The sequence below is a fragment of the Thauera humireducens genome (genome assembly GCF_001051995.2).
Taxonomy (GTDB): domain Bacteria; phylum Pseudomonadota; class Gammaproteobacteria; order Burkholderiales; family Rhodocyclaceae; genus Thauera; species Thauera humireducens.
In genome coordinates, this window is sequence record NZ_CP014646.1 from 846,113 (window position 1) to 1,294,371 (window position 448,259).

At 66.2% G+C, this 448,259-nt stretch carries 423 protein-coding genes, 8 tRNA genes and 1 pseudogene (2 of these 432 running past the window's edge); 193 read left to right on the plus strand and 239 right to left on the minus strand.

The window, feature by feature from the left end; genetic code table 11:
- A protein-coding gene (locus AC731_RS04015; RefSeq protein ID WP_048709402.1) for a VC_2705 family sodium/solute symporter crosses the window boundary here: on the plus strand, positions 1-1,098 show its 3' portion. The gene continues 954 nt to the left of window position 1, outside the view; only the last 1,098 of its 2,052 coding nucleotides appear in the window; its start codon lies off the left edge, out of view; its stop codon occupies positions 1,096-1,098.
- Between the two features lie 54 nt (positions 1,099-1,152).
- On the opposite strand, the gene AC731_RS04020 is transcribed toward AC731_RS04015, so the two are convergent.
- Both AC731_RS04020 and AC731_RS04025 read right to left on the minus strand, forming a co-directional pair.
- Positions 1,153-3,375, minus strand: coding sequence for a putative bifunctional diguanylate cyclase/phosphodiesterase (locus tag AC731_RS04020; protein ID WP_048709404.1), 2,223 nt, complete (start codon positions 3,373-3,375; stop codon positions 1,153-1,155).
- 34 nt (positions 3,376-3,409) lie between these two features.
- Positions 3,410-5,473 carry a PAS domain-containing sensor histidine kinase gene (locus AC731_RS04025; protein WP_053085863.1) on the minus strand — a complete coding sequence of 688 codons (2,064 nt, stop codon included), beginning with the start codon at positions 5,471-5,473 and terminating at the stop codon, positions 3,410-3,412.
- Between the two features lie 223 nt (positions 5,474-5,696).
- On the opposite strand from AC731_RS04025, the gene AC731_RS04030 reads away from it, so the two are divergent.
- Positions 5,697-6,434 (plus strand): SDR family oxidoreductase, encoded by a 738-nt coding sequence (locus tag AC731_RS04030; protein ID WP_048709406.1) that lies wholly within the window; start codon positions 5,697-5,699, stop codon positions 6,432-6,434.
- Between the two features lie 103 nt (positions 6,435-6,537).
- Entirely contained in the window at positions 6,538-9,117 is a 2,580-nt protein-coding gene (clpB, locus tag AC731_RS04035) for an ATP-dependent chaperone ClpB (RefSeq protein ID WP_004251876.1), read from the plus strand.
- 40 nt (positions 9,118-9,157) lie between these two features.
- Here the strand turns inward: clpB and AC731_RS04040 are convergent, their stop codons facing one another.
- Complete coding sequence (locus tag AC731_RS04040; RefSeq protein ID WP_048709407.1) at positions 9,158-12,460, minus strand: EAL domain-containing protein; 3,303 nt, start codon at positions 12,458-12,460, stop codon at positions 9,158-9,160.
- Between the two features lie 192 nt (positions 12,461-12,652).
- Between AC731_RS04040 and AC731_RS04045 the strand changes: the two genes are divergently transcribed.
- Positions 12,653-14,545, plus strand: coding sequence for a SurA N-terminal domain-containing protein (locus tag AC731_RS04045; protein ID WP_048709408.1), 1,893 nt, complete (start codon positions 12,653-12,655; stop codon positions 14,543-14,545).
- A 113-nt stretch (positions 14,546-14,658) separates the two neighbouring features.
- On the opposite strand, the gene fabI is transcribed toward AC731_RS04045, so the two are convergent.
- Complete coding sequence (fabI, locus tag AC731_RS04050; RefSeq protein ID WP_004251843.1) at positions 14,659-15,453, minus strand: enoyl-ACP reductase FabI; 795 nt, start codon at positions 15,451-15,453, stop codon at positions 14,659-14,661.
- Positions 15,454-15,744: 291 nt separating this feature from the next.
- Between fabI and AC731_RS04055 the strand changes: the two genes are divergently transcribed.
- From AC731_RS04055 to AC731_RS04070, 4 genes are all read left to right on the plus strand, one after another.
- Positions 15,745-17,925: an ABC transporter substrate-binding protein gene (locus tag AC731_RS04055; RefSeq protein WP_004251840.1), complete on the plus strand. Its 2,181-nt coding sequence runs from the start codon at positions 15,745-15,747 to the stop codon at positions 17,923-17,925.
- The gene (locus AC731_RS04060; protein WP_048709410.1) at positions 17,925-18,902 is read left to right on the plus strand and encodes an ABC transporter permease; all 978 of its coding nucleotides are present in this window, start codon (positions 17,925-17,927) and stop codon (positions 18,900-18,902) included. The genes AC731_RS04055 and AC731_RS04060 overlap by 1 nt, the downstream gene beginning before the upstream one ends.
- Positions 18,903-18,922: 20 nt before the next feature.
- A complete protein-coding gene (locus AC731_RS04065) occupies positions 18,923-20,350 on the plus strand; it encodes an ABC transporter permease (protein ID WP_048709411.1) in 1,428 nt (475 codons plus the stop codon).
- Between the two features lie 313 nt (positions 20,351-20,663).
- Entirely contained in the window at positions 20,664-22,253 is a 1,590-nt protein-coding gene (locus tag AC731_RS04070; RefSeq protein WP_048710608.1) for a protein adenylyltransferase SelO, read from the plus strand.
- A gap of 4 nt (positions 22,254-22,257) precedes the next feature.
- Here the strand turns inward: AC731_RS04070 and smpB are convergent, their stop codons facing one another.
- The gene (gene smpB / locus AC731_RS04075) at positions 22,258-22,704 is read right to left on the minus strand and encodes an SsrA-binding protein SmpB (protein WP_004251828.1); all 447 of its coding nucleotides are present in this window, start codon (positions 22,702-22,704) and stop codon (positions 22,258-22,260) included.
- Positions 22,705-22,838: 134 nt separating this feature from the next.
- On the opposite strand from smpB, the gene AC731_RS04080 reads away from it, so the two are divergent.
- Together AC731_RS04080 and AC731_RS04085 are read left to right on the plus strand one after the other, a co-directional pair.
- The gene (locus AC731_RS04080) at positions 22,839-23,276 is read left to right on the plus strand and encodes a type II toxin-antitoxin system RatA family toxin (protein ID WP_004251826.1); all 438 of its coding nucleotides are present in this window, start codon (positions 22,839-22,841) and stop codon (positions 23,274-23,276) included.
- Between the two features lie 2 nt (positions 23,277-23,278).
- Entirely contained in the window at positions 23,279-23,608 is a 330-nt protein-coding gene (locus tag AC731_RS04085) for an RnfH family protein (protein ID WP_048709413.1), read from the plus strand.
- A gap of 60 nt (positions 23,609-23,668) precedes the next feature.
- On the opposite strand, the gene AC731_RS04090 is transcribed toward AC731_RS04085, so the two are convergent.
- Positions 23,669-24,172, minus strand: coding sequence for a DUF4124 domain-containing protein (locus tag AC731_RS04090; protein WP_048709414.1), 504 nt, complete (start codon positions 24,170-24,172; stop codon positions 23,669-23,671).
- 79 nt (positions 24,173-24,251) lie between these two features.
- Between AC731_RS04090 and guaB the strand changes: the two genes are divergently transcribed.
- Both guaB and guaA read left to right on the plus strand, forming a co-directional pair.
- On the plus strand, positions 24,252-25,715 hold the full coding sequence (gene guaB / locus AC731_RS04095; RefSeq protein ID WP_048709416.1) for an IMP dehydrogenase: 1,464 nt from the start codon (positions 24,252-24,254) through the stop codon (positions 25,713-25,715).
- 75 nt (positions 25,716-25,790) lie between these two features.
- The gene (gene guaA, locus AC731_RS04100; protein ID WP_004251788.1) at positions 25,791-27,356 is read left to right on the plus strand and encodes a glutamine-hydrolyzing GMP synthase; all 1,566 of its coding nucleotides are present in this window, start codon (positions 25,791-25,793) and stop codon (positions 27,354-27,356) included.
- A 518-nt stretch (positions 27,357-27,874) separates the two neighbouring features.
- On the opposite strand, the gene AC731_RS04105 is transcribed toward guaA, so the two are convergent.
- The 4 genes from AC731_RS04105 to AC731_RS04120 are packed head-to-tail and all read right to left on the minus strand — an operon-like array spanning position 27,875 to position 35,995.
- Entirely contained in the window at positions 27,875-29,068 is a 1,194-nt protein-coding gene (locus tag AC731_RS04105) for a TIGR02679 family protein (RefSeq protein ID WP_048709418.1), read from the minus strand.
- Positions 29,065-33,228 carry a TIGR02680 family protein gene (locus tag AC731_RS04110; protein WP_048709419.1) on the minus strand — a complete coding sequence of 1,388 codons (4,164 nt, stop codon included), beginning with the start codon at positions 33,226-33,228 and terminating at the stop codon, positions 29,065-29,067. The genes AC731_RS04105 and AC731_RS04110 overlap by 4 nt, the downstream gene beginning before the upstream one ends.
- Positions 33,229-33,239: 11 nt before the next feature.
- Positions 33,240-34,478 carry a TIGR02678 family protein gene (locus AC731_RS04115; protein WP_048709421.1) on the minus strand — a complete coding sequence of 413 codons (1,239 nt, stop codon included), beginning with the start codon at positions 34,476-34,478 and terminating at the stop codon, positions 33,240-33,242.
- Positions 34,478-35,995, minus strand: a complete 1,518-nt coding sequence (locus tag AC731_RS04120) for a TIGR02677 family protein (protein ID WP_048709423.1) — start codon at positions 35,993-35,995, stop codon at positions 34,478-34,480. The genes AC731_RS04115 and AC731_RS04120 overlap by 1 nt, the downstream gene beginning before the upstream one ends.
- A 135-nt stretch (positions 35,996-36,130) precedes the next feature.
- Between AC731_RS04120 and AC731_RS04125 the strand changes: the two genes are divergently transcribed.
- From AC731_RS04125 to AC731_RS04135, 3 genes are all read left to right on the plus strand, one after another.
- Positions 36,131-36,433: a type II toxin-antitoxin system HigB family toxin gene (locus AC731_RS04125; RefSeq protein WP_004251777.1), complete on the plus strand. Its 303-nt coding sequence runs from the start codon at positions 36,131-36,133 to the stop codon at positions 36,431-36,433.
- Between the two features lie 18 nt (positions 36,434-36,451).
- On the plus strand, positions 36,452-36,823 hold the full coding sequence (locus AC731_RS04130) for a helix-turn-helix domain-containing protein (protein ID WP_038010635.1): 372 nt from the start codon (positions 36,452-36,454) through the stop codon (positions 36,821-36,823).
- A gap of 359 nt (positions 36,824-37,182) precedes the next feature.
- Entirely contained in the window at positions 37,183-38,853 is a 1,671-nt protein-coding gene (locus tag AC731_RS04135) for a phosphoethanolamine transferase (RefSeq protein WP_048709425.1), read from the plus strand.
- On the opposite strand, the gene AC731_RS04140 is transcribed toward AC731_RS04135, so the two are convergent.
- The 8 genes from AC731_RS04140 to AC731_RS04175 all read right to left on the minus strand — a co-directional run bounded on the left by AC731_RS04140 (position 38,839) and on the right by AC731_RS04175 (position 53,051).
- On the minus strand, positions 38,839-41,316 hold the full coding sequence (locus AC731_RS04140) for a glycogen/starch/alpha-glucan phosphorylase (RefSeq protein ID WP_048709426.1): 2,478 nt from the start codon (positions 41,314-41,316) through the stop codon (positions 38,839-38,841). The two genes, AC731_RS04135 and AC731_RS04140, sit on opposite strands and share 15 nt — an antisense overlap.
- A 57-nt stretch (positions 41,317-41,373) precedes the next feature.
- Positions 41,374-42,834 (minus strand): glycogen synthase GlgA, encoded by a 1,461-nt coding sequence (gene glgA, locus AC731_RS04145; protein ID WP_048709428.1) that lies wholly within the window; start codon positions 42,832-42,834, stop codon positions 41,374-41,376.
- A 10-nt stretch (positions 42,835-42,844) separates the two neighbouring features.
- The gene (gene glgC / locus AC731_RS04150) at positions 42,845-44,113 is read right to left on the minus strand and encodes a glucose-1-phosphate adenylyltransferase (protein ID WP_004251766.1); all 1,269 of its coding nucleotides are present in this window, start codon (positions 44,111-44,113) and stop codon (positions 42,845-42,847) included.
- Positions 44,114-44,167: 54 nt separating this feature from the next.
- The gene (locus AC731_RS04155; RefSeq protein ID WP_048709429.1) at positions 44,168-45,805 is read right to left on the minus strand and encodes an alpha-D-glucose phosphate-specific phosphoglucomutase; all 1,638 of its coding nucleotides are present in this window, start codon (positions 45,803-45,805) and stop codon (positions 44,168-44,170) included.
- On the minus strand, positions 45,802-48,006 hold the full coding sequence (gene glgX / locus AC731_RS04160) for a glycogen debranching protein GlgX (RefSeq protein WP_237266601.1): 2,205 nt from the start codon (positions 48,004-48,006) through the stop codon (positions 45,802-45,804). The genes AC731_RS04155 and glgX overlap by 4 nt, the downstream gene beginning before the upstream one ends.
- Complete coding sequence (gene glgB / locus AC731_RS04165; protein WP_205626631.1) at positions 47,999-50,257, minus strand: 1,4-alpha-glucan branching protein GlgB; 2,259 nt, start codon at positions 50,255-50,257, stop codon at positions 47,999-48,001. The genes glgX and glgB overlap by 8 nt, the downstream gene beginning before the upstream one ends.
- A 133-nt stretch (positions 50,258-50,390) precedes the next feature.
- Positions 50,391-52,034, minus strand: a complete 1,644-nt coding sequence (pgi, locus tag AC731_RS04170) for a glucose-6-phosphate isomerase (protein ID WP_048709431.1) — start codon at positions 52,032-52,034, stop codon at positions 50,391-50,393.
- Between the two features lie 48 nt (positions 52,035-52,082).
- Positions 52,083-53,051 carry a glucokinase gene (locus AC731_RS04175; RefSeq protein ID WP_048709433.1) on the minus strand — a complete coding sequence of 323 codons (969 nt, stop codon included), beginning with the start codon at positions 53,049-53,051 and terminating at the stop codon, positions 52,083-52,085.
- A gap of 183 nt (positions 53,052-53,234) precedes the next feature.
- Here AC731_RS04175 and malQ point away from each other — a divergent pair, with 183 nt between their 5' ends.
- From malQ to AC731_RS04200, 5 genes are all read left to right on the plus strand, one after another.
- Positions 53,235-54,827 (plus strand): 4-alpha-glucanotransferase, encoded by a 1,593-nt coding sequence (gene malQ / locus AC731_RS04180; protein ID WP_048709435.1) that lies wholly within the window; start codon positions 53,235-53,237, stop codon positions 54,825-54,827.
- An 18-nt stretch (positions 54,828-54,845) separates the two neighbouring features.
- Positions 54,846-55,421, plus strand: a complete 576-nt coding sequence (gene pgsA / locus AC731_RS04185; protein WP_048709437.1) for a CDP-diacylglycerol--glycerol-3-phosphate 3-phosphatidyltransferase — start codon at positions 54,846-54,848, stop codon at positions 55,419-55,421.
- Between the two features lie 66 nt (positions 55,422-55,487).
- Positions 55,488-55,563: transfer RNA gene (locus AC731_RS04190), tRNA-Gly, on the plus strand.
- 76 nt (positions 55,564-55,639) lie between these two features.
- Positions 55,640-55,713 (plus strand) — tRNA-Cys (locus tag AC731_RS04195).
- Between the two features lie 175 nt (positions 55,714-55,888).
- Positions 55,889-56,989, plus strand: a complete 1,101-nt coding sequence (locus tag AC731_RS04200) for a methyl-accepting chemotaxis protein (protein ID WP_048709438.1) — start codon at positions 55,889-55,891, stop codon at positions 56,987-56,989.
- 42 nt (positions 56,990-57,031) lie between these two features.
- Here AC731_RS04200 and AC731_RS19445 read toward each other — a convergent pair whose 3' ends face one another.
- Positions 57,032-57,376: a hemerythrin domain-containing protein gene (locus AC731_RS19445; protein WP_082794245.1), complete on the minus strand. Its 345-nt coding sequence runs from the start codon at positions 57,374-57,376 to the stop codon at positions 57,032-57,034.
- A gap of 121 nt (positions 57,377-57,497) precedes the next feature.
- On the opposite strand from AC731_RS19445, the gene AC731_RS04210 reads away from it, so the two are divergent.
- The 6 genes from AC731_RS04210 (at position 57,498) to AC731_RS04235 (ending at position 64,221) form a co-directional block, all read left to right on the plus strand.
- Positions 57,498-57,983, plus strand: a complete 486-nt coding sequence (locus tag AC731_RS04210) for an RrF2 family transcriptional regulator (RefSeq protein ID WP_048709440.1) — start codon at positions 57,498-57,500, stop codon at positions 57,981-57,983.
- Positions 57,984-58,233: 250 nt separating this feature from the next.
- Positions 58,234-58,806: a TetR/AcrR family transcriptional regulator gene (locus AC731_RS04215; protein WP_471248198.1), complete on the plus strand. Its 573-nt coding sequence runs from the start codon at positions 58,234-58,236 to the stop codon at positions 58,804-58,806.
- The gene (locus AC731_RS04220) at positions 58,794-59,945 is read left to right on the plus strand and encodes an efflux RND transporter periplasmic adaptor subunit (protein ID WP_048709444.1); all 1,152 of its coding nucleotides are present in this window, start codon (positions 58,794-58,796) and stop codon (positions 59,943-59,945) included. The genes AC731_RS04215 and AC731_RS04220 overlap by 13 nt, the downstream gene beginning before the upstream one ends.
- The gene (locus tag AC731_RS04225) at positions 59,942-61,147 is read left to right on the plus strand and encodes an ABC transporter permease (RefSeq protein ID WP_048709446.1); all 1,206 of its coding nucleotides are present in this window, start codon (positions 59,942-59,944) and stop codon (positions 61,145-61,147) included. Before AC731_RS04220 ends, AC731_RS04225 begins: the two co-directional genes overlap by 4 nt.
- Before the next feature lies 1 nt (position 61,148).
- Positions 61,149-61,868: an ABC transporter ATP-binding protein gene (locus tag AC731_RS04230; protein ID WP_004251586.1), complete on the plus strand. Its 720-nt coding sequence runs from the start codon at positions 61,149-61,151 to the stop codon at positions 61,866-61,868.
- A gap of 157 nt (positions 61,869-62,025) precedes the next feature.
- On the plus strand, positions 62,026-64,221 hold the full coding sequence (locus AC731_RS04235) for an OsmC domain/YcaO domain-containing protein (RefSeq protein ID WP_048710617.1): 2,196 nt from the start codon (positions 62,026-62,028) through the stop codon (positions 64,219-64,221).
- 66 nt (positions 64,222-64,287) lie between these two features.
- Here AC731_RS04235 and glcC read toward each other — a convergent pair whose 3' ends face one another.
- A complete protein-coding gene (glcC, locus tag AC731_RS04240; protein WP_048709447.1) occupies positions 64,288-65,076 on the minus strand; it encodes a transcriptional regulator GlcC in 789 nt (262 codons plus the stop codon).
- A 236-nt stretch (positions 65,077-65,312) separates the two neighbouring features.
- Between glcC and glcD the strand changes: the two genes are divergently transcribed.
- The 7 genes from glcD to AC731_RS04275 all read left to right on the plus strand — a co-directional run bounded on the left by glcD (position 65,313) and on the right by AC731_RS04275 (position 72,870).
- Positions 65,313-66,812 carry a glycolate oxidase subunit GlcD gene (gene glcD, locus AC731_RS04245; protein ID WP_048709449.1) on the plus strand — a complete coding sequence of 500 codons (1,500 nt, stop codon included), beginning with the start codon at positions 65,313-65,315 and terminating at the stop codon, positions 66,810-66,812.
- A complete protein-coding gene (glcE, locus tag AC731_RS04250) occupies positions 66,812-67,879 on the plus strand; it encodes a glycolate oxidase subunit GlcE (RefSeq protein ID WP_048709451.1) in 1,068 nt (355 codons plus the stop codon). Before glcD ends, glcE begins: the two co-directional genes overlap by 1 nt.
- A 43-nt stretch (positions 67,880-67,922) precedes the next feature.
- Positions 67,923-69,140, plus strand: coding sequence for a glycolate oxidase subunit GlcF (glcF, locus tag AC731_RS04255; protein ID WP_048709452.1), 1,218 nt, complete (start codon positions 67,923-67,925; stop codon positions 69,138-69,140).
- A gap of 66 nt (positions 69,141-69,206) precedes the next feature.
- Complete coding sequence (locus AC731_RS04260) at positions 69,207-69,611, plus strand: GlcG/HbpS family heme-binding protein (RefSeq protein ID WP_004251566.1); 405 nt, start codon at positions 69,207-69,209, stop codon at positions 69,609-69,611.
- Positions 69,612-69,654: 43 nt separating this feature from the next.
- Entirely contained in the window at positions 69,655-71,355 is a 1,701-nt protein-coding gene (locus AC731_RS04265) for an L-lactate permease (protein WP_004251563.1), read from the plus strand.
- 200 nt (positions 71,356-71,555) lie between these two features.
- Positions 71,556-71,631, plus strand: a tRNA-Gly gene (locus AC731_RS04270).
- 60 nt (positions 71,632-71,691) lie between these two features.
- The gene (locus AC731_RS04275; RefSeq protein WP_004251560.1) at positions 71,692-72,870 is read left to right on the plus strand and encodes an alkaline phosphatase family protein; all 1,179 of its coding nucleotides are present in this window, start codon (positions 71,692-71,694) and stop codon (positions 72,868-72,870) included.
- A 15-nt stretch (positions 72,871-72,885) separates the two neighbouring features.
- On the opposite strand, the gene AC731_RS04280 is transcribed toward AC731_RS04275, so the two are convergent.
- Positions 72,886-73,362: a DUF1178 family protein gene (locus AC731_RS04280; RefSeq protein WP_004251557.1), complete on the minus strand. Its 477-nt coding sequence runs from the start codon at positions 73,360-73,362 to the stop codon at positions 72,886-72,888.
- Between the two features lie 445 nt (positions 73,363-73,807).
- Between AC731_RS04280 and AC731_RS04285 the strand changes: the two genes are divergently transcribed.
- The gene (locus AC731_RS04285; RefSeq protein WP_205626632.1) at positions 73,808-77,146 is read left to right on the plus strand and encodes an EAL domain-containing protein; all 3,339 of its coding nucleotides are present in this window, start codon (positions 73,808-73,810) and stop codon (positions 77,144-77,146) included.
- 160 nt (positions 77,147-77,306) lie between these two features.
- On the opposite strand, the gene AC731_RS04290 is transcribed toward AC731_RS04285, so the two are convergent.
- Both AC731_RS04290 and AC731_RS04295 read right to left on the minus strand, forming a co-directional pair.
- On the minus strand, positions 77,307-78,239 hold the full coding sequence (locus AC731_RS04290) for a glutathione S-transferase family protein (protein ID WP_048709454.1): 933 nt from the start codon (positions 78,237-78,239) through the stop codon (positions 77,307-77,309).
- 130 nt (positions 78,240-78,369) lie between these two features.
- Positions 78,370-79,269: a LysR family transcriptional regulator gene (locus AC731_RS04295; RefSeq protein WP_048709456.1), complete on the minus strand. Its 900-nt coding sequence runs from the start codon at positions 79,267-79,269 to the stop codon at positions 78,370-78,372.
- 169 nt (positions 79,270-79,438) lie between these two features.
- Between AC731_RS04295 and AC731_RS04300 the strand changes: the two genes are divergently transcribed.
- The 3 genes from AC731_RS04300 to AC731_RS04310 all read left to right on the plus strand — a co-directional run bounded on the left by AC731_RS04300 (position 79,439) and on the right by AC731_RS04310 (position 81,476).
- Complete coding sequence (locus tag AC731_RS04300) at positions 79,439-80,266, plus strand: dioxygenase family protein (protein WP_004251546.1); 828 nt, start codon at positions 79,439-79,441, stop codon at positions 80,264-80,266.
- Between the two features lie 9 nt (positions 80,267-80,275).
- Positions 80,276-80,896 (plus strand): esterase, encoded by a 621-nt coding sequence (gene ypfH, locus AC731_RS04305; protein WP_004251544.1) that lies wholly within the window; start codon positions 80,276-80,278, stop codon positions 80,894-80,896.
- Positions 80,897-81,392: 496 nt separating this feature from the next.
- Positions 81,393-81,476 (plus strand) — tRNA-Leu (locus tag AC731_RS04310).
- Positions 81,477-81,704: 228 nt separating this feature from the next.
- Here AC731_RS04310 and AC731_RS04315 read toward each other — a convergent pair.
- The 25 genes from AC731_RS04315 to AC731_RS04425 form a co-directional block, all read right to left on the minus strand.
- The gene (locus AC731_RS04315; protein ID WP_156480638.1) at positions 81,705-81,998 is read right to left on the minus strand and encodes a hypothetical protein; all 294 of its coding nucleotides are present in this window, start codon (positions 81,996-81,998) and stop codon (positions 81,705-81,707) included.
- Between the two features lie 38 nt (positions 81,999-82,036).
- Complete coding sequence (locus AC731_RS04320; RefSeq protein ID WP_048709459.1) at positions 82,037-82,249, minus strand: hypothetical protein; 213 nt, start codon at positions 82,247-82,249, stop codon at positions 82,037-82,039.
- A 90-nt stretch (positions 82,250-82,339) separates the two neighbouring features.
- On the minus strand, positions 82,340-82,816 hold the full coding sequence (locus AC731_RS04325) for a hypothetical protein (protein ID WP_048709461.1): 477 nt from the start codon (positions 82,814-82,816) through the stop codon (positions 82,340-82,342).
- Positions 82,813-83,316 carry a hypothetical protein gene (locus AC731_RS04330; protein ID WP_048709462.1) on the minus strand — a complete coding sequence of 168 codons (504 nt, stop codon included), beginning with the start codon at positions 83,314-83,316 and terminating at the stop codon, positions 82,813-82,815. Before AC731_RS04330 ends, AC731_RS04325 begins: the two co-directional genes overlap by 4 nt.
- Positions 83,317-83,327: 11 nt before the next feature.
- The gene (locus AC731_RS19770) at positions 83,328-83,696 is read right to left on the minus strand and encodes a hypothetical protein (RefSeq protein ID WP_156480639.1); all 369 of its coding nucleotides are present in this window, start codon (positions 83,694-83,696) and stop codon (positions 83,328-83,330) included.
- Between the two features lie 46 nt (positions 83,697-83,742).
- Positions 83,743-86,832 carry a phage tail tape measure protein gene (locus AC731_RS04340; RefSeq protein WP_048709465.1) on the minus strand — a complete coding sequence of 1,030 codons (3,090 nt, stop codon included), beginning with the start codon at positions 86,830-86,832 and terminating at the stop codon, positions 83,743-83,745.
- Positions 86,829-87,047, minus strand: coding sequence for a helix-turn-helix transcriptional regulator (locus AC731_RS04345; RefSeq protein ID WP_048709466.1), 219 nt, complete (start codon positions 87,045-87,047; stop codon positions 86,829-86,831). The genes AC731_RS04340 and AC731_RS04345 overlap by 4 nt, the downstream gene beginning before the upstream one ends.
- Positions 87,048-87,290: 243 nt before the next feature.
- Positions 87,291-87,935, minus strand: a complete 645-nt coding sequence (locus AC731_RS04350) for a coiled-coil domain-containing protein (RefSeq protein WP_048709469.1) — start codon at positions 87,933-87,935, stop codon at positions 87,291-87,293.
- A gap of 258 nt (positions 87,936-88,193) precedes the next feature.
- Positions 88,194-89,552 (minus strand): DNA primase family protein, encoded by a 1,359-nt coding sequence (locus tag AC731_RS04355; protein WP_048709471.1) that lies wholly within the window; start codon positions 89,550-89,552, stop codon positions 88,194-88,196.
- Positions 89,549-90,232, minus strand: a complete 684-nt coding sequence (locus tag AC731_RS04360; protein ID WP_048709475.1) for a hypothetical protein — start codon at positions 90,230-90,232, stop codon at positions 89,549-89,551. The genes AC731_RS04355 and AC731_RS04360 overlap by 4 nt, the downstream gene beginning before the upstream one ends.
- A 15-nt stretch (positions 90,233-90,247) precedes the next feature.
- Complete coding sequence (locus AC731_RS04365) at positions 90,248-90,484, minus strand: hypothetical protein (protein WP_048709477.1); 237 nt, start codon at positions 90,482-90,484, stop codon at positions 90,248-90,250.
- A 75-nt stretch (positions 90,485-90,559) separates the two neighbouring features.
- Entirely contained in the window at positions 90,560-91,123 is a 564-nt protein-coding gene (locus AC731_RS04370; RefSeq protein ID WP_048709483.1) for a hypothetical protein, read from the minus strand.
- Between the two features lie 97 nt (positions 91,124-91,220).
- The gene (locus AC731_RS19775) at positions 91,221-91,373 is read right to left on the minus strand and encodes a hypothetical protein (RefSeq protein ID WP_156480640.1); all 153 of its coding nucleotides are present in this window, start codon (positions 91,371-91,373) and stop codon (positions 91,221-91,223) included.
- A complete protein-coding gene (locus AC731_RS04375) occupies positions 91,370-91,567 on the minus strand; it encodes a hypothetical protein (RefSeq protein ID WP_048709486.1) in 198 nt (65 codons plus the stop codon). Before AC731_RS04375 ends, AC731_RS19775 begins: the two co-directional genes overlap by 4 nt.
- The gene (locus AC731_RS19780; RefSeq protein ID WP_156480641.1) at positions 91,564-91,752 is read right to left on the minus strand and encodes a hypothetical protein; all 189 of its coding nucleotides are present in this window, start codon (positions 91,750-91,752) and stop codon (positions 91,564-91,566) included. The genes AC731_RS04375 and AC731_RS19780 overlap by 4 nt, the downstream gene beginning before the upstream one ends.
- A gap of 81 nt (positions 91,753-91,833) precedes the next feature.
- Entirely contained in the window at positions 91,834-92,952 is a 1,119-nt protein-coding gene (locus tag AC731_RS04380) for a tyrosine-type recombinase/integrase (protein WP_048709488.1), read from the minus strand.
- A gap of 208 nt (positions 92,953-93,160) precedes the next feature.
- Positions 93,161-93,421 carry a cell division topological specificity factor MinE gene (gene minE / locus AC731_RS04385; protein WP_004251542.1) on the minus strand — a complete coding sequence of 87 codons (261 nt, stop codon included), beginning with the start codon at positions 93,419-93,421 and terminating at the stop codon, positions 93,161-93,163.
- Position 93,422: 1 nt separating this feature from the next.
- Positions 93,423-94,235: a septum site-determining protein MinD gene (gene minD / locus AC731_RS04390; RefSeq protein ID WP_082794246.1), complete on the minus strand. Its 813-nt coding sequence runs from the start codon at positions 94,233-94,235 to the stop codon at positions 93,423-93,425.
- Positions 94,236-94,267: 32 nt separating this feature from the next.
- Positions 94,268-95,050, minus strand: a complete 783-nt coding sequence (gene minC, locus AC731_RS04395; RefSeq protein ID WP_048709492.1) for a septum site-determining protein MinC — start codon at positions 95,048-95,050, stop codon at positions 94,268-94,270.
- Positions 95,051-95,116: 66 nt separating this feature from the next.
- Positions 95,117-95,977: an Hsp33 family molecular chaperone HslO gene (gene hslO / locus AC731_RS04400; RefSeq protein WP_048709494.1), complete on the minus strand. Its 861-nt coding sequence runs from the start codon at positions 95,975-95,977 to the stop codon at positions 95,117-95,119.
- Positions 95,974-96,351 carry an ArsC family reductase gene (locus AC731_RS04405; protein WP_004251537.1) on the minus strand — a complete coding sequence of 126 codons (378 nt, stop codon included), beginning with the start codon at positions 96,349-96,351 and terminating at the stop codon, positions 95,974-95,976. Before AC731_RS04405 ends, hslO begins: the two co-directional genes overlap by 4 nt.
- 17 nt (positions 96,352-96,368) lie before the next feature.
- Positions 96,369-98,723 (minus strand): Tex family protein, encoded by a 2,355-nt coding sequence (locus AC731_RS04410; RefSeq protein ID WP_048709496.1) that lies wholly within the window; start codon positions 98,721-98,723, stop codon positions 96,369-96,371.
- 157 nt (positions 98,724-98,880) lie between these two features.
- Positions 98,881-99,729 (minus strand): D-hexose-6-phosphate mutarotase, encoded by an 849-nt coding sequence (locus AC731_RS04415; protein WP_048709499.1) that lies wholly within the window; start codon positions 99,727-99,729, stop codon positions 98,881-98,883.
- A gap of 5 nt (positions 99,730-99,734) precedes the next feature.
- Positions 99,735-102,422 (minus strand): bifunctional acetate--CoA ligase family protein/GNAT family N-acetyltransferase, encoded by a 2,688-nt coding sequence (locus tag AC731_RS04420; RefSeq protein WP_048709501.1) that lies wholly within the window; start codon positions 102,420-102,422, stop codon positions 99,735-99,737.
- A gap of 165 nt (positions 102,423-102,587) precedes the next feature.
- Positions 102,588-103,925 carry a sensor histidine kinase gene (locus AC731_RS04425; protein WP_237266602.1) on the minus strand — a complete coding sequence of 446 codons (1,338 nt, stop codon included), beginning with the start codon at positions 103,923-103,925 and terminating at the stop codon, positions 102,588-102,590.
- Between the two features lie 275 nt (positions 103,926-104,200).
- On the opposite strand from AC731_RS04425, the gene AC731_RS04430 reads away from it, so the two are divergent.
- The gene (locus AC731_RS04430) at positions 104,201-104,755 is read left to right on the plus strand and encodes a class I SAM-dependent methyltransferase (RefSeq protein WP_048709504.1); all 555 of its coding nucleotides are present in this window, start codon (positions 104,201-104,203) and stop codon (positions 104,753-104,755) included.
- On the opposite strand, the gene mnmH is transcribed toward AC731_RS04430, so the two are convergent.
- Positions 104,752-105,795 (minus strand): tRNA 2-selenouridine(34) synthase MnmH, encoded by a 1,044-nt coding sequence (gene mnmH, locus AC731_RS04435; RefSeq protein WP_004251527.1) that lies wholly within the window; start codon positions 105,793-105,795, stop codon positions 104,752-104,754. The genes AC731_RS04430 and mnmH overlap by 4 nt on opposite strands.
- A 47-nt stretch (positions 105,796-105,842) precedes the next feature.
- Here mnmH and selD point away from each other — a divergent pair, with 47 nt between their 5' ends.
- Complete coding sequence (selD, locus tag AC731_RS04440; RefSeq protein WP_048709506.1) at positions 105,843-106,883, plus strand: selenide, water dikinase SelD; 1,041 nt, start codon at positions 105,843-105,845, stop codon at positions 106,881-106,883.
- 9 nt (positions 106,884-106,892) lie between these two features.
- On the opposite strand, the gene AC731_RS04445 is transcribed toward selD, so the two are convergent.
- A complete protein-coding gene (locus AC731_RS04445; protein WP_038010598.1) occupies positions 106,893-107,507 on the minus strand; it encodes an arylesterase in 615 nt (204 codons plus the stop codon).
- Between AC731_RS04445 and AC731_RS04450 the strand changes: the two genes are divergently transcribed.
- A complete protein-coding gene (locus AC731_RS04450) occupies positions 107,491-108,219 on the plus strand; it encodes an ABC transporter ATP-binding protein (RefSeq protein WP_048709510.1) in 729 nt (242 codons plus the stop codon). The genes AC731_RS04445 and AC731_RS04450 overlap by 17 nt on opposite strands.
- 4 nt (positions 108,220-108,223) lie before the next feature.
- Here AC731_RS04450 and serB read toward each other — a convergent pair whose 3' ends face one another.
- The 4 genes from serB to mfd form a co-directional block, all read right to left on the minus strand.
- Positions 108,224-109,054 carry a phosphoserine phosphatase SerB gene (gene serB, locus AC731_RS04455; protein ID WP_048709513.1) on the minus strand — a complete coding sequence of 277 codons (831 nt, stop codon included), beginning with the start codon at positions 109,052-109,054 and terminating at the stop codon, positions 108,224-108,226.
- A complete protein-coding gene (locus AC731_RS04460) occupies positions 109,051-110,130 on the minus strand; it encodes a 3-deoxy-7-phosphoheptulonate synthase (RefSeq protein ID WP_048709514.1) in 1,080 nt (359 codons plus the stop codon). Before AC731_RS04460 ends, serB begins: the two co-directional genes overlap by 4 nt.
- A 132-nt stretch (positions 110,131-110,262) precedes the next feature.
- A complete protein-coding gene (corA, locus tag AC731_RS04465; protein WP_048709517.1) occupies positions 110,263-111,228 on the minus strand; it encodes a magnesium/cobalt transporter CorA in 966 nt (321 codons plus the stop codon).
- 16 nt (positions 111,229-111,244) lie between these two features.
- Positions 111,245-114,694 (minus strand): transcription-repair coupling factor, encoded by a 3,450-nt coding sequence (gene mfd / locus AC731_RS04470; protein ID WP_156480642.1) that lies wholly within the window; start codon positions 114,692-114,694, stop codon positions 111,245-111,247.
- A 234-nt stretch (positions 114,695-114,928) separates the two neighbouring features.
- On the opposite strand from mfd, the gene AC731_RS04475 reads away from it, so the two are divergent.
- Together AC731_RS04475 and AC731_RS04480 are read left to right on the plus strand one after the other, a co-directional pair.
- Entirely contained in the window at positions 114,929-115,732 is an 804-nt protein-coding gene (locus tag AC731_RS04475) for an alpha/beta fold hydrolase (protein WP_048709523.1), read from the plus strand.
- A 69-nt stretch (positions 115,733-115,801) separates the two neighbouring features.
- On the plus strand, positions 115,802-116,494 hold the full coding sequence (locus tag AC731_RS04480) for a nitroreductase (protein WP_048709526.1): 693 nt from the start codon (positions 115,802-115,804) through the stop codon (positions 116,492-116,494).
- Between the two features lie 56 nt (positions 116,495-116,550).
- Here the strand turns inward: AC731_RS04480 and AC731_RS04485 are convergent, their stop codons facing one another.
- The 5 genes from AC731_RS04485 to AC731_RS04505 are packed head-to-tail and all read right to left on the minus strand — an operon-like array spanning position 116,551 to position 121,031.
- Positions 116,551-117,207, minus strand: coding sequence for a dienelactone hydrolase family protein (locus tag AC731_RS04485; RefSeq protein WP_048709528.1), 657 nt, complete (start codon positions 117,205-117,207; stop codon positions 116,551-116,553).
- Positions 117,204-118,334, minus strand: coding sequence for an AmmeMemoRadiSam system radical SAM enzyme (gene amrS / locus AC731_RS04490; RefSeq protein WP_048709531.1), 1,131 nt, complete (start codon positions 118,332-118,334; stop codon positions 117,204-117,206). Before amrS ends, AC731_RS04485 begins: the two co-directional genes overlap by 4 nt.
- Entirely contained in the window at positions 118,331-118,897 is a 567-nt protein-coding gene (gene amrA, locus AC731_RS04495; protein ID WP_048709534.1) for an AmmeMemoRadiSam system protein A, read from the minus strand. Before amrA ends, amrS begins: the two co-directional genes overlap by 4 nt.
- Positions 118,884-119,708 carry an AmmeMemoRadiSam system protein B gene (gene amrB, locus AC731_RS04500; protein WP_048709535.1) on the minus strand — a complete coding sequence of 275 codons (825 nt, stop codon included), beginning with the start codon at positions 119,706-119,708 and terminating at the stop codon, positions 118,884-118,886. Before amrB ends, amrA begins: the two co-directional genes overlap by 14 nt.
- A gap of 48 nt (positions 119,709-119,756) precedes the next feature.
- The gene (locus AC731_RS04505; protein ID WP_004251495.1) at positions 119,757-121,031 is read right to left on the minus strand and encodes an MgtC/SapB family protein; all 1,275 of its coding nucleotides are present in this window, start codon (positions 121,029-121,031) and stop codon (positions 119,757-119,759) included.
- A 140-nt stretch (positions 121,032-121,171) separates the two neighbouring features.
- On the opposite strand from AC731_RS04505, the gene ispD reads away from it, so the two are divergent.
- Genes ispD through thpR form a run of 3 tightly spaced genes read left to right on the plus strand, consistent with a single transcriptional unit; the run spans position 121,172 to position 122,938 of the window.
- Complete coding sequence (gene ispD / locus AC731_RS04510; RefSeq protein ID WP_004251492.1) at positions 121,172-121,888, plus strand: 2-C-methyl-D-erythritol 4-phosphate cytidylyltransferase; 717 nt, start codon at positions 121,172-121,174, stop codon at positions 121,886-121,888.
- Positions 121,888-122,382: a 2-C-methyl-D-erythritol 2,4-cyclodiphosphate synthase gene (gene ispF, locus AC731_RS04515; RefSeq protein WP_048709538.1), complete on the plus strand. Its 495-nt coding sequence runs from the start codon at positions 121,888-121,890 to the stop codon at positions 122,380-122,382. Before ispD ends, ispF begins: the two co-directional genes overlap by 1 nt.
- The gene (thpR, locus tag AC731_RS04520) at positions 122,375-122,938 is read left to right on the plus strand and encodes an RNA 2',3'-cyclic phosphodiesterase (protein ID WP_048709541.1); all 564 of its coding nucleotides are present in this window, start codon (positions 122,375-122,377) and stop codon (positions 122,936-122,938) included. The genes ispF and thpR overlap by 8 nt, the downstream gene beginning before the upstream one ends.
- 189 nt (positions 122,939-123,127) lie before the next feature.
- Here thpR and AC731_RS04525 read toward each other — a convergent pair whose 3' ends face one another.
- The 4 genes from AC731_RS04525 to AC731_RS04540 all read right to left on the minus strand — a co-directional run bounded on the left by AC731_RS04525 (position 123,128) and on the right by AC731_RS04540 (position 125,907).
- Positions 123,128-123,565, minus strand: a complete 438-nt coding sequence (locus AC731_RS04525; RefSeq protein ID WP_004251484.1) for a host attachment protein — start codon at positions 123,563-123,565, stop codon at positions 123,128-123,130.
- Positions 123,566-123,763: 198 nt separating this feature from the next.
- Positions 123,764-124,228, minus strand: a complete 465-nt coding sequence (locus AC731_RS04530) for a flavodoxin family protein (protein WP_048709544.1) — start codon at positions 124,226-124,228, stop codon at positions 123,764-123,766.
- Positions 124,225-125,010, minus strand: a complete 786-nt coding sequence (locus AC731_RS04535; RefSeq protein ID WP_048709547.1) for a M90 family metallopeptidase — start codon at positions 125,008-125,010, stop codon at positions 124,225-124,227. The genes AC731_RS04530 and AC731_RS04535 overlap by 4 nt, the downstream gene beginning before the upstream one ends.
- A gap of 3 nt (positions 125,011-125,013) precedes the next feature.
- Complete coding sequence (locus tag AC731_RS04540) at positions 125,014-125,907, minus strand: DMT family transporter (RefSeq protein ID WP_048709549.1); 894 nt, start codon at positions 125,905-125,907, stop codon at positions 125,014-125,016.
- Between the two features lie 123 nt (positions 125,908-126,030).
- On the opposite strand from AC731_RS04540, the gene AC731_RS04545 reads away from it, so the two are divergent.
- Positions 126,031-128,235: a RelA/SpoT family protein gene (locus AC731_RS04545; RefSeq protein ID WP_048709553.1), complete on the plus strand. Its 2,205-nt coding sequence runs from the start codon at positions 126,031-126,033 to the stop codon at positions 128,233-128,235.
- Between the two features lie 88 nt (positions 128,236-128,323).
- Here AC731_RS04545 and ppk1 read toward each other — a convergent pair whose 3' ends face one another.
- Positions 128,324-130,405 (minus strand): polyphosphate kinase 1, encoded by a 2,082-nt coding sequence (ppk1, locus tag AC731_RS04550; protein ID WP_048709556.1) that lies wholly within the window; start codon positions 130,403-130,405, stop codon positions 128,324-128,326.
- A 186-nt stretch (positions 130,406-130,591) separates the two neighbouring features.
- On the opposite strand from ppk1, the gene ppx reads away from it, so the two are divergent.
- From ppx to AC731_RS04585, 7 genes are all read left to right on the plus strand, one after another.
- On the plus strand, positions 130,592-132,094 hold the full coding sequence (ppx, locus tag AC731_RS04555) for an exopolyphosphatase (protein WP_048710626.1): 1,503 nt from the start codon (positions 130,592-130,594) through the stop codon (positions 132,092-132,094).
- 6 nt (positions 132,095-132,100) lie between these two features.
- Complete coding sequence (locus AC731_RS04560) at positions 132,101-133,225, plus strand: MlaE family ABC transporter permease (protein WP_048709557.1); 1,125 nt, start codon at positions 132,101-132,103, stop codon at positions 133,223-133,225.
- Positions 133,222-134,016 carry an ABC transporter ATP-binding protein gene (locus AC731_RS04565; RefSeq protein ID WP_048709560.1) on the plus strand — a complete coding sequence of 265 codons (795 nt, stop codon included), beginning with the start codon at positions 133,222-133,224 and terminating at the stop codon, positions 134,014-134,016. Before AC731_RS04560 ends, AC731_RS04565 begins: the two co-directional genes overlap by 4 nt.
- A gap of 1 nt (position 134,017) precedes the next feature.
- On the plus strand, positions 134,018-134,962 hold the full coding sequence (locus AC731_RS04570; RefSeq protein ID WP_048709562.1) for an MlaD family protein: 945 nt from the start codon (positions 134,018-134,020) through the stop codon (positions 134,960-134,962).
- A 26-nt stretch (positions 134,963-134,988) separates the two neighbouring features.
- A complete protein-coding gene (locus AC731_RS04575) occupies positions 134,989-135,621 on the plus strand; it encodes an ABC-type transport auxiliary lipoprotein family protein (protein WP_048709564.1) in 633 nt (210 codons plus the stop codon).
- A gap of 162 nt (positions 135,622-135,783) precedes the next feature.
- Positions 135,784-136,584, plus strand: coding sequence for an enoyl-CoA hydratase (locus AC731_RS04580; protein WP_048709567.1), 801 nt, complete (start codon positions 135,784-135,786; stop codon positions 136,582-136,584).
- 32 nt (positions 136,585-136,616) lie between these two features.
- Positions 136,617-137,381 (plus strand): TatD family hydrolase, encoded by a 765-nt coding sequence (locus AC731_RS04585; protein WP_048710628.1) that lies wholly within the window; start codon positions 136,617-136,619, stop codon positions 137,379-137,381.
- On the opposite strand, the gene AC731_RS04590 is transcribed toward AC731_RS04585, so the two are convergent.
- Complete coding sequence (locus AC731_RS04590) at positions 137,378-137,983, minus strand: TetR/AcrR family transcriptional regulator (protein WP_048709569.1); 606 nt, start codon at positions 137,981-137,983, stop codon at positions 137,378-137,380. The genes AC731_RS04585 and AC731_RS04590 overlap by 4 nt on opposite strands.
- A gap of 174 nt (positions 137,984-138,157) precedes the next feature.
- Here AC731_RS04590 and AC731_RS04595 point away from each other — a divergent pair, with 174 nt between their 5' ends.
- The 4 genes from AC731_RS04595 to AC731_RS04610 are packed head-to-tail and all read left to right on the plus strand — an operon-like array spanning position 138,158 to position 142,363.
- Positions 138,158-138,907, plus strand: coding sequence for an electron transfer flavoprotein subunit beta/FixA family protein (locus AC731_RS04595; RefSeq protein ID WP_048709572.1), 750 nt, complete (start codon positions 138,158-138,160; stop codon positions 138,905-138,907).
- Positions 138,908-138,909: 2 nt separating this feature from the next.
- Entirely contained in the window at positions 138,910-139,839 is a 930-nt protein-coding gene (locus AC731_RS04600) for an electron transfer flavoprotein subunit alpha/FixB family protein (RefSeq protein ID WP_048709575.1), read from the plus strand.
- A 30-nt stretch (positions 139,840-139,869) separates the two neighbouring features.
- A complete protein-coding gene (locus AC731_RS04605) occupies positions 139,870-140,535 on the plus strand; it encodes an energy-coupling factor ABC transporter permease (RefSeq protein WP_004251435.1) in 666 nt (221 codons plus the stop codon).
- 31 nt (positions 140,536-140,566) lie between these two features.
- Positions 140,567-142,363, plus strand: coding sequence for an acyl-CoA dehydrogenase (locus AC731_RS04610; RefSeq protein WP_048710632.1), 1,797 nt, complete (start codon positions 140,567-140,569; stop codon positions 142,361-142,363).
- Positions 142,364-142,476: 113 nt separating this feature from the next.
- On the opposite strand, the gene AC731_RS04615 is transcribed toward AC731_RS04610, so the two are convergent.
- The 8 genes from AC731_RS04615 to ompR are packed head-to-tail and all read right to left on the minus strand — an operon-like array spanning position 142,477 to position 147,807.
- On the minus strand, positions 142,477-143,259 hold the full coding sequence (locus AC731_RS04615; protein ID WP_048709578.1) for a peptidylprolyl isomerase: 783 nt from the start codon (positions 143,257-143,259) through the stop codon (positions 142,477-142,479).
- Between the two features lie 10 nt (positions 143,260-143,269).
- A complete protein-coding gene (locus AC731_RS04620) occupies positions 143,270-143,557 on the minus strand; it encodes a BolA family protein (protein ID WP_004251426.1) in 288 nt (95 codons plus the stop codon).
- Positions 143,554-143,853, minus strand: coding sequence for a YciI family protein (locus AC731_RS04625; protein ID WP_004251414.1), 300 nt, complete (start codon positions 143,851-143,853; stop codon positions 143,554-143,556). The genes AC731_RS04620 and AC731_RS04625 overlap by 4 nt, the downstream gene beginning before the upstream one ends.
- Entirely contained in the window at positions 143,853-144,461 is a 609-nt protein-coding gene (locus tag AC731_RS04630; protein WP_048709582.1) for a septation protein A, read from the minus strand. Before AC731_RS04630 ends, AC731_RS04625 begins: the two co-directional genes overlap by 1 nt.
- 9 nt (positions 144,462-144,470) lie before the next feature.
- A complete protein-coding gene (locus tag AC731_RS04635) occupies positions 144,471-144,911 on the minus strand; it encodes a group II truncated hemoglobin (protein WP_038010492.1) in 441 nt (146 codons plus the stop codon).
- Complete coding sequence (locus AC731_RS04640; protein WP_269465508.1) at positions 144,901-145,617, minus strand: MBL fold metallo-hydrolase; 717 nt, start codon at positions 145,615-145,617, stop codon at positions 144,901-144,903. The genes AC731_RS04635 and AC731_RS04640 overlap by 11 nt, the downstream gene beginning before the upstream one ends.
- Positions 145,614-147,011: an ATP-binding protein gene (locus AC731_RS04645; protein ID WP_156480643.1), complete on the minus strand. Its 1,398-nt coding sequence runs from the start codon at positions 147,009-147,011 to the stop codon at positions 145,614-145,616. Before AC731_RS04645 ends, AC731_RS04640 begins: the two co-directional genes overlap by 4 nt.
- Before the next feature lie 34 nt (positions 147,012-147,045).
- The gene (gene ompR / locus AC731_RS04650; protein ID WP_048709587.1) at positions 147,046-147,807 is read right to left on the minus strand and encodes an osmolarity response regulator transcription factor OmpR; all 762 of its coding nucleotides are present in this window, start codon (positions 147,805-147,807) and stop codon (positions 147,046-147,048) included.
- Positions 147,808-148,028: 221 nt separating this feature from the next.
- Here ompR and AC731_RS19785 point away from each other — a divergent pair, with 221 nt between their 5' ends.
- From AC731_RS19785 to AC731_RS04665, 4 genes are read left to right on the plus strand one after another with little or no spacing between them, the layout of a single operon-like run.
- Complete coding sequence (locus AC731_RS19785) at positions 148,029-148,379, plus strand: hypothetical protein (protein ID WP_048709591.1); 351 nt, start codon at positions 148,029-148,031, stop codon at positions 148,377-148,379.
- 54 nt (positions 148,380-148,433) lie between these two features.
- Positions 148,434-149,126: a tRNA (adenosine(37)-N6)-threonylcarbamoyltransferase complex dimerization subunit type 1 TsaB gene (tsaB, locus tag AC731_RS04655; protein WP_048709592.1), complete on the plus strand. Its 693-nt coding sequence runs from the start codon at positions 148,434-148,436 to the stop codon at positions 149,124-149,126.
- Complete coding sequence (gene rimI / locus AC731_RS04660; protein WP_048709595.1) at positions 149,123-149,578, plus strand: ribosomal protein S18-alanine N-acetyltransferase; 456 nt, start codon at positions 149,123-149,125, stop codon at positions 149,576-149,578. The genes tsaB and rimI overlap by 4 nt, the downstream gene beginning before the upstream one ends.
- 4 nt (positions 149,579-149,582) lie before the next feature.
- Entirely contained in the window at positions 149,583-150,527 is a 945-nt protein-coding gene (locus AC731_RS04665) for a uracil-DNA glycosylase (protein WP_038010489.1), read from the plus strand.
- A gap of 17 nt (positions 150,528-150,544) precedes the next feature.
- Here AC731_RS04665 and lplT read toward each other — a convergent pair whose 3' ends face one another.
- Positions 150,545-151,795, minus strand: a complete 1,251-nt coding sequence (gene lplT / locus AC731_RS04670) for a lysophospholipid transporter LplT (protein WP_048709598.1) — start codon at positions 151,793-151,795, stop codon at positions 150,545-150,547.
- A 164-nt stretch (positions 151,796-151,959) separates the two neighbouring features.
- Here lplT and AC731_RS04675 point away from each other — a divergent pair, with 164 nt between their 5' ends.
- Together AC731_RS04675 and radA are read left to right on the plus strand one after the other, a co-directional pair.
- A complete protein-coding gene (locus AC731_RS04675; RefSeq protein WP_082794249.1) occupies positions 151,960-152,880 on the plus strand; it encodes a LysR family transcriptional regulator in 921 nt (306 codons plus the stop codon).
- Positions 152,880-154,250, plus strand: coding sequence for a DNA repair protein RadA (gene radA / locus AC731_RS04680; RefSeq protein ID WP_048709601.1), 1,371 nt, complete (start codon positions 152,880-152,882; stop codon positions 154,248-154,250). The genes AC731_RS04675 and radA overlap by 1 nt, the downstream gene beginning before the upstream one ends.
- A 30-nt stretch (positions 154,251-154,280) precedes the next feature.
- On the opposite strand, the gene AC731_RS04685 is transcribed toward radA, so the two are convergent.
- Positions 154,281-156,401 (minus strand): TonB-dependent receptor family protein, encoded by a 2,121-nt coding sequence (locus AC731_RS04685; protein ID WP_048709603.1) that lies wholly within the window; start codon positions 156,399-156,401, stop codon positions 154,281-154,283.
- An 84-nt stretch (positions 156,402-156,485) separates the two neighbouring features.
- Positions 156,486-157,436, minus strand: a complete 951-nt coding sequence (pip, locus tag AC731_RS04690; protein ID WP_048709606.1) for a prolyl aminopeptidase — start codon at positions 157,434-157,436, stop codon at positions 156,486-156,488.
- 333 nt (positions 157,437-157,769) lie between these two features.
- On the opposite strand from pip, the gene pqqA reads away from it, so the two are divergent.
- The 5 genes from pqqA to pqqE are packed head-to-tail and all read left to right on the plus strand — an operon-like array spanning position 157,770 to position 161,125.
- On the plus strand, positions 157,770-157,844 hold the full coding sequence (gene pqqA / locus AC731_RS20340; protein WP_106408400.1) for a pyrroloquinoline quinone precursor peptide PqqA: 75 nt from the start codon (positions 157,770-157,772) through the stop codon (positions 157,842-157,844).
- 54 nt (positions 157,845-157,898) lie between these two features.
- Positions 157,899-158,813, plus strand: a complete 915-nt coding sequence (gene pqqB, locus AC731_RS04700) for a pyrroloquinoline quinone biosynthesis protein PqqB (RefSeq protein WP_004251369.1) — start codon at positions 157,899-157,901, stop codon at positions 158,811-158,813.
- Positions 158,810-159,649: a pyrroloquinoline-quinone synthase PqqC gene (pqqC, locus tag AC731_RS04705; RefSeq protein ID WP_004251368.1), complete on the plus strand. Its 840-nt coding sequence runs from the start codon at positions 158,810-158,812 to the stop codon at positions 159,647-159,649. Before pqqB ends, pqqC begins: the two co-directional genes overlap by 4 nt.
- A complete protein-coding gene (pqqD, locus tag AC731_RS04710) occupies positions 159,646-159,927 on the plus strand; it encodes a pyrroloquinoline quinone biosynthesis peptide chaperone PqqD (RefSeq protein ID WP_004251358.1) in 282 nt (93 codons plus the stop codon). The genes pqqC and pqqD overlap by 4 nt, the downstream gene beginning before the upstream one ends.
- 1 nt (position 159,928) lies before the next feature.
- A complete protein-coding gene (pqqE, locus tag AC731_RS04715) occupies positions 159,929-161,125 on the plus strand; it encodes a pyrroloquinoline quinone biosynthesis protein PqqE (RefSeq protein ID WP_048709608.1) in 1,197 nt (398 codons plus the stop codon).
- A 52-nt stretch (positions 161,126-161,177) separates the two neighbouring features.
- Here pqqE and AC731_RS04720 read toward each other — a convergent pair whose 3' ends face one another.
- From AC731_RS04720 to AC731_RS04730, 3 genes are all read right to left on the minus strand, one after another.
- Entirely contained in the window at positions 161,178-161,765 is a 588-nt protein-coding gene (locus AC731_RS04720) for a response regulator (RefSeq protein WP_418081719.1), read from the minus strand.
- A gap of 61 nt (positions 161,766-161,826) precedes the next feature.
- On the minus strand, positions 161,827-163,206 hold the full coding sequence (locus AC731_RS04725) for a sensor histidine kinase (protein ID WP_048709612.1): 1,380 nt from the start codon (positions 163,204-163,206) through the stop codon (positions 161,827-161,829).
- Between the two features lie 19 nt (positions 163,207-163,225).
- A complete protein-coding gene (locus AC731_RS04730) occupies positions 163,226-164,014 on the minus strand; it encodes a sigma-54-dependent transcriptional regulator family protein (RefSeq protein WP_048709614.1) in 789 nt (262 codons plus the stop codon).
- A gap of 341 nt (positions 164,015-164,355) precedes the next feature.
- On the opposite strand from AC731_RS04730, the gene AC731_RS04735 reads away from it, so the two are divergent.
- The 9 genes from AC731_RS04735 to AC731_RS04775 all read left to right on the plus strand — a co-directional run bounded on the left by AC731_RS04735 (position 164,356) and on the right by AC731_RS04775 (position 175,123).
- On the plus strand, positions 164,356-165,348 hold the full coding sequence (locus AC731_RS04735) for an ABC transporter substrate-binding protein (RefSeq protein ID WP_053085864.1): 993 nt from the start codon (positions 164,356-164,358) through the stop codon (positions 165,346-165,348).
- A gap of 26 nt (positions 165,349-165,374) precedes the next feature.
- Entirely contained in the window at positions 165,375-166,178 is an 804-nt protein-coding gene (locus AC731_RS04740; protein ID WP_048710639.1) for an ABC transporter permease, read from the plus strand.
- 2 nt (positions 166,179-166,180) lie between these two features.
- On the plus strand, positions 166,181-166,963 hold the full coding sequence (locus tag AC731_RS04745; protein WP_048710642.1) for an ABC transporter ATP-binding protein: 783 nt from the start codon (positions 166,181-166,183) through the stop codon (positions 166,961-166,963).
- Positions 166,950-167,774 (plus strand): ABC transporter ATP-binding protein, encoded by an 825-nt coding sequence (locus AC731_RS04750; protein ID WP_156480645.1) that lies wholly within the window; start codon positions 166,950-166,952, stop codon positions 167,772-167,774. The genes AC731_RS04745 and AC731_RS04750 overlap by 14 nt, the downstream gene beginning before the upstream one ends.
- 48 nt (positions 167,775-167,822) lie before the next feature.
- The gene (locus tag AC731_RS04755) at positions 167,823-168,830 is read left to right on the plus strand and encodes a PQQ-dependent catabolism-associated beta-propeller protein (protein WP_048709619.1); all 1,008 of its coding nucleotides are present in this window, start codon (positions 167,823-167,825) and stop codon (positions 168,828-168,830) included.
- Between the two features lie 114 nt (positions 168,831-168,944).
- Positions 168,945-170,126, plus strand: coding sequence for an ABC transporter substrate-binding protein (locus AC731_RS04760; protein WP_048709623.1), 1,182 nt, complete (start codon positions 168,945-168,947; stop codon positions 170,124-170,126).
- A 60-nt stretch (positions 170,127-170,186) separates the two neighbouring features.
- Positions 170,187-170,999 carry an ABC transporter permease gene (locus AC731_RS04765; RefSeq protein WP_048709626.1) on the plus strand — a complete coding sequence of 271 codons (813 nt, stop codon included), beginning with the start codon at positions 170,187-170,189 and terminating at the stop codon, positions 170,997-170,999.
- Positions 171,000-171,116: 117 nt separating this feature from the next.
- Entirely contained in the window at positions 171,117-171,665 is a 549-nt protein-coding gene (locus AC731_RS04770; protein WP_004251330.1) for an SRPBCC family protein, read from the plus strand.
- Positions 171,666-171,952: 287 nt separating this feature from the next.
- Positions 171,953-175,123: a bifunctional diguanylate cyclase/phosphodiesterase gene (locus AC731_RS04775; RefSeq protein ID WP_053085865.1), complete on the plus strand. Its 3,171-nt coding sequence runs from the start codon at positions 171,953-171,955 to the stop codon at positions 175,121-175,123.
- Positions 175,124-175,150: 27 nt separating this feature from the next.
- Here the strand turns inward: AC731_RS04775 and AC731_RS04780 are convergent, their stop codons facing one another.
- Complete coding sequence (locus tag AC731_RS04780; RefSeq protein WP_048709631.1) at positions 175,151-176,107, minus strand: MBL fold metallo-hydrolase; 957 nt, start codon at positions 176,105-176,107, stop codon at positions 175,151-175,153.
- A 45-nt stretch (positions 176,108-176,152) separates the two neighbouring features.
- Here AC731_RS04780 and AC731_RS04785 point away from each other — a divergent pair, with 45 nt between their 5' ends.
- Positions 176,153-176,698: a DUF3280 domain-containing protein gene (locus tag AC731_RS04785; RefSeq protein WP_004251322.1), complete on the plus strand. Its 546-nt coding sequence runs from the start codon at positions 176,153-176,155 to the stop codon at positions 176,696-176,698.
- Positions 176,699-176,724: 26 nt separating this feature from the next.
- Here the strand turns inward: AC731_RS04785 and AC731_RS04790 are convergent, their stop codons facing one another.
- From AC731_RS04790 to AC731_RS04820, 7 genes are all read right to left on the minus strand, one after another.
- A complete protein-coding gene (locus tag AC731_RS04790; RefSeq protein ID WP_048709634.1) occupies positions 176,725-177,609 on the minus strand; it encodes a quinoprotein dehydrogenase-associated SoxYZ-like carrier in 885 nt (294 codons plus the stop codon).
- A gap of 12 nt (positions 177,610-177,621) precedes the next feature.
- The gene (locus AC731_RS04795; RefSeq protein WP_048709635.1) at positions 177,622-178,560 is read right to left on the minus strand and encodes a quinoprotein relay system zinc metallohydrolase 2; all 939 of its coding nucleotides are present in this window, start codon (positions 178,558-178,560) and stop codon (positions 177,622-177,624) included.
- Positions 178,561-178,584: 24 nt separating this feature from the next.
- Positions 178,585-178,941 (minus strand): hypothetical protein, encoded by a 357-nt coding sequence (locus tag AC731_RS04800; RefSeq protein ID WP_237266603.1) that lies wholly within the window; start codon positions 178,939-178,941, stop codon positions 178,585-178,587.
- On the minus strand, positions 178,941-179,693 hold the full coding sequence (locus AC731_RS04805; protein WP_048709638.1) for a hypothetical protein: 753 nt from the start codon (positions 179,691-179,693) through the stop codon (positions 178,941-178,943). The genes AC731_RS04800 and AC731_RS04805 overlap by 1 nt, the downstream gene beginning before the upstream one ends.
- Positions 179,694-179,762: 69 nt before the next feature.
- A complete protein-coding gene (locus tag AC731_RS04810) occupies positions 179,763-180,653 on the minus strand; it encodes a substrate-binding domain-containing protein (RefSeq protein ID WP_053085866.1) in 891 nt (296 codons plus the stop codon).
- Positions 180,654-180,678: 25 nt separating this feature from the next.
- Positions 180,679-181,086 carry a c-type cytochrome gene (locus AC731_RS04815; RefSeq protein ID WP_004251298.1) on the minus strand — a complete coding sequence of 136 codons (408 nt, stop codon included), beginning with the start codon at positions 181,084-181,086 and terminating at the stop codon, positions 180,679-180,681.
- 112 nt (positions 181,087-181,198) lie between these two features.
- Entirely contained in the window at positions 181,199-182,971 is a 1,773-nt protein-coding gene (locus tag AC731_RS04820) for a methanol/ethanol family PQQ-dependent dehydrogenase (RefSeq protein ID WP_232435048.1), read from the minus strand.
- Positions 182,972-183,320: 349 nt separating this feature from the next.
- Between AC731_RS04820 and AC731_RS04825 the strand changes: the two genes are divergently transcribed.
- The 7 genes from AC731_RS04825 to fae (AC731_RS04855) all read left to right on the plus strand — a co-directional run bounded on the left by AC731_RS04825 (position 183,321) and on the right by fae (AC731_RS04855) (position 190,517).
- Positions 183,321-184,535 (plus strand): ATP-grasp domain-containing protein, encoded by a 1,215-nt coding sequence (locus AC731_RS04825; protein ID WP_082794251.1) that lies wholly within the window; start codon positions 183,321-183,323, stop codon positions 184,533-184,535.
- Between the two features lie 112 nt (positions 184,536-184,647).
- Complete coding sequence (locus AC731_RS04830; protein WP_048709641.1) at positions 184,648-185,598, plus strand: triphosphoribosyl-dephospho-CoA synthase; 951 nt, start codon at positions 184,648-184,650, stop codon at positions 185,596-185,598.
- A 139-nt stretch (positions 185,599-185,737) separates the two neighbouring features.
- Positions 185,738-186,745: a beta-ribofuranosylaminobenzene 5'-phosphate synthase family protein gene (locus AC731_RS04835; protein WP_038010485.1), complete on the plus strand. Its 1,008-nt coding sequence runs from the start codon at positions 185,738-185,740 to the stop codon at positions 186,743-186,745.
- Positions 186,746-186,827: 82 nt separating this feature from the next.
- Positions 186,828-187,745, plus strand: coding sequence for an NAD(P)-dependent methylenetetrahydromethanopterin dehydrogenase (locus AC731_RS04840; RefSeq protein WP_004251277.1), 918 nt, complete (start codon positions 186,828-186,830; stop codon positions 187,743-187,745).
- A 10-nt stretch (positions 187,746-187,755) separates the two neighbouring features.
- Positions 187,756-188,763 carry a methenyltetrahydromethanopterin cyclohydrolase gene (mch, locus tag AC731_RS04845; RefSeq protein WP_004251274.1) on the plus strand — a complete coding sequence of 336 codons (1,008 nt, stop codon included), beginning with the start codon at positions 187,756-187,758 and terminating at the stop codon, positions 188,761-188,763.
- On the plus strand, positions 188,760-189,794 hold the full coding sequence (locus AC731_RS04850) for an ATP-grasp domain-containing protein (RefSeq protein ID WP_048709646.1): 1,035 nt from the start codon (positions 188,760-188,762) through the stop codon (positions 189,792-189,794). The genes mch and AC731_RS04850 overlap by 4 nt, the downstream gene beginning before the upstream one ends.
- Before the next feature lie 213 nt (positions 189,795-190,007).
- Complete coding sequence (gene fae / locus AC731_RS04855) at positions 190,008-190,517, plus strand: formaldehyde-activating enzyme (protein ID WP_004251268.1); 510 nt, start codon at positions 190,008-190,010, stop codon at positions 190,515-190,517.
- Positions 190,518-190,628: 111 nt separating this feature from the next.
- Here the strand turns inward: fae (AC731_RS04855) and AC731_RS04860 are convergent, their stop codons facing one another.
- Positions 190,629-191,138, minus strand: coding sequence for a dihydroneopterin aldolase (locus AC731_RS04860; RefSeq protein WP_205626633.1), 510 nt, complete (start codon positions 191,136-191,138; stop codon positions 190,629-190,631).
- A gap of 294 nt (positions 191,139-191,432) precedes the next feature.
- Between AC731_RS04860 and AC731_RS04865 the strand changes: the two genes are divergently transcribed.
- Genes AC731_RS04865 through AC731_RS04880 form a run of 4 tightly spaced genes read left to right on the plus strand, consistent with a single transcriptional unit; the run spans position 191,433 to position 194,740 of the window.
- Positions 191,433-192,053, plus strand: a complete 621-nt coding sequence (locus AC731_RS04865; RefSeq protein ID WP_048709648.1) for a flavoprotein — start codon at positions 191,433-191,435, stop codon at positions 192,051-192,053.
- Positions 192,032-193,468 carry a DUF6513 domain-containing protein gene (locus AC731_RS04870; RefSeq protein WP_048709650.1) on the plus strand — a complete coding sequence of 479 codons (1,437 nt, stop codon included), beginning with the start codon at positions 192,032-192,034 and terminating at the stop codon, positions 193,466-193,468. The genes AC731_RS04865 and AC731_RS04870 overlap by 22 nt, the downstream gene beginning before the upstream one ends.
- Complete coding sequence (locus tag AC731_RS04875; protein ID WP_048709652.1) at positions 193,458-194,027, plus strand: DUF447 domain-containing protein; 570 nt, start codon at positions 193,458-193,460, stop codon at positions 194,025-194,027. The genes AC731_RS04870 and AC731_RS04875 overlap by 11 nt, the downstream gene beginning before the upstream one ends.
- Positions 194,024-194,740, plus strand: a complete 717-nt coding sequence (locus AC731_RS04880) for a (5-formylfuran-3-yl)methyl phosphate synthase (protein WP_237266604.1) — start codon at positions 194,024-194,026, stop codon at positions 194,738-194,740. The genes AC731_RS04875 and AC731_RS04880 overlap by 4 nt, the downstream gene beginning before the upstream one ends.
- Positions 194,741-194,791: 51 nt before the next feature.
- On the opposite strand, the gene AC731_RS04885 is transcribed toward AC731_RS04880, so the two are convergent.
- From AC731_RS04885 to AC731_RS04895, 3 genes are read right to left on the minus strand one after another with little or no spacing between them, the layout of a single operon-like run.
- The gene (locus AC731_RS04885; RefSeq protein ID WP_048709655.1) at positions 194,792-195,370 is read right to left on the minus strand and encodes an amino acid kinase family protein; all 579 of its coding nucleotides are present in this window, start codon (positions 195,368-195,370) and stop codon (positions 194,792-194,794) included.
- The gene (locus tag AC731_RS04890; RefSeq protein ID WP_237266605.1) at positions 195,370-196,485 is read right to left on the minus strand and encodes a hydantoinase/oxoprolinase family protein; all 1,116 of its coding nucleotides are present in this window, start codon (positions 196,483-196,485) and stop codon (positions 195,370-195,372) included. Before AC731_RS04890 ends, AC731_RS04885 begins: the two co-directional genes overlap by 1 nt.
- Positions 196,486-196,499: 14 nt before the next feature.
- Entirely contained in the window at positions 196,500-197,585 is a 1,086-nt protein-coding gene (locus tag AC731_RS04895) for an ATP-grasp domain-containing protein (RefSeq protein WP_048709657.1), read from the minus strand.
- Here AC731_RS04895 and AC731_RS04900 point away from each other — a divergent pair.
- The 8 genes from AC731_RS04900 to AC731_RS04935 all read left to right on the plus strand — a co-directional run bounded on the left by AC731_RS04900 (position 197,584) and on the right by AC731_RS04935 (position 206,391).
- Positions 197,584-198,297: a HisA/HisF-related TIM barrel protein gene (locus AC731_RS04900; RefSeq protein ID WP_048709660.1), complete on the plus strand. Its 714-nt coding sequence runs from the start codon at positions 197,584-197,586 to the stop codon at positions 198,295-198,297. The genes AC731_RS04895 and AC731_RS04900 overlap by 2 nt on opposite strands.
- Positions 198,298-198,430: 133 nt before the next feature.
- On the plus strand, positions 198,431-199,738 hold the full coding sequence (locus AC731_RS04905; RefSeq protein ID WP_048709661.1) for a molybdopterin-binding domain-containing protein: 1,308 nt from the start codon (positions 198,431-198,433) through the stop codon (positions 199,736-199,738).
- Entirely contained in the window at positions 199,735-201,408 is a 1,674-nt protein-coding gene (locus tag AC731_RS04910; protein ID WP_048709664.1) for a formylmethanofuran dehydrogenase subunit A, read from the plus strand. The genes AC731_RS04905 and AC731_RS04910 overlap by 4 nt, the downstream gene beginning before the upstream one ends.
- Positions 201,405-202,361 (plus strand): formylmethanofuran--tetrahydromethanopterin N-formyltransferase, encoded by a 957-nt coding sequence (fhcD, locus tag AC731_RS04915; protein ID WP_048709667.1) that lies wholly within the window; start codon positions 201,405-201,407, stop codon positions 202,359-202,361. Before AC731_RS04910 ends, fhcD begins: the two co-directional genes overlap by 4 nt.
- On the plus strand, positions 202,358-203,185 hold the full coding sequence (locus AC731_RS04920; protein WP_048709670.1) for a formylmethanofuran dehydrogenase subunit C: 828 nt from the start codon (positions 202,358-202,360) through the stop codon (positions 203,183-203,185). The genes fhcD and AC731_RS04920 overlap by 4 nt, the downstream gene beginning before the upstream one ends.
- Positions 203,186-203,235: 50 nt before the next feature.
- Positions 203,236-203,769 (plus strand): formaldehyde-activating enzyme, encoded by a 534-nt coding sequence (gene fae / locus AC731_RS04925; RefSeq protein WP_048709673.1) that lies wholly within the window; start codon positions 203,236-203,238, stop codon positions 203,767-203,769.
- A gap of 19 nt (positions 203,770-203,788) precedes the next feature.
- On the plus strand, positions 203,789-205,690 hold the full coding sequence (gene pabB, locus AC731_RS04930; protein ID WP_048709677.1) for an aminodeoxychorismate synthase component I: 1,902 nt from the start codon (positions 203,789-203,791) through the stop codon (positions 205,688-205,690).
- Entirely contained in the window at positions 205,687-206,391 is a 705-nt protein-coding gene (locus AC731_RS04935) for an HAD family hydrolase (protein WP_048709680.1), read from the plus strand. The genes pabB and AC731_RS04935 overlap by 4 nt, the downstream gene beginning before the upstream one ends.
- 79 nt (positions 206,392-206,470) lie before the next feature.
- On the opposite strand, the gene AC731_RS04940 is transcribed toward AC731_RS04935, so the two are convergent.
- Positions 206,471-206,785 (minus strand): hypothetical protein, encoded by a 315-nt coding sequence (locus AC731_RS04940; RefSeq protein WP_004251221.1) that lies wholly within the window; start codon positions 206,783-206,785, stop codon positions 206,471-206,473.
- Positions 206,786-207,006: 221 nt separating this feature from the next.
- On the opposite strand from AC731_RS04940, the gene AC731_RS04945 reads away from it, so the two are divergent.
- The 5 genes from AC731_RS04945 (at position 207,007) to AC731_RS04965 (ending at position 210,705) form a co-directional block, all read left to right on the plus strand.
- On the plus strand, positions 207,007-209,040 hold the full coding sequence (locus AC731_RS04945; RefSeq protein WP_004251218.1) for a sigma-54-dependent Fis family transcriptional regulator: 2,034 nt from the start codon (positions 207,007-207,009) through the stop codon (positions 209,038-209,040).
- Between the two features lie 21 nt (positions 209,041-209,061).
- On the plus strand, positions 209,062-209,469 hold the full coding sequence (locus AC731_RS04950; protein ID WP_232435041.1) for a hypothetical protein: 408 nt from the start codon (positions 209,062-209,064) through the stop codon (positions 209,467-209,469).
- The gene (def, locus tag AC731_RS04955) at positions 209,466-209,987 is read left to right on the plus strand and encodes a peptide deformylase (RefSeq protein WP_004251212.1); all 522 of its coding nucleotides are present in this window, start codon (positions 209,466-209,468) and stop codon (positions 209,985-209,987) included. The genes AC731_RS04950 and def overlap by 4 nt, the downstream gene beginning before the upstream one ends.
- Positions 209,988-210,089: 102 nt before the next feature.
- Entirely contained in the window at positions 210,090-210,350 is a 261-nt protein-coding gene (locus tag AC731_RS04960) for a DUF6455 family protein (RefSeq protein WP_004251210.1), read from the plus strand.
- A 270-nt stretch (positions 210,351-210,620) separates the two neighbouring features.
- A tRNA-Leu gene (locus tag AC731_RS04965) sits at positions 210,621-210,705 on the plus strand.
- A gap of 124 nt (positions 210,706-210,829) precedes the next feature.
- Here AC731_RS04965 and AC731_RS04970 read toward each other — a convergent pair.
- The 6 genes from AC731_RS04970 to AC731_RS04995 form a co-directional block, all read right to left on the minus strand.
- The gene (locus AC731_RS04970; RefSeq protein WP_004251173.1) at positions 210,830-212,275 is read right to left on the minus strand and encodes a mannose-1-phosphate guanylyltransferase/mannose-6-phosphate isomerase; all 1,446 of its coding nucleotides are present in this window, start codon (positions 212,273-212,275) and stop codon (positions 210,830-210,832) included.
- A 68-nt stretch (positions 212,276-212,343) separates the two neighbouring features.
- The gene (rfbD, locus tag AC731_RS04975) at positions 212,344-213,231 is read right to left on the minus strand and encodes a dTDP-4-dehydrorhamnose reductase (RefSeq protein ID WP_048709684.1); all 888 of its coding nucleotides are present in this window, start codon (positions 213,229-213,231) and stop codon (positions 212,344-212,346) included.
- On the minus strand, positions 213,228-214,298 hold the full coding sequence (rfbB, locus tag AC731_RS04980) for a dTDP-glucose 4,6-dehydratase (RefSeq protein WP_048709686.1): 1,071 nt from the start codon (positions 214,296-214,298) through the stop codon (positions 213,228-213,230). The genes rfbD and rfbB overlap by 4 nt, the downstream gene beginning before the upstream one ends.
- Before the next feature lie 69 nt (positions 214,299-214,367).
- Positions 214,368-215,501 carry a lipocalin-like domain-containing protein gene (locus AC731_RS04985; protein WP_048709688.1) on the minus strand — a complete coding sequence of 378 codons (1,134 nt, stop codon included), beginning with the start codon at positions 215,499-215,501 and terminating at the stop codon, positions 214,368-214,370.
- A gap of 70 nt (positions 215,502-215,571) precedes the next feature.
- The gene (locus AC731_RS04990; RefSeq protein ID WP_048709690.1) at positions 215,572-218,124 is read right to left on the minus strand and encodes an ABC transporter permease; all 2,553 of its coding nucleotides are present in this window, start codon (positions 218,122-218,124) and stop codon (positions 215,572-215,574) included.
- Positions 218,121-218,798, minus strand: a complete 678-nt coding sequence (locus AC731_RS04995) for an ABC transporter ATP-binding protein (RefSeq protein WP_048709693.1) — start codon at positions 218,796-218,798, stop codon at positions 218,121-218,123. Before AC731_RS04995 ends, AC731_RS04990 begins: the two co-directional genes overlap by 4 nt.
- A 254-nt stretch (positions 218,799-219,052) precedes the next feature.
- Between AC731_RS04995 and hpnC the strand changes: the two genes are divergently transcribed.
- From hpnC to hpnE, 3 genes are read left to right on the plus strand one after another with little or no spacing between them, the layout of a single operon-like run.
- On the plus strand, positions 219,053-219,886 hold the full coding sequence (gene hpnC, locus AC731_RS05000) for a squalene synthase HpnC (protein ID WP_048709696.1): 834 nt from the start codon (positions 219,053-219,055) through the stop codon (positions 219,884-219,886).
- The gene (gene hpnD / locus AC731_RS05005; RefSeq protein ID WP_004251155.1) at positions 219,883-220,716 is read left to right on the plus strand and encodes a presqualene diphosphate synthase HpnD; all 834 of its coding nucleotides are present in this window, start codon (positions 219,883-219,885) and stop codon (positions 220,714-220,716) included. The genes hpnC and hpnD overlap by 4 nt, the downstream gene beginning before the upstream one ends.
- 4 nt (positions 220,717-220,720) lie before the next feature.
- Entirely contained in the window at positions 220,721-222,043 is a 1,323-nt protein-coding gene (gene hpnE / locus AC731_RS05010) for a hydroxysqualene dehydroxylase HpnE (protein ID WP_048709698.1), read from the plus strand.
- A gap of 25 nt (positions 222,044-222,068) precedes the next feature.
- Here hpnE and AC731_RS05015 read toward each other — a convergent pair whose 3' ends face one another.
- The 19 genes from AC731_RS05015 to rpsB form a co-directional block, all read right to left on the minus strand.
- Positions 222,069-223,202: a M14 family metallopeptidase gene (locus tag AC731_RS05015; RefSeq protein ID WP_048709701.1), complete on the minus strand. Its 1,134-nt coding sequence runs from the start codon at positions 223,200-223,202 to the stop codon at positions 222,069-222,071.
- 4 nt (positions 223,203-223,206) lie between these two features.
- A complete protein-coding gene (gene yaaA / locus AC731_RS05020) occupies positions 223,207-223,992 on the minus strand; it encodes a peroxide stress protein YaaA (protein WP_048709704.1) in 786 nt (261 codons plus the stop codon).
- Between the two features lie 87 nt (positions 223,993-224,079).
- Positions 224,080-224,580, minus strand: coding sequence for a hypothetical protein (locus AC731_RS05025; protein WP_048709706.1), 501 nt, complete (start codon positions 224,578-224,580; stop codon positions 224,080-224,082).
- 162 nt (positions 224,581-224,742) lie between these two features.
- The gene (locus AC731_RS05030; protein ID WP_048709709.1) at positions 224,743-225,531 is read right to left on the minus strand and encodes a TrmH family RNA methyltransferase; all 789 of its coding nucleotides are present in this window, start codon (positions 225,529-225,531) and stop codon (positions 224,743-224,745) included.
- A complete protein-coding gene (gene rnhB / locus AC731_RS05035; protein ID WP_048709712.1) occupies positions 225,528-226,154 on the minus strand; it encodes a ribonuclease HII in 627 nt (208 codons plus the stop codon). Before rnhB ends, AC731_RS05030 begins: the two co-directional genes overlap by 4 nt.
- Positions 226,151-227,302 carry a lipid-A-disaccharide synthase gene (gene lpxB, locus AC731_RS05040; RefSeq protein ID WP_048709715.1) on the minus strand — a complete coding sequence of 384 codons (1,152 nt, stop codon included), beginning with the start codon at positions 227,300-227,302 and terminating at the stop codon, positions 226,151-226,153. Before lpxB ends, rnhB begins: the two co-directional genes overlap by 4 nt.
- Positions 227,303-227,317: 15 nt before the next feature.
- Positions 227,318-228,088: an acyl-ACP--UDP-N-acetylglucosamine O-acyltransferase gene (gene lpxA, locus AC731_RS05045; protein WP_004251119.1), complete on the minus strand. Its 771-nt coding sequence runs from the start codon at positions 228,086-228,088 to the stop codon at positions 227,318-227,320.
- A complete protein-coding gene (gene fabZ, locus AC731_RS05050; protein WP_038010530.1) occupies positions 228,085-228,519 on the minus strand; it encodes a 3-hydroxyacyl-ACP dehydratase FabZ in 435 nt (144 codons plus the stop codon). Before fabZ ends, lpxA begins: the two co-directional genes overlap by 4 nt.
- Before the next feature lie 8 nt (positions 228,520-228,527).
- The gene (gene lpxD / locus AC731_RS05055) at positions 228,528-229,562 is read right to left on the minus strand and encodes a UDP-3-O-(3-hydroxymyristoyl)glucosamine N-acyltransferase (protein WP_048709718.1); all 1,035 of its coding nucleotides are present in this window, start codon (positions 229,560-229,562) and stop codon (positions 228,528-228,530) included.
- 12 nt (positions 229,563-229,574) lie between these two features.
- On the minus strand, positions 229,575-230,075 hold the full coding sequence (locus AC731_RS05060) for an OmpH/Skp family outer membrane protein (protein ID WP_004251113.1): 501 nt from the start codon (positions 230,073-230,075) through the stop codon (positions 229,575-229,577).
- 34 nt (positions 230,076-230,109) lie between these two features.
- Positions 230,110-232,449 carry an outer membrane protein assembly factor BamA gene (gene bamA / locus AC731_RS05065; protein WP_048709720.1) on the minus strand — a complete coding sequence of 780 codons (2,340 nt, stop codon included), beginning with the start codon at positions 232,447-232,449 and terminating at the stop codon, positions 230,110-230,112.
- 8 nt (positions 232,450-232,457) lie between these two features.
- A complete protein-coding gene (gene rseP, locus AC731_RS05070; protein ID WP_048709723.1) occupies positions 232,458-233,822 on the minus strand; it encodes an RIP metalloprotease RseP in 1,365 nt (454 codons plus the stop codon).
- A gap of 2 nt (positions 233,823-233,824) precedes the next feature.
- Positions 233,825-235,021: a 1-deoxy-D-xylulose-5-phosphate reductoisomerase gene (gene ispC, locus AC731_RS05075; RefSeq protein WP_048709726.1), complete on the minus strand. Its 1,197-nt coding sequence runs from the start codon at positions 235,019-235,021 to the stop codon at positions 233,825-233,827.
- Positions 235,022-235,061: 40 nt separating this feature from the next.
- Positions 235,062-235,883: a phosphatidate cytidylyltransferase gene (locus AC731_RS05080; protein ID WP_048709728.1), complete on the minus strand. Its 822-nt coding sequence runs from the start codon at positions 235,881-235,883 to the stop codon at positions 235,062-235,064.
- Entirely contained in the window at positions 235,876-236,655 is a 780-nt protein-coding gene (gene uppS / locus AC731_RS05085; RefSeq protein ID WP_004251107.1) for a polyprenyl diphosphate synthase, read from the minus strand. The genes AC731_RS05080 and uppS overlap by 8 nt, the downstream gene beginning before the upstream one ends.
- A 46-nt stretch (positions 236,656-236,701) precedes the next feature.
- Positions 236,702-237,259, minus strand: coding sequence for a ribosome recycling factor (frr, locus tag AC731_RS05090; RefSeq protein WP_048709731.1), 558 nt, complete (start codon positions 237,257-237,259; stop codon positions 236,702-236,704).
- A 19-nt stretch (positions 237,260-237,278) separates the two neighbouring features.
- Positions 237,279-237,992, minus strand: coding sequence for a UMP kinase (gene pyrH / locus AC731_RS05095; RefSeq protein WP_004251105.1), 714 nt, complete (start codon positions 237,990-237,992; stop codon positions 237,279-237,281).
- Positions 237,993-238,002: 10 nt separating this feature from the next.
- Positions 238,003-238,899 carry a translation elongation factor Ts gene (tsf, locus tag AC731_RS05100; protein WP_004251103.1) on the minus strand — a complete coding sequence of 299 codons (897 nt, stop codon included), beginning with the start codon at positions 238,897-238,899 and terminating at the stop codon, positions 238,003-238,005.
- Positions 238,900-239,004: 105 nt separating this feature from the next.
- Complete coding sequence (rpsB, locus tag AC731_RS05105) at positions 239,005-239,760, minus strand: 30S ribosomal protein S2 (protein ID WP_004251101.1); 756 nt, start codon at positions 239,758-239,760, stop codon at positions 239,005-239,007.
- Between the two features lie 291 nt (positions 239,761-240,051).
- Here rpsB and map point away from each other — a divergent pair, with 291 nt between their 5' ends.
- Together map and AC731_RS05115 are read left to right on the plus strand one after the other, a co-directional pair.
- Positions 240,052-240,873 carry a type I methionyl aminopeptidase gene (gene map / locus AC731_RS05110; protein WP_004251099.1) on the plus strand — a complete coding sequence of 274 codons (822 nt, stop codon included), beginning with the start codon at positions 240,052-240,054 and terminating at the stop codon, positions 240,871-240,873.
- Between the two features lie 9 nt (positions 240,874-240,882).
- On the plus strand, positions 240,883-243,459 hold the full coding sequence (locus AC731_RS05115; protein ID WP_048709737.1) for a [protein-PII] uridylyltransferase: 2,577 nt from the start codon (positions 240,883-240,885) through the stop codon (positions 243,457-243,459).
- A 6-nt stretch (positions 243,460-243,465) separates the two neighbouring features.
- Here the strand turns inward: AC731_RS05115 and AC731_RS05120 are convergent, their stop codons facing one another.
- Positions 243,466-243,969 carry a TIGR00645 family protein gene (locus AC731_RS05120; protein ID WP_048709740.1) on the minus strand — a complete coding sequence of 168 codons (504 nt, stop codon included), beginning with the start codon at positions 243,967-243,969 and terminating at the stop codon, positions 243,466-243,468.
- A gap of 13 nt (positions 243,970-243,982) precedes the next feature.
- The gene (locus AC731_RS05125) at positions 243,983-244,720 is read right to left on the minus strand and encodes an S-methyl-5'-thioinosine phosphorylase (RefSeq protein ID WP_048709741.1); all 738 of its coding nucleotides are present in this window, start codon (positions 244,718-244,720) and stop codon (positions 243,983-243,985) included.
- Positions 244,721-244,906: 186 nt separating this feature from the next.
- Between AC731_RS05125 and typA the strand changes: the two genes are divergently transcribed.
- On the plus strand, positions 244,907-246,724 hold the full coding sequence (gene typA, locus AC731_RS05130; RefSeq protein WP_004251092.1) for a translational GTPase TypA: 1,818 nt from the start codon (positions 244,907-244,909) through the stop codon (positions 246,722-246,724).
- A gap of 146 nt (positions 246,725-246,870) precedes the next feature.
- Here the strand turns inward: typA and galU are convergent, their stop codons facing one another.
- The 4 genes from galU to smc form a co-directional block, all read right to left on the minus strand.
- Positions 246,871-247,773, minus strand: coding sequence for a UTP--glucose-1-phosphate uridylyltransferase GalU (gene galU, locus AC731_RS05135; RefSeq protein WP_004251091.1), 903 nt, complete (start codon positions 247,771-247,773; stop codon positions 246,871-246,873).
- Positions 247,774-247,870: 97 nt separating this feature from the next.
- A complete protein-coding gene (gene ligA / locus AC731_RS05140; RefSeq protein ID WP_048709746.1) occupies positions 247,871-249,928 on the minus strand; it encodes an NAD-dependent DNA ligase LigA in 2,058 nt (685 codons plus the stop codon).
- Positions 249,928-251,043 (minus strand): cell division protein ZipA, encoded by a 1,116-nt coding sequence (locus tag AC731_RS05145; protein ID WP_048709749.1) that lies wholly within the window; start codon positions 251,041-251,043, stop codon positions 249,928-249,930. The genes ligA and AC731_RS05145 overlap by 1 nt, the downstream gene beginning before the upstream one ends.
- A 28-nt stretch (positions 251,044-251,071) precedes the next feature.
- The gene (gene smc / locus AC731_RS05150) at positions 251,072-254,623 is read right to left on the minus strand and encodes a chromosome segregation protein SMC (RefSeq protein ID WP_169800072.1); all 3,552 of its coding nucleotides are present in this window, start codon (positions 254,621-254,623) and stop codon (positions 251,072-251,074) included.
- Between the two features lie 161 nt (positions 254,624-254,784).
- On the opposite strand from smc, the gene dapC reads away from it, so the two are divergent.
- The 6 genes from dapC to AC731_RS05180 all read left to right on the plus strand — a co-directional run bounded on the left by dapC (position 254,785) and on the right by AC731_RS05180 (position 260,727).
- The gene (dapC, locus tag AC731_RS05155; RefSeq protein WP_048709752.1) at positions 254,785-255,978 is read left to right on the plus strand and encodes a succinyldiaminopimelate transaminase; all 1,194 of its coding nucleotides are present in this window, start codon (positions 254,785-254,787) and stop codon (positions 255,976-255,978) included.
- Between the two features lie 14 nt (positions 255,979-255,992).
- Positions 255,993-256,814 (plus strand): 2,3,4,5-tetrahydropyridine-2,6-dicarboxylate N-succinyltransferase, encoded by an 822-nt coding sequence (gene dapD / locus AC731_RS05160; RefSeq protein ID WP_048709756.1) that lies wholly within the window; start codon positions 255,993-255,995, stop codon positions 256,812-256,814.
- A gap of 72 nt (positions 256,815-256,886) precedes the next feature.
- A complete protein-coding gene (locus AC731_RS05165) occupies positions 256,887-258,062 on the plus strand; it encodes a PilT/PilU family type 4a pilus ATPase (RefSeq protein ID WP_004251077.1) in 1,176 nt (391 codons plus the stop codon).
- Between the two features lie 23 nt (positions 258,063-258,085).
- Entirely contained in the window at positions 258,086-259,228 is a 1,143-nt protein-coding gene (gene dapE / locus AC731_RS05170; protein WP_048709759.1) for a succinyl-diaminopimelate desuccinylase, read from the plus strand.
- 26 nt (positions 259,229-259,254) lie between these two features.
- The gene (prmB, locus tag AC731_RS05175) at positions 259,255-260,229 is read left to right on the plus strand and encodes a 50S ribosomal protein L3 N(5)-glutamine methyltransferase (protein WP_048709762.1); all 975 of its coding nucleotides are present in this window, start codon (positions 259,255-259,257) and stop codon (positions 260,227-260,229) included.
- Positions 260,230-260,268: 39 nt separating this feature from the next.
- On the plus strand, positions 260,269-260,727 hold the full coding sequence (locus AC731_RS05180; protein ID WP_048709765.1) for a response regulator: 459 nt from the start codon (positions 260,269-260,271) through the stop codon (positions 260,725-260,727).
- Between the two features lie 45 nt (positions 260,728-260,772).
- Here the strand turns inward: AC731_RS05180 and iscX are convergent, their stop codons facing one another.
- The 11 genes from iscX to AC731_RS05235 form a co-directional block, all read right to left on the minus strand.
- Complete coding sequence (iscX, locus tag AC731_RS05185) at positions 260,773-260,967, minus strand: Fe-S cluster assembly protein IscX (protein ID WP_004251066.1); 195 nt, start codon at positions 260,965-260,967, stop codon at positions 260,773-260,775.
- Position 260,968: 1 nt separating this feature from the next.
- Positions 260,969-261,310: an ISC system 2Fe-2S type ferredoxin gene (gene fdx / locus AC731_RS05190; RefSeq protein WP_004251064.1), complete on the minus strand. Its 342-nt coding sequence runs from the start codon at positions 261,308-261,310 to the stop codon at positions 260,969-260,971.
- 7 nt (positions 261,311-261,317) lie between these two features.
- Positions 261,318-263,186 (minus strand): Fe-S protein assembly chaperone HscA, encoded by a 1,869-nt coding sequence (hscA, locus tag AC731_RS05195; RefSeq protein ID WP_048709768.1) that lies wholly within the window; start codon positions 263,184-263,186, stop codon positions 261,318-261,320.
- Between the two features lie 22 nt (positions 263,187-263,208).
- Positions 263,209-263,742: a Fe-S protein assembly co-chaperone HscB gene (gene hscB / locus AC731_RS05200; protein WP_004251053.1), complete on the minus strand. Its 534-nt coding sequence runs from the start codon at positions 263,740-263,742 to the stop codon at positions 263,209-263,211.
- 31 nt (positions 263,743-263,773) lie between these two features.
- Positions 263,774-264,097 carry an iron-sulfur cluster assembly protein IscA gene (iscA, locus tag AC731_RS05205; protein ID WP_004251051.1) on the minus strand — a complete coding sequence of 108 codons (324 nt, stop codon included), beginning with the start codon at positions 264,095-264,097 and terminating at the stop codon, positions 263,774-263,776.
- 27 nt (positions 264,098-264,124) lie between these two features.
- Positions 264,125-264,508, minus strand: coding sequence for a Fe-S cluster assembly scaffold IscU (gene iscU / locus AC731_RS05210; RefSeq protein ID WP_004251048.1), 384 nt, complete (start codon positions 264,506-264,508; stop codon positions 264,125-264,127).
- A 31-nt stretch (positions 264,509-264,539) separates the two neighbouring features.
- Positions 264,540-265,751: an IscS subfamily cysteine desulfurase gene (locus tag AC731_RS05215; protein WP_048709772.1), complete on the minus strand. Its 1,212-nt coding sequence runs from the start codon at positions 265,749-265,751 to the stop codon at positions 264,540-264,542.
- A 51-nt stretch (positions 265,752-265,802) separates the two neighbouring features.
- Positions 265,803-266,966 (minus strand): cysteine desulfurase family protein, encoded by a 1,164-nt coding sequence (locus tag AC731_RS05220; RefSeq protein WP_048709775.1) that lies wholly within the window; start codon positions 266,964-266,966, stop codon positions 265,803-265,805.
- Positions 266,967-266,974: 8 nt separating this feature from the next.
- Positions 266,975-267,457, minus strand: coding sequence for a Fe-S cluster assembly transcriptional regulator IscR (iscR, locus tag AC731_RS05225; protein WP_004251037.1), 483 nt, complete (start codon positions 267,455-267,457; stop codon positions 266,975-266,977).
- Between the two features lie 139 nt (positions 267,458-267,596).
- Complete coding sequence (gene cysE, locus AC731_RS05230) at positions 267,597-268,352, minus strand: serine O-acetyltransferase (protein WP_004251036.1); 756 nt, start codon at positions 268,350-268,352, stop codon at positions 267,597-267,599.
- A gap of 150 nt (positions 268,353-268,502) precedes the next feature.
- Positions 268,503-269,234 carry an RNA methyltransferase gene (locus AC731_RS05235; RefSeq protein ID WP_048709777.1) on the minus strand — a complete coding sequence of 244 codons (732 nt, stop codon included), beginning with the start codon at positions 269,232-269,234 and terminating at the stop codon, positions 268,503-268,505.
- A gap of 100 nt (positions 269,235-269,334) precedes the next feature.
- Here AC731_RS05235 and AC731_RS05240 point away from each other — a divergent pair, with 100 nt between their 5' ends.
- A complete protein-coding gene (locus AC731_RS05240; RefSeq protein WP_048709779.1) occupies positions 269,335-270,147 on the plus strand; it encodes an inositol monophosphatase family protein in 813 nt (270 codons plus the stop codon).
- Positions 270,148-270,207: 60 nt separating this feature from the next.
- Here the strand turns inward: AC731_RS05240 and AC731_RS05245 are convergent, their stop codons facing one another.
- Both AC731_RS05245 and AC731_RS05250 read right to left on the minus strand, forming a co-directional pair.
- Complete coding sequence (locus AC731_RS05245) at positions 270,208-271,296, minus strand: extracellular catalytic domain type 2 short-chain-length polyhydroxyalkanoate depolymerase (RefSeq protein WP_048709782.1); 1,089 nt, start codon at positions 271,294-271,296, stop codon at positions 270,208-270,210.
- 296 nt (positions 271,297-271,592) lie between these two features.
- On the minus strand, positions 271,593-272,261 hold the full coding sequence (locus AC731_RS05250; protein ID WP_048709785.1) for an SOS response-associated peptidase: 669 nt from the start codon (positions 272,259-272,261) through the stop codon (positions 271,593-271,595).
- Positions 272,262-272,356: 95 nt separating this feature from the next.
- Here AC731_RS05250 and AC731_RS05255 point away from each other — a divergent pair, with 95 nt between their 5' ends.
- Positions 272,357-272,677 carry a hypothetical protein gene (locus tag AC731_RS05255; protein ID WP_048709787.1) on the plus strand — a complete coding sequence of 107 codons (321 nt, stop codon included), beginning with the start codon at positions 272,357-272,359 and terminating at the stop codon, positions 272,675-272,677.
- Positions 272,678-272,692: 15 nt separating this feature from the next.
- On the opposite strand, the gene AC731_RS20110 is transcribed toward AC731_RS05255, so the two are convergent.
- Positions 272,693-281,422: a PLxRFG domain-containing protein gene (locus AC731_RS20110; protein ID WP_048709790.1), complete on the minus strand. Its 8,730-nt coding sequence runs from the start codon at positions 281,420-281,422 to the stop codon at positions 272,693-272,695.
- 352 nt (positions 281,423-281,774) lie between these two features.
- Here AC731_RS20110 and AC731_RS05265 point away from each other — a divergent pair, with 352 nt between their 5' ends.
- Positions 281,775-283,061 (plus strand): IS1182-like element ISThu1 family transposase, encoded by a 1,287-nt coding sequence (locus tag AC731_RS05265; protein WP_048709925.1) that lies wholly within the window; start codon positions 281,775-281,777, stop codon positions 283,059-283,061.
- A gap of 175 nt (positions 283,062-283,236) precedes the next feature.
- On the opposite strand, the gene AC731_RS05270 is transcribed toward AC731_RS05265, so the two are convergent.
- The gene (locus AC731_RS05270) at positions 283,237-284,940 is read right to left on the minus strand and encodes a hypothetical protein (protein WP_048709792.1); all 1,704 of its coding nucleotides are present in this window, start codon (positions 284,938-284,940) and stop codon (positions 283,237-283,239) included.
- Between the two features lie 279 nt (positions 284,941-285,219).
- Between AC731_RS05270 and AC731_RS19450 the strand changes: the two genes are divergently transcribed.
- Positions 285,220-286,089, plus strand: a complete 870-nt coding sequence (locus AC731_RS19450) for an SDH family Clp fold serine proteinase (RefSeq protein WP_082794254.1) — start codon at positions 285,220-285,222, stop codon at positions 286,087-286,089.
- 337 nt (positions 286,090-286,426) lie between these two features.
- Here AC731_RS19450 and AC731_RS05275 read toward each other — a convergent pair whose 3' ends face one another.
- The 4 genes from AC731_RS05275 to AC731_RS19455 form a co-directional block, all read right to left on the minus strand.
- A complete protein-coding gene (locus tag AC731_RS05275) occupies positions 286,427-286,774 on the minus strand; it encodes a hypothetical protein (protein ID WP_048709795.1) in 348 nt (115 codons plus the stop codon).
- A 168-nt stretch (positions 286,775-286,942) separates the two neighbouring features.
- Positions 286,943-287,227, minus strand: coding sequence for a hypothetical protein (locus AC731_RS05280; protein WP_048709797.1), 285 nt, complete (start codon positions 287,225-287,227; stop codon positions 286,943-286,945).
- Positions 287,224-287,958 (minus strand): BRO-N domain-containing protein, encoded by a 735-nt coding sequence (locus tag AC731_RS05285; RefSeq protein ID WP_048709800.1) that lies wholly within the window; start codon positions 287,956-287,958, stop codon positions 287,224-287,226. The genes AC731_RS05280 and AC731_RS05285 overlap by 4 nt, the downstream gene beginning before the upstream one ends.
- The gene (locus AC731_RS19455) at positions 287,955-288,113 is read right to left on the minus strand and encodes an Arc family DNA-binding protein (protein ID WP_082794255.1); all 159 of its coding nucleotides are present in this window, start codon (positions 288,111-288,113) and stop codon (positions 287,955-287,957) included. Before AC731_RS19455 ends, AC731_RS05285 begins: the two co-directional genes overlap by 4 nt.
- A 116-nt stretch (positions 288,114-288,229) precedes the next feature.
- Between AC731_RS19455 and AC731_RS05290 the strand changes: the two genes are divergently transcribed.
- Positions 288,230-288,736, plus strand: coding sequence for a toxin-antitoxin system HicB family antitoxin (locus AC731_RS05290; RefSeq protein ID WP_048709803.1), 507 nt, complete (start codon positions 288,230-288,232; stop codon positions 288,734-288,736).
- Positions 288,733-289,092 (plus strand): hypothetical protein, encoded by a 360-nt coding sequence (locus AC731_RS05295; protein WP_048709806.1) that lies wholly within the window; start codon positions 288,733-288,735, stop codon positions 289,090-289,092. The genes AC731_RS05290 and AC731_RS05295 overlap by 4 nt, the downstream gene beginning before the upstream one ends.
- Here the strand turns inward: AC731_RS05295 and AC731_RS20115 are convergent.
- From AC731_RS20115 to AC731_RS05450, 31 genes are all read right to left on the minus strand, one after another.
- Positions 289,089-291,707, minus strand: coding sequence for a hypothetical protein (locus AC731_RS20115; protein ID WP_048709809.1), 2,619 nt, complete (start codon positions 291,705-291,707; stop codon positions 289,089-289,091). The genes AC731_RS05295 and AC731_RS20115 overlap by 4 nt on opposite strands.
- Positions 291,708-291,791: 84 nt before the next feature.
- Positions 291,792-293,630 (minus strand): hypothetical protein, encoded by a 1,839-nt coding sequence (locus AC731_RS05305; protein WP_048709812.1) that lies wholly within the window; start codon positions 293,628-293,630, stop codon positions 291,792-291,794.
- A gap of 2 nt (positions 293,631-293,632) precedes the next feature.
- On the minus strand, positions 293,633-294,061 hold the full coding sequence (locus AC731_RS05310; RefSeq protein ID WP_205626635.1) for a hypothetical protein: 429 nt from the start codon (positions 294,059-294,061) through the stop codon (positions 293,633-293,635).
- A gap of 210 nt (positions 294,062-294,271) precedes the next feature.
- A complete protein-coding gene (locus AC731_RS05320) occupies positions 294,272-295,933 on the minus strand; it encodes a hypothetical protein (protein WP_048709821.1) in 1,662 nt (553 codons plus the stop codon).
- The gene (locus AC731_RS05325; RefSeq protein WP_048709824.1) at positions 295,930-297,096 is read right to left on the minus strand and encodes a hypothetical protein; all 1,167 of its coding nucleotides are present in this window, start codon (positions 297,094-297,096) and stop codon (positions 295,930-295,932) included. Before AC731_RS05325 ends, AC731_RS05320 begins: the two co-directional genes overlap by 4 nt.
- 886 nt (positions 297,097-297,982) lie before the next feature.
- Positions 297,983-299,158: a WD40 repeat domain-containing protein gene (locus AC731_RS05330; protein WP_062450051.1), complete on the minus strand. Its 1,176-nt coding sequence runs from the start codon at positions 299,156-299,158 to the stop codon at positions 297,983-297,985.
- Between the two features lie 9 nt (positions 299,159-299,167).
- A complete protein-coding gene (locus AC731_RS05335) occupies positions 299,168-299,572 on the minus strand; it encodes a hypothetical protein (RefSeq protein ID WP_048709828.1) in 405 nt (134 codons plus the stop codon).
- A 42-nt stretch (positions 299,573-299,614) separates the two neighbouring features.
- The gene (locus AC731_RS05340) at positions 299,615-302,587 is read right to left on the minus strand and encodes a hypothetical protein (RefSeq protein WP_048709831.1); all 2,973 of its coding nucleotides are present in this window, start codon (positions 302,585-302,587) and stop codon (positions 299,615-299,617) included.
- Positions 302,588-302,589: 2 nt separating this feature from the next.
- Positions 302,590-302,991, minus strand: a complete 402-nt coding sequence (locus AC731_RS05345; RefSeq protein ID WP_048709833.1) for a hypothetical protein — start codon at positions 302,989-302,991, stop codon at positions 302,590-302,592.
- On the minus strand, positions 302,958-303,398 hold the full coding sequence (locus AC731_RS05350) for a hypothetical protein (RefSeq protein ID WP_048709836.1): 441 nt from the start codon (positions 303,396-303,398) through the stop codon (positions 302,958-302,960). The genes AC731_RS05345 and AC731_RS05350 overlap by 34 nt, the downstream gene beginning before the upstream one ends.
- A 316-nt stretch (positions 303,399-303,714) precedes the next feature.
- A complete protein-coding gene (locus AC731_RS05355) occupies positions 303,715-304,149 on the minus strand; it encodes a hypothetical protein (protein ID WP_048709839.1) in 435 nt (144 codons plus the stop codon).
- A 9-nt stretch (positions 304,150-304,158) separates the two neighbouring features.
- Complete coding sequence (locus AC731_RS05360) at positions 304,159-304,713, minus strand: hypothetical protein (RefSeq protein ID WP_048709843.1); 555 nt, start codon at positions 304,711-304,713, stop codon at positions 304,159-304,161.
- Between the two features lie 55 nt (positions 304,714-304,768).
- Positions 304,769-304,948: a hypothetical protein gene (locus AC731_RS05365; RefSeq protein ID WP_048709846.1), complete on the minus strand. Its 180-nt coding sequence runs from the start codon at positions 304,946-304,948 to the stop codon at positions 304,769-304,771.
- Positions 304,945-305,652 (minus strand): hypothetical protein, encoded by a 708-nt coding sequence (locus AC731_RS20120; protein ID WP_205626636.1) that lies wholly within the window; start codon positions 305,650-305,652, stop codon positions 304,945-304,947. Before AC731_RS20120 ends, AC731_RS05365 begins: the two co-directional genes overlap by 4 nt.
- Complete coding sequence (locus AC731_RS05375) at positions 305,652-305,987, minus strand: hypothetical protein (RefSeq protein WP_048709849.1); 336 nt, start codon at positions 305,985-305,987, stop codon at positions 305,652-305,654. The genes AC731_RS20120 and AC731_RS05375 overlap by 1 nt, the downstream gene beginning before the upstream one ends.
- Positions 305,988-306,063: 76 nt before the next feature.
- Positions 306,064-306,729 (minus strand): phage adaptor protein, encoded by a 666-nt coding sequence (locus AC731_RS05380; RefSeq protein ID WP_048709851.1) that lies wholly within the window; start codon positions 306,727-306,729, stop codon positions 306,064-306,066.
- A 1-nt stretch (position 306,730) separates the two neighbouring features.
- Positions 306,731-307,117 carry a hypothetical protein gene (locus AC731_RS05385; protein WP_048709853.1) on the minus strand — a complete coding sequence of 129 codons (387 nt, stop codon included), beginning with the start codon at positions 307,115-307,117 and terminating at the stop codon, positions 306,731-306,733.
- A gap of 59 nt (positions 307,118-307,176) precedes the next feature.
- Entirely contained in the window at positions 307,177-307,659 is a 483-nt protein-coding gene (locus AC731_RS05390; RefSeq protein WP_048709856.1) for a hypothetical protein, read from the minus strand.
- 62 nt (positions 307,660-307,721) lie between these two features.
- Complete coding sequence (locus AC731_RS05395) at positions 307,722-309,017, minus strand: phage capsid family protein (RefSeq protein ID WP_062450053.1); 1,296 nt, start codon at positions 309,015-309,017, stop codon at positions 307,722-307,724.
- Between the two features lie 20 nt (positions 309,018-309,037).
- Positions 309,038-310,006, minus strand: coding sequence for a hypothetical protein (locus AC731_RS05400; RefSeq protein ID WP_048709860.1), 969 nt, complete (start codon positions 310,004-310,006; stop codon positions 309,038-309,040).
- A gap of 220 nt (positions 310,007-310,226) precedes the next feature.
- Entirely contained in the window at positions 310,227-310,373 is a 147-nt protein-coding gene (locus AC731_RS20025) for a hypothetical protein (RefSeq protein WP_169800053.1), read from the minus strand.
- 523 nt (positions 310,374-310,896) lie between these two features.
- Positions 310,897-311,301 carry an ImmA/IrrE family metallo-endopeptidase gene (locus AC731_RS05405; RefSeq protein WP_205626637.1) on the minus strand — a complete coding sequence of 135 codons (405 nt, stop codon included), beginning with the start codon at positions 311,299-311,301 and terminating at the stop codon, positions 310,897-310,899.
- A gap of 185 nt (positions 311,302-311,486) precedes the next feature.
- Positions 311,487-311,864 (minus strand): helix-turn-helix domain-containing protein, encoded by a 378-nt coding sequence (locus AC731_RS05410; protein WP_048709863.1) that lies wholly within the window; start codon positions 311,862-311,864, stop codon positions 311,487-311,489.
- 705 nt (positions 311,865-312,569) lie between these two features.
- Positions 312,570-314,813, minus strand: coding sequence for a portal protein (locus AC731_RS05415; RefSeq protein WP_062450055.1), 2,244 nt, complete (start codon positions 314,811-314,813; stop codon positions 312,570-312,572).
- An 18-nt stretch (positions 314,814-314,831) separates the two neighbouring features.
- Positions 314,832-316,106, minus strand: coding sequence for a PBSX family phage terminase large subunit (locus AC731_RS05420; RefSeq protein ID WP_048704803.1), 1,275 nt, complete (start codon positions 316,104-316,106; stop codon positions 314,832-314,834).
- A complete protein-coding gene (locus AC731_RS05425; protein WP_156480648.1) occupies positions 316,106-316,738 on the minus strand; it encodes a terminase small subunit-like protein in 633 nt (210 codons plus the stop codon). The genes AC731_RS05420 and AC731_RS05425 overlap by 1 nt, the downstream gene beginning before the upstream one ends.
- A gap of 49 nt (positions 316,739-316,787) precedes the next feature.
- Positions 316,788-317,291, minus strand: a complete 504-nt coding sequence (locus AC731_RS05430) for a hypothetical protein (protein ID WP_048704808.1) — start codon at positions 317,289-317,291, stop codon at positions 316,788-316,790.
- Complete coding sequence (locus AC731_RS05435) at positions 317,288-317,713, minus strand: RusA family crossover junction endodeoxyribonuclease (RefSeq protein ID WP_048704818.1); 426 nt, start codon at positions 317,711-317,713, stop codon at positions 317,288-317,290. The genes AC731_RS05430 and AC731_RS05435 overlap by 4 nt, the downstream gene beginning before the upstream one ends.
- Before the next feature lie 251 nt (positions 317,714-317,964).
- On the minus strand, positions 317,965-318,624 hold the full coding sequence (locus AC731_RS05440) for a DUF6475 domain-containing protein (RefSeq protein ID WP_048704811.1): 660 nt from the start codon (positions 318,622-318,624) through the stop codon (positions 317,965-317,967).
- A gap of 4 nt (positions 318,625-318,628) precedes the next feature.
- A complete protein-coding gene (locus AC731_RS19460; protein WP_082794257.1) occupies positions 318,629-319,456 on the minus strand; it encodes a YdaU family protein in 828 nt (275 codons plus the stop codon).
- Positions 319,457-319,865: 409 nt separating this feature from the next.
- Positions 319,866-320,177: a hypothetical protein gene (locus AC731_RS05450; RefSeq protein ID WP_048704814.1), complete on the minus strand. Its 312-nt coding sequence runs from the start codon at positions 320,175-320,177 to the stop codon at positions 319,866-319,868.
- Positions 320,178-320,266: 89 nt separating this feature from the next.
- Here AC731_RS05450 and AC731_RS05455 point away from each other — a divergent pair, with 89 nt between their 5' ends.
- The 3 genes from AC731_RS05455 (at position 320,267) to AC731_RS05465 (ending at position 322,960) form a co-directional block, all read left to right on the plus strand.
- Positions 320,267-320,515: a hypothetical protein gene (locus AC731_RS05455; protein WP_048704816.1), complete on the plus strand. Its 249-nt coding sequence runs from the start codon at positions 320,267-320,269 to the stop codon at positions 320,513-320,515.
- Positions 320,516-320,954: 439 nt separating this feature from the next.
- On the plus strand, positions 320,955-321,734 hold the full coding sequence (locus AC731_RS19805) for an XRE family transcriptional regulator (RefSeq protein ID WP_169800054.1): 780 nt from the start codon (positions 320,955-320,957) through the stop codon (positions 321,732-321,734).
- Between the two features lie 290 nt (positions 321,735-322,024).
- Positions 322,025-322,960, plus strand: coding sequence for a 5'-nucleotidase (locus AC731_RS05465; protein WP_048703837.1), 936 nt, complete (start codon positions 322,025-322,027; stop codon positions 322,958-322,960).
- 3 nt (positions 322,961-322,963) lie between these two features.
- Here AC731_RS05465 and tmk read toward each other — a convergent pair whose 3' ends face one another.
- Both tmk and AC731_RS05475 read right to left on the minus strand, forming a co-directional pair.
- The gene (gene tmk, locus AC731_RS05470; protein ID WP_048703843.1) at positions 322,964-323,698 is read right to left on the minus strand and encodes a dTMP kinase; all 735 of its coding nucleotides are present in this window, start codon (positions 323,696-323,698) and stop codon (positions 322,964-322,966) included.
- Between the two features lie 108 nt (positions 323,699-323,806).
- The gene (locus AC731_RS05475; protein ID WP_048703846.1) at positions 323,807-324,124 is read right to left on the minus strand and encodes a hypothetical protein; all 318 of its coding nucleotides are present in this window, start codon (positions 324,122-324,124) and stop codon (positions 323,807-323,809) included.
- 322 nt (positions 324,125-324,446) lie between these two features.
- On the opposite strand from AC731_RS05475, the gene AC731_RS05480 reads away from it, so the two are divergent.
- From AC731_RS05480 to AC731_RS05555, 17 genes are all read left to right on the plus strand, one after another.
- Positions 324,447-325,076, plus strand: a complete 630-nt coding sequence (locus AC731_RS05480) for a DUF4145 domain-containing protein (protein WP_053085806.1) — start codon at positions 324,447-324,449, stop codon at positions 325,074-325,076.
- A gap of 798 nt (positions 325,077-325,874) precedes the next feature.
- The gene (locus AC731_RS05485; RefSeq protein WP_062450057.1) at positions 325,875-326,243 is read left to right on the plus strand and encodes a hypothetical protein; all 369 of its coding nucleotides are present in this window, start codon (positions 325,875-325,877) and stop codon (positions 326,241-326,243) included.
- On the plus strand, positions 326,243-326,551 hold the full coding sequence (locus tag AC731_RS05490; RefSeq protein ID WP_048703099.1) for a hypothetical protein: 309 nt from the start codon (positions 326,243-326,245) through the stop codon (positions 326,549-326,551). Before AC731_RS05485 ends, AC731_RS05490 begins: the two co-directional genes overlap by 1 nt.
- Entirely contained in the window at positions 326,548-327,369 is an 822-nt protein-coding gene (locus tag AC731_RS05495) for a RecB family exonuclease (RefSeq protein WP_062450059.1), read from the plus strand. The genes AC731_RS05490 and AC731_RS05495 overlap by 4 nt, the downstream gene beginning before the upstream one ends.
- Entirely contained in the window at positions 327,362-327,787 is a 426-nt protein-coding gene (locus tag AC731_RS05500) for an HNH endonuclease signature motif containing protein (RefSeq protein ID WP_205626639.1), read from the plus strand. Before AC731_RS05495 ends, AC731_RS05500 begins: the two co-directional genes overlap by 8 nt.
- Positions 327,784-328,965: a recombinase RecT gene (locus AC731_RS05505; RefSeq protein WP_205626640.1), complete on the plus strand. Its 1,182-nt coding sequence runs from the start codon at positions 327,784-327,786 to the stop codon at positions 328,963-328,965. The genes AC731_RS05500 and AC731_RS05505 overlap by 4 nt, the downstream gene beginning before the upstream one ends.
- A 97-nt stretch (positions 328,966-329,062) precedes the next feature.
- Positions 329,063-329,263 carry a hypothetical protein gene (locus AC731_RS05510; RefSeq protein WP_048703857.1) on the plus strand — a complete coding sequence of 67 codons (201 nt, stop codon included), beginning with the start codon at positions 329,063-329,065 and terminating at the stop codon, positions 329,261-329,263.
- A 3-nt stretch (positions 329,264-329,266) separates the two neighbouring features.
- The gene (gene rdgC, locus AC731_RS05515) at positions 329,267-330,523 is read left to right on the plus strand and encodes a recombination-associated protein RdgC (protein WP_048703860.1); all 1,257 of its coding nucleotides are present in this window, start codon (positions 329,267-329,269) and stop codon (positions 330,521-330,523) included.
- 68 nt (positions 330,524-330,591) lie between these two features.
- Positions 330,592-332,325, plus strand: a complete 1,734-nt coding sequence (locus tag AC731_RS05520; RefSeq protein ID WP_237266606.1) for an AAA family ATPase — start codon at positions 330,592-330,594, stop codon at positions 332,323-332,325.
- Positions 332,322-332,930 carry an NUMOD3 domain-containing DNA-binding protein gene (locus AC731_RS05525; protein WP_048703866.1) on the plus strand — a complete coding sequence of 203 codons (609 nt, stop codon included), beginning with the start codon at positions 332,322-332,324 and terminating at the stop codon, positions 332,928-332,930. Before AC731_RS05520 ends, AC731_RS05525 begins: the two co-directional genes overlap by 4 nt.
- Entirely contained in the window at positions 332,927-333,532 is a 606-nt protein-coding gene (locus AC731_RS05530; protein WP_048703869.1) for a 3'-5' exonuclease, read from the plus strand. Before AC731_RS05525 ends, AC731_RS05530 begins: the two co-directional genes overlap by 4 nt.
- A complete protein-coding gene (locus AC731_RS05535; RefSeq protein WP_048703871.1) occupies positions 333,529-333,756 on the plus strand; it encodes a helix-turn-helix domain-containing protein in 228 nt (75 codons plus the stop codon). Before AC731_RS05530 ends, AC731_RS05535 begins: the two co-directional genes overlap by 4 nt.
- A 167-nt stretch (positions 333,757-333,923) precedes the next feature.
- A complete protein-coding gene (locus AC731_RS05540; protein WP_156480650.1) occupies positions 333,924-334,820 on the plus strand; it encodes a hypothetical protein in 897 nt (298 codons plus the stop codon).
- A gap of 58 nt (positions 334,821-334,878) precedes the next feature.
- Complete coding sequence (locus AC731_RS05545; RefSeq protein WP_048703876.1) at positions 334,879-335,328, plus strand: hypothetical protein; 450 nt, start codon at positions 334,879-334,881, stop codon at positions 335,326-335,328.
- Positions 335,325-335,453: a hypothetical protein gene (locus AC731_RS20315; RefSeq protein WP_257721760.1), complete on the plus strand. Its 129-nt coding sequence runs from the start codon at positions 335,325-335,327 to the stop codon at positions 335,451-335,453. Before AC731_RS05545 ends, AC731_RS20315 begins: the two co-directional genes overlap by 4 nt.
- A 28-nt stretch (positions 335,454-335,481) precedes the next feature.
- Positions 335,482-335,877, plus strand: coding sequence for a helix-turn-helix transcriptional regulator (locus tag AC731_RS19475; protein ID WP_082794260.1), 396 nt, complete (start codon positions 335,482-335,484; stop codon positions 335,875-335,877).
- A 156-nt stretch (positions 335,878-336,033) separates the two neighbouring features.
- Positions 336,034-336,567: a hypothetical protein gene (locus tag AC731_RS05555; protein WP_156480651.1), complete on the plus strand. Its 534-nt coding sequence runs from the start codon at positions 336,034-336,036 to the stop codon at positions 336,565-336,567.
- 191 nt (positions 336,568-336,758) lie between these two features.
- Here AC731_RS05555 and AC731_RS05560 read toward each other — a convergent pair whose 3' ends face one another.
- A complete protein-coding gene (locus AC731_RS05560; RefSeq protein ID WP_048703880.1) occupies positions 336,759-338,066 on the minus strand; it encodes a tyrosine-type recombinase/integrase in 1,308 nt (435 codons plus the stop codon).
- 252 nt (positions 338,067-338,318) lie between these two features.
- Between AC731_RS05560 and mutS the strand changes: the two genes are divergently transcribed.
- The 4 genes from mutS (at position 338,319) to AC731_RS05580 (ending at position 342,426) form a co-directional block, all read left to right on the plus strand.
- The gene (gene mutS / locus AC731_RS05565; RefSeq protein WP_418081721.1) at positions 338,319-340,877 is read left to right on the plus strand and encodes a DNA mismatch repair protein MutS; all 2,559 of its coding nucleotides are present in this window, start codon (positions 338,319-338,321) and stop codon (positions 340,875-340,877) included.
- Positions 340,878-340,886: 9 nt separating this feature from the next.
- Positions 340,887-341,657 carry a spermine/spermidine synthase domain-containing protein gene (locus AC731_RS05570; protein ID WP_048703886.1) on the plus strand — a complete coding sequence of 257 codons (771 nt, stop codon included), beginning with the start codon at positions 340,887-340,889 and terminating at the stop codon, positions 341,655-341,657.
- Between the two features lie 118 nt (positions 341,658-341,775).
- On the plus strand, positions 341,776-341,988 hold the full coding sequence (nqrM, locus tag AC731_RS05575) for a (Na+)-NQR maturation NqrM (protein ID WP_048703889.1): 213 nt from the start codon (positions 341,776-341,778) through the stop codon (positions 341,986-341,988).
- Positions 341,989-342,018: 30 nt separating this feature from the next.
- A complete protein-coding gene (locus AC731_RS05580; protein WP_004251019.1) occupies positions 342,019-342,426 on the plus strand; it encodes a CBS domain-containing protein in 408 nt (135 codons plus the stop codon).
- Positions 342,427-342,429: 3 nt separating this feature from the next.
- Here the strand turns inward: AC731_RS05580 and dnaQ are convergent, their stop codons facing one another.
- From dnaQ to AC731_RS05595, 3 genes are read right to left on the minus strand one after another with little or no spacing between them, the layout of a single operon-like run.
- Complete coding sequence (dnaQ, locus tag AC731_RS05585) at positions 342,430-343,149, minus strand: DNA polymerase III subunit epsilon (protein ID WP_004251017.1); 720 nt, start codon at positions 343,147-343,149, stop codon at positions 342,430-342,432.
- A 52-nt stretch (positions 343,150-343,201) separates the two neighbouring features.
- Positions 343,202-343,660 carry a ribonuclease HI gene (gene rnhA, locus AC731_RS05590; protein ID WP_004251014.1) on the minus strand — a complete coding sequence of 153 codons (459 nt, stop codon included), beginning with the start codon at positions 343,658-343,660 and terminating at the stop codon, positions 343,202-343,204.
- On the minus strand, positions 343,661-344,389 hold the full coding sequence (locus AC731_RS05595; protein WP_048703893.1) for a class I SAM-dependent methyltransferase: 729 nt from the start codon (positions 344,387-344,389) through the stop codon (positions 343,661-343,663).
- A gap of 27 nt (positions 344,390-344,416) precedes the next feature.
- Between AC731_RS05595 and gloB the strand changes: the two genes are divergently transcribed.
- Entirely contained in the window at positions 344,417-345,190 is a 774-nt protein-coding gene (gene gloB / locus AC731_RS05600; RefSeq protein WP_048703895.1) for a hydroxyacylglutathione hydrolase, read from the plus strand.
- Between the two features lie 12 nt (positions 345,191-345,202).
- Here gloB and AC731_RS05605 read toward each other — a convergent pair whose 3' ends face one another.
- Positions 345,203-345,577 (minus strand): response regulator transcription factor, encoded by a 375-nt coding sequence (locus AC731_RS05605; protein WP_004251009.1) that lies wholly within the window; start codon positions 345,575-345,577, stop codon positions 345,203-345,205.
- Positions 345,578-345,830: 253 nt separating this feature from the next.
- On the opposite strand from AC731_RS05605, the gene AC731_RS05610 reads away from it, so the two are divergent.
- On the plus strand, positions 345,831-347,342 hold the full coding sequence (locus AC731_RS05610) for a transglycosylase SLT domain-containing protein (protein ID WP_048703898.1): 1,512 nt from the start codon (positions 345,831-345,833) through the stop codon (positions 347,340-347,342).
- An 18-nt stretch (positions 347,343-347,360) separates the two neighbouring features.
- On the opposite strand, the gene AC731_RS05615 is transcribed toward AC731_RS05610, so the two are convergent.
- The 3 genes from AC731_RS05615 to AC731_RS05625 all read right to left on the minus strand — a co-directional run bounded on the left by AC731_RS05615 (position 347,361) and on the right by AC731_RS05625 (position 350,493).
- Positions 347,361-349,463, minus strand: coding sequence for an ABC transporter ATP-binding protein (locus AC731_RS05615; RefSeq protein WP_237266607.1), 2,103 nt, complete (start codon positions 349,461-349,463; stop codon positions 347,361-347,363).
- Between the two features lie 72 nt (positions 349,464-349,535).
- Positions 349,536-350,021: an FKBP-type peptidyl-prolyl cis-trans isomerase gene (locus AC731_RS05620; protein WP_048703902.1), complete on the minus strand. Its 486-nt coding sequence runs from the start codon at positions 350,019-350,021 to the stop codon at positions 349,536-349,538.
- On the minus strand, positions 350,011-350,493 hold the full coding sequence (locus AC731_RS05625) for a peroxiredoxin (RefSeq protein WP_048703905.1): 483 nt from the start codon (positions 350,491-350,493) through the stop codon (positions 350,011-350,013). Before AC731_RS05625 ends, AC731_RS05620 begins: the two co-directional genes overlap by 11 nt.
- A gap of 218 nt (positions 350,494-350,711) precedes the next feature.
- On the opposite strand from AC731_RS05625, the gene AC731_RS05630 reads away from it, so the two are divergent.
- From AC731_RS05630 to AC731_RS05665, 8 genes are all read left to right on the plus strand, one after another.
- Complete coding sequence (locus tag AC731_RS05630) at positions 350,712-351,755, plus strand: zinc-dependent alcohol dehydrogenase family protein (protein WP_237266608.1); 1,044 nt, start codon at positions 350,712-350,714, stop codon at positions 351,753-351,755.
- Between the two features lie 101 nt (positions 351,756-351,856).
- Positions 351,857-352,465, plus strand: coding sequence for a transcriptional repressor LexA (gene lexA / locus AC731_RS05635; protein WP_048703907.1), 609 nt, complete (start codon positions 351,857-351,859; stop codon positions 352,463-352,465).
- A 32-nt stretch (positions 352,466-352,497) separates the two neighbouring features.
- Complete coding sequence (imuA, locus tag AC731_RS05640; protein ID WP_048703909.1) at positions 352,498-353,190, plus strand: translesion DNA synthesis-associated protein ImuA; 693 nt, start codon at positions 352,498-352,500, stop codon at positions 353,188-353,190.
- A gap of 6 nt (positions 353,191-353,196) precedes the next feature.
- Entirely contained in the window at positions 353,197-354,657 is a 1,461-nt protein-coding gene (locus AC731_RS05645) for a Y-family DNA polymerase (protein WP_048703912.1), read from the plus strand.
- A gap of 108 nt (positions 354,658-354,765) precedes the next feature.
- Positions 354,766-355,344: a hypothetical protein gene (locus AC731_RS05650; RefSeq protein ID WP_038011104.1), complete on the plus strand. Its 579-nt coding sequence runs from the start codon at positions 354,766-354,768 to the stop codon at positions 355,342-355,344.
- Entirely contained in the window at positions 355,341-356,768 is a 1,428-nt protein-coding gene (locus AC731_RS05655) for an MATE family efflux transporter (RefSeq protein WP_048703914.1), read from the plus strand. The genes AC731_RS05650 and AC731_RS05655 overlap by 4 nt, the downstream gene beginning before the upstream one ends.
- A complete protein-coding gene (gene arsC / locus AC731_RS05660) occupies positions 356,765-357,130 on the plus strand; it encodes an arsenate reductase (glutaredoxin) (protein ID WP_048703916.1) in 366 nt (121 codons plus the stop codon). The genes AC731_RS05655 and arsC overlap by 4 nt, the downstream gene beginning before the upstream one ends.
- 237 nt (positions 357,131-357,367) lie before the next feature.
- Complete coding sequence (locus tag AC731_RS05665) at positions 357,368-357,574, plus strand: hypothetical protein (protein WP_048704243.1); 207 nt, start codon at positions 357,368-357,370, stop codon at positions 357,572-357,574.
- Between the two features lie 72 nt (positions 357,575-357,646).
- Here the strand turns inward: AC731_RS05665 and AC731_RS05670 are convergent, their stop codons facing one another.
- The 4 genes from AC731_RS05670 to trmA all read right to left on the minus strand — a co-directional run bounded on the left by AC731_RS05670 (position 357,647) and on the right by trmA (position 361,518).
- Positions 357,647-359,461 carry a M61 family metallopeptidase gene (locus AC731_RS05670; RefSeq protein ID WP_048703918.1) on the minus strand — a complete coding sequence of 605 codons (1,815 nt, stop codon included), beginning with the start codon at positions 359,459-359,461 and terminating at the stop codon, positions 357,647-357,649.
- 70 nt (positions 359,462-359,531) lie between these two features.
- Complete coding sequence (locus tag AC731_RS05675; protein WP_048703919.1) at positions 359,532-359,777, minus strand: VF530 family protein; 246 nt, start codon at positions 359,775-359,777, stop codon at positions 359,532-359,534.
- Positions 359,774-360,376 (minus strand): lipocalin family protein, encoded by a 603-nt coding sequence (locus AC731_RS05680; protein WP_048703921.1) that lies wholly within the window; start codon positions 360,374-360,376, stop codon positions 359,774-359,776. Before AC731_RS05680 ends, AC731_RS05675 begins: the two co-directional genes overlap by 4 nt.
- A 47-nt stretch (positions 360,377-360,423) precedes the next feature.
- Entirely contained in the window at positions 360,424-361,518 is a 1,095-nt protein-coding gene (gene trmA / locus AC731_RS05685; RefSeq protein WP_048703924.1) for a tRNA (uridine(54)-C5)-methyltransferase TrmA, read from the minus strand.
- A gap of 115 nt (positions 361,519-361,633) precedes the next feature.
- Between trmA and AC731_RS05690 the strand changes: the two genes are divergently transcribed.
- The 10 genes from AC731_RS05690 to AC731_RS05735 all read left to right on the plus strand — a co-directional run bounded on the left by AC731_RS05690 (position 361,634) and on the right by AC731_RS05735 (position 369,645).
- Positions 361,634-361,870 (plus strand): DUF2789 domain-containing protein, encoded by a 237-nt coding sequence (locus tag AC731_RS05690; protein WP_004255537.1) that lies wholly within the window; start codon positions 361,634-361,636, stop codon positions 361,868-361,870.
- Positions 361,871-362,151: 281 nt separating this feature from the next.
- Positions 362,152-362,337, plus strand: a complete 186-nt coding sequence (locus tag AC731_RS05695; protein WP_004255539.1) for a periplasmic nitrate reductase, NapE protein — start codon at positions 362,152-362,154, stop codon at positions 362,335-362,337.
- A gap of 73 nt (positions 362,338-362,410) precedes the next feature.
- A complete protein-coding gene (gene torC / locus AC731_RS05700) occupies positions 362,411-363,634 on the plus strand; it encodes a pentaheme c-type cytochrome TorC (protein ID WP_048703928.1) in 1,224 nt (407 codons plus the stop codon).
- Positions 363,635-363,650: 16 nt separating this feature from the next.
- The gene (torA, locus tag AC731_RS05705) at positions 363,651-366,170 is read left to right on the plus strand and encodes a trimethylamine-N-oxide reductase TorA (protein ID WP_048703930.1); all 2,520 of its coding nucleotides are present in this window, start codon (positions 363,651-363,653) and stop codon (positions 366,168-366,170) included.
- On the plus strand, positions 366,167-366,865 hold the full coding sequence (gene torD / locus AC731_RS05710; protein WP_048703931.1) for a molecular chaperone TorD: 699 nt from the start codon (positions 366,167-366,169) through the stop codon (positions 366,863-366,865). Before torA ends, torD begins: the two co-directional genes overlap by 4 nt.
- Before the next feature lie 75 nt (positions 366,866-366,940).
- On the plus strand, positions 366,941-368,101 hold the full coding sequence (locus tag AC731_RS05715; protein ID WP_048703933.1) for a GGDEF domain-containing protein: 1,161 nt from the start codon (positions 366,941-366,943) through the stop codon (positions 368,099-368,101).
- A gap of 129 nt (positions 368,102-368,230) precedes the next feature.
- A complete protein-coding gene (locus tag AC731_RS05720) occupies positions 368,231-368,416 on the plus strand; it encodes a hypothetical protein (RefSeq protein WP_156480653.1) in 186 nt (61 codons plus the stop codon).
- Between the two features lie 24 nt (positions 368,417-368,440).
- On the plus strand, positions 368,441-368,734 hold the full coding sequence (locus tag AC731_RS05725; protein WP_048703937.1) for a BrnT family toxin: 294 nt from the start codon (positions 368,441-368,443) through the stop codon (positions 368,732-368,734).
- On the plus strand, positions 368,724-369,014 hold the full coding sequence (locus AC731_RS05730) for a BrnA antitoxin family protein (protein ID WP_156480654.1): 291 nt from the start codon (positions 368,724-368,726) through the stop codon (positions 369,012-369,014). Before AC731_RS05725 ends, AC731_RS05730 begins: the two co-directional genes overlap by 11 nt.
- A gap of 52 nt (positions 369,015-369,066) precedes the next feature.
- Entirely contained in the window at positions 369,067-369,645 is a 579-nt protein-coding gene (locus tag AC731_RS05735; RefSeq protein WP_048703942.1) for a flavin reductase family protein, read from the plus strand.
- Positions 369,646-369,710: 65 nt separating this feature from the next.
- On the opposite strand, the gene AC731_RS05740 is transcribed toward AC731_RS05735, so the two are convergent.
- The gene (locus tag AC731_RS05740; protein WP_048703944.1) at positions 369,711-370,892 is read right to left on the minus strand and encodes an aminotransferase-like domain-containing protein; all 1,182 of its coding nucleotides are present in this window, start codon (positions 370,890-370,892) and stop codon (positions 369,711-369,713) included.
- A gap of 92 nt (positions 370,893-370,984) precedes the next feature.
- On the opposite strand from AC731_RS05740, the gene AC731_RS05745 reads away from it, so the two are divergent.
- On the plus strand, positions 370,985-371,416 hold the full coding sequence (locus tag AC731_RS05745) for a MarR family winged helix-turn-helix transcriptional regulator (protein ID WP_048703945.1): 432 nt from the start codon (positions 370,985-370,987) through the stop codon (positions 371,414-371,416).
- Between the two features lie 20 nt (positions 371,417-371,436).
- Here the strand turns inward: AC731_RS05745 and AC731_RS05750 are convergent, their stop codons facing one another.
- On the minus strand, positions 371,437-373,233 hold the full coding sequence (locus tag AC731_RS05750; RefSeq protein WP_048703947.1) for an EAL domain-containing protein: 1,797 nt from the start codon (positions 373,231-373,233) through the stop codon (positions 371,437-371,439).
- A 203-nt stretch (positions 373,234-373,436) separates the two neighbouring features.
- On the opposite strand from AC731_RS05750, the gene AC731_RS05755 reads away from it, so the two are divergent.
- The 6 genes from AC731_RS05755 (at position 373,437) to AC731_RS05780 (ending at position 382,786) form a co-directional block, all read left to right on the plus strand.
- On the plus strand, positions 373,437-374,447 hold the full coding sequence (locus tag AC731_RS05755) for a patatin-like phospholipase family protein (RefSeq protein WP_048703949.1): 1,011 nt from the start codon (positions 373,437-373,439) through the stop codon (positions 374,445-374,447).
- An 87-nt stretch (positions 374,448-374,534) separates the two neighbouring features.
- On the plus strand, positions 374,535-377,561 hold the full coding sequence (locus AC731_RS05760; RefSeq protein ID WP_048703952.1) for a hypothetical protein: 3,027 nt from the start codon (positions 374,535-374,537) through the stop codon (positions 377,559-377,561).
- Positions 377,562-377,577: 16 nt separating this feature from the next.
- On the plus strand, positions 377,578-378,801 hold the full coding sequence (locus AC731_RS05765; RefSeq protein WP_048703954.1) for a ComEC/Rec2 family competence protein: 1,224 nt from the start codon (positions 377,578-377,580) through the stop codon (positions 378,799-378,801).
- A gap of 242 nt (positions 378,802-379,043) precedes the next feature.
- A complete protein-coding gene (locus AC731_RS05770; protein ID WP_048703956.1) occupies positions 379,044-381,062 on the plus strand; it encodes a cation:proton antiporter in 2,019 nt (672 codons plus the stop codon).
- Positions 381,059-381,775 carry an alpha/beta hydrolase gene (locus tag AC731_RS05775; RefSeq protein ID WP_048703960.1) on the plus strand — a complete coding sequence of 239 codons (717 nt, stop codon included), beginning with the start codon at positions 381,059-381,061 and terminating at the stop codon, positions 381,773-381,775. Before AC731_RS05770 ends, AC731_RS05775 begins: the two co-directional genes overlap by 4 nt.
- Before the next feature lie 90 nt (positions 381,776-381,865).
- A complete protein-coding gene (locus AC731_RS05780; protein ID WP_048703963.1) occupies positions 381,866-382,786 on the plus strand; it encodes a DMT family transporter in 921 nt (306 codons plus the stop codon).
- Between the two features lie 137 nt (positions 382,787-382,923).
- Here the strand turns inward: AC731_RS05780 and AC731_RS05785 are convergent, their stop codons facing one another.
- From AC731_RS05785 to AC731_RS05795, 3 genes are all read right to left on the minus strand, one after another.
- A complete protein-coding gene (locus AC731_RS05785; protein ID WP_048703965.1) occupies positions 382,924-383,427 on the minus strand; it encodes a CIA30 family protein in 504 nt (167 codons plus the stop codon).
- Positions 383,428-383,735: 308 nt separating this feature from the next.
- Positions 383,736-384,179, minus strand: coding sequence for a bacteriohemerythrin (locus AC731_RS05790; RefSeq protein ID WP_048703967.1), 444 nt, complete (start codon positions 384,177-384,179; stop codon positions 383,736-383,738).
- 38 nt (positions 384,180-384,217) lie between these two features.
- Positions 384,218-384,736, minus strand: a complete 519-nt coding sequence (locus AC731_RS05795) for a hemerythrin domain-containing protein (RefSeq protein ID WP_048703970.1) — start codon at positions 384,734-384,736, stop codon at positions 384,218-384,220.
- A 146-nt stretch (positions 384,737-384,882) separates the two neighbouring features.
- Between AC731_RS05795 and AC731_RS05800 the strand changes: the two genes are divergently transcribed.
- Entirely contained in the window at positions 384,883-386,094 is a 1,212-nt protein-coding gene (locus tag AC731_RS05800; RefSeq protein WP_418081595.1) for an ISL3 family transposase, read from the plus strand.
- 47 nt (positions 386,095-386,141) lie between these two features.
- Here AC731_RS05800 and AC731_RS05805 read toward each other — a convergent pair.
- Positions 386,142-386,576 (minus strand): annotated as a pseudogene (locus AC731_RS05805) (ABC transporter ATP-binding protein); the annotation flags it as partial.
- A gap of 21 nt (positions 386,577-386,597) precedes the next feature.
- Between AC731_RS05805 and AC731_RS19480 the strand changes: the two are divergent.
- Both AC731_RS19480 and AC731_RS05810 read left to right on the plus strand, forming a co-directional pair.
- A complete protein-coding gene (locus tag AC731_RS19480) occupies positions 386,598-386,765 on the plus strand; it encodes a Rid family hydrolase (protein WP_048703976.1) in 168 nt (55 codons plus the stop codon).
- A gap of 6 nt (positions 386,766-386,771) precedes the next feature.
- The gene (locus AC731_RS05810) at positions 386,772-388,004 is read left to right on the plus strand and encodes a benzoate/H(+) symporter BenE family transporter (protein WP_048703979.1); all 1,233 of its coding nucleotides are present in this window, start codon (positions 386,772-386,774) and stop codon (positions 388,002-388,004) included.
- Between the two features lie 29 nt (positions 388,005-388,033).
- Here AC731_RS05810 and modB read toward each other — a convergent pair whose 3' ends face one another.
- Both modB and modA read right to left on the minus strand, forming a co-directional pair.
- Positions 388,034-388,714: a molybdate ABC transporter permease subunit gene (gene modB / locus AC731_RS05815; RefSeq protein WP_004255599.1), complete on the minus strand. Its 681-nt coding sequence runs from the start codon at positions 388,712-388,714 to the stop codon at positions 388,034-388,036.
- 8 nt (positions 388,715-388,722) lie between these two features.
- Positions 388,723-389,469, minus strand: a complete 747-nt coding sequence (gene modA, locus AC731_RS05820) for a molybdate ABC transporter substrate-binding protein (RefSeq protein ID WP_048703981.1) — start codon at positions 389,467-389,469, stop codon at positions 388,723-388,725.
- Between the two features lie 71 nt (positions 389,470-389,540).
- Between modA and AC731_RS05825 the strand changes: the two genes are divergently transcribed.
- Together AC731_RS05825 and AC731_RS05830 are read left to right on the plus strand one after the other, a co-directional pair.
- The gene (locus AC731_RS05825; RefSeq protein ID WP_048703983.1) at positions 389,541-390,311 is read left to right on the plus strand and encodes a TOBE domain-containing protein; all 771 of its coding nucleotides are present in this window, start codon (positions 389,541-389,543) and stop codon (positions 390,309-390,311) included.
- A 103-nt stretch (positions 390,312-390,414) separates the two neighbouring features.
- A complete protein-coding gene (locus AC731_RS05830) occupies positions 390,415-391,230 on the plus strand; it encodes a DODA-type extradiol aromatic ring-opening family dioxygenase (protein WP_048703985.1) in 816 nt (271 codons plus the stop codon).
- Positions 391,231-391,263: 33 nt separating this feature from the next.
- Here the strand turns inward: AC731_RS05830 and AC731_RS05835 are convergent, their stop codons facing one another.
- From AC731_RS05835 to AC731_RS05860, 6 genes are all read right to left on the minus strand, one after another.
- Positions 391,264-392,076, minus strand: a complete 813-nt coding sequence (locus tag AC731_RS05835) for an ion transporter (RefSeq protein ID WP_004255610.1) — start codon at positions 392,074-392,076, stop codon at positions 391,264-391,266.
- 72 nt (positions 392,077-392,148) lie between these two features.
- Positions 392,149-393,111, minus strand: a complete 963-nt coding sequence (locus tag AC731_RS05840) for a TerC family protein (protein WP_004255612.1) — start codon at positions 393,109-393,111, stop codon at positions 392,149-392,151.
- 263 nt (positions 393,112-393,374) lie between these two features.
- A complete protein-coding gene (locus tag AC731_RS05845; RefSeq protein WP_004255617.1) occupies positions 393,375-394,703 on the minus strand; it encodes a ferredoxin reductase family protein in 1,329 nt (442 codons plus the stop codon).
- 10 nt (positions 394,704-394,713) lie between these two features.
- Positions 394,714-395,205 carry a diheme cytochrome c gene (locus AC731_RS05850; protein ID WP_004255620.1) on the minus strand — a complete coding sequence of 164 codons (492 nt, stop codon included), beginning with the start codon at positions 395,203-395,205 and terminating at the stop codon, positions 394,714-394,716.
- Positions 395,206-395,227: 22 nt separating this feature from the next.
- Complete coding sequence (locus tag AC731_RS05855; RefSeq protein ID WP_048703991.1) at positions 395,228-395,644, minus strand: DUF1924 domain-containing protein; 417 nt, start codon at positions 395,642-395,644, stop codon at positions 395,228-395,230.
- A 170-nt stretch (positions 395,645-395,814) separates the two neighbouring features.
- Positions 395,815-397,155 carry a ferredoxin reductase family protein gene (locus tag AC731_RS05860; protein ID WP_048703993.1) on the minus strand — a complete coding sequence of 447 codons (1,341 nt, stop codon included), beginning with the start codon at positions 397,153-397,155 and terminating at the stop codon, positions 395,815-395,817.
- A 225-nt stretch (positions 397,156-397,380) separates the two neighbouring features.
- Here AC731_RS05860 and AC731_RS05865 point away from each other — a divergent pair, with 225 nt between their 5' ends.
- The 6 genes from AC731_RS05865 to AC731_RS05890 all read left to right on the plus strand — a co-directional run bounded on the left by AC731_RS05865 (position 397,381) and on the right by AC731_RS05890 (position 403,353).
- Complete coding sequence (locus tag AC731_RS05865) at positions 397,381-397,833, plus strand: hypothetical protein (RefSeq protein ID WP_048703995.1); 453 nt, start codon at positions 397,381-397,383, stop codon at positions 397,831-397,833.
- 4 nt (positions 397,834-397,837) lie between these two features.
- Positions 397,838-398,731 carry a cation diffusion facilitator family transporter gene (locus tag AC731_RS05870; protein ID WP_048703998.1) on the plus strand — a complete coding sequence of 298 codons (894 nt, stop codon included), beginning with the start codon at positions 397,838-397,840 and terminating at the stop codon, positions 398,729-398,731.
- A 42-nt stretch (positions 398,732-398,773) separates the two neighbouring features.
- Positions 398,774-399,442 carry a response regulator transcription factor gene (locus AC731_RS05875; protein WP_048704000.1) on the plus strand — a complete coding sequence of 223 codons (669 nt, stop codon included), beginning with the start codon at positions 398,774-398,776 and terminating at the stop codon, positions 399,440-399,442.
- Positions 399,411-400,760, plus strand: a complete 1,350-nt coding sequence (locus AC731_RS05880) for a sensor histidine kinase (RefSeq protein WP_237266609.1) — start codon at positions 399,411-399,413, stop codon at positions 400,758-400,760. The genes AC731_RS05875 and AC731_RS05880 overlap by 32 nt, the downstream gene beginning before the upstream one ends.
- A gap of 195 nt (positions 400,761-400,955) precedes the next feature.
- Positions 400,956-402,602, plus strand: a complete 1,647-nt coding sequence (locus tag AC731_RS05885; RefSeq protein ID WP_237266610.1) for a phosphoethanolamine transferase — start codon at positions 400,956-400,958, stop codon at positions 402,600-402,602.
- Positions 402,603-402,606: 4 nt separating this feature from the next.
- Positions 402,607-403,353 (plus strand): phosphatase PAP2 family protein, encoded by a 747-nt coding sequence (locus tag AC731_RS05890; RefSeq protein WP_048704004.1) that lies wholly within the window; start codon positions 402,607-402,609, stop codon positions 403,351-403,353.
- 34 nt (positions 403,354-403,387) lie between these two features.
- On the opposite strand, the gene AC731_RS05895 is transcribed toward AC731_RS05890, so the two are convergent.
- Complete coding sequence (locus tag AC731_RS05895; RefSeq protein WP_004255643.1) at positions 403,388-403,945, minus strand: cytochrome b/b6 domain-containing protein; 558 nt, start codon at positions 403,943-403,945, stop codon at positions 403,388-403,390.
- A 58-nt stretch (positions 403,946-404,003) separates the two neighbouring features.
- Positions 404,004-404,261, minus strand: coding sequence for a PepSY domain-containing protein (locus AC731_RS05900; RefSeq protein WP_048704006.1), 258 nt, complete (start codon positions 404,259-404,261; stop codon positions 404,004-404,006).
- 211 nt (positions 404,262-404,472) lie between these two features.
- Between AC731_RS05900 and AC731_RS05905 the strand changes: the two genes are divergently transcribed.
- Positions 404,473-407,031: a cation-translocating P-type ATPase gene (locus tag AC731_RS05905; protein WP_048704009.1), complete on the plus strand. Its 2,559-nt coding sequence runs from the start codon at positions 404,473-404,475 to the stop codon at positions 407,029-407,031.
- Between the two features lie 5 nt (positions 407,032-407,036).
- On the opposite strand, the gene AC731_RS05910 is transcribed toward AC731_RS05905, so the two are convergent.
- The 11 genes from AC731_RS05910 to AC731_RS05960 form a co-directional block, all read right to left on the minus strand.
- On the minus strand, positions 407,037-407,642 hold the full coding sequence (locus AC731_RS05910; RefSeq protein WP_048704011.1) for a nucleotidyltransferase family protein: 606 nt from the start codon (positions 407,640-407,642) through the stop codon (positions 407,037-407,039).
- A 2-nt stretch (positions 407,643-407,644) separates the two neighbouring features.
- Complete coding sequence (locus AC731_RS05915) at positions 407,645-408,673, minus strand: XdhC family protein (RefSeq protein WP_048704014.1); 1,029 nt, start codon at positions 408,671-408,673, stop codon at positions 407,645-407,647.
- 15 nt (positions 408,674-408,688) lie between these two features.
- A complete protein-coding gene (locus AC731_RS05920; RefSeq protein WP_048704016.1) occupies positions 408,689-410,980 on the minus strand; it encodes a xanthine dehydrogenase family protein molybdopterin-binding subunit in 2,292 nt (763 codons plus the stop codon).
- Positions 410,977-411,435, minus strand: a complete 459-nt coding sequence (locus tag AC731_RS05925; RefSeq protein WP_048704018.1) for a (2Fe-2S)-binding protein — start codon at positions 411,433-411,435, stop codon at positions 410,977-410,979. Before AC731_RS05925 ends, AC731_RS05920 begins: the two co-directional genes overlap by 4 nt.
- Before the next feature lie 267 nt (positions 411,436-411,702).
- Positions 411,703-411,777, minus strand: a tRNA-Val gene (locus AC731_RS05930).
- 47 nt (positions 411,778-411,824) lie between these two features.
- Positions 411,825-411,899, minus strand: a tRNA-Val gene (locus AC731_RS05935).
- Between the two features lie 105 nt (positions 411,900-412,004).
- A complete protein-coding gene (locus AC731_RS05940) occupies positions 412,005-412,361 on the minus strand; it encodes a diacylglycerol kinase (RefSeq protein ID WP_048704020.1) in 357 nt (118 codons plus the stop codon).
- Positions 412,358-413,032 carry a phosphatase PAP2 family protein gene (locus AC731_RS05945; protein ID WP_048704023.1) on the minus strand — a complete coding sequence of 225 codons (675 nt, stop codon included), beginning with the start codon at positions 413,030-413,032 and terminating at the stop codon, positions 412,358-412,360. Before AC731_RS05945 ends, AC731_RS05940 begins: the two co-directional genes overlap by 4 nt.
- Positions 413,033-413,044: 12 nt before the next feature.
- On the minus strand, positions 413,045-414,727 hold the full coding sequence (locus AC731_RS05950; RefSeq protein ID WP_048704025.1) for an ABC1 kinase family protein: 1,683 nt from the start codon (positions 414,725-414,727) through the stop codon (positions 413,045-413,047).
- Positions 414,727-415,386, minus strand: coding sequence for a DUF6781 family protein (locus tag AC731_RS05955; RefSeq protein WP_048704027.1), 660 nt, complete (start codon positions 415,384-415,386; stop codon positions 414,727-414,729). The genes AC731_RS05950 and AC731_RS05955 overlap by 1 nt, the downstream gene beginning before the upstream one ends.
- Positions 415,387-415,530: 144 nt before the next feature.
- Positions 415,531-416,883, minus strand: a complete 1,353-nt coding sequence (locus AC731_RS05960) for a sigma-54 interaction domain-containing protein (RefSeq protein ID WP_048704030.1) — start codon at positions 416,881-416,883, stop codon at positions 415,531-415,533.
- A 111-nt stretch (positions 416,884-416,994) separates the two neighbouring features.
- Here AC731_RS05960 and AC731_RS05965 point away from each other — a divergent pair, with 111 nt between their 5' ends.
- The gene (locus AC731_RS05965; RefSeq protein ID WP_048704031.1) at positions 416,995-417,711 is read left to right on the plus strand and encodes an SDR family NAD(P)-dependent oxidoreductase; all 717 of its coding nucleotides are present in this window, start codon (positions 416,995-416,997) and stop codon (positions 417,709-417,711) included.
- Complete coding sequence (locus AC731_RS05970) at positions 417,705-418,541, plus strand: SIR2 family NAD-dependent protein deacylase (RefSeq protein ID WP_048704033.1); 837 nt, start codon at positions 417,705-417,707, stop codon at positions 418,539-418,541. Before AC731_RS05965 ends, AC731_RS05970 begins: the two co-directional genes overlap by 7 nt.
- Before the next feature lie 579 nt (positions 418,542-419,120).
- On the opposite strand, the gene AC731_RS05975 is transcribed toward AC731_RS05970, so the two are convergent.
- The 23 genes from AC731_RS05975 to tig form a co-directional block, all read right to left on the minus strand.
- The gene (locus tag AC731_RS05975) at positions 419,121-419,537 is read right to left on the minus strand and encodes a hypothetical protein (RefSeq protein WP_048704036.1); all 417 of its coding nucleotides are present in this window, start codon (positions 419,535-419,537) and stop codon (positions 419,121-419,123) included.
- A gap of 11 nt (positions 419,538-419,548) precedes the next feature.
- Positions 419,549-419,809, minus strand: a complete 261-nt coding sequence (locus AC731_RS05980; protein WP_048704038.1) for a hypothetical protein — start codon at positions 419,807-419,809, stop codon at positions 419,549-419,551.
- Between the two features lie 37 nt (positions 419,810-419,846).
- The gene (locus AC731_RS05985; protein WP_048704041.1) at positions 419,847-420,695 is read right to left on the minus strand and encodes a hypothetical protein; all 849 of its coding nucleotides are present in this window, start codon (positions 420,693-420,695) and stop codon (positions 419,847-419,849) included.
- 31 nt (positions 420,696-420,726) lie between these two features.
- On the minus strand, positions 420,727-420,969 hold the full coding sequence (locus AC731_RS05990; RefSeq protein WP_048704043.1) for a hypothetical protein: 243 nt from the start codon (positions 420,967-420,969) through the stop codon (positions 420,727-420,729).
- 44 nt (positions 420,970-421,013) lie between these two features.
- Complete coding sequence (locus tag AC731_RS05995; RefSeq protein ID WP_048704045.1) at positions 421,014-421,382, minus strand: hypothetical protein; 369 nt, start codon at positions 421,380-421,382, stop codon at positions 421,014-421,016.
- The gene (locus tag AC731_RS19810) at positions 421,379-421,819 is read right to left on the minus strand and encodes a hypothetical protein (RefSeq protein WP_156480655.1); all 441 of its coding nucleotides are present in this window, start codon (positions 421,817-421,819) and stop codon (positions 421,379-421,381) included. Before AC731_RS19810 ends, AC731_RS05995 begins: the two co-directional genes overlap by 4 nt.
- A 123-nt stretch (positions 421,820-421,942) precedes the next feature.
- Positions 421,943-422,821, minus strand: coding sequence for a hypothetical protein (locus AC731_RS06005; protein WP_048704047.1), 879 nt, complete (start codon positions 422,819-422,821; stop codon positions 421,943-421,945).
- 212 nt (positions 422,822-423,033) lie between these two features.
- Positions 423,034-424,611 (minus strand): DUF3987 domain-containing protein, encoded by a 1,578-nt coding sequence (locus AC731_RS06010; protein ID WP_048704048.1) that lies wholly within the window; start codon positions 424,609-424,611, stop codon positions 423,034-423,036.
- A complete protein-coding gene (locus tag AC731_RS06015) occupies positions 424,604-425,440 on the minus strand; it encodes a toprim domain-containing protein (RefSeq protein WP_237266611.1) in 837 nt (278 codons plus the stop codon). The genes AC731_RS06010 and AC731_RS06015 overlap by 8 nt, the downstream gene beginning before the upstream one ends.
- A complete protein-coding gene (locus tag AC731_RS06020) occupies positions 425,437-425,769 on the minus strand; it encodes a hypothetical protein (RefSeq protein WP_048704049.1) in 333 nt (110 codons plus the stop codon). Before AC731_RS06020 ends, AC731_RS06015 begins: the two co-directional genes overlap by 4 nt.
- On the minus strand, positions 425,766-426,011 hold the full coding sequence (locus tag AC731_RS06025; RefSeq protein ID WP_048704051.1) for a hypothetical protein: 246 nt from the start codon (positions 426,009-426,011) through the stop codon (positions 425,766-425,768). Before AC731_RS06025 ends, AC731_RS06020 begins: the two co-directional genes overlap by 4 nt.
- Before the next feature lie 94 nt (positions 426,012-426,105).
- Positions 426,106-426,324 carry a hypothetical protein gene (locus AC731_RS06030; RefSeq protein ID WP_048704054.1) on the minus strand — a complete coding sequence of 73 codons (219 nt, stop codon included), beginning with the start codon at positions 426,322-426,324 and terminating at the stop codon, positions 426,106-426,108.
- The gene (locus AC731_RS06035; RefSeq protein WP_156480656.1) at positions 426,321-426,668 is read right to left on the minus strand and encodes a hypothetical protein; all 348 of its coding nucleotides are present in this window, start codon (positions 426,666-426,668) and stop codon (positions 426,321-426,323) included. The genes AC731_RS06030 and AC731_RS06035 overlap by 4 nt, the downstream gene beginning before the upstream one ends.
- Positions 426,669-426,973: 305 nt before the next feature.
- Positions 426,974-427,249, minus strand: coding sequence for a hypothetical protein (locus tag AC731_RS19815; protein ID WP_156480657.1), 276 nt, complete (start codon positions 427,247-427,249; stop codon positions 426,974-426,976).
- A complete protein-coding gene (locus tag AC731_RS19485; RefSeq protein ID WP_082794261.1) occupies positions 427,246-427,509 on the minus strand; it encodes a helix-turn-helix transcriptional regulator in 264 nt (87 codons plus the stop codon). Before AC731_RS19485 ends, AC731_RS19815 begins: the two co-directional genes overlap by 4 nt.
- Before the next feature lie 62 nt (positions 427,510-427,571).
- Positions 427,572-428,372, minus strand: coding sequence for a hypothetical protein (locus AC731_RS06040; RefSeq protein ID WP_156480658.1), 801 nt, complete (start codon positions 428,370-428,372; stop codon positions 427,572-427,574).
- Between the two features lie 102 nt (positions 428,373-428,474).
- Positions 428,475-429,698, minus strand: a complete 1,224-nt coding sequence (locus tag AC731_RS06045; RefSeq protein WP_048704060.1) for a tyrosine-type recombinase/integrase — start codon at positions 429,696-429,698, stop codon at positions 428,475-428,477.
- Positions 429,699-429,884: 186 nt separating this feature from the next.
- A tRNA-Val gene (locus AC731_RS06050) sits at positions 429,885-429,960 on the minus strand.
- Positions 429,961-430,001: 41 nt separating this feature from the next.
- Positions 430,002-430,274 (minus strand): HU family DNA-binding protein, encoded by a 273-nt coding sequence (locus AC731_RS06055; protein ID WP_004255744.1) that lies wholly within the window; start codon positions 430,272-430,274, stop codon positions 430,002-430,004.
- Positions 430,275-430,489: 215 nt separating this feature from the next.
- Positions 430,490-432,913: an endopeptidase La gene (gene lon / locus AC731_RS06060; RefSeq protein WP_048704062.1), complete on the minus strand. Its 2,424-nt coding sequence runs from the start codon at positions 432,911-432,913 to the stop codon at positions 430,490-430,492.
- Positions 432,914-433,009: 96 nt separating this feature from the next.
- Positions 433,010-434,278 carry an ATP-dependent Clp protease ATP-binding subunit ClpX gene (gene clpX, locus AC731_RS06065; RefSeq protein WP_004255749.1) on the minus strand — a complete coding sequence of 423 codons (1,269 nt, stop codon included), beginning with the start codon at positions 434,276-434,278 and terminating at the stop codon, positions 433,010-433,012.
- Between the two features lie 17 nt (positions 434,279-434,295).
- On the minus strand, positions 434,296-434,934 hold the full coding sequence (clpP, locus tag AC731_RS06070) for an ATP-dependent Clp endopeptidase proteolytic subunit ClpP (protein ID WP_004255754.1): 639 nt from the start codon (positions 434,932-434,934) through the stop codon (positions 434,296-434,298).
- Between the two features lie 20 nt (positions 434,935-434,954).
- On the minus strand, positions 434,955-436,259 hold the full coding sequence (gene tig, locus AC731_RS06075) for a trigger factor (protein WP_048704064.1): 1,305 nt from the start codon (positions 436,257-436,259) through the stop codon (positions 434,955-434,957).
- 344 nt (positions 436,260-436,603) lie between these two features.
- Here tig and AC731_RS06080 point away from each other — a divergent pair, with 344 nt between their 5' ends.
- The 5 genes from AC731_RS06080 to AC731_RS06100 all read left to right on the plus strand — a co-directional run bounded on the left by AC731_RS06080 (position 436,604) and on the right by AC731_RS06100 (position 443,944).
- Positions 436,604-438,526 carry a PrkA family serine protein kinase gene (locus AC731_RS06080; RefSeq protein ID WP_004255759.1) on the plus strand — a complete coding sequence of 641 codons (1,923 nt, stop codon included), beginning with the start codon at positions 436,604-436,606 and terminating at the stop codon, positions 438,524-438,526.
- A gap of 69 nt (positions 438,527-438,595) precedes the next feature.
- The gene (locus AC731_RS06085) at positions 438,596-439,864 is read left to right on the plus strand and encodes a YeaH/YhbH family protein (RefSeq protein ID WP_048704066.1); all 1,269 of its coding nucleotides are present in this window, start codon (positions 438,596-438,598) and stop codon (positions 439,862-439,864) included.
- A complete protein-coding gene (locus tag AC731_RS06090) occupies positions 439,861-441,399 on the plus strand; it encodes a SpoVR family protein (protein ID WP_048704068.1) in 1,539 nt (512 codons plus the stop codon). The genes AC731_RS06085 and AC731_RS06090 overlap by 4 nt, the downstream gene beginning before the upstream one ends.
- Positions 441,400-441,457: 58 nt before the next feature.
- Entirely contained in the window at positions 441,458-443,014 is a 1,557-nt protein-coding gene (locus AC731_RS06095; RefSeq protein WP_048704070.1) for a bifunctional ADP-dependent NAD(P)H-hydrate dehydratase/NAD(P)H-hydrate epimerase, read from the plus strand.
- Positions 443,015-443,944 (plus strand): DMT family transporter, encoded by a 930-nt coding sequence (locus tag AC731_RS06100; protein WP_048704072.1) that lies wholly within the window; start codon positions 443,015-443,017, stop codon positions 443,942-443,944. It begins immediately after the preceding gene.
- 22 nt (positions 443,945-443,966) lie between these two features.
- Here the strand turns inward: AC731_RS06100 and AC731_RS06105 are convergent, their stop codons facing one another.
- Complete coding sequence (locus AC731_RS06105; protein ID WP_048704074.1) at positions 443,967-444,857, minus strand: DMT family transporter; 891 nt, start codon at positions 444,855-444,857, stop codon at positions 443,967-443,969.
- 221 nt (positions 444,858-445,078) lie between these two features.
- Between AC731_RS06105 and nadC the strand changes: the two genes are divergently transcribed.
- Together nadC and AC731_RS06115 are read left to right on the plus strand one after the other, a co-directional pair.
- Positions 445,079-445,924 carry a carboxylating nicotinate-nucleotide diphosphorylase gene (gene nadC / locus AC731_RS06110; RefSeq protein WP_048704076.1) on the plus strand — a complete coding sequence of 282 codons (846 nt, stop codon included), beginning with the start codon at positions 445,079-445,081 and terminating at the stop codon, positions 445,922-445,924.
- Positions 445,925-445,942: 18 nt separating this feature from the next.
- Positions 445,943-446,500, plus strand: a complete 558-nt coding sequence (locus tag AC731_RS06115) for a DUF2946 family protein (protein WP_048704080.1) — start codon at positions 445,943-445,945, stop codon at positions 446,498-446,500.
- Positions 446,501-446,508: 8 nt separating this feature from the next.
- Here AC731_RS06115 and thrC read toward each other — a convergent pair whose 3' ends face one another.
- A complete protein-coding gene (thrC, locus tag AC731_RS06120) occupies positions 446,509-447,957 on the minus strand; it encodes a threonine synthase (RefSeq protein ID WP_048704083.1) in 1,449 nt (482 codons plus the stop codon).
- A gap of 167 nt (positions 447,958-448,124) precedes the next feature.
- Here thrC and AC731_RS06125 point away from each other — a divergent pair, with 167 nt between their 5' ends.
- Positions 448,125-448,259: the 5' end (the start) of a tellurite resistance TerB family protein gene (locus tag AC731_RS06125; protein ID WP_048704084.1), read on the plus strand. 711 nt of this gene lie beyond the right edge of the window; the window shows 135 of its 846 coding nt (coding positions 1-135); it begins with the start codon at positions 448,125-448,127; the stop codon falls past the right edge of the window.

Sequence of the window (448,259 nt, forward strand, 5' to 3'; positions counted from 1 at the left end):
GAACGCACGCTGCGCGACCTCCCGCGCACGGCCGACGAGGCCCGTGTGCAATGGGAGAAGGCGCGGATCGATGCGCTCGAGCGCGCGCGACCGCCGCCGCGGCATGCGCAGGCGCACCCCGGCGCTACGCCCGAAGAATCAGCCGTGGCCCGCAACAACTTCCTTGCGCTCATGTTCGTGCTGATGGTCGGTACGGCCGCGCTGCCGCACATCCTGATGCGCTACTACACCACGCCCGGTGTCACCGACGCACGCAAGTCGGTGCTGTGGTCGCTGTTCTTCATCTTCCTGCTGTATGTCACCGCGCCGGCCTACGCCGTGTTCGCCAAGTGGGAGGTGTACCACAACGTCGTGGGGTCGAGCCTCAGCATCCTGCCCGAGTGGGTGGCGTCATGGGGCAAGGTGGGGCTGGTCCGCATCGAGGACCTGAACGCCGATGGCATCCTGCAGCTGGCGGAACTGCGCCTGAACACCGATGTGATCGTGCTGGCCACGCCCGAGATCGCCGGCTTGCCTTACGTCGTGTCGGGTCTGGTGGCAGCTGGCGGTCTGGCCGCTGCGTTGTCGACCGCCGATGGCTTGCTGCTGACGATCTCGAATGCGCTGTCGCATGATCTGTACTACAAGGTCATCAACCCGGCGGCGACGACCCACCGCCGGCTCGTGATCTCGAAATCGCAGCTGCTGGTGGTGGCAGTGGTGGCCGCGTGGGTTGCGTCGCTGCGCCCGGACAACATCCTGTTCATGGTGGGGCTGGCCTTCTCGATCGGGGCCTCGGCCTTCTTTCCGGCACTGGTATTGGGCATCTTCTGGAAGCGGGCAAACCGTCCGGGCGCGGTTGCGGGCATGCTGCTGGGACTGGCCGTTACGCTGTACTACGTCGTCCGCACGCACAGCTTCTTCGGCGGCTCGATGAGCAATGCCTGGTTCGACATCAACCCGATCTCAGCAGGGGTGTTTGGCGTGCCGCTCGGTTTCCTGACGATCGTGCTGGTCAGCCTGGCCACGCGTCCGCCGCCACAGGAGATCCAGGACCTGGTCGATTACGTGCGCTATCCGCAACTGCCGCCGGATCACGACCGTTCGCCTCGAAGCTGAGGGCGGCATGCCTGGCCGTGCAGCTTCGCTGCCCGGGCAAAGGGGGGCAGCGGTTCAGGCGGATGCGTTTGCGAGCCAGGCGAGCAATGCGGCCTCTTCCAGCGGCCTCGCGTACAGCCAGCCCTGTCCCTCGTCGCAGCCAAGGGCGAGCAGCGCGTCGCGCTGGGCTTCGGTTTCGATGCCTTCGGCCGTCACCGCCATGCGCTGCGTGTGCCCGAGGCTGATCACCATGCGTGCAATGCTATTGTCCTGAAGCATCTCGGTGACGAAACTCCGGTCGATCTTCAGGCGTTGCGCATCGAGATGACGCAGCACGCTGAGCGACGAGAAGCCCGTGCCGAAATCATCGATCGCCACGCGAACGCCCAGCGTCTTCAGCGCCGCAAGCAGTCCTCTCACCAGTTCGAGGTCCTCGGCGGCCATCGATTCGGTGATCTCGAGTTCCACTTGCGATCCGGGTACGCCGGCCTCATCCAGGCTGGCCTTCAAGAGCATCATGAAATCGGGATCGCGCAGCTGTACGTGCGACACATTGATCGCCATGGTGAGTGCATCGTGACCCGCATCGCGCAGCCGGCGTAGCTGCTGGCAGGCGTTGCGCAGGACGAAAGCACCCAGCGCGATCATGAGGCCAGACTGCTCGGCCAGCGGAATGAAGCGATCGGGCGCGATGAGTTCTCCGTTCGCGGTACGCCAGCGCAGCAGCGCTTCGACCCCGCTCGGCCGCCCGTTCGCCAGATGAACCTTGGGCTGGTAGACCACGAAGAAGCGATCGTGGGCATCGAAGGCCTCGCGCAGTTCGCGCAGCAGGTGCATGCGTGCGCGGGCATCCTGTCCGAGTGCCGCCGAGAAATACACGGCGGTGCCGCGGTGATGCAGCTTGGCCTGCTTCAATGCGACATGCGCGTCCTTCAACAGCGCCGGGCCGTAACAGTCACGTGTGCCCAGTTGCACCAATCCGATCGTGGCCGACAATCTCACGCGCTGCCCAGCGACGTCGAATGACTCGGTGAAGAGTTGCTGCAGCGTGTCGGGCTTGACCATGCGTGAGTGGCCGAGTACCGCGAACAGGTCGCTACCCAGCCGTGCCAGGTGGCATTCGGGCAGGACCGCCTGCGCCCGGGCGACGATCGCCTTCAGGGCTGCGTCGCCGAACTCGTGTCCGAGCGTGTCGTTGATCGCCGAAAAATCGTCGATGTCGAGCAGGGCGAGGGTGGAGCTGGCGGGCTCCAGCGCGGGGGCTGCGAGGTGCTCGAGCAGGCGGTTCAGGTTGGGGATGCGGAGCAAGGGGTCAAGGTAGGCCTGGTCGATGAGGCGGTCGTACAGCAACACGTTCTCGAACCCGACCGCCATGCTCGAGCAGAACACTTCGAGCAGATAGCGATCGCCTTCGCGCAGGGGGCCGGACAGCTCGACATACGCGGCGAGGCGGCGCTCCGCCGGGGTGGGGAAGTAGATCGCCAGCGCCGGCGCGAAAAGACTGCGTTGTTCGTCCAGGCAGCGCATCAGTGCGTCGCGGATCACCGCCGTGTCGAGTGCGGCGAGCGGCTGCAGCACGTACTTGCGGAATCGCCCGGCGGCGGCGATGACGCGCGCGGGTTCGCCTACACTCGACAGGCCGCCCTGGGCGCAGACGAGCCCTTCGGCACGCACGCCGAGCAGGGCGCACAACTGATCCACCACGCCTTCGGCAAAGCGCTGCATGCCTTGCAGCTTGGAGAGCTCTGTACTCGCTCGGACGATGCTTTCGAGCCCCTGGCGCATGCGCTCGTGCGTACGCATCTGGCGATAGACCCGAATCGACGCGGTGAGGCTCGTGAAAAGCCGTACGCGGGTCAGTTCGGACTTGGTCCTGTAGTCGTTGATGTCGTAGTTCCGAACGGTCTCGAGTTCGGGTGCATAGCCCGGCTGTCCTGTGCGCAGGATGATGCGCAGCGCGCTGCGCTTCAGTGACTCGCGCACTTTGCGCACGACCTGCAGGCCCGCGTTGTCCGACTCCATGACCACGTCGAGCAGCATCACGGCGAGGTCTTCGTGTTGCGCGACCTGCTGCAGGGCCGCCTCGCCCGTGTGCGCGTGCAGCAGCCGGATGGGACGGTCCTCGACGAGCATGCCGCGCAGCGCGAGCTCGGTTGCGCGATGCACGTCCTCGTCGTCATCGACGATCAGCACTTGCCAGGGCTCGGGCGCCTCGGTGTCGCTTGGCGAGGCGGGAATGTCCTCTTCGATCGCGATCAGTTCGTCGTCGGCGCTAAAGCTCGATTCGTCGTATTGCATGCAGGGTCTCCGGGCGTGAGGACCGGCTATCGGTTCAAGGATGTGAGGATGGCCCGCCATCGTCGTCGGGGCTGGTGCGAAGCGGTGGGGCGTTCAGCGGTAGCTCCAGGATCGCGCTGCTGCCCACGCCAGGCGCGCTTTCAATGCGAACGCTGCCGCCCAGGACGCCGGTGACGAGCGTATGGACGATGTGCAAGCCCAGTCCCGATCCGCCGCGTCCGAGTTTCGTGGTGAAGAACGGATCGAAAATACGCGGGAGCTGGTCGGCTTCGATGCCACAACCGTCGTCGCTGATCTGGAGGCGCACGCGGAGGCCGGGCAGGGCCGTGCCGGAAATGCGTACCGTGCCGCCGGAGCGGCCATCGAAAGCGTGGACGACGGTGTTGTTCACCAGGTTCATCAGCACCTGCGACAGCGGTCCGGGGTAGCTATCCATGCGCAGCTCGGGCGGGACGTCTTCGATCAGCGTGACGCCGGCGCGCCTGAGCGATGGATTCAGCGTCATGCGCAGTTCGTGCAAGGTCTCGGCGACGCCGAAAGTGCGTCGCTGGTAGCTCGACTGATCGACCGCCACCTGCTTGAAGCTGGTGATCAGCTCTGCGGCCCGGCGCAGGTTGTGCTCGATCATCTCGCTCGTTTCACGCAGTTCGCGCAGGAAGCTCTCCAGTGCCGAGCGCCGCAGCCCCTCGGTGACGGCCGTTTCGAAGCGCTTGCGCTGGTCGCTCAGCGTGCTGGCGACCATCACGGCATTACCGATCGGGGTGTTGAGTTCGTGAGCCACCCCCGCCACCAGCGCCCCCAGGCTGGCGAGCTTCTCCGATCGCACCAGTTCGTGCTGGGCCAGCGTCAGGTCGGCGATCGCCTGTCTCAGGTCGCGTGTCCGTTCTTCCACCCGTGCTTCCAGACTCTGGTTGAGCGCCTCGAGTTGCGCGCGCGCCTCACGCTGGGCCGTGACGTCGCTGTAGCTCGTCAGCACGTTGTCGCCGATCATGGCGCCGCCAATCAACACGTGACGCTGCCGTTCGTCCTTGCCGGTGACGATGTACTCGGCCGGCTCGATCTCTCCGTTGCGTTCGGTGATCGCAGCCCTTGCCCTGGACCAGGTCGCGCGCGCCTCCTCGCGATACGCGGGGTCGGGGTAGGCGCATTCCCACCAGTGCTCGGTGCGCGGGAGGTCCTCCAGCGTGTAGCCGAACAGCTGGATCCAGTGGCGGTTGACGGCAAGGAAGTGACCGTCGCTCTCGGTGAGCGCAAGGCCGACCGGCGCCAGCTCGAACAACTGACGGAAGCGTTCTTCGCTGTCCTGGAGTGCGCGTGCGGCGCGCTGCTCGTCGGTCACGTCGCGCACCACGGTCACGTAACGCCGGCCGCGTTCGCCGTCGTCTGCGCCAAGGTCGATCGCGGGGTTCAGCACCACGTCCGCCATGAAGGTGCTGCCGTCGCCGCGCAGATGACGCCAGAGAAAGTGTTCGGTTTCACCCGCGAGGGCGCGTTCCATGTGCCGTACTGCGGCAGTAAACGAAGACTCGCCGTCGTCCTGGCGTTCAGGGGAGAGGTCGCCGGGGTGGCGTCCGACCAGTTGTTCGCGCGGCATTGCGAACAGCGTCGTCGCGGCCGTGTTGCAGGCCATGACGTGGTGGTCCTCGACGATCATGATTGCGTCGTTCGAACTCTCGACCATCTCCTGGAACAGGCGCAGGGAGCGTTCGGCAGCCTTTCGGGCCGATTCCAGCTGACGCTGCTCGGTGACGTCCTCGTAGCTCACCACCATCAAGGTGGTGTCGTCGGCGAACATCTTGCGCGCAGAGACGATGACGGTGCGCAGGCTGCCGTCGGCACGACGCAGCGTCGTTTCCGTCTTGCTGATGTCGTCGAAGCCGACTGCGCGCAGGAAGTCGGCGCGGAACGAGACGTCGGGCCAGAGGCCAAATGCTTCACCTGCCCTGCCTTGTACCTCGTCGGGCCGATAGCCGAAGCATTCGAACCACGATCGATTCCAGAACGACGCCAGCAGCCCGCCCGCCGCGTCGAGCGGCGAGTAGGACATCGGCAGTGGTGCGTAGTCGAACAGACTGACGAAGGTCTGCAGCTTATCCATCGGGTGTCCGTTGTTGGGCGTCTCGGTGCGGCCAGCGGCGCGGAAGTATTCGCAGCATCATATCGTTGCTGCTGCGCCGAAGGGATGCATGAGTGACGTTTCCTGCATGCATCAGACGTGTCGTGCCGGACGCCGGCAGGGTTGTATGATCAAGGCCGACGCTGGTGCGCATCCCGGCGGGACAGGCAGCCAGCGAGACGTCACAGACGCGGGAGGGCGAGGAATGGTCAAGGTCATCGTGAGCGGCCATAGCCGCGGGCTCGGCGAGGCGGTTGCCGCTGCATTGCTTCTACGTGGGGCCAGGGTGCTGGGACTTGCACGCAACCGCAATGCGCGGCTCGCCGCGCGCTTCCCGGACACCTTCTCCGAAGTGGCGCTCGATCTGGCGGACGCAGATGCGCTCCCGCGCTGGCTCGAGACGGGGAGGCTTGGAGCCTGGATTGACGGGGCCGAGCAGGCGGTGCTGGTCAACAACGCGGGCACCATCTCGCCAATGGGCCCGCCGGCGCTGCAGGACCCGAACGAGGTGGCGCGCGCGCTCGCGCTGAATGTCGCTGCGCCGTTGATGCTTGCCGCGGCCTTCTGCGCAGCCGCCGCCTCGGTCACCGACCGTCGCATCCTGCATGTGTCGAGCGGCGCGGCGCGCAAGCCCTATCCGGGTTGGAGCGTCTACTGTGCGAGCAAGGCGGCGCTGGACCATCACGCCCGTGCGGTCGCGGAGGACAAGGTCGCGGGCCTGCGCATCTGCAGCCTCGCGCCGGGCGTGCTCGACACCGAGATGCAGGCCACGATTCGCGCGACCAGCCTGGAGCGCTTTCCGTTGCGTGAGCGCTTTGCCGAGATGCAGCGAGCGGGCGGACTCGTCCCGGTCGACGATTGTGCACGGCGCCTGACCGACTACCTGCTGGGCGACGCCTTCGGCACGGCGCCGACCGCCGATCTGCGCGACCTGCCGGGCTGAGGCCGCATGCCGCCACGAGGAGATCCTGGCGATACGGCCTCTTGAAGCGGGGCGAACGCGCCCCACATAAGGTGCAGTTCAATGAATCCCGAGGATGCTCCAGATGCGCTTCGATAAGCTCACCACCAAGTTCCAGCAAGCCCTGGCCGATGCGCAGAGCATCGCCGTGGGCAACGACCAGCAGTTCATCGAGCCGCTGCATGTGCTGCAGGCGCTGCTCGAACAGGACGACGGCGGCAGCGTGTCGCTGCTGCAGCGTGCCGGCGTCAATGTGCCACCGCTGAAGGCCGCGGTCTCCAAGGCCATCGGGCGCCTGCCGAAGGTGGAGGGCCATGGTGGCGAGGTCAGCATCGGGCGCGACCTGAACAGCCTGCTCAATGTCACCGACCGTGAATCGCAGAAGCGCGGCGATCAGTTCATCGCCAGCGAGATGTTCCTGCTCGCGCTCGCCGACGACAAGGGCGAGGCCGGCCGGCTGCTGAAGGAGAATGGCCTGGCGCGCAAGGCGCTGGAGGCTGCGATCGAGGCGGTGCGGGGCGGTGCCAGCGTCGGCAGCCAGGACGCCGAGGGCCAGCGCGAATCGCTGAAGAAGTACTGCATGGACCTGACCGAGCGCGCCCGCAGCGGCAAGCTCGACCCGGTGATCGGCCGCGACGACGAGATCCGCCGCGCGATCCAGATCCTGCAGCGCCGCACCAAAAACAACCCAGTGCTGATCGGCGAGCCCGGCGTGGGCAAGACTGCCATCGTCGAGGGCCTGGCGCAGCGCATCGTCAATGACGAGGTGCCCGAGACCCTGAAGGGCAAGAAGGTGCTGTCGCTCGACATGGCCGCGCTGCTGGCTGGCGCCAAGTACCGCGGCGAGTTCGAGGAGCGCCTGAAGGCGGTGCTGAAGGAGATTGCGCAGGACGAGGGGCGCATCATCCTCTTCATCGACGAGATCCACACCATGGTCGGTGCGGGCAAGGCCGAGGGTGCGATGGACGCGGGCAACATGCTCAAGCCCGCGCTTGCCCGCGGCGAGCTGCACTGCATCGGCGCGACCACGCTGGACGAGTACCGCAAGTACATCGAGAAGGACGCCGCGCTCGAGCGCCGCTTCCAGAAGGTGCTGGTCGACGAGCCGACCGTGGAGGCGACCATCGCCATCCTGCGCGGCCTGCAGGAGAAGTACGAGATCCACCACGGTGTCGACATCACCGACCCGGCGATCGTTGCCGCAGCCGAGCTGTCGCACCGCTACATCACCGACCGCTTCCTGCCCGACAAGGCGATCGACCTGATCGACGAGGCTGCCGCGCGCATCAAGATGGAGATCGACTCCAAGCCCGAGGTCATGGACAAGCTCGACCGTCGCATGATCCAGCTCAAGATCGAACGCGAGGCGGTGAAGAAGGAGAAGGATGAGGCTTCGCTGAAGCGCCTGCAGCTCATCGAGGACGAGCTTGCCAAGCTGCAGCGCGAGTACAACGACCTCGAGGAAATCTGGAAGGCGGAGAAGGCCAAGGTCGCGGGCTCAGCCCACATCAAGGAAGAGATCGACGCGCTGCGCGCGCAGATGGCCGAGTACCAGCGCAAGGGCCAGCTCGACAAGGTCGCCGAGCTGCAGTACGGCAAGCTGCCCCAGCTCGAGGGGCAGCTGAAGATGGCCGAGCAGGCGGGTGAGAACGCCGCGCCGAACAAGCTGCTGCGCACCCAGGTCGGCGCCGAGGAGATCGCCGAGGTGGTGTCGCGCGCCACCGGCATTCCGGTCAGCAAGATGATGCAGGGCGAGCGCGAGAAGCTCCTGAAGATGGAAGACAAGCTGCACGAGCGCGTGGTGGGTCAGGACGAAGCGGTGCGTCTGGTGGCCGATGCCATCCGCCGTTCGCGTGCGGGCCTGTCGGACGAGAACCGGCCGTACGGCTCCTTCCTCTTCCTCGGTCCCACCGGCGTGGGCAAGACCGAGCTGTGCAAGACGCTGGCGAGCTTCCTGTTCGACTCCGAGGAGCACCTGATCCGCATCGACATGAGCGAGTTCATGGAGAAGCACTCGGTCGCCCGCCTGATCGGCGCGCCGCCGGGCTACGTCGGCTACGAGGAGGGCGGCTACCTGACCGAGCAGGTCCGCCGCAAGCCCTACAGCGTGATCCTCTTCGACGAGGTCGAGAAGGCACACCCGGATGTGTTCAACGTGCTGCTGCAGGTGTTGGACGACGGCCGCATGACCGACGGTCAGGGCCGCACAGTGGACTTCAAGAACACCGTGATCGTGATGACCTCCAACCTGGGCAGCCAGATGATCCAGGCCATGGCGGGCGACGACTATGGGGTGATCAAGCTGGCGGTGATGGCCGAGGTCAAGACCTACTTCCGCCCGGAGTTCATCAACCGCATCGACGAGGTCGTGGTGTTCCACGCGCTCGACGAGAAGCACATCGCCAGCATTGCGAAGATCCAGCTGCAGTACCTGGAGAAGCGTCTGGCGCGGCTGGAGATGGGGCTCGACGTCAGCGATGCGGCGCTCGCAGAACTGGCCAACGCGGGTTTCGATCCGGTGTTCGGGGCGCGACCGCTCAAGCGCGCGATCCAGGAGCGCATCGAGAATCCGCTCGCGAAGGCGATCCTCGAAGGGCAGTTCGCCGCCCGGGACCGCGTGCGCGTCGATGTCCGTGGCGGCAAGCTGGTTTTCGAACAGGCCTGATGGCGTGTGACCGCCGGGCCGGCCCTTGCACGGGGCCGGCTCAGTGGTGGCCCAAGCCCCTGATCCAGGCCTCGAAGCTGCCGGCGTCGAGCGGCCTGGAGAACAGGTAGCCCTGCATCAGCGTGCAGTTGCGCTCGGCGAGAAAGGCACGCTGGCCGGGTGTCTCGACACCCTCGGCAACCACGTCCATGCCGAGGTCGCGGGCGAGCGAGAGTGCGGCCGAGACAACCGCGGCGTCCTCGGTGTCGCCCGGCAGGTCGGCGACGAAGGAGCGGTCGATCTTGATCCGGCTCAGTGGCAGGCGCTTGAGGTAGGCAAGGCACGAATAGCCGGTGCCGAAATCGTCGAGTGCGAGCGTGAGGCCGCGCTCGATCAGGCGGTTGAGGCGTTCGAGCTGCTCGCTGCCGGGGTTCATCAGCGCGCTCTCGGTGATCTCGAGCTCGATCGCGGCGGGGTCGGCGCCGGTCTCGTCGAGGATGCGGGCGACGACGTCGGGGAAGTCCGCACGCTGGAACTGCAGTGCCGAAATGTTGATGGCCACCGTCAGGTCGCGCAGGCCGGCTGCGGCCCATTCCGCCTGTTGGCGGCACGCTTCGCGCAACACCCACTCGCCGATCGGCACGATCATTCCCACATCCTCGGCGATCGGGATGAACTGGGCCGGCGGCACCAGTCCGCGTTCGGGGTGTTGCCAGCGCACCAGCGCCTCGCAGCCGATTGCGCGGCCGCTGCGGGTGTCGATCTGGGGTTGGTAGTGCAGCAGCAACTGCTTTCCGGCAACGGCCCGGCGCAGCGCGCTTTCGAGCTTGAGGCGCTCGTTGGCACGTTCGTTCATCGCCGGGACGAAGAACTGGAAGTTGTTGCGGCCTGCAGCCTTGGCACCATACATCGCCGTGTCGGCGTGCTTGAGCAGGACGTCGACCGACTGACCGTCGTCGGGGTAGAGCGCGATGCCGATGCTCACCGAGGGACGCAGATCGTGGTCTTCGATGCGCAGCGTATCGTCGAGTACCTCGAGCATCTTGCGTGCGACGGTTGCCGCATCGCCGGGGTGCTCGAGGCGGGGCAGGAGGGCGACGAATTCGTCGCCGCCGAGCCGGGCCAGGCGATCTTCTCCGCGCAGGCAGCCCGACAGACGACGCGCCACGGCCGCCAGCAGGCGATCGCCGACCGGGTGCCCGAGTGAGTCGTTGACGGTCTTGAAGTTGTCCAGATCGAGGAACAGTACCGCCAGGCGGTCGCCATGGCGCTCTGCGGTGCGCAGCGCTCCCTGTGCCTGGCCAATCCAGGCGCTGCGGTTGGGGAGTCCGGTCAGCGTGTCGAAGTGCGCGAGGTACTGGATGTGCGCTTCGGCCTGCCGTGCCTCGGTGACGTCCTGCACCGTGCCGCGGATGTGGGCGAGGGCGCCATCGCGCCACTCGCTCTCGATCTGGAACTGCAGTACGCGGGCGGGCTCGCGGTCCGTTCGTGCGTCGATCGTGACCTGCCCCGGTGCCTGTGCGAGCTCTTCGAGTTTCGCTTCGATCATCGGCCGGTCCTCGGGCGCGAGGGCCGCGACGATGTCATGTACCGATCCGAGCCGGTGCAGTTTCGTGTCGAGCAGGCGATGAAGGTCGTCCGAGCAGCGCAGACCCCGCTGCCCGACCCGGGTTTCCCAGCTGCCCATTCGCGCGATCCGCATCGCCTCCGCAAGGGCAGCCTGATTCTCACGAAGCGTGGCGGTGGTGGCCTCGAGTTCCCGCGTGCGGCGGTCCACGAGACCGGTGATGCGGCGGGTGTGGCCAGTACTGATCAGCAGGAAGGCGCCCAGCAGGCCCGTGCCCAGCAGGCCGGTCGCGACTGCACCCCAGGCGGCCCAGGTGCGCTGCGCGTAGATGTAGTTGTCGGTGGCGCGCAGACGCAGCTCCCAGGAGCGTCCCGCAAAGGGCAGGGCGACCCGGCGGCTTATCGCATGCGCCAGCCACGTGGCCGAATCGCACTCATCCAGTCCGGTCAGGCGCTGGCGTCCGGGGGCGGCGGCCGTATCCTTGAGGCAGAGTTCGATTCCGATTTCCTCGGCCTGCGCCCTTACTGCCGCCAGCGCGTCGTCCATGCGGAAGGCCGAAGAAACAATGCCTTCCTCCGAGTGAAGACTGAGCGCCCCCTTGTGTGTCGACGAGGCGTGGCGGTGCGTGGCCAGGTAAAGGACGACGCCCTTCTGCGTTCCTGTTTCCTGGACGAGCCGGAACGCCTCTGCGGCGACGGGGCTACCCGTCTGGCGGCTCTCGAGGATGGCCTGCGCCGCGGGGGAAAGTGACATGGGGTTGATGCCGATCGCACTGGCGTTGTGCTCCAGCGGTGCGACGTAGACGATCGGCAGGTATTCCGGCGCATCTGCGGCGGGATATACCTTCCCCTGCATATCCCGGTCTAGGATCTGAAAGTCCGGATGACCCGATGCGCGTACCAGGGTCTCGAAGCGCGCGCGCTGGCCCTGCAGGACCCTCGCGTTCCAGGCGAAATTCTTCGTGCCGGGATAGCGGTTCAGCCAAGGGCGGACGAAATCCTGGAACTCCTCGTGCGACACGTTTTCGCTCACGCTCATCAGCCCACGGATCGCGAGCATCATGTCGATCTGTGCATCGAGGCGCTTGCGCACCTGGCTGGCGAGATGCTCGGTGTCGCGGGTGAACTGTGCCTGGACGCGCAACTCTTCCCAGACGAGCACCTGCCGGAACGCGAAGGCCAGGATCGCAAGCGCGAGTCCGAGCGGAATGGCAACGCCGAGCCGACGGCCATCCCAGTCGGCTGAAGGGCGTCCGAACAGTACGAACATCAGCGGCGCCATGACGATCACGCCCAGTGTGTCGCCCAGCCACCATGTCCACCAGTTGAACGCCATCTCCTGGGTCGTGATGATTCCTGCCGCGTGGAGGGCCGGAACCGACAGCGATGCATTGACCAGCGAACCGATCGGGGCGACCAGTACGAGGAAACGCACGATGGTGCGCGGCGAGTCGAGACGGTTGGGAAAGCCGATCAGCCATCGGGCAAGCCAGGCGCCAGCCGCGGCCTGCAGCACAGCGCCGAACGTCGGAATCAGCAGGCCGGCGAGCGGCGCCTGGCTGATCCCGACCGCAAGGTGCGCGATGAACTGGACGACGAGGGCGCCTGCGAGGATGCCCGGCCAGACGCGCGCACCGAAGATCAGCATGGCGGATAGCGCGATGCCGGCGGGCGGAAACGCGGGCGTGGTGTAACCCGGCGGTACGGCGAGCTTTATCGACAGCCAGCCGCTGATCGCGTAGCCGAGTCCGACGAGGAGGGCGAGGCCGACGTTTTCGGCCAGTTTGTGAATCTGCATTTCGCGCAGTATATCGGTGCCCAGTTGCCCATTTCGAGGCATAGCGCACGTTCTGCTTGCCGAGCGGCCTGAAGCCCCCGTGGATGCGCTAAACTCCCGCCCTTGCAAATGCGGGCTGATTGACGGACGAATGAACGCCCTTCGTCCTCGTGCTGTCCGTACTCCATTCCCAAGGCTCCCACGGATATCGAGATGTTCGAAGCTGTTCGCAGCAACAAGCGCGTTGCCCAGGTGATCCTGGCCATTCTTATCGTCCCATTTGCCTTCTTCGGCATGGACGCTTATTTCAGTGACGCCCCGGGTGGTAACGAAGTCGCGACGGTTGCCGGTTCGCCGATCGGTACGGTCGAGTTCGAAGAGGCACTGCGTGACCAGCAGGACCGCTTGCGCGCTGCAGCGGGTGGTACGGCCGATCGCGCCCTGCTCGAATCCGAGGAGCTTCGCCGATCGGTGCTCGAGAACCTGATCAATCGCCGCGTGCTGGCGCTGTATGCGGCCGAGAACCGCTTTGTCGTCACCCCGCAGGAGCTGCAGACGACGATCGCCAACGTGGAGTCCTTCCAGGAGGACGGCCGTTTCTCGCTGCAGCGCTACGAGACGCTGCTGCGTGCCCAGGGGATGAGCCCGGCGATGTTCGAGGCGCGCCTGGCGCAGGACATCCGAGTCCAGCAACTGTCTCTCGCGCTGGGCGAGGCCGGATTTGCGCCGGCCGCATCGGCCCGCCGCTTCCTGGCTGCCCAGCTCGAGGAGCGCAGCATTCGCGAACTGCGCCTGCCGGTGTCGAAGATGGAGGCGGAGATCACCGTGAGCGACGACGAGGTCAAGGCCTACTACACCGCGAATCAGGACCGCTTCCAGCGTCCGGCCCGCCTGCAGGCCGACTACGTGGTGTTCGACCGTGAGGCGGTCGAGAAGCAGGTGAGCGTCAGTGACGATGAGATCCGCGCGTTCTACGAAGGCAACCCGGCGCGTTTCGGCGTACCCGAGGAACGCCAGGCACGCCACATCCTGCTCGAACTGGCGGCCGATGCAGGCGAAGCCGACGTCAGTCGCGTCATGAACGAGGCAAAGGCGCTGGTGGAGGCGCTTCGCAAGGATCCGTCCCGCTTCGCCGCGCTGGCGAAGGAGAAGTCGCAGGATTCGGGCTCGGCCTCGCGCGGTGGCGATCTGGGCTTCTTCGGGCGTGGCGTGATGGTGGGCGCGTTCGAGGATGCGGTGTTCTCGCAGCAGCAGGATCAGATCGGCGAGCCGGTACGCAGCGACTTCGGGGTGCACATCATTCAGGTCACCGGCATCAAGCCCGCGAGCACGCGCGCGCTCGACGAGGTCCGCGACGAGATCGCTGGTGAACTCCGCACACAGGCGGCCAGTCGGCTTTACGCCGAACAGGCCGAACAGTTTGCGAACATGGTCTATGAGCAGGCCGACAGCCTTGCCCCGGTGGCCGAGGCGCTCAAGCTCGAGATCCGCAGCACCGATTGGGTGTCGCGCGAGGGCGGCAGCATCGGCGGGTACAGCAACGAACGGCTGCTGAATGCGCTGTTCGGCGATGACGCCGTCAGGAACGCACGCAACACCGAGGCCGTCGAGGTTGCGACCAACACGCTGGTCGCGGCACGCGTCAAGGCCTACGAGGCGGCTGTGCTGCTGCCGCTGGACGAGGTCAAGGCCCGTATCGTGGCCGATCTGCGGCGTGAGGCGGCGGCGCGCCGTGTCGCCGAGCAGGGCGCGGCGATGCTCGCTGCGCTCAACAAGGGCGAGCAGGTCGACGGTAAATGGAGTGAAGCCCGTGCGCTGCAGCGCTCTGCTCCCGGCCTGCCTGGCGCGGCCATGCAGGCGGTGTTCTCGGCGCAGTCGAAGGAACTGCCGACGCACGTCGGCCTCGGCCTGCCCGAGGGTGACTATGTGCTCTATCGCATCGAGTCCGTGACACGCCCCGAGATTGCGGATGACGATCCGCGCGTGCTTGCCGTGGCCGAACAGTATGCGCAGGTGCTGGCCGAGCGCGATTTTGGCGCCTTCCTGTCGGAATTGCGCAACCGCTACGAGGTGCAGGTCAAGCTGCAGCCGAGATCACAGCCCTGATCCGGCATGACGACCCCAAAGGGTCGTCATGCCCCCAGGCAGCAAACCAAAAGGCCCGATCGAATCGGGCCTTTTGCTTTGCTCAGGCCGCTGCTTGCGCGGCCAGAGGTCTTTCAGGGCATGGGTGCTGCGTTGCCCAGCGCAGTGGTGTTGAAACCACCGTCCACATACATGACTTCGCCGTTGATGCCGCTGGCGAGATCCGAGCACAGGAAGGCCGCAGCGTTGCCGACTTCCTCGATCGTCACGTTGCGGCGCAGCGGAGAATTGTGCTCGTTGAAGGCCAGCAGCTTGCCGAAGCTGCCGATGCCCGAGGCGGCCAGCGTCTTGATCGGACCGGCGGAGATGGCATTGGCGCGCGTGCCTTCAGGGCCGAGGGTCACGGCCAGGTAGCGGACCGAGGCTTCGAGACTCGCCTTGGCGAGGCCCATGATGTTGTAGTTGGGCATGGTGCGCACCGCGCCCAGGTAGGACAAGGTCAGCAGTGCGCCGTTGCGGCCCTTCATCATCGGGCGTGCGGCCTTCGCCAGTGCCGGGAAGCTGTAGGTGCTGACTTCCTGCGAGATGCGGAATGCCTCGCGCGTGAGGCCGTCGAGGAAGTCGCCTTCCAGGGCCTCGCCCGGGGCGAAGGCGATGGAGTGGACGAGGCCGTCCAGGCCGTCCCAGTGCTCGCCGAGCAGCCGGAACAGGTCGGTGATCTGTGCGTCATCCTGCACGTCGAGCGGGAAAAGCAGCGAGCTGCCGAAATCGGCGGCCATTTTGGCAACCCGTTCCTGGAAGCGTTCGTTCTGGTACGTGAAGGCCAGTTCGGCGCCTTCGCGGTGCATGGCCTTGGCGATGCCGTATGCAATGGAACGATTGCTCAGAAGACCGGTGATCAGAATACGTTTGCCGGCGAGAAAGCCCATGGATCCAACTCCGAATGACAAGCTGGCAATTATAGCCATAACCCCGATGAAGGCAGTGGTGTTCGAAACGATCCGTGTAGCGCCGGAAGTCGATGCCTGCGCCTGTGCAGGGCGTGTTTACGGGCGATTCCGATGGACGTGCGGGTATCGACAGACGCTGCGAGGCAGGGGAAAACCTGCCAGAATCGGGGCTGTCCTTGATCTGTCCACTTGCCTGTGCTCCGTTTCCCGTTTTCCTGTCGCGCGTCTCTTCTTCGGTTACCGTGGCAAGTCTCCTGCGCCGGGGCGATCGTGACGGCGCTATGGCTGGCAGGATGCGCCGCCGACCTCAACGACCCCTATCCGGCAGCCGAGCGCGGGCAAGGCATCTTCTACACCGCCTTCACCGAGCGGCCGAAGCATCTGGACCCGGTACAGTCCTACAGCGAGGATGAAGCGAGCTTCCTGTACCAGATCGTCGAGCCACCCCTGCAATACAACTACCTGAAACGACCCTACGTCCTCGAGCCGGCCACGGCGGCGGCGATGCCGAGCCTGCGCCGCTATGATCGCAACGGGCGCGAGCTACCGGAGACGGCAGATGCGTCCCGCGTGGACAGGACTGTCGTCGAGGTGCGCATCAGGCCGGGCATCCTCTATCAGCCACATCCGGCCTTCGCCCGCAAGGAAGACGGCGAGCCGCGCTACGTTCCGATGCTGCCTGACGCGCTGGATGGGGTGCGGGCCATCGGGGATTTCGCGCATGCGGATACGCGGGAACTGGTGGCGGCGGACTACGTGCACCAGATGAAGCGGCTTGCACATCCGAGCCTGCATTCGCCGATCTTCGAGCTGATGGCCGAGTACATCCCGGGCCTGAAGGTGCTGCAAGGGCGGCTGCTCGAGGCCCAGGGACGCACCGGCAAGGACGCCAAGGCGTTCATCGACCTCGAAGCCTTCGAGCTGCCGGGTGTCGAGGTGCTCGACCGCCACACTTACCGCATCACGCTCAAAGGGGCCTACCCCCAGTTCCTGTACTGGCTGTCGATGCCCTTCTTCAGTCCGGTCCCGCCGGAAGCCGATCGCTTCTTCAGCCAGCCGGGCATGGCCGAGCGCAACCTGACGCTGGACTGGTGGCCGATCGGGACCGGCCCCTACATGCTGGTCGAGAACAATCCGAATGCGCGCATGGTGCTGGCGCGCAACCCCAACTTTCGCGGCGAAGCCTATCCGTGCGAAGGGGCGCCGGGCGATGCTGGCGCCGGGCTGCTGGACGATTGTGGCAAGACCATGCCGTTCATCGACCGCGTGGTCTTCTCGCGCGAGCGCGAGGGAATCCCCTACTGGAACAAGTTCCTGCAGGGCTATTACGACGCCTCGGGGGTGTCTTCGGACAACTTCGACCAGGCGGTGACGCTGACCAGCCAGGGCGAGGTCTCGCTATCGGAGGACATGGAGTCGAAGGGCATCCGCTTGCTCACCTCGGTGTCGCCGTCGATCTTCTATCTCGGCTTCAACATGCTCGATCCGCTGGTGGGCGGCGGGCCATCCAGGGCCGAGAAGGAGCGTGCCCGCAAGCTGCGCCAGGCCATTTCGATTGGCCTGGACATGGAGGAGTTCGTCTCGATCTTCCTGAATGGCCGCGGCGTGCCGGGCATGAGCCCGATTCCGCCCGGCATCTTCGGCGCGCGTGAAGGGCGCCAGGGCATCAATCCCGTTGTCTACGAATGGCGCGGCGGCGAAGCGGATGGTCGTCCGGTCAGGCGCGGGCTTGACGACGCCCGCCGCCTGCTGGCCGAGGCCGGCTGGCCGAACGGAAGACATGCGCAGACGGGCGAGCCCCTGGTCATCAACCTCGACACCACCCCGGGCGGCCTCGGCGACAAGGCGCGCTCTGATTGGCTGGCGAAGCGCTTCCGCGAGCTTGGCGTGCAGTTCGTCGTGCGCCCGACGGATTTCAACCGCTTCCAGGACAAGATCCGACAGGGCAGCGCGCAGTTGTTCTTCTTCGGCTGGAATGCGGATTATCCGGATCCGGAGAACCTGCTTTTCCTGCTGCACGGCCCGCAGGGCAAGGTGAAGTTCAATGGCCAGAACGCTGCCAACTACGAGAATCCGGAGTACGACGCCCTGTTCGAGAAGATGAAGGCCATGCCGGACGGACCCGCCCGGCAGGAGATCATTGACCGCATGGTTGCGATCCTGCAGCAGGAGGCGCCGTGGATCTTCGCCTTCCACCCCAAGGCCTACTCGCTGCAGCATGGCTGGGTGCTGAACCGCAAGCCGGGCGCCATGGTACGCAACAACATGAAATACCAGCGCATCGACATCGAACGCCGCGCTGCCGCGCGCGCGGAGTGGAACCGCCCGGTGCTGTGGCCGCTCGCCCTTGTCGCGCTGCTGCTGGCCGCGCTGGTGGCGCCGGCGGTCGTGCATTGGCGCCGGCGCGAGGTCGCCACGGCCGCGCCGGACAATGGCGGAGGCGGGCGCTGATGCTGGCCTATCTCGTCCGCCGGGCGCTGTACGCGATCCCGATCCTGATCGGCGTAAATCTGCTGACCTTCGTGCTGTTCTTCGTGGTCAATTCGCCCGACGACATGGCGCGCATGCACATCGGCGTCAAGCGTGCGACCCCGGAGGCCATCGAGCGCTGGAAGGTCGAGCGCGGTTACGACAAGCCGATGTTCGTCAATGCGGCGGCCGAAGGCAGTGCGCGATTCACCGACACCATCTTCTTCGACAAGTCGCTGCGCATGTTCGCGCTCGAGTTCGGCCGCGCCGACGACGGCCGCGATATCGGCCAGGAGATTCGCGACCGCATGGGGCCGTCCCTTGCCATCGCGCTGCCGACCTTCGTCCTCAGCCTGTTCGTCTCGATCAGCTTCGCCTTGCTGCTGGTGTTCTTCCGCGCTACCTATCTCGACTTCTGGGGCGTGGTGCTGTGCGTGGCGATGATGTCGATATCGAGCCTGTTCTACATCATCGGCGGGCAGTGGCTGGTGTCGAAGATGTGGGCGCTGGTGCCGATCTCGGGCTATGCGCCCGGGCTGGATGCCACCCGCTTCCTGGTGCTGCCGGTGCTGATCAGCGTGGTCGCCGGCATGGGCTCGAGCGCGCGCTGGTATCGCACCATCTTCCTCGAGGAGATCTCGAAGGATTACGTGCGCACGGCGCGCGCCAAGGGCCTGTCCGAGCTCGCCGTGCTGTTCCGCCACGTGCTGCGCAACGCGCTGATCCCGATCCTGACCGGGGTCGTGGTGGTGATTCCGCTGCTGTTCATGGGCAGCCTGCTGGTGGAGTCCTTCTTCGCGATCCCGGGGCTGGGCAGCTACACGATCGATGCGATCAACGCGCAGGATTTCGCGGTGGTGCGGGCGATGGTCTTCATCGGCTCGGTGCTCTACATCATTGGCCTGATCCTGACCGACATCTCCTACACGCTGGTCGACCCGCGGGTGAGGCTGGAATGAGCGCGCCCATGGAAACGACGATGGGCTTTCAGCCGGTGGTGCTATGGACCGACCTGCTGCTGTTCGTGCTGCTGGCGACGGCCGCGGCGGCGGTGTTCTATGTGCGTGCCAACGAGCCTTTGCGCGAGGCCTGGCGCAAGGTCGGTCGACGCCCGGCCGGCATGGCCGCCGCGACGATCCTGCTTGCCTTCGTCACGATTGGCGTGCTCGACAGCCTGCATTACCGGCCCTTGCTGCCTGCGGTCGACACGCCCGTCGGGGCTGTGGGCGGACAGGGGCCGCCGAGATACTCGACCGAAGTCCTGTCCGTGCTGGATGCGGTACTCGAGCCCTTGCGGCTGCAGACCGAAAAGACGTATTCCGCGCCCTTCGCCTGGCAACTCTACCAGCGCGAGACGATCGAGCTGCCCGGGGGCGGGCAGGTCAGGGACTATCCGCGCCTCGTGCACGGCGCGTCTCACCTTGAAGACCCGGTTGCGGACAAGGACGCAGATCTGTCGCGCCGCGTGCTCGCGGGGCTGGGGCAGGCCCTGTTTGCCTGGCTTGCGACCTTCGTGGTGCTGGCCACACTCGTCTGGCGCGGCAGTGGCCTGGGCTGGGGTGAGATTGTCGCGGCGCTGCTGGCGGGGCGCACGGTGCTGGCATGGCGGGCGGCGCTCGTCACGCTCGGCCTCATCTTCGCAATCGTCGCCATCTGCATCGAGCTTGCACCGCTATACCACGTGCTCGGCACCGACAAGGTGGGTCAGGATGTCCTCTACCTTGCGCTCAAGAGCGTGCGCACTGCGCTGGTCATCGGCACGATCACGACCCTGGTGATGATGCCGTTCGCGGTGGCGCTGGGCATCGCCGCAGGCTATCTCGGCGGCTGGGTGGATGATGCCGTCCAGTACGTGTACACCGTGCTGAACGCGATTCCCGGCGTGCTGCTGATTGCCGCCGCGGTGCTGATGATGCAGGTGGTCATCGACACCCATCCGCAGTGGTTCGACACTGCAGCCGAACGCTCGGATGCGCGCCTGCTGGCGCTGTGCTTCATCCTCGGCATCACCAGCTGGACGGGCCTCGCGCGGCTCCTGCGGGGCGAGACGTTGAAGCTGCGCGAACTGGAGTACGTGCAGGCGGCGCGTGCCTTCGGGGTGCGCACGCCTGCAATCCTGCGCCGCCACATCCTGCCCAACGTGATGCACATCGTGATGATCGCGCTGGTCATGGACTTTTCCGGCCTGGTGCTGGCCGAGGCGGTGCTGTCCTACGTCGGCATCGGCGTGGATCCGACAACGATCAGCTTCGGCACCATGATCAACATGGCGCGCGCCGAACTTGCGCGGGAACCGATGGTCTGGTGGTCGTTGGCTGCGGCGTTTGCGTTCATGTTCGTGCTGGTGCTCGCCGCCAACCTGTTCGCGGACGTGGTGCGCGACGCCTTCGATCCCAGAAGGGGTTGAGGCCGCCGATCAGTCACAGGGCTCACAGCGGGCGGGGTTTCCGAGAAGGCTGCGAGGACTGTCCGGGCCCGAAGGGCGAGTGCCGCAGCAGCCGGAGCGGATGCCCAGCGCCCCTGTCAAACCAGGCACCAACGATGAACGCGCTCATGTTGGCGGGCAGTGAGGCCATTGACCGGCGCACAGGGCATTCCTTCCGCCGGCTGCGGAACTCGCCATCGCTGCGCTCGGCTTCGGACAGTCCTCGCCGGCGCCAGGAACGCCCTGCACGCCGGTCAGCGTGATTGGCGATCAACACTTCAAGAAGACGGACCCCATGAGAGACCTTAGATTCGACAACCGTTTCGTGCGCGAGCTGCCCGCAGATCCCGAGGACGGGCGGCATGTGCGTCAGGTGCACGGCGCCTGCTATTCGCGTGTCGACCCGACGCCGGTGCGTGCGCCGAAGCTGCTGGCATGGTCGCGCGAGGTCGCGGACTTGCTCGGGCTCGACGAGGCCGATGTGCGCGATCCTCGGTTCGCAGAGGTGTTCGGTGGCAATGCGCTGATGCCTGGGATGGTGCCTTACGCCGCCTGCTATGGCGGCCACCAGTTCGGTAACTGGGCGGGGCAGCTCGGCGACGGACGCGCGATCACGCTGGGCGAGACGATCAACCCACAAGGCCAGCGCTGGGAGCTTCAGTTGAAGGGCGCCGGGCCGACACCGTATTCGCGTCGCGCCGACGGGCGTGCAGTGCTGCGTTCGTCGATCCGTGAGTTCATCTGCAGCGAGGCCATGCACCATCTGGGCGTGCCGACCACGCGTGCGCTGAGCCTGGTGGCCACGGGCGAGCCGGTGATCCGCGACATGTTCTACGACGGCAACGCGCGGCCCGAACCGGGTGCCATCGTGTGCCGCGTGGCGCCGTCCTTCATTCGTTTCGGTAACTTCGAGATCTTCGCCTCGCGTGGCGAGGAGCCGCTGCTGCAACAGTTGATCGACTTCACGATCGATCGCGACTTCCCGGAGCTGGCTGAGGCCGAGCCCGACCCCGTACAGCGCCGGTTGAGGTGGTTCGAGGACGTGTGTCGGCGCACCGCCGTGCTGATCGCGCACTGGATGCGCGTCGGCTTCGTGCATGGCGTGATGAACACCGACAACATGTCCATCCTCGGCCTCACGATCGATTATGGCCCCTACGGCTGGATCGACAACTTCGACCCCGACTGGACGCCCAACACGACCGATGCCGGCGGGCGCCGCTACCGCTTCGGGCATCAGGCGCGCATCGCGCAATGGAACCTGTGGCAACTGGCCAACGCGGTCTATCCGGTGATCCAGCAGGTCGAGCCGCTGGAGCGGGCGCTGGCGATGTATGGCGAGGTGTTCGCGGCCGAGGATCGACGCATGACGCAGCAGAAGCTGGGGCTCGCGACGTGGCGCGAGGGCGATGAGGACGACGACGCAAGCGATGCCGCGCGGGTGGCGAGGCTGCACACCCTGCTGCGGGCGGGAGAGGTCGACATGACGCTCTTTTTCCGGCAGCTTTCCGATCTCGATCTGGCGCAGCCGTCGGTCTCGCATTTCGACACCGCCTTCTACGATCAAGCCCGTCGTGGCGATGTCGCGGCCGAGCTCGAAGCGTGGCTGAAGGACTACGCCGCGCGGATCGCTCAGGACGGCGTGCCCGGCGCTGTACGCCGTGAGCGCATGAACGCGGTCAATCCGCTCTACGTACCCCGCAACTACCTGGCGCAAGAGGCGATCGACCGGGCGGAACAAGGCGACCCGAGCGGCGTGAGCGAGCTGCTCGAGGTGCTGCGCAGGCCCTACGTCGAACAGCCCGGACGCGAAACCTACGCCGCGCGACGGCCGGACTGGGCCCGCCACAAGGCGGGTTGTTCGATGCTGTCCTGCAGTTCCTGAGCGCTCAGACCTTCACGCGCATCAGGCGCTGCTTCTCGCGCTCCCAGTCCTTCTTCTTCTCGTCCTCGCGCTTGTCGTGCAGTTTCTTGCCCTTCGCGAGGCCGATCTCCAGCTTGATCCGGCCTTTCACGAAATGCAGGTCGAGCGGCACCAGGGTGTAGCCCGCGCGCTCCACCTTGCCGATCAGGCGGGCGATTTCCTTCTTGTGCAACAAGAGCTTGCGCGTGCGCACCGGATCATGGTGGACGTGGCTGGAGGCGGTGGTGAGCGGCGTGATGTGCATGCCGAAGAGGAAGATCTCCTCGTTGCGGATGATGACGTAGGATTCCTTGATGTTCGCGCGCCCGGCCCGGATCGCCTTCACCTCCCAGCCCTCGAGGACCATGCCGGCTTCGTGCTTTTCCTCGATGAAGAAGTCGTGGAGGGCTTTGCGGTTTTCGATGATGCTCATGTCTTGATGATCCTTCGGCGCTGCAGGGCGGGGTCGCCGCGCGGCAAACGGGTGTGCCCGCATGCGGTAGAATCGCGCATTTTAACAGCACGGCACCGGCGTCGTTCCGGGTCGCGCACCGCCCCTGATTTTTCATGGCCGACGTCAAGAAGCTGGTTCTGATCGAATTCACCCCCGTGCAGATGTTCGAGCTGGTCGATCGCTGCGAGGACTATCCCCAGTTCCTGCCATGGTGTGGCGGCAGCGAGGTGCATGCCCGCACGGATACCATCACCGCGGCCACCCTCCACATCAACTATCACGGCATCAAGGCGCACTTCAGCACCGAGAACGAAAAGCGCTGGCCCAACGAAATGAAGCTGCGGCTGGTCGACGGCCCATTTACACGCCTGGACGGCCACTGGCTGTTCACTGCGTTGGGTGACACGGCGTGCAAGGTCGAGTTCAGCCTGCACTACGAGTTTTCGAGCAAGTTGCTGGAGAAGGTGCTCGGGCCGGTGTTCAATCACATCGCCAACACCTTCGTCGATTCCTTCGTGAAGCGTGCAGGACAGGTCTACGCAAAGGGCTGAACATGGCTGAAGCAATCCGGGTTGAAGTCGTCTACGCGCTGCCCCAGCGTCAGGAACTCGTGCAGGTGAGCTTGCCCGAGGGGGCGACCGTTCGTCAGGCCATCGAGGCGTCGGGCCTGCTGCAGAAGTATCCCGACATCGAACTGGACGGGCGCAACAAGCTCGGCATCTTTGCCAAGCTCACCAAGGCCGATGCAACCCTGCGCGATCGCGATCGGGTCGAGATCTACCGGCCGCTCATTGCCGACCCGAAGGCCGTGCGCAAGAAGCGCGCCGACGAGGGCAAGGTCATGAAGAAGGGCGGGGGACCCGCGGAAGAGTCGGCGGCCTGATATCGCTCCCGCGGGCTGGCAGGCTCGCTTGAGGCAGGGTCCCCGCGCGCGATTGCAGGATCAGTTCGAGCAGTTCTCGTCGATCTGGCGCTGAAGACGGCTGATGTCGGCTGAACGTGCCTCGTCGCTGATGAACTCGCGCTCGCCCGCGGCGTTCATGCGCGCCATGCGTTGCCCAGAATTGAGCGCCGCCAGCTGGTTGCGCGCGTCTTCGCAGAAGCGTTGCCGCTCGGCCTCCCGTTCCTGCTCCTGCTGCGCCTTGGCCTGGGCTTCCGCCTCTGCAGCGCGACGCTTGCGGAACTCTTCCTCGCGTTCGGCCAGCGTCTTGGGCTTGCCGTCGTCCGCAGCCGGCTGCTCTCCTGCGGCCTTGCCTTCTTCCTGCTCGTCGACCGGAGGCGCGACCGGCGCAGGCACGGGGGTGCCGCGAATGGTCTTCACCGGACCGCTCGGCGGCGGAATGTCGGAGTAATGCGTCTTCCCGTCCTTGTCCTTCCAGCTGTAGATCTGGGCAGCAACCGGCAGTGCCGTGAGCATGACAAGAAGCAGGACGGCAGTGCGAGTCATCAAGGGTCTCCGAAAGGCACCGCTTACACGGCGCGAAAGGCGTCTGTATAATACGGATTTGGTCGAAAGGATAAAAGCCATGCGAGTGATTCAGAAGGCGCTGACGTTCGATGACGTCCTTCTTGTTCCCGCCCACTCCACGGTCCTCCCGCGCGATGTGAGCCTGCAGAGCCAAGTCACCCGGCGCATCCGTCTGAATATCCCGCTCGTGTCCGCTGCAATGGACACCGTCACTGAAAGCCGCCTGGCCATCGCGCTGGCGCAGGAGGGCGGGATTGGTGTGGTGCACAAGAACCTCACGCCGACCGAGCAGGCGGCCGAGGTACATCGGGTCAAACGCCACGAGTCCGGCATTCTAAAGGACCCCATCACCGTTCCGCCGACCGTGACGGTGGGCGAGGTCATCGAGCTGCAGCGGCAGAACCGCTTCTCCGGCGTGCCGGTGGTCGATGGTGGCAAGGTGGTCGGTATCGTCACCAACCGCGACACCCGCTTCGAGACCAATCTCGATCAGCTCGTGTCCGAGATCATGACGCCGCAAGACCGCCTGGTCACGGTACGTGAAGGCGCCAGCCTGGAAGAGGCGCGCGAACTGTTGCGCGTGCATCGTCTCGAGCGTGTGCTGGTCCTCAACGACGCGGGCGAGCTGAGCGGCCTCATCACCGTCAAGGACATGATGAAGTCCACCGAGCACCCCTTCGCGGCCAAGGACGAACAGGGGCGCCTGCGCGTCGCTGCGGCGGTCGGGGTCGGAGCAGGCACCGAAGAGCGCGTCGAGCGCCTCGCCGATGCAGGCGTGGACATGATCGTGGTCGATACTGCACATGGCCATTCGCAGGGCGTGCTCGATCGCGTCAACTGGGTCAAGAAGCGTTTCCCGCAGATCGAAGTGGTCGGCGGCAACATCGCCACCGCGGCGGCGGCGCTTGCCCTCGTCGACGCCGGTGCGGACGGTGTGAAGGTCGGCATCGGTCCGGGCTCGATCTGCACCACCCGCATCGTCGCCGGTGTCGGCGTGCCGCAGATCACGGCAATCGACAACGTTGCCAACGCCTTGGCAGGCACGGGTGTGCCGATGATCGCTGACGGCGGCATCCGCTTCTCGGGCGACATCGCCAAGGCGATCGCCGCGGGTGCCAACGTGGTGATGCTTGGCGGACTGTTCGCCGGCACCGAAGAGGCGCCGGGCGAAACCGTGCTGTTCCAGGGGCGCTCGTACAAGGCCTACCGTGGCATGGGTTCGCTGGGCGCGATGGAGAAGGGGGCGGCAGACCGTTATTTCCAGGACGAGAACTCCGGCAACATCGACAAGCTGGTTCCCGAAGGTATCGAAGGCCGCGTCCCCTACAAGGGTTCGGTCGGCGCGGTGATCCATCAGCTGATCGGTGGGCTGCGCGCATCGATGGGCTATCTCGGTTGCCCCGACATTCCGGCGATGCACCAGCGTGCCGAGTTCGTGCAGATCAGTTCGGCAGGCATGCGTGAATCCCACGTCCATGACGTGCAGATCACCAAGGAAGCGCCGAACTACCAGATCAGCTGATCGGCTGGCTAGAAACATCCCAGGCGGCTGCGAAGCCGCCTTTCCTTTTTCAAGACGCTAGAGACGTTCGCGCCCATGGCTCACCAGAAAATCCTCATCCTCGACTTCGGTTCCCAGGTTTCCCAGCTCATCGCACGCCGCGTGCGCGAGCAGCAGGTGTATTGCGAGTTGCATCCCTTCGACGTGTCGGACGAGTTCGTGCGCAGCTTCGGTGCCCAGGGCGTGATCCTTTCGGGCGGACCGAACTCGGTCTATGAAGCAGAGGACTGGCGCGCGCCGCAGGCGGTGTTCGAACTCGGCGTGCCGGTGCTGGGCATCTGCTACGGCATGCAGACCATGGCCAGCCAGCTCGGCGGCAAGGTCGAAAGCGCCAGCAAGCGCGAGTTCGGCTATGCGGAAATGCGTGCACGCGGTCACTCGAAGCTGTTCGAGGGCATCGAGGATCGCTGCAATGACGAAGGGCATGGGCTGCTGGACGTGTGGATGAGCCACGGCGACAAGGTCACCGAGCTGCCGCCGGGCTTCAAGGTCATCGGCAGCAACGAATCCACCCCGATCGCGGCCATGGCCGACGAGGCGCGCGGCTTCTACGGCGTGCAGTTTCACCCGGAGGTAACGCACACGATCAAGGGCAAGGAGATGATTGCCCGGTTCGTGCACGACATCTGCGGCTGCGGCAACGACTGGAACATGCCCGACTACATCGCCGAGGCGGTGCAGAAGATCCGCGAACAGGTGGGCGACGAAGAGGTCATCCTCGGTCTGTCGGGCGGTGTTGACTCCTCGGTGGCGGCGGCACTGATCCACCGCGCGATCGGCGACCAGCTCACCTGCGTGTTCGTCGACCACGGCCTGCTGCGCCTGAACGAAGGCAAGATGGTCATGGAGATGTTCGCCGGCCGACTGCACGCCAAGGTCGTCCATGTCGATGCCTCCGCGCAGTTCATGGGGCATCTGAAAGGGGTCACCGACCCCGAGCAGAAGCGCAAGATCATCGGCCGCGAGTTCGTCGAGGTGTTCCAGGCCGAAGCCAGGAAGCTGCCGAACGCGAAGTGGCTGGCACAGGGCACCATCTACCCCGACGTGATCGAGTCCGGTGGCGCCAAGAACAAGAAGGCGCAGACCATCAAGAGTCACCACAACGTCGGCGGCCTGCCCGAGACCCTGGGCCTGAAGCTGCTCGAGCCGCTGCGCGACCTGTTCAAGGACGAGGTTCGCGAGCTCGGCGTGGCGCTCGGCCTGCCGCACGACATGGTCTATCGCCACCCCTTCCCGGGTCCGGGCCTGGGCGTGCGCATTCTCGGCGAGGTTCGCCAGGATTTCGCCGACCTGTTGCGCCGCGCCGACGCGATCTTCATCGACGAACTGCGTGCCGCCGACTGGTACGACAAGACCAGCCAGGCCTTCGCCGTCTTCCTGCCGGTCAAGAGCGTGGGCGTGATGGGCGATGGCCGCACTTATGAATACGTGGTGGCGCTGCGCGCGGTCCAGACCCAGGATTTCATGACCGCGCACTGGGCCGAACTGCCGCACAGCCTGCTCGGCAAGGTCAGCAATCGCATCATCAACGAGGTCCGCGGCATCAACCGCGTGGTGTACGACATCTCGGGCAAGCCGCCCGCGACGATCGAGTGGGAGTGACTGGAAAAGAGTATGCCTTTATAAAAAAATGGCTTGCGATTTATCGGAAATGATTCATTCGCAACAAGCAGGTTCATATCGCAAGCTATTGAAATATAAGGGAAGTTTGCTTGGGTGAGGCAGCAGGTGAGGGTGAGCATAGTGGCGCCGTTGGGGGCGAACCAACGTGCCCATCATATGACGGCTCGATCACGTAACGCCGCAGTCGAGAGCGCCATGTCCGGAAATCATCTACAAGTTTCGGACATGCTGGCGCCTTCAAGGAGGGTGTGTTGTTGATGCTCGCCTGCCGGCTTCGTCGGCAGCGGCGTGGATGGCACGGTCGAGTTGCCGGGCGCTGAGGTGCCGGACCGGATCCTGACCCGGGTTTTTCCTGCCGGTGCGTGTGCTGTTGCGCTTGGTCCGCGCTTCACCTCGTTCGGGCTCAGGATCACCGGCATCGTTGCGATGCTGCTTCTCGAGTCTCTCGATGAAGCGCCGTTGCGGGGCGGGGGGGTGACCGGGGGCGCACGTCAGCTTCAGCAATGTCGCAGGTCGTCGAGCAGCACGTCGGCGAGTCCTTCCTCGTCGATCGCCAGTCGTTCGGCGAGCATCGCGCCGGCGAGCGTCTCGTCCCACAGCGCGGTGACGGCGGCATCGTCGAGGAGGCGACCGGGACGTGGTGCGCCGATGACGGCTGTGCGATAGTCGGCGGCCGAGAAGCGCCACGGCCGGGCGTCGTGCTCACGGATCATCTGGTTGCCGATGCACAGGCCCGGCCAGTCGAAGTCGCCGTGGTAATGCAGCGTTGCTCCGGCGGCGCGCAATTGCGTGAGCAGGACGCGCTGGGCCGCGGCCGGCATGCCGTCGGTGCATACCAGCGGCGCACAGCGCAGCCCCAGCTGGTCGGCGGCGATCGCGAGCAGGTTCGGGTTCTCGCAGACGAAGACCGGGCGGCCCGTGACGGCCCAGGCCGGCGGCGATCGTACCAGGCTGCGTAGCGAGAAATAGGTCGGTTCGCCCGGTTCCGTGCCCGTCGGTCCGGGGAGGTTGAGGGTCAGCGCAGGCCGCGCCAGCTCATTGACCAGCACGCCGGCCGCGGCCCAGAGGTCCCGTACCCGGTCGGCGTCATCGTCGGGCGCGGCCCCCTGGCGCAGGGCCGAGAGGACCAGCGTGGCGACCGGGCTGCCGGCGTCGAGCGCGTGCGCATTACCGAGAGTAGCAACGGCCAGCTGCGCCCGCGGAATCCCCCCTGCGGGCAGCCGCCGCAACACTTGATCAGCGTCGAGGACCAAGCGGGCGCCAGCCTCGGGCTGGCTGGCACACAAGCGCTTCAGCAGCCCGAGTCCGACGGATGTCTGGAGCGCCGAACGCAGGCCGGGGTGTGCGCAGCCCTCGACCACCTGCTGCCATTGCCAGCGAACCTGCAGGCGTTCGGCCCTGGCGTCGATGATCGGTCCGTCGAGTTGTTCGAGCGCATCGCGCAAGGACGAGGCGAGACCGGCTCGGGCGAGCGCTGCGTCGATCTCCGCCACGTCGATCTGCATCGACCGCACAGGGCGCGCCGGTCGGCCGGAAAGTGCCGCGAGGGCGGCATGCTCGGCCTCGCTCAGCGAGCCCAGACGCAGAACGTCGGCCGGCGCGCCGCGCGCATAGCGTTGGCGCAGCCGCTTGCGCAGCGCCGCAAGGGGTTCGCCGCCGAGCAGCCGTTGAAGGCGGGCATCCACGGTCATTCGGGGGGAAAGCGCCGATCGGGATCGTCTTCACGCCGGCGCGCCCGTCCATCCCAGGTCCAGCGTGACACATGCACCGCGTCAATGCCCTCGCGCCGCTGCAGCTGGCAGATCGCCACGCCGGGCAGCTCAGCATAGCAGGCCCATTCACGCTCGCTGGTAATGACGAAATCGAGGTCGAACTCGCGGATCAGCCCCATGCAATGCGCACGGGCGGCATCGTCGATGCCGGCAAAGGCTTCGTCGAGCAGCACCAGGCGGGGCGCAAAAGCGTAGCTGGCCTGACTGTAGAAGCTCGACACGGCGGCGAACAGCGGCACCGTCAGGCCGAGCGCGCGTTCGCCGCTCGAGGCCGGGCCGGAGAGCGGACGCCACTGCCCGTCCTGCCAGCGCTGGACGCGGAAGCGGTGCCAGCGCCGGTAGTCGAGCGCCTGGGCGAGCTGCTCGAGCAGGCTGCCGTCGACGGCGTCGGCCTTCAGGCGTTCGGCGGCGATGCGCTGGTGCAGCATCTCGCCGACCACCCGCCGGTCCTCGGCCGACCAGAGGTCGGTGCTGGTGTTGAGCAGGCGCTTGCGCGCGGCCTCTAGGCCCACCGGTGCACCCTCGCCGCCCTCGGGCAGCGGTTGCCACAAGAGGCGGAACTTGACCCCGGTGGAGGTCGGGCGCTTGTTCAGCTCCTTGTTGATCGCATCGACCTGCCGCTCGGCCGCCTGCAGGAGCCGCTGCACCTCGGCGGCGATCTCGGCCTGGAGGTGATTTTCTAGCAGGGTGCGCTCGCGCGCCGTCAGGAGCTCGCGGCGCTGGGCGATCTCGGCAGCCAGCCGGGCGGTCAGCTGGTCGGGGCGCTCCGGACGGTTCTGGTAGATGACGCTGACGACCATGCCGTAGTCGCTGGTGTCGGCCTGGGCCTGCTGGCCGAGCGCCGTGAGGGCGCGCCCGAGTTCGCCGTAGTCGTGGGAGATCTGACTCTGGATGCGCGTCCAGGCCTCGTCGTCGTCCGCCACCTGCGCTAGTGCCTGCTCGGTGCGGCGGGCCAGCGTGAGCGCCGGCTCGATCGTCCAGGGCGCACGCAGGTCGGGCAGCTCGGCCTCGGGGAGCGCGGCGGACAGCAGGCCGGTGGCGGCAAAGCCCTGCAGCTGTGTGATGGCGCGTTGGCGGGCATCGGCGCGTTCCTGCAGCGTGGCGTCGGCGTCGAGCACCTTCTGCTCGCCGCGCGCGCGTGCCTCGCCGGCGGTGCGCAGGGCCTCGCCTGCCGCCTTCAAGTGGTGATCGCCCTCGCTCACCGCAGCGCGCGCCTCGCGCAGCCGCCGTTGCAGCTCATCGACCTGCGCACCGATCGATTCGCGCAAGGTGGCAAGCCGCACCTGCGCCTCCTGGGCGAGCCGGCCGCGCTCGGCGAACTGCTCGGCGCGCTGGCGCGCGTCGGCCTCGGCTTCGCTCGTCCGCGCTTGCTGGCGGGCGAGTTCCGTTGCCGACAGACGTAGCTCATGCGCTACCCGCAAGAGCCCGTGCAGGGTCTCGCCGAAGTGCAACAGAGCGGCGCCGACGGCTTCCAGCGCCGCGGCATCGGTGGGCAGGCGCAGATCGGCCGCGTCGGCGGCCAGCGCATCGCGGCGGCTTTGCAAGGCGTCGCAGGCTGCGCGCAGCTGCCGCTCGGCTTCGTCGAGCCGGCTCTTCGCAGTCTGGAACTCGCGCTCGCGGGCCGCGGCGTCGGCGTGGGCGGCGCGCAGGCTCTCGTCGGACGGTGCGTCCTTCCATTCGGCGGCCGCCCGCTCCTGGCGCCGCGCAAGCTCGGTCAGCGCATCGTCGATCCGGCGTGAAGCGTCGGCGATCTCGCCCAGGCGAAGATCGATCTCGGCGAGCCGTCGCGCTCGAGCGGCGGCGCGGGCCGCGTAGCCGATGTACGTGGCCTGCGGTTTGGCCCACGCGCCGGCTAGGGCGCCGAGGCGAAAGCGGCCGTCGGGGGCCATCCAGCCTTCGGCCCGGCCGTCGTCTTGCGCGGAGCAGGCGATGCCTTCGAGCAGGCGCGTCAGCAGCGCGGCATCGATTGCGGGCGTTGCCGCCGCGGCGGACGGGGTAAGCCAGGCGGCGAGCGAGGCGTCACAGCGTGGCCGCTCCAGCCACTGGGTGTCGTGCAGGGGCGGCGCGCCGTCGGCCGCCTGCAGCCGGCCATCGGGGGTGACCCAGGCGTCGAGAAGTCCGGCCGCCTCGAGCGCGGCTTCGAGGCCGGCACGCTGGGCGGCGTCGGCGTGCTCGTGAAAATCGACCAGCTGCCACAGCGGCGCACCGGCCCGTTGCCGTCTGGCCTCGGTGCCGCGGGTATAAGGCGGCGGCGGGGTGGCGTCTTCGCCCTGCGCAAGTCGCTCGTGCTCGGCGCGCAGCGTCGCCTGCTCGTCGTGCAGCGTTTTTTGCGCAGCGAGCTGTGCGGCGCGCTGCCCGGCCAACTCGTCGGCGGCGCGCTGCTGGGCGGACGACAAGGCGGCACGGGCCGGGTTGTCACCTTGCAGGTTGGCGACCCACGTGGCCAGCGCGGACAGCGGCGGCTCAGCCACCTGCAGCACCTGCAGGTTCGCGAAGTGCGCCTGCCAGGCCTCGACGACGCGGCTGCCTTCGGTCTCGACCGCGGCGTCGGCCACGCTGCGGCGGGCGGCGGCCGCTTCGGCTTCGTCCTGTCGTTCGTCACGGGCCTGTTGTCGGCTTGCGTGGGTGGCCTCGGCCTGCGCCACCTCGGCTACGCGGCGCTGTACCAGGGCGAGCTGTTCGCGCCGAACCTGGGTTGCCTGGCGCAGATCCTGGAGGGCCGTGTCGAGGGGCAGGTCGCCGAGGGTTGCCAGTTCGGCGGCCGGAAGCGCCGCCAGCGGATTGTCTCGCCACGGCTCGCCGATGCCGCTGGCCAGCGCCGCTGCGGCGACGCCTTCGCGTGCTGTGGCGAGGGCCTCTTCGGCCTGTGTCCGGCGCGTGCCCCGTTCATCGAGCGCCCGACGTTCGCGCTCGAGGCGGGCGGTTGCCTCGTCACTCATGCGCGTCGCGTCGACGAGGTCGGCGGCTCGCGATTCGGAGTCACGTTCGGCCTGGTTCAGGCGATTCGCGTCCTTCATCCCTGGGTCGGACTGCAGCTGGTCGAGCCGCGTGCGGCCGGCGAGCAATGCGGCTTCGGCGGCATCGAGGCGGCCTTTCGCCCGCGCCTCGGCGTGCTGCGAGGTTTGCAACTCGGTGCGGGCTTCGTTGAGATTGCGGCTGGCGGTGTCATAGCCGCTCTGTGCGCTGCGCAGCCCGCGGGCCTGGCGCCGCGCGTTGATCGCGGCGTAACGCTGGTAGCGCTGGTTGAACTGGCCGACGGCCTTAGCCAGCGCTTCGTAATCCTGCAGCTCGCGGCGGTATTCCTCGAGCTGGTTGAGCGCGTCGGCAACGTCGGTCAGTAGCTCGGCCGACAGCGGAGGCAGTGCCTCGGTCAGCGCGTCCGAGAGGTTGCCTTCGTCGGGTTTCTTGGACAGTTGCGGCTGGCGCAACTGGACCAGGGTGTCCATCAGGGCCGCATAACGGACGGCACCGAGCTGGAACAGTCGCTCGTCGACCGCCCGGCGGTATGCGGCGGCGGTGTCGAACACCTGGCCGTGCTCGTGCAAGGCTTCCTTCAGTCGCTCGCGGGTGAGTACGGTGCGGGCGGGGCTGGTGAGCCACAGGTCTTCGCCGATGCGTCGCCTTTCGAGGACGAAGTACCACGCATCGACCTGGGCCCGCGCCGCCGCCGCCGAGAGCCCGCAGCCCAGCGTCAGATAGTCGGGCTCGCCATCGTCGGCGATGCGGCCGAACTCGATCCACGCATAGCCGATGCGGCGGTCGAGCTTGCCGAGCAGCAGGTTCCAGGCCATCTTCTTGCCGGCGTCGCCGTCGGGCTCGATGCGCGAGGGCTTGAGCTGGGCATCGAACAGGAAGGGCAGGGTCAGCGACAGCACCTTCGATTTGCCGGTGCCGTTGTTGCCGCGCAGCAGCAGGTGGCCATCGCGGAACCAGAATTCCTCGCTGTCGTAGTGGAACAGCTCGACGAGGCCGAGGCGAAGCGGTTGCCAGCGGGCCAGCGTCGGCTGAGGCAGCGCCGGGCGGGCGTCGGCCGTCGCAAGGTCGGACGGGGTGTCGAGCAGGGTATCCGGAGTATCCAAGGCTTGCAGTCTCAATCGAACAGGGTGCCGGTGGTGGCGGGTGCCGCCGGCCTGAGCTCGGCCTCGCCGACGGCAAAGCGCGCCAGCGCCGGCAAGGGTCGTACTTCGGCACCGTCGCGTTCGAGCAGTTGAAGACGCTGCAGGCGTTCGAGCGCGGTCGCCGCCAACTCGTGCTCCGAGCCCGCTTCACGCGCGGACTTGCGCCAGAATTTGCCGAAGCGCTGGCGTGCGCCGGCAATAAATGCGGCGACTTCGTCGGTGCTTGCGCGGCTGTTTGCACGCGCAGTCAGGAACTCGGCCACGAGCAGGGTGACATGCGCTTCGGTGCCTTCGGCCGGCATCGCCACGTCGGTCAGCTCGCCGTCCTCGTCGGTCAGCGCCAGGCCCTCGGCGCGTTGTTCGGTGACCAGCCCGGTGGCGTCGCACAGCCGGGTGGCCATCGTGCCGCGCTGGTTCATGAAGTAGGCGCGCTGGTCGGCGTCGAGGCGGTCGAGGTAGATCACCGGGTCGTCGAGCAGGCGGCGCGCCAAATGGTGGCGCAGCGCCGTGCGCCGGCCCTCGTCGCTGTCCGGTACCAGCTCCGCCACCAGCGCGGCGAGCCGCGCCTCGAACGTGTCCGGAGCGTCATCCGCGGGCCACGTGGACGGGCCGCGCGATGCCGCGAGTACACCTGCGAGGACCCGCCGCTGCACGTCGTAGAGTGCGTCATGGAGACTGTCCGAGCCTTCGCTGCCGCCGTGTACGAAGCCCTCCTCATCACCGGCCACGCGATGCAGGACGCCGAGCTCGAGCAGCGTGCGGCACACCGCGACCAGCTCCCGCCGCTCGTGCTGCGCCTGGAGCGTGAAGCTGAAGCCGAGCGCGGCCAGCGCCGGGTCTGCGGCGAGGGCGAGCAGCCGGTCGCCGAGCACGCGCAGCGTGATCTGCGGGTCGGCGCGCTCCAACACCGCGCAGGCGAGGCACAGTAGAACATAGCGGCGGCGCTCGTAGCCGGGCAGCCCACGCGTGGCGTCGTGTACGTCGGCCGGACGCTTGTACAGGCGCGCCGCATCGCGTTCGATATGCAGGGGCCAGCCGGCCTCGCGGACGAACCATTCGCGCAAGGCATCGGCGTGGCGGCGCACGGCGGCGAATTCCGCGTGTGCCGGTGTCATCAGCGGCGTCATCAACAGGGCGCGCAGCGCGGCGGTGAACTCCTCGCGTTGATGGAGGGCCTGCTGCTGGCCGATCGCGGTGCTGTCGGTTGTCATCAGGGCGCTTGCGTGGCGGTGATCGTGATACGGTGGTCGCGGCCGGCAAAGACGCCGGCATCGGTGACGACTTCGGCCCGGGTGTGCGCTTCCAGCGGCTCGAGGCGAACGCGCAACAGGCCGTCGCCGGTCTGGCGCTCGACCACGTCGTCGGGCGAGGATTGCGCCGTCAACGCCTCGCCGAGCAGCGACAGGAACAGCGAGAAGGCGTGCGGATCGAGGTGGCCGATCTCCGACAGGCGCGTCGTTCGACCGGTCGCCAGGCGCACCCGCGCGGCCTCGACCTGCAGATGTTCCTCCCGCAACTGGCGCGCGAGCAGGGCGCGCTCTTCGCTGCGCTCGCGCACCTTGGGCAAGGGGCCCCGCGGGGCGGCCTCGCCGTACTCGCGCAGGCGCGGATGGATGGAGAGCGGCGGCGCCTCGGCCCACGGCGTGGTGGCCGGCAGCTCATGGCCGGCGCCCGGGTTCAGCGAGAAATGGCGGGCCGGATTGAGGGCGAAGGCGGCACGCCCCAGGCGGTGCGCGTCGTCGTCGCTGCCGCAGGTCGCGAACCAGCCGGCGAGCACGCGGAAGTCGGCAGAGCGATCGCTGCGCCCGCTGCGCCGCTCATTGAGCGCCGCGACCGCGGCCAGCAACTGCGGAATCGCCGCACGTGCCTTCGAGCGCAGCACCTCGGCCTGCGGCGGTTCATGATGGGTGCTGACGAACCAGCCGCGCAGGCCCCTCCAGCGCTCGCGCCAGGCCTGCTGCCGCTGCGAGAGTGCATCGGCCTGCGCTTGTTCATCCCCGGGCGCGGCGTCGCGCGCTTCGCGCTGCGCGGCCGCCCACAACAGCGGATCGATGCGCGGATGCAGCAGGGCAATGTGCTGCGCGATCGCACCGGAACGCCCGACGAGGTCGCCGATGAAGCGCTCGAGGTAGTCGATCAGTCGCTGCTTGTAGGCGACCACCGCCGTGGCGTCGGCCTGCTGCAGCTCGATGCTGCGTGCCATGCCGGCCATGAAGGCCTGGGCGTTGTCGGCGAGGCTTTCGAACACGCGCACCAGATCGCGCAGGGTTTCGTGCAGCTTCGCCGCATCGAGCGCCGGTGCGTCGGCCAGCGCGAGCAAGGTCTTGAGCCGGCTGGCGATGTCTTCGAGCGCGACCGTCTGCAACTCGGCACGCCGACCGAGCGCTTCGGCGAAGGCAGTGAGGGCCGTCTCGACGGCTTCGCCGCCATGGGACAGGCGGTAGAGGAAGCGGGCGCGGTAGAAGTCGCTGATGCTGGCAACGCGCGCGGTATCGGGTTGCGCCTCGAGGTTGCCCCACTCGGTGAGCTGAGCAAGCGCGCTCTGAACCTCCTCGAGCTTCGGTACGCCATCGCTCCACCGGGCTTCGGCCAGCACCTCGTCGGGTCGCATGTGGAGCCTGAACTGGCGTTTTGCCGCGGCGAAGCTCGCCATGATGTTGCGGTAGATGCCGGCCTTGTCTGCGCTGACGTGTCGGAACAGGTCGGTCGATGTGTCCGAATAGGGCATGGGTTGGATTCTGGGGGGGCGTTCGCCCGATGTTGGCAACAATGCGGGCGGTTGTCGAGCATATGCGTTTGCGCTACCGAGCCAAAACCCGGAAGCGGCTTGCGGTAGTCCCATAATGGGACTAAAGTGCTGCTGATGCGAGTGATAGCCGTCTCCACCCTTCGGGAATTTTGGAAACTTCATCCGGATGCCGAGCAGCCTTTGAAGGCTTGGTTTGAGGAGGTGACCAAAGCGTCCTGGACTCAGCCATCGGACATCAAGGCGCAGTACGGCAGCGCCAGCATCCTCAAGAACCGGCGCGTCGTTTTCAACATCAAAGGCAACGACTACCGGTTGATCGTGGCCATCGCCTATAGGCTGCAGGTCGTCTACGTGAAATTCGTCGGGACCCACAAGGAATACGACGAAGTGGACGCAGAAACCATTGAAATGGTCTGAGTGACCATGGAGGACCACATGGACATCCGCCCTATTCACACTGAAGCCGATTACAAGGCTACGCTGAAGGAAATTTCGGCCTTGATGGAGTTCGACCCTGATCCGGGCACCCCGGAGGGAGACCGCCTGGATATTCTGACCACCCTGGTGCAAGCCTATGAAGCCAAGCACTTCCCCATTGGCGTGCCGGATCCGGTCGAAGCGATCAAATTCCGGATGGAGCAGAGCGGCCTGTCGGTGAAAGATCTGGAGCCATTCATTGGCCGGAGCAACCGTGTCTACGAAGTCCTGAACCACAAGCGCCCCTTGACACTGGGCATGATCCGTAGATTGCACCAAGGCCTGGGCATTCCGGCCGAGGTTCTGATTGCCGAGACCGTTGCGGGCTGACTTGATGGTGCTGGCGAGAGATGCACTTGTCTCGACTTCCGCGCCAATGCTATCGGCATATTGACGGTATCGCCTACGGTATCAGCGGAATGTTCAAGAAGTACGGCCGCAGATACCGTCAGATCACGATTATTGAACAACCTGCCGGGTGAAGATGGGTGGCGCCTGGTACGGGCAATAGCCACGAAATCGCTCCCCGCCGCGCCTTCATCGGCGCGGGGCAGCGATTTTTTTGTGTGCGTCGCACGTGGGCGCTGGCAGTTCGGGAACGGACAGACATGAATCCGTGTCCATAGCCGCCGGAATCCTGTTGTCCATACCTCAACAATCCTTGCCCAGCCCCGACAGGCCACCAGATCATGCACGCCATCCGCGATGGTCATTCTCCCGCTCGTTCCAGTGATCTGCTTGCGTTCGCGGTGGTGTTCGCCATCGTTCTATGTACGCTGATCCCCGCGCATGACTTGCGCCGTCTCGCCCAGATCATGGTGTTGGCACTGCCTGCGATGTGTCTTCTGCTGTGGCCGGTTGAAGCCTTGCGCATGCGCCGACTGCGCGCCCTGTTCGTCGGCTTGTGGGCGGGGGGCTTCATGATCGACGGTGCAGTCAGGGCCTATCTGGCACGCACTTATCAGGCTTCGGCCGACAGCGCACTGGTCCTGACCGCAGTCGCGAACACGGGTACAGGCGAGAGTGTCGAGTATCTTTCGATGTACTGGCCCGCGATGCTGCCCTGGGTCGCCGTCCTCATGGCTGGCGGTCTTGCGATGGTCTGGGCGCTTCGGCGGACGATCGTCTCCCCGGTGCAGGCAGGCGTGCCGCGCGCGAACGGAGCCAGGATGCCCCTCGTGCGGCGATGGTTGGCCCTGCTGCTTTGTGCGGTACTGCTTCTCAGCGCGCTTGCCTATGCGCTCAAGCCGTGGCGGCGCTTGCATCCACTGGTGTTCTGGTCCGACTGGGTGGCGTCCGTTCAGGAGCTCCGTGACGAATGGGCGGATCAGGACGAACTCCGGCAGCGAACCCTTGCGCGGGCTGCCGGACTGCAGCCGACGGTCTTGTCCGAGGGGCCCTCGACGGTCGTCGTGGTGATATCGGACAGCGTCAATCGCGACAATCTCGGACTCTATGGCTACACACGGGAGACCACCCCACGGCTTGAACGACTGCGGGATGAACTCGGCGACACCTTTCTGGTGTTGAGGCATGCGTGGTCGGTGGATGCCGGTACGCTGGCGTCCTTGCGGAACCTGTTCTGGTTCGGCAACTACAACGCGCCGGAGCCGATGCACGTGCTGGCCCTGGCGCGTGCCGCCGGCTATCACGTCACGTGGATCAGCAATCACGACGACATCGCCATCGATCAGTCACATGCCGCCTTTGCAGACCGGATCGAGAGGCTGAGCCGTACGCCCGGCCGATCGAACCGCTCTGCCGACATCGATACGCTGAAGCCCCTGCGGGCGGCGCTCGCGGACCCGCAACCGCGCAAGCTCATCGTCGTTCACCTGATGGGAGCGCATCCGCATTACAGTTTCCGCTATCCGAAAGGGGCCAATCCGTTCGACGATGGATTCGACGCGGTCGAGCACGAACTCGAGCAGGAAGGGCGACCGGTGTGGCTGCAGGTGCTCCGTGACGAGTACGACGCGGCGCTCCTGCATCACGATACCGTTCTGGCCGAAACGTTCGAACTGCTGCGGCAGGCGCCGGGCTCCGGCGACTATCGCGCCTGGCTCTACCTGTCCGATCATGGACAGGAGGTGGGCCATGACGCCGACCATGCCGGCCACAGCTCGCACACCGTTGCCGGTTTCCGCATTCCCGCGATCGTCTGGCAGAACCAGGCCCGCAGCACCCTGCCGGCGGATGCATGGCGCCGTCCTTTCCGCGTTGACTGGACCGGGTGGACGCTTGCGCACCTGCTCGACGTCCGCTGGCAGGGCGACGATCGGGGTCGCGACGTTCTGGACGCCGCATACCGCTGGGCCGATCCACAGCTTCCGGTCAGCGTAGCTTCATTCGAAAACTGAGGCGGCGTCGAGCCGGATCGGCGTCGTCTTCCAGATCTCGCGCGCGTACGCGTCGATCGTGCGGTCGGACGAAAAGAGGCCCATGCCGGCGACGTTCAGCAGCGCGGATCGGGTCCAGGCCTCGGGTTGCCGGTACAACGCGTCCGCACGCTGCTGGGCCTCGACATAGCTGGCGAAGTCCGCCAGCAGCAGGTAGTGGTCGCCCCAGTTCATCAGCGCGTCGAACACGGCCTGGTAGCGCCCGCGTTCGCCAGGGCTGAACAGGCCGTCACGTACGGCATTCAGCGCCGCCGCCAGTTGCGGATTGGCCGCGTAGCAGTTGCGCGGCTGGTAGCCCTGCGCGCGGATGTCGGCGACCTCTGCGGTCGTATGGCCGAAGATGAAGATGTTGTCGTCACCGACCTGTTCGCGGATCTCCACGTTGGCGCCGTCGAGCGTGCCGATCGTGATGGCGCCGTTCAGCGCGAGCTTCATGTTGCCGGTGCCCGAGGCCTCGGTGCCCGCGGTCGAGATCTGTTCCGACAGGTCGGCCGCCGGAATGATCAGCTCGGCCAGGCTGACGCTGTAGTTCGGGATGAAGACGACCTTGAGCCGGCCGCGCAGCCGCGCGTCGGCATTGACCACCGCCGCCACGTCGTTGATGAGGCGGATCACCTGCTTGGCCATCACATAGGCGGACGCGGCCTTGCCCGAAAAGATCACCACGCGCGGCACCCAGTCCGCATCGGGCTTGGCGAGGATCGCCTGGTAGCGCGCGATGACGTGCAGCAGGTTGAGCAGCTGGCGCTTGTACTCGTGCATGCGCTTGACCTGCACGTCGAACAGCGCGCCCGGGTCGATGTCGATGCCGAGGCGTGCGCCGACGTAGTCGGCCAGACGCTGCTTGTTCGCCCGTTTGGCCGAGCGGAAGGCGTCGAGGAAGTCGCGCTCGTGCTGGTACTCGCGCAAGGCCGCCAGTTCGTGAAGGTTGCGTCGCCAACCTGTGCCGAGGCGTGCGTCGAGCAGGGCGGCCAGGCCGGGATTGGCCTGTGCGAGCCAGCGCCGCGGGGTGACACCGTTGGTCTTGTTGTTGAAGCGCTCCGGCCACAGGCGGGCGAAGTCGGCGAAGATCGACTGCCTCATCAGTTCCGAGTGCAGCACCGACACGCCGTTGACCGAATGCGATGCGACCACCGCGAGGTAGGCCATGCGCACACGACGCTCACCGTGCTCGTCGATCAGTGACACGCGGCGCATCAGTTCGACATCGTGCCCGTGTGCGGCGGTGAGGTCGGCGAGGAAATCGGCGTTGATGTCGAAGATCATGCGCAGATGGCGCGGCAGCACGCGGCCGAGCATGTCCACCGGCCAGGTCTCCAGCGCCTCGTGCATCAGCGTGTGGTTGGTGTAGGAGAACACGCGCCGGCACAGGGCCCACGCCTCCTTCCACGGCACACCGTGCTCGTCGACGAGCAGGCGCATGAGTTCCGGCACGGCCAGCACCGGATGGGTGTCGTTGAGATGGATGCTGACCTTGTCCGGCAGGGCGTCGAAATCGCGGTGGTTCACCCGATAGCGGCGCAGGATGTCCTGCAGGCTGGCCGAGACGAAGAAGTACTCCTGACGCAGACGCAGCTCGCGGCCCGACAGGGTGGAATCGTCCGGATACAGCACGCGGCTGACGTTCTCCGAGTGGTTCTTGCTCTCGACCGCACCGAAGTAGTTGCCCTGGTTGAAGGCCGACAGATCGATTTCCTCGGTGGCCTTGGCCGACCACAGCCGCAGCGTGTTGGTCACCTCGGTGCCGTAGCCCGGGATGATCGTGTCGTAGGCGTTTGCCAGTACGTCCTCCGTGCCGACCCAGCGGACCACATCGCCTTCCTGCTCCAGGTGTCCGCCGTAGCGTACGCGGAAGCAGATCTCGGGCCGGTGGAATTCCCACGGGTTGCCGTGCGCCAGCCAGTAGTCGGGCACCTCGACCTGCTGTCCGTCGATGATCTGCTGGCGGAACATGCCGTAGTCGTAGCGGATGCCGTAGCCGAATCCGGGCACGCCGAGTGTCGCCATCGAATCGAGGAAACAGGCCGCGAGCCGGCCGAGGCCGCCGTTGCCCAGTGCCGCATCCGGTTCGAGGTCGATGACGACGTCCGGATCGACCTCCAGTTCGGTCAAGGCCTGACGCACGGTGGGCATCAGGTCGAGCGCGAGCAGGGCATTGCTGAAGCTGCGGCCGATGAGGAATTCCATCGACAGGTAATAGACGCGCTTGACGTCTTGCGCGTAGCTGGCGCGGATGGTCTTCATCCAGCGCTCGACCAGATGGTCGCGCACCGCATAGGACACCGCATGGAGCCAGTCCTCGGGCCGGGCGGACTCCGGATTCTTGCCCACCTGGTACATCAGCTTGTTCGAGATCGCACGTCGGAAGGCCGCGACGTCGCGCGACAGGTGGTCGTACTGGTGGGTGAACTGGGAGAGGTCCATGGGCGGGTTCAAGTTACGGTCCGGTCGTTGCGATCGAGGCGTCGGTGTCGTCGGCGGTCAGGCTGCGATCTGGCGGTACAGTGCGAGGTACTGGTCGGCGGCATCGCGCCAGCCCGAAGGGTGGCGCATCGCGCGTTGCTGCACCGACTTCCAGTCTGCCGGGCGGCGGTACAGGGCAAGCGCGCGCCGGGCGGCACCAAGCAGGCCAGCGGCAGAGAAATCGTCGAATACGAACCCGGTCGCATCCTCGTCCAGCGTCTCGAGGCGGCTGTCCGAGACGGTGTCGCCCAGCCCGCCGACGCGACGCACCAGCGGCAAGGTGCCGTACTTGAGGCCGTAGAGCTGCGTCAGCCCACAGGGCTCGAAACGTGACGGGACGAGGATGACGTCGCTGCCGGCGATGAGCCGGTGGGCGAAGGCTTCGTCATAGCCGATCCGTACGGCGACGTGCGCCGGGTCCGCGTCTGCCGCGGCGCGGAAGGCTGCCTCGAGCGCCGCGTCGCCACTGCCGAGCAGGGCGAACTGCGCACCGCGCGCGATCAGCTCCGGCAGCGCCTGCAGGATCAGATGCAGGCCCTTCTGGTCGGTCAGGCGGCTGACCACGCAGAACAAGGGAGAGGCCTGCGTCGCGGCCAAGCCGAGTTCCTGCTGAAGACTCGCCTTGCAGCGCGCCTTGCCCTCGAGCTGCTCGGCCGAATAATGCGCGGGGAGCAGGGCGTCGAGCGCCGGATTCCACACCGATTCGTCCACGCCGTTGAGGATGCCGGTCAGGTCGTGCGTGCGCTGGCGGAGCACGCCGTCCAGGCCGCAGCCTTGCTCCGCGGTCTGGATCTCGCGGGCATAGCCGGGGCTGACGGTGGTGATGCGATCAGCGTAGTAAAGGCCCGCCTTCATGAAGTTGATCCGGCCGTGGAACTCGAGCCCGTGCATGCTGAAGAACGATGGCGGCAGCCCCAGTTCGGCAAAGTGGTGGCTGTCGAACAGTCCCTGGTAGGCGAGGTTGTGCACCGTATAGACGGACGCGGGCAGGCCGCGGACGCCGGCGTCGTGCGCTGCACGCAGATAGGCCGGCGCCAGCGCGGCGTGCCAGTCGTGCGCGTGCACGACCTGTGGCCGCCAGCCCCCGTCCAGCCCCTGTGCGAGCTTGCCGGCCGTCCAGCCGAGCAGGGCGAAACGCCGATGGTTGTCGGGGTAGGCGTGCTGCTGCGCGTCGGCGTAGGGGCCGCCGGCGCGCAGGTAGAAGGCGGGGGCGTCGATCACGTAGGCGTCGACGCCGCAGGCGGGCAGCCTGCCACGCAGCAGGCGGGCATCGGCGGCTTCAAGGCCGGCAGGTGGCGTGAGACGGGCAAGCTCGACCGCGTCGTGCAGGTCGGCCAGGATCGGCGCGAATCCGGGCAGCAGCACGCGGGGCTCCGCACCGCAGGCGCTCAGCGCAGCGGGCAGGGCGCCTGCCACATCGGCGAGGCCGCCGGTCTTGAGCAGGGGATAGATTTCGGCGCAGACCTGCAGGATGCGCATCGTGATCTCCTTAGAGTGCGGCAAGCATGTCCCGGGTCACCAGGACCACGCCGTTTTCGGTACGGTGGAAACGCCGGGCGTCGAGCTCAGGATCCTCGCCGATGACCAGCCCTTCGGGCAGCTTGCAGCGGCGGTCGATGACGACCTTGCTCAGCCGGCAATGCCGGTTGATCTGCACGTCGGGCAGGACGACCGCATCGCTGATGTCGCAATACGAGCGCACCAGCACGTTCGAGAACAGCACGGAATTGCGGACGACGGAGCCCGACACGATGCAGCCGCCCGACACCAGCGAATTGAGCGCTTCGCCCCGACGTCCGTCGATGTCGTGCACGAACTTGGCGGGTGGCAGCTGCTCCTGGTAGGTCCAGATCGGCCAGTCGCGGTCATACATGTTCAGCGCCGGCGTGGTGGAAGCCAGGTCCAGATTGGCCGCCCAGTACGCGTCCACCGTGCCGACGTCGCGCCAGTAGGGGCCCGAGTAGGGCGGGGTGGCGATGGCGGACATGGTGAAGGGGTGGGCCAGCGCCTGGCCCTCGGCCACCGCGCGCGGAATGATGTCCTTGCCGAAGTCGTGGCTCGAGTCCGGGTTGCAGGCGTCCTCGTCGAGCAGGCGGAAGAGGTACTCGGCGGTGAACACGTAGATACCCATGCTCGCCAGCGACATGTCGGGGTTGTCCGGCACGGTCGGCGGATCCGACGGCTTTTCGACGAAGGCGGTGATGTGGCGCTGCGCATTGACGGCCATCACGCCGAAGGCGCTCGCCTCGGTGCGCGGCACCTCGATGCAGCCGACGGTGACGCCACGCCCGCTCGCCGCATGGTCGGCGAGCATGATGGAGTAGTCCATCTTGTAGACGTGGTCGCCGGCCAGGATGACGACGTACTCCGGCGGGCGCGAATCGCGGATGATGTCGAGGTTCTGGTAGATCGCATCGGCCGTGCCCCTGTACCAGTGCTCCTCGTCGACGCGTTGCTGGGCGGGCAGCAGGTCCACGAACTCGTTCATCTCGTTGCGCAGGAAGCTCCAGCCGCGCTGGATGTGGCGCAACAGCGAGTGCGACTTGTACTGCGTGATCACCCCGATGCGCCGCAGTCCCGAGTTCATGCAGTTGGACAGGGCGAAATCGATGATGCGGAACTTGCCGCCGAAATGGACCGCAGGCTTGGCCCGCACGTTGGTCAGATCGCGCAGACGCGAACCACGCCCCCCGGCCAGCACCAGGGCCAAGGTTCGTCGCGCAAGCATCCGTGATTCGGCACTGCGGTTGATGTCCATGGTTCGCTCCCTCGTGATGTGGTCGTCGTGCGCCGGGGCCTGCGTCGGGTCGAATCAGGTGATGACGGTCGGCGTCGCCATGCCGCTGTGGCTGCGGATCGCGGCGATCTCGTCGGCGATGCGGATCAACTCGGCTAGCGCGGTCTGCGCGGGCAGGTCGTGCCGGCTGGCGTCCGGCTCGAAGCGCTCGAGATAGACCCGCAGCGTCGCGCCCTCGGTGCCCGTGCCGGACAGTCGGAAGACCACGCGGCTGCCGCCGTCGAAGATCAGGCGCACGCCCTGGCGGGTGCTGACGGAGCCGTCGACCGGGTCGGTATAGGCGAAATCGTCGGCCTGGTCGATGCGCAATCCGGCACCGCAGTCACGGCCCGGCAGATCGGGCAGCTTCGCCCGCAGCGCGGCCATCAGGGCATCGGCGCGCTCGGTGGCGATGCCTTCCCAGTCGTGGCGCGAGTAGTAGTGGCGGCCGAAGCGCGCCCAATGCGCGCGGACCAGCGTATCGACCGACTGCCCCGTCACTGCGAGGAGGTTGAGCCAGAACAGCACCGCCCACAGGCCGTCCTTCTCGCGCACGTGGTTCGAGCCGGTCCCGTAGCTCTCCTCGCCGCACAGCGTCGCACGGCCGGCGTCGAGCAGGTTGCCGAAGAACTTCCAGCCGGTGGGCGTCTCGTGGCAGGGGATGCCGAGCGCCGCGGCGACCGCGTCGGCCGCGCACGAGGTCGGCATCGAGCGCGCGATGCCCGCCAGCCCGTCGCGGTAGCCGGGCACGCGGGTGGCGTTTGCGGCGAGGATGGCGAGGCTGTCCGACGGGGTCACGACGAAATCGCGGCCGAGGATCATGTTGCGGTCGGCATCGCCGTCGGAGGCAGCGCCGAAGTCGGGCGCCTGCGGGCCGCTCATGGTCGCGATGAGTTCGGTGGCGTGCGCGGGGTTGGGGTCGGGGTGATGGCCGCCGAAGTCCTCCAGCGGCTCGCCGTTGACCACCGTGCCGGCCGGCGCACCGAGCATGCCTTCGAGGATGGCGCGGGCGTAGGGCCCGCTGACGGCGCTCATCGCGTCGAAGCGCATGCGCCCGCCCTTGGCGAACCAGGCGCGCATGGCGTCGAAGTCGAACAGTTGCTGCATCAGCGCCGCATAGTCGGCCACCGGGTCGATGACCTCGACCTGCATGTCGCCGATGCGCTGCGTCCCGAGGGTCTCCAGATCGATGTCGGCGGTGTCGGCAGCGATGTGGTATTCGGACAGGACGCCGCTGCGCGCGTAGATCGCCTCGGTGATGCGCTCGGGCGCCGGGCCACCGTTGGCGATGTTGTACTTGATGCCGAAATCGCCTTCCGGCCCGCCGGGGTTGTGGCTGGCCGACAGGATGATGCCGCCGAAGCAGGCGTGCTTGCGGATCACCGCGCTCACGGCCGGCGTCGACAGCAGCCCGCTGCGGCCGACCAGCACCTTGCCGAAGCCGTTCGCGGCCGCCATGCGCAGGATGGTCTGCACCGCCGCGCGGTTGTGGAAACGGCCGTCGCCGCCGACCACCAGGGTCTGGCCTGTGCGGTCCGGAAGGATGTCGAACAGCGCCTGGACGAAGTTCTCCAGATAGTGCGGCTCCTGGAACACGCTGACTTTCTTGCGCAGGCCGGAGGTACCGGGACGCTGGCCGGGGAAGGGACGGGTGCTGACGGTGTCGATGTTCATGACGAAGTGTTTTCAGAGGGTGAATGGTGCGGCTCGGCCGCAACGGTCGAGTCGATCAGGATGCGGAGGCTGCGGGCTGCAACAGCGATGGGGCCGGTAAGGGGCGAATTGGTATCCGGTGCCGGCGCGCCATCTCGACGGTCGCTGTCAAACACGCAGGTCCAGGCGCCGGCGGGCAGGACGAAGCGACGCGGTGATGCTTCGGGATTGACCAGCACCAGGGCGGGTGAGCCCTTGCCGGCCCCCGGGTCGAGGCGCACCGCGAGCGCGCGGTCTGCGGTGCCTGCCCAATCCCCGCCCGTGAGCGCCGTGCCGTCCGCACGCAGCCACAAGGCCGAAGCACTGTCAGGCGTCGCCTCCGCCGCCGGCGACAACCAGCGTCCGATGCGCAAGGCCGCCCAGCGATGGCGCAGTTGCAGCAGACGCCGGGTGCAGGCGAGCAGGTCGCGGTCGGCAGCGGCCCAGTCGAGCCAGGTCGTGGCGTTGTCCTGGCAATAGGCGTTGTTGTTGCCGCCCTGGCTGTGGCCGATCTCGTCGCCCGCAAGCAGCATGGGCGTGCCCTGCGAGCACAGCAGCGTCGCCATCAGCGCACGCTGCAGGCGATGGCGGCGTTCATTGACCTCGATATTGTCGGTTTCGCCTTCGACACCGCAGTTCCACGACGCATTGTGGTGATGGCCGTCGCGGTTGTTTTCGCCGTTGGCGTGGTTGTGCTTGTGGTCGTAGCTGACGAGGTCGCGCAGCGTGAAGCCGTCGTGTGCGGCGAGGTAGTTGATGCTGGCGGTGGGCGCCCGTGCGTCATGGTGGAACTGCGCGCTCGAGCCCGCCAGCCGGTGCGCAAAGACGCCGCGGTCGCCGATGCCGCGCAGCCACCAGGCGCGCATCGTGTCGCGGTACTGGTCGTTCCACTCCATCCAGCCGGTTGGAAAGGCACCGAGTTGATAGCCGCCGGCGCCAAGATCCCAGGGCTCCGCAATCCATTTCAAGTCCGCAAGGATCGGGTCGGCCTGCAGCGCGGTGAAAAAGCCGGCGTCGCGGTTGAAGTTGCCGTGGCGGTCGCGCCCAAGCGTGCTGGCGAGGTCGAAGCGGAAGCCGTCCACGCCGTAGTGCGTGGCCCAGTGGCGCAGGGCGCCGACGACCAGTTCCACCACGCGCGACTCGGCCAGCTTGACGCTGTTGCCGCAGCCGGTCCAGTTCTGATCGTGCGCAGGATTCCCGGGCACGAGGTGGTAGTAGCGCGCATTGGCCAGCCCGCGCAGCGACAGGGTCGGTCCGGATGCGTCGGTCTCGGCGGTGTGGTTGAACACCACATCGAGCACCACCTCGATCCCCGCGGCGTGCAGGGTGTCGACCATGTCGCGGAACTCGCCGGCCGGGCTCGTGCCGGGCCGGCCGCTCCAGTAGCGCGTCTCCGGCACCAGCCAGGCGATGGGGCTGTAGCCCCAGTGGTTCGACAGGCCGCGCAACTGCAGGGCCGCCTCGTCGGCACGGAAGTGCACCGGCAACAGGTTCAGCGTGGTGATGCCCAACTCGCGGTAGTGCGCGAGCATGGCCGGGTGGGCGAGGGCGGCGTAGCTGCCGCGCAGGGCCGGCTCGATCGCCGGGTGGCGCATCGTCAGGCTGCGGACATGGATTTCGTAGAGCACCATGCGGTCGCGCGCGATGCGGGGGCGGGGCGGGCGCGCGGCATACAGGGCCGACGCAGGGACGCGCGCCTTGAGCGCATGGCGGGCGTTGTCGCGCGGGTCCGGCTGTTCGGGGGTCTTGGGAAGGTGGCCGAGATGAAGCGCGAGTTCGGCGGCGAGCGCGGCATCGTCCGCGGGTCCCGGTCCCCGCCGCCCGTAGCTGCCGACGACTTCCTGCGCCCACGGGTCGAGCAGCAGCTTGGCCGGGTTGAAGCGGTGCCCCTGGTGCGGGGCCCATGGGCCATGCGCCCGCAGCCCATAGACGAGGCCCGGTCCGGCACCTGGCAGCAGGCCGTGCCATACGCCCTCGCTGCAGCAGGGCAGGTCGTGGCGCTGCAGCTCATGCTCGCCGCGATCGTCGAAGAGACAGAGTTCGAGCCGTGTCGCATCCGGCGCCCACACGGCGAAATTCACCCCCGCCTGTTCCCCGTCGGCCACGCAATGCGCGCCGAGCGGAGCGGGCCGTCCGGGTGCGAGCGTGATCGTCCTCGCGGGCGTGTGGGACAGGTCAGTCACGGCGCACCAGCATCAGGGCGGCCAGGGGCGGCAGCGTCAGCGTCAGCGACTGCGCCTGGCCTTGCCATGGAACCGGCTCGCTGACGCGCGGCGGATTGCCGACGCCCGAGCCCCAGTACACCACCGAATCGGTGTTGATCAGCTCGTGCCAGGTACCGGCGGCCGGCACGCCGATGCGCCAATGCTCGCGCACGACCGGGGTGAAGTTGCAGGCGACGACGATGCGCTGCCCGTCGCGCGCGCGTCGCTCGAATACCAGCACCGAGTGGTCGGCATCGTCGTGGCTGATCCAGCCGAAGCCTTCGGGCGCCGTGTCCTGTTCGTACAGCGCAGGATGGCTGCGCAGCACCAGGTTCAGGTCGCGCACCAGGCGCTGCATGCCCGCGTGCGGCGCGTGCTCGGTCAGGTGCCAGGGCAGGGACTCGTCGGCATTCCATTCCTGCCAGGGCGCGAATTCGCAGCCCATGAACAGCAGCTTCTTGCCCGGATGCCCCCACATGAAGCCGTAGAGCAGGCGCAGATTGGCGAATCTCTGCCAGTCGTCGCCCGGCATCTTGGCGAGCAGCGAGCCTTTGCCGTGCACCACTTCGTCGTGCGACAGCGGCAGCACGAAGTTCTCGGTAAACGCATAGACCAGCGAAAAGCGGATCTGGTCGTGATGGTAACGGCGGTGTACCGGCGCCTTCGCCATGTAGGACAGCACGTCGTTCATCCAGCCCATGTTCCACTTGAAGTGAAAACCCAGGCCGCCGGACTGCAGATCGGGCGAGGGTGGGCGGCTGACCTGCGGGAAGGCGGTCGATTCCTCGGCCAGCGTGATCGCCTCGGGTCGCTGCGTGGCGATCAGATGGTTCAGCCGGCGCAGGAAGTCGATGGCTTCGAGGTTCTCGCGCCCGCCGAAGCGGTTGGGAACCCACTCGCCTTCCTTGCGGCTGTAGTCGCGATAGAGCATCGAGGCCACCGCGTCGACACGCAGGCCGTCGATGCCGAAACGCTCGATCCAGTACAGCGCGTTGCTCGTCAGGTAGTTGCGGACCTCGGCGCGGCCGTAGTTGTAGATGAGCGTGTTCCAGTCCTGATGGAAGCCTTCGCGGGGGTCGGTGTGTTCGTAGAGGTGGCTGCCGTCGAAGCGTGCCAGGCCGTGGGGGTCGGCGGGGAAATGCGCCGGCACCCAGTCGAGGATGACGCCGATCCCGGCGTCGCGGGCCGCGGCGGTGAAGGCGCGGAAGTCTTCCGGCGTGCCGAAGCGCGACGTAGGTGCGTACGGCCCGGTGGGCTGGTAGCCCCACGAACCGTCGAAAGGGTGTTCCTGGATCGGCATCAACTCGATGTGGGTGAAGCCGTGCTCGACCACGTAGGGAATCAGTCGCTCGGCCAGTTCGCGGTAGCTGAGCCAGTTGCCATCGGCCTTGCGCTGCCATGAGCCGAGATGGACCTCGTAGATGCTGATCGGCGCATCGAGCGCGTTCGCGCGGCGGCGCTCGTCGTCGATGGCGACCCCGGGAAGCAGGCGCTGCACGACCGAGGCCGTCTGCGGCCTGAGTTCGGCGCGGAAGGCGAAGGGGTCGGCCTTGATGCGGATGATGCCGTCGCAACCGAGGACTTCGTACTTGTACAGGTCGCCATCGCCGACATGCGGCAGGAAGATCTCCCACACGCCGCATTCCCGGCGCAGCCGCATCATGTGGCGGCGTCCGTCCCAGTTGTTGAAGCCGCCCACGACCGATACGCGCCGCGCGTTCGGCGCCCATACGGCGAAGCGCGTGCCGGCGATGCCGTCGACGACGACCGGATGCGCGCCGAGCCACTCGTAAGGGCGGTGATGAGTGCCCTCGGCCAGCAGCCAGACGTCGAGGTCGGTAAGCTGCGGGCCGAAGCGATAGGCGTCCTCGATCTCACTGGTCAGGCCGGGGTCGCCGTTGCCGTCCTGCCACTGCACCCGCAGGCGGTAGGGAAAGCGCTGGCGCCGCCGCGGCAGGGTAGCGGCAAAAACATCGCCGTGCGGCAGACGTTGCAGGGCCGCCACGCGCCGACCACGGGCATCGACGACCTCAACCGTCCGCGCGGTCGGCAGCAGTGCGCAGACCACGATCTGGCCATCGATCTCGTGCATGCCAAGGCACGCGAAGGGGTCGGCATGACGCGCCTGCATCAGGCGCGCGATATCGTCCGAGGAAAGCAGCGCGGCGTCGACGCGAGCGGCGGTCTCGCCGGGGTGCGCGTCAGGCTGTGGGGCCGCTCCTTCGTTCATGTGCCTTCCCGTACGGCATGGCGCCGTGTCGCTGTCGTCATCAGCCCAAATCCTGACACAAACGACGCGTGCTGCGGTGCACGATCAACGCTGGCTCGATCCACCGCAAACCCGGGGGCATCGTGCCGGCGATTCAGACCGGACGACGGCGATAGCGGGCGATGAGCGCGGCGGTGCTCGCATCGTGCGGGTGGCGGTCCTGGTCGGCGGCAAGATCGTCGAGCACGCGGGCCGCCAGCTGCTTGCCCAGTTCCACGCCCCACTGGTCGAAGGAGTTCACGCCCCACACCACGCCCTGCACGAAGGTGCGGTGCTCGTACAGCGCCAGCAAGGCGCCGAGAGTGCGCGGATCGAGCCGCTCCAGCAGCAGCGTGTTGCTCGGCCGGTTGCCCGGGAAGGCGCGATGCGGCGCCAGCGCCCGGACCCGTTCTTCGGCAAGACCCGCGGCGCGCATCTCGGCGGCGACCGCGTCGGCCGACTTGCCACGCATCAGGGCTTCGGCCTGGGCGACCATGTTGGCGAAGGCGAGGCGGTGGTGGTGCTCGGCGCCGTCCGGGCGCGCGAGCACGCCGATGAAGTCGACCGGCGCGAAACCCGTGCCCTGGTGCAGCATCTGGAAGTAGGCGTGCTGGCCGTTGATGCCGGTTTCGCCCCAGATCACCGGGCTGGTGGGGTGTGCCACCGGCGTGCCGTCGAGTCGTACCGACTTGCCGTTCGATTCCATGTCGAGCTGTTGCAGGAAGGCGGGCAGGCGGTGCAGGCGCTGGTGGTAGGGCGCGATCACCTGGCTGCGCGCATCGAGGAAATCCACGTTCCAGATGCCGAGCAGGGCCATGAGTACCGGCAGGTTCCGCTCGAAGGGCGCTTCGCGGAAATGCACGTCCATCGCATGCGCGCCGGCGAGCAGTGCGTCGAAACCCTGCGTCCCGATCTGCAGCACGATGGGCAGACCGATGGCGCCCCACAGCGAATAGCGGCCACCCACCCAGTCCCAGAAGCCGAACATGTTGGCGGTGTCGATGCCGAAGCGGGACACCGCTTCGGCGTTGGTCGAGACCGCGACGAAGTGGCGGGCGATGGCTGCCTCGTCGCCCGCACGCCCGATCAGCCAGGCGCGCGCGGTGTGGGCGTTGGTCAGGGTTTCCTGGGTGGTGAAGGTCTTGGAGGCGACGATGAACAGCGTGGTGCCGGGGTCGGCGCTGCGCAGCACGTCATCGATCTGCACGCCGTCGACGTTCGACACGAAGTGCAGGCGCAGGCGCGGATGGGCAAAGGGCTTGAGCGCTTCGCACACCATCAGCGGGCCCAGGTCGGAGCCGCCGATGCCGATGTTGACGATGTCGGTGATCGGGCGTCCGTCATAACCGCACCAGTCGCCGCAGCGAACCGTTTCGGCGAAGCGGGCGACGCGCTCGCGCACGGCCACGACATCGGGCACCACGTCGCGTCCGTCCAGCAGCACGACCTCGCTGGCCGGCCGTCGCAGTGCGGTATGCAGCACTGCACGCTGCTCAGTCGTGTTGATGCGTTCGCCTTCGAACATGGCCGTCCGGCGCTGCGCCAGGCCGGACGTCTTTGCCAAGTCCAGCAGAAGGCGCAAGGTTTCATCGGTGACGCGGTTCTTCGAGTAATCGAGGAAGAGGCCGCAGGCCTCGACCTGCATCCGCCCGGCGCGCGTGGAGTCGGCCTCGAACAGTTCGTTGAGGTGACGCTCGCCGAGTTCGGCACGATGGGCAGCAAGGCGCTGCCAGACGGATTCCGGGGTGGTAGTGCTCATGTTCGAAGTGTCGGATCAGGGTCCCGCAAGGCGCCGGACCCACACTGCCTATTGTGCCTGTTTTGTCGTGTCGTAACCCACGCGGACAGGGCATTTCAGCGCCGCTGCCGCACCTCGCAGCGCGGCATACGGCGCATCGATCACGAAAGTGGGAATACGGCTGAGATAGGGCGAAAAACGCCCCTTGTCCTCGAAGCGCGAGCGGAAGCGCGACTGTGCAAACGACGGGCCCAGGCGGGGCAGGATGCCGCCGCCCAGATACACGCCGCCACGCGCACCGAGTGTCAGTGCCAGGTCGCCTGCCACGGTGCCGAGCATGGCGCAGAAGAGGTCCAGCGCCTCGACGCAATACGGGCAGGTGCGCCCAAGGGCTCGGGCCGTGATGTCCGCGCTGCCCAACTCGCATGGCGGGGCATCCGCAAGGTCGCGCACGGCGTCCTGCAGCATGACGAGACCGGGGCCCGACAAAAGCCGCTCTGCCGACACATGGTCGTGGTGCCGCCACATCCACTCGATGATGCGTGCCTCGCGCGCGTCGCGTGCGGCCAGCGTGACATGACCCCCTTCGCCCTGCAGCGGCAGGTAACCGTCCGCAGTGGGCACGAGGCCGGATACGCCCAGGCCGGTGCCGGGGCCGATCAGGCCGATCGCCTGTCCGGCCACTGGCGTACCGCCGCCCACGGCGTGCAGGTCGTCGGGCCCCAGGCGCGGCACCGACAGGGCGAGCGCGGTGAAGTCGTTCACCAGCAGCAGGCGGTCGAGGCCCAGGTGCTCGCGCAACCGTTCGACCGAAAAGCGCCAGCGATGGTTGGTCATCGCCACTGCGTCGCTCGTGACCGGGTTGGCGATGCCGAAAGCAGCCACCGGAGGCGGGGCAATGGCCTCGAGCTCGAAATAGTGCCGAAGGGCGTCCTCCGGCCCGGCGAAGTCTGCACAGCGCAGCGCGCGGACATGGCTGAGGCGGTCGCGCACGTCCGCGATGGCGAAGCGTGCGTTCGTGCCGCCGATGTCACCCACGAGCCGCGCTTGCGCGGTCTGCGGTGTTTGCGTGAAAGTGCTCAATGATCGGGCAACGAGGATTGAAGAGATGAGCGCAATCATGAAACCGCGCACCGATTCTGTCCAACGACATCAGGGCGCGCCGTCAGGCGTCCATCGTCGTCCCGTCTTTTCCTGCGCTGAACCCATTCGGGATGCTCCATGAATCGGTCGAGACATAGCGGCATTCTCTTGCACTTCACCTCGCTGCCGGGGCCACACGGCTCGGGCGATTTGGGGCCGTCGGCCTACCACTTCGTCGACTGGCTGGTGGCAGGCGGGCAATCGCTGTGGCAGGTCCTGCCGGTTGGCGGCATCGGGCCGGGCAACTCGCCGTACATGAGCCCGTCGGCCTTTGCCGGCAACGAACTGCTGATCGATCTCGCGCAACTCGTGGAGCAGGGCTGGCTCGAGGTCGATGCCCTGGAGCCGGACCCTGGCTTCCGCGACGAGCGGGTGGAGTTTACCCAGGTGATCGCGTTCCGCATGTCGCGGCTGAGGCGCGCGGCGCGGCGATTCCGTGCCGCAGGGCGCGAGGCTGAGCGGCGGCGCTTCGAGGCCTTCTGTCGTGCGGAGCAGGGCTGGCTCGACGACTACGCCCTGTTCATGTCGCTCGATGCACGGCAGCGTGCGAGGGGCGCGGCCGACAGCACGTGGCAGGACTGGCCACCCGCCCTCGCGCGTCGCGAGCACGCGGCGCTGGCGGATGCGACAGCCGAACTCGAGGAGGAATGCGCGAGCTGGAAGTTCTGGCAGTGGTGCTTCCGCGAGCAATGGCTGCGCCTGAAGGCCTACGCCAACGGGCGTGGTGTCCGCATCGTCGGTGACATGCCGATCTTCGTCTCGCCGCATAGCGCCGACGTCTGGGCACATCCGCAGCTCTTCGATCTCGAGGCAGATGGTCGCCTGCGCGTGGTGGCCGGCGTGCCCCCCGACTACTTCAGCGCGACGGGCCAGCACTGGGGCAATCCGCTGTACGACTGGGCCGCCCATGCGCGCGAGGGCTACGGCTGGTGGATCGGGCGCATGCGCAATGCGTTGATGCTGTTCGACCTCGTGCGGGTCGATCACTTCCGGGGCTTCGAGGCTTACTGGGCCATCCCGGCGACGGCGAACAGTGCGGTCGAGGGCGCATGGCGGCCGGGGCCGGGGAGGGCGCTGTTCTCCGCCCTGTACGCTGCGCTGGGCCTGCAGCCGACCCCGCACAGCGCCGGTCGCCGGATCATTGCCGAGGACCTCGGCATCATTACGCCCGCCGTTGACGCGCTGCGGGCGGCGGCCGGGTTGCCCGGCATGCGGGTCCTGCAGTTCGCCTTCGACGGCGATGCCGGCAACGCCTACCTGCCGCATAACTTCAGTCACGACACGGTCGTCTATACCGGCACGCACGACAACGACACCACGCCCGGCTGGTGGAAGGCGCTGCCTGGCGGGGCGCAGGACCAGGTGCGGCGCTACCTCGCGGTCCGCGGCGATTGCATCCACTGGGATCTGATCCGTGCCGCATCTGCCTCGGTGGCACGACTGGCGGTGTTTCCGATGCAGGACGTGCTCGGTCTCGACAGCGCCGCCCGCATGAACCGCCCGGGCAGTATCGAAGGTGTGTGGGGCTGGCGCTTCCACTGGGGCCAGGTCGAGGGCTGGCACGCCGACCACCTCGCCGAACTGAGCGCCCTCTACGACCGGCGCCCGCGAGCGGAGGCCCCGACACCTGAGTCGGCCCGGGGCGCTGATATACTCGCGCCATCCCATTAGCGACCCGGCCCGCGCGGCATGCCATTCAATATTCCCAACACCCTCACCTGGGCCCGCATTGCGCTGATCCCGATTTTCGTGGGCGTTTTCTACCTGCCCGACGCTTGGCTGTCCGTACCGCACAAGAACCTGATCGCCACTGCCCTGTTTGCCGCCGCTGCCATCACCGACTGGTTCGACGGCTACCTGGCGCGCGCGCTCGGGCAGACGTCCGCCTTCGGCGCCTTCCTCGACCCCGTCGCCGACAAGCTCATGGTGGCCGCCGCGCTGATCCTGCTCGTCCAGCTTGCGCGGGTCGATGCCATCATCGCGGTCATCATCATCGGTCGTGAGATCACGATCTCGGCACTGCGCGAATGGATGGCCCGGGTCGGCAAGTCGGCCAGCGTGGCCGTCGCTTATGTCGGCAAGCTCAAGACCGCCGCGCAGATGGTCGCCATTCCCCTGTTGCTGTACAACGCGCCGTTGCTGTCCATTGACGTGACGAAGCTTGGCAGCGTGCTGATCTACGTTGCTGCTGCGCTTACGCTGTGGTCGATGGGGTATTACCTGCATCGCGCGATTCCCCTCCTGATGGCAGACCACAAGAGCTGAGGGCGCGCGGGCGCAATATCGGCTTGACAGACAAGAAATGCTGCCTATAATGGCGGTCTTTCCCGAGCGGGAATAGCTCAGTTGGTAGAGCGCAACCTTGCCAAGGTTGAGGTCGCGAGTTCGAGACTCGTTTCCCGCTCCAAGCATTCAGATGGCAGGTGCAGCGCAGCAAATTGCACGTGTCACGCAGGTCTTGAGGATCTGCAGCAAAGCTTGACGGCGCGATGGCAGAGTGGTTATGCAGCGGCCTGCAAAGCCGTGTACCCCGGTTCGATTCCGAGTCGCGCCTCCAGTAACATCAAGCAGTATCAAAGAGATAGCCCGCCACGAGCGGGCTTTTTCTTGTCCACCGTGCACTGCTGCACCATTCGAATGCCTCACCCTCAGGCAGTGACATCACTTCTCGACATGCCGGTCTTAAAAGAGTCATATAATTTGCATCTTCAAGATGCCGGCAAGGAATCATGATGTTCTTCACTCGACAGAAGGAGCGGCTGCGCACCATCGAAGCCGAGAACCTGGCGTTGAAGCAGGCGAACGCGACGCTGAACGCGCGGGTCCAAGCGCTCGAAGCTGAAGGGGAGGCGCTCCGCGCACAGGCAGCGTCGCAGCGGCGTGAGCGTGCCGTCCTTGATGGCGTGTTCGCCAGTCTGGGAAGTTTTGGCGATTCGCTTGGTGGGGTGCGTGAATCCTTTTTCGGCCTAGCGACGACGCTCAACGACGAAAAGGCGTCTGCGCTCGAGGCCGCAGCGCAGTCCGACAGCAGCCGCAGCGCGTTCGAGGGGATCGCGGACAACCTGCACACCATGTTCGAGCGCATGGAAGAAGCCTCCAGAAACGTTGGCGCCCTCAGCCGGCGCGCCGAGGAGATCGGCGGTATCGTGCGCCTGATCAAGGAGATTGCCGACCAGACCAATCTGCTCGCCCTGAATGCGGCGATCGAGGCGGCGCGTGCCGGCGATGCGGGGCGGGGATTCGCGGTCGTTGCCGATGAAGTGCGCAAGCTTGCAGAACGGACGGCCGGTGCGACCACCGAGATCGCCACCCTGGTGGAGAACATCCGGGAAGAGACGCGGGCTGCGCGCGAGGTCATGGAACTCGGGGCATCGGACGCCGGCCGGCACGCCACCGAAAGCACGCTGGCGGTGCAGAGCATGAAGCATCTGCTTGAACTGTCGCGCCGCATGGAACAGGCGGTGACGTCTTCCGCCTTGCTCTCCAACGTCGAACTGGCGAACATCGACGAACTCACGCTGAAGCTCGAGGTGTACAAGGTCTTCCTCGGGGTCTCGACCCTGCGCCCTGAAGACCTGCCCGACGAGAAGCACTGCCGGCTCGGCCGGTGGTACTACGACGGGGAAGGGCGTGAGCGATTCGCCGGGCTGGCTGGATACGTCGAGCTCGAAGACCCGCATCGCGCAGTTCATGCGCATGCCCGGCGGGCGGTGGAACTCCATGCACAGGGCAAGCTCGAGGCAGCGCTGGGTGAGCTCCAGGCAATGGAGAAAGCCAATCTCACCGTGATGCGCGGCCTCGAGAGGATGCTCGACAAGGCGGTGGGGCGTTAACCGCGCCCGATGCTGCCGCCAGGCATCGATCCGAAAGGGGCGTCAGTCGAGGAGCGTTTCCAGCACAGGAAAAAGCTCCCGCTCCTCAAACCGAACGTGATCGATCAGTGCTTGCCCGGCTTGCGCCTGATTCGTGCCCCGGACCGCAGCCGCGAGCAAGCGCCTCAGCTGCGCGTGTTCTGCGCGCAGGCGTTCTGCGTATGTACCGTGACGATCCCCTTCAAGCAATGGCAGCAGATCGCGCTCTTCCTCGGCGAAGTGAGCCTCGATCGCCGGAAGCTCGGCACTGAGCTCGACCCGGGCGTCTCCGGTCAGGAGGTGCCGACCGAGACGCAGTGCAGTGTGATGCTCGCGGGAAAGCTTGACGAGGCGGGGATGGCGCTTCATGGCGGACGCTCGGAAGACTTTGATGAAACGGAGTTTTAGACAGCTCGCTTAAAGAGTCAATGAAAATGACTCTATTGCTGTTAGCATTCCGCCGGCGACCTTCCTTCCCCGCGTTCCGACCATGAACATCACACAGCACACCGACTATGCGCTTCGGGTTCTCATGTATCTCGGGGCATGCCCGATGCGGCGCGTCACCATCAAGGAGGTCGCCGAGCGCTTCGACATCTCGCGCAGCCATCTGATGAAGATCGTCACCGAGTTGGTGGCGAAGGGGTTCGTCGACGGCGCGCGGGGCAAGGGGGGCGGCTTGAAGCTCGCGCGACCCGCAACCGAGATCGGCCTGGGCGACGTGGTTCGTCGGATAGAACCCAGCCTGGAGTTGGTCGAGTGTTTCGGTACGAAATCGCACTGCCTGCTCGATCCGGCGTGCCGGCTCAAGGGCGTGCTTGGTGACGCACTGCGCGCTTTCCTTGCTGCGCTGGATGGCACGACGCTTGCCGACCTCGTAGGCAGCGATGCGCGCGTGCACGAGGTGCTCAGGCTGGCGCCTCCGGGCAGCGACGCCTTGTCGATCGCGATGATCGATCACGCCGGGCGAAAATAGCGCTCCTTGCCTCGCGTGCTGTTCGCGCGAGATGGCAGCCGTGCGCGCGGAACTCGGCGATCGAGAGCCGTCGCGACGGCGGACGTCTGGGATCGTCTGCTGGTGGCGGACGTGTGAGGGCCCCGCGGCTGACCGCAGAGCGTCGTGAAGCCTTGCAGAACGTTCAGATACGGCTACGATAGTGAGTAATTACTTACTTTGAGCGATGGCCGTGTCCTCCAAGCATCTTCCCGCTGAAACACGTCGAGAGGTGACCGTCGAAGCCGTGGTGGCACTGGCGGCCGAACGAAACCCCAGCGACATCACCACGGCAGCGATCGCCAGCCACATGAAGCTGACACAGGGCGCATTGTTCCGCCACTTCCCGACCAAGGACGCGATCTGGGAGGCGGTCATGGGGTGGGTCGCCGAACGCCTGCTGGCCCGCGTCGACCGGGCGGCCACTGCCTGCGCATCGCCTCTCGCCGCCCTGCAGGCGACCTTCGAGGCGCATGTCGACTTCGTGACCGAGCACCCCGGTGTTCCGCGCATGCTGTTCGGCGAACTGCAACGTGCGGAGGCGACGCCTGCCAAACGGGCGGCCCAGGCCTTGCTCCAGCGCTACGGCCAGCGTATCCGGGCGCATCTCCAGGCGGGTAAGGCGGCGGGCGAGATCTCGCCGGAACTTGACCTCGATGCGGCCGCAACGCTCTTCGTCGGCACGATCCAGGGCCTGGTCATGCAGTTCCTGATCGCGGGCGACATGGGGCTGATCCGCGATAGCGCACCACGGGTCTTTGCCATCTATCTCGCCGGCATCCGGAGTTCGACATGCGCGCGCTGAAGCTGCATGGGCGCACCATCGCCCTGATTGCGATCATCGTGCCGCTCGTGCTCGTGTTCGCCTATGTCGCGATGCGCTCGGGCCCGCTGGCGCCGGTCAAGGTGACGGTGGTGCGCGTGCAGGAGGGCACGGTCTCGCCTGCCTTGTTCGGCATCGGCACGGTGGAGGCGCGACACAGCTATCGCATCGGTCCGACGCTGGCCAGCCGGGTCGGGCGCGTGGAGGTGCAGGTCGGCGACCGGGTGCGTGCTGGCCAGGTGATCGGCGAGATGGATGCGGTCGATCTGTCGGACCGCATCCGTGCGCAGGAGGCCGCGCTCAAGCGGGCCGAGGCGGGTGTTCGCGAGGCCGAAGCACGCCAGGCCTTTGCGCAGGCGCAGTCGCGGCGCTACGACAAGCTCAGTGCGCTGCAAGCGGCCAGCGAGGAACTCGCGATCACTCGACGCCAGGAGCGCGAGATAGCGGAAGCGGGCCTGATCGCGGCACGAGAGGAGCTTGCGCGTGCGCAGTCGGAGCGCGCAGCCCTCGTGGCCCAACGCGACAGCCTGAAACTCGTTGCACCAGTCGATGGCGTGGTCACGTTGCGCGAGGCCGAACCGGGAACCACGGTGGTCGCCGGACAGGCGGTGGTGGAACTGATCGATCCGGCCAGCCTCTGGATCAACCTGCGGCTGGACCAGGTCAATGCGGGGGGATTGGCGAGCGAGTTGCCCGCCAGCATCGTCCTGCGCTCGCGCAGCGGAGAGGCCTTGCCGGGGCGTGTGCTGCGGGTGGAGCCGAAGGCGGATGCCGTCACCGAGGAACTCCTCGCCAAGGTCGTATTCGAGCATCGGCCCGAACCCGTCCCGCCAATAGGCGAACTGGCTGAGGTCACGGTCGCACTGCCCCTCGTGCAGGCCGCCGTAATGATTCCAAACGCAGCGCTGCGGCGCGAGGCCGGTGAGGTGGGCGTGTGGCAGGTGAAGGAAGGACGCTTGCAGTTTGCGCCGCTCAAGTTGGGCGCGACGGATCTCGACGGGCGGGTTCAGGTTCGGGAGGGACTGACGGAGGGGGATGAGATTGTGCTCTACAGCGAGCGAGCACTCAGCCGCGACAGCCGCATTGATGTCGTTCCCTCGCTGCCCGGAGCTGAAAGGTGATCAGCCTTGCCAGCCGCGACATCCTGCACGGGTGGGGGAAATTCGTCTTCACCGGGATTGGCCTGGGTCTGCTGATTGGCGTCACGCTGGTGATGGCAGGCGTGTATCGGGGCATGGTCGATGATGGCAAGGCGCTACTCGACAACAGCGGCGCCGACCTCTGGGTGGTACAGCGCGACACGCTCGGGCCGTATGCGGAGTCCTCCAGCGTGCATGACGACACCTACCGGGGGCTGCTCGGCCTGCGCGGCATCGAACGCGCGGCCAACGTCACCTACCTGACCATGCAGGTGCGCAAGGGCACGCAGGATGTGCGGGCGATGGTGGTCGGCATTGCGGCAGGGCGGCCGGCACAGGTGCCCGGCTGGCCGCCCTACCTGGTCGCGGGGCGGCAGATCACGCGTGGGCACTATGAAGCGGTGGCCGACAACGCGACCGGCTTCCGGATCGGCGACCGGCTCAGCATCCGACGCAATCAATACACCGTCGTGGGGCTGACCCGACGCATGGTGTCGTCGTCTGGCGATCCGATGGTGTTCATTCCGCTCAAGGATGCGCAGGAAGCACAGTTCCTGAAGGACAACGACGCCATCTGGCAGAGCCGCCGTCGCACCGAAGCCAATCCCGCGCTGAACCGTCCCGGCGTACCCGGCCTGCTCGATGCGGTGCTGGCGTCGCAGAGTACCAACCCGTACGTCAATGCCGTGCTCGTCACCCTCGCACCGGGTTACGCGCCGGACGAAGTCGCCGAATCCATCCGGCGCTGGCAGCGGCTGACGGTGTACACCCGGGCACAGATGGAAGGCATCCTGGTCGGCAAGCTGATCGCCACTTCGGCGCGCCAGATCGCCATGTTCCTCGTCATCCTCGCGGTCGTGAGCGCGACCATCGTCGCCTTCATCATCTACACGCTGACGATGGACAAGATCCGTGAGATCGCAGTGCTCAAGCTCATCGGGACGCGCAACCGCACGATCGCGGGGATGATCCTGCAGCAGGCGGTGGCGCTCGGACTGATCGGCTTCGTGGTTGGCAAGATTGCTGCCACTTTCTCGGCGCCCTTCTTCCCGAAATATGTCCTGCTCGTACCCGCCGACACGGTTGCCGGCTTTGCGGCGGTGATGATCATCTGCGTGCTCGCCAGCCTGGTGTCGATTCGCCTTGCCTTGCGCGTTGATCCGGCCGAAGCGATCGGAGGCTGAGATGAGCATCCACGCAGGCAGGGGCATCCTCATCGAAGGTCTGACCAAACGCTACGGACACGGCGACACGGCGGTCGATGCGCTCAAGGGCGTGAACATGCATGTCGCCCCGGGCGAAGTGGTCGGCCTCATCGGCCCCTCCGGCTCCGGCAAGAGCACCTTGCTGAAGTGCCTCGGTGCCGTCATCGATCCCACCGCAGGACGCATGACGCTGGGAGACGACATGATCTTCGACAACCGCTGGAAGGTGCGCGACCTGCGCGCCTTGCGACGGGACAGGATCGGCTTCGTGTTCCAGGCGCCGTACCTGATTCCCTTCCTGAATGTGACGGACAACGTCGCCTTGCTGCCAATGCTCGCCGGTGTGTCCAACGCCGCTGCGCGTGCACAGGCGCTGGCGCTGCTGACTGCGCTCGACATCCAGCATCGCGCCGAAGCGATGCCGGCCCAGTTGTCGGGCGGCGAACAGCAGCGGGTCGCGATCGCACGCGGTCTGGTCAATCGCCCGCCGGTGATCCTCGCTGATGAGCCGACGGCACCGCTCGACAGCACACGGGCGATGGCGGTGGTGCGCATCCTGAATGACATGGCTGCCCAGTTCCAGACCGCCATCATCGTCGTAACGCATGACGAGAAGATCATCCCGACCTTCAAGCGGATCTATCACATTCGCGACGGGGTGACGCACGAGGAGGCGGGCGAAGGGCGCAGTGTCGGCTGAGGGGAAGGCGGCTGTCGATGCCGAACGGTGCGACCGTGCATGCGGGTGACCGCATCGACAAGGAGATTCCTGAACGCATGAGATTCCGGCTTTTCGCACTGTGAAAACGGGGATAATGGCCGCCATTTCGCTGAATGCGCCGTTTCAGGGTTCCCCCATGGAAATCAAGGTCAATTTTCTCGACAAGCTCCGTCTCGAGGCCAAGTTCGATGACTTCACGGTCATCGCCGATCAGCCCATCCGCTACAAGGGCGATGGCTCGGCGCCAGGTCCGTTCGATTACTTCCTGGCGTCGTCGGCATTGTGCGCGGCTTACTTCGTGAAGCTGTACTGCGAAACGCGCAGTATTTCTACAGACAATATTCGCCTTTCGCAGAACAACATTGTCGACCCGGAGAACCGCTACAAGCAGATCTTCAAGATCCAGATCGAACTGCCCGAGGATATTTCCGCCGCAGACCGCCAGGGCATCTTGCGCTCGGTCGAGCGTTGCACGGTCAAGAAGGTGGTGCAGACCGGGCCCGAGTTCGTGATCGAGGAAGTGGAGAATCTGGATGCGGATGCACAGGCCCTGCTGACGCTGAACCCGGATTCGGACGCATGCACCTACATTCTCGGCAAGGACCTGCCGCTGGAGCGGACCATCGCCAATATGTCGGAGGTTCTGGCGGATCTGGGCATCAAGATCGAGATTGCTTCATGGCGCAATCTCGTTCCCAACGTGTGGTCACTGCATATCCGCGACGCCCATTCGCCGATGTGTTTTACCAATGGCAAGGGTGCGAGCAAGGAAAGTGCGCTGGCGTCGGCCTTGGGGGAGTACATCGAGCGGCTGAACTGCAATCATTTCTACAATGACCAGTTCTGGGGAGAGGACATTGCGAATGCGCCGTTCGTGCATTACCCGAATGAACGCTGGTTCAAGCCTGGCCCCAAGGATGCGTTGCCGGCGGGAATTCTCGACGAATACTGCCTGCCGATCTACAACCCCGATGGCGAGTTGCGCGCCTCGCATCTGTACGACACCAACTCCGGCAACGTGCAGCGCGGCATCTGCGCGCTGCCGTATGTCCGACAGTCGGACGGTGCGGTGGTGTATTTCCCGTCCAACCTGATCGACAACCTCTATCTCAGCAATGGCATGAGCGCGGGCAACACGCTGGCCGAAGCGCAGGTGCAATGTCTTTCGGAGATCTTCGAGCGGGCGGTCAAGCGCGAGATTCTGGAAGGGGAAATCGCGCTGCCCGATGTCCCGCCCGAAGTGCTGGCGAAGTATCCGGGCATTCTGGCCGGCATCGAAGCGCTGGAAAAGCAGGGCTTTCCTGTGCTGGTGAAGGATGCGTCGCTGGGCGGGGTGTTTCCGGTGATGTCCGTCACCTTGATGAACCCGCGTACCGGCGGCGTGTTTGCCTCGTTCGGGGCGCATCCGAGCCTGGAGGTGGCGCTGGAACGCAGTCTTACCGAGTTGCTCCAGGGGCGCAGTTTCGAAGGCCTGAACGATTTGCCTCAGCCCACCTTCGAGACCGGCGCGGTCACCGAGCCGAACAACTTCGTCGAACACTTCATCGATTCCAGCGGCGTGGTGTCGTGGCGCTTCTTCAGCGCCAAGGCCGATTACGCGTTCGTCGAATGGGACTTCTCGGGCCAGGGCGAAAACTCCAATGCCGACGAAGCCGAGACCTTGTTCGGCATTCTCGAAGAGATGGGCAAGGAAGTTTACATGGCGGTGTATGACCAGCTCGGCGCAACGGCCTGCCGCATTCTGGTGCCCGGTTATTCGGAGATCTATCCGGTCGAGGATCTGATCTGGGACAACACCAACAAGGCACTTTCCTTCCGCGCCGATATCCTGAACCTGCATCGCCTCGACGACGCCAGCCTCGAGGCACTGCTTGAACGCCTGGAAGAGAGCGAGCTCGACGAATACACCGACATCATCACCCTGATCGGCATCGAGTTTGACGAGAATACGGTCTGGGGGCAGCTGACGATTCTGGAACTGAAGCTGCTGATTCATCTCGCCCTGAAGCAGTTCGAGGCGGCGAAGGAGCGGGTGGAAGCCTTCCTGCAGTACAACGAGAACACGGTCGAGCGCGTGCTGTTCTACCAGGCCTTGAATGTGGTGCTCGAGGTGCTGCTGGACGACGACCTGGAACTGGACGATTACGAGCTCAATTTCCGCCGGATGTTTGGCGACGCGCGGATGGATGCAGTGCTGGGATCGGTCGATGGCAGCGTGCGCTTCTTCGGCCTGACGCCGACGAGCATGAAGCTGGAAGGGCTCGACAGGCACCAGCGCCTGATCGACAGCTACAAGAAGCTGCACGTGGCGCGAGCCCGCATGGCGGCTTGATCTGCAGGCCTTGCGCGCTTCGGTGTTCGCCGCGCGCGCAAGGCCTGAACGCCGGTGGCACTGCGCTCAGTTCCACCCCTCGAGCCGCATCGTCGCCCGGATCAGGCGCTGCTCCTCCTGTTCGATTTCTATGAAGCTTTCCCGCACGCTGTTGATGTGTTCGCGCGCGATGCGTTCCGCCCGTTCGGGCTGGCGATCCATGATCGCCTGGTAAAGGCGGTGGTGCTGGCGGTCGATCAGGCGCTTGTGGGCAGGGCGATGGTAGAGGTTGTTCACCGAGGCGAAGACGCTGCTCAGCATCAGGTCCGACAGGGACTGCAGCGTGTGCACCAGCACGGCGTTGTGCGAAGCCTCGCTGATGGCGCGGTGGAAGTCGTGGTCGAGGCGGGCATGGTCCTCGGCCGAGGTGGCGCGGATGTCCTGTTCGCGGGCCACCATGTCCTCGTAGCGGCGCCGGATCGACACGAGGTCGGCCACCGTGGCGCGCAGTGCGGCCAGACGGGCCGCTTCACTCTCGAGCAGGGCGCGTACTTCCAGCAGGTCATAGACCGTGCGCGGTTGCGTGCTGAACAGGTGCATCAGCGGGCTGTTGTCGCGCTCGGCCGACAGGCGTGCGACGAACGAGCCGCTGCCGTGCCGCGTCTCGATGATGCCCAATCCGCGCAGTACCCGCAGCCCTTCGCGCAGTGCGGAGCGCGATGTGCCCAGTTTTTCACACAGACGACGCTCGGAAGGCAGGGCCTGACCCACCTTCAGCACACCGTCGGTAATGAGGCGTTCGATGCGCTCGGCGACGATATCGGCGACCTGCTGCCGTTCGGTGACGCCGGCACGGCCTCCGGAGACATTTTCCATAGTGGTCGGACCAGTTGCATGGAGAGGGGTTGTTGATGACCCGATAAGTCCGTACTGCGTGACGGTTACGGGCTCTTTTGTAACGAGGATGAAACGATAGGCCAAAAAAACTGGTACGACCAGTAGAAGAATGCTTGGAGCGTCCGGGTAATGGACTTAGGATTTCGTGGCCGTATCACCGCCTCGCACCTGCGAAGTGGGTGCTACCCCCGAAACGACGTCCGGACGGATCCGCGATGAACATTCTGTACAACGAGGAAATCGATGGCCCGCTGAGCAAGGTGGATCGTGCCGATCTCTTTGCCGATCTGCGCCAGGCCATGCCCGACCTGCTGATCCTCCACCGCGAGGAGGATCTGCGCCCCTACGAGTGCGACGGCCTTGCCGCCTACCGCACGGTGCCCTTGCTGGCGGTGCTGCCCGAGCGGGTGGAGCAGGTCGAGTCCATCCTGCGCATCTGTCACGCGCGGCGCGTGCCGGTGGTGGCGCGCGGCGCGGGCACCGGGCTGTCGGGGGGCGCGCTGCCGCTGGCCCAGGGCGTGCTGCTGGTGATGGCGCGCTTCAACCGCATCCTCGAACTGAACCCCAAGGGGCGCTACGCGCGTGTCCAGCCCGGTGTGCGCAACCTGGCGATCTCGCAGGCAGCCGCACCCTACGAGCTGTACTACGCCCCTGATCCCTCATCGCAGATCGCCTGTTCGATCGGCGGCAACGTTGCCGAGAACGCGGGCGGCGTGCACTGCCTCAAGTACGGCCTGACCGTGCATAACGTGATGAAGATCGAGGTGCTCACGATGGAGGGCGAACGCATCACGCTGGGTGCGGATGCGCTCGACGCGCCGGGCTTCGACCTCCTGGCGCTGTTCACCGGCTCGGAAGGCATGCTTGGCATCGTGACCGAGGTGACGGTGAAGCTGCTGCCCAAGCCGCGCGTGGCGCGCGTGCTGATGGCGAGCTTCGATTCGGTGGAGGCGGCGGGCAAGGCGGTGGCCGACATCATCGGCGCCGGCATCATCCCCGGCGGTCTGGAGATGATGGACAAGCTTGCGATCCAGGCCGCGGAGGACTTCATCCACGCCGGCTACCCGGTCGCGGCCGAGGCCATCCTGTTGTGCGAACTCGACGGTGTTGAGCTCGACGTGGCCGAAGACATCGAGCGCGTGCGCGCGGTGCTGGACGAGGCGGGCGCCACCGCGGTGAGCCTGGCGCGCGACGAAGCCGAGCGCGCGCTGTTCTGGGCCGGGCGCAAGAATGCCTTCCCGGCGGTGGGGCGCATGTCGCCAGACTACTACTGCATGGACGGCACCATCCCCCGGCGCCACCTGCCCAAGGTGCTGCGCGGCACGGCCGAGCTTTCCGAACAGTACGGGCTGCGCGTGGCCAACGTGTTCCACGCCGGCGACGGCAACATGCACCCGCTGATCCTGTTCGATGCCAACGAGCCGGGCGCACTGGAGCGCGCCGAGGAGCTTGGCGGCAAGATCCTCGAACTGTGCGTGGCTGTGGGCGGCACGATCACCGGCGAGCATGGTGTGGGCCGCGAGAAGATCAACCAGATGTGCGTGCAGTTCAACGTTGATGAACTCAGCTTCTTCCACGCGGTGAAGGCGGCGTTCGACGAGCACGCCCTGCTGAACCCAGGCAAGAACATTCCGACGCTGCGCCGCTGCGCGGAGAACGGCGCCATGCGCGTGCATCAGGGCAAGATGCCCTTCCCGGAACTGGAGCGTTTCTGATGAACATCGAAGTACGAGACGCCGACCGCAGCGAAGATCTGCTGGCGCAGGTCTACACCGCGCTGGCAACCAACACACCGGTCCTGATCCAGGGCGGTGGGACGAAGTCATTCTATGGCCGGGCGACGAGCGGCGCACTGCTCGACACGCGCGCGCACCGCGGCATCGTCAGCTACGACCCGACCGAGCTGGTCGTTACGGTGCGTGCCGGTACGCCGCTGGCCGAACTTGAAGCCGTACTCGACCAATCCGGCCAGATGCTGGCTTTCGAGCCGCCGTACTTCGGCGAGGGCGCAACGGTCGGCGGCATGGTCGCAGCAGGCCTGTCCGGTCCGCGCCGGCCGTGGGTGGGTTCCGTGCGCGACTTCGTGCTCGGCTGTCGTGTCATCACCGGCAATGGCAAGCACCTGCGCTTCGGCGGCGAAGTCATGAAGAACGTTGCCGGTTACGACGTCTCGCGCCTGATGGCGGGCAGTCTGGGCAGTCTGGGGCTGCTGACCGAGGTGTCCTTCAAGGTACTGCCCAAGCCGCGCAGCAGCCTCACGCTGCGCCTCGAGATGGACGTCGACACCGCGCTCGTGCGCTTCGCGGAGTGGGGGCAACAGCCGCTGCCGATCACCGCGGCCTGCCACGACGGCGAAGGCCTGATGCTGCGGCTCGAAGGCGGGGAGGGCTCGGTGAAGGCCGCGCGCGAGCATCTCGGTGGCGAAGAGGTGTCGGCCGCCTTCTGGGGGGCACTGCGCGAGCAGACGCTCGACTTCTTCTCGAACCCCGCACCGCTGTGGCGGATTTCGGTCGCCAACGATAGCCGTCCGCGCTTGCCGGAGGGCGCGCAACTGGTCGACTGGGGGGGCGCACAGCGCTGGCTCAAGACCGACGCCGCTGCCGCCACCTTGCGCGGTGCCGCGGCGGCTGCCGGTGGCCATGCCTGCTGCTTCACGCCGGGCGCGGCGGAGAGCCCACTGCATCCGCTGCCCGAGGTGCTGATGCGCTATCACCGCCGGCTCAAGGAGCAGCTCGATCCGCAGGGCATCTTCAACCCCGGTCGCATGTACGACGGGCTGTGATGCACGCCTCCGAACCCGCACCGAATCCGCCAGAGAACGATCCATGCAAACCAACCTGAGCGAAGCCGCACGCAAGCTGCCCGGCGCCGAGATTGCCGAGAGCGTGCTGCGCACCTGCGTGCATTGCGGTTTCTGCAATGCCACGTGCCCGACCTACCAGTTGCTGGGCGACGAGCTCGACGGCCCGCGCGGCCGCATCTACCTGATGAAGCAGATGCTGGAGGGCGGCGAAGTCTCCGCCAGCACGCGCATGCACCTCGACCGCTGCCTCACCTGCCGCAACTGCGAAACGACCTGCCCGTCGGGCGTGCAGTACCACAAGCTGCTCGACATTGGCCGCGCCGCGATCGAACAGTGGGCGCCGCGTCCGCTGGGCGAGGTCGTCCAGCGCGCTGCGCTGCGGGCCGTGGTGCCGCGTCCGACGCTGTTCAAGACACTGGTGCAGATCGGCGAGGCCGTGCGCCCGGTGCTGCCCGAGTCGCTCGCTGCCAAGCTGCCGCGTCACAAGTCACCGGCCAAGCCGCGGCCGACCAGCCAGCATGCGCGCAAGGTCCTGATGCTCGAAGGTTGCGTGCAACCCGGCTTTGCGCCCAACACCAATGCGGCCGCGGCCCGCGTGCTCGACCGCCTGGGCATCAGCGTGGTGCCGGCGCACGAGGCCGGTTGCTGTGGCGCGGTGGATTTCCACCTCAATGCCCAGGACACCGGCCTCGATCGCGCACGACGCAACATCGACGCCTGGTGGCCCGCCATCGAAGCGGGTGCCGAGGCCATCGTGCAGACGGCCAGCGGTTGCGGCGCCTTCGTCAAGGAGTATGGCTTCGTGCTGCGCGACGATCCGGCCTACGCAGCCAAGGCGGCCCGCGTGAGCGCGCTGGCGAAGGACCTCGTCGAGGTGCTGCGCGCGGAGCCGCTGGAGAAGCTCGGCATCCGTGGCGACAAGCGCCTGGCCTTCCATTGCCCATGCACGCTGCAGCACGCGCAGAAGCTCGGCGGTGCGGTCGAAGGGGTGCTCTCCCGCCTCGGGTTCGACCTCACGCCCGTCCCGGACAGCCACCTGTGCTGCGGCTCGGCCGGGACCTACTCGCTGACCCAGCCCGAACTGTCGCGCAAGCTGCGCGACAACAAGCTCGATGCGCTGGAGAGCGGCAAGCCCGAACTGATCGTGACCGCCAACATCGGCTGTCAGACCCACCTCGACGGCGCCGGACGCACGCCTGTGCGTCACTGGATCGAGATCGTCGAGGAAGCCATCGGCTGACTCCCTCTCGCCGGGCAGACGATGCCCGGCGTCCTTTATCTCAATTCCCACAACAGGAAGCCCCTCATGCAAACCAAATATGTTCTTACGAATTCAGATGTCGTGCGCATCGTTTCCGCAGCGCGCGAAGAAGCGCTGAAGAACCAATGGGCGGTCACCATCGCCGTCGTCGACGACGGCGGTCATCCGCTCGCGCTTGAGCGTCTGGACGGCTGCGCACCGATCGGCGCCTACATCGCCCCGCAGAAGGCACGCACCGCAGCCCTCGGCCGTCGCGAATCCAAGCTCTACGAGGACATGATCAACGGCGGTCGCGTGTCATTCCTGTCGGCGCCCGAGATCAGCGGCATGCTCGAAGGCGGTGTCCCCGTCATCGTCGAGGGCCAGGTGATCGGGGCGGTCGGCGTGTCGGGCGTCAAGTCCGACCAGGATGCGCAGATCGCGCGTGCGGGTATCGCCGCCCTGGCCTGACCGCCAGACGCGCGCAAAACGACTATACGGAGACGAACCCCCAATGAACCAAACAACGCTTTCACTGCTGGCCTTCCTGCCGCTGGTGCTGGCTGGCGTGCTGCTGATCGGCTTCCGCTGGCCCGCACGCTATGCGATGCCGATGGTGTATGTGATCACCGCTGCGATCGGGCTGTGGGCTTGGGACATGAGCTTCAACCGTGTCCTCGCGTCCAGCCTGCAGGGCCTGATCCTGACGGTCGGCATCCTGTGGATCATCTTCGGCGCGATCCTGCTGCTCAACACCCTGAAGCATTCGGGCGGCATTGCCGCGATCCGCCGCGGCTTTGCCAACATCAGCCCAGACCGCCGCGTGCAGGCGCTGATCGTGGCCTGGCTGTTCGGCTGCTTCATCGAGGGCGCCTCTGGTTTCGGCACGCCGGCCGCGGTGGCGGCACCGCTGCTGGTCGCTCTCGGCTTCCCGGCGCTGGCCGCGGTGGTGCTGGGCATGATGGTGCAGTCGACGCCGGTGTCGTTCGGCGCGGTGGGCACGCCCATCCTGGTTGGTGTCGGCGCCGGCCTGGACCGGAGCGGCCTGACCACCCAGCTCGCGAGCCTGGGTAGCAGCTGGGACGCCTTCTTCATGATGATCAGCGGTCGCGTGGCGATCACCCACGCCATCGTCGGCGTGCTGATGCCGCTGATCATGGTGATGGTGATGACGCGCTTCTTCGGCCGCAACAAGTCGTGGGCGGAAGGTCTTGCCGTGGCGCCGTTCGCGCTGCTGACGGCTGTCGCCTTCGGCGTGCCCTACATGCTCGCGGGTGTCTTCCTCGGCCCCGAGTTCCCGTCGATGATCGGTGCGCTGGTCGGCCTGGCCATCGTCGTGCCGGCGGCCAAGAAGGGCTTCCTGCTTCCCAAGCAGAACTGGGACTTCGCACCCGCCAGCGAGTGGCCCGCGGAATGGATGGGCAAGATCGAGATGAAGCTCGACCAGGTCGCGGGCAAGACGCCGATCTCCACGCCGATGGCCTGGGCGCCTTACCTGCTGCTGGCGGCCATCCTGGTGGCGACCCGTGTCATCCCGGAGCTGAAGAGCTTCCTGCTCGGCCTGAAGTTCGGCTGGGTCGACATCCTCGGCGAGAAGGGCGTGAGTGGCGCGATCGAGCCGCTGTATCTGCCCGGTGGCATCCTGGTCGTCGTCGTGCTGATCACCTTCTTCCTGCATCGCATGACCGGACGCGAACTGGCGAAGGCGGCGAATGAGTCCAGCCGTACGCTGCTGGGCGCCGGTTTCGTGCTGATCTTCACCATCCCGATGGTGCGGATCCTGATCAACTCGGGCGTCAATGCTTCGGGTCTGGTGTCGATGCCGGTGGCAATGGCGCAGTTCGTGGCCGACAGCGTGGGGGGCGTGTATCCCTTCTTCGCGCCATGGGTCGGTGCGCTGGGTGCGTACATCGCCGGCTCGAACACCGTGTCGAACCTGATGCTGTCGCAGTTCCAGTTCAACACCGCCGGCCTGCTGGGCGTGTCGGGCGCGATGATGGTGGCACTGCAGTCGGTCGGCGCCGCCGCCGGCAACATGATCGCCATCCACAACGTCGTTGCCGCCTCGGCCACCGTAGGCCTGCTCGGCCGCGAAGGCACGACGCTGCGCAAGACCCTCCTGCCGACGCTGTACTACGTCGTCGCGGCTGGCAGCATCGGCCTGATCGCGATGTACGTGATGGGGATCACCGACCCCATCCACGCGGCGCGCTGAGCGCTACGACAGGTGGGCGCCCGGGATCGGACGTTGTGTTTCCCGGGTGTTGCATGAGGGGGCGAAGCCCGGTATAGTTCGCCCCCGTCGAGCGCAGAACACCGCCTTCGACGAAACGGACAAAACGGCCGCAACCCGCGTCGTTGCGTGGTTTGAATGGTTCTGGAAAGCCACATCAAACCCGCCGGATTAGTCCAAATGCGGGAATAGCTCAGTTGGTAGAGCGCAACCTTGCCAAGGTTGAGGTCGCGAGTTCGAGACTCGTTTCCCGCTCCAGAATTCGAAAGCCGGACAAGATCAGCGTCTTGTCCGGCTTTTTGCTTTCGGGGTGCCAACATGGATACGAAATCCGACGCCTGGCCTGCCGGCTGCGTGCTGCCCGACTACGGGCCGGGCGGAATCTATGGCCTGGCCAGCGCGCTGCGGACCTGGCTGCATGACACCGATGCCGGGCTGGATGTGGCCAGGGTGGCGCCGGGCGAGGCGGCGACCGTCGTGCTGCTCGTCATCGACGGCCTCGGCGCACATGCCCTCGATTCCTTCGGCCGCGGCTCAGCGCTTGCCGCGGACTGGCATGTGACGCTGACTTCGGTGTTTCCGAGCACCACCGCGAGCGCGGTGACCACCCTGATGACGGGTGCCTCACCCGCGGAGCACGGGTTGAACGGCTGGTTCATTCACGACCGGCGCTTCGGAGGCGTCATCGCACCCCTGCCGCTTGAAGCACGCGGCGACGGTCCGCTGCACGCCCTGCGCCTGACGTCGCGCTTGTTTACGCAGCGCTCGATGTTCCGCGACGCGCGCCGGCCGGCCTTTATGGTGTCGCCGCAGCAGATCGCCTTTTCACCCTTTTCGCGTCACCACGCGCGCGGTGCCTGTGTCCGAGGCTACGACACGCTCGAGCGCCTACAGGACGAGATCCTCGGTGCCGTCGAAGGGGTCGGGCGGCAGGGCGGCTTCGTCCATGCGTATTACCCCCGTTTCGATGCGATCAGCCATGCCTACGGCTGCCGCTCGCCGCGCGCGATCGCGTGTTTCCATAAGATCGATGCGATGTACGCGCGCCTGTGCGAGCGCCTGCGCGGAAAGGGCGTGCGCATCCTGGTGACGGCCGACCATGGCTTCATCGACAGCGCACCGGAGCGCACGGTGGGTATCGAGCCCGAATCCGAGGTGGCACGCATGCTCGATGCGCCCCTGTTTGGCGAGCGGCGCCTCGCCTTCTGTGCGGTCCGCGAAGGCGCCCATGAGGAGTTCGAAGCCTGGGCCAGGAACGAGCTGGCAGGACGTGCCGTGGTCATGCGCGGGGAGGACTGCATCGCGTCGGGCGTGTTCGGTCCGGGACGCCGCAACACGCGTCTTGCGGAGCGCGTGGGTACGCATGTGCTGCTGATGGAGCCGGGGTGGACCATCGTCGACCAGGTCGAGGGCGAGGAGCCCTTCACGCTCATCGGCGTCCACGGCGGCTTGACGGCGGACGAGATGCGCGTGCCGCTGGTCCTGGCGACACCCTGAGCCGAGCCCCGGGACCTAGTGAACCTCGTCCTCGCCCGGCGGCAGGGGGACGATCATGATCCCTTCCTCGAGGAGTTCCTCGACATCGTCTGCCGAGGCCTGGCCCCGAATGTTGCGCGCCTCGGCTTCACCATAATGGATGCGACGCGCCTCCTCGGGCAGCCGCTCGCCGACGTCATCGGCGTCGCGTGCCATGTGTCGCAGCAACTGCAGCACGGCAGTAACGGTTTCCGGTGTCACCGTTGCTGCGGCGCCCGGCGTGGCGGGCACGGCGGGGGTGGCGGCAGCCTGTAGGCGCTCCGAGACCGGCTTGTCCTGGGCGCCTTGACGCGTCTGCACATAGGGGGCACTGGGCAGGCGGCGGACCTGCACGCTCGCGCACACCGGGCAACTCACGAGCTGGCGGGCGCACTGATCCTCAAAGGCGTGCGCAGAGGCGAACCAGCCTTCGAAACGATGTTCCTTGTTGCAGCAGAGGTCGAGGACGATCACGATGGTTTGGAAAGGGACGGACTTGCCCCGGTGGATGGCTGGGTCAGGAGTTCCGACCCGACGGACCGGAAATGGTGCCCGGTATGGAGCTCGATCACGCAAGGCCTGCGCTCGCGGATGCTGGATTCGGCTTGGGGCGTGTTGACCTCAAGCCAGCGTGCCATGCTGCTTCAAGAAAAGCAGAAGTGCGATGTGCCGATGGTGCTGGCTCATAGGTCGCGAATTCTGCCACAGCGGCGGGGCAGCATGAATCGCCCCCCCACTGGGCAAGGCGCGGCAGCGCTGCATCCAGACAGGCAGCGTGACCGATGCAGCACTATTGCATGGGAGATGAACGATAAAATGCGGTCTTTACGATAGTTCCGCACATTCGAATGACTCGGCTTCCATAAGCATCCGTGGAATCTGCACGACTTGGCTGCGCGATAGCCGGAGAACAACAGGATTGAATGCGACCTACCGCCTTGGCTTGATGGCTCCACTGACCGGTGTGGTCGAGATCTACGGACCTGAAATCGTGCATGCGGCGACGCTCGCATGCGCGGAGGTCAACGAGCAGGGTGGCGTGTTGGGGCGCGCGCTCGAGCTGCGCGTCGAAGATGATGGCAGCTTGCCCTTGACCGCCGTGCCGGCCGCAGAGCGACTGCTCGATGCCCACGGCTGCGTCGCCCTGATCGGAGACCTGCTTTCGAACTCGCGTATCGCCGTAGCCTCCCAAGTTGCCGATCGGCGCCGGGTGCCGATGCTGAACTTCTCGTTCTACGAGGGCAGCATCAATTCGCGCTACTTCTTTCATTTTGCGGCGCTACCCAACCAGCAGATCGAGCAGATGATTCCCCTCGCAGCCCGAAACTACGGGCTGAAGATGTTTTTCGCGGGCAATAACTACGAGTGGCCGCGAGGCTCGATCGATGCCGCCAAGCGTGCCTTGACCGCGCTGGAAGGCGACGTGGTTGGCGAGGCGTATCTGCCGATTGGTGCCTCCACGGACGAGATCGACGCATTGCTGACACAGGTTGGACGCTCGGGCGCGGACGTCTTCGTGCCGTACTTCGCCGGCGCCGATCAACTGGCCCTGCTTAACCGCTTTGCCGAGCGTGGCCTGAAAAAGCGCATGGCCGTGGTGATGGGGCATTACGATGAAATGATGGCCAGCCGGCTGTCACCCGAGGTGCGCGAAGGGCTGTATTCCAGCAATACCTACTTCATGTCCCTCGAGACGCCTGGCAATCGCGACTGCTTGCGGCGTCTGAGCGAACTTCCCGGCATCACGGGCATCTGGCCCAATGGCAACGGCGTCCTCACCAACTTTGGCGAGGCGGCCTATCTGTGCGTGCATGCGTTTGCCAACGCCGCCCGGGCGGCCGGTACGGTCGAGCCCGAGGCTTTGGTTGATGCGTTGGAGCAGGTCCGCGTCAGTGGTCCGCAGGGCGTCGTGACAATGGATCCGGTCACGCATCACGCCAGCGTCAATGTCTGTCTGGCGCGCTGCCAGCGAGACGGTACGTTCGAGATTGTTGAGCACTTCGGCTGCATTGCGCCGCGAATTCCGGAGCGCTATCGATCGCATGCCGACGCCCGCCACATGCAGGCTTCATCGTCCAGTCCTGCCTTGACCGCTCGACTCGCCGCCGAGATCGGAGGTGCCCACCGTCCGCTGGACAGTGCGCAGCAAATCCTGTCGGTGGCCGACATGGCGATTCTGGCGACCGATGCGGAAGGCGTCATCACCCAGGCCAATGAGAGCGCGCAGGTGATGTTCGGCTATGAGGAAGGCGAGTTGATCGGCTTGCCTGTGCATGTGCTGCTGCCCCCGCATTTCCGCCAACGCCACGCCGAGCTGGTCAAGGCCTTTGTAGAAGGCGAGACAACCGAGCGCAGGATGGGGCGGCGCAACGAGATTACCGGTTATCGCAAGGACGGCAGCTTTTTCCCGCTCGAGGCCTCGATCGCGAAATTCCACAACGGTGATGGCTGGCTGATGGTGGTCACCATGCGTGACATCACGGAGCGCAAGCGCGCCGAAGAAGCACTGACGCTGCAGGCGACACATGATCCGCTGACCGGGTTGCCGAATCGGGCACTGATCCGTGACCGCCTGACCAATGCCTTGCACCGTTCTCGCCGCAGTGGCTCGAGCGTTGCGTTGCTGTTCGTCGATCTGGATGGCTTCAAGCTGATCAACGGCACCCATGGCCACGAGGCGGGTGACGAACTGCTCAAATCGGTGGCCGCTCGCCTGATCGAACAGGTGCGGCCGGGTGACACGGTCGCGCGCCTGGCGGGCGATGAGTTCGTGGTGTTGTGCGAGCAGGTCGAACAGCCGACCAGCATGTCGGTGCTGGCCGAGCGGATCAACGACACCTTGCGCCAGCCGATCGATTTTGCCGGCAGTAGCTTGTTCGTGTCGGCCAGCATTGGCATCGCGATCGGCAGTGGCAGCACGCATTCTGCCGACGATCTGCTGCGCCACGCCGATACGGCGATGTACGCGGTCAAGGCTGGGGGGCGTGACGGCTGGCAGTTCTTCAGTGACAGTCTCGAGGAACAGGCGCGCCAGCGGCTGGAGATCAACAACGGTTTGCGTAAGGCGTTGGAGAGAGATGAACTGTCGGTTCGCTACCAACCGATCGTCGCAGCGGAGACCGGCCGGATCATCGGCGCCGAGTTGCTGCTGCGCTGGCACCCACCCGGCGGAGAGATTTCCCCGGCCACCTTCATCCCGATTGCCGAGCTGACCGGCGTCATCGTACCGATTGGAAAGTGGGTGTTTCGTGAAGCGTGCCGCGCCGAAGTGGCGTGGCGCAGCCGCTGGGGTGAGCAAGCGCCCTATGTGTCGCTGAACCTTTCGGCGCGACAGCTCAGCGATGACGGCATCGTCGACGATTTTGCCGACATGCTGCGTCAGACAGGCGCCAACCCTGCACGCTTGCTGCTGGAGATTACCGAGACATCGCTGATGGCCGATGTCGAGGCCAATCTGAAGGTGCTGCGTCATCTTGCCGATTTCGGATTGCGTGTCGCAGTGGATGACTTCGGTACGGGCTATTCCTCACTGGCGCAATTGACCCGCCTTCCCGTCGATGTGCTGAAGATTGATCGCGCATTCGTGGATGGCCTGGAGAAGAGTGACGACAGCCGCACGATCATTCGTGCGGTGATCAGTCTCGGGCGTGCGCTCGGTTTGAAGCTGGTGGCAGAGGGGGTGGAGAATCCGGAGCAGCAGCGTGAGCTGTGCGCTTACGGTTGCGACATGCTGCAGGGCTACTATTTCAATCGGCCACTCGTCGAAGCGGAATTTGCGAACTGTCTGACCAACCAGTTCTCAGACGCGATGCCCGCGTGCGCTGAACCACTCTATTTCGTGCTCTACGTCAGCCGCGCCACCCCGCATTTCAATCGCCAGGGGCTTGAGGATTTCAAACGCAAGATTCGCCGCAATAATCGCCGCGCAGGCGTGTCGGGTTGCCTGCTACACATGGACGGTGAGTTCATGCAGATGGTGGAAGGCAAGCGGGATGAACTGCAGAAACTCATCGAAGTCATCCGCACCGATCCGCAGCACCGAGACATGCGTGTCGTCATTGAAGGTCCGACACATCGCCGCATGTTCAGCGATTGGGGCATGGTGGTACGTGACTTCGAGTCAGAATTCGAGCGTTTGCCGCTGGAGTTCATGCAGAGAGGGGAGCGTCCCCTAGGCTTCACCGAGCTCGCGGATGACCCTCGATTGTGCTTCGCCTTCATCACGGCGCATGCGATGGAAAGCGGTTTCAATCTCTGATAGGTGAAGTCGGCGAGCGCGCTTCCGCATGCTGGTGACGCTTCGGGGTCGCGCGTGGCCGAATGATGGAAGATCGCGATCGACCTCGGTCCCGCGGCGACGACCCTGGAAGGCGAAACAGGCGAGGTTGCGTTGATTGCTGCGATCTATCTGATCGATCTTAGAGATAGTCGAGCAGGGGGCCCGCTGGCACGATGCCCGTCGGGTTCAGCGCCTTGATCGAGTAGTACCCAGCCTTGATATGGTCGGCTTGCACGCTGCTGGTAAAGGCCGGCAGCGCCAGCAGGCGGCGGAGATAGGCCATCACGTTCGGGTAGGCGGAGAGCGGGCGCAGGTTGCACTTGAACAACCCGTAATAGGCGAGATCGAACCGGACCAACGTTACGAAGGCGCGGATGTCCGTCTCGGTGAGGCGCTCGCCCGCCAGCCATTGGCTACCCTTGAGCCGGGCATCCATCCAGGCGAGGCAGTCGAACACCTGTCGAACCGCTTCGTCATAGGCTGCCTGCGTGGTCGCGAACCCGGCCTGATACACGCCATTGTTGAAGTCTGCGTAGAGACGGGCGTTGGTGGCGTCGATCGCATCGATCAGCGCGGCTGGGCGCAGGTCAACGTCGTTTCGCGCCAGGGCGTCGAAATCGCGGTTCAGGATCTGCAGGATGTCGGCCGACTCGTTGTTGACGATGGTGTTGCGCGATCGGTCCCACAGCACGGGCACGGTTGCGCGTCCGGTGTAGGTCGGGTCTGCACGGCTATACAGCTCGTGCATGTGGCTCGCGCCGTTGATGTCGTCGCGGTCGGTGCCGAGTTCGCCGCTGAAAGCCCAGCCCTGGTCGGTGAGGCGCGGATCCACCACGCGGACGTCGATCGCGTGCTCCAGCCCCTTGAGCCGCAGCGCGATGAGGGTGCGACAGGCCCACGGGCAGATGTAGGCGACGTACAGCACGTAGCGCCCGGCCTCCGGTGTGAAGCCTTCAGGGCTCTCCACGCCGATGCGATGCCGAAAGCCGGAGGTCTGGCGGATAAATCGCCCCTCGTCGTCGCTCGCCTGCACCGGCTGCCACTTTTCCACCCACTGTCCGTTGATCAACATGCGCCCTTGCTCCTTTCTTCGATTGGTCCTTGCGTGGATGACAAGGTATTGCCTTGTGAGATGGAGATAAACCCCCGTTTGGAGCATTGACTGTTTCCCTGATCGCAACAAAAGCGGTCTCCTGCTGGGCTCACCAACCCGGCGGTGGCGCGGCAAAACGCTCGGCGAGAAAGTCGACCAGCGCGCGCACCTTCGGCGGAACGAACTTACGCGTCGGATATAGCGCATAGATGCCGAGCGCGACGGATCGACACGCGGGCATCAGCTCTACGAGCGCGCCGGCCGCCAGATCGTCGGCGACCAGGAACCCCGGTTGCAGGATCACCCCCTGACCGGCGAGCGCCATCGCGCGGCAGGTGTCGCCGCTGTTGGTGTGTACGGCGGGCCGCGTGCGCACGCTCACGCGCCCGTCCGGCCCGTCGAACTGCCACTCGTCACCGCCGGACCAGTAGCTGTAGGCGATGACCGTGTGACTGGCGAGGTCTGCGGGGACGTGCGGCGTGCCATGGGCCGCCAGATAAGCGGGGGCGGCGCACAGCACGATGCGTGTGCGGGCGAGTTGCCGGCAGACGAGGGTGGAACTGGGCAGGGCGGCGATGCGGATCGCCACATCGAAGCCTTCCTCGACGAGGTCGACGGTGCGGTCCGACAGCGTCACTTCGAGCCGCACCTGCGGGTGCAGGTCGCGGAACGGGCCCCACAGGGGCGCGAGGTGCCGAATGCCGAAGGTGACCGGCGCGTTGATGCGTAAGAGCCCGCGTGCCGCGCCACTGCGCGAATGCAGCTCGGCTTCGGCTTCTTCGAGCCCGGCGAGCAATTCCCGGCTGCGAGCGTAGAAGCGCTCCCCATCCTCGGTCAGGGACAGGCGCCGGGTCGTGCGGTGAAGGAGGCGCACGCCGAGCCGCGTCTCCAGTTCGCCCACATAGCGCGAGGTGGCCGCCTTGGACAAGCCGAGCGCTTCGGCCGCGCCGACGAAGCTGCCGGCATCGACGACCGCGCAGAAGGTCTGCATCTCGACAAATCGGTCCATTGTCTCTCCTGCCGGAACAGTCTCTCACTTGGATGACGGTTTATCTCACTCCGGGGGCGCCGTAAAGTGCCCCCATGATCATGCGCCGGCTTGCATCGCCGGGCCCGCCGGGCCCCGAGCGACACCCGGCAGTCAGCCCAAGCAATCGCCGCCCAGTTGGAGGACCCTGATGCAAACGCTGCCCACTCTGTTTGTCTCGCACGGCGCGCCGACCTTCGCACTCGACCCCGGCCTCGCCGGTGCAAATCTTGCGGCGCTCGGCCGTCGGCTTCCTCGTCCACAGGCTGTGCTAGTGATGTCTCCGCACTGGATGACCCGCCAGCCGCAGGCCACGCTGTCGCTTCGGCCTGAAACCATCCACGACTTCGGCGGCTTCGACCCTGCCCTCTACACGCTGCAGTACCCGGCCGAGGGCGCCCATCTTGCCGCGCGGCGTGCGCTCGAGCTGCTGCAGGCGGCCGGTCTGGCCGCCGCTCCGAATGCCGATCGCGGCCTCGACCATGGTGCCTGGGTGCCCTTGTTGCACCTGTATCCCCAGGCCGACATCCCGGTGTTTCAGGTGTCGCTGCCGATGTGGCTTGATGCCGATGGTGCCTACGATTACGGGCGCGCGCTCGCGCCGCTGGCTGACGAAGGCGTGCTGATCGTGGGCTCGGGCAGCCTGACCCATAACCTGTACGAGTTCCGCCTCGGTGATCCACGCGCTGAAAGCTATGCGGCGGAGTTCGCACACTGGGTGCGCGACGCAGTGCTGGCGGGCGATCACTCTCGTCTGCGCCAGGCGCTCGCGATCGCACCGCATGCCCGCCGCGCGCATCCCACTGCCGAGCATTACCTGCCATTGCTGGTGGCCGCTGGCGCAGCCGCCCAAGCCGTGCCCGCGAGTGTCATCGAAGGTGGCATCGTGCATGGTGTGCTGTCGATGGATTCCTTCCTGTTCGGTGCCGAGTTCCCCGCGCGACTGGGTGCCGACGCGAACGACGCACTGCCCAACTGAGACCCGACCATGTCCGATCAAGATCTCATCGTTCAACACGTGCCCGTCCCTGCGAGCCGTTCGATTCTGTTGTTCCATGGCGTGGGTTCGCGCCCCGAGGATCTGGTGCCGCTTGCCCACCTCCTCGCCGAGGCCCACCCGGACGCCTGGGTGGTCAGCGTGCGCTCACCCGAGTCCAGTGACCTGGGCAGCGGCTGGCAGTGGTTCTCGGTGCGCGGGGTGACGGAGGAAAACCGCCCGGCGCGTGTTGCCGAGGCCATGCCGTCGTTCGTGCGCTGTGTGCGCGACTGGCAGGCGAGAGCAGGGGTGGATGCCGCTGCCACCACGCTGATCGGCTTCTCGCAGGGGGCGATCATGGCGCTGGAATCGACCCAGCTGCCTGAAACCCTGGCTGCCCGCGTCATCTCGCTCGCCGGCCGCTTTGCCTCGGCACCGCGCGTGGCGCCGGCGCAAACGCAGGTGCATCTGCTGCACGGTGAGCGGGATCAGGTGATCGATCCGCGCTACAGTCTGATGGCGGCCGAAACGTTGCGGGCGCTCGGCGGGGGCGTCTCCGTCGAACTGCTCCCGAACCTGGGGCATGGCGTGGATGCGCGTGTTGCCAGTCGCGTGAAGGCTTTGGCCGGTTGAGTGGTCTGCCTGGGTGGAGGCTCTGGCCGGTAGAGTTCGAGCAGCGGTGTTGTTCGAAGAACGGGACCGTACGGAAAACCGGGGACGATTCGATGATCGTCTGGTACCCGAATGGGCCCGCTTCAGAACGCTTGCCATGTCCCCTGCTCCGATCACGAGGAGGCCGGTGTAGCGACCTCTGATCGATTGCAGAAAAAATGCAGCAAAAAGGTCGATCAAACCGGGCCAAAGCCCGATGGCGCCGTGCAAGTCGTTGTTTTTTTAATGGTACCCGGGACGGGACTCGAACCCGTAAGGCTTGCGCCGGCGGATTTTAAGTCAATATCGAACACAATCGAACGCATAGTAGCACGCTATAGCTCAATGTTTATGCGGGTTGTGGTTGTGGTGGCGCTTGCATCGTGGTGTTGTTTTTGGTTGCTGCGCGGCTTGTTGTGCGCACCAACTACGCACCAGCTACGCACCAACAGGCGCGCATTGCTACAATGCGCGCCCTGCCTGGGTGGCGAAATTGGTAAACGCAGTGGACTTAAAATCCACCGCCTACGGCTTACGGGTTCGAGTCCCGTCCCAGGCACCACGCATCTAGCCTCTATCTGGTCGTAGACCAGACCGATACCCAAAATCTGGGGTTCCCGGAATTCCCGTAGGCTCCGTCGTGCATGCGGAACTGGAAACTCTGCAGATCTGCAGAGTCCCCCGCGCACCCGATGGCCTCTGCAGATCTGCAGAGCCCCCCGCGCACCCGATGGCGCTGCAGAACCCACCGTGCATCACTTCTGCAGGCAGCAGGAGTTCCTGCTTTGAACTACCGGAATTCCGGGATTTCACGCCAGCCCAGGGCGGCGGCGGCCTTGAGCGCGGTGTCGTGGTGCCCGAGCATGTGCGCGGCCAACTTTGCGGCGGCGGCATCCGGGAAGCGTGCCGTCCAGAATGTGCGGGTGGTGTCTGCTGCTGCCAACCTCGCAGCAGCGTTGAGGCGCTTCTGAGTCGTGCCGTGCGGCAGTCGGTCGTGCGCTTGGTTGCATCGGGCACACAGGCCAATCAGAACCCCGACGCCGCGAATATCGCCAGGGTGCAGCGCTGCGAGCGGTGCCGGCATGCGGCAGCAGGCGCAGCGGCGCAGCGGCGCATCAGAGGTCACACGCTTTGCGCAAAGCGCCGATATGCGGAGTTCATTCTTTCCGTCCTCACCGTGTTGAAGTCGAGCGAGGGGTTGAGGTCGGCGAGTCGCGACACAAGGATATCCACGCCTGCACCGTAGACCCGCCAGGCTAAGCCGAAAGGCTCAATCAACAGGCCACGGCGGGCGGCTTCTGCGCGCACGAAGATTTCGCGGGGGTTGGTCGTCATGGCAAGAGTCACTCAGAGGGGCGGCCGGGTCAGTTCCGCCAGGAGGAGGCGCCCGGCCCTTGCGGTGTCGGGAACCCGGCCATTGATCTGTCAGGCACGGCCACGAGGGCGCGCGGAACTCGATGGGTGGTGGGGTTTTACGGTCGAGCCAGTAAAACCGAGCCCGTAGTTGGCGGCGGCGCCGGCGGGCTGCGCGGCCGTAACAGCGCCTCTTGCCAACAGCTCGCCGGCCTCGGTCAGTGCAGCCAAGGCGACAGCAAAGGAGTTCGGCTTCTCCGAGCCGGCCTCGGCTCTCGCCAGAATGCGGCGGCCCATCGTCACGAGATTGGCGGTGCCGCGCGCTCGAGTGCCGCTGTTCGCGTAGGCTGCAACGGCGGTCGCGCCTGGTGCCTTCGCGATCTCCGCGCGGGCTTCGCGTGTGGCCTCTTTCGCGCGATCCAGCGCTTTGCGGAAGGGCTCGGCCAACTCTTGCTGCAGCGGGGGGGCGGCTTCGGCTTCGTCGATAGCGTCGGTAAGGAAGGCGAGCAGCGCATGCGGGGCCAGAACAGCGAGGGCGGGGGCGGTCATTCGAGGACTCCGGCGAGCTTGGCGGCATCGAACGGGATGCCAAGCACCGCCGCGGGGGTGACGCCTGGTCGGCGGGCTGCGCCGGTCTCGGTCACGATGAATTCCTCCTGCATCTCGAGCATGTAGCGGCGGCGCTCCAGCTCGTCGAGTTTCGCGGCACGTTCGGCGGCGGGCAAGGTCGGCGGGTTGCCGGCATCGGCGCGGATCGCGGACACGCGTTGTTCGATTTCGGTCAGCAGGGCATCGCCAAGGCTGTAGGCAAGCCACGGCATCGCATCGCCGGTAAAGGTCTCCATCGTCCACGGCCTGGTTGCAACAGCGATGTTGCGGGCCGTGATGTCGAGGGTGGCGGCGAAGCGGGCGCGGGCGGCCTCGAGCTGCTGACGGACGCCAGCAAGGGCGGCGTCCATCGGCAGCGCGCAGCGGCGCACGGCCATGATTTCGTCAGTAAGCGCGCTGATCTCGTTGCGCACGGCTTGAAGGGTCTGATGCTGGGTCATGTCGCCACGCCTCACAAGTCGAATTTTCGGGAAAGGTCTTTTGCGGCGGAGAACAGCCGCATCAGCGGGGCATGCTGCGCGGTTACGTCGTCGCGCTGCTTCAGCAGTGCATCCATCCGCGCTTGGCAGCGCGCAACGTCGGCTTCAGCGCGGGCAACGATGTCGATTTCGGGCGCGTGCAGGCTCTGCGTGCGCCGTTGGGTTTCAACGAAAAGCCTTCGCCGCGCAAGAATGCGTTTCGCATGGTCGATGTTGGTGGCCTCGTTTTGGATGCGGTCGCCAAGCATCGCAAGGTGCTGATGCGCGGCAGTGCCGGCGGCGATGATCACAAGGGCCTTGGCTGACGCAGCGGGGCGCCAGTCTTCATTCGGTGTGGTCATGCTTCGAATCTCCTTTTGAAATGCAGCTCAAAGTCTGAGCCTGCGGTTATCCGCGTCGTCCGCGTTGGCTTGCCGCGCGGGAGAAGAGCTTGACGATTGCCTCCTCCATGCGCGTGTCGGTATATACGGGCACCTGCGAACCATCAGGCAGCACGAGCGGGCGGCCGGTGAGCGGCGGCAGCGTTGCTGGTGCCGACGTATCCACGCTGGGGATCGATGCGCGCTGCGCCATCGACGAGGCGCCGATCTCGCCCCCAAAGGCGAAGCGGGGCATCAGGCCTTGGTTGATCAACTGCATGTTGGCTGCACCCCACTTGCGGACAGCGGGGCGCTGAATAACCCACTCGCCGGGGGTCCCCCAGTAGGCCACGTGGTCGCTGCGGTCCCCGCGCTCGCTGCCAGGCAGCGGGCCGCCATAGGCTCGCGCGGGTGCGTCTTTAAGCAGGCGGCCAGTTGCAGCGTCTTCCGACGCGGCGTCGACTACGACGAGAGGAACCACGATAGGGTTGGCGGCCAGCTTCGCCTCGAGCGCGGCGCGCAGTTGCTCCGCGCTGGCCTCGGCGCCAGCCTGATCGAAGCCAACCTCGAGCATCTTCAGCCACTCGGCCTTCGCCACCGTTTCGGTGATCAACTGCTGAATCTGCTCTGCCCGTGCGCGTTCCTGCTCGACGGCGGCTGCGGCTTCGGTTTCGAGTCCGGCTGCAGCCTCGTCCTGCACCTGGGCAATCTGGCGCGCCAGGTATTGCAGTACGTAGGCGCTTTCCTGCCCGGACTGGTCGAGCTGCTGCACGATCTGCTTGGCGCGCTCGGCCTGCTTGATTGCGCCTTCCAGATCTCCCTGCCCAGCCAGCCCCCGCGCCTTGGTGATCGCGTTCTGCGCATCGACGCTGCTGCGATCCTTGCTGTCGCCGCCCTGGCCAAGCCCGTCGATGAACTCCTTGTTCGTCTGTGCGAGACTGGCGCGGCGCTTCTCTGCAGCCTCGCGTGCCCTGATTGCCGCGTCGATGCTCTTGGTCGCTTCGCGGTACGCTTTGACCTGCGTGTCGAGCTGCGCGCGCAGGCGGGCGGTTTCTTCTTTCTTGACCTCGGCAAGCCGCTCAGCAAAAGCACGCTCCTGCGTCAGCCGCTCAGATTGTGCGTCCTCAATCTTCTCGGTTGCCTCGGCGATTGCCTCCGCATCCTCGGCCAGTTGCTCGGCCAGCATGCCGGTGCCCTCGGCAGCCGTTTCGGCCGCCTCGCCGGTGCTCATGAAAGCCGGCACCAACAGGGCCGCAGCCGACAGCACAAGCCCGATCGGGCCGCCAAGGAAGCCAAGCGCGCGGCTCAACAGGCCGACGCTGCCGGCGGCACGTGCCATCGCGCCCGCTGCTGCAGTCGCCGTGGCGGCCGTTGTCACCAGTTCCTTTCTGGCCACGCTCGCGACGCCGCCAATCGCCATCGCAACCCGCAAAGACTGCCAAGCTGCAACGTAGCTCTTGAGGGCAAACAGGACGACAGGCGCACCAACAGCCACCGAGCCCAGCGCCGCCACTGCCGTCTGAACCGAGTCAGGAAGGTCGTTGAAGGCGTTGATGACGCCCGTCAGGCCTTCAAGCAGTGGCGTCATCGCGGTGACAGCAAGACCAATGGCGAGTTGAGTGTCCTCAAGCGCCGCATTGAACTCGTTGATCGCTTGCTGCGGTGTGTCCGCCATCGTCGTGAAGGCTTGCTCAGTACTGCCAGCCCTGTTCGCCATCTGGTCGAGAATGTCCGCGAACTGGACGGATTGCGAACCGGTAAGCGCCAGCGCGCCGTTGATCGCCTCCGTACTGCCAAGCAGGATCGCCAGCTTGTCGGCGCTGCCTCCGGTCGCTTGCGTGACCTGTTCGAGGAATCCGGCGAAACCCTGCGACTTGATCGCGGCCAGGCTGAAGTTGAGTCCGAGCTTATCGGCCAGCGTGGCGGCTTCCTTGCTGGGCTTGATCACCGCCGTGAGGATGGCGCGAAGCTGGGTGATCGCTTCCGACGTCTTCGCACCGCCCAACGTGAGCGCCGCGACTCCCGCAAGCAAGTCCTGAAGGCTGGTGCCGGTTTGCGCCGCAAGCGGTGCAACCTGCCCGATCCCTGCAGCTAGCTCGTCGATACTTGACTTGCCAGCCAGAGAGGAAATGAAGAACGTATCGGCAACGTCGGTTGCCGATCCTGCTGCAGCGCCATAGGCGTTCAGCGTGCTCGTGAGCCCGTCGGCAGCAACCGCCACACTCGTGAGGCCGCCAACGGCAAGCTTGTTCGCGACTGCGAGCGTCTCGACAGCGCGGCCCGTGTCCGTGATTCCGGCCGACACAATGTCGTATAGGGCCTCTGCGTTCCGAGTTACCCCCGTACCGAACTCCCGATTCAGCTCGCGGACCTGATTCGCGAGCGCCGGTACGTCGCCAGGGTTGTCGACGTTGGTGCGGATCTTCGCCATCGCAGTCGAGAAATCCGCCGCCAGCCTGGTCGCCGGTCCAAACGTCCCGGATAGCCCTTTGAGCGCAACGGTGCCGGCGGCGAAGTTCGCTGCGGCGCTGGCAAACGCCTCGCTCGAAGAGTCGGTCCTCTCGGCAAGCTCCGCCACGTTCGCGCCGGCCTGCTGCGCTTCCTGCCCCATCTCGCCGAGCACCTGCGTGGCGATCTGCCCGCGTTGCTCGAGCTGCACAAGCTCCTCGCGCAGGCGGCGCTCTGATTCGGCCAGGCTCTTGGTGTCGACGCCAGCGGCCTTGAGATCGCCGCGCATCTTCTGCAGGGCTTGCTGCTTGGCCTGCAGGGCAGACTGCGCCTGTGTGACCTCCTTGCGGGCGCGCGCAAACTCGGCGGTCAGGCCTCGGCTTGGCGTTGCAGTGGCGGCATACTCGCGCCCCAGCGCTTGGGCCCGCTGCTGCGCCTTCTCGAGCGCGACAGCCGCCTCGGCGGTTTCTTTCTTCAGCCCGGCAAAGGCCTCGACGAGCCCCTGCGTGGACTCGATCTTGCGCATCTCCTCGGCAAGCGCGCGGAACTGCGGCGCAAGCTCGCCGCCCGATTCTGCCAGGCGGTCGATCTCATCGGCGAGCGAGCGCACACCGCCGTCGCCGGAGGTCTCGGTGTTGATGCGCAGGGTGACGTCCTGGGCGGCCTTCATTTGTTCGCACCTTCATTGCGCATGAACGCGTCAACCTCTGACGCTTTGAAAAACCGGATGCCGCGCGGGCCGATCCGGATCAGCGTCAACGGCACCTCTCGTGCCTCTGCGGCTGCGGCCAAGGTTTCCGGGTGAAGGCCCAAGCGTGCTGCCACAGTCTTGAGGCGCCAGAGGCCGGGGGTCGATTGGGTCGGGGCGTCGTCGTCGGAGGTCATGGGGCATCTCAGGTTGAATGTGGTCAGCCTGCCAATCAATCGGAGTTGCAGCCTGTGGGCGTTTTTCCGGGCGGGTGGTGCGGTAATGATCGGGTGCGCTCGATTGCGGCGCCTGTGGACGGATGTCTAGCGGTGATGATCGGCAATACGCCGTATCCGCGCCTGTACACGGATGTCCCGATGCGTTTGCGCGGTCGCGGGTGGCCCCACCGGCGCCGGATACAGACGCGGGCAGCGCCCTGGTCAACTGCCGTTGATGCCAGGGGCGGGGCTGGCCTTCCCCTCGAGGCTATCTGCGGAGGCGGGGTCGTCGTCGAATGACTCGGCCATTTCGTCAGCGGTGAACCGATGAAAGAGCCGGCAGGACAAGCGCTCGAGGTCGTCGGGGAGGTTGCCGGCGTGAGCCGAGAGTGCCAGGGCTGGCCACTGGTCAGCGATGCCGGCCAAGAGATCCTGCAAGCGGGACTCGACCTCGTCGACGTGCATGCGCAACTGCACTGCCTGCGCCAGGTCAGCGGCAAGGCGGTCGCGCTCGGCGGTCATGGCTTTCAGCCCTTGCCGCAGCTCGCGTACCTGCTCGCGCAGCTCGGGCACGTCCCGCGCCAGGTCCTTGAACACGCGCGCCCGAAGGCGGGCCGGGTCCGTGCGCTCGAATACCTGCCGGGATGCCACGACGGGATCAAGCAGGCCGTCTGGTCCAAGGCTGATGACGCCGCGGCGAATCCAATCGGACACCGATTGCTTGCTCACCTCGCACATCCGGGCGAACTGCGCGGGACGAACGCGCATCGCCAGTAAGTCCTGAAGACAGAAAGGAAGCAGCGGCGTGGAACTTGACGGCGGTTCGTTTTCCGCCTTGTCGGCTTGGCCTTCGGGGTCGTGCGTCATGTTGTCAGTCAGTTGGTCATGGTTCAGTTGTTCATGGGGGTGCTACCTACCCACAAAACGTGGCTCTCCGTCCCCTTGTGCAGTCGTGCCCACTGGGGCCCCCGGCATTGCAGCGGGGCGGGTGTTGCGGGTGTTTTCAATAGGGGGGGTGGGTCCATGTGTGTGTGTGCGTGCGCGGGCGGGTGGCGCGTACGTGATGGCCTTTCGGCTTTCTCCTATAAACGACCGGGGGGGTAAAAACACCCGCAACACCCGCACTCACGCCCCGAGTTCCTTTTTCAACGAGAGGCCCTTGATGGTCCGCACACCATCCCGGCTGTCGTAGATGGTCACGCCCAAACGCCCGCCACCATCGGCGACGGCTTCGTAAAAGCCGGTGCGGCCCAATGGCTTAACGCCCTCGGTGCTGGCCCACTTGCGGTAGCACTCGAACACCAGCGCGGCGCCTTGCTCGAGCTCGCCACCTGTGGCGCAGTACTCGGTATCCATCAGGAACTGCAACGCGCTATTGTTCGCGCTGCGCCAAGTCTCGATCAGGCGCGAATGCTGCGGCGTCTCAGGCAGGCTACCGCGCTGCGCCAGCTTCCCGGCGCCATCGAGCAGCCAGCCCAATACCGCGCCAGCCTCTTCGGCGTTGATGCGCTCGGCAAGGCCTGTTATCTCGCTGCCAACCGGAATCGGATTGTTGAACTCCACGATGCGCCATCGCCGGAAGAAGGCGTCCGACTTGTCGCGCGTGGGCGGCAGCCGGTTGCAGTTGAAGATGTGCGCGGCCTCGCACACGAATGAAAATGGGCGGTGTGTCGGGTGCCGGCCTTCCACCACGTCGCCACCCGTCACGGCCTTGAAAGGTCCGCCAGGGATCGGCGTGTGTGGGTCGAGTTCGCCCACGATGTTCAGGGTCTTGCCGGCAAGGGCGGCCACGTAATACTCACTGGCCCAGTTCTGCGGACTGGTCGCGCCGATCACGTCGAGCGGAAAGAGCGCGCGGAAGATTTCAAGGATGGTGCTCTTGCCGGTCGAGGTCTTGCCGTAAAGCAGCAGGGCGATACGGTGGCGCCACAGTTGGCGTGTGAGGGCGGCCCCGAGTCCCATTTGCAGCAGTTCGCGCTGTCCATCACCGTCGGCGCCAGGTCCGAAGGCGTTGCCCAGGATGCCGAAGAAAAGCGGGGCCTCTGCCTCGAACTCTGGTGCCTGCATAACCTGCATGCGCTGGCGATGCTCGGGGGTGATCGGCTCACTTCTGATCTCGCCGGTTGCAGTCACGCGCCAGAATTGCCCATCCGCGGCGATGCCGGCCGGGGCGCCTGAGAAAAACTCCGGGTCCTCGCACAACTGACAGAGGTGCCCGACGATCTGCCGGTAATCGGTCGCGCGCCGGCACAGCTTCTGCGTGCCGTAACGGCTCGCCACATGCACCTCGATGTGTTCCTTCGGCCAGGGCTTCCAGAGTTGGTCGGCAGGGTCGATACGGTAGGCGGTGCCCTGGTAGTGAATCGGTGGCCGCCCAGTCTCGTCGGTCGTTGTCTTGATGACGTGCGCGGCGATCTGGTGTTGCGTGGCGTCATCGGAAAGCACATCCGCCTTACGAATGAACTCGTGCACGGCGGCCGTCATGCGGGCATCTCCGGCACAACGCGCAACCGTTCGCGGCCCGCGCCAGGGCGTGGCGGGTGAACGATCAGATCCACACACAAGGCGCCGTAGTCGATCAACGTTTGCGCCAACTTCAGCAGGTGTTCGGGGTTGGCGGCGGCGCTGTGTGCGACATAGACGCGCCGGCCGGCGGCCAATTCGAGCCGCAAGCGTGCGGGGTCATCCTCGGGTTGAACGATGATCTTCGGCGCTGGCAAGGTCTCTGCGATAGGCCAACCGATCGCCACATTCAACGCCTGGTCAAGTGCGGGCGGATCTTCGGCAAGCGCGCGACCGTTGGCGGGGTAGCGGCGGGGGTGTTTGCCGAGCGATCGCCGCGGCAGGGTCATGGACGTTGCGGGAGGGCGGGTGGCAGCTTCGCGCTCGTCATCAATGGCTTCGGCGCATGACTGGCAGAACGTCGCGCAGATCGATGCATTGCTTCCCAAGTCTGCCAAGCGCTTGAGCATGCCGACATTCTCGGGGGTAACGTCACACCCACACCGCCAGCACTCCGTCACGCCCGTTGGCATGAAAACAACCGGGTCGACGGGGTCAAACATCTTGTGCAGGTGCATCAACAGGTTGATAAAATCGTTGGCATCAGTGATGTGGGGTGCGCTCTCGAAAGGGACCGCACCCTTTTCTTTTTCGATGGTCATGGTCTGCGGCTCCCGTTATGCCGCGTGTGCGTCGTTGCCGGCGCGAGCGGCCAGCCATTGTTCATAACGGGTTTTGCTGATCAGCAGCTTCTTGCCAACCCGAACGCAGGCCGGCGCGAGGCCGTTCTTTGCACGGTCACGCAGCTGCCAACGCAGGGTGAAGACACTCAGGATGCGGGGGTACTTGTTCGCCAATTCTTCGACCGTGTGCAGGTCGTCGAGGGGCAGCGCGGCGGGTGTTGTCTCTTTCATGGCGGTCACCTTTGTTGGTTGGTGCGCCTATGCTCCTGCCTTGTGTTGCTGTGGCGTTAGGATCAAATCGGGCGATTATTTCCGTGGCATCGGAACAAGCTTATTTCCAGTTCTCGCTCGAAAGACCTCGCGCGCCTCCCGAGCAGAAAGCACTACCTCGAACACATCCCACTCATCCATGGCGGACAACAGATCGCGCGGGAAGAACTCGTAAAGCCATGCGAAATTGTTGTCGTAGAGGTTGCGGACGGTCTTTTCGTCCACGTCGGTGCCAGTTGCGGAAAGGTCCGCTGCAACTTGAGCGCAGGCGATGGTGTGCGCAGTCCCAAGTTTGAACAGCGCGTGATACCGGAAAAACACATCTTCCCAATCGAGCCGCTCGGGGCGCCCCTTCGGGGATTTGATGCGCAGGGCTGCGGCTGGATCCACTCCATCACCGATGGCAATGAAAGCATTCCCCAGCCAGCGACGGATATTCGGGGGAATCGGCTTGTCGGCGGCGAGCAAGACGCCCACAAGGCGTAGCAGCTTTCTGGCGCTCGGTTCGTCCACCTTGCCAGCGAGAACCGCGTTCGAGAAATGAAATGCGGGATCCTCCTCGAAGGAATCCAGCAGCGCGCTTTTCTTGTTGTCGCTCATTCGCCCACCCCTGCGGCGAGCCCTGGTGATAGGTGCCGCGCCAGCGGGGCAGGGTGTCCCCGTTTTCGGTTGGCCGACCTAGGCGCGGCGTGATCAGTTAATCGTTGCGTGTGTTCTCCCCCGCGCCTTGCCTGCCTTGGGCGTAGTCGAGCGCGGCCGCGATGCAATTGAGGATGAATTGCTCGCCTGCGCTCTCTCCCGGAGTGAGCGGGTCGATGTCGCACTCTGGCGTACGGGTGATTTCGGTCATGCTGCACCCCCTTCCTGGTGGCGGGGGTGGGCATCCAGGACGCCGCAGGCGTAGTTTTCAAACATGCGGCACAAGTCCAGAGCGATGTCGGGATCGTGATTGATGACGTGCTGCAGCGCAGAAAAGGCGCTGGCCATCCGGTTTGCCTCTGCGCGCAGGTCGTCGTACTTTTCCTGAAGGGTATAGGTGGTCATGCTGCACCCCCTTGGCGCTGATCACGACATTGCTCGAATACGGCCGGGGTTTTACCAAATTTCGAGTAAAACCCCAGTGAAGGATGGTAATTACTTTTTTGATTTCTCAGCTCTGAGCGATCAAAAGCCGAAGGGCCGAAGATTCGGCGCAGTGCTTGGTAGCGGGTAAACTGGCTGATAGCCATGATGCAATCTCCTTTATTGCGTTGTGGTCAGGGGGCTTCCAGGCGTTGCCGCGCCTGGTTGCTCCCGCTTGCCTGAGTCCGTCAGGCGGCGGTGTTCTTCTTGCCCACGTTGCCAAGCGCCTTTTCGGCCAGCTCGAGCACGTCATCGGCCGCCAGGTGCTCGTACCGCTTCAGCATGGCAAGCGTCTTGTGTCCGCTGATCATGGCGGCCTGGGCCAAGTTGGCGCCGTTACGGATAACCTTCGTCACCCCGGTGTGCCTCGTGGTGTGAATGACGACGCGGTGCAGCGGGTCTTTGCTGTCATCCAGACCGGCGCGGGCGCGCACTGTCTGCCACGTGGTGTCCACGTTCTTCGGGCGCTCCGGGCGCTTGGGGTCATAGAAAACGAAGTCGCTGCCCAGCGGACGCACCTTGGCGAATGCGGCCAATTCGGCGCGCACTTCTGCCACCAGCGGCAATGCACGCGGGCTGCCGTTCTTCGTCTTGCCCAGGATCGCGAACCCTCGCGCCAGGTCGACGTCGCGCCATTGCAGGTTCAGCAGTTCAGATTTTCTGGCGGCGGTGGTGAGGAGCATCAGCACGAAAAGGTGCATGCCTTCCCACGTCGCGTCCTTCGCAGCTTCCAGCAGGCGGGTTTCTTCGTCAGGCGTAAGGATGCGCTGCCGTCCGGGGCCTTCTTTCAGGCGCTTGACCTTGCCGCCCTTCATGGGGTGGCTGTCGATTACGCCATGTTGTAGCGCGAAGCTCAGGACGGCCGACAGAGCGGCCTGATATCGGTTGATCGTTGCGGGGGTGAGTGGCTTGTCTGTCGGCTTGCTGCCAGCGGCGCCACGTCGGTGTGCGCGCCTGGTGCGCAGAGTCAGCACGCATCCGTTGATGTCGCCGTGGGTCAGCTCGGCAATCGGCCGGTCGCCCAGCTGGTCGCGCCAGAACTCGAGGTGCGCGGGCGATGCGTACTTGCATACGCCGGCATGCACGAAGTCCTCGATCAGGTCTGCGAGTGTCTTGCCACGTGGGCGTGCGGTGCGCTCGAGCGCGGCATCGGTTTCATTGTTGCGCAGCCAGTCCTGCGCCTCGCGCTTCGTCGCGAAAACCTTTGATCTGCTGGCGAACCCAGCGCGGCGGATGTGCGCACGGTAGTCGGTGACGGTCTTGCCGGTCGCCTTGTCCGTCCGCTTCCTTTCGACAATGGAACCCATTTTCCCTGCCTCCTCTGATCAACTACGCACCGCACTACGCACGGCGCGCTAAGTTGTTGAGGATTATAGGGTGTCAAAAGTTTTTAAGTCCGCTATGGTTACCAATTTCATCACCCGGGCAGGGTGTGCGCTACAGCGCCATGGGGGTGATCACAGGCGCGGCAGGCAGCACCGCCGATCGCCGCACTGGCGATCGGGCAAAGGAGGTTCAGCGCGGCTGCTCAGGCAGCACGATGTTGACCTCGAGCACCTCGTAGTTGTCCTGTTTCTCGAGCTGGACCTTGATGTCTTCCGGATTCACCGCGACGTACTTCGAGATCACCTCGATCAGCTCACGCTGAAGGGCAGGCAGGAAGTCGGCGGTTGGTGTGCCGCCCGCGCGTTCGTGGGCGATCAGCAGCGACAGGCGGTTCTTGGCGATCTCCGCGGTCTTCTTCTTCTCGCCGAACAGTTTGGAAAGGAAGGACATTTCACTTCCCTCCGAACAGGCGCTTGATCAGCCCCGGCTTCTCGTAGGAAACGAAACGCAGCGGGCGCTCCTCGCCGAGGAAGCGCGACACCACGTCGCCGTAGGCTTCGGCCACGTCCGTGCCCTTGAGGTGGATCGCGGGCGTTCCCTGGTTGGAGGCATGCAGCACGGATTCCGACTCGGGGATCACGCCGATCAGCGGCACGCGCAGCAACTCCTGCACGTCCTTGTAGGACAACATCTCGCCGTCCTCGACGCGCTTGGGCGAATAGCGGGTGATCAGCAGGTGTTCCTTGACCGGCTCGCCGCCTTCGCGCGCGCGCTTCGACTTGCTCTGCAGGATGCCGAGGATGCGGTCGGAGTCACGCACCGAGGATACTTCGGGATTGGTCGCCACGATGGCCTCGTCGGCGAAGGTCAGCGCCATCACGGCGCCACGCTCGATGCCTGCGGGCGAGTCGCACACCACGTAGTCGAAGCCCATGTGCTGCAGTTCTTCGAGCACTTTCTCGACGCCTTCCTCGGTCAGCGCGTCCTTGTCGCGGGTCTGCGAGGCGGGGAGGATGAAGAGGTTCTCGCAGTGCCTGTCCTTGATCAGGGCCTGGTTCAGGCGCGCCTCACCATTCACGACGTTGACGAGGTCATACACCACGCGGCGCTCGCAACCCATGATGAGGTCGAGATTTCGCAGGCCGACGTCGAAGTCGATCACCGCAGTCTTGAAGCCGCGCAGGGCGAGGCCGGATGCGAATGCGGCGCTGGTGGTGGTCTTGCCCACACCGCCCTTGCCTGACGTTACGACGATGACTTTCACGGTTTCCCCTTGTTCGTGCTGTGTGGCCGCGCTCAGGCGAGCGGCAGCGGTTCGATGTTGAGTGTATGGTCGGCGCCCGTCAGACGCACCTGGGCCGCCCGTCCGGCAACCGTCTCGGGAATTCCGCGTTCGAAGGTGCGGAACACGCCGGCGATGGAAACGAGTTCCGGCCCGAAGTTGCTGGCGATGATGCGGGCACGCTCATCGCCGTTTGCACCCGCGATGGCGCGGCCACGCATCGGGCCATAGCAGTGGATGCTGCCGTCGGCGATGACTTCGGCGCCGGGGCTCACGCCCCCGATCAGCACCAGGTCGGCGCCGCGCGCATAGATCTGCTGGCCCGAGCGCAGCGGGCGGTCCACGAACAGGGTCGGCTGGATGCCTTGGGGGGGCGCAGTCGGCGCAGGCGCGGGGGCTTGGCTGGCCGCGGGTGCCGGCGCCGGGGCAGGGGCAGGGGCCTGGGGGGCCTGCGCTGCCGGCCGCTCACGAAGCGCGGCTGCGTCGAGTTCGGCGAAGCCGGCACGACGTGCCGACTCGGCATGCTCGGCTGGCAGGCTGAACACGCCGATGGGCTGCAGGCGGTAACGGCGCAGCAGGGAGTTCAGGCCCGCCCAGTCGATTGTCGCGGGAACCTCACGCAGACCCGAAAAATCGAGGACGACGGCTTCGCCGTTGAAGAAGTCGGGCATGCCGCCGAGCATCTTGTGCAGGGCGTCCGCCAGGGCGGGCGGTTCGGTGGCTTGCAGCATGGCGACGGTCGCACCGAGCGTGGTGTTGCGGAACTCGATCGGACGGACGGGCGCGGAAGCGGACATGGACGGAAGCTTCTTCAAAATCAAGGGAGTGTACTGACGCGCGTGCGATGGAGCAAGGGAGCAGACTCAGTGCAGGGTGCGCGGCTGGAATAGTGCATCGACATCAGCGGCGTCGAAGCGGTAGGTGTGGTTCGACACGTCGTCGTGCACCACGATTTCGCCGTGCTCGGCAAGGATCGCGCGGACTTCATCCTCGCCCAGGCTGCGCAGCATGGTGGCGACCTTCTCGGGGTCGGCCGGCCAGTCATGGGTGACGGCGCGGGGTTCGAACAGGCGCACGTTCTCCTCGGCAAACAGGCGGCGCAGGATCTCCTGCGGTTCGAGGCCGAGCAGTTCGTCGTTGCGCACGGTGTTCGCGAGTTGTTGCACGCGCGACCAGCCGTCGAGATCCCTGGCGTCCGCGCCTGGCAGCTTCTGCACGAAGAGTGCCGCTGCAGCGTGTTCGGTGGCCGCGAGCCACAGCCCGGCCGGTTGCTGTTCGGACTGTTCGAGGTAGTGCTCGAAGCACGCCGCAATGCTGTCGCCCTCGAGCGGCACCAGGCTCTGGTAGGGCTGGTCCATGCCCTCGACGTCGAGCGAGAGCTGCAGTCGCCCGTCGCCGACGAGGTCACCAAGCGAGTCGCCAGTCAGCACGCCTTCGGCCTTGGCATAGCCGCGCAGGTTAAGCGCTTCGCTGCAGTCGATCACCAGCAGGCTGACCGGGCCGTGTCCCGAGACCTGGAAGGTGAGCCGTCCGGGCTGCTTGAGGTTGCCGGCGATGACGGCGGACACCGCGCTCATCTCGCCAAGGAGGCGGGCGACGGCTTCGGGGTAGGCGCGTCCGTGCTGCATGGCCTGCCATACATCGGTCAGGCGGACGACTGCACCGCGGATGTCGAGGTCTTCCAGCAGGAAGCGCTGGACGTAGCTGGCGGGAGAGGTGCTCATGGATTCTGCTCCGTCGGGGCCGCGCCCTTGAGCGCGGCGGTAAAGGCGTCGGGGTCGAAGCCGACGAGCAGGGCGCCAGCGCCGCAATCGACGACGGGGCGGCGAATGAGGCTGGGCTGGGCCTGCATCAGGGCGATGGCATCAGCCTCGCCGGCGATGGCCTGCTGCTCGGGCGCGAGCTTGCGCCAGGTGGTGCCGCGCTTGTTGAGCAGGGCTTCCCAGCCGCTGCGGGCACACCAGCGCGCAAGCGTTTCGGCGTCGATGCCGGCCTTCTTGTAATCGTGGAAATCGTAGGCCACGCCGGCATCGTCAAGCCAGGCAAAGGCCTTCTTCATGGTGTCGCAGTTCTTGATGCCGTAGATCACCGGGCGCATGTCAGGTCCTCCGCTGCTCACTTGCTGCCGCGCGCACGGGCGAAGGCGTCGGCCAACGCGTTGCCGCCTGGCCGCTGACGATCGTTCTGTTCGCGACGTGGCGTCTGGACGGCAGAGCGCGGTCGGGCGCTGTTGCCACCACGGTCCTGGCTGTCGCCACTGCGCGCGGGACGACCGCCCGGCTCGGCGCGTCGGGCAGCCGGTTCGTCGGACATGCGCATCGTCAATGCGATCCGATTGCGCGGGATGTCCACTTCCAGCACCTTGACCTTCACCACCTGGCCGGCTTTGACCACGCTGTGCGGATCCTTGACGAAGGTGTTCGACAAGGCCGAGATGTGCACCAGGCCGTCCTGATGCACGCCAATGTCGACGAACGCGCCGAAGTTGGTAACGTTGGTGACCACGCCCTCGAGCAGCATGCCGGGCTGCAGGTCCTTCAGCGTCTCGACGCCCTCGCGGAAGGCCGCGGTGCGGAATTCGGGGCGCGGATCGCGGCCGGGCTTCTCGAGTTCGGAGAGGATGTCCTGTACCGTCGGCAGGCCGAAGCGCTCATCCGTGAATTCGGCCGGTTTCAGCGACTTCAGGAAGCTGCCGTTGCCCATCAGCTCGCGCACGCTCTTCTGCACCCTGGCGAGGATGCGCTCGACCACCGGATAGGCTTCGGGGTGGACCGAGGAGGCGTCGAGCGGGTTGTCGCCGCTGGGGATGCGCAGGAAGCCCGCGGCCTGTTCGAAGGTCTTGGGGCCGAGGCGCGGGACATCCTTCAGCGCGTCGCGGCTGCGGAAGGGCCCCTTGCTATTGCGGTACTCGACGATGTTGCCGGCAAGCGTGGTGTTCAGGCCCGAGATGCGGGCCAGCAGCGGCACCGAGGCGGTGTTCACATCGACGCCGACCGCGTTCACGCAGTCTTCGACCACCGCATCGAGGCTCTTGGCCAGACGCCCCTGATTGACGTCGTGCTGGTACTGGCCTACCCCGATCGACTTCGGGTCGATCTTGACCAGTTCGGCCAGCGGGTCCTGCAGGCGACGGGCGATGGAGACCGCGCCGCGCAGACTGACGTCCACATCCGGGAATTCCTTGGCGGCGAGCTCGGAAGCGGAGTACACCGAAGCCCCGGCTTCGGACACCACGACCTTGGTCAGCGGCAGTTCCGGGTGGCGTTTCATCAACTCCGCCGCAAGCGCGTCGGTCTCGCGCGAGGCCGTGCCGTTGCCGATCGCGATCAGCTCGACAGCATGCTTCTTCGCCAGTGCGGCGATGGTGGCGATGGCGGATTCACGGTCACGGCGCGGCTCGAACGGATAGACGGTCGCCGTGTCGACGAGCTTGCCCGTGGCATCGACCACCGCGACCTTGACGCCGGTGCGGATGCCCGGATCGAGGCCGATGGTCGGGCGCGTGCCGGCCGGCGCGGCCAGCAGCAGGTCCTTGAGGTTGCGCGCAAACACGCGGATCGCCTCTTCCTCCGCGCGCTCGCGCAGTTCGCCCATCAACTCCAGTTCGAGATGGATCGAGATCTTCACGCTCCACGCCCAGCGCACCGTGTCGGCCAGCCAGCGGTCAGCCGGCCGGCCCTGGTTGCGGATGCCGAAGCGCGCGGCGATGCGGCCTTCGCAGGGGTGGGGCGCCTCGGCGTCGGGTCGGTCGACGTCGAGTGTCAGCCGCAGCACGCCTTCGTTGCGCCCGCGCAGCAGCGCGAGCGCGCGGTGCGAGGGCATGGTGGCGATCGGCTCGGCAAACTCGAACCAGTCGCGGAACTTGGCGCCTTCGGTCTCCTTGCCTTCGATCACCGCCGACCGTACCTGGCCGTATTCATGCAGATAGTTGCGAAGTTCGCCGAGCAGGGTCGCATCCTCTGCGAACACTTCCATCAGGATCTGGCGCGCGCCATCGAGCACCGCCTTGACGTCGCCGAAGCCGGCTTCGGCATTCAGGTATTTCGCGGCCTCGAGGTCGGGGTCGAGCATCGCATCGGCAAGCAGGGCTTCGGCCAGCGGTCCGATGCCGGCCTCGCGCGCGATCTGCGCCTTGGTGCGGCGCTTGGGCTTGTAGGGCAGGTAGAGGTCTTCCAGCCGCTGCTTGGTGTCGGCGTTCTCGACCTCGACGCGCAGCTCGGCGGTGAGCTTGCCCTGTTCGTCGATCGAGGCCAGCACCGTGGCGCGGCGGTCTTCCAGTTCGCGCAGATAGCCGAGACGTTCGTCCAGCGTACGCAGCTGGGTGTCGTCGAGGCCGCCAGTGACTTCCTTGCGGTAGCGTGCAATGAAGGGCACAGTGGCGCCGTCGTCCAGCAACTGGACGGCAGCGATGACCTGGCGCGGGGACACGCCGAGTTCTTCGGCGATGCGGTGTTCGATCGGGGGGAGCATGGTGACGGTGCGTAGGGGGTGAAACGAAGGGCGGGATGGTGCAGCAAGCCGCCCCGTGCGACAAGTCCTGCGGTTCCGGCCGCGACACGCCGCAGGGCGCCTTCAGGACGTGGCGTCGATGCGGAAAGCAGCGCCAGAACAGGTCCGGCGCGATGATTCAGAGCGCGACGAGCGTCTGCCGTCCCCACCAGCTCTCGCCCGGCGCGAGTCGGACCGGCTGCTGCGCGGCCGCTGCTTCGACGCACAGCATGTGGCGGAAAGCGTCGTCGGGCAGGTCGACGATGGCCTTGCTGCGCTCGATCCAGGGGTTCCACACGACCACGTCGGGAAAGCCCTCGGCATTGATGCCCAGGCTGCGGTCGTACTCGCGCAGTAACACCGGCCGCTGAACGTCGTGATAGACGCGATCCGCCTCGCCCTCGATCAGCAGTACGTCGCCGCTGTCGCGCTTGATGCGGTTGGCGTCGGTCTTGTCGCGGAAGCTGAAGCCATGCAGGCCTTCGAGGCGCGATTCCTCGACCTCGCGCACGGCGAGATAGGTGTGCAGCGCCGCGGTGAACTCGAGATCGCCATCGCCGGTGTTGGTGACCTCGAACTCGAGATCGAGCCGGCTCTCTTCGAGCAGGATGCTGAGTTCGGCCGAGAATGCGTGCGGCCACAGCGTGCGCGTGGCCTCGTCATCGACCAGGCCCAGGGTGACGAGGGCGTAATCCTTGCTGCCGCGCTCGGTCAGCACCGACCAGTCGCGGGTGCGGGCGAAACCGTGTGCGGGCAGCGCGCCGAGATCGGCGAACTGGGGGAAGCAGACGGGGATGCCGCCGCGGATCGGTGTCTTGCGGTCGAGCACGGCGTTCGGGCTGAGGTAGAGCCGGTCTGTGCCGCCCGGTGGCGTCCAGGACAGGACCTGGCCGCCGAACAGGCTCACGACGGCCGAGGCGCCATTTCGGGTGCCGAGGCGCAGCGCGGGGAGGCCGCGGAAGTCGATGCGTTCAATGCCTGCGGTCATCGCGCTCAGTCCTGCAGCGGCAACACGCCGAGTTTGACGGTGTTGTCTTCCGGGTCGTTGCTGAGGACGAAGCCGAGCTTCTGCACGAACTTGAGCATGCGCTCGTTGCTCGAGAGGAACACGCCGTTCATGTAGGCGATGCCGCGGCTGCGCGCGGTCTCGATCAGCACGCCCATGAGCTTGCGCGCCAGCCCGCGGTGCTGCCAGTCGTCCGCCACCACCACCGCGAACTCGCATGACTCGCCGTCCGGGTTCACCGCGTAGCGGCACACGCCGATTTCCTTCTCCTTGCCGTCGACCTCGAGCGTGGCGAGGAACGCCATCTCCCGGTCGTAGTCGATTTGCGTCAGGCGCGCGACCATGGCCGGCGGTAGTTCGCGCATCGTGTTCATGAAGCGGTAGTACTTGGTCTCCGGCGACAGGCCACGCACGAACTCGATCTCGAGTTCGGCATCCTCCGGCTTGATCGGGCGGATGGTCACCACCGTTCCGTCGGGCACGATCCAGGTCTGGGTCAGGTGCGAGGGATAAGGATGGATCGCCATGTGGTCGTAGCGATCGGCCGTCGGCGACACGTTGTCGACAACGATGCTCGCGTCGACCGCCACCGCGCCGTTCTCGTCGACGATCAGCGGGTTGATCTCGAGCCCGGTGATCCACGGCAGCTCGCAGGCCATCTCGGACACGCGCAGCAGGACCAGTTCCAGCGCATTCATGTCCACCGCGGGCAGGTTGCGGAATTCGCCCAGGCGGGTGGCGATCCGCGTCGAACGGATCATGTCCTTGACCAGGAAGCTGTTGAGCGGCGGAAGGGCGACGGCGATGTCACGGTTGTCGGCGACCTGGTTGCCGCCCTCGCCGAAGGTGATGACCGGGCCGAACACCGGATCGCGCTTGACGCCGACCACCAGCTCGCGGCCATTGCGCTTCTGGATCATGGGCTCGATGGCGATGCCATTGATCACCGCGTCGGGCTGCACGCGCTTCACCTCGTCCAGGATCTCCTGGTAGGTCGAACGCACCGCGGCCAGGCTGCGGATGTTGAGGCGCACGCCGCCAACATCGGACTTGTGCTCGATGTTGGGCGAGTCGATCTTCATCACCACCGGCAGGCCGATCTCGGCGGACAGCACCATGGCTTCGGCGGCCGATCGCGCGACCACGGTCTGCGCGATGGGAATGCGGAAGGCCGCCAGCAGCGCCTTCGATTCCATCTCGTTGAGCTTCTTGCGACGCTCCGACAAGGCCATCTCGATCACGAGCCGCGCGCTTTCGATCGAAGGCGGCGAAAGGTGGGATAGCGAGGAGGGCGTCTGCATCAGCAGCTTCTGGTTCTGGTAGTAGGCCGAGATGTGGCTGAAGAGCTCGACCGCCGGCTCGGGTGTGCGGAAATGCGGGATGCCCGCGGCGCTGAACTTGTGGCGCGACTCGGTGACGAGCTCCTCGCCCATCCAGCAGGCCACGACCGGCTTGTCGGCGGTCTTCTCGAGCTCGATGACGGCGTCGGCGACGGCGGTGGGGTTGGTCATGCCCTGCGGGGTCAGCATGACCAGCACACCGTCCACGTTCGGGCCTTCGAGAACGGCCTTCAGTGCCTTGCCGTAGCGTTCCGAGTCGGCGTCGCCGAGGATGTCGACCGGATTGCCGCGCGACCAGTTGACCGGCAGCGCGGCGTTGAGCTTCTCCATTGTGCCTTCGGAGAAGTCGGCCAATGGAATTCCGATGTCGGATGCGCGATCGGCAGCCATCACGCCGGGCCCGCCACCGTTGGTGATGATCGCGAGGCGATTGCCGCGGGGACGGAAGTGCGAGAACAGCGCATTCGCGGCGGCGAAGAGCTGACCGATGTTGTAGAGGCGGATGACGCCTGCTCGGCGCAGCGCGGCGTCGAATACGGCATCGTCACCGATCGGCGCGGCCGAATGCGAGAGGATCGCCTTCGAGGCCTCCGGGTGGCGGCCGGCCTTGATCAGCAGCACGGGCTTGACCCGCGCGGCGCCCCGCAGCGCGCTCATGAAACGGCGGGCGTCGCGGATGCCTTCGACGTAGAGGAAGATGCTCTCGGTGCGCGGGTCCGAGATCATGTACTCGAGCACCTCGCCGAAGTCGATATCGGAGGACGAGCCCAGCGACACCACCGCGGAGAAGCCGACGTTGTTGGGCTTGGCCCAGTCGAGAATGGCGGCGCACAGCGCGCCCGACTGCGAGATCAGGCCGATGCTGCCCTTGAGCGCCGTGGCATGGGCAAAGGTGGCGTTCAGGCCGAGTTGCGGGCGCATGATGCCCAGGCAGTTCGGACCGAGCAGCCGGATGCGGTGACGATGCGCGGCGTCGATCACCTGGCGCTCGAGCAGGGCGCCGCGCGGGCCGGCCTCGGAGAACCCGGCCGACAACAGGATGGCGGCCTTCACGCCCGCCCGGCCACAGCTGTCCATGATGGCCGGCGCCTTTTCGGCACGGACGGCGATCACCACCAGGTCGAGGCGCTGCGGGACGTCCTCGACGGACTTGTAGCAGGCGACGCCGTGAACCGATTCATGCTTGGGGTTGATGGCGAACAGCTTGCCCTTGAAGCCCGCGTTGAGCATGTTGCGCATGAGCACGTCGCCCAGCGAGCTCTCGCGTTCGCTGGCACCGATGATCCCGACCGAGCGCGGCTCAAGGAGCGGAGTGAGATAGTGCTTGTCTTTCATGGCGGCAACCCGAATGAGTAGATGATCTGGTCTTGCGACGATCTCGCCTGCGGAGGCCAGAACTTATCCGCAGATTATACTGCAGTGCACAATAACGTAGGCGGCTCGGCACATCGGTGTTTCCCCTAGTGCGCACCGCTTGCTCGAACAGGGTAGCGCCCATGATCAATTCCCGAGCGAGAAAAGGAAGCGGGCGCCGTCCCCGGGCCTGGACTCGGCGCGGATGGTGCCCTCATGGCGCTGCACGATGCGCTGCACGGTGGCCAGCCCGATGCCCGTACCCGGGAAGTCCTCGGGCGCGTGGAGCCGGTGGAAGGGGCGGAACAGGTTGCCAGCGTGCTCCATGTCGAAGCCGGCGCCGTTGTCCTCGACGCAGAACACCCGCCGCCCGGCGGTGCGTTCAGCCCTAAACACAATGCGTGCCTTCGGCTGCCGCGCGGTGAATTTCCATGCGTTGCGCAGAAGGTTCTCCAGCATCACGTGCATCAGGCCACGGTCAGCGGTGACGACGAGTCCCTGCGTGATCTCGAACTCGACCTTCCGCTCGGGCTCCTCCGCCGTCAGCTGATCGATGATCTGGCGCGCCAACTCGGACAGATCGAAGGTCTCCTTCCGCAGTGGCTGGCGCGTCAGGGTCGCCAGCTGGATCAGGGCGTCGATGAGTTCGGCCATGCGCTCGGTGGCCTTGCGAATGCGCTCAAGGTAGGTGCGCACGTTTGGTTCGATGCGGCCTTCGAGTTCCTGTTCGACGATGCGGGCGAAGCCGTCGATGGCCCGCAGCGGGCTGCGCAGGTCGTGCGAGACCGAGTAGGAGAACGCCTCGAGCTCCCGGTTGGAGGCTTCGAGTTCGGCGGTACGCAGGCGTACGCGCGCTTCGAGCTCCTGATTGAGGTTGCGCAGGGTCAGCTCGGCCACCTTGCGTACCGAAATGTCGTCGATCGTTCCCGCCAGCCCCGCCGCCGCGCCATCGGCCCCGCCGACGGCGCGGCAGGTCACTTCGACCCAGCGGATCTCGCCACCGCGCGTACGCAACCTGAACTCGAACTCCGCGTCGTTGCTGAGCCCATGCAGCACATCGTGCAGGAGCTGGCCGGCGCGCTCGCGCTCGTCTGGATGAAAGTAGTCGATCAGGGGCTTGCCGAGGCAGCGCTGGACGGCATAGCCGCTGAGCTTGCCCCAGGCCTGGTTGAGGAAGATGAGATGCAGGGTGTCATCGGTACGGAAGATGACTTCCCGCACCGATTCCACCATGTCGATGTCCGGCTGGTTGTCGCCGTGGGTCAGCACCCGGACTGCCGGCCGCTCGGACCGGGGCGCCTTGCGCTCCGTGCGTGATTCGCCCGCGACTCTGGTGGCTTCCGGAGCGACTGTCGCGCCGTCGATCGGACCTGTCCGGCCCTGCGCCCTGAATCTGCGCCCGAGAAGAAAACCGCCGACGATGCCGGCGAGCAGGGCAAGGGGAACCGACCACACGGCGAGGGCGTTCGTACCCGTACTCGCCATCGCGGCCTGCGGGATAAGAAGCAGGAATGCCGCCGCGCCCCGTCGGCACCAGCCGTACGCGAGTGCGGCAGGCGTTGGATTCGCTGTCACGCGCAGCTCGAGGTCCTTTCGCAATGGAGGCGACAGGGGCTTCCATTGGCTTGTTGCCGTTGGGCAATCTATAGCACAGTTCGCAACATCGCGGCGTTCCGGCGTGTGAGCTGCGGGCCCGTTAGAATGCAGCCTGCACAATACGCGCGCCGCCGACAGGCGGCCGCCGACTATCGGACCCATCCATGCATGAACAGCTTCATCCCTCCGCCGTGACCCCCTCCGCCTGGGTGACCCGTTTCGCACCCCTCATCGCCGCGGGTGGCGAAGTGCTCGACTTTGCCTGCGGCAGCGGGCGGCATGCGCGCTGGCTGGCGCAGCGGGGCTATCGGGTGGAGGCGGTCGACCGCGACGGCATCGCCCTGCAGTTGCTGCACGGACTGCCCAAGGTCCATACGCTCGAGGCCGATCTCGAAGCGGGCGCCTGGCCCTATGGCGGGCGCAGCTTCGACGGCCTGGTGGTGACCAACTACCTGTTCCGCCCGCGCTTCGAGCCCTTGCTGGACCTGCTCCGGCCAGGCGGCGTGCTCATCTACGAGACCTTCATGCTGGGCAACGAGCGCTTCGGCAAGCCCAGCAATCCCGAATTCTTGCTGCGCCCGAACGAGTTGCTGCAACGCCTCGCGGGCAACTGGACCATCGCGGCCTTCGAGCAGGGCGAGGTGCAGCAGCCACGCCCCGCCGTCATCCAGCGAATCTGCGCCGTGCGCGGCCAGCCCGGAACGCTGGTACTACCCTAGGTCGAGAGGATGCGCCGGGCCAGGTCCTGGATGCCGGCGTCGCTGAGGTCGTCGCACGACAGCCGGGGCGCAGTGGCAAAGCCCGCGTAGTTGCCGTTCTGCGAGCGCCGGTAGAGCGGGTCGTAGTGAAGGTCGATCAACTCGCCGAACAGGGTGCTGAGGTCGCGCTGCGCGGCCAGTTCGTGCCAGCGCGCAATCGTCTCGCGGCTTTGCAGGTCGGCCAGGCGGGCGATATTGGCCTGGAGAAGGGCGACGTCGTCGCCCAGGTAACCGTAGTCCCGCACGAGGAAGCTCAGTCGCGCATCCCGTGTCGCGTCGATCGCGATGCAGGCGGAGCGTCGCATTGCGAGGATCAGCGGCTCCGGTACGAAGACGACGCCGATCTTTCGGCTCTCGGCCTCGACATAGACCGGCCTTGCCGGATCGAGAGCCTGCAGTCGCGTGCACAGCGTCGTTTCGAAGCGCTTCTGGGTGGGCTGAGGCCGGTCGGGGAGGGCGCCGAGCACCGAACCCTTGTGGGCAGCCAGATCCTCGAGGTCCAGGGTTTGCGCGCCGGCCCGCGCCAGCGCCTCGAGTATCCGCGTCTTGGCGCTGCCGGTCGGGCCGCACACCACCTGCCAGTGCAGCGCCGGTGCGATGCGTGCGATGTCGTCGATGACATGGTGGCGGAAGCTCTTGTAGCCGCCCTGCAACTGGTGCGCATCCCAGCCCACCATCCGCAGCCAGGTCGCGAACGAGCCGCTGCGCTGCCCGCCGCGCCAGCAGTAGATCAGCGGACGCCAGCTCTTCGGCTTGTCCTTCAGGTAGGTTTGCAGGTGGCGCGCGATGTTCTCGGCGACCAGCGCCCCGCCCAGCCGGCGGGCCTCGAAGGCGGACTGCTGCTTGTACATGGTGCCGACCACGATGCGTTGCTCGTTGTCGAGCACGGGGAGATTCACCGCGCCGGGGATGTGGTCCTCGGCGAATTCGGCCGGGGTGCGGGCGTCGATGATCTCGTCAAACCCGGACAGCTGTGCTACGGTCGCGACGCCTTTCTGCATGATGTTTGCGGGCGCGCTGCCGCGCCATCGCCACTCCTTTCCCGAACATGAACGAAATCAAACTGACGCAATTCTCCCACGGCGGCGGATGCGGCTGCAAAATCGCCCCGGGCGTGCTGTCCAAACTCCTGGCCAGCATGCCTGCCGGCATCGTGCCGCCCGACCTGCTGGTTGGCACCGACACCGCCGACGACGCCGCGGTGTATCGCCTGAACGATCGCCAGGCGATCGTCGCGACCACCGACTTCTTTACCCCGATCGTCGACAACCCGCACGACTTCGGCCGCATCGCCGCCACCAATGCGCTGTCGGACGTGTACGCGATGGGCGCCACGCCGATCTTCGCCCTGGCGGTGGTCGGCATGCCGCTCGACAAACTGCCCCCCGAGGTGATCGGCGAGATCCTCAAGGGCGGGGCCGACGTGTGCCGCGACGCAGGCATCCCGATCGCCGGTGGGCATTCGATCGACGTGCTGGAGCCGATCTACGGGCTGGTCGGCCTGGGCGTCGTCGATCCGGCCAAGGTCAAGACCAATGCGGGCGCGCGGGACGGCGATGTGCTGGTGCTGAGCAAGCCGCTCGGGATCGGTATCCTGTCCGCGGGCCTCAAGAAAGGTCTGCTGTCGGCTGACGGCTACGCACAGATGATCCGCTGGACGACGACGCTGAACCGGGCAGGCGCGCTGCTGGCGGACATCGACGGCGTGCATGCGGTCACCGACGTGACCGGCTTCGGCCTCGCCGGCCATCTGCTCGAGATGTGTCGCGGCAGCGGGCTGGGCGCCGAAGTGGATTTCAATGCGCTGCCCGTCATCGAGGACGCGGCTGCCCTCGTGCGCGAGGGCATTGCGACTGGTGCCTCGACGCGTAACTGGGCGAGCTACGGCAGCGATGTCGTGTTGCCGGCGGACGCGCCCGAATGGCAGCGCAAGCTGATGACCGACCCCCAGACCTCGGGTGGCCTGCTGATCGCGTGCGCGCCGGAGGCGCTGGAAGCGGTTCAGGCAGCGATCCTGACCACCCAGGGCGCGCCGGGCAAGGTCATCGGCCGCATGCAGGCCGGGTCGCCGGTACTGACGGTGGCCTGAGGCCTGCCGTCATTTTCGTCCGAGCAAGGGCTGGAGTCCTTGCCAGACCGTGTCGAGTACGCGCGGCTGGGCTTCCGCCGTCGGGTGGATGCCATCGGACAGGAAGAGTTCTGGCTGGTCGGCAAAGCCGTCGAGCAGGAAGGGAACGAGTGGCACCTCGCGTGCCTGCGCGACGTCGGTGAAGGTCTGGGCAAAGCGGCGCGTGTAGGCTGCACCGTAATTGGGCGGCATCTGCATGCCGACGAGCAGGACCTGCGAGCCGGCAGCGCGCGCTGCATCGATCATCGCAGTGAGGTTCTCCGCCATGAGTTGTGGACGAAGCCCGCGCAGGCCGTCGTTGGCACCGAGTTCGAGGATGACGATGGACGGCTTGTGCTGCTCCAGCGCCGCAGGCAGGCGGGACCGGCCGCCGGCCGAGGTTTCGCCCGAGACACTGGCGTTGACGACGGTGTGACGGAACCCTTCGTCCGTCAGGCGCGTCTGCAACAGGGTGGGCCAGGCTTCGCCGGACTTCAGGCCGTAGCCGGCCGAGAGGCTGTCACCCCATACCAGGATCGTCGATGCCTGCACGGCGCCGGCAAACATGAGCATGAACAAGAAGGTAGCGATGGATCGCAGCGGCATTGAACTCTCCATTCCGGTCATCGAGGTCGAGCGCCTTTCCAAGCGCGTTCGCGTGGCCGACACGCAGGACGACCTGCACATTCTGCAGGAAGTCAGCTTTGCCGTCGGCGCGGGTGAGTCGGTGGCCATCGTTGGCGCTTCCGGCTCGGGCAAATCGACGCTGTTGGGATTGCTCGCGGGGCTGGATGTTCCCGCGACGGGCACCGTGCGCCTGCAGGGCACCGACCTGTTCCGCCTGGATGAGGATGCGCGTGCGGCCCTGCGCGGCGAGGCGATCGGCTTCGTGTTCCAGTCCTTCCAGCTGTTGCCGGCCCTGACCGCGCTCGAGAACGTCATGTTGCCGCTCGAACTGGCCGGCCTGCCCGATGCGCGCGGCGTGGCGACGCAGTGGCTGGAGCGGGTCGGCCTCGCCAGCCGGTTGCGACATTACCCCAAGCACCTGTCGGGGGGAGAACAGCAACGCGTCGCGCTGGCGCGTGCGTTCGCGCCCAATCCGCGCCTGCTGCTGGCCGACGAGCCCACCGGCAACCTCGATGCCGAAACGGGCCGTGCGGTCATCGAGCTGATGTTCAAGCTCAACCGCGAAGCCGGCACGACGCTGATCCTGGTGACACACGACGAGTCGCTCGCCCGCCGTTGCGGCCGCATCCTGCGCATGAGCGCCGGCCGGCTGCACGAGGCCACCACGGAGGCGGCTTCGGCCCCGGCCTGAGGGGTCAGCCGAAGAGGTCGAGCACGCCGTCCAGGCCGCTGTGGTCGAGGCTGCAATCGGCCACGGCGCGCAACACCGGCTTGGGATGGAAGGCAATGCCGAAACCAGCGGCATTCATCATCGGGATGTCGTTGGCCCCGTCCCCGGCGGCGATGACCTGGTGCGGCGCAAGGCCCAGCGAATCACGGATACGCACGAGGTGCGCCGCCTTGGCCTCGCCGTCGACGATGGCGCCGATCACGCGGCCGGTGAGGTGGCCGTCGATGACTTCCAGCTCGTTCGCGAAGGCATGGTCGAAGCCCAGACGCGCCTTCAGGCGCTCGGTGAAGTAGGTGAAGCCGCCGGACACCAGCACGCTGCGGATACCCGCGCGCCTGAGTCCCTGCATGAGCCGCTCCGCGCCCGGATTGAGCTGCAGACGCTGGGTGTAGACATCCTCCAGCGCACGCTCGGGCAATCCGCCCAGCAGCGCGACGCGCCGAGTGAGTGACTCGCGGAAGTCGATCTCGCCCTGCATCGCCGCTTCGGTGATCGCTGCGACCTCGGCCTTCAGCCCCTGCATGTCGGCGATCTCGTCGATGCATTCGATGTTGATGAGCGTCGAATCCATGTCGGTGACGAACAGACCGAAGTCCGCCAGGCGCCAGCCTTCCGGCAACCAGGCGTGGTCGAGCCCGCCGGCGCTGCAGGTCGCAGCGAGTTCGGCGTGATCCCGTGCGCCGACGAGGCGGAAGGAGCGGGGCGTGATCTGCTGGATCTCGCTCGCCCCGGTGAGCTTTGCAACGTTCTTCAGCGCGATGCTGTCGACATCCTCGGCAAGCACCACGAGGTTCATGCAACGCGCTCCTGCGTGCCTTTCGCTTCGCGCAACACGGCCGCCGCGTTGCGGAGCATCTCCTCGGTCGTTTCCCAGCCCACGCAGGCATCGGTGACCGAGCAGCCGTACTTCATCTGCGACAGGTCGGCGGGAATCGGCTGGTTGCCGGCGACGATGTTGCTTTCGATCATCAGCCCGACCACGGAGTCGTTCCCCTCGCGGATCTGATGGATCACGTCCTTCATCACCAGGGGCTGGTATTCCGGCTTCTTCCACGAGTTGGCGTGCGAGCAGTCGACGACGATGTTGCGCGCGAGTTTCGCCTTGGCGAGGGCCTGTTCGGCCAGCGAGATCGACACCGAGTCGTAGTTGGGCCGGCCACCGCCCCCGCGCAGGACGACATGGCCGTAGGGGTTGCCGCGGGTGCGGGTGATGGCCGACTGGCCCTGGTTGTTGATGCCGAGGAAACTGTGCGGATGCGCAGCCGAGATGATGGCGTTGATGGCGACTTCAAGGTCGCCGTCGGTTGCGTTCTTGAAGCCGACCGGGGTCGACAGACCGGACGACATCTCGCGATGCGTCTGCGATTCGGACGTGCGCGCGCCGATGGCGGTCCACGAGATCAGGTCGCCGTAGTACTGCGGCGCGATCGGGTCGAGCGCCTCGGTACCGGTCGGCAGGCCGATCTCGCACACGTCGAGCAGGAACTTGCGCGCACGCTCCATGCCGACGTCGATGCGGAACGAGTCGTCCATGAAGGGATCGTTGATGAAGCCCTTCCAGCCGGTGGAGGTGCGGGGCTTCTCGAAGTAGACGCGCATCACCAGCAGCATGGTGTCCGACACTTCGTCCGCGAGTTTCTTGAGCCGGCGTGCGTAGTCCAGGCCGGCGACCGGGTCGTGGATCGAGCACGGACCGACGACGACGAAGACGCGCGGGTCCTTGCGATCGAGGATGTCCATGATGGCTTTGCGTCCCGCGACGACGGATGCGGCTGCGCGCTCGGTCATGGGGACGCGGGCCTTGATCTCCTCGGGCGAGGGCATGTGATCGAAGGCGGCGACGTTGAGGTTCTCGGTCTGGGCGAGGGGCATTCGGTACTCCGGGTGCGGCATGAAGATGGGGGCTGGGGCAGCGGATTGTAACCTGAAGCACGCTTCCGCCTGCTCGACAGGACGGCGCCCGGTCGGCGCGACGCCTTGCTGCGCGAACGTTTGCGGCGGCGACTACAGCCAGCGCGCCTTCCTGAAACGCCACCACAGCAGGGTGCTCGACGCGGCGATCGTCCCCAGGCCGAACAGATAGCCGTATTCCCACTCCAGCTCGGGCATGTGGTTGAAGTTCATGCCCCAGATGCCGGCGAAGGCCGTCGCCACGGCGAAGATGCCCGCCCAGGCCGCGAGGCGCTTGCTGATCTCGGTCTGGTCGATGGTGACCATCGACAGGTTCACCTGGATCGCCGTGCCGATGGTGTCGCGGATGCTGTCGAGCGACGCGTTGATGCGGGTGAGGTGGTCGTAGACGTCGCGGAAGTAGTGCCGGCTCTTGGCGCAGACCTCGGGTACGCGGCCGCTGTGCAACTTGCCGGCGGCTTCCATCAGCGGCAGTACGGCATGCTTGAGCAGCGTGACCTTGCGCTTCAGGCGATACAGGCGACGGATGTTGGAACGTGCCGCGCCCTTGGTGAAGATGCGTTCCTCCAGCGTCTCGACCTCGGTCTCGAGCTTCTCGATCAAGGGGAAGTAGCGGTCCACCACCGCATCCATCAAGGCGTAGAAGACGTAGCCCGAGCCCTTCGCGAGCATCTTCGGCTCGCGCTCGCAGCGGGCACGGACGCCGAGGAAATCCCGGTTGCTGTTGTTGCGCACCGACAGGATGTAGTTGGGCCCGACGAAGACGTGCACCTCGCCGACCTCGAGCGAACCTTCGCGCTCCTCGACCAGATGCATCACGGCGAAGAGCTCATCGTCGTACTCCTCGACCTTGGGGCGCTGGTGACCGTGGTTGGCGTCCTCGACGGCCAGCTCGTGCAGACCGAACTCCTCCTTCATCACCGCCAGCTCGCCGGGCGTCGCGTCCTTCAGCGCGACCCACACGAAGGTGTCGGGCTGCTGCAGGTAGTCGCTGATGTCCTCGACAGGCAGATCGGCAAGCTTGCGCCCATGCTGGTAGGCGGTGCAGTTGATGAGCATCCCGGTGCGTCCTCGCTCAGGCCTTCACCGCGTCGAGCAGGTCCTTCACCGCCTTTACCCGGTCCTTGAGGTTGGGCAGGCTGGCGCGGCGCACCAGCTTCTCCGGGCCCGCCATCTTCGTGCTGCGGTCCTTCTGGATCAGGAAGATCACCTTCACCGGGTCGATCGGCGCGTCCTTGGCGAACTGCACGCTGATCTGCGCATCCGAGGCGTCGAGCTTCTGCACGCCGTAGTCCTTCACCAGCATGCGCAGGCGGTGGGTCTCGATCAGCGCGGCGGTCTGCGGCGGCACTTCGCCGAAACGGTCGATGAGTTCCTCCTGCAGCGCACGCAGATCGTCTTCGGTGTCGCAGTTCGCGAGGCGCTTGTAGAGGGTCAGGCGCTCCTGCACGTCGGGGCAGTAGTCCGTGGGAAGCAGCGCCGGGGCGTGGAGGTTGATCTCGGACACCACCTCCAGCGGTTGCGACAGGTCGGGCTCCTTGCCGGCCTGCAGATCCTTGACCGCGCGTTTCAGCATTTCGGTATAGAGGCTGAAGCCGACCTGCTGGATCTCGCCCGACTGGTTCTCGCCCAGCACCTCGCCGGCGCCGCGGATCTCGAGGTCGTGCATCGCCAGGTAGAAGCCGGAGCCGAGGTCTTCCATCATCGCGATGGCCTCGAGCCTCTTCTGCGCCTGTGCGGTGGGCTTGGCGCCCGGCATGGTCAGCAGGTAGGCGTAGGCCTGATGGTGGCTGCGGCCGACGCGACCGCGCAACTGGTGCAGCTGTGCGAGGCCGAAGCGGTCGGCGCGGTTGATGATGATGGTGTTGGCGGTCGGAATGTTGATGCCGGTCTCGATGATCGTGGTGCACAACAGCAGGTTGGCGCGCTGCTGGGTGAAGTCGCGCATCACGCGCTCGAGCTCGCGCTCGGGCAGTTGGCCGTGGCCGACCACGATGCGCGCCTCCGGTAGCAGCTCCTCGAGGTCGTTACGCATGTTGTCGATGGTGTCGACCTCGTTGTGCAGGAAGTACACCTGGCCGCCGCGCTTGAACTCGCGCAGGACCGCCTCGCGGATCACGCCGCGGCTTGAAGGCTGCACGAAAGTCTTGATCGACAGGCGCTTCTGCGGTGGCGTGGCGATCACGGAGAACTCGCGCAGGCCTTCCATCGCCAGACCCAGCGTGCGCGGGATGGGCGTGGCGGTCAGCGTGAGGATGTCGACCTCGGAACGCAGCTGCTTGAGCGCTTCCTTCTGGCGTACGCCGAAGCGGTGTTCCTCGTCGATGATCACCAGGCCGAGGCGCTTGAACATCACGTCTTTCTGCAGCAGGCGATGGGTGCCGATGATGATGTCCACCTTGCCTTCGGACAGCAGCTGCAGCGCCTCCGCCTGTTCCTTGGCCGACTTGAAGCGCGACAGTTCGGCGATCTTGATCGGCCAGTCGGCGAAGCGGTCGGCGAACGTCTGGTAGTGCTGCTCGGCGAGCAGGGTGGTCGGGCACAGCACCACCACCTGCTTGCCGTCCGCGACCGCGATGAACGCGGCGCGCAGGGCGACCTCGGTCTTGCCAAAGCCGACGTCGCCGCACACCAGGCGGTCCATCGGCCGACCCGACTTCATGTCGCTGACCACGGCGTCGATGGCTGCCTGCTGGTCGGGCGTGGTTTCGAAGCCGAATCCCTCGGCAAAGGCTTCCAGATCGTGCTGCTTGAAGTCGAAGCGATGGCCTGCGCGCGCCGCGCGCTGGGCGTAGAGGGCGAGCAACTCGGCGGCCGTGTCGCGCACCTGCATCGCGGCCTTCTTCTTGGCCTTCTCCCACTGGCCTGAGCCGAGGCGGTGCAGGTCGACCGCCTCGGGATCGGCGCCGGCGTAGCGGGTGATCACGTGCAGTTGCGAAACCGGCACGTAGAGCTTGTCGCCGCCGTTGTACTCCAGGTGCAGGAACTCGGTGTCGCCCTCGCCGAGGTTCATGTGGATGAGGCCCAGGTAGCGGCCAATGCCATGCGACACATGCACCACCGGATCGCCGACCTTCAACTCCGACAGGTCGCGCAGCCAGCCTTCCATGGTGGCTGCCTTGCGCGCGTCGCGGCGGGCACGGGTGCGGGCGGTGGCGGCGTAGAGCTCAGTCTCGGTGAAGACCGCGAGCTTCGCCGCGGGCAGCACGAAGCCGCGCGCGAGCGGGGCGACGCCAAGCGCGAGGCGTGCATCGGAATCCATGAAGGCGCCGAAGTCGGCGCTGGCCTCGGGCTTGAGCCCATACTCGGCGAAGAACTCGGCCATGGTCTCGCGCCGGCCGGGCGAGTCCGACAGCAGCAGCACGCGGCCGTCAAAGGCGTCGAGGAAAACCTTCAGCTTGTGCAGCGGGTCAGTCGCCTTGCGCTCGACGGCGACGTCAGGCGGCGGCAAGGCGAGCGCATCGGTCGCAGTGGCATTGGCTTCGGCACCGAGCGCCAGACGCGGCAAGCTCTTCAACGCAATGAAGAAGGCCTCGTCGGTCAGGAAAAGCTGTTCGGGCGGCAGCACCGGTCGCGTACGGTCGCCCTTCAACAGATCATGGCGGGAGCGTGTGTCCTTCCAGAACTCCGCGATCGCAGCCGGCACGTCGCGGTGCAGCAGCACTGCCGTGTCGGCCGGCAGGTAATCGAGCAGGGTGGCGGTGTCGTCGAAGAACAGCGGCAGGTAGTACTCGACGCCGGCCGGGGCGATGCCGTTGGAGACGTCCTTGTAGATCGCCGCACGCGTCGGATCGCCCTCGAAGGTCTCGCGGAAGCGGCTGCGGAAGCGCGTGCGCCCCTTGTCGTCGAGCGGGAACTCGCGCGCCGGCAGCAAACGGATTTCCTTGGTCGGATAGACCGAGCGCTGGGTGTCGGGGTCGAAGGTCTTGATGCTCTCGACCTCGTCATCGAAGAGGTCGATACGGAAGGGTAGCGGCGAGCCCATCGGGAACAGGTCGACCAGGCCGCCGCGCACCGAGAATTCGCCCGGGCTCACCACCTGGGTGACGTGCGCATAGCCCGCCAGCGCCATCTGCGCCTTGAACTGCTCGACGTCGAGCTTCTCGCCCTGCTTGAGGAAGAAGGTGTAGGCGGCCAGATACGAGGGCGGCGCCATGCGGTACAGCGCGGTGGACGCAGGCACCAGCAGCACGTCCGTCTCGCCGCGGGTGATGGCGTACAGCGAGGACAGACGCTCGGAGATCAGATCCTGATGCGGCGAGAAGTTGTCGTAGGGCAGGGTCTCCCAATCCGGTAGCAGGTGGACCCGCAGTCCGGGCGAGGCCCAGGCGATCTCTTCCTGCAGGCGCTGCGCATCCAGCGGATTGGCCGTGATCACGAGCAGCATACGGCCACGGCTGGCAAGCTGGGCGACGGCGAGCGCATCGGCGGACCCTGCGAGGGGCGGCAGCTCGAGCCGCGCGCCGGGTTTGGGCAGGGTGCTGGTGGCGAGTTTTGCGAGCAGGGAATCGAGGGGATTGGGCATGGGGCGTGACGGAAGACTCGGCAACAATCCGGCGGTCGTGGCCGGCATGCGCGTTCGGAAACGACAATTATAAGGAAGCCGGCGTGTCGTGGCGGGCGATGCTGCGCAGGGAGGTTACGACGGGTCAGCGACGGCGGCAGTTCCTTACGTTGACGTTAACGGCATGCAAAAGCATCATCGTCCTCGACGCGAACGTCGATCACCCATCCTCCCAACAACGAACACCGCGAGACGATGACTCGAAATTTCCCAAGACTCGACATCCAGGACCGCTGGTTCGAGTCGGGCAGCGGGCGCCTGTATGTGCGTGCCTGGTCACCCGAGTCGGCCGTGTCGGACACGCCGATCATCCTGCTGCATGACTCGCTCGGCAGCGTCGAACTCTGGCGCGACTTTCCCGCCGCCTTGTGTGCCGAGACCGGACGCCAGGTCCTTGCCTACGATCGCCTCGGTTTCGGGCGGTCCGATGCTCACCCCGGAAAGCTGCCACTCGACTTCGTCGCGCGCGAAGCGGAAGCGGGCTTCGACGCCGTTCGTCGGCAGCTGGGCCTTGGCCGCTTCGTCGCCTTCGGCCATAGCGTCGGGGGCGGCATGGCCGTGCATTGCGCGGCACGTTTCGCCACAGACTGTGCCGCGCTGATCACCGAGTCGGCCCAGGCTTTCGTCGAGGACCGGACCCTTGCGGGTATCGAGACGGCGCGCGAGCTGTTCACCGACCCGGCCCAGGTCGAAAGGCTCGCCCGTTACCACGGCGACAAGGCGGCCTGGGTGCTCGACGCCTGGATCGGCTCCTGGCTCAGTCCCGAGTTCGCAACGTGGTCGCTGGATGCGGTGTTGCCGCAGGTGCATTGTCCTGTGCTCGCGCTGCATGGCGCCGACGACGAGTATGGCAGTCCCGCGCACCCGGAGCGGATCGGCCGGCTCGTGAGCGGTCCTGCCCGAGTCGAGGTGATGGCGGCGACACGACACGTACCACATCGGGAAAGACCGGCAGACGTGCTCCAACGCGTCGCCGCCTTCCTGCGCGACATCCCCTGACCGGCGCATCGCGACCGACGCATTGTGATCGGCAAAGCGCCCCCACAACCCAGACAAGAGATCTTGAGCATGACGAACGCCTTCCAGCCCGCAGTCGACGAAGTGATCCAGAGCCGGTACTCGTGCCGCGCCTTCCTGCCGCGCCCCGTGCCGCGCACAACCATCGAGGAGATCCTTGCCGTCGCCTCGCGCGCGCCCTCGGGCACCAACATTCAACCGTGGAGGGCCTGGGTGCTGACCGGTGAGACCAAGGCGGCCCTGACCGAACGCCTGCTGGCCGCCTTCGACGACCCCGAGGAAGCGGCAACGCATGCCGATCCCTACCAGTACTACCCCAAGCAATGGATCTCGCCCTATATCGACCGCCGTCGCAAGGTCGGCCTGCAGCTCTACGGCCTGCTCGGCATCCAGAAAGGCGACGCCAAGCGCATGCACGAGCAGTTCGCGCGCAACTACAAGTTCTTCGATGCGCCGGTCGGGCTGATCTTCACGGTCGATCGGGTCATGGAGCAGGGCTCCTGGCTCGACTACGGCATGTTCCTGCAGAACGTCATGCTGGCAGCGAAGGCGCGCGGACTGGATACCTGCCCGCAGGCCGCGTTGATCCAGTTCCACCGCATCATCCGCCAGACGCTGGAGATCCCCGACAACGAAACGCTGATCTGCGGCATGTCCCTGGGTTACGCCGATCCAGCCGCGCCGGAGAACACGCTCCGGACCGAGCGCGCACCGCTGTCGGAGTGGGTCTCCTTTCGCGACTGAAGCTACCGCTTGCCGCGCGGCGGCAACGCCCGGTCGCCGCCGCGCGCGCACGGCCCTCAGGCCTGCGCCGTGCCCTCTGCTTGGGGGAAGTGCTGCCGCAACCAGGCGCAGGCTGCCCGTGCGGCCAGCAGGTCGTTGTCGTGCTCGCTGTCGGTCGGTGGCAGCGCCAGCCAATGATGATCCCCCTTCAGCAGGGGATAGGCCCGGGTGAGGATGGTGGCCTCGGGCGTGCCGGGCGTCACGATGAAACGGATCGGCGTGCGTACGGCGCGCAGGGGCTCGGCGCCAGCCAGATCGGCGCGCCCGCCGAGGAACGCGATCGAACGAAAGGACTCCGGCGACCGCACCGCGGCGCGAACCGCCGCTGCACAGCCCGTGCCGGTTGCAACCACCGCGAGTGGCAGGCCGACGAGCGGCGGCTGATGCGAAGCCCACTCGATGGCAGCGAGGACGCGGTCGGTGAGGCGAGGGATGTTGAACGGGGCGTCCGGATCGCGCAGTGCCTCCTGACGGGTCAGCAGATCGACCGTCATCGTCGCGAAGCCGGCCGCCTGCAGCGTCAGTTCAAGCGGCCGGTGCGACTGATCGAGCGGAGGGTGTCCCGACGAGTTCAGGCACATGGCAAGCCCGCGGACGTCAGGTGCATGGGCGAGGACGCCGTCCAGCCAAACGCCGTGCGCAGGAATGCTGAGATCGATGTGCCGGAGTTTCACGAAGTCTTCCTGCCCTGCAGGGGCTGGCGATGGATGGCGACGGGGATGCGGCGTGCGCCAAATGCATCCCCAGCGGCGGCGCCGACCGGGCCATAGCGCCCGGCCAGCTTGGTGCCGCAATCGGGACAGGCGCCCTGGGCGTCCACCGTGTAGCTGCGGATCTCGTACCAGTCGCGCACGATGAGCGGACGTCCGCAGCCGGTGCAATGCGTGGTGTCACCTTCGACATCATGCACATTGCCGGTGTAGACATGCTTCAGGCCGGCATCTAGCGCGATGCGGCGTGCCCGCGTCAGGGTTGCTGGCGGGGTCGGGGGAACCTCGGTCATCTTGAAGTCGGGATGGAAGGCGCTGAAGTGCAAGGGCACCTCCGCGCCAAGTTCGTCATGTACCCATTTCGACAAAGCCTGCAACTCGGCATCCGAGTCGTTCTGGCCCGGGATCAGCAGGGTGGTCAGCTCGACCCACACATCCGTTTCGTGTTGCAGCCAGACCAGGGTGTCGAGCACCGGCTGCAGATGCGCACCGCACAGCCGGACGTAGAAATCGTCGGTGAAGCCTTTCAGGTCGACATTGGCCGCATCCATGCGGCTGAAGAAGTCGCGCCGCGCCAACTCGGTGATGTAGCCCGCGGTAACCGCGACCGTCTGCAGGCCGTGGGCATGGCAGGCATCGGCGACGTCCATCGCGTACTCGGCGAAGATGACCGGGTCGTTGTAGGTAAAGGCGACGCTGTGGCAGCCCCAGTGCCTGGCGGTGGCGACGATCTCGTCGGGCGATGCGGCATCCATCAGGCTGTCCATGTCGCGCGACTTGGAGATGTCCCAGTTCTGGCAGAACTTGCACGCGAGGTTGCAGCCCGCCGTACCAAAGGAGAGAACCTTGCTGCCCGGGTAGAAGTGGTTCAGCGGCTTCTTCTCGATCGGGTCGATGCAGAAGCCCGAGCTGCGACCATAGGTCGTCAGCACGATGCCATCCCCCTCGCGCATGCGTACGAAGCACGCGCCGCGCTGGTCCTCGTGCAGCTTGCAGTAACGCGGGCAGAGGTCGCACTGGATGCGGCCGTCGTCGAGACGGTGCCAGTACCGGCCGGGATGATTCTGGCCGCTGGCCGGGCTTGCGTTCATGAGGCCTCCGCGCGGGATTCATGCCACTTTCTGACGTTGTAGCGCGCGGCCATCAGGCCGTCCACCGGACGCTCGACCGGCATGCCGGCCTTGCACTTGAGCGCGGCGAGAAACATCTCGGGCTGCGGCAGTTGCGACCACACCTGCGGCAGGAAAGTGGCGCTGCGACAGCCCGCGAACAGGATCAGACCGTCCTCGAAAGGGCGCAACTGGCGCAGCAGGTCGGCTTCGTCCGCGAAGTCGATGAATTCCGGCTCGCTGAGCAGCGACACCTCGACCTCGACTTGCGCGAACTCGTCGGCGTCGAGCGGGGGAAAGCGCGGATCCTGGCTGGCGGCCGCAATGGCATTCGCGATGACGTCGGCCCCCAGCGCGCGGGTGCGCCGCAGGCTGCCGATGCAGCCGCGCAACTCGCCCTCCAGCATCAAGGTGACGAAGGTCGCGCCGCGCTCGCCAAGCCTCGGATCGGCGCCGGGCTCGGGCGCGGGACCCAGCCCAAGGTGATGCGCGATCGCTGCGCGTGCGAGACGGAGCAGCTCGGGGCCGAGGTCAGTGGCGGGCATGGGCATCGGGCTCCGGTTCGCAGAAGGCGATGCTGGCGTAGCCGACCACGCGCGTGCGGTCGCCCGCGGTGTCGCCGGAATTGCGCAGATCGAGCAGGTGAGGCTGCAGATGCTGGCGTCGGGCGGCGAGCAGCAAGCCGTTGAGCGGCGTTGCCCCGCAAGCCTGTTCGTGGTTGAGCCCCGCGCGCAGGGCGATGACCTGATCGGCGGTCGAGCGGTCGATCCATTGCGCCTGGCGGTAAGACAGGTAATGCGAAAGGTCCGAGCTGATCACGATCAGCGTTTCCGGGCCGCCCCACAGGGCCTCGATGAGCTCGGCCACGCTCTCGTCGTCGGCGTCGCCGACCAGCAGCGGGACGAGCGTGAACCTGTCGAGCACCATCTGCAGGAAGGGCAGCTGCACTTCAAGGCAGTGCTCGAGCGCGTGGGGCGAATCGTCCACCCGCACATCGTCGCGCGCCTGCAGGGCCAGCCAGTCGGCACGGCTCAGGGGAACCTCTCCGAGCGGGGTCATGAAGGCCTGTGCCGCGGGCAGCGAAAACCCGCGCACCGCCACGCGATGCGTCGGCCCGAGCATCACGACGCGGCGAATCTGCCCGCGCAGCGGCGCAAGGGCGCGATATGCACTCGCGGCGACCGGCCCCGAGTACATGTAACCCGCGTGCGGCACGACGATCGCCTTGGGCGGGGCCACCTGCTCGAGCGGAACGGCGGACGCAAGCATTTCGGCAAGCTGGATGCGCAGCACGCGCTCATCAGCCGGATAGAACTGGCCGGCGACGGCCGCCGGTCGGACGGAAGCATTGGCCATGCTGGTTTCCCTGGCGTTCGCAAACGGAACTCCGTTTGACAAGGCAAATTATAGACTTGCCGCCTGCAACGCGCTCCAGCCCATGCCGGCACCCAGTCCGAGCCCAACCACCATCATGCCGGGCAGGACTCTTGCAGCCAGCGGGCGGCCGCCGATCACGAGCGCCATTGCGGTCTTGAAGCCGAGGTTGGCCAGCATTGCCAGCCCGATCGCGATCACGGTCGGCTCCAGGGCGAGCTTGTCCATCGAGAACAGCCGCAGGCTCGACAGTGTGATCGCATCGACGTCCGTCAGGCCCGACACCAGGGCCAGCACATAGAGGCCGCGATTGCCGAAGTAGTCCGACAGCCACGCCGCAGACAGCAGCACGAGGCCGTACAGCAGGCCGAAACCCAGGGCGGCCTTCAGCTCGGTCGGGTTGCTGGTGTTCGGCAGCACGGTCTCGCCGCGCTCGCCCAGACCGCGCCAGTGCCAGAGCACGCCAGCAAGGCCGAGAACCAGCCCGGGGATCACGACGACGAGCAGCGGACGCAGCACGCTCGGTGCCACGAGACCGGCGATCACCGCCACCCGCAGCAGCATCACGAGGTTGGCCAGCACGATCACGAGTCCCGCCATCGGCGCGATGGCCTCGGTTCCGCGCGCCTGGCGTGCATAGACCATGGTCGTCGCCGTGCTCGAGGCCAGTCCGCCGAAGATCCCGACGAAAACCGTGCCATAGCGCGCGCCGACCAGCTGGAGCGCGGTGTAGCCCGCCAGGCTCACCCCGGAGATCAGCACCACCATCCACCAGATCTGGTACGGGTTGAGCGCGCCGAAGGGCCCGAATTCCTCGTTGGGCAGGATCGGCAGGATCACCAGCGACAGCACGCCGAACTGCAGGATCGAGATCCAGTCGCGCGGCTGAAGGCGGGTGGCAATGCCGCGCAACTGTGCCTTGAAGTACAGCAGCACGGTGGTGCCGACCGCCAGCATCACCGCGAGCTGCGCGTAGCCCATCCACACCGCCGCACCGAGGCAGTAGCACACGAGCAGGGCGGCGACCGAGGTCGTGCCCGGATCGGACGGATCGGGATGGCGCAGATAGGCGCTGATGATGGTGACGCCGACGATGACCAGGCCGGCCACGAAAGGCGCGATGCTCTGCAGGTCCTGGCCGAGCATGGCGACGAGGGCACCGAACATGGCGACGAGGCCGAAGGTGCGCAGGCCGGCGCGCGCCGAGGGCACACGCTCGCGCTCGAGACCGATCAGCAGGCCGATGCCGATGGCGATGAGGAAGGCTTCGATCTGGTCGGGATCAAGGGGGAGAGCGTCGGGCATGGCGCCTGCGGATATGCGGTGCGGACGTGTCCGATCATACACGCGCGCACCGCCGGTTCCGCGCGAAGCACGCTTGCGGGACCCGCCTTGCAGGCGGTTTCACGCCGTTCGCCGTTCGCGCGGCGAGCTGCTTCGCTAGAATGCGCGCCATGCAAAACCATCACCCGCGTCATTTCGCCATCGTGCCCGCTGCCGGCAGCGGCTCCCGCATGGGTGCGGCCCGACCCAAGCAGTACCTCTCGCTGCTCGGTCGCCCCCTGATCCATCACGCCCTTTCCGTGCTGTGCGCTGCACCGGAAATCGACAAGGTTTTCGTGGTCCTGTCGGTGGACGACCGCGAATGGTCGCGCTATGACTGGAGTGCACTCGGCGACAAGCTCGTGCCCCTGTTCTGCGGCGGTGCGACCCGCGCCGACAGCGTGCTGGGTGGCCTGCGCGCCATCGCTGGCGACGTGACGCAGTCAGACTGGGTTCTGGTGCATGACGCCGCACGCCCCTGCCTCGCCCCCTGGCACATCGACAAGCTGGTGCGCGAACTGGCGCACGAGGAAGTGGGCGGCCTGCTCGCGGTGCCGGTCGCCGACACGCTGAAGCGGGCCGACGCCCATCGCCATGTGGCCGAGACCGTGCCGCGCGACAGCCTGTGGCAGGCACAGACGCCGCAGATGTTCCGCTATGTGATGCTGCGCCGCGCGCTCGAAGGCGCGTCGGACGTGACCGACGAGGCGAGCGCCATCGAGGCGGCGGGCCTGCGTCCGCGCCTGGTGCAGGGCGACGCCACCAACCTGAAAGTGACCTATCCGCTCGACCTGCACCTGGCCGAGTGGATACTGCAGAACCGCGAGGGGCTCAAGTGATGAACGTTCCGTTTCGAATCGGTCAGGGTTTTGATGTACATGCGCTGGTGCCTGGCCGGCCGCTGATCATCGGCGGCGTGACCATCCCCCATCCGCGCGGACTGCTCGGCCACTCCGACGCCGACGTGCTGCTGCACGCGATCACCGATGCGCTGCTGGGCGCCGCCGGCCTCGGTGACATCGGCCGCCTGTTTCCCGATACCGACGAACGCCACGCCGGCGCCGACAGCCGCGTGCTGCTGCGCGGAGCCTTTGCGCGCGTCCGCGACGCGGGTTGGGCGGTGGCGAACATCGACGCGACGGTGATCTGCACCGCACCGAAGATCCTGCCGCATGCGCCGGCCATGGTCGGCAACATCGCCGCCGACCTGCAGATGGATCCGGCCGCGATCAACATCAAGGGCAAGACGACCGAAAAGCTCGGCTTCACCGGCCGCGGCGAAGGCATCGCCGCGCAGGCGGTGGCGCTGCTGGTGAAGGGCGACCATGCCTGATGCAGGCGCAGCCGGTGCGGCGCCGCGCCTGCGCGTGTTCTTCGCGCTATGGCCCGACGCACCGACCGCGTCCTGCCTGCATTGCGAAGCTCGCCAACTGCAAGGTGCGTGTGGTGGACGGCTCATGCGGCCGGACACGATCCACCTGACCCTGGCCTTTCTCGGCGATACGCCGGTGTCGCGCCTCCCAATACTTGCCGAAGCCGCGGCGCAGGTGCACGCGCCACCCTGCACACTGGTGCTCGACCGATGCGGAAGCTGGCACGGCAACCGCGTGCTCTGGCTTGGACCGAGCAGCCCGCCTGAGCCATTGGGCCTGCTGGCCGGACAGCTGGGCAGCGCCCTGCGTGAACGTGGCGTTGCGCTCGAGCGCCGTCCCTTCGCGCCACATGTGACCATCGTGCGCAATGCCTTGCACGCACCACCGGCGCAGCAGGTCGCGGCGATCACCTGGGATGTGTCCGCCTTCGTGCTGGTGGCGTCGGAACGCGGCCCGGACGGTGCGCGCTATCGGGAACTCGGCCATTGGCCGCTTGGCGAAGACGCTGCGCGTTGAAAAGACTGCTTCGGAACAAGGTTGCGGGGCGCCAAGCGCCCCGCAGTGCCAGAGGTCGTCCATCAGGGACGCCTGCAGGTCTCCTCGAAGGAGACGTCAAGAGATCGGTCGCTGCCCGATCAAGCTTTGTCGTGAGATGGGTGGAGTCTCGTCAAACGCGTCCTCCTTCAACGTGCCGATCGCTCGGCTTCACAGGTAGATGGCCGAAGCCAGACGTTCGCTGAGTTCGGGTTCCGAAGTCTTGGTGTAGTCCTTTTCGAAGCGGTCCGTAATGAGCTGTGCGGTCGGACCGTCGATGACGGTGTTGAGCATGCCCATGAAGGCAGGCGGAGCGACGAGGATGGCGCGCTTGAACGCGTTCTGTGAGCGTCCCTGATAGAGCGCCTGAGCGATTTCCTGCGCGAAGACCTTGGCTTCGTGCTGTTTGGGAAGGGTCTGCGGCTGCATCGAGCCGCCGCCGCCATTGCCGGCCATGGCGCCGGAGCGGTCGGTGACGAGTTCAGAGTTCTTCTGCCTGCTTTCGGGGTGGATCAGTTCCTTGACCAGCGTGAGGCCCTTGTTGGGGCCGAGGTTCGCATACAGCTTCGCCAGGCTGGCGTTGGCAACCAAAATCCAGGTGATGGCCATGAAACAACCTCCGTTGCGTGAAAAGGTCGATGTGCAATCCGTCGCACAAAACAGGTGCGGACGAATGCCACCGTTTCAAGCTTAGCCACTCCCGGAGGGACTGCCAAACGGCTTCGTTACCACAGTGTGAAAATAAGTTTCGAGCAATGAATCGCGTCCTGCCAAGCCGCGCCGGCGGGTGAACTGGCCGAGCGGCAATCAGAAAATGCCCATCGCCAGCCCCGATGCCATCGCCTCGCCGAGCTCCTCGGCTGCAGCCAGGTGCTCGGGCGCGATCGCCTTGCGCGCGATCAGCGGCTCGGCGACACACTTCCAGCCGTAGCCGTTCGCGATGCGCCCGATCTCCCGCACCGCCCCGGTGCCGTCGTTGTCGGCACTGACGAACACCGCATAGGGCAGGCCGACGAGCCGCCCCTCGCATGGGTAGTAGGTCCGGTCGAAGAAGTCCTTCAGCGCACCGGACATGTAGCCGAAGTTCTCCGGCGTGCCGAGCAGCAGTCCATCGCAGTTCAGCAGCTCATCGACGCCGGCATCGAAGGCGCGCATGAGCCGGGATTCGATTTCTGTAACGCGCCCGGCGCCGCGCAGCACGGCCTTGGCAAGCTGCCCCGTGTTGCCCGACTGCGTGTGAAACACGATCAGCAACCGCTTGCGCGCACTCATGCTGCCGACTCCCGCAACCTCGCCTCGCCGGCGGCGGGGTCGACGCCGTAGAACTGCTGCAACTGCGCGTAAACCTTCGGGAAGTGGCGCATCAGTACCGAGGGCGTCTCGAAGAACACCTCGGACACCACCGCGAAGAACTCGCCCGGATGCTCGCTGCCATAGGGATCGATCTCGGTGTCGCCGCCGTTGTCCACCTCCTCGCAGAACGCCTCGTAGGCTTCGGAGAAAGCGTCTGCCCAGGCCTGGCGCGACATGCCGGCTCTCAGCCGCGGCAAGCCGTCCACGCCGCCATTTTCCATGTCGAGCTTGTGCGCGAACTCGTGGATCACCACATTGACGCCCGCGGGCTGCGCCTCGCCGTCGAACCACGACACCAGCACCGGGCCGCCTACCCAGGCCTCACCGAGCACCTCGTCGTCGTACTCGTGAAGCACGCCGGCCTCGTCGTACTCGCGACGCGGAATGAGGAAGTCGCCCGGATAGACGACCACGCCCACCCAGCCGGCGTAGGCCCGCAGACCGATGTTGAGGATCGGCAGACAGGCCTGCAGCGCGATGCCGAGCAGCATGTCGTCATCCAGCACCAGCCCATGCGCGCCGTGGAACTGCTTGGTGGCGAGAAACTCGAGCGCCAACGCGCGCAGGCGCAGACGCGCCTCCGCAGGCAGGAAGTCGAGGAAGAGCAGCCGACGCTCGACGCGTGCCCACTGCTCGTCGGACACCGCCGGGCCTTCACGCTCACCCAGCCCCAGCCAGCGGCGAATCCGCGCGAACACCATCGTTCAGGCCGGCTGCCGCCGGGTGGTCAGGTAGATGCCGGCGAACACCAGGGCGATGCCGACGAAATGGTAGAGATAGGGCCGCTCGTCGAGGAAGATCGCCGCGAGAAGGGTCGCGAATACCGGCATCAGGTGGATGAAGAGCGAACCACGCGCCGGCCCCACGGCGGCGACGCCGGCGTTGTAGAACACGTAGCCGAGAAAGCCGGGAAAGATGCCCGTGTACAGGATGCCGCCGATCGCGCTCCAGCCGAGGTTGATCGTACGCCCGGCGGACAGCTCCCACGCATAGGCGGGCGTCAGCGCGAGCAGGCCGACGACGGTGAAGGCGGCCAGCAGCAGCATCGGATGCACCCCCTCGGGCCGCTTCTGCAGGCCGACCGTGTAGAGCCCCCAGACGGTGACCGCCGCCAGCATCCACAGGTCGCCGGTGTTCAGCGTGAATCCGAGCAGGATTTCCAGACTGCCGCGGCTGACGATGGCCGCCACGCCGCCCAGCGACACGACGACACCGGCCGTCTCGAGGCGGCTCAGGCGCTTGCCGAAGAACAGGAAGGCGAAGGCGATGGTCGCGATCGGGATGAAGGAATTGAGCAGCGTCGCGCTCGTGGCGGTCGTGTGCTGCAGCGCCAGGTAGGCGAAGGTGTTGTAGCCGCCTACGCCGAGCAGGCCGAGCACGACGATGACCGGCCACGCCGCCCTGAGCCGCGGCCACTGGCTGCGCAGATGGGGCAGGGCGAGCGGGGCGACCAGCGCCAACGCGATGATCCAGCGCCAGAATGCCAGCGCGATGGGGGGTACGTCGGCACGGATGCCACGGCCCATGACCATGTTTCCGGACCAGAAGAGGGCAGTGAGGGTGAGCAGCAGGTAGGGGTTGGCGGTGAGGCGATGCATCTCGGATCGTCGTGTTTGTCGGCCCGAGATGATCGCACACGGTGGCATGGTGACGAACGCTTCGTCGCCTGGATGGTCGGAAGGCACGGTCAGCACGCCTGCTGTATGGAATAATTCACCCCCATGGTTTCCGTCACTCACGCCATCGCCCAAGGCGACACTGCCCCCCCGATCGACTTGCTTGCCGCCGGCCTCTCCGAGACCGAACGCGGCCGGGTCGAATCCGCGCTCGACTGGATCGCCGAGCTCTACGACGACAAGGTGCTCGGCACCGGCGAGTCCATCTGGACGCACGCGATCGGTACCGCGCTGATCGCGGCGTCGCTGCGACTCGATGCGGAGACGCGGATCGCGGCGCTGCTGTTCGCGGTGTGGGACGAACTCGACGACCCGGCCGAGGAACTCAGGTCCCGCTTCGGCGAGGACATTGCCGTGCTCGTCCGCGGCCTGCACAAGCTCAATGGCCTGCGCGTGCTCACGCGCATGGCGGCGACCACCACCGCACCGGAGATCCGAGCGCAGACCGAGGTCCTGCGCAAGATGCTGCTGGCGATGGTCGAGGACATCCGCGTCGTGCTGGTGCGCCTGGCCTCGCGCACCCAGACCCTGCGCTTCTACACCGATCTGCCGGGTGACGCGCGCGTCGATGTGGCGCGCGAGAGCCTCGACATCTACGCGCCGCTGGCCAACCGGCTGGGCGTGTGGCAACTCAAGTGGGAGCTGGAGGACCTCTCCTTCCGCTTCATCGAGCCCGAGACCTACAAGCGCATCGCCAAGATGCTCGACGAGCGCCGTATCGAGCGCGAGCAGTTCATCCACGACGCCATCGAGCGCCTGCGCAGCGAACTTGCGGCAGTCGGGATCAAGGCCGAGATCACCGGCCGCGCCAAGCACATCTACAGCATCTACAACAAGATGCGAAAGAAGCGGCTCGACTTCTCGCAAGTGTTCGACATCCGCGCCCTGCGGGTGCTGGTCGACGAGGTGAAGGACTGCTACACCGTGCTGGGCTTCGTGCACCAGATCTGGCAGCCGATCGCCAAGGAATTCGACGACTACATCACCAAGCCCAAGGGCAACAACTACCAGTCGCTGCACACTGCGGTACTGGCGGGCGACGGCCGCGCGCTGGAAGTGCAGATCCGCACCCACGACATGCACAGGCATGCCGAGATGGGCGTGGCTGCCCACTGGCGCTACAAGGAAGGCACCCAGTCGGGTTCCGATTACGACGAGAAGATCGCGCTGCTGCGCAATCTTCTGTCATGGCGCGACGAGGTGACCGACTCGGCGCACTGGATGGAGCAGTACAAGCGCGCCTCGCTCGACGATACGCTCTACGTGCTGACGCCGCAGGGCAAGGTCGTGGACCTGCCGCGCGGCGCCACGCCGATCGACTTCGCCTATCGCCTGCATACTGACCTGGGCCACCGCTGCCGTGGCGCGAAGGTGGACGGCCATCTGGTTCCGCTCAACACGCCGCTGGAGAATGGCCAGACGGTCGAGATCACCGCGGTGAAGGAGGGCGGGCCATCGCGCGACTGGCTGGACCTGCGCCAAGGCTACGTCGCGACCTCGCGCGCACGCTCGAAGATCAAGCAGTACTTCGCCCAGCTCGACGAGGAGGAGCTGCTCTCGCGGGGCCGGAGCTTCGTCACCAAGGAGATGCAGCGCGACGGACATGCGCAGGCGAACATCGACGGCCTTGCCGAGCGGCTGGGATTCAAGAACGCCGAGGCGCTCTACCTGGCCGCGGGCCGCGGCGAGGTGGGGCCGCGTTCGGTGCAGGTGGCCCTGCGCGAGGGCAGCGGGCCCGGGGCAGATACGCACGCCGAACCGGATTTCGTCGTCAGCCGCAGCCGCTCGGGCGACAACTCCGACAAGATCCTGATCGTCGGCGTCGGCAAGCTGATGACCTCGCTGTCGCGCTGCTGCAAGCCGGCGCCACCCGATGCGATCGAGGGCTTCGTCACCCGCGGGCGCGGCATCTCGATCCACCGCGTCGATTGCCACGACTTCCAGATGCTGGCGCTGAAGCACCCGGAACGGGTGATCTCGGCCGAATGGGGCGACAAGGCAACGGACACCAAGACCGCGCTGTACCAGGTCGACATCACGGTGCAGGCGATGGATCGGCAGGGGCTGCTGCGCGACATTTCGGAAGTGCTGTCGCGCGAGAAGCTGAACGTGATCGCGGTCAATACGCTGACCAAGAAGGGCACCGCCTACATGCGCTTCACGATGGAGGTGGGCGGCATCAAGCAAGTGCAGCGCGCCATCACGCTGATCCGCGAGGTATCGGGTGTGATCGACGCACAACGCAAGTAGGCCTTCTGCGGCCGCAATGAGATCGGGGGCTGCGCCATGCCGGTGCCAGCCCCCGATCCGTTTTCAGCCCGTCACGCCGCGACTCGGCTCAGCTGCTGGCAGCGAGTTCCTGCAGCAGGATCAGCTGTGCGGCGCGCCGGATGCCGCGCGGGTTCTTGCGCTTGTAGCTGCCATCCGACTGCATCTCCCAGGCCTGGCAGTTGTCGCCCAGGTAAGGGCGCAGGCCTTCCTTCATGACGCGCCGCTTCAGGCGCGGATCGAGGACCGGGAAGGCGATCTCGATGCGGCGGAAGAAGTTGCGGTCCATCCAGTCTGCGCTCGACAGGAACATCAGGTCGGCACCATCGGCATGGAAGTGGAAGATGCGGTGGTGCTCGAGGAAGCGACCGATGACCGATCGCACCCGGATGTTGTCCGACAGGCCGGGCACGCCGGGCTTCAACGCGCAGGGACCGCGCACGATCAGGTCGATCTCGACACCGGCCTGCGAGGCTTCGTAAAGCGCCTCGATGGTCTCGGGTTCGAGCAGCGCGTTCATCTTGGCGATGATGCGTCCGCGACGGCCCTCGCGGGCAATATCGGCTTCACGCCGGATCGCCTCGACCACCTTGGGCTGCAGGCTGAACGGGGCCTGCCACAGGTGGCGCAGTTCGCTTGCCGTGCCCAGCCCGGTGAGCTGCTTGAACACGGTGGCGACATCCTCGCCGATTTCCTCATTTGCGGTGAGCAGGCCGAAGTCGGTGTAGAAACGCGTGGTGCGCGGATGGTAGTTGCCCGTGCCCAGGTGCACGTAGTGGCGCAGGCCCCTTTCCTCACGCCGCACCACCATCAGCAGCTTGGCATGCGTCTTGTACCCGAATACGCCATAGACGACGTGCGCGCCCACTTCCTCGAGGCGGTTCGCCCAGGTGATGTTCGCCTCCTCGTCGAAACGCGCCATCAGCTCCAGCACCACGGTGACTTCCTTGCCCTTCTGCGCGGCGCGTACGAGATGTTCCATCAGCACCGAGTCGGTGCCGGTGCGATACACCGTCATCTTGATGGCCAGCACCTGCGGGTCGTCGGCCGCCGCACGCAGAAGGTCGATGACCGGCGCAAAGCTCTGGAACGGGTGATGCAGCAGCACGTCCGTCCCGCGCAGCGCGGCGAAGATCTGGCGTCGCTTGTCGAGCGCTTTCGGCACGCCCGGCACGAAGGGCGAATACTTCAGTTCGGGGCGTTCGACCCAGTCGGGCACCTGCATCAGCCGCACCAGGTTCACGATGCCCGGCGTGCGGTACAGATCGTCCTGCTCCAGGTGGAAGTGCTGCAGCAGGAAGTTCGCCATCTCGTCCGAACAGTTGTCGGCGACCTCCAGGCGCACTGCATCGCCGAAATGGCGTTGCTGCAGTTCCCCCTTCAGCGAGGCGCGCAGATCCTTGACCTCTTCCTCATCGACGAACAGGTCGGAGTTGCGCGTGACACGGAACTGGTAGCACCCCAGCACCGTCATCCCGGAGAACAGTTCATGCACGTGTGCGTGCAGCACCGACGACAGGAAGACGAAGGTGTATTCCTGGTCGCAGATCTCGCGCGGCAACCGGATTACCCGGGGAAGGGCGCGCGGCGCCTGCACGATCGCGGCACCGGAATCGCGCCCGAAGGCATCGCGCCCTTCCAGTTCGACGGCGAAGTTGAGCGACTTGTTGAGCACGCGCGGGAAGGGGTGTGCCGGGTCCAGCCCGATCGGGGTCAGCACCGGCATGACCTCGCGCATGAAATAGTCGCGGATCCAGCGCAGTTGCGCCTCGGTCCACAGGCTGCGACGCAGGAACACCACGCCTTCCTGCTCGAGCGCGGGGAGGATGTCCTCGTTGAGCAGCGTGTATTGCTCGGAGATGATCTCGTGCACTTCGTCGCTGACCTTCTCCAGCAGGTCGCGCGGTGAGATGCCGTCGTTGCCGGGCTTGCGGCTGCCGAGGCGGATCTGCTCCTTGATGCCCGAGACGCGGACCTCGAAGAACTCGTCGAGGTTGCTCGACACGATGCACAGGAAGCGCAGGCGCTCGAGCAGCGGCACGGTCGGGTCGGCGGCCTGCGCCAGCACCCGGCGCTGGAACTGCAGCAGCGACAGTTCTCGATTGATGAAGTGATCCGTGGGGTAGTTGCGATCGTTCTTCGGGGCGTACATGGGTGCTCTTTGGCGCGTTGAATTATCTTCCGGATTATGTGACAGATTCGTTGCATCTTGATGACAGCGGTAAGCGTGTGCGCGCGGCGCAACGAATCATTGGCGGCAATTATCTGGTGCTGCAGCGCATCGAAACGAGAGTGCTAGAATTCGCGTTTCCAGCATACCGCCCCAATGGCTCTTTCGATGATGCGAAATCTGATCGCTGCAGTTGACCTGGGTTCAAACAGTTTTCGACTGCAGGTCGGACGCATCGTCAATGACCAGATCTACCCGCTCGACGGTCTCAAGGAGTCGGTTCGGCTCGCCGCGGGCCTGTCCCCGGAGAAGAAGCTCGACCTGGCGTCGCAGCAGCGCGGCGTGACGGCCCTGCAGCGCTTCCACGAGCGGCTGCACGACTTCGAGCCGGGCGCAGTCCGCGCGGTGGCGACCAACACACTCCGCGTCGCAAAGAATGCGCCCGAGTTCCTGATCCGCGCCGAGGCTGCGCTGGGCTTCCCGATCGAGGTGATCGCCGGACGCGAGGAGGCTCGCCTGATCTACGTTGGCGTCGCCCACACCTTGCCCGACCCGCACAAGCAGCAGCTGGTGGTCGACATCGGTGGCGGCTCGACCGAGTTCGTCATCGGCAAGAGCTTCGAGCCGATCCTGCTCGAGTCGCGCTACATGGGCTGCGTCGGCTACAGCCTGCGCTTCTTCCCCGATGGCAAGGTGGACAAGCGCAGCTTGAAGGATGCCGAACTCGCCGCACGCCGCGAGTTGCAGACCATCGTCGGCGCCTATCGGGAAGTCGGCTGGGAGGCGGCCGTAGGCTCGAGCGGTTCGGCCAAGGCGCTGACCGAGATCCTTGAGCAGAACGGCTTCTCGCCTTCGGGCATCACCCGTGAAGGGCTCGAGCGGTTCCGTACGGAGCTGCTGCGCGCGGGACGCATCGACGCGCTCGACCTGGCCGGTCTGCGGGGTGACCGCCTGCCAGTCATCCTCGGAGGCTTCGCCATCATGAGCGCGATCTTCAAGGAGTTCGACATCGACCGCATGGTGTTCTCCGAGGGCGCACTGCGTCTCGGCGTGCTCTACGACCTGCTGGGGCGATATCACCACCATGACCTGCGCGACGCGACGGTGAGTGCCTTCATGCGCCGCTACAACGTGGATCCGCGGCAGGCGGAGCAGGTGGCTGACACGGCCTGCTACCTGCTCGAACAGCTCGAGCCCGCGATGGCCGACCCTGAACACCCCGACCGCCGCTTCCTGCGCTGGGCGGCACTGCTGCACGAGATCGGCATTTCGGTCGCTCATTCGAGCTACCACAAGCACAGCGCCTATATCGTCGCCAATGCCGACATGCCGGGTTTTTCGCGCATGGACCAAGGCCGGCTGTCGCGGCTGGTGCTCTCGCACCGCGGCAAGCTCGAACGCGTTGCCTCGATCGATCCGGGCAGTGTCGACTGGCTGCTGATCGCCTGTCTGCGCCTGGCGGTCGTGATTCACCGCGCCCGCGACGCCCGCGGGGTGCCGCCGATCACGATGCAGCGCGAAGGGCGGGGCTTCAGCGTCAACACCGCCGCCGGCTGGCTGCAGAATCTGCCGCTTACGGCCGCTGCGCTCAACGAGGAGCAACGCCAGTGGATGGCGCTCGGTCGCGGGCTCTACATCCGCTCCCTCGGCGCACGCAACGCCGCCGCCTGAGCACGCGTGAGCAGGGACCAGCCCACCGCCGCCCGGGTCGAACTCGCGCCAGAGCGGCGCGAGGCGAGGGTCACCGGTGACTGGACAATACGCTCGCTGACGGCGAGCATTGGCGAGCTTCGCGAAGGACTTGCGCTCGTCCCGGCGGATGCGGCCTGGAATCTGAGCGCGCTGGGGCGACTGGACAGTTTCGGCGCCACGCTGCTGTGGCGGGCATGGCAGGGCCGCTGGCCAGAGCGGCTGGAGCTCGATCCGGCACACCGTGCGATCATCGAGCGCATCGCCCGTAGCGCGGAGCGGCCCATTCCCGCAGCGCCAGGCTTCGGCGCCGAGGATGCCTTCGTGACCTTCGGGCGTGTCCTGATCGCCTTCACCGGGCACCTGCTCGATTTTGCCGCGTTGCTGGGGCGGCTCGGGCTCGATCTGGTGCATCTGCTGCGCAATCCGCGCGAATGGCCGTTGCTGGAGATCTCCGCCAACGTCTTCAAGGTCGGCGTCAAGGCGATGCCGGTGACCGCGCTGGTCGGCTTCCTGATTGGCGTGGTGCTGTCCTATCTGTCGGCATTGCAGCTGAAGATCTTCGGTGCCGACGCCTTCATCGTGAACATCCTCGGCCTCGGCATCATCCGCGAGCTAGGGCCGGTGCTGGTGTCGGTGCTGGTCGCAGGCCGCTCGGGTTCGGCGATGACGGCGCAGCTCGGCGTCATGCGCGTGACCGAGGAGATCGACGCGCTTGCCGCGATGGGCGTCTCGCGTTCGCTGCGCCTGGTGCTGCCGAAGGTGATCGCACTGACGCTGGCGATGCCCTTGCTGGTGCTGTGGACCTCGAGCGTGGCGCTGATCGGTGGCTGGGTCTCGGCGCTGGTCGAGCTCGACATCTCCTTCCATTTCTTCATCACCGCATTGCCCGACGCCGTACCTATCGCCAACGTGTACATCGGCCTGGCCAAGGGCGCGGTCTTCGGGCTGCTGATCGCCTTGATCGCCTGCCACTTCGGCCTGCGCGTGCAGCCGAATACCGAGAGTCTGTCGTCCCACACGACGGCCTCCGTCGTCGCTGCGATCACGGTCGTGATTCTCGCCGATGCGGTGTTCGCGATCGCCACACGCTCGATCGGGATTCCCGGATGAGCCAGCGGCATGAAGACACCGAGGCCGTCGTCTCGCTGCGCGGCGTGGTCACGCGCTTCGGACGGAACCTTGTGCACGACGGGCTCGACCTCGATATCGAACGCGGCGAGATCGTCGCGCTGGTCGGCGGCTCGGGTAGCGGCAAGACCACGCTGCTGCGCCACATCATCGGGCTGACGCGGCCGCAAGCCGGCGAGCTGCGGCTCTTCGGCGAACGGGTCGACCAGGGCACGATTCACCAGCGCATCGCGCGCCAGCGCCGCTACGGCGTCCTGTTCCAGCAAGGCGCGCTGTTCTCCGCACTGACCGTCGGCGAGAATATCGCTTTCCCACTGAAGGAACTCGGGATCGCGCGTCCCGACGAGCTCGATGCGCTGGTCGCCCTCAAGCTGGCGATGGTCGAGATGGAGCCGGAGCACGCCCTGCTGATGCCGGCGGAGCTGTCGGGCGGCATGGTCAAGCGGGCCGCACTGGCCCGTGCGCTGGCGCTGGAGCCGGAACTGTTGTTGCTGGACGAGCCGACAGCGGGACTGGACCCGGACCGCAGTGCGCGCTTCGTGCGCCTGATCCTCGCCCTCAGGCAGGAGCTTGGGCTGACCGTGGTGCTCGTCACGCACGACCTCGACACCCTCGCGGCAATGGCCACGCGCGTGGCGGTACTGGCAGACCGGCGCATTGTCAGTTACGCACCACTGCAGGAGACGCTGCAAGTGAAACACCCCTTCATCGAACGCTTCTTTCACGGCGAACATGGCCGCCGGGCGCTGACCCGCGCCAACGGAGAGACCTGACATGGAGAATCGGGCGCACGCATTGGCGGCCGGACTGTTCGCGCTGCTGCTCGGCACCGGGGTCCTCATCGCCCTGTGGTGGTTCTCGCAGGATCGCGAAACGGCGAAGGAGGTGGTGCTGGTCGCACGCGAGGACATCAACGGCCTGGGCCCGCAGGCGCGCGTACGCTTCCGCGGGCTTGCGGTGGGCACGGTGAAGGAGATCCGTATCGACCCACAGGACAGTGGCGCCATCCTCGTCCGCGTCCGCGTGGCGGCCGACGTTCCGTTGACGCGCGGCACACGGGCGACGCTGGGCACCCTGGGCGTGACCGGCCTGGCCTATGTGCAGCTCGACGACCGCGGAGCGGACCCGACCCCGCTCGTCGGCGAGAACGGAGAGACACCGCGCATTCCCCTCGAACCCGGGCTCCTCAGCCAGATCGGCGACCGCACGCTGGCTGCGGTGGAGCAGTTCCGTCTGCTCAGCGAACGGATGTCCGCCGTGTTCGACGACGACAGTGCAAGGCGGCTGAAGCAGACGCTGGCACGACTGGAGGCTGCGGCCGAGGGCATGGATCGCAGCTTTGCCGAAGCGCCGCGGACGCTCGAAGCGATCCGCAGCGTGTTCACGCCCGACAACGTCGCGCGTCTCTCCGCCGCACTGGCCAACATCGAACAGAGCACCGCCGAGGCCAGGCCCGCGTTGCAGGAACTTCGCATGCTGCTCGTCAGACTGGATGACATGGCCGACCGCTTCGACCAGACTGCGACGACGGCGAGCAACGGCCTGCTCGAAGGCGCCTTGCCGCGGCTCAACGAACTGCTGCGCGACCTGAGCGCAACCTCGCGCCGGGTAGGCCGGCTGATCGAGGAGGTCGAGTCGACACCGCAGATGCTGCTGACGGGCCGTGCGGTGCGGGAGCCAGGCCCGGGCGAGACGGGCTTCGTCGAAGGACGGAAATGAGAGCAAGAACAGAAAGAACATCGGCAATGCAGATCGCGTCATCACGGCGTGTTCGCGCCATCCTTGCCGCGATCGCTTCAGTCCCGTTGCTCGCCGCTTGCGGCGGACTGCAGATCAAGCCGCCGCCGATGGCGTTCTATGATCTCGGCGCAGGCAATGCGCGCGTCTTGCGGCCCGCCCTCGCGCCGAGCCGGGTCGAAGTGAATACCCGCCCCTGGCTCGCACTCAGCGCCATGCAATACCGCCTGCTGTGGCAGGACCCCGATCGCCGGCGGGCCTACGCCGAAAGCCGTTGGGCTTCGCAGCCGGCCGAGATGCTCGCGCTCGTGCTCGAACGCAGTCTGAGCAGCGGCACGGGTGGCCTGCGTTGCCGCCTGCAGATGGAACTGGACGAGTTCGTGCAGGAGTTCCCGAGCGCCGGGCAGAGCCAGGTAGAGCTGCTCGCTCGCATTGGCCTGATTCCACCGCGCAGCGATGTCCCCATCGCACACCACGAGTTTCGTATCGTCGAAGCCGCGCCCACGGCCGACGCGGCGGGCGGCGTCGCCGGATTTCGGCGGGCCAGCGCGCGGCTGGCCACGGAGGTAGCCGAATGGATTACCAGGCTTGACCAGGCGCCAGGCGAGGGCTTGAATGGCCCCACGCGCTGCGGTGCCTGAAGACGGTCTCGGGTGCAGCGGCAAACCCTGTCCGCAGCTCACCGAGGGTCGAGGATGCGATGGGCTTGGCGACTCGAAGTGTCAGCGGGTACCATCGGTCAACGTTGACGTTAACGTAAACAAACTACCGCATCCAAGACTCGACACCCGGAGGAGACACTGATGAGCGCCGTGCCCGTTCCCAATACCGATTCCATGCTGCAGCGTCACGACCAGAACGGCGTCGCGACGCTGACCCTGAATCGTCCGAACCAGTTCAACTCCCTGTCCTTCGAGATGCTGGAGGCCCTGATCGCGGCGGTGGACGAGATCGCGCGCGACGACAGCGTGCGCGTCGTGGTACTGGCCGGCGAGGGCAAGGCCTTCTGTGCCGGGCACGATCTCAAGGAGATGCGTGCCAATCACACGCACGATTTCCAGCAGCGTCTGTTCCGTCTGTGCGGCAAGTTCATGATGAAGCTCACCGAACTGCCGCAGCCGGTCATCGCCCGGGTGCACGGCATCGCCACCGCGGCGGGCTGCCAGCTGGTATCGATGTGCGATCTCGCCGTCGCGTCCGATGTCGCGCGCTTCGCCGTGTCCGGCATCAATGTCGGCCTGTTCTGCGCCACGCCAGGCGTGGGTCTGTCGCGCAACATGGGGCGCAAGGAGGCTTTCGAGATGCTGGTGACGGGCGACTTCATCGACGCCCACGAAGCCCAGCGCCGGGGCCTGATCAATCGCGTCGTGCCGCTCGAGCAGCTCGACGCCGAGATTGCGAAACTCACCGCCTCGATCGTCGCCAAATCGCCGGTGGCCATCCGCATGGGCAAGCAGATGTTCTACAGGCAACTCGAAATGGGCATGGATGCGGCTTATCAGATGGCAGCCGAAACCATGGCGTGCAACGCGATGTGCGAGGATGCGGCGGAGGGCATCGACGCCTTCATCGCCAAGCGCAAGCCGGAGTGGAAGGGGCGCTGAGCCTGAGCGGCGGCGGCCGGCCGCCATGCGCCATGCTCATCGACACGCATATCCATCTTGACGCGGCAGAGTTCGACGCGGACCGGCCGTGGCTCATCGAAACCGCCCGCAAGGCGGGCGTCGGTGGGTTCGTCGTGCCAGCGGTCGACCGGGCGAGCTTCGATGCCGTCAGTTCGCTTGCATCCGCGCACGAGGACGTCTGCTTCGCCCTTGGCATCCACCCGCTCTACGTGATGCAGGCACAGGAAGCCGACCTCGAACTCCTGGATTTCCGACTCGGCGAGGGCAGGGCGGTGGCGGTAGGCGAGATCGGCCTCGACCATTTCGTGACGGACATCGATCCGGCGCGCCAGCTCGCGTTCTTCGTTGCGCAACTCAAGCTGGCCAGACGCCACGACCTGCCGGTGATCCTTCACGTCCGGCGGGCGATCGATCCGATCCTGAAACAGCTGCGCCGCATCGGCGTCAAGGGCGGTATCGCCCATGCGTTCAACGGCAGCCTGCAACAGGCTCGGATCTTCATGGATCTCGGTTTCAAGCTGGGTTTCGGGGGGGCGATGACCTTTGACGGATCGACACGGATCCGTGCCTTGGCCGCCACTCTGCCGCTGGAGGCCATCGTTCTCGAAACGGACGCTCCGGACATCCCGCCCGTGTGGGCACAGGGGCAGCGCAACGAACCCGTCAATCTCGTGCGTTATGCCGAAATCCTTGCCGGCTTGCGAGGAATCGACGTCGCCGAAGTGATCGCGACCACCGGCCGCAATGCACTCGACGTCCTCGACTGGCGGCGTTAGGCGGCGCCGGATGCTTCCGCGGACGATTGCGAGCGTGCGATCAGGTCCGCGATGTCGCGCTTCAGCCGCAGGACGTCGCTGTCGAACTTCTCGTAGATCATGAGCGAAACGCCGAACACATAGGCGTAAAGCAGCATGCAGCGGCTGGATGCCTCTTCCATCGGTACGCCACAGGCAAGGAAGAGATCGCGTGCACAGCGCAGGCGCACGTCATCCACTTCGGCCACGATTGCTGCGGCCTCTGCATCGCGCCGCGCCCAGTCGCGCACCGCAAGCTCGATCATCATGCCGCGCCGGCTTCGACTGGCGCTGTAAACGTCGATCACGTGGTAGATCTGGGCCAGCTCCTTGCCGGGCTGGGCGCGTGTCTGCTTGATGATGTCGCGGATCCGGCCTTCCTTCCAATGGTGCAGGATCGCAAGCAACAGGTCGCGGCGGTCCTGAAAGTGCCAGTAGAAACTGCCCTTGGTCACCTTTAGGCGCTTGGCGAGCACCTCGACGCGCAGGCCGGCAATGCCTTCCTCGGCCAGCACCTCTACGGCGGCGGTCACCCAGCTTTCGCGATCGAGCTGGACACGGGGCTTCTTGGGGTTGTTTTCCATACGGCGTAGTATTGACGATTCCAACCCCATACGCTACCGTATGTCGATGTTGCCGCCAATAGCGCACCGGCCCTTACCGGAGCCGCGTGTCTTGCGGCAGGAGCAGTGCCATAATTATCCGATCCGGCCGCACGTGCCGGAGGAGACTTTGATCAATACAAGGAGCGCGGCAGAGTGAAGATTCTCGTACCCGTCAAACGCGTTGTGGACTACAACGTCAAGGTTCGCGTCAAGGCCGATGGCAGCGGTGTGGACATCGCCAACGTCAAGATGAGCATGAACCCCTTCGACGAGATCGCGGTGGAAGAAGCCGTGCGCCTGAAGGAAGCCGGCGTGGCGACCGAAGTCGTCGCCGTGAGCTGCGGCATCGCCGCCTGCCAGGAAACCCTGCGCGCGGCGATGGCGATCGGCGCAGACCGCGGCATCCTGGTCGAGACGGACGTCGAACTGCAGCCCTTGGCCGTCGCCAAGCTGCTCAAGGCCGTGTGCGACAAGGAGCAGCCCAGCCTGGTGATCGCCGGCAAGCAGGCGATCGATGACGACGCCAACCAGACCGGGCAGATGCTCTCCGCGCTGATGGGCTGGCCGCAGGCGACCTTCGCCTCGAAGGTGACGCTTGCCGATGGCAAGGCCTCGGTCACGCGTGAGATCGACGGCGGTCTCGAGACCCTGTCCGTGAAGCTGCCGGCGGTGGTCACGACCGACCTGCGCCTGAACGAGCCGCGCTACGCCACGCTGCCCAACATCATGAAGGCCAAGAAGAAGCCGCTCGACACCGTCAAGCCGGCCGATCTGGGCGTCGACGTGGCGCCGCGCCTGACCACGCTGAAAGTGTCCGAACCGCCCAAGCGCAGCGCGGGCGAACGCGTGGCCGATGTCGCGCAGCTGGTCGACAAACTCAAGAACGTTGCGAAGGTGATCTGAACATGGCCATTCTCGTCATTGCCGAACACGACAACCAATCGATCAAGGCCGCCACGCTCAACACCGTGACCGCGGCGACCAGGCTGGATGGCGACATCCACGTGCTGGTGGCCGGTGCCGGCTGCGGCGCCGCGGCCGAGGCCGCCGCCAAGGTCGCCGGCGTGGCCAAGGTGCTGGTGTGCGACGCCCCGCAGTACGAAGCCCAGACGGCCGAGAACGTCGCCGAACTGGTCAAGGGCCTGGCCCCGGCCTACAGCCACGTGCTCGCCCCGGCCACCTCGGCCGGCAAGAACATGCTGCCGCGCGTGGCCGCACAGCTCGACGTCGCCCAGATCAGCGACATCGTCGCGATCGAGTCCGCCGACACCTTCGTGCGTCCGATCTACGCCGGTAACGCGCTGGCCACGGTCAAGAGCGCCGATGCCATCAAGCTCATCACGGTGCGTACCACCGCCTTCGACGCCGCCGGTGACGGCAACGCCGCGCCGGTGGAAGCCGTGGCGGCGGCGGCCGATCTCGGCGTGACGGCGCTGGTCGGTCGCGAGATCACCAAGAGTGCTCGTCCCGAACTGGGCGCAGCCAAGATCATCGTCTCGGGCGGCCGGGGCCTGGGTAGCGGCGACAACTACCACCAGCTGCTCGAGCCGCTGGCGGACAAGCTCGGCGCGGCGCTGGGTGCCTCGCGCGCGGCGGTCGACGCCGGCTACGTGCCCAACGACTATCAGGTCGGGCAGACCGGCAAGATCGTCGCGCCGCAACTCTACATCGCCATCGGCATCTCGGGCGCGATCCAGCACCTGGCGGGCATGAAGGATTCCAAGGTGATCGTGGCGATCAACAAGGATCCGGAGGCGCCGATCTTCCAGGTGGCCGACTACGGCCTGGTGGGGGATCTGTTCGAGGTCGTTCCGCAACTCACCTCGGCGGTCTGATCGCGCGACTGGTCAGGCGAGGGCGCCGACATGAACCTTGCGAGTTCGCTGTTCCCAGCGGCTTGGCACGGCGTCATGCTGGTGCTCTCGCTGGCGGTCGCCTGGCAGACGCTACGTCGTGCGCCCTGGCGGCGCCTGCTGGTGAGTTCCCAGCTCAACCTGCTGCTGGGCTTCGCCGTCGGACTCACGCTCATGTGGAGCCTGAAGGCCGGCGTAAAACCCGGACTCAACCTCCACATGCTCGGGGCCATGGCCGCGACACTCACGCTTGGGCCGTGGCTCGCCGTGGTCGCGCTCGCTGCGGCACTGAGCGGGGTCACCCTCAACGGGGCGATCGAATGGGACGCCTGGCCGATCAACTTCATCTTGATGGCGGTGCTCCCGGTAGCCATCGCGAGCGGTATCCAGCGATGCATCGAGAGATGGTTGCCCGCTCACTTTTTCGTCTTCATTTTCGTGACGAGTTTTGCCGGCGCGGCGCTGACAGTCATGCTGCAGGGATTGATTGCGTCGGCCGCGATGGTCGTAGCGGGCGCCTACAGCGCCGAATTCCTGCTCAGCGACTATCTGCCGTTCTTTCTGCTGCTCGGTTTCTCCGAAGCGTGGATCAGCGGCGCCATCGTCACACTGCTGGTGGTTTACCGACCCGATTGGGTGGCGGGCTTCGACGACAGCCGCTACCTGCTGAACAAGTAAGACCAACATCCTTTCTGGAGATATGCATTCCATGAGCAACTACAGCGCCCCGATCCGTGACATGCAGTTCGTGATGCGCGAGCTGGCCGGCCTCGACGAAGTCGCACAGCTGCCCGGCAACGAGGAAGTGTCCCCCGACCTGGTCGATGCCATTCTCGAGGAAGCCGACAAGTTCGCCAGCGGCGTGCTCGCTCCGCTGAACTGGACAGGCGACCAGGAAGGCGCGAAGTGGAACGATGGCGCCGTGGCGACCGCGCCGGGCTGGAAGGAGGCCTACACGCAGTTCGCCGAATCGGGCTGGACGGCGCTCGCAGGTGATCCGAACTACGGTGGCCAGGGCCTGCCCAAGCTGCTGTCGACGGCGGTGATGGAAATGTGGAAGTCGGCCAACATGGCGTTCTCGCTGTGCCCGATGCTCACCACGGGCGCCATCGAGGCGCTGCTGCTGCGCGGAACGGACGAGCAGAAGGCCATGTACCTGCCCAAGATGATCTCGGGCGAATGGACCGGCACCATGAACCTGACCGAGCCGCAAGCCGGTTCGGACCTCGCCGCCGTCCGTACCAAGGCGGAACCGCAGGGTGATGGCACCTACAAGATCTTCGGCCAGAAGATCTTCATCACCTACGGCGACCACGACATGACGGACAACATCATCCATCTCGTGCTTGCCCGCCTGCCGGATGCGCCGGAAGGGGTGAAGGGGATCTCGCTGTTCGTCGTGCCGAAGTTCATGGTCAATGCCAACGGCAGCCTGGGCGCGCGCAACGACGTGCATTGCGTTTCGATCGAGCACAAGCTCGGCATCCACGCCAGCCCGACCTGCGTCCTCGCCTTCGGCGACAAGGGTGGCGCGATCGGCACGCTGGTGGGCGAGCCCAACCGCGGCCTCGAGTACATGTTCATCATGATGAACGAAGCCCGCTTCGCGGTCGGCATGGAAGGTCTGGCACTGTCCGAGCGCGCGTACCAGCATGCGCTGCAGTATGCCAAGGATCGCGTGCAGGGCACCGACGCGGGCGTGCGCGGCGGACCGAAGGTCAACATCCTTCACCACGCCGATGTCCGTCGCCTGCTGATGAACATGAAGAGCAAGACCGAGGCGATGCGGGCACTCGCCTACGTCGTCGGCGCGGCGTTCGACAAGGCGCACAACCACCCGGACGAAGCCGTCCGCGCTCAGAACCAGGCCTTCGTCGACCTGATGATCCCGGTGGTCAAGGGCTGGTGCACCGAGAACTCGATCGACGTTACGTCCGACGGCGTGCAGGTTCATGGCGGCATGGGCTTCATCGAGGAAACGGGTGCCGCGCAGCACTTCCGCGATTCGCGCATCACCACGATCTACGAGGGCACGACGGCAATCCAGGCGAACGACCTGATCGGACGCAAGATCGCCCGCGAAAACGGCGTCACCATCGCCGGCGTGATCAAGACGATGCGTGCAGTCGAGGCTGAACTAGCCGCCGCCGGTGATGCCGCGCTGGGCGCGATCGCAAAATCGCTGGGCGCCGGCGTGTCGGCGTTGGAGGAAGCCGTGGCCTACATCCTGGCCACCTACAGCCAGGACATCAAGGCCGCATCGGTCGGCTCCGTGCCCTTCCTGAAACTGCTGGGCATTGTTGCCGGCGGCTGGCAGATGGGGCGCGCCGCGCTGGTCGCGAAGCGCAAGCTGGAAGCCGGTGAAGGTGAAGCGTCCTTCTACAAGACGAAGATCGTGACCGCGCGCTTCTACGCTGACCACGTGCTGGCTCAGGCCTCGGGTCTGGCCTACACCATCGTCAACGGCGCGGCAGGCGCCCTTGAACTGAGCGAAGAGCAGTTCTGATCGTCGTTGCGCCCCGGCTCACGCGGGGGCGCAACGTGCTGGCAAAAAAAGACCCGGGCCGAAAGCCCGGGTCTTTTTCGTTGCGGACGGCAGAAACGCGTCGGCCGACAGTCTTACTCGACCTTCGCCTTCGCGCGCAGGTCGATCACGTGCTTCTCGACCTTCTGCTGCTGCAGGCGCTGCTGCAACTGCGGCTTGACTTCTTCGAACGGGGGCGCCTGAGTCGCGCGCACGTCATCGAGCTGGATGACGTGATACCCGAAGTCGCTCTTGACCGGCGTGGTCGTGAACTTGCCCTTCTCGAGACCCACCATGGCGTCGGAGAAGGGCTTCACGAACATGCCCGGGTTGCTCCAGCCCAGATCGCCGCCGCGATCCTTCGAGCCCGGATCGCGCGAATCCTTGGCCACTTCTTCGAAAGCAGTGCCGGACTGCAGCTTGGCGATGATCGCCTTGGCCTCGTCTTCGGTCTCGACCAGCACGTGACGGGGCTTGTACTCCTTGTCACCCATCCGGCTCTTGATCGCGTCGTATTCCTTCTTCAGGTCGGCGTCGCTGACCGGGTTGTTCTTGACGAAATCCTGCAGATAGGCGCGGATCAGGATGGCCTGCTTGGCCATCTCCATCTGGGCCTGGACGTCGGCCTTCTTGGCGAGACCCTTGTTGGCGGCCTCCTGACTCAGCACTTCGCGACGAATCAGTTCCTCGCGAACGGCATCCTTGAGCTGCTGGCTTTCAGGTGCGCCCTGGGCACGCTGTTCGGCGAGCATCGCCTCGGCACGTTCAGCAGGAATTGCAATGCCGTTGACCTTGGCAAGCGATTCGGCGGCAGCCGCGGGGAGGGCAATGAAGCCGGCCATCAGGGCAATTGCGAGGCGGCTGGGAAAGCGTTTCATCGGTGTTCCTTCAGGTGGGTTGTGTGGTGGCCTCTTCGGCCGTGTTTGCTTTGATGGCGAGGGCGTGAATGTCTTTTTTCATCATATCGCCCAAGGCTTGGTAAATCATTCGGTGCCGCGCGACGGTGCCCTGTCCGGCAAACGCCGACGACACGATCCGCAGGCGGTAATGACCGCCGCCTTCGCGCGCACCGGCGTGGCCTGCGTGCAGGGCGCTGTCATCGTGAATCTCGATCAGCTCGGGCTGGAACGCATCGACGAGCCGTTCGTGGATGCGGGAAACGACTGCCTGCGTCACGGCAGGACCTTCTTGAACGGGCGCACCGAGGTGCGCGCAAAAACGCCTTCGCGCACGTATGCGTCCTCGGCAAGCCATTTCTCGGCGCTCGCCTGCGAGTCGAACTCGGCCACAACCAGACTGCCCGCGAAACCGGCCGGGCCGGGATCCGGCGAGTCGATCGCAGGCATGGGGCCAGCGATCAATAATCTGCCTTCGTCGCGCAGGGCCTCGAGCCGTGCGAGATGCTCCCCGCGCACCGCCATGCGGCGCTCGAGCGTTCCCGGCGCGTCCTCGCCGATCAATGCGTAGAACATCAGTTGTTTTCCTCTTCGAGGTGACGTGAGAGATAGAAGCCCTGGGCAAGCACGAACGCGAACATCAGTCCCATGCCGCCAAAGAGCTTGAAGTTGACCCAGACTTCCTCGCTGAAACTGTAGGCAACGTAGAGATTGAGCAACCCCATCGAAATGAAGAAACCCGCCCAGGCAAGGTTGAGACGCCCCCACACCGGTTCGGGCAACTGGATCTGCGCCTCGAGCATCGTGCGGATGAGGTTCCTGCGGAACAGTGTCGCCGAACCGAGCAAGACCGCGCCGAACAGCCAGTAAAGCGCCGTCGGTTTCCACTTGATGAAGGTGGGGTTGTGAAAGAACAGTGTGGCACCGCCGAACACGACGATGATCGCCAAGCTGACCCACAGCATGGTGTCGACCTTGCGGTGCTTGATCCACACCAGTGCGATCTGGACGAAGGTGGCGAGAATCGTCACCGCCGTTGCGATCAGGATCGGTGCCTGCGCAACCGCGATGCCGTCACCCAGCCAGCGCACTGCAAGTTCGTGGGAGGCCTCGGGCTGCGCCCCGGCCAGTTTGTAGGCGCCAAAGAAGAGAATGACCGGAAGCAGATCGAACAGGAATTTCATGCGCGAGGATTATAGCGATTGTTGGGCTGCCTGCCCGGCAGGCGCTTCAGCGCGGTTTCGCATGTGGTCAGCCAGTGCGGAAAACGAGCCATACAGGCTCTCTCTCAGGGCCGCATCGCCGACGCACTCGTCGAGCGCAGTACGCATGCACAGCAGCCACTGGTCGCGCTCGGCGACGCCAATCGAGAAGGGGAGGTGGCGTGCGCGCATGAACGGAGGGCCGAAGCGCTCCACGTAAAGATTGGGCCCTCCCAGCCAGCCCGACAGGAAGAGGAACAGCTTTTCCTCGGAACCGCCGAGATCCTCAGCGTGCAGCCGCCGTACGCCCCAAGCCTCGGGCAGCTCGTCCATCAGACTGTAGAAGCGTTTGACGAGCAAGCGTACGGCGGCCTCACCGCCGATACGTTCATAGGGTGTGGCGTTGGGAGCGAATCTTTGTTCAGGAGGCATGGATATCGAGTGGGCCAGCAGGTAGGCCGCAGCGCAGGTTGGCGGGCACGGCCTGGTCGATCAGGCGGGGCCGGGGGAGGTCGAGCGACTGCATCAGGTCGATGAACGCCTGGCGGGAGCGGCCGGGCACCCGCGCGTTCGTCAGCTTCTCCTGTGCGATCGAACTCACCCGCATGCCCTTGTAGTCGTGCGCGGGATAGACAAGGGTTTCGTCCGGCAGGGTGAACAGGCGTTGCGTGATGCTGTCGTAAAGCGCGCCTGCGTCGCCGCCCTGGAAGTCCGTCCGGCCGCAGCCGCCGATCAGCAAGGCATCGCCGGTAAAAAGGCAGTTGCGCCAGCGGTAGCTCACGCAACCTGGCGTATGGCCCGGCGTCGCGATGACGCGCAGTACCTCGTCGCCGAACACCAGCGTGTCCCCATCGGCGAGCAACACGTCGGCGCACATGACGCCCGTGCGATGTCCGGTCGCGGTGCGGGCGTTCGTATGTTCCCTGAGCACCCCTGCGCCGGTGACATGGTCCGCATGCGCGTGCGTTTCGAGCAGGTACACGAGGTTCAGGTCGAGTTCGCGCAACAGACCCAGGTACATCGCGCTGTGCTCGGCGACCGTGTCGATGAGCACAGCGTCGCCGGACTGCGCATCGGCCAGAAGGTAAGTCAGGGTGGAGCTTTGCTCATCGAAAAGCTGGCGAAAAATGATGCTCATTTGTCATGTATCTCCCGGCCGTCTTTCGGCATTCTAGCGCGGCTCGTGACGCTTCCGCCTGCAGGCAGCCGGAGAATTGCCCGCAGACCACCGCCTTCACGCGGAAGGAGGTCGAGGTGGCCCTGATGGGCACGCATCACGCGTTCCACGATTGCCAGGCCCAGCCCCGCCCCCTTGGTGTTCGAGCGGGCTTTCTCCAGCCGCGTGAAGGGATGGCGCATGCGCTCCACTTCATTTTCGGGGATGCCCGGACCACGATCCGCGACCTCGATGCAGACCTCTTCCCCAATCGTGCCGACCGTCACCTTCAGGGGTTTGTCCTCCCCCGCGTAGCGCAAGGCATTGTCGATGAGGTTGGCGAGCGCCCTCCTGATCGACAGCGCACGAGCGGGTGCAATCAGGCTGTCCGGAACGGCAAGCGTGATGTCGACACCCCGCAGCCGATAGGGTTCGCCGACTTCCCGCACCAGGTTCGCGATGTCGATTGCCTGCGGGGGCTCCTGCGGGGTGCCGCGGCCGAAGTCGAGGAACTGACCGATGATGCGGTCCATCTCCTCGATGTCGGCCACCATCGCGCTGACCTCGTCCTCGGGCGCTCCGGACATCTCGATCCCCAGTCGCAGCCGGGCCAGCGGCGTCCTGAGATCGTGTGACACCCCGGCGAGAATGAGTGCGCGATCCGCATCGGTGCGCGCGAGATCACCGGCCATCTGGTTGAAGGCATGCGCGACGACGGCAATCTCCTGCGGGCCGCTCTCTTCCAGGGGGGGAGGAGTCTGCCCGCTGCCGACCATGCGTGCAGTGCGCGCCAGTGCCCGCAGGGGTGTGCCGATGCGGGACACGATCAGATACGCCCCGAGCAGGGCAGCCACGAGCGCGCCGAAACCCCACACGAGCCATCCAAAGGTGTCCGTGGTTTCGATCCGCTCCGACGGCAGCATCACCCAGTACTCGTCGAACTGATCGTCCGGATCGAGCCGAAAGCTCACCCAGAACCCGTCAAGCGACTTCCAGCGCGCTGCGAAGCGCGTGTGCTCCCCGAGTTGACGCCGGACCTCGTCCGTCAACAACTTCAGTGGCCGATTGCCCCGCAGTGGCAGGAGCTCGTCGGAGGCCTCCGCCGGATAGATGCGAATCCCTTCGAGTGCGGCGAGATCGATCAGCAGGTCGATGCGGCGTTCCGCGTGCGCGTTGATCAGTGCGGTACGGGTCAGGTTGACGACCGACACCACCATCTGCGCCACATCACGCGCCCGGGCCGGCTCCTGGAAATAGCGGAAAATCTGCGACCAGGCGCCGAGCGACAGGATCAGCAGCAGCGCGACCAGCAGGAAGGTCTGCCAAAGCAGCGTGCGCGGAAGCCAGGCTGTCAAGAACCGACCGAGCGCACGCATGCGTCGCATGCTAAGGGAACGGGGCATGCCGCGCTCACTCGGCGGCGTCCGCCTCGCGCTCCTCGCCCTGGCCGCCCTTGGTGTCGTCCGGCACGAAGACGTAGCCGAAGCCCCAGACCGTCTGGATGTAGCGCGGCTTGGCAGGATCGTCCTCGACAAGCTTGCGCAGGCGGGAAATCTGAACGTCGATCGCCCGGTCGAACACGCCGTATTCCCGACCGCGGGCGAGTTCCATCAACTTGTCGCGCGACAGGGGCTGGCGGGGATGCTGGAGAAGCACCTTCAACAACGAGAACTCGCCCGTCGTGAGCTGGATCTCCTCGCTGTTGCGTTCCAGCGAGCGCGTACCGAGATTCACACGGACACTGCCGAAGACCACGATCTCGTCCTCGGCGGTAGGCGCTCCGGGCAGGCTCTGCGGCTGACGGCGCATGACCGCCTGGATGCGGGCAACCAGTTCGCGGGGGTTGAACGGCTTGGCCACGTAATCATCCGCGCCCATCTCGAGACCGACGATGCGATCGACGTCATCGCCCTTCGCCGTCAACATGATGATCGGGATGTGGTTCTCGCCCGCACGCAAACGCCGGCAGATGGCAAGGCCGTCCTCTCCGGGCAGCATCAGGTCGAGCACCATGAGGTCGAAGTGCTCGCGATGGAGGGCACGATCCATCATCGGCGCATCGCCGACCGCCTTGACCGCAAAGCCCTGTTCCTGAAGGTAGCGAGACAACAGTTCGCGCAGTCGCGCGTCGTCATCCACCAGCAGTACGCGATATCGTGTTTTTCCGTTCATGGCGCAAATCCTATCCTTAGTGCCGAACCCATGCCAGTGCCCGGGACCCGCATGCTGGGTGCCAGCGGGTAACGCTTCGTAAGCATGATGCCAAAAGGCAACACGGCCTTACAAACCACCGCCGAGATGAAGGGCCAAGGCTATTTTCAGGCCAGGGAATCCCGTATGTTTCGTTCTGCGTACTACCGCCTTGCGCGTGAAACTCACCCGAACGGTACATCATGAAGACGAGCCCGCACGCTTTCCCGAACACCTTTCTCCCAGCCCGCAGGGTAAGGGGTCTGTTCGGCTTGGCAGTGCTGTCGGCCTCGATGCTGGGACTGACGAGCACTGACGCTTTTGCCCGGAGTCCAAACGCGGCTGGCGCACTGACCGACAGCGAAGGGATTCGTATCGAGCAGCCGCGTGGCGATCTGCGTCGCGTCCTGATCTCGAACCCCGAGTCGCCTGAGGCGCCTCCCGCACGGCGCCGCCTGAACGCGGAAGAGCGGGACGCATTGCATCGCGACCTGCGTGATGCAATGCGGGGGGCTTATCCGGAGAACGCCGTAGGGCGCAAGAAGGGTCGCTGAGCCCCGACGTCTTTGCCGCGCGCGGCGGCTCCGAGCCGTTAGAATACGGCGATCATGAAAATCCTGGCCATCGAAACGTCGTGCGAGCAGGGCAGCGTTGCGCTGCTTGTCGACGGTGCAATCCTCAGTCGCCGAATCGACGGCGCTGCCAATCACTCCGAATCCGTCCTGCGCGACATTGCCGCCCTGTTGAGCGAGGCCGGCATGCACGCAAGCCAACTCGATGCCGTCGCCTTCGGTGCGGGACCCGGTGCCTTCACCGGGCTCCGGCTTGCCTGCGGCGTGGCGCAGGGGCTTGCCATTGGCGCCGGACTGGGCGTCGCCGTTGTGGGCAGCTTCGATGCGCTGGCCCTGCAGGTTCCCTCACCGCGAGTTTTTGTCGCCACCGACGCCCGCATGGGCGAGGTCTATCACGCGACCTATGTGCGCGACGAACAGGACGTCCCCCGGCTCAGCGGCGCCCCGCGCTGCGATGCGCCCGAAAACATCGAACTGCCGGAAGGGCGCTGGACCGCGGTCGGGTCCGCGTTCGCCGTTTGGCCCGATGCGCTGCGCCACCGCCTGGCCCTGACCCTCGACGGTTGCCACGACGATCTGGTTGCGCGAGCGGATGAAGTCGCGATGCTCGCTACCCACATGGCGGCCGGCGGCCTCCTGCGACCGCCCGAACAGGCCGCACCGCTCTATGTGCGCGACAAGGTCGCACTGACGACGGCAGAGCGGCTCGCACGTGGAGGACGCGCGTGAGCGGAGGCGCCACCCACCATTTTTCTCCCCTGACACTGGACGACCTGGATTGGGTCCACCAACAGGAGGTGGATCTGCATCCCTTCCCATGGACGCGGGGCAATTTCGCCGACTCGCTGACGGCGGGCCATGGCGCCTGGCTCATGCGGGTCGACAAGGAACGCGTCGGCTACGCCGTGGTGCTGAAGGTGCTGGATGAAGCCCATCTGCTCAACATCAGCGTCGCTCGCGCTGCGCAGGGAAAGGGATACGGCAGGGCCTTGCTGGAATGGCTGCAGCTGACCGCAAAGCGAAATGGGGCAGGGCAATTCTTCCTCGAGGTACGCCCCTCGAACCTCGCCGGCCTTGCCCTTTACCGCTCGCAGGGATTCGAGCAGATCGGCCGGCGCAAGGGCTACTATCCCGCGCCCGACGGGCGTGAGGACGCAATCGTGATGCGGCGGGAGCTCTGATTCCATGGCCCGTGCCGCCCCAAGGATAACGTCCCGGCGCGATGCCGTTCTGCGCGAGATGGGCCTGGGTCCGATCTGGCGCCTGCGCACCGCCGTCGACGAAGAATCGCCCGCTTTGCCGGACGATCCGGCCGCGATCCAAGCCGAGTCCGCCGCGCCGATGGCGCCGGACATTGCACCGCGCGCCCCTTCGGTCGCAGCCGTACCGGTCGCAGCAAAGACCGTGGCCGAGCCCGTTGCGCCGCCGCGCCGTGCCGTTCAACCGCCTGCGACAGCTTCGCGGAGCCGTTCATTCGCTGAGGACAGCCCGCGGCCGGCGCAACCCGCCAGCGTCGTGGCGATGCCTGATCCTGCCCGTTCGGCACGAATCGCGACGCTCGACTGGACCTCCCTCGAGGCCGACGTGCGGGCGTGTAACGCTTGCGTGCTGTGCGAACGCCGCAAGCAGGCAGTCCCCGGGGTGGGCGACCGGCAGGCAAGCTGGATGTTCGTCGGCGAAGGCCCCGGCAGCGAGGAAGACCAGCGTGGCGAACCCTTCGTCGGCCAGGCCGGCAGGTTGCTCGACAACATGCTGGCGGCGATCGGCCTGCAGCGAGGCGAGAATGTCTATATCGCCAATGCGGTGAAGTGCCGCCCGCCGCACAACCGGACCCCGGCCGCAGCCGAGATCGGCGCGTGCCTGCCCTACCTGGAACGTCAGATCGCGCTCGTGCAGCCCAAGGTGCTGGTTGCGCTCGGGCGTCCCGCGGCACTCGCGTTGCTCGACAACGAGGTCAGCATCGGTGCCGCACGCGGACGAAGCCTCGACTACAGCGGCATACCGGTGGTCGTTACCTACCACCCGGCCTATCTGTTGCGCAATCCGCAGGACAAGGGCAAGGCGTGGGCAGACCTCTGCTTCGCCCGCCGGCTCATGGCGAGACAGACCGAGCACGCGGAGAAATCCTAGGCCGCGTGCGGCCCAGTTCAGTGAGCGCGGTCTTCCAGCAGGGAGACGTTGTCGAACTCGCGCTGGTTGGCCTCGTGGCGACGCTTGACCATCAGCATCGTGCCGGCGACGAAGAGTCCGAACAGCACGATCACCACGTCGATCGACAGACCGAACATGATCAGCAAGGCGTAGGTGCCGGTCATCACGAGGATCGACAGGTTTTCGTTGAAGTTCTGCACCGCGATCGAGTGACCCGCGCCCATCAGGATGTGCCCGCGGTGCTGGAGCAGGGCGTTCATCGGCACCACGAAGAAGCCCGCCAGCGCGCCAACCACGACCATCAGCGCCATGGCGACGGTCGTATTGGTGACGAAGATCATCGAGATCACGCCGACCCCCATCGCGATGCCGAGCGGAATCACGCGCACGGCCTTGCGCAGCGTCACATAGCGCGCAGCCAGGATCGACCCGGCCGCAACACCGACCGCGACGACGCCCTGCATCATCGACGCCTGGGACAGGCTCATGCCCAGATTGTGCTCGGCCCACTTAATCACGATGAACTGCAGGGTGGCCCCGGCGCCCCAGAACAGCGTGGTGACTGCAAGCGAGATCTGGCCGAGCTTGTCGCGCCACAGCAGGCGCAGACAGTGGTTGAAGTCGTGCAGGAGGTACAGCGGATTGTTCTTCAGCGGCTTGTGGTCGACGCCGGTGTCCGGAATGTAGAAATTGAAGGCGGCGGCGATCAGGTAGAGCGAACCGATGACCAGCACGCCCGCCTCGAACGGCGTTTCCACGAACGGGAGACCGAGGCCCATCAGGAAGCCCGCGACGTCACCGCGGATCATGAAGCCCCCCATCACCGTGCCGATGATGATCGCTCCGACCGTCAGGCCCTCGATCCAGCCATTGGCGACGACGAGCAGGCGGTGTGGCAGGTACTCGGTGAGGATGCCGTACTTGGCGGGCGAGTAGGCCGCGGCGCCCAGGCCGATGACGGCGTACGCGAACAGCGGGTGGGCGCCGAGGAACAGCATCAGGCAACCGCCAATCTTGATCGTGTTGCTGATCAGCATCACGCGCCATTTCGGCATCGAGTCCGCGAACGCGCCGACAAAGGCGGCCAGCGCCACGTAGGAAACGGTGAAGAACAGCTTGAGCAGCGGCTCGTATTCCGACGGAGCTGCCATGTCCCGCAACAAGGCAATGGCAACGATGAGCAAGGCGTTGTCCGCAAGCGCAGAAAAGAACTGCGCCGCCATGATGATGTAGAAGCCGAACGGCATCGTGTGGACCGGGCAACAATTTGTCGGGAGCGCGGTTTATAACATGAAGTATTGACGCGTGCGCTGACACGAATCACGCAGCACGGAGACCGTGTTTTCCGGGGTGTGCAAGGGCGCCCTGGTTTATGATCTAATTCACACAATAAATCATACTTATCTACACCATGGCTGATCGCAGACTTCAGGTTTTCCATGCCGTGGCCAAGCACGGCTCCTTCACACGTGCGGCCGAGCACCTCTACATGACGCAGCCGGCCGTCACCTTCCAGATCAAGCAGCTGGAGGAACACTTCGACACGCGCCTGCTGGATCGCGGCCACGGCAAGATCACGCTGACCCCCGCGGGTGAGCTGGTGCTTGCCTACGCCGAGCGCATCCTCGGCCTGTCGGCGGAGCTCGATTCGCGCGTCGCCGAGATGACTGACGAGCTCGCCGGCCAGATCAAGATCGGAACCAGCACCACGATTGCCGCCTACTGGCTGCCGGCGGTCCTCGAAGGCTTCAAGCGCAAGTACCCGCGCGTGCTGCCGCGCGTCGTGGTGGGCAATTCGAAGCTCACCGAGGACAGCGTCTCGGCGCGCGACCTCGACATCGGGCTCATCGAGATCGTCACCGAGCAGCACACCATCGAGCGCCGTAGCGCCGCGCGCGACGAACTGATGGTCATCTGCAGGCCCGATCATCCGCTGGCGAAGCACGACAAGCTGACCGCGAAGGACCTGGTCGGTCACCCCTTCATCGACCGCGACCCGGGCAACGGCATCCGCCAGATCGCAGACGAGTTCTTCGAAGCCGCAGGCATCGCCGGCAGCGAGATCACCCTGTGCGCCGAAGTCGGCAGCCTGGCCACGATCAAGCAACTCGCCGCGGGCGGCCTGGGCTTTGCCATCGCCTCCGAGCGTGCGATACGCCGCGATGTGGCCGAGGGCCGTCTCGCCGCGATCCGTCTCGAACCGCGCATCTACACGCCGCTCGAAGTGATCGTGCCGCGCGACAAGTTCCGTTCGCGCCTGATCACGGCCTTTGCCGACTATGTCTGCGAAGAGTTCGCACGCATGGCGCAGGACAAGGACACCGTGAGCTGATGGCGAAGGCGAAGTCGGCCTTCGTCTGCAGCGAATGCGGCGCGCAGGTGCCGCGCTGGCAGGGGCAGTGTCCCCAATGCCAGGCCTGGAACACCCTTAGCGAAACGATCGTCGAGAGCGGCCCCTCCGCGGGGAGCCGCTTTGCCGCGCTGGCCGGACAGACCAGCCGGCTGCAGCCGCTGTCCTCGCTGCAGCCACGCGAGGAACCGCGCCAGCCCACCGGTCTGGACGAGTTCGACCGCGTGCTCGGCGGCGGCCTCGTCGCCGGCGGCGTCGTCCTGATCGGCGGCGACCCGGGCATCGGCAAGTCGACCCTGCTGCTGCAGGCATTGTCGAACCTGTCGGCCGCACACAAAGTGGTCTACGTCAGCGGCGAAGAGTCGGGCGAACAGGTGGCGCTGCGCGCGCATCGTCTGCAACTTCCGCCGTCCGAGCTGCAGATGCTCGCCGAGATCAACCTCGAACGCATCCTGCACACGCTGCGCGACTCAAGGCCGCGCGTCGCGGTCATCGATTCGATCCAGACGGTGTATTCCGAAGCCCTGCAGTCGGCCCCGGGTTCGGTCGCCCAGGTGCGCGAATGTGCAGCGCAACTCACGCGCTTTGCCAAGCAGAGCGGCACCAGCCTGATCCTGGTCGGCCACGTCACCAAGGACGGCACGCTGGCCGGCCCGCGCGTGCTCGAACACATCGTCGATACCGTGCTGTATTTCGAGGGTGACACCCACTCGAGCTTCCGCCTGATTCGCGCGTTCAAGAACCGCTTCGGCGCGGTCAACGAACTGGGCGTGTTCGCGATGACCGAGCGCGGCCTGCGGGGTGTCTCCAATCCGTCGGCCATCTTCCTGTCGCAGCATTCGCAGCAGGTCGCGGGCAGCTGCGTGCTGATCACCCAGGAGGGCACGCGTCCGCTGCTGGTGGAGGTGCAGGCGCTGGTCGATGCCTCGCAGAGCCCCAATCCGCGGCGGCTGTCGGTCGGCCTGGAGCCGACACGGCTGGCCATGCTGCTCGCGGTCATGCACCGCCATGCAGGGGTGGTGTGCTTCGACCAGGACGTGTTCGTGAATGCGGTCGGCGGAGTCAAGATCACCGAACCGGCGGCCGACCTGGCCATCCTGTTCGCGATCGTTTCTTCGCTGCGCGACCGACCGCTGCGGCGCGGCCTCGCGGTGTTTGGCGAGGTCGGCCTGGCGGGCGAGATCCGGCCCGCACCGCGCGGTCAGGAACGCCTGAGGGAAGCAGCGAAACTCGGCTTCGACATCGCGATCGTGCCCAAGGCCAATGCGCCCAAGCAGGCGATCGACGGTCTCAAGGTCATCGCCGTCGACCGCGTCGAGGAAGCACTGGAGAAGATGCGCGAGCTGGAATAGGGCGCACCCTGCGCCCCTGTTCCATCGCCATCAGAACGTGTAGGTCGCGCGTACGCCGCCGTAGAGGCTGCGCTCCGCACCCGGCTCGTAGTAGCGACCCTGTGCGTCGCCGACGATCACCGAACCGATGTGCTCGCGGTCGAACACGTTGTCGACGCGCAGCAACTGGGCGAACGCCCACGGGCCGGACTTCTGCTCGGCCGACAACCTCAGGTTCACCAGGGTGTAGGCCGGTGCGGGCTTGGCGTCATTCAGGTCGTTGACCTCGACCTTGCTGCGGTAGATCGCCTCTGCGGCGGCAGTCAGTCCGCTGCGCACGGTCCATGCGAGCTCGCCGAAGACGCTCACTTCCGGAATGCCCGGGATGCGATTGCCCGACGGCACCGTGGTGCCGCGGCTCACGAAGGCGTCGTCGTAGCGTGCATCCAGCCAGGTGATCGCCCCCCGTGCATGCAGTCCGGGCTGCAGTTCGGACTCCATCGAGAGCTCGACCCCCTTGCGCTTGGTCCGGCCCGCATTGGTGTAGCTGGTGCGTCCGCCCGAGGATTCCGCCACGACGATCTCGTCATCGGTGCCGATCTGGAACAGGGCGAGGTTCATGCGGGTGGCGTCGCCGAGGATCGCCTTGATGCCGATTTCCGCCTGCTTGCTGGTCGAAGGCTGGAGGTCGAAGTTGAAGCCGGTGCTCGGCGAGGCATAGGAGAGCTCGTTCAGGGTCGGCGTCTCGAAACCCTCGCCGTAGCTCGCATACACGTTTACCGCCGGGCTCAGCGCGTAGGCGACCCCCAGGGCGGGCGTCGTCTCGCGGTAGGACACCGAGCCGCTGTCGTTCCCGTTGCCGGGGACGATATAGCGGTCCTCCACCTTGAACCGGACCCTGGAGTGACGCACCCCCGCGGTCCACAGCCACGCGTCCTGCTTCCATTGCGCCTGCAGGTAGGGATCGGTGCTCGTCACCGTATCCGTCTCGTTGCGCCTGAGGGCGCCCTTGATGCCGAGTGTCGGACCGACGAAGTTCTGGTAGCCGCGGCGCGCATCCTCGGCCTCGTCGTAGTCGATGCCCGCCGTCACGGTCAGCCGTCCCGCACCGAGTTCGCGCTCCGCGATCCAGCGCGCGCCGCCGCCGAAGAAGTCGCGGTCGAAGTCGACGACGCCTCCGGCGTGCCGTGGCGCGGCCTGCGGCCCAGTGGGAATGGACTGGTACTGCGTCACGCTGCGCGTGCCCGAGTATGCGCTCAACTGCAGCCGATCCTGACCGAAGCGCCGCTCGTAGGTCACGCCGCCCTGCAGGTGATCGATGCTCTTGCGCGTGTTGAAGTCGCGTGCAACCTGTTCGACGGCGCGCGGGTCGCGCTTGTAGGTCTCCCAGGTCACCCCCAGCGGGTCTTCCGTGTCCTTCTGCCGCAGTCCGCTGCCCACCAGGGTCAGCTTGCTGTCCTCGTCAGGCTTCAGGGTGATCTTGGCAAAGGCCTGGTCGCGGCGCGCTTCGCTGTGGTCGCGGTAGCCATCGGTATCGAGACGCGAGGCATCGAGCACGAAGCCGACGCCGTTCTTCTCGCCTTCAGCCCCGAGACCGAAACGCTTCGTGCCCCAGGAGCCCACGGTCAGGCCGCCGGTGATCCTGGGCGGGCCTTCACCATCGCGCGAGAACAGCTGGATGACGCCCCCCGCATGATTGCCATACACGGTTGAAAAAGGTCCGCGCAGGACCTCGATGCGTTCGGCGGTGTCGAGGTTGAAGGTGGCTGCCTGCCCCTGACCATCCGGGTTCGACGCGGGAATACCGTCGGCGATGAGCTTCACGCCGCGCACGCCGAATGCCGCGCGCGCACCAAATCCGCGTACCGAGATCTGCAGATCCTGCGCGTAGTTCTGGCGGTTCTGGATCACCAGACCCGGCACGCCGTTCAGCGCCTCCGACGCATTCACCCGCAGGTTTCCTTCCTGCGTGCCACGCATGTCGACCACGTCGACCGAGTAGGGCAGGTCGAAGCTCTCGGCCTCGACCCGGCTGCCCGTGACGACCACCGGCTTGAGCGTCACTGCCGTCGCGTCCTGTGCCAGGGCCGGGGCGATGCACATCAGACCAGAGGGCAGGAGGGCGGCGGCGACAAGACTGGACAGCGGTTTCAATGCGGGCGCACGGTACATGGCGGGATCTCCCTGAATGGATGGTTTTTTCCAATTCTCGACCGGCACGGCCCAGGCGTGCCTCCTTTGCATCGGGAATCGGTGCTAGCGATTTTCATGAAGGGCGATGCTGCGGAAGTCGCCATGAAGGTGAAATCCGTGCAGGGCGTCGATGATTGCACGGCTCATCGGTGCATCGAAGGGGCTGTGGCCTGCGCCGTCCACGAAAAGCAGCCGGCTGCCACCCGCCACCTCGTGCAGGCGCCACGCGTTGACCGGCCGGCACACGAGGTCGAGGCGGCCATGCAGGATGCAGACGGGCATCGCCCCAAGCTGGCCGGCCATTCCGAGCACGGCTTCTTCACCCAGGAAGCAGGCATGGGCGAGGTAATGCGCCTGCACGCGGTACTTGTCGATGGCGGCGAGCATGGCCTCGGCGTCCATCGCAGGCACTGGCAGCGGCGCTAGGCCAGGCGCGCTCAGCGCCCCCTCCCAGGCCATCCAGTGCCGCACCGCGCGTGCCGCGACGGCGGCATCCGCGGCGTGGACGGCGCTCAATACCTGCGCGGCGAGCCGTTCGGGCTCGACCCCATAGACCCCTTCGACGCCTGCCGCCAGCGTGGCCCAGGCTTCGGGCGCCAGCGCACCGGCGCCGCGGAAGAACCAGTCGATGTCCTCACGCCCCGTCAGGAAGATGCCACGCAGCAGGGCACCCAGGCAGCGCTCGGGGTGCGCGGCACAGTAGGCGACGCCAAGGCTGCTTCCCCAGGATCCGCCCATCACCAGCCAGCGGTCGATGCCAAGGTGGGCGCGCAAGGACTCGATGTCGGCAAGCAGATGTTGCGTCGTATTTGCCACAAGCGCGCCCCGTGGCTGGCTTCGTCCGCAGCCGCGCTGGTCGAACAGCACGGCACGGAAGCGGTCGGGGTCGAGAAGCCGCCGGTGCTGCGGGCTGCAGCCGCTGCCCGGGCCGCCATGCATGAACACCACAGGCAGGCCGTCGGGGTTTCCGCAATGCTCGTAATAAAGACGATGCCCGTCGCCCACCTCGAGCATGCCCGTGTCGAAGGGCTCGAGCGGAGGAAACAGAACAGCCTCCGTCTCTACACCGGCAACGCCAGCCCCTGAAACGGGGGCGGAGGCGGAGGCACAAGTAGAAGCAGAAGCGCTTCCTGCGCGAATATCAGCCCTTGGGGCACCAGAACGCTTGCTCATGTCTCGATCTTAGGCGCTCGGCACGTGTCGCAGGGCATCGAGCGCGCATCTCATGAAAATCATGAGGCCAGGTTCCACGTCCTCACGATGCCCGGCTATGAGAACTCGCCCATGATCCCTCGTGTGGCCTTGCCCAAAAGCGCCACGATGACCAACACCGACAGGAGACACATCATGAAATGGGAAACCCCGGCCGCCTGCGATTTTCGTTTCGGCTTTGAAATCACGATGTACATCGCCAACCGCTGATCGGCCGACTGGGCGGCTCCTCGGAGCCGCCCAGTCACGTTTACCGGAGGTCGCGTGAGGATTCACGTACTGGGTTCTGCCGCCGGCGGCGGCTTTCCGCAGTGGAACTGCAACTGCCCGAACTGCGACGGTGTCCGCAGGGGCCGCATCCGGGCTTCGGCGCGCACGCAATCGTCGATCGCCGCCAGCGGCGACGGTGAGAACTGGGTGCTGTTCAACGCCTCGCCCGACGTGTTGCAGCAGATCCGCAACTTCCCGGCGCTGCAGCCGGCACGCGCGCTGCGCGATACGGCGATCGCCGCGATCGTGCTGATCGACGCGCAGATCGATCACACCACCGGCCTCTACATGCTGCGCGAGCATCGCACGCCCTGGCCGGTGTGGTGCACGCCCGGCGTGCGCGAAGACCTGTCCGTCGGCAACCCCATCTTCGGCGTGCTGGCGCACTACGCCGGCATCGACTGGCGCGCGCTCCCGCTCAACGACCGCTTCTCCATCGACGGTGCGCCGGGCCTCGCCTTCGAGGCCTTGTCGCTGACCAGCAATGCGCCGCCGTATTCGCCGCACCGCGACAAGCCACAGCCTGGCGACAACATCGGCGTCACGCTCTTCGACGCGGCGAGCGGAAAGCGGGTTTTCTACGCGCCGGGGCTGGGCGAAATGGAGCCCCATGTGTGGGCGGCCATGCAGCGGGCCGACTGCGTGCTCGTCGACGGCACCTTGTGGACCGACGACGAGATGATCCGCCTCGGCGCCTCGTCCAAGACATCGCGCGCCATGGGCCACCTGCCGCAATCCGGCCCGGGCGGCATGCTCGAATGGCTGGATCGCCTGCCGCGCGCAACGCGCAAGGTGCTGATCCACATCAACAACACCAACCCTATCCTCGACGAGGACAGCCCGCAGCGCGCCGAGCTGATCGCCCGCGGCATCGAGGTCGCTTTTGACGGCATGGAGATCGCCCTGTGAACGCCCGCATGCAGACCGCCGCACCGCCCGAAGCCGCTCACGCCGAACTTCTCGCCGCCCGAGGGGCCGGCGCCAGCGACCTGCCGCCCTGGAGTGCGGAGGAATTCGAAGCCCTGTTGCGCGAGAAGGGCACGAGCTACCACATCTACCATCCCTTCCACGTGATGATGGCCGAAGGCAAGCTCACCCGCTCGCAGTTGCAGGGATGGGTCGCGAACCGCTTCTACTACCAGATCGCCATCCCGGTGAAGGACGCCGCGATCCTGTCGAACTGCAGCGACCGCGAGATCCGCCGCGAGTGGATCCAGCGCATCCTCGACCACGACGGCTATGCTCAGTTGGGTGATGGCGGAGGCGGTCAAGACCCCGGCGGCATCGAAGCCTGGATCCGGCTGGGCGAGGCCGTGGGCCTTACCCGCGACGACGTCACCTCGCTGCGCTACGTGGCCCCCGCCGCGCGCTTCGCGGTCGACGCCTACATCAACTTCGCCCGCCAGCGCCCGTGGCAGGAAGCCGTCGCATCCAGCCTGACCGAACTCTTCGCGCCGCACATCCACCAGCAGCGCATCGACACCTGGCCGACGCAGTACCCGTGGGTCGACACCGCCGGCCTGCAGTACTTCCGGAACCGCCTCACCCAGGCAAGGCGTGACGTCGAGCACGGCCTGCGCTTCACCCTCGACTACTTCAGCCAGAGCCGTGCGCTGCAGCAACGCGCGCTCGACATCCTGCAGTTCAAGCTCGACGTGCTGTGGGCGCTGGCCGATGCGATCATGCTGAGCCAGTGCGAGGTGCACATCGCCGGGCCGCGCGAACTGAGGGCGAGGGCGCAATGAGCGAGAGCGCCGGCTTCAGTCTCAACGCCCACCCGCGCATCTCGCGCAGGTTCCGCCTGCAATGGGAGGATGCCCAGCAGGCCTGGGTGCTGCTCTACCCCGAAGGCATGGTCAAGCTCAACCAGAGCGCCGGCGAGATCCTGCAGCGTTGCGACGGCACCCGCAGCACGCTCGACATCGTCGCCGATCTCGAGCGCACGTTCGCCACCACCGGTCTGCTGGCCGACGTGCAGGCTTTCCTCGGCATGGCAAGGCAGCAGCACTGGATCGAGGCCTGACATGAACGCAGCGCACGCAACGCCCGTATCGTCCGCGACGCAACCGGGGCCGCCGTTGTGGCTGCTGGCCGAACTCACCTACCGCTGCCCGCTGCACTGCGTGTTCTGCTACAACCCGGTCGATTTCGCCCATACGCCGGATGAACTTTCCACCGCCGACTGGCTGCGCGTGCTGCGCGAGGCGAGGGCGGCCGGCAGCGTTCAGTGCGGTTTCTCCGGCGGCGAACCGCTGCTGCGCGAGGACCTCGAGGAGCTGGTGGCCGAGGCGCACAGGCTCGGCTTCTACACGAACCTGCTGACCTCGGGCGTCGGTCTTTCCGATGCGCGGGCGAGGGCGCTGAAGGATGCGGGGCTGGACCACATCCAGCTCTCCTTCCAGGACTCCACGAAGGAACTCAACGACTTCCTGTCGCATACCCGTACCTTCGAGCTCAAGCAGAAGGTCGCTGCCATCATCAAGGACCACGGCTGGCCGATGGTGATGAACTGCGTGATCCATCGCCTCAACATCGACTACATCGACCGCATCATCGACATGGCGGTGGAACTGGATGCCGAGTACCTGGAGCTCGCCAACAGCCAGTACTACTCCTGGGCGCTGCTCAACCGCGACCAGTTGCTGCCCTCGCGCGAGCAGATCGAGCGCGCCGAACGGGTCACCAACGAACGCCGCCAGCGCTACGGCGACCGCATCCGCATCTTCTTCGTCGTGCCCGATTACTACGAGACGCGACCCAAGAAGTGCATGAACGGCTGGGGCAACGTGTTCCTCACCGTCACGCCCGACGGCACCGCCTTGCCCTGCCACACGGCGCGCATGCTGCCCGGGCTGGCCTTCCCGAACGTGCGCGACATGGACGTACGCGGTATCTGGTACGACTCCGAGGGCTTCAACCGCTACCGTGGCGACGGCTGGATGAAAGAGCCCTGCCGCAGCTGCCCGGAAAAGGAGAAGGACCTGGGCGGATGCCGCTGCCAGGCCTTCATGCTCGCCGGCGATCCGGCCGCCGCCGATCCGGTGTGCGACAAATCCCCCTCGCACGACAAGGTGCTGGGAGCGGTCGACCGCGCCCAGCGCGGTGAGCCGCTGCTGCGCGAGAGGCCGCTGGTGTTCCGCGGGCCGGAGGAGTCGCGCCGGCGACCGAAGCTGCATGGCGAACCGATCGTGGTGGACCAGGACGCGGCACGGGCACGATGAGGGCGCGGCGTCAGCCACACTGTCGCGGGCATGCGACGGCTTTGCCCAGTGATCAGACTTCGATCAGCCCGCTCCGCACCGCGATCAGCGTCAGTTCGGCGGCGTTGCTGGCATTGAGCTTCTGCTTGATGTGATACAGGTGGGTGCCGACCGTGCTGGGGCACAGGTTGTGGCTGCTTGCCACTTCGGACACCGATCGGCCCTGGGCAAGCTGGATGAAGACCGCGAACTCCTTCTCGGTCAGCGCCTCGAGCGGATCGGCATTGCCGCCCAGTTGCGCCAGCGCCAGTTGCGGCGCGAGTTCGGGATCGAGATAGCGCCTGCCACGCGCCACCAGTCCGACCGCACGGATGAACTCCTGCGGCTCGGCCCGCTTTGACAGATAACCGGTGGCACCGGCCTTGAGCGCACGACTCGGGATCTGGGCGTCCTCGTGGGCTGACAGCATCAGCACCCGCGCCTCCGGGGCATGTGCCCGCAGGCGTTCCAGCGCGGTGATGCCGCCGATGCCCGGCATGGATACGTCCATCACCAGCGCATCGGGTCTCAGCGCCTGGTATTGCGCCACCGCGGTCTCGCCGCTATCGGCCTCGCCCACGACCTGAGCGCCCGCTCCCTCGAGCAGCAGGCGGAATCCCATGCGCACGACGGCGTGGTCATCGGCCAGCAGGATGCGCAGCGTGTCCAGCGTCGAACCCAACTCAAGTCTCCTGTGTGCGGTCCCGATGGGGCAGGCGGGCACACACGCTGAGCCCACCGCTCGGGGGCGATTCGAAATACAGCTCGCCATGCAGTTCGCTGACGCGCTCCCGCATTCCCAGCACGCCAAAACGGTCCGGCGCAGCCGCGCCCGAAAACCCGCGCCCGTTGTCGCGCACCCGCAGTTCGAGCATCGCACCGATGCGCTTCAGGCTCACCTCGACCTGTGTCGCCCCCGCGTGCCGGGCGACGTTGGTCAGGCTTTCCTGCAGCAGGCGCAGCACGGTCAGGGCCAGCTTCTCGGGGACGGGTGCGTTCAGGGTCGCAAGGTCCAGCACCACCTGAACGCCAGGGTGGTGATTGGACCACAGCGAACAGTAGTCGCGCACCGCGTCGGCGATGGCGACATCAGCCACCGCGCTGCCAGGTCGCAGGCGCTGCAGGATGGAGCGCACGCCATCCTGCATCTGCCCGGTCATCGCCAGGATGGCCTGGGCGCTGCCGTGGATGGGCGGCAGCTGCTCGCTGCGCTGCATGATGGCGCCGGCAATCGCGCGCACGGCGGTGATCGACTGGCCCAGCTCGTCGTGCAGCTCGCGCGCAATGACGCGGCGCTCCTCCTCGAGGCGCGCATGCAGTTCGCGGGAGAAGGCCTGGTCCTGTTCGAGGCGGGCATTCTGCGCGCGCGTGCTGTCGAGGCTGTCGGCGAGCCGGTTGTAGCTGCGCGCCAGCAGGTCGACCTCGGCGACCGGGTAGGCTGGCAACCGGGTCTGGAAGTCGCCTTCGGCACCGCGGACGAGCGCATCCCGAATCTGCGCAAGCGGGGCGAGCGCGCGATCCAGCGCCGCGCGGCTGACGACCCAGCCGAACACCAGCAGCGCGCAGGCCCAGCCGAATCCGGCCACGACGTTGTCCCATGCATCGAGCACTGCGCGCGACGCGTCGGGCACCATCCGGATCTGAAGTTCGCCGGCGGCGTAATCGCGGGTGGCCAGTTCAGGCGTCAGCAGCTCGGCGAACCAGGACGGCGCGAAGCGGCCCGCCTTGTAGGTCGGCGCGGGGGACACGTAGCGCAACTCGCCCTCCGGGCCGAAAACCTCCAACTGGTTCGCGCGAACACGGCCGACTGCGCTCAGGTGGGACATCAGCCGTGCCAGCCCCTCGTCGCCGTCACGCACCGTCTCGTCGACCAGCACGATCAGCCACTGCTCGGCGACGCGGGTTGCCGCCTGGATCTCTTCCTGGATCGCGTGCCGGGTCTCGCGCACCCAGGTGATGCTGCCGACCACGAGGACGAGGACGAGCAGGGCCGTCAGGACCAGGACGACCCGGCTGCGCAGTGAGATCCCTGCGGGCGAGGAGAGACGGAAGCGCACGTTCATGATCAGTCAGAAGCAGGGTTCATGCCGCCGCCTTCGGCCGCAGGCTGGCACGGGCAAAGAAGCGCCCGCCACCGCAGGTCCGCAGGACGAAGGGCTCGGACTGCGCGAGCGCGGCCTGCCCCACGAGCCCGGGCCAGGGCGCATCGAAACAGTCCGGACACCGCAGGCTGGCGCGCCGCTCGTCGATCTCGAGCAGGGTGCGTGCAACGCGGTTGCCAACCACCAGGCGGCTGTCGTGATCGAAGACCGCCAGCGCCTCGAGCGGGCTACCCAGCACCCCGGGGTGCGTATGGAAACGGAGCATCAGGAACCCGCGTTCGTCGCTCTCGATCAGCCTGTGCTCGATGATGCCGGCGGTCGTCTGCAGCAGGGCGCCGGCATGGCTCAGGTTGTCGAAGGGGGCGGCCGACAGGTCGAGGATGCCGAGCACCCCGCCCAACGGTGCGAGGATGGGCGCCGTGATGCCCATGACGATCCGGTTGCCCGCAAAGACGGCAAAGGTGCCCGACTCCGCATCGTCCGCATCCACGCCGGGGCGCCCCCCGAAGCCGTCGGTCACGCCGGCCGACGGCTCCCGGCTGAAGGGCGGCTCCGGGTGCTGGGGGCCGACCACGCCGAGGACGAAGCCCTGCCGGTCTGCAAGGAGCACCGTGAGGGAAGGGCTGGCCAGTTGCTGATGCAGGCTTTCCATGGCCGGCATCGAGAACGCAAGCAGGCGCTCATGCTCGGCATCGAGCACGTCGCCGGCAGCGAGAGGCGCCGGGAAACCCGATTCTGCGACGTGCTCGGTTTGATCTGCTCGGCTCATGTTGCGGGTCGTCCTGTGACCGGGATCGCGACCCAAGCTCTGCTGGAGCTGCCTGTTGCGGTCGCAGCGACGACGATGCAGATTTCGTGCCGCAGCGATCGGTCATCGCACATGCGTCGGCGGAGCATGGAGCAGCCGGTTGGCTGTTTCAGGATTGAACACCTGCTCCCAATCGAAGCAGGCATGGCTTCGCAACAGCCCGGCCAGACGACAAGAACCCGCGCTGATCTGCCTGAAAACACGGCCCGGCGCGCCTTTCGGCACGTTTACTGCTATGTGCAGCCAGGGGCCGGCGCCGTATCCAGTGCGCCCGAGCCGAGGACACGAATCCGGGAGGGGGCATGCGCACGATGTTTCGGGTCTGGCTGGCCATGCTGGCGACGGTCTGCGCGTTCAGCGCGACGTCATCGCGCGCCGCGGAACTGCCGACGATCCGCGTCGGCGTGCTGCAGTTCGGCACGGTCAGCTGGGAACTCGAGGCCATGCAGCGTGCGGGGCTCGACACCCGGACCGGCATCCGCCTGCAGGTCGTGCCGCTGGCGCTGAAGGACGCGGCCAACGTCGCCATGCTCGGCAGCGCGGTCGATGTCATCGTGAACGACTGGATCTGGGTCGCACGCCAGCGTGCGGAAGGGCGCGATTTCACCTTCGTGCCGTACTCGCTCGCAGTGGGCGGCATCATGGTGAGGCCCGACGCCGGCATCACCGGCTTTGCCGATCTGCGCGGCAAACGCCTCGGCATCGCGGGCGGCCCGCTCGACAAGAGCTGGCTGCTGCTGCGCGCCTACGCACGGCGCACGGTGGGCGAGGATGCGGCCACGTGGCTCAAGCCCGACTTCGTCGCGCCGCCGCTGCTCAACGAACTGATGTTCAAGGGCGAACTGCCCGCCGGTCTCAACTTCTGGCACTACGCCGCCCGGCTGCAGGCCGCGGGCATGGTGCCGCTGCTCAGCATGGAAGAGATCCTCGCGACGCTCGACGTCAAGGCCGAGTTGCCGCTGGTGGGCTGGGTGTTCCGCGAGCAATGGGCGGCCAGCAATCCGGCCCTGATCCGTGGTTTCCTGCAGGCGTCGGCGGAGACGAAACGCCTGCTGCGCGAATCCGACGAGGCCTGGCTGGCGCTGCGTCCGTCGATGAAGGTCGACGACGACGCCACCTTCGTCGCACTGCGCGAGGGCTACCGGGCCGGCATTCCCGCCGCCACGATGGGCGAAGCCGAGGCGGTGGCAAGCAAGGTGTTCGACATCCTCGCCGCGGAAGGCGGCGCCGCCCTGGTGGGCAATGCGCGCACCTTGGCGACGGGCACATTCTGGACGGAGCGCGCGGATCGGTGACGGTCAAGGCACAGTACGGACCGCGCATGTCAGCCCATCCGCACAAGAGGGCCAGCGCACAGGAAAGCGCCAGCGCATCCCCGCCTGCCCGCAGGGATGCGCTGACCCGATTTGCGTCGCTGCTGGTCTTCGTGCTCGTATGGCATGTGGCTGCGCTCGCCGCCGACACCTCGACGCTGCCGCCACCGCTCACGGTGTTCGAGCGCATCGTGGCCGAGACCGTCTCGCTCGCGCTGCCGCAGCACCTCGTCACCACGCTGTCGCGCGTCGTCATCAGCTTCGGCGCGGCCATGCTGATCGGCACTGCCATCGGCATTGCCATGGGCCACTGGCGCAGGCTCGACCTGTTCCTCGACGGCTGGCTCGTGCTCGGGCTCAACATCCCGGCGCTGGTGACCATCATCCTGTGCTACGTGTGGTTCGGCCTCAACGACACCGCCGCCATCGTCGCCGTCGCCATCAACAAGATCCCGACGGTCGTGGTCACGGTGCGCGAGGGTGCGCGCGCGGTCGATCCGCGCCTGATGCAGGTGGCGCGCGCCTACCGCCTGTCACGCTGGCGAACCTTCACGAAGGTCTATCTGCCGCAGCTGCAGCCCTACCTGATGGCGGCCGCGCGTTCGGGCCTGTCGCTGATCTGGAAGATCGTGCTGGTGGTCGAGTTGCTCGGCCGCAGCAACGGCATCGGCTTCCAGCTCAACGTGTTCTTCCAGTTCTTCGACATCACCGGCATCCTCGCCTACACCCTGGTGTTCGCGGCCATCGTGCTGCTGGTCGAGGCGCTGGTGCTGCGCCCGCTGGAACGGCGTGTGACGCGGTGGAGGGGCTGACCGTGCTCGAGATCGACATCGCGCGCAAGACCTACCCCGATCGCGGCGGCCATCCCCACCTGGCGCTTGAAGCCCTGCGCATGCGGGTGCGCCCGGGCGAATTCGCCTGCGTCGTCGGTCCCTCGGGCTGCGGCAAGAGCACGCTGCTCAACCTGGTGGGCGGGCTGGATGCGGATTTCCAGGGGCGGGTCGCGCTCGACGGCCGCCCGCCCGCCAGCGGCGTCGGCTTCATGTTCCAGGAGCCGCGGCTGATGCCCTGGCTGACCGTGCTCGACAACGTACGGCTGGTGCTGGGCGACGACCCCGAGGGTCCGGAACGGGCGCGGCGCCTGCTGGCGGCGATGGAACTCGGCGACGTGCTCGACGCCTTCCCGGGGCGTTTGTCCGGCGGCATGCAGCGCCGCGTCGCGCTCGCCCGCGCCTTCGTCATCGAACCGCGGCTGCTGCTGATGGACGAGCCCTTCGTATCGCTCGATGCGCCGACCGCCGACCGCCTGCGTGCGATGCTGATCGACATCTGGCGCGAACGCCAGACCACGGTGCTGTTCGTGACCCACGACCTGCGCGAAGCGCTCGCACTCGGCGACCGCGTGTTCTTCCTGTCGGACGCGCCGGCGCGGGTGGTGCTCGAGTTGCCGGTCGGGCTCGAACGGCCACGCAGCCCCGGGGATCCTGCCATTCACGCGCTGCAGCAGCAGGTGCTCGAGCGGCATCCGGAGTTGCTGGCGGGCCTGGTCACCAAGCCGGACACCACAAGCCAGGAGGCAAGCCTTGACCCGCCCTGAACACCGTTCCGCAGCCGACCACGCGTCTGCCTCCGTTGCCGGTCCTGGTGCGATGCCGCGCAACGACTGGCTGCTGCAGGTCGAGGACGTGCGCAAGTCCTATGGCCCGCGGGAGGCGCTCAAGGGCGTCAGCCTGGCCGTCGGCCCGGGAGAGTTCGTCGCCCTGCTGGGGCCGAACGGGGCGGGAAAGAGCACGCTGTTCCAGCTGCTGACCGGGCTGTTCAACGCCGACGCCGGCCAGGTGCGCGTGTGCGGCCACGACATGCGGCACGCGCCGGTGAGGGCGCTCGGCCGCATCGGCGTCGTCTTCCAGCAGATGACGCTCGATCTGGACCTGACGGTGGAGGCCAACCTCATCTTCCACGCCCGCCTGCACGGCCTGGGACGCGCGGAAAGCCAGGCCCGCATCGCTGACGCCTTGCAGAGCCTGGGTCTGACCGAACGCGCGCACGACCGTGTACGCGAACTGTCCGGCGGCAACCGGCGCAAGGTGGAACTGGCGCGGGCACTGATCCACCGTCCGGCCGTGCTGCTGATGGACGAAGCCACGGTGGGCCTGGACCCGGCCTCGCGCCGCCACCTGCTGGACGAGGTACTGGCCCTGCGCGCGAACGGCGTTGCCGTGCTGTGGGCCTCGCATCTGGTCGATGAAGCCGAAGCGGCCGATCGCGTGATCGTGCTTCACAAGGGAAAGATTCTGGCGGAAGGGTCGCCGCAGGCACTGGTCGACGCCACCGGCGCCGACTCGCTCGCTGCGGCCTTCCTGCAGATGACGGGAGGCACCGAAGCCGCCACCCCAAGTTTGGAGTAGGACCACGGCAACAACCGAAGACGTACCACCATCGAGGAGACAATCACAATGAGCCATGAACAATCCGCCCCCTCCCTGAAACGCATCGCCGGCGCACTCGCCACCGGGCTGTTGCTCTCGCTGCCCCTTGGGCCCGCCGTGGCCAAGGACACCGGCTACATCTTCGTCAGCAGCGAGAACGACAACGCGGTGACGGTGCTGGACGGCAAGACCCACGCCGTGGTGAAGACCATCGCGACCGGCGAGCGTCCGCGCGACATGAAGCTCAACGCGGCGCGCGACAAGCTCTACGTCATCGCGTCCAACTCGGAGCGCGTCGATATCATCGACATCGCCAAACTTGCGGTCGAGCGCTCGGTGGACGTCGGCGAGGACCCCGAGATGTTCGACCTGAGCAAGGACGGCAGCCGCTTCTACGTCTCGAACGAGGAAGACGCCAAGGTGTCGGTGATCGACATCGCCGCCAACAAGGTGCTGGCCGAGATCGAGGTGGGCGAGGAGCCCGAGGGCGTGATGATCAGCCCCGACGGCAAGAAGCTCTACGTCACCTCCGAGGTCGCCAACATGGTGCACGTCATCGACACCGCCACCAACGAGGTCAAGGCCAACATCGTCGTCGGCAACCGTCCGCGCCGCTTCGCCGCCACGCCGGACGGCAGCGAGGTCTGGGTGACGAACGAACTCGGCGGCTCGGTCACCGTCCTCGACGGCGTCAAGGACGAGATCAAGGGCACCGTCTCCTTCACGCCCAAGGGCTTCCGCGCCGACGACGTGACGCCGGTCGGCATCACGATGACGCGCGACGGCAAGACCGCCTACGTGACGCTCGGCCGCGCCAACCACTTCGCCGTGGTCGACGTCGCCAGCCGCGCGGTCAAGGACTACGTGCTGGTCGGCCAGCGCGCCTGGGGTGCGACGCTGAACCGCGATGAAAGCCTGCTGTTCGTGGTCAACGGCCTGTCGGACGACGTTTCCATCATCGACACCAAGAGCAGCAAGGTGATCAAGTCGGTGCCGGTCGGCCGCGTGCCGCACACCGCGGTGATCGACGACTGACCTGCGCATGCCCCGCACCGCAGCCCGCTTGGCGGCTGCGGTGCGGGGCTCCCATCGCCGACAGCGGGCTGCAAACGCGCCCGCACCTCCAACGACCTGCCCAGAGGCCGCACCATGTCTCTCCGCCGACTTCTCCACGCCAGCGCCTTCGCCGCGGCCACCCTGTGCGCCAGCCTGCCGGCTGCCGCCGAAACCGTCCGCTTCGGTTTCCTCGAACTCGACCGCAACCCCGCCTACGACGACAAGCGCACCTTCTTCCGCACGCTGTCGCAGCCGCTTGGCTCACCGGTCATCGGCGCCGAAGTGGCCCTGCGCGAAGCGCGTTTCGTCGGCCAGGCGCTGAAGCTGGAGTTCGCGCTCGAGCGCGCGAAAGGGGCGGACGCCGCCGCGCTGATCGCCGAGGCCAACCGGTTGCAGGCTGCCGGCGTGCGCTACTTCCTGGTCGACGCGCCGGCAGCCGTCGTCGCCGAACTGGCGAAGGCCACGCGCGGCAGCGAGATGGTGCTGTTCAACGTGTCGGCGGCTGACGATGCGCTGCGCCAGGCCCAATGCCAGCCCCACCTGTTCCACACCCTGCCGAACCACGCCATGCAGTCCGACGCGATGGCCCAGTACCTCGTGTCGCGCAAGTGGCGTTCGGTGCTGCTGCTCGAAGGCCCGCTGGCCGACGACAAGCTGATCTCGGCCGCCTTCGAGAACTCGGCCCGGCGGCTCGGCATCAAGATCGTCGACAAGCGCCAGTTCGTGCTGAGCAACGATCCGCGCCAGCGCGAGCAGGGTAACGTCGCGCTGCTCACCGCCGGCAAGGACTATGACGCAATCTTCGTCGCCGATTCGGACGGCGAGTTCGCCCGCGGCGTGCCCTACCGCACGGTGCTGCCGCGTCCGGTGGTGGGCGCCGAAGGGCTGGTGGCCGAAGCCTGGCACTGGGCCTGGGAGCGCCACGGCGCGCCGCAACTCACCAGCCGCATGGTCAAGCAAGGCGGCCGCCATCCCGGCAGCGGGGACTGGGCCGCATGGATCGCCGTGAAGGCGGTCGTCGAATCGGTGGTGCGGACCAACAACGCCCCCTTCGCGCAGCAGGTCGCCTACCTCGCCGGCGACGAGATCACCATCGATGGCTTCAAGGGCAACAAGCTGGGCTTCCGCCCCTGGGACCGCCAGTTGCGCCAGCCCATCCTGCTCGCTACCCACAACGCGGTTGTCGAGCGCGCACCGATCCAGGGCTTTCTGCATCAGACCAACAACATGGACACCCTCGGCTTCGACCAGCGTGACAGCCAGTGCAAGCCGTAACCGACACGTGACGCCACACCCGAGCATCCGATCCCTCACCGAACCCGCCGGAGTCGCCCGATGAACCCGCGCCATGCGCTGCTCGCCCTGCAGGCCGTCACCAGCCGCGAAGTCGCCAAGTTCCTCCGCCAGGGCGGGCGGCTGGCGTCGGCACTGGTGCGACCGCTGCTGTGGCTGGTGGTGTTCGCCGCAGGCTTCCAGAACGTGTTCGGTGTGTCGATCATCCCGCCCTACGAGACCTACATCCCGTACCAGACCTACATCGTGCCCGGCCTGCTCGGCATGGTGCTGCTCTTCAACGGCATGCAGTCTTCGCTGGCCATGGTCTACGACCGCGAGATGGGGGTGATGCGGCTGTTGCTGACCGCGCCGCTGCCACGCTGGTACCTGCTGTTCTGCAAGCTGCTGGCCGGCACGCTGCTGTCGGTACTGCAGGCCTACGTCTTCCTGATCATCGCCGCGCTGTTCGACGTCGGCGTGCCCCTGTCGGGCTGGCTGTACGCGCTGCCCGTGCTCGTGCTCGCGGGGATGATGCTGGGAGCGCTCGGGCTGCTGCTGTCCGTGCATGTGAAGCAGCTAGAGAACTTCGCCGGCACCATGAACTTCGTGATCTTCCCCATGTTCTTCCTGTCGCCGGCGCTGTATCCGCTGTGGAAGCTGGAGGAATCGGGCGCGACGGTGATCCATTTCCTCGCCACCTGGAACCCTTTCACCCACGCCGTCGAAGCCGTGCGCTTCGCGCTCTACGGCCAGTGGTCGCTGCAATCGCTGGCCATCGTCGCCGGCTGCCTGGCGGCCTTCTTCACGCTGGCGGCCTGGGGCTACGACCCGCAGCGCGGCATGCTAAAGCGCAGTGGCGGCAAGCCCGGCTAGGGTACCGTCGACGCGCCGGAGACACGCCCCCTGCAGGTCAAATGGCACGCCGCTTGCGTAATGCCGCATGTCGACGCAGTCGACATCCCGAGAACACACAACCAGAACGGAGGAGCAATGGGCGTAAGCAAGAGGCAGTTCCTGCTGGTGGTGCTGGGCACGGCGCTGGCCGGCACGGCATCCGCACACGGGCCATCGCGGCTCAAGGTCGAACTCGGCATCGACATTGCCGCACCGGCCGACAAGGTCTGGGCCCGCATCGGCAATTTCCAGGACATGTCCTGGCATCCCGCGGTGGCCAGTTCCAGCGGCAACGGCGGCAACGCGGCCGAGGCCACACGTGTGCTGGTGCTGAAGGGCGAAGGCAAGCCGACGATCGAGGAGGCCCTGCGTCGACACGACCCAGCCGGGATGAGCTACGCGTACAAGATCACCAAGGTCGATCCTGCCGTGCTGCCGGTGAACAACTACGCCTCGACCCTGTCGGTGGAGTCGACGGGCGAGGGTAAGAGCCGCGTGACCTGGAAGGGCGCGTTCTACCGCGGCTATCCCAACAACGACCCGCCACCCGAGCAGAACGACGACGCCGCGATCAAGGCCGTCACCGGCGTCTACCAGGGGGGACTGGATGCGCTGAAGGCGGAGTTCGAAGGAGGCGCGAAGTAAGCGCATCGCGGGTTCCATGGGGGAGGGCGGCATGACCGCCCAACCCGCCCTGCACGGCCCCCGCTCGGCGACAAGCCTGCCGGCGTGGCGTCCGACTGCAAGCGTCGGCGCGCACTGGAAGCGGTTCGCGCGCTTGCGGGCGCTTCATCCTTCCGTGCGCGACCGCGTCGCAACAAATCCGCGCTCGATGGAGACCCTCGTCACACCTGAAGGCCGAACGCAGGGCGTACCGTGTGGGGGCGTGTGGGATAATCGCGGCCCTTTGAAGCGAACATGGAACAGGCTCGATGGAGCGGAAGTCACTCAGGACGCGCCTGACCTTGGGCGTACTCAGCGCCGTGGCGTTCTCGCTGCTGGCGATGACCTGGGTTGTCAGCCGCGACCTGCGCATCAACATGGAAGCGGCGATCTCGGCGCAGCAGTACTCGACCGTGTCACTCATCGCGGCCGAGATCGATCGCTCCGTCCGTGAACGCCTCGACCTGCTGCATGAGCTGTCGCGCACGATCACCCGAGACGATGAGGGCGGGGACGGCATCAAGCTTCACCTGCTCGAGCGGCAGGGGCCGCTGCTGCGACTGTTCAACCTGGGCGTAGTCGTCACCGACGCGCGCGGCATCGCCGTCGCCAGCATCCCGGAAGGACGCATCCAGGTCGGCACCGACTACGGCACATTCGCCTTTACCGAGGAGGTCGTGCAGCACGGCCGCAGCGTGGTGACCGAGCCGCAGCACGGCAAGAACACGGGTCTCATCGTGATCGCGATGGCCGTGCCGATCACTGCAGCCGATGGCACGATCCTGGGGACGATGATCGGCGTCATCAACCTCGAACAGCCGAATTTCCTCGACGAGATCAGCACCGCCAAGTACGGACTCACGGGTGACTTCGTGCTGACGGCACCGGTCTCCCGCATCACCATCGCCTCATCCGACCGCCGCCGCACCCTCCAGCCCGGTCCCGAGCCGGGTATCAACCCGATCTACGACCGCTACATCGAGGGCTTCGAAGGCTCGGGGATCGCGGTGAGCTCGCGCGGCGTGGAGGAGCTGACCTCCTCGAGTCGCATCCCGACGACCGGCTGGCTGATGCAGTCCGTGCTGCCGACGAGCGAGGCCTTCGCGCCCATCCATGCGCTGCAGCACCGGATCGCCCTCAGCTCCGTCGTCATCATGCTCGTCGTCGGCGGGCTGGCGTGGCTGTGGGTGCGCGGCCAGCTGCGGCCCCTGAAGGCGGCTGCGGCAAGACTCGGCGACATGGGGCAGGGCATCCTGCCGCGGCAGGCGCTGCCGGTGCGCCACAACGACGAGATCGGGCAGCTGACCAGCGCGTTCAACGACCTGCTCGGCAGGATCGAGCAGCAGGAAGCGCAGGCCATCGAGATCGTGTCGAACCGCCGCCTGCGCAAGATCCTGCAGAACGTGCCCGGCATGGTGTTCCAGTACCGCCGCCAACCCGGGGGCCAGGACGCCTTCCTGTTCGCCAGCGAAGGCGCGATGGCGATCTATGGCGTCCCCGCCGACGCCGTGATGGCCGATGCGCTGCTGATCCGTGACCTGATGCTCGAGGACGACAAGGAGCGCCTGTTCGGTTCGATGGCGTGCTCCGCAGAGCAGATGATCCGCTGGCAGGTCGACTACCGCATCCGGCGCGAGGACGGCCGCATCCACTGGCTACGGGTCGATGCCTTGCCCGAACGCGATCCCGAGGGCGTGGTGACCTGGTTCGGCGTCGTGACCGACATCACCACGACCAAGCAGATGGAAGCCGAGCTGCGCATCGCCGCGACCACCTTCCAGAGCCACGAGGGCCTGTTCATCACGGACACGCAGGGCGTGATCCTGCGGGTGAACCGCGCCTTCAGCGAGATCACCGGTTACACCGAGCAGGAGGTGATCGGCCGCACGCCGTCCATCCTGCGCTCAGGCCGCCACGATTCGTCCTTCTACGCCCAGATGTGGCAACAGCTGGCGCAGGCGGGCGTGTGGTCGGGCGAGATCTGGAACAAGCGCAAGTCGGGCGAGGTGTACCCGGAATGGGTGACGATTTCCGCCGTCAAGGATGCAGACGGCACGATCAGCCATTACGTCGCTGCGTTCCGCGACATCACCGAGCGCAAGGAGACCGAAGAGCGCATCTACCGCCTCGCGTACTTCGATGCGCTGACGAGCCTGCCCAACCGGCGCCTGCTCGGCGACCGCATCCAGCACGCCATCGTCTCGAGCCAGCGCAGCCATGAATGCTGCGCCCTGTTCTTCCTCGACATCGACCACTTCAAGCTGCTCAACGACACCAAGGGGCACGATGTCGGCGACCGCCTGCTCGCCGACATCGCCATGCGCCTCACTGCCGCCCTGCGCAATGAGGACACGGTGGCGCGGCTCGGTGGCGACGAGTTCGTCGTGATGCTCGAACGCCTCAGCACCGATCCGCGGCTCGCGGCCGCGTCGGCGGCCCTGGTCGCCGAAAAGCTGCGCGCGGTCATCGCCGAGCCCTACGACCTCGACGGCTATCGTCACCTGACGACCTCGAGCATCGGCGTCACGATCTTCCAGGGCGAGGGGCAGCAGGTCGACGCCCTGCTCAAGCAGGCGGACGTTGCCCTGTACGAAGCGAAGGCCGCCGGGCGCAATACGGCGCGCTTCTTCGACCCCGCGATGCAGCACCAGATCAACGAACGGCTCGCACTCGAGGCCGCGTTGCGCGAAGCCATCGAACAGCGGCGCCTGGCACTCTGGTATCAGCCGCAGGTGGACGCCGCCGGCACCACGCTCGGTGCCGAGGCGCTGCTGCGCTGGATCGACAAGGACGGCCGGATCATTCCGACCGACCGCTTCATCCCGCTGGCCGAGGAAACCGGGCTGATTCATCCGATCGGCCGCTTCGTCCTGCACGCGGCCTGCCAGCAACTCGCCGCCTGGGCGAGCGATCCCCGGCTGTCGGAGATCGTCCTGGCGATCAACATCAGCGCCCGCCAGTTCGCAGAACCCGATTTCGTAACCGAACTGCAGGCGATGCTGGCCGAGCATCACGTTCCCCGGGGCCGACTGAAACTCGAGCTGACCGAAAGCGTGGTGCTGGAGCGCGTCGATGAGGCCGTGCAGCGCATGCAGCAGCTCAGGGCGCTCGGGCTGCTGTTCGCGCTGGACGATTTCGGCACGGGCTATTCGTCGCTCTCGTACCTGAAGCGCCTGCCGGTCGACCAGGTGAAGATCGACAAGGCCTTCGTGCGCGACGTCTGCGAGGATGCGGGTGACGCCGCCATCGCCCGGACCATCGTGACCCTGGGCCATGTGCTCGGGATCTCGATCATCGCCGAAGGCGTGGAGACGGAGGCGCAGCTCGACTTCCTGCAGGCCTGCGGCTGCGACGCCTACCAGGGCTACCTGTTCGGCAAGCCGATGCCGGTGAGCCAGTTCGAACGCTTCGCCGATGCCGCTGCCGTGGCCACTGCCTGAACGCTCGGCCGCGTCCGGCAGGCCGTCTCAGTTCCGGAAGCTGCGCGCCTCGAGCTCGAGGTAGCGATGATGGACATTGCGCCGATGGATGGCCGGGTAGCCTGCCCAGTCGCGGTAGGCCAGGAAAGCCGCATCCGTTTCGGCGGCATTGATCGTCTCCTGCAGCGATGCGCCGTCGTTGAGCCGCGCTTCGACGAAACGCTCGAGGGTCGCGAGGTAGCCGTCCAGCGCCTTCAGCAAGCCTGTGTCGCCCGGCGCCCCGTAGCCGGGCACGATGAGGCGTGGTGACAGGGTCGCAATCCGGGCGAGGGTTTCCCGCCATGCGTCGAGGCGCGCATCGCGTACTTCCGGGATGCGCCGTTCGGTGACGACTGCGCCGGAAAAGAGCACCCCGGCGCGGCGATCGAACACCATCAGGTCGCCGGGCGCGCTGCTCCAGCCCGGGGCAATCAGTTCGACGGGATGCGTGCCCAGCTCGATCCGTGTGTCCGCCGCTATCGGACGATCCGGCGCCACGACCCGCGTGCCGACCATCGCCTCGTCACCGAGCAGCGCGCGCAGGTTCTCCAGGCACTGCTCGCAGCGCTGCGAAAGCAGCCTCGCCGCGGCCTCGTGTGCCACGACCGGAACCCCCTGATCGGAGAACGCCGCCGTGCCAAGCACAAACTCCGGCAGCGGCTGGGTCAGCACCAGCATGGCCGTGCGCCGGCCCGGGGCCGCTTCCGCCACGCGTGCGAGCAGCTGCCGGCCATGGGCGTACGAGGTGCCCGCGTTGACCACGAGCACGGCGTCGTCGCCGACGATGAAGCCAAGGTTGCCGACCTCGCCATGGTTCTGCCGGCTGGCCTCATTCCTGCTACCGATCAGGACGTGGTTGCCCGGCGCGACCTCGACCGAACGCACGACGTCGGCCGATGCGGCCGCAGCAAGCAGCCCGAGCATCGTCCCGCCCAGCCAGCGCAACACGCCGTGCCGCATGCGCATCACAAGCGGCACATCGATCGGCCTTCGTAACGGAGCCTTCATCCCATGCCACGACCCGCCATCCATCGCCTGCTCCCCTGGCTTGCCAGCCTGGCCCTGGCCTTGCCGACCAGCGTCAGCGCCCAACCCGCGGAGGCCACGCTCGCCGTGCTCGACTTCGACCTCATCGAGGAGCACGTCGAGCCCGGCCAGGCCGCCGACATGCGTCGTCGCGTCCTGCGCATGGAGGAGATGCTGGCGCAAGGGCTGGCCGAACGGGGGCTGTACCGTGTGGTCGAGCTTGGCGAGGCACGCACGCGTCTCGCGGAACTGCGTCGGCAGCAGGAACACATGCATCGTTGCGGCGCCTGTCAGGTCGAGATGGGCCGGGCAGTGGGGACGAAGTACGTCGTCGCCGGCTGGGTGCAGAAGGTGAGCAATCTGATCCTCAACATCAACATCGAACTGCGCGAGGTCGCAAGCGACCGCGTGGTGCTGAACAAGTCCGTCGACATCCGTGGCAACAACGACCGCGCCTGGGAGCATGGCATGCGCTTCCTGCTGCGCGATTTCGCGGAAAAGCGGGCGGCAAATCCTGACTACGGGTTGTAGCCGGGACCGCAGCGCGTCCAGCGCGCTCACGAGCCCGGCTGCAGGCGCACGGCGGTATCGAAGTGCAGGTCATCGGTATCGACGACCTCCGCGCGCAGTTCACCTTCCCCCTCCGGAACGAAGTAGAAACGGAAATTGGGATTCTCGCTGATCGAGAAATCCACCTCTGCCGTGAGGATGGGCTTGCCGGCGTAGCTCACGTCGATCCGCCGCACGAAATGCGCCGGCGTGAAGTGGCGAGTGAGCTGGTCCATGACCAGGCCCGAGTTGTTCGGGTGGCTGATCATCAACTGCGCCAGCACGGGCTGCCGTGCGCGCACGTCGCCATCCACGCGGAAGCGCATCTTGCCCAGCGTCGCCATGGCCGCCGCCTGATCCTTGCCCGGCGGCGCCGAACAGCCGCCCGAGGCCTTGACGAAGCGGGTGCTCATCATAAGTTCGCCGGTGTTCAGCTCCGCGATCGCGCGCACATGCGTGTAGGCATCCACCCGCACGCGGGTCTCGATGTCGGCCTTGCCGCTCTCCGGGGTGAAGGTGAACACCGCGCCGACGGGCGAGGGGTTGTTGTCGATCACCAGCCACAGCTTGCGCACGTAACGCTCGGGCGTCTGCTCGAAGCGGGTCGATACGGAGATCGGTACGATGGCCGCATCCTCCGCCCGCACCGGGGCTTCGAGGCCGATCTGGGCGTCGTCGCCGGTCGCGATCGGCCGCTGCTGGAACAGGCTGGTACGCAGTTGCTGCCACACCGGGCTCGCGTCCGGGTCCTCGGCATTCGCGCCTTGTGCGGCGGCGGTATGGGGCAACGTGCCGAGCAGGAACAGGGCGAGCACCACCACTGCCGCGGCGAGCGAAAGAGGCCGCTGCGTCGCGCGTGCGCGGAGCGGGCCAAAAAGGGTGAGGGCGTTCATGTGACCTCCAATTCAGTCTTCCCACTCGAGTTCGGCGAAACTGGCGGTGACGTTGCGACGGTGGAAGGCGTCGACCAGCAGCCAGCCCGCGGGCGCCGGGATCGACCCCACCGCCTCACCAATCGTGCGCCCGGCGCGGATCGCCGCCCGCACCTGGTCACGCAGCGACTCGAGATACGTGCGCTGCGGCACGACCGCTGCGGGCCAGTCGGCACTGACCGCACCGTGGCCCGGCACGACACGGGCGACCGGAAGACCCTCGAGTACGGAGAGCACCTCCAGCCAACCAAGCAATTTGCCGTCCACGACCGGAAGATGGGTGACAAACACAAGATCACCCGCAAACAGGGTGCCGGTGGCCGTGTCGTGGACCGTCAGGTCATTGTCGGTGTGCGCCGTCGGCCAGGCGCGCAGTTCGATCGCGCGATTGCCGAGATCGAGTTGCACACGGTCGGCCACCTGCAGGTCGGGATAGACGATCAGCCCGACGTCGCGAGGGACGCCAAAGTCGCGCTCGAGCGCGGCAAGGTAGGCGGGCGCACGCGCCGTCAGCGCCGCGGTGAGGCGCGCATGGCCGACGAACTGCGGGCGGTCGGCCCCCGTTGCGGCGAAGGCGCGATTGCCGAGCACGTGATCGGGATGCACGTGGGTGTTGATGACATAGCACACGGGCCGTGTGGTCCGTTGCGCAACCGCCCGCCGCAGCGCTTCGCCGACGGCTGGCGACCCGCCGGTGTCGATGACCGCGACGCAGCGCTCGCCGATGATGAAGCCAAGGTTGGCGACGTCCGCGTTCTCGGCTTCGCCCCACGCGGCATGCCGTCCTTCATGCACGAAGACGCCGGGCGCAATCTCGCGCATGGGCAGGTCGCGGGCCGCCTGCGCCGACGCGGACGCCAGCAGCAGGCCTGCGACGAGGAGCAGAATCCGCCGCCCGCCCTGCACGTTCATGGCGTCGCTACCGGCTGGTCATGGCTAGTCGACCTTGATGAAGCACGCCTTCATGGCCGCCTTCTGGATTGCGCCGAATTCGCGCGCAACCTTCTGCTCCTGCTTGTTGGCGCGGATGTAGCCGCCGCGCTCTCCGCCGATCGAGCGTGCATCGCTGGAGGTCTTCATGGCCATGTACTGCTCGTGGCTCATCTGCCCGGCAATGCGGTCGAGCGCGCACGAGCACTTGCTCACCATCTCGTAATGCCCGCCGTCCGGATGCTCGCGCATGCACTCATGCACCCACAAGACGCGATCGAGGGTCGGAAAATCGTTGGCCTGCGCCGCGGTGGCCGGCAGCATCACGCCGGCCAGCACCATCAGGGAAAGAAGTCGTTTCATCAGCTGGCCTTTGCAACAGGATTTGCGGTCGGGGCGGGCAGGGTGCCGCCGTCGATGACCATCTCCTCGAGGATCAGCGGCTCGGCGGTCGATCCGGCCGGTCCGCTGCGCGTGCGGATGCCGAACACCCCGCCGGGCACCGCGTCGGACAACAGGAAGACGTACTCCTTGCCCGCATACTGCTCGAAGCGATCACGACTCGGGTCCGCAAGGTAGGGCGAAATGGCGATCTCCTGCCCCGCGATACGCTGGCCCTGGTAGTCGAACTGCGCATCGCGCACCCGGGCATCGTTGTAGATCGCCATGCGGATGCGCTTGCGGAAATGGTTGGGCTGGCCCTTGGTCAGCCGCTGCATGTCACGCACGTCGCGCTCGAGGAAGTACAGGATGACGGGGTTGCCCTCGGCATGCTCGATGTCGGGCAGCACGACCCGACGCTCCGCACTGAGGAACTCGCCGCGCCCCGCGCAGCACTCGCCATTGGGCTCGCGCTCCAGATGAATCGCCACTTTGTCGTCGAATCCGGCCTCCGCCGTTCCGCCCTTGTGAAAACGGTAGTGGAGGGTGGAGGGCGGCGACACGTTGCGCAGGTGATGGGTCATGAACAGGCTGCGTTCGGCCGCCGAGTAGTCCTGCGCGTCTGCCGCATGTGCGACGGTGACGCCGGCGAGATTGAGACCGGCGCAGAGCGCAAGCAGGCAGAGGCCTCGGGCGGAACGTGCGAACGTGGGGTGAGTGGGTGAAGAAGGCATCGCGGATCGAACCTCGTTTTTCCGGCACAGGGAATCAAGCGTCAGGGCCCGCCAGCGGCAGGCCTCGCCTCAGTACACGATCGGATTCAGCTGCTCGTCGACAAGCGGCACGTGATAGGCCTTGAGAATGCGGTCGAGGTCCTCCTTGTGCCGATCGATCAGGGCTTCGATCTGCTTCTTCCACTCAGGCTCGCCATAACGGACGCCCATCGCGATCTCGAAATCGAACTTGATGCCCGGTTCCGATTTCAGCGGCACCACGACGAGTTCCATGTCCTTGATCTTGTCGGCGTAGTAGGCGGCAACCGGCCCCCACAGGATCGCGACGTCGATCTTGCCCTTGAGCAGATCGTTGTCGATCATCCAGCCGGGGTAATGCTCGGCCACCACGTCGACGGTCGCGTAGGGCACGCCCTGGTCCACCAGATCATGACGGGCCAGCCACTTCGATGCCGGCGACTTGTCGTACAGCCCGATCTTCAGCGCCTTGAGCTTGGCCGGATCGAGACGCAGGAAATCCTCGCCGGTCTTCACCTCGTCCAGCCCCTTGCCCTTGGGGAACACCAGCGCATAGGTCGAGCGGTAGTAAGGCTTGGTGCCCGACACCTGGTCGAAGCCCGCGGGTACGCCGAGCATCACGTCGCAACGGAAGTCCTCGCCGGGCAGCTTGTAGCGCAAGGTGTTGCGCACGAAGGCAAAGCGCTGCGGGTAGGAGTAGTACTTGACGGGCACGCCCAGGCTTCCCGCGAACAGTTCGGCGATGCGGTTCTCCAGCCCCTCGCCCTTCTCGTTGGAAAAGGGCATGTTCGCCGGGTCCTGGCAGACCCTGAACTCCTTGGGCGCGCTTTCGGTGGCCGACGCCGCGCCGGCACCGAACACGGCCAGCCCGGCCCCCAGCGTGACCAGCCAAACGCGCAGGTTGCGGGCGGTGTGCGACCTCGTTCGTGCGTCTGTCATCATGCGGAGACCTCCTTGTCGGCCCTCGTCATTCGATCGGCTGCACACGGGCGGAGGTGATCGCGCCGTCCGAGCGCCCCTTGAGATAGGCGTAGAGGTGATCGATGTTGTCCATCACCCGCGCGTCGTTCTTGAAGCTCTGCATGCCCTTGTCGAGCCGACCTTCGGTGACGGTGGTGACGAACTCCTCCTTGGTCAGCCTCTTCAGGCTCTCGATCAGCGACGGGCCGACCATGCCTTCCTGGTTCGCGCCGTGGCAGCGATCGCAGGCGGCAGCCCGCCAGGCGCGGAAACCCTTCAGCGTATCGGGGTCGACCTTGTTGCCATCGACGACCGTGTACAGCGGCTTGCCATTGTCGGCCGGCTTGGCATCCGCTGCGTGCAGCGGTACGGCGAGGGCGAGGGCGGCAAGTGCAAGGGTGTTGATCAAACGCATACGTATTCCTCCGGATGTCCGGTCGGGGCCCGTGCAGGCCCCGCCGGCATGCAAGCGGGGAGCGGCGCCCCCGCGGGCGCTGCGGCGGACCGGAGTCCGCCGCAATCAGGGCTCAGTCGGGCAGGGCGAAGACGGTCAGCGACCCACCCAGCTCGGTGTATTGGCTCAGTTCGCGATAGCCGCCCACCGCACCCAGGCCATCGGTGTCCTTCTCGAGACTGGCCGCCATGCCGATACCGGCCCAGCCGCCGATGCCCGAGAACACGCCGAGGTACTGCTTGCCCTTGTGTTCATAGCTGAACACGTTGCCGATGATCCCGGACGGGGTCTTGAACTTGAACAGTTCCTTCGTGATGTCCTTGGCATCGACGCACTTCAGGTAGCCTTCCAGCGTGCCGTAGCACGAGATGCCGCCCGCAGTGTTGAGCACGCCGCTCCACACCGAGAACTTCTCGGACTTGGACTGCACGATCTTGCCCGCGCTCGCATCCCAGGTGATGAAGTTGCCCATGCCGCCGTGGCTGTCCGGTGCGGGGAACATCGACAGCGTGGCGCCGACATAGGGCTGGCCGGCGACGTAATCGACCTCGAACGGCTCGTAGTCCATGCAGACGTGGTTGGTCGGCACGTAGAACAGCTTGGTGTTCGGGTCGAAGGCTGCGGGCTGCTGGTCCTTGGTGCCCAGTGCAGCGGGACAGATGCCCTTCACGTTGACGTCCGGGCCGTGTTCCGGGTTGGTGTGCTTGGACGTGGAGTACTTGGCGACCACCTGAGGCCGGCCGGTCTTCATGTCGACGTGCGAGGCCCAGTTCACCTTCGGGTCGTACTTCTCTGCCACCAGCAGTTCGCCGGTCACGCGGTCCAGCGTGTAGGCGAAGCCGTTGCGGTCGAAGTGCACCAGCGCCTTGGTCGGCTTGCCCTTGACGTCGATGTCGGCAAGGATCATTTCATTGACGCCGTCGAAGTCCCACTCGTCGTGCGGCGTCATCTGATAGACCCACTTCGCAACGCCGGTGTCGAGGTCGCGGGCGAAGATGGTCATCGACCACTTGTTGTCACCCGGACGTTGCGTCGGGTTCCAGGTCGAGGGGTTGCCGGTGCCGTAATAGACCATGTTGGTGGCCTTGTCGTAGCTGAACCAGCCCCAGGTCGTGCCACCGCCGGTCTTCCACTGGTCGCCCTGCCAGGTCTTCAGCGACGAATCCTTGCCGACCGGCGCCATCTTGCCGTCCGTCCAGGTCATCGTCTTCTCGGGGTCCATCAGCATTTCGGCGTCGGGCCCCGTGCTGTAGCCCTTCCAGACCTGCTTGCCGGTGTTGATGTCGTAGGCGGCGAGGAAGCCGCGCACGCCCCACTCACCACCCGAGATGCCGGTAATGACCTTGTTGCCGAACACATGGGGCGCCTGGGTATTGACCGCGCCCAGCTTCGGATCGCCATTGACCACGCTCCACAGCACCTTGCCGGACTTGGCGTCGAGCGCGAGCAGGGTGGAGTCCGCCTGCTGCAGGAAGATCTTGCCTTCGGCGTAGGCCAGGCCGCGATAGACGGTATCGCAGCACATCTGCGAGATCACGAACGGGTCCTGCTTGGGTTCGTACCGCCATACGATCTTCTGCGTGTCGAGATCGATCGCGAAGACCTTGTTGGGGAAGGGCGAATGCACGTACATCATGCCGTCGATGACGAGCGGCGAGCCTTCATGGCCGCGCAGCACGCCGGTGGAGAACATCCACGCGACCTGCATCTTGCCCACGTTGTCCTTGTTGATCTGGTTGAGCTTGCTGTACCGCTGGTTGAACATGTCGCCGGCTTGCGCCGCCCAGTTCTTCGGGTTGGCCATCTTGCTTTCGAGGTCGGCGTTCGCCAGTGCGAGTCCCGGCATTGCGAGCAGAAGTGCAGCGATCAGCGCCGGACTGCGCCGGGCAGGAATCCCTAGTTGCTTCATTTTTGTCTCCTCGTTTATTTGACGTTTTGCGCTCGCCACCTTGAAGGCCCGAGACCCGCCGCGCATGCGGGGCCGGTGCGACCAGTCATTCCGGCGTACCCCGTCCGATGCAAAGCACGTGCCAACTGTCACTAAGCAGTAAGATTCGGGCCCGGCGGACCGTCCGCGGGGTTCTGGCCCCCCACCCGGCCTATGCGAGCGGATGTGATTTTTCGCACGGACAGACCATGCCGGTCATGCGTGTTGCAATACGGTTCAAGTGCTTCGTTTTGACACAGGAGTCACGATGTCCCCGTCGCGGCAAGCCTTTTCAACGCTCGAACCGGCCGTCCCCCTCGCGGCCGGCGGATCGCCCGACCGACCGACCCTCGTGATCGCTGCGACGTCTGCGAGACTGCTTGCCGAGGCGGCACGGGCGTCGGGGTTCGAGGTGATCGCCATTGACGTCTTCGGCGACGTGGATACGCGCGCGGCGGCACGGACATGGATGCCGCTCGGCATCCCCGGCCGCCTGGCGCCGGAGGAGGGCAGGCTCGTCGCCGCGCTGCGGCAGTGCGCCACGCCACCGCGGCCCGTCGGCTGGATCGCGGGCAGCGGCTTCGAATCGGCACCCGGGTTGCTCGCCACCGGTGCGGGGGTGCTGCCGCTGCTCGGCAACCTGCCGGGCACGGTCACGCAGGTGCGTGACCCGGATGACTTCTTCGCTGCCCTGCATCGGCTCGGCATTCCGGCGCCCGAGATCTCACTGGCGCTGCCTGCGGATCCAGTCGGCTGGCTGTTCAAGGACGCCCATGCCTGCGGCGGCTGGCACATCCGTCCCGCCGGGCGGGCGCCCGCCGGGCGAGGCCCCGGCGCCTACTTCCAGCGCGAGGAGGCGGGCACTGCGATGTCGGCGCTCTTCCTCGCGAATGGGGCATCCGCCCTCATCATCGGCTTCGCCCGTCAGATCGTGGCCCCGCTCGGGCGACGCCCCTATGTCTATCGGGGGTGCGTCGGCCCGGTGACGCTCCCGCCGCCGCATGCGGGACAGGTCGCCAATGCCGTGAGCGCACTGACCCGCCATTACGGACTGCGCGGCCTCAACGGCATCGACTTCCTGTTCGGAGCGGACGGAATCCGGGTGCTGGAACTCAATCCGCGGCCCACGGCCAGCCTTGCCCTGTTCAACGACGTGCTCGCAGGTGGCCTGCTGGCGGCGCATGTCGATGCCTGCCTTCACGGACACCTGCCCGCCGCGGACGCTCTCTCGCCCTCGACGCGGGTGCGCGGCAGCGAAGTGGTCTTCGCCCCGAGACGGGGAAGGGTCACGCCGGCGCTGGCGGACTGGCTCGCGGCGCAAGCGGATTGCCACGACCTGCCGGCCGCAGGCACGCCCGTTGCGCGCCACGATCCGATGTGCTCGATCACCTGCGAAGGGTCGGCGCCCGAAGAGGTCCGGGCGAGGCTGAGCGCGCGATGCGAGGCGATCCTGTCGCAACTGAACCGTGCCGCGCCCACGTGAGCACTCACACCATCACCTCTGGCACCGAAGCTGCATGCAGGTGGCCTGCGCAGCCACGCCATCCCGTCGCGCACCCCGCGCCCATCCCCCCATCACCGCCGCGAGGCAGGATTTGAGCAACACGACGACACCGCCGTCCGCCACCGCTTTCCCGCATGCAGCCGAGGCTTTCCTGTGGGCCTGCTTCATGGACGTCGCCACCCTCAAGCCCGGCAACGTCAGCCTGCAGTCGGCCGGACACGACATGCAGGCACAGCAGTTCCTCGACAGTGCCCGCGCCAGCATGGCCGGGCTTTTCGCCGAGGCTGCCGGTGTCGGCGCGCGGGTGCACGCCGCCGTGCGGGCCACGCGCGCCGTGGCGGGCTGCAACACCAACCTCGGCATCCTGTTGCTGTGCGCACCGCTGGCACGCGCCGCACAACGCGCCAGCGCGGGCGGCGAGGCCCCACTCAAGGCCGCACTGGACGACACCCTCGCCGCGCTCGACCTCGACGATGCCCGCGAAGCCTTCGCTGCGATCGCGCATGCCAACCCCGGCGGACTGGGTGAAGTCGGCCCGCAGGACGTCCGCGCTCAGCCCAGCGTCGATCTGCGGGCCGCCATGTGCCTCGCCGCGCACCGCGACCGCATCGCCGCGCAGTACGCGGACGGCTACCGTGACATCTGGCGTGCGCTAGGCGATTTCCGCCAGCCGGCTGGGGCCCCCGACCTGTCGCGCCGCATCCAGCGCCTCTATCTTGCGCTGCTCGCCCGACACCCCGATTCGCACATCGCCCGCAAGTACGGCGAAGAGACGGCGGCCGACGTCAGCACCTCCGCCGCCGCGGCGCTTGCGCGCCTCGATGGGCACGCGCACGACGCGGGACACCCTGGCCATCAGGACGAACTCGACGCCATGCTGCAGGCGTGGGACGCCAGCCTCAAGGCCGCAGGCCTGAACCCGGGCACGACGGCCGATCTGACCGTGTGTGTGCTGTTCGTCGCCGCCTTGCTCGAGCCGTCGATCATGCTTTCCGCATCCACGGCGGCAGGCTTGACGTCCCAGTGGCCCGGAGCTTGCTAGAAGCGGGTATCCCGCGTGCCCGGGCGGTCTGTACTTGCGACATACCGTCGACCGCGACGCGCCCTCCCATCAATCCCAGATGCGTGACCAGCGAGCGATGTCCAATCTAGCCGATGTATTCTCCGCCCCCGACCTGCGCATGACGTCTTCCCACTCTGCCGCGACAGCCTCCGTCACCGTCGATGCACCGTCGCGGCTGCATCTCGGTTTTCTCGACCCGAGCGGCAGCCTGGGGCGGCGCTTCGCCAGTCTCGGCATGGTGATCGACGGTTTCGACACCTGTGTCGAGATGCGTGCCGCAGACCGGAACACGGTCAGCGTGGCGTCCCACCTCGCGGCGAACGTGGCCGGCCCGGCGCAGGAGCGCATGACGCGTTACCTGGCCGTGCTGCAGCGCGAGACCGGCCGGCACGCGCCCGCATCGCTGCAACTGCAGGCCACGCCACCTGCACATTCCGGTTTCGGCTCCGGCACCCAGCTTGCGCTGGCCTGCGGCCGCGCGTTCTGCCGCTTCCACGGTCTCGACCCGAGCACCCGCGCGCTGGCCGCGATGCTGGGCCGTGGCGAGCGCTCGGGCGTCGGGCTGGCGGGGTTCGATCAGGGCGGGCTCCTGCTCGATGGCGGCCCCGGCGCCGATGGAACGGTCGCCCCGCTGATCTCGCGCATCGCCTTCCCCGAGGCCTGGCGGGTCCTGCTGCTGCTCGACGACCGCATCGACGGCCTGTCGGGCCAGGCCGAGCGCGTGGCGATGGAGCGCCTCCCGCCGTTCCCCCGCAGCCTCGCCGCCGATCTTTGCCATCAGGTCCTGATGCGCGTGCTGCCCGGCGCGCTGGAAGGCGTGTTCGAGCCCTTCGCCGAAGGCGTTTCCGCGCTGCAACGGCTGATCGGCGATTACTTCGCCCCCGCCCAGGGCGGCTCGATGTACACCAGCGCGGCGGTCGGTCGTGCGCTGGAGTGGGTACGCGCCCACCATCAGGCCGGCATCGGCCAGAGCTCATGGGGGCCGACCGGCTTCGCGATCGTGCGCAGCGCCGACGAGGCCGAATCCATCCTCGGTGGCATGCGGGCCGCCGGCGTGCTCGACCCTGCATTGCGCGCCGTGGTCGTGCGTGGCCGCAATCGCGGCGCAACCCTCCGCCAATCCTGACTTCGGGCGCGCTTGAACCCCGCAGCGCGGGGCCCTGCGCGGACATCCCCACCCACCCCCTCAATTCCGGAAGCGAGAACTCATGGACCAACGCCCCTTCATCCTGCACATGTTCACCCCCGGCAAGCAGATGAGTCCGTTCGACATCAACATGGCGGTCGATGCCGGCTACAACGTGGTCGTGCCGTACTGCGGCGTCACCGCCGGGGAGATCACCGGCCTGACACAGGACGCGATCTTCTCGCGCGGTTCCAAGGGCGTCAGGGCCACCGGCATCTTCATCGGCGGGCGCGACGTGATGCTCGCCGCCGACATGCTGGACACGGCGCGCAAGGCCATGGTGCCGCCGTTCGAGGTGTCGGTGATCGCAGACCCGAGCGGCTCGTACACGACGGCCGCCGCGCTCGTCGCCTGCGTCGAGGAACAGCTGCGCAAGGCCCACGACACCGATTTCGCCGGCAAGCGGGTACTGATCCTCGGCGGTACGGGCACGGTCGGCCGCATCGCCGGCGTGCTGGCAGCCGCGCTGGGTGCCGAGGTCACGCTGGCCAGCCACCGCGACGGCGCAGCCGCAGAGCAGTCCGCCGCGGACACCGGACTGCGCTTCGGCTGCACCCTGAACGGGGCCGGACTGGCCGACGCTGCGATGCGTGCAGCCGCACTGGCGCAGGCCGATGTCGTGCTCGCCACCGCAGCCGCCGGCGTGCAGGTCGTCAGCGCGGACGAGCGCGCCGGGGCAGGGCGTCTGCTGGTCGCCGCCGACGTCAATGCCGTGCCGCCCGAAGGCATCGCCGGCGTCGGCGTGATGGACGACGGCAAGCCCTTGCCCGAGGGCAAGGGCGTCGGCATCGGGGCGCTGGCGGTCGGCAACGTGAAGTACCAGGTCGAGCACCGCCTGCTGGTCGCCATGCGCAATGCCGACAAGCCGCTCTACCTCGGTTTCCGCGAGGCCTTCGACAAGGCGCGCGAGATCATCACCGAAAAACGGGCCAAGGCTTGAGGAGGGCAGGATGAGCGAACACGCGCCCGTGCTGGCCGACAGCCCCTTCAGCATCAACACCCTGGCCGCCGCGCAGGTCGACGACCTGCTGGCCCGGGCCGACGCATTCGGCCTCGCCATCGAACGCTTGGACAGCGGCGTGACCCTGATCGACGGCGGCATCGACGTGCGCGGCAGCACCGCGGCCGGCGTCGCGGTCGGCGCCATCTGCATGGGCAGCCTCGGCGAAGTCCGCCTATCCGTCCGGCCGGAAGCGGACTGGCCGACCTGGATCGAGGTCGCCAGCGCGCAACCGGTGCTGGCCTGCCTGGGCAGCCAGTACGCGGGCTGGAGCCTGTCGGCCAGCAAGGAAGAGGCAGGCGGCCGCAAGTTCTTCTCACTCGGCTCCGGCCCGGCTCGGGCGCTGGCCTGCCGCGAAGACCTGTTCGCCGAGCTCGGCTATCGCGACCGCGCCGAACGCGGCGTGCTGGTGCTCGAGGTGGACCGCCGGCCGCCGCAGGTCGTCATCGACAAGATCCTGCGCGACTGCGGCCTCGCGCCCGAAGCACTGACGCTGATCCTGACGCCGACCACCAGCCTGGCGGGCAGCACCCAGGTCGTCGCGCGGGTGCTGGAAGTGGCGATGCACAAGGCGCACGATCTGGGCTTCGCGCTCGGCGACATCGTCGAAGGCAGCGCCTGCGCGCCCCTGCCGGCGCCCAGCCCCGACGGCGGCATCGCAATGGGCCGCACCAACGACGCCATCCTCTACGGCGGCCGTGTCCAGCTCGCCGTCAGTGGCAGCGACGAGGCCGCGCAGCGGCTGGCAAAGGCGCTGCCGTCCTCGAACTCGCGCGACTACGGCCGCTCCTTCGCCGACATCTTTCGCGACTACGAATACGACTTCTACAAGATCGACCCGGCGCTGTTCGCCCCCGCCGAAGTGTGGGTCAGCAACCTCGACTCGGGCCGCAGCTGGCACGCGGGGGCGATCGACATGGCGCTGCTGCGCAGCCTGTGGCTGGAGGTCGATGCATGACGCGCGCGGCCGGCGACGAAACCCGGCGACGCGTCGCCATCTTCACCGACGAGACCGGCTGGCACACGCGCAAGCTGAAGGAAGCCCTTGCGCGACGCGGGTTCGAAGGGCGCTGCGTCGATCTCGAACAGTGCCGCTTCGACACCGGCGCGGGGCCTTCGGGGCTCGTCATCCCCGGTTTCGGCCGCAACCTGCCGCTGGCCGGCATCGTGCGCGGCATCGCCGGCGGCAGCCTGGAGCAGATCACCAAACGTCTCGGCGTCCTGCATGCGCTGCGCGAGCTCGGCGTGCCGATCTACAACGACGCCCGCGCGATCGAGCGCAGCGTCGACAAATCGATGACGAGCTTCCTGCTGCACAAGGCGGGCGTCGCCACGCCGCAGGCGTGGGCGATCGAGGACGCGGCGCAGGCGCGGCGCCTGCTGATGCGCGAAACGGCCGCGCGCCGCTGCCTGGTGCTCAAACCGATGTTCGGCTCGCAGGGCAAGGGGCTTCAGAAGGTGGGCTGGGTCAGCAATGAGGAAGGAGGCGACGCGAGCGGCGGGCAGACCGTGCCGCTGCCGGACCTGAAGTCGGTCGGCGGGCTTGCCTACCTGCAGCGCTTCATTCCGCAGCCGGAAAGCGAGCAGGCGCCCGGCTTCGACTGGCGGGTGATGGTGATCGGCGGTCGCGCCGTGGCGGCAATGAAGCGCGTCAGCCCCCACTGGGTGCGCAATGTCGCCCAGGGGGCACGCAGCGTGGCCTCACCGCTCTTGCCCGCACTCGCGCAACTGGCCGAAGCCGCTGCCGCGGCGCTGGACATGGACTATGCCGGCGTCGACCTCGTACCCGATCCGGCCAGCCCGCTCGGCGCGCAGGTCATCGAGGTCAACGGCGTCGCCGCCTGGCGAGGCCTGCAGAAGGTCACGCCCTTCGACATCGCGCAGGCCATCGTCGACGACCTGCTGGCACGCCGGCTGGGTGTGCCGCTGCTGGTCGGCGCGGCAGGGCAGGTGTGTCAAATTGGGTCAGGTGTCACGCGATCCGCGTGAGGATTGAACACCGCCGCCCCTCAGCGCGGTTCGGTAGTGGGCGTCGGGGCGCGAAATGACGATCGGCAGGACGCGAAACGGCGTTTTCGACGCGGATCGCGAAGCTGGCACGAATCATGAGTTGCTGGTTGCGTATCGGCGATTCAGGGATCGTCGGACGGCTGGGCTTCCCCCCGGGGGGCGGCCACAACAACTCAAACCGGAGATAAAAGCATGGCAAAGATCGATCGCATGATGGTGGGGGAATCGCTGGTTGGCGACGGCAACGAAGTTGCGCACATCGACCTGATCCTTGGCCCTCGTGGTAGCGCCGCCGAAACCGCCTTCGCCACCGCGCTGACCAACAACAAGGACGGCTTCACCTCGCTGCTGGCCGTGGTAGCGCCCAACCTGCTGTGCAAGCCCGCCACCGTGATGTTCAACAAGGTGACGATCAAGGGCGCCAAGCAGGCCGTGCAGATGTTCGGCCCGGCCCAGCGCGCGGTCGCGATGGCGGTCGCCGACAGCGTCGAGGACGGCACCATCCCGGCCGACGAAGCCGACAACATCTTCATCTGTGTCGGCGTGTTCATCCACTGGCTGGCCGAAGACGACAAGAAGATCCAGGACTACAACTACCAGGCCACCCGCGAGGCCATCAAGCGCGCCGTCACCGGCCAGCCCACCGCGGCCGAGGTCGTGTCGAAGAAGAGCACGGCGGCCCACCCGTTCGCAGCCCACTGATCGTCCCGTCCAGCCCCATTGGGGGCCGGAAAGAAAAATGCCGAGGTTCGCCTCGGCATTTTTCGTGAACCGCAGCGAACCGGGCCCGCGACCGACGGGCCCTCGCTGGCGTCAGCGTTGGCCGCCCGGCACCAGGCCGGCACCCAGCAGGCTCAGGACTTCCGCGCCCGGTCCGTGCTCGCGCCGCGCACGCGGCGGACGACTGCGCTCGATCAGCACCCCCACGCCGTCCACATCATCGAACTTGCGCGGCTTGGTCACGCCCACGCGCACCCATTGCGCACCGAAATCATTGAGCAGCATCGCCGCCACGCCTTCAGCGAAGGCCTCCAGCAACTGGTAGCGGTGGTTCTGCAACATGTCGAGCAGGGCGCTGCGCACCACGCTGTAGTCGATCGTGTCGCCGATGCGGTCGGTATCGCAGGCGAGGCTGCGCGGCAGACCGGCCGCAAGGTCGATGCGGATCGGCTGGGTGACGTCGAGTTCGTTGTCGTGGATGCCGATGACGGTTTCGCCGACGAAACCGTGGATGAAGATGATGTCGAGCGCGGCAGCCGTGGCGGCACTGCCATCGGTGGGCAGGGGCTGGGACATCAGGCGGGCAAGCGGGTCGGAATGCATCGTCGCGGATTCTCCTGGGATGACGGGGCGGGCGGGATCACCCGTTGCGGCCGAGCGCGGCACGACCTCAGCCCGGACCAAAGCGAAAACTGGACCATGAGCCCCCGGCAGGCGACGACAGACAGCGCGAGCGGGCGCGATGATACGCGAGCCGGCACGCATCCTGCTGGCAATCTGAAACGCCTGCGAAAACCCCCGGCTTCGCTGCGCCGCCTGCGCGTCGCGAACCCGTTATCATCGACGCATCCGCGCAACGGCGCACATCGTTGCGCCATCCTGGAACACACGACCGAATTGCTACACACCGACGCACACGACGACCTGCTGCCCACCGGCGGCACCGCGGGCACGCCCGAACGCCGCAGCCGCTTCGCATGGGCGTTCACCGGTTCCGGCCACTATCTCGAGGAATGCATGGCGGTGGCCCTACGCCTGCCCAATCTGGACCTTTTCCTCTCCGCCGCCGCCGAGGAAGTGCTGCCGATGTACGACTTCGGACTCTCCGAGCTCAAGGACCGCTGCCGCGTGTTCCGTGACAAGACGGCCAGCTCGGTGCCGGTAGGCATGCTCTATGACGACGTCTATCACACGGTGATCGTCGCCCCCGCCACCAGCAACACCGTCGCCAAGTGTGCGCTCGGCATCTCGGACACGCTGCCCACCAACATCTTCGCGCAGGCGGGCAAGCTCGAGATCCCGGGCATCGTGCTGGCCTGCGACACCAAGCCGGTGGTCATCACCAAGGCGCCGCGGGAATGGGTGGAACTGAAGCCGCGCAACATCGATCTCGAGAACGTCGAGCGCCTGCGCCGGGTCGATTTCTGTCGCGTCGTCGAGTCGCCCGACGAACTCGAGGCGCTGCTCGACGCCCGTCTTGCCGAACTTGCCCTGACATGGAACACCTCGTCTTCCTGACCGGCCGGCTGGCCCAGCGCAACCTCGAGAAGGTGCTGCACGGCATGGAGCCCGCGCCCTTCACCTGGGAGGTGCGCGAGATCGGCCTGCAGGTCGCCGGGCTGATGACCGCCGACATGATCCGCCGCCGCGTCGAGGCGCCGGTGCGGGCCGACCGCATCCTGGTGCCCGGCCGCTGCCGCGGCGACCTCGACGAACTGTCGCGCCACTACGGCATCCCGGTCGAGCGCGGCCCGGAGGAACTCAAGGACATCCCACGCCATTTCAACCGTGCCGCGCGTGCGGTCGATCTCAGTCGTCACGACACGCTGATCTTCGCCGAGATCGTCGATGCCGCCCGGCTCGACATCGACGCCATCGTCGCCCGCGCCCATGCGCTGCGCACCGACGGCGCCGACGTGATCGACCTCGGCTGCCTGCCGGCCACGCCCTTCGACCACCTGGAGGACGCAGTGCGGGCCCTGAAAGGCGAGGGCTTTCGGGTCAGCATCGATTCGCTGGACCTCGCCGAACTGCGCCGCGGCGCCGGCGCGGGGGCCGACTACCTGCTGAGCCTGACGCCCGACCACCTCTGGCTGGCGGACGAGACCGACGCCATCCCGGTGCTGATCCCGCGCGAGCCCGGGGACGAAGCCTCGCTGCACGGCGCGGTGGAACATCTGCTGAAGCGCGGCAGACCCTTCCTCGCCGACGCCATCCTCGACCCGATCCCGTATGGCCTGCTCGCCTCGCTGTGCCGTTACCAGCGCCTGCGCGAGCGCTTCCCGGGCATCGACATCATGATGGGCGTCGGCAACGTCACCGAACTCACCGAAGCCGACACCAGCGGCATCAACGCCGTGCTGTTCGGCATCGGCGCCGAACTCGGCATCGCCGCGGTGCTCACCACCCAGGTCAGCGGCCACGCCCGACGCGCGGTCAAGGAGGCCGACGTGGCGCGGCGGGTGATGTACGCCGCGCGCGAGACGCATTCGCTGCCCAAGGGCCTGAGCGACGACCTGATGACGGTCCATGCCAAGCGGCCTTTTCCGGACAGCCCGGCCGAGATCGCCGAGATCGCGGCGGCGGTGCGCGACCCGAACTTCCGCGTGCAGGTCTCGGAACAGGGCCTGCACGTCTACAACCGCGACGGTCACCACATCGCGCGCGACCCCTTCGAATTCTGGCCCCGGCTGGGCCTGCAGCACGACGGCGGCCACGCCTTCTACATGGGTGTCGAGCTCGCACGCGCCGAGATCGCCTGGTCGCTGGGCAAGCGCTACATGCAGGACCAGCCGCTCGACTGGGGCTGCGCCGTCGACCGCGCACCGCAGGACCTGCTCGCCCACTGCGCACCCGGCCCCACCAAGACGAAGCGGGCGCCCAAGCCCGACGCCTCCCCAACCCCCTTGCAGGCGCAAGCTCATGATCTTTGAGACCATCGTCACCACGCTCTCGCCGGACGGCGAACTGCATCTCGCACCGATGGGTATCCGCTACGAAGGCCACGAGGTGCTGATGATGCCCTTCAAGCCCTCACGCACGCTCGACAACGTGCTCGCGACCGGCAAGGCGGTGCTGAACCTCACCACCGACGTGCGCGTGTTCGCCGGCTGCGTCACTGGCCGCCGCGAATGGCCCACAATCGCGCTCGACGGTTTCGCCGGCCGCCGGCTGGCGAGCGCGCTGACCCACGTCGAACTGGAACTGGTCAAGCCGCAGGATCACGACGTGCGCCCCATCCTGCACATGCGGCGCGTCGGCGAGCATGCCCACGCCGCCTTTCCGGGCTTCAACCGCGCCCAGGCCGCCGTCATCGAAGGCGCGGTGCTGGTCAGCCGCCTGTCCATGCTGCCGCGCGAGAAGGTCGACGCCGAGATGCTCTATCTGCAGATCGCCATCGACAAGACCGCCGGCCCACACGAACTCGAGGCCTGGGAATGGCTGACCGACGCCGCCGACCGCTTCCATGCCGCGCAGGAGGCGCGCGCATGATCCGGATGCTGGTCAGCGTGCGCGATGTCGACGAGGCGCTGCAGGCCGCGGGCTTCGGCGTCGATTACCTTGATCTCAAGGAGCCCGCCGCCGGCGCGCTCGGCGGACTCGACATTGCGCAGATCCGCGACATCCTCGCCGTCGTCCGGCCACGGCATCCGCGCCTGATGATCAGCGCCACGATCGGCGACCTGCAGGCCACCGAACTGACTGCGATCGAACACGCCATCCGCGAGGTCGCCGACGCCGGCGTGGACCTGGTGAAGGTCGGCGTGCCGGGGCAGGGCGGGGCAGCCGCCGATGCGCTGCTCGGACGCCTGGCCTTGTGCGGACGACCGATCGTGCCGGTGCTGATCGCCGACGACGGCATCGACGAGGGCCTGTTCGCTACCGCCTGCAGGCTGCCATTCCCCGCGCTGATGGTCGACACCCAGGCCAAGCTCGGCGGCAGCCTCGTCCAGCGCATGGGCCCGGTGCGTCTCGCCCGGCTCATCGCCAGCGCCCGCGCGCATGGCAAGCCTTTCGGCCTCGCCGGGGCGTTGCAACTGCGCGACCTGCCCGCGCTGCGCGAACTGAAGCCGGCCTTTGCCGGGTTTCGCAGCGCAGTGTGCGAGGGCGCACGCAGCGGCAGCCTCGTTCCCGCACGCCTGAAGGCGGTGCGTGACGGACTGGCTGCGTACCGGACCGCCTTCTGCGAGGCGATCGCGGAGTAGACCTGGAAAGCGGGACGAGGCAACAGGGCGCCCTGACACGACCCCGGTCTCTCAGGGCGTCATCAAGCGGGGCACAGCCTCCCAGTCAGTTGCCGACACCACCCGCACCGGACACTCGAGCCGCGCGCGATAGGCGGCGAATTCGACATCGACGATGCCGGCCTGAACGAGCGCATCCTCGTCCGCCCCGGAAGGCACGGCGCAGGACTTCACCACGATTACGCCCTCGGCCTGAAGCCGCGCCGCGAGCCACAGCGCGAGGCTGTCGGACGTCACGCCCCAGTTGGTCAGTTCATCCGGGGCCGAACGCAGCAGATCGAGCGGCATCCACACCGGCACGGCCCCCGCCGCCAGCTGGGCGCGAATTGCCGTTTCATCGCGCGCACAGCACAGGGCTGGGCAGAGCCCCTTCAGCAGCTGCGCCATCTGCGCCATGCCCAGCACGGCGAGGTTGTGGCCGGCCAGGTCGTCGAAACCCCAATGCTGCTGCGCCTCGCGCGCGGCGTCGGCAAAGCGGCCTCCACCCGGAACGATGACCACGCGGCCCGCCCCCTCGGCCGCCAGCCGCTCGAGCCAGTCGCGCAGCAAGAGATTGCGGTCGAGGCTGCCGCCGAGCTTGACGACCCACATCAGCCCACCGCCCGTGCGAACAGCAGCGCCACCGCGACGCTCGGCGCGCAGGTATCGACCCAGGCGCGGCAGCGCTCGTCGGCCGGCACCAGGCCGGCGAAATGCGCGAAGGGCAGGCCGTGGGGCCGGGCGAGCGCCTCGCCGAGGAAGAGGCCGCAGCCGGCACCGACCAAGGTCGGCCGGGGGGCCGCAGGCATGGGAATGGAGAAGCGCGACAGGACGCGGGCCAGATTGTGGTCGATCTCGGCAAGCATCGCCTCGCGCCACGCCGACGCGAAGCGCGACCAGGCCGCTGCATCGGCCTCGCTGGCATCGCGACCGATCATGCGGGCAATGCGCTGGCGGGTGGAGCCGGCATCCTTGCCCGCGCCATCGGCTGCAGGGTACTGGTCGTGTTCGGGCGCCAGTTCGCCAGTCAGGCGGAAAATGTCGGCCGTGGTCGCGAAGAACTCGTTCATCACGTTGTATTCACAGCCTTCGAATGCGATGCGCCGCGCCAGGGCGCACAGCGGGGTGCGCACTGCGCCGAGATACACCAGCTCGCCGCTCGACAGGCGATCCGCATCGTTGCGCCCCAGCGGCACGGGCTGCCCCTCGCGCACCGGAATCAGGTCGGTCGTGGTACTGCCGATATCCACCAGCACCGCCTCCGGCATGCGCTCGCCCACCCACCATGCGGTGGCCAGCCAGTTGGCCGAGGCGATCGATGACCAGTGCTCGCCGATGGTCGCGGCCTCGACCCAGCCCTCGCTGCCTGCGAAGAAACGCACGCCGTCGCCGAGACGCGCACATAAATGCGCCGCCAACCCGCGCACGCCGGCCTCGCGGTTGGCGAAGCCATCGGTCATCTCGGCCGTCATCGTCACCGCGTGGCGCGCAGTGTCGCACAGCGGCCACTGCACGCGGATCTCGTCGATTGCAGCATCGAGGTGCGACAGGCCTCGCCAGAGCGGCGCTGCGCACTGGCGCACTTCGCGCACCCGGCCATCGAGCACCAGCGCGGCCTTGACGTGCGCGCCGCCGATGTCCCAGCCGATGACGGGCAGGGCTACGCTGCCCGCCGCGGCCTGCGATGCGGCAGCGGCGAGCGGGCTGGCAGGCGGCATGCTGGACATGAAGACTTCGGGGTTCATTGGACGGACAGGGCGCCGACGGCCGCTTCGTGCGCCTGCGCTACCGCAGGACAGGGTGCCAGGGTGGCTGCCGGTGCAGCGTTGAGGATCTCGGCCGCGAGATTGCGCCCGAGCCGCACCGACTGCCCGACATAGGCGCAGGTCACGCGCGGATTCACCTCGATCACCACCGGACGACTACGCGCAGGGTCTGCCTCAGTCTCACGCGCGCTCGCCAGCACGAGGTCCACGCCGACGAAGCCGGCCAGGCCGGGCAGGGCAGCGTGGATGCGTTGGGCGAGCAGGCACAGCTCGCCACCGACAGCGCAGTCGAGCGGAATGGCGTCGATGTCGACGCCGCGATACTGCACCGCGCCGTCGTCTGCCAGCACGATGCGCTGCCGGTTGATGCTCAGCAGTTCGGTGCGATCCGGCCGGCACAGCAGTGACAGGCTCAACGCATCACCGTGGTCGCGAGCGTCCTTGAGATTCCCGCCCACCCAGGCCTCCAGTCGCGTCGGCTGTCCGCACGAGATCCGTCGCAAGGCCTCGTCCCGCGCCGGCGCAAAACCCGAGAAAACCCGCGTCTGCTCGGCGCCGGCGCCGTCGTCGGGCTTCACGATCCAGGGTCCGGCCCGCAGGGCTGCGGACGGCTCCTCCCCTTCGGGCGCCCAGCCCCAGGGCACGGCAATACCGGCTGCCGCCAGCCTGGCGCAGGTCGCCTGCTTGCTGCTGGCGACACGGATGCTGTCCGCGTCGCAACCGACCCAGCGCGCAGCGCCAATCGCTTCGCACAGCTGCAGCAGGATCCCGTCGCTCTCCGGGGCGATGACCCACACGCGGTCGAAGTCCGCTGCAAGCTCGCGCAGGACGTCCGCCACCTGCGCACCGTCCGGCACCCGGATCGTCCCGACCTGGTGGAGAGGCGCGGCCGGACAATCCACCGCGGTCACCTGCACATCGTCCATCGCCATGAGGTCGGTCAGCACGGCATCGCGCATGCTGATACCCTGCGCCAGCAGCGAGGCCTGGCCAGCGGTCGCCGCGCCCAGTCCGCCGGCGCTGATGAATTCGTACAACAAGACCTTCGTTTTCCGTTCCATGCACATCATTCCGGTCGTCGATCTCCTGCGCGGGCAGGTCGTGCGCGGCATTCGCGGTGAGCGCCAGCACTACGCCCCCATCGAATCGCCGCTGTGCGGCAGCAGCGATCCGCGCGAGGTGGTGCCGATTCTGCTCGATTACGCCGCGGCCGACACCCTGTATGTGGCCGACCTCGACGCACTGACGGGCGGGGCCGTGCAGGCCGAGCTGCTGTCGCGCCTGCTGAAGCACAATCCGGGCCTCACGCTCTGGCTCGATGCCGGCTTTGCCGACATGATCGTGTTCGACATGCTGCGCGGCGAGCTCTCCCGGCTCGGCGCGGACGCGGCCCGCGTCGTCCCGGTGTTCGCCAGCGAGTCGCTCGCGAGCCGTGCGCAGGCCGCCGCCGCGCTGGCGGATCGGAACCGCAGCATCCTGTCGCTCGACCGTCGCGGCGAAGAGGCGCTCGATCCCGCCGGGCTGTGGAACGCGACGACGCTGTGGCCGCAGCGCCTGATCCTGATGGCGCTGGAGCGCGTCGGCGCCTACGACGGCCCGGCGCTCGACCTGCTGAAGTCGGTGAGGGCGCAGGCGCCCGGTGACACCCGTCTGATCGGGGCCGGCGGCATCCGCCATGCCGACGACCTCGCCTGCGCCGCGGCAGCCGGTGCCGATGCCTGGCTGGTCGCTTCGGCCCTGCACGACCGCCGCATCCCGCGGGTCGAGCGGTGAAGGGCGTGGCTTTTTGGCACACGCCCGACGCCGTGTGTATCGGATCGGAACGAAAGGGCGCGTTGGCGAGGGCAGGGGGCACATCCGCCTCTCCGCGCGAAACCTTGGCACATGGCTTGCATGGAGGCCCCGCATGAATACGCACACCCCCACGCCTACCCCCGCGCACGCCCCCGATCCATCGCCCGCCGCGGCGCCGCCTGCCACCGGCGCGCCGTGGACCTGCCCCTTCTGTTCGCTGCTGTGCGACGGCTTCGGCCTGCAGGATGGCGACCCGCCGCGACTGCTCGGTTCGGACTGCCCCCGCGCGCTGAAGGCGCTCGCGGCCTTCAGCCGGTCCGCCACGCCGGTCTCACCCAGCATCGACGGCGCGCCCGCGACCCTGGAGGCTGCGCTGGAGGCCGCCGCCGCCCGTCTTTCGGAGGCACGCCAGCCGCTGTTCGGCGGGTTGGCGACCGATGTCGCCGGGATGCGCCAGCTCTACCGCCTGGCCAACACCTGCGGCGCCATTCTCGACCACGCGCATGGCGAGGCCCTGATGCACACGCTGCGCCCGCTGCAGGATCGCGGCCAGATGTTCACCACGCTTGCCGAGATCCGTACGCGCGCCGACCTGGTGGTGTGCTTCGGCACCGATGCGACGAACTATCCCGAGTTCTTCCGCCGCTGCGCGCCGGCTACCGGTAGCGGCGTGCATCGCCGCACCGTCTTCGTCGGTACCGTCCCGCCAGCGCAGGCCATCGAAAGCAGCAGCGTCGACATCGTGGCGGGGCAGGGCGACCTGTTCGATACCGCAGCGACACTCGCCGCCCTGGTCGAGCAACGCGGTCTGCCCCAGCCCGCAGCCGAACTGGCGGAACTGGCCGATGCCCTGCGCGCAGCACGCTATGCCGTGCTGGTCTGGGAGCCGGCACAACTGCCCGCGCACGGCGCCCTGATCGGCGAAGCCCTGCTGCGTCTGGTGATGAGCCTGAACCGCAGCACGCGCGCCGGCATGTTCGCGCTGGGCGGAGTGGATGGCGCGCAGACCGCGAACGCCGCCATGACCTGGCTGTCCGGCCTGCCACTGCGCAGCCGCGTCGGCCCGCGGGGTCTCGAGCACCAGCCGCTGCAGTACGCGACCGACCGTCTCCTTGCCGGCGATGAGGTGGATCTGCTGCTCTGGGTCGCCAGCTTCGGGCCTAAGCTGCCGCCACCGCCCACAGGCGTTCCCCGCATCGTCCTCGGCCATCCGGCGCTGGCAGCGCACTGCGCGGAGAAGGGCACGATCTTCATCCCGGTCGCCACCCCGGGCGTCAATGCCAGCGGTCATCTGATGCGTGCCGACAGCGTGGTCGCGCTGCCCCTGCATGCGATCCGCGACGACGGCCTGCCGGGCGTCGCCGACGTGGCCCGCGCCCTCGACGCGCGACTCGCCCTGGTCGCGGAGGGCGCACGATGAGCACGATCCGACTGCGCGGCGGCCGCATCTACGACCCCACGAACGGCATCGACGGCGAAATACGCGACATCGGCATCCGCGATGGCCGCATCGTCGAACTCCATCCGCAGGAGAAGGCAGACCACGACTACGACCTCGCCGGCTGTATCGTCATGGCCGGCGGTATCGACCTGCACACCCATATCGGTGGCGGCAAGGTGAATCTCGCCCGCATGTTGCTGCCCGAGGACCACCGCGCCCGGCGCGAGCGCGACAACCTGCTCGAACTCGCCTCCGGCGGCTGCTGCACGCCCGGCACGCTGGAGACCGGCTACCGCTACGCCGAGATGGGCTACACCGCCGCCTTCGAGCCGGCGATGCTGGCCGCCAACGCACGCCAGGCGCACATGGAGATGGGCGACACCCCCATCCTCGACCACGGGGCCTACGTGATGCTGGGCAACGAAGAGGTCTTCCTCGAGATGCTGGCGCGCGGCGAGGACTTCGAGCGCATCCGCGACTACGTAGGCTGGTCGATCAACGCCAGCAAGGCGATGGGCGTGAAGGTGGTGAACCCCGGCGGCATTTCCGCCTTCAAGTTCAACCAGCGCAAGCTCGACGTGGACGAGAACCATGTGCACTGGCAGGTCACACCGCGCGGGGTGGTGCATACGCTGGCGCGCGCGCTGCGCGAGCTGGGCGTACCGCATCCGCTGCACATCCACGCCAGCAACCTCGGCGTGGCCGGCAACATCGAATCCACCCTCGCCACCATCGACGCACTGGAGGGCCTGCCCGGTCATCTGACGCACATCCAGTTCCACACCTACGGCACCGAGGGGCCGAAGAAATTCTCCTCGGCCACCCGCCAGCTCATCGAGAAGCTGAAAGCGGCGCCCAACGTCAGCATCGACGTCGGCCAGATCATCTTCGGCCAGACCGTCACCGCCTCGGGCGACACCATGCGCCAGTTCGCCAATGCCGACCTGGGCAGCCCGCGCAAGTACGTCGGCGGCGACATCGAGTGCGATGCCGGCTGCGGCGTCGTGCCTTTCCGCTACCGCGAGCAGAGCTACGTCAACGCGCTGCAGTGGGCGATCGGGCTGGAGATCTTCCTGCGCATGGACGACCCCTGGCGCGTGGTGCTGACCACCGACCACCCCAACGGCGGCCCCTTCACCAGCTATCCGCACCTCATCAGGTTGCTGATGGACAAGTCCTTCCGTGACGAACAGCTCGCCCGGCTGCACCCCGACGTGGCGGCGATGGCCGACCTGCGCGAGATCGGGCGCGAACTCAGCCTTTATGACATCGCCATCATGACCCGCGCCGGTCCGGCGAAGCTGCTGGGGCTCACCGACCGCGGCCAGCTCGGCGTCGGCGCAGCCGCCGACATCGCCGTCTATCGCGAGCAGGCCGACCGCGAGGCGATGTTCGCCGCGCCGGAATACGTCTTCAAGGACGGCACCCTGGTCGCCCGCCGCGGCCGGCTGGAGGCCGTGCCCACCGGCGGCACCCATTTCGTCGAGCCCGATTACGACCCGGCCATCGAGAAGACGCTCGAGCGCCATTACCGCGAGCACATGAGCATCGACTGGCGTCACGCCCGAATCAGCAAGGACGAACTGTGCTCCTGCTCGAACCACGGCAGCCTGCTGCCCTGCAAGCTGCACGGCGGGGGGCAGACATGAGCGCCACGGAAACGACCACCCCCATGCAACGCAACGGCATCGACATCGACGACACCTTCGCCGAAGCCTTCCCGATGAAGGCGACGCGGCTGATCATCACGGCGCACAACGACACCTGGGCGCAGCATGCCGCGGTCGCTGCCACTGGCTTCGCCACCTCGGTGATCGCCTGCGGCTGCGAGGCGGCCATCGAACGCCCGCTGTCGCCGGACGAGACGCCCGACGGGCGGCCCGGCGTGGCGGTACTGCTGTTCTCGATGTCCGGCAAGGAGCTCGCCAAGCAGGTCGAGCGCCGGGTCGGCCAGTGCGTGCTGACCTGTCCGACCACTGCGGTGTATGCCGGCCTGAAGGACGGCGAGCCGATCGCATTGGCGAAGAACCTGCGCTTTTTCGGCGACGGCTGGCAGATCTCCAAGATGATCGACGGCACGCGCTACTGGCGGGTGCCCACCATGGACGGGGAGTTCGTCGGCGAGGAAACCACCTTCGTGGTCAAGGCGGTCGGGGGTGGCAACCTGCTGATCCTCGCGCGCGACACCGAGGCCGCGCTGGCCGCGGCCGAAGCCGGCGTGGCGGCGATGCGTGGCGTGCCGGGCGTGATCATGCCGTTTCCGGGCGGGGTGGTGCGCTCGGGTTCCAAGGTCGGCAGCAAGTACGCCAGCCTGTCGGCCTCGACCAATGACGCCTTCTGCCCGGCGCTGGCGCCGCTCGCGCGCAGGACGGAACTCGATGCCGGGGTGAACTGCGGAGACGTGAATTGCGTCATGGAGATCGTCATCGACGGCCTGACCGAGGCCGACGTGTCCGCGGCGATGCGCGCCGGCATGGACGCCATCGTCGCACGCGGCGCCGAGGGCGGCGTCTCACGCCTGTCGGCCGGGAACTATGGCGGCAAGCTCGGCCCCTTCCACTTCCATCTGCGCCGAATCCTCGGCGGGGAGGGCGTGGCATGAGCACGCGACTGCACCTTCGCCTGCGCCAGCCGCCGGCTTTGCGCGTATCGCTGGACGACATCGTGCCCGAGGCCGGTGCCGATGCCACCGAGGTCGCCCGACGCCCGCTTTGGCTTGGCCGCGAGGCGGTCGAGCTGGGCGAACTCTTCGATGTGAGCGCCCAGGCGCTCGCAGGCGATGCCACGCCCGAACTCGTCATCGAGGGCGACTGCCGCCGCATCGACGATATCGGCCGCGGCATGAACGGCGGCACGCTGCGGGTCGAAGGCGACGCCGGCGACTACCTCGGTGCGGAGATGCTGGCAGGCGAGATCCTCGTCGTCGGCAACGCTGGCGACCTGGCCGCCTGCGAGCTGCGGGGCGGTCGCATCGAGATCGGCGGCACGCTCGGTGACTTCGCCGCCGGGGCCTTGCCCGGCAGCATGGACGGCATGCGCGGCGGCATGCTGATCGTGCGCGGCAGCGTCGGCGCACGCTGCGCCGACCGCATGCGCCGCGGCACGCTGCTCATCCACGGCGATGCGGGCGATTTCCTCGCCTCGCGCCTGGTGGCCGGCACGGTGGCGCTGGCGGGCAGGGCGGGTGCGCACTGCGGCTACGGCATGCGCCGCGGCACGCTGGTGTTCGCCGGCCCGGCGCCGGAGACGCCGCCGACCTTTGTCGAGACGCGACACGACATCACCGTTTTCTGGGCCTTGCTGCGCCGCAGCCTGGCTTATCATGGCGGCCCTTTCGCGGCCCTGCCTGCACGCTTGCCGCGCCGGCTGGTCGGCGACCTCGCGACGGGCGGCAAGGGCGAATGGCTGCTGCCGCAGATGGATTGACGCGGACGAATCGACTCGAACGGATTGACCCAGACCCCCACGGAGCCTTCATGAGCAAGAACTACGTTTTCCACGCCGGAGAAGCCACCGTCCTCGCCGCCGAGGGCCAGTTCACCGACGCGATGCCCGAGATCCTGATCGGCCGTACGGACGGCCCGGTCGGCCAGGCCTTCGCCAACATGATGGCGCAGAGCAAGGGCCACACCGCGATGTTCGCCATCCGCGCCTGCAACCAGATGGTGCGTCCGGCAACGATCACCGTGCCCAAGGTCACGCTGAAGGACACGGCCAACATCGAGCTGTTCGGTGGCGTCGTGCAGTCGGCCACGGCCGATGCGGTGCTCGACTGCGTGATCGAAAGCATCATTCCGCGCGATGTGGCCGACGACCTGTGCATCATCAGCCTGGTGTGGATCGACCCGCGCTGCGCCACCGACTCGAACCTCGACAAGAAGGACATGTACCGCACCAACTACGAGGCGACCAAGCTGGCGATCAAGCGCGCGCTGAACAACGAACCCGGCTTCGACGAGCTGATCGCGAACCGCCACACGATCAAGCACGATTACGACGACTGGAGCTGACCGCACACGGACCATGCCGATGACGTTCCGACCCGGCACCGACTGCTTCGCCCTGCTCGACGACTGCCACGCCACCGCGGCGCAGCCGACGAGCAGGCTCTACACCGGCTTCGTGCGCGAGCACCGCTGCGAGGACCCCGCCTGCCTCGACACGATGTGGCAGTCGGTGGCCGCCGACCTGCGCGACGGGCTGCAGGCCGTGGTGCTTGCCGACTACGAGTGGGGCGCGCGCCTGATGAAGGCTGGCTACGAGCGGATCGCGCCCGAGGCTGCGGGCGAACTGCGCGTGCTGATGTTCGCGCACATGGCGCGCCTGTCGGCCGAGGACGTCAGCGCCTGGCTTGCCCGGCAGGAAGCGGACGAGCTGAAGCTCGACGCGGGACAGCCAGCGCCGGCCGGTGTCGTCGACATCGTCCCGAGCGTCGACCGCGATGCGTTCACCGACGCCATCCGGCGCATCCACGCCTACATCGGCGAGGGCGAGACCTACCAGGTCAACTACACCTACCGGCTCGGGTTCCGCAGCTTCGGCACGCCGACCAGCCTCTATCGCAGGTTGCGCGCGCGCCAGCCGGTGGCCTTCGGCGCCTTCATCGCGCTGCCGGCAGAGTCCGGTGGCGGCCATATCCTGTCGTGCTCGCCCGAGCTCTTCCTGCGCAACACCGGCGGCAGGCTGGAAGCCCGGCCGATGAAGGGCACGGCCTCGCGCGCCCGCGTGCCCGAGGGCGACAGCGAGATCGCACGCATGCTCGGCGAGGACGTCAAGAACCGCGCCGAGAACCTGATGATCGTCGACCTGCTGCGCAACGATCTCGGTCGCATCGCGCGCACCGGCTCGGTCAAGGTGCCGAAGCTGTTCGCGATCGAGCCGTACTCGACGGTGTTCCAGATGACCTCCACCGTGGATGCGGACCTCGCCGAGGGCACGACCTTTCCCGACCTGTTGCGCGCGCTGTTCCCCTGCGGCTCGATCACCGGCGCGCCCAAGCACCGGACGATGCAGCTGATCGCCGAGCTGGAGAACACCCCGCGCGGCCTGTATACCGGCAGCGTCGGCTGGATCGAGCCGCCGGCTGCAGATGAGCAGGCGTGCGGTGACTTCTGCCTGTCGGTCGCGATCCGAACGCTCGTCCTCGATCCGCCCGACGCGTCCGACCTGCGCCCGGGGCGCATGGGGGTGGGAGCAGGCATCGTGATCGACAGCCGGGCCGACGAGGAATTCGAGGAGTGCCTGCTGAAGGCCCGTTTCCTCACCAGGCTGGATCCCGGGTTCTGCCTGTTCGAAACCATGCTGGGCGAGGGCGGGAAGGGCGTACGCCACCTCGACCGCCATCTCGCGCGCCTGCAGCGCAGCGCGGCGGCGCTGGGCTTCGACTTCAGGCGCGAAGCCATCCTCGAGGCACTCGCAGGCCAGTGCGCCGGTTTCGCGCCCGACACGCGGCATCGCATCCGGCTCGCCCTGCACAAGGACGGCAGCACCGAACTCGCCGTCGCTGCGCTCGACACCCTGCCCGACGGACCGGTGCGACTCCTGCTCGCGAAGATACCGCTGCGTTCCGACACCCCCTTCATCGGGCACAAGACGACCATGCGCGGCGTCTACGACGCGGCCGTCGCCGAAGCAGTACGCCGGGGCGCCTTCGACATGCTCTTTTGCAACGAGCGCGGCGAGATCACCGAGGGCGGGCGCAGCAACGTGTTCGCGCGGGTCGACGGCCAGTGGATCACGCCGCCACTGGGTTCGGGGCTGCTGCCCGGCGTGATGCGCAGCGTATTGCTGGACGATCCGGCGTGGGGGGCACAGGAAGCGCCACTCACCCTGGACGCCTTGCGCCGCGCCGAGCGCATCGTGGTCTGCAACGCGCTGCGGGGCGCAGTCGACGCCATCCTGGATGAAGAAATTGGTGAGGGCCGTCCGTGAGCCCGTCTGAAAGGCAGTCCCCAGCCGTCGCGCTGTTCGACCTCGACCATACGCTGGTGCCCTTCGACAGCGGCATGGCGTGGTTCCGCTTTCTGGTAGGCCGAGGTGAAGTCCGCCCAGCCCTGGCGGACGACTACCTCGCGCGCTGCATGGACTACGTCGCAGGGAGGGCCACAGCCACCCAACTGCACCACTTCGTCGCGCAATCCTTCCGCGACCTCGCCCCCGACCGCCTGCAGGTACTGCAACGCAAGTTCGCGGCCGCCGTGGCTGCAGACATTCCGCAGGCGGCACATCGACTGGTCGCGCACCACGTCGGGCAGGGGCATCGCTGCTGCATCGTGACTGCGACCAACCGTTTCGTCGCATCGGCCCTCGCGCACGCGCTGGGCGTCGGGATACTGCTCGCGACCGAGTTCGAGACGGAGGATGGCCGTTTCACCGGGCGACTGGCCGGCGCCGTCTGCCACGGCGGCGAGAAGATCGCCCGCGTCGAGCACTGGCTGCATGGCCAGGATCTGCGGTGGGACACGATCGGCCACAGCGTCTTCTATTCCGACTCGGCGAGCGATCTGCCCCTGCTGCAGAAAGTGCACGAGCCTGTCGTGATCCGCCCCGACCCGCAGCTGCGCGAACATGCGCGGACACACGGCTGGCGCATCGCGGACACCCTCGAAGCGCTGCGCCTCGACCGCCCCTGAAACGCACGCGGGGCAGCGCGCGCCCATGCCACGTGCCCCCGCACGTGGCCACAGGTCGAACCCAAAGGCCCTCGCAGGGTCAACTGAACAACTTGTCGAGCACGCGCCCAAGCCACCCCTTCGATTGCACGGGTTCGGCCGGAGGGGCCGGAATCGGTCGCAGGCTCGGTTGCGTGACGCGCTCGATGGCGGGCTGCGGCGTCTTCTTCTCAACCTCGCGTAAAGGCGCCTGATCCGCTACCCGTGCGCGCGCACTGAGGCGACTTTCGAGCAGCTGTGCGTGATGACGCCGCAGGACCGAGTCCTCCGGCAGGGGCGGAAGCCCGGCACTTGCGGCGATCTGGTCGAAGTGGCGACGCAGGATGGAATCGGTGGGCGGAAGAAGGGCTGTCATCGCTGGACTCCCGTTACGCTGAAGATGGCTAAGCGTACGCAAGAGTCGTGCCTCTACACGTCCGGGTCGCCGTCAGCCCAGCGGCGACCTTGAAACGGGCCGTGAGCGGCGGCGATACGCCAAAGGGTTTGCGTCAATGCAATGCAGGTGCTACTTTTTGGCACACACGCTCGACGTAGTCATATGAGGCTGGCAAACAGCCCGCGGAGGAGATTCTGGAGATGACGAGTTTTCCCAAACTCAGGGATGCTCGCGAGGAACGGCTCGCCCATGCCCGCGAGCGCTTCTTCCGCGACGAGATGCCCGACGAGGATGAGCTCTCGCCCTTGATCCTGCGCTCGTGGGAGCGCTGTCGCGACTTCGGGCTCGACCACCGCAGCGCGCAGGCAATCGATCCGGCAGGCCGCAGCCGCCTGTCGGAGTCCCGGGAGCGCAGCGCCCGCCTGCTGGAGCTCGGCAGTGGCGTGATGGAGCACGTGTTCGAGCAGATCCGCGCCTCGGGCAGCATGGTGTTGCTGGCCGACACCGACGGCATGATCATCCACAGCCTGGGCGATGCGGGTTTTGTCGATCGTGCGGAGCGCGTCTCGCTGCAGCCCGGTGCATGCTGGAGCGAGGATGTGCGCGGCACGAACGGCATCGGCACCGCCATCGCGGAGCGCCTGCCCATCGAGGTGCTCGGCGCCGAACACTATCTGGACAAGAACATCTTTCTTGCGTGCAATGCAGCGCCGATATTCGACGCCCGGGGCAAGCTCTCAGGCGTGTTCGACATCTCGGGCGACTATCGCAATCCCCAGCGCCATACGCTGGGCCTGGTGCGCCTGTCGGTGCAACTGCTGGAGAAGCGCCTGTTCGAGGCGGAGTTCTCCAACGACATCCTGCTCGCCTTCCACTCGCGTCCCGAATACATCGGCAGCCTGCAGGAAGGCATGATTGCCGTGAGCCCTGACGGCGCCGTTCTGGGGCTGAATCCCGTGGCACGCGAGTGGTTTGCGGGCATGGGCCTGTCGCGTGACGCCGCTGAGCTGTCGGACATTTTCCGCCCCAGCCTGGGCGTGATCCTCGATCGTTGCAAGGCGGCGCCCAATTCGATGGTCAGGCTGGACCTGCGCAAGGGTGGCGAGATCTACGTGCAGGCGCGCGCTCAACGACCGCTCGCGCTCGCCAATCCCCAGCTGGTGGTGGAGCAGGGGGGCTCGCTGCCTCAGGCTGCACGGCACGGCGGCCATGCTGCTGCACGCGAGCCCAATCTCGACTCGCTATGCACCGGCGACGAGCGCATGCAGCGCGCGCTGCAGCGCGCCAAGCGGATCGCGGGCAAGGACATTCCCCTGCTCATTCAGGGCGAATCGGGCGTGGGCAAGGAGATCTTCGCCCAGGCCTTCCACAACAGCGGGCCACGGGCAGACGGCCCCTTCATTGCACTGAACTGCGCAGCGATCCCCGAGAACCTGATCGAGTCCGAACTGTTCGGCTATGCCGGCGGCGCATTCACCGGTGCGCGCAAGGAAGGCGCCATCGGCAAGGTGCAGCAGGCACACGGCGGCACCCTGTTCCTGGACGAGATCGGCGACATGCCGTTGGCGATGCAGACCCGCCTGCTGCGTGTGCTGCAGGAGCGCTGTGTCACGCCCGTCGGCTCGATGAAGACGATCCCGGTCGATATCTCGCTCGTGTGCGCGACCCACCGCGTGCTGCGCGAAGCCGTCGCCAGCGGCGAGTTCCGCGAGGACCTCTACTACCGCGTGAACGGCCTGACCGTCACCTTGCCCGCCTTGCGCGAACGCACCGACGTTGCCTGCCTCGTGGAGCGCATCCTCAGGGCCGAGACAGCGTCGCTTCGTGGCACCCCGATCAGCATTGGCGCCGACGTCATGCGTTTCTTCGAGCAGTACGGCTGGCCGGGCAACATCCGCCAGTTGCAGAGCGTGATCCGGGTGGCCGTCGCACTGCTCGATGACGACGAAAGCGTCATCGAAGCCTTCCATCTCCCCGAGGAACTCTTCGGCGCGGATCAGCAACGTGACGACGCAGAACCGAACCGTTCGCCGCTGGTCAATGAACACACTGATGCACCACCGATCATGACTGCGTCACCGACAGCAAATGCAGCCCCCCGCAGTCTCGACGAGATCGAGCTCGATGCGATTGCCACGGTGATGCGTGAAGTCGGTGGGAACGTATCCGCCGCTGCACGTCGGCTCGGCATCAGCCGCAACACCTTGTACCGAAAACTCGGAAAGATCGGCTGAATCCGGGCGTTCAAGAAGCACTTGGCGCAGAATTCGGCCCGGATGCTGCAAACGCATCCATCGACAGGAATTGGTGCCATGAACTGCTTCAGGAAACTGCCCGGCTTCACCCGCACACCGGCCGGCCTCGAAACCCGCATCCTGCGGAAGCTGCCTGCCATCACGATTTTCGGAACGATCGCGCTCGTCCTGCCATCGCTCGTCGTTCGCCTGCTGGAATGGGGCAATATTTCGCACGAAGCGCTCGCGCGGATCGGCATGGTCGATATCTACGTCACCGGCGTCGTCGTGCTGCACTGGACGGTGGTGTTCACCGCTGCCATCGGCGCCTTCATCGTTTACGTGATGAAGGGGCCGGCCTATGTCGCTGATGCCTATGCACTGGTGGACGCAGACAAGCCTGCGGGCGAGGGTCGTCCGACGACATGACCGTCCGCACACTTCTGAAGATGGGCGACCCGCGTCTGCTGCAGCCGGCCGCCCCGGTGACCGCGTTTGGTACGCCCGAGCTAGAAGCGCTGATCGCAGACATGTTCGACACCATGGCCGTGAGCGGTGGTGTCGGGCTGGCCGCACCGCAGATCGGTGTGGGCCTGCAGGTCGTCATCTTCGGGTTCGAACGCAGCGAGCGTTACCCGGACGCCCCGCCCGTGCCGCGTACGATCCTGCTGAATCCGGAGATCACACCGCTCGACGACGCCACGGAAGAGGGCTGGGAAGGTTGCCTTTCCGTACCGCGCCTGCGAGGCATGGTCCCACGCAGCGTGAGGATCCGCTATCGGGGCTTCGATCCGCAGGGGAAGGCCATCGACCGTACCGCCGAGGGCTTTCACGCGCGCGTCGTGCAGCACGAATGCGACCACCTTCTTGGCGTGCTCTATCCGATGCGGATCAAGGATCTGCGCCGCTTCGGGTACACCGACGTTCTGTTTCCCGAGCTCGCGTAAGTCCCGGCGCGACTGGAGCGCTGCGCCGTTTTGATACGCATCAAAGCAATTCCCCGTCACCGGTCTAGCCTCACTGGACGACCCACACAGAGGAGACCGGAAATGAACATCATCAAGAACTGGGCCGAACGAACTCAGCGCCGCATGACCATGATGCAACGCATGATCCAGCGGCTCGACGTCGATAGCTCAAAGATCATCTGCGACGACAACGGCGTGACATTCCGCGCAATGATCGGACGCTGCCGCGGCTGCGAACAGCCCGAGGTCTGCAGCGCCTGGCTGGACGGCAAGCGCCCGGAGTCCAGCCCACTGGCTTTTTGCCCGAACGCCGCAGCCTTCGAGCCTTACCGAAGCCACTGAGCGGGTGATCGGCCTCGCCAGCAACCTGGCATCGGTCAATTCCGTCTAGGGGAGTCTGGGACAGTGCAACTCCAGGCTCCTGTGGCGAATCGTAGTTTACATAACACAAATTATGGTGTTTTTACGCATCATTCCTTTGACGTCAGCGACGTCATACGAAGGATCAAGCGAAATGCGTCTGCACCGCCAGACTCGGCCGAACGATGACACCAAGCCATCCTGCAGCACCGCGGCTGTGTATAATGCGCCCCGCTTTGGCACACCCAGGATGCGGGGGTGGCGGAATTGGTAGACGCACTGGATTTAGGTTCCAGCGCCGCAAGGCGTGAGAGTTCGAGTCTCTTCCCCCGCACCACCTGAAAGCGCCAGGCTTTCAGGCTCTCGGTACAGCAGCACAGCGCCTCGAGCAGGATCCTGCGGAGTGAATTTGGCACACCGGGTCGACGCCGACCCGGTTCCCGCCAGCGCCCACCCAGGAATCAGCTGCTGCGTCCGTAGGTGTCCTCGAAGCGCACGATGTCGTCCTCGCCGAGATAGCTGCCCGACTGCACCTCGATGATCTCCAGCGGCACCTTGCCCGGATTCGCGAGCCGGTGTGTATGACCTAGCGGGATGTAGGTCGACTCGTTCTCACCCAGCAGGAAGGTCCGTTCGCCGCAGGTGACTTCGGCCGTGCCCTTGACCACGACCCAGTGCTCGGCCCGGTGGTGATGCATCTGCAGGCTGAGCTTGGCGCCCGGATTGACAACGATGCGCTTCACCTGGAAGCGCTCGCCCGCATCGATCGAGTCGTACCAGCCCCACGGGCGATACACCTTGCGATGGCTCTTCGTCAGGCTGCGGCCTTCGGCCTTGAGGCGCGCGACGACCTTCTTCACGTCCTGCGTATGGTCCTTGTGCGCCACCATCACCGCGTCCGGCGTTTCCACCACGACCATGTCATCGCAGCCGACCGCCGCCACCAGGCGGCTGCCCGAATGCACCAGCGTGTTACGGCAGTCCTCGAACAGCACCTGACCACGCCCCGCGTTGCCGGCGGCATCCTTGTCCGACACGGCCCACAGCGCGTCCCAGGCGCCGACGTCCGACCAGCCGGCCGCCATCGGTACCACCACGCCCGTACCAAGCTCAGGCGCGTCGGCGAGCCGTTCCATGACCGCATAGTCGATCGAGTCGCTCGGGCAGCGCTCGAAAGCGCCCTGCTCCAGGCGGATGAAATCGGCATCCGGCTTGCGACCCGCATAGGCCGCCTCGCAGGCGTTCGCCATATCCGGGTTGAAGTGGCGGATCGCCCGCAGCCACACCGAGGCCTTCATCATGAAGATGCCGCTGTTCCAGAAGTACTCGCCGCTATCGACGTAACGCTGCGCGGTGTCGCGGTCGGGTTTCTCGACGAATTCGACCAAGGCTCGACCAAGGCGCCCCTCCGCGAGTGCCTCGCCGCTGCGGATGTAGCCGTAACCCGTTTCGGGCCGGTCCGGCACGATGCCGAAGGTGACCAGGGCGCCATCCGCAGCGAAGGCGCTGCCGTCCGCGATCGACTGCTGGAAGGCGGCGATGTCGGTGATGACATGGTCTGCCGGCATCACCAGCAGGATCGGATCGCCCTCCTCCTGTGCGGCCAGCGCGGCGAGCGTCAGCGCCGGCGCGGTGTTGCGCCCGAAGGGTTCGAGCACGATCTGCGGAGCGCGTACGCCGATCTGGCGCAATTGTTCGGCGATGATGAAGCGGTATTCCTCGTTGGTCACGACGAGCGGACGCGGATCCACCTCCCGCGCGCCGAAGTCCTTCAGCCGCAAGCCCGTTTCCTGCAGCAGCGAACGCTCGCCGGTCAGCGGCAGGAGTTGCTTCGGATAGCTCTCGCGCGACGCCGGCCAGAGCCGCGTGCCCGATCCGCCGGAAAGAATGACGCTCTTGATGATCATGTCGGGAAGATCCTGTGCTGTCGTCGAGGTGTTGTACTTGAGGTGTTGAAGGCGGTGACTGCCGGCGGTCAGCCGATTTCGACCAGCATGCGGCTCACACCCTCACGCCAGTCCGGCAGATGGAGGCCGAAGCGGATGCGCAGCCGGGTCGTGTCAAGCCGGGAGTTCAGCGGGCGCACTGCCGGCGTCGGATAGCTCGATGTCGGGATAGGGGCGATCTCTCGCACGGCCAAGGGCCGTCCCGCGGCGCGGGCTGCCTCGATGACGAAGCTGGCGTAGCCATGCCAGCTCGTCTGGCCGGACGCCGCCAGGTGATAGGTGCCGCACAGGCTGCTGTCCGCCAGCGTACTGCGGATTGCGTGAGCGCTGACATCGGCGATCAGGTCCGCACCGGTTGGCGCGCCGATCTGGTCGTCGATGACGGTGAGCCGCTCGCGCTCCGCCGCCAGGCGCAGCATGGTGCGGGCAAAGTTGCCGCCGCGTGCCGCATGCACCCACGAAGTGCGGAAGATCAGGTGATCGCAGCCGCTGTCCCGGATCGCGTCCTCGCCGGCAAGCTTGGTCGTGCCATAGACGGACAACGGACCGGTGGCGTCATCCTCGCGCCACGGCCGCTCACCGCTGCCGTCGAACACGTAGTCGGTCGAGTAATGCACCAGCAACGCACCCAAGGCCGCAGCCTCGCGCGCCAGCACGCCCACCGCATCGGCGTTGATGCGCTGCGCCAGAGCAGGCTCGCTCTCTGCCTTGTCGACCGCCGTATACGCTGCGGCGTTCACGATCACGGCAGGCGCCAGTTCGCGCACGGTAGCGGCGAGTGCATCGGGCTGACCCAGATCGCCGCACAGCCCGTCGCGGCCGCTGCGGTCCAGCGCCACCACTTCGCCAAGCGGCGCCAATGCGTGCTGCGCTTCCCAGCCGACCTGCCCGTTCTTGCCCAGCAGCAGGATTCTCATGCGCCCTGCCCCCGGTCGCCGTAGTTGGCGGCCACCCAGTCGCGATATGCCCCGCTCTGCACGTCGGCAATCCACTGCGGGTTGTCGAGATACCACTGCACGGTCTTGCGGATGCCGGTCTCGAAAGTCTCGGCCGGACGCCAGCCCAGTTCGCGTTCGATCTTGCGCGCATCGATGGCGTAGCGGCGGTCATGGCCCGGGCGGTCCGTGACGTGGGAGATCAGGCGTGCGTAGCCGCCCTCGGGCGAAGGCCGCAACTCGTCGAGCAGGGTGCAGATCGTGCGCACGATGTCGATGTTGGCCTTCTCGTTCCAGCCGCCGACGTTGTAAGTCTCGCCTGGCGTGCCGCGCGCCAGCACCTCGCGGATCGCGCTGCAGTGGTCGGTCACGTACAGCCAGTCGCGCACGTTGAGGCCATCGCCGTACACCGGCAGCGGCTTGCCGGCCAGAGCATTGACGATCACCAGCGGAATCAGCTTCTCCGGGAACTGCCAGGGGCCGTAGTTGTTCGAGCAGTTGGTCGTCAGCACCGGCAGGCCGTAGGTGTGATGCCAGGCGCGCACGAGGTGGTCGCTGGCGGCCTTGCTCGCCGAGTACGGGCTGTTCGGCTCGTAGGTCTTGGTTTCGGCAAAGGGCGGATCCTGCGGGCCGAGCGAGCCATAGACCTCGTCCGTGCTGATGTGCAGGAAGCGGAACGCGGCCTGCACCCCGGCCTCGAGCGTCTCGCGATAGGTGCGCGCGGCCTCCAGCAGCGTAAACGTGCCCTCGACGTTGGTGCGCACGAAGGCGGCCGGGCCGTGGATCGAACGGTCGACATGGCTTTCGGCCGCAAAATGCACGATCGCGCGCGGCCGATACTCGGCCAGCAGGCGATCGACCAGGGCACGGTCGCAGATATCCCCCTGCACGAAGACATGGCGCGCATCGCCCCGCAGCGCGGCGAGCGTTTCGAGGTTGCCGGCGTAGGTCAGCAGGTCGAGGTTGAGGATGGGCTCGTCGCTGCGTGCGAGCCAGTCGAGGACGAAATTTGCGCCGATGAAGCCGGCGCCGCCGGTCACGAGAATCAAGTTGGAAGCTCCGCCCGATGACAATGTGCGGGATTATCGCATTGCCGCGCGAATCGCCCACAGCTTGTGCTACATCCTCAGGCGATCGGCATAGCCGGTCATCTCCAGGTAGCCCTGTCCGGTCTCGCGTTCCTGGCCATCCGGCGACGCCTCGCGCAGACGTACAGCGCCCTCCCAATACACCGCGCCGGTGGATGCCCGGCTGTCGAGTTCCTGGTCGTCCATCAGCGGGGCCAGGTGCAGGATGCGGCCATCGGCCAGATGCAGGCGCCACTCCACCGGGTAGCGCGCACCGGTGCGCGGCGACTGCCAGTACCGCAGCGGCTCGAAGCGGACCTCGTCGGGCCGGAAGCGCCTCGCCCCGCCCTGCGCATCGCCCAGCGTGCCCGCCGCCCACATTGCCCGCCCTTCCCCGTCACGCATCTGGAACAGCATCAGCGAGCCGCCGTCGTGCAGGTTGATGCCGATCCAGTCCCAGCCGCGCGCACCCTCGGGCAGGATCTCGCTCGACCACTCGTGGTCGAGCCAGGCGTGCCCGGTCACGGCCAAGGTCCTGCCGTCCAGCTTCAGCGTGCCCGACACCTTCAACTGCGGGCGACTGTAGTAGTAGCTGGCGTTGATCGGATCCGGCGCCTTCTGGCTGAACCCCGCGCTGCCATTCAGCACGGGCGCGCCCCCCGGCTCGAACTCGAGTTCGAAGCCGAAATCCTCCGCTTCGATGCGGCTGCGATAGCCGGCAAGCGCTGCCTCGCCGCCCGCCAGGAACCAGTCGCCGACCCGCACGACCGTCCTGCCCTCCACCGCCTCGGCCAGCCCCGGATAGGCACGCGCGGCGCGTTCCGCATGGCGAAGACGCCCTGTCGCGGGGTCGGCCACGGCCGCATGCGCGAGCACCAACTGGCTTGGCGCGAAGCGGCTCGGGTTGTCCTCGCCGATCCGCGTCCGCACACGGAAGAAGGTGAGCTGGAAGCCGCGCTCGACGCCGGCCTCGTCCCTGAGCCAGCCGGTGATGTACCACCATTCGGTACGGTAGTCCGGATGAGCGCCGAAGTCCCGGGGGAACTGCAGCGCCTGCCCGGACAGGACCGGGGGATAGGGCGGCGTAGTCGGCGCGACCTGCGCGACGACAGGGCCAGGGAAGATCAGCGTTCCAACGACCATCCACGCACCGACAAGCACCGTGCCCAGCGAGAAGTTGCCCATTCTCGCCACTGCCCTGCACAGGTACGCAATCACTCGCTGCCCCAACCCGGCTGTCTTCATCACCCTGCCCTCACCAGTCCGCCTTCACCGCCAGCACCGCCGAGCGCCGCATCGCACGCGCCCCCGCCAGCCGGGCGACCACGGCCGCCAGCAGCACCAGTCCGATCGCAAAGGTCGCCAAGGCCGTCCATGGCACGGCGAGTTCCATGCTCCAGTGAAAGCTCTGGCGGTTGACGATCTCGATCAGGATCCACGCGATCGCACCGCCGGCGAGCAGGCCGGACACCACACCGAGGCCGGCGGTCAGCGCACCCTCCATCGCAATCAGGCGGCCCACGTCGCCCCGCGTGAAGCCCAGATGCCGCAACATGCCGAACTCGCCCTCGCGGGTCGTTGCCAGTGCGGCAAAGGTGGTCGCGATCCCGAACAGGCCGATCATGATCGTGACGGCTTCCATCAGGTAGGTGATCAGGAAGGTGCGATCGAAGATCTCCAGGCTGATCGCGCGGATCTCGCCGGGCAGCGCGATCGTCACGTGTTCTGCGCCGAAGGCCGCGCGCAGCGCTGCCGCCACTTCGCCGACCGGCATGCCCGGCTCGACTTCGATGGCCGCATCGTTGATGCGACGGTCGCCCGTCAGCGCGACGTAGTCCGCACGCTCGATCAGCGCAGCACCGTGCTGGCGCGCGTAGTCGCGCCAGATGCCCGCAACGACGAACTCACGCATCTGCCCGCCCAGCGGCAGGCTCAGACGGTCGCCCACGCCGATACGCCGGCGATCCGCTGCCGCTTCGGAGATCCAGGCTGGCGGCATCTCGCTCGCCACCGGCCGCTCAGTCGAACCCGCGATCAGCGGCAGGCCCCAGTTGCCGCGCACCGGACGGGCCAGCACGCTGAACAGCGGCTCATCGTCCGAGATGCGCAGGTTGACCAAGCGCGTCGTATCCACGGATGCCACGCCGGGCACTGCCGCGATCCGTGCCAGCGCCGCATCATCCAGGTAACCGCTGCCCGAGGACGACGACGCGCGCACGTAGAGGTCTGCAGGCAGCACCTGCGTCAGCCAGTCGTCGACCGAGACACGAAAGCTGCTGACCATGATCGCCATCGCCGAGGCCAGCGCCACGCTGGCGATGACACCCGCGCCCGCGACCACCGCCTGGCCGGGCGTCGCCGACAGGCGCGCGTGTGCCAGGCGCCAGCCCACGCCCTGCGCCCGCCCCAGCAACGGCAACAGGGCACGAGCCAGCCGGGGCAACAGCAGCACGGCCGCCGCCAGCAGACACGCCACCGCGGCATAACCACCGACGGGAATGCCCGCCAGCGGAGGCAGCAGACACGCGGTGGCGGCCAGCGCCAGCAGACCCAGACCCACGGCAGGCCGGCCCCGCGCCTGCGACAGGCCCGCGTACGCTGCCTCCCCCGCCTTCAGTGCGCGCGCTGGTGCCACCCGCGAGGCCTCGCGGGCCGGCAGCCACGTCCCCGCGACACCGGCGGCGACACCCAGCAACAGATAGCCCGCGATCAACACGCCATCGAACTGCAACTGCGGCCGGGTCCCGCGGAAGAATCCTGCGCCAAGATCGCCCCCCACCAGCTGGAATGCCGCCACGGCCAGCCCATGGCCCAAGGCCACGCCCAGCACGCCACCCGCCAGCCCGACCGATGCTCCTTCGGCGAGCAGTCCGCGCAGCAGTTCCCGGCGTTCCAGCCCGAGCGCGCGCAGCAGGGCGAACTCCCGCCGGCGGCGCGCCACCGACAACAGCTGGGTGGAGAACACCAGGAAGCCGCCGGTGATCAGCGCAATCGCCGCAAGCATGGTCAGATTGACCCGATAGGCGCGCGACAGGGCACCGACCTCGCTCGCCGCAGCCTCCGGCACCCGCAGCGCAAGGCCAGGCGGCAGCAGCGGCGCCAGCGCCACCCGCGCTGCATCGGGACTGACACCCGCTGCCAGTTTGAGGTCGATGCGGCTCAACACGCCCACGCCGTCGAAGTGCTGCTGCGCCGCGCCGAGATCCATCACCGCCAGCCGGCCGCTCGCGCCGGGCAACTCGCCGGCGACCTGCAGGGCGAAGCTGCGCACCCCGGATTGCACCCACAGCATGCCCTCGCGCACCGCAGGCGGCGCGGACTGGCCGTCGCTGCGCAGCTGCGGCTCGCCCAGCCGCGCCCGCGCCTCGGCCGAAAGAAAGACATTGTGCGGCTGCAGCGCCGCGAAGCGCCCGTCCTCACCGCCAGCGCGGGAAGCCAGCGGCATTAGCGCCGGCTGCACCCGCGCAATGCGGAACAGGTCCACGCCGAGAATCTCCAGACTGTCCTCGCGTCCGGGCAGCCTGGCCTCGACGACGAGCAGCGGACTGGCCTCCGCCACTTCCGGCCGCAAGGCCAGCACGGGGTAGATCGCCTCGTCGAAGCCCTCTCGCGGCCCGATCAGCTGCAGATCGGCGTCGCCGGCAATCAGCCGCATCCCACGCCCGAACTCATCCAGTGCGGCGGCATGGATCAGCTGCACCGCCAGCCCCAGCGCCACCCCGAGCGCGATCGCGAGCAGCGACAGCGCCGTCGCCAGTCGTCGGCGCAGCAGGCTGGCAAGGAACAGGCGCCCCACCAGCGCGCTCATGCGCAGCCCGTGATGTCGACGAGCCTCCCGGCACCGAGTTCGAGCACCCGGTCCGCCCGTCGGGCAGCGGCGCGCGAGTGCGTCACGAGCACGCCCGCGGCCCCCTGCTCGCGGATCTGCGCCAGCAGCAGGTCGAGCACCTCGGTCGCGCGGCCCGGATCGAGGTTGCCAGTCGGCTCGTCGGCCAGCACCACGCGCGGTGCATGCACGAGCGCACGCGCGATCGCCACCCGCTGCAGCTCTCCCCCCGACAACGTGTGCGGCGCATCGTCGGCCCGTTCGCCAAGGCCGACCCGCACCAGCAGCGCGCGCGCCTTGTGCAGGGCTTCTGCGCCGGACACCTTCAGCAGCCACAGCGGCAGCGCGACGTTCTGCACCAGGCTCAGGTGCGGCAGGATGTGGAAGGCCTGGAATACGAAGCCGAAGGCGCGGCGCCGCAGCCTGGCCAGCGCGTCATCGTCGAGATCGTCGACGCGCTGGCCACCGACCCGGATACGACCGCCGTCGACCGGCTCGAGCCCGGCGATGCAATTGAGCAGCGTCGACTTGCCCGTTCCAGACTCGCCGACGATCGCGACACACTCTCCTGCTGCCACCTCCAGCACCAGGTCATCGAACAACAGGCGTGGCGGGCTGCCGGGGAGATTCTTGCGAAGGGATTGGACGCTGAGCATGAGGCGATCTCGGGGCGGCAAGGCGCCGGAATGAAACGGACGCGGCGAGGCCGCCGCGAGGAACGCGATTTTGTCATCCCGCAAGCGAATTGGTTGCATCGGCCGTGCCCGACGAGTGCAACGGAAGGCCACGACAGACGAGCGACAGGCCGCCAGCCACGCGAATCCGGGATCGATGCTGTTTCGCGTATATACTCCGCCCGCCTGCCCGCGCGCGCTCTGGGCCACGGCGCCCTCCCCGTCCCCCGCCCCGCATGCCGGTCGATCACTACGAGAACTTTCCTGTCGCCTCCCTGCTGCTGCCGGCCCACCTGCGCGAGCCGGTCGAGGCAATCTATGCGTTCGCCCGCAGCGCCGACGACGTTGCCGACGAGGGCGATGCCCCGGCGGTGGCGAGACTGGCGCGGCTGCACGACTATCGGCTCGCGCTGGAGGCCTGTGCCCATGGCGTCGCGGTCAAGGACGAGACGCTGGCGCCGATGTTCGCCCGTCTCGGCGGCGCGATCCGCGCGCACAAGTTGCCCCTGCAGCCCTTTCGCAACCTGCTCGACGCCTTTTCGCAGGACGTCGGCAAGACGCGTTACTGCGACTTCGCCGAACTGCAGGACTATTGCCGGCGCTCCGCCGACCCAGTCGGCCGCTTGCTGCTGTGCCTGTACGATGCCGCCACGCCGGACAACCTGCGCCGCTCGGACGCCATCTGCACCAGCCTGCAACTGATCAACTTCTGGCAGGACGTTGCCATCGACTGGCAGAAGGGGCGCATCTACCTGCCACAGGACGACATGGCGCGCTTCGGCGTTACCGAGGACGACATCGCCGCCGGTCGCAGCAACGATGCCTGGCGCGCGCTGATGGACTTCGAGGTGCAACGCGCGCGCCGCATGATGCTCGATGGCGCCCCGCTCGCCCGCGCCCTGCCCGGCCGCCTCGGCTGGGAGCTGCGCCTGATCGTACTGGGCGGCCTGCGCATCCTCGAGCGCATCGAAGCCACTGCTTACGACGTATTCCGCCACCGGCCCGTGCTTGGCAAGGGCGACTGGCTGCGCCTGGCTGGGCGCGCCCTGAACTACCGGAACATCGCATGAATCCGCACGACTACTGCCAGGACAAGGCCGCCAAGAGCGGCTCGAGCTTCTACTACAGCTTCATGTTCCTGCCGCCCGAGCGGCGCCAGGCGATCACCGCGCTGTACGCCTTCTGCCGCGAGGTGGATGACGTGGTGGACGAATGCCACGACGTGTCCCTGGCCCAGGCCAAGCTCGAATGGTGGCGCCAGGAAGTGGCACGCACCTATGCCGGCACGCCCACCCACCCGGTCGGCCAGGCACTCAAGGATGTGCTGACGCGCTTCAACCTGCCGCAGGAACAACTGCTCGAGATCATCGACGGCATGGCGATGGACCTGTCGCAAACCCGCTACCTCGACTTCAAGGGACTGCAGCTCTACTGCTACCGCGTTGCCAGCGTTGTCGGCCTGCTCGCCGCGGAGATCTTCGGCTACCAGGACCGCCAGACGCTCAAGTACGCGCACGACCTCGGCCTCGCCTTCCAGCTCACCAACATCATCCGCGACGTCGGCGAGGATGCCCGCCGCGGCCGCATCTACCTGCCGATCGAGGACCTGCAGCGCTTCAACGTGCCCGCCAAGGACATCCTCGAGGCACGCTATTCCGACGCCTTCCGTGACCTGATGAAGTTCCAGGCCGAGCGCGCCGAACACTTCTACGAACAGGCCTTCGCCCAGCTGCCGCAGGTCGACCGCAAGTCACAGCGCCCGGGCCTGGTGATGGCAGCCATCTACCGCACGCTGCTGCGCGAGATCGCGGCTGACGGCTTCCAGGTGCTGGACCGCCGTACCTCGCTGACGCCACTGCGCAAGGTATGGCTGGCGGGCACCACGTGGTTCAAGGGCTGAACTGATGAGCGTGCCCGTCGTCGCGGTCATCGGTGCCGGCTATGCCGGCCTCGCCTGTGCGGTGGAACTCGCCCGTGCCGGCGTACATGTGACGGTGTTCGAGCGCTCGCACACCCTCGGCGGGCGCGCGCGCGTGGTGCACAAGGATCACCACTGGCGGGTGGACAACGGCCAGCACATCCTTATCGGCGCCTACACCGAGCTCACCCGCCTGCTGCGCCTGACCGGTGGCTCGCCCAAGCTGCTCGCCCACTTGCCGCTGACCCTGCACGTGCCGGGCCGCCTGCACCTGAAGGCCGCCGCGCTGCCCGCGCCCTTCCACCTGGCCGTGGGTCTGCTGCGAGCGAAAGGCCTGACGTGGGCCGACCGGATGGCGATGGTCCGCCTGATGCGCAGGCTGAAGAAGAGCGACTTCCGCGTGCCGCCCGAGATGACCGTCACCGGCCTCATGCGCGAGACCCGCCAGACCGCCGCAATGATCGAACTCGTATGGGTGCCGCTATGCGTCGCGGCGCTCAACACCCCGCCCGGAGAAGCATCGGCGCAGATCTTCGCCAATGTGCTGCGTGACAGCCTGGCCGGCTCCGCCAGTGCCAGCGAGTTGCTGATCCCGCGCGTCGACCTGTCCGAGCTGTTTCCTGTACCGGCCGCACGCTATCTCGCCACCCGCCGCGGCAAGCTGCGCACCGGCAATGCCATCGACGCGATCCGCCCGGTCGCCGGCGGCTTCCGCCTCGAGGGCGACCCCGGCAGCCAGTCCTGGCCGCATGTCGTGGTCGCGACCGCGCCCTACCATGCGGGTACGCTGCTCGCCTCCACCGGCCAGTGCGACCGGCTGGCGGCACAGATCGACGCGCTGCCGCACGAACCGATCGTGTCGGTCTACCTGGCCTTGGGAAAGGGGCAGCGACTGCCCGAACCGATGATCGGCCTCGTGAGCGGTGCCACCGCAGGCCCTGCCCAATGGGCGTTCGACCGTGGTCAACTTGGCGGCCCGGAAGGCCTGATCGCTTGTGTGATCAGTGCCAGCGGCCCGCACGAAACCCTGCCGCGCGACGAGCTGATCCTTCAGACCCATGCCCAGCTCGAACGCCATCTCGGTCGGCGCCTGCCCTCGCCCGAATGGTCGCAGGTGATTGTGGAGAAGCGCGCGACCATCGCCTGCAGACCCGGCATCTTCCGCCCGGGCATCCGCACGCCGATGCGCGGTTTGTGGCTCGCGGGGGATTACCTCGAGTCGGACTATCCGGCCACGCTCGAATCCGCCGTGCGCTCCGGCATCGCCTGCGCGCAGGCCATCCTCGCCGAACTCGGCTACGCCAGCTGACCCGCAGCGGGCACCTTGGTCGCGCTCAGGCCGGGGTGTCGGCCAGGTGGGCGAGGATCGGATCGAGCATGGCAGCCCCGAGGCGCTTGCTGCGCGCGCCGTTCCAGCCCGTCAGCTCGTCGGGCAGGTTCGCATTGTCCTTGAACGGCATCTCGAGCGTGAGCGACACGCAGCCGAAGTGGTTGGCGACCCACTTGCTCGCCAGCGTGAGCAGTTCCTCGCCGAAGCGGCCCGGCTTGTAGCCCTCCGCGGTCTGGAAGTCCGGCGCCACGGCGGCAAAGGCTTCGATGAAGCGCGCCTGCCGACGTGCGGATTCCGCCGTGAAGCCCGGCACCTCCTCCGCCGTCGAGAAGAACACGTAGGGCAGCGCCTCGTCGCCGTGAATGTCGAGGAAGAGGTCGCAACCGGTGCGCTGCATCTCCTCGCGCACGAGAAACACCTCGGGGCTGGCCGTCAGGTCGGGTTCGCGCCATTCGCGGTTCAGGTTGCGGCCCGCGGCGTTGGTGCGCAGGTTGCCGCGCACCGCCCCATCCGGGTTCATGTTGGGCACGATGTACAGCACGGCCTGCTCCCGCACCTTGCGGGCCACGGCGTCCGCCCCGTCGAGCAGGCGCTCGAGCAGGCCCTCGACGAACCATTCGGCCATGGTCTCGCCCGGGTGCTGGCGCGCGATGATCCACACCGGCCGGCGCGTCGGGGCCGGACGCCCGACGACGACCACGTCCAGGTCGCGGCCGTCTACGGTCGCGCCGAGATTGCGCACGCTGGCGAAGGGCGAGGTTTCCGCCCGCGCCAGCAAGTCCAGATGGCGCTCGTGCGAATAGGGCTCGAAGTAGGCGTAGTAGACGCTGTCGCGCTCGGGCGTGTGCTCGACGATCAGGCGACCGTCCTCGTAGCGCGTCCCGGCCACGCGGAACCAGGTCCGGCGATCGTAGGAGGCCACGCAGCGATAGCCCGGCCAGCCATCCGGATACGCCGCTTCGGCTGCATTCTCGATCACCAGTCGCAGCGGCTTGCCCGCGGCGTCCATCAGGCGGAAATGGAACCACTGGCGGAAGTCGGCGGCATTGTCGGCACGCAAGCGCAGGCGAATGTCCTGCGGGTCGTCGAGACTGACGATCTCGATCGCGCCCGCGTCGAAATTCGAGCTGATGCGCATGGATTCAGTCCTCGCGGCGGCGGAAAACGAGCGTGTCGGCATCCGAAGCTTCCGCCGCAAAGGCATAGCCTTCGCTGTCGAAGCCCTTCAGCCCCTCGACGTCGTCGATGCGGTTCTGGATGACGTAGCGACTCATGAGGCCGCGCGCACGCTTGGCATAGAAACTGATGATCTTGTAGCGACCGCCCTTCCAGTCCTCGAACACCGCCGTCACCAGCCGGCCCTTGAGCTTGGCCGGCTTGACCGACTTGAAGTACTCGTCCGAGGCGAGATTGAACAGGACGGGCTCCCGTCCGGCGTCCCGCTCCGCTGCAAGCAGGCGGTTCAGCTCATCGGTGATGCGCTCGCCCCAGAATGCGTAGAGGTTCTTGCCCCGTGCGTTTTCGAGACGGGTTCCCATCTCGAGCCGGTAGGGCTGCATCAGGTCGAGCGGGCGCAGCACGCCATACAGGCCCGAGAGGATGCGCAGGTGATCCTGCGCCCACTGCAGCTGCGCCTCATCCAGCGATGCGGCCTGCAGCCCTTCGTAGACGTCGCCGTTGAAGGCGAGCACGGCCTGCTTGGCGTTGTCGGGCGAGAAGGGACGCGACCACTGCGCATAGCGGGCGACGTTGAGCGTGGCGAGCGGGTCCGACAGCGACATCAGCTCGGCAATCTCGGCGGGCGAGCGCTGGCGCAGGATGTCGATCAGCTCGGCGGCGTGATCGAGGAAATCCGGCTGGGAAAAACGGGCGGTGCTCGGCGGCGTCTCGTAGTCGAGCGCCTTGGCGGGCGAAATGACGATGATCATGGAACGGATGTCGAGCGGAAGAAGGTCCCGATGGTAACAAACTCGGGACGCTCGGCGGCCGCACGGCCTGCCCGCCGCCGCGTCATGTCACATCACCGCCATCAAGCGCTCTGTCAGTTCCTCGGCACGTTTGCGCCCGATGCGCGTCTCGGAGATCGAAGCCAGCCATTCCTCGTGGAGCGCCATCAGTCCGTCGCGGTCGGGCGCGGCCTGGATGCGTTTCATCAGGCCGAGCTTGGCGTACGGACCATGGAACGTGCGCAGCGTGTTCATCATGAAGTCGCGCGCCAGCTGCAGGTCACCCGCCTTTGGCGCCTGCCCGCCTGAGATCGCCCTGGAGGCAGGCTCGACCGCCGCCGCAGGCATGACGCGCTCGGGCGCTGCCGCGGCAACGGCCTCGATGAGCCCAGCCTCCTCGAGCTGGGACAGCGTGGTCGCGATGGCATCGTCGGCGGAGAGGGCAGCCAGCTCGTCGGTGCCGCGCCGGCCATCGATCAGGATCAGGAGGCGGCGCGCACGCTGCCCGACGTCCCCGCTGCGATGGGCGATCTCGTCCTGCCCTTTCGGGGTCTTGGTGTAAATCGTCATTCTCTTGTCTCCTCGGCGCTTGCGGCGTATTGCCGTCTTTATGCGCATCCGTTGGTCGGATCGATGCGTCGGAGATAAGCCTCCGCGACGCTACGAGCCGGATGAGGATCACGGTGCAACGCCATCTATGTCAATGGCGCACGACAAGGGAATGTGACGTAGTTATCGCGAGCCGAGTTGCCTGGCCTGCTCGAACAGGCAGACCGCAACCGCGGCGCCGACGTTGAGCGACTCGATGGCACCGGGCATCGGGATGAGGACGTGGCGCGTGGCGCAGGCCAGCACCGCGGGCGAGACGCCCTGCCCTTCGCCGCCGAAAACCCAGGCGACGGGCGCTCGCAGATCGAGATCATAGAGACTGCAGGCATCGCCGCTGAGCGCGGTCGCGAGCACCTGACCGCCGAAGCCCGGAAGCCAGGCCGCGAGATCGACCCGCTCATGCACCTCGAGGACGAAGTGTGCGCCCATGCCCGCGCGCAGCACCCGCGGCGACCACGCGCCCGCGCATCCTTCGGCCAGCAACACGTGCCGTACGCCTGCCGCTGCGGCGGTACGCAGGATCGTGCCCAGGTTCCCCGGGTCCTGGACGCCGTCCAGCACGACGAGGTTATCGACGATCGTTCCCAGCGGTTTCTCCGCCGGCAGGTCGATGATCGCCAGCACGCCGGAGGGCGTATCCACCGGGCTGACGTGGGCAAACAAGGTGTCCGGCAACACGTGGCAAGGCAGCCCCTGTCCGACCTCGCCAAGCAGGTCGGCAATCTCGGCCTTGCGGACACCTGACTCGGACACGACCAGTCCCTTCAAGCGGCACGAACGCTCCAGTGCAGCCTGTACCAGGTGCGCTCCGTCCAGCAATGTCTCACCCAGTATGCGGCGCTCACGCCCCGAGCTTGCGAGCGCGTGCAGGCGCTTGACGAGCGGGTTGTCGCGCGAGGAGATCGCCTTCATGCGGAGCCGTCGCCCGCGCGCTCGACCAGGCGCCGCACCGGCGCGAAGCTGCGCCGGTAGAACGGTGCGACGCCATGACGCTCGATGGCCATCAGGTGCGCCGCCGTCGGATAGCCCTTGTGGCCCGCCAGCCCGTACTGCGGCCACTCCCGGTCGAGGACCCGCATGGCCTCGTCACGTACCGTCTTGGCCAGGATCGACGCAGCCGAAATGGACGGCTCCGTCGCATCGCCCTTGACGATGGCTCGCGTCGGATATGGCAGCGTCGGACAGCGGTTGCCATCCACCCTCACCTCACCCGGCGCAACGGACAATGCACACACGGCCCGCTGCATGGCCAGCATGGTCGCGTGCAGGATGTTGAGGCGGTCGATCTCCTCGACGCTCGCCTCGGCGACCGCCCACGCCAGCGCATGCTCACGAATCAAGGGTGCGAGCTGTTCGCGCGCGCGCTCGCTGAGCTTCTTGGAGTCTGCGAGGCCTTCGATCGGGCGCGCGGGATCAAGGATGACCGCGGCAGCGACCACCGGCCCGCACAAGGGTCCGCGCCCCGCTTCATCGACACCACACACCAGCACACCACCTCGGGTGACCGCGGACGACAGAAACAGGTCTGCGGTCATGCTGCGCCCTGACGCAGATAAGGCAGGACGACCTCCGCCGCCTTCTCGGCGGTGTTCTGCCGCAGCGTGAGGTGCAGCTCGGCAAATCGCGCCTCCAGCGCTGCACGGCGGTCAGGGTCGTTCAGCCAGGCATCGAGCGCAGCGGCGAGTTTCTCCGGCGTCGCATCGTCCTGCAGCAACTCCGGCACCAGGCCTTCATTGCAGAGGATGTTGGGCAAGCCGACCCACGGCAGGTAGGCCATCCGCTTCATCAGCCGGTACTGCCACGCCCCGATGCGGTAGGTGATCACCATCGGCCGCTTGAGCAGCGCAGCCTCCAGACTTGCGGTACCGCTCGCCACGAGCACCACGTCGCTCGCGATCATCGCCTCGACCGCGTGGCCGAACAGCATCCTGATCGGCAGGTCCAGCGCCTGGTTGCGATGCAGGGCCTCTTCGAAGATCGCGCGCGTCTCGCGTGTCGCCAGCGGGACCAGGAAGCACAGGCCGGGATCGCGCTCGACCATCTGCTTGGCCGTTGCGATGTAGGTGTCGGCAAGATTGCGGACCTCAGACTGCCGGCTGCCTGGCAGCATCGCCACGATGCGATGCTCCAGCGGCAGTTCGAGCAACTGCCGCGCAGCGTTGCGATCCGGATGCAGCGGGAACACGTCGGCCAGCGGGTGGCCGACGTAGCTCACGGGCACGCCCGCCTGTTCATAGATCTCGGGCTCGAACGGAAACAGGCACAACATCCGGCTCACCGAACGTGCGATACGCTTGATGCGCCCGCCGCGCCAGGCCCAGATCGAGGGACTGACGAAGTGGATGGAGGGAATGCCGGAATCCTTGACCTTGCCTTCGAGCCAGAGGTTGAAATCCGGTGCATCCACGCCGATGAAGGCCGCCGGCCGTTCCCCGCGGATCTGCCCCAGCAGCGCGCGGCGGATTCCGGACAGCTCACGATAACGCTTCAGGGCGTCAACATAGCCATGGACTGCGAGCAGCTCGCTGGGCCAGCGCGCGTCGAACCCTTCGGCCTGCATCTTGGGCCCACCAATGCCGAAGAACTCGGCATCCGGTACCTGCTGACGAATCGCGCGGATCAGGTGACTGGCAAGCAGGTCGCCCGAGGTTTCCCCGGCGACCATGGCGATACGGACCGTCATGGTGTGGGAAGGGCCTCAGCGAACGATGCCGCGATCGGACTGGGCAATGAACGCCGAAAACGCCTCCACTTCGGGATGCTCGGCCGCGATCTCGGCAACACGCAGTCGCGCTTCCTGCAGCGTCAGGCCAGCGCGATACAGCGCACGGTAGGCGCGCTTGATGGCGGCAATACCTTCAGCGCTGAAGCCCCGACGCTTGAGGCCCTCGCTGTTGATGCCGTGCGGTTTGGCCGGATTGCCGGCGACGGTGACGAAGGGCGGCAGATCCTGCAGCAAGACGGTGCCGACCCCACAGAAGCTGTGGGCGCCGACGCGGCAGAACTGATGAACACCGGTAAAACCACCCAGGATTGCCCAGTCGCCGACATGCACGTGGCCGGCCAGCGTGGCGTTGTTGGCGAAAATGGTGTTGTTGCCCACCTGGCAGTCATGCGCCATGTGCACGTAGGCCATGATCCAGTTGTCGTTGCCGATGCGCGTGACGTGCGCATCCTGGCTGGTGCCGACGTTGAACGAGCAGAACTCGCGAATCGTGTTGCGGTCACCGATCTCCAGCGCTGTCGGCTCGTCGTCGTACTTCTTGTCCTGCGGCTTCGCGCCAAGGGAGCAGAACTGGAAGATCTCGTTATCGCGCCCGATCCGGGTATGTCCCTCGATCACCACATGCGGACCGACACGCGTCCCGTCGCCGATCTCGACATGCTCGCCGATGATCGAATACGGCCCGATCGAGACGTTCTCACCGAGCTTCGCGCCAGCATGGACGATGGCAGTCGGATGAATCATAGCGTCTTGAGCGCACACATCAGTTCGGCCTCGGTCGCGATCTCGCCGTCGACGCGTGCGACCCCCTTGTACTTGTAGATGTTGCGCTTGTTCTGCGTGATCTCGACTTCGAAGATCAGCTGATCCCCCGGCACTACCGGGCGCTTGAACCGCACGGCATCGATACCGGCGAAGTAAACCACCGAGTTCTCATCGGGCTTGATGCCCATGCTCTTGAACGACAGCACGGCCGCAGCCTGCGCCATCGCCTCGACGATCAGCACCCCGGGCATGACGGGATGGTGCGGGAAGTGGCCGGGGAAGAACGGCTCGTTCATCGTCACGTTCTTCAGCGCGACAATGCGCTTGCCCTCTTCCATCTCGAGCACGCGGTCGATCAGCAGGAACGGATAGCGATGCGGAAGGTACTCGATGATTTCGTTGATGTTCATCATGTGGTTCAACCCGGGTTGCGGTCGTCGGGACCGACTTGTTGATTCTCGAGACTACGGACACGCCCGACAAGCGCGTCGAGGTGCCGGAGATGGGCGAAATTGCGTATCCATTCGGCGTGTGGCTGCACCGGCAGGCTCGCGGTGTAGACGCCCGGTCGCGTAATCGACTTGCTGACCAGCGTTCCGGCGGAGACCACCACGTCATCGCAGATCGAAAGATGGCCGATGATGCCTGCTTGCCCGCCGATCATGCAGCGCGCGCCGATGGTGGTGCTGCCGGCGACGCCGACGCAACCGGCAATGGCGGTGCGCTCGCCGATGCGAACGTTGTGGGCGATCTGTATCAGGTTGTCCAGCTTGCATCCGTCACCGATCACCGTGTCGTCGAGCGCCCCGCGGTCGATGGTCGTGTTGGCACCGATCTCGACATCGTTGCCGATGACGACGCGTCCGACCTGCGGGATCTTGACCCAGCCTCCGCCCTTCTCCCGGGCAAAACCGAACCCGTCCGCGCCGATGACGGCGCCAGAGTGGATGATGCAATCCTCACCGACGATGCAGCCGTGCTGGATCGTTACCCTTGGTGCCAGGCGGGTGCCGCGACCGATCCGGACGCCCCGGCCGATGTGGCAACCCGCGCCGACGATGACGTCCTCGCCGATGACCACATCCTCGTCAATCGACGCACCCGGCCCGATCTCCACCGATGCCGGGACTCGGGACACAACGGCCGCCAACGGGTGTATGCCCGGACGCGCCACCGGTGCAGGATGGAAGAGCTGTGCGACACGGGCGAAGTAAAGGTAGGGGTCACCCGTGACGATGCACGGGCGACCTTCGACCAGCGGACGAACATCCGGCGCCACGATGACCGCGCTCGCGGCACTGCCCTGCAGGCGCGACAGATACTTGCGGTTGGCCACGAAGGCCAGGTCTCCGTCTCCCGCCTGGTCGAGCGTGGCGACACGGCGCACGGTTATCGCCGCATCGCCACTGAGTTCACCGCCTAGGCGCGCAACCAGCTCGTCGAGACGAAACATGCGGAGGAATGCTTACTTGGCGTCGGACAGGGCCTTGATGACCTTGTCGGTGATGTCGATCTTCGGGTTGGCGTAAACCGCTTCCTGGAAGATGATGTCGTAATTCTCGCTCTCGGCGATCTGCTTCACCGAACGGTTGGCCTTGTCCAGCACCGAGGCCAGCTCCTCGTTGCGACGCTGGTTGAGATCCTCGCGAAACTCACGTTGCTTGCGCTGGAAATCGCGATTGAGATCATTGAGCGCGCGCTCCTTGTTGCGGCGATCGCTCTCGGCCATCGTCGGCACTTCACGCTCCAGTTCTTCCTGCATGGCCTTGAGATCCTTCGCCATACGCTGAAGCTCCTGGTCGCGCTTCTCGAACTCCTTCTCGAGGCGCTGCTGTGCACGGACGGCCGGCGCTGCCTCGCGCATCACGCGGTCGGAGTTGACGAAGCCGATCTTGGTATCGGCCACTGCGGCCTGGGAAACGCCAATCAGGGCGGCAGCCACCAGGGAGAGGGTACTGACTTTCACTTATGCCTCCGGAAAAATCTTGTTTGCGGCGCGATCAGAACACGCTGCCGAGCTGGAACTGGAACCGCTGGATCTCGTCGTCCTTTTCCTTCTTGAGCGGGTGGCCGAAACTGAATTTCAGCGGCCCGATCGGCGAACTCCAGGAGAACGCCAAGCCCGTACTGTAGCGCAGGTCGTCAAAGCCGATCTTCTGTTCCTTGCCCGTATCCGGGTCCTCGCCCCATACGTAACCGGCGTCGAAGAAGGCCGATATGCGGAACGAGCGGTCGGTACCGGCGCCAGGCATCGGGAAGAAGAACTCCGCATTGCCGACCAGCTTGCGAGTACCGCCGGACGAGGTGACATCCCCATCGCTATCGGTGAACTTCGGTCCCAGCGTGCCCTGATCGAAACCTCGCACCGACCCGATGCCGCCCACGTAGTAGTTCTTGTAGAAAGGCACGCTCTTCCCACCGAAGCCTTTCGCGTAACCGACGTCGGCATTGAGCATCAGCGCATAGTCGCGCCCGAACGGGAACCAGTGCTGGTGCTGGTAGCCAAGCTTACCGAAGCGCAGATCGCCCACCGGCACGGTGACTTCACCGTACACTCGCTGATACGTACCCTTGCGCGGATAGATGAAACTGTCACGACTGTCCCGCGACCAGCCGACCGTCAGCAGCAGACTGCTGACCGACACATCGCCCACACCGTTGCCGCTGCAACCACCATTGTCGTTGCAGAAGTCCTTGTAAAGAAACGGACTGCCTTCGTAGGTCGTGATCTTGGTCTGGTCCGCAGTCAGGCCGAAATTCACCTGATCATCCTCGGCAATCGGCCACCCGAGCCTCAGGCCCGCCCCGGTAGAGACGGTCTTGTACGGCGACAGGTTTCTGTATTCGGTCGAATCGTAGGTGCGGTGGTAGAGGTCCCAACCCAGGCTGACGCCATCGACGGTGTAGTACGGATTGGTGAACGACAGTGCAAGCGTTCGGCTCGACTTGCTCGTGTTGAGCCCCAGCGTCAGGGCATTGCCGCTGCCGAACAGGTTCTGCTGGGAGACCGAAGCCGACAGCACGACGCTCTCAGAACTCGAAAAACCAGCACCCAGCATGAGGTTACCGGTGGGCCGTTCCTTCACCGTGAAGTTCACGTCGACCTGATCGGTCGTACCCGGCACGGCAGGCGTCTCGACGTTGACCTCGTCAAAGAAGCCCAGGCGGTCGATTCGGGTACGCGAACGGTTGATCGCCGCGGCGTCGTACCAGCCTCCCTCCATCTGGCGCATTTCGCGGCGAACGACCTCATCGCGCGACTTGGTGTTGCCGCCGACATTGATCCGGCGCACATAGACGCGCCGACCCGGATCGACGAACACCGTGAAGGCCACCTGGCGCTTCTCCTTGTCCACCTCCGGCGCTGCGTTGACGTTGGCGAAGGCGTAGCCTTCGTTGCCCAGGCGGTCGGTAATGGCCTTCGTGGTCTCGGTCAGCTTCTCGCGCGAGAAGGTGTCGCCTGGCCGTAGCTGGGTCATCGACACGTACTCGGACTCCGGCAACACCAGATCGCCGGTGAAACGCATGCCGCTGACGGTGTACATCTCACCTTCGGTGATGTTCACCGTGATGTAGATGTCCTCCTTGTCCGGCGTGATCGAGACCTGGGTCGAATCGATGTTGAAGTCGAGGTAGCCCTGGTTCAGATAGAAGGAGCGCAGGGTCTCCAGGTCAGCGGACAACTTCTGGCGCGAATACTGGTCGTTCTTGGTATACCAGGTCAGCCAGCCCGGCGTGGTGAGCTGCATCTGTTCAAGCAGGTCATCCTCGTCGAAGGCCTTCGCTCCGACGATGCTGATCTGCCGGATCTTGGCGACATCGCCTTCCTCGACATTGAAATTGATGCCGACCCGGTTGCGCTCGAGCGGCGTCACCGTGGTCTTGATCTGGGCCGAATACTTGCCGCGTGACAGATACTGTCGCTTGAGCTCCTGTTCGGCACGCTCGAGCAGCGAACGGTCGAAGATTCGGGACTCGGCCAAGCCAACTTCCCGCAGCCCCTTCTTGAGCGCGTCCTTGTCGAACTCCTTCACACCGACGAAGTCGATCTGTGCGATAGCAGGCCGCTCATCGACCACGACGACGATGACGTCACCCTCGGTCTCGATACGTACGTCGCTGAAGAAACCGGTCGCGAACAGCGCACGGATCGCCTCGGCCGCTTGTCCCTCGTCGAAGCGCTCACCGACCCGCACCGGCAGGTAGTTGAACACGGTTCCCGCTTCGGTCCGCTGGATGCCTTCGACCCGGATGTCCTTGACCACGAAAGGTTCGAATGCGAATGCCGGCACAGCGGCAAAAAGGGCCATGATGAGCCCGGGCAGGAGCTTGCGATTCATGCAGGAATTCAGCCGGAAATGAGACGATTGATGTCGTTGTAGAAAGCAAATGCCATCAGCATTGCAAGCAGGACGAGGCCGATCTGTTGACCGATCTCCATGACGCGTTCCGGAATCGGACCGCCCTTGATGATTTCGACCGTATAGTACAACAAGTGCCCCCCATCGAGCACCGGGATGGGGAGCAGGTTCAAGACCCCCAGGCTGATGCTGATCAGGGCGACGAACTTCAGGTAATGGCTCAGTCCGAGCTGCGCCGTCTGGCCGGCATAATCCGCAATCGTCACGGGCCCAGAGAGGTTCTTCCACGACACTTCGCCAGTGAACATCCGACCGATCATCTTCAGGCTCAGGACGCTGGTTTCCCAAGTCTGGCGCACAGCCTTCGTCAGCCCTTCGAGCGGCCCATAGCGCACCTGCGCGAACATCGACAGTCCGCCTTCGACCGGCTCGGCGACTCCGACGCCGATGCGGCCGACCGGCACGCCGTTATCCGTGCCGGATTCCGGCGTCACGCTCAGGGTCAACCGCTCGCCACCTCGCAGCACCTCGAAATCCAGCGGCTTTCCCGGGGCGGCACGGACACGTTCGACCAATGCCGCCCACCCCTCGATGGCAGCACCCTCGATTGCGATGACCTCGTCGCCCTCCCGCAGCCCGGCGCGCTCCGCCGAGCCTCCCTCCGATAGCCGCCCGACGATCGCCGGGATGACGGGACGCCACGGCTTGAGGCCCAAGCGGACGATCAGGTCCTGACTGCCATCCTCAATCGGCACACCGCCAAGGTTCAGGCGCCGATATGCCTCCACCTCTTCGAGCGTACGCACCTTGAGGACGACTTCACCCTGCTCCAGTGCATGCCGCAACAGGACCCAGCGCAAGTCCTGCCAAGAGCGCACCGGCTCGTCGTCGACGGCAAGCACGAGATCGCCATCGCGCACGCCCGCCGCCACGGCGATGGCTGGCGTGTCCGACAAAGCGACGCGTGGGCGAAGCTCATCGGTCCCCGCCACGAACAACCCCCAGTACAGCGCAATCGCGAGCACGAAATTCGCGATCGGTCCCGCGGCAACGATGGCGAAGCGCCGGTACACGCTCTGCCGGTTGAAAGCGCGATGCAATTCGGCAGGCGCCACCGGCCCCTCGCGCTCGTCCAGCATCTTGACGTACCCACCCAATGGAAACGCGGCGAGCGCCCACTCGGTTGCATCCCGTCCGGCTCGACGCACCAGCAGCGGCTTGCCGAAGCCGATCGAGAAGCGCAGCACCTTGACGCCGCACCAACGCGCCACGAGATAGTGCCCAAGCTCATGCACGAGGATGAGCAGGCCCAGCGCAAGGGCGAAAGGAAGCAGATAGTCGAGAAGATTCATTGTCAGCGGGAAAGTGTCTGGATCTGGGCGGATGCCCAATCACGTGCCTGCGCATCCACGGCGAGCACAGCATCCAGCGAATCGACCGCGACGCCGGCACTGCGTTCCAGGCAAGGTTCGATTACGCGCGCAATATCGAGATAGGCGATGCGCCGGTCGAGGAACGCGGCAACCGCCTCCTCGTTTGCAGCATTGAGTACGGCCGGGGCAGCCCCACCCGCACGCAGCGCGGCGAACGCAAGGCCAAGGCAGGGGAAACGCTGGAAATCGGGCCGTTCGAAATCCAGGCGAGCGATCTCGAACAGGTCGAGCGACCGCACGCCGGCCTCGATCCGTTCCGGCCACGCCATGGCGTGAGCGATCGGCGTGCGCATGTCGGGATTGCCAAGTTGCGCCAGAACCGAGCCATCGACGTACTCCACCATCGAGTGGATGACGCTCTGGCGATGGACGACCACCTCGATCATCTCGGCCGGTACGCCGAACAACCAGTGCGCCTCGATGACCTCGAGCCCCTTGTTCATCATCGTCGCCGAATCGACGGAAATCTTGCGCCCCATGACCCAGTTCGGATGTGCGCAGGCCTGCTCGGGCGTCACCGCCGCCAGTTCGGCGATGGGCGCAGCACGGAACGGGCCGCCCGATGCCGTCAGCAGGACACGGCGTACGCCCGCCCGCCCAGGCGCTCGCGCATAGCCGGCCGGCAGCGCCTGGAAAACCGCGTTGTGCTCGCTGTCGATCGGCAGCAACACCGCACCGCTCGCCGCCACCGCATCCATGAAGATCTGCCCGGAGAGCACCAAGGCCTCCTTGTTGGCGAGCAACACCTTCTTTCCGGCGCGCGCAGCCGCGAGGCTCGGCCGCAATCCGGCAGCTCCGACGATCGCCGCCATCACCATGTCGACGTCGGACGCGGCGGCAACCTGCTCCAGGGCCTCGGGGCCGCACAGCACCTCGGTGCGGCTGCCTGCCTCCGCAAGCGCGACCCGGAGACGTTGGGCGGCCTCGACGTCTCCGATCACGGCATACTGCGGCGAGAACCGGAGCACCTGCTCAAGCAGCTTGTCGTCCTGACGGTGCGCCGTCAGGGCAAAGACCTCGAAGCGGTCCGGGTGACGGGCTACGACGTCGAGGGTGCTTTGTCCGATGGAGCCGGTCGCCCCAAGAACGGTGATGCGCTGCGTGGCGGGTTGTCGCATTGGATGGGCAGGAACGGAAAACAAAGGGCGTTCCGCCGACTCAGCGTGCCAGCAGAACGACGAAGAGTGCCACCAGCGGCAGGGTGGAGGTCAGGCTGTCGATGCGGTCGAGGATGCCACCGTGTCCGGGCAGGATCGTGCCGCTGTCCTTCAGACCCGCCTGGCGCTTCAGCAGCGACTCGTAGAGGTCGCCGATGATGCTGATTGCCGTCCAGAGCACGAGCCCCGCGGCCACCACCATCGCGCCGCCCGGATTGCTCGCGCCCTGCCAGGTCAGCACGCCGAAGCCGAACAGCAGCACTGCAACCACCGCACCGATCGCGCCTTCCCACGTCTTGCCGGGGCTGATGGATGGCGCCAGCTTGTGGCGGCCGAAGGCACGTCCCGAGAAGTACGCAGCAATGTCCGCCACCCAGACGACGGCCATGACCGCCAGCATGACCCACGGACCGAGCGCACGCAGATGCACGAGCGCGAGCGAAGTGGGCACGAGCACGACGAAGCCGACCAGGGACGCCAGCATCGGATTCGACAAGGTCCACTTGCGTACGAGCCAGACCGGGACGACGAAAACCCAGAACAGTGCGCTGATGACGTAAAGCGGCACGAGGATGCCGGCCCCCGTCGTCGCCCCACTCACCAGTCCGCTGAGCACACCGAGGATCAGGCAGGCGATACCGAACGAGATGGCGGTGGACATCCGCAGCGGGCGCTCGAAGCCGGCAAGGCCGCCCCACTCCCACGCCGCGGCGCCACAGACGAGCGCGCACAGCACAAGCCAACCCGAAGCAGGCAGCAGGAAGACAGCGGCGAGCAGACCCGCCAGTAACGCAATCGCTGTCAGAACACGCGCTTTAAGCATGATGTCCTGTTGCACCCTGCTCGACGAGCTGCTCGCTTGTACGACCGAAGCGGCGCTCGCGCCCCCCATAGGAAGCGATCGCCTGGTCGAGCGCATCGGCGCCGAAATCCGGCCACAGCGTATCGGTGAAGTAGAGCTCGGTGTAAGCGAGTTGCCACAACAGGAAGTTGCTGATGCGCTTCTCCCCGCCAGTCCGAATGAACAGATCCGGTTCCGGCGCGAAGTTCATCGACAACGCCGAGGCGATCTCGTCCTCGCTGAATCCGTCGCATCGTTCGGGATGCGCGCGCATCAGCGCAGCGACGGCATTCGCGATGTCCCATCGGCCACCGTAGTTTGCCGCGATGCTCAGGTGCAAGCGTTCGTTCTTCGCGGTCTTTTCCTCGGACTCGCGAATGGCGCGAACGAGTTCGGGGTCGAATCGGGCCAGATCACCGACGACGCGCAGTCGAATCCCGTTCTCGTCCAGCCGGGCGACCTCCTTGCGCAGCGACTTCATGAAGAGCTGCATCAGGAAGGACACCTCGTCGGCCGGCCTGCGCCAGTTCTCGGAACTGAAGGCAAACAGCGTCAGGTACTCGATACCCCGTTCCATGCACGCCCTGACCACCGCGCGCACCGAATCGAGGCCTCGGGAATGCCCGGCAACGCGCGGCATCAGGCGCTTGCGCGCCCAGCGGCCGTTGCCGTCCATGATGATCGCCACGTGACGCGGAACCGCGCTCACCGCCGGGATCTCCCGGGTGGAACTTATGAAACGCTTGTGCGTCATGACCCGCCTCCTGTTCTGCCCATAAGGGAACAGCCGATCCGGCGGATCAGATCTGCATCAGTTCCTGCTCTTTCTGGGCAAGAAGCTTGTCGATCTCGGCGACGTACTTGTCGGTCAGCTTCTGGACATCTTCCTCGGCACGACGCTCGTCGTCCTCCGAGATCTCCTTGTCCTTGACCGCATCCTTGAGATGCTGGTTGGCATCGCGACGCAGGTTGCGGATGGCGATCTTCGCCGTCTCGCCTTCCTGACGAACGACCTTGGTCAGGTCGCGGCGACGCTCTTCGGTCAGCGCAGGCATCGGCACGCGCAGCAACTCGCCCATGTTCGACGGGTTCAGCCCCAGGTCGCTGTCGCGAATGGCCTTCTCGACCTTCGGCAGCATCGGCTTTTCCCAGGTCTGGACACCGATCGTACGGGCATCGATCAGCGTGATGTTGGCAACCTGGTTCACAGGCACCATCGAGCCGTAGTACTCGACCATCACGTGGTCGAGCAGGCCGGTATGCGCACGGCCGGTACGAATCTTGGTGAGATCGGTCTTGAGTGCCTCGACCGACTTCTGCATCTTCTGCTCAGTGTTCTTCTTAAGTTCGGAAATCATCAGCGCACTCTCCAGAGCATCAGGAATGGACCAGCGTACCCTCGTCCTCGCCCATCACCACGCGCTTGAGCGCGCCGGGCTTGAAGATGGAGAACACGTTGATCGGCAGTTTCTGGTCACGGCACAGCGCGAACGCGGTCGCATCAAGGACTGCCAGGTTGCGACCGATCGCCTCGTCGAAACTGATGCGATGGTAGCGCTGCGCGTTCGGGTCCTTCTTCGGGTCGGCAGTATAGACGCCATCGACCTTGGTCGCCTTGAGCACGATCTGCGCACCGATCTCGGAACCACGCAGCGCGGCAGCGGTATCGGTGGTGAAGAAGGGGTTGCCCGTCCCGGCGGCAAAGATCACGACGCGGCCTTCTTCGAGATGACGGATCGCACGGCCGCGGATGTAGGGCTCCACGACCTGGTCGATGCGCAGCGCCGACTGCACGCGCGCTTCCAGATCCATGCGCCGCATCGCATCGGCAAGGGCCATCGCGTTCATCACCGTGGCCAGCATGCCCATGTAGTCGGCAGTGGCGCGGTCCATGCCGGACGCCGCGCCCTTCATGCCACGGAAGATATTGCCGCCGCCGATCACCACACCCACCTGAACACCGAGACGCACGATCTCGGCAATCTCGGTGACGATGCGGGTGACGACCTCCTCGTTGATACCGTAGGTATCATCACCCATCAGGGCCTCGCCCGAGAGCTTCAGCAGGATGCGCTTGTAGGCGGCGGACATGTGCAGCTCCTTACTTCTTGGCAGCCGCGGCAGCCTGCTCGGCCACTTCGGCAGCGAAGTCGGCGACCTTCTTCTCGATGCCTTCGCCCACGATGTAGAGCGTGAAGCCGGCAACCGAGGCGCCCTTGGCCTTCAGCAGTTGCTCGATGGTCTGCTTGCCGTCCTCGGCCTTGACGAAGACCTGAGCCAGCAGCGTGACTTCCTTCAGGAACTTCTGCACGGTGCCATCGGCAATCTTCTCGAGCATGGCTTCGGGCTTGTTGTCGGCGCGAGCCTTCTCGATGGCGATACGGCGCTCGGATTCGATCAGATCCTGCGACACGCCCGAGGCGTCCAGCGCCTTCGGCTTGGACGCGGCGATGTGCATCGCGATGTCCTTGCCCAGCTGCTCGTCGCCGCCAACCAGATCCAGCAGCACACCGATCTTGGCGCCGCCGTGGATGTACGAGAAGAGCTGACCCTTGGCTTCGACACGGGTGAAGCGGCGGATCGACATGTTCTCGCCGATCTTGCCAACCAGCGCGGTACGGGTCGACTCGACCGTACCCTCGCCCATCGGCAGCGCCGACAGAGCGGCGACGTCGGCCGGGCTGTTGGCAGAAACCAGATCGGCGCAGCCATTCACCAGGGCGAGGAAGTCGTCGTTCTTGGCAACGAAGTCGGTCTCGCAGTTCACTTCGATGATCGAACCCAGCTTGCCGTCGGCGGAGATGCTGATGCCGACCACACCTTCGGCCGCCACGCGGGCAGCGGCCTTGGAGGCCTTGTTGCCCAGCTTGACGCGCAGAATCTCTTCAGCCTTGGCCATGTCGCCAGCCGCTTCGGCCAGCGCCTTCTTGCATTCCATCATCGGCGCGTCGGTTTTCTCGCGCAGTTCTTTGACCATGCTTGCGGTGATTTCCGCCATGCTAACTCCTCGGATTTCGCTATTGCCGGTGTCGAGCAAAACCCGACACCGGCAGGTATTCAAGACTACAAAAAGGGGCCCCTAGAGGCCCCGGCAAGCTGCAGGTCAGGCCTGCTCTTGCGAACCCTCTTCCTCGACTTCGACGAACTCGTCGCCGCCGGCATCGACGATTTCCTGCAGCACCTGGCTGCGACCCTGCAGCACGGCATCGGCCACGCCACGGGCGTAGAGTCGGATGGCGCGCGAGGAGTCGTCGTTACCCGGGATCACGTAATCCACGCCTTCGGGCGAGTGGTTGGTATCGACCACGGCAACGACGGGGATACCGAGCTTCTGGGCTTCGGTGATGGCGATCTTGTGGTAGCCGACATCGATCACGAACAGGGCGTCGGGCAGGCCACCCATCTCCTTGATACCACCGATCGACTTCTGCAGCTTTTCCATCTCGCGACGCACGGTCAGCGCTTCGCGCTTCGACAGACGCTCGATCGAACCATCCTCGACCATCGCCTCGACTTCCTTCAGGCGCTTGATCGACTGCTTGACCGTCTTGAAGTTGGTCAGCATGCCACCCAGCCAACGCTCATCAACGAAGGGCATGCCGGCACGACCCGCTTCCTCGGCGATGATCTCGCGCGCCTGGCGCTTGGTGCTGACGAACAGGATGTTGCCGCGATTGGCGGCGAGCTTGCGCACGAAGTCCATCGCTTCGTTGTACTTCACCATCGTCTTTTCGAGGTTGACGATGTGGATCTTGTTGCGCTGGCCGAAGATGTAGGGGGCCATACGCGGATTCCAGAAGCGGGTCTGGTGGCCGAAATGGACGCCCGCTTCGAGCATCTGACGCATCGTGACTGACATAGGTGTTACTCCAAACTGATCAAAGGGTTTAACCTCCGCCCCGCGGGACGCCCAACGTTCAAACACCGAACGTCCGACACCTCGCCGCATCGAAGACCATTGATGCCGGCCTTCGCCGCGGACCCCATTGCCGCAGGACGTGTGGATTTTGCCTGCCTCAGCAGACAAGCCTGCAATGTTAGCACGCGCGTTCGCGCTCACTCAAGCGTAAGCCCGTACCGCGTTTGCCCGCAGGTGCCCGCATGCGATACCTTTGAGTCCTTTACAGCCCCAGCAAGACAGACAATCAAGATGAGCATCGTTCTCAAGACCGCGGAAGAAATCGACAAGATGCGCGTGGCGTGCCGCCTCGCGGCCGAGGTCCTCGACTACATCGAGCCCTTCGTCAAACCCGGCGTGACAACCGGCGAACTCGACCGCCTGTGCCACGACTACATGGTGAACGTGCAGGACACGGTTCCAGCCCCGCTGAACTACGCCCCCCCCGGCTACACGCCCTACCCCAAGTCGATCTGTACCTCGATCAACCATCAGGTCTGCCACGGCGTACCCGGCGAGAAGGCCTTGAAGAAGGGCGACATCGTCAACATCGACATCACCGTGATCAAGGACGGCTTCCACGGTGACACCAGCCGCATGTTCCTGGTCGGCGGCGAGGCCGCGGCGAGCATTGCGGCTCGCCGCCTGTCGCAGATCACCTACGAATGCATGTGGCTTGGCATCGCCGCGGTCAAGCCGGGCGCCCACCTCGGCGACATCGGCGCCGTCATCCAGAAGCATGCGGAGGGCAATGGCTTCTCCGTCGTGCGCGAGTTCTGCGGCCACGGCATCGGCCGCAAGTTCCACGAAGATCCGCAGGTCCTTCACTACGGCAAGGCCGGCACCGGCCCCGAACTGAAGCCGGGCATGATCTTCACGATCGAGCCGATGATCAACGCCGGCAAGGCCGCCATTTCCGAACTCCCCGACGGCTGGACGATCGTCACGAAGGACCGCAGCCTCTCGGCGCAGTGGGAGCACACGGTCGTGGTGACCGAAACCGGCGTCGAGGTACTGACGCTGTCGGAGAAATGCCCCCCACCCCCCGCGCTGGTTGCCGCCCGCTTCGCCTGAAGCCCACCCATGAAAGACGCCCTCTGCTCCGCCCTTCAACCCCTGATCGGCGAGGCTCGCCGGCGTCTCCATGAGAACGCCGCGACACTCAGGGCCGCCTACGAGGCCCACCCGCGCACGTCGGCCTTGCTCGAGGGGCGCGCGCGACTGGTGGATGCCGAGGTCATCGGTCTATGGCAGGCCTGCGGCATGCCGGATGACGCTGCGCTGCTTGCCGTAGGCGGCTACGGTCGGGGCGAGCTGTTCCCGGCCTCGGACGTCGATATCCTCGTTCTGCTGCCGGCCGCGGCCACCCTCGAGATCTGCGAACGACTTTCGGCGATGGTCGGCGCGCTGTGGGACATCGGGCTCGAGATCGGCCACGCGGTGCGCACGATCGACGAATGCATCGAAGCGGCCGCAGACGACATCACGATCCAGACGAACCTGCTCGAGGCGCGCCTGCTCAGCGGTGACCTGCGTCTCTTCGCCGAGCTCAACGAGCGTTACCGCGAAACCCTGGACGTACGCGCCTTCTACAAGGCGAAGCAGCTAGAACAGGAGCAGCGCTACGCCCGCTTCAACGACAGCCCCTACGCCCTCGAGCCGAACTGCAAGGAGAGCCCGGGCGGGCTGCGCGACCTGCAGATGCTGAGCTGGATCGCACGCGCCGCAGGCTTGGGGCACAACTGGCGCGACCTCGCCCGTCGCCGCCTCATCACCGGCGGCGAGGCCAGCGACCTGCGCAGCGTGGAACGCTTCCTGCAGCACCTGCGCATCCGCCTGCACTACCTGACCGGGCGCGCCGAGGACCGGCTGCTGTTCGATCACCAGGAAAAGCTCGCGCGCATCATGGGCATCGAGGCGACCGCGACGCGACGCGCGTCCGAAGTGCTGATGCAGCGCTACTACGTCACCGCGAAGATGGTGACGCAGCTCAACACCGTGCTGCTGCAGAACTATGGCACCGTGATCTTCCCCGACCGGGGCGCGGCCTTCGTCATCAATCCGCGCTTCCAGGTCGTGCGCGAGCTGCTCGACATGCGCCAGGAAGACATTTTCGAGCGCTATCCCTCGGCCCTGCTCGAATGCTTCCTGCTGCTGCAGCAGCGCTCCGAACTCAAGGGCATGACGGCGCGCACGCTGCGCGCGCTGTGGATCAACCGCAACCGCATCAACGCCGCCTTCCGCGCCAATCCCGAGCACCGCGCACTGTTCCTGCAGATCCTGCAGCAGAAGCGCGGCATCGTGCATGCATTCCGGCGCATGAACGAGTACGGCATTCTGTCCCGCTACCTGCCGACCTGGCGCCGCATCATCGGCCAGATGCAGCACGACCTGTTCCATGTCTATACGGTCGACCAGCACATCCTGATGGTGCTGCGCAACATGCGCCGCTTCACCATGGGCGAGCACGCGCACGAGTACCCCCTGATGACGCGGCTCATCATGGCGTTCGAGCGCCACTGGCTGCTGTATGTCGCAGCCCTGTTCCACGACATCGCCAAGGGGCGCGGGGGCGACCACTCCAAGCTCGGCATGACCGACGCGCGCGAATTCTGCGTGGTGCACGGGCTCGCGAGCGAGGACACCGAACTGGTGGTATGGCTGGTGGAACACCACCTCACCATGTCGCACTACGCTCAGAAGGAAGACACCTCCGACCCGGAGGTCGTGCAACGCTTCGCCCGCATCGTCGGCACCGAGCGGCGGCTGATCGCGCTCTACCTCCTGACCCACGCCGACATCCGCGGCACCAGCCCCAAGGTCTGGAACGGCTGGAAGGGCAAGCTGCTCGAGGACCTGTTCTTTGCCGCCCAGCGCCTGCTGCGCGGCGCAACCCCCCAGCAGGCACTGGGACTGGACGACCGGCTGGAAGACGCCCGCCGCCTGCTGCGCTTCCACGGCCTGCGGCCCGGCATCGAGGACCGGCTATGGTCCGAACTCGATGCGGTGTACTTCATGCGGCACTCCGCGGAGGAAATCGCCTGGCACACGCGGGTCCTGTATTTCCGCCCCGATACCGACGAACCCGTTGTCAAGGCCCGCATGGCCGAGGAAGAAGACGGCGTACAGGTCATGGTGTTCACACCCGACCAGAAGGAGCTCTTCGTCCGCCTGACCGGCTTCTTCGGCCGACTCGGCTTCACCATCCTCGACGCGAAGGTGCACACCACCCGCCACGGTCACGCGCTCGACAGCTTCATGCTGCAGGATCCGGGCGGCGAAGCCAGCTACCGCGATGTCATCACCCTGATCGAGCACGAACTCACCGGCTACCTTGTCCGCCCCGGCGTCATCGACCGCCCCTCGCGCGGACGGCTTTCACGCCAGGTGAAGCACTTCCCGATCACGCCCCAGGTGAGCATCAGGCCGGACGAGGCCGGCCGCCACTACATTCTTTCGCTCACCGCGGCGGACCGTCCGGGCCTGCTGTTCGACATCGCCGAGACCCTCTCGAGCCACGGCATCCGGCTGCACACGGCCAAGATCGCGACACTGGGCGAGCGGGTCGAGGACACTTTCCTCCTCACCGGCGCCGCGCTGGCCCAGGACACCCAGCTGCTGCGCGTGGAACGAGCGCTGCTGGAGCGCCTGCAGGTGTGAATCGGCTCAGTGCTTGCTGCCCAGCTTGTCCATGAGCGCGTAAAGCACGCCCGAGAACAGGAACGTGACGTGAATGCCGACCATCCATCCAAGATGACGGTCGGACAGGTCGTCCACGTTCATGAAGGCCTTGAGCAGCTCGATGCCCGAAATCGCCACGATCGAGCCGATGAGCTTGACCTTCAGGTCCGAGAAGCCGATGTGCCCCATCCAGTCCGGCCGGTCCTGATGGCTGTGCAGGTCATCCATCTTGGACACGAAGTTCTCGTAGCCGCTGAACATGATGATGATCAGCAGATTCATGATCAGGGCGATGTCGACCAGCGACAGCACGCCGGTGATCAGCTCACCGCCGGTCGCAGTCATGATCCCGGCGAAAAGGCCCCAGACCTCCTTGGTAAACTTCACGAGCAGGACAAGCATCGCCAGCACCAGCCCGAAATAGACCGGCGCCATCAGCCAGCGGCTGGAGAACAGCAGGTGTTCGAAGTTCTTCTCGATTTGCTTCATGGTCGCCGACCTTTCAAACGTGGCAGAGCTTGTCGAGAATGGTGCGCACCCTGACCATCGCGCTTTGCAGCATGGCCTCGATGTCGTCAAAGACAATCCCGCCAGCGCTGGCCGAGCGCCCCGCCGCATGGTTGACCACAACGTTGAGGGCGGCGTAAGGGATGTCCAGTTCGCGCGCCAGAACAGCCTCGGGCATGCCGGTCATGCCGACGACGTCGGCACCGTCGCGCTCGAAACGATTGATCTCGGCCGCCGTCTCGAGGCGTGGCCCCTGAGTGGCCGCATACACGCCGCCATCCAGTGCAACCTCGCCCGCCAGCCGCGACGCCTCGATCAGCCTGCGGCGCAGGCCCTGGTCGTAGGGGTGGGTGAAATCCACATGCTTTACCGGCGTGCCCCCGCCTTCGAAGAAGGTACTCTCGCGCCCCCACGTGTAGTCGATGATCTGGTCAGGCACGACCAGCGCCCCCGGCCCGAGGTCGGCACGGATGCTGCCGACCGAGGCAACGGAGATGATTCCGCTCACTTTCGCCTGCTTCAGCGCCCAGATGTTGGCGCGGTAGTTCACGAGGTGCGGCGGAATCGTGTGACCGTAGCCGTGACGGGCGAGGAACACGACCGGCTCGTTGCACAGCCGCCCGAAGGTCAGCGCGCCGGACGGCTCGCCGTAGGGCGTACGTGCCACTTCACGGCGCTCTACCGCCAGATTCGAAAGCTGCGTCAGACCGCTTCCACCGATGATCGCGAGCATGCAGTCGCTCCAGGACTTGAGGGCCGCGGATTTTATCACGCGCCTTCGGGCCGGAATGATGTCGTGGAGGCCACGAACCGGGCCGGACCGCATCTTTCGGAAAGGCCGAACGGCCGCTCGCGAATTCATGTTGCGCTGCCACAGCACGTGGTAGAATCCTCGCCCTTTCAAAGACTTCCCGCCTCCATGTCCCGCGCCATCCGCAACATCGCCATCATTGCCCACGTCGACCACGGCAAGACCACCCTCGTCGACCAACTGCTGCGCCAATCCGGCACCTTCCGCGAGAACCAGCAGGTCGCCGAACGCGTTATGGACTCGGGAGATATCGAGAAGGAACGCGGCATCACGATCCTCGCCAAGAACTGCGCGATCCAGTACGGCGACACCCACATCAACATCGTCGACACCCCGGGCCACGCCGACTTCGGCGGCGAGGTCGAGCGCGTGCTGTCGATGGTCGACAGCGTGCTGCTGCTGGTCGACGCCCAGGAAGGCCCGATGCCGCAGACGCGCTTCGTCACGCGCAAGGCGCTGGCGCTGGGCCTGAAGCCGATCGTCGTCGTCAACAAGATCGACCGCCCGGGCGCACGACCGGACTGGGTGATCAACCACACCTTCGACCTCTTCGACAAGCTCGGCGCAACCGAGGAGCAACTCGACTTCCCGGTCATCTACGCCTCGGGCCTCAACGGCTTCGCGGTCGAAAGCCTGGACGAGGAACGCAAGGACATGCGCCCGCTGTTCGAGGCCATCCTGAAGTACGTCCCCGCCCCCGAGGTCGATGCCGACGGGCCGCTGCAGATGCAGGTCTGCTCGCTCGACTACTCGACCTACATGGGCCAGCTCGGCATCGGCCGCATCAAGCGTGGCCGCATTCGCCCCAACCAGGAACTGGTCGTCATGTATGGCGATGAGAACCGCGGCAAGGGCAAGGTCAGCCAGGTACTCACCTTCGAAGGACTGGAGCGCAAACCCTCCGAGTTCGCCGAAGCGGGCGACATCGTGCTGGTGGCCGGCATTTCGCAGGTCAACATCGGCGTCACCCTGTGCGACCCCGAGCGTCTCGAAGGCATGAAGCCGATCGCGATCGACGAGCCCACGCTGACCATGAACTTCATGGTCAACACCTCGCCGCTGGCCGGCCGCGAAGGCAAGTACGTCACCAGCCGCCAGATTCGCGAGCGCCTCGAGAAGGAGCTGCTGAAGAACGTCGCCCTGCGCGTCACCTACACGAGCGACTCCGACGTGTTCGAAGTGGCCGGTCGTGGCGAGCTTCACCTGACAATCCTGCTCGAAAGCATGCGCCGCGAAGGCTACGAACTGGCTGTCGGCCGCCCGCGCGTGGTGTACAAGGAAATCGACGGCGTGAAGTGCGAGCCGTACGAAATGCTGACCGTCGACGTCGAGGAAGATCACCAGGGCGGCGTGATGGAAGAGCTCGGTCGTCGCCGCGGTGAGTTGCAGGACATGCAGCCGGACGGCAAGGGCCGCGTGCGCCTCGAGTACCGCATCCCGGCGCGCGGCCTGATCGGCTTCCAGGGCGAATTCCTCACCATGACGCGCGGCACCGGCCTTGCCAGCCACGTGTTCGACGACTACGGCCCGATGGCCGGCGCGATGGCCGAGCGCCGCAACGGTGTGCTGATCTCGCAGAACGACGGTGACGCGGTCGCCTACGCGCTGTGGAACCTGCAGGATCGCGGCCGCATGTTCGTGAGCCCGGGCGAAGCGCTGTACGAAGGCATGATCATCGGCATCCACACCCGCGACAACGACCTCGTCGTTAACCCGATCAAGGGCAAGCAGCTCACCAACGTGCGCGCCTCCGGCACCGACGAGGCCGTGCGCCTGATCCCGCCGATCGCGCTGACGCTGGAATCCGCGATCGAGTTCATCGCCGATGACGAGCTGGTCGAGATCACGCCGAAGAGCATCCGCCTGCGCAAGCGTCATCTGAAGGAAAACGATCGCAAGCGCGCCGCGAAGGCTGCCGACGCCTGATCGCCCCCCTCTGCGCCCGAATGTGAAGAGGCCCCGCCGGGAACATCCCGCCGGGGCCTCTCTGTTTTCAGGTGCAAGGATTGCCCTGAGGTCGCGCCTGTGACGCCCGACCGATCAATCGACCGGGCGCCACAGCGGGCGAACGCTTACTTCTTCTTGCTGCCGCCCGATTCCGCGCCGAAGCGGCCGCTCAGGTACTGCGCAAACTCGCCACCCGTCTCCGGGTGACGCAGGCCGAACTCGATCGTCGCCTTCAGGTAGCCGAGCTTCGAACCGCAGTCGTAGCGCACGCCGTCGAACTGGTAGGCCAGAACGGCCTCCTCCTTCAGCAGCGAGGCGATCGCGTCGGTGAGCTGGTACTCGCCGCCGGCGCCCGGCTTCAGTGCGCGGATGTGGTCGAAGATGCGCGGCGTCAGGATGTAGCGGCCGACCACGGCCTGGGTGGTCGGCGCCTCCTCGGGCTTCGGCTTCTCGACGATGCCGGTCATGCGCTGCACCTGGCCAATATCGGTCTCGGTGCTGACGATACCGTAGCTGCGGGTTTCCTCGCGCGGCACGTTCATCGTGCCCAGCACCGAGCAGCGGTGATAGTTGTACACATCCACCATCTGCTTGAGCACCGGCTTGCCGTCCTTGTTGTCCAGCAGGTCGTCGGCCAGGATCACGGCAAAGGCCTCGTCGCTGACCACGTGGCTCGCACAGCGCACCGCATGGCCCAGGCCGAGGGCCTCCGACTGGCGGATGTAGATGCAGTTGACGCCCTTCGGCACGGTCTGGCGCACGATCTCGAGCAGTTCCTTCTTGCCGCGTGCTTCCAGCTCGGTCTCGAGTTCGTAGGCCTTGTCGAAGTGGTCCTCGATCGAACGCTTGGTCCGACCGGTGATGAAGATCATGTCGGTGATGCCCGCCGCGACCGCTTCCTCGACCGCGTACTGGATCAGCGGCTTGTCGACGATCGGCAGCATTTCCTTCGGGCTGGCCTTGGTGGCCGGCAGGAAGCGCGTGCCCATGCCGGCAACGGGGAAGACCGCCTTGGTGACCTTCTTCATTCTTGTTTCACTCCGGTATCAATGTTTCGGCAGATCCCGCATACCCGACACGGGTATGCGGCGCCCGGCATGATGCGCGAAGCCGGGCATAAAGGCACTAGCTATTTGTATCCGTTTTGCGCAGCAGGTCACGCAGGCCGTCCTCGTCCAGGATGTCGACGCCGAGCTCCTGTGCCTTCGCCAGCTTGGAACCGGCATCCGCCCCGGCGACGACGTAGGTCGTCCTCTTCGACACCGAGCCCGCCACCTTGCCGCCCTGCGCCTCGATCAGCGCCTTCGCTTCGTCGCGGCTCAAGCTCGGCAGCGTGCCGGTCAGCACGAAGGTCTGGCCTGCCAGCGCACCAGCGGCCGCAGGGGCAGGCTCGCCCTCAGGCCAATGCACGCCGGCCGCGCGCAACTGCTCGATGACCTCGCGGTTGTGCGGCTCGTCGAAGAACTCGACGATCGAGCGCGCGACGATCGGCCCGACGTCCTGCACCTGCTGCAGCGCCTCTGCAGTGGCGGCGATCAGTGCGTCCAGACTGCCGAAGTGCCGCGCCAGGTCGCGCGCAGTCGCCTCGCCGACGTTGCGGATGCCAAGCGCGAAGATGAAGCGCGCCAGCGTCGTCGAACGGCTTTTCTCGATCGCGGCGAGCAGGTTCTGCGCCGACTTCTCGCCCATGCGCTCGAGGCTGGCGAGCGCCAGCACCCCAAGCCGGTACAGGTCGACCGGCGTCTTGACGATAGCCGCGTCGACCAGCTGATCGACCAGCTTGTCGCCCAACCCTTCGATATCCATCGCGCGCCGGCCGGCAAAATGCAGCAGTGCCTGCTTGCGCTGGGCCGGGCAGAAGAGGCCACCGGTGCAGCGCGCAACGGCCTCGTCCTCGCCACGCACGACGTGCGAGCCGCACACCGGACAGGTCGGAAACTGCTCGAGAAGGCGGAAGCGCGGCAGTTCGCCCTGCCGACGCTCGATCACCGGCGCCACCACCTCGGGGATCACGTCGCCGGCACGGCGCACGATCACCCAGTCGCCAATGCGCACATCTTTGCGGTCGATCTCGTCCTGGTTGTGCAAGGTCGCGTTGGTTACCGTAACGCCGCCGACGAACACCGGCTCCAGGCGTGCAACCGGGGTCAGCGCGCCGGTGCGCCCGACCTGCACCTCGATGCCGCGCAGCACGGTCAACGCCTCCTGCGCCGGATACTTGTGCGCCACGGCCCAGCGCGGCTCGCGCGTCACGAAGCCGAGCTGGCGCTGAAGCTCGAGCGAATTGACCTTGTACACCACGCCGTCGATGTCGAACGGCAGGCTGTCGCGCAAGCGGGCGATGTGGGCATGGAACTCGGCCAGCCCGGTCGCGCCACGCACCACCCTGCGGTGTTCGCACACCGGCAGGCCAAATGCCGCGATGGCGTCGAGCACCTCGCCGTGCGTGGCGGGCACCTGCCAGCCGATCGTCTCGCCCAGGCCATAGGCGAAGAAGGACAGCGGCCGCTTCGCGGCAATCGCCGGGTCGAGCTGACGGATGCTGCCCGCCGCGGCGTTGCGCGGATTGACGAAGGTCTTGTCGCCCGCATCCGCCTGGCGTCGGTTGAGGGCCTCGAAATCGTCCCGGCGCATGTACACCTCGCCGCGGATCTCCATGACCTCGGGCGCCTCGCCCTTCAAGCGCAGCGGAACGCAGCGCATCGTGCGCACGTTGCTGCTGACGTCCTCGCCGGTCTCACCATCGCCCCGCGTCGCCGCCTGGACCAGCAAACCGTGCTCGTAGCGCAGGTTGATTGCCAGTCCGTCGAACTTCAGTTCTGCGGCGTAATCGACGTCGGCATCGCTTTCGACAAGTCCAAGTTCGCGCCGCACCCGGGCATCGAAGGCCTGCGCGCCGCTTGCCTCGGTATCCGTCTCGGTGCGGATCGACAGCATCGGGACGCGATGCCGCACCGGCGGAAACTGCGCCAGCGGCTTGCCGCCGACGCGCTGGGTCGGCGAGTCCGGCGTGCGCAATTCGGGATGCTCGGCCTCGAGGGCCTGCAGTTCGCGGAACAGGCGGTCGTACTCGACGTCCGGAATTGTCGGCGCATCGAGCACATAGTAGGCGTTGTCGTGCCGCGAGATCTCTTCGCGCAGCGCCTCGATGCGCTGCTGCGCAGTGGAAGCGAACAGATCCATCACAACGCGAACAGCCGCCTTGCCAGCGGGCCGCCCGCCGGAATGCCGTTCTCGGCCATGCGCCCCTGGAACTGGCGGATCTGCGCGCGGATCAGGTCCGCGGCCTCGGTGCCGAAAGCGGCGCGGTTGTCATCCACGACATGGCCGCCGAAGTGTGCCGCGAAGTCGTTGGCGATGCGCATCATGCGGTCGAAGGCCGCCACGCCGTCCTGCACCCAAGGCACATCGATGACTAGGGTCAGGCCTCCGGTCGCCATGGCGGGCAGCGTCTCGGCCGCGAACAGCCCAGGTTCCAGGTTGGCAAGCGTAAACAGCGTGCTGCCGTCATCCGCAAGCGCATGAAAGCTGCCATCCCCCGACAGCGTGAAGCCATGTCGGGCGGCCAGTTTCGCGATCTCGCTGCCATCGAAGGGGCGGGACGCGGCGACGACATTGACCCCGATCTGCACATCCACGTCGGCGCAGAAACGATCGACCTCGGTGGCGTGGCGCAGGGTTTCGGCGCGCGCGGGCAGGCCTGGCGGGAGCGCCATCACCATGTCGGCGACACGCTGCACGCCTCCCGAGAAGCGCATGAAGTCGGACTCGCCGATCGAGCCTCGCCGATCGACGAGCTGCAGCGCCGCGCAAAACCAGTGGCAGGCGCCCGCACTGTTCGGGCCGATCGGGAACCACAGGTTCTCGGCGTCGTTGAAACCGAACCAGCGCACCGGCTTCGACAGCCCGGCCAATTGCTCGCCCTGCGCCTGCCAGACCCGCTGCACATCGAGCGGCTCGATGGCCTCGAGACGGATCACGCAGTCCGTGCGCTCGTCGAGCAACTCGGGCACTTCGGGGGCGGATCGGATGATCGACGCCTCGCGCACCGGTCGCGGGCCGTCGGCGACGCCGTCGTCGTCCGCGATGCCCGGCTCGCGGCGCTCGGTGCGCGCGGCGCGGCCCTTCGCGTCATCGTCGGCAACGCGCGGCTCGAGGAGCACGTCGCGATGATCGGACTTGAAAGCCTTGTCGGCCTTGTGCTGGTGCTTGCGCTCCTGCCACTTGTTGTAGGCCACGATCAGCACCACCGCACCGAGACCGGCACCGACAAGGGCGATCTGTAGTTCGCTGTCCATAGGGGTTCCCGAATTCCTTGCTGTTATTTCAGGCTGCCGCCGGCTCTGCCAGGCGCAGCGCTTCTTCGATGTCGACTTCCACCACGCGCGACACGCCCTGCTCCTGCATCGTCACGCCGACCAGTTGCTGCGCGAACTCCATCGTGATCTTGCTGTGGCTGATGAAGATGAACTGCGTCTGCGAGGACATGCGCTTGACCATGTTGGCATAGCGTTCAGTGTTCGTATCGTCCAAGGGCGCATCCACCTCGTCAAGCATGCAGAACGGCGCCGGATTGAGCTGGAACATCGAAAAGACCAGCGCGATCGCCGTAAGTGCCTTCTCGCCGCCCGACAGCAGGTGGATGGAGGTGTTCTTCTTGCCCGGCGGCTGGGCCACGATCTGGATGCCTGCGTCGAGGATCTCGTCGCCGGTCAGCACCAGCTCGGCACGGCCGCCACCGAACAGTTGCGGGAACAGCGTCCCGAACTGGCGATTGACGGTATTGTAGGTTTCCTGCAGCTGCTCGCGCGTCTCGCGGTCGATGCGCCGGATCGCATCCTCGAGCGTCTCGATCGCCTGCAGCAGGTCGTCGGTCTGCGCATCGAGATAGCCCTTGCGTTCGGTCGCGCTGCGCAGTTCGTCGAGTGCAGCGAGGTTGACCGCGCCGAGTTCCGCAATCTCGCGCGCCAGCCGCGCCACTTCGCGCTGCAGCGCGCTTTCCCGCAGGTCATCGGCAAGTAGCGGCAACAGCGAGGCTTCGTCGGCCTGAACCTCGACGAGACGCTCGGCGAACTGGGTCACCGCCAGCTCGGTCGCCTGCACGGCCAACCGCAACTCGGCGACGCGATTTCGGATCGGGGCCGCTTCCTGCTCGACCCGCAGGCGCATTTCCTCGATCTGCTTGAGCCTGGCCGCCGCGTCCTCGAGCGCATCGCGGCGTGCGGCGAGCGCGGCCTCGCGACTGACACGCAAGCCCAGCGCACTCTGCAAGGCCTCGAAGCTGCGGCTGTCGTCGGTGGCGTCGAGTTCGGCGCCACGGGTTTCCGTCTCGGCAACGATGCGCTCGAGCTGCTCCGCGGCCAGCTGCAGGTTGCGTCCGATGTCATCGAGCTTGCCGGCGCACTCGCGCTCGGAAAACTTCGCCTCCTGCAGTTCACGCGCGGCGGCCTGCTCCAGCGCACGCGCTTCGCGCAAGGCCTGCTCGCGCTCGCGCAGCACTTCCATCGCGGAGTCGAGCCGTTCGCGTTGCAGCTCCGCCAGCTCGGCCGCGCGCGCCTGCTCCATGCCGGCCCGAGCCAGATGCTCGCGCTCGGTCTGCTCGAGATGGACAAGGTCCTCCAGGTCGCGGGCAAGCTGGCCGCGGCGCTCCTCGGCGCGGCTGCGCGCCTGCGCAAGCTTGAGCACTTCGACCTGCTCCGCGTGAACCTGCGCCTGCGCGGCCTGGGTGTCACGCCGCAGCGTATTGGCCATTTCCTGCAGCGCGGCGGCGGCGGCTTCCGCCGCCAGCAGCGCATCATGCGCGATCCGGGCCTCATCCTCGAGCGCCTGCTGCTGCTCGGCCAGCGTGTCGATCTCGCGCTGACGTTCGATAACGCCATGGGTGCGGCTGTCCGGTGCCGAATGCGCCAGCGCATCACGCGAGAGGATCTGGCCGTGCGGCCCGACCAGCACGACGCCCGCGGGCAGCTCACCACGGCGCGCCAGCCAGTCGCCAAGACGCTCGACTGCGAACACCCCGCGCAGGAAACTGGCCAGCAGCGGCTGCAGACCGGGATCCACGACGGTGATCCGCGCAAGCAGCGGCGTCAGGCCGGCGTAATCGTTCTGCGGGAGCGCGTCCTGCGGGAGCGCGACCGCGTTCCCGGGCAGCGCGATGGCGAGCGACTCCGGCGGCGCCTCGTCAAGCACCAGCGCGGCGGCCGACACCGCAGCGGCATCGTCGGGTGCCACCAGCGCGGCAAGACGCTCGCGCAGCACCGCCTGAACGGCCGCGTCCCAGCCCTCGTCCACACGCAGGCTGCGCCACAGCGGCGGCAGCGCATCCAGCCCGTGTCGCTTGAGCCAGTCGCCGAGCTTGCCCTGCGACTGCACACGCGCCTGCAACTGCACCAGTGCGTCGCGTCGCGCACGCAACTCGGTGAGCCGGCGCTGCACCGCGCGCTCGTGTTCAAGCGCAGCCTTCAACGCCGCCTGCGCGTCGGGCTGACGCGCCTGCACCTGCTGCAGTTCCTGCTGCTGAACCTCCAGCGCGTCCTGCAAGGCCTCGAGCCGCGCCTCGCGCTCGGCCAGCTCGCGCTCGTCGGGTCCGGCAATCGCACCACGCTCGGCCTCGAGGCGTCCCCTGCGCTGCTGCAGGGCCTCGAGCGCACGCGTCGCGCTGGCACGGTTGGCCTCTTCCACCCGAAGCTGCTGCTCGGTCTGGGCAAGCTCGCGCCGCGCTGCGGCAACGGTCGTGTCGGCCGCCTGGCGGGCGCTCTCCAGATCGGGCACGCGGTCGGCGATTTCGAAGTGCCGCGCCTCGGCCTGTTCGGCACGCATCGCGGCATTCTCGGCCAGCGCCTGCCAGCGCTCGCGATCTTCACCCAGCGCCGTTCTCCGTGCCTGCCAGTGGCCGCGGTCGAGCTCGAGTTGCGCGAGGCGGGCTTCGAGTCGCTTGCGCGCCTCGCCCAGGTGCTGCAGTTCGGTTTCGAGACGGGTCACTTCGGCGCTGACGGCGAAGAGGTCGCTCTGCGCCACATGCACCGCCTCCGAGGCTTCGAAATGCGCTTCGCGCGCGCCCTCGACCGCCGCCTCGAGTTCCTGCAGCCGTGCGCTATCGCCCTCGATGCGCTGCGTGGTGGCGTTGAGCTCCTCGCTCAGGCGCGCGTGCTCGGCCTGCGCCTCGTTGCGCTTGAGCAGCCACAGCAGTTGCTGCTTCTGCACGTGTGCCGCACTGAGCGTGTTGTAGCGTGCCGCCACCTCGGCCTGCGCCTCGAGGTGGGCGATGCGCTCGCCCAGTTCCATGCGGATGTCGTCGAGACGGGCGAGATTGTCGCGCGCATCGCGCAAGCGCCCCTCGGTTTCCTTGCGCCGCTCGCGGTATTTGGTGACGCCGGCCGCCTCCTCGAGGAAGCCGCGGATGTCCTCCGGCTTCGCCTCGATGATGCGCGAGATCATGCCCTGCTCGATGATCGCGTAGGCCCGCGGCCCGAGCCCGGTGCCGAGGAACAGGTCGATCACGTCCTTGCGCCGGACGTGAACGTTGTTGATGTAGTAGGTCGACTCGCCCGAGCGATCCAGCACGCGCTTGACCGAGATCTCGGTGTAGCGCGACCACTGCCCGGCCGCGCGTCCCTCGGCGTTGTCGAACACGAGCTCGACACTGGCGCGCGACACCGGCTTGCGCGTGGTCGAGCCGTTGAAGATCACGTCCTGCATCGACTCGCCCCGCAGCGCCGAAGCCCGCGTCTCGCCCAGCACCCAGCGCACCGCATCGATGATGTTGGACTTGCCGCAGCCATTGGGCCCGACGACGCCGACAAGGTTGCCCGGCGTGATCACCGTGGTGGGATCGACGAAGGTCTTGAACCCAGCGAGTTTTAGCTTGGACAGGCGCACGTCGACGAGGGATTCTGAACCACACCCCAAGGGGCGAAACGGCAGTTGAAGGGAGCCGGCGGTATGGCCTGCTGGGGCGCCGGCAAGGCGCAGCATGATAACATCACCGCCCCTCCCCACTCTGCTGCGCCGGCGGTCTGCCGCGCGGATTTTGTGCCAAAGTGAATCCGAATCTCGCCCGCCTCCAGACCTATCCCTTCGAGAAGCTGCGCGCGCTGTTCGCCGGCATCACCCCGCCTGCCGACCTGAGTCCGATCCGCCTGTCGATCGGCGAGCCGCAGCACCCGACGCCCGGCTTCATCCGCCAGACACTGGCGGACAACCTCGGCGGGCTGTCGAGCTACCCGCTGACCCTGGGCAGCGATGCGCTGCGCAACGCGATCGCGCACTGGCTCGAGCGCCGCTACGGCCTGCCGAAGATCGACGCCGCAAGCCAGGTGGTGCCGGTCAACGGAACGCGCGAAGCGCTGTTCGCGTTCTGCCAGTGCGTGGTCGACGGGACCCGGCCCGGCGCCAAGGTGCTATGCCCGAACCCCTTCTACCAGATCTACGAAGGCGCGGCCTACCTGGCCGGGGCGGAGCCGATCTTCCTCAATCACCTGCCCGAGAACGGCTTTGCCTCCGACTTCGACGCGATCGACGAGGCCACCTGGCGCGGCGTGCAACTCGTCTATGTCTGCTCCCCCGGCAACCCGACCGGCCGTGTGCTGTCGCTCGACGAGTGGAAGCACCTGTTCGAGCTTTCCGACCGCCACGGCTTCATCATCGCCGCCGACGAGTGCTATTCCGAGATCTACTTCGACGACGACGCCAAGCCGATCGGCGGCCTGGAGGCAGCCTGGCGACTGGGACGGACGGACTTCCGCAACATCGTCATGTTCTCCAGCCTGTCCAAGCGCTCGAACGTGCCGGGCATGCGTTCGGGCTTCGTCGCGGGCGACGCGAAGCTCCTCAAGGACTTCGTGCTCTACCGCACCTACCACGGCTGCCAGATGAGCCCGCCGGTGCAGGCGGCGTCGGTGGTGGCGTGGAACGACGAGGTGCACGTCGAGGAAAACCGCCGCCTGTATCGCGACAAGTTCGCCCGCATCACGCCGATGCTGCAGCCCTGGCTGCCGGTCGAGTTGCCCGACGCCGGTTTCTACTACTGGATGCGCACGCCGCTGCCGGACACCGAGTTCGCCCGCCGTCTGCAGGCCGAATATAATGTGACCGTCCTGCCTGGCAGCTACCTCGCCCGCGAATCCAACGGCATCAACCCGGGCGACGGGTTCGTCCGCATCGCGCTGGTGGCCGACACCCACGAATGTGTCGAGGCCGCACAGCGCATCATCGACTTCTGCAAGACCCTCTGAGAGAGACTTTCCCCATGCACGCTCTGCAACAGATCATCGACGACGCCTTCGAGAACCGCGCCAGTCTGTCGCCCACCTCCGCCCCTGCCGAGATTCGCAACGCGGTCGAAGAGGTGATCGCCGGCCTCGACACCGGCACGCTGCGCGTCGCCGAGAAGAAGGACGGTCAATGGGTGGTGAACCAGTGGATCAAGAAGGCGGTACTGATCTCCTTCCGTCTGCGCGACAACGAGGTCGTCCAGGCCGGCGGCCTCAACTTCTACGACAAGGTCGCGACCAAGTTCGGCGACTACACGCCGGAGCAGTTCCGCGAAGGCGGCTTCCGCGTCGTTCCGCCGGCCGTCGCGCGCAAGGGCAGCTTCATCGGCAAGAACGTCGTCCTGATGCCGTCGTATGTGAACATCGGTGCCTACGTCGATGAAGGCACGATGGTCGACACCTGGGCCACCGTCGGCTCCTGCGCCCAGATCGGCAAGAACGTTCACCTGTCGGGCGGCGTCGGCATCGGTGGCGTGCTCGAGCCGGTCCAGGCCGGACCAGTGATCATCGAGGACAACGTGTTCGTCGGTGCGCGCTCCGAAGTGGTCGAAGGCGTCATCATCGAGGAGAACGCGGTGCTGTCGATGGGTGTGTATATCGGCCAGAGCACCAAGATCTACGACCGCGAGACGGGCGAGGTCACCTATGGCCGCGTGCCGTCGGGTGCCGTCGTGGTGCCGGGCAGCCTGCCCTCGGCCTGCGGCAAGTACAGCCTGTACTGCGCCGTCATCGTGAAGAAGGTCGATGCGCAGACCCGCGCCAAGACCGGCATCAACGAACTGCTGCGCGGCGCCTGATCGCGTTTTCGACCACGGGGGCCGTGATCCCGCGATCCCAGCCCCATCGCGAACCATGAGGATGACGAGGCCATGATTTTCGATAGTCTGTTCCAGCTGATGGCTGAAAAGAAGGCCTCGGACATCTTCATCACTGCGGGCGCCCCGATCCACATCAAGATCCAGGGCCACACCATGCCGATCAACCAGCAGGTCATGGAACCGCCCATGATCCGACGGATGATCGAAGAGGCCATTCCGCCCGAGAAATTCGCCCAGCTCGAACGCGACCGCGAGCTCAACCTCTCCTTCGGCCGCCGGGACCTGGGCAACTTCCGCGTCAACGTGTTCTGGCAGCGCAACTCGCTTGCCAGCGTGGTGCGCTACATCCAGAGCGACATACCCACCGTCCAGGACCTGGGGATGCCCCCCGTGCTGACCGAGGTGGTGATGGAGAAGCGCGGCCTGGTGCTGGTGGTCGGCGCGACCGGATCGGGCAAGTCGACCACGCTGGCGTCGATGCTCGATCACCGCAACCGCAACCGCGCGGGTCACATCCTGACGGTCGAGGACCCGATCGAGTACCTGTTTACCCATCGCAAGTCGGTCGTGAACCAGCGCGAAGTCGGCATCGACACCCTGAGCTGGGGCGAGGCACTGCGCAACGCCATGCGTCAGGCGCCCGACTGCATCCTGATCGGCGAGATCCGTGACCGCGAGACGATGCAGGCCGCGATTTCCTACGCGCAGTCGGGCCACCTGTGCCTGGCCACGCTGCATGCGAACAACGCCTACCATGCGCTGAACCGCATCATCAACTTCTTCCCGCTGGAAAATCGCCAGCTGCTCTACCTCGACCTCGCCGTCGCATTGCGCTGCATCGTGTCGCAGCGGCTCGTGCGCCGCCCCGACTCCAAGCGCGCGCCCGCCGTCGAGATCCTGATGAACACGCGACACATCTCCGAGCTCATCGAACGCGGCGAGATCAACGAGATCAAGGAGGCCATGGAGCAGAGCCTGGCTCCGGGCTGCCAGACCTTCGAGCAGAATCTCTTCAAGCTCTACTCGGATGGCACCATCTCGCTCGAGGAGGCACTGGCGAACGCGGACTCCCCGACCAACCTGCACTGGCTCATCAACAACGCACAGCTCGGCACAAACGACCAGCAGGCCGCCGCCAAGAAGGCCCCCAGCCTGCTCGACTTCGAGCGCAGCAACCCCGACGGCGCGTCCTTCCAGGAATTCACGCTGCACGTCGACCAGAACTAATCGCTCCGACCCCAACGCCCTTCATGCCCCAGACCCCGAATCCGACGCTCGACCTCGCCTGCGAATTGATCGCTCGCCCTTCCGTCACCCCCGAGGACGCCGGCTGCCTCGAACTGATCGCCGGCCGCCTGCAGGCGCTCGGTTTCACCTGCGAACGGATCGACACCGGCGGCGTCTCCAACCTGTGGGCCCGCCGTGGCCAGACCGGACCGGTGCTGTGTTTTGCCGGACATACCGACGTCGTTCCTGCCGGCCCGCTCGACGCCTGGAAGACACCGCCCTACACGCCCACGATCATCGACGGCGTGCTTTACGGTCGCGGCGCCGCCGACATGAAGTCCTCGCTGGCGGCCTTCGTCACCGCCATCGAGCGCTTCGTGGCCTCGACACCCGATCACGCCGGCAGCATCGCACTGCTGCTGACCTCGGACGAGGAAGGCATCGCGACGCACGGAACGGTGAAGGTCGTCGAGGCGCTGGCTGCCCGCGGTGAACGCCTCGACTATTGCGTGGTGGGCGAGCCGACTTCGGTGAAGACACTGGGCGACATGATCAAGAACGGCCGCCGCGGCTCACTGTCCGGCACGCTGCGCGTGAAGGGCAAGCAGGGCCACGTCGCCTATCCCCATCTGGCCCGCAACCCGATCCACGCGTTCGCGCCCGCCCTGGCCGAACTCGCGGCAATCGAGTGGGACCGGGGCAACGAGTTCTTCCCGCCCACGACCTGGCAGGTCTCGAACATCCATGCCGGCACTGGCGCCAACAACGTGATCCCCGGTGTGTGCGAGGTGCTGTTCAACTTCCGCTTCGGATCGGTGTCGTCTGCCGACAGCCTGAAGGCCCGCACTCACGAGGTCCTGGATCGTCATGGCCTGGAGTACGAGATCGACTGGCACCTGTCGGGCAAGCCCTTCATCACCGGACGCGGCAGGCTGGTTGGCGCCCTGTCGGCGGCGATCCATGACACGCTCGGGGTGGAAACCGAACTTTCCACCACCGGCGGCACGTCCGACGGCCGCTTCATCGCCGACATCTGCGCCGAGGTCGTCGAATTCGGCCCGGTCAACGCATCGATCCACCAGGTCAACGAATGCATCGACGCCGCGGCGATCGAGCCCCTGTCGGTGGTCTACGAACGGACCCTGCACGCACTGCTGGCCGCCTGAACCCGCTCCAACGCGAGAATGAATCCATGACTCAGCTTCACGAACACGCGCACGACGACCATCAACATCATGACGATGGTGATCACGACCACGAACACGAGCATGGCCCGCTGGCCGAGCTGGTTACCGTGCGCGACTGGTTGCGCTACGCCGTCACCCGCTTCAACCGCAGCGGCATCTTCTGCGGCCACGGCGTCACCGACACCTTTGACGAGGCCGCCTGGCTGCTGCTTGGTTCGCTGGCGCTGCCGCTCGATCGCCTCGAGCCCTTCCTCGACGCCTGCATCCCCGGTGACGAACGCGTGGCGCTGCTCGACGCGATCGAGCAGCGTGCCGACGATCGCCTGCCCACGGCCTACATCCTTGGCGAAGCTTGGCTGGGCGACTTCCGTTTCTCGGTTGACCAGCGTGTGATCGTGCCGCGCTCCTTCTTCGCCGAGTTGCTGGAAGACGGTCTGGTGCCGTGGATCGATGACCCCGAAACGGTCGGCAGCGCGCTGGACATGTGCACCGGCTCCGGCTGCCTCGCGATCCTGATGGCCCATGCCTTCCCGAATGCCGAGATCACCGGCGCGGACCTGTCCGAAGACGCACTCGATGTCGCACGGCAGAACGTGGCCGACTACGGCCTGGAGGATCGCGTCGAACTGGTCAACACCGACGTCTTCTCCGCCCTCGATGGCCGGCGTTACGACCTCATCCTCAGCAACCCGCCCTATGTGACGGGCGCAGACATGGATGCACTGCCACCCGAGTACCTGCACGAACCCCGCATGGCGCTCGCCGCCGGCGACGATGGTCTCGACATTGTACGCAAGCTCATCGACGAAGGCGCAGCCCACCTCAACGCCGGCGGCATCCTGGCGGTCGAGGTCGGTCACAACCGGACAATCGTCGAGGAGGCGTTCCCGGAACTGCCCTTCAACTGGCTCTCCACCCGCGGCGGTGACGACATGGTGTTCGTGCTGCGGCGCGAGGACTTGCCAGGCGGCGGGGATTGATCGACGCTGTCGACACGGCAACTGGGGAGCAAGGAACACATGCCCAACGAACGCCCGATCCTGCTGGTCGAGGACAACCCCGACGACGAGGCGCTGACGCTGCATGCATTCTCGCGCAACCGCATCACCAACCCTGTGGTCGTGGTGCATGACGGCGTCGAAGCCATCGACTACCTGTTCGGGACGGGCACCTACGCCGGACGCGACCTCAGGGTCATGCCGGCGGTGGTGCTGCTCGACCTGAAGCTGCCGCGTATCGACGGGCTGGAGGTCCTGCGGCGAATTCGCGCGGACGCACGTACGACCCTGCTGCCGGTCGTGGTGCTGACCACCTCGCGCGAAACCCTCGATCTGCAACAGGCATACAACCTCGGTGCCAACAGCTACATCCGCAAGCCGGTGGATTTCGACCGTTTCCAGGAGGTCATTGCCCTCCTCGGCCGCTATTGGCTGAGCCTCAACGAGAGCGTCGAGGCGAGCGCCGGCGCCGCCTACTAGGTCGGTCGGGCCGGGAGGCTCTGCCGGCAGCGTTCTGCTGCGCTGTCAGGCGACCTCGTCGATCCAGGCCTGCTGGATTCCTTCGAGGATGCGCTCACCGCAGCGCTTCGGGTCGTCGTCGAACTCGGGCAGTTCGAGCACCCAGTTCATCAGATCGACGAAGTTAAGCCGTGTCGGATCGACATCGGGACGGCTGTCGGCCAGCTGGATCGCAATTTCCTGCACATCGGTCCACTTCATCTCAGTGTTTTCCTTCGCGGGCCATGTTGATCGTGTAACGCGGGATCTCGACCACCAGCGGCGTTTCGCCGACCTGGACCTGGCACGACAGGCGGGACTGCGGCTCCAGCCCCCAGGCCTTGTCGAGCAGATCCTCCTCATCGTCCGAGGCGGCCTCGAGGGCATTGAAACCTTCGCGCACGATCACGTGGCAGGTGGTGCAGGCACAGGACATCTCGCACGCGTGCTCGATGTCTATGCCATTCTCGAGCAGGCTCTCGCAGATGGTCTGGCCCGGGCGGGCCTCGATCACGCTGCCGTCCGGGCAGAGTTCGACGTGGGGAAGAACGATGATCTGGGTCATGAGTGGGTCAGAGTTCGAGTTCATCTACTTTGTGACCGGCCAGCGCGCTACGGATGCTGTTGTCCATGCGCCGGGCGGCAAATTCATCGGTGGCGCGGGCGAAAGCATCGATGCCCGTCTTTATCGCACGGTGGTCTTCGCCCTCGCGCAACACGCGCAGGCGGGCGATCGCCGCGTCGACCGCCACACGTTCGTCGCCGTCGAGCAGATGCCCGTCCTTGGCCAGCGCCTGTTCGGCAGCTTCGATCACGCGTTCAGCCTCCACCTGTTGCTCGCGCAACGCGCGCAGCGCCATGTCGTCGCCGGCGTGCTCCACGCCCGACTTCAGCATCTCGGCGATTTCGTCGTCCGACAGGCCGTAGGATGGCTTGACCAGCACGCTGGCCTCGACACCGGAGGACATCTCGCGCGCCGAAACCGACAGCAGACCGTCGGCGTCCACCTGGAAGGTGACGCGGATGCGGGCCGCACCGGCCACCATCGGCGGAATGCCGCGCAGTTCGAAACGGGCGAGCGAGCGGCAGTCGGCCACGAGCTCGCGTTCGCCCTGCACGACGTGGAAGGCCATCGCGGTCTGGCCGTCCTTGAAGGTGGTGAACTCCTGTGCACGCGCGATCGGGAGCGTCGAATTGCGTGGCACGACCTTCTCGACCAGGCCACCCATGGTCTCGAGGCCCAGCGACAGCGGGATCACGTCGAGCAGGAGCCAGTCGTCCTGTTCCGCGCGGTTGCCCGCCAGCGCATTGGCCTGCATCGCTGCGCCCAGTGCGACCACCTTGTCCGGGTCGAGGTTGGTCAGCGGTTCCTGGCCGAAGAAGTTTGCGACCGCGCGCTGGATGTGCGGCATGCGGGTCGCACCGCCGACCATCACCACACCCTTGATTTCCTCGGGTGTGAGGCCTGCGTCGCGCAGCGCCTTGCGCACCGGCGTCAGCGTCTTCTGCACAAGGTGACGGGTCATTTCCGCGAACTCGTCGCGCGTGATGACCAGATCGACCTCCTCGCCGGAGCCGAGCACCAGATGCACCGGCGCCTCCTCGCACGAAGTCAGCAGTTCCTTGACCTCGCGCGCCTTCATCTGCAGGCGGCGGGCATCCTCGAGCGAAGGCGGGTCGATGTCGGCACGCTCCAGGATCGAGCAGAACAGCCGGTGATCGAAATCGTCGCCGCCCAGCGCGGCATCGCCATTGGTCGACAGCACTTCGAACACGCCCCGGGACAGCTTCAGGATCGACAGGTCGAAGGTGCCGCCGCCGAGGTCATAGACGGCATAGACGCCTTCGGCCGCATTGTCCAGGCCGTAGGCAACGGCGGCTGCCGTGGGCTCGTTGAGCAAGCGCAGGACGTCCACACCGGCGAGCTTTGCCGCGTCCTTGGTCGCCTGACGCTGGGCATCGTCGAAATAGGCCGGGACGGTGATGACCGCGCCGGTCAGCGGGCCACCTAGGCTGGCCTCGGCGCGGTCGCGCAGCACGCGCAGCACCTCCGCCGACATTTCCACCGGGCTCTTGACCCCCTGCACCGTACGCAGGCGCACCATGCCGACGCCGTCCTCGAAGTCGTAGGGCATCGTCTCGACGTGCGCCACGTCCTTCAGGCCACGCCCCATGAAGCGCTTGACCGACACGATCGTGTTGCGCGGGTCGGTGGCCTGGGCCTTGGCGGCCGCCTGTCCGACCTCGATGCGCCCATCGGCACAATACCGAACCACCGACGGCAGCATGGTGCGGCCAGACTCGTCAGGCAGGCACACGGCGATGCCGTTGCGGACGGTGGCGACGAGCGAGTTGGTCGTCCCGAGATCAATACCCACCGCGAGCCGATGCTTGTGGGGCTCGGTGGACATGCCGGGTTCGGCAATTTGCAGCAGAGCCATTGGGGTTTCGTGCCTCTTGTTATCAGCCTTCGAGTGCGAGCAGCGCCTCGTCGATCTCGTGCTGGAGTTTCTCGATGAACATCAGCCGACGCACGGTGTCGGCTGCTTCGGTGTATGCATGATCTTCGTCGAGCTGGCGGCCAAGCTCGGTGCGAACGTCGCGCGCATGATGCAGCAGGCGCATGTGGAGTTGCTCGAGTTCCTCGACCTCACCGGCCGCGCGCGCCTCTTCGACCGCTTCGCGCCACTCCATCTGCTCCATCAGGAACTCGGGCGCCATCGCGGTATTGGTCTCGATGGCGGCATCGACGCCCGCGAGGACCAGCAGGTACTGCGCACGCGCTAGCGGCTTCTTCAGCGTACGAAACCCTTCGTTGACGCGCGTCGCCCACTGCATCGCCCGACGCTTGTCGGCGTCGGGCAGGTGGGCGTAGCGATCCGGATGAACCTGCGACTGCAGGCGATGCCACGCCGCCTCGAGCGAGGCCTCGTCGAGCGCGTAGCGGCGCGGCAGCCCGAAGAGGGTGAAGTAGTCCTGGGTGAGGTCGATGCTCATGCAATCTCGGCGGGAAAACGCGGTCGCCGCATCAGACGTTGAAGCTCTCGCCGCAACCGCACTGATCCTTGACGTTCGGGTTGTTGAACTTGAAGCCTTCGTTCAGCCCTTCCTTCACGAAGTCGAGTTCGGTGCCCTCGAGATACACGAGGCTCTTCGGATCGACCACGACCTTGACGCCGTGGCTCTCGAACACCAGATCCTCGCCGTGCGTCTCGTCGACGAACTCCAGCTTGTACGCCATCCCGGAACAGCCCGAGGTCTTCACCCCCAGGCGGATGCCGAAGCCCTTGCCACGCTTGGCAATGAAGCTCGACACGTGGCGGGCAGCGCTTTCGGACAGGGTCACGCCCATGATCTATGCCTCCTCGTTGCCGGCCGCTCAGGCCTGATGCTTCTTGCGGTAGTCAGCCACGGCCGCCTTGATCGCATCCTCGGCGAGGATCGAGCAGTGGATCTTCACCGGCGGCAGTGCGAGTTCCTCGGCGATCTGCGTGTTCTTGATATCGAGCGCCTGATCGATGGTCTTGCCCTTGACCCACTCGGTGACCAGCGAACTGGACGCGATCGCCGAGCCGCAGCCATAGGTCTTGAACTTCGCGTCCTCGATCACACCGTCCTTGCCGACCTTGATCTGCAGCTTCATCACGTCGCCACAGGCGGGCGCGCCGACCATGCCGGTGGCCACGCCCTCTTCGTCCTTGCCGAAGGAGCCCACGTTGCGGGGGTTCTCGTAATGGTCCAGGACCTTGTCGCTGTATGCCATGTCTATTCTCCAGGGGATTTCGTCGTGTCTTTTAGTGTGCAGCCCACTGCACGGTGTCGAGGTCGATGCCGTCCTTGTACATCTCCCACAGGGGCGACAGCTCGCGCAGCTTGCCGATCTTCTTGTGCAGCAGGTCGATGGTGAAGTCGATCTCTTCCTCGGTGGTGAAGCGGCCGATCGAGAAGCGGATCGAACTGTGCGCCAGTTCGTCGTTGCGGCCCAGCGCGCGCAGCACGTAGGACGGCTCGAGGCTGGCCGAGGTGCAGGCCGAACCGGACGACACCGCGATGTCCTTGATCGCCATGATCAGCGACTCGCCTTCGACATAGGCGAAGGAAATGTTGAGGTTGTGCGGCACGCGCTGCTCGAGGTCTCCATTGACGTAGGTCGCCTCGATGTCGGTCAGGCCGTTCAGCAGCTTGTCGCGCAGCCTGCGGACGCGCGCATTCTCCTCCGCCATGTCCTCACGCGCCAGGCGGAAGGCTTCGCCCATGCCGACGATCTGGTGCGTCGCCAGCGTGCCCGAACGCAGGCCGCGCTCGTGGCCGCCACCGTGCATCTGCGCCTCGAGACGAACACGCGGCTTGCGGCGGACGTAGAGGGCACCGACGCCCTTCGGACCGTAGGTCTTGTGGGCAGAGAAGCTCATCAGGTCGACCTTGAGCTTGTCGAGGTCGATCTCGACCTTGCCGGTCGCCTGCGCGGCATCGACGTGGAAGATGATGCCCTTCTCGCGGCACAGCTCACCGATCTGGGCGATCGGCTGCACGACGCCGACCTCGTTGTTCACGAACATCACGGACACGAGGATGGTATCCGGCCGGATGGCCGCCTTCAGCACCTCGAGATCGATCAAGCCGTTTTCCTGGACGTCGAGATAGGTGGCCTCGAAGCCCTCGCGCTCGAGTTCGCGCACGGTATCGAGGACCGCCTTGTGCTCGGTCTTGACGGTGATGACGTGCTTGCCCTTGCCCTGGTAGAAATGCGCCGCACCCTTGATGGCGAGGTTGTTCGACTCGGTCGCGCCCGAGGTCCAGATGATCTCCTTGGGGTCGGCGTTGACCAGGGCCGCGACCTGCTCGCGCGCTTCCTCGACCGCCTGTTCGGCTTCCCAGCCATAGGCGTGCGAACGACTGGCCGGGTTACCGAAATGTTCGGTCAACCACGGGATCATCTTCGCCGCCACGCGCGGATCAACCGGCGTCGTGGCCGAGTAGTCGAGGTAGATCGGGAACTTCAGCATTGCATCTCTCCGCAGAGGGGTTGTGTCTTTTTCATCTCCTGGCACGGCCGCTCAGAGCGCGACCGACGCCAGATTCCTCAAATCCCGCACCACGTGCGACAGGGTGGCGACGAATCGCTCGACCTCTTCCGCCGTGGTATCGCGTCCCAGGCTCACGCGCACCGCACCGCGTGCCACCGTCGGATCGACACCCATCGCCAGCAGGGTGTGCGAGGGCTCCGGCTGCGCACTCGAACACGCCGAGCCGCTCGCGCAGGCGAATCCTGCGCGATCCAGCTTGCCGACCAGCGTCTCGCCGTCGATCGCGTCAAACGCGAAAAATACCGTATTCGGCAGCCTGATGGCTGCCCGCGAAAACACCACTGCACCCAGCGCCGACAACGCCGCCTCGATGCCGTCGCGCATCACCGAGAGCCGACTCGCCTCCGCCGCCCGATGCGCCACCGCGCGTTGGCAGGCAAGGCCGAAGCCGACGATCGCTGCAACGTTCTCGGTGCCCGAGCGCAAGCCGCGCTCCTGCCCTCCGCCCGCAATGAGCGGCGACAGTTCGACGCGCTTGTCCAGCACCAGGGCGCCTGCGCCGAGCGGACCACCAAGCTTGTGCGCCGACAGCGTCATCGCCTGCACGCCGAGCGCACGGAAATCGACCTCGATCTTGCCCAGCGCCTGCACCGCGTCGGTATGCAGCCAGGCACCGGCCTTGCGCGCCTCTCTGGCCAGCGTCGCCACGTCCTGCAGCACGCCGGTCTCGTTGTTGGCGAGCATCACCGACACCAGCGTCGGACGCGCCTCGAGCACGCGCTGCCAGTCGGCGACGTCGATCCTGCCGTCCGCATCGACCGCGATCTCGTGCAAGGCCCACCCCGCACGGCGCAGCTGCCTCGCCGGTTCGCGCACACAGGGGTGCTCGATGGCGCTGATCGCCAGCGTGCCAGGCTTGAGACAGGCTGCCGCCCCTTTCAGGAACAGGTTGTTCGCCTCCGAGCCGCCGCTGGTGAAGACGACCTCGGTCGCATGTGCGCCAACGGCTGCTGCCACGCGCGCGCGCGCTTCGTCGATGGCGGCACGAGCCTGGCGCCCATACTCGTGACGGCTGGACGCATTGCCGAAGCGCGCAGGCTGTGCAGCACCCAGCCAGGGCAGCATCGCGTCGCGCACCTCGGGAGCCAGCGGCGTGGTCGCGTTCCAGTCGAGATAGACCGGGGCAAAACTCATTGCGACCCTCAGACTGCGGCGATCTCGCGCACCTGCAGCGTGGCGCGACGACGAATGTTCTTCAGCACCGCCATGTCCGCATCCGGTTTCACCTGACGGTCGACCAGTGCCTGCAGCGTCACCGAATCGAGGTAGGCATACATGCGCTTGTTGAGGTTCGCCCACAGGTCATGGGTCATGCAGCGGTGCTCGTCGTGACAGTTCTGCTTGCCGCCGCACTGGGTCGCATCCAGCGGCTCGTCCACCGCGATGATGATGTCGGCGACCGTGATCGCGTCCATGCCGCGCGCCAGGCGGTAACCACCGCCGGGGCCGCGCACGCTGCTCACCAGCTGATGGCGGCGCAGCTTGCCGAACAACTGCTCGAGATAGGACAACGAGATCCTCTGGCGCTCGGCAATCCCGGCAAGCGTCACCGGTCCGTCGTCCTGGCGTGCAGCCAGATCGATCATCGCCGTGACGGCGAATCGCCCCTTGGTCGTCAGTCTCATGGTGTCACCTCGCAGGAACCGTAAGCCGTCCAGCCGCAGGCAGGATGACCCCACCGCAATACCTGAACGTTTCGCTCAACTATACTTATCCCGACAAAAACGGTCAACTAATCGGGTCGATAGCCTGGCGAGCCCGGACTCAGTCCACCATGCGCGACAAGCGGCCGGCGTCGAAGTCATCCACCGACACCGCCGCGTCCTCGAGTTTCAGGCCGCTCGCTTCGAGTCGAGCCACGATCGCCTGCAGGCGGCGATCGGTATCGACAGCATGATCGAGCAGACCATGAAGGGCCTTGGACACCGGATCGTCCATGTCACGCGTGACGCCATAGGCGCTGAAGCCCATCTGCTCGGCCTTCTGCTCGCGCGCGGCGTCGCGCTCGGCGTCGATGATGCGCGCCGGGTTGCCGACCGCCGTCGCGCCCGCCGGCACCGGCTTCACCACCACCGCGTTCGAGCCGATCTTGGCGCCGTCACCGACCGTGAAACCGCCCAGCACCTTGGCGCCCGCACCGACCACCACGCCCTTGCCGAGCGTCGGATGGCGCTTGGTGCCGCGGTACAGCGAGGTCCCCCCGAGCGTGACCGCCTGATAGATCGTGCAGTCGTCGCCGATCTCGGCCGTCTCGCCGATCACGACGCCCATGCCGTGGTCGATGAACACCCGGCGGCCGATCACGGCGCCCGGATGGATCTCGATCCCGGTGAAGAAACGGCTGACGTGGCTGATGAAGCGCCCCAGCCAGAACCACTGTCGCCGCCACGCGCAATGTGCGAGACGATGGAACATCAGCGCATGCACGCCCGGATAACAGGTCAGCACCTCGAACGTGGAGCGGGCGGCGGGATCGCGTTCGCGAACGCTGGCCAGGTCTTCACGCAGGCGGCTGAACATTTCGAGAGGCTCCAGGGTGGGGATATCAAAGAGAACTGACCGGCTGCACATTGCGCCGGTCAATTCCCGACTATTTTAATCGACTTAGGATCAACTTTGAAACGGCCGGACCCGCGTACCGCGGCGCTCGCACCGACCGCCACGACACGTTCAGCGCCGCTTGGGACGCTCGAAGGTCGTCAGCATGCCGCGCAGCAAGGCCACCTCTTCGCGCTCGAGCCGGACGCGGTTGAACATCCGCCGCATGCGCGGCAGCAGGCGCTTCGGATTCTTCGGATCGTGGAAGCCACTGGCGGTCACGGCCTGCTCGAGGTGCGTCATGAAGCCCTCGAAGTCGGCATGGGTGGCCGGCTCGCCCTGCAGATCCTGCGGCGGCGATGGGTTGGTTGCCGCCATGCGCAGTTCGTAGGCGAGCAACTGGACGGCCGCACCGAGGTTCAGCGACGAAAACTCAGGGTCGGTCGGGATCGTCACCGGCAGACTGCACAGCGCGACCTCCTCGTTGGTCATGCCGCTGGTCTCGTTGCCGAACACCAGCGCCACGTCGCCATCCACGGTCCGCCCGACGATCTCGACCGCGGCCTCGCGCGCATGCATCCGCGGCAGCGACAACTCGCGCCGGCGTGCGGTCAGCGCAGCGGAGAACACCGTGTCCGCCAGCGCCTCCTCCAGCGAGCCCACCACGCGCGCCGACTCGAGCAGGTCGGCCGCGCCGGAAGCACGCGCCGTCGCGATCTCATCCGGAAACGAGGCCGGCGCGACCAGCCACAGCTGGCGCAGCCCCATCGTCTTCATGGCGCGGGCGGCGGCGCCGATATTGCCGGGGTGACTGGTGCGGGACAGCACGACCCGGATACGGTCGAGCGCAAGTGGGCGATTCATATTAAAATTCCGCGTTTTCCGAATTCTGCCGTGGCGATGCCGGCCGGTCCCGATGGGTACCCGCAGCGGTCGCCCGCTTCTTTAACAGAGACCGCTCCGCATGCATCCCACCCTGAACATCGCCGTCAAGGCCGCCCGTCGCGCCGCGACCGTCATCAACCGCGCCTCGACCCAGCTCGACCTGCTCACCGTCCAGAGCAAGTCGCCCAACGATTTCGTCACCGAAGTCGATCGCGCCGCCGAGCAGGCGATCATCGAAGTCCTGCGTGACGCCTTTCCGGGGCACGGGATTCTAGCAGAGGAGTCGGGCGAATCCGGCCCGCTCAATGGCCAGGAGAGCGAGTTCAACTGGATCATCGATCCGCTCGACGGCACGACCAACTTCATCCACGGTTTTCCGCAGTACGCCATCTCGATCGCCCAGACCAAGAACGGCGCCCTCGAGCATGCGGTGGTCTACGACCCCTGCACCAACGAGCTGTTCACCGCCTCGCGCGGCAGCGGCGCATTCCTCAACGACCGCCGCATCCGCGTGTCGCGCCGCACCCGCCTCAACGATTCGCTGATCGGCACCGGCTTTCCCTTCCGCCAGTTCGACAACGTCGATGCCTATCTCGCGATGTTCAAGGAACTCACGCAGAAGACCGCCGGCATCCGTCGCCCGGGCGCAGCCTCGCTCGACCTGGCCTATGTCGCCTGCGGCCGCCTCGACGGCTTCTGGGAAATGGGCCTGTCGCCGTGGGATATGGCAGCCGGCGTGCTGCTGATCCAGGAAGCGGGCGGGCTCGTGTCCGATCTGTCGGGCGAAGCGGACTTCATGGCCACCGGCAACGTGGTCGCCGGCACGCCGAAGATCTTCGGCCAGCTGCTGCCGATCATCCAGGCCTACCGTCCGGCCAACATTCAGGCCTGACTGGTCCATCGTCATCCAACAAGCCGGGTGGGGCGAGCTCTCGCGCCCCACCCTGCCGGTTCATCGCGCAGCGCGCCCCGGTTCCACCGCTGCAGGCGCGGTGAGGCGGTCGATCATGGCCCGGATGGCGCGAACCTGTCCGCCGTCCCGGGTCGCGTACGTCGGCCCGCTGTAGCCCCACCAGTCCCAGCAGCCTTTCGGGTTGTACACCCAGCGCCACGACCCCCACGCCAGTCCGCTGCGCGCCGCGACCTGCGGGTAGAGCACCACGATACGATTGGTGTCGGCCCATTCGTTATAGCCCGCACGTTCGACGAAGCGCCTGCCGATCTCGCCCTCCCCCTGACGGCAGCCATGCAGCGCAACGTGGAGCCTGCAGCCGCCCTCGCGGCAGGCCTGCGGAACGTAGGCGTAGCCTTGCGCCGCCATGCTCAGCTCGATCGGCGGGACGACGGCGAATTCGCGCTGCTCGAATGCGATCACCTCGCCGCCGGCCCGAGCAACCCGCGGCGCCAAGGGCCCATACAGATGCGCCAGCAACGCGCCCGCCGCATCCAGCTCGCCACAGCGGTTGATGAAGGGCGGTGCGGACGTATCGCATGCATTCGCCGCCGGATCCGCGATCGAGATCATCGCGTGACCCGCGCCCTCGTGCCGCACGTAGCGCACGGCCTCATCCGCCAGCCGGCGGCGATAGAAGGTGACCAGGCTATCGACCACCGGCCGCTCGACCGTGCGGTCCGCACTGCCCGAAAGCACCCACACCCGGTCGTCCGCCAGTCCGACCGGATCGTCGATGCGCCCGGCACGTGCCCACGCTTCGATGCGCGCCACCGTGGCGTCCGCACTGGGCACCCGGTCGGGCGTCCGCGGCGCCATGCAGTCGCCGAGCGCACGCCACATGCTGCCTTCGGCGCAGTCGTAGGGTCCGCCGGCGATCACGCCGGCGCCCCTGACCAGGCTCGAGTGCGCCACCTGGAGCTGCACCGCCATGTAAGCCCCCGACGAGACGCCGGAGACGGTCACCGTTGCCGCGTCCGCCCCCAGCGCTGGCAAGGCTTGCGCCGACACCGTCGTGCCGGACAAGAGGCAGACCATGCCGAGCGCCACATGCTGCAGCCAGCCGCTCACTCCGATTCGACGCTTCATCCTCGACTCCAGAACCCGAATTCGTGCACGACAGATGCACAAGCGCGCCTGCATGCGTAAACTCCGCGGGTTTCGACCACGACCGGGCTGGCCGCCCGACGCAGCCGCCCGCTCCCCGATCAAGAGGTTGCATTGACGCCCCACCCCAAGCCCCACGAACTGAGCGAAGCCGAGATCAGCGCCCACACGCCCATGATGCAGCAGCGCTTTCATCAATAATCCTAATCAATCTGCAGCTGACGCTTTACGAAGTTACGCCAATCACTACGCTGGCAGCCTGCAGCGCGAACGGAGATCTACGCTTGGACGGGTCGAACTAACTCCGGCCCCTGCGCCCGCGGATTTCCCACCGCTCGCCCCACCGGATAGACCTCCATGTCCGCTGACGGATATTCGTTCGCCAACTCCCGCACCAGATTCGCGTCCGTGATCTCGGGATCCAGCCAGGCTGCGTAGTCCTTGGGCCGGATGATGACCGGCATTCGATCATGGATCGGCCGCATCAGATCGTTCGCAGCAGTTGTAAGAATCGCGAAGGTGAGGACAAATCCCTCTGGCCCTTCCCAGTGCTCGAGAAGACCTCCGAAGCCGAACAGGGCCTCGCCGCCGCTGGGCCTGATGAAGTAAGGCTGCTTGTATCCGGCGACCGGCACCCACTCATAGAAACCTGACGCCGGTACGAGAGCGCGCGACCGCTTGAACGCATGTCTGAACATCGGCTTCTCGCCCGCAGTCTCGACCTTCGCGTTGATGGGTTGAGCCAGTTTGCCGGGCTCCTTCACCCAGGACGGCAGCAAGCCCCAGCGTGCGGCTATCAATTCGCGCGCTCCATCGGCGCCACAGCGCACAATCGGCGCATCCTGCGACGGCGCAATGTTAAAGCGCTCCTCAAGGTCAGCGGGCTCGACGCCAAACTGGCCTCGCAGGCGCGACTGAGGGCCATACAGGGCATAGCGACCGCACATCGCATCCTCCTCAGGTAATCCGGTGCTGCGACACACTACACCGCTCAAACCGGCACGTATAAACTGTAATTTCGTACAGTTCATACAGACGACTCATGTTCGTTCGCATCCGCCGCCTTCGCCAAGGCGGCCGCCGTATTCCGGACCACCAGGCGGATCTGCCCGAGCACGAAGCCGTAGGTGATCTGCGATCGGCTGCCCGCAGTTTTGAGCTCCATCAGCCGCTGTCGAACACCGGCCCGACATACGTGCTCCACGACGCTCGCGTGGTCGCCGTTCAAGCGGGCGTCGGCGGCATGCTCATCCGTGGGTTCGAGGAGTACCGCGGCTGCGCCGTGCTGCAGGAGTGGGAGGTCACGCCCCTTGATCAGGTCATCGGCAACGATGGACTGAAGCGCTGGAACTGGTCTCCCTAGCCTAGGTCGCTCACTTCACAGGGCTTCCGCAAACCTGCCCACATCGAGCACGTCGCGCCGCGTGCGCGGCAGGTACACCCCCTCCTCTGCCTCGATGATTCGGCGCTCTCGATTGCGCACGCTCTGCCACAACTGCGGCGGAGTGATACGGCGGCCTGGATTGACCTTGTTGAATTCGGCGATCGCGCTACGTGCCTCGACCATGCCGCCCTGGTCCTGCTCCATCGCGGCGCGCGCAAACTGCGTAACCAAGTCCTGGCGGCGCTCGTTGAGCCGTCGATCCGCGCTCATCAGCGCGCTACGACCCTCGAAGGCAAGGCGGATCTCGGAGGGCGAGAAGCCGGACGCCTGCCCGAGCACGCCGGCCAAGCTCACCTCGTCCTTGATGACCACGCCAGTCCGGTCGACTTCACCTTCGCTGTACTGGCGGTATGCCTTGATCGGGTTGCGCGCGAAGATCGGCAGCATGTCCTCCAAGCCGCGGGCGTAATCGCCGTCTGACATCTTTTGCGCGCCCTTGGCCGCATTCACGCCCATGCCGATCACCGGGCCAAGCATGGCCGTGGCGAAGGCTTCGGCCCAGCGCTGACCCTCCAGGCTCTCATTCACGTCCGGCAGCAGCAGCTTGTCCAAACCCACGCGCCCGGAGACGTCCCACGGCGTCAGACGCGAGAAGCCGCGGGCGATCACCTCGGAGGCTTTCGGCCCAAAGGCGTCTGCCAGCATGTTGCGCAAGGCAACCTCGGCGTCCCACGGCTCATCGTCGCTTCCACCCAGCGCAGAGGCCAGCGCCAGAAGCGTGCCAACCATCGGCAGGCCCAGCACGCCGGCCGCGGCCGCGTGCATGGTCATCAGCGAGGCAAAGACCTTGCGCGCCTCGCGCCTCACCTCGGGCGACTCGCCCTTGACCGATTGGTAGGCATTGCGCGCGATCGTGTAGATCATGTTCTGCGCGTATTGCTTGAACAGCAGCACAACCTTGGCGACGTTGCCCTGCATAACCCGCGGCCGGTTGCCGGCCGAGTAGTCGAAGTGTCCGTCGTAGGTCGCCTTCACCGCCTGCGCGTAGGCCGTGTCGTGCTTCGCCCCGGCATCCCGCGCAAGACGGTAGGCAGCCAGGAATGTAGCCTGCCGGTTGAAGCGCTCTGCATGGTGGAACAGGAAGCTCGCGGCGCGCATTACCGGGCGGATCTTCCACATTACCTTGGCGTCCTCGCCCTGGGCGATGCCGGCGAGGTCGTGCGCCATGGTCACGTCGATCACCCCAGTTCGCACCGCCTCATCGTAGGCGGCGATCTCATCCTCGTTCTTCAGGCGCGAGCGAAGATCGTTCTTGCCCTCCATCGTTTCCTTCGAGGCCGTCATCAGGGCGGTGCCAGCCTTCCTGAATCCCCACTTAGCACCCAGCACCGGGTAGGCGACGAGCGGCGTCTGCGACAGGTTCACAACCGCGGCGGCCGGCGAAATGCCCAAGTAGTAGACGAAACCGAAGCTGGTCAGCGCCGTCGAGAGCGGGTTGCTCTTCGGGTTCATCATCGCTTCGTGGCGCTTGTTCATTTCATCAACGACACGCTGCGCCGCAGGCTGGTCGAAGTCCTCAAGCGCGCTCATCTCGTCGACGTGCTTCTGCATGCGCTCGAGCTCGGCCTGCATCTGATCGCCGTACCGCAGCTTGGCAAGGTAGCGCGCGCCGTGGAAGGTGTTTTGCGCGAAGGCCCGGCGGGCATCCTGGCTGAAGCCGGGCGTACCCTTGCGGTGGATGCCGTGCTTCGCCCACGACAGATCGGGCAACGACGACAAGTAGAGTTGGCCCAGCGTGTCTTCCAGTTCAGCCATCACGCGAGGATCAAGCTGCTGCTCATCGAGCGCGTTGAACAGTTCGGACATGAAGCCGCGCCCGACCATGTCTCGTCCAGCGATGAACTCCTTGCTCAGAATGACGCGCCCGACCTGATACCCGTCCTTCGCCGGGAACGCCTTGACCATCTCCTGACGCATGGCTTCCGCCTCGGCCATCGTCTCGGCGCGCGACACGCTCGCAACCTTGCCGTTTTCGTCCTTCGTCACCACGACGTACTGCCCGAAGCGGGCGAGCGGGAAGTACACGCCCTTGATCGACTTGAAAAAGTCGTCATCCATGCGCTTCAGGAGCTCCGCACGCCGCTCTTCTCGGAGTTCGCTGCGCATGATCCGATCGGTGATGGCCTGCCGCACCTCCGCATGATGCTTGCGGTAGTGGTCGCGAGCCTCCCGATAGACCTTCTGCGCCTCCGGCGAGAGTTGCGCAAATTGCGCCTTGAGCATGCGGGTCTTGGGCAGATCGTCGCCCGGCATGTACTCGACTGCCTCATCCGCGTCGATCTGCGCCAGAGTCGCGTCGTGCATCAGTTCGGCCAGCTTGCCCTCGTCAGGCAGCTTGCCCCAGCGGCGCGCGAGATCATCGGCGGATGCACCGACATCGTTCTTGTCGGCCTCCATCTGCGCGGCGAGGCGGTCGTACTCGGCCAGCGGCAGCACGTCGCCATAGACGTCGACCAGTTGCCGGCGGCCAAGGAACTGCAGACCCAGCTTCAACCAGTCGGTCAGCTTGTGCTTGCCGGCCCTCTTCACGTCGTGGACGGTGATTGACTTCAGGCCGTCGCCGATGTTCTTGGCGAGAGCCTGGGCGCCTTTCATGCTGGCGCGGCTGAACTGGACGTCCTGCGACTGCTCGTCTTGCGCCATGCTTGCAGAAACCGTCACAGAGCGCCCACGCACCTCGCCAGTGGCGGCTTTATCCAGCCCAGCCATTGCGTAGCCGACGAAGTCGTCGACGGTCATGGTCTTCGCCCCCAGGCCGTTGCGCAGCGCCCAGGTGCGGACCATGCCAAGGAACGAGCGCAGGAAGTCGCCGATACGCTTCCCGAGCGTCTTGTCAGCCCACTGCACGAAGGCATTGTCGGCGAACTGGTAGCCCGCGCTCCGGCCTTCGATCACAGCCTGCTCGACGATGTAGGCGGATGCCTCAGACGCCTTGTTCGATTCGCCGGCCATTGCCATGCGACGCGCTACGCGATCGAAGAAGGCGCGCATCGCCGGGTCTTTCAGCGACTGCCGGCCGCGCACCATTTCCATCGCGCGCTGGTCGATCTTCTGGCGCTGCTGGCCGTGCATCACCTCATGCAGCAGCACTGCGGTTGCGGTGACAGGATTCAGGTTCGGGCCGACAAGGAAGGTCAGGCCCGACTTGGGATCGTAGAAGCCGTTGACGACACCGGCCGTAGAGAACTTGCGCATCGTCGAGTCGAGGTCGCGGCCGGTCTTCTCGGCCACGATCCGGCCAACTTCACGCATGTCCGCGGTGTTGATGACGACGGCGCCGCCACGCTTGCCGGCACGGCCACGCTCCAGCATCTTCTGCGTAACCTCCGACAGTTCGCCGAACTGCAGGCGCATCGCCCGGACGAGCCCCTTCTCGGTGATACCGGTCAGCAGTGCGTTGCGATCGCGCAGGGAGGTCGCCGAGAAGGCCACTTCAGGGTCAGCATCTCCCGGCTGCCGGTCCCCGCCATCAACGGCCGGGCGGTCGATCACCACCATGCGCGCATTGACGCCCGTCTGCACAGGAAGGGCGGGGTCCATGAACGAGCCTTCGGGCAGCTTCTCCGACGTGCCGCCAACGGATTCGAGCCAGTCGCGGAAGTCTTGTGCACGCTTGTCCTGACCGAAGAAGACCCCTTCGCCCATGATCGCCACGATCCGGCCGCCAGGGCGCAGCAGCGTGAATGCGTGCTGCACATGCTCGGCGTCGCGGCGGTCGCTGAAAGGCGGGTTCATGATGATGCGGTCGTAGCCGCTCCACGATCCGCGATGCGCCACCCCTACAACCTCGTCACGGTTGTACAGCCCAAGACGATTGCCCTGTTCGTCTTCGAGTCGAACGCGCTGGCTGCCCATGCCCCCTAGGCCACGCAAGACGCCTTGCTTGCCATCAGGCGCGCGGAAGATGTCGCCGTAGGTGAAGAAGCTGCGCGGCTCCATGTTCATGAAGTCGTTCACTTCGGCGACGTGGTAGCCCTTTTCCTCCAGTAGTTCGCGGCGATCGGCGGAAATCTCCACCACGTCCGGCTCTGCACCCGCCTCCCGGATGCGGTCGGCGATGTGCCCCATGCCGGCGCTTGGCTCAAGCACTGCCATGTCGGGCGTGATGTCCGCCGCCTCGACCATTTGGTCGGCGATCTCAGCCGGCGTCGGGAAGAAGTCCAGCCCGTCCGCGCGGCGCCCGACCATCGCGAGCTCCATCTCGCGGACCTTGTTGGCCACGGCGGTTTCTTGCAGTCCGATCACCTCCCGCAGCGCCGAACGGAACTCGCTCGGCGTCTCGATGCCGATTCGGGAAAGAAGCTTGCGGCGGTCGTAGGCGTTCTGGAACTGCCACGGCACGGAAAGGCCGTTGGCCTTGTTGCCGCGGCGCCCGATGGCTTCCACCAGCTCCTTGCCGAACTCGCCCGACAAGGTGATGCGCTTGTCACCATCGCCCGCCCACACCTTTCGGCTCATCGCTTCGGACGGACTCAGGATGACGCGGTTCTGGCCGCGCTTGACCGGCAGCACGATGGCCTTGCCGACCAATCCACTCCTGCGGATGGCGCGCTCGGCGTCATCGCGGCTGGCGAACTCGGCCAGCGCGTCACCGCGCCCGAACTGCGACACCGCACGGATGTTATTTCGGGCGAACTCAAGATAGGCGTCAGTCACGTCATCGGCCACGCTCATCAGCTTCTGGCCGAGCTTCTTCGTGCCGTCGATCTCTAGCATCTGGCGGCCGAGCATCGCAAGATCGGAGCGGAACGCGGTGTAGCTCGGGAACTCGGCAAAGCCTGCCGTCTCGGCGGTCGCCGGCTCGCCCCTGCGCTTTTCCTGTTCAGCGTAGCTCGGGTACTTCGCGCGCAGTTCATTGTCCTTGGCGGTGCGCACGTAGCCCAGCAGCGCATCGACCTGCGTGCGCGTGCGCACGGCATCGAGGAACTTCGCCTTGCCGCCCTGGATCGCTTGCGCGATGTTGCGCATCGTCCGGGCCGTTGCCTTCTGTGCCGCCGCCGCGTTGAGCGCCGCCGAGGCAAAGCGGGCGCGGCGCGCGGTGTTGGCCTTGCGATCGCGGCTCTCTTCGGCGTTGGCTTCCTGCTCCATGCGGTCAGCCATCTCGACCAAGCGCTCGGCTGCGGTCTGACTCTTATCGTCGGCGAATGCGTCACGGCGCTGCTCGACCTGATCCTTCGCTGCCTCAACGTCGCCGCCCGCCAGCTTCAGGAATGCCTCTGCATCCTCGCGCGTCCTGAACTGGAAGCCGGGCACGGCGCCGTTGCCACGGAACGTTGAATACCGCCCGCCCAGCCGCTTTGCGCCAGCCAACACGGTGTTGTAATCCTCCCTGCTCAGGCGGTCGGCCAGTTGCACGACGAAAAGGTCATGCCCGTCGCGCGTGTGCTTTGTTGCGATTATCTGCCCGCCCGTTGTCTGGCCGGCTGCGCGAACCTCATTTTGCGCAGCACGCTTGCGCGCCTCGCGGGCCTCGCGCGTTCCTTCTGCTTCGAGCTCGTCGTAGCGGATGCGCTGCTCCGGGGTCAGCATCAGAAACGCCTCATGCCGCGTCTTGCCTTCCCGGATGTGCTCGCTCATCAGGCTGCGGTAGTCGTTGAGCGTCTGCGGGTTCGCCATTGCCTCAGCGCGCGCCGTGCGGCGGACCTCAGCCTCTCGAATGGCCGCCTCGCGGTCACGGACGTACTGCGCCAGCTTGTCGGCGTCGGTCGCCTCGACCATGCGGCGCACCGCTTTCTGGTAGCTATCGCGCGCAATGCCGTAGCTCACGGTCTCGCCAAGTGCGTACTCGCCGATCATCTGTCGATAGACGGCGTCGACCACGCCGTCTTTCTTCTCGTTGGCGTAGCGCATTTGCAGGTACGGCCCGCCATCGCGCAGCAGTTCGGCCTTGGTCTTTGCGCTCAGTTCGGCCTTGATGGCGGCCTCGTTGGAGACAACCTGGTCGAACGATGCCTTGAACGCCTCGGGCGTGGCCTTGCCGGTGCGCACGGACGCCATCAGCGCCTCGTGCTGAGCGGAAAGGCTGGCTTCGCCGTCGGCGGCAGACTCGGCTCTCACCGCATCCACCAGTTCGCGCACTCGGCGCTTCGAGTCAGGCACGCTCATGCCCTTTTCGCGAAACAGCGCGGCCAGGTCGAACTTGTCGTCAGTCAGTGTGCTGCCATCGGTCGGCGCCAGCTTGATACTGGTCGGGTATCCGTCCTTCCCGTAGTTCACGCCTGCCAGGTTGGCGATCTTGGTGATGGCCACCGGCTCGCCGCCCTTGTTCCATGACAGGATGCGCTCCATCAGCTTGCGATCGCGGGACTCCTTGCGGCCCTCCTTCTCTTGGCGAGCCGATTCAGCGGCCTGCTGGTCAGCCTGGATTTGTTCTGGCGTGCGTGCAGCCATGGCGGCCTTACGCGGGCTATCCTGGCTGGCCTTCTGCCAGGCGACGAAGGTGTCGATAGCGCGGTCATAGGCGCTGTTGCGTTTGTCGGCCTGCTTGCTGTTCAAGCCGGAGCGGCCCGCGACATAGCCGCTGTAGGTGCCCGAGCGGACGCTCATCAGGCGGCGGTACTGCCGCAGGTACTCGGCGCGGAGGTCGGCGGTTGCTTGCTCGACGGCTGCCTTCTGCGCGGCAGTGGTGGCCACAGCCAAGCCGGCGTCGCGGGCCGCGTCGATATAAGCATGGAATTCATCAGCGTCAGCCTTGCCGCGACTGGTACCGCTGTGCGAGATGCCGGAGTAGCTGGCTTGGGCCTCCTGCAGCGGGAACTCGACGTCGGCAGTGCGGGCGTTCTGGCTGGCGGGCGAGCGGCGAACATCAGGCACGTCTCCTGCAGCGGGCCGTTGTGCTACAGTTTCATCACTGCTTTGGCCCGATGGGATCGTGGCCGGCCCCCCAGCAATATCCTGGGCCGGTTCAGCAAACGGGGCCGACGAGCTGGCGTTGGTTGATGGCTGGGCCCGGCCATCCTCCCAAAGCAGATTCCACCCTTTGTTCTTGATGAAGCCCTTCCGCGCAGGGAAGGCAGACCGCACGGTGTAATAGTCGCCGCCTTCGTCCTGCGCTCCGCGCAACTCAACGAACATCACACGATCGTTTGCCAGCTCGTGAATCGCGACGAGTTGAGCGGTTTTCCCCGGCTGCCACAACTGATTGATGTTGCGCGCGATGTCAGCAACAAAGCTGGCAACATCGTTGAATCCAAGGCGTCGAATGTCGTCGCCATGTCGGATCTCGATGTGATGCTCGCCAAAGCTGTCATCACCTCGCTGAAGCCGAATCTTCCCCGCCTGTCGGCGCATCGCCAGCGCCATCTCCGGCGTGATCTCACCGAAGTCGATGGAGCCGTCTGGAGCTGAAACGAACGCTTCGGGCTGACGGGCGTCCTGATCTCCTGTTGCTCCATTCCCGCCCTCTGCCGTCTGCGTGTCGCCCTCCGTCACCGCAGCGGCCGGCTGAGCAACATCAACCCACTCGCCGGGCTGCAGACGTTCGCTCATTGCCTGCTGCTCAGCAGGCATCAGATCCCGGTTTCCTGACCACTTTGCCCCGCTCAGGCGGACCCAGTCGCCTCTGAACTCGGGCTTGATGTCCTTCGGCTGCTGGCCTTGGCGCATGGCATACGGGATGCCCCACCTGACGCCGTTCTCGTCGTTGTAGAAGACACTGAAGTCCGGAAGCGCTGCGCTCGGGCCCTGCGCTGCATCGGCAGTTCTCGAAACGTCGGCCTTCTTGCGCACCACGTAGCCCTTCATCCCGGCCTGCACGGCTCCAGCCGGCACAACCTCGTGCGTCTCAGCCAGTCCGCGCGCGTTGAGTTCGCGCGAGGCTGCGGCCTTGATGGCAAACGCCTTGCCGTCCTTCGCGGTGATGACGTTGAAAAGCGGATTGGCGGCGATCTCCTTCGCGCCCTCGGCTTGCTTCTCGCCGGTGGGATCAAGGTTGTCGCGGTGGATATGCGTCGCCTTGCGCTTGCCGTCTTTCGTGAACATCGGCATGCGTTCGCGGGCGCTCGACAGGTCGGCGGTGCGCACCGTGACGGTGTTGCCGTCGCGGTCCTTGAGCGTCGTGAACTCAAGAACTTCGGGCTGCTCGGCACCGGGCTGGGCCGATTCGCTACGCGGGCTAGTTGCGGGCGTTGCAGCCTGAGCGCTCGGCGAGTTCTTCACCGCCTCCAGCGCCTGGTCTATCGGCGCGTCAAGCACGATGGCCTTGACCTGCTTCCCCTGTTCGGCGGCGGCCAGGGCTTGATGGTGCCCGTCGACGATATGGCCGTCGCTGGAGACGATCACAGCCCTGTCGCCTGCGGCAGTCTTCGCGGCCTCGACCTTCTCCGGCGAGTACTCGGCCTGCGTCGGTTTGAGCGATGCCGCATCGACGCTCGTCGTTTCGTGCGCGATGCCTTGGGCGTTCAGGTGCTTGACCAGTCCGCCATGGGACTTGGATGGCACTTGCGGCATTTCTGCCCGGGGGATTCCGAGCGTTCCGGTTTCGGGGGCGAATCTCCTTTCGCCTTCCTGTCCGCTCGCTTCTTGCGCTCGCGCAGCCACTTCGAAACGTTCGGGCGCATCGACGGACTGTACCCCTTGGGCAAATGCCACATTGGCCTGCTGCAGCTGCTCCTTGATGCGCTTGCGCTGTGCCTTCAGCGTCACCGGAACCTTGCGGCTCTTCATTGCCGTTTGGATGTCGCCACCTCCTGCGCCCATGGCGTCAGGCGCGGCAGCGAGGATCTTGCTCTCTACTTCCTGCAACTGACGGCGGAGGTCGTCTGCGACGGGGGCGGCAGTCGGAGCGGAGGCTTCGGCTTGCTGTGCGACGGCCGGCGTCGGCTGCTCGACAAGGACCGGCTGCGCAGTCTCAGAACGTGTGAATCAATCTCGGCTGAGATCGGATATCGTTCAGGCCATGAAGCCCGAGCCGAATTCGCCGACCGAGGGGCAGCGTAGCGCTGCGTTGTTTGACGACTTGCCGGTCCCGGCTGAAGGCGCGGCGGCACCTGCCGATGCGCCCCAGGGACGCCCGCGCGTGCAGACGGCGCAGCGCAACCAGATCGAGTTGCGCGCCTGCGACCTGGATGCATTGCTTGCCCCCGGGCATGCCGCGCGCACCGTGTGGGCCTTCGTGCAATCGCTCGACCTGGCGCCGCTGTATGCGCGCATCAAGGCCGTGGAAGGCCGCGCGGGCCGGGCGGCGATCGATCCGGCAATCCTGGTGGGGCTGTGGCTGTACGCGACGATCGATGGTGTGGGTTCGGCGCGCGAACTGAACCGGCTGTGCGAGCGCGACGATGCCTACCGCTGGCTGTGCGGGGGCGTCGGGGTCAATTATCACAGTCTGGCCGACTTTCGCACCGAGCACGCCGCCTGGCTCGACGCACAGCTCACGCGCAGCGTAGCGGCCTTACTCGATCGGGGGTTGGTTCAGCTCAACCGCGTCGCCCAGGACGGCATGCGGGTGCGCGCCCATGCCAAAGCGGCCAGCTTCCGCCGCCGCGACCGGCTCGCCCGCCTGCTGGCAGAGGCGCGTGCGCAGGTCGAGCGGCTCAAGCAGGAACTGCATGACGATCCGGCGGCGAGCAGCCGCCGCCAGCAGGCCGCCCGGGAACGGGCCGCGCGCGAGCGCGAGCAGCGCCTGGCCCGGGCATTGGCGACCCTGGACGAGCTCGACAAGGTCCAGACGAAGAAGGGACGGACTGACAAACGCAAGGCCGCACCGCCGCCCGACGACGAGCCGCCGGGCAGCGCGCCGCGCGTGAGCACCACCGACAGCCAGGCGCGGGTGATGAAGATGGCCGACGGCGGCTTTCGCCCCGCCTTCAATGCGCAACTCGCCGTCGATGCCGATACCCAGATCATCGCCGCGCTCGAGCTGACCAATGCCGGTACCGACATGCAGCAGATGGCGCCGATGCACACCCAACTGCGCAACCGCTATGGCCGCACGCCCGCCCAGTGGCTGGCCGACGGCGGCTTCGCCAAGCTCGAGCACATCACGGCGCTCAGCGCCGCGGGCACCGAGCCCTACGTGCCGGTGCCCGCCAGCCGCAACCCAACCATCGACCCGCACCTGCCCAAGGACGGTGACAGCGCGGCCGTCGCCCGGTGGCGGGCCCGCATGGGCACCGCGGACGCTGCCGAAATCTACAAGGCGCGCGCGGCCAGCGTCGAATGTGCCAATGCCCAGTTGCGCCGTCGCGGGCTGCACCGGTTCAATGTCTGCGGCACCGTCAAGGCACGCGCCATCCTGCTCTGGCATGCGCTTGCCCATAACCTGATGCGGGTGGCGGCCCTGGAGGCCGCAGCAGCCCACTAAACAACGCCGACGGCGCCGCCCAAAAAGGCTCTGCGCCACGCAGCACCGCCGGCTCCCATCTGATCAAACGGCCGCACCGCCGGTAGCTTCGGCCCGTCGGCGGCTTACGCCGACAAAGCGGTCCTCGGCCTACGCGCTCTTCGCATTGCGCTCGCCGCGAGCGTCGGCAATTTATTCACGCCTTCTCAGCGGAAGGAGCCGGGGTTGCGGCCGGTTGCTGCGCGTCTCGACGCTGGATCTCGGCCGTCGCGGCTTCTTTCCATCCAGGCTGACCGCTTGCCGAGAGGTATTGCAACTGCTCCGACGTACGGCCGGAAACGTCGAACTGCTCTGCGGACGGGGTCTCGTCTGCGGCTGTCTGGTTTTGATCCGAAGCCTGCGCGGCCGGCTCTACGCCAGCGGCAGCAAGGGGATCGCTCTTGATCGTGTTTTGATCGGCGACCGGCTCAACCTTTGCAAGCTCTGCCTGAAGCCGATCGCGCTCTTCGATCGCGCGGCGATCCCATCCGCCATTGGTGCGGGCTTGCTGCTCGATGAAGGCAAGGCGCTCGCGCATCTGCTCCGGCGTGTCGATCGCCTGCTTCTGCTCGGCCACCTTCGCGCCGGCCCGAAGGATCTCGCCGGTTTCTGGATCAACGGCCTGCGCCGCTTGCTGCATGGTCGCGGAAGCGCCGGTATCGACGGCCAGCGCAGCGGCGGCTGACATGGGGCCGGCAGCCGGGTCGAGGCCCATCTGTTGCGACGGGGTGACAGTCTCCAGCGCGCGCTCGTTGATGATCGGCGCGGGTGCAGGCGGGAATACGCCGGCACGGCCAAGCGCGGCTTCGTCGATGACCGGACGCTCGGCGGTCGGAGTGAAGCCTTGCGGCGAAGCGGGCGGCTCGTTGCCGGCTGCCGGCGGCGCCCCATCTGCCTGCTGCGCTGGGCGCGTCATGCCGCTGTAGAGCGACGCACCACCGCCCATCGCCATTCCCGCGAGCGTGCCCATCACGGCCGCATCTTCGACGCCTTCGCTCCACGGCTTGTCGAGCGCCAGGTTCTGGATGATCTGCTCGGAGATCGACTGCGGCAGTTCTTCGAGGAAGCCCTCGGAGATTGCGCCCTCCACCACCTGACGCGGGATGCTCTTGGCCGGCAGCTTGGCAATCTCGCCGGCAACTGCCTGCGGCTTGGCGCCTTGGGCGATCATGGTGTCGACGTCGCCCAGGCCAAAGCGCTGTGCAACACGGCCCCCGAGGTAGCCGAACAGCGTACCGAGCGCGCCGGTAGCCACGGCGGCGCCGGCCTGCGTCGGCGTCAGCAGACCGTCGTCTGTTTCCTGCCGGATGGCCTCGGCCTGTGAGCCGGCCATCATCGTTCCTTCCCCGATTGCACCAGCAGCCGCGGCGCCCTTGGCGCCCATCTGGCCCAGCCTCGTCGCGCCCATCACCCCACGCGCAGCGACGCCGCCGGCAAGCATCGGAGCGATGGACTCGGTAACGGCGCTGGCGATCAACGACGGGTTCTGGAGGGCAACGGACGTCTTGTCCAGCACGCCGTCAGCCTCTTGGAACTGGCGCTGCTGCTCCTTGAACTGGTCGGTGTGGAGGTCGGAAAGGATCTCCTTGGCCTCCTTCGGGCGGAAGCCGAAAGAGCCACCTTCGTTCTCCAGGAACTTTCCGACGCGGCCGCCAGTGGGAATATCGGCAAGGCCGACGATCGCCTCGGGAACGGCGATTGCGCCCTTCAGAGCGGAAAGGCCAAGGTCTCGAGCGTGACCGGAGATGCCCTTGTTCTTTGGCGGTTGGATACCGAGTTCATCGAACAGATCTGCGTTTGCCTGCCTCGGGCCATCACTGCCAGCCGAGTCGATCTGCAGTTCGTCGAAAAGATCCGCCATCTCGCACTCCAAGCACTATGTGCCCGGAGTGTCGGCGTGCCTTCGAGGGGGCTCCAGCCCTACAAGGGGCGAAGGGGCCGCAGAAACGGCCCGAAGGCTTGTCAAGGTGCCTTGTAGCCCATGGCGGTTTGCAGTTGCAGGGAAAGGGTGAGCCTGAGCCGGACGACGCCCGCGGCAAGTTCGAAAGAGATGTTTTCTTGCCTGTCAATAGTAAGCTAAACTGTTCATGACCTCTGTGTATAAAACTGTTGATATCCTGTTGATAACTTTAGAGAAGCGATGAGCCACTTAGATGACGCGATCAATCTCGTTCTACGCGAACGTCGTGAGAAATTGGAGCGCCATTTCGAAGGCGACATTTTCGCGTACTACGGTGAGATTGCAGTAGGTTGGCTGCCTTGGTTTCGGGCCAAGCTCGAAACGGTTGCAGACAAACGCAGAACGAATCGCTTGGTTGTTGTTCTAAACACACCAGGTGGCCATGTCGAAGCTGTCGAGCGAATGGTTGAGATGATCAGAAGGTACTACCAAGAGGTGTACTTTCTGGTCCCAAACATGGCTATGTCTGCAGGAACTATTTTTTGCATGTCAGGCGAGAAGATTTTTATGGATTACTCGTCTGCACTTGGACCAATCGACCCGCAGGTTCAATCGAAAGATGGAACCTGGGTTCCAGCTCTTGGATATTTAGATAAGTTCTCAGAATTTGTCGACAAATCAAAACGCAACGAGCTTTCTTCAGTTGAGTTTGCAATTGCTCAAAACCAAGACTTGGCCTTGTTGAGGCGCTATGAACAGTCGAGAGATTTGTCAGTTTCACTATTAAAGCAATGGTTAGTTCAGTACAAGTTCAAGAGTTGGACTCATCATCGGACGTGCGTCAATAGAATGGGGCAGGAGGTAACTCATGAGGAGAAGCAAGAGCGGGCGGAAGAAATCGCTAGACAACTAGGCGACAACGGAATTTGGCATTCACACGGACGCATGATTGGGATAGAAACCCTTCAAACCAAACTACGTCTTGAGATCGAAGACTTCACTGACGACCGCAATCTTCGTGAAATTGTGAACAGCTACCATGATGTGATTGCAGATTACGTTCAACGGCAAAACTGGGCGCTATTCGTAGATGGGCGCGGGATTAACTAAATGGAGGTCAGTTATGTCGGTTGTTGAGCAAATTGAAGCGATGCTCAAAGAACAAGAGCCCCATATGAACATTCCTATTGATATGCTAAAGCAGTTTGAAGACCTAGTTGCATCTGGCGCTATTCACCGCCGAGTCTACGACATACCGCCAGTGAATGTGTTCGGAAGTCGGGATGCACTCCCCTTGCAGATTAATGCAAGCAACATTAAGGCAATTTCTTCCACTTCGAGAGGCGGCGGCATTCGGATCTCTCGTTAATGGCTCCGCCGTTTGCAGAGATCAGCTAGGTGGCTGAAGGTGCAAAACGCCCCTTACGGGGCGTTACTATTTCTCGAATCAGAGGACGACTACGTCCTGCATCAGCTTGTAATCCGTCGTCACCGCAAAGCCGCGCCCGTCAGGGTGCGGGATGCTGAGGCCACCGACCCTTCTCGCAACGCCACGCGCCTCGAGCTTCGCGTTCAAGAAGTCGCGCAGGCTGGTGAGCCACTCGTCCGAATACGGACTCGCGTTCAGGTGGTCCATCAGGTCTTCGCGGATGTTCAGAACTGACTTCCCGTACTGCACCGGTGTCTGCCGGAAGCTGCTGTCGTCATTCAGGGACACCAACACCGCTCGGACGCCAGCCGGCATGGTGATCTCGATCTGTTGCGCAATGGGGCCTTCTGCGCTATACGTATCCATGTGAATTCCTTTGTTCAGAGGGTTTCGCAATCCGCGCCTCAGCGATGGCAGTCGCTGGGGCGCTTCCTTTTTGTGCTGCCGAACTCAGATTCTCACAAGTCTCCGACAGTGCAAGAGGGCCGAAAGCAACTTTTTGGGGCTTGCAGATAGCGCACGATGTGATAGCGCTCATGCGTCCGGGTCTCCATCCCTCATCGGGAAGAAGTCCTCAGTTTCGCAAGGGACGCCATAGCACTCGGCCCCTTTCATCGCGTCGGACAGCCGCTCAAGCGCCTCGCCTGCGTACTCGTGCGATGCCTCGATGTCGCAGCTGCCATAGGCAATCGCAACCTCTATGGCTGCCCATACCAGCCGATCCTTCACATCTGCCGGAAGTGCAGCAGCGTCGAGCTTGAGTCCTTTCACCGTTCGGCGGATCAGCGGCGCGCCCGCAAAGTCGTACAGGTTGCTCATTGCGCACCTCCGCTCGGGGGATTGAGCAACTCGGTCAGCCTCGCAACGCCGCGCTCGTTGTAATGAAAGCTCTCGACCTGTTTCGAGGAGTACGGTGATTTGTCCAGGCGGAACTCCCCGTGCTCCGTGGTCTTAACTCCATGCTGATTCGCCAACCGCCCGACCGCATTGGCGGAGATGCCGAGGCGCTCGCCGACTTCGCTAGCGGTGTAGTGCCGTTCGGCCAGTACAGGAAGGGTGATTACTTCGTCGCCGGCCACAGGGTTGATGAGCTTGGCGAAAATCACTTGACGGGATGGTTCGCTCAGGCTCGGAAACTGGGCGCAGATCCGCTCGGCCACCTTCGATGCCATGTCCAAGGCGCGCGCCTTGCGGTACTGCGGGAGGCCAGAAGAAGGCGGTGGATTCATCGCGGTATAGCTACCCGTCTTGCGGATGGCGGGCAAGACTTCGTGCGTGACCCAGCGCTTGAACGGCTTCGCTTCCTGCTTGCTGCTGCCGAGGATGGCGGAGTAAAGGCCGGACTCGTTGATGATGGTCACGCCTCGATTTCCGAAACCGCCGATTTGGCGGTTTTGCTTTTCATCATCATCCAGCCGCACGCACATCTTGTGGGCGTCCGAGTAGTCGAGGATATCTGCCACTTCCATTGCAATGAACCACGGCTCTCCGTTGTCGTCCGTGATAACGCGGATGGGTGCTCCATTGAAGTTGAAGGGGGTGATGTTCATTGCCGCGCCTCCTCTTCTTTCCTTGCCTGCTCCAAGAGCTTGACGACCATCCAGTTCATACTGCGATCAGCCTTCTCGGCGCGACTCTTGACCCACTCCTTCAGCGGAGCCGGCAAGCGCAGCATCATCGATGCCATGTTTTGTTTCTCTTCCATTTCACGCCCCTATATCACCATTAGATTAGTGACACTGTTTCTGTGTCACGTCTTCAGTATAGGTCGCACTGTTTTGGTGTCAAGACTTCCTGACACGAAAATGGTGTAATCGCACCATGGAAGATGATCGGTACACGCGCATTACGCTGCGCATCCCCAAGGACTTGCATGCTGCCCTGGCAGCAGAAGCTGATTCGACCAGCAAAAGCCTGAACGCCGAGATCATCGCTCGCCTCGCGGCAAGCCTTGAGCAGCCCGGCTTTTCGTCGGTGAAGATGATGGGGAAGATTGGCGACGCTCCGAGCATCATTGACGAGATCGCGGCCAAGCTGGCCGCAACACCTGCCGAGAAGCTCGCGCTCCCGCTTGCCGAGATCATCGACGACCTTCGGCAGACGCAAGGACGCCTCACCAAGGCGGCAGCCGATGCCGAGAGGACAATCAAGATCATCAGGCGCGAACTTCCTTCGGGCACCCCTTACCGATCGGATCCACTGGCGCTCATTCGTCACTTGATCGAGGACGCTGAAGAGCGCCAGCGCAGAGCCCCGCGTGTTCGTCCGCGCGCACTGCTCAAGAGGACGACGTTGCGAAAGCACGTCAAGCGCAAGCAGAAACCATGAAGCCCGCGACCGCTCTCGTCGTGCTCGCCACGTTTCCCTCCCTAGCGTTGGCTGGCAACTACGCCGAGTGCATCCTCGATGTGGTGCCGGGGGTCCAGAATGACCCCGCGGCCTACGCCGCCCATCAGGTGTGCCTGTCGAAGTTCCCTGGCGGCATCCAGGCCGTCAAGCAAGGCTCAGGGCGCGGCTTCTTCGCCTACGACTCAGGCGCCGAGTGCACGCTCAAAAAGGCTGGCGACACCCGTAGCCAAAGCGGCGCCGCCATGATCTCGGCGAGTTGTCGGAAGCTGTACGATGCGACGCAAGACCTGTTCGACGAACTCGGAATCGACCCAAACGAGACGCCGCGTCGTTAGCCAACCTGATGGCCGTTCTGCCGCAGAAGCTCGATCACCTGCTGCTCGGTCATTCCTCGCGCCTTTGCGGTCTCGCGCACTCGATCCATCGTGATTGATGCGGCCTGCGCCGGCGGCTGCTCGACAAACTGCCCGGTCTGATTGTTGAGCACCCTGCTCGGCACAGTACGCAGCATCCCCTGCGGCGTCACCTCCTGGCCGCCCGGCACGACCGTGTAGCGGTTGGGCGCGTCCTTCCCGTTCATAGCCCTGATCTGCTCGGCAACCGCGGCACGCTCTTCCGGCGTCTTTGCATTTTCGTATGCCGTATACAGCTTCTCCACGCGCTCCAGGCCGCGCGCCTCGAACCCGCGCACGTTTGCCTCCGTGTCTGCGCGCTGCTGGTCAATGCCAAGTCGCCCACGGTCAATCGCTGTCCGATTGGCTTCGGCCTGGGCCGCAAGTCCGCGGTTTGCAGCCCCTTCTCGCTCACGCATTGCAAGCTCTGCCGCGGCGCGTTGGTTCGCCACGTCTGCATTGCGCATCGAAACCGTAGCGTTCAGGCGCGTGCGCCCCATGCCCTTCATGGACTCTTGCAGCGCGGACTCGCGGAACCGGGCATTCGTCTCGTCGACGGCGGAGTTTCCAATGACACCCCCGCGCGGGCCGCCGTCTGATCCGGCCTGGGCGTCCAGATAGCCCTGGCGGATGGCATTGGCCGCCGCCATGCGCTCGTTGGCCGCGTTCAGATCGAAGCCGCGCGTGTAGTTCTGCGGGAGCGCCCCTTCGCCATTGCCGGAGAACTCCATCACGCCGTTTGCGCCGCGGCGCGCGGTGACGTTCGAGCCTCGAACCAGCTGCTCGGCGTTGTAGAAGCCCAGCGCCTGATCGTTCGCACCACGCATCCCGTTGGACGCCTCGCGCTGCCATGCGGAACGGTAGGCGTCGCCGGCATCGTTGCGCTGCTGATCGGTCAGAGCGGACGGGTTGAAGCCTTGAGCGCTCGGCGCCGCGGACGCGCGTGCGGGTGCGGCGCCCTGGCGCTGCGGCGCTGCGGCGGAAATCGCAGGCTGCGGCGCAGCGGGTGCAGATTGCGATGCGCCGGCCTGCGTGGTCGTGGTCGTCGGCTGCTGATTGCGCGCCCTGATCGCTGCGGCATCCGAGCTGTAGAGAAGCGCATCCTTCACTGCCCCCCAGGCGGCGCCAGCGTTCGGATTCGGCGCGGGCTGTCCAAGCGCCTCCGGCGAGTAGCTTCCTTCCTGCTGGGGGGCGAGTGCAGACGCAATCTTCCGACCAAAGCCGGCGATCTGCTCCGTTGCCGCCTGGCCGCCAGCCATGAAGTCACGTGCTGCCGCGCTTGCGCCGCCCGCAATACGCTGCGTTGCGGCATTTCCGCCGGCAACAAAGCCCTGCGCGAGATCAGACGGACGAAGCGGGTCGCCCTGCGGCATCTGACGGAGCGCTCCGCTGGTCGTAACGATCGGCGCGCGCTGCACCGAGTCGAACGACCCGGGTTCAGCGGGGCGCTGCATGATCGGATTCGGACGGTTGGCGGCTTGCGGCAAGTCTTTCACTCCCAGCGGCTCGCCCTGTGGCATTTGCCTTGGAGCGCCAGATCGCGGGATGCCTGGATCACGCTGCATCGACGAAAACGACCCGGCCTGCGTCTGCGGCTGCGCTGCGACAGGCTGGCTCTGCGTTCCAGTCGGCATCTGCGGCATCTGCATCATCGAGCCCTGCGGCATCTGGCGCGGCTCGCCTGTGCGCTGGATGTTCGGGCTGCGCATGTCGACGAAGCCAATTCCAGCAGGGCTGGCCGGCGGGCGGCGGCGCTCATCATCGACAAGCCCGCCATCGGCAAACCCTATCGGCTCTTCGATCAACGATCGGCGACTCATCGCGCTTTGCTGATCGATCTGCCCACGAAGCTGCGCGCCCATCTCCGCATTGCGGGATAGCGCCTCAGACCGGCTCTGCCGCTGCATCTTCGCCTGCCGATCGAGCACCTCTTCCTCGATCTGGCGCGACTGGTCAAAGCCTTGGGCGATCGCCGCCTCATTGCCGCCCATCGGCATTTCGTCATCCACGAGGCCGCCATCGGCAAAGCCGGCCGCTGCGTCAATCTGGCGCTTGCGGTTTCTGAGCGCATCAGCCGCAGAGCCGATCGACGGCGCAGCCGAGCGCTGGGCAGGCTGTTGCGGGGCTGGCGCTGGCTGCGCGCGCGGCGCGGGTGCGCTGCTTGTGCCGTACTTGGCCGAGATCCGAGCGATCAGGTCGTCGGTGCTTTCCACTGCGCCGCCGTCTGCAAAGTAGAGCTCGCCCTCCTGCGGCTTGAAGCCCATGGCGGCAACCGGCGTGTGCGTTGCGTCCTTCATCTGGTCGAGCACCTGCGCGCCGACGGCATGCACCTGCTCGGGCGGCAACTGGTATTCGCCGTTGCTCACATTGACCGGAACAGGCTTTCCAAGCTGGCCCAGCGCCTTCTCGCCTATCTTCGCAGTCGAGTCCGCGGGCATGATGTAGCTACCGCTCAGAACTTCGGTCTTGATGCTGTCGGACGTGCCGGTGCCTGGGCCTTTGATCTTTCCGCCCTTGGGCTTGTCCTTGGGCGCGGCGCCCGCCTTGAATCCGTACATGGGTGGCCCCTAAAGAAAAACGGCTCGAACCGGTCTGATGCTCCGGTTCGAGCCGTCATCGGGCCAGCCCTACAGGGGGATGCGCTACGCGGCCGTCTTCGGCGTCACCTCGCCGCTCACATCGCCGCCATAGCTGTAGCTGACGCTGTTGCTGGCCGAGCCGCTGATACTGGCGCTGGCGTTGACCATGCCGTAGGCGCTGGAGGTGAGTTGCGCATAGACCTGGGCGCCGACCTTGGCCGCATCGAGCCGCGCGTTGTTGGCCTGGATAGCAACGTCAGCGTTGATCTTGGCCGTCTGCAGAAGCAACTGCTGGCTGGCCTCGTAGTCCTTGATCTGCGTCTCCCAGCGCATGGTGTGCATTTTCGCTTCGGACTCGACGGCTGCCGCCTCCGCCTTAAACGCATCCAGCAGCGCCCCGCTCTGCACGCCCAGCGCACGGATGCGTTCGCCTTCGGTCTGCACCTTGGCCTTGTAGCCGTCCCACTCGGCGGTCTTGGCCTGCACGAGCGCGTTGTAGCGGGCGAGTTCGGCTTTCGCCTTCTCGGCCTGCGCGCTGACCTTCGCCGAGAAGGCGTCGGCTTTGGTCTTGTACATGTCGACCAGCGTGCTCTGCGCCTGGACGCTGGCCTTGAATGCCTCGACCTTCGCAGTTTCCGCATTCACCTGGGCGATGTAGGCCCGCACCTGCTCGCCGGCCGCGCTGATCTTCGTCTGCTCCAACTGCACCAGCGTCTGCGCCGCGCCAACTTGCGCGCGATAGATCTCGACCTGGGACATGCCGGCCTCGATCTGCGCCTTGTACTGCTGCACCAGGGCGTTGTTGATGTCCGCCTTGGTTTGCTCGCCCTGAAGCTGCGCCTTGTAGATTTCGACCTTGGCGAGTTCAGCCTTGATGAGCGTGTCGTAGGCTTGGGCGTAGGTCTGGTAGCCCGCCAGCAGCGCCTTGTACTGATCGACGGCGGCGGCATGGCTCTGGATGGCATTTTCGGCGTACGCCTTCGCGGCCTCGAACGAAAGCTGCTCCAGCTTGAACGAGTAGTCGATAAGCTGCGCCTCAAGCTGCATGCCGGCAGCGATCGTGTCCTTCAGGTTTGCCTGCTCAAGCTCGGCCTGTTTGATCGCCACGTCGCGCGAGAACTCGGACAGCTTGTCGTAGTAGTTCTGGCGGGCTTCCGATAGTTGCGCCGCGAGCGTGCCAGACGGCAGGGCGAAGCCCATCGCCTCGGATGCGCGCTGAATCTCGGCTTCGTTCGCCAGTGCGATCTTCGTCTCCCGGCTTCGCGCCCGATCCCAGATCGCCTGCTCCACCGCCTCGGGAAGCCCTGTGCCGCCCGCCAGCCGGGCACGAAGGATCGCCTTCAGGTCCTCGAGAAGCGCAGAGGCGTATTCCGGCCCTCGGGCGTACGAGAACGGCGTCGGGCTCACGAGCGTGAGCGTCGGCACGTCCTCCAGGCGCGCAAGCCAGTCTTCGTGAAGATCAACGCCGGAGAAGGAGACAGAGTTCAGCGTGAGGTAGGTCGGCGCGGAAGGAAAGGAGACGACCGGGGCTGTCGGGATCTCGACGTCACCCGCCGTCGGCACTGTCGGCGCGGCGCCGTAGCTCAGAGTCGGCGCGGTCGGAAGCGTCAATGTCGGCGCGACTTCGGTGAAGTCGTCGATGACCACGCCGGGCATCTCGATCGACAACTCAGTCGGCTGTCCAGACGGGACGGCGAAGCTGATCGTCGGCATCGACGGCGCCACGGGCATTGCCGGCAGATCGGGCGCCGCAATGCTGTTCCATGTCATCGAGATCGTCGGCGGGCTGTAGATGCTCGCATTCAGTGCGGCAGTGAAGCTCGACATAGCCGAGCGCGATGATTCGGCGTAGCTGTACGCGCGGTCGAATGCTTCAGAGACTTCAGTGTAGGGACCGGACATGGTCAAACCCTCCGCGTTCTGGATTGAGCGACCAGCACTTCAACCCGATCAAGTGTGAAATCGTCGCCGTCCGGGTTGCTGAATCCGAACGCCAGATAGTTCTCTCGGATGCCCTTTCCGGGCTTTGCGCGCGACTGCCCGGACGGACGGAACGGGAACGGATAGCGGTATTCAGCTTCGCCGGCGCCCTGGACGATTAGCTCGCCGCGACCTTCTCCGTCAGGGATCGAGAAATAGACCATGTCGAGAAACTTCTTGCGCGAGTCACCCCACAGCGTCTCTCCGGTCACGGCTTCCGCGACGATCGGCTGCGCCACGTCGAGGTCTCCGCCGAAAGCGTAGAGGCCGGTTGCGTTACCGGCGTGCGTTGGTGTCGCCGCGTGAAAGCCGTAGTTGTCGTATTCAGTGATCGCGCCGGTCAGGGTGTTCATTACGATCGCATCCATTAAAACACTCCGATATTGAATAGCCATGGGTACGGCTGTTCATTGATATGAAGGATCTCGTGGGCATCTTGGTCGCCGACGCCGATGAGGTGCGCGGCGGTCGCGTGAACGTCGCGGCGGGACACGTTGTGCTGCGAAAGGACGGCGCCGTAGTAGGTCCGTACGCACCCCTCAGCACCTCGATCTAGGGTCAAATCATCCATATCGAGCGACAACCTCTTCCGGTGTCAGCGTTAAAAAGCGGGTGATTGGATCGCCGTAATCCCACGGGGCAGTCGCTGTAATAGCCGCGCCACACCGCCCGATTGTTACCATGTTCGTGTGCAGGCTCGCATCCGTCGTATCGTTGACGGCCACGGAGTAGTTACCTGCGGACAGCGTCCCCTCTTCTCGCGCGGTCTGGACGCGCTCCGGGCACACATCTTCGTACAAGCAACACGCGTCGTACCGAGCATCGAAGTCTGCGACCCAGCCGCCGGTAAACCCCCCGGTTCTCGGCTGCGCAAGTTCGGCGACATAGCTTGGCGTGCCTGGGTAGTACGTGTTGCTTGTGACGACGGTCGGTCCGGAGACCTCATCCCGAAATCCGATGGAAAATGGCTTCGGGATGGAGAAGCGGACTTCTCCAACATCGTTGACGACCTTTATGTGGTGCTGGTTGCTGTCGGACGGCCGCACCGCCAACACCCCCTCGTCAGCTCCGAGGCTGTCGCTCCTGCGGAAATCGGCGGCGATCAGAACGCTAGGGATGGGCGGCGAAATCTCGCGCACGGCGACGGTCAAGTCGTCGACCGCGTCGCCCAAAATCTCGACTTCGTATGCAGCAATTCTGGCGGTGATGCGCGGTTCGTAGGACACCTCGTAGCAAATGCTGCGCGCCTTCCTTCCGTCCAGATTGAAATACCAGCCGTGGAAGTTGGCCCAAGTCTCTGCCGGCCTAAAGGCGCCGATTGTCGTCTTCACGCCGGAGTCGAGGTCGTACGCGAAGAAGTTGAACTGCCCACCTGTGGAGGTGAAAGCAGCGGACCGCTGTGCCCCCACCAAGAGCTTCTTGTCCCCGACGCGGGCAAAAGCTACTCCGTCGACGTTCCCGCCGGAGATCGTCGCCAAAATGCTGCCGTTGTTATAGACGTTCACCCCACTGCCTCGGTTCAGCGATCGGCGCACGAACCCCGCGCTCTTCGTCGTGTCGGTGAAGTTCTCTCCGAACATGCCCGACGTCCCAAACTGGAACCAGCGATCGAAGAAGAACTCGATGGTTCCAGAAAGGACATAGAAGTACGTGTAGTTGTAGGTCTTGGCGTCCCACGAGAGCACATCCGTCTCCGGGTTGCGCCCCTGCCAGTCGACCGTGCCGTAGAGCAGATCAACACCTTTCTCGACCCTGTACCTCGACTGCGGTTTGCCCTCTTTCCAGTGCGGTCGCAATGCAACATGCGGGCTCCCGCCGTAGAGCGTTCCGAGCGGCCGATTCTCCGGCGTGAATGGCTTACCCCACCACCGGGCCGGGCCTTCGTATTGCCATGCGCCGCCATCGCCTACGCCACTGGTCGGGCGGCAGATGAAGCCGCCGAGCATCTTTTCTTCGCCGACGCCTCTCGTCCAGACCTCGACCACGTCCTGGCCCATGAACGACGCGCAGCGAACACGTGATCCGTCTGAAAGCACCCGATTTCGGATGTGGTAGTCGCCAATGGCGACGCCGCACGCCTCGGTGAAGAGCTTGTAGGCGTGGAACACCTCGCCGCGTTGTTGCCCAGTCAGATCGGGACCGTAAACGATGAGACGCGGAGGCACCCGGCCGGTGATGGGCTCGCCGTTGAAGCCGATCCAGTTGTGGTTCTGAAGGCGGCTCATTGCGGAATCGCCACGTACTGAGGGGTGCCGTCGCGCATGCGGAAGTGCGCGTGCACCTCAGACGCAGTGGCGCGGTATCGACCTTCGGTCATGCGGAGCACGCCGCCGCCGTTGAACCCGGCCAACAAGATCCCGTCCGCGATGCAGATCATCGCCGAGCCTTGGCCCGCCCCATCGCCCTGCTTCACCAGCTCGCCGCGCACGGGCACCCCGGAGCCGAGCACCACCGGGCCATCCAGCACCTTGCGATAGACAAGGCTGTCGAACTGGCTGCCCGACAGGAATGCGAGATCCTTCGTCGTGCCCACGTAGATTCCGTCGTCCACCGGGACCACCAGCGTGATCGGGTCGATGAACTGCTTGAAGTCGCGCCGCTCGTCGAACACCTCCACATTGTTGGGCAGCGAGGCGTAGAGCACGTTGTCGTGCGCCACCAAGACACGGTTGCGCCACACCGTCAGGCATCGTCCTGCGGGTGCGGGCGACATGAAGGCCGTGCGGCACGGCTGCACGAGTTCGTCGTTCTTGCCGGTGAAGCTGAACAGTCCGCTTTCGGTCGAGCCCAGCAGGTAGGCTTCGCCGCCGTTGTGCAACGAGAGATAAACGTTGATCTTGTACCCGGCTTCGGCCGGCAGGCCAGAAAGGAAGATGCCGCCCTCAGAGAGCGTCACCGGCAGGCTGAACGCCGGAGCCCCCTCACGCCCGTCACTTGCGCGCACGTAGGTGATCTGCCACCGGTACTCGCCGGGGAAGAGGTCGCCCGCGACTTCGGTCAAGGCGCCAACGCTCGGCGGCGTTGGTACGCCCCAGGTGCACCAGGTGACACCATCGGTCAGGCCACAGATGAGCCCGTTGCTGAATGCGACACGACCATCAGGCAGCGCGCAGTACCAGACGCGATCGGAGCCGAGGCCCATGTAGATCGTCGTGCGCGTCTCGCCGTGGATGGCGACCAGATCGCCTTCGCATGTGGCGAGCATGAAAGCGCCGGCGTCAAACAGGTTCTTGTGGCAGCCCTCTTGCACGATGGCGTAGCCGGCGCGGCGCCGAAGTTCGCCTGTCAGTCCCGCATCGACGTTGGTCGCCCGCGCGAGTTCTGACGGACCGAGCCGGTCAGACGGGAGCACGTTGTTGATGCCGGTGAATTTCTCGAATGTCAGCATGAAGGCGTCCTTGAGAGTTGACCGCGACCTACCATCGTCTCGGGCGGAATGTGCGGCGCCCGGTGGCCTTGTGAGAAGACTGGAACGCCGACCCCGCTCGTCGGCTCGACGCCTGGAACGGCGCGGACGTTGAACCGTGCCGATCCTGCCCCCACACGGCCCGTCATCACGACGGACGGCGCCACGAATGCCCACCCGAGCGTGAGATACGCAGTCCCGAAGCGCGTCGGTCGATGAACGCCTGGGGCCATGAAGTGAAGCCCTGCGCGCGGCACACCGACGCCGGTCGTCGGCTCAACGGCTGGCGCGGAGAACCTTGAGGCGAGTCGCGCCTGCCCGAGTCCGACCGAAGCGATCGAGCCCACGCCGACAGCGAAGTGCGTTGCACGAGCCGACGCAGTGCCAACTCCACCAGTCGGCGCGACGCCTTGCGCGACACCCGTCAGCGGAAGGTCAGCAGTCGGAATGCCGACGCCGCCTGTCTTGATCCCTGGCGCGTAGGCGAAGAGGTTGCGCAGACCAAGCAGGGATCGGACCGAGTACGCAAGGCCGACGCGCGACTCGCTGACTCCAGGCGCCTCGCCAACGATCGGGCGCGAGCGATCCCCGAGGCCGACCCCGCCGCTTCGGACGCCAAGCGCCCTGAAGTAGTAGCGCACATCGCCCAGCCCGACCCCGCCCTCTGGAGCAACGCTTGGTGCAACCTCGATGGTTGCTCGTGTGCCTATACCGACACCGCCTGTTGGCGCGACGCCGGGAGCATCGCGTGGAACGGTGCCGCCCGCGTCGTACCATGTCGCCCCTGCTGCCTCGCCTGACAACCGCGAGTACGCTGCTTCGTTGAACCACGAAGCCGATGCGGCCGAAGCGGAAGGGCGAACATAGCTCATGCTGGGATGACCCTGTGGATCAGGTCATTGCGAAGCGGAGACCCCGACGGGTACAGGTACGTGACCTGCACTTCCTGCTGGCTGGCAAACGGCCCAAGCGAGAAACTGCCGTCAGCAGCTGTCGTTGTCGCCCCAAGAAGCTCGCCTGTTCGCCGCAGGTACGCCCGAACGTCGGTCACGATCGGGTTGTTGTTCTGGTCCGTGACGGGGTCCGCCGCAGTGGTTCCAATGTACTTCTCAGACAGGCTTGCCGGCGCCTCGTCCATGATGTACAGCGCAACCGTCACAGGCTGCACCCAGGTGCGCGTCCACGACCCGACCTGATACTCGTTCAGATACCCGCCCTGATTGCACGCCCACAACTTCGTGCCGTCTGCGCTTGGCACGATGCTGTAGACGAGGCCGGTCCCGCCAGCGATCAGCAGCGTGCGCGTCGAACCGACGAGGTCGTAGGCGTAGATCGCCTGCGATCCAGAGGAGCCGACGTAGAACCTATTTCCGTCCGGGCTGTATGCACAGCACTGCGCCGCCGCCACTGGGCCGCCGCCAGGCGTCGAGGACACGGCGGTCCAATCCGCGATGTTGTACACCCACACGTAGGGCAGCGCAGCGGTGCCGGTGATCGCCACCTTCGTGCCGTCAGGATGCACAGCACACCCGGTCCCGTTGCCACCGAGCGACGGAGTGCCCGACATCTGCGTCCAGTCGCTCGTGTTGTACCCGTAGAACCCCGGCGAGCTCTGGCAGGCGACGAAGAGCTTGCTCCCGTCGGGCGTGAATGCGATGGCGTTCACTGCCCCGGAAGGGTTTGCACTGAGCCCGGTGACTTTCGTCCATCCAATCGTCTCGTAGATCGTCAGGAACGGCGCCGTGTTGTGGCCGACTGCGAGATACGCGCCGTCAGGGCTGAACTTGCAGCAGACGCCGGTCCCCGCAGGGTTCCCGCCCGAGATCGTGATCGGGCTGAAGGAGGCTGCGTCGTAGACGACGAGGTACGGACTGCTCGTGCAGACATAGGCGATCTTCGTCCCGTCTGGACTCACCGATACCGCACGCCCGTTCGTTGGCACTGCCGCGGTGAACTTTGCGGAATCCAAGCACCGCGTCAGTCCGACATAGGCGGCCAGGGGCGGATTCGCGGCGCCCGTAACCGGGACAAAAAGCAGAGACACGATTGCGCCTCAGAACGCGAAGATCTTGAACGCGCCGTTGTCCCAGTTCACGGTCACGTCGGAGCCGTTCGTCGTGAAGGGGAAGCCCGACACGTCGCCGTTGAAGTGCAGCAGGATCGATGTCGCCGGATTCCCGGTGTCCACGTAGGTCACGACGCCCAGGGCGATGTCGCCCGCTGCAACGGCGCTCCAGGTCACATCCGCGGCATCGAACGCACCGCCTGCGACCGACTTCGAAGTCAGGGTGATGTCTTCATCCAGCACATGCGCTGCGATCGTGCTGTAGAACTCATCGGTCGTGGCGTTCGGCGTGTAGGTATTCGCCACAAGGGCGGCCTTGATCGAATCACTGATCAGATTGAACTGACCGGTCATGGCCTTCTCTTTGGCCTTGGTGTAGATGAATCGCGCCATGTTGTTTCTCCTTTATTTCCAGCAGTTTTATGAAGTTCACACCTACTGCACTCGGGCCAGTACGCGCGAGGCTGGTGTGCGGACAACCGCGCCGTCTGTTTGCGTGCGAACGATCGACTCGTGCTGCTGTGTTCTCGCGGCGAAGGCCCCCGTGCTTGTCCGAGCTTGAACAGCGCTCACGTCTTTGGTGTGCGCCAGCGCAACGAGCACGGTCTTGCGCACGCGCTCAGCAGCCGATACCAGCGCAACGATCTGTGAACTGCCGCCGCGCGCCGTTGGTGCCGCGATCGTGACTCCGCCCATTGCCCCCTGCCCGGCCACATCGACTCCGGGCGCCCCGTTTGGCGCAAGCAGGGTCCAAGCAGGCAGAGGGGCGTCGGCCACCGCTACAAAGTCGCCGTCACTGGCAGCGGCTACGAGTAGCAGGGGTTCGATTGCTGCGTACGCCGTCAGCTCCTGGGCTGCGCTGGCTGCGGGCGCTGTAATGGAACTCGGCGCGAGTCCGCCCTCACCTACGGCAATCGCTTGTGCGACTGCCGAGGCCGTAACCGGTGTGAGGCTGAGGGGCACCACTGCCGCGCCGGCCGCGACATCCGCCACGACAGTGCCTTGCGCTGGGGTGGCAGACAGCCCAGGCAACGGCGCCGCAGCGCGCGCTTCTGACACGGCGGTAGCGTTCGTCTCGGGCGGCGTGATCGCTACAGCAGCTACACCACCGGCACCGCACACGAGCACAGCCTGCGCTGCGTTAGGCGGGGTAAGGTCGGCCGTCTGGAATGCCCCCAGCGCGTAGCCCGCCGGTATCGACAGAGCCCCCGGCCGGGTGACGCCGATCTGCCGGAGCTCTCCAGAGCCGAATGCTTCGGCCTGCGTGCCTCCCGCGCCAGTGGGCGGCTGAACCATCACACTCGAGATTGTGCCTGCGGCCTCCGTGCGCGCAGTCGCACTCGCTCTCGGTGTAAGCAGAGAAGTCGTGGTGAGGCTGCCTTGCCCACCGCCCATGCCTTGCCCGCCACCGGCGGTGGGCGAGAGCATCATTGGCGCCAGTGCGCCGGCTGCCTCGCCAATGTTGAGCACACCCCCCGCACCCGATGGCGCGACAAGCGTTACGCTGCTGCACCCGGCCGCGCCGGAGGTCCGCGTGTCGAGGGTCGCCTGAACCGCGGAAAGTGAGACGCCAGCCACAGCCGCGACGGCGGCGGCGGAGGCTGCGTGCGCGCCGGACGGAGGGAGAAGCCACACATCTTGGAGCGAGCCTACCCAGGCACCCGCAGGTGCGGCGCTGCCGGCGGGCGAAGAAAGGGCGATGTTGTCGAACGCACCGCTCGCAAGCACCGCTGTTGTCGTTGTGACTGCCGCCGCGGGGGCAGTAAGTGTGGTGTTGGGCAGCGAAGCCGCACCAGAGGTCAAGGGGGTCGCTTCAGCTGCGGTCGGGTTGAGCGTGACCGAAGACAGGGGGCCATCGGCGGTAACGCCGGACGATGCCGCAACGGCCTTGAACGCGGCCACGAGAATGACGTGTTTGGACGAGTTCCCCGCGGTGTACTGCACTGTGCCCGTCGCGCCGGCGCTGGGCTTGACGCAGTCCCACACATACAAGCCGGTGTCCGACCCGAGCGCAGTGTTCAGCGCTACCCGGCGCTGCCAAACCGATGAAGGGTCGTTGTACGAAGTGATGTTGATGTACGAGGTGTTCTCGCTCGTCGCCCGCATGTTGCTGGCGGTGGTGTTGTCCGCGAGGGCAGCCACACCTACAAGCAGGCACCCTTCCTCTGTGGTTGTAACCCCCGCGCACGTGACCGCCGTCGAGTTCGCGGCGAGCGTCGCCGATACGCTGGCATCGAGCGCCGCCAGCGCCCCATTCGCATACGCAGTGAGCGCCCCAATCGCAATGTCGCCCCCGGTACGCGCGAACTGCGCGTTGGTATACGTCGGAAGCGTCCCGTCCGCCGTGGTGTAGAAAGCGACAAGACCGGAGCCGATGGACGAACTGGTGGTCGTGCTCGTGTTTCCGCCACTCTGTTGCTGGGCGAGCGTCCACCCCGACGGCACCGTAAACGCAGCATTGCCGCGGAACCCGATAGTGAAAACCAGCAGCCCGTTCACTAGCGCCGGGTTCTTGTATGCCGTACCGTCGACAGTGGTCGCAATCCCCGCATTCGACGTGATCGCGAGCGCCCCCAGCGCGGGGAGATACGCCACCCCTGTCGGGCTCCCCTGCCCGCCAATCCACGGGTCGCGGTACGTCCACGTGGCCCCGTCCGGACTGGTGTACACGATGTGGAACCGCGCGTCGTTCGCCCTCACCGTGAGGAACAGGTCTTCCGCGGCGCTGTACCCTACGAACGCCCCGCTCGCGCCTCCGTTTACCCACGTGACGCCGTCGGTACTCCTGAACGTAACCACGTCTGCGGCGGCAATGATCGTGCCAGTCGCGTTGACCGCGAAATCGCGGACCGCATACGAAGTGCTCGGCGGCGTCCTCGCCGTCCACGTCGTGAGGTCCGGGCTCGTCTGCAGCGCGCCCGCAGCACCCCCGACGATGTACAGGCCGTTGGCGTAGCAAATAGCGTTCGGGGTGATCCCGCAGTCGGCAGACGCCCAAGTGATGCCGTCGCTGGTGTAGTAGATCGTGCTGGACGCGGTGAGGCAGAACATCTGCCCAGTCGCAGGCAGATAGGTGAGCCGCGTGATCGCGGCGGCCGTCGTCGCTCGCGCCGTCTCGACTTCACCGTCCGGGCTCGTGCCGAGCGTCGTGCCCGACCCATACACGAGCAAAGACTCGCTCGGCAGGTACGCCAGCGCGTCGAGGTACGTGTAGAACGCGAAGTCCCAAACCGCGAGGTCGCCAGACGCGTACGCTTGGCCAGCCGCGACGATGAAGTATTTGTTGAGGTGCGGCGCCCACGTCAGCTGGGCGGTGCCGATCGGGGCCGTCTGCGGGGACTGCGCGCCAAGATTCCCCGACGTCGAGGTGTATGTCGGTAGGTTCTTGGAGCGCAGTACCCACGCCATAGTTACAGGCTCGCCGCGAAGTTGAAGATGTCGTCCGCCTGCTCAGAGGTAATCCCCAGCACAGGCAAGTGCTCGTTCAGTGTCGTGTTGCCACGCTCGAACGCCTGCGAGTCGTTGAACCAGATTTCCAGCTCCGGGTCGCCAGAAGTACCGACGTAACTCGTGATTGCCGGCAGCAAGCCGAGGCGGTGCAGGGCGCGTTTCATTTGCTGGCGCGTCACGGACTGGGCGACCGGGCGCACCTCAACGGGGGGCACGTACTGGAGCACCACCCACTTGTGCCCGGTGAAGTTGGCCCGCTTGCCCTCGGGGATCGTTGCAGGATCAGGCGGCACGACCTCCGTGCTGCGCCCCGGCAGCACTTCTTCGGTCAGCCAGCCCCAGTTGTCGAAGTAGTACGGCATGTCCTTGTCCTGTATGTGCAGTAGTCGCCCAGCGTTGCCGGGCTGTATTGCTGGGGGTTCGGCAGCCCGAGCGCTCTCGCGCACCACTCGCTGCAGAACTGCCCGCGCGCATCGCCGGGGCGGTTGAATACCTGCCGCCAGAACAAGTCGCCCCAGCCATAGGGGTCGCCTTGCGTCGATGCGAACGTCGATTTGACGAGCGCTGCGCTGGCCCACGGCAGGTCGACGAAATCCCAGTGCTCGGGGTCGAACTCGATGCGCTTGGCGCGCACCCCGCTGTCCATGATGCTGGAGGAGTACGCGACCCCGTCGATTACAAGCTCGCAGTGGCCGTATGGGCTACGCGTCCACCACCGAATGGCGGCGTTACCGATCCGGCCCTTCCCCTTGTAGAGCGCGAGCCTCATCTCGGCTTCCTCCACAGCCGCTTGATGCGCCACGCCAGCACGCCCAGAGCGAACACCCAGACGGCCCGGACAAACTCGTTCTCGCCCCATGGTTGCGGGTCAGTCGTCTCGCGGTCCCAAGTCACCCCTTCGTAGCCCCAAGCAGCCTGCGCTGGGTGATCGAGTGGCGCTCCGGGGGCGTAGTGCTGTAGTCCTCCCGCACCGACAAACAGCACGTGCGGCCACCAGCGGCCGGGCACTGCTGCTCGACGCAGCAAAACGTACCCGGCTTCCTCCGTAGCTTGGCGGCACGCCGCGTCGATGCAGTTCATCGCGATCAGCGGTTGATGTAGAGCGGCGTGGTGAATGCGTGCGTGAAGCTGCCCGAGGTCACGCCCTTAGCCGAGCCGTAGTCGACGAACGACAGCAGCGGGTCGTTGGCGGCGACGCCCGTGCTTTTGTAGAGGATCGCGCCGACGACGCCGGCCAGCGTTACCCCTGTCAGCGTCGGGTCCGGCGCAGAGAACGTGATGGCCACGCGGTTGTTTGCCGCATCCTCCACGACGGACGCGACCGTCACTTCGAACCCACCCGCCGGATAGCCGCCGGTCGCAGCGTGCTCGCCGGTCACGTCCGCGCGGTCGTTCCAGGTGTCGAGCGCGGCCTCGTTCGGCGCTGCCGTCACCAGCAGGCATTTGAACGAGTCAGTGTTGAAGTTGATCGCGCCGGAGGCGAGGTTGAGCGCGAATTTCCCGAAGTTTGCAGATGCCATGATGGTTCCTTACGTGATGGTGGTGACTTCGCGCGTCACGGCCACGGCGCCGTACAGCAGCGGGGTTACGACGCCGGTCGCGTCTTCGATCTCGAGGTCATAGACCCCAGCCTTCCAGGCGAACGCGGCGGACTCCGCGGCCTCGATGCGCAGCACGATGCGGCTCTTGGCAAGGTCGAAGGAGATGTTCGGGCTGGCGCCGTCGCTGCGCAGCGTGTGCAGGACATTGCCACCGACCTTGTCCTTGATCTGCATGCGCGCTACTGCCCCGCCAAGTTCGCCTGGCGCGTAATAGACGAGGTGGCCGCCGGACTGGTACGCCTTGAACCGGGCCGCATTGATCGGGTTGAACTCGACGTCGTCGGCAGAGACGACCGTCGCGGGGCGAAACTCGGCGTCCTTCGGCGGGTTGTTTTCCGCATTCAGGTCCGTCATGCCAAGCGCGCCCATCACTGCGGCGTTCCAACCATCCGGCAGGCCGTGCGCCGTGGCGGTGATTCGCACCGGGGCCGACTGCGCAATGGCGGTGATCGGCTTGTAGACGAGGACGTTCGTCTCCCACATGACAGGGAGAATCCACGTCGAGCCCTGGCGAATCGTGAGGTCGAGCTTTCTCACGTCAGACCCCCAACGCCGTGCGCAGGAGGACGCGCGGCCACACGAACCACAGCGTGAATGCCATGCCCAGGTTGGCCCGCATCGTCGTCTCGACGGCCTCCGACCAGCGGCAGTAATCGCTCACCACCGGCCGCGAGTGGGCGACCTTCCAGTCGGCGAGTTTCGTCACAGAGGCATTCACCGCAGCTTCCTCCGTGCGTCATCCCAGCGTGCGTAGATCGTCAGCGCAACGCCGAAGATCGTTGCGATCGGGGACAGGTACTGAAGTGCCGATGCGCCGAGGAACGGCGCCACGGCGCCAGCCACTACCGTCACGTCTTCCGGGGTGATCGGGATACCGGTGACAGCCTCCGGCGCCCCAGTGGCAACGCCAACCGCAGCGCCCGCGGCGGCGATCACTGCGCCGGCCACCGTGCGCGACTTCACGAGCGGTTTCACGGTCGGCTCAAAGCCGGCCATGACTGCAGCGCGCTCGAAGACGTCTTCGCCGTACCACTCCTTACGGCCATAAACCGTGGGCTCACCGTTCTCGTGGCGCACGATGGCGCGGGCCAGGGCGACGTTGATCTCGCGGTCAAGGAAGTCCAGCGACTCGTCGGGGTCGAAGCCGGTCAGGCGGGAGACGTGCTGCACATAGGCGCTACTGTTGTTCTCGGCCGGCGGCGCCCAGCGGTTGATCGCCTCGCGCATCGTCTTGATGCCGTAGCGCTCCTGGTAGTTGATGAGGATGCGCATCAGCGCGCGGATGCCGGCCTCCGGGGTGTCGAAGACGAGGAAGCGGCTGTCAGCGGACTGGTCCGCGCTCATGCCGAGCCAGCGGTCCCTGCCGCGCTCGACGTTGCCGGGGTTGTTGTTGCGGATGCCACGGGGAAGTTTCTTGGTCATCAGATCACTCCAACCTTCTTGACGATCATCAGGACGGCCGCACCGGCTGCAGCCCACAAAGCAGAGAAAACCCAGGTGCTTGACTGCTTGTGCAACGGGATATCCCGCTCGATCGTTGCGACACGGCTCTCGATCGCGGACAGCTTCATGTCGATCTTGTCGATGGACTTGAAGGCCCGGCTCAGTGCTTCGTTGGCCTGGGTCTGCCGTTCTTCGATGAGCGCCAGCTTTGCGACGGACTGCGCAAGCTCCTTCATCACCGACCGGACTTCGCCTATGTCATCGGACAGGATTGCAAGGCGTGCGACGATGACTTCTGTGTTCTGGTCAGGCATTCCGGGCTCGTTGGGTTCGTTTCGCAGTCAAGGATTGATCCGAACGGCCGCCTGCTCCAGCCCTACAGGGGGAGCCCTATAGCCAAGCGACGATCCGGTGCGTCTCGTCATGCCGTGTGCTCGCGCGCAAGTCGGCGTCGGGCCTGGAGCCGAAGAAGCGCGAGAACTCGGCCTCGGCGATGCGCGACTTGTCGGGGTTGAAGGTTTCGGCGTCGGGTAGCGAGTAGCCGATGTGCAGCGCCCACTGCACGAGGTGGACGTGATGAAATGCCGGGATCTCCGGTTCGTCCTCGTCGCTCTCGATCGCCTTCGGGAGTCGGTAGCCTTCGAGCAACAGCGTGCCGGCTACGCTCGGCGCGGGAACGATCTGAAGCACGTTGGCGTCCTGCACGAGATAGGCCGGCTCGCCCGCGGACTCATCGCGCCATCCAGGCCGTGTCGTGTCCATCCACTCGCGCGAGACAAGGTGCAGTCTCGTCGTTCGATCGCCCTGCCTCCACGACTGGCTGCTGATCTCGAACAGGCTGGTCGGAATCGTGACAACTGCCTCTCCAGCGGACAGTCCGTGCTCGCACAGATCCGGATTGGCTGCAGGGACAGCGCGCAGAAGGCGAGCTCGGACTGCCGCCTCCTGCTGTGCCTCATTGAGCCAGTCGTCGATGTCCTCGTCCTGCCACAGATACGGGCGGGCCGTATCTTGGGCCAGCAGACGGACGCGACGCCGGAGGGCTTCGCGCTTCATGTCAGCGCGCTCCGAACTGCTCAATCAGACTGATGACTTGCTCGCGCAACACCTTCACGCTCTTACGCTTGTCGAGGTTCGTCTCGTACTTCATCGCGTAGGCTTCGAGTGCGTCCTTGTCCATCGTGTCAATGAGCATCAGCATGCCCTCGGTTTCGTTGCGCTCGTCCTGCTCGCGCTGGGCATGCGCCGCGACAACGGCCTCGACGTCTCCGCCCTGGTCGGTCGCCTCGGATTCATCGCCGCGCTTGAACTCGGCAAAGCGCAGCAGGATCTTGGCTTCCCGCTCGGGTACGCGCTTCACGTCACCCGGGTTCCACTCGTTCCGCAGCGCAGTGCGGTCACGGTAGAACTTCTGGCCTTCATACTTCACAACGGTCAGTTTCATGGTGTCCTCATGTGAAAAAGGCCGGCCAGGGCGAACCCAGCCGGCCTGTTTCGTGCCGCTTAGGCCACGCCTTCGTTGATGGCGAAGACGATGATCTCGATCTCCGACGCCTTCGCGTTGGCAGCGCCGCCGGTCGTCAGCGTCAGCCACGCCTCTTTCGGCAGGGTGACGCTGGTGTTCGCGGTGGCATTGCGCAGGCGAGCGGCCGACGACATTACGAGCGCGGCACCGAAGTAGTCGTCGTCCTGCGGCACGGCGACGCTATCCACGCCATCGGCGTAGGCGAAGCCCACCTTGGCGGTGACGGACGCGCTCATGGCGGTCTTGATGACGATCTCGCTGTCGACGAAGCTGAAGCCGGGCGGCAGGATGCCAACCTTGACGGTGTCGCCCGATGCAACGGCCGCGGCCAAGTCACCGTCGACCACGGCGCCGGAGGCGTTGGTCTTCAGCAGGTAGCGGAACGCGGTGAGGTTCCCATAGGGGGCGGCACCGAGGCGGTTGCTCGGATTCTGCAATCCCAGCTTGGTGATGGTTGCCATGGTTCAAGTCTCCTTGGTGGCGGCCACCCTTTCGGATGGCCGCCGATTACTCAGGGCTGGCGTTACTTGCGAGCGCCGATGATGGAAACGGCGGTGTCGATGGCGACGACGCCGTGGTCGGTGAAGTGCTTTTCGCCGTTGCCCTGATCGACCAGCCAGCGAACCTTGCTGATGCCCTGGATAGCGCCGATCAACAGCTCCATCTTGTCGTCGTGGTCAAACTCCTTCTCCTTCCAAAAGAAGGGCATGCCACCGTGGCCGGATGCGGCAAACGCCTGAGCGATCGCTTGGCCGCCCAGCAGGATTGCGCGGTCGACCGCATGGGTCGTGCCGAAGCTGGCGTTGACCGTGGCGGTCGATTCCGTCTCGCTGGTGAAGCTGTCGCAGTAGTTCAGGGCGTCGCCCGCGTAGAAGCGGATCGGCTTGGGCATCTTCATCAGCAGGATGCCGTTCCACAGGCCGCACTCGCCAAGGAACAGCGGGTGATTCTTGGCCTTGGCCGCGCGCGCCAGGGCATTGGCCTGGAACTGGCGGAAGCTCGGATCTTGCGAGAAGGCGTGATACTGCGCAGGGGAAACCAGGAGAACGCGCAGCGGCGAGTCTTCGGCCACGACGTCGCCGGGGATCTTGACTGCCGGCGGCGGCAGGGCGATCGACTCCATCACGGTGCGAATGGAATCGACCACGTCCATGCTCAGGCCGTCAGTCGTCGCCAGATCCACGACGCCACCCGTCTGCGAGAACTCTGCGATGCCGTTGGTGCCGTCGGCGATGAAGTGGCGATTCTTCGTCGGGGCGCGCACTGCATTGATGGCGATCTCGGCGAACTCGGGGTGCGATGCGACCGGCACGCGCCACTCGATGTTGTCGTGGAAGCCACGCGCGCCAGCCATGTGCACCAGCAGAGACTGGTCCATGTAGCTGTCCATCAGCGACTGCGCAACCGGACGGCCCATGCGGCGGAAGTCCACCGGCGAGCGCAGGCTGGTCATGGTGTCGCCGAGATCTACCGGGAAGCGGGCTTGATTCACGCGAACCCGCGACGTGTCGTAGGAGAGGCCGGTGCCCTTCCCTTCCGCGGTGCGGCTACCCATGATCGGGTAGGCGCCAACCGGCTGCAGGAACTGGAACTCGACCTCGTCGCCCTTGCCGCGGGACAGATCGACGGTCTTGACGATCGGCAGGTCGGTGGAGGTCTGCTTGCGCACGACCTCGCCGGCACGCGCCTCGCCCTTGGGCATGGGACCGGACAGGCGGCCCAACGTGGAGTTGCGTTGCATCGACTGGGCGAAGAGGCCCGCGGCGAGAACGCGCTGCTTATCCGCGGCGGTTGCCGGGACGTTGGTCTTGGTGGTCATGTTCAATGACTCCTATGCGTTCAGATGAGGTTGTCCAGCAGGTCGTCGATGCGGTCCGAGGACATGGAGCCCATGCGTTCGAGCAATGCGGCTGCATTCCCGGCTGCGGCGAGGGTCTGCTGCGTTTCGTCCATCGGCGCCGCTCCAGGCACATCGGACAGGGAGTTGGGCACGCGAAGGGCGGGCGCCTCCGGCGCGGTGCGTGCGGTACTGGGCTGCTGCGGCTTGGTTGCGCGGAATGCGTTGAAGACCTCGATCACCTCTTGCGCGGAGCCCTTGGTCAGCGCGTGCTCGACGCCGGACTTGGCGAATGCGGGCAGACTGTCGCGCCACGACGCGAACTCGGCCGACTCGACGATCTCGTCCGCGTCCTTGTGGGCGGCGTAGATGGCGTCGTAGTGGGCGCTCGTCGCGGTCTTGGCTTCCTGGGCACGAAGAGGGGCGAGGCGATCGTCCAGCGCGGCCATCAGTCGAGACTCGACCTGGGCCATTGCGCGGCGATTCAACTCGGCCACCCCCTTCGCAAGATCCTCTTCCGAGAAATCGCCGAAGATCGACACGTCGACACCTTCGGCCATGGCCTGCGTAGCGGCAGCGAGGTTCGCATCGGCTGCGGTCTGCCCTTGACCGGCGGCTGCGCGGTCTTGTGCATCGGCCTGGGCGGTTGCGATGTTCTGCTGTTGCTGCGAGGACAGCCCTGCGATGTGCTGCTCAAGCTGCTCGACGCGCTCGCGCAATGCGTTGCGCTCGTTACGGGCCTCGGCCAGCTTCTCGTAGGGGATCGTGTAGGCGCCGGACTTGCTCAGGATCGGTGCGCCCTCGACTTCCGTCTCGGTGGCGCCGGCCTGCGGCTGGTCTTGGCCTTCGGTAGAGACGGCAGCGGGCGCGTCGTCAGTGACGGCGGCGTGCGACTGCTCGGTGTGTGCGTCATCTTCCTGAAGCGTCCCATCCAGGGCGGACTCCAGAAGTTCGGCGGCGGTCATGCTCATGTGCGCGCTTCTCCAAAGCTGCTTGCAACAATGCGCAGGCAGTGTCATTGGGCGAACACGTGAAGCTCCAGCCCTACAGGGGGGTCGGAATGAGTAGTCGCGCTACGCGCATTCTTGCTTTCAACAGCCTGTCGTGAGATCTAGGCACGAAAAAATGCCCGCACGGGGCGGGCTTGGCCTCATTGAGGCTCCGAACAAGTTCGGCGTGTGTTGCAGGCCATCAGTCGTTGCGCTTGCGGCGGACAACGATCCTGAACGGACGTCCGTTTGCGCGACGAATCACCTTGCCGTTCTTGAGGCGGATTGTCATCCTGAAGATGACATCGCCTTGTTCAGCCGAGGGATCGAAAAGGTCGCTCTGTACCATATAAACCTCACAGGTCAGGCGCTATCAACACTCACGACCTTGCGAGACCTGCCGAATACGGCGTAGCATAGTGCTCGCTTTTGCCAAAGCATTCGTGAGAGGGATACTGGGCCGTCGGTTCAGTACCCTTTTACCTCGGGGCGCCCAAGTTGCAGCTTGGGCGCCCTTTCCTTTGAGCCGGCTATTCGCCGTCCGGATCAATCAGAAGAGACTGAGTTGACCAGGAGACGAACGCCAGTGCTGAACCACCGTTTCCCACCTTCCGAAACGGAACCGGCGGTATGCGCGCACGAAGACGTCCTTAACAAAGGGGTACGCCATGATAGGCACCTCCGATAGAACGTTAGAGGGTTTTGACTTGCCCTGGCGCCTTCGTCAGTACTACACTTCAGTGTCTTCCCCAAGACAACTCTTGACAAAGTGCGGTCAGAGAGGTAAGGCAGACCCTTTTTCGCCTTACCAAGGAGCCTGGAAGTGGTGGAACACTTCTGGGCTCTTTTCTTTTGGAGTGTTAAGGTCACTCTCACACTCCTAGGCCGTGTGGCAGGCGCCTGAGAATGCCGTCTTTCGCAAGCCGCGCTAGACGATAACTTGCACTCTCAACACTCGTTCCACATGCCTCAGCGAGGTCAGCGACCGATGCAATCGAGTTACATGCCTCGATGGGCATCATGATCGCAGCGGTGAGAGCCTTTGCCTGCCATTCGGAGTCCTCGAAAAACCGGTGCGATTCAGCTCCAGCGCCTCGCTGGAGTGTGAGCGCGTGGTTCAGTACGATGTGCGACATCTCATGAACAACCGTGCTGCGCCCAAAGACATGATCCTCATGGACCAAATCGTAGATATCCGCCCGGAAGACGATCAACTGTTTCTGTGGCACCGCAAAGGCGGCGCAGTCATGCACTTTGTCCACCTCCTCGACCTTCAACTTGTAGCCAGCGTGTGGTAACAGCTCTTCAAGAATCCGCACACAATCCAAGCGGATCGAACTACCGGGTGTAGTGGGGAGCACCCCCCTCAGTTCGTCCGCTATCGCCTCAAGCTTTGCATAACTTTGCGGCGCAACCTTGTAGCCAGTGGGGGATCTCAGTCGCCCCCCGACGCAAATCGTTGTCATTTTCTTGAGTCTCCCGTTTTATCCAGCTCCGATAGCCACCGGGTAAATTCGTCAGAAGGGGTGGCCCCTTCTTGAAGCCTGCGGGCGAACGCTGCCACCAAGTGTTTCGCATCTCCATTCAGAGCCTCAGTGCTCACGAAATCCTTGGACATATCTGCAGCGGTCCGCAGCGCCCCTAGCTGCTCCGGGCTACACAAGACGGAGAAATAGTCCAGCGCCGACTGGGTATGTTTGTCGTTCAGCTTCTTCTCCCCGAACTCAATCGAACTGAGGTGCGCAGAACTGATACCCATTGCTTCGGCCATCGATTTCAAGGTCAAGCCGTTTTTCATCCTAAGTTGGCGCGCCAACTCTCCAAACGGTGTGAGTTTCATGCCAGGCTCCTTTCGCCATACACCATGCGCTCTCGGAAAACCTTTTAGCACACAATGTTTTCCATACGGCAACGATCTTATCCATTTAGATAACACCAGTCAACCTACGGACGCTCTCACGTATCCCATTCACACTAGCTGCGCCCGGCCTGCCATATTCACCTCGAGCACGAAGCGAGCCGCACAAACCAGATTGCCGCCAGATGGAAGCACGCCTTATGGATAACCTGTCCTTACCATTGAAGAATGGGCAGGCGATCGCCCTTAGGTGTGCGCTCTGAAAACCCTTGACGAAACAGCGATGACCCCCCTATAATTCTTTGGTTGTTGAGAAAATATTTAAAGCGCAGGTAACTCTTCATGACCATGAAGACCGCTACCTGCAACTCAGCACACCCAATTCAGACCCGAGTCTGCTATGAAAAGCTGGCTCGGGTTTTGCTTTTTGAACGAGCAGAAGAATAGCGCTAACTCGCCGCTAGCGCAAAAAAATAAATTAGTTTAAAAACAGAGGGTTGCAAAAATCCTCGTGTATCAATCGTTCTGCCATACAAAATATAGTGCTGAATTTCCGTTCAGGGACACTTCTCACCGCCCCAAACAGAACGAAGAGTTGCATGTCCGCTTCGAATGCGGCCCCGGCGACTGACCTGAAGGTGGCGCCTTAATCGAAGAACAGCCCGCTCTTGACGGGCTGTTCGGTGTCTACGATGGTTCCGTGAGATTGTCACGCGTCTCCGGCGTCTCAATCCCTGCCATGGGCGAAGCGCCCTCGTCCGGCACCGGGGGGAACGTCGGGCTGGTATTCTGCCGCACCTCGGGCGCAGCCTGGGCCTGTTCTGCGACGGCGGGCGCGGTCGGCTGCGGGAAGTTGGGGTCGTCGCCCATCGGATTCGGGCGCTTGTAGCCTGCTCCCTGCATCACGACGTCGGCGATCGGAGCGATCTGCGGCATGTGTGCGACTTGCGCGCCGGCCTGCATCGCGCTGAATGCCGCCTGCACGCCGGTCTGCACCGCTTCGGCCATCAGCTTCTTGATCTTGGCCTCGCTCTCGGATTCCTTGATAGCGAGCTCGCGCTCCTTGAGCTCGAACATCAGTTCGCGCTTGATCTGCTCGCGCAACTGCTCGGGGTCCGCCTGCGCCGTCGCCTGTCGAATGGCCTGCACGATCTGATCCTTACGCGGCAGATCCATGAGGTCGATCATGAACGGCATCACGACCGTCTGAAGCTTTTGCGGCAGTGACTTCACCGACTCAGACAGTGCGGCCAGTTGCTGTGCGCGGAAGCTGCTGGAACTGGGCACATCCTCGAGGGCGACCATCAGGCGGGTGCGCTGCACGTCGTTGCTCAGGTACTGGATGCCGGTGTCGGGATCGATCTCGGGGTGATTCAGCACGACGGTCCGCGGCGGATTGAGCGTGTCGCCCTCGATCACGATGGTCTGCTCGGCCTTGCCCATGTCGGTGATGATGAGCGACATCAGCAATTCGCCCACCATGCGCCGCGCTTCCTTGAAGTTGTCCATCAGATCGGCGACGGCGACCTGGGACTGCTCAAGCTGCGTCTGCTCCTGAATACCCGATGCTGCGGTGCCCTTCTGGCCCTGGAAGGCTGCCGTGATCCCGCTGACGCGCTCCATTGCGCGGCGCGAGTCGTTCATCAGATCGAACTGCTGCGCATTCAGTTGGAAGTCGCGCTTGACCTCGAAACGCGCGCCGGGCCGGGCCATATGGTCCGCATCTAGGGTGATGTCGGCGTCGACGCGGGCAGCCATGCGCCGGAACACCTCATCCGTCATGGCGACCGCGCCCTTTGTGCGCTCGATGCGCGTCGCCGACATGCCCCAGCGCAGCTTGCTGATCGAGGCGTTGAGGTTGTCCTGCGGGAACAGCATGTCGCGCACGAGCCCGTAGGGAATCCCGGTCATGTCCTCGCGGTTCCCCCACACGGGCACGTAGGGGAAGTGCTGGTGCGGGTGCGGCGTCGGGCCGTCATGCAGGCAGTGCGGCCCCATGAAGTAGGCGCGGCGCATCTTCGGGATGATCTGGCGCTCCAGCACGCCACGCCCAGCATGCAGCATCGCATCGTGGGCCGGGTTGCTCGGGTCGTACTCGACAGCGCGGCCGGTGTGCGCTCGCAGGATTGTGACCTCGGCCCAGCGGCGATACCAGAGCTCGGTCAGGCAAACCTGCTGGTTCTCGTCGTTGTACCAGTTGTCTTCCTGCACGGTCCATGCGCGCTCTGCGTCGATGGCCTGGGCGAGCCCGGTTGACTGCCCGCCTTCGAGCATTTCGCCGGCCAGATCCGCAATCCACTTGTCCGCGGAGTGCATGATGATCGTGGCGTGCTCGGGGAACATGCGCGCAGCGCGCTGCCTATCCACCCAGCGACGGCGGAACAGCCAGCGGGCGTCTTCCAGATCCGGCTCGACGCTCTGCATGTCCCACCAGATTTCGTTCCGGTGGACTGCGCGGCACTTGTACGGGAACTGGAGCGCGTTCGAGGCGCGCGTGACCTCCACCCAGCCGATTCCGACGGTCGCGGCAGATCGGAAAGCATCGGACAGCGCGCGATCGGCGCGACTGTGCCGTTCGGCTTGGTTGAGCCGGTAGTTCAGCGCGTCGGCGACGTCCTGCCCTTGCGGGTCGCCGTCGGGCGTCACGCGCCAGTCCGTGCGCGTCTTGGCCTCGTAGCCGCACACCGCGCGAATGGCCGGGCCGATGATGTTCTCCTTGGCCGGCGGAATGCCGAGCATCTTCTGCCGCTGCAGCAGTTCGCTATCCAGCTGATTGCCGTCGGCGTAGTCTGCTTCCTTGTCCGCGTTCGCGCGCCAGGGTTGCTGGTTGATCGCCTCACGCACGAACTGGGCGAACTCGTCGACGGTGATCGGCGCGTCGGCCGGTTGCAGTTCCGTTTCGTCGGTGGTGTGGGTCTGTTCTGCGAGCATCGTTCGCTCCGGTGTGGGTCAGGTGCGCCAGTCGGGCGGCGGGGGTTCTTCGTAGTTCTGTTCCATCGAGGCCGGCATCACCGGAACGGCTTGGCCGATGTAGCGGAACATGTCGCTGCCGTGGCTGAACTCGTCGTGCAGCGGCCCCATGGGTTCGCCAGTCTGCGTGTGCAGCGCGCGGCGGTAGCGCTTCAGGCACTCCAGCAGCCGGCTGGTCTTGTCTTGGTCGAAATAGCACCGTGGGAACAGCATGCGGGCGACCTTGATGCCTTCCTCGACGCTTGTCTGTGCCAGAACGATCGGCTTACGCCCCATTTCTCGCAGAAGATCCTCGGTGCTCTTTCCCGTCTGGAAATTGCGCGTGCGGCCATCGTGCGGCAGATAGTCGTGACCCCAGCGATACGGGCGGCGCTCGATCTGCGCCACATACCAGTCGAGCGTGCGGTGCGAGTCCTCGATGTAGTCGATGATCCGGACGTCCATTGGCGAGCGCTGCACGAAGCCGATGGTCATGGCGTCGTTCCACCCCAAGTCCCACACGGTGTGCACCGGCAGCAGCGGGTCGTAGGGCACGCGCGCGACGCGGTTCTCGGCGTAGAGCGCTTGGATCTCGTGGCGATAGATCGCACCTTCGGCTACGGTGCGCGGTTTGCCTTCCCAGATGTGCTCGTAATCCTCCAGCAGCATCGAGCGCTTGGCCTTCAACCGCTCCTGGTTCAGCACTTCCGGGAACCACGGATTGTCGCGCCAGTTGATCTCGCAAACCCAGGTGTCGGGCGACGGCGTTGCGATGAATCGCTGGTACGTCTCGTCGGTGTCCATGTCCGGGTTGAGCGTCAGCCATATCTCCGATCCGTCCTTGCGGATGGTCGGGATGAGCACGTCCCATGACTTCTTGCTGACGCCGTGGGCCTCCTCGACCCACACAACGTCCACGCCCTCGAATGACTTGATCGAATCGACGGTGTGCGACTGCAGGCCGGAGAACAGGAACATCGAGCCGTTGGCGCCGCGGATCTCGGTATCGAGCACCTCGTAGAAGTCCTGAAGACCAAGGCGCACGATCGTGTCCTTCAGCAGGCGATGCACCGAGTCGCGCATCGACTTCTGAACCTCGCGCGCACACAGGATGCGAAGCGGCCTGTCTGCGGCAAGCACCAGCAGCGCGGCAGCGACAGCCCACGATTTCCCGCCACCACGGCCGCCGTGCATCACCTTGTAGCGGCGTGGCGTGAAAAGCCCTTCCAGCTTCTCGGTGATCTGCAGCTTTGCTATTGGCGGCTCGGCGAGCATCACGACTCGTCATCCTCGCTTCGAGCGGGCGGGCGCACGAACTCAACGGCAATGCGGGCCTTGATCGGCCCTCCTCCCTCGCCGACGTGCTCCTGCGTGACCTTGTCGCCAAAGCGGCGGGGCTTGAGTTTGCCCATAAGCCACTTCTTGTTGTCGGCCTCCAAGCGCACGATCGCTGCCGACGCCTTATCGACGGTCATCAGCGGCCTGCCGTCGACCACGATGGGCATCCCGGTATCTGGATCGAGGACAGGCACCCACGCCTTGTTGTGAAGTTCGGCCAGCTCTTCGGCCATGAACTCAGCCTGGGCCTCCTTCGCGCGCGCGTACTGGTCGCAGATCGGGTTGGCGCCGTTCTCGTCTTTCTCATTCAGCCAGCGTGCGACAGTTGCATAATCGGGAAGCGGGTGGCCTTGGTGCCCGGCGGCCAGAATGGTGGTGATGCTCTTCGAGCTTGATGCGATCGCATTGCACACCGCATCCATGACTTTCTCGCGGTTCCATTCCTTGCTGTTGATCTTGAACGGGTTGGCCGGTGCTTTTGCTGCAGCCTTGCGCGCAGCGGTGCCGGCGACTCGCTTCCTCGCGGCCGGCTTCTTCGGATCGGTGGACGTGGCGGTCTTACGAGTCATGCGCGGCATGCTCGCCAGCAGCCACGCGTCAATCCAGCCCTACAGGGGTTTAGGCCTTGTTCGATGCCAGCAGCGGCAGCGCCATCTGCTCTTCGGCATGCGCTGAGGTCAGCTCCTGCACGAGCCGCTCGAGCCTCCGCACCTTCGCGCTGAGCGTTGCTGCCATGAACTCCGCCTCGTGACCAATCTGAATGGCCGCGTACTGCTGCCCTGAGCCGGCCATGAGCTCACCGAGCACGCGAGATTCGCGCGGCGTCAGCTGCATCACTGTGTCCCCGATCTCGAGCACCGTCGTCCCGTCGGGCAGAAGCGTCCGGGTGATGAGCCTGGCCGGCTTGTGCTGCTCCATCGGAACGAAGACCCCGCGCTGCACCCGGCGAATCTTGCCGTTATCCAGCAGGTAACCAAGGCGGTCGTCGATCGTCGTCAGCTTCAGGCCGGTGAGTTCGGCCAGCGTCTCCCGGGTCACGATCTGCTCACGGGCGTGGATGTCCTGCACTGCCTCGAGCACGATCTCCGCTGTCGACTTCTTCGCGCAGCCCTGCTCCTTCACTCGAACACCTCCGCCGGCTGAACAATCACCTGCGCCATCGGACGCATGCCGTAACGCTTGCGAATCGCGACGTCGGTGATCTGCTTGTCGTCGCGCCACACGATGCCGTTGCACGCATCGGCGATCGCCTTGAGCACGTTGTCGCAGTCGGGCTTCGTGGTCGGGCGGATCTGCCCATCGAGCGCCTGGTTGCGCTTCTTCATCGACCAGGATGCCGGCGGCACCGTCACGAGGACCATACCGACGGCCACCGCGCCCTCCATTGGCGCACGTCCAGCCATGGCCTCTTGTGCCGCCATCGCCACCAGGTTCTCGTAGCGCGCAGTCTTCTCCGGCGTGTGCATCCGCACGCCGTCGCCCATCCTGAACGCTCTTGGGCGCCCCTTCCCTACCGGCTCACCCGGCACGACGAACTCGATCACCGCCAATCCCCCCTCTCCCCGCGATTGCCCTTTGCCCACTGTGCGTTCGCATCCGGAAGCAGTACCGAGTACCCGCTGCTTCGCTTCATCGCCTCGACTGCAGCCCGATTCCCCTGCGCCCGAAACCGCAGCAACTGGCGCACCAAACAGCGATGCTTGTGTTTCATGCCCCATGACTCACCTCGTTCGCGTTCAGGCAGCAATAGCGTCATAGCCTGCTGCAGCCCATGCACTGACCTGTTGCTCCGCGCTCATGCCGCGCTCCTGCCGTCGATCACGCGCAGCGGCTGCGAGGCCTCAATCGCAGCGGCCGACGCAGTCGCGAAGCCGATCAGCGGTCGTCTCGTTCCGCCCTGCATCACCGCTTCAGCCTTGGTCGCGTCGCCGATCAGTCGCGGCGGATCGGAACGCAGGCCGCGACGTACGTTTTCCGCCTCGGCGATACCAGTCAGGACCGGCGGATACTCGGGTCTCTCGTTGCGCATGGCGTAGCCGCGATAGCGGTTCTCGAACTCCTTGGCAACGAACGGCCACTCGTCCTCGCTCTTCGAGCTCAGACCAACCCATCCGCCCATGTCGTGGAGCACGCGGTGGATCAGGGCATCGTCGAACGCCACGCTGGCGTAGGGGCCGACGTGGCGCACGGCCTTGTCGATCTTTGCCCAGGCGCGCAGTGCGGAGTCCTGCGTTGTGCCGCCGAGCATGCGGCGCACGTCGGCAATCTTCGGCATGAACTGTCCGGTGTCGGGGTTCTGCACGTGGGCGTTCAGCGCGTGGCGCACGGCCGGCAGGTCAAGGTCTTTCAGCCCCTGCCAGTAGATCGCGATCACGCCCGGCGAGAGCGGCTTGCCGCAGTATTCGGCCACCGCCTGGAGCATGTCGGAGAACGCGTCGAATTCGTGTTGCTGCATGGGTTCAACCCTCGCCGAAGATCAGTCGCTTGGCCTCATCGGCCGCTTGTCGATTGCGGTCTGCCAACGTCGGGGATGCTCTCGGCAGCGGTCGCACCTTGGCCGCATCGCGGCGCCGGCCTTCAGCGGTGGCCAGCACCCAAGCCATGCCCTTGCCGGCCGCGTTCGGTTCGGCAGCAATGCCGCACAGCTCGTCGGCGGTGATGCCGGCTTGCAGCAGGGCGAGCAGTTTCGGGTGGCCTGGATTCACGCCCTGGATGCCCGATTCCCGCATCCGTCGGCAGATCGTGCCGGCCTCGGTGGGCTCGACTTCGGGGGAAGGCTCGGCAGAGGCGAGCGCGCCCGGATCCTCGTGCGTGCTACTGCGGTTCAGTGATTCGCTCGCTTTTGGTTCACCTGGTGTCTGGTGTCTGGTGCCTGGTGCTTGGTGAGCTTTCTGCTGGGTTTCGGAATCGGAACCCGACGAAAACCCATCGGGTTTCTGCTGGGTTTCCGAATCAGAACCGGTTGGGTTTTTGCGAGGACGCCCACCCTTCTTGCCGTTCTGCTGTGCCGTAACGATGCGCTGACGCGCTCGCTCGATTTCCTCGTCGGCACGCCCGTTGTGCCACACCCCATCGACCAGTTCGAAGAACTCCTCCAGCACGACATCAACGGCCTGGCGCTCCTCGTCTGAGCGAGCCCTAGCAAGGCGATAAGCCTGCGCCGCGGGGATGCCTGCCTCCGTGGAGTAATAGCGGTCGAGCAGGATGCGATACGCCCCGTGCTCAAGCATCGAGAGATGCCCCGTGTCCTTGGCGTAGTCGCCCAGGTGGTGCTCGTAGTAGTTCATCTGCCCACCCGCACATTCGCCAGCACCGCCTTCAACAGACCTGAGCGGCATGGAGTGAGACAATCATCCCCCCATGAGAAGAACGCGGTGAGGTATGCCAATGAACAAGTGCGACGACTGCTTGAAGCTACCCAAGGGGCGCCGCGCACCGCCACACCGAAGCCTCGCAAGCGTTGGCTATGCGGGCTCGTACGCCCCCGCCGGACAGCGGGCCGCGAACATTGAGAAGTACGTCTGTCGAGCGTGCGGGCAACGCTGGACGTTCGAGAACGACTCCAACGACGACTTCGTTGGATGGACAGAGCAGAACTGACCGTCACCTGAGGGGCACCGCAAGCCGCATCGTCCCCCACTTCGCGCGAGACGCTTACGACGTGGCGAATCATGCCGTCGCCCGCCACATGGCGCCTCATTCCCGCCCCCTACCCTTTTGTATTACCAAATCACGAAGCCGCGACGGCAGGATGTCGACATCGTCCTCATCCATGCAGTCGACCGTGATCAGGAACCGTGCGTACTCGCCCATCGTTGAGAAGCCCAATGCCCGCGCACGGCGCAGACCGAGCGTCTTGAGCTCTGCGGGCATTCGGAGCGAGAAACCATCGTCCATCGCGACGCCTGACGAGTCGGCCGCGCGGCGCGAGAACTGCGGATCGTCTCCGGCAGCGGCCTCGCCGGCCGGCTCTCGGGCGAACCAGGTGAAAGGATTGAGCAGAGACACTAGCGGTGCTCCAGGGGGTTTATGGGCGGCTTCCCCGATGCATATAGAATGGGAGTTCTCACGCAACCGTCATTCGCAAAGGGGAAGCCATGAACGAAATCGAAGCGATGAAGGCGAACGTCGACCTCATTCACGGCCGCCTGAACGCGGTGGAGGCAACGCTCCAAGCTCTTCTCCGTATGCACAGTCAGCCGAGAGAGGCGCTTGTTGCTGCCCTGACGGAGGCGTCACTCCGCGTCGAAATCGGCGCAGACACATGGCCCGTGTCAGATCGAACCATTGCCGCCACGAAAGATGCGCTGCGAGGTCTTCTGTCTGCGGCGCGGAACGACTCGTAGCAGTCACATACTGGCGGGTGCCGAGCTCCAACTGCTCGTACATCGCGGCGCCGATCACAGATCCGAGCCGGCCGGCGTCGATAGCGTCTTGCAGTCGCTGCTCCACTGCGGATCGGTCGCTCGACATCACGCCGCCTCCGGGCTGGCCTGGGCGGCTGGCGGCGCACTCCGGGTGTTCGCGGAGAACACTTCAGGGCGAGCAAGCTGGAGGTATTGAAGCCTCGCGCGCGGAATTCCGTTTCGCCTCCACTCAGAAACTGACGGAGGCTTGATATCGAAAAGGCCTGCAACGGCAGTTGTGCCGCCCAGTTTGTCGATCACTTCCGATGCGGTGAGATTTGTGTCCATGCGCAATGTTAGGCGCACCTAACGTCGAAGGTCAAGTATGCCTATCTTTCCTGTTGTTAGGCTTCCCTACATGACTACGCTTGCCCAACGAATGAAAGAAGCCATCGACGACGCCGGCGTTAAGCCTGCTGACGTCGCGCGCGCGTGCAAGATCACCGCTGCTTCCGTGAGCAACTGGCTGTCCGGAGAGACCAAGAGTCTTAAGGCATCAACCGCACTGCGAGCAGCCGACTTTCTGGGCGTCAATCAGGCGTGGCTGGCTGAAGGCCGCGGGCCGAAGCGCTCAGACTCCCGTGACGCTTATCACGCTCATGACAAGAGCGACGTCGCTCTATTACCTTCGTCTAATAGCAAGGCGAACGACGGCGAAGCACAATCCTCCAGAATAGGAGGAGGTCATATGCCGTCAGCTCAAGTTGTTCCGCTCACATCGAGAGACCACATCGTCATCCCGCAGTACGATGCCGGCGGGGCAATGGGGCACGGCCTCGTGCTGCCCGAGCAGCCTGGCGTGATCGAGCGCTGGACGGTCAACGCAGAGTGGCTGGACAAAAACGCGCGCGGCTACACCGCGGCGCGGAACCTGTGCATCGTCACCGGCTTCGGCCCGAGCATGAGGCCGATGTTCAACCCGGGCGACCCCCTGCTCGTCGATCGCGGCGTCACCTCGGTCCAGGCGGACGGGATCTACTTCTTCCGCATTGGAGCTGAAGGGTTCATCAAGCAACTCCAGAAGATCCCCACCGCAAACGGCGTGATCTACCGCGCGAAGTCGGCGAACCCCGACTACGATCCCTTCGACATCACGCGAGACATGGACTTCGAGGTGCTCGGAAAGGTCATCAGGGTTTGGTGCGGAACGGATTTCTGATTCGAACTGCAGTAGCACGACACAGCGCCTTGGAGCTTGTGCTGGGCGCACAGAAGATGAGAGCTCTTAAGGGGGAGGAGTAACTATGCGCGCACTCGTGGTTTTCGCCGCAGCAATTTCCAGCTTTCTCGCAGCACCGTCGATGGCCGGCACTCAGCCGCGCTCGGCCTCTGAACAGGTGATCCTCGAGCACGGTGGCGGTTGCCGAAAGAGCTCTCCCCCTGGCAAGTGCTGCCATATGGATAACAGCACTGGGACCGTCCATTGCCATTGATTACTCGGAGAGCGCATTGCCGTACGACCTTGAAAACCGCCTAGTGATCGGACTCGCCTCAAGTGCGCTGTTCGACTTATCCGAACCTGATCAAGTATTCAGAGAACAAGGTGAGCTAGCCTATCGTGAATTCCAGAGAAAGCACGAGAGGGTGCCGCTGTCCCCAGGGGTGGCATACCCATTCATCAGACGCTTGCTGGCACTGAACGAGATTCGGCCTGATGACCCCCCTGTTGAGGTGGTTCTGCTCTCGCGCAATGACCCGGATACCGGCATGCGCGTAATGCACTCGATCCGACATCATGGCTTGGCCATGACACGCGCGGCATTCCTGCAGGGTCGAAACCCACACCGGTTTATACCTGCGCTATCGGTGAGTCTGTTCTTGTCTGCGAACGAAGCGGACGTAAACCAAGCAACGCTCGCGGGGTACCCGGCCGGCCAGGTTCTCGCTTCAAAGCACGTTGATTTGCTCGATGATCAAGAACTCCGAGTCGCCTTCGACTTTGATGGAGTACTGGCCGACGACGAGTCCGAAACAATCTTTCAGGAAACGGGGGACATTGAACAGTTCCACGCCCATGAACAGAGCAAGATCGACATCCCTCACGGCCCGGGTCCTCTTAAGGTGTTCGTCGAGAAGCTATCAATTATCCAGAAGCTCGAGGAACAACGCGCTGCCGAGGACCCCTCGTACAAACCGCGGCTCAGGATCTCAATCGTCACTGCAAGAAACGCCCCGTCTCATGAACGAGTGATCAACACCATGCGAAGTTGGGGTATCACCGTGAACGACGCATTCTTCCTCGGCGGCGTGGAGAAGAAGCGCGTGCTCGAGGTCCTTGCACCGCACATCTTCTTCGACGATCAGAAAAAGCATCTCGAACCGGCAACAGAAATCCTGCCATCCGTTCACATACCGTTTGGTGTCGCAAACCGCGCGAGGCAGTGACGTTCAAATCGTTTCGGGGCGCCCGAGAAGCGCTTTGGCCCGCTCCCACCATGTGCAGTTGCTCGTAAGCCTAGGGGTGCAGTGCAACGGATCATCGCATCCGTAGTCCTTGGCACAACGTTTCCGCTTGAATGGGCCTTCAACGAAATGCTTGAGCAATGAATCGAAGACGGCTTGCTCGGACACGGATCCGTCTATCCTCACGATGCTCTCGTCGCGCTGGGCGATCTCTCGAAACAGCCGATCGATCTGTATCAGGTCTTCGATTTTCTCAAAGTGGTTTGCTGCCCCGTCACGTGCTTGGATTCTCGCCGTAGCCAGGGTCGGCGGGACATCAAGGAGGTATGCGACATCTGGCTCAACGACATTTCGCCGAATCCGAGCCTCGATCGGAGAGATGCCGCCAGCGCGGAGGCCTTGGTAAGCAATCGTCGAGTAGAAGTAACGATCCAAGATCACCACTGCACCGGCCTCGAGAGCCGGAATTACCTTCGTTGCTAGGTGTTCTTGTCTGTCCTCGATAAAGGCTGTCAGCTCCTCGTCGAACGGGAGCCTGCCGCTGGTCGCAGAAGCACGCAGCTTCGCTCCCCACGGTCCATCGGTAGGCTCCTTGGACACGATGACCCGTTCGCCGACCGAGGCTAAAGCGGCTTCGAGGCGACGAACTTGTGTCGTCTTGCCGGCACCGTCGATGCCATCAAAGACAACCAGAATCCCGGGATAGTCATGTGCATTCATAGTCGCGCGGAGGATAGCACACGGCCCGTTCCAACAGGGCCTCGACCCCGACGCGTTCCTCTTGGCGCACCCCGTTCAAACCCGATCCGCCAAGGCGAGTTCGCGCCCTCACCTCACCCCTTCCCGCCGCACGAACCGCCAGTACCCGATCGTCTCGATGATGTACCACGCAAACGCCAACGCCCCGCCTGCGGCGAAGGCCAGCGATACCGCGGATCTCACGTCAGTCGGCCCCATGGGGCTCGTCGACAACGTCGTGGCGTCAAGCCAAAGGGCAAAGAGGACACATCCGAGGAACGCAACGAAAGAAACCACCAGCCGCCGCTCGCGCGCCCTCTTCTCATCCAGAATCGGGTCACTGGAGCGCCGCTTCCGAACGAACAGATCGGTCAGCCAGAACAGAAAATTCAAAGCCTTTTCGAGCATGGATTACTCTCTCGCCATGGGATCATCAAGACCATAAGCATAGCGACGAGCGTGATTCATGCCAACAGCACTCCGGAATGAGCGCTGCATGTCAGATGGTGGGCGGCAGCTGCCTTATCAAGGATCACCGCGCCTTTACGTGCCGCGAAGTCATCTCGATTTGCCGCCGACACGAATGCGCAGCACGAGCTCGAATGCTAGCGCCGCAACAAACGCGTCCCTGTTAGCCGAGGCTCGATATGCCTGTAGCAACAGATCCATGACACCGTCTGTGCCTTGGTCCAGAATGCGGTTGATCGTTTCGGAATGAGGTCCAATTGTCATGCCTTCTCTCCTGGGGCTGTGCCCTTACTGCATCAAGGATGTCGTATTCCCGGTGCTGACAACGCGTCCCATCAATGACTCATCCAACGAATTCGATCTGTTCTGCGCCTGTCCAAGTTGCGATCGGGCATCGATCGCCCACATCGTCTTCGAAGACGCCAAGAGGCGTGGCTACCAGCGCGATTGGCCCAAAGTCATTCGTCCCGAGCCGGGACTGAGCATCGAGATCATCCCCAAACCTCCCATTGCACGTGCGCCCGCAAGCCTGCCGGAACAGGTCGAGAACCTGTTCATCCAAGGGGCCGACGCCCTCCTCGGCGACAAGCCAAAGCCAGACGCTGCCGCCATGGTTTTCCGCAAGACCCTCGAGGTCGCACTCAAGACGCGATGGCCAGACATGGCTGGCACCCTCGCCCACCGCATCGACCTACTTGCAACGCAGCATGAAATCACCAGGAGCCTCGCCGATTGGGCCCATGCAATACGCCTTGACGGTAACGCTGCTGTACATGACACCGAGCCGGTTACGACCGAGTCAGCTACTAGCTTGCGCGACTTCACAGAACTGTTCCTGATGTATGTCTTCACGCTACCCGCCATGCTTGAGGAGCGACGGCGCGTGACATGAATTCGCCGCGCATCCCCATCCAGCCCGCCCCGCGCGGGCTTTTTTACGCCCGTCGGTTGAGGCGCAGGTGGAGTATGGCATAAAAACTTAGGCAGACCTATTGACTATAAAGTTAGGCGCGCCTAATCTTTAGCCGTCGCAGCACATCACAGCGCTGCGATCGGTGGGCGAACCGACCCGACCCGGCGTGATGCCGGCGAGCAAGAAGATTCCGCGCTGCCAGCGCGATAGCTGGTCAGAACTGTGATCCGGTCAATCCGAGCCGGGGAGTCTGTCGGGGTAACGCCCGAGTGCGGCATCGACAAGCAAACCGTGTCGATGGGAAAGAACAAACGGATGCAACTTGGCCGCTTCTCACGAGGCGGCACAAGAAAGAGGGCGCCCCGTGAAAAAAGCTGAACAGGGCACGCAAGCAGTACGAACGGGCGGACGTAGCGTGCCGCCGCTGTCAGGCTCCCTCTTTCTTGTGGGTGAATGCGAAAGCACGACGGAGTTCCGCACCGGGCGTGCAGCCTGGACCGATACGCTCACGAGGCTAGTAGAGCGCGCGGCACCCACACGGTCGCCCACAGGCCCGCAAGGGATGTGCTTTGGAGCGAACGCCGGAAAAGCGTAATCCGGCAAAATGCAGTACCAGCCCTCTCGGGGGCTTCCCTGGCTCGCTTCACCCCTTGTGGGCAGTCTGATCTACACCCGGCGCCCTCCTCCCGTCGGTTCAGCGAGGCGGGCCAGCAAAGCCCCTATCACCTCCCCTTTGGCCCGCCTTCGTGCGGGCCTCTTTTTTTTCCGGAGTACGACATGTGCCTTCAGGAAGCCTACGAGCGGCGCGCGCTCGCCACTCACTACGCCGAACTGGACGACTCGATCGCCGAGGACGAGGCGATCGACGCCATCGCCGACCAGATCTGGGATCGCGAGGTCGGCACCCCGATCCGCGGCGCTGCCCTTGCCGAGGCGCTGACGGAGGTGCTTGCGACCTACGACCACGAAGACATGCAGCTGCTGATGTGCGCCGCCTTCGTCGGCGACGCGCACGTCGGGACGCTGCTCATGGGTCAGGCACGCGATTACCTCGATGCCAGGTGCCGAGAGAAGGCCCGCGAGCAACTCGAGCGCGACAAGCGCCTGGCTGAGGCTGAGGCCGTCGCCGATCGGATGGCTGCGTGATGAGCGCCGCGCTACTTGCAGTGATGTGGCTCGCCGCCGGGCTGCTGGTGGCGCGATGTGTAGGAATCAACCGTTCCCAGGAAGAGAACATGAACCCCAACAAGAAACCCGCCCCGCGTTGGCCTGCCTGGCTTGGAGTCGCCCTGATCTTCGCTGGATATGGCGCGCTTGAGGCGCACGACGCGCACACCGAGATGCTGATCGCCAAGGCCGATGCGGAAGCAGCGATCGCAGTTGCGCAGGTAGCCCGTCAGTACGGGATCGAGTGCGGAGAGCCGCACGCTGTCATCGCCGAGGCGCAACCATGACCCCCCCCGAGACGCTCCCGTCCCTCACCGTCCGCGCATCGTCCTGGGCAGGGCTCTTCGACTGCGCCTACCGGTGGGAGGGCATCCACCTCTTGAAGCTCCGAAACGTGGTCGGGCTTCGGGCAGCGCTTGGCACGGCCATCCATGCGGGTACCGCGGTGTTCGACCAGTCGCGCCTTGATGGGTCGGGGCTGACCGCTGATGACGCGGCCGGCGCCATGGTGGACACGCTGCGCGACCCGGAGAACGAGTTCGACCCCGCTCGGGACGACATCACCATGTCCGAGGCCGAGCGCGTAGGCCTCGCTCTTGTCTCGAAGTACTGCACCGAGGTTTCGCCGAACTACGACTTCATCGCCGTCGAGATGGAGACCAAGCCGCTCGATATCGACTGCGGCGGCGGCGTGGTCGTGCGCCTGACCGGGACCATGGACCGCGCCCGGATTCGGCGCCTTGGTAAAGGCGTCGGGATCGCTGACCTCAAGAGCGGATCCGCAGCTGTCCAGAAGGGCGCCGCGGTCACCAAGGGCCACGGCCCGCAGATCGGCACCTATGAGCTCCTGTACGAGCACACGACTGGCCAACCCATCACCGACGACGCTGAGATCATCGGACTCAAGACCAAGGGCACGCCCGAGATCGCGACAGGAACGATCCGCAACGGCAAACGCGTGATGGTCGGTACCGACGAACACCCGGGCCTCATCGAGTTCGCAGCGGAGATGTTCAAGACCGGCCGGTTTTATCCGAATCCGCGCAGCCTTCTTTGTAGCGAGAAGTACTGCCCACGCTTCTCGACGTGCAGCTTCCATGACTAGGTCCGCAAAACGCATGCCGAGCGGCGAGAACTCAGCAACCTTCAAGGGCGGCACCGTGATCGACAAGGACGGATACGTCCGGGTGCGCGGCGCAGGCAAGTTTCAACTGGAACACCGCCTAGCCGCAGAAAGAGTGCTCGGCAGACCGTTGAAACGCGGTGAGGTCGTGCATCACATCAGCGGCGTCCGTACCGACAACCGGCCTGAGAACCTGCTGATCTGCACCGACGCTTATCACCGCCTGATCCACACGCGGCAGGACGCGCTCACGGCAACAGGAAATGCGAACGCCAGGCGTTGCGTTTACTGCAGACGCTATGACGAACCAGCAGCAATGACGATGAACACCCAGGGCAAGCACTACCACAAGGCATGCGCTGCCGCCTATCAGAGATCCAGAAAGGAGAAGTCAAAGTGAGCACCCACGCCAACCTCGCCGAACTGAAGCAAGGCCAGCAGCAACGCAATCTCGCGGAGATGAAGCCGAAGGACCAGATCGCCTACCTGCTCAAGAGCCGGCAAGCAGAGATCCAGAAGATGCTGCCCAAGCACCTGAACGCCGAGCGCCTGCTCAAAGTCGCGCAGATCGCCGCCACGACGACGCCGGCCCTGGCGAAGTGTGACGTCCCGAGCCTCATCGGTGCGATCGGTCAGTGCGCGCAGATGGGCCTCGAGCCGAACACCGTGCTCGGTCACGCTTACCTGGTGCCGTTCAACACCAAGCGCAAGGACGCCAACGGGAATGAGCGTTGGGTCAATTCGGTGCAAGTCATCATTGGCTACAAGGGGCTGATCGACCTCGCCCGCCGCAGTGGTCAGATCGTCAGCATCGCTGCGCACGAGGTCTGCGTGGCCGACCACTTCGACATGGTCTACGGGCTGGACGAGAAGCTCGAGCACAAGCCCGCGCTCGGCGAGCGAGGCGACATCATCGGCTTCTACGCCGTGGCCAAGCTCAAGGACGGCGGTCATTGCTTCGAGTTCATGAGCCTGCACCAGGTGCGCGAAATCATGGCGGCCACCCAGAGCAAGGGCAAGTACGGCCCTTGGAAGGATCACTTCGTGGAGATGGGCCGCAAGACGGTGATCCGCCGGCTCGCGAAGTATCTGCCGCTCTCCATCGAGTTTCAGACCGCCGCCGCACTCGACGGCATGGCCGAGGCCGGTCGCGATCAGCAGCTCGACACCTTCGACGGAGAGTTCTCGGTCGTCGCGGATGACGAGGCGCCGATCGGTAGTGAGGGCTTCGATCCGCAGGACGACGAGCTCCGCCAGGTCGAACAGAAACAGTCGAACGCCATCCCGATGCAGGCACGCGTCCGAGCGGCAGAACACGTCGACGCCGAGACGGGCGAGATCCGCGAGTCGGCCGCCACTCAGCAACAGGACGACGGCGCCCCAGGCTTCGCCGACGCTCACGCTGCGGTGCGCGCTGGCGACTTCGACATCGCGCGCGACATTGCCCGCAAGCTGCCCGACGCCCAGCGCCAGCAGATCGAGACGGCGATCGCCAACCTGGAAGGCGGCCAGCAAGACGAATCGCCTGCACGTGGCCGCGGCCGCCAGCGCGGTCAGGGCGGGCTGGGCCTCGACTGACCGATCCCCGGGGCTGCGGAGGGCGAGCATTCGCCAAGACGCGTTCGCAGGAGCGCCCGGTCGCCGAGCGCAGCCCCACCCAACACCCGAGGACGCCATGAGCGAAACCGTTCAGGACCACTACATCGAGGGCGACTTCGAAGTACTGCTCGATGACGCCGAAGCAAACGCCGGCAACGACTGGGAGGAGCAGTTCGTAGCTGACATGAAGGAGCGCTACCGGCAGTACGGCCGGCGCATGTTCATCAGCGCCGCCCAGCGCTCGCAGCTCGAGCGAATCGCCGACGACGAGGACTGACCCATGATCCGCAACATTGTTGCCTACCCCTTACCGCACGGCTGGCCGCATCTTGCGAATGAGACGGCAGATCTGCTGTCTCGCCGCAAGTTTCAGGGATGCGGCCCGCTGGACACCGTGCATACCGGCTTCGTGCCGCCACGCGATGACGCCGAACTGTGCGAGGCCATCGCCGGCCGCTACCTCTTCTGCCATCAGCACGAGGAGAAGATCCTTCCCGCCTCGGTCGTCACCGAGTACGTCGAGATCAAGTGCGAGGAGATCGAGCAACAGCAAGGCTACAAGCCTGGGCGATCCCAACGGAAAACCATCAAGGAGGAGGTCATTGCCGAGCTGCTTCCGCAGGCCTTCACCAAGAAGCGACGCACCCTCGCGTGGATCAACAGGGATCGCGGCTGGCTGATCATCGACGCGACAAGTGCAAAGCGTGCGGAGGATGTGCTCCAGGACATGCGACACGCGCTCGACACGATGCCGGTCGCGCTACTGAGCACCGAAATCAACCCCGCCCGCGCGATGCTCGGCTGGCTCGCTGACAACGAGGCCCCAGCACGCTTCACGATCGACTCCGACTGCGAACTCGTCTCCTTCGCCGAGGACGAGGGCATCGTCCGTTACTCCAACTGGGATCTGTCCGGCGAGGACGTGCAGTACCAGCTTTCCATTGGTCGAGCGCCCACCCTGCTCGGCCTCACGTTCGATGACCGCATCAGCTTCATCCTGACGAACCGGCTCGAACTCAAGCGGATCGTGTTGCTCGACATCGTGACCGCGGGTCAGGACGAAGCAGACGACGCGGTCGCGAAGTTCGACGCCGATTTCACGCTGGTCGCCGCCGAGATTGAGGGCGCGCTGGAGGCGCTGGTCGGCGAGTTGGGTGGCCTGGCGAAAAAGGGTGATCCCGATCTCGTCGACATGGCCAACGGGGGCGCAGACCCTGGCCGTAGCACCGGTGATCTACGGCGTGAAGTGCGTTCGGCGTTCGAGAAGCTGGCCGAGGGTGTTGCAGCTGATGGCGGCAGCATGACGTTCAGCACCGGAGACGGCCGGGTCATCGTTGGCGCGGGGAACGAGCACGACCCGCTGTATCCAGACGCCAAGCGGATCGTGCTCGAGCAACGCCGACCTTCAATCTCCCTGGTCCAGCGTCATCTGCGAATCGGCTACAACCGCGCTGCACGCCTCATCGAGCAGATGGAGCGTGACGGCATTGTCTCCGCCATGCGTGCGGATGGCTCTCGAGAGGTACTTGCAGCATGAAAATCCATCACATTGCCGTCCAGAACTTTCTGGGCGCGCGAACCATAGACCTTCCGCTCATGCAGCCCGTGACGATCTTGTCCGGGATGAACGGCACCGGCAAGTCGTCGCTGCGTGACGCGATCAGCTTTGCGCTCACCGCCGATCTGTGCCGCATCTCGAAGAAGGGCGAAGCCGCGGCGCTCATCAGCGAAGGGGCGACGAACGCCCGGGTGTTCGTGCAGACCGACGAGCGCGACTTCGAAGTCACCATCTCCAAGGCCGGAAAGATCACCGACGGCGCCGCCGGCACCGAGCCACACGCAGCCCTCCCCTTCGTCCTCGACCCGTCTCGGCTTGCACGTCTGACCGATACCGAGCGCCGCGCCTTCCTGTTCAGCCTGCTGGGCATCGATTCCAGCCACAAGGCCATTGGCGAGCGCCTGACGCGCAAAGGCCTGGACGAGCAGAAGATCTCCGCCGTGCTGCCGGTGCTGCGCGCTGGCTTCGCTGCGGGCGAGAAGCACGCCAAGGAACTGGCATCTCAGGCCCGCGGTGCATGGAAGGCCGTGACCGGCGAAGCCTACGGCGACAAGAAGGCCGAAGGCTGGCAGCCGGCCGCGGTTGATGTATCCGGCGACCCGGCGAAGAAGGCCGACCATGCCCGCGCCCAAGTTGGGGAGTGCGAGGTGCTGATCGCCAGCCTGCAGCAGCAGATCGGCGCAGCGCGGGCCGCCCGCCAAGCATTCGAGGCCGAGGCGATCCGCCGTGAACGGCTGCGCGATCAGGCCAAGATGGCCGATCGCATCCGCGACCGGCTCAAGACCGCCGAGGAGAACGTCGAAGCCTGCCGCGCGCAGCTCGCGGCGGCCGGCGGTGGCGAAGACCCGCGCGCACCCGGCTCGTACCTGCTGCGTGGGCTGGCGAGCGTAACCGCGGAGTTCGTGGCAGTTGCTGATGACGTTGACCCCGAACTCACCAACCGCGCAAACGCCCACCTCGCCGAGTACCGCAAGCTCCACGGTGACCCGAACACGGAGCCCGGCGACCCGGCCCGCGCCGACGAGATCCGCCGAGGCCTACAGACGGCCGAGTCCGGCGCCGCCAACGCCCGCCGAGACCTGGCCGCCGCAGAGGCTGCAGCCGCCGAACTCTCCGAGCTCGAGAAGACCCCGCTCGAAGCGCGGGCCAGCGTCGGCGACATCGAGGAGCAGCTGCGCGCACTCACCACCAAGCGCGACGAGTGGCGCGCAGATGAGCGCAAGTACCGTGAGGCAGCCGGAGACGCCGAGCGCCGCGCCCAGCAGATCGAAGACGCCGCCCGCCACCACGCCGACGTGCAGCAGTGGTTGGCCATCGCAGACGCCCTATCGCCCGACGGCATCCAGGCCGAGATGATCGCCGAAGCGCTGGACCCGCTGAACGCAACGCTGGCCGAACATGCAGCACTCGCGCAGTGGCAGCCACCGCGCATCGGTCCCGACATGCTCATCACGGTTGGGGGGCGGGCCTACAGCCTGTGCTCTGAAAGCGAGCGCTGGCGTGCCGATGCGCTGATCGCGCTCACGATTGCGCAGCTCTCAGGCCTGCGGTTCGTCGTGCTGGATCGGCTGGACGTGCTGGACGCCACCGGCCGCGAGGACGCGCTGTTCTGGCTCTCTGACCTGGCTGAGGCGGGGCAGATCGGCTCCGCCATCGTGCTGGCGACGCTCAAGAGCGCCCCGGCGGCCGCCGCACTGCCGGCGCATATCGCAAGTCACTGGATCGAGCGCGGCACCCTGATTGCCACCCACACCAACCAGCAAGCCCTGGAGGCAGCATGAGCAAGACCGGCCGACCGCCCAAGCCGCCGCTCTACGTTCTGCCGCACGGCATCGAGGTCATCGGCGAATACCCGCCGCGCGGCGCCAATAGGTACTGGCGCGTGCGCATACGGCCTCACCCGTTCTTCGATGGCGTGAAGGTGGTTCACGGTGGCTGCTACGTGCGTCGCAATCGCGTGATCTTGGCGTCGAAGCTCGGGCGCGCCCTCACGCAGGAAGAGCATGCCCACCACGACGATGAGGACCGCGGCAACGATGCCGCCGGAAACATTGAGCGGCTGACGCCGGCCGAGCACAACCGCCACCACAAGACAGGTGCAAAGCACACCGCTGAAGCGAAGCAGCGCATCAGTGCGGGCCTCAAGCGGGCCATCTCGGAAGGGGTGCGCCCGCCTCCTCCGCCTCCCAACTGGACAGGCAGGAAGCACACCGAAGAGGCGAAGGCGCGCATGTCTTCGACTCGCCGAGCGCTAATTTCGTCCGGCGCATTGCCGAAGTCCGTCCCGCCATCCGGCAAGGGGCGGCCCATGTCCGATAGCGCGAAGGAACGAATTCGTGCTGCCAAATTGGCCTACTGGGCCAGGAAGAAGGAGCAACACCTATGAAACCCATCCTGTTCTACGATTCGGAGACGCAATCGCTTCCGTTGTGGAATCAACCCAGCGATCACCCCGACCAGCCCCACATCGTCCAACTCGCTGCCCTTCTGGTCGATCCCGACACGCGCGAGTCCATCGCCAGCATGGACGTGATCGTGCGCCCCGATGGCTGGACGATTCCCGCCGATGTCGCGGCGGTGCACGGCATCACGACCGAGCGCGCAATCACCGTCGGCGTGTCCGAGAGCATTGCGCTCGGGCTCTTCATGGACCTGTGGCACGCCGCCGATTTTCGTGTCGGGCACAACGAGAGCTTCGACGCCAGAATCATCCGCATCGCCCAACACCGCTTCGAATGTGGCGAACTCGACGTGTGGAAGGAAGGTCGCGCGGAGTGCACCGCCCGGTTGGCAACGCCCATCTGTGCCCTGCCGCCGACCGAGAAAATGAAGGCCGCCAAGCGCTTCCACCACAAGACGCCGAACCTGAGCGAGGCCTACCGTCACCTCACCGGCCGCGAGCTCGAGAACGCACACAGCGCAATGGCTGACGTACTCGCCTGCAGGGACGTATATTTCAACATCATCGACATGAAGGAAGCAGCATGAAGGCCCCCAACTACACCGGCGAGGAAGTGCTCGCGATCCGCAAAAAGCTCCGTATGAACCAGATGGAGTTCTGGTGGCCCCTCGGCATCACGCAGAGCGGCGGCAGCCGCTACGAATCCGGCCGGAACATCCCGAAGACGGTGCAGAAACTACTGGCGATCGCCTATGGCACCGAGAAGCAGTCCGCCGCGGTTGTCGAAGCCCTGCGCAAACGCGACGCCTGATCAGCCCCTAACCCACACCACCGAGCCCGGCCCCGCGCCGGGCTTTTTCATGGACGAACGAAATGAACGCACGCGAACACCTCACCGTCGAGCAGGCGCTCGACGCCGCCCCTGGAATGCTCACTTCTGAAGAGATCGAGCAGGCAACCGGCCTCGATGAGAAGGCTGTGCGCGCCGAACTGAGGCGAATCGCAGGGCTCGGCAACCTCGAGCATGTTCCGGGCCGCGGGCGCGGGATCAAGTCCCGCTATGGCCTGATCGCACGACTGGGGACTGGAGCCCTGGGATCCGCACCGTCGCAATCAGCGGGAATTCCCCTAGTTGAGCAGAATCATGGGGTTGCTGCGGATGAGCCCGGTGCTCTCGCTGTGATCGCCGACATCCGCGCTGCGGTCGGGGACAAGACCGGGAAGATCATGCTGGGCGAACTTGCCGCGCACATCGGCAAGATCTACGAACTCGGCGAAGCTCACCGAGAGGAGTGCATGAGATGGGAGCGGGCAATGATGACCGCCATCGGCGCCGACAGCATCGGCGACGTCGTCGAGGCGATCAGGCAGCTGGAAGCCAACAACCGCATCCGCGGCGAGAACTGCGACACCCTCCGCCAGCAGATCCTCGAGCGCGACAGCGCCAGGGAGATCATGGATGCGCAGATCATTGCTGCCAGCGAGACGCTTGCGCCGTGCGTGCTCGGTGACGTCGACACCTCTGACATGGGCCTGCAGGAGATCGCCGAAGCCGTTGCCGTTGCGATGGCCGATACAGCCGCAAAGCTCGGGCGAGCGATCAGTGATAACGAGGCACTGCGCATGCAGCTGTCCGAGGCCTACGCCGAGCGCGACGAAATCAGGCTGCGTAACGATAGCCCGCCGGCAGATCAACCAGTCGGCTACCTGGTGCGCGCCACAAAGCGCAAGCCGCGCACGCTTCACGACGAGGACAAGGCACGCGAAGCCGCACTCGGAGCGATCCGTGCCGGCGCACCGCGCGCGGAGGTCTTCGCGCTTGTGCCGGTCGGGCAAGCGAAGCGTGGTGCGGAGTGGAAGGAGGCAAAGGGATGAGCCTCCCATATGAGAGGAACATTCTGCCGGCGCTTTCTGCGCCGAAGGAGAAGTGACTATGCGTAAGCGCGGCGCCAACATCCGCCACAAGGCCAAGGCCGCGCCCGGACTGATTGCACAGAACCTGGGCCCGGAGTACGAGACCCGCCTGCGCATGGCCGTCGAAGCATTCCGCGGCGGCTGGGCGCAATCCGCGCACTTCAATGACCTCGCGGACACGCTCGACCTGCTGCAGCTCGGCATCGCGCTATACCCGGGGCAGAAGGCCGACCCCAGCACCTCGACTGCCGCAGAGGTCGCCCTGGTGGCCATGCAGAACATCCGCGAGCGCTACGAGTCACGCGGAAAGATTGGCACCACCGGTGAGGAGCTGAAGGCGCTCGAGTTGCTGGCAGAGGTCAGCATGGATTACTGGAATCGGCGCAGTGGCGCCCTGTTCGCGGAGGCCTATCGGCAACTTAGGGCAGTGCGACATGTGCAACGGAAAGCGGAACAGGAGGCAGCATGAGCACGATCGGCCTCATCGTTGCCGCTCTGATCATCGGGCACAACATCAGGAAGGGGCTCGAGCGAGTTGCTGATGCAATCGCGAGCCACCGCACACGTAACAGGAAACACCAACCGCCGGCATGACCGGCGGTTTTCATTTCAGGAGCCGAAGATGGCAAAAGCCGACGCAAGGAAGAAAGTGGCGCTAACGCCGATTCTGCTGGATCTCTCGACCGCCGCCGCAGTTGTCTCGCTCTCCGAATGGACGATTCAAGATCTGGTCCGCAAAGGCGAGTTCCCCGCGCCGCGCCAGATGTCTGGCCGCCGCGTCGGCTGGCTGTTGCGCGAGCTGCAGGAGTGGGCGGAGTCGAGGCCGGTGTCGCAGATCCCGCCGCCGCCGAATACCGGCGCACCGAAGCGGAAGGAGGCGGCTTTACCACGCCTGCCCTCGCCGATCGGGCAGGCACAGTTACGCGATTGCCATATCGAGAGCTCTTGTTTAAGCTGCTTCACGGATGATGAAAGAGTTAGGACCGGAGTATGCAGTCCTTTGGACTCCTCCAAGTGAAGTCGAAGATTTGCAGGAAACATTTTACATGTCGGAACTGAGATCATCACAGAGGTCGCAAGGGTCGGCTAATGCGTCATTTCATCCGAGCTGCACAAACAGTCGTGCGAGCAGGTAAGTTCAGCAGTTCGCTTTCGCAAGGCCACGGAGCGCCCCATGCCACCTAGTCAAGCATTTGATGCCACGCTGTGGATCACTGAGAACATGTGCGGAGGAACTAGACTCCGCCCTGAAACGTCAACAGCCGTTGCGAACTTCACATTGATGTGGAATCTCTTCGAGGACGTTGTTTGTGGAAATCACGCAAACGTGCGGACATTCGAGATGTTGGCTGCTCGCCTCGCTGAGGCTCCAATCGCCGAGGACAACTTAGCTGTCCTTTGTGACTGCCTGGCCTTTTGGACCTTTCGATACCGAGAACCTGAGGGTTTCTCAGCCAGATTCGCCGATCTTCGTTTTCGCGCCAACGATCAGCGCGAGGTCGTTGAGGGCGTATTGCTTGGAACGCACGGAGGTTTAAACGAAAAACTTCTGTCGTTGATGGTGATCGTCTATCGTCTTCGAAACAACCTCTTCCATGGACTCAAGACCATAGACATGCTGAATAAGCAAGTTCAGAACCTTGACACCGCCAGCCGCTGTCTCGGCGCGCTGGTCCGCGCAACACGCAGTCACCTCATCCTGAACTAACGTCGCCGAGCGAATGACGCTACTCGATCTGCGTAGGTCATTCTGACCTGTGCGAACTCTGCCCCCCGCAGTTGAGCGCGACATTTCGTCATGGCTCAACAGCATCAAAGGGGCGATCGCGAAATATCGAACGAGCCACTTCCGCGCGCAACGACCACGCTTCACCGCCCCATCCCCAGATGCCGTGGCACTCAAGCCTGGAACCGCGCAAGTTCTTCGAGCCTGTCAGCGAGGCGGCGCAGCCACTCGACTCGCTCAGCATCGTACTGATGCCTGTTGTACACACCGGCCACGCCTGGGATCATGTGCCCAAGCACCGATTCAGCCACGTCACTCGGGCAGCCCATCGCGGCCAGCAGCGTCCTCGCCGACCTCCGCAGATCGTGAGGTGCCCAGTGCGTCACAGAAAGCCGCGCGCGCTCGGACTCCGGGCGCGTCGTGCTGTACGGCTGGTGGTAGTACACCGCCACCTGAATGCTTTTCTGTTCAGTGTGCGTCAGTTTCCCGTCGCGCGTCTTCGACGGGAATAGCCAGCCGTCGCCGAATCTTTCCTTCCTGCGCAGCACAACGCTCTGCGCCCGCCCGAACAGCGGTACGCGCAGATCCGTTGCACCCTCGTGCCGCGCGTTCTTGGTCTTGGCCTTCGGGATCGTCCACCACCAGATCCCACCCGCCTCCTGCCGGACCTCCCTCCCCTCCATCGCTACGATCTCCGCGCCGCGTGTGCCCGTCCAGAGGTACAGCGTCAGCGCATCCTCCACCAGGGCCGTGAAATTCGGCAGCCACCGGACCAGCGCGCCGATCTCGTCGGGCGACAGCACGCGCTTGGTCGTACCAACGCGCTCGCCCGCGATCATCTTTCCCTTCGACTTGATCTTCCCGCGCAGGATGAGGCGCCACCAGTTCGGCACGGAGTCTGGAAGCCTGCCGGCGTCGATCGCGTAATCCCAGGCTGCGCCCAACTCCGAGCGTAGCTTCTTGGCTTGGACCGGCGTGGCTGCGGCGTAGCTTTGGATCAGGTCGAAGGCGTGCGAACGCGTCACCTCGGCCGCGGCCATGTCGCCGAACGCCCCGAGCATCGTGGCGAACATCCGGCGGACTTCATCGGCCCCCTTCTTCGCGCGCGAGAGCCTGACGTAACCCTCGTAGTAGTCGTTGCAGAGCGCAGCAACGGTGTAGCTGGACTGCGCCCTCGCCGCGACGGCCTGCGACCGGGCGAGTTGGCCCGCCGCCCTCGCCTGCTTCGCCTCCAGAGCCGGATCGCCTCCAGCCTCACGCGACGCCCGCAGCTTCTCCCACTCCGCGACAGCGGCATGCAGCGACATTGCCGGCCAGCGACCGAGCTTCGTCTGCCGCATTCGCCCGTCGATCGGGCTCTTGTAACGGTAGGTCCACGTCCTGAAGTGCTCAGTCGCCTCGAGGCGAAGCCCCGGAAATTCGGGGCTGGTAAGATGCTGCCCCGCCTGCAGCAGTTTCATCGCGCGGGCATCGAAGGTCATGGCGGCGTAGGATTGCAGATGAGGTTGCAGCCGGCGTAGGTTCTTTTTCGACCACCGCCGACAGGGCGTCAGAGAAAACTACGCCGATCCTACTCTCGATGACCTAGTGTTGCCACATGCAGACAAGCGCTGCCTCTACTGTTATAAATTACAGCCTACCGAATGAATGCCGCACCAGATAAGGGAGTGAAAGGAATTTCACCGATACACCAAGGGCTTACGGAAGAGGCAATAAGCGCCCACACACCCATGATGCAGCAATATCTTCGCATCAAGGTGCAGCATCCCGACACCTTGCTGTTCTACCGCATGGGCGACTTCTACGAGCTGTTCTTCGAGGATGCCGAGAAGGCGGCCCGGCTGCTCGACATCACACTCACCACCCGCGGCCAGTCCAGCGGCCAGCCGATCAAGATGGCGGGCGTGCCCTTCCACGCGGTCGAACAGTACCTCGCCCGGCTGGTGAAGCTGGGCGAGGCCGTGGTGATTGCCGAGCAGGTGGGCGAACCCGGCGCCACAAAGGGGCCGATGGAGCGTGCGGTCAGCCGCATCGTCACGCCCGGCACGCTGACCGATGCCGCGCTGCTCGACGACCGTCGCGACGCCCTGCTGCTGTCGGCCAACCTTCATCGCGGCGTGCTCGGTCTGGCCTGGTTGAACCTGGCCAACGGCGACTTCCGCCTGATGCAGTGCCCGGCCGAGACGCTGCAGGCCCAGTTCGAGCGCCTGCGTCCGGCCGAGGTGCTGATCCCCGACGGCCTGGCGCTGCCGCTGCTCGACACCCTGGCGCCCGCGCTGCGTCGCCTGGCCGACTGGCAGTTCGATGCCGAGACCGGCACCCGGCTGCTGACCGGCCACTTCGGCACGCGCGACCTGGTCGGCTTCGGCGTCGAAGACCTGCCGGTCGCGCTCGGCGCCGCTGCCGCGCTCTACGACTACGCGCAGGCCACCCAGCGCCAGACGCTCGCCCACGTCACCGGCCTCGTCGTCGAGCGTGAATCGGAGTACCTGCGGCTCGACGCCGCCACCCGCCGCAACCTCGAACTCACCGAAACCCTGCGTGGCGAACCCGCACCGACCCTGCTGTCGCTGCTCGACACCTGCATCACCAGCATGGGTTCGCGCTGGCTGCGACATGCCTTGCACCACCCGCTGCGCGACCGTTCCGCGCCCGCCGCACGTCAGGCCGCGGTGGCGGAACTGGTCGGCGAGCAAGGCGATTACGGCATCGATAGCCGCGACGGACGCACCGCGGGCGCGGTGCGCAGCGCCCTGCGCGGCGTGGCCGACGTAGACCGCATCACCGCGCGCATCGCCTTGCGCAGTGCCCGGCCGCGCGACCTGTCCGCCCTTCGCGACAGCCTCGCCCGCCTGCCGGAACTGGGAGCGGCACTGGCGGACTGCAACACCACGCTGCTGCGCGAAGTCTGCGCTGCCCTCGAGATCGCGCCCGATCCGCTCGATCTACTGCAGCGCGCCATCGACGCCGAGCCCGCCGCCATGGTGCGCGACGGTGGTGTGATCGCGCCGGGCTACGATCCCGAACTGGACGAGCTGCGCGGCATCCAGAGCAACTGCGGCGAATTCCTGCTGGCGCTCGAGGCCCGTGAGCGCGAGCGCAGCGGCATTCCCAACCTCAAGGTCGAGTTCAATCGCGTGCACGGCTTCTACATCGAGGTCAGCCGCGCCAATGCCGAGAAGGTGCCGGACGACTACCGCCGCCGCCAGACGCTGAAGAACGCCGAGCGCTACATCACGCCCGAACTCAAGGCCTTCGAGGACAAGGCCCTGTCGGCCAACGAACGCGCCCTGGCGCGCGAGAAGCTGCTATACGAGACGATCCTCGACGCGCTGGCCGCCCACATTCCGGCACTGCAGCGCATCGCGCGCGCCCTGGCCCTGCTCGACGGCCTCGCCGCCTTCGCCGAGGCCGCCTTGCGCTACAACTACGTGCGCCCCCGCTTCCGCGACACGCCGGGCATCGACATCGCCGGCGGCCGCCACCCGGTGGTCGAGCGCCAGGTCGAGAACTTCATCCGCAACGACGCGCGGCTCGCGCCCACCCGCCGCATGCTGATGATCACCGGCCCCAACATGGGCGGCAAATCGACCTTCATGCGGCAGGTCGCGCTGATCTGCCTGCTGGCCCACGTCGGCAGCTTCGTGCCGGCGGATGCCGCCGAGCTCGGCCCGCTGGATGCCATCTTCACCCGCATCGGCGCCTCCGACGATCTCGCCTCCGGCCGTTCGACCTTCATGGTCGAGATGACCGAGGCCGCCGCCATCCTGCACGGCGCCAGCGAGCACAGCCTGGTGCTGATGGACGAGATCGGCCGCGGCACCTCGACCTTCGACGGGCTCGCACTGGCCGCGGCCATCGCACGCCAGCTGCTGGAGAAGAACCGCAGCCTGACGCTCTTCGCCACTCACTACTTCGAGCTCACCCGGCTCAACGCCGACTATCCGGAATGCGCCAACGTGCACCTGGATGCGGTCGAGCACGGCCACCGTATCGTCTTCCTGCATGCGCTGGAAGAAGGCCCGGCGAGCCAGAGCTACGGGATCGAGGTCGCCGCGCTGGCCGGCATTCCGGCTCCGGTGATCCGCGACGCCCGCCGCCGGCTGCGTGCGCTCGAGAACCGCGAGATCCACGCCGGCCCGCAGGCGGACCTGTTCGCCGCCCTGCCCGAGCCCGAAGCCGAGCTCTTGTCGCACCCGGTGCTGACCGAGCTCGCCGACATCGACCCCGATTCGCTGACCCCGCGCGAGGCGCTCGAGCGCCTGTACGCGCTCAAGCGCCTCGCCTCCTGAGCACATCCGATGAGTACACCGATCGACATCTCCGAAGAAGCCGGCGTGCGCTACCTGCACTTCGGCTCGGACTGGATCCAGGGCGCGATGCGCATCCGCAAGCCCAATGCACTGGAATTGGCCTACACGCGCGAGATGATGGCAGGCCTGCTGCTGCGCGACGGTCTTGCGGACGACGCCGGCCAGTGGCCGAAGCGCGTCCTCATCATCGGTCTCGGCGCAGCCTCGCTGGCCAAGTTCGTCCATCATCATTGCCCGCAGGCGCGTATCAAGGTGGTCGAGATCGCGCCGTCGGTCGTTGCCGCCGCACGCCAGTTCTTCAAGCTCCCCGAAGAGGACGCGCGCTTCAGCATCCACCTCGGCTGCGGTGCGCAGTACGTCATGGAAAAGGACGCGAGCTGGGACTACATCCTGGTCGACGGCTACGATCGCAATGCCCGTGCGGGCGCCCTCGATACGCTGCCTTTCTATCAGGCGCTGCGTTCGCGCCTGTCAGCCAGCGGGCTGATGGCGGTGAATCTGTTCGGTCGCTCGCGCGGCTACAAAGCGAGCGTGGAACGCATCCTGACAGCGTTCGACGATCGGGTCCTGGCCTTTCCCTCATGCGACAGCGGCAACGTGGTCGCCTTCGGGGCTGTCGGCGAGCCGATCGAGCGCCCGCTGGACGAACTGCGCGAACGCGCCCGCTCACTGAAGGCTGCGACCGGACTCGACCTTGGCCCCACGATCACCCGGCTCGAACAGTCAGGCAGCGTGCCCGGCGGCGTCCTGCACCTCTGAGCGCGAACGCTCCGAAAACCCCTTCACGCAAGCATGGCCAGAACGATCCCTTGCGCGTTATTGTCAACCCACCGCGCAGGCAGCGACGCCTGAACAAGCGGAACAAGGCAGAAAAACCATGAACACATTTCTGATCACCCTCGGCGTCATCGGGCTCGTCATCGCAGCGATGGCCATCGGCGTCATGTTCGGCCGCAAGCCGATCGCGGGCAGTTGCGGGGGCCTCGGCGCCGTCGGTGGCGACTGTGAATTCGGCTGCAAGAAGCCCTGCGCCAAACGCGAGGCGCGGATGAAGGCTACCGCCGAAGCTGCGACCGACACACGACAATAATCACATCACACGCCACTTTGCGGAGACACCATGCTGCAATCCCTGCTCGTCAAGGACTACATGATCGGCGACCAGCTCGCCTTCAGCCCTTCGACCAACCTGCTGCGCGCGGTCCACAAGCTGCTGGAACACGGCCTGAGCGGGGCGCCCGTTGTCGACGAGAACAGGCGCCTGATCGGCTTCATCTCCGAGAGGGATTGCCTGAAGGCCGCGCTCGACGCGTCCTACTTCCGCCGCGAGGAAGGCGCGGTGCAGGACTTCATGAGCACGGATGTGGTGTCCGTTTCGGCTGACGCGAGCCTGATCGACGCAATCCAGATCTTCGTCAGCAAGAACCTCCGCTGCCTGCCGGTCGTCGAGGGCTCGCGCCTGGTCGGGCAGATCTCGCGCCAGGACATCCTGCGGGGGCTCGAGAAGCTGCGCGCCGAGCGCAGCTGATCCTCACGCCGTCGCCGGTACCTCCGGCGCCAGCCACAGACACAAGCCCTTATTCGCCTTGGCGATGTCGTCGAGCACGCTCTGGTGAGCCTGCAATTCGGCATCGCTGATTCGCAACACCTTGATCGGCTTGCGCTCGCGCGGCGCCCCGTCGCCGTCGACGTCATGCGCGGGCAGGTCTTCGTCCAGCGCCATGATCAGGCTTTCCTGGCCCCGCGTCATCGCCAGGTAGACATCGGCCAGCAGTTCCGCGTCGAGCAGCGCGCCGTGCAGTTCGCGGTGGCCGTTGTCGATCTCGTAGCGATCGCACAGCGCATCGAGCGAAGCCTTCTTGCCCGGATTCTGCTCCTTGGCCATCTTCAGCGTGTCGATCACGCCGGCACAGAGGCGACCGAGCTTGTCGCGCCCCAGCAGGTCCAGTTCGTTGTCGAGGAAGCCGACGTCGAAGCTCGCGTTGTGGATGACCAGTTCCGCGTCGCGGACGAAATCCTCGAACTGCGTCACGACGTCCGCGAACTTCGGCTTGTCGGCGAGGAACTCCTCGGTGATGCCATGCACCGCGACGGCCTCGGCGTCGATGCCGCGCCCCGGGTTCAGATAAACATGGAAGTGGCGGCCGGTCAGGCTGCGGTTGAGCAGTTCCACACAGCCGATTTCGATCACGCGGTCGCCATTGCGCCAGTCCAGGCCGGTGGTTTCCGTATCGAGCACGATTTGTCGCATTGCCGCTCCTCTGAATGAATTCGATGAAGGTGAGATGGGCCGCGGACGCGGCTCAGGCCTCGACCGCCTTGCCGCTCTTGCGCACGGCATCCACGCCGCGCCGGGCGAGCGCATCGGCCCGTTCGTTCTCGACATGCCCCGAGTGGCCGCGCACCCACAGCCACTTCACCTGATGACGTGTCTGCGCCTCGTCCAGCGCCCGCCACAGGTCGGCGTTCTTGACCGGCTCCTTCGACGCCGTCTTCCAGCCGCGCGCCTTCCAGCCGTGGATCCACTCCGAGATCCCCTTCTGCACGTACTGGCTGTCGGTATGCACCCGCGCCATCACCGGGCGCTTCAGCGTGTTCAGCGCACGGATGACCGCGAGCAGTTCCATACGATTGTTGGTCGTGGCCGGTTCGCCACCCCAGATTTCCTTCTCGTGCGTGCCGGCGCGCAGGATCGCGCCCCAGCCGCCGGGGCCGGGATTTCCGCTGCAGGCCCCATCGGTATAGATATCCACTTCTTCCATCTAGTGCGTTTTCCGTGTTTCACCGTTGCGCTGGGCAACGGTCGATAGTCGTTTGGCCGAAGCCTTGCGTTCGCGCCACTGCGGCATGATCAGTCGCATGCCCTGCACGCGCTTGACCCCGTGCATCACGTAGGCCGCCCCGAGCACCGGCCACCAGCGCGGGCCAGCGCGGTCCATGAAGCTCCAGCGTTGCAGCCACGCATCGGTGCCCACCGCCGGCAAATGGCAGCCGGACTCGAGCCCCACCACTTCCAGCCCGAGCAGCTTCATCCAGTCCTTGATGCGCATCGACGAGCGGTAGTGCCCGCGCCAGGGAAAAGCGCCCTCAGCCCGCGCAAGCGCCTTTCGTACCCCCCACAAGCTCAGGGGATTGAGTCCGCTCAACACCACGCTGCCTTCCGGCACCAGGACCCGCTCCACCTCGCGCAGCACCCCGTGAGGATCGGACGAAAACTCGAGCACGTGCGGCAACAGCACCAGATCGATGCTCGCCGTCGCAAACGGCAGCTCGAAGGCCTGCGCACGCACCGCCGCCCCGCCGTCGCGCGAACAATTGAAGCGGAAAGGCATGCGGTTCGCCTGCAGCAGGTCGATGTCCGGCAGGCCGATCTGCACAGCGTTGTAGCCGAAGATGTCTGCCACCGTGCGATCGATCGCACGGCGCTCCCAATCCAGCAGATAGTGCCCGAGCGGGGTCTCCAGCCAGTCGGAGAGGTCCGGCATTGACATCGGCGATCAGCCCCTCACAATTCGCGGATGCACATTATCCCTCTTCCTGCCTTCCGCGATAACTACATCTGGCTCTTGCGCGCGGGCGACCGGGCGCTGGTCGTCGATCCGGGCGATGCCGGTCCGGTACTCGACTACCTCGCGGCCGAAGGGCTGCGGCTTGCTGCGATCCTCGTCACCCACCACCACGCGGATCACGTCGACGGACTCGCCCGCCTGCGCCAGGCCTGTCCCGCACCGGTGTACGGCCCCTTCAACGAGGCGATCGAAGGGGTCGACCATCCGGTGGGCGACGGCGATACGGTGGACATCGCTGCGCTCGGCCTGAATTTCGAGGTGCTCGAAGTCCCGGGCCACACCGCGGGCCACGTCGCCTATTTCGGCCGCAGCAGCTCGCAGCCGATCCTGTTCTGCGGCGACACCCTGTTCTCGGCCGGCTGCGGACGCCTGTTCGAAGGCACGCCCGCCCAGCTCGCCCGCTCGCTGTCCCGCCTCGCCGCGCTGCCGGACGACACGGCCGTGTATTGCACCCACGAGTACACGCTGTCGAACCTGGCCTTCGCACGTGTCGCCGAACCGCACAACCCTGAACGCGACGCCTACGCCGAACAGTGCGCGGCCTTGCACGACGCGGGCCGTCCGACACTGCCGAGCAGCATCGGACGGGAAAAGGCCATCAATCCCTTCCTGCGCTGCGACCAGCCCGGCATCATCGAAGCCGTCGCCAGCCATACCGGCCAGCGACCCATTGACGCGGTGTCGTGTCTGGCCGCACTGCGCGAGTGGAAGAACGTGTTCTGACGCGTCCCGCGTTCAGCGCTTGAACGCGCGGGCGATGGTCTCGACCACCCGCGCGCCATTGAAGGGTTTCAGGATGATGTCGTCCGCGCCCCGGGCAAGCATGGTCTGGATGCTGTCGCGGTCGGCCTGCGAGGTCACCATCATCACACGCACCTTGGGCCAGCGCTGACGCACCTCGCCCAGCACGTCCAGACCGTTGCGGCCCGGCATGTTCACATCGAGACAGACCAGATCGGGCACGTGCCGCTCGATCATCTCGAGCGCGGAGTCACCGCACTTGGCCTCGCCCACCACGACATGACCCGCCTGACGCAGGATCGCGCGCAGCGAAATCCGGATGAGCTCGTTGTCATCGACTACAACGATGGTTCGGTCCCTACGCGACATGCCTGCTCACCGGAGAGATACAGTTGATCTGGAAGCCTGCAATTATCACCGGAATGCCGGCGGAACGCGCGGACCCCAGCCCGCTCGAATGCCCAACATGTGCAATTGCACACGCCCTCGAAGACCGTCGTGCTCCGGCGTGCGCTCGCCGGAAATGCAGCGCACCGCACGCCAGGCGCAAATTGACGTGCCGTCCGCCTCGTCGCTAGACTTGCGCGCTTTACGCCCCGGGGCCGCAGATGGCTCCCCGATCATGACCCGACACCTCGTAGCCCTCCTCGCCGGTGTCCTGTGCATCTGGTTTGCGGGCAAGCCTACGGCCGTGCAGGCGCAGGATGCCATCGCGCCCTCGGATCAGCCCGTCGAAGTCGAGGAAGTCGTCGTACCCGAACGGGTGCTCACGCTCGACCTGACGCGCGACGCCAACGACATCTGGGACCGCATCCGCCGCGGCTTCGGCATGCCCGACCTCGACAGCGAGCGCGTGGCCGAGCAGCAGGCCTTCTACCTCAACCGCCCCGCCTTCCTGAAGCAGGTCCTGGCCCGCGGCGGGCGCTACCTGTACTACTTCGTCGACGAGCTCGAGCGCCGCGGCATGCCGACCGAACTGGCGCTGCTGCCGATGGTGGAAAGCAGCTTCAACCCCATGGCCTATTCGCGCTCGCACGCGTCCGGCCTGTGGCAGTTCATTCCATCCACCGGCAAGTATTTCAACCTCACGCAGGATTCCTGGGTCGACGAGCGGCGTGACGTGATCGCCTCCACCAATGCCGCGCTCGACTACCTGCAGAAGATCTACGAGATGCATGGCGACTGGCATCTCGCGCTGGCCTCATACAACTGGGGCGAAGGCGCCGTGCAGCGCGCGCTAAAACGCAACGCCGACGACGGCCTGCCGCTGGAATACAGCCACCTGCGCATGCCCGAGGAGACCCGCAACTACGTGCCCAAGCTGCAGGCCATCAAGAACATCATCGGCGAGCCCGAACTCTTCCATCTCGAACTGCCCTACGTCGCCAACGAGATGCACTTCGTCGCCGTCGAGGCACCCGTCGGCGTCGATCTCGCCACCGCGGCCGAATTGTCGGACATGCCGCTGGAGGAGTTCCTGGCGCTGAACCCGGGCTTCAACCGGCCGGCCACCACGATGCCCGGTCAGACCTTCATCGTGCCGACCGACCGCGCGCGCAAGCTGCGCGAGGGTCTCGACGAACTGCAGCGCAGCGGTCGCGGGTGGACGATGTACACCGTCGAGCGCGGCGAAACCCTGGACAAGATTGCCGCACGACATGGCCTGTCGTCCGCCCAGTTGCGCCAGATCAACGGCTTGGGAAGCGCTACCGTGTCGCCCGGCCACACCCTGCTGGTGCCAGCGGGCGTCGACCCGGAGGGCGCACTGGCCGTCAGCAGCCTGCTGCCCTTCGCCGCGGCGGCCGTGCGTCAGCAGGGGCTCAGGATCGGCACCACGAACAGCGGAGGCGGCACGGGCCTGAAAGCGCCTGTGGGGCAAGGTTTGAAGAGCGCCCCATCGGCGAGTCCGGCGGCCTCGCCCCCCCCGAAGAAGGCCGATGCCAAGGCGCCGCACAAACCTGTGGCGAAGAAGGCGCCAGGCAAGACCACAGCCAAGGCGCCCGCGAAAAAACCGGGCTCGGCCACCTCGGGCACGGCCAAACCTGCCGCGAAAGCCGTACAGAAAGCACCCGCCCAGAAGCCCCCCGTCAAGAAGGCGACGACCACGCCCCAGGGGGCCGCACCGAAGCGCTGATCCAGGTGCCCGGCCGGATCAAGCCTCCAGCCGCGGCCAGTGGCAGCGGAAACGGTGCCCCTGGCCGAACTCGGTGACCGGCGGATAGCTTGCGCGACAGACGTCGGTCGCATGCGGGCAGCGCGGATGGAAATGACAGCCCGCCGGTGGATCGAGCGGCGACGGCAGGTCCGCGTTCGGTAGCCGCGGCGCTCCGCTGACGGCCGCATCGTCGACGCCCCCCGCCGCGGCAATCCGCGGCACCGCAGCCAGCAACGCGCGAGTATAGGGATGCAGTGGCGCGCGCAGGACCTTGTCCACCGGCCCTTCCTCGACGATCCGCCCGACGTACATCACCGCCACCTCGTCGGCCAAATATTCGACCACCGCCAGGTTGTGCGTGATGAAGAGATAGGCCAGCCCGCGCTCGGCCTGCAGTTCATGCATCAGGTTCAGCAACTGGGCCTGCACCGAGACGTCGAGCGCGCTGGTCGGCTCGTCGCACACGATCACCCGCGGCGACACCGCCAGCGCACGTGCCATGGCGATGCGCTGGCGCTGGCCGCCGGAGAATTCGTGCGGATAGCGCCAGCGCATGTCCGGCGACAACCCGACGCGCTCCAGCAGTTCGTCGATGCGTGCGCGGCGCACGCGCGGATCAGCCTCGACGCCGAGGCTGACCATGCCTTCCTCGATGATGTCGCCGACGCGCATGCGCGGATTGAGCGAGGCGAACGGGTCCTGGAAGACCATCTGCACCGCGCGCCGCATCTCGTGCAGCGCGTCGCCCTCGTGCGCGGTGATGTTCTCGCCGTCGAGGAAGAGCTCGCCGCCCGTCGGCGCAATCAACTTCAGGATCGCCTTGCCGACCGTGGTCTTCCCGCAGCCGGATTCGCCCACCAGCGCCAGCGTTCGCCCCGGCGACAGGCGCAGGCTCACGCCATCGACTGCGCGCACCTCGCCCACCGCTCTTTTCAGCAGCCCCTTGCGCACCGGGAAATGCACGCTCAGGTCGCGCACCTCCAGCACTGGCGCCGCACTGCGCGAACGATGCAGCGCCGCCGCCAGTGAAACGGGTTGCGGTTGCGGTTGCGGATGCAGGACGCTGACGCCTTCGTAGAGGTGGCAGCGCACCGCCTGCTCGCCGATGCGGTGCCAGCCCGGGGCCTCGTCGTCGCAGCGGTCGAAGGACAGCGGACAGCGCTCGGCGAAGCGGCAGCCGACGAATTCGCGGTCCAGTACGGGCACCGAACCGCTGGGCGCATCCAGCGGCGCACCGCGCCGGTCGCTGCCCGGCAGCGCCGCGAACAGCTTGCGTGCATACGGGTGCAGCGGCGCCCGGAAGAAGGCCTCGCGCGGGCCGGTCTCGACCACCTCGCCCGCGTACATCACACCCACCCGGTGCGCCATGCGCGCGACCACGCCGAGATCGTGTGTGATCAGCAGCATGCCCATTCCGCGCTCGGCCTGGATATCGGCCAGCAGGTCGAGCACCTGGGCCTGGATGGTCACGTCCAGCGCGGTGGTCGGTTCGTCCGCGATCAGCAGTTGCGGGCGACCGGCGAGCGCCATCGCGATCATCACCCGCTGCTTCATGCCGCCCGAGAACTGGAACGGGTAGTCGCGCCGGCGCCGTGCCGGATCGGGAATGCCGACCGCCTCGAGCAGCCGGCAGGCCTCGGCATCCGCCAGCGCACCCCGCAGGCCATGTTGTGCCAGCGCCTCGGCGATCTGCGCGCCCACCGTCATCACCGGGTTCAGGCTGGTCGACGGCTCCTGGAAGATCATGCCGATACGGCCGCCGCGCACGCTGCGCATGGCCGCTTCGGGCAGGCGCAGCAGATCCTCGCCATTCAGCCGGACCTCGCCGCGCTCGATGCGCCCGCTATCAGGCAGCAGCCTTGTGAGCGCGAGCGCGGTCATCGACTTGCCACAACCGGACTCGCCCAGCAGCGCAAAGGTCTCGCCCGCCGCAATCGTCAGATCGACGCCGTCGACCGGACGCAACTCGGTGTTCCCGCGATCGATGACGACACCGAGGCCGGAGACGGACAGCAAGGGCGGCGATGACTGTGTCGGCGACGGGATCGAAAGCGTTGACAACAGTCGTGCGGAGGCCACGACGGGCTCGGATGAACTCATTGCTGCGCGCGTTGGGAAGGGATGTTGGCCGACAGGGTCAAAAAAAAGGCCGCTTGCGCGGCCCGCGGGCGATCAGTGGTGATGTCCGCCTGCACCATGGACGTGACCATGGGCGATTTCCTCGGCGGTCGCGGCACGCACTTCAGCGACCGTGACGTCGAACACCAGCGCGACGCCGGCGAGCGGATGGTTGCCATCGACCACGACCTTGCCGTCGGCGATGTCGGTGACGCGGTAGATCAGTTCTTCCTCGCCGTCGTCCGACACGCGCTCGAAGCTCATGCCGACTTCGATGTTCTCCGGGAACAGCTTGGCATCCTCGACCAGGATCAGTTCCTCGTCGTAGTCGCCGAAGGCATCCTCGGGCTGCAGCTTGACCTGGAAGGTGTCGCCGACCTTCTTACCGTGCAGGGTTTCTTCCAGCACCGGGAAGATGCCGTCGTATCCGCCGTGCAGATACACCAGCGGGTGCTGGCCATCGTCGATGACGGCGCCGTCCGTGTCGCGGACGGTGTAGTTGAGCGTCACGACGCTATTCTTTGCAATCTCAGTCTGCATTGTCGGATTCCAGTTTCTTGACCAAATCAAAAACCGCAGCCGCATGGCCGCGAGGTGCTACATCGTAGAACGCGTGGCGGATGGTGCCATTCTTGTCGATGATGAATGTCGACCGCCGTACGCCCATCTTTTTCACGCCATCGACTTCCTTCTGCTGCCAGACGCCGTACAGCTGGCAGACCTCCTTGTCGATATCCGAGAGCAGCCGGATCGACAGGCCTTCCTCGTCGCGGAATTCGGCGTGGGTCAGGCAGTCGTCGGGACTCACGCCGACCACGATGCAGCCATGGCGGGTGAAATCGTCCTCGTGATCGCTGAAGTCAGCCGCCTGCAAGGTGCAGCCAGGCGTACGATCGCGCGGGTAGAAATAGAGGACCACATGGTGCTTGCCGGCCACCGACGCGAGATCGAAAATCTCCATGTCCGCGTCCGGCAACGAGAACGGGGGTGCGATGTCTCCGCTTTGCAGCATTGGGTCTCCCTGACGTGAGGCGGATTCTAGCCGAGACCCCCGGCGAACTCTACCGGGCCCGGGCTGGGGTGGGGGCTGGACGAACATGATTTCATTCCTCCCTGGATCTGGCCGACCGCTCGAGTGCCTGCTGCGGCCACCTGCATGAAGCAATAGCCCAGAAGCGCGGTGCGCTCAAGACGCACTGCATCATCGCACATTGCACAGGAGGCTCCGTGATGTCGTCCACGAACCACGCCAGCCGGACCGCACGCACACCTGCGGCGCTTCCCCGCAGCATGCGCGCCATGGTGCTCGAACGCCCTGGCGAAGCCCTGAAGGCCGTCGATCTGCCGCTGCCCGTGCCACAGCCTGGCCAGATCCTGCTCCGCGTCGAAGCCTGCGGCGTCTGCCGCACCGACCTGCACCTGGTCGATGGCGAACTGCCCGACCCCGTGCTGCCGATGGTGCCCGGCCACGAGATCGTCGGCCGCGTGGCCGCACTCAGCCCAGGCGTACAGGGCATCGATCCCGGGCTGCGCATCGGCGTACCCTGGCTGGGCTGGACCTGCGGCCGCTGCCACTACTGCAGACGACACCAGGAAAACCTGTGCGATCACGCACGCTTCACCGGCTACCAGATCCACGGCGGCTACGCCGAATACACGGTGGCCGACGCGCGCTACTGCTTTCCGCTCGACGACGCGCTCGATGCGGCTGAAGCGGCGCCACTGCTGTGCGCCGGACTCATCGGCTACCGCGCGCTGGCGATGGCAGGCGACGCGCGACGCATCGGCCTGTACGGATTCGGCGCTGCCGCGCACATCATCTGCCAGGTCGCGGTGTGGCAGGGGCGCGAGGTCTATGCCTTCACCCGCCGCGCGGACGTCGCCAGCCGCGACTTCGCCCGCGCCCTCGGCGCCTGCTGGACCGGTGCCTCGGACGAGCGTCCGCCGCAGCCGCTGGATGCTGCGCTGATCTTCGCCCCCGCCGGGGAACTGGTGCCGGCCGCGCTGCGAACCCTGTGCAAGGGCGGCATCGTCGTGTGCGCCGGCATCCACATGAGCGACATCCCGTCCTTTCCCTACGACATCCTGTGGGGCGAACGCCGCGTCGTGTCGGTCGCCAATCTCACCCGGCACGACGGCGACGAGTTCCTCGCCCTCGCCGCGCGCGTGCCGGTGCGTACCGAGGTGACGCGCTTCGCGCTGGCCGACGCCAACCTCGCCCTCGACCGCCTGCGCCGCGGCGAACTGCAGGGCGCGGCGGTGCTGATTCCCTGAGGCAGGCGCGCACGCCGCCGGAAGTCGCGCCAAACCGGGCAATCAGTGCTTGCCGTTGGCCGATAACTGTTTAAAATTACAGCCACCACAAGGAGGCTGTCATGAGCGCCCGCAGCGAAAACCTCACTGCCCGTCAGCAGGAAATTCTCGACTTCATCCGCAGCACCGTCGAAAGCGAGGGCCGTCCGCCCACCCGCGCCGAGGTGTGCACCGCCTTCGGCTTCCGCTCGCCCAACGCCGCCGAAACCCATCTGCGCGCGCTGGCCGCCAAAGGCGCCATCCTGCTCGAGGAAGGCCGTGCCCGCGGCATCCGCCTGGCCGAGGCGCTCGGCCTGCCGCTGGTCGGCCGTGTCGCCGCCGGCAGCCCGATCCTCGCCGCCGAACACGTCGAGGCCCGCTTCCAGCTCGACCCCGCGCTGTTCTCGCCGCGCGCCGACTACCTGCTGCGCGTGCGTGGCATGAGCATGCGCGACGCCGGCATCCTCGACGGCGACCTCATCGCCGTGCATCGCAGCGCCGAGGCCCGCAATGGCCAGATCGTCGTCGCCCGGCTGGACGACGACGTCACCGTCAAGGCCCTGCAGCGCAAGGGCCCAGTGGTCGAACTGCTGCCCGCCAACCCCGACTTCGAACCCATCGTGGTCGACACCCGGCACGCGCCGCTGACCATCGAGGGCATCATGGTCGGCCTGATCCGCAAGGATCACTGACGACCCTCCCCCTTCATTGCACGGAGCACATCGTGGGCCAGGTTCTCGAGCGCCTGCCGGCAGGCCTCGTGTGGCAAGGCGCACGGCTCGCCGATGCACGGGGCGCCGCCCTCCATACCGGCTTTGCCGAGCTCGACGCCGAACTCCCGGGCGGCGGCTGGCCCGCGGGCGCGCTCATCGAACTGCTCGCCGAGCATCCCGGCGTCGGCGAGATCTCGCTGCTGCTGCCGCTGATGCAACGTACGCCGCCCGAGCGCTGGATCGCCTGGATCGCCCCGCCGCTGCTGCCCTACGCCCCGGCGCTGGCCGCAGCCGGAGTACCGCTCGAGCGCCTGCTGCTGATCCAGCCCGCCACTGCCGACGAAGTGCTGTGGGCCACGCGCCAGGCCGCGGCCGGCGGCAGCTGTGCGCTGGTGCTGGCCTGGCCCGAACGCCTGGACACCGCCGCCCTGCGCCGCCTGCAGCTTGCCGCCGAAGAGAGCGCCACACCGCTGTTCCTGTTCCGCGCGCCGTCCGCCGCGCGCCACGCCTCGCCCGCAGCCCTGCGGCTGCAGCTGTCTCCGACTGCAAACGGCCTGCGCATCGACATCCTGAAGCGGCGCGGGCCGCCCGCTGCCCATCCCGTCCACCTCGCCCTGCACAACGGTTCGCTGCAGGAATCGCCGCAGGAGCGACCCGCAGCGCCGGTCCCGGCGCCGCCACCCCGCCTGACCCTGGTCGGTTGATGCGTCATGCTCTGGCTCGCCATCCTTGTCCCCGACCTGCCGCTGCAGGTTTTCACCCGCGGCCTGACGCACACCAACACGCCGTTCGCGGTCGTCGACCGGATGGGCGCAGCCCGCATCCTGTGCGCCAATGCCGCAGCCCTCGCCCTCGGCGTGCAGACCGGCCAACCGCTGTCCACCGCACAGGCGGTCGCCCTTGCGCTGCAACTGCAGCCGCGCCAGCCTGAGCGCGAAGCCGCCCTGCTGGCCGAGATCGCCTGCTGGGCAGGGCGTTTCACGCCCCGCATCAGCCTGGCCCCGCCCGACACGGTACTGCTTGAGATCCACTCCAGCCTGCGCCTGTTCGGTGGTCAGTCCCACATTGAGAACCAGCTCAAGGAAGGCCTCGCGCAGCTCGGGCTCCGTGCCCGGCTCGCCTGCGCCCCCACTCCCCTCGCCGCGCGCTGGTTCGCAGCCTGCGGCCAGGGCCTGCCCGCACGCGGCGACTGGCGCTGCGGGCTGGACGCCTTGCCACTGGCGGTGCTCGGCAGCGAAGGTGACTGCTCCGCCGCCACGCTCGAACTGCTGCGCGGCCTCGGCGCACAGCGCCTGGGCGATGTCCGTGCCCTGCCCGCCGCCGGCCTTGCGCGCCGGCAGGCCCAGTCGGTCAGTCTGCTGCTGGCCCGTGCGCGCGGCGAGCAGCCGGACCCGCGCCTCTGGTTCGCGCCGCCCGAGCGTTTCCACCACGAACTCGCGCTGCCCGCCCCCACCGACAGCAGCGAAGCCCTGCTGTTTGCCGCCCGCCGCCTGTTCGCCAGCCTGGCATCCTGGCTGCAGGCCCGGCACGCGGCCATCGATCATTGCCGCCTGCGGCTGCTCCACGAGCGCCAGCCCGCCACCGTGCTCGAGATCGTCCTCGGCCAGGCCGCCAACGACGAAGCCCACCTGGCCCTGATTGCCCGCGAACGACTCGACAGCCTGGCGCTACCCACGGAAGTCTGCGCGCTCGGCGTCGACGCCGATCATCTGTTGGCCCACGTGCCTCGGGCCGACGACCTGTTCGGCGCTCCGGGCCAGGCGCGTGACCAGGCCATGCGACTGGTCGACCGCCTGCGCGCACGCCTGGGCGAGAACGCGATCCGCCATCTGGCCCCGGTCGCCGACCACCGCCCGGAAGCCGCATGGCAGACCCAGGGGCGAACGCAGCACGGCCGCCAGCGCCCGGCGACCTCGAAGGCAGCATCGAATCCGGAAGCCGTCCTCCCCGACCGCCGGCGGCCCTTCTGGCTGCTGCCACACGCAACGGTGATCAGCCCTCAGCACTACACCCTGCTCGGCGACGCCGAACGCATCGAGAGCGGCTGGTGGGACGACGGCGACATGCGGCGCGACTACTTCCTGGCACAGCGCAGCGACAACACTCTGTGCTGGATCTACCACGAACTCTCGCCACCGGGCGGGTGGTACCTGCAGGGCTATTTCGGCTGACGCGCGCGCGCTCGCACAACACGACGCCCCGCCCCGGGGCGGGGGCAGCGAACGTAGTAAACTGCGGGCTGCCCCACACGCACCCGGCCTGCCGGGCACAAGAACACGATGTCCTCTCCTTCCCAAGCTTCCATCCCCGCTCACACCACGCGCCAAAGTGCCCTCAAGGGCGACATCGCCCGCCGCCGCGCCGGGTTGGGCCTGCTGGTTTTCCTCGTCGCGCTGCCCGTGTCCTGGTGGCTGTTCAGCCGGCTCGAACCCATCTGGTCCGAGATCATGCCACTCGAAGGCGTGGCCTTCATGGCCGCGGCCACCCTGCTCGGCGCTGCGCTGGCCATCGCGCCGCTCGCCGCCGGCATCGGCTTCCTGCTCGCGATCTGGTTCGGCGTCGACAGCGTCTACCAGCCACGCACCCGCGGCTGCGCGCTGCTCGACCGCGTCATCATTGCCGCCGGGCTCGTCGTGTGGTTCGCGCCCGTCCTGGTCGCCCTCGGCTCGGCCGGCCGTGCGCTGTACGAAGGACGGGTCCATTTCGTGCGCCCGCCACGCGACTACTTCCTCGCCACCGACCCGATCGCCTTCTGGCAGGGTGTCGGCTTCTGGCTGATCATGGCCGGCCTGTTCGGCTTCCTCGCCTGGCGCTACTGGCGCCCGCGCCTGCTCCCGACCGCTGCGGCACAGGATTGAACCCCGCCACAGTTCAGGGCAGCGCGCTGCCTGCCCCCTCCGCCGGCGCGATCACGCGCCAGCTGCTGCACCACGCCTGGCCGGTGCTCGTCGCGCAGATCCTGTCGATGAGCATGATGATCGCCGATACCCTGATCGCCGGTCGCTACGGCACGGCCGACCTGGCCGCGGTCGCGGTGGGCAGCGGGCTCTACATCTCGGTGGTGATGCTGCTCGTCGGCATCCTGCAGGCCGTGGCGCCCACGGTGGCGCACCTGTTCGGCGCCGGTCGCCTGCACGCTATCGGCCCGGCCCTGCAGCAGGGTTTCTGGCTGGCCTTGATGCTCGCCGTGCCCGGCACCCTGGTCCTCGGCTACCCGGAGCACCTGCTGCAGCTGGCCCGCGTTCCGCCGGACATCGCCGAGGGCGCCGGCGCCTACATGCAGGCCGCTGCGTTCGGCCTGCCGGCCGTGCTGCTGTACCGCACCTTCTACGCCTTCAACAACGCCGTCGGCCGGCCACGCGTGCTGATGGCGATCAGCTTCGTCGTCACCGCCACCCACATCCCGCTGGCCTGGGCACTGACCAACGGCCTGTTCGGCTTCGCCGGCCTGCCGGCGCTGGGCGGCACCGGTTGCGGCGTCTCGACCGCCATCGTTGCCTGGCTGGGTCTGATCTGCGGGTTTACGCACCTGGTCCGCAGCCCGGCCTACCGACCCTACGCGATCTTCTTCGACTGGCGCCCGCCGCGCCTGCGCGAAATCGGTGCACTGCTGCGCCTCGGCGTGCCGATGGGCTTCTCGACCTTCATCGAGATCACCTCCTTCACCCTGATCGCGCTTTTCGTCGCCCGCCTCGGTGCCGAGGCCGTGGCCGGCCACCGCGTCGTCGCCAACCTCGCCGCACTGGTCTACATGCTGCCGCTGGCGATGTCGATCGCCACGCTGGTGCTGGTCGGCCAGGCCGCCGGCGCGCACGACTGGGCGCGCGCACGTGCGACGGTGCGTGTCAGCCTGTACCTGACCGCAGGCTTCGCCACCGCGATCGGCATCGGCCTGTGGCTGCTGCGCGAGCCGGTGATCGCGCTGTCCTCCACCGACCCCGCGGTGCGCGCCGTGGCGCTGGGCCTGGTCGCCTACATCTGCATCTACCAGCTCACCGACTCGACCCAGACCGTGGCCGCCCACGCGCTGCGCGGCTTCAAGGTGACGCTGCTGCCGATGTTCCTGCACACGCTGTGCTTCTGGGGCGTGGGCCTGGGCGGCGGCTACTGGGCCACCTATCACGCCTTCGGGCGCGAGACCGCGCCCACCGTGGCCGGCTTCTGGGAGGCCAGCGTGGCGGCCACGGTGCTCGCGACCGCGCTGTTCGGCTGGCTGCTATATCGCGTCATGGGCCGCCAGGGCGACTCATGGCCGCCCCACTCAAGGAATCGAGCCCCATGACCGACATCACGATCTACCACAATCCGCGCTGCGGCTCCTCCCGCAACACGCTGGCGATGCTCCGCGACCGCGGCATCGAACCGCGCGTCGTCGAGTACCTGAAGACACCGCCCAGCCGCGACGAACTCGTCGCGCTGATCGAAGCGGCCGGCCTCGGCGTGCGCGGCATCATGCGTGAAAAGGAGGCCTTGTACGCCGAACTCGGCTTGGGCGATGCGGCCCGGACGGACGATGAACTGATCGACGCAATGCTGGCCCATCCGATCCTGCTCAACCGCCCCATCGTCGTCACGCCGCTCGGCACCCGCCTGTGCCGGCCGCCCGAAGTCGTGCTCGAGATCCTGCCCGGCACGCAGCACTGAACGCCGCCGTCCGCTGCGCAATGATCGACCGCGCAGCGGGGATCATTGCGGCCTTTCTGACCGTTCGACATCGAGTCGTGGCGTATTTCACCGCTTCGGCGGTGGCTGCGTCGTAGCCTTTCATCCGCGCAGAGCGGCATGGCATTGCCCCGGACCGGCGGTTTTCCGCCTCGCCTGCGCGAGAGGAAACCTGCCAGCCTCCGGCGCATGCTGCGTCGACCACCCGCAACGGACGACATGACGAACGCAAACACTTCTGACCGCCGCTCAGGCAACGACCGACGTTCAGGCCAGGACAGACGGTCGACGATCGGTGGCCCGCCGACCGGAATCGGCGAGCGGCGCAAGCGGCCCGAGCCGCGCCTGCCCGAGGTCAGCGAGCTCGCGCTCTCCGACGACGAATGGCAGTCGATGTTCGGCCCGAGGGCACCGCAGACGCGGTGACCCCGTCCCGTCCTGATCCGAACTTGATCGGGTTCCCGAAGCGAATCGATGTAGCGGCCGCCCGCGTTTCGCTCAGGCCGCGCTGCCCAGCCAGCCCCGACGCAGCTTCGATGCGACGGCACCCGCCTTGATCGCAGGCTTCAGGCTCACCTTGTCCGCCGGGGTCTCGGCCAGCACCACGCTGAAGCTCATCAGCTCGTCACGGCGGAACACATGCAGCTTGACCGCGTCGCCCGGACGGCGGCGCAGCAGCATTTCGTCCAGGCTCTTGCTGCCCACCTTCAGGCCGTCCAGCGCCACCAGTACGTCACCGGCCGACAGTCCGGCCGCCTGTGCAGGTCCGCCGTCGAACACGTTGGCGAGCTTTGCCTCGCCATTGCCGGCGGCCAGCTTCACGCCCAGCCAGGGGGCCTTCGACGCCGGCTCGGCGTGGTACTCGATGCCGAAACCCTTCAGCAGCCTGGCCAGCGGCAGGTCGTCCGTGCCCTCCACCGTCTTCTGCAGCCAGCGCGCCAGCTTCGGTCCCAGGGTGTCGCCGCCCACCTCGCGCACCGCCTCGAAGAGGCCCGTCTCGGCCACGCCCTGCCCGGTCTGGCCGTGGCGCTGCCAGAGCAGGCGCATCACGTCGTCCAGGCTCTTCTTGCCGTCGCTGCCGGCGCGAAGTTGCAGGTCCAGCGCCAGCGCCACCAGCGCCCCCTTGGCGTAGTAGCTGACGATGGCGTTGGGCGCGTTCTCGTCCTGGCGGTAGTACTTGGTCCAGGCGTCGAAGGACGACTCCGCCACGCTCTGCTTGCTGCGACCGTTGCCCTTCAGCACGTTCGACACCGTCTTGCCGAGCAGGCCGAGGTAATCGTCGGGCGTGATCACGCCGCTGCGCACCAGCGCGAGATCGTCGTAGTAGGAGGTGAAGCCCTCGAAGGCCCACAGCAGGCGGGTGTAGTTCTCCTGCGTGAGGTCGTAGGGCGTGAAGGCCGCCGGCTTGATGCGCTTGACGTTCCAGGTGTGGAAGTACTCGTGGCTGCACAGGCCGAGGAAGGTCTTGTAGCCGTCGGGAAGACCTTCCATGCCCTTCCACGGCAGGTCGGCGCGGCTGCACAGCAGCGCGGTCGAGGCGCGATGCTCCAGCCCGCCGTAACCGTCGCCCACCACCATGGTCAGGAAGGCGTAGTAATCCATCGGCGGCGGCGCACCGAACAGCGCGATCTGCCACTCGCACACGCGGCGCAGGTCCTCCGCCAGACGCCCGAGATCGCAATCGTGGCGGCCGGTCAGCACGATGTCGTGCGTCACCCCCGCCGCCTCGAAATGGCCGAGCGTGAACGTGCCCATTTCCACCGGATGGTCGATCAGCTCGTCGTAGTCCGCCGCGCGATACACGCCGAAGCCGTAGGCGCGCGCGCCGCCGCGGACCCCGCGCGCCAGCGGCAGCGCGGTCGCCACCTTCCAGTCACGGTAGCCGGCGCCCTCCGGTCGCTCGATGTCGACGAGGCAGGCGCGGTCGGTACGCCCCTCGACGGCCAGGAAGACGCTGGTGCCATTGAAGAAACCATGGGTCTCGTCGAGATGCGCGGCGCGCACCGACAGATCCCAGGCATAGACCTCGTAATGCAGGCTCAGCGTGCCGCCGGCCCGCAGCGGCACGGCGCGCCAGCTGTGCTTGTCGAGCTTCTCCACGCGCCACGGCTGGCCATCGACCTCGGCCCGCAGGCTCACGATGTTGCGCGCGAACTCGCGGATCATGTAGCTGCCCGGAATCCACGCCGGCAGGCGGAACACCTGGCCAGCCGGATCGGGATCGCGCACGGTGCAGCTGACCTCGAACAGGTGGGCGCCGGGATGGGCGGGACGGATGCGATATTCGATGGGGGGCAGCGCGGCGGAAGGCATCGGGCAGGAATCGGGCGAAAGGACGGGTTCAGGGCATTGCGGAAGCAGCAGATGGCGGCAGGGGCGCGACTCAGGCACCGCCGCGGGGACGGGAGCGCAGCGTGTCCAGATACAGCGTCTCGACCTGCTCGCGCGCCCAGGGCGTGCGCCGCAGGAACTTGAGACTCGAGGCGATGCTGGGCTCGTGGTTGAAGCAGCGGATGTTGACCCGCCGTCCGAGTTCCGCCCAGCCGAAACGCTCCACCAGGGCGGTGAGCATCCGTTCGAGAGTCAGGCCATGCAGCGGGTTGTTGGTCTGGGCTTGAGGCTGGTTCATTGTGCCTTCCCGGCCGTCGGCACCTGGTCCTGGGGCGCAGCGGCCTGCAGCGTCCGTTCCAGACGCGCCGGATCGAACCCGCGCGTCTCCAGCCGGCCGAGCAGTCGCGCGTAGGCCTGCGCATCGACAACCGGCGTCCGCGACAGCACCCAAAGGTATTCACGGCTGGGTTCGCTCACCGCGACGAGCTGGTAGTCCGGATCGAGATCGATCACCCAGTAGTCGCCCCACACCATCGGCAGGAAGGACAGCCAGGCGGGCGCGAAGCGGACCTCGAGCCGCGGCGAGTCGGCCGACTCGAGCTGGCGCGCCTGACCGATCGCCTCGGACAGGCTCCCGTCCTCTTCGCGGCAACGGTTGATGACCTGGATCTGTCCGGTCGGCTGCAGGCTGTAGTCGGCGCGGGTGTCGCCGACGCACTTCTTCTGGAACCGGTTGGGATACTTGGCGATTTCGTACCACGTGCCCATGTAGCGCTGCACGTCCAGCGCGGCAATCGGCTGCAGCGGCTCGACCGCAGCCGCCCCTTCAGCGGCCGCCAGTCCCGGCTGCAGGCCGAGCGCGAACGCAAGCATTGCGAATGTCGTCTTGATCTTCATGGCGTCTCCGACTGGTTTGCTTCGCCCGCGTTCCCTGCGGCCAAGGCTCAGGCCCGGCGCTTCAGCAGCAGCCCGCTTTCCAGATGGTGCGTGTAAGGGAACTGGTCGAACACCGCTGCGGCGGCGATCTCGTGCGTGTCCTGCAGCGCAGCGACGTTGTCGCGCAGCGTGACCGGATTGCAGGAGATGTAGAGGATGCGGTCGAACCCGCGTGCCAGTTCCACGGTGGCCGCATCCAGCCCGCTGCGGGGCGGATCGACGAACAGCGTGGAGAAGCGGTAGCTGTCGAGCGCGACGTCCTTCATGCGGCGGTACTCGCGGCCACCGGCGAGCGCGTCGCTGATCTCGTCGCTCGACATGCGCACCATGGTGACGTTGCCCACGCCGTTGGCGTCGAGGTTGTAGTGCGCCGCACGCACCGAGGACTTGCTGACCTCGGTCGCGAGCACCTTGTCGAAGGCCGGCGCCAGCGCGATGGTGAAGTTGCCGTTGCCGCAATACAGCTCCAGCAGGTCGCCACCCGCGTCTGCCACCTGGCGGCAGGCCCAGCCCAGCATCTGGCGATTCACGCTCACGTTGGGCTGCGTGAAGCTGCCCTCGATCTGCTGGTAGCGCAGCGTGCGGCCATCCAGTTCGAAGGATTCGAGCAGCCAGTCGCGCCCCAGCACGATCTTCTGCTTGCGGCTGCGGCCGATCAGCTGCACGCCGAAGCGGTCCGCCAGCGCCTGCGCGGCTTCCACCCAGTCGTCGCCGAGCGGGCGGTGATAGATGAGGCACACCATCAGCTCGCCGCTGTGCGTGGACAGGAACTCGACCTGGAACAGCTTGCGCTTGAGCACCTCGCTTTCCTGCAGGGCGTCGCGCAGGCGCGGCATCAAGTCGCAGATCGGCTTCGCCGCGGCGGGGAAATCGTCGATCAGCACGACCTTCTTGCTGTCCTCGCCGCTCTCGAACATCGCGTAGTCGATGCGTCCGCCGTGATGCCACAGCCGGAACTCGGCGCGCATCCGGTAATGCAGCGGCGCCGAGCGGAAAACCTCGGGCTCGGGCAGTCCCAGCCCGGCGAAGTCACGCCGGAAATTCGCGAGCTTGTCGGCCAGCTGGGATTCGTACTGGGCGGGGTCGATGCGGTCGAGGGACATGGTGGCGGCTGCGGCGGCGGGGCAAAACGGAGGGGGCGGAGTATAACCCGGGCTGGATCGCGTCCCGGACGCGGCTATGATTCGAGGGCACCCGCTTTCAAAGAAGGAGCGCAGCATGGAAAAGAGCACGCACAGCATGAAGGATCTTTTCGCTCAGCTCGGCCTGCCCAATGGCGACGAGGACATTGCCGCCTTCATCAAGGCGCATTCGCCGCTGCCCGAGTTCATCAAGCTGCCCGACGCCCCGTGCTGGACCACCGCGCAAGGCGCCTTCCTGCGTGAGGAACTGGCCGAGGACGCAGACTGGGCTGAGGTGGTGGATCAGCTCAACGCGGCACTGCGAGGCCGCTGAAAGCCTTCCGTCGCTCCCTTCCGCTTCCCAGACTCGGCCGCCTGCCTGTGTCGGACAGGCGGCAAATTCATCTTGCCGGCCCACCCGCGGCGCCTGCGTTAACCGCATTAACACAGGCGCCGCAGCCGTTCACAAATCTCCCACCCGCGTTAACACCACATGACTATGATTAGAACGTGGTTTTTCCACCGGGCTGTCCCGGCCTGTAACGCAGGCCCCGCGCGCATCGGCATGACGCAGCGGTTCTTGTTCGGTGAAAACGTGAACACGGAGATCGAGACGTGAACAATCAACCCAGCGGGCGTGCCGCCCCGTCCGGTGCAGAGGCCTCCGGGCGCAAGAACGAGTGGCCGAGGTTCCTGCTGCTCGCCTTCGTTGGACTGCCCATCACGATGACCCTGGCAATTGCAGCCTACGGCTTCGTGGTGTGGTTCCTGCAGATCCTTTTCTTCGGCCCACCGTCCTGATCTGCCCAATCGGGACTCAGGGGCATGCGCTGCCGCGCCCCCCAGGCATCGGACAACACGCAGGAGCAACATCATGAGAAACCTACTTCGGTCCCTGAGGGACCTCTTCCTCAAGCCATCGGTCAGGATTGGCCTCGGCGTGCTGGTCACCGGCGGCTTCATCGCCGGCGTGCTCGCGTGGCAGGGTTTCAACACCGCCATGGAAGCCACCAACAAGGAGGAGTTCTGCATCAGCTGCCACACGATGCACGACAACCTCCTTCCCGAGCTGCAGAAGACGGTGCACTGGAACAACCGCACCGGCGTGCGTGCGCGCTGCCCGGATTGCCACGTGCCGCACAACTTCACTGACAAAGTCGCCCGCAAGATGCAGGCCAGCCGCGAAGTCTGGGGCCATCTGGTCGGCACCATCGGCACCCGCGAGAAGTTCAAGGAGCACCGCATCGTGCTGGCGCAGCGCGAATGGGCCCGCTTCTCGGCCAACGGCTCGAAGGAATGCCGCGCCTGCCATGACTACAAGGACATGGACTTCGACAAGATGCGTCCCGCCTCCCAGGTCGCGATGCGCAAGGCCGCCGAGCGCAACCAGAGCTGTGTCGACTGCCACAAGGGCATCGCCCACCAGCTGCCCGAGATGAAGGGCGCGCGCAACCCGGCCTTCGACACCTTGGTGTCGTCCGCCGCCGGCCAGAGCGTCGATACCGGCAAGGACTACTTCCTGGTCGTGCCGCAGGACCTGTACGCCGATGAAGGCATGACCAAGCGCATCGGCTCGATCGAGGTCGCCACCCAGGTCAAGGTGCTCGAGACCAAGGGCGACGCGCAGCGGGTCGAACTGGCGCTGTGGCGCAAGAACAAGGGCTACGCCCGGGTCTGGTACAGCCACTTCGGGCTCAACATTACCAGCGCCATCCTCGACAAGGACGTCGCGCAGGACGAGGGCTTCGTGAAGGTGCTCGACACCAAGGAAGATCCGATGACCGGCCTCGAATGGCAGCAGGTCACCGCCACCGCCTGGATGCGCAAGGGCAGCGTGCTCGACAGCGTCGAACCGGTGTGGTCCATCGCTCGCGCCAGCTACAGCAGCAGCTGCAGCGTGTGCCACCGCCAGCCGGACGAAGCGCACTTCGACGCCAACACCTGGCCGGGCCTCTTCGGCGGCATGGTCGGCTTCACCAGCATGGATGACGACACCGCCCGCGTGGTGCTCAAGTACCTCCAGACCCATTCGTCCGATTTCAGCAAGTCGCACGGCGCCGGTTCGCCCGATTCCGCCCTGCAGACCGCGCGTCCCTGATCAGGAGTTGAACACCATGAACTATTCTCGGCGAGGTTTCCTCAAGGCCATGGCGGCCATGTCGGGCAGCGCGCTGGTCGCGCCCGGCCTGCTCACCGCCGCCCCGGCCTTCGCGGCTGGCGAGGCCACCGCAGTCAGCGACGACATCACCACCTGGAAGATCAGCGGCTCGCACTTCGGCGCCATCCGCGCCAAGGTGGTCGGCGACCGCGTGGTCGATATCCGCCCCTTCGAGCACGACAAGCACCCGACGGAGATGATCAAGGGCCTGCTCGGCCTGATCTACAGCCCGTCCCGCGTGCGCTACCCGATGGTGCGCCTGGACTGGTACCGCAAGCGCCACCTCAGCGACACCAGCCAGCGCGGCGACAACCGCTTCGTGCGGGTGAGCTGGGACGAGGCGCTCGACCTGTTCTACGAAGAACTCGAGCGCATCCAGAAGGACTACGGCCCGTGGGCCCTGCACACGGCCGGCGTGGGCTGGCGCTCGGTCGGCCAGGTGCATAGCTGCGGCAACCACATGGTGCGCGGCATCGGCATGCACGGCCGCAGCGTCGGCACCATCGGCGACTACTCGACCGGCGCCGGGCAGATGATCCTGCCCTACGTGCTCGGCTCGACCGAGGTGTATTCGCAGGGCACCTCCTGGGACGTGATCCTGCAGGAGAGCAAGCTCGTCGTGTTCTGGGCCAACGACCCGATCAAGAACCTGCAGGTGGGCTGGAACACCGAGACCCACGAGTCCTACGCCTACCTCGAACAGCTCAAGGCCAAGGTCGCCGACAAGTCGATCCAGGTGATCTGCATCGATCCGGTCAAGAGCAAGACGCTCAACTACCTCGGCGCCGCCGAGCACCAGTACATCAACCCGATGACCGACGTGCCGCTGATGCTCGCCATCGCGCACACGCTGGTCAAGGAAGGCCTGCACGACCAGAAGTTCCTCGACACCTACACCCTCGGTTTCGACAAGTTCCTGCCCTACCTCGAAGGCAAGACCGAGGACCAGGCCGAGAAGACGCCTGAGTGGGCGGAGAAGATCTGCGGCGTGCCCGCCGATCGCATCCGCGAGCTCGCACGCCTGATGGCCAAGCATCGCACCCAGCTCATCTTCGGCTGGGCGGTGCAGCGCCAGCAGCACGGCGAGCAGCCCTACTGGATGGGCGCAGTGCTGGCGGCGATGCTCGGCCAGATCGGCCTGCCCGGCGGCGGCATCAGCTACGCACACCACTACAGCTCGGTGGGCGTGTCCTCGTCGGGCGCGGCCATGCCCGGCGCCTTCCCGCTCAACCTCGATCCGGGCCGCAAGCCCAAGCACGACAACACCGACTACAAAGGCTACAGCGCGGTGGTGCCCATCGCGCGCGTGATCGACGCCCTGCTCGAGCCGGGCAAGGAGATCGACTTCAACGGCGGCAAGGTCAAGCTGCCGCCCTACAAGATGGCGATCTTCAGCGGCTGCAACCAGTGGCACCGCCAGCCCCAGCGCAACCGCATGAAGGAAGCCTGGCGCAAGCTCGAAACCGTGGTCGCCATCGACTACAACTGGACCGCGACCTGCCGCTTCGCCGACATCGTGCTGCCGGCGTGCACGCCCTTCGAGCGCAACGACCTCGACGGCTACGGCTCGTACAGCAACCGGGGCATCATCGCGATGCAGAAGCTGGTCGATCCGCTGTTCCACTCGCGCACCGACTTCGAGATCTTCCGCGGCCTCACCCGGCGCTTCAACCGCGACGCCGAATACACCCGCGGCATGGACGAAATGCAGTGGGTGGAGAAGATCTACGAGGACTGCCGCAAGGAAAACGGCCTCAAGGACATCGCTATGCCGCCCTTCGCCGAGTTCTGGAAGCAGGGTTACGTGCTCTTCCCCGAAGGCAAGCCCTGGGTGCGCCATGCCGACTTCCGTGACGACGCCGAGGTCAATGCGCTCGGCACGCCCTCGGGCTTCATCGAGATCTTCAGCCGCAAGATCGACCGCTACGGCTACGCCGACTGCAAGGGCCACCCGGTGTGGATGGAAAAGACCGAGCGCTCGCACGGCGGCCCCGGCTCCGACCGCTTCCCGCTGTGGCTGCAGTCGGTGCACCCGGACAAGCGCCTGCACTCGCAGCTGTGCGAATCCGAGCCGCTGCGCGGGACCTACACCATCGCCGGCCGCGAGCCGGTGTTCATCGGCCCCGAGGACGCCGCCGCGCGCGGCATCAAGCACGGCGACCTGGTGCGGGTGTTCAACGACCGCGGCCAGTTGCTGGCCGGCGCCCACGTGTCGGACAACTTCCCGCGCGGCGTGGTGCGCATCCAGGAAGGCGCCTGGTACGGACCGACCGGACCGGAAATCGGCGCGCTCGACACCTACGGCGACCCCAACACACTGACCCTCGACATCGGCACCTCCAGCCTGGCGCAAGCCACCAGCGCCAACACCTGCCTGGTGCAGATCGAGAAGTTCGTCGGCACGCCGCCGAAGGTCACCTCGTTTGGCGGACCGATCGAGGTCGATCCTGAAGGCAGGGAGGTCAAGCCCGCATGAATGCCCCCGAGCAGACCACCCTCGATCGTACCGAGTGGCAACTCGCCAGCGCACAGCGCGGCCGGCTATACGGCTGGTTCTCCGCGCTGTACGCGCTGGAGGTGTCCGACGAGATGTTCCAGACCCACTTCGCGAACGGGCGCTTCGCCCCGTTCGCGGGCCTGGGCGAGCTCGGCCTGACGGCCGAGCTGACCCGCCTCGACACCGCCATCGCCTCGCTGCGCGCGCTTCCCCTGCCACGGCTCGAGCTGGCTGCCGATTACGCCCAGCTCTTCCTGCTCGACGCCAAGACCGGCGCCCTGCCCTATGCCTCGGCGTATGAGAGCGAGGACGCCGCCGCCCCGCTGTATGGCGCAGCCGAAGCGCGCATGCGCGAATTCCTTGTCGCCCACAAGCTCGCGATCGAACCCGGTTTTCGCGAACCCGCCGACCACCTCGCCGTGCCGCTCGCCTTCATGGCCGATCTCGCCGAACGCGACGCCACCCGTGGCGACATCGCCCGTGCCGCGCAGGACCAGGTCGACTTCCTACGCAGCGCGCTGCTGGGCTGGCTGCCCCGCTTCGCCGAACGCTGCCGCCAGGCACGGCCGCAGTTCGATTTCTACCCGGCCCTGGCGATGTTGCTGCTCGGCTTCGTGCGCGCGGATGCGCTTTTCCTCGACGACGTCGCCGGCAGCGTTCGGCCTGCGGCCTGATCCGGCTGCGGGCCCGCTCCGGACGCCCCGGAACGGGTAATATGCGACGATTTCGCACTGCGGGCGGGAAAGCACATGGAAGCATTCGTCTGGGACCAGAACTTCGTCACCGGGCTTACACAGGTCGATGAGCAGCACCAGGAACTGGTGAACCTGTTCAACGCGCTCAACGACTCGCTGTTCTCGACCGACGTTCGCCGCGAAGCCCTGCTCGAAGAAACCTACCGCAAGGTTATCGACTACACCCAGCACCACTTCCGCGACGAAGAACAGGTGATGCGCGACACCGGCATCGACGCGCGGCATCTCGAAGCGCATCAGGCATTGCACGCCCAGTTCGTCGAGCAGCTTGGCGCCATATGGAGCCAGCGCGCCACACTGGTCGAGCACCCGGAGACCATCGTCGGCTTTCTCACCTCCTGGCTCGGGCTGCACATTCTGGGCGTCGACCAGTCGATGGCGCGCCAGATCGCCCTCATCCGCGCCGGTGTCTCGCCCGCGGTCGCCTTCGATCAGGAAACGGCCGCGCACGATCGCGCCACCCGGGCGCTGATCCAGTTGGTCGGAAAGCTCTATCAGGTCCTCACCCTGCAGAACACCGAACTCGCCAAGGCCAACGCACGTCTGGAAGAACGGGTGCAACAGCGCACCGCCGAGCTCGCCCAGTCCAACGCGGAGCTTCGCGAAGCCAACGAACGCCTCGAGCTCTTTTCCCAGACCGACGGGCTGCTGCAGATCGCCAACCGCGGCTACTTCGACAAGCGCCTCGTGGAGGCCTGCAGCGATGCCTTCCGCTCCCGCTCGCCGCTGGGCCTGCTGATGATCGACGTCGACTTCTTCAAGCGCTACAACGACCACTATGGCCACCAGGCGGGCGACGCCTGCCTCAAGCTCATCGCCGCGACCGTCAGCGGCGCCATGCTGCGCGGCACCGACCTGCTTGCACGCTACGGCGGCGAGGAACTGGTCGTGATCCTTCCAGACACCGACTGGCAAGGCACGCAGCAGGTCGCCGAGCGCGTCCTCGATGCCGTGACTGCGCTCGCACTGCCGCACGCGCACTCCGACGTCGCCGGACACGTCACCGTCAGCATCGGCGGCACCAGTCGCATTCCGTCCTATGGCACCGCGGGCGAAGCCCTGTTGACGGAGGCCGACGCCGCCCTCTACCGGGCGAAGGAAGCGGGCCGCAACAGGGTGGTAATGGCCGCCGCGGAGGCAGCCGGCGCAGCATAGCGCAAGCCATCATCGCGACGGGCCGGCTACAATCCTCCGGCGCAATCCCATATGCATGGCCGCCCTGTGACTTCGCCATCCGCCCCGCCCCAATCCGCCGACGCCGCGGCCCCGCAAGCAATCGACGCCTTGATCGCCCGCTGGCGGCACGCCGGCTGCACACTCACGCCCCGCGCCCGCGTGCAGGCAGCGCTCGATGCGACGAAAAAGCTGGGCATGCTGGCCCAGGAGGACGGCACGTATTGGCTGCAGGGGGTGACGGAGCTTCTTAGGGTGCTTAAGTGCATCTACAAAAAACTTGCATTCACAAATTAACGTATCTACATTAAAATAATCAACATGCGGCTGATCTGGGATGAGGCGAAGCGCCAGGCCAATCTGACCAAACACGGGCTGGATTTTTCCGCAGCAGGCGAGGTGCTTGAGTCGCGCTATCGGCTGGAAATTCCAGTTCGACGCGCAGGCGAACGCCGCATGATGTCGATTTCTTACGCACTAGGCTTTCTGGCGGTACTGACGGTGGTACATATCGGGCGCGAAGGTGCAACGCGTGTGATCAGCTTTCGCCGGGCAAGTCGGGAAGAACGCGAGGTATACGATGAGTGGCTCGAAAACGAATGCGATGAAGCGTAAGGCCGTGCTGGAGGCGGTCCGTGCCATGGCGCCGGCGCAGGATTTTGTGTGGGACGGTTCGGATGAGGATGACCGCCCCGCTACTGCTGCCGAGTTGGCCGCAGGAGTCGAGGCTTCACGACGCAAGCGCGGACGTCCGGCCGGCTCGGGCACCAAGGAGCAGGTCGCTATCCGCATCGATCACGACATCCTCGAGGCCTTCCGCTCAGGCGGACCTGGATGGCAGACGCGAATGAATGACGCGCTGCGCGAGTGGGTCAAGACGCATCCAGCGCCTTGATTGGCCGATCGGTCACGCATCGTCCCCAACTCCTGCACACCAAGTTTGCGCCATGACCACCCCCTTCCTCCCCGTCGCCCTAGAACACGCCAGCCGCCTCATCAACCACGGCCCCACGGTGCTCGTCACCAGCGCCCATGGCGGGCGGCGCAACATCATGGCGGCGGCGTGGTCGATGCCGGTGGAGTTCACGCCGCCGCGGATCGCCATCGTGATCGACAAGCACACCTTCACCCGCGAGCTGATCGCGGCCAGCGGCGCCTTCGGTGTGTGCATTCCGGGCGCGACGCTGGCCGACCTGACCTATGCAGTGGGCAGTTGCAGCGGGCGTGAGGGCGACAAGTTCGCACGCTTCGGCATCGACGCGACGAGCGGCCCGGTGCTCGGCGTGCCAGTGCTGGAGGCGGGCTGCGCGGCGTGGATGGAATGCCGCCTGATTCCCGAGCGCTACACCGAAGACGCCTACGACACCTGCTTTGCCGAAGTGGTCGCCGCCGCGGCGAACCCGGCAGTGTTCTCCGACGGCAAGTGGAACCTGCACGCCGATAACGCGGCGCTGCACACCCTGCACCACCTCGGCGCCGGCAATTTCGCCTGCGCGGGCACGGTCATCCAGGCCAGGCCCTTGTAGGCGTGGCGCCGCGCCTCGCGCGCAGGCGCACTTCCGCCTTCCAGCCCACAGCGCACCGACGCGGTTCAGGCCTCGGCCAAGCCGGCCACAGTAAGCTCGATCCGGCAGCGGACCAGTTCGGCGAGCACAGTCAGCCCCTGCTCGATTCCCGACTCGTCCGCATGGCTGAAGTTAAGCCGCATGGTGCCGTGGGCGGGCACGTCACCAGCGAAGAAGAGCTCACCCGGCATGAAAGCCACGCCGCGCTCGATCGCTTCGGGCAACAGCGCGCGGGTATCGATCGGGGCCAGCAGGTCGAGCCAGAAGAAGAGCCCACCGGGTGGCGTCTGCCAGCGCGCGAGATCGCCGAAGTGGCGCTGCAGCGCAGCGGCAAAGAAGTCGCGCTTGCGGCGATAGGCGTCCACCACCCGCCGCATGCGCTCGGCGCGGTCCGGCGAGCGCAATTGCGCCAGCACGACATGCTGGCTCACGCGGTTACTGTGCAGGTCGGCCGCCTGCTTCAGGCGCACCAGCAGCGGCATCAACTCGGGCGAGGCCACCAGGTAGCCCAGGCGCAGGCCCGGCGCGAGCGTCTTGGAGAAGGACCCCTGATAGATCCACGGCGCGCGTTCGAGCCGCGCGCACACTGGCGTGCGCTCGCAGGCATCGTAGGCCAGGTCGCGATACGGGTCGTCCTCGAACAGCGGCACGCCCAAGGTGTCACAGGCGCGCGCCAGGGCGTCGCGCTCGGCGGCGTCGTAACAGTGACCGGTGGGGTTCTGGAAACTCGGGATCGCGTAGGCCAGCGCAGGCGGCGCATCGGCATCGAGTCCGGCCAGCGCCTGCCGTGGCCGCAGCGGCGCAAAACGGGCGCCGAAGAAGCGGAAGACCTGAAGCGCGGCGAGATAGGTCGGTTCTTCCACCGCCACCATCGTGCCGGGGTCGATGAAGAGCTTCGCCACCAGGTCGATGCCCTGCTGCGACCCCGACAGCACCAGCACCTGTTCGGCCGTGCAGCGCAGGCCGATGGCGTTCACCTCGGCCGCGATCCGCTCGCGCAACGCGGGCTCGCCTTCGCTGGCCCCGTACTGCAGAACCTCGCGCGGCAGCGGCAGGCCCGACAGGTCCGGGAAGCTCTCGGCCGACGGCAAACCGCCTGCGAACGAGATCATGCCGGGGCGATCGATGACTGCGAGGATCTCGCGGATCGCGGAGGGCTGGAGGCGTTCCACCCGCTCGGAGAGCTTGGGCTGCTGTCGGCTGTTCATGGTTAAACGTCAATGTTGTTGACCTTTTTGCACGATAGGCGTGCCCGACCTATCATGTCAACATGATTGACCCATTATTGCCTGCCGCCTTGATGCCTGACCCATTCGACGACAGGGACCCGCGCCGCGCGATCGAGCGCTTCTATTTCGCCTACCGCGCCTTCACCGCCGGTGCCGACCGCCTGCTGGAAGCGCGCGGGCTCGGGCGGGTCCATCACCGCATCCTCTACTTCGTTGGCCGCAATCCGGGGATGTCGGTCGGCGCGCTGATCGACGCCCTGGGCGTGAGCAAGCAGGCACTCAACGCGCCGCTGCGCATGCTGCTGGACAATGACCTGATCCGGGCCGAAACCTCGCCCGATGACCGCCGCGTGCGGCAGTTGTCGCTCAGCGCAGAGGGCCAGGCGCTCGAAGCGCAACTCACCGCGATCCAGACCGACCTGCTCGGCCGCGCCTTCGCCGATTGCGGCAGCGCTGCGACCGATGGCTGGCATGCCGTCATGAAACGGCTCGCCGCCAGCTGAACCGACCGGGCGCCGGCATCCTAGCCGGTCGCCATCATCAGCACCGGCGCACGCTCGCCGCCGGCGACCTTGACGCCGCTGCCCGACTGCTTTGCCGCCTTCTTGGCGGCCGCTGCGGCGGACGCAACCTCCTCCGGCCCGAGGAAGCGGCCGTCGCTGACCGGTACCACCCCCGCTGCAATGGTGGTGAGCGGGAAGAAGACCTTGAAGCCGCGCCGGTCCTCGCTCTCGAAGCCATTACGGGCCAGTTCGCTGTCATCGAACAGTTCCCGCGCCCGGCGGTTGAAACTGTGCACGATGCGCTCGCAACGCTGCTGCCAGTCTTCGCTCTGGAACAGCACCACGAAATCGTCGCCTCCGACATGGCCGACGAAGTCCTGCGACAGGTCGGCATGCGCCACGATCAACTGCGCCGCGAGCTTGATCATCTCGTCGCCGCGCCAGTAGCCGTAGAGATCGTTGTAAGGCTTGAAGTTGTTGAGGTCGAAATAGGCGGCGGCAAAGCTCACGCCGGCGTCGAGCAGGCGGCGGATGTGCTCGGTGATGGGGATGTTGCCCGGCAGGAAGGTGAGCGGGTTGGCGTGGCGCGCTGCCTCGATGCGTCGCTCGGTGACGGCGCGCACCAGGCTCTCGCCGGTGGCCAGCCCGGCGTAGCGTCCGTCCTCGGTGAGGATGAAGCCTTCGTACAGGTAGCGCTGGTCATCGCCGGTCAGCACCGCGATGAGCGAGTCGATCGGCGCGCTGGCTTCGACACGCAGCGGCGTGGCGTTCATGAACAGGGTGCAGGGTCGGCGGCCGTAGATCTCACGCGAGTAGCGCTGCGCAAACTTGTCCACGAAGTTGCGCCGGTTAACCAGACCCACGGGATAGTACTTGTCGACCACCGCCACCGCCTGCAGATCGGGATGGTCGGTGAAGAGCTGCATCAGGTCTTCGTTGCAGGCGCTCGCGGCAATGGTGGGCGCGGGCACCTTCAGGCGCCCGACCGTTTCGGCCATGTCCGGCCGCGGCGCGGAATTGGGCAGCACCGAGATCTTAGACGACTGCAGCACCGCCCGTGCCGCCTGGCAGAAGTCGGCGTCGGGACAGGCCGTGGGCCGCCCGAACAGGTAGCCCTGGCCGAAATGGCATCCAAGGTCGCGCAGCACGGCCAGTTCTTCGGCCTCCTCGACCCCTTCGGCCACAAGCGGCGTGCCAAAGGCCGTGCACAGGTTGAGGATGGCGCGCACGACTTCGACGTTGCGGCTGTCACGATGGATGCCGCGCACGAAGAACTTGTCGAGCTTCACCACCTGCGGCTTGAGCTGTGCCCACAAGCGCAAGCTCGAGCGGCCGTCGCCGAAATCATCCAGCGCCAGTCCCACGCCCTGCCCGGCCAGGGCCGCAAAGGCGGTCTGCAGGGCGGCAGTGTCTTCCACGCGCTCGTGTTCGGTCAGTTCCAGGATCAGGCGCGCGGGTGACAGCCCGGCATCCACCGCGCACCGCAGCAGTTCGCCGCCGCCTTCGCGGCCAAACGCGGTGATGAGCGGCGCGCTGAGGTTCAGGAACAGCTTGCCCGGAAGCTGCAGCGCGGAGAATTCGCGAATGGCGCCCTTGCACGCGGCGATCTCGAGTTCGCTGGCCAGCCCGCAGTGCTTGGCCACCCGCAGCAGGTCATCCGGCCTTTCGAGCGCGCTGCCCGCCGGGCCGCGCATCAACGCCTCGTAGCCAAGCACCGTCGAGCGCGCCATATCGACGATGGGCTGAAAGACAAAGTGCAGTTTCTGCTGCTCAAGCAGCTTTCGCAAAGTTACGGCGAGTCCCGCATTGTGCAACATGTCTTTTCCGGTCTAAGAGGGACGCCGAAGTGTGCCGTGGTCAAATTAAGTTTCTATGACCACAGCCCGCGCCGGGTCGACCAGCAGCATCGTCACCGTGACGTCCTTCACGCCGGCTTTGCTCCCGCAGCGCTTGTCTCCTACAACTGAAACATGGTGCGCAGGCCTTGCTGCACCGGAAAACACAGACACGGGAGGGGGCGATGACGATTCAGGTCGGCGGTCAATCGAAGCGGATCGGGCTGGCGCTGTCGGGCGGGGGATTTCGGGCAGCGGCGTTTCACCTTGGTGTGTTCCGCAAGCTGCAGGAAGCGGGCCTGCTGTGGAAGCTCGACCTGCTGAGCTGTGTCAGCGGCGGCAGCATCGCCGGCGCCTTCCTCGCCAGCCACTGGGGCGAGGATGACGCGCTGGACAAGCTGGAGCGTTATCTCGCGAGCACGTCGATCGCGGTCTCCTCGGTGATCGGCGGCGTGCTCGACCCCTTCCACAGCCGCCTCGACAAGCTGGCCGCCAGCTACGAGCGCGACCTCTACGGCAAGCGCGCGCTGGGCACGCTCAAGGACGGCCCGCGGCTCTACATCAACGCCACCAACCTCGGCACCGGCAACATGTTCTTCTTCGTCACCGGCGGCAACCTGCCGGCGGAGATGGGCGAATGGCAACTGGGCGCCGCGCCCGCACACGACTTCCGCCTGAGCCGGGCGGTGGCGGCCTCGTCGGCCTTCCCGCCGGTGTTCCCGCCGCTGCGGGTCGACCAGAGCGAATACCCCGCGGCCGGCGTCGACTACGTCACGCTGTCCGACGGCGGCGTGTATGACAACCTCGGCGTCAATCCGCTGCTGCGTGCGCGCAATGCGCTCGACTACGTGATCGTCAGCGACGCGGGCAAACCCTTCCGGGTCGACGAGCGACCGACCGAAGCCGGTTCTGCCGTGCTGGTCGCCGCGCTGGACATCATGATGGAACAGGTGCGCGGCCTGCAGTTCAAGCGCCTCGAGTTGAACGCGGCCAAGGCGGGCGGCGCAAAGCCGGCGTGGTTCTCGATCGACAGCGAGGAAGGCCAGGCGCAGCCGGGCGATGCGGTGTTCGCTTCATCGATCGGCACCAACCTGAAGAAGCTCGCCCGCGCCGAGATCGACGTGCTCACCCGCCACGCGGGCGCGCTCCTGACCCATCGGCTGCACACCTACATGCCCGAACTGCTGGGCGGCTGAAGGCACAGGCACACGCTGACCGACGGCACGCCCCGCAGCGGCGGCATGCCGTCGCCCACCCCGATCCCGCCTGCAGGAGAGACTGCGATGGACGACGATTTCGACTCCGCCCTCGTCGAGCCGCTGCTCCAGTTCGCCCATGCCGACCCCGAGCCGCAGGTCTGCCTCGCTGCGCTCGAGGCGGTCACGCACTTTCCGCTCGACCGGCACCAGTGGCAGTCGGTTGCGGATGCGGCGTGGCGCGTCGTGCAATCCGAACCCGCTGCCTCACCGGCGCGCCGGGACGCGCTCGCCTTCGCCGCGCGAATTCCGCTGCGCTCGCTGCGCGAGCACCTGCGCAGCCGGGCCAACGACGACGCCGAGCCGGACCGCGACATCATCGCCGAGGCCCTTGCAGTCGTGGCCGACCCGAGCCGCATCGCGCCGCTGGTGGCCGGACTGGCTTCGGGGCATATGGAAAACTATCGCCCGCTGGCGGCCATGCCGCTGGAGGACAGCGGCGTGTCAGCCGCGGACCTGCCCGCACCGGGGCCACAGTACGGCGATGACGCGCACTTCTGGCGCGCCCTGTGCCTGGCGCGGCTGGGCGACTTCGCCGAACTGGGCGCGGTGTTCGCCAGCGACGACATCCTGCCCCCCCTGTTCTGGGGCGCGCCCTGGACCGCCTATGCCGCGGTCGAGGCCGTTCGCCCGGTTCCGGACGCAATGCGCGACCACCTGCTTGCCGTGCTCGCCCAGGTCGACGCCGACGAAGCCGCCGGGCGAATCAGCAACGGCGTGGCGCGCGCACTGCGCCTCACGGCCTGGGCCGCAACCGGAACGGCAGACGCCGAAGGCGGAGCGATGCGGCCACCGCATCCGCCGCACCCGGTCAGCCTGCCGCCCGAGTTCGACCCACCCGCGAAGGCGGCCGAGCTGGCTGAACGACAGCTGCAGGCAACCGCGCCCGGGTTCGACGACGCCCAGGTGGGCTGGATGATCGCTCGCGAATCCGCAGGCGACTACATCCCCGCCCTGCTCGCCGTCGATCGCGCCAACCTGGCGCCCGAGGCGCGCGTTCGCCTGATACAGCTGATCGGATTCGCCGCCGATGCCCAGACCGGCCGCGCCCTGTCGCCCTATCGTGGCGCCGGCCCTGCCGCAGGCGGCGGCGAACGCCCTGCGCTGATCGAGGATCAGCACCAGGCTGCGGCCCCACCCATGGGCGGTCTGGATGAGTTCAGGGTCGCGGAAGAGGAAGGCGGCGGCAGCGGCTTCGAAAGTCTGGACGAGGGCTTCGATGACCGCGATGCCGGCTGTGTCGTGGACCTGGACGGCATCGGCGCATCCGTCTCACGCGGCGGCCATGTCGCCACGGGGCACGTTGCCGCCGGACAGGTGACGGCGGACGCGACATCGCTGCAGGAGCAACCCGACGCGCAGGACAAGCGCCGCGTCAACGCCCTGCTGCTGCATGACGAGCGCAGCCACCACTACTTCGTCGCCGGTGCCACCAACACCGTGCGTTGCTGGATCGGCCTGCCGCAGGCCGGCATCCCGACCGCCAACGCCACGATTCCACAGCTGAGGCTGCCGCCCGAAGGCCTGGAGCTGGTCGTCGAGCTATGCTGGATCGGCAAGCGCGATGGCCAGCCCGACCGCCACGGCAACGGCCCGGCCGGCCGTCTGCATCTGCCGGCCAAGCGTACCGCGCGCAGCGAGGACTGCGATCTCGGCATCGACGTCCCCGCCGACATCGACCGGCTCGAGGCGGACATCGTGTTCACCTTCATGGGCAAGGTCTTCGAGGCGGTGCGCGTGAGTGCGCCGGTACTGCCCGTCGGCACCACGGAAGACGGACTGGCCGCGCCGTCGATCGAGGTGCAGTTCGGTCAGCGCGAGGTGATCCGCCTGCAGGAACGCACACCGGTCAGCGCCACGCTCACCTTCGGCCCCGGCTACATGCAGATGTTCGACGGCAGCGGCGGCAAGATCTTCGACCTCGGCAACACGACGCCGCTCACCACCTTCCTCAACGAACAGCTGTTCCTGAAGGAAGCCTCGCTGGTGCGCCGCCGCAGCCAGCAAGGCGTGCAGGAAGGCGAGGCGCTGCTCGACGTCGACGACCCGGACGTGATCGAGCTGTTCGGCAACCTCGCACGCCACGGCGCTGCGCTGTACCAGAAGCTGCGCGGACAGGGCTTCAGCGACCCCGGCGACCGCATCCAGCTCATCAACAAGGACGAGAGCCGCCACGTGCCGCTCGAGTTCGTCTATGACCGCGGTTTCCCCAAGAAGGGCGCGCGTTTCTGCAGCGGCTGGCGCGAAGCGCTGACCGGCGACGGCTGCCGCTGCCCGAGCTGCGATGCCACGGGCGGGACCACCGGTGGCAGCTGGAGCGAAACCATCTGCCCGCTCGGCTTCTGGGCGATCCGCAAGGTCATCGAACGCTTCGACAGCGCGCACTTGCAGGATCTGTCGCTGCCCGCGTGGCGCCGGCGCGACCTGCGCCCGCTCGACGCCGCGCTGTGCGCCAGCACCGATCGCGTGCCCGCCGAAGAACGCGCCGCCCTGCGCGAAGCGCTTGCCCAGAGCGTCACGGCCCCCACCATTGCCGCGGACTGGGACGAGTGGGAGCGCACACTCGCGGCGAAAAGTCCGCCGCTGCTGATCCTGCTCGCCCACCACGATCTCGACGCCGGCCTCGACTACCTGGAGATCGGCGACAAGACGCTCGACGAACACCGGCGCTGGCGCTACCGCCCGCAGCTCAATGAGGCGCTGATCAACCCCGCCGCCATCGAACCCGGCCCCATCGTGCTGCTGCTCGGCTGCATGACCGCGACCGATGTCGCCGAGACCGGCTATGGCAGCCTTGCCAGCAACTTCAAGGATTTCCACGCCAGCCTGGTGCTGGGCACCATGGCCAAGGTGCTCGGCCGCCACGCCGGTCCACTCGCCTGCGAACTGCTCGCCGAACTGGCGGCGGTCGACACGCCGGACGCCGACTTCGGCAGCGTGCTGCGCCGCGTGCGGCGGCGCATGCTGGCGCACGGCTTCCTGATGGTGCTCGCCCTGGTGGCCATGGGCGACGCCGAATGGCACCTGCCCACACGCCACCCGGCAACCCACTGATTCCGGAGCCCGCGCCATGCTGCGTCTCGAGATGCTTCCCGCCGCCCACGGCGACTGCCTGTGGATCGAATACGGCAGCGGCACCGCCGTCCACCGCATCCTGATCGACGGCGGCCCCGCCCACACCTACCCTGCGCTGCGCGAGCGCATCCTGCATCTGCCGGCCAACGAGCGGCGCTTCGACCTGCTGGTGATCACGCACGTCGACGCCGACCACATCGAAGGGGTGATCCGCCTGCTGCTCGACGCCGAAGCCCTGCACTGCCGCTTCGACCGCATCTGGTTCAACGGCCGCGACCAGCTCAACGCCGTGCCCGACCCGGCGGGCGAACCGCTGGGCGCACTGCAGGGCGAGATCCTCGGCGTGCTGATCGCCGACTACGAGGCCCGCACCGGCAGCGCGGTGTGGAACCTCGGTTTCGACCAGGCGCTGGCCGCCATCGACCGCCGGCACCCCACCTTGCCCGCGGTCGACCTGCCCGGCGACTGCCGGCTGACCCTGCTCTCGCCCGACCACGAGCGCCTGCTTAACCTCAAGGACCGCTGGAAGAAGGAGCTGGACCGTGCCGGCATCGCCTCTGGCGACGTCGCTGCCCTGCGCACGCGGCTTGCCGCCAGCCGCAGCCTGCGCCCGCTCGGCGACGTGCTCGGCGCCGAGGACAAGGCCGACGAAGTCGAAGCGATGAGCGGCCGCCACGAACTGCCCGAGGACGACGACAGCGACCTCGGCGCCGAGCTGGAGGACACCCTTGGCCGCGGCAGTGGCGAGCCGGGTGCCGACGCTCCCTTCGGCGGCGACACCAGCGCGGCCAATGGCAGCAGCATCGCGCTGCTGCTCGAATACCCCGCGACCGCGCCCGAAGTGCGCCTGCTGCTGGCTGGCGATGCCTGGCCGGGCGTGCTCGAGACCTCGCTCGCCACCCTGCTCGGCGATCCGGCAAAACGCTTCACGCTGGACGCCTTCAAGCTGCCCCACCACGGCAGCGTCGCCAACCTCAGCCCCGGCCTGCTCGACCGCCTGCGCTGCAGCCATTACCTCGTGTCGACCAGCGGCGCGCTGTTCCGCCACCCGCACAAGCGCGCGCTCGATCTGATCCTCGAGCACCATGCCGCTCCGGGGCGTCCCACGCTGCACTTCAACTACCTCACGCGCTGCACCGCCCCGTGGAGCGACACCGCCGACCAGGCACGCCGCAGCTACCGCGCCCTCCACCCGAAGGGCCATGCCGTTTCATTCTGAACCCGTCCGACGCCGCCCCGCCGCCCCTGAGTCGACACCCTGCCCCCGAAAGCCATGCCGCTGACCGGGAGCGTCAATCGTCGCTCCAGAACTGTCGACGGGCGGGATGCGGATGGGATGCCGGGGCGGGAAAAGTGCCGCAGCCGGTGTCGATGCCCGTTTGATCCGTGTTCATACCCGCGGCGGCGGAGTCGGGAGATCAGGTTAATATCCGGCGTCACGTATTTGCGGCAATGCAGCATATGAACGATTTCTTCCCGATCACGAACCCGGTCGTGGTCTTCGCCCTCGTCGCCGTCATCATCCTGCTCGCCCCCATCGTGATGGGGCGCATGCGCATGCCGGGCATGATCGGCTTGCTGCTGGCGGGAGCGATCCTGGGGCCCAACGCGCTCGGCGTGCTCGAGCGCGACCAGTCCTTCGTGCTCTTCGGCACGGTCGGCCTGCTCTACATCATGTTTACGGCGGCGCTCGAGATCGATCTGGCCATCCTGAAGCGCTACAGCGTTCATAGCGTGGTGTTCGGGCTGGTCACCTTCGCGATCCCGCAGGGCCTGGGCATGCTGGTCGCGTACTACGTGCTCGGCTTCGCGTGGCCGGCGGCGATTCTGCTGGCGAGCATGTTCGCCTCGCACACCCTGCTGACCTACCCCATCGTGAGCCGGCTCGGACTGACACGCAATCAGGCCGTGACGACCGCCGTGGGCGGCACGATCGTGACCGATACCCTGGCGCTGCTGGTGCTGGCGGTGATCGCCGGCATGACGCGCGGCGAGGTGGACGAGAGTTTCGCATGGCAGCTGGGGCTCAGCCTGACGCTGTACGTCGCGGCGATCCTCATCGGCCTGCCGCTGCTGGCACGCTGGTTCTTCCGCCGCGTCGCGCGCGATGGCGTGGCCGAGTTCGTATTCGTACTGGCGACCGTGTTCGGCTGCGCGGCGCTATCGCATGTCGCCGGCTCCGAGCCCATCGTCGGCGCCTTCCTCGGCGGGCTGGCGCTGAACCGCCTGATTCCGCACAACAGCACGCTGATGAACCGGATCCAGTTCACCGGCGATGCGCTGTTCATCCCCTTCTTCCTGCTCTCGGTCGGCATGCTGCTCGACCTGAGCGTTTTCGCCGGCGGCGCCCGGGCGTGGCTGGTGGCCATCTGCATGCTCGCCACGGTGCTGGTGGCAAAGTGGCTGGCGGCGGAGACAACGCGCCCCCTGCTCGGCTACAGCCTGGATCAGGCCCGCGTGGTGTTCGGGCTGAGCGTCCCGCAGGCGGCGGCAACGCTCGCCGCGACGATCGTCGGCTTCGAGATCGGACTCTTCGACGACACCGTCGTGAATGGCGCCATCGTCATGATCCTGGTGACCTGCTTCTGGGCCCCCATCGTCGTCGATCGACACGGGCGCAACCTCGTCCAGGCGGAGGCCGGACTTGCGGCGGAAGCGCCGGTGGCCAAGCAGCGGATCCTGGTGGCCTGCTCGACGGAAAGTTCGGCCCGGCCCCTGATCGATCTGGCGATCCTCATGCGCGATCCGGCGCAGGCGCAGCCCGTATATGCGCTCAACGTCGTCGAGGACGGCGACGACGCGGTCAGGGGTGTCGCCGCGGCCGAACGCATGCTCGACGCGCTCGTCCCGCAGCTTTCGGCAGCAGGCGTCCCGGCGCAGCCGGTCACCCGCATCGACCTGAACACCGCGGCGGGCATCCTGCGCGCCCGGCGCGAACTGCACGCACGCAAGGTCATCGTCGGCTGGCGCAAGCGCAGCATCGGCACCGAGTTCTTCTTCGGCTCGATGGTCGAGCAGCTGCTGCAGGACGGCCAGTACCTGCTGATCGCCAGCCGCCTGCGCGAACCGCTCAACACCTGCAAACGCATCGTGATTGCGCTGCCACCCCACGTCGAGAATGAAGACGGCTTCATCGACGGGATGCGGACCCTCGGACACCTCGCGCGGCAGCTCGGCGTCGGCATGCTGATCCTGTGCGAGACCGCGCATGAGGCGGGCGTGCAGCGTCGTCTCAAGGCGCTGCGTCCGGCAATCGAGTTCAAGCTCCAGCCGATCGCGGCGTGGAGCGGCGTACTGCGCGCCCTGTCCGAGCTGGCGCGCAAGGATCAGCTGATGGTGTTCGTCGGCGTCCGTCCCGGCGGCTACGCCTGGCGCACCTCGCTCGGCACCCTGCCGGAGCGGGTGAGCCGGCTTTCGCCGGACTTGAACATGCTCGTGTTCTACCTGCCCGAGATGAACGAACCGGACGACCTGGCATGACGATCCACGACACCCTCCCCGACACCCCGGCGCTCGAGATCGAGACGGGTCCGAACCCGCAGGTCACCGTGATCTGGATGCACGGGCTGGGCGCGGACGGCAGCGACTTCGCGCCGATCGTCCCCGAGCTGAACCTGCCCGAATCGCCTGCGGTAAGGTTCATCTTCCCGCACGCGCCCTACCGGCCGGTGACCTGCAACGGCGGCTACGTCATGCGCGCCTGGTACGACATCGTTTCCCTGGCGCCGGGCAGCCGTGAGATCGACGAACCCAGCCTGCTCGAGTCGCGCGACAGCATCCGCCAGCTGATCGCGCGCGAAGCGGCCCGGGGCGTCCCGAGCGAGCGCATCGTCCTCGCCGGCTTCTCCCAGGGCGGCGCCGTCGCCTACCTGGCCGGCCTCACGCACCCCGCGCCACTGGCCGGCATCATCGCCCTGTCGACCTACATTCCGAGCCCCGCCCTGCTACTCGCCGAGTTCACCGCGCCGAACGGCCGTATTCCGGTATTTGCGGCGCATGGCACCGACGATGACGTCGTCTCGCTCGAGCTCGGCGAACAGGCGCTCGAGGTGGTGCGCGGGATCGGCGTTGCGCCCGAGTGGCGCACCTATGCAATGCCGCACTCGGTGTGCCTCGACGAGATCGCCGACATCGGGACCTGGCTGGCGCGCATCATCACCGAGGCGTGCCGGCCCGCGGCTGCTGCTCCCTGACGCGTCCTGGCGGGGCCAGAACGGCACCCGCGGCTACAATCGCTCCCCATCCTCCCTCCAACACTCAGAACCCCAAAACAAGAGGAAGCCGTGCGCAGTCGTTTCGTCGAACTATCCGACACAAGCAAGGGCCTGCTGGCCGCGCTGGTCGTGGTCATCTGCTGGTCGGGCTTCAACATCGTGTCGCGCTTCGGCAGCACGGCGACCTTCACACCCTTCGATCTCGCCGCGATGCGCTATGGCGTGTCGGGTGCCCTCGCGCTGCCCTTCTTCCTCAAGCTCGTGCCCCCGCGGGAGTGGCCGCGCCATGCGGTACTGGCCCTGGTCGGCGGGCTGGGCTATGGCCTGCTGGTGTATTCGGGGTTCGCTTTTGCGCCGAGCGCACACGCGGGCGTGTTCGTGAATGGCGGCATCCCGTTCTGGACCGTCGTCATCGTCGCCGTGATGGCGGGCTTTCACGTCGCGCGCCAGACCGTGATCGCCTTGCTGCTGTCGAGCGCCGGACTCGTGCTGATCGGATTCCAGAGCCTGTTTTCCGCATCGGCCCAGGACGAATGGATCGGTGACGGACTCTTCCTCGCTGCCGCCCTGAGCTGGGCCGTGTTCGGCCTGTTGATGCGGCGCTGGCAGATCCGTCCGCAGCTGGGCATCCTCGGCATCGCGAGCTTTTCGCTCGTCACCTACATGCCGATCTACCTGCTGTGGCTGCCGGGCAACATCGCCAACGCCGGCTGGGGCGAGATCGGGCTGCAGGCGGTCTACCAGGGCATCATCGCCGCGCTGCTGGCGGCGGGCATGTACAGCTACGCGAACCAGAAAATCGGCGCCTGCCAGGCGTCGATGATGCTCGCGCTGGTGCCGGCATTCTCCGCGATCGGCGGCTGGCTGATCCTGGACGAAGCACTGGGCATCACCACCGTGATCGGCATCGTCGTCGTCTCGCTGGGCGCCCTGCTCGGCGCCTCGCCGCCGGGCTCGATGGCACGTCTGTTGTCTTCGGGATTGCGATGAGGCCACCAGCCTCCGCCCGGACCCGCCGGGTCGCTGCGATCCCGCTCGATGCAGCGCGCGGCATTTCCGCCCGGATGCAGGCCCCTGACGTCTTCGCCTGACAATTCGTCGGAGCCCGCATCACATGACAGCCAGGGTCACTCGCGCCGCGCCCAGATCCCTTGGATCGCCAGTTCGAATCCCCCGAACTGGCGATCCGCGATCATTAGCCCTACCTGTTCGATAGTCGCACCGCGCAGCGCCGGCGCGTCCGGGACCGCGCGACCGCGCCAGGTGGGCAGAAAGTCGGCCAGGGCCAATGCCTGCCGGATCCAGCGTCCATCGGGAGGCGCGAAGGCGGCTTGGTAATTGACACCATCGAAGCCGCGATCGATGCGCAGGTTGAGCTTGTAGCGGCGGCCGTCCCCGCGCACGACGAGCTCGATGGCTTCGATGTCCCGCGCCGATGGCGGCGAAACCGATGCACGCACCGAGGCGAAGCCGCCGTTGTTGTCCGGCGAAACCTGCCCGCCGAACACGGCATGGCCGGCCGGATCGAAACGCAGCGTGCTGCGCGACACACCGCCCATGACGCGATCGTCGATGGCGGACCAGGCAGAGACCGCTTCGGGGCGATCGAACAGGAAGAGCGTTTCGGGCATGGCGGGATTATCGCGCCGATGGTCGGTATTGCGATGTGTAGCAGGATTCTGAGGCGCATGGCGAAGTATGGACTCCCGTCGCGACCACCTAGTCCGATACCTCATGATCGGTTGATCCTGCGATAAGAACAACTCACTTGCCGGACTCGGCCCAATGCAGCGCAGATGCGGCGTGCGTACAAAAAAACGGCCCGCCGAAGCGGGCCAAACCCGAAATCACCCCCGCGCCTTCCGGCGCGAGAGGCAACCACGACGCACTTCCTGATTTCGGGAAGGGAGAACTATTCGGGCGCGACGCTGCCTCGGACTCAGGCCTTGGCCGAATCGCGCCGAAACACCAGCGGCGCGCCGCCGTGGGAACGCTTGACCATCCACTGCGCGAGCGCCGAATCCATGTAGTCGGCGTGACCGGGGAACCAGTCCATCAGCGCCTGCGCCAGTTCGCGCACGATGCCAGAATTGCCGTCGGCGAGCGCCTGCTGTACCTCGCGCACCGAGGCCAGCACCTTGGCGTGCTCGTCGATGTGACAGTCCCCAGCCGGAAAGTCCGTCGTCCGCATCCAGCCGTCCTCCTGCTCGAAGTGGGCCACGGCATGCGCGGCAAAGGCGTCCAGGGCTTGCGCCAATCCGTCATCCGGCGTTGTCAGCAGGGCATCGACCAGCGTCACGAACTCGCGATGGGTGTCATCCATCGCCGCGTAACCGAGCAAATACCTGTCCGTCCAGTCGAATCCCGCCTGCATTTCCGTCATGTCTGTCTCCGAAGATCACCGGACGCCTCGCCCGGCTGTCAGCTGCCGAGCCCCACCGGGGCTGGCGCCATGTTCACGATGCGGGTGAACAGCGCGGCATACTCGCCGGCCGCACCCTGCCACGGATTATCGTTGGCCAGGAAGGCGGCGTCGATCTCGGCCCAGTCTTCGGCGGTGAGGTGCTTCCGGGCGAGGGGAAAGACCAGGTGCTCCTCGGTGCTCATGTGCTGCCACTCGAACTCGATGTAGGCCTTCAGCGCCGCCTGGTACGCAGCAAAGGCCGACTCGCCCTCACGACGGTAGGTTTCCAGCGCTGCACGCAGCGCGGCGATGCGGGCGTCGCCCTGCGTGTGTTCCTGTTCGAGCTGCTCGATGACGGGCAGCACCTCGTCGCAGCGCTGGCGCAGCCTGGCGAACAGGTAGGCGTTCTCCTTCGGGTGGTGCACCTTCTCGGGCACGTTCTCGATGTAGTCGATCATCGATGTCATCAGTTCGAAGTCGGGCGTCAGCCGCCCGGCCTCGATCCCGCTGGCGAGCGCGCGCAGGCCGCTCAGCATCGCCGCCAGGGCGCGGTGCTCGTCGTGGATAATGTCCAGGGATTTGTTGGGTTCTTCGCGCGATCTGGGGGAAGTAGTGGTTGACGGTTCGGAGGTTGGTAGATTGGCAGTCGCCAAACAAACCGATCCCCTTCCTCTTCCCCGTCATGCGCGATGCTATGTTGGGCGTGGTCTTCTGGGAAGGCCGCCTCGTCGATTCATGCCAGGAGCGAGCCGACGGTTCGCTGCTTCTCACCCTCTCTGAAGACCCCTCACACCGCGCGCGATGTGGGCGCTGCGGTAGCGACGGTGTTCTGCTCCACGAGCGCCGGCGACGCCGGGTGCGCGATCGAGACTGGTTCGATCGACGCGTCTGGCTGGATGTGCCGATTCGCCGCCTCGACTGTTACCAGTGTGGCGCACGGGCGGCCGAGCGCCTGAGCTGGCTCGACACGGGTGAGCGCATCACACACCGATTACGCGCCTGGATCGAGGCGCTGGTGCAGATCCTGCCGATCGCCCACGTCGCCCAACTCACGGGCTTGCACTGGCACACCATCAAGCGCATCGACCATCGGCGTCTGCAGACCCGGTATGGCGCTTTCGATGCGCAGGGCGTGCGTCGGTTGGTGATGGACGAGTTCGCGCTGCACAAGGGGCACCGCTACGCGACGGTGATCATGGATGCTGAACGTATGCGCGTGTTGTGGGTCGGCGAAGGCAACAGCCGCGAGGCGATCCGGCCCTTCTTCGAATTGCTGGGCAAAGAGGGCTGTCAGCACATCGAGGCGGTCGCAATGGACATGAACACCGCCTTCGATCTGGAGGTGCGCGCCCATTGCCCGAACGCCGAAGTCGTCTATGACTTGTTCCATGTCGTCGCCCGCTTTGGTCGGGAGGTCGTCGACCGGGTGCGCGTCGATCAGGCCAATGCCTTGCGCAGTGCGCCCGCACAACGTCAGGTCATCAAGCGCTCGCGCTGGTTGCTGCTGCGCAACCGCGACAACCTGGGCAACGAGCAGGTGGTCAAGCTCGAGGAACTGCTGGCGGCCAACGCACCGCTGGCTACCGTCTATCTGCTGAAGACCGCCATCAAGGAAATCTGGTTTGCGCCATCGATCAGAGACGGCGCCCGAAGATGGAAAGACTGGTACCGCCTGGCGATCGAAAGCGGCATCGCGCCGGCGATCGCCTTTGCAAAGCGACTCCGAAAGTACCTGCGTGGCATCCTCGCCTCAGCCATCTTTCCCTTGAACACCAGCATTCTCGAGGGCGTCAACAACCGCATTAAGGTCATCAAGCGTATGGCCTACGGGTTCCGGGATTCAGCCTATTTCTTCCTGAAGATCAAGGCCGCCTTCCCCGGAAAGGCGCGATGAACCATTTGTTGCTCATGGTTGGGTTCCTTGCGAACGCGGTTCGGGACTCAGACGCCGAGGTGCTTCTGGATCAGTTCGGGCTGGGCGCGGATCTCGTCGCTGCTGCCATCGAACACCACCTGCCCTTTCACCAGGATCATCGCGCGGTCGCAGATGCTGGTGACCGCGCCGTGGTTCTTGTCCACGATCACGGTGGCGATGCCGGTCTTGCGGATCTCCTTGACGATGCGCCAGATCTCCATCGCGATCAGCGGCGCCAGGCCTTCGGTAGCCTCGTCCAGGATCAGCAGGTCCGGGTTGGTCATCAGCGCGCGGCCGATGGTGAGCATCTGCTGCTCGCCGCCCGACAGCTGCCAGCCACCGTTGTTGATGCGCTCGCCCAGGCGCGGGAAGGTCGCCATCACGCGGTCGAAGGTCCATTCGCGGCGGCCGTCGATGCCGGACCGCGCCGACATCAGCAGGTTCTCGCGCACGGTCAGGCTCTTGAGCGCGACCTGGTCCACGTGACCATCTACGTGGTCGGCCTGCAGCCCGAGCAGACCGCGCGCATCCGCGAGATCCGCTCGGCCTACTTCGACCCCGAGAGCCCGCCCGCCGTCACCCTGCTCGACATCGAGCGCCTGGCCTTCCCCGGCCTGCGGGTCGAAATCGACATCATCGCCGCACAGTAAGTCCCGATGATCGCGCACCTCGAACGCCCGGCCGGGCCCGCGCCGGGCGGGCGTCGTCTGCTTGCCGACCTCGGCCCGGGCTACCTCGCCAACGGCCTCATCGGCTTCATCTTCTCGGCCACCGGACCGGTGGCGATCATCCTCGCCGTCGGCACACGCGGCGGCCTGACGCAGGCCGAGCTGGCATCCTGGGTGTTCGGCGTGTTCTTCATCAACGGTCTGCTGACGCTGGCGATGAGCTGGCGCTACCGCATGCCGCTCGGCTTCGCGTGGACCATCCCCGGCACGGTACTGGTCGGCCCTGCCCTGCAGCACCTGAGTTTTGCCGAGGTCGTCGGCGCCTTCTACGCCACCAGCGCCGTGGTGCTGCTGATGGGCCTGAGCGGCTGGGTCAAGCGCTTCATGCAGGCGCTGCCCATGCCCATCGTCATGGGCATGGTGGCGGGCGTCTTCCTGCGCTTCGGGCTGGATCTGGTGCGGGCGCTGCACAGCGACGTCGGCATTGCCGGTCCGATGGTGATCGCCTTCCTGCTGCTGTCGGCCGTTCCTGTCCTGGGTCGCCGCCTGCCGCCGGTGATCGGCGCCCTGCTCGCCGGCGCGCTCGCCATCGCCATGCTCGGACGCATCGACACCGCAACGCTGGGCAGCTTTGCCCTGGCCCAACCGCTGGTGCAGGCGCCGGTCTGGTCGGTCGCCGCGATGGTCGAACTGGTCGTACCGCTGGCCATCACCGTGCTGGTGGTGCAGAACGGCCAGGGCGTCGCGGTGCTCAAAGCCGCCGGGCATCAGCCGCCGGTCAACACCATCGCCGCCGTATGCGGCATCGGCGCGGCCCTCAGCGCGGCAGTCGGCGCCGTCAGCACCTGCCTCACTGGCCCCACCAACGCCTTGCTCACCTCCTCGGGCGAGCGTCACCGCCACTACATCGGCGCCCTGTGTTTCGGCACCTTCGGCGTGCTTTTCGGCCTGATGGCGCCCACCTTCACCGGCCTGATGCTGGCCGCGCCCGCCGAGTTCATCATGGTGCTGGGCGGCCTCGCAATGTTGCGCGTGCTGCAGGGCGCCTTCCTCGCCTCCTTCGGCGGCAAGTTCTCCCTCGGCGCCCTCATCAGCCTCCTCGTCACCGTCGCCGACATCAGCCTGCTCAACATCGGCGCGGCGTTCTGGGGCCTGGTGGCAGGCTTTGCCGTGTCATGGTTGATGGAGAAAGGCGACTTCGTGGCGGCTGCCCGCGGCTAGCTTCAAGCCGAACCGGTCGGTGTCGGCTTTCAGCGCATCACGCTCGCGCCGTTGCGCTTGAGCAAGGACAGGCACAGCAGCACCAAGAAGGAGAAGACCACCATGCCGCCCGCCAGCCAGTGGGCCTGCGCGTATTCCATCGCTTCGACGTGGCCATAGATCTGGGTCGAGACAACCCGCGTCTTGCCCGGAATGTTGCCGCCGATCATCAGCACCACGCCGAACTCGCCGACCGTATGCGCAAAGCTGAGGATGGCGGCGGTGAGCAGACCGGGGCGCGCCAGCGGCAAGGCCACGCTGAAGAACGCGTCGAGCGGGCTGGCACGCAGGGTTGCCGCAGCCTCCAGCGGCCTTGCGCCGATGGACTCGAAGGCGTGCTGGATGGGTTGCACGGCAAAGGGCAGCGAGAAGAGGATCGAGCCGATCAGCAGGCCGGTGAAGGTGAAGGACAGCGTGCCCCAGCCCAGAGCCAGGGTCAGTTGTCCCAGTGGCCCCTGCGGCCCCATCAGCACGAGCAGATAGAAGCCCAGTACCGTGGGCGGCAGCACCAGTGGCAAGGTCACGACCGCGCTGATCGGCGCCCGCCAGCGCGAGCGCGTCTGCGACAGCCACCACGCCAGCGGCGTCGCGATGATCAGCAGCAGCAGGGTCGTCAGCGTCGCCAGTTCCAGCGTGAGCCAGATGGCCTGCCAGGCATCGGTGTCCAGCATCGTGATGCTCAGAGGCCGTAGCCGTAGGAACGGATGATGGCCTTCGCCGCATCGCCCCGGAGATAACGCATCAGTTCGGGCGCTGCAGGGTTGTCCTTGCCCCTGGCCAGGATGATCGCGTCCTGGCGGATCGGCTCGTAGAGCGTTTCCGGCACCATCCAGGCCGAACCTTCCGTCAGGCGGCCCTCGGCAAACACCTGCGACAGCGCGACAAAGCCCAGCGGTGCGTTCTGGGTGGCGACGAACTGGTAGGCCTGGCCGATGTTCTCGCCCTGAACGAACTTGCTGCCGAGCGCATCGGCGAGTCCGAGCTTGCGCAGGGTCTGCATCGCCGCAGCGCCATAGGGCGCGAGCTTGGGATCGGCCAGCGCGATACGCTCGAACGCGCCCGTTCGCAGCACTTCGCCCTGCTCGTCGACCAGGCCCGGCTGTTTGCTCCACAGGACGAGCTTGCCGATGGCGTAGGTGAACCGGGTGCCTGCCACACTCTGCCCTTCCTGCTCGAGGCGTGCAGGCGTCTCATCATCGGCGGCGAACAGGACCTCGAAAGGCGCCCCGTTCTTGATCTGCGCATAGAACTTGCCCGTCGAGCCATAAGACAGCACGAGCTTGTGCCCCGTCTCCTTCTCGAAGGCCTCAGCAATCTTCTGCATCGGCGCAGTGAAGTTGGCGGCGACGGCCACGCTGAGTTCGGCCGCGTGCGCCGGCGCGCACAGGAACAGACCCGTCATCAGGACGGACACAAGGGGTTTCATCGGCAACCTCGCTATTCACAACAGGAATAGCGAGTATAGCCAAGCTTTCGCCTCGAGGCGACAATCCGCACATGAACGAATCACCTCCACTTCAGCTTGAAGCTGCACTTGGGCACGACGCCACCGACAAGCGCATCGACGTGCTGCGCCGCATCGGCAGGGCCGGCTCCATCTCCGAAGCGGCGCGCGGCGCCGGCATCAGCTACAAGGCCGCCTGGCAGGCCATCGAAACCCTCGGCAACCTCGCGGGTACGCCACTGGTGGAGAAGGCGGTCGGCGGCAGCGGCGGCGGCGGCGCGCAACTGACGGCGGCGGGACACCGGCTGCTACGGGCCTTCGATCTGCTCGCGGCGGCCCGTCTGGAAGTCCTCAGCCAGCTCGACAAGGAGGGCGGAGCCAACCCGCTGTCCCCTGGCCTGGCCGGGCTCGGGCTGCGAACCAGCATGCGTAACCAGTTGCCGTGCGTTGTGGCCGACGTGAGCCACTCGGGCCCGGCGGTCAGGGTCGAACTCGCGCTATCGGATGGAACGCGGCTTGCGTCACGCATCACCCAGGAGAGCGCACAACTGCTGGACCTCGAGAAAGGCAAGGCGGTCCTCGCCTTGTGCAAGGCGACGGCAGTCAAGGTCCGTGATGCGGGCACCGCCGCCCACGCGGCCAACATGCTGCGCGGTCAGGTCGTTCGCACCTCCGAGGATGCCGGGGCGGCCGAGGTAAGCCTGACGCTCGACTGCGGCCTGTCGATGGTCGGATTCGCGGTCGATACGGGAAGGCTCAGTGTCGGTCAAGCCTGTGTCGCGCAGCTCGATGAGTCGTCCGTGGTCATCGCATTGCCAGGCTGAATCTCCCGATGAGTGGGGAGTGAAGGCCGTATTCAGCGGAATATCGTTCGTAACGATCCAGGCGATACTCTTTCCACGCAATTTCACTCCGCGGAGCGTGACCATGACCGCCAACAGCACCACTCGCATGCCCACCCTGTTCGTGCCCCACGGCGCCGGGCCCTGCTTCTTCATGGACTGGAATCCGCCCGACGCGTGGAACGCGATGGGGGATTTCCTGAAGAACGTGGCGAGCACCCTGCCCGCGCGCCCCTCGGCCATCGTGGTGGTCTCGGCCCACTGGCTGGAGCCGGCCTTCAGCGTCACCAGCGGACCGCAACCGGATCTGTTCTACGACTACTACGGCTTTCCCCCGCATACGTACGAACTGCGCTATCCGGCCCCCGGCGAGCCGCAACTGGCGGCGCGCATCGCCGGCTTGCTCGGCCAGGCGCAACTGCCGGCCCGACAGGACCCCTCGCGTGGCTTCGATCACGGCATGTTCATTCCGCTGACGCTGATGTTTCCCGACGCCGACATCCCGGTGGTGCAACTCTCGCTGCGCCATGACCTGGACCCGCAGGTGCACCTCGATGCCGGCCGCGCGCTGGCCGCGCTGCGCGACGAAGGCGTACTGATCGTCGGCAGCGGCATGAGCTTTCACAACATGCGCGCCTATGGAGACCCGCGTTTCGGGCCGATCTCCGACGCGTTCGACCGCTGGCTGGTGCAGACGGTCGAGTCCCCGGCGCCGCAGCGCGAGCGCGCGCTGGCGACCTGGGAACAGGCGCCATCGGCCCGGCTGTGCCATCCGCCGCGCGCCGAGGAGCACCTGCTGCCGCTGATGGTGGTGGCCGGCGCGGCCAGCGAGGGCGCCGGTCAATGCGTTTTCAGCGACCGGGTGATGGGTACCACGCTGTCGGCGTTCCGATTCGACTGACCCATCGGGCGGCAGCGCGCATCGGCAAGCGCGTCAAGATCGCGCGCCGTGCCGCGCGGCTGCCTGCTCCTTTCGCAGCACGGCCAGTTCCGCTCGCAGCGCCCTGATCTCGACGAGCACCTCGTTGTGATCGACCTCGACCAGATCGCGCGTTTTCGCCTGCTCTTCCTGCTCGACCGCGCTCATCGCGTCCACCACGATGGCGATGAAGAGGTTGAGCACCGCGAAGGAGGTCAGCAGGATGAACAGGACGAAGAACACCCAGGCATAGGGATGCGCCTCCATGACCGGGCGGGCGATGCCCATTGACCACGACTCCAGCGTCATGACCTGGAACAGGGTGTAGAACGATGCCCCGATGGTGCCGAACCACTCCGGAAAATCGGCGCCGAAGAGCTTCGTGGTCATCACCGAGGCCACGTAGAACACCAGCAGCAACAGCGTGACCACCGAGCCCATGCCCGGGATGGCCTTGAGCAGGGCGCTCACCACCTTGCGCATCGAGGGCACCACCGAGACGAGCCGCAGCGCACGCAGGATGCGCAGCGAGCGCAACACCTGCAGGCCTTCTCCCGTGGGGGCAAGCGTGATCGCGACGATGGTGAAGTCGAACACGTTCCAGCCGCTGCGGAAGAAGCGCTGCCGGTAGACGATCAGCTTCATGGCGATCTCCACGACGAAGATGAACAGCGCCGCCCGATCGAGCGCCAGCAGAAAGCCGCCCGCCTCGGCCATGACCGACGGCGAGGTCTCGAGCCCCAGCGTGATGGCGTTGATGACGATGACGGCGATGATGAAGCGCTGGAAGCGCGCGGATTCGACGAGGCGTTGTAGCGTATCGACCATGTCAGGTATCGAAGGGATCGTTGCATTGAGGGCCCCGCGCCACCCCGGCGTGGCGCGGCGCGCGGCATCCGGTCAGGCGTTCGGTTTCGCCTTGCGCGCCGTGTACCAGAGGCTGGCGAACACCGAGCACGCCAGGATGGTGGCGACCACCGACAGCGACACCAGCACCGGGATCTTGAACCACTCGACGATCAGCATCTTGGCGCCGATGAAGACCAGGATCGCGGCCAGGCCGTACTTCAGCAGTTCGAAGCGGTCGCCGAGGTCGGCCAGCAGGAAGTACATCGCGCGCAGGCCGAGGATCGCGAACAGGTTCGAGGTCAGCACGATGAAGGGGTCGGTGGTGATGGCGAAGATCGCCGGAATGCTGTCGACCGCGAAGATCACATCCGAGATCTCGACCAGCACCAGGGCAAGGAAGAGCGGCGTCATCATGCGCACGCCGTCGCGCATCACGAAGAAGCGCTCGCCTTCGAGCTTTTCGGTAATCGGATAGTGGTTGCGGATCCAGCGGATGAAGGGGTTCTTCTCGAGGTCCGGGTCGTGCTCGGAGAACCACGCCATCTTGATGCCGGTGATGACCAGGAAGGCGCCGAAGATGTACAGGATCCAGTGGAACTCGCTGATCAGCCAGCTGCCGGCGAAGATCATGATCGTGCGCAGCACGATGGCACCGATGATGCCGTACAGCAGCACGCGGCGCTGCAGTTCGAGCGGCACCGCGAAGAAGCTGAAGATCATCATCCAGACGAAGACGTTGTCGACCGCAAGCGACTTCTCCACCAGATAACCGGTGACGAAGGCCAGCGTCTTCTCGTTCGCGAACTCGCGCCCGACGCTGCCGTCCAGGTACCACCACAGCCCCACGGCGAACAGCATCGCCACCGTCACCCAGGCGAGCGACCACCCCGCCGCTTCCTTCAGCGACACCCGATGCTGCTTGCCGCCACCGAAGGCGAAGAGGTCCACCAGCAACATCGTCACCACGATGGCGGCAAAGGCCGCCCACATCCACCACGTTCCGATCGATTCCAAAGCGCGCTCCGCACAAAAAGAAAAAGGGCCTGTTCCCGAAGGACACAGACCCTTGCATGCTTTGCGCGCACGGACCTTGCCCTCGGGCAAGGTCTCGCTTGCAACGGAATCGTTGCCTGCAGCACCGGGAAGACGTCTTGCGACGGTCTGCCGTGATGACGATGCTGCAGCGTGAAAAGCTACTCCCCTTGATGGAGCGCGAGTGTAGGTTGCGTCACGGCAAAGTCAAGGGGGCAGGCGGCAGGGACCGGGTGGCAGGACGTTCAACGCATCTCGAACGCCTCCTGATGAAAGCGGAAACGGCTGACACCCATTTCATGCAGCCCCTTGCGCAGGCTGTCGGCCAGACCCCGGGGGCCGCAGAACCAGACCTCGGTGACGGCCTCCTTCCGCGCCCGATCATCCAGCATCGCCGCGCTCAGTGTCTGCTCGTGCGCGCTGCTGATGACCTGCAGGCGAAGCGACGGAAGCTGCGCGCACAGGGTATCCAGGCGGGCGACGAACGGATCGGATTCGCGGTCGCGCACGCAATAGTAGAAATCTGCCTCGGGCGCCTGCTCCGGCGCGGCCTGCAACGCCTCCAGCCAGGCAATGAAGGGGGTCACGCCAATGCCGCCGGCAATCCACACCTGATCCCGTTCTTCGTGTCCGGTGGGCAGATTGAAGCAGCCGTATGGCCCTTCGAGCTGCATCGCCTGACCGGGCTGAAGGCGTTGCGCGAGGCCCCGGGTGTAGTCGCCCAGCGCCTTGATCTGGAAGGTGACGCGGCGGTCGCCCCGGTCGGCGCTGGCGATCGTGAACGGATGCGCGCCTTCGGAACGTTCGAAGCTGGCAAAGGCGAACTGGCCTGGACGGTGTCCGCGCCAGCCACCATCCAGTCGGCAGCTCACCGCGGTGACGCCCTGTCCCGGTTCGGCAACGGACTCGACCACCCCACCGACGCGACGGCCCTGACCGATCCAGCCCATGAGGGCCCGCACGCTGGCAACGGAACCGGCGACGATCAGCGCTGCCAGCATCAGTCCCACCGGCTGCGTCCAGTAGTCGAGCGGCGCCAGGAAGGCGGTATGGAAGGCGAGCGCCAGGTACAGCACCGGCATCACCTTGTGCAGGTAGCGCCACATCCTGAAGGGGACGCGCTTCCAAAGCGTCAGCACCAGCATCCCCAGCAGCGCGTAGATCGCGAACTCGCCGAGCTCCTCGGCGACGTCGCGCATGGCTTCCAGCACGCTGCTGCCGTGGTCCTTGGGCAGCCGCCCTTCCCGCCCCCACACCGCCTTGATGAGGCCGTCCGACATCTCGACCAGCCAGTGCAGCGCGGCGAACGCGATGGCGAGGATGCCCGCCCATTTGTGGACGCGGTAGATCCGGTCCATGCCGCCGAAGGGTCGCTCAAGCCAGACGGGCCGCGTGGCGAGCACCATCGTCAGGGACATCAGCGCGAAGGACCACAGGCCGGTCAGAGTGAGCGCGTGCTCACGCGCCACCCATGCGTTGGCGGGCACGCCGACAGCGCTGCCCGCGTTCGAGCACAGCTGCCACGCCCAGGCCAGCGTGACCAGGGCGATGAAGGCGGACAGGAATCGCTTCATGGCCGCCCCCTCAATCATCCTCGAAGTAGCCCTTCTCGGCGTCGATGTGGCAGGCGGCGCAGTTGGCCTTGCTGCCGACGTCCTTGCGCGTCCAGTCGGATCGCGGCACTTCGTCGTGCTCGCGCACCCACTTCGGCAGTTCGGTGATGCGAAGCGGTGCATCCGCTGCACGCAGGCCCCGCAGCAGCTTGCTCGCCTGTCCGGGCGCATCCCCGGCATGATCTACCAAATAGCGCGTGATCGCGGCGGTGGTCTCGGCGTCGAGGCTGGCGTCGTCGCCGAAGTGCTGGTCGAGCCCGCCCATCATGCGTTTCCACGACGCCGCCGGCAGCATCGAGGGCGGAAACGCGATGTGGCAGCTCGCGCATTCCTGCAACGTGCGTGCATCGGTGACCGGCGCGTAGTAGTCGTCGTCGCCGGCCTGGGCGCGGCCGAACAGCAGCACGGTCACGGCCAGGGCCGCGACACCGAGCGCAAGGGGGCGAAGGGTGGTGGCTTTCATGTTCTGTCTCCGGCAGCGTTGATTATTGGATCGTCATCCAGGCGAGCCAGTCGCCCTTCTCGCGCGGTGTGCATTCGCGGCCGAGCACCTCGGTGCAGTTGCGCTTGAACCATTTCTCGACCTTGGCCGGGTCGCTGTAGCGCGTGGCCACCACGGATAGCGCCATCGGCTCGATGGCCTTGCCGGTTCGGGTCTTGCCGGGCGCGCGGACATCGTCGCCATGGCACGAAGTGCAGGCGGGCGTATCGGGCTTGCCGAGGCCGTAGCGGGTGCGGTGCAGGGTTTCGCCGCGCGCGGCGGAGAAGCCCGCGAAGGCCGGGTCGGCCGCGCGCGCTTCAGCGGTGTAGCGGTCGATGAGGTCGGCTGGCGGGGCCGCGAGTACGCCGGCGCTCGCGCCGAGGCAGCACAGGAGCGCAATCGCGCGCAGTTTGCAGTTCATGGTTCGTTCCTCGATCTGGGCAGATGGCTTGACCGGACGGGCATCTCGGATGCCCTTCGTCCTGAATCGGTGCCCAGTGTGCAAGTGCGCGAATGAATCGAACCTGAACGGGAGAGATCAGTGCCGCACGGCGGCGGACGGGAGCGCGGACCCGCGCCCCGGCGCGGTACTCAGCGCATGTCGAACAGTTCCTGATGGAAGTCCTTCGCCGCCAGCCCCCTGGCGACGAACCCTTCGCGCAGGGCCTGGCCGAAACCGCCAGGCCCGCAGAACCAGACGTCCGCCTCGGCCCATCCCGGCACCGTTTCGCAGATGCGTGCGACATCGAGGCGGCCGTCGCGCGCGCTGACCAGGACATGCAGTTTCACGCCCGCCGCCTGCGCATCGCGCTGCAGCCGCTGGATGAACTCGTCGTCGGGTTCGGCGGTGCTGTAGAAGAGATCAACCTCGCGCCCGTCGGGCATCACGGCCAGCGCCTTCATGCGGGCGATGAAGGGCGTGATGCCGATGCCGCCGCCCACCCAGATCTGCCTGCGCTTGTCGCTGGCACCGGCGTTCGCGAAATCGAAGCGGCCATAAGGCCCCTCAACCGTCACGAGGTCGCCGACCCGCAGCAGCTCGGGCAAGCGGGCGGTGTAGTCGCCGATGCCCTTGATCAGGAAGAACAGCCGGCCATCCCCCTGCCAACCCGACGAGATGGTGAAGGGGTGCGCCCCTTCGTCCGTCGAGAAGGTTACGAAGGCGAACTGCCCCGCCTCGTGCCCAGGCCAGCGGTCCTTGAACCGGATCGCCACCTTGAGCACCCGGTTGTCGGCAAAGTTCACCAGTTCCTCGATCTCGCCGACCGCCTTGCGCCGATGACCGACGCGCCCCGTCAGCGACACTACGGCGGCAACGCTGCCCCCGGCCATCAGAAGGGCGAGCACGACGCCCATCGGCAGGGTCCAGTAGCCAAAGGGCGTCAACACCACCGAGTGGAACACGAGCGCAAGATAGGCCAGCGCCAGCAGGCGGTGGGTCTTGAAGAAGAGCCGGTAGGGGAAACGCTTGACGAGCGCGATCACGATCAGTGCCACGGCCGCGTAGAAGGCCCACTCGCCGACCGATTCCGCCAGGCCGCGCTGTGCGCGAAAGAAGATCTCCACCGGGTCGGTCAGTTCGGGTCTCGGCCCGCGTTCCGGCTTGACCAGCCAGCCCCAGCCTACCGCCCATTTGGTGCCCTGCGCCCACAGCCAGTGTACGACGGAGAAGACGAGACCGGTGATGCCCAGCCACTTGTGCAGACGGTAGGTCTTGTCCAGCCCGTCGAGCAGGGGTTCGATCCGCACCGGGCGCAGCGCCAGGATCATGCCCACGCTCATCACGCCCATGCCGATCACCCCGGTGTAATTGATCGCCACGGTGCGGAGGGCGAAGTATTCGTAGCCGTTCGGCAACAGCGGGTCGGCCAGCCACCACAGCAGGCTCAGCAACAGCAGGAGTCCCGCGTACGCAAACTGGATATGCTTCATGTCCACTCCATTCGGTTAAAGCCAGCAGCGGATTCGCCGCTGCGGGTCGCCCAGCCAACAGGCGATCCGGTGGAAGTATTCACGATGATCGTCCATCTCGCCTTGTGAAAAGGCAAACAAGCGCCAGATCCCGGTGTCACGCTGCCGGCACAGTACCGGCATTTCAGCTTCGGTTCAGGGTCGTGGCGTCATGCTCCCGCCGGTCATGACCACGGAGTCCTTTCGATGAAGACCACGACCCTGCTCTCCGCCCTGCTGCTCGCGGGCGCCGCCGGCATTACCGCGCAGGCATACGCCGCCGAGGACGACCCCGCCCTCCTGTCGCGGGACACCTGCATCACCGTTCGCCACGAGCTCGACGCCATCGACGCGCATCTGCGCGAGTCACAGGCCAATCCCGCGGGACAGTCCCCCGCTTCCGACGGTCCCGGCAAACTGGCGCTCGCCCTGAGCCCGCACCTCGACGCCTTGCAGACACGATTGCCCGCACAAGGAACGCAGCGCGCGCAGGCGAGCATGCTGCTGAGCGACATGCGCGACGCCCTGGTCCTGATCCGCGGCGCCTCGCATGCCGACGCTCGCCAACTCGCGATCATGCGAGTCGAAGGCGATCTTCGTCACTACAATGTGGTCCTGAAATCACTGGCGTGCCCCACGTCCAGACCAACCGCCCTATGAGCCGATGACATCCTTCACGCCGCGCCAGGCCCTGCTGCTCTCGCTGGCCGCAGCACTGACCACGATCGTCATGAAGACCGGGGCCTGGTGGCTCACCGGCTCGGTCGGCTATCTGTCCGACGCACTCGAGTCGGTGGTCAACCTGGCTGGCGCCGGCTTTGCGCTGTGGATGGTGTCCTATGCGCGTCAGCCCGCCGACGACGAACACCAGTACGGCCATGGCAAGGCCGAATACTTTTCGGCCGCCTTCGAGGGCGGCCTCATCTTCATCGCCGCGCTGATCATCCTGCTCACCGCGGGCGAGCGCCTGCTCAACCCTCAACCGGTCGGCGCGCTAGGCCTCGGCACCCTGCTGTCGGTCGGCGCGAGCCTGATCAACTTCTTCGTCGCGCGCGTACTGCTGGAGGTTGGCCGCGCGCACCGCTCACTGGCGCTCGAGGCGGATGCCCGCCACCTGATGGCCGACGTATGGACCACGGCCGGCGTGGTCTGCGGCGTCGGCCTGGCCTTCGCCACCGGCTGGAGCTGGCTCGACCCCCTTGTCGCCGGCGCCGTCGCGCTCAACATCCTGCGCGAAGGCTGGGAGCTGATGCGGCGTTCGGTCGACGGCCTCATGGACCGGGCGCTGTCCGATGCCGAGGTCGCCGCGATCGAGCGGACCCTCAACGAGGCTTCGCCGCCCGGATGCTTCCACGGCAAGCTCACCACGCGCGCTGCGGGCGCAGTTCACTTCGCCCACGTCGAGCTCTGTGTCCCCGGCGACTGGACGGTAGCCGATGCCCATGACGTCGCCCACACGCTCGAACGCGCGGTAGAGGAACGCACCGGCGTCCGGCTCGCGGTTCATCTGGAACCGATCTCCCCGACCGCCGCCGCTGCGGCGACCGATCGGACCTGAGCGTCGCGGCCCCGCCCCCCCCAACCCTGCTCCCGCACCCCGATGCACCTGCTGATCATCGAAGACGACCGCACCATCGCCGAGAACATCTATGACTATCTCGAGGCGCGCGGCCATCAGTGCGACTACGCCGGCTCGATCGCGGCGGCCTCGGCCCTGCTCGCAGGCGCCCTGTTCGACGCCCTGGTCCTCGACCGCAACCTGCCCGACGGCGACGGTCTCACGCTCGCGCGCCGGCTGCGTGCCGAGGGCCGTGCAACGCCGATCCTCGTGCTGACCGCGCGCGACGCGCTGGAGGACAAGCTGCTGGGCTTCGAGGCGGGTGGCGACGATTATCTGGTGAAGCCCTTCGCCCTGCAGGAACTCGAAGTGCGCCTGCTCGCCCTGGCGCGGCGCAATGCCGGGCGACCGGCCGGTCCGCAGCTGCAGCACGGCGCGCTCGCCTTCAACACCGCAACGCAGGCATTGCACCTTCAGGGCCGCCCGCTGACGCTGCCGCCGAAGGCCCTGCGCCTGGCGGCCGAACTGCTGTCGCAGCCCGAGCGCGTATTCTCGCGGCGCGAGCTCGAGATCGCCGTATGGGGCCATGAGCAGGACAGCAGCGACAACCTGCGCAGCGTGCTGCACACCCTGCGTCGCGCCCTCGGCGACGACGCGCCCACCCAGGTGGTGAATGTCCATGGCCTCGGCTACAAACTCGTCAACCGCTGAAGCGGGCACAACGCGCACGGGTTGGCAGCGCTGGCTGCCGGGCGGCCTGCGCGTGCGCATCGCGATATCGGTCACGGCAATGCTGCTCGTCCTCATCGTCGCGCAGTCGTTTGCCCTGGTGATGCTCAACGAGGAGATGGAAGAGGAGTTCATCGACGGCACGCTCGACGAGCAACTGCACTACAGCATCGAGCACAGTCGCCGGCTCGGCACCCTGGTCGGGCCGCAGACGCCGACGATGGCGCTCTACCGCTACACCCCGGGAACGGCGCCACCGCCGGGCTTGAGCGCAGACCTGGCCGCGTTGCCGGTCGGCAATCACGAGGACTGGTCATCCGGGCGGGAGCTACACGTCGCGGTGCGCGAGGTCGACGGCCAGCGCTACGTGCTCACCTATGACGAATCGGAACATCGCGAGCGCGAGGCCGCCGTGGTCACCGCGATCGTCATCGGCGGCCTGATGCTGAGTGCCCTGTCCTTCCTCCTCGTCTACGCGATTGCGACCCGGCTCACGCGCGGGCTGGAGACGCTGGCCGAACGCGTCGAGGGCGAGCGCGACGGCACGCCTTTCGCCCAGGACGGCCTCGACGCCGAACTCCTTGTGGTGGCGCAAGCGCTGGACCGCGCCGAGGCGCGGCAGGCTGCCCTGCTCGCCCGTGAGCGCGACTTCAACGCCAACCTGTCGCACGAACTGCGCACCCCGCTGGCCGGCATCCGCAGCGACGCCGAGATGCTGCTGACCGACGCCGCGCTGTCCGACAAGGCCCGACGCCGCGCCGAACGCATCGTCGCCACCACCGACCGTACCGCCACGCTCGCCAACAGCCTGCTGCTGCTCGTCCGCGAGGCCCGGCCACAGGCGGTCGAGCCGATCAATCTGTGCGCAGCGGTGCGCGACAGTTGGGCACGACTGCACGCCGCGGACGCGACGGCCAGGGGCCTTACGCTGCACATCGACCCCCGGGCCGAGATCACGGCCGACCCCAGCCTGTTGGCGCTGGTACTGCACAACCTGCTGGAGAACGCCCTGCGCCATGCTGACGGCCGCGAGATCGAGGTGGTACTGGCCGGGCGCTGCCTCGAGGTGCGGGATCGCGGCCCCGGCTTCGGCGCCGAAGACCCAATGCGCTGCTTCGAGCGCTTCAGGCGCGGCGGGACTCGGCCGGGGCACGGGCTTGGCCTGGCGCTGGTAAAGCACATCTGCAGCGCCTGCGGGTGGACGGCGCACGCTTCCAACCGCCCGGACGGCGGGGCCTGTCTGGCAATCGACTTCGGTGCCGCGTCCGGACCGGTTCAGCATGCGCCGGACGGGCATTGAGCGCACGTCCTCACACTTTCCTCACACCCGCTTCACGCTTTCCTCACGCGCGGCTCCGTAGATTGCGCGGATCCTCCCCGGCTCCGCGCGACCATGTCCGAACAGCGTCTGTCCCTTGCATCGCCCCTCAGCCCCGCAACCCGCACCCCGATTGCCATCGAGGCCCGTGCCCGGAGCGCGTCCGCACCCTCATCCATGTGGGCCGCTGCGCGACGCTGGCGCCCCGAGATGTCGATCGAGCGCCTGCTGCTGGGCATCGCCGTCTATTTCACGCTCGCCTGCAACGCACCATTCTGGCGCGCCTTGCTCGCCAGCCGCGGCAGCGAGGACGGCAGCCTCGCGTACGCGCTCGCAATCGGCGTTGCGCTCACGGCGCTGAACGTCCTGCTGCTCGCCCCCCTGCTCAACCGCTGGACCACCAAACCCGTGCTGGGCGTGATGACCCTCGTGGCCGCGGTGTCGAGCTACTACGCCGGGCACTTCGGCGTGTATTTCGACCCGAGCATGCTGCGCAACGTGATGCGCACCGACGTCGCCGAGGCGCGCGAGTTGCTGACAAGCGGCTTCTTCCTGCAGGTCGCGGCGCTGGCCCTGCCCCCGCTGTTCGTCGTGCAGCGCGCCCGCCTGCGCCAGCGCCCGCCAGGGCGCGCGCTGGCGATCCGGAGTGCCTTCGTCGTGCTCGCGCTGATCGTTGCCGCAGGCGCGCTCGGCAGCGTATTCAAGGACTTCTCGGGCCAGATGCGCAGCCACAAGGAACTGCGCTACCTGATCACACCGGCTGCGCCGCTCTGGTCGCTGGCGCGGGTGCTGACCCGCGACGCGCAGGCGGCCAACCTGCCGCGCCAGCCGGTGGGGACCGATGCCCGCCTGGGGGCGAGCTGGACCGCCGCGAAGAAGCCGGCGCTGTTCGTGCTCGTGGTCGGTGAGACCGCGCGCGCCGCCAACTGGGGGCTGAACCGCGGGGCCGGGCAGTCGCCCGCCCACGACACCACGCCCGAGCTTGCCCGGCGCGAAGTCATCAACTTCCCCGAGGTAAGCAGCTGCGGCACCAACACCGAAGTCTCGGTGCCCTGCATGTTCTCGCTGCAGGGGCGGCGCAACTACGACGAGGATGCCATCCGCGGCAGCGAATCGCTGCTCGACACCCTGAAGCACGCCGGCCTGCGCGTGGTGTGGAACGACAACCAGTCGGGCTGCAAGGGCGTGTGTGCCGGGGTGGAGAGCATGCGCCCCGATCCGTCCAGCCTGCCCGGACTGTGCGAGGGCGAGCGTTGCCTGGACGAAGCCCTGCTCGAGAGCAGCCGTGCGCTGCTGCGTGACGCCAAGGGCGATCTCGTGCTCGTGCTGCATCAGCTCGGCAACCACGGTCCGGCCTACTTCCGCCGCTACCCCGACCGTTTCCGCCGCTTCACCCCCACCTGCGACGACGAGGACCTGTCGAAGTGCAGCCGCGAGCAGATCGCCAACAGCTACGACAACGCGCTGCTGTACACCGACCATGTCCTCGCCCGCAACATCGACCTGCTGAAGGAACTGGAACCGGACTACGACACTGCCCTGCTCTACGTCTCGGACCACGGCGAATCGCTCGGCGAGAACGGCCTCTACCTGCATGGCCTGCCGTATTCGATCGCGCCTGCCGAGCAGACGCGGGTACCGATGGTGATGTGGCTGTCGTCCGGCTTCGCCGCCCGCAACCGGGTCGATCCAGCCTGCCTGCGCACGCAGGCCGCGAGGCCTGCCGCACACGACAACCTCTTCCACACCGTGCTCGGCCTGCTCGACGTGCACACCGCGATACGCGACGACGCGCTGGACCTCAGCGCCGCCTGCCGGAGCTGAACCCATGTCGCCCCGTGAACTCACCACCTCGCTGCCCACACCCGCGCTGGATTCGTCGCGCCGGTGGCTGCTCGCGCAAGGCGCGCTGCTCATCCTGAGTGCATGGCTGCTGTACTGGGTCTTCGAAGGCAGCGACCTCGACCGCCAGCTCGCACGCGCGCTGTTCGATCAGGAACTCGGCCTCTTTCCCTTGCGGCGCAACTGGTTCATCGAAGCGGTGATGCACAAGGCGGCCAAGCAGGTCACCTACGTGCTGGTGGCGGCCAGCCTGTACCTGTGCTGGCAGGGCTGGAAAGGTCGGCTGACGTGGCTGCCGCCGCGCAACGCCCTGCTCGCGACGATCGGCATGGTGGCGATTCCGCTCGCGACCTCGACCGCCAAGCTGCTGACGGCACGCTACTGCCCCTGGGATCTGAGCGAATTCGGCGGCTATGCGCCGTATCTCGGGTTGTTCGAGACCGCCCCCGCAGGCCTCAAGGCCGGACAGTGCTTCCCCGCCGGGCACGCGTCCACCGGCTTCCTGTGGATCGTCTGGGCTGTCGCGCTGAGACCGGCGGGACGTCGTGCCGCGCGCCTTGCCCTTCTGCTCGGGCTGATCGCCGGGTCAGTCCTCGGCACGGCGCGCATGCTGCAGGGCGCGCACTTCCTGTCGCACACGCTGTGGACCCTGTGGCTGTCCTGGGGCGTGAGCGTCAGCCTTGCGGTCGCCCTGCGCGCCGACCTCTATCTCGGCGATCGGCGCAGGGATTGAATGGCCCCGGCCGCGGCCCGATGCCCAAGGCAGGTCAAGGCAGCCGCGACGGATCAGCGGGCCGGCGCTTGACGCCGGTGATCATCGCTCCGACCAGATTCACGCGCTCCAGCCGGCTCATGACGATGGCCACCAGGGCATGAAGCCCGGCGAGGGCGATCAGGATCGACCCGAGCGCCTCATGGATCTCCTGCATCCGCTCGTCACCCCAGAAGGCGTCGGTCGTCTGCAGGAAACCGCTCAGGCCGAGCCCCAGCACCAGCCCCATCAGCGTGAGCATCATCAGCGCGCCGAGCGGGTTGTGGCCGGGATGGAAGGTGTGCTGCCCGCCCCGCAATGCCGCAAGGTGGGTGCGCAGCCTTGTCGGCGTCGGAAAGAAGTTGTCGAAGCGCGCGTACTTGCTGCCGACAAAACCCCAGACGACACGGGCAACGACGAGCCCGGAGGCGATGTATCCGATCAGCTGGTGTGCAGTCTCGCCATCGTCGATGACGAAATGGTTGAGTACGACGCAGCCCACCAGGCTCCAGTGGAAAACGCGTACGAACGGGTCCCAGACCCTTACGGAAAGAGCGGATTTGGCCGAGTCCATGGCGGAAGCTCCTCAGAAGGCGGATGGCAGCCGCGCACGACCGCCATCCGGGGCGGGATCACTTGCGCTCGCGTTCGGCGCCGGTCGCGGGATCGAAGTAGATTTCCACTTTCTTTCCGTCCTTGTCGAACCCGTAGATCTCGTAGCAATTGTCCTTGGTGACCTTGAAAGTCTTGATCTTGTAGCCTTGGGCTTCGACCCTGGCCTTGAAGTCGGCCTCCTTCATCCACGTTTCCTTCGGAGCGGTGCAGGTGGGGCCGGCGAGGGCCGAAGTGGAAACCAGCGCTGCGGCGGCAAGTGCGAAAATGCGGTTCATGATTGCTCTCCTGTCTGTTCATCGAATGCGTTCCGGGCCGGAACACGGACGCAATCTAATCCCCTCAACATGAAGGCAAGCTGAAGCGCGATGGACCGTCGGACAGCGCGAAAACAGATCGATCGAGGTCGCCGTCCGGCCATCGTCCGGCGCCGGACGACCGCGAAGCGTGGCAAGCCGGGAGCCGGGAGCACCTGAAGGGCCTCAGTGAATGAACAGTGCCGGTCGTGCCTCCCCCTCCGGACTCAGCGCCGAACAGGCCGCGCGCCAGCTCGCGCTCGATGGGCCGAACGAATTGCCCCGACCACCACGCCGCACGGGCTGGCACATTCTGCTGGAGGTCGCACGCGAGCCCATGTTCCAGTTGCTGGCGACGGCCGTTGCGATCTACTTCATCCTCGGAGACCGCGCGGAGGCCAGCGTCTTGCTGGCCTTTCTCGGCGTCATCGTGGCCATCACCCTGGTACAGGAGCGCCGGACGGAGCGCGTGCTCGAAGCCTTGCGCGACATGACCAGCCCGCGCGCGCTGGTCTGGCGGGACGGCGTACCCGACCGCATCGCCGGTCGCGAGCTCGTGCGCGGGGATCTCATCGAGCTGGCGGAGGGCGATCGCGTTCCCGCCGACGCGCGGCTGCTGTCGGCCAATGACCTGGCGGTGGACGAGTCGCTGCTCAGTGGCGAATCCCTGCCCGTCGCCAAGACCGCATCGGCTGCCACAGACGGGACCTCCCCGATAACATCGAACCACGTCTTCGCAGGCACGATGGTGGTCGCAGGGCGGGCTCTGGCGGAAGTCACCGCGACCGGCGCGCGCAGCGAGATCGGGCGTATCGGGACCGTGCTCGGAAGCATCGAGGCTGAATCGACGCCTCTGCATCGGCAGACGCGACAGCTCGTGCGCTGGTTCTCCGTGCTCGGCCTGGTGGTCAGCGTAGCCGTGGGGCTCCTCTTCTTCATCACCCAGGGCGACTGGCTGGGCGCAACGCTGGCCGGCATCACGATGGCGATGTCGATGCTCCCGCAGGAGTTCCTGCTGATCCTCACGGTCTTCATGGCCATGGGTGCGTGGCGACTGTCGCAACACCGCGTGCTCACGCGCCGGGCGGCCACGATCGAAGCCCTGGGGGCCGCAACGGTTCTGTGCACCGACAAGACCGGCACACTCACGCAAAACCAGATGCGCGTCGAGACGCTGGTGCGCTTCACGCCCGAACGGCCGGTGCGCTGGCAGGCCGGTGAAGGCGACCTGGACGAGCGGTTTCAGCCTCTGCTGCGCCATGGCGTGCTGGCGTGCGAGGAGACGCCCTTCGACCCGATGGAGCGGGCGTTCCACATGCTCGCGCGGTCTGCTCTCGCACCGCTCGCAGAAAGGCCGGTCCTCGTGCACGAATATGGCCTGAGCCCCGAACTGCCCGTCATGGCCCACGTGTGGCGCATGGCGGGTCAACCGGACCAGACCGTGGCGGCAAAGGGAGCGCCGGAGAGCATCGTTCGCCTGTGCAGCTTGCCGGAAGCGCTGCGTGCCCAGGTGCTCGATGAGGCGGGCACCCTGGCCGAGCGCGGCATGCGCGTACTGGCCGTGGCATCGGCCTCGTTTCGCGGAACGGAGTGGCCGGCCACCCAGCAGGGCTTCGACTTCCGCCTGCTGGGGCTCGTCGCGCTGGCCGACCCGCTGCGCGACACGGTTCCGCGCGCCGTGCAGGAGTGCCGACGCGCAGGCATTCGCGTGCTGATGATCACCGGCGACCATCCGGGCACGGCCTGCGCCATCGCGCGCCAGGCGGGCATCGATGGCGATGCGGGCTTGCTGCTGGGCGAGGAGGTCGCCAGGCTGGATGACGCGGCCCTGCAGCATGCGGTGACCACCACGACCGTCTTTGCCCGCGTCGCCCCCCAGCAAAAGCTGCGCATCGTCCAGGCGCTGAAGGCCAATGGTGCGGTGGTCGCGATGACGGGGGATGGCGTCAATGACGCGCCCTCACTGAAGGCGGCCCACATCGGTATCGCCATGGGCGGCCGCGGTACCGACGTTGCACGCGAGGCCTCCTCGCTGGTGCTGCTCGACGACGACTTCGGCACACTCGTACAGGCGGTTCGGCTGGGGCGGCGGATCTACGACAACCTCGTGAAGGCCTCGCGCTTCGTCTTCGCGGTCCATGTACCCATCGCCGGCCTGACGCTCATCCCGATGCTGGTCGGCTGGCCGCTGATGTTCACGCCGATGCACATCGCCTTCCTCGAGATCGTCATCGACCCCGTCTGTTCCATCGTGTTCGAAGCGGAGGACGAGGAACCCGACCTGATGGAACGCATGCCGCGCGATCCGTCCGCGCCCCTGTTCTCGCCGTGGATGATTGCCCAGAGCCTGCTCCAGGGCTGTGTCATCCTGCTGCTGGTCGGCGGCTTCTACGGCTGGCTCCTGCATGACGGCCTGGCGGACGATACGACGCGCGCATCGGCCTTCATCGCCTTGATCGCGTCGAACATCGCATTGATCCTGGCGAACCGATCACTCCGCGGCAGCATCCGGGCCGTGTTCCAACGCGGCAACCGAGCCTTGTGGGGCATAATCCTGACCATCCTGACGCTGCTCTCCGCGGTGCTGCTCGTTGCGCCCGTTCGGCGTCTGTTCGGCTTCGCGTTGCCGGACCTCACGCTGATCGGTTGTGCACTCGGCGTGGGTGCCGTGACCCTGATGACGCTCCTGGCCCAGCAGGGTCTGCTTGCTGCAGTCAGCCACTCACGCGGATCGCGGGCCACAGGCCCCTGAACCGCTCAGGCCGGCCCTCCGCAGGCGACGGGACGCACGCACCCGGCCAGATCCTGTGGCCGGTCGATGTCCAGCAGCACCCCCGGATCATCGACGGGACACAGCACCAGTTGTTCTCGATGCGCGCTCAGGATGTCCCGGCCGCCTTGGTCGCCCTGAAGGACGGAAAGCGGATCCCGCCAGCACCGATCGAACCCCACCGGATGCCCGCGTCGGCCCTGGCATTGCGGTGCGGCAAGGCTTGCGCCGGCACGCAGCGCGGCGACCACCGCCCGATGGCTGGCAGGCTGGATGAAGGGCATGTCGGCGAGCGCCACGATCCAGCCTGCCGCACCGGGCGTGGCACGCACCCCGGCGGCCAGGCTGTGGCCCATGCCGCCGGCGGCGTCGGCGCAGGCGGCGACCGTGCACCCCATTGCTGTGAACGACGGCGCCAGCGGGTGGTCGGCGGCGCGCACCACGACCACGACCCGATCGCAGGCCGCGTGCAGGTTCACCGCGGCGACCAGCGCCATCGGCCTGCCGTCCGCGAGCGGGTGCGCCAGCTTGTCGCCCCCGAAGCGACGCCCTGCCCCGGCGGCGAGCAGGACGCCGACGATCTCGTCCCTCATGATCAGGCCCCGGCGGGCGCCGCTGCCGCCGGAGTCTGCGGTGCAGCCGCTGCCGCGAGAAAGGTGGCGACATGGGGGGCGACGCCGTTACGCACGGCAGTCATCTCGGCGAGGATCGCGACGGCGATCTCGGGCGGCGTGCGGCTACCGATCGGCAGGCCCACCGGCCCGTGCAGGCGGTCGACTTCGGCCTGCGTCAGATCGAAGTACTGCAGCAGACGCTCGCGCCGGCGCTGGCTGTTCACCGTGGAGCCGAGCGCGCCGACATAGAAGGCCGGCGACTTGAGGGCTTCGAGCAGCATCATGTCGTCGAGCTTGGGGTCGTGGGTGAGCGCGACGACGGCGCTGTGCGGATCGAGCTTCAGCTGCAGCACGACGTCGTCGGGCATGCCGGCGACGATCGTGCTGCCGGGCACGGTCCATCCGGCCGCGTACGCCTCGCGCGGATCGCAGACGAAGACCTGGTAATCCAGCGCCTGCGCCATCTGCGCCAGGTAGCTGGAGATCTGACCCGCACCCACGATCAGCAGTCGCCACGCCGGGCCATGCGGCGTGCTCAGCGTGCGCCCATCCCAGCGCACGCGGTCACCGGCTGTGCCGGCCGCAATCCGGTTGCCCGGCTCGCCGAGGGTGACGCTGCGCTGCACGAGCTCGCCGCGGGCGATGCGTTGTGCCAGTGTGCGCAGCGCACCGAGGTCGGGCCGGGGTTCGATCACCAGGTCCATCCGCCCCCCGCAGGGCAGGCCAAATCGGCGCGCGTCGTCCTGGGTGACACCGTAAGCCTGTACGACAGGAACCCCCGCCGCGCCCGCGGTAAATTCGCCCGCCTGCATGCGCTCGATCAGGTCAGCCTCCAGGCAGCCGCCGGACACCGAGCCCCGCACCACGCCATCCTCGCGCAGCGCCATCCAGGCGCCCGCCGGGCGCGGTGCCGAGCCCCAGGTACGCGCCACCGTCACCAGCGCGAAACGCTGACCCGCGTCGGCCCAGCGACACACCGCGTCGAGAACCTGCCGGTCGGTGCTGTGCATGGACACCTCCTCGGCTCAGGCGAGCTGGTTGCGGATGGGCAGGCTGCGGATGCGCTTGCCGGTCGCGGCGAAGATGGCGTTGCACAGCGCCGGCGCCACCGGGGGCAGGCCGGGTTCGCCCACGCCGCCAAGCGGTGCGTCAAAGCCGACGGGCGTGACCAGATGGGTGTGGATCTCCTTCGGCGCCGTGTCGATCCGCGTCAAGGCATAGTCGTGGAAGTTACTCTGCGTCACGCGCCCGGCCTCGAAGCTGATCTCGCCCACCGTCGCCAGGCTTACGCCCTGGATCACCGCACCTTCGAGCTGGGCACGCACGCGGTCGGGGTTGATGACGGCGCCGCAATCGAAGGCGATATCCACGCGCGGAATCGTCAGCCGGCCCTCGGCGTCGACCGCGGCTTCGACCACGACGGCCGCGTAGCTGACGAAACTGCGGTGGGCGGCGATGCCCAGCCCGTGCCCCGGCGGCAGACGCCGCCCCCAGCCCGCTTCCTGCGCCACGCGCTCGATGACACCGCGCAGGCGCGCCGTGTCGTACGCGTAGCGCTTCGGGTCCTCGCCGTACAGCCACGGGTCCGACACCGACGCCGGGTCGATGACGCGGTCCGGGCCGAGCAACGCCAGCAGGTAGTCCTTGGGGTCGCGACCGGCCGCTGCAGCCAGTTCGGCGGCGAAACTCTGGATCGCGAAGGCATGCGGGATGTTGGACACCGAGCGGAACCAGCCGATACGGGTATGTGCCGCGGCCGGCGGGTTCTCGACACGTACGTTCGGAATGGCGAAGGGCATGTCGACCGCGCCCATCGCCAGTTCGAAGCCACCGGACTCCTGCGCATCGGGCATGAAGATGGACTGGATGGTCGGCGCCACCGTGCGGTGCAGCCAGGCCTGCGGCCTGCCCTGCTCATCCAGCCCCGCCTCCATGTGGGCGACAGAGACCGTGTGCAGGTAGCCGTTCTGCAGGTCATCCTCGCGGGTGAAGGTGAGCTTGACCGGCCGCCCGTCCATCGCGCGCGACAGGATCGCCGCCTCGCTGGCGAAGTCGGGCTTGGACTTGCGCCCGAAGCCGCCACCGAGCAGCAGCGCATGCACGATCACCTTGTCGAGGGGCAGCTGGAAGCGCTCGGAGAGGTCGGCGCGGATCGCCTCCGGGTTCTGCACGCTGCACCAGATCTCGCACCGGTCCCGGGTCACACGGGCAGTGGCCGTCGGCGGCTCCATTGGCGCCTGGGCGAGGTGCGGAATGTAGTAGGTGGCCTCCACGCGACGCGCGGCGCCTGCCAGCGCCGCGTCGAGATCACCGTTGCGGCGCACCACCTTGCCCGGCCGGCGCGATGCCGCCTCCAGGACCGCGCGATAGGTGCTCGAGTCGTATCCGGCATTAGGGCCGTCATCCCATTCGATCCCGAGCAGCGAGCGCCCCTTGATCGCAGCGTGGGTATTATCGGCGATCACCGCGATCCCGCCGAGCGGCTGGAACGCCGAGGGGATCGGTGTCTCCTCGATCTGCATCACCTTCAGCACGCCCGGCACCTGCAGCGCGCGGGCCGCATCGTAGCGCCTGACCTTGCCGCCATATACCGGCGGCCGGGCGACCACCGCGTAGGCCATGCCCTCGATGCGGGCGTCGATGCCATACACGGCCCTGCCGGTCGTGATGTCGAGGTTGTCCACCAGCGCAATGCCGTCGCGGCCGATGTAGCGGAAATCCGCGGGCCGCTTGAGCACCAACGCATCGAGCGCGGGCACCGGGCGCAGTGCAGCGGCATGGGCGAGCGCACCGAAGCCGATGCGCCGGCCGCTGGCCACATGGACCACCTCGTGCGCCTGCGCGCGCACCTCCGCAACCGGCACCCGCCAGCGCACGGCCGCCTCCTGTTCAAGCATCTGCCGTGCCGCGGCACCGATGCGACGCAGCGCCTGGAAATGATGACGCATGCTGCGCGAGCCGTCGGTGTTCTGGTTGCCGAAGCGCGCCTCGTTGCCCGGCGCCTGCAGCACCCGGACCCGGCCGAGGTCGGCTTCCAGTTCGTCGGCCACGACCATGGCCCAGCTGGTGCGCACCCCCTGCCCCATCTCGGCGCGATGGCACAGCAGGCTTACGGTACCGTCGATCTCGATACTCAGGAAGATGCGCGGATCGTCCTTGAGGCCACCGCTCATGGCTTCGGCCCCATACTTCATTTCCTCGGCACGCGCCGGGCGAATGCCGATGGCCAGCACGAAGCTGCCCGCCGCGAGTCCGCGCAGAAAACCGCGGCGGCCGAGGTTGAGGTTGGCGCTCTCGTTCGCGATGAAGGCACTCATGACCTGGCTCCTTCCGCTGCGCGCCGGATCGCGGCGCGGATGCGCGGATACGTGCCGCAGCGACAGAGGTTGCCGCTCATCGCGGCATCGATCTCGGCATCGGTCGGATTCGGTGTCGTCGCCAGCAGGGCGGCTGCCTGCATGATCTGCCCGGTCTGGCAGTAGCCGCACTGCGCAACATTGAGTTCGCGCCAGGCGACCTGCACCGGATGGAGGCCATCGGGGGACAGGCCTTCGATGGTGGTGATCGCGCGCCCCTCGAGTTCTGCGACCGGCAGCAGGCAGGCTCGGGCCGGCTTCCCGTCCACCAGCACCGTGCAGGTACCGCAGAGCCCGAGTCCGCAGCCGTACTTCGTGCCAGTGAGCCCGGCCAGGTCGCGCAGATACCAGAGCAAGGGCATCTCGGGATCACCCTCGGCGCGATGGGTGTCGCCATTGACGGTGAATGTCGTCATGTCTCCTCCTGTGGCTTGTCCTGCTCGCAGACCGCCTGCATCGGGTCGATGACAGCAGTGCGCGAGGGTGCGCTCGACCGACGCGTCTCCGCGTCATAGGGACAGGGGGTTCGAGCGCATGCCTGCAATGTAGCCGTACATCATCGGGAGAACCAGATCGCCGCACCGACTTGCCCGGGGCCTCGCACGGGACACGGCCTGGCTGAGGCGGGGAAAGGCCGACGTGCAGGCACAAAAAAGCCGGCTCGAAGGCCGGCTTTCAATGTCTGGTGGGCGGTACTGGGATCGAACCAGTGACCCCTGCCGTGTGAAGGCAGTGCTCTACCGCTGAGCTAACCGCCCGATCGGTGCAGATCGGTTTTCGGGAAGGTGAGACACCCCAGGAAGACTGGTGGGCGGTACTGGGATCGAACCAGTGACCCCTGCCGTGTGAAGGCAGTGCTCTACCGCTGAGCTAACCGCCCTTCCGCGAAAGAGGCCGCATTGTAGAAGCGCCGCCCCAACCCGTCAACTTGCCGCTCTGAGCCTTGCGCATGTTCGCGCTCTTCGTCCAGCGCGTCGGTACGCTGTCACCCCCCCAGCCAATCGACGGCGAAGGCCAGCCCGGCGACGGCGGCCGCACCGCTGGCCACGAGCACGGCCGCCGCGGCGATGTCCTTGGCCGCACCGACGACCGGGTGGCGCTCGGGGTGCAGATGGTCGGCCAGCGTCTCGAGCGCGGTATTGAACAACTCCGCCATGAGCACGAAGCCCACCGCGAGGCCCAGCACCGCCCACCAAACCGGCGCCGGACGGGTGATCAGCAACACCGCAAGCACGCCCGCGGCGGCCACAAGGTGGACGCGAAAACTGCGCTCGGTGACGACGGTGTGCCGGAGCCCCTGCAGCGCGAAGCCCAGTCGCCGGACGAAGCCCTCCCCTTTCATCTGCGCTCACCCCTGACCAGTTCGATCACCATCCACCAGCCCAGCGCCCAGGCCGCGCCGGCGGCCCAGCCCGCCAAGACGTCCGTCGGCCAATGAACGCCGAGATAGACGCGGCTCAGCCCGACGAGGACCGAGAGCAGCACTGCGACCGCCATGATGTAGAGCTTCTGGTGTCGTGCGCCGACCAGACGCGCCAGCAAGGTGCCGAGGGTCAGATAGACGATGGCGGACAACATGGCGTGTCCGCTCGGGAAGCTCGCCGTGGTGACGAAGTCGCCGTGCGGCAGCAGGTCCGGTCGCGGTCGTGCGAAGACATCCTTGAGCAGCAGGGTCGCCATCGCCCCGCTGGCGGTCGAGACGAGCACGAAAAGCGCCGTCCGCCGCCGTCCGGAAAGCAGCAGGAAGGCCGTCGCCACGCAGACCAGCAGGCTCAGCACCGTGGTGCTGCCCAGCGCGGTGATGTCGCGCGCGACCGCCTGCATCCACGCCGGCCCGGTCGCCGCCACGCCATCGGCCTGCGGGTGCAGCGCGAGCATCAGGGCACGATCGAAGCCGCCGGTGTCGCCGTCGGCCACCTCGTCCGCAATCTCGACGAACAGCCAGGCCGCCGAAGCCAAGGTCAGCAGCATCGCAAGGATGCGCGGCTCCAGCCACGCGCGCGGGAATCCCATGTCGGGCCTGCCCTATCGCCGCCGGCTGCGCCAGATCGACAGCAGGACCCACAGTCCCCCGCCCACCGCGCCGATGAAGCCGAGCAGTCCCAGCGTGCGCAGGCCACCGAGCGTAGGGTCGCGCACCACCGTCATCACGATTGCGGTGCCGATGATGAGCGCAGCAGTGACGATGCCGATGGTCATGCGGCTGATCGCGCGGTCGAGCTGGTCGACCGCATGCTTGAGCGACAGCACGTCCACCTGAATCTGCAGTTTGCCGCGCCGCCCGGCGCGCAGCAGGCTGCCGAGATCCTGCGGCAGGCTGGCGAGCAGGTCGAAGGCGCTGCCAAGACTGCGCCAGCCGCGCCGTGCCATGGCGGCCGGGGTGCGGTGCGCGACCAGTACCTGTCGCAGCAGCGGCTCGGCCTCGGCGGCGATGTCGAAATCCGGGTCGAGCTGGCGGCCCATGCCTTCGAGCGTGATGAAGGCCTTCACCAGCAGCGAAAGCTCGGGCGGCAGGCTGAGCCCGTGCTCGCGCAGCAGCGTCATCAGGTCGGACAGCATCGCCGCGAGGTCGAGCCGCTTGAGCGGCACGCCCTTGTACTGGTCGACGAAGTTGTCGATGTCGCGGCGCAGGCGGTCGGGGTCGGCGGCCTCTTCGCCTTCGCGCCACTCGAGCAGAACGTCGGCGACGGATTCGGAATCGCCGGTGACCAGGCCATAGAGCATCACGGCCACTTCGTGGCGCCGGGTCTCCGACAGGCGGCCGATCATGCCGAAATCGATGAAGGCGATGCGATTCTCGGACAGGTAGAAGACGTTGCCCTGGTGCGGATCGGCATGGAAAAGGCCGTCCTCCAGCATCATCTTCAGCACTGCGGCGGCGCCGCGGCGCGCCAGCAGCCTGCGGTCGAGCCCCGCGGCATCGACCGCGGCAAGATCGCGGCCCGGAATGCCCTCGACGTAGTCCTGGACGTTGAGCCGCTCGCCGCTCCAGCTCCAGTGGATCGCCGGGATCACGATCTCCGGGTGGTCGGCGAAATGGCTGGCGATGCGCTCGGCGTTGCGGCACTCGGCGGCGAAATCCAGCTCGCGCCGCAAGGACAGCGTGAACTCGCGCACCACTTCGCGCAGGTGGTAACGGCGCAGGTCGGGCGCCTCGGACTCGACGATGTCAGCCAGGCGCGCGAGCAGGTGCAGGTCGGCCTCGACCAGCGGACGGATACCCGGGCGGCGAACCTTCAGCACGACACGCCGCCCGTCCGCCAGGCGGGCACGATGCACCTGGGCGAGCGAAGCGGCGGCCAGCGGCGCCAGCTCCAGTTCGGCGAACACGGTCTCGGGCGCCTGGCCAAGGTCTTCGGTCAGCTGCGCACGGATCGCCTCGAAGGGCGCGGCGGGCGCAGCGTCCTGGAGCTTGCCGAACTCGGCGATCCATTCGGGCGGGAACAGATCGACGCGCGTCGCCAGCACCTGGCCGAGCTTGATGAAAGTCGGACCCAGATCTTCCAGCGCACGGCGCACGCGCTCGGGCGTGCTAAGGCTCAACCACTCGTCGACGCCATGCCAGTGCAGCGCCCTGCCCGTCTTCTCCAGCGCATTGCCCAGGCCGATGCGCCGGACCAGGTCGCTGAAACCGTAACGGATCAGGACGGTCGCGATCTCGTGCGCACGCGCCAGATCACGCGCCGCGCCGATGGCTTGCCATAGCATCAGTCGCGTCGATCCTTCGCAGCGGACGAGTCCGGCTGCAGGCGGTCGGCAAGGCCGCGCAACACGCCGGCCGCCATGCTGGCGAGCAGCTCGGCCTGGGCGCTCAATGCCCGCATGCCTTCCTGCACCTGTGCCCGCGCCAGATCGCCCATCGCCTGGCCCAGGTCGACCACGGCACTCTGCACCCGCGCGCCCACCGCCGTGCCGCTGCTGCGCGCATGCTCGGCCAGATCCTTCAAGGTCGCCTGGGCCGTGCCGCTGGCCTGCCGTGCCGCATCGCCGAGCGCGGCGACGAAGTCGCCCTCGAGGCGCGACAACTGGTCGAGCGACTGCTTGAGGCCTTCGCGCGAGAACTCGCTGCCGCGGCCGATCGCTTCCTGCATCGCCAGCTGCGTGGCCTGCGCGGCGGAAGCGAGCGCTTGGTCCAGCCCGCGCACAGCCTCCTTCAGCCCTTCGGCATGCTCGGCCTCGACGCGCGGGGCGGCCGCCTGAGCACCGCGCAGCACTGCCTGCGTCACCTCGCGCAGGGCTTGTGTATCCACCACCCCGCGGGTCAGCGCGGCAAGCGTGATGGCCTGCACGCGCTCGGCAATCCGCGCGGGCTCGGCCTCCACTGCAGCCTGCACCTCACGTTCGATCTGTTGGGCGTCCTGCGTCATCTTGAGTCTCCTCGTGCGCAACGAAAGGCTGATGCCAAACCGGGATGGATTTCATGATACGCGCAAGCCCGGGCACTGGATCCTACGGCGATGTTTGCATCCCGGCCGGGCCGCGATCCCGCACCCGAATCCGCAGCGAAGACCTCAGCCGTGGCCATCGCCATCGAGCTGCAGCGCCTTCAGGCGGCGGTACAGCGTGCGTTCGCTGATGCCCAACCGGCGCGCAAGCTCGCGACGACTGCCGCGATGGCTGCGCACCGCGCGCAGCAAGGCCTGGCGCTGGACCTCGTCGAGATCGAGCGCGTCTCCTGACAAGGCGGAAGACGGCGCCGGCTCATGTGAAGGGACAGTCTCCGCCTCGACACCGAGCAACTCCTCGGGCAGGTGTTCGGGGCCGATGGTCTCGCCATCGCACATCAGGCTTGCACGCTCGAGCACATTGCGCAGTTCGCGCACGTTGCCCGGAAACGGATGGGCGGCCAACAGCCGCATCGCTGCAGGCGACACGGCGAGACGCCGTTGTGGCGCCACGCGCTCGAGCAGCGACTCCACCAGCAGGGGCAGGTCGCCCTCGCGCGCCCGCAGTGCCGGCACGGTGATCGGGAAGGTATTGATGCGGAAATACAGGTCCTGGCGGAAGCTGCCTTCGGCAATCATGCGCTTGAGCGGGCGGTGCGTCGCCGACACCAGGCGGATGTCCGCACGCCGCAGCTCGGTCGATCCCACCCGGCGGTAAGTGCCGGTTTCCAGCAGGCGCAGCAGCTTGACCTGCATGCCGAGCGGAATGTCGCCCAGCTCGTCGAGGAACAGCGTGCCGCCGCTGGCCGCCTCGATCAGGCCCGGCTTGCGTGCGGTTGCGCCGGTGAAGGCCCCCCGCTCATGGCCGAACAGTTCGCTTTCGAACAGGGTTTCGGGCAGACCCGAGCAGTCGACCGCGACGAAGGGCCCCTGGGCCCGCCGGCTTGCCTCGTGCACCGCGCTGGCGACGAGCTCCTTGCCCGTGCCCGACTCACCTTGCAGCAGCACGCTCGCCTCCGACGGCGCCACGCGGGCGACGAGTTCAAGCATGCGCTGGAAGGCCGGCGAGCGCCCGATCAGGCCACGGTGGTCCGACACGCCGCGCGCGACCTGCATCGGTTCCATCTTCTCGATGAACCACGCGATCTCGCCGTCCGCATCGCGCACCGGCGACAGCTCGATGTTCACGTACTCCTCGCCGCGCGGCGTGTGGTGCAGATGCAGCACGCGCTCGCGCTGCCCGGACTGCAGGCTGCGCGCCAGCGGACAGGACTCGCCGGCGCGATCGCAGGGCACGCTGTAGCGGTGCGACACGTCGTAGCAGGTTCGGCCAACCACGTCGCGGCCATGCGCGCACGAGCGCCGGTATGCGGCATTGGCCGCGATGATGCGATAGTCCCGGTCGCACAGGATATGGGGCTCGGACAGGGTTTCGAGAAACGAAACCAGCTCCGGCAGGGGTCGGGCGTCGTGCGGCATGACTGTCAATCTGGCAAACGGCGTGTCAGCAGTCTGCCCCGCTGTCAGTAAAATGGTCAATCGAATGATCGTGTCAGCCGACCCGATCGCGCATCCCGCAGACAAGGACGCATGAACCTCACTCCCGTATTGATGAACAGCCTGCCCGAGGGCTACACCGCACTGGTCGCCGGCGCCAGCGGTGCGATCGGCCAGGCCTTCGTCCGGCAGTTGCGTGCCGACCCGCGTTGCGGCCGGATCATCGAACTGTCACGTCAGAGCACGCCGCCGCTCCTGCTCGATGACGAGGCCAGCCTGGCCGACTGCGCCCGCATGCTGGCCGCGCAGTCGCCCTTGCACCTCGTGATCGATGCCACCGGCGCGCTGAGCATCGACGGCCAGGGTCCGGAGAAGCGCCTCGAGGAACTGCAGGCCGCCCGCCTGCAGCGCGCGATGACGATCAACGCGATCGGGCCAGCCCTGCTGCTGCGCCACCTCCATCCACTGCTGGCCACCGGCGAGCGCGTGATCTGGGCCAAGCTGTCGGCGCGGGTGGGCAGCATCGAGGACAATCGCAAGGGCGGCTGGTATGGCTACCGGGCATCGAAGGCCGCGCTCAACATGCTGCTGCAGACCGCGGCCATCGAAGTCGCCCGCCGTCGCCCGCTCGCCGTCGTCGCTGCGCTGCAGCCAGGCACCGTGCGCTCGCGCCTGAGTGCCCCTTTCGTCGGCGATGCGGCCATGGAACCGGACGCAGCCGCATGCGGGCTGCTGGCCGCGCTCGACCGTCTCGAAGCGAGCGGGCGGGCGCATTTCATCGACTACAGCGGCGAGCACATCCCGTGGTAACAAGCGCTTTCGATCGTTGCGCCCGCCTCATCGCCGACGCGGACGGCCTCCTCATCACCGCCGGAGCCGGCCTCGGCGTGGACTCCGGCCTGCCGGACTTCCGCGGCAGCGAAGGGATGTGGCAGGCCTATCCGGCGCTGGGCAAGGCCGGACTGCACTTCCAGGAGATCGCGAATCCGGCTGCCTTCGCCGCCCGCCCGCGACTGGCCTGGGGTTTCTACGGCCACCGGCTCGACCTGTATCGACGCACCGAGCCGGGTCCCGCCTTTGCGATACTGTTCGACATCGCGCGGCGTCTTCCGGATGGCGCTTTCATATTCACCAGCAATGTGGATGGGCAGTTCCAGAAGGCCGGCTTCGACGCCCAACGCATCGTCGAGTGCCATGGCTCCATCCATCATCTGCAATGCATGAAGGGCTGCAACGCTCGGACCTGGCCGGCGGACGAGTTTCAACCCGAAATCGACGCCGAAGCCTGCGAACTGACCAACGCGCTGCCAAGCTGCCCGCATTGCGGCGCACTTGCACGCCCCAACATCCTGATGTTTGGCGACTGGGACTGGATCGAGCACCGCACGCAGGCCCAGCAGACGAGGCTCGCGGCCTGGAAACGACGCGTGGACCGGTTGCTCGTGCTCGAAATCGGTGCAGGCACCGCGGTACTGTCGGTACGCCTGTTTGGCGAACAGCTGGGCGTACCGATCATCCGCATCAACCTGCGTGACGCCGGTACGGCCCATGAGCCGGGCGTATCCCTGGCGCTTCCAGCCACCGAGGCAATGCGGGGTATCGCACGGGCGCTGCGTGAGCGCGGCTTCCCGATGGACTGAAGGGGGATCGACGCCCTTGCGGGGCGGGCCGATCGATCTGAAGGCCCAAAAACAAAGCCCGGACAGGTCCGGGCTTTGAGATGCTGACTCACCCGCATTCGACCTGAAAGCCAAATAAACGCTGAGTTTTCTGAATCTGAATTTTCCGTGTACCGTCAAATATACCGTCACTCACGCGCGCTCTAGCACACCGAGCCTCTCACGTGACAGTGCTTACCGGGTCGATACCCAAATCCTGGGTATTTACCGGAATTCCGGTAGTTACTTCCTGCGACCGGGGCAGGCATGCGGCAACAGGCACAGCAGCGGCTCATTGCGCCGGCTTGCGCTTCCAGGACCGTCGCTGCTTGCGGTTCTGTCGGCTCGGCTTGGTGTAGTCGTCGTCGTTCATGTGACGCATTCCTGAGAATGAGGGTTTCAGCCTTCGCAGCGCGACGAATCCGGGCCGGAGCACGGAAACTCGCTTAGTCGCGCGTCCCCAGGGCTGAAGATGCACCTTCCACCAAGGCGCGGGGTGCGGCGCACAGATAACAGGCCGGCCAGGCTATGCGCCGCTACTCGCCAGGCCGGTAAAGCGGGTCACTTCGCGGCGGTGCCGCTTTGCTTCAGGATCGCTTGCGCGGCGGCGGCTTCCATCGCAGCGCGGTCGACCGGGTCGTCGGCGTTACCGTCCAGGCCCATCGTCGGCGGGTTGCCGATGGCGGCCATCGCGGCGGCAAAGACGTTGCGCACCTGGTGCTGTACGGCCGGCACGGCGGCAAGCATTTCGCGCACCTCTTCGGGTGACAGGGTGGTGCTGCTCATCAGCTGGTACTGCATCGCCTCGCGGCCGGCGCCTTCCTTCAAGTTCATGATGGCGGCACAGCGCCTGCGTTCGGCGAGCGCGGCCTCCACGAAGGCAGATTGATACACCTTCGCAGCCTCGGCCTGAATCGCCGGATTGCCCGAGAAGCGCGGCGCGTTGGGGATGTTTTCGACGCGGGTCGAGATGCTCATCTCTGCGCCCCTCAGGACAATGAAACGACGATGGTCGCCTCATCCATCGAGCCGTCTGCCGAGCGTGCCCAGACGGCGCCAGGGCCGATGTCGGCGCGGGTGTAGCGGTCGCGGCCCTCGAGGCGATGGCCGGCGCCTTCGGGCGCGTCCCCGTCGGTGCTCGCGGCGATCTCAGCCGCTGCGATGCTGTTCAGCGTGACGAGATGCAGATCCTCGGCAGCAAGCACGATGCGTTGCCAAGTGGGGGTCAGGGCGAAGGTTTGAGTTGCCATGGGCGTGTCCTCTGTGCGGTTGTGGTGCGGTGGTGGGTTAGCTACTCATCGCGCGCAAGGCGCTATCCTCGAGCTCGTTGCGCTCTGCAATGAACCCCTCGAAGGTGCCGGCGATTGCGGAGCGCGCGAGCGCTTCATCGCGGTGCCGTGCCTGCATCAGTTCGGTGTAGGTGTCGCCACCGCCTACAGTGACGGGCTTGCCGTCGGCGTCGAACACGCCGATGCGGGGTTCCGGTGCCGGTTCCTTGCCGACCGGAGCGCCTTGCATCTTGCGCATTGCTTCGACCGCCTCGCGCACATGGGCATCCTCGCCCAGTAGGCTATCGAGAGCCTTTGCTGCGCTGCGTCGTTGCTCGATGAGGGTTTCAAGCTCGGCCATGAGCGCATCGGCATCACGGGCGGTTTGCGCGGCAGGCGGGGCCGTCTCGGGACATCCAGCGGCCTGCGCGACCTGAAGCGCCCACGCTTCCAGCTTCTCGCCGGTCGGGTCGAGGACCGAGAAGAGGACGGCAGGCGACAGCCGGTTCATGATCCCCAGCGGACCGGGTGCGCTGACGGGTTCGATGTCGTAACGGCCAGCGCCGTTGATCGACACGATTGAACGGTATTCGATGTGCGCCTTCAGGTTCGCGGCGGCCGTGGCTGCCTGCTGCATGCGCAGCACATCGTCGGCGATGCTCGCGCGCACATCAGCCACGATTCGCGCGGCGGCAGCGTCTGCGCTCACTGCGCGGCGGGTCATCGCTTCGTGGCGTTCGCGCAGCTCGGCAATGCGAGCATCGAGCGCGGCAAGCCCTTGGCGAGCCTGCTGTGCCAGGGCGGCCAGTTGCTTCTGAATGTCGCCGGGCAGGTCTGCGGCTTTCGCGGTAGGGGTGGCAGTGGGCATGAGGCGGATTCCTTGGCGGGTGATGGCGGGGTTACTCGGCGGTGGGCACGGTGAATTCGCGGACGGTGCCCAGGATCTGCATGTGGCCATTCCGGGCGCAGAGAATCGCGGCGGCTTGCGCGATGCGCTCGGGATCCAGGTGGGCGATCAGTTCACGCGGGCCGGCCCAGACTGAGAGCGTGGCGCCCTCGGGGGTGGCATGAAGGGTGACGCCGGCCGGCGTACCGGGTTCTGCAAGGTCGATTTTCATGGTGACGCGGCGGTGATTGGACATGCTCGAAGTGTGCCGCCGGTCAGCCGAATGACATAACGCCCGAGTCAGGTGTCAGCGAGAATCCGCAACAGCTGCCGATTGGATCGGGGAATGCGTGCCAGGCGGTCGATCTCGAGCATTGCCGGGTCGCCTGCGGCCAGGCGCTCGAGAAGGTGGTCAGCCTTGGCGCTGGTCGGACCGGCGAACGACTCGGCCAACTCGCGCAAGCGGCGGTTGCGCTCGGGGATCGGCGATCCGAGATAGCCACCTCGGCCGCCGTTGCCCTTGAGGCCCAGCAGGCGGTCGAGGTCGGCGTGCGGATCGCGGACGCGACGCAGCAGGGCAGCCGGCACCCATCGGTCAGAGGGCGGCAGGACTTCGGCCATCTGGAGGGCGATCCGGGCGATGCGTTGGGCGGCGTCGTGCGGGGTCATGCTGGCTCGTCCATCCACGCCGGAAGGTTCAGGGCGCGGTCTGGAAAGCCCATGCCGCGCGTCAGCACGTCCCAGAGATGCGCGGAGAGTTCAGCGGCGAACCAGTTGAACTGGTCCGGGGTGGGTTCGATGCCTGAATCCGTGAGGATCTTCAGCAGCGCAGTGCGCTCGAACAACAGTTGCGGTAGCACGCCGAACACGACCGCATCAATCGGATTGGCGGCGGCCTGGTGTGCGGGCGGGCTGGTGGCCTCTTGGCGCAACATACCGGCGCGCACCTTTCGATGAACGTGGGCAACTGCCATCATCGGTTCAAGGTTTCGGCGGCGCCAATCCTCTGCGGATTCAACGCTATCGGTCGGCATCCCTCGTGCGACCAGCTTTGACACTTGCCCTTTGCTCAGTCCGAGCGCTTCACACAGTTCAGCTTGTTTCATTGGGTTTAAGTTTCCTAATAATTAAGAGCTATGACTAGAGGAAGATCGGGGCACTAATCACCCGTGAGCTACAAGCCCCGGAAGGACCCGCAAATAGCCAGACGTTTGTTGATGCACCGGCTTTCATCGGGCCGTTCTCAGCGCCATGGCCATTGCCTTCTCCAACTGCTCCGGAAGGTTCTTCTCGATCGAGCGCTGCATCAGCCCGTAGAAGTCAAAGCGCCTTCGGTAGTTGCCTGGCCTCACGAAGAGCAAGACGGGCTTGATGAATGACTTGCCTGCTGGTCCGTTAGGATAGTTGCGCTCCCAGATGCCGGGCGGCAGTCGCATGCCAAGCCCGCCGAAGCGCTCACCACGCGAGACGAAGTACGCAAAGCCATACTTGCGACCTTTGCCGAACGAGGTATCGCCCGTGCGCCGGTTCTTGCGACCCATCGTTGCGGCCGTTCTGGTTTTGTCGGTCATGTTCGACCGGTAGCCCTTACCCTTGCCGTCGTCAAAGGCGTTGAACCAGGACAGGATCTGATTGATCTTTGCGCCGGGCAGGTTGCCGAACGGATCAAGATAGCCAGATCGCTTTGCGAACACGGCCTGCATTCCGGGCGGCATGATCTGCGCTTTGATAAGCGCGTTCTCAAATCGCTTATTCGCCCGCTGCCCGCCTTCGATCTGCGCGGACAGGTAGCGATTGGGGAAGATGCTCCCCTTGCCCGCCGAGGTAGCGCGCGGGTCGTCTGCCGCAAAGCCGCGGTTGCCGTCATAGACATTGACGACGGCGAACAGGCGCTCTTTGGTTGCGCCTTGGAACACCTTTACGGCAGTCGCGGTACGCGGCAGCGGGCTGTCGAACACTGACGCCAGCACTGCGTTGCCTTCCTTGGCGACGATCTTCGCGGTTTCGTTAATTGCTCTGCTCGTGGCGAACGGCACCTGCCTGCGCGCCAGGTCGTCGAGTTGCTTGGTGACTTCCTTGATGTTGTCGGATACGTCGATGCGGATCATGGGCTCAGCTCCTTTGGTTTAGGTCGGTGAGTGCTCGGGTCGTCCGGCGCATCTACACCCGTCGACAATGTCGACAATGTCGACAGACGCTCGGGCCGGACTTGGGTCTGTCGAGTTTGTCGACATTGTCGACAGGGGTAGAGCGCCAAACCGTAAGTGATTCATATAGAAGAAGAAAAAGGTTAAAAATAGCTCTATGGCGACAATGTCGATTAGGTCGACAGAAGCTTCGGATTGACGATGCAGGCCTCTGTCGGCGGTGCGCCCTTGTTTCGCCTGGTGTAGTGCCGCAGCACGTCCTGCTGTTCCAGCCGCTGCAGGGCCTTGGTCAGGCGCTCCAGGGTACGGAAGCGCCCCTCCATCGCCTTCTGGCATTCCCGCCGGCTGAACTCCTCCAGGCCATTGGCCTTGATCCACTTCACGATGGCGCCCGCATCGGCGTCGACGCCGTCGGTGCCCAGCAGACCGAATGCCGCCTGTGCGTGCGGGATCAGCAGGCGCCCCAGCGCGACCGCCCGCTCCGTCGCAAGCTGGCTCACCTCTTCGGCGTGGCGTCCGACTTCGGCCAGCTCCAGCAGCGCCGCGATGCGCGCCACCGCGCCGGGCAGCTTGCTGGTCCAGTCGCTGATGGCCTCGTAGCGCCCACCCTCGCCCTGGTGGTCCTCGATCTCTTGCGCGAAGTCCGCCCACAGCTCGAGTGCCGGCTCGGTCATCGCCAGCTCGCGCGGCTTACCCGGCACGGCGGGCACGTCCTCCAGCAGTTGGAAGAGCGCGGCCTCGTAGTCATCGCGCACCTGGTCAGGGATTGCCACACGACGACGCACGTCGCGCTTGCCGACGTTGCTCGCCGGCATGGCGAAGAGAAAGCGCGCAAGCAGACCCGAGTCGCGGAACCGCCGCGAGGCGGCCACCTCGGACAGCACGCCGGGTTGCAGCGCCAGACCGAAGGACAGGGCCGGCTTATCGACGTGGGCCTCGCGGCCGGCGCGATCCACCCGCATCGCCGTGCCGGCGTGGCCTTTCAGGAAGGCGTCCAGGTTGGCACTGCCACCGTTGTAGATGCCGGCCATGATCTGGAAGATGCCGGCCTCATCGCTCAGCAGCGCCATGCGCTCACCGTACTCCGCCAACATCGCTTGCAGCCGCTCGGCGGTCACGTCCTCGGTGAAGAGGCGCGGTGCGCGCAGCTCGGCCGGCATCGTGTCCTTCTCGTGCTGGATCTCACTGCGGATGCGTTCGCGCTCGTGGTCGTCCTTGGCTTTCGCGGCATCGGCCAGAAGCCGCTCGATGCGCTTCTCGGCTACCTTCCGTGCCGACGCCACCCGCCCGCGCTCGGCGCGGCCTCGGTCGTACTCCAGCTTCTCCCAGCGCAGCAGGGGTGCCGTCATGGCGCTGAACACTGCCGACTTGCGCGCGCCGCTCGGCAGCGCCGTCAGCGTCCAGAGTGCAAGCGGCTCGGTGTAGTCGTCACCGAACGGCGCCACCTCGAAGCGGCGTTGCAGCACGGCAGCCAGAACCGACAGCCCCACCATGACAGCGAGCGCAGGCGGCGTTTGGGTCGAGTCCGCCACCGCGCCGGCCATCTCCCCCAGCCAGCCGGGCAGGATCGCGGCGGGGATCTCGGGTGCTTTGACCATGCCGGGCAGGTGCGGGTCGGGCCAATCCGGCGCAGGGCTCTGCGAATTTGCAGAGGGGGCAGCAGCAGCGGCCAACACCTTGTCGACGGTCGCCTTAACCGCCTCGGGGCCGGCGATCTGCGCCAGGTCGTTGAAGTCGGTCGGCTTAGACATGGGCCACCCCCTCGAAGCTCGGGAAGGCCACGCCGGCACCGATGGCCCGCGCGGCTTCGTGCGCGGCCTTCAGGCCAGGATTGCCGGGTGTGCCGGCGTCGTTGTCGGCGCACACCACGAAGCGCAGGCGGGGGAACTTGGCCCTCAGCGAACGGGCCACGGCGATGAGGTTGCCGCAGTTGAAGCACACCGCCACCGCGCGCCCGGTGGCCTGGTGCAGCGTAGCGGCGGTGGCGTAGCCCTCGGCCAGCAGCAGCGCGTCGTCGGGGCGCCCGATGGCGTAATAGCAGCCGGCGATGCGCCCACCGGTGAGGAAGCGTTTCGAGCCGTCCGGGCCGATGAACTGCAGCGTATGCAGTCGGCCATCGGCATCCCGCGCCGGCACCATCAGCTGGTCACGCAGCGCCCGCAGGCCATAGGCATGCACGCCCTTGGCCCGCAGGTAGGGATGATCGTCCGTAGCCGGCTTGGCACCGCTCCACAGCTTGAGCGCGCGAGCGGCAGCTTCGGCGCGGACGCGTGCGGCATCCTCTTCACGAGCTTTGTTCATGGCATGCAACTGGCGCTGCAGCTCGGCGCGCTCGGCCGGCGTCATCGCCTCGTTGCTGGTCGCCTGCCAGTAGTAGCGCCTTTCCCAGTCGTGCCAATGCCAAGCCACGCCAAACGGCACGCGGGTGCCTGTGTGCAGCACGGCAGCGGCGTTGAGCTTGCCGGGACCGTCACGCTCGCTGCGGTAGCGCACAATCTTGTCATCGGGAAAATGGATGGACGCCTTGACCGGTGTGAGTCCGACCGAGCCGAGAAAGGCGAGGAATTCAGTGGCGATCATTCGGCAACCTCCACCCGCGCACCAGGGAATTGCGCGCGAACCTCGACGGCTGTTGCGCCCTGCATGGCCCAGGCCACGAATGGGTCGCGGCCGGGGAATGTGATCCGCCAGGCGTGGGCCGGGCGGCCTTCGTTCGCTTGAAGGGCGGCGAGGGTTTCAGCGGCGTCTGGGAGGCCTGCACGCTTGGCGGCCTTTAACTGGCGGACGACTTCGCGGCGCTGTGCCCGGCTGCCGTTTTCCATGACGAAACCGTAATCGACCAGGCCCGGCCGGCGGCGGTTGCCGTCGCGTCCGAAGCCGGCACCCTTGGGGTAGTCGTGGTAGCTCATGCTTTCCCTCCGGCACTCTTCTTGCACAGCGCCCGGTGCATCTCGCCCTGTTCATCGAAATGCTCGATCCAGTGTTCCGCGTGATCGATTGCAAGCTCAGCCAGGTTCGGCACCTGACTGGACAGGTGGTTGCTGTGCGCAAGCTTGATGCTGTGAGCCAGCGCCAAAAGGTTGCGCAGCACGCATGCAGCGATACAGGCGATATCCTCGGCACAGTCGGGGGTTTTCTCGATGTCGCTCATGCTCACGCCCTCCCGCCGAAGCTCAGACGGTAGGCCAGCGCCGGGCCGGCGATGCGGCGCAGCGCGCGATAGACACGGATGCGGGTGATCGTGCTCATGCTTCACCCCCTTCGCGGTGGCGGGGGTGGGCGTCCAGGACGCCACAGCCGTAGCTCTCAAACATGCGGCACATGTCCAGCGCGACATCTGGGCAGCCGTGCTCAATGGTCGTTGCCAGGCCTGCGAACGCTGATACCAGTTGCTCGGTCTGGCTGATCAGGAATTCATACCTGTCCTGAAGGGTGAATTCCGCAGCGCTTCTCGGTTCTTTCATGCCGCACCCCCTTCCACCTTCGCCAGGGCGGCGCGCAGTGCAAGCAGGGTGCGCCCTTCTTCGGTGTGCTCGGTTGCGTGGAACTTCTGCAGCGTCAACAGCGATTCGGCAGCGGCGCACGCCTGGTGCAGCTCGGGTGCGGCGGCGATCAGGCGGACATTGGCGGCGGCCTGCTGGATGGCGGCATCGCCCCAGCCGATGGCGGACCAGACCTCAGCGACGATGCCTTCGTCGGGGCCGATCTGCCGATGGCTGTGCTCGTGCCACGGGCCGGGGGTGTAACTGGTGGGGATGGTGGGCGAAGTCGGCGCGAGTGCGCGCATGCCCGATGCGGTAGTACGCATGGCTGATGCTCCTTGGTCTGCGGTTTGAGTCCCGCGCCCCGACGCCAATCGGGGGTGGCGGGCGCGTGCGGGATTGGCGTACCGGGACCAAGGGACCGGCGAGCCTTGCGGCTCTCCCACACGGCCCGCCATAGACGGAGCAGCACATGCGGTGGACGAAAAAAATCCGCCTTGGTGGCGGACATGTCCGCCTTGGTCATTCGGGACGCCAATCCCGTTGCCTGTTGTTTGCAGGCAAACGGGATCATGCCGGGGGTGGGTGGACGGTGTCAAGCGCAGCGGCACCGCAAGAAGGCGAAGGACGATCACAGCGCCCCCTCTCGGACACGGATCGGGCCTGCGATCGGCGTGCCGCTCCAGGTGCTTACGATCAGCCAGCAGTCGAACTGGTGCAGTCGGAAACGCTTACCGCGATGGCAGAACGAACGCGCGTCAGGACGGGCACGCGCATAGCAACGTGCAGCGTCTACCAGCCGCCTGAGGGTCGATTGATCCTGCTTCGATAGCGGCTTGGCGAGCCGGGGAAACATCGTCAGGTGCACGGCCCGCCGCGTCGCACGATTGAGTGTGTCGACGGTCATGCCGAAACACCCAGCGAGGCCAGGTGACGGCGGATCGCGCCGACGTTCCAGCGGGTGGTCATTGGCCCGGTCTTGATCGGGGCGGGGAGCTTGCCCGAGCGAGCGTCACGCCATACCGATGAAGGGGACTTGCCCAGAATCAGGGCAACGTCATTGACATTCAGACTGCAGGCGGAATCGGGAAGGCTGTCCAGTTGCGCTAAAGCGGCGTGGGCGGGCGCGTGATGGATCGTGGCGGGATGCCGTGATTGCGGTTGCATTGTTTCGCTCCGGGTTGCGGGTGGAGCGAAGAATGACGCACGGCATTTTTTGAATCACCGCGTTATTTTTTTTGCTTTTCCCAGGGGAAAGGCGGCAGGTTGCGACGCTCCGCATTGACTGAAGATCTGCTGATGTCGTGCGAAATCAACGCATGAACCAAAGCGATCCAATGCTTTTCTTTAAATACGATCCTGACCTGATACATAGCGTAGATATCGGATATGCATCTCGCCATGATCCGCATGAAGTCCCGCCAGCTCGATTTCTGGGAACTCAGCCAAGGGTCGTCAGAGAAGACCTTCGATGCAGGCGGGTGGGCGTCCGCAGACGCGGCAAGACAGCGAAGCAACTCAGCCGGCGCGGGAAAACCGTTTCTCTTGTAGCTAGACAGCTCACGATTGAAGCGCTTGAAGTCGTCGTCCGCAGCATTGCGTGATAGCGCCGATTCGATCAGGGCAAGCGACGAATAGGTTTCGCCCGGTACGGTTGCCCGAAGATCGTCCAGTTCGTCGAGCAAGTCGGCCAACCCTCTTGCCTTCACTGCGAGCTGCGACAGCAGCGCGTCCGCACGGGTCTGCTTGTCACGAATACGAACCTTATCGTCAGGACGATCACGTGTGGCAGCGCCCTCATCTGGAACGCACTCTACGGCGTTGACGATGCAGCCGATGAGATACGACCACTCATCCTCTGAAAGCCAAAGCTCGTTAAGGTGCCTGAACAGGTCCTCAAGATCCTGAGCATGAAACAGGTCATGCATCGTCCATTCGCGCCGTTGATCTGAGAACGGCTCGGTGTATGAATAGATGAAACGCGCCCTTTCTGGAATCCAGTCTGGAAGCGTTGAGCCGTCACGCAGCATGCACACACCTTCAAATGTGCGCCTTCAGGAAGAACGCTGCGCCGGCCGGGTGAAGGAGCCCGGTGTTCCCCCCGTCGGGGTAGGCGCAGCATGACGTGATTATCAGGCCCGGCGCTGTGCGATGTCGATCACCTCCGCGCCCTTCCTAATCTGGTCAAGCCAGTCCGCCCATTGCTGCATCATCGCCTTGCGCTGCGGCAGGAACTTGGTCCGGTTGTAGGCACGCCCCAGCACATCCGGCACCTGGTGCGCGAGCTGGTGCTCGATCACGGCCGCATCCACCCCGAGCACCTCATGCAGGATCGTGCGGGCCATTGCCCGGAAACCGTGGCCGGTGATCTCGGTGCGGGTGTCGTATCCCAAGCGCCGCAGTGCGTTGTTCACGGTGTTCTCGCTCATGGGCTTGCCGTGGTCCCGAACCCCCTGAAACACGAACCGGCCGTGCCCGGTCAGCGGGTGCAGATCGCGGAGAATATCGACGGCCTGTCGTGACAGCGGGACGATGAAGTCGCGCCGCTTCTTCATCTTCTCGGCGGGGATTCGCCACTCGCCCTGCTCGAGGTCGATCTCGGACCACTCCGCCTGTCGCAGCTCGCCCGGTCGGACGAAGAGCATCGGCGCCAGGCGCAAGGCGCTGCGCACGATCAGCGAGCCCTTGTAGCCCTCGATGGCCTTCAGCAGTGGCCCCACCTCACCTACTTCGGTGATCGCCGGGAAGTGCTTTTTCGATACCGGCATCAGTGCGCCCTGCAGGTCAGCAGCAGGGTTGCGGTCAGCTCGTCCGGTGGCGATACCGTAGCGGAAGATCTGGCCGGCGATCTGCTTGGCACGGTGCGCCGTATCGACCGCGCCACGCTCTTCAATGCGCCTCAGCGTGCGCAGCAGCTCAGGCGCCGTGATCTCGCCCACAGGCCTATTGCCCAGCCATGGGAAAAGGTCTTTCTCCAGGACAGCGAGCGTCTTCTCCTGCGTCAGTGGAGTCCACTTCGCGCTCTTGAGCTTGTGCCATTCACGCCCGATGACTTCAAAGGCGTTGGCAACGGCCTCGACGCGGGCCTGCTTGGCTTCCTTCTTGGCGGCCAGGGGATCGGTCCCGGCGGCGATCAGTTCGCGCGCTCGATCGCGGCGTTTGCGCGCCTCGCCCAGCGACACGTCGGGATAGCAGCCCAGGGCAAGGGTCTTGCGCTTGCCCTCGAAGCGGTAGTCCAGCCGCCACAGCTTGCCGCCGGTGGGTTGGATCAGCAGATACATGCCGCGCTCATCGGTGAGCTTGCGGGCTTTGTCGGTGGGCTTGGCTAGCCTGACCGCCACGTCGTTCAGCGGCATGTTCTACCTCTCGCAACACCCCGCCGTGGCGGTATACCGTCAAGCTTACCGTGTACCGTCGGATGTACCGCCACTCTTGACGGTAGCGCATGCGCTGGCGTGCTATGAGATGACACAATAAAAAACCCGCAAAGCCTTTAGCTATGCGGGTTTTCGTGATGTTTGCCACTGGATGGCAGTTGTTCTTGGTGGGTGCTGACGGGGTCGAACCGCCGACATTCGCCTTGTAAGGGCGACGCTCTACCAACTGAGCTAAGCACCCGCGCCGGGGCTACACAAAATGAGTGAAGCCCGGAAAGCCCGCTAGTTTACTGCATCTTTCAGGCCTTTGCCAGCGCGGAATTTTGGAACCTTTGCCGCCTTGATCTTGATGTTCTTTCCGGTGCGGGGATTTCGACCCGTCCTTGCAGCGCGCTCGCCCACATAGAACGAGCCGAAGCCGACGAGAGTCACCGTGTCGCCACCCTTGAGGGCGTCCATGACACCCGCGACGGCTGCATCCAGGGCACGCCCTGCCGCTGCCTTCGAGATCTCCGCCTGCTTTGCGATAACGTCGATCAGTTCAGATTTGTTCACTTAAACCCCTCCGAAAGAGCACTGCGATGGGACGAACCTCACTGCATTCCGCGCCGGGCGCGGGATTTCGGGTGTCAGCGGCTTGCTTGCCAACTTCATGGGTTTTATAGCGCGCACGATTCGGCAGTGTCAACGACAAAGCCGCAACGCGGTTTCCCACGCTGCGGCCTTGTCTGCGAACGGGCGTGGCCATCTGTCGGCCCCGCTCACACCGCTCAGTGCGGACGCTGTCCCGAAGCCGACTTCTCGGCGTCGCCCGACACCGCAGCAACACCAGGCTCGACAGCGGCGGACTCGGGCAAAGGTTCGGGTCGGCGCTCGAGCGCCTGCTCCAGCACCTGGTCAATCCACTTCACCGGCACGATCTCGAGTGCATTCTTGATGTTCTCGGGAATCTCGGCGAGGTCCTTGACGTTCTCCTCGGGAATCAGCGCAGTGTGGATGCCACCACGCACGGCCGCGAGCAGCTTCTCCTTGAGACCGCCGATCGGCAGGACTTCGCCGCGCAGCGTGATCTCGCCCGTCATTGCCACGTCGCAGCGCACCGGGATGCCGGTCAGCACCGAAACCAGCGCGGTACTGATCGCGATGCCGGCGGACGGGCCGTCCTTCGGAATCGCACCCTCCGGCAGGTGGATGTGCATGTCGCTTTTCTGGTGGAAGTCCTCGTCGATGCCAAGCGAGCGCGCCCGCTTGCGCACCACCGACAGCGCCGCCTGGATCGACTCCTGCATCACCTCGCCGAGCTTGCCGGTCGTGAGCACCTTGCCCTTGCCCGGCAGTTGCACCGCCTCGACCGTCAGCAGTTCGCCGCCGACCTCCGTCCAGGCCAGGCCGGTGACCTGGCCGATCTGGTTCTGCTTCTCGGCCATGCCGAAGCTGTACTTGCGCACGCCGAGGAACTTGTCGAGGTTCTTGGCATTGACGATGATCTTGCTGCTGCGGCTCTTGAGCACCAGCTGCTTGACCACCTTGCGGCAGACCTTGGAGATCTCGCGCTCGAGACTGCGCACGCCGGCCTCGCGGGTGTAGTAGCGCACGACGTCGCGCAACGCTTCCTCGGTCACCGACAGCTCGTCCTGCTTGAGACCGTTGTTCTTCATCTGTTTAGGCAGCAGATAACGCTGGGCGATGTTGACCTTCTCGTCCTCGGTGTAGCCCGACAGACGGATCACCTCCATACGGTCGAGCAAGGCGGCCGGGATGTTGAGCGTGTTGGCCGTCGCCACGAACATCACGTCCGACAGGTCGAAATCGACCTCGACATAGTGGTCCTGGAAGGTGTGGTTCTGCTCCGGATCCAGCACCTCGAGCAGGGCCGACGACGGATCGCCGCGGAAGTCCATGCCGAGCTTGTCCACCTCGTCGAGCAGGAACAGCGGGTTCTTGACCGCGACCTTGCTCATGTTCTGCAGGATCTTGCCCGGCATCGAGCCGATATAGGTGCGGCGGTGGCCACGGATCTCGGCTTCGTCACGCACGCCGCCCAGCGCCATGCGGATGAACTTGCGGTTCGTCGCCTTGGCGATCGACTGGCCGAGCGAGGTCTTGCCCACGCCCGGAGGCCCGACGAGGCACAGGATCGGCGCCTTGACCTTGTCCACGCGCTGCTGCACGGCAAGATACTCGAGGATGCGTTCCTTGACGCGTTCGAGGCCGTAGTGATCCTTGTCGAGAATCTTCTCGGCTTCGGCCAGATCCTTGCTGACACGCGACTTCTTCTTCCACGGCAGGCCGATCAGCGTGTCGATGTAGTTGCGCACCACGGTGGCTTCGGCCGACATCGGCGACATCAGGCGCAGCTTCTTGAACTCGGCCTGCGCCTTCGCGAGCGCCTCCTTCGGCATGCCGGCGGACTTGATCTTCTTGTCCATCTCCTCGAGATCGGCACCCTCCTCGCCTTCCCCGAGTTCCTTCTGGATCGCCTTGACCTGCTCGTTGAGGTAGTACTCGCGCTGGCTCTTCTCCATCTGGCGCTTGACGCGGCCGCGGATGCGCTTCTCGACCTGCAGGATGTCGAGTTCGGCCTCGATCTGCGTCAACAGCTTCTCGAGCCGTTCGCCGGTATCGAACATCTCCAGCACATCCTGCTTCTGCTCGAGCTTGAGCGGCAGGTGCGCGGCGATGGTGTCGGCGAGACGGCCCGCCTCGTCGATGCCGGCGAGCGAGGTCAGGATTTCCGGCGGGATCTTCTTGTTGAGCTTAACGTACTGGTCGAACTGCGCGATGATCGCGCGGCGCATGGCCTCGACCTCGTTGGTATCGACGTCGGCGATCACCACCGGCGTGACCTTGGCGACGAAGAGTTGGCGCAGGTCCTCGACCGAATCGACGCGCGCACGGCGCACGCCTTCGACCAGCACCTTGATCGTGCCGTCGGGCAGCTTCAGCATCTGCAGGATGTTCGCGATGCAGCCGATCGAGTACAGGTCCTCGATCGCCGGCTCATCCTTGGCGGCACTCTTCTGGGCGACGAGCAGGATGCTCTTGCCCGCTTCCATGGCGCTTTCGAGCGCCTTGATCGACTTCGGCCGCCCGACGAAAAGCGGGATGACCATGTGCGGAAACACCACCACGTCGCGCAGCGGCAGCAGCGGCATTTCCATTTGTTCGTTGGGGAGGTCAGCAGGACCCGACATTTTCGTTTTCCTTACGAGAAAGGTCACACCCATGTGTGGGCGTGACCTGGAAATTCAAGCGGCGGGTGCGAGATAAGCAGAAATCGGCGGTGCGCCTCAGTTGGCGCCGGACACCTTCTGCTGCTCAGCGTAGATCAAGAGCGGCTTGGCGCCTTCCTCGATCGTGCTCTCCTCGACCACGACCTTCTCCACGCCAGTCAGCGTAGGCAGGTCGTACATGATGTCGAGCAGCGACGCTTCGAGGATGGAGCGCAGGCCGCGCGCACCGGTCTTGCGCTTGATCGCCTTGCGCGCCACCGCGTGCAGTGCGGCAGGACGGATCTCGAGTTCGACGCCTTCCATCGAGAACAGTTTCTGGTACTGCTTGACCAGTGCGTTCTTCGGTTCGATGAGGATCTGGATCAGCGCCTCCTCGTCCAGTTCCTGCAGCGTCGCGACCACGGGCAGACGACCGATCAGTTCGGGAATGAGGCCGAACTTGATCAGATCCTCGGGCTCGACCTGGCGGAAGGTATCGGTGAGATTCTTGCCTTCCTTGCTCTTGACCTCGGCACCGAAGCCGATGCCGACCTTCTCGGTGCGGTTGCGGATGACCTTCTCGAGACCGTCGAAGGCGCCACCGCAGATGAACAGCACGTTGGTCGTGTCGACCTGGATGAAATCCTGGTTGGGATGCTTGCGGCCGCCCTGCGGCGGGATCGAGGCGATCGTGCCTTCGATCAGCTTCAGCAGCGCCTGCTGCACACCCTCACCCGACACGTCGCGCGTGATCGAGGGGTTGTCGGCCTTGCGCGAGATCTTGTCGATCTCGTCGATGTAGATGATGCCCTGCTGCGCCTTGTCGACGTCGTAGTCGCACTTCTGCAGCAGCTTCTGGATGATGTTCTCGACGTCTTCGCCGACGTAGCCGGCTTCGGTCAGCGTCGTGGCATCGGCCATCACGAAGGGCACGTTGAGCAGGCGCGCCAGCGTCTGCGCCAGCAGGGTCTTGCCCGAGCCGGTCGGCCCGATCAGCAGGATGTTGCTCTTGGCAAGCTCGACGTCGTCCTGCTTGGCCTCGATGTGGCGCAGGCGCTTGTAGTGGTTGTAGACCGCCACCGCCAGGTTGCGCTTGGCCTGCGACTGCCCGATCACGTACTGGTCGAGGATGTCGCAGATCTCGTGCGGGGTCGGCAGCGCGCCCTTGATGCTCTCCGGATCTGCGGCGCCGACGATCTCGTCACGAATGATGTCGTTGCACAACTCGATGCATTCGTCGCAGATGAAGACCGAAGGGCCGGCGATCAGCTTGCGCACCTCGTGCTGGCTCTTGCCGCAGAAGGAGCAGTACAGCAGCTTGTCGCCGCCAGCCTTCTTGTCCGTCATGTCGGGGTTCTCCTGATTCAGGTGTCGTCGCGGCTGGTCAGCACCTTGTCGACCAGGCCGTACTCCACCGCGGCCGCCGCGGACATGAAGTTGTCGCGGTCGGTGTCCTTCTCGATGCGCTCGAGCGGTTGCCCCGTGTGCTTGGACAACATGTCGTTGAGGCGCGCACGCAGGTAGAGGATCTCGCGGGCGTGGATCTCGATGTCCGAGGCCTGGCCCTGGAAGCCACCCAGTGGCTGGTGGATCATGACGCGCGAGTTGGGCAGGATGAAGCGCTTGCCCTTCTCGCCCGCCGCCAGCAGGAAGGCACCCATGCTCGCAGCCTGGCCGATGCACAGCGTGCTGACATTCGGCTTGATGAACTGCATGGTGTCGTAGATCGCCATGCCGGCGGTGACCGAACCGCCGGGCGAGTTGATGTAGAAGTAGATGTCCTTGTCCGGGTTCTCGGACTCGAGGAACAGCAACTGCGCGACGATCAGGTTGGCGGTCACGTCATTGACGGGGCCGACGAGGAACACCACCCGCTCCTTCAGAAGGCGCGAATAGATGTCGTAGGCGCGCTCGCCGCGACCGCTCTGCTCGACCACCATCGGAACCAGGCCGAGACCGACCGGGTTCCAGTCGCTGCTGTGCTGGGGTGTTCCGTGCATCATTCGTCAGACCCTTTGCGGCATCAGGCCGCGTTGCCCATCAGTTCGTCGAAAGCCACATCCTTGTCGGTGGCTTGAGCCTTGCTGCTGACCCAGGCGACGACGTTGTCTTCGATCACCACGGCTTCGGCCTGCGCCAGACGCTCAGGTTGAGCGTAATACCAGCGCACGAGTTCCGCAGGATCTTCGTAGCTTTGCGCCATTTCTTCGACCAGCGCGCGGACCTGTTCAGGCTTGGCGTGCAGTTCGTTGGCCTTGACCAGCTCGGCCATGATCAGACCGAGCTTGACGCGGCGTTCGGCCTGCTCGGTGAACCACGACGGGTCCACCGGGATGTCCTTGGTCTTGAGGCCGCGCATCTCGAGGTCGCGACGGGCGTTCTCGGCCAGCTGCTGCGATTCGGCCTGCACCAGCGCCTTCGGCACTTCGATCGGCGTGACCGCGACCAGCGCGTCCATCACCTGCTCCTTGACCTTGGCCTGGATGCGGCGCTTGACCTCGCGCTCGAGATTGCCCTTCACTTCCTCGCGCAGCTTGGCGACGTCGCCGTCGGCCACACCCAGCGAACGGGCGAAGTCGGCGTCGATCTCGGGCAGCACGGGGGCCTCGACCTTCTTCACCGCGATCTCGAACTGAACCGTCTGACCCGCCAGATGCTGGGCGTGGTAGTCGGCCGGGAAGGTCATGTCGAAAGTCTTGCTCTCGTCCGCCTTGAGACCGGTCACTGCGGTCTCGAAGTCCTTCAGCATGGCGCCGGCGCCGATCACGAAGGGGAAGTCCTGGGCCTGGCCGCCCTCGAACACTTCGCCGTCCTTGCGGCCGGTGAAGTCGATGACGACGCGGTCGCCTTCGGCGGCGGCACGATCGGCGGCGCTGAAGGTGGTGCGCTGCTTGCGCAGCACGTCGAGAGTCTTGTCGACCTCGGCATCGCCGACGGTCAGGGCCGGGCGCTCGATCTTCTGCTCGCCCAGGTCACCGACGGTGATCTCGGGATAGACCTCGAAGGTCGCGGTGAACTCGAGCGTACCGTCGGCAGCGCCTTCCTTCGGCTCGATGCGGGGATAACCGGCGACGCGCAGGTTCTGCTCGCGCACCTTCTCGCCAAAAGCCTTCTCCACCGCAGCACCGACGGCTTCGCCGCGGGCCTGGCCACCATGGGTCTGGGCGACGATCTTCATCGGCACCTTGCCCGGGCGGAACCCCGGCATCTTCACCGTGCGCGCCATGCGCTTGAGGCGGGCATCCACCTCCTTCTCGATGTCCGCCAGCGTGACGGCGATGTCGATACGGCGCTCCAGCGCGCTCGGGCTAACCTGGTTCTGCTCCATTGAGTCGATCCTGAGAAGTCAAATAAAAACGGTTCCCGCCCGCAGGGCAGCACACCCGGAACCGGACGCGCACCTGCCTCGCCAGCGTAAACGCAGTGAACGAAGAGCGGGATTCTAGCACAGGGTCCGCGCCGCGCTCGGAGGCGGAATCCTGCCGTGACAGCGAGCACGAAAACACAACAAAAAGGGGCATCCGCGCGCGGAACTCGCACCATCGCAGTGCCTCTCATGGTACAGAGTCAGCTCATGCAGCCGGCCGCGCCGATTCGTCAGGAACAGTCGATGGGCACGATGCTTGCATGCCAGTTGCACGGTAGCTCGGATCGATTGCACAGGAGATTGCCATGTCCATCTTCAATGCCTATCAGGCCCGCTTCGAGGCAGCACGCGAAGAGGAAATGTCGCTGCAGGAATACCTCGAACTGTGCCGCAAGGACCGCATGGCCTACGCCTCGGCCGCCGAACGCATGCTGCAGGCGATCGGCGAACCCGAGCTGGTCGATACCCGCCTCGACCCGCGCCTGTCGCGCATCTTCTCCAACAAGATCATCCGGCTCTACCCCGCCTTCCGCGACTTCTACGGCATGGAGGAGGCGATCGAGAAGATCGTGTCCTACTTCCGTCATGCGGCGCAGGGACTGGAGGAGAAGAAGCAGATCCTCTACCTGCTCGGGCCGGTCGGCGGCGGCAAGTCGTCGCTGGCGGAGAAGCTCAAGTCGCTGATCGAGAAGGTGCCGTTCTACGCGGTGAAGGGCTCGCCGGTGCACGAGTCCCCGCTCGGCCTGTTCGACGTCAATGAGGACGGCCGCATCCTCGAGGACGACTTCGGCATTCCGCGTCGTTACCTCAACACCATCATGAGCCCGTGGGCGGTCAAGCGCCTGCACGAATTCGGTGGCGACATCACGAAGTTCCGCGTGGTGAAGCTCAACCCTTCGGTGCTGCGCCAGGTCGCGGTCGCCAAGACCGAGCCGGGCGACGAGAACAACCAGGACATCTCGTCCCTGGTCGGCAAGATCGACATCCGCAAGCTCGAGCAGTACTCGCAGGACGACCCCGACGCCTACAGCTACTCCGGCGGGCTGTGCCTGGCCAGCCGCGGCCTGCTTGAGTTCGTCGAGATGTTCAAGGCGCCGATCAAGGTGCTGCACCCGCTGCTCACCGCCACGCAGGAAGGCAACTACAAGGGCACCGAGGGCTTCGGCGCGATCCCCTTCGACGGCATCGTGATGGCGCACTCGAACGAGTCCGAATGGGTCGCCTTCAAGAACAACAAGAACAACGAGGCCTTCCTCGACCGCATCTACACGGTCAAGGTGCCCTACTGCCTGAGGGTGTCGGACGAGATCCGCATCTACGAGAAGCTGCTCGCCCACAGTTCGCTTTCCGAAGCGCCCTGCGCACCCGACACGCTGAAGATGATGGCGCAATTCTCGGTGCTGTCGCGCCTGAAGGAACCGGAGAACTCCAGCATCTTCTCCAAGATGCGCGTGTATGACGGCGAGAACCTGAAGGACACCGACCCCAAGGCCAAGAGCTACCAGGAATACCGCGACTACGCCGGTGTCGACGAAGGCATGACCGGCCTGTCGACCCGCTTCGCCTTCAAGACGCTGTCGAAGGTGTTCAACTTCGACCACCGCGAGGTCGCCGCCAACCCGGTACACCTGATGTACGTCCTCGAGCAGCAGATCGAGGCCGAGCAGTTCCCGGCCGATACCGAGGCGCGCTACCTGGGCTACATCAAGGAATACCTGGCGCCGCGCTACGCCGAGTTCATCGGCAAGGAGATCCAGACCGCCTACCTCGAGAGCTACTCCGAGTACGGTCAGAACATCTTCGACCGCTACGTGATCTACGCCGACTTCTGGATCCAGGACCAGGAGTTCCGCGATCCCAACACCGGCGAGATCCTCGACCGTGCCGCGCTCAACGACGAGCTGGAGAAGATCGAGAAGCCTGCCGGCATCAGCAACCCGAAGGACTTCCGCAACGAGGTGGTGAATTTCGTGCTGCGCGCCCGCGCCAAGCACGACGGCCGCAACCCGAGCTGGACGTCGTACGAGAAGCTGCGCGCGGTGATCGAGAAGAAGATGTTCTCCAACACCGAGGACCTGCTGCCGGTGATCAGCTTCAACGCCAAGGCCAGCGCCGACGAGCAGAAGAAGCACCAGGACTTCGTCGATCGCATGATCGAGAAGGGCTACACCGAGAAGCAGGTGCGCCTGCTGTGCGAGTGGTACTTGCGCGTGCGCAAGTCGTCGTGACGCCATTCGCTTAGGGTGCGCGGCCGGTCGGGCGCGCACCCTCACCGGCTTCGGCCAGAGGGAGGATGCATGGTCCGCATCATCGATCGACGCTTCGACAGCAAGAACAAGAGCGCGGTTAACCGCCAGCGCTTCATGCGTCGCTTCAAGCAGCAGATCCGCAAGGCGGTCTCCGAGGCCATCCAGGGCCGCTCGATCCGCGACCTGGAAAATGGCGAAGAGGTGTCGATACCGGCGCGCGACCTGTCCGAGCCCTCGCTGCATCACGGCAAGGGTGGCATCTGGGAACAGGTGTTCGCGGGCAACGACCAGTTCAGCTCGGGCGACCTGATCAACCGGCCGCTCGGCGGCGGGGCGGGCGGTTCGGGCAAGGGCAAGGCAAGCAACGAGGGCGAGCACGAGGATGACTTCGTGTTCCAGCTCTCGCGCGAGGAGTTCCTCGAGCTGTTCTTCGAGGATCTCGAACTGCCGCGCCTGGTGCGCACCCAGCTGGCCAAGGTCACCGACTACAAGACGCAACGCGCCGGCTTCACCTCCGACGGCGTACCGGCGAACATCAACATCATCCGCTCGATGCGCGGCGCCCTGGGTCGCCGGCTGGCGCTCGGCTCGCCCTACGCCGGCCGGCTGCGCGAGTTGCAGCAGCAGCTCGACGACGCCCTCGCCCGCGACGGCGAGGACAGCGCGGACGTGCAGGCGCTGCGCGACGAGATCGGGCTGCTGCGCGCCAAGATCGACCGCATCCCTTTCATCGACAGCTTCGACCTGCGCTACAACAACCGCATCAAGGTACCCCGCCCCACCACGCAGGCGGTGATGTTCTGCCTGATGGACGTGTCGGGCTCGATGGACGAGGAGCGCAAATCCACCGCCAAGCGCTTCTTCATGCTGCTGTACCTGTTCCTGACGCGCAGCTACGAGCACATCGAGGTCGTCTTCATCCGCCACCACACGGTGGCGAAGGAGGTGGACGAGGAGGAGTTCTTCCACTCGCGCGAATCGGGCGGCACCGTGGTGTCCAGCGCACTGGTGCTGATGCGCGACATCCTGCGCGAGCGCTACGCCAACGGCCAGTGGAACATCTATGGCGCGCAGGCCTCGGACGGCGACAACTGGGACAACGATTCGCCCGTGTGCGGGAAGTTGCTCGGCAACGAGATCCTGCCCTGGTGCCAGTACTTCGCCTATATCGAGATCACCGCCGGCGAGCCGCAGAATCTGTGGCGCGAGTACATGAAGATCGGCGGCGAACACGACAACTTCGCCATGCAGCGCATCGAATCGCCGGCCGACATCTACCCGGTGTTCCGCGAACTGTTCAAGAAGACGATCACATGAAGCGCACTACCGTACGCAAACCCGAGCCCCTGCCGAGCGGCTCCGAGTGGTCGACCGAGAGCATCGACCTCTACAACGCCGAGATCGCGCGCGTCGCCGCCCACTACCGGCTCGACACCTATCCGGTGCAGGTCGAGATCATCACCGCCGAACAGATGATGGACGCCTACGCCTCGGTCGGCATGCCGGTGAACTACCACCACTGGTCCTTCGGCAAGCATTTCCTCGCCACCGAGAAGGGCTACCGGCGTGGCCAGATGGGACTGGCCTACGAGATCGTCATCAACTCCAACCCCTGCATCGCCTATCTGATGGAGGAGAACACGCTGCCGATGCAGGGCCTCGTGATCGCCCACGCGGCCTACGGCCACAACAGCTTCTTCAAGGGCAACTACCTGTTCCGCACCTGGACCAACGCCGACGCGATCATCGACTACCTGGTCTTCGCGCGGAACTACATCGGCCAGTGCGAAGAGCGCCATGGCGAGGAGGCCGTCGAGTTGCTGCTCGACTCCTGCCACGCGCTGATGAGCCTCGGCGTCGACCGCTACAAGCGCCCGCCCAAACTCTCGCTCGCCAAGGAGAAGCTGCGCCAGCAGGAGCGCGAGGAATACCTGCAGGGCCAGGTCAACGACCTGTGGCGCACGCTGCCGGCGCACGAGGTCAGGACCGGTGCGCGCGAGGAGGCCCGCTTCCCGCCCGAACCCGAGGAGAACCTGCTCTATTTCATCGAGAAAAACGCGCCCCTGCTCGAACCCTGGCAGCGCGAGGTGGTGCGCATCGTACGCAAGGTCGCGCAGTATTTCTTCCCGCAGCGCCAGACCCAGGTCATGAACGAAGGCTGGGCCACGTTCTGGCACTACACCCTGCTCAACCACCTGTACGACGAGGGCCTGCTGGCCGACAGCTTCATGCTGGAGTTCCTGCAGTCGCACACCAATGTCGTCTATCAGCCGCCCTACAACAGCCGCTGGTACAACGGCATCAACCCCTACGCCCTCGGCTTCGCGATGTGGCAGGACATTCGCCGGATCTGCGAGCAGCCGGACGACGAGGACCGCCGCTGGTTCCCCGAGATCGCCGGCAGCGACTGGCTCGAGACCTTCGACTTCGCGATGCGCAACTTCAAGGACGAGAGCTTCATCGCCCAGTACCTGTCGCCCAAGGTCATGCGTGACTTCCGCATGTTCGCCGTGCTCGACGACGACCGCGAGGACAAGCTCAAGGTGTCCGCCATCCACAACGACGAAGGTTTTCGTCGGGTGAGCGACATCCTCTCCGACCAGTACAACCTTGGCGCGCGCGAACCCAACGTGCAAGTGTGGAGCGTCGACCTGCGCGGCGACCGTTCCCTCACATTGCGCCACACACCCTACCACCGCAGACCGCTCGGCGACAGCGCCGAGGAGGTCATGCGCCACGTCGCCCGGCTATGGGGTTTCACCGTAAGGCTGGAGACCGTGGATGAATCGGGCAACGCCGAAGTCAAGCACGAGATCCGCAGCGAGAAGCGTCGAGGCGCCGCCCTGATCTGAGGCCGCGCAGCGCTGCGAACAGGACGTAGAATCCGGGGGTCCAGCCCCGGAGTCCCCCATGTACAGTGCATCGCGCCCGATCTACGCCGTCGCCGGCATCCGCGAAATCGAGAGCAAGCTCATCCCCAGCGCACGCCCCTCCCTGATGGAGCGCGCGGGCCGCGCGGCGGCCGAGGACGCGGTGCGACTGATCATGGACCGCCCGGGTCCGATCCTCATCGCCTGCGGGCCCGGCAACAACGGCGGCGACGGTTTCGTGATGGCGCGCCAGCTGGCCCAGGCCGGGCGCGAGGTGCAGGTCGCCTTCGCCGGCGACGCCCACGCGCTGCCTGCCGACGCCGCCAAGGCCTGCGCCGACTACCTGGCCGCAGGCGGAAACATGGTGTCCGACCTGCCGGCCGCGCCTGCGCAGGGCTGGGCGCTGGTCGTCGATGCGATCTTCGGCATCGGCCTCAAGCGACCCGTTGAAGGGCGCTACGCGGACTGGATCCGCACGCTCAACGCGCAGTCCTCGCCGCGCATGGCACTCGACGTGCCGAGCGGGCTGAATGCCGACACCGGGCAGCCCCTCGGTGCCACCTTCCGCGCCAGCCACACGACCACCTTCATCGCGCTCAAGCCCGGGCTGCTGACCAACGACGGCCCGGACTACTGCGGCGAGATCAACGTCCAGCGCCTCGACATCGACCCGCCCGCCTGGCTGCCCGCAGCCGGGCACGCGGTCACGCCCGCGCTCTTCCGCACACAACTGGTGCCGCGTCCGCGCAACAGCCACAAGGGGCTGTATGGCGACGCCGCCATCCTCGGCGGCAATGCCGGCATGGTCGGCGCGGCACTCCTCGCGGGCCGCGCAGCGCTCTGGCTGGGCACCGGGCGGGTCTATGTCGGCCTGCTCGACCCCAATGGCCCGGCGGTCGACTTCGCCCACCCGGAGCTGATGCTGCGCCAGGCCTCACGCCTGCCCGAGCGCCTGAGCGCGCTGGCGATCGGGCCCGGCCTCGGTACCGAGGACGCCTCGCTTGCCGAGCTGAGTTCGGCGCTCGCGCGCGAGATTCCGCTGGTGCTCGACGCCGATGCGCTGAACCTCATCGGTCGCGACCCGCAGTTGCAGGCGATGCTCGCAGCCCGTCGGGCGCCCAGTGTGCTGACGCCCCATCCCGCCGAGGCCGGACGCCTGCTCGGCCTCACCACCGCCGCAGTGCAGGCCGACCGGCTGCAGGCTGCGATCGACATTGCCGCGCGGCTGCACGCACTCGTGGTGCTGAAGGGCTGCGGCTCGATCATCGCCACCCCGGACGGTCGCTGGTTCATCAACGGCACCGGCCACCCGGGCATGGCCAGCGCCGGGATGGGCGACGTGCTCACCGGCCTCGTCGTGGGCTTCCTCGCCCAGGGTTGGCCGGCGGAGGCGGCGCTGATCGCCGGCGTTCACCTGCACGGCGCCGCCGCCGACCGCCTCGCGCGCGAGGGCATCGGCCCGATCGGCTTGAGCGCAAGCGAAACGATCGATGCGGCACGCGGCGTCTTCAACGGCTGGCTGATCGAGGCCCAGCAGGGCGATCACCGCGAGAAGCCGCGCGACGCCCGCCCGCTGCTGTCGCTGGGCGCGCGCTGAATGGCGGACGTCCAGGGCGGCCTCGCGCCGCGGCCACCCGATGCGCCGCCTGCCCCGCTACTCAAAGCCATCCTGATGCTGCTCGGCGCGGTGACGCTGTTCGTGCTCCTCGACGCCACCGCCAGCCACCTGGGCAAGACCTACCCCGTGCCCATGCTGGTCTGGGCGCGCTACACCGTGCATTGCCTGCTGATGGTGGTGTTCCTGGCGCCAAGCATGCGCCTGCGGCTGGTCAGCACCGCTCGCCCACGCCGGCAGATCGTTCGCGCCCTGTGCCTGCTCGCCACCACCTTTTTCGGCATGGCCGCCTTCATCCGCATGCCACTGGCCGAGACGACGGCGATCATCTTCCTCTCGCCGCTCCTCGTCACCGTGCTCGCCGGCCCCCTGCTCGGCGAACGCATCGGCGCGCTGCGCTGGGCGGCTTCGATCGGCGGATTCATCGGCGTGCTGCTGATCGCCCGCCCGGGCAGCGGACTGTCGCCCGAAGGCGTCACCTTCGCGCTCGGCGCGGCACTCATGTACGCGATCTACCAGATCCAGACCCGCCAGCTATCGGCCACGGAGAACCCGGTGACGATGCTGTTCTACACCGCGCTCACCGGCACCCTGGCGATGACCCTGCTGTTGCCCTGGATCTGGGGCGGCCCCCTGCCCGGGCTGGTCGATGGCCTGCTGATCATTGCCCTCGGCCTGTTCGGCGGCATCGGCCACTTCCTGCTGATCCGGGCCTTCCGCGAGGCGCCGGCCTCGGTGCTGTCGCCGATCCTCTATGCGCAGCTGGTCATCGCCACCTTCGTCGGCGCCCTGCTCTTCGGCCACATCCCCGACCTGCCCGCCCTCACCGGCATCCTGATCATCGCCGGCGCGGGGGCCGTCATCGCCCTCGACGGCCAGCGAAAACACGCGGCAGGTCGCCACAAGGGCTGAGCCATCGACCGCCCGGATGCCCTCAGTCGGGTCTCCGGGCGCGCCACGGCAAGCGGGCCAGCACCCCTGTGGCGAGCCCGGTCCCCGCGAGGATCACACCGCAGCCCAGCAGCATGCGCAGGCTGATCGTCTCATCCAGCACCACCGCGCCCCAGAACATGCCGAAGGCGGGGATCAGGAAGGTCACCGTCACCGTACGCGACGGCCCCACGCTCGCCATCAGGCGGAAGAAGATGACGTAGGCGAGGCCGGTGCACACCACCGCCAGCACCACCACTGCCAGCCACACCTCGACACCCGGAAGTTGCGCCGGCCAGCTCGCGATGGCGGGCGCCAGCAACACCAGCGCGGCGAAGAACTGGCTGCCGGTCGCCGTGGCCATCGGCGGCACGCCGGTGAGATGGCGCTTGGTCAGTGCCGCGGCAATGCCGTAGGACAGCGTGGCGCCGAGGCAGGCCAGCACCGCCCAGCCGCTGCCGCCCGCCGAGAACGACGCCTGCCCCCACACCAGCACGACCACCCCGCACAGGCCGAGCAACATGCCCGCCAGCGCCGTTCCGGTGAGGCGGTCGTTGAGCCACGCCCAGGCCACGAGCGCGGTGAAGAGCGGCGTGGTCGCATTGACGATCGAGGCGAGTCCGGCGCTGACCGACTGCAGCGCATAGCCGTAGAAAACGAAAGGCAAGGCCGATGCGAAGAAACCCACGACCAGCAGGGCCTTCCAGCGCCGCAGCAGGATCTCGAGTCCGCCCTGCAGGGCAAGAAGTGGCAACAGCACCACTGCCGCAAGGCCGACGCGCAGCGCCATCAGCGGAAACGCGCCAAGGGCCGGCGCCGCGATGCGCATCAGCAGGAAGGACGCGCCCCAGATGGCCGCGAGCACGAAGAGTTCGACAAGATCCCGAGGCTTCACGACGAGGCGCCTGTATGAGGGTTGGCGCACGGCGGCAAGGGGCCGTGCATGAGCGGTGCATTGTGGCCGTCGCGACGGAGCGCGCCAATCCGGAAAACGACGAATATGGAAACGACGAATATGGAGACGACGAATTGCCGATCGGCGATCCTCACACGGCCACGGCCGGCCAAGCACGGTGCTAGACTTTCGCCTCTCATCGAATCACAGCGGTCACTACCATGCTCTCCGAACAGCTCCGTGTCGAAATCCAGCGCAACATCGCCGCCTCCCTCGCCGAAGACATCGGCACCGGCGACCTCACCGCGCGGCTGATCGCGCCCGACACCGAGGCCCGCGGTCGCGTCATCACCCGCGAGGATGCAGTGATCTGCGGCACGGCCTGGTTCGACGCCGCCTTCGCCGCGCTCAGCCCCGCCGCCATCGTCAACTGGCACGTCAAGGACGGCGACACCGTCAAGGCCGGCGACGTGTTGTGCGACATCGTCGCGCGCGCCCGGGTGCTGCTGACCGCGGAGCGCACCGCGCTCAACTTCCTGCAGCTGCTGTCGGGCACGGCCACCGTGACACGCCGCTTCGTCGACGCCGTCGCGGGCACCCGCGCCAGGATCGTGGACACGCGCAAGACCCTGCCCGGCCTGCGTCTGGCGCAGAAGTACGCGGTCGCGGTCGGCGGCGGCACCAACCACCGCGTCGGCCTCTACGACGGCATCCTGATCAAGGAGAACCACATCATCGCTGCGGGCGGCATTCGCGAAGTCGTGGAACAGGCGCGCAGCATCGCGCCCTCCAACGTCTTCATCGAGGTCGAAGTCGAGAACCTCGACGAGCTGCGCGAAGCGCTGGATGCCGGCGTGACGATGGTGCTGCTCGACAACATGAGCCTCGACGAAATGCGCGAAGCCGTCGCCATCACCGCGGGTCGCGCCGAGCTGGAAGCCTCCGGCGGCGTGAATCTGGAGCGCGTGCGCGCCATCGCCGAGACCGGCGTCGATCGCATCTCGATCGGCACCCTGACCAAGGACGTGCGCGCGCTCGACCTGTCGCTGCGCCACGTCGAAGACTGAGCACCGCTGCGTCGAACGATGTCCGACACCCTGCCGCCCTGGCCCCAGGTACCCGCCTGCTACGGCTGGCTCTCGCTCGACGGACGCGGCAGGTGGCGGCTGAAGGCGGAGACGATCACCCATCCGGGGCTGATCGCCTTCCTCAATGCCCATTACACAACTGACGACGACGGTTGCTGGTTCGTGAACAACGGCCCGCAGCGCGTCTATGTGCAACTGGACAGCGCGCCCTGGATATTGCGGCTGCAACCCGACGGCCGCTTCGTCACGCATGCGGGCCGGCCCGCAGCCATCGAAGGGCCGATCTATCTGGACGGAGAGGGGCGCGTATTCATGCGGACCGATGCCGGCCCAGCTGCGCTGGACGACCGCGATCTCGCCATGCTGATCGCCGAGCTGCGCGACGCTGCCGAGCGGCCAGCGGACGACGCAAGCCTGGCCGCCCTGCTGGACGGCCGCGACATCGACCTGAACTGGCACGGGCAGGCGCTGGTCTTCCTCGGCAACGAGACCGCCGCGACGCGACTGGGCTTCATTGCCGATCCCTGCCCCCCGGAGCCTGCCCCGGGGGCCTAGCTAGCAGGTCAGACGCGTTCGGTGATGAAGCGCTTCACCGCGTCGACGTCGGGCGCCATGACCTCGACGCGCTGCGGCAGCTTCTCGATACCCTCGAGATCGGCCGGACGCTCCGGCTCGCGGCCCAGGGCCTCGACGATGGTCTCGGCGAACTTCACCGGCAAGGCCGTTTCCAGCACCAGCACCGGCACGCCGGCAGGCACCTCGCCCGCATGCTCCCACGCCACCTTGACGCCATCGGCGGTGTGGGTGTCGATCATCACGCCGTACTGCTCGAACACCTTGCGGATCGTCGCCAGGCGGTCGGCATGGCTGCTCGCGCCCGACACGAAGCCGAACGCGCCGATGCGAGCGAATTCGGGCGAGGCCGACAGGTCGAAGGCCCGGCCTGCATCGACTTCCGCCCACAGCGCGGCGACCTTCTGCGGGTCGCGGCCGACGAGGTCGAAGACGAAGCGCTCGAAGTTCGACGCCTTCGAGATGTCCATCGACGGGCTGGAGGTGACGTGCGTCTCGGCGGCCTTGCGCGGACGATAGACGCCGCTGCGGAAGAACTCGTCGAGCACGTCGTTCTCGTTGGTGGCGAGGATCAGCCTGGCGACCGGCAGCCCCATCATGCGCGCGATGTGGCCGGCGCAGATGTTGCCGAAGTTGCCCGACGGTACGCAGAAGGCGACCTGCTCGTCGTTCGACTGGGTCGCGGCGAAGTAGCCCTTGAAGTAATAGACGATCTGCGCCGCCACCCGCGCCCAGTTGATCGAGTTGACCGCACCGATCTTGTGCTTGGCCTTGAAGGCGTGGTCATTGGACACCGCCTTCACGATGTCCTGCGCGTCGTCGAACATGCCGGTGACGGCGATGTTGAAGATGTTCTCGTCCTGCAGCGAATACATCTGCGCGCGCTGGAAGGCGCTCATCTTGCCGTGCGGCGACAGCATGAACACGCGCACGCCCTGCTTGCCGCGCATCGCGTACTCGGCCGCCGAGCCGGTGTCGCCCGACGTCGCGCCGAGGATGTTGATGGTCTCGCCGCGCTTGGCCAGCACGTACTCGAACAGGTTGCCGAGCAGCTGCATCGCCATGTCCTTGAAGGCCAGCGTCGGGCCATTGGACAATTCGAGCAGGCCCAGCCGGCCTTCCTCCAGCCAATGAACCGGCGTGATGTCGCTTGCCTTGTCGCCCTTGCGCACGTGGCAATACACGTCGGCGGTATAGGTCTTGTCACAGATCGCCTTGAGGTCCGCCGGCGGAATGTCGGTGATGAATTTCGACAGGATCGCAAAAGCCAGTTCGGCGTAGGACAGGCCACGCCAGGCATCGAGCTCGGCACGCGTCACCTGCGGGTAGGACTCCGGCAGGTAAAGGCCGCCGTCCGGCGCCAGACCGCCCAGCAGGATGTCGCAGAACTCCGGGTTGGCAGGCTGGCCAGCGTGGCCACGGGTGGAGATGTACTTCACAGGGCTGTCCTTCACAAAACGTGGTCGGCGCGCGCGATGGCGCAAAGGCCGGATTCTAACGAATTCGACGCCGATCTCGAGGGTTTCGCCTGCAGTTCACGATTTCGTCCCGCATGCGGAAGGGATGTCGATACAATCGACCGCACTCATTCGCGACGGAGAAGGACATGGACCTCGGCAATGTGCTCGGACAGATCCTCCAGCAAGGCATGGCCTCGCAAAGCCGTTCGCGGCTTGAACACGCCGCAGGCGCGGGCGGCATCGGTGACCTGCTCGGCGCCGTGCTCGGCGGCCAGGCCGGC

What these genes read in the sequence shown, in the direction of transcription:
- AC731_RS04805 (WP_048709638.1), bottom strand. Translation starts at nt 179,693, where the DNA reads ATGCCTTCTTCACCCACTCACCCCACGTTCGCACGTTCCGCCCGAGGC.
- AC731_RS05325 (WP_048709824.1), bottom strand. Translation starts at nt 297,096, where the DNA reads ATGCTGACATTCGAGAAATTCACCGGCATCAACAACGTGCTCCCGTCT.
- AC731_RS04540 (WP_048709549.1), bottom strand. Translation starts at nt 125,907, where the DNA reads ATGCATCGCCTCACCGCCAACCCCTACCTGCTGCTCACCCTCACTGCC.
- AC731_RS05750 (WP_048703947.1), bottom strand. Translation starts at nt 373,233, where the DNA reads ATGTTGCACAATGCGGGACTCGCCGTAACTTTGCGAAAGCTGCTTGAG.
- mnmH (WP_004251527.1), bottom strand. Translation starts at nt 105,795, where the DNA reads ATGCAGAAAGGCGTCGCGACCGTAGCACAGCTGTCCGGGTTTGACGAG.
- minC (WP_048709492.1), bottom strand. Translation starts at nt 95,050, where the DNA reads ATGTCCGCTTCCGCGCCCGTCCGTCCGATCGAGTTCCGCAACACCACG.
- AC731_RS06100 (WP_048704072.1), top strand. Translation starts at nt 443,015, where the DNA reads ATGGCGGACGTCCAGGGCGGCCTCGCGCCGCGGCCACCCGATGCGCCG.
- AC731_RS04780 (WP_048709631.1), bottom strand. Translation starts at nt 176,107, where the DNA reads ATGCGCATGCGGCACGGCGTGTTGCGCTGGCTGGGCGGGACGATGCTC.
- AC731_RS04735 (WP_053085864.1), top strand. Translation starts at nt 164,356, where the DNA reads ATGCGCACGATGTTTCGGGTCTGGCTGGCCATGCTGGCGACGGTCTGC.
- AC731_RS04730 (WP_048709614.1), bottom strand. Translation starts at nt 164,014, where the DNA reads ATGAGCCGAGCAGATCAAACCGAGCACGTCGCAGAATCGGGTTTCCCG.
- AC731_RS05920 (WP_048704016.1), bottom strand. Translation starts at nt 410,980, where the DNA reads ATGAGTGCCTTCATCGCGAACGAGAGCGCCAACCTCAACCTCGGCCGC.
- glcD (WP_048709449.1), top strand. Translation starts at nt 65,313, where the DNA reads ATGAACATTCTGTACAACGAGGAAATCGATGGCCCGCTGAGCAAGGTG.
- AC731_RS06020 (WP_048704049.1), bottom strand. Translation starts at nt 425,769, where the DNA reads ATGAGCTACCACGACTACCCCAAGGGTGCCGGCTTCGGACGCGACGGC.
- prmB (WP_048709762.1), top strand. Translation starts at nt 259,255, where the DNA reads ATGACTCAGCTTCACGAACACGCGCACGACGACCATCAACATCATGAC.
- def (WP_004251212.1), top strand. Translation starts at nt 209,466, where the DNA reads ATGACCGTCCGCACACTTCTGAAGATGGGCGACCCGCGTCTGCTGCAG.
- iscA (WP_004251051.1), bottom strand. Translation starts at nt 264,097, where the DNA reads ATGGGCGTGACCCTGTCCGAAAGCGCTGCCCGCCACGTGTCGAGCTTC.
- AC731_RS05215 (WP_048709772.1), bottom strand. Translation starts at nt 265,751, where the DNA reads ATGCTGAAGTTCCCGATCTACCTCGACTACTCGGCCACGACGCCGGTT.
- AC731_RS19775 (WP_156480640.1), bottom strand. Translation starts at nt 91,373, where the DNA reads ATGACCGAAATCACCCGTACGCCAGAGTGCGACATCGACCCGCTCACT.
- ppx (WP_048710626.1), top strand. Translation starts at nt 130,592, where the DNA reads ATGATGCGAAATCTGATCGCTGCAGTTGACCTGGGTTCAAACAGTTTT.
- AC731_RS05925 (WP_048704018.1), bottom strand. Translation starts at nt 411,435, where the DNA reads ATGACGACATTCACCGTCAATGGCGACACCCATCGCGCCGAGGGTGAT.
- AC731_RS04065 (WP_048709411.1), top strand. Translation starts at nt 18,923, where the DNA reads ATGGGCTTTCAGCCGGTGGTGCTATGGACCGACCTGCTGCTGTTCGTG.
- dnaQ (WP_004251017.1), bottom strand. Translation starts at nt 343,149, where the DNA reads ATGCGACAAATCGTGCTCGATACGGAAACCACCGGCCTGGACTGGCGC.
- AC731_RS04045 (WP_048709408.1), top strand. Translation starts at nt 12,653, where the DNA reads ATGTTCGAAGCTGTTCGCAGCAACAAGCGCGTTGCCCAGGTGATCCTG.
- AC731_RS04765 (WP_048709626.1), top strand. Translation starts at nt 170,187, where the DNA reads ATGAACCCGCGCCATGCGCTGCTCGCCCTGCAGGCCGTCACCAGCCGC.
- AC731_RS05965 (WP_048704031.1), top strand. Translation starts at nt 416,995, where the DNA reads ATGAACCTCACTCCCGTATTGATGAACAGCCTGCCCGAGGGCTACACC.
- AC731_RS05560 (WP_048703880.1), bottom strand. Translation starts at nt 338,066, where the DNA reads ATGACCTTCGATGCCCGCGCGATGAAACTGCTGCAGGCGGGGCAGCAT.
- AC731_RS04105 (WP_048709418.1), bottom strand. Translation starts at nt 29,068, where the DNA reads ATGACCGTGGATGCCCGCCTTCAACGGCTGCTCGGCGGCGAACCCCTT.
- glcC (WP_048709447.1), bottom strand. Translation starts at nt 65,076, where the DNA reads ATGGAAAATGTCTCCGGAGGCCGTGCCGGCGTCACCGAACGGCAGCAG.
- AC731_RS06010 (WP_048704048.1), bottom strand. Translation starts at nt 424,611, where the DNA reads ATGTCTAAGCCGACCGACTTCAACGACCTGGCGCAGATCGCCGGCCCC.
- AC731_RS05770 (WP_048703956.1), top strand. Translation starts at nt 379,044, where the DNA reads ATGAACGATTTCTTCCCGATCACGAACCCGGTCGTGGTCTTCGCCCTC.
- torA (WP_048703930.1), top strand. Translation starts at nt 363,651, where the DNA reads ATGAACTATTCTCGGCGAGGTTTCCTCAAGGCCATGGCGGCCATGTCG.
- AC731_RS05725 (WP_048703937.1), top strand. Translation starts at nt 368,441, where the DNA reads ATGCGGCTGATCTGGGATGAGGCGAAGCGCCAGGCCAATCTGACCAAA.
- AC731_RS05500 (WP_205626639.1), top strand. Translation starts at nt 327,362, where the DNA reads ATGACTAGGTCCGCAAAACGCATGCCGAGCGGCGAGAACTCAGCAACC.
- AC731_RS04615 (WP_048709578.1), bottom strand. Translation starts at nt 143,259, where the DNA reads ATGAAACGCTTTCCCAGCCGCCTCGCAATTGCCCTGATGGCCGGCTTC.
- AC731_RS05675 (WP_048703919.1), bottom strand. Translation starts at nt 359,777, where the DNA reads ATGAACCAGCCTCAAGCCCAGACCAACAACCCGCTGCATGGCCTGACT.
- AC731_RS05945 (WP_048704023.1), bottom strand. Translation starts at nt 413,032, where the DNA reads ATGGGATTCCCGCGCGCGTGGCTGGAGCCGCGCATCCTTGCGATGCTG.
- AC731_RS04905 (WP_048709661.1), top strand. Translation starts at nt 198,431, where the DNA reads ATGAATACGCACACCCCCACGCCTACCCCCGCGCACGCCCCCGATCCA.
- AC731_RS05510 (WP_048703857.1), top strand. Translation starts at nt 329,063, where the DNA reads ATGAGCGAAACCGTTCAGGACCACTACATCGAGGGCGACTTCGAAGTA.
- AC731_RS05915 (WP_048704014.1), bottom strand. Translation starts at nt 408,673, where the DNA reads ATGCACAGCACCGACCGGCAGGTTCTCGACGCGGTGTGTCGCTGGGCC.
- AC731_RS19805 (WP_169800054.1), top strand. Translation starts at nt 320,955, where the DNA reads ATGAAAGAAGCCATCGACGACGCCGGCGTTAAGCCTGCTGACGTCGCG.
- AC731_RS04120 (WP_048709423.1), bottom strand. Translation starts at nt 35,995, where the DNA reads ATGCCCTATTCGGACACATCGACCGACCTGTTCCGACACGTCAGCGCA.
- AC731_RS04860 (WP_205626633.1), bottom strand. Translation starts at nt 191,138, where the DNA reads ATGCATTCCGACCCGCTTGCCCGCCTGATGTCCCAGCCCCTGCCCACC.
- pgsA (WP_048709437.1), top strand. Translation starts at nt 54,846, where the DNA reads ATGCCATTCAATATTCCCAACACCCTCACCTGGGCCCGCATTGCGCTG.
- AC731_RS05530 (WP_048703869.1), top strand. Translation starts at nt 332,927, where the DNA reads ATGAAACCCATCCTGTTCTACGATTCGGAGACGCAATCGCTTCCGTTG.
- fabI (WP_004251843.1), bottom strand. Translation starts at nt 15,453, where the DNA reads ATGGGCTTTCTCGCCGGCAAACGTATTCTGATCACCGGTCTTCTGAGC.
- fdx (WP_004251064.1), bottom strand. Translation starts at nt 261,310, where the DNA reads ATGACCCAGATCATCGTTCTTCCCCACGTCGAACTCTGCCCGGACGGC.
- AC731_RS05375 (WP_048709849.1), bottom strand. Translation starts at nt 305,987, where the DNA reads ATGCCTGACCAGAACACAGAAGTCATCGTCGCACGCCTTGCAATCCTG.
- AC731_RS04375 (WP_048709486.1), bottom strand. Translation starts at nt 91,567, where the DNA reads ATGACCACCTATACCCTTCAGGAAAAGTACGACGACCTGCGCGCAGAG.
- clpX (WP_004255749.1), bottom strand. Translation starts at nt 434,278, where the DNA reads ATGACGGACAAGAAGGCTGGCGGCGACAAGCTGCTGTACTGCTCCTTC.
- AC731_RS19780 (WP_156480641.1), bottom strand. Translation starts at nt 91,752, where the DNA reads ATGGCTATCAGCCAGTTTACCCGCTACCAAGCACTGCGCCGAATCTTC.
- guaB (WP_048709416.1), top strand. Translation starts at nt 24,252, where the DNA reads ATGCGAGTGATTCAGAAGGCGCTGACGTTCGATGACGTCCTTCTTGTT.
- AC731_RS05120 (WP_048709740.1), bottom strand. Translation starts at nt 243,969, where the DNA reads ATGAAGCAAATCGAGAAGAACTTCGAACACCTGCTGTTCTCCAGCCGC.
- AC731_RS19450 (WP_082794254.1), top strand. Translation starts at nt 285,220, where the DNA reads ATGAGCCACTTAGATGACGCGATCAATCTCGTTCTACGCGAACGTCGT.
- AC731_RS05665 (WP_048704243.1), top strand. Translation starts at nt 357,368, where the DNA reads ATGACGAACGCAAACACTTCTGACCGCCGCTCAGGCAACGACCGACGT.
- AC731_RS04480 (WP_048709526.1), top strand. Translation starts at nt 115,802, where the DNA reads ATGACGAACGCCTTCCAGCCCGCAGTCGACGAAGTGATCCAGAGCCGG.
- AC731_RS04060 (WP_048709410.1), top strand. Translation starts at nt 17,925, where the DNA reads ATGCTGGCCTATCTCGTCCGCCGGGCGCTGTACGCGATCCCGATCCTG.
- AC731_RS04940 (WP_004251221.1), bottom strand. Translation starts at nt 206,785, where the DNA reads ATGACAGCCCTTCTTCCGCCCACCGATTCCATCCTGCGTCGCCACTTC.
- hpnC (WP_048709696.1), top strand. Translation starts at nt 219,053, where the DNA reads ATGCCGGTCGATCACTACGAGAACTTTCCTGTCGCCTCCCTGCTGCTG.
- tig (WP_048704064.1), bottom strand. Translation starts at nt 436,259, where the DNA reads ATGGAGCAGAACCAGGTTAGCCCGAGCGCGCTGGAGCGCCGTATCGAC.
- dapD (WP_048709756.1), top strand. Translation starts at nt 255,993, where the DNA reads ATGCACGCTCTGCAACAGATCATCGACGACGCCTTCGAGAACCGCGCC.
- AC731_RS05240 (WP_048709779.1), top strand. Translation starts at nt 269,335, where the DNA reads ATGCATCCCACCCTGAACATCGCCGTCAAGGCCGCCCGTCGCGCCGCG.
- AC731_RS04770 (WP_004251330.1), top strand. Translation starts at nt 171,117, where the DNA reads ATGGGCGTAAGCAAGAGGCAGTTCCTGCTGGTGGTGCTGGGCACGGCG.
- AC731_RS05425 (WP_156480648.1), bottom strand. Translation starts at nt 316,738, where the DNA reads ATGACTCGTAAGACCGCCACGTCCACCGATCCGAAGAAGCCGGCCGCG.
- AC731_RS04020 (WP_048709404.1), bottom strand. Translation starts at nt 3,375, where the DNA reads ATGCAATACGACGAATCGAGCTTTAGCGCCGACGACGAACTGATCGCG.
- AC731_RS04570 (WP_048709562.1), top strand. Translation starts at nt 134,018, where the DNA reads ATGGAGAATCGGGCGCACGCATTGGCGGCCGGACTGTTCGCGCTGCTG.
- AC731_RS04850 (WP_048709646.1), top strand. Translation starts at nt 188,760, where the DNA reads ATGACGCGCGCGGCCGGCGACGAAACCCGGCGACGCGTCGCCATCTTC.
- AC731_RS05795 (WP_048703970.1), bottom strand. Translation starts at nt 384,736, where the DNA reads ATGCTGAGCGGCCTGCGCGCGCTCGCCAGCGGGATCGAGGCCGGGCGG.
- AC731_RS05875 (WP_048704000.1), top strand. Translation starts at nt 398,774, where the DNA reads ATGCACCTGCTGATCATCGAAGACGACCGCACCATCGCCGAGAACATC.
- AC731_RS05940 (WP_048704020.1), bottom strand. Translation starts at nt 412,361, where the DNA reads ATGAAAGGGGAGGGCTTCGTCCGGCGACTGGGCTTCGCGCTGCAGGGG.
- clpP (WP_004255754.1), bottom strand. Translation starts at nt 434,934, where the DNA reads ATGATGCACGGAACACCCCAGCACAGCAGCGACTGGAACCCGGTCGGT.
- AC731_RS20115 (WP_048709809.1), bottom strand. Translation starts at nt 291,707, where the DNA reads ATGTACGGATTCAAGGCGGGCGCCGCGCCCAAGGACAAGCCCAAGGGC.
- AC731_RS04880 (WP_237266604.1), top strand. Translation starts at nt 194,024, where the DNA reads ATGATCCGGATGCTGGTCAGCGTGCGCGATGTCGACGAGGCGCTGCAG.
- AC731_RS05455 (WP_048704816.1), top strand. Translation starts at nt 320,267, where the DNA reads ATGAACGAAATCGAAGCGATGAAGGCGAACGTCGACCTCATTCACGGC.
- minE (WP_004251542.1), bottom strand. Translation starts at nt 93,421, where the DNA reads ATGTCCTTCCTTTCCAAACTGTTCGGCGAGAAGAAGAAGACCGCGGAG.
- thpR (WP_048709541.1), top strand. Translation starts at nt 122,375, where the DNA reads ATGCCTGATGCAGGCGCAGCCGGTGCGGCGCCGCGCCTGCGCGTGTTC.
- clpB (WP_004251876.1), top strand. Translation starts at nt 6,538, where the DNA reads ATGCGCTTCGATAAGCTCACCACCAAGTTCCAGCAAGCCCTGGCCGAT.
- ligA (WP_048709746.1), bottom strand. Translation starts at nt 249,928, where the DNA reads ATGGATCTGTTCGCTTCCACTGCGCAGCAGCGCATCGAGGCGCTGCGC.
- pabB (WP_048709677.1), top strand. Translation starts at nt 203,789, where the DNA reads ATGACGTTCCGACCCGGCACCGACTGCTTCGCCCTGCTCGACGACTGC.
- AC731_RS05165 (WP_004251077.1), top strand. Translation starts at nt 256,887, where the DNA reads ATGATTTTCGATAGTCTGTTCCAGCTGATGGCTGAAAAGAAGGCCTCG.
- AC731_RS05480 (WP_053085806.1), top strand. Translation starts at nt 324,447, where the DNA reads ATGCCTTCTCTCCTGGGGCTGTGCCCTTACTGCATCAAGGATGTCGTA.
- AC731_RS19810 (WP_156480655.1), bottom strand. Translation starts at nt 421,819, where the DNA reads ATGAAACAAGCTGAACTGTGTGAAGCGCTCGGACTGAGCAAAGGGCAA.
- amrA (WP_048709534.1), bottom strand. Translation starts at nt 118,897, where the DNA reads ATGCCCGCCACTGACCTCGGCCCCGAGCTGCTCCGTCTCGCACGCGCA.
- AC731_RS05595 (WP_048703893.1), bottom strand. Translation starts at nt 344,389, where the DNA reads ATGTCAATGCCGGACCTCTCCGACTGGCTGGAGACCCCGCTCGGGCAC.
- AC731_RS05880 (WP_237266609.1), top strand. Translation starts at nt 399,411, where the DNA reads ATGGCCTCGGCTACAAACTCGTCAACCGCTGAAGCGGGCACAACGCGC.
- AC731_RS05415 (WP_062450055.1), bottom strand. Translation starts at nt 314,813, where the DNA reads ATGCTCGCAGAACAGACCCACACCACCGACGAAACGGAACTGCAACCG.
- tmk (WP_048703843.1), bottom strand. Translation starts at nt 323,698, where the DNA reads ATGAATGCACATGACTATCCCGGGATTCTGGTTGTCTTTGATGGCATC.
- AC731_RS05825 (WP_048703983.1), top strand. Translation starts at nt 389,541, where the DNA reads ATGAACGAATCACCTCCACTTCAGCTTGAAGCTGCACTTGGGCACGAC.
- AC731_RS04220 (WP_048709444.1), top strand. Translation starts at nt 58,794, where the DNA reads ATGCGCGCGCTGAAGCTGCATGGGCGCACCATCGCCCTGATTGCGATC.
- AC731_RS20025 (WP_169800053.1), bottom strand. Translation starts at nt 310,373, where the DNA reads ATGGTACAGAGCGACCTTTTCGATCCCTCGGCTGAACAAGGCGATGTC.
- AC731_RS05670 (WP_048703918.1), bottom strand. Translation starts at nt 359,461, where the DNA reads ATGCCTTCCGCCGCGCTGCCCCCCATCGAATATCGCATCCGTCCCGCC.
- AC731_RS05610 (WP_048703898.1), top strand. Translation starts at nt 345,831, where the DNA reads ATGACCCGACACCTCGTAGCCCTCCTCGCCGGTGTCCTGTGCATCTGG.
- AC731_RS05785 (WP_048703965.1), bottom strand. Translation starts at nt 383,427, where the DNA reads ATGCCCGAAACGCTCTTCCTGTTCGATCGCCCCGAAGCGGTCTCTGCC.
- galU (WP_004251091.1), bottom strand. Translation starts at nt 247,773, where the DNA reads ATGAAGAAGGTCACCAAGGCGGTCTTCCCCGTTGCCGGCATGGGCACG.
- AC731_RS04300 (WP_004251546.1), top strand. Translation starts at nt 79,439, where the DNA reads ATGCAAACGCTGCCCACTCTGTTTGTCTCGCACGGCGCGCCGACCTTC.
- AC731_RS04320 (WP_048709459.1), bottom strand. Translation starts at nt 82,249, where the DNA reads ATGACGACCAACCCCCGCGAAATCTTCGTGCGCGCAGAAGCCGCCCGC.
- AC731_RS04415 (WP_048709499.1), bottom strand. Translation starts at nt 99,729, where the DNA reads ATGACCGCAGGCATTGAACGCATCGACTTCCGCGGCCTCCCCGCGCTG.
- AC731_RS06035 (WP_156480656.1), bottom strand. Translation starts at nt 426,668, where the DNA reads ATGCGTACTACCGCATCGGGCATGCGCGCACTCGCGCCGACTTCGCCC.
- uppS (WP_004251107.1), bottom strand. Translation starts at nt 236,655, where the DNA reads ATGACGCACAAGCGTTTCATAAGTTCCACCCGGGAGATCCCGGCGGTG.
- AC731_RS04945 (WP_004251218.1), top strand. Translation starts at nt 207,007, where the DNA reads ATGACGAGTTTTCCCAAACTCAGGGATGCTCGCGAGGAACGGCTCGCC.
- AC731_RS20315 (WP_257721760.1), top strand. Translation starts at nt 335,325, where the DNA reads ATGAGCACGATCGGCCTCATCGTTGCCGCTCTGATCATCGGGCACAAC.
- AC731_RS04475 (WP_048709523.1), top strand. Translation starts at nt 114,929, where the DNA reads ATGACTCGAAATTTCCCAAGACTCGACATCCAGGACCGCTGGTTCGAG.
- AC731_RS06025 (WP_048704051.1), bottom strand. Translation starts at nt 426,011, where the DNA reads ATGAGCGACATCGAGAAAACCCCCGACTGTGCCGAGGATATCGCCTGT.
- AC731_RS04425 (WP_237266602.1), bottom strand. Translation starts at nt 103,925, where the DNA reads ATGGCGAGTACGGGTACGAACGCCCTCGCCGTGTGGTCGGTTCCCCTT.
- AC731_RS04840 (WP_004251277.1), top strand. Translation starts at nt 186,828, where the DNA reads ATGGACCAACGCCCCTTCATCCTGCACATGTTCACCCCCGGCAAGCAG.
- AC731_RS05745 (WP_048703945.1), top strand. Translation starts at nt 370,985, where the DNA reads ATGCCTGACCCATTCGACGACAGGGACCCGCGCCGCGCGATCGAGCGC.
- AC731_RS04990 (WP_048709690.1), bottom strand. Translation starts at nt 218,124, where the DNA reads ATGAGCGCGCTGGTGGGGCGCCTGTTCCTTGCCAGCCTGCTGCGCCGA.
- AC731_RS04265 (WP_004251563.1), top strand. Translation starts at nt 69,655, where the DNA reads ATGAACCAAACAACGCTTTCACTGCTGGCCTTCCTGCCGCTGGTGCTG.
- ompR (WP_048709587.1), bottom strand. Translation starts at nt 147,807, where the DNA reads ATGAACGGAAAAACACGATATCGCGTACTGCTGGTGGATGACGACGCG.
- lon (WP_048704062.1), bottom strand. Translation starts at nt 432,913, where the DNA reads ATGTCGGGTCCTGCTGACCTCCCCAACGAACAAATGGAAATGCCGCTG.
- AC731_RS06090 (WP_048704068.1), top strand. Translation starts at nt 439,861, where the DNA reads ATGAAGCGCACTACCGTACGCAAACCCGAGCCCCTGCCGAGCGGCTCC.
- typA (WP_004251092.1), top strand. Translation starts at nt 244,907, where the DNA reads ATGTCCCGCGCCATCCGCAACATCGCCATCATTGCCCACGTCGACCAC.
- AC731_RS04080 (WP_004251826.1), top strand. Translation starts at nt 22,839, where the DNA reads ATGGCCGACGTCAAGAAGCTGGTTCTGATCGAATTCACCCCCGTGCAG.
- AC731_RS04135 (WP_048709425.1), top strand. Translation starts at nt 37,183, where the DNA reads ATGCACGCCATCCGCGATGGTCATTCTCCCGCTCGTTCCAGTGATCTG.
- AC731_RS04380 (WP_048709488.1), bottom strand. Translation starts at nt 92,952, where the DNA reads ATGGGTTCCATTGTCGAAAGGAAGCGGACGGACAAGGCGACCGGCAAG.
- AC731_RS06005 (WP_048704047.1), bottom strand. Translation starts at nt 422,821, where the DNA reads ATGATCCGCATCGACGTATCCGACAACATCAAGGAAGTCACCAAGCAA.
- AC731_RS05860 (WP_048703993.1), bottom strand. Translation starts at nt 397,155, where the DNA reads ATGAAGCATATCCAGTTTGCGTACGCGGGACTCCTGCTGTTGCTGAGC.
- AC731_RS05360 (WP_048709843.1), bottom strand. Translation starts at nt 304,713, where the DNA reads ATGTGGGAGACGAACGTCCTCGTCTACAAGCCGATCACCGCCATTGCG.
- AC731_RS06115 (WP_048704080.1), top strand. Translation starts at nt 445,943, where the DNA reads ATGTCCGACACCCTGCCGCCCTGGCCCCAGGTACCCGCCTGCTACGGC.
- AC731_RS05340 (WP_048709831.1), bottom strand. Translation starts at nt 302,587, where the DNA reads ATGGCGTGGGTACTGCGCTCCAAGAACCTACCGACATACACCTCGACG.
- AC731_RS05495 (WP_062450059.1), top strand. Translation starts at nt 326,548, where the DNA reads ATGACCCCCCCCGAGACGCTCCCGTCCCTCACCGTCCGCGCATCGTCC.
- AC731_RS05220 (WP_048709775.1), bottom strand. Translation starts at nt 266,966, where the DNA reads ATGAGTTTTGCCCCGGTCTATCTCGACTGGAACGCGACCACGCCGCTG.
- mch (WP_004251274.1), top strand. Translation starts at nt 187,756, where the DNA reads ATGAGCGAACACGCGCCCGTGCTGGCCGACAGCCCCTTCAGCATCAAC.
- AC731_RS19445 (WP_082794245.1), bottom strand. Translation starts at nt 57,376, where the DNA reads ATGAAGCGCCATCCCCGCCTCGTCAAGCTTTCCCGCGAGCATCACACT.
- AC731_RS04820 (WP_232435048.1), bottom strand. Translation starts at nt 182,971, where the DNA reads ATGCCGGGACTCGCACTGGCGAACGCCGACCTCGAAAGCAAGATGGCC.
- AC731_RS04740 (WP_048710639.1), top strand. Translation starts at nt 165,375, where the DNA reads ATGTCAGCCCATCCGCACAAGAGGGCCAGCGCACAGGAAAGCGCCAGC.
- arsC (WP_048703916.1), top strand. Translation starts at nt 356,765, where the DNA reads ATGACCGACATCACGATCTACCACAATCCGCGCTGCGGCTCCTCCCGC.
- AC731_RS05630 (WP_237266608.1), top strand. Translation starts at nt 350,712, where the DNA reads ATGTCGTCCACGAACCACGCCAGCCGGACCGCACGCACACCTGCGGCG.
- AC731_RS04575 (WP_048709564.1), top strand. Translation starts at nt 134,989, where the DNA reads ATGCAGATCGCGTCATCACGGCGTGTTCGCGCCATCCTTGCCGCGATC.
- iscR (WP_004251037.1), bottom strand. Translation starts at nt 267,457, where the DNA reads ATGAGACTGACGACCAAGGGGCGATTCGCCGTCACGGCGATGATCGAT.
- AC731_RS05145 (WP_048709749.1), bottom strand. Translation starts at nt 251,043, where the DNA reads ATGGACAGCGAACTACAGATCGCCCTTGTCGGTGCCGGTCTCGGTGCG.
- AC731_RS05885 (WP_237266610.1), top strand. Translation starts at nt 400,956, where the DNA reads ATGTGGGCCGCTGCGCGACGCTGGCGCCCCGAGATGTCGATCGAGCGC.
- nadC (WP_048704076.1), top strand. Translation starts at nt 445,079, where the DNA reads ATGCTCTCCGAACAGCTCCGTGTCGAAATCCAGCGCAACATCGCCGCC.
- AC731_RS04790 (WP_048709634.1), bottom strand. Translation starts at nt 177,609, where the DNA reads ATGAACGCCCTCACCCTTTTTGGCCCGCTCCGCGCACGCGCGACGCAG.
- AC731_RS05850 (WP_004255620.1), bottom strand. Translation starts at nt 395,205, where the DNA reads ATGAAAGCCACCACCCTTCGCCCCCTTGCGCTCGGTGTCGCGGCCCTG.
- AC731_RS04885 (WP_048709655.1), bottom strand. Translation starts at nt 195,370, where the DNA reads ATGTGGGTCGTCAAGCTCGGCGGCAGCCTCGACCGCAATCTCTTGCTG.
- AC731_RS04760 (WP_048709623.1), top strand. Translation starts at nt 168,945, where the DNA reads ATGTCTCTCCGCCGACTTCTCCACGCCAGCGCCTTCGCCGCGGCCACC.
- AC731_RS05320 (WP_048709821.1), bottom strand. Translation starts at nt 295,933, where the DNA reads ATGAGCCGCCTTCAGAACCACAACTGGATCGGCTTCAACGGCGAGCCC.
- tsf (WP_004251103.1), bottom strand. Translation starts at nt 238,899, where the DNA reads ATGGCGGAAATCACCGCAAGCATGGTCAAAGAACTGCGCGAGAAAACC.
- AC731_RS04340 (WP_048709465.1), bottom strand. Translation starts at nt 86,832, where the DNA reads ATGAAGGCCGCCCAGGACGTCACCCTGCGCATCAACACCGAGACCTCC.
- pip (WP_048709606.1), bottom strand. Translation starts at nt 157,436, where the DNA reads ATGCTCGAGGTGGGCGACGGGCATCGTCTTTATTACGAGCATTGCGGA.
- AC731_RS05440 (WP_048704811.1), bottom strand. Translation starts at nt 318,624, where the DNA reads ATGCAGCAACACGAATTCGACGCGTTCTCCGACATGCTCCAGGCGGTG.
- AC731_RS05280 (WP_048709797.1), bottom strand. Translation starts at nt 287,227, where the DNA reads ATGAGCAACCTGTACGACTTTGCGGGCGCGCCGCTGATCCGCCGAACG.
- ispC (WP_048709726.1), bottom strand. Translation starts at nt 235,021, where the DNA reads ATGCGACAACCCGCCACGCAGCGCATCACCGTTCTTGGGGCGACCGGC.
- AC731_RS05985 (WP_048704041.1), bottom strand. Translation starts at nt 420,695, where the DNA reads ATGCCCACTGCCACCCCTACCGCGAAAGCCGCAGACCTGCCCGGCGAC.
- AC731_RS04580 (WP_048709567.1), top strand. Translation starts at nt 135,784, where the DNA reads ATGAGCGCCGTGCCCGTTCCCAATACCGATTCCATGCTGCAGCGTCAC.
- pqqD (WP_004251358.1), top strand. Translation starts at nt 159,646, where the DNA reads ATGAGCGAGAGCGCCGGCTTCAGTCTCAACGCCCACCCGCGCATCTCG.
- AC731_RS04365 (WP_048709477.1), bottom strand. Translation starts at nt 90,484, where the DNA reads ATGAAAGAGACAACACCCGCCGCGCTGCCCCTCGACGACCTGCACACG.
- torD (WP_048703931.1), top strand. Translation starts at nt 366,167, where the DNA reads ATGAATGCCCCCGAGCAGACCACCCTCGATCGTACCGAGTGGCAACTC.
- AC731_RS04350 (WP_048709469.1), bottom strand. Translation starts at nt 87,935, where the DNA reads ATGACGCACGACCCCGAAGGCCAAGCCGACAAGGCGGAAAACGAACCG.
- AC731_RS04910 (WP_048709664.1), top strand. Translation starts at nt 199,735, where the DNA reads ATGAGCACGATCCGACTGCGCGGCGGCCGCATCTACGACCCCACGAAC.
- AC731_RS19475 (WP_082794260.1), top strand. Translation starts at nt 335,482, where the DNA reads ATGGCAAAAGCCGACGCAAGGAAGAAAGTGGCGCTAACGCCGATTCTG.
- AC731_RS05270 (WP_048709792.1), bottom strand. Translation starts at nt 284,940, where the DNA reads ATGGCGGATCTTTTCGACGAACTGCAGATCGACTCGGCTGGCAGTGAT.
- AC731_RS04420 (WP_048709501.1), bottom strand. Translation starts at nt 102,422, where the DNA reads ATGAAAGACAAGCACTATCTCACTCCGCTCCTTGAGCCGCGCTCGGTC.
- AC731_RS19460 (WP_082794257.1), bottom strand. Translation starts at nt 319,456, where the DNA reads ATGAACTACTACGAGCACCACCTGGGCGACTACGCCAAGGACACGGGG.
- AC731_RS04040 (WP_048709407.1), bottom strand. Translation starts at nt 12,460, where the DNA reads ATGCAGATTCACAAACTGGCCGAAAACGTCGGCCTCGCCCTCCTCGTC.
- AC731_RS05960 (WP_048704030.1), bottom strand. Translation starts at nt 416,883, where the DNA reads ATGCCGCACGACGCCCGACCCCTGCCGGAGCTGGTTTCGTTTCTCGAA.
- frr (WP_048709731.1), bottom strand. Translation starts at nt 237,259, where the DNA reads ATGATTTCCGAACTTAAGAAGAACACTGAGCAGAAGATGCAGAAGTCG.
- AC731_RS05355 (WP_048709839.1), bottom strand. Translation starts at nt 304,149, where the DNA reads ATGGCATCTGCAAACTTCGGGAAATTCGCGCTCAACCTCGCCTCCGGC.
- AC731_RS04530 (WP_048709544.1), bottom strand. Translation starts at nt 124,228, where the DNA reads ATGAGTGCGCGCAAGCGGTTGCTGATCGTGTTTCACACGCAGTCGGGC.
- glgB (WP_205626631.1), bottom strand. Translation starts at nt 50,257, where the DNA reads ATGAACGAAGGAGCGGCCCCACAGCCTGACGCGCACCCCGGCGAGACC.
- glcE (WP_048709451.1), top strand. Translation starts at nt 66,812, where the DNA reads ATGAACATCGAAGTACGAGACGCCGACCGCAGCGAAGATCTGCTGGCG.
- AC731_RS05275 (WP_048709795.1), bottom strand. Translation starts at nt 286,774, where the DNA reads ATGGATACGTATAGCGCAGAAGGCCCCATTGCGCAACAGATCGAGATC.
- AC731_RS04275 (WP_004251560.1), top strand. Translation starts at nt 71,692, where the DNA reads ATGGATACGAAATCCGACGCCTGGCCTGCCGGCTGCGTGCTGCCCGAC.
- AC731_RS06040 (WP_156480658.1), bottom strand. Translation starts at nt 428,372, where the DNA reads ATGCTGCGTGACGGCTCAACGCTTCCAGACTGGATTCCAGAAAGGGCG.
- AC731_RS05180 (WP_048709765.1), top strand. Translation starts at nt 260,269, where the DNA reads ATGCCCAACGAACGCCCGATCCTGCTGGTCGAGGACAACCCCGACGAC.
- AC731_RS05525 (WP_048703866.1), top strand. Translation starts at nt 332,322, where the DNA reads ATGAGCAAGACCGGCCGACCGCCCAAGCCGCCGCTCTACGTTCTGCCG.
- AC731_RS04445 (WP_038010598.1), bottom strand. Translation starts at nt 107,507, where the DNA reads ATGCCGCTGCGATCCATCGCTACCTTCTTGTTCATGCTCATGTTTGCC.
- AC731_RS04325 (WP_048709461.1), bottom strand. Translation starts at nt 82,816, where the DNA reads ATGACCGCCCCCGCCCTCGCTGTTCTGGCCCCGCATGCGCTGCTCGCC.
- AC731_RS04920 (WP_048709670.1), top strand. Translation starts at nt 202,358, where the DNA reads ATGAGCACGCGACTGCACCTTCGCCTGCGCCAGCCGCCGGCTTTGCGC.
- ypfH (WP_004251544.1), top strand. Translation starts at nt 80,276, where the DNA reads ATGTCCGATCAAGATCTCATCGTTCAACACGTGCCCGTCCCTGCGAGC.
- lpxA (WP_004251119.1), bottom strand. Translation starts at nt 228,088, where the DNA reads ATGATTCATCCGACTGCCATCGTCCATGCTGGCGCGAAGCTCGGTGAG.
- AC731_RS04900 (WP_048709660.1), top strand. Translation starts at nt 197,584, where the DNA reads ATGCACATCATTCCGGTCGTCGATCTCCTGCGCGGGCAGGTCGTGCGC.
- AC731_RS04825 (WP_082794251.1), top strand. Translation starts at nt 183,321, where the DNA reads ATGTCCCCGTCGCGGCAAGCCTTTTCAACGCTCGAACCGGCCGTCCCC.
- AC731_RS05420 (WP_048704803.1), bottom strand. Translation starts at nt 316,106, where the DNA reads ATGCTCGCCGAGCCGCCAATAGCAAAGCTGCAGATCACCGAGAAGCTG.
- AC731_RS04890 (WP_237266605.1), bottom strand. Translation starts at nt 196,485, where the DNA reads ATGTCCAGCATGCCGCCTGCCAGCCCGCTCGCCGCTGCCGCATCGCAG.
- AC731_RS04640 (WP_269465508.1), bottom strand. Translation starts at nt 145,617, where the DNA reads ATGAGCATCATTTTTCGCCAGCTTTTCGATGAGCAAAGCTCCACCCTG.
- ispD (WP_004251492.1), top strand. Translation starts at nt 121,172, where the DNA reads ATGCGCGCCATGCAAAACCATCACCCGCGTCATTTCGCCATCGTGCCC.
- lexA (WP_048703907.1), top strand. Translation starts at nt 351,857, where the DNA reads ATGAGCGCCCGCAGCGAAAACCTCACTGCCCGTCAGCAGGAAATTCTC.
- AC731_RS20110 (WP_048709790.1), bottom strand. Translation starts at nt 281,422, where the DNA reads ATGAAGAGCCGCAAGGTTCCGGTGACGCTGAAGGCACAGCGCAAGCGC.
- AC731_RS05380 (WP_048709851.1), bottom strand. Translation starts at nt 306,729, where the DNA reads ATGAAGCGCGAAGCCCTCCGGCGTCGCGTCCGTCTGCTGGCCCAAGAT.
- guaA (WP_004251788.1), top strand. Translation starts at nt 25,791, where the DNA reads ATGGCTCACCAGAAAATCCTCATCCTCGACTTCGGTTCCCAGGTTTCC.
- AC731_RS04755 (WP_048709619.1), top strand. Translation starts at nt 167,823, where the DNA reads ATGAGCCATGAACAATCCGCCCCCTCCCTGAAACGCATCGCCGGCGCA.
- lpxB (WP_048709715.1), bottom strand. Translation starts at nt 227,302, where the DNA reads ATGACGGTCCGTATCGCCATGGTCGCCGGGGAAACCTCGGGCGACCTG.
- selD (WP_048709506.1), top strand. Translation starts at nt 105,843, where the DNA reads ATGAACGAAATCAAACTGACGCAATTCTCCCACGGCGGCGGATGCGGC.
- AC731_RS05285 (WP_048709800.1), bottom strand. Translation starts at nt 287,958, where the DNA reads ATGAACATCACCCCCTTCAACTTCAATGGAGCACCCATCCGCGTTATC.
- rpsB (WP_004251101.1), bottom strand. Translation starts at nt 239,760, where the DNA reads ATGTCAGTCACGATGCGTCAGATGCTCGAAGCGGGCGTCCATTTCGGC.
- rdgC (WP_048703860.1), top strand. Translation starts at nt 329,267, where the DNA reads ATGATCCGCAACATTGTTGCCTACCCCTTACCGCACGGCTGGCCGCAT.
- AC731_RS05810 (WP_048703979.1), top strand. Translation starts at nt 386,772, where the DNA reads ATGATCGCGCACCTCGAACGCCCGGCCGGGCCCGCGCCGGGCGGGCGT.
- AC731_RS04130 (WP_038010635.1), top strand. Translation starts at nt 36,452, where the DNA reads ATGGACATCCGCCCTATTCACACTGAAGCCGATTACAAGGCTACGCTG.
- AC731_RS04665 (WP_038010489.1), top strand. Translation starts at nt 149,583, where the DNA reads ATGGCCCGTGCCGCCCCAAGGATAACGTCCCGGCGCGATGCCGTTCTG.
- AC731_RS05645 (WP_048703912.1), top strand. Translation starts at nt 353,197, where the DNA reads ATGCTCTGGCTCGCCATCCTTGTCCCCGACCTGCCGCTGCAGGTTTTC.
- AC731_RS04630 (WP_048709582.1), bottom strand. Translation starts at nt 144,461, where the DNA reads ATGAAATTCCTGTTCGATCTGCTTCCGGTCATTCTCTTCTTTGGCGCC.
- AC731_RS04155 (WP_048709429.1), bottom strand. Translation starts at nt 45,805, where the DNA reads ATGAACATCGACACCGTCAGCACCCGTCCCTTCCCCGGCCAGCGTCCC.
- modB (WP_004255599.1), bottom strand. Translation starts at nt 388,714, where the DNA reads ATGCTGGACACCGATGCCTGGCAGGCCATCTGGCTCACGCTGGAACTG.
- ispF (WP_048709538.1), top strand. Translation starts at nt 121,888, where the DNA reads ATGAACGTTCCGTTTCGAATCGGTCAGGGTTTTGATGTACATGCGCTG.
- AC731_RS04525 (WP_004251484.1), bottom strand. Translation starts at nt 123,565, where the DNA reads ATGGCCATCACCTGGATTTTGGTTGCCAACGCCAGCCTGGCGAAGCTG.
- AC731_RS05125 (WP_048709741.1), bottom strand. Translation starts at nt 244,720, where the DNA reads ATGCTCGCGATCATCGGTGGAAGCGGTCTGACGCAGCTTTCGAATCTG.
- AC731_RS05390 (WP_048709856.1), bottom strand. Translation starts at nt 307,659, where the DNA reads ATGGCAACCATCACCAAGCTGGGATTGCAGAATCCGAGCAACCGCCTC.
- AC731_RS05735 (WP_048703942.1), top strand. Translation starts at nt 369,067, where the DNA reads ATGACCACCCCCTTCCTCCCCGTCGCCCTAGAACACGCCAGCCGCCTC.
- AC731_RS05250 (WP_048709785.1), bottom strand. Translation starts at nt 272,261, where the DNA reads ATGTGCGGTCGCTATGCCCTGTATGGCCCTCAGTCGCGCCTGCGAGGC.
- glgA (WP_048709428.1), bottom strand. Translation starts at nt 42,834, where the DNA reads ATGCGCATCCTGCAGGTCTGCGCCGAAATCTATCCCCTGCTCAAGACC.
- AC731_RS04875 (WP_048709652.1), top strand. Translation starts at nt 193,458, where the DNA reads ATGATCTTTGAGACCATCGTCACCACGCTCTCGCCGGACGGCGAACTG.
- amrB (WP_048709535.1), bottom strand. Translation starts at nt 119,708, where the DNA reads ATGGCCAATGCTTCCGTCCGACCGGCGGCCGTCGCCGGCCAGTTCTAT.
- AC731_RS04030 (WP_048709406.1), top strand. Translation starts at nt 5,697, where the DNA reads ATGGTCAAGGTCATCGTGAGCGGCCATAGCCGCGGGCTCGGCGAGGCG.
- AC731_RS06085 (WP_048704066.1), top strand. Translation starts at nt 438,596, where the DNA reads ATGGTCCGCATCATCGATCGACGCTTCGACAGCAAGAACAAGAGCGCG.
- malQ (WP_048709435.1), top strand. Translation starts at nt 53,235, where the DNA reads ATGAATCGGTCGAGACATAGCGGCATTCTCTTGCACTTCACCTCGCTG.
- AC731_RS05855 (WP_048703991.1), bottom strand. Translation starts at nt 395,644, where the DNA reads ATGAACTGCAAACTGCGCGCGATTGCGCTCCTGTGCTGCCTCGGCGCG.
- AC731_RS05955 (WP_048704027.1), bottom strand. Translation starts at nt 415,386, where the DNA reads ATGACGCAGGACGCCCAACAGATCGAACGTGAGGTGCAGGCTGCAGTG.
- serB (WP_048709513.1), bottom strand. Translation starts at nt 109,054, where the DNA reads ATGAACCTCGTGGTGCTTGCCGAGGATGTCGACAGCATCGCGCTGAAG.
- pgi (WP_048709431.1), bottom strand. Translation starts at nt 52,034, where the DNA reads ATGAGCACTACCACCCCGGAATCCGTCTGGCAGCGCCTTGCTGCCCAT.
- AC731_RS05245 (WP_048709782.1), bottom strand. Translation starts at nt 271,296, where the DNA reads ATGAAGCGTCGAATCGGAGTGAGCGGCTGGCTGCAGCATGTGGCGCTC.
- ppk1 (WP_048709556.1), bottom strand. Translation starts at nt 130,405, where the DNA reads ATGTACGCCCCGAAGAACGATCGCAACTACCCCACGGATCACTTCATC.
- AC731_RS04450 (WP_048709510.1), top strand. Translation starts at nt 107,491, where the DNA reads ATGGATCGCAGCGGCATTGAACTCTCCATTCCGGTCATCGAGGTCGAG.
- AC731_RS05345 (WP_048709833.1), bottom strand. Translation starts at nt 302,991, where the DNA reads ATGCCGTACTACTTCGACAACTGGGGCTGGCTGACCGAAGAAGTGCTG.
- hpnE (WP_048709698.1), top strand. Translation starts at nt 220,721, where the DNA reads ATGAGCGTGCCCGTCGTCGCGGTCATCGGTGCCGGCTATGCCGGCCTC.
- fae (WP_048709673.1), top strand. Translation starts at nt 203,236, where the DNA reads ATGAGCAAGAACTACGTTTTCCACGCCGGAGAAGCCACCGTCCTCGCC.
- AC731_RS04315 (WP_156480638.1), bottom strand. Translation starts at nt 81,998, where the DNA reads ATGCCGGCACCGCTCGCAGCGCTGCACCCTGGCGATATTCGCGGCGTC.
- AC731_RS04210 (WP_048709440.1), top strand. Translation starts at nt 57,498, where the DNA reads ATGAACATCACACAGCACACCGACTATGCGCTTCGGGTTCTCATGTAT.
- AC731_RS05395 (WP_062450053.1), bottom strand. Translation starts at nt 309,017, where the DNA reads ATGACCACCAAGACCAACGTCCCGGCAACCGCCGCGGATAAGCAGCGC.
- glgC (WP_004251766.1), bottom strand. Translation starts at nt 44,113, where the DNA reads ATGGACATCAACCGCAGTGCCGAATCACGGATGCTTGCGCGACGAACC.
- AC731_RS05765 (WP_048703954.1), top strand. Translation starts at nt 377,578, where the DNA reads ATGCTGCGTCTCGAGATGCTTCCCGCCGCCCACGGCGACTGCCTGTGG.
- AC731_RS19485 (WP_082794261.1), bottom strand. Translation starts at nt 427,509, where the DNA reads ATGCAACCGCAATCACGGCATCCCGCCACGATCCATCACGCGCCCGCC.
- AC731_RS05895 (WP_004255643.1), bottom strand. Translation starts at nt 403,945, where the DNA reads ATGGACTCGGCCAAATCCGCTCTTTCCGTAAGGGTCTGGGACCCGTTC.
- AC731_RS05715 (WP_048703933.1), top strand. Translation starts at nt 366,941, where the DNA reads ATGGAAGCATTCGTCTGGGACCAGAACTTCGTCACCGGGCTTACACAG.
- AC731_RS05975 (WP_048704036.1), bottom strand. Translation starts at nt 419,537, where the DNA reads ATGAGCATCTCGACCCGCGTCGAAAACATCCCCAACGCGCCGCGCTTC.
- AC731_RS05845 (WP_004255617.1), bottom strand. Translation starts at nt 394,703, where the DNA reads ATGAAGCGATTCCTGTCCGCCTTCATCGCCCTGGTCACGCTGGCCTGG.
- AC731_RS05890 (WP_048704004.1), top strand. Translation starts at nt 402,607, where the DNA reads ATGTCGCCCCGTGAACTCACCACCTCGCTGCCCACACCCGCGCTGGAT.
- AC731_RS05025 (WP_048709706.1), bottom strand. Translation starts at nt 224,580, where the DNA reads ATGACGATTTACACCAAGACCCCGAAAGGGCAGGACGAGATCGCCCAT.
- pyrH (WP_004251105.1), bottom strand. Translation starts at nt 237,992, where the DNA reads ATGTCCGCCGCCTACAAGCGCATCCTGCTGAAGCTCTCGGGCGAGGCC.
- AC731_RS04625 (WP_004251414.1), bottom strand. Translation starts at nt 143,853, where the DNA reads ATGTTCTACGCATTGATCGGCGAGGACGCGCCGGGAACGCTCGAGCGC.
- AC731_RS04675 (WP_082794249.1), top strand. Translation starts at nt 151,960, where the DNA reads ATGGCTGATCGCAGACTTCAGGTTTTCCATGCCGTGGCCAAGCACGGC.
- AC731_RS05800 (WP_418081595.1), top strand. Translation starts at nt 384,883, where the DNA reads ATGCGCGATGCTATGTTGGGCGTGGTCTTCTGGGAAGGCCGCCTCGTC.
- AC731_RS05545 (WP_048703876.1), top strand. Translation starts at nt 334,879, where the DNA reads ATGCGTAAGCGCGGCGCCAACATCCGCCACAAGGCCAAGGCCGCGCCC.
- rfbD (WP_048709684.1), bottom strand. Translation starts at nt 213,231, where the DNA reads ATGAGAATCCTGCTGCTGGGCAAGAACGGGCAGGTCGGCTGGGAAGCG.
- AC731_RS04600 (WP_048709575.1), top strand. Translation starts at nt 138,910, where the DNA reads ATGGCCATTCTCGTCATTGCCGAACACGACAACCAATCGATCAAGGCC.
- AC731_RS06015 (WP_237266611.1), bottom strand. Translation starts at nt 425,440, where the DNA reads ATGATCGCCACTGAATTCCTCGCCTTTCTCGGCTCGGTCGGACTCACA.
- AC731_RS05990 (WP_048704043.1), bottom strand. Translation starts at nt 420,969, where the DNA reads ATGTCCAATCACCGCCGCGTCACCATGAAAATCGACCTTGCAGAACCC.
- AC731_RS04085 (WP_048709413.1), top strand. Translation starts at nt 23,279, where the DNA reads ATGGCTGAAGCAATCCGGGTTGAAGTCGTCTACGCGCTGCCCCAGCGT.
- rnhA (WP_004251014.1), bottom strand. Translation starts at nt 343,660, where the DNA reads ATGGAAGAAGTGGATATCTATACCGATGGGGCCTGCAGCGGAAATCCC.
- AC731_RS04725 (WP_048709612.1), bottom strand. Translation starts at nt 163,206, where the DNA reads ATGAACGTGCGCTTCCGTCTCTCCTCGCCCGCAGGGATCTCACTGCGC.
- AC731_RS05730 (WP_156480654.1), top strand. Translation starts at nt 368,724, where the DNA reads ATGAAGCGTAAGGCCGTGCTGGAGGCGGTCCGTGCCATGGCGCCGGCG.
- AC731_RS04685 (WP_048709603.1), bottom strand. Translation starts at nt 156,401, where the DNA reads ATGTACCGTGCGCCCGCATTGAAACCGCTGTCCAGTCTTGTCGCCGCC.
- lpxD (WP_048709718.1), bottom strand. Translation starts at nt 229,562, where the DNA reads ATGTTTCGTCTCGACGAGCTGGTTGCGCGCCTAGGCGGTGAACTCAGT.
- AC731_RS04295 (WP_048709456.1), bottom strand. Translation starts at nt 79,269, where the DNA reads ATGGACCGATTTGTCGAGATGCAGACCTTCTGCGCGGTCGTCGATGCC.
- AC731_RS04070 (WP_048710608.1), top strand. Translation starts at nt 20,664, where the DNA reads ATGAGAGACCTTAGATTCGACAACCGTTTCGTGCGCGAGCTGCCCGCA.
- AC731_RS04230 (WP_004251586.1), top strand. Translation starts at nt 61,149, where the DNA reads ATGAGCATCCACGCAGGCAGGGGCATCCTCATCGAAGGTCTGACCAAA.
- AC731_RS05555 (WP_156480651.1), top strand. Translation starts at nt 336,034, where the DNA reads ATGCCACCTAGTCAAGCATTTGATGCCACGCTGTGGATCACTGAGAAC.
- hscB (WP_004251053.1), bottom strand. Translation starts at nt 263,742, where the DNA reads ATGAGCATCGACCTCACCCAGGACTACTTCACCCTCTTCGGGCTGCCG.
- AC731_RS04260 (WP_004251566.1), top strand. Translation starts at nt 69,207, where the DNA reads ATGCAAACCAAATATGTTCTTACGAATTCAGATGTCGTGCGCATCGTT.
- AC731_RS04610 (WP_048710632.1), top strand. Translation starts at nt 140,567, where the DNA reads ATGAGCAACTACAGCGCCCCGATCCGTGACATGCAGTTCGTGATGCGC.
- map (WP_004251099.1), top strand. Translation starts at nt 240,052, where the DNA reads ATGAGCATCGTTCTCAAGACCGCGGAAGAAATCGACAAGATGCGCGTG.
- AC731_RS05905 (WP_048704009.1), top strand. Translation starts at nt 404,473, where the DNA reads ATGAACAGTGCCGGTCGTGCCTCCCCCTCCGGACTCAGCGCCGAACAG.
- AC731_RS04815 (WP_004251298.1), bottom strand. Translation starts at nt 181,086, where the DNA reads ATGCGTTTGATCAACACCCTTGCACTTGCCGCCCTCGCCCTCGCCGTA.
- AC731_RS05620 (WP_048703902.1), bottom strand. Translation starts at nt 350,021, where the DNA reads ATGCAGACTGAGATTGCAAAGAATAGCGTCGTGACGCTCAACTACACC.
- AC731_RS05580 (WP_004251019.1), top strand. Translation starts at nt 342,019, where the DNA reads ATGCTGCAATCCCTGCTCGTCAAGGACTACATGATCGGCGACCAGCTC.
- AC731_RS04720 (WP_418081719.1), bottom strand. Translation starts at nt 161,765, where the DNA reads ATGGGATTCCGCCTGCTGCTCGAGGGAGCGGGCGCTCAGGTCGTGGGC.
- AC731_RS04430 (WP_048709504.1), top strand. Translation starts at nt 104,201, where the DNA reads ATGCATGAACAGCTTCATCCCTCCGCCGTGACCCCCTCCGCCTGGGTG.
- AC731_RS05690 (WP_004255537.1), top strand. Translation starts at nt 361,634, where the DNA reads ATGGAAAAGAGCACGCACAGCATGAAGGATCTTTTCGCTCAGCTCGGC.
- AC731_RS05865 (WP_048703995.1), top strand. Translation starts at nt 397,381, where the DNA reads ATGAAGACCACGACCCTGCTCTCCGCCCTGCTGCTCGCGGGCGCCGCC.
- AC731_RS19815 (WP_156480657.1), bottom strand. Translation starts at nt 427,249, where the DNA reads ATGACCGTCGACACACTCAATCGTGCGACGCGGCGGGCCGTGCACCTG.
- AC731_RS04895 (WP_048709657.1), bottom strand. Translation starts at nt 197,585, where the DNA reads ATGGAACGGAAAACGAAGGTCTTGTTGTACGAATTCATCAGCGCCGGC.
- AC731_RS05015 (WP_048709701.1), bottom strand. Translation starts at nt 223,202, where the DNA reads ATGCGCATCAGCTCGAATTTCGACGCGGGCGCGATCGAGATCGTCAGT.
- AC731_RS04290 (WP_048709454.1), bottom strand. Translation starts at nt 78,239, where the DNA reads ATGTTGATCAACGGACAGTGGGTGGAAAAGTGGCAGCCGGTGCAGGCG.
- mfd (WP_156480642.1), bottom strand. Translation starts at nt 114,694, where the DNA reads ATGCCCAATCCCCTCGATTCCCTGCTCGCAAAACTCGCCACCAGCACC.
- AC731_RS05950 (WP_048704025.1), bottom strand. Translation starts at nt 414,727, where the DNA reads ATGCTATGGCAAGCCATCGGCGCGGCGCGTGATCTGGCGCGTGCGCAC.
- AC731_RS05995 (WP_048704045.1), bottom strand. Translation starts at nt 421,382, where the DNA reads ATGACCCCGCACGACGCCGCCCAACGCATCGCCCGGATCGCCCTCCAG.
- AC731_RS04025 (WP_053085863.1), bottom strand. Translation starts at nt 5,473, where the DNA reads ATGGATAAGCTGCAGACCTTCGTCAGTCTGTTCGACTACGCACCACTG.
- rseP (WP_048709723.1), bottom strand. Translation starts at nt 233,822, where the DNA reads ATGAATCTTCTCGACTATCTGCTTCCTTTCGCCCTTGCGCTGGGCCTG.
- AC731_RS05870 (WP_048703998.1), top strand. Translation starts at nt 397,838, where the DNA reads ATGACATCCTTCACGCCGCGCCAGGCCCTGCTGCTCTCGCTGGCCGCA.
- AC731_RS05615 (WP_237266607.1), bottom strand. Translation starts at nt 349,463, where the DNA reads ATGAGTTCATCCGAGCCCGTCGTGGCCTCCGCACGACTGTTGTCAACG.
- hscA (WP_048709768.1), bottom strand. Translation starts at nt 263,186, where the DNA reads ATGGCTCTGCTGCAAATTGCCGAACCCGGCATGTCCACCGAGCCCCAC.
- AC731_RS04835 (WP_038010485.1), top strand. Translation starts at nt 185,738, where the DNA reads ATGACGTCTTCCCACTCTGCCGCGACAGCCTCCGTCACCGTCGATGCA.
- torC (WP_048703928.1), top strand. Translation starts at nt 362,411, where the DNA reads ATGAGAAACCTACTTCGGTCCCTGAGGGACCTCTTCCTCAAGCCATCG.
- AC731_RS04200 (WP_048709438.1), top strand. Translation starts at nt 55,889, where the DNA reads ATGTTCTTCACTCGACAGAAGGAGCGGCTGCGCACCATCGAAGCCGAG.
- amrS (WP_048709531.1), bottom strand. Translation starts at nt 118,334, where the DNA reads ATGAACGCAAGCCCGGCCAGCGGCCAGAATCATCCCGGCCGGTACTGG.
- AC731_RS04775 (WP_053085865.1), top strand. Translation starts at nt 171,953, where the DNA reads ATGGAGCGGAAGTCACTCAGGACGCGCCTGACCTTGGGCGTACTCAGC.
- AC731_RS05680 (WP_048703921.1), bottom strand. Translation starts at nt 360,376, where the DNA reads ATGAAGATCAAGACGACATTCGCAATGCTTGCGTTCGCGCTCGGCCTG.
- fae (WP_004251268.1), top strand. Translation starts at nt 190,008, where the DNA reads ATGGCAAAGATCGATCGCATGATGGTGGGGGAATCGCTGGTTGGCGAC.
- AC731_RS04355 (WP_048709471.1), bottom strand. Translation starts at nt 89,552, where the DNA reads ATGACGGCCGCCGTGCACGAGTTCATTCGTAAGGCGGATGTGCTTTCC.
- AC731_RS04535 (WP_048709547.1), bottom strand. Translation starts at nt 125,010, where the DNA reads ATGGTGTTCGCGCGGATTCGCCGCTGGCTGGGGCTGGGTGAGCGTGAA.
- smpB (WP_004251828.1), bottom strand. Translation starts at nt 22,704, where the DNA reads ATGAGCATCATCGAAAACCGCAAAGCCCTCCACGACTTCTTCATCGAG.
- bamA (WP_048709720.1), bottom strand. Translation starts at nt 232,449, where the DNA reads ATGAATCGCAAGCTCCTGCCCGGGCTCATCATGGCCCTTTTTGCCGCT.
- AC731_RS04345 (WP_048709466.1), bottom strand. Translation starts at nt 87,047, where the DNA reads ATGACCTCCGACGACGACGCCCCGACCCAATCGACCCCCGGCCTCTGG.
- glcF (WP_048709452.1), top strand. Translation starts at nt 67,923, where the DNA reads ATGCAAACCAACCTGAGCGAAGCCGCACGCAAGCTGCCCGGCGCCGAG.
- AC731_RS04870 (WP_048709650.1), top strand. Translation starts at nt 192,032, where the DNA reads ATGGAACACCTCGTCTTCCTGACCGGCCGGCTGGCCCAGCGCAACCTC.
- AC731_RS05910 (WP_048704011.1), bottom strand. Translation starts at nt 407,642, where the DNA reads ATGAGGGACGAGATCGTCGGCGTCCTGCTCGCCGCCGGGGCAGGGCGT.
- AC731_RS05115 (WP_048709737.1), top strand. Translation starts at nt 240,883, where the DNA reads ATGAAAGACGCCCTCTGCTCCGCCCTTCAACCCCTGATCGGCGAGGCT.
- nqrM (WP_048703889.1), top strand. Translation starts at nt 341,776, where the DNA reads ATGAACACATTTCTGATCACCCTCGGCGTCATCGGGCTCGTCATCGCA.
- AC731_RS04960 (WP_004251210.1), top strand. Translation starts at nt 210,090, where the DNA reads ATGAACATCATCAAGAACTGGGCCGAACGAACTCAGCGCCGCATGACC.
- AC731_RS05980 (WP_048704038.1), bottom strand. Translation starts at nt 419,809, where the DNA reads ATGGCAACTCAAACCTTCGCCCTGACCCCCACTTGGCAACGCATCGTG.
- pqqE (WP_048709608.1), top strand. Translation starts at nt 159,929, where the DNA reads ATGAACGCAGCGCACGCAACGCCCGTATCGTCCGCGACGCAACCGGGG.
- cysE (WP_004251036.1), bottom strand. Translation starts at nt 268,352, where the DNA reads ATGTTCAGCCGCCTGCGTGAAGACCTGGCCAGCGTTCGCGAACGCGAT.
- AC731_RS05410 (WP_048709863.1), bottom strand. Translation starts at nt 311,864, where the DNA reads ATGAAACTCACACCGTTTGGAGAGTTGGCGCGCCAACTTAGGATGAAA.
- modA (WP_048703981.1), bottom strand. Translation starts at nt 389,469, where the DNA reads ATGAAACCCCTTGTGTCCGTCCTGATGACGGGTCTGTTCCTGTGCGCG.
- fhcD (WP_048709667.1), top strand. Translation starts at nt 201,405, where the DNA reads ATGAGCGCCACGGAAACGACCACCCCCATGCAACGCAACGGCATCGAC.
- AC731_RS04140 (WP_048709426.1), bottom strand. Translation starts at nt 41,316, where the DNA reads ATGGACCTCTCCCAGTTCACCCACCAGTACGACCACCTGTCGCGCGAC.
- hpnD (WP_004251155.1), top strand. Translation starts at nt 219,883, where the DNA reads ATGAATCCGCACGACTACTGCCAGGACAAGGCCGCCAAGAGCGGCTCG.
- radA (WP_048709601.1), top strand. Translation starts at nt 152,880, where the DNA reads ATGGCGAAGGCGAAGTCGGCCTTCGTCTGCAGCGAATGCGGCGCGCAG.
- AC731_RS04370 (WP_048709483.1), bottom strand. Translation starts at nt 91,123, where the DNA reads ATGAGCGACAACAAGAAAAGCGCGCTGCTGGATTCCTTCGAGGAGGAT.
- AC731_RS05350 (WP_048709836.1), bottom strand. Translation starts at nt 303,398, where the DNA reads ATGAGGCTCGCGCTCTACAAGGGGAAGGGCCGGATCGGTAACGCCGCC.
- AC731_RS04810 (WP_053085866.1), bottom strand. Translation starts at nt 180,653, where the DNA reads ATGATGACAGACGCACGAACGAGGTCGCACACCGCCCGCAACCTGCGC.
- AC731_RS05740 (WP_048703944.1), bottom strand. Translation starts at nt 370,892, where the DNA reads ATGAACAGCCGACAGCAGCCCAAGCTCTCCGAGCGGGTGGAACGCCTC.
- tsaB (WP_048709592.1), top strand. Translation starts at nt 148,434, where the DNA reads ATGAAAATCCTGGCCATCGAAACGTCGTGCGAGCAGGGCAGCGTTGCG.
- AC731_RS05535 (WP_048703871.1), top strand. Translation starts at nt 333,529, where the DNA reads ATGAAGGCCCCCAACTACACCGGCGAGGAAGTGCTCGCGATCCGCAAA.
- mutS (WP_418081721.1), top strand. Translation starts at nt 338,319, where the DNA reads ATGCAGCAATATCTTCGCATCAAGGTGCAGCATCCCGACACCTTGCTG.
- AC731_RS04125 (WP_004251777.1), top strand. Translation starts at nt 36,131, where the DNA reads ATGCGAGTGATAGCCGTCTCCACCCTTCGGGAATTTTGGAAACTTCAT.
- AC731_RS04360 (WP_048709475.1), bottom strand. Translation starts at nt 90,232, where the DNA reads ATGACCATCGAAAAAGAAAAGGGTGCGGTCCCTTTCGAGAGCGCACCC.
- AC731_RS04235 (WP_048710617.1), top strand. Translation starts at nt 62,026, where the DNA reads ATGGAAATCAAGGTCAATTTTCTCGACAAGCTCCGTCTCGAGGCCAAG.
- AC731_RS05335 (WP_048709828.1), bottom strand. Translation starts at nt 299,572, where the DNA reads ATGGCGCGATTCATCTACACCAAGGCCAAAGAGAAGGCCATGACCGGT.
- iscU (WP_004251048.1), bottom strand. Translation starts at nt 264,508, where the DNA reads ATGGCATACAGCGACAAGGTCCTGGACCATTACGAGAACCCCCGCAAC.
- AC731_RS06095 (WP_048704070.1), top strand. Translation starts at nt 441,458, where the DNA reads ATGTACAGTGCATCGCGCCCGATCTACGCCGTCGCCGGCATCCGCGAA.
- AC731_RS05570 (WP_048703886.1), top strand. Translation starts at nt 340,887, where the DNA reads ATGAGTACACCGATCGACATCTCCGAAGAAGCCGGCGTGCGCTACCTG.
- AC731_RS05625 (WP_048703905.1), bottom strand. Translation starts at nt 350,493, where the DNA reads ATGCTGCAAAGCGGAGACATCGCACCCCCGTTCTCGTTGCCGGACGCG.
- AC731_RS04115 (WP_048709421.1), bottom strand. Translation starts at nt 34,478, where the DNA reads ATGACAACCGACAGCACCGCGATCGGCCAGCAGCAGGCCCTCCATCAA.
- AC731_RS05830 (WP_048703985.1), top strand. Translation starts at nt 390,415, where the DNA reads ATGACCGCCAACAGCACCACTCGCATGCCCACCCTGTTCGTGCCCCAC.
- gloB (WP_048703895.1), top strand. Translation starts at nt 344,417, where the DNA reads ATGCACATTATCCCTCTTCCTGCCTTCCGCGATAACTACATCTGGCTC.
- rnhB (WP_048709712.1), bottom strand. Translation starts at nt 226,154, where the DNA reads ATGACCGCAGACCTGTTTCTGTCGTCCGCGGTCACCCGAGGTGGTGTG.
- AC731_RS04565 (WP_048709560.1), top strand. Translation starts at nt 133,222, where the DNA reads ATGAGCCAGCGGCATGAAGACACCGAGGCCGTCGTCTCGCTGCGCGGC.
- yaaA (WP_048709704.1), bottom strand. Translation starts at nt 223,992, where the DNA reads ATGATCATCGTCATTTCGCCCGCCAAGGCGCTCGACTACGAGACGCCG.
- AC731_RS05490 (WP_048703099.1), top strand. Translation starts at nt 326,243, where the DNA reads ATGAGCGCCGCGCTACTTGCAGTGATGTGGCTCGCCGCCGGGCTGCTG.
- AC731_RS04985 (WP_048709688.1), bottom strand. Translation starts at nt 215,501, where the DNA reads ATGGGCAACTTCTCGCTGGGCACGGTGCTTGTCGGTGCGTGGATGGTC.
- AC731_RS05305 (WP_048709812.1), bottom strand. Translation starts at nt 293,630, where the DNA reads ATGTCCGGTCCCTACACTGAAGTCTCTGAAGCATTCGACCGCGCGTAC.
- AC731_RS04505 (WP_004251495.1), bottom strand. Translation starts at nt 121,031, where the DNA reads ATGCCCGACGCTCTCCCCCTTGATCCCGACCAGATCGAAGCCTTCCTC.
- AC731_RS04460 (WP_048709514.1), bottom strand. Translation starts at nt 110,130, where the DNA reads ATGCCCCTCGCCCAGACCGAGAACCTCAACGTCGCCGCCTTCGATCAC.
- AC731_RS05760 (WP_048703952.1), top strand. Translation starts at nt 374,535, where the DNA reads ATGGACGACGATTTCGACTCCGCCCTCGTCGAGCCGCTGCTCCAGTTC.
- AC731_RS05900 (WP_048704006.1), bottom strand. Translation starts at nt 404,261, where the DNA reads ATGAACCGCATTTTCGCACTTGCCGCCGCAGCGCTGGTTTCCACTTCG.
- AC731_RS04545 (WP_048709553.1), top strand. Translation starts at nt 126,031, where the DNA reads ATGGTTTCCGTCACTCACGCCATCGCCCAAGGCGACACTGCCCCCCCG.
- AC731_RS05755 (WP_048703949.1), top strand. Translation starts at nt 373,437, where the DNA reads ATGACGATTCAGGTCGGCGGTCAATCGAAGCGGATCGGGCTGGCGCTG.
- AC731_RS05400 (WP_048709860.1), bottom strand. Translation starts at nt 310,006, where the DNA reads ATGAGCATGACCGCCGCCGAACTTCTGGAGTCCGCCCTGGATGGGACG.
- AC731_RS05290 (WP_048709803.1), top strand. Translation starts at nt 288,230, where the DNA reads ATGGAAGATGATCGGTACACGCGCATTACGCTGCGCATCCCCAAGGAC.
- AC731_RS05485 (WP_062450057.1), top strand. Translation starts at nt 325,875, where the DNA reads ATGTGCCTTCAGGAAGCCTACGAGCGGCGCGCGCTCGCCACTCACTAC.
- AC731_RS04995 (WP_048709693.1), bottom strand. Translation starts at nt 218,798, where the DNA reads ATGCTCAGCGTCCAATCCCTTCGCAAGAATCTCCCCGGCAGCCCGCCA.
- AC731_RS04635 (WP_038010492.1), bottom strand. Translation starts at nt 144,911, where the DNA reads ATGCCTCCTGAACAAAGATTCGCTCCCAACGCCACACCCTATGAACGT.
- AC731_RS05030 (WP_048709709.1), bottom strand. Translation starts at nt 225,531, where the DNA reads ATGAAGGCGATCTCCTCGCGCGACAACCCGCTCGTCAAGCGCCTGCAC.
- AC731_RS05475 (WP_048703846.1), bottom strand. Translation starts at nt 324,124, where the DNA reads ATGCTCGAAAAGGCTTTGAATTTTCTGTTCTGGCTGACCGATCTGTTC.
- AC731_RS05235 (WP_048709777.1), bottom strand. Translation starts at nt 269,234, where the DNA reads ATGAATCGCCCACTTGCGCTCGACCGTATCCGGGTCGTGCTGTCCCGC.
- AC731_RS19455 (WP_082794255.1), bottom strand. Translation starts at nt 288,113, where the DNA reads ATGGAAGAGAAACAAAACATGGCATCGATGATGCTGCGCTTGCCGGCT.
- AC731_RS05295 (WP_048709806.1), top strand. Translation starts at nt 288,733, where the DNA reads ATGAAGCCCGCGACCGCTCTCGTCGTGCTCGCCACGTTTCCCTCCCTA.
- AC731_RS04330 (WP_048709462.1), bottom strand. Translation starts at nt 83,316, where the DNA reads ATGACCCAGCATCAGACCCTTCAAGCCGTGCGCAACGAGATCAGCGCG.
- AC731_RS05775 (WP_048703960.1), top strand. Translation starts at nt 381,059, where the DNA reads ATGACGATCCACGACACCCTCCCCGACACCCCGGCGCTCGAGATCGAG.
- AC731_RS06045 (WP_048704060.1), bottom strand. Translation starts at nt 429,698, where the DNA reads ATGCCGCTGAACGACGTGGCGGTCAGGCTAGCCAAGCCCACCGACAAA.
- AC731_RS05605 (WP_004251009.1), bottom strand. Translation starts at nt 345,577, where the DNA reads ATGTCGCGTAGGGACCGAACCATCGTTGTAGTCGATGACAACGAGCTC.
- AC731_RS04800 (WP_237266603.1), bottom strand. Translation starts at nt 178,941, where the DNA reads ATGAAACGACTTCTTTCCCTGATGGTGCTGGCCGGCGTGATGCTGCCG.
- AC731_RS05385 (WP_048709853.1), bottom strand. Translation starts at nt 307,117, where the DNA reads ATGAAACTGACCGTTGTGAAGTATGAAGGCCAGAAGTTCTACCGTGAC.
- AC731_RS05255 (WP_048709787.1), top strand. Translation starts at nt 272,357, where the DNA reads ATGTTCGTTCGCATCCGCCGCCTTCGCCAAGGCGGCCGCCGTATTCCG.
- AC731_RS20120 (WP_205626636.1), bottom strand. Translation starts at nt 305,652, where the DNA reads ATGACCAAGAAACTTCCCCGTGGCATCCGCAACAACAACCCCGGCAAC.
- AC731_RS06030 (WP_048704054.1), bottom strand. Translation starts at nt 426,324, where the DNA reads ATGAAAGAACCGAGAAGCGCTGCGGAATTCACCCTTCAGGACAGGTAT.
- AC731_RS04785 (WP_004251322.1), top strand. Translation starts at nt 176,153, where the DNA reads ATGCCACGACCCGCCATCCATCGCCTGCTCCCCTGGCTTGCCAGCCTG.
- trmA (WP_048703924.1), bottom strand. Translation starts at nt 361,518, where the DNA reads ATGTCCCTCGACCGCATCGACCCCGCCCAGTACGAATCCCAGCTGGCC.
- hslO (WP_048709494.1), bottom strand. Translation starts at nt 95,977, where the DNA reads ATGAGCACCTCTCCCGCCAGCTACGTCCAGCGCTTCCTGCTGGAAGAC.
- AC731_RS04410 (WP_048709496.1), bottom strand. Translation starts at nt 98,723, where the DNA reads ATGCTCCCCCCGATCGAACACCGCATCGCCGAAGAACTCGGCGTGTCC.
- AC731_RS19770 (WP_156480639.1), bottom strand. Translation starts at nt 83,696, where the DNA reads ATGACCACACCGAATGAAGACTGGCGCCCCGCTGCGTCAGCCAAGGCC.
- iscX (WP_004251066.1), bottom strand. Translation starts at nt 260,967, where the DNA reads ATGAAGTGGACCGATGTGCAGGAAATTGCGATCCAGCTGGCCGACAGC.
- AC731_RS04795 (WP_048709635.1), bottom strand. Translation starts at nt 178,560, where the DNA reads ATGAACGTGCAGGGCGGGCGGCGGATTCTGCTCCTCGTCGCAGGCCTG.
- AC731_RS04590 (WP_048709569.1), bottom strand. Translation starts at nt 137,983, where the DNA reads ATGGAAAACAACCCCAAGAAGCCCCGTGTCCAGCTCGATCGCGAAAGC.
- AC731_RS04605 (WP_004251435.1), top strand. Translation starts at nt 139,870, where the DNA reads ATGAACCTTGCGAGTTCGCTGTTCCCAGCGGCTTGGCACGGCGTCATG.
- AC731_RS05835 (WP_004255610.1), bottom strand. Translation starts at nt 392,076, where the DNA reads ATGGTCGATACGCTACAACGCCTCGTCGAATCCGCGCGCTTCCAGCGC.
- AC731_RS05080 (WP_048709728.1), bottom strand. Translation starts at nt 235,883, where the DNA reads ATGCTTAAAGCGCGTGTTCTGACAGCGATTGCGTTACTGGCGGGTCTG.
- AC731_RS19785 (WP_048709591.1), top strand. Translation starts at nt 148,029, where the DNA reads ATGAAGACGAGCCCGCACGCTTTCCCGAACACCTTTCTCCCAGCCCGC.
- AC731_RS04645 (WP_156480643.1), bottom strand. Translation starts at nt 147,011, where the DNA reads ATGCGTGCGCTCGGTCGGTTCTTGACAGCCTGGCTTCCGCGCACGCTG.
- fabZ (WP_038010530.1), bottom strand. Translation starts at nt 228,519, where the DNA reads ATGAACATCAACGAAATCATCGAGTACCTTCCGCATCGCTATCCGTTC.
- AC731_RS05650 (WP_038011104.1), top strand. Translation starts at nt 354,766, where the DNA reads ATGTCCTCTCCTTCCCAAGCTTCCATCCCCGCTCACACCACGCGCCAA.
- lplT (WP_048709598.1), bottom strand. Translation starts at nt 151,795, where the DNA reads ATGCCGTTCGGCTTCTACATCATCATGGCGGCGCAGTTCTTTTCTGCG.
- dapE (WP_048709759.1), top strand. Translation starts at nt 258,086, where the DNA reads ATGCCCCAGACCCCGAATCCGACGCTCGACCTCGCCTGCGAATTGATC.
- AC731_RS06080 (WP_004255759.1), top strand. Translation starts at nt 436,604, where the DNA reads ATGTCCATCTTCAATGCCTATCAGGCCCGCTTCGAGGCAGCACGCGAA.
- AC731_RS04970 (WP_004251173.1), bottom strand. Translation starts at nt 212,275, where the DNA reads ATGATCATCAAGAGCGTCATTCTTTCCGGCGGATCGGGCACGCGGCTC.
- AC731_RS04405 (WP_004251537.1), bottom strand. Translation starts at nt 96,351, where the DNA reads ATGCGCCCGGTGATCTACGGCATCAAGAACTGCGACACCATGAAGAAG.
- corA (WP_048709517.1), bottom strand. Translation starts at nt 111,228, where the DNA reads ATGCTCATCAACTGCACCGCCTACCAGCATGGGCGCAAGCTTGCCGAT.
- AC731_RS05310 (WP_205626635.1), bottom strand. Translation starts at nt 294,061, where the DNA reads ATGAACACCCTGACCGGCGCGATCACTGAATACGACAACTACGGCTTT.
- AC731_RS05790 (WP_048703967.1), bottom strand. Translation starts at nt 384,179, where the DNA reads ATGACGGAAATGCAGGCGGGATTCGACTGGACGGACAGGTATTTGCTC.
- AC731_RS04090 (WP_048709414.1), bottom strand. Translation starts at nt 24,172, where the DNA reads ATGACTCGCACTGCCGTCCTGCTTCTTGTCATGCTCACGGCACTGCCG.
- AC731_RS04585 (WP_048710628.1), top strand. Translation starts at nt 136,617, where the DNA reads ATGCTCATCGACACGCATATCCATCTTGACGCGGCAGAGTTCGACGCG.